Source organism: Micromonospora sp. NPDC048887 (assembly GCF_040649715.1).
In the GTDB taxonomy this organism is placed as follows: Bacteria; Actinomycetota; Actinomycetes; order Mycobacteriales; family Micromonosporaceae; genus Micromonospora.
The window spans coordinates 56764-414392 of record NZ_JBEZGA010000005.1 but is presented as its reverse complement, the minus strand read 5'-3'; the positions used below and the strand labels follow the sequence as shown (position 1 = coordinate 414392).

Here is a 357629-nt window from a genome sequence, read left to right as displayed (position 1 = left end):
CCACCCGCTTCGACAAACTCGCCGTGCGCTACGCGGCCACCGTGCACGTCGCCGCCATCAACGAATGGCTGTGACCGACTTCGACACAGGCCCTAACCCTGCCCGCCTCTCGCCTCTCGCCCTCACCGCCCGGCCACTTCGGCGGTGATCAAGGAGTTTGTGTAGGCCGGGCACGTGTTTTCCGACCAAAACTCCTTGGTCAACAGGAGAAGCCGGGCGCGGGGGCGTAGCTGGGGTTGGGTTGGTCCCGCCTGGGGCGCCAAGACCGTGATCGACGCGCCGCTTGGCCGCTCGACACGCTTCGTCCGGAGCGAAGGGTGGGCTCCGCCGCAGATCTTGGAGGCTCTACGCCCCTGTGGCGGCCGTTTCATACCAAGATCGCGCAGAGCCAGCCGAAGCAGGCCGAAGTGGAAGGCCAGTGCGGAGCCGGAGCGGAGCGAGAAGCCGGAGCTGAACCGGCAGCCGGGCCTTGGGAACAAGGTCGGAGACGGGCAGCCGTAGTTGGCCGCGCGGGGCGACCAAGAGTCAGCGCCGCGGTGAGTGCGCCTCGTCCAGCCATTCCCTGGTCCGCGAGTCCGCCCGTCTACCAGGGCTGACGGGCTGACGGGCTGACGGGCTGACGGGCTGACGGGCTGACGGGCTGACGGGCTGACGGGCTGACGATCGATCATGAGGTTACCGGCGACAAATCGGACGCCCGAGGCCGTCAACCTCATGATCGACGCGAGCACGCGCATAAGCGGGAGCGGGAGCATCGGCCGGAAGCCGGGTCGGCGCGCCGGCTCACGTGAGTGAGGCGACGTCGTTGGAGGGCGCCACGGGCCGGGTCGGGCGAGTGGCGGCAAGCCGACAACGGAACTTGTTGACCCTCGCCCCGGTGGAGGGCCGAGGATCGGTCCCGTGCTTGTCCACAGCTCGTACCCGTTGTCCACAGCCCCTGTGTCACAGGCGGTGGACAACCACGCTTCGCACTCGGCCGGTTACCCACAGACTGTGGACAACTCCTGGGGACGAGCCTGTGGACGCCTGGGGACGACTGTCACGTTGTCCCCAGACGGTGGCCGGCCTGTGGGCGGGCTGTTGAAGGTTCTGGGGATAGCGGTCGTCGGCGCTGCCACGGTTGTCCACAGAGCTGGGGAGAAAACCGGTGGATTACCGGTGGACAACCGGTGGACAGCCGTGGAAAACCCGGCGGCTGGCGAGGGCTGTGGACCGGGACACGAGTTTTACCCCTGGTTCTCCACAGCCAAACCACCTGTAGATAACGTGTCTGAGCTGCGCGGACGCGGGTTCTCCACAGTTTGCACAGGTGCGATGAAGACGATGAGTTATCTCTTCTAAACAACAAAAACCAATCATCACCGTTGGACTTCCTGTGGATCGGGCCGAAGCACTGCCGTCGGCAGTCGCCCGGGCACCTGGATCCACGGGGTCGGGCGCACAGCCGATGCCCGCGCGCCCTAAGGTGCGATGGGTACCCGCACGGTCGGGCGGGACGGGTGGCAGCGGTCGGCATGAGAGAGTTGTCGCTGACGTCGACGCGGAGGCATTGATGAAGTTCCGAGTGGAGCGCGACGCGCTCGCCGAGGCGGTCGCGTGGACCGCCAAGAGCCTGCCCAACCGACCCTCCGTACCGGTGCTGGCCGGGGTGATGCTCCGGGTGACCGACGGCAACCTCCAGGTCTCCGGCTTCGACTACGAGGTCTCCAGCCAGGTGACCGTCGAGGTGCAGGGTGACGCGGACGGCGCCGCCCTGGTCTCCGGCCGTCTGCTCGCCGAGATCACCAAGGCCCTGCCGGCCAAGCCGGTGGACATCGCCGCCGTCGGCGCCCACCTGGAGCTGGTCTGCGGCAGCGCCCGGTTCACGCTGCCCACCATGCCGGTGGAGGACTATCCCACGCTGCCGGAGATGCCGGAGAGCGCCGGCACCGTGGACGCCGCCGCCTTCGCCGCCGCCGTGGCCCAGGTGGCGGTGGCCGCCGGCCGCGACGAGACGCTGCCGATGATGACCGGCGTACGCATCGAGCTGAGCGGCGGCACGATGGCCATGCTCGCGACCGACCGCTACCGCCTCGCGCTGCGCGAGATGGAGTGGAACCCGGACGACCCGGAGATCAGCCTCAACGCGCTGGTGCCGGCCCGCACGCTGCACGACACCGCGAAGGCGCTCGGCCCGCTCGGCGGCCACGTCACCATGGCGCTGTCCTCCGGCGGTGCCGGTGAAGGCATGATCGGCTTCTCCGGCGGCACCCGCCGGACCACCAGCCGGCTGCTCGACGGCGCCAACTACCCGCCGGTGCGGTCGCTGTTCCCGGCCGACCACAACGCCGAGGCCCGTGTCGCCGTCTCCTCGCTCATCGAGGTGGTCAAGCGCGTCGCGCTGGTCGCCGAGCGCACCACACCGGTCCTGCTCAGCTTCAGCGCTGACGGTCTGGTGGTCGAGGCGGGCGGCACCGAGGAGGCCCGGGCCAGCGAGGCCATGGACGCCACCTTCAGCGGCGAGCCGCTGACCATCGGGTTCAACCCGCAGTACCTCATCGACGGTCTGACCAACCTGGGCGCGCAGCACGCGCTGCTCCGGTTCGTCGACGCGTTCAAGCCCGCGGTCATCTCCCCGGCCGGCGAGGATGGCGAGGTCATCCCGGGGTACCGGTACCTCATCATGCCGATCCGCGTGTCCCGCTGATCGCAGGCAGCACGACCCTGACGTACGGAGGTAGGAGCAGATGCAGCTCGGCCTGGTAGGACTCGGCCGGATGGGCGGCAACATGCGGGAGCGGTTGCGCGACGCCGGGCACGAGGTGGTCGGCTACGACCACAACCCGGAGATCAGCGACGCCGCGAGCCTGGCCGAGCTGGCCGAGAAGCTCCAGTCGCCCCGCGCGATCTGGGTGATGGTCCCCGCCGGCGTCACCGACGCCACCATCGACGAGCTCGCCGGTGTGCTCGGCGAGGGCGACATCATCATCGACGGCGGCAACTCCCGGTTCAGCGACGACGCACCGCGTGCCGAGCGGCTGAACGAGCAGGGCATCGGCTACCTCGACGTCGGCGTCTCCGGCGGCGTCTGGGGCCGGCAGAACGGGTACGCGCTGATGGTCGGCGGCGCGCAGGAGCACGTCGAGCGCCTCATGCCGATCTTCGAGTCGCTCAAGCCCGAGGGCGAGTTCGGTTTCGTGCACGCCGGCCCGGTCGGCGCCGGCCACTACGCCAAGATGGTGCACAACGGCATCGAGTACGGCCTGATGCACGCCTACGCCGAGGGCTACGAGCTGATGGCCGCCTCCGAGCTGGTGACGAATGTGCCCGGCGTGTTCAAATCGTGGCGCGAGGGCACCGTGGTCCGGTCCTGGCTGCTCGACCTGCTGGACCGGGCTCTCGACGAGGACCCGGAGCTGGCCGAGCTGAGCGGCTACACCGAGGACACCGGCGAGGGCCGCTGGACCGTGGACGAGGCGGTCCGGCTCGCCGTGCCGCTCAACGTCATCACCGCGTCGCTCTTCGCCCGGTTCGCCTCCCGGCAGGACGACTCGCCCGCCATGAAGGCCGTCGCCGCGCTGCGCCAGCAGTTCGGCGGACACGCCGTCCACAAGCGCTGACCGGTATCCACAGGCTGTGTACGTTCGCCGGCTCGAACTGGTCGACTTCCGCTCCTACGAGCGGGTCGGCGTCGACCTGGAGCCGGGCCCGAACGTGCTCGTCGGCGCCAACGGCGTCGGCAAGACCAACCTGGTCGAGGCGCTCGGCTACGTGGCGACCCTGGACTCGCACCGGGTCGCCACCGACGCCCCGCTGGTGCGGATGGGCGCCGCCTCGGCGGTGATCCGCTGCGCCGTGGTGCACGAGGGCCGGGAGCTGCTGGTCGAGCTGGAAATCGTCCCGGGCAAGGCCAACCGGGCCCGGCTCGGCCGGTCCCCGGCCCGCCGCGCCCGGGACGTCCTCGGCGCGCTGCGCCTGGTGCTGTTCGCGCCGGAGGACCTGGAACTGGTCCGAGGCGACCCGGCCGAACGCCGCCGCTACCTGGACGACCTGCTGGTCACCCGCCAGCCCCGCTACGCCGGGGTACGCGCCGACTACGAGCGCGTGGTCAAGCAACGCAACGCGCTGCTGCGTACCTCGTACCTCGCTCGCAAGACCGGGGGAACCCGCGGCGGCGACCTGTCGACGCTGGCCGTGTGGGACGCGCATCTGGCCCGGCACGGCGCGGACCTGCTCGCCGGCCGCCTGGAGCTGGTCGCCGCGCTGACCCCGCACGTGGCGAAGGCGTACGACGCGGTGGCGGCCGGCCGCGGCGCGGCGGGCATCGCGTACCGGCCTTCGGTGGAGCTGCCCGAACCCGGCGCCGACCGCGCGGCGCTGGCGGAGGCGCTCACCGCCGCGCTCACCGCGAACCGCGCCGCCGAGATCGAGCGCGGCACCACGCTCGTCGGCCCGCACCGCGACGACCTGGCGCTGTCGCTCGGCCCGCTGCCCGCCAAGGGGTACGCGAGCCACGGCGAGTCCTGGTCGTACGCGCTGGCGCTGCGGCTGGCCGGGTACGACCTGCTGCGCGCCGACGGGATCGAGCCGGTGCTGGTGCTCGACGACGTCTTCGCCGAGTTGGACACCGGCCGCCGGGAGCGGCTGGCCGAGCTGGTCGGCGGCGCCAGTCAGCTTCTGGTCACCTGTGCTGTGGACGACGACGTGCCGGCGACCCTGCGCGGCACCCGGTACACGGTGGGCGACGGGACGGTGCGGCGTGTCTGACGACGAGGTGCGGCTCCCGCCCGCGCGGCTCGGGCCGGGGCGCGACGCGCGTACCCCGGGAAATCCGGCGGGCGGTGAGCCGGCCGCGAACCCGCCGGAGGGCGCGAGCGGGCCGGAACTGGCGCGGGCCGTGCTCGACGCGGCGAAGGCCCGGCGGCAGGCGGCGGCCCCGCGACGGCGCGGCGCGGTCCGCGGCGACGGCGAGAAGCGGCTGCGCGGCTACTCGGGCCCCGGGCCGGACCCGCGCGACCCGCAGCCGCTCGGCGCGGTGCTGGACAAGCTGATGAAGGCGCGCGGCTGGCAGCAGCCGGCGGCCGAGGCGACTGTGTTCGGCGCGTGGGAGAAGGTGGTCGGCGCGGAGGTCGCGCAGCACAGCCGCCCGGTCAAGCTGGAGGACGGCGAGCTGACAGTTGAGGCCCGCTCGACGGCGTGGGCGACGCAGTTGCGCCTGCTGGCGGGCTCGCTGCTCAAACAGATCGCCAGCGAGGTGGGCCACAACGTGGTGCGCAAGCTGCACATCCACGGGCCGGCGGCGCCGTCGTGGTCGCGCGGCCCTCGACGGGTACGCGGGCGCGGCCCCCGCGACACCTACGGCTGATCGACACCGCCCGAACGCCGTGCCTCCCGCCGGGCGCGCTTGAGTTCGCGCTGCTCGCGGCTCCACTGCTTGCGGCGTTCCAGGTCCTGCTTCCACGCCTCGCGGGCCAGCTTCGAGCCGCCCTGCACCGCGCCCTGCACCTGGGAGGGGCCGGCGAGGTTCTGGAAGACCCAGCCCAGCAGGCGGCCACCCTTGCCGGAGGCGTCGCCCACCTGCTCGTCGTCGCTCATCGGCCGCCCTCTCCGTCGCGGGGTTCGTGCACCACAATTGGTACACCACCCGGCTGTGGCGGGTGCGGTCAGGCGTCGGCGTAGACCGCGAAGCCCCGCTCCGCGCAGCGCCGGTAGAAGGCGGCCAGCACACTCAGCTCGGCGCAGGTGAAGTTCCACTGCGGCGGATCGCCGTTCTCGTCCCGTAGCCGGTCCAGCCGGCTGTCCAGCCAGCGGAGCTGCTGCTCGGCCAGCCGGCCGTCGCCGAGCAGCGCGCGCAGCACCTCGCTCACCGACTCGAACGTGACCGGCTCGCCGTACGGCCGGTGCCGGGCGACGAACTTCTCCACGCCCTCGGCGATCCAGGAACAGCCGTCCGGGTCGATCACCGGGTCCTCGTCCTCGACCGCGTTCTCCGTGGCGTAGAGCACATTCTCCAGGCCGAGGATCAGGTCGACCAACTCGGTGTACGCGGTCGCGCGTACCGTGCCGGTCTTGGCGATCAGCTCGGCGAGCGCCGCGGTCGGCGCGGAGATCCGGGGCATGTCCACGATCTCGCCGAAGTCCACGAACTCAGCCGGCGCGACCGGGTCGTAGAAGCGGCCGGTCCGCGGCCAGTGCACCGCGACGTTGTCCAGCCCCATCTGGCGTCACCTCTCACGAAGCGTTTTCGGACCATCTCCGACGATCGTCCCGGTTCCGGGCGCAAAAGATCAAGACCGCAACGGCGGCGCCGCAAAAGCTACGGCACGCCGGGCCCGGCCGCGACCCCCGGGCGGGTGTGTCCGCCGACCCCGGCCGGAAGACCGTCCCGGCTCACGGTGGCCGGTGGCGCGGTAACGGCCCGTTGGCGTGTGGGGGGAGTCGTGGGCGGCGCGGTTCGTCCGGCTACGGCATTCTCAGCCGCCCCGGAGAGGGTGCCGAGTGGCGGTTTGGTCGGCTCCGCACAGTAAGATTGAGGGCGAGACGAAAGACCCGAGACGGAGCGACGGACAGGGGCCCGCATGAGCCCTCGATCATAGTCCCGCATCGGGTCCGAGCCGATCGCGATCCGCGGGCAACCGCGGCGCCCGGCGCACGTGATCCGAGCCTGGCGACCCCAGGGGCGGACCATGCGCGCCGACGTCGTGTCCTGTCCGCCGAACCCGCGCCTCCGCGCCCACGCGCGGCCGGTGCGAGAAAGTGGCCGAGCGTGGCAGCGGAGGACAACAAGAAGTACGGTGCCGAGTCCATCACCGTGCTCGAGGGCCTGGAAGCGGTCCGGAAGCGGCCCGGTATGTACATCGGGTCCACCGGCGAGCGCGGTCTGCACCACCTGGTGTGGGAGGTCGTCGACAACGCGGTGGACGAGGCGCTGGCCGGGCACTGCGACACCATCGACGTGGTGCTGCTGGCCGACGGTGGTGTCCGGGTCACCGACAACGGCCGTGGCTTCCCGGTCGACCTGCACCCCAAGCTGAAGAAGCCGGGGGTCGAGGTCGCCCTGACCGTGCTGCACGCGGGCGGCAAGTTCGACGGCAAGGCGTACGCCGTCTCCGGCGGCCTGCACGGCGTCGGCGTCTCCGTGGTCAACGCGCTGTCCACCCGGATGGCCGTGGAGATCCACAAGGACGGCTTCGTCTGGCGGCAGGAATACCACCACTCCAAGCCGACGCCGTTGGAGAAGGGCGAGGAGACCGACCGCACCGGTTCGGCCGTCTCCTTCTGGCCCGACCCGGACGTCTTCGAGACGGTCGACTTCGACTTCCACACCATCTACCGCCGCCTCCAGGAGATGGCCTTCCTCACCCGGGGTCTCACCATCCACCTGCTCGACGAGCGGGTGCCGGAGGACGAGGACGGCAAGACCCGCGAGGTCACCTTCCACTACGAGGGCGGCATCGCCGACTTCGTCCGGCACCTCAACGCCTCCAAGAGCCCGATCCACAAGACGGTGGTCGAGTTCGGCGCCGAGGAGACGGGCATGTCGGTCGAGATCGCCATGCAGTGGAACGAGTCGTACGGCGAGTCGGTCTACACCTTCGCCAACAACATCAACACCCACGAGGGCGGCACCCACGAGGAAGGCTTCCGGGCCGCGCTGACCAGCGTCGTCAACCGCTACGGCGCCGAGAAGAAGCTGCTCAAGGGCGACGAGCGCCTTTCGGGTGAGGACATCCGCGAGGGCCTGGCCGCGATCATCTCGGTCAAGCTCACCGACCCGCAGTTCGAGGGCCAGACCAAGACCAAGCTGGGCAACACCCCGGTCAAGGGCTTCGTGCAGCGGGTCTGCAACGAGTCGCTCGTCGACTGGTTCGACCGCAACCCGGCCGAAGCGAAGATCATCATCCAGAAGGCGTCCCAGGCGGCGCGCGCCCGGATCGCCGCCCAGCAGGCGCGCAAGCTCGCCCGGCGCAAGTCGCTGCTGGAGTCCGGCTCGATGCCCGGCAAGCTGGCCGACTGCCAGTCCACCGACCCGCGTGAGTCCGAGGTCTTCATCGTCGAGGGCGACTCGGCCGGCGGCTCGGCCAAGCAGGGCCGCGACCCGCGCGTCCAGGCGATCCTGCCGATCCGCGGCAAGATCCTCAACGTCGAGAAGGCCCGCATCGACCGGGTGCTGAAGAACAACGAGGTGCAGGCGCTGATCACCGCGCTCGGCACCGGCATCCACGACGACTTCGACATCGAGAAGCTGCGCTACCACAAGATCGTGCTGATGGCCGACGCCGACGTGGACGGCCAGCACATCCAGACGCTGCTGCTCACCCTGCTGTTCCGCTTCATGCGGCCGCTGGTCGAGCTGGGCCACGTCTACCTGGCCGCCCCGCCGCTCTACAAGATCAAGTGGAACAAGAAGGGCGACGACGCCCAGTACGCGTACTCGGACCGCGAGCGCGACGGGCTGATCGCCCTGCGCCAGCAGAAGAAGCCAAACGCCCGCCCGGACGACATCCAGCGGTTCAAGGGTCTCGGCGAGATGAACTACCCCGAGCTGTGGGAGACCACGATGAACCCGGGGACGCGTACGTTGCGGCGGGTCACGCTCGACGACGCCGCCACGGCGGACGAGCTGTTCAGCGTCCTGATGGGCGAGGACGTCGAGGCTCGCCGGTCGTTCATCCAGCGCAACGCCAAGGACGTGCGGTTCCTGGACATCTGACGGACGCGCCCGGGCCGGCCGGACATCCACCGGCCGGCCCGGAAGTCCACAGAGTTATCCACAGTCTGAACGCTTTCCACAGCCGTTATCCACAGCGAGACCACGACTGAAGAGTCTGATAAGGGTTAACAGTGACCGATACTCCCGAGTCCACCCCGAACGAGCCGGAGACCCCGGAGGCACTGGCCGCGGTTGTCCAGCACGACCGGATCGAGCCGGTCGGCCTCGAGGTCGAGATGCAGCGCTCGTACCTCGACTACGCGATGAGCGTCATCGTCGGGCGGGCCCTGCCGGACGTCCGGGACGGGCTCAAGCCGGTCCACCGCAAGATCCTCTACGCCATGTTCGACTCCGGCTACCGGCCGGACCGCGGGTACGTGAAGTGCTCCCGCGTCGTCGGCGACGTGATGGGCCAGTTCCACCCGCACGGTGACTCGGCCATCTACGACGCGCTGGTCCGGATGGCGCAGCCGTGGTCGCTGCGCTACCCGCTCGTCGACGGCAACGGCAACTTCGGCTCGCCGGGCAATGATCCGGCTGCCGCCATGAGATATACGGAGTGCAAGCTCGACCCGCTGGCGATGGAGATGCTGCGGGACATCGACGAGGACACCGTCGACCTGCAGGACAACTACGACGGCCGGGCCAAGGAGCCCACCATCCTGCCGTCGCGGATCCCGAACCTGCTGATCAACGGTTCCGAGGGCATCGCGGTCGGCATGGCCACCAAGATCCCGCCGCACAACCTGCGCGAGATCGGCGCGGCCGTGCAGTGGTGCCTGGAGCACCCGGAGGCCGACGAGGCCACCACGCTGGAAGCCCTGCTGGAGATCGTCAAGGGCCCGGACTTCCCGACCCACGGCCTGATCGTCGGCCAGGCGGCCATCCAGGACGCGTACCGGACCGGGCGTGGCTCGATCCGGATGCGCGCCGTGGTCGAGGTGGAGGAGGACAAGCGGGGTCGGCCGGCGCTCGTGGTCAGCGAGCTGCCCTACCAGGTCAACCCGGACAACCTCGCCGAGCGCATCGCCGAGCTGATTAAGGAGGGCAAGCTCGCCGGCATCGCCGACATCCGCGACGAGTCCTCCGGGCGTACCGGTATGCGGATCGTGCTCGTGCTCAAGCGCGACGCGGTCGCCAAGGTGGTGCTGAACAACCTCTACAAGCACACCCAGCTCCAGGAGACGTTCGGCGCCAACATGCTGGCGCTGGTCGACGGCGTGCCGCGCACGCTCAACCTGGCCCAGTTCATCCGCTACTACGTCGAGCACCAGATCGAGGTGATCCGGCGGCGGACCGCGTTCCGGCTGCGCAAGGCCGAGGAGCGGGCGCACATCCTGCGCGGTCTGTCCAAGGCGCTGGACGCCCTGGACGAGGTGATCGCCCTGATCCGTCGCTCGCCCACTGTGGAGGACGCCCGGCAGGGCCTGATCCGGCTGCTGGACATCGACGAGGTCCAGGCGACCGCGATCCTGGACATGCAGCTGCGCCGGCTCGCCGCCCTGGAGCGGCAGCGGATCCTGGACGACCTGGCGAAGCTCGAACTGGAGATCGCCGACCTCAAGGACATCCTGGCCAAGCCGGAGCGGCAGCGGCAGATCGTCTCGGAGGAGCTGGGCGAGATCGTCGCGAAGTGGGGCGACGAGCGGCGCACGAAGATCGTGCCGTTCGACGGCGAGGTCTCGATGGAGGACCTCATCGCCCGCGAGGACGTGGTGGTGACGATCACGCGCACCGGGTACGCGAAGCGGACGAAGGTCGATCTCTACCGGTCACAGCGCCGCGGCGGGAAGGGCGTCAGCGGGGCGACGCTCCGCCAGGACGACATCGTCAGCCACTTCTTCGTATGCTCTACCCACGACTGGATCCTGTTCTTCACGAACAAGGGTCGGGTCTACCGGGCGAAGGCTTACGAGCTTCCCGAGGCCAGTAGGGTGGCCAAGGGCCAGCACGTGGCCAACCTGCTCGCGTTCCAGCCCGACGAGCAGATCGCGCAGATCATTGAAATCCCGAACTACCAGGTGGCGCCCTACCTGGTACTGGCCACGAAGAACGGCCTGGTGAAGAAGACGCGGCTCGAGGAGTTCGACTCCAACCGTTCCGGCGGCATCATCGCGATCAACCTGCGCGATGAGGACGAGCTGGTCGGTGCGGTGCTGGCCGCACCGGAGGACGACCTGTTGCTGGTGTCGAAGAACGCCCAGGCGATCCGCTTCAACGCCACCGACGACGCGCTGCGTCCGATGGGCCGGGCCACCTCCGGCGTGATCGGCATGCGCTTCAGCGGCGAGGACGAGTTGCTCGCCGTCGAGGTGGTGCGAGAGGGTCTTGACGTTCTGGTCGCGACGAACGGGGGTTACGCGAAACGTACCCCGATCGAGGAATACCCGGTCCAGGGCCGGGGAGGTAAGGGCGTGCTGACCGCGAAGATCACCGAGCGACGCGGTGGCCTGGTCGGCGCGGTCGTGATCGATCCGGAGGACGAGCTGTTCGCCATCACGAGCAACGGCGGCGTCATTCGGACTCCGGTGAAGCCTGTACGCCGTACGCGTGACCGGAACACAATGGGGGTCAAGCTGATGGACCTCCCGGACGGCGTGACTATCGTGGCGATTGCTCGCAATGCCGACGAGCCTGACGAACAGGACTAGTTGATGACGGAGACACAGGCGAAGTCGGGGAACAAGGGGACCTCGGCCAATCCGGTCGAGGAGGAGGCCGCGCAGGGCGGCACACCAGCGACCGGCCGCGCGGCCGTGGGCCGGGCCACGGTTCCCGCCGACGCGCCTGCCCCGAAGTTCACCCGGGCTCCCGGCATGACCCCGCCTCCGGACAAGCCGGGCGAGGACTCCGGTTCCCGGGACTCGACCGAGACCAAGGTCGACGCGCCGACGTCGGCCGACGGTCTGGCCGCTCCGGCCGCCAATTCCGCGAACGCCACGAACACCCAGGCGATCAAGATGCCGTCGGCGTCCGGCCGGGCCTCCACGGGCACGACCGGCACGCAGCCCCGGATCGGCGCCGGCCTGGGCACCGCCCCGAAGACGTCACCGGACGGCTCGCGTCCGGCCGGCGCCGGGAACGCCCAGAACCGGCCCGCAAACGGCGGCGGCCTGCCGCCGGGCATCAGCGGCGCGGCAGCCGTCGGCGCCGCGCGCGTGGGTGAGGCGGTACGCGCCGCGCGTACCTCGGTCGGCTCGGCCGCGTCGCGCGGACCGCGACGGGCCCGGCTGAACCTGAAGCGGATCGACCCGTGGTCGGTGATGAAGTTCGCCTTCGCGGTGTCCGTGGTTCTCTTCATCGTGGTCGTCGTGGCGACGTCGGTGCTCTACCTGGCGCTGGACGCGATGGGTGTGTTCAAGAGCGTCAACGACAGCCTGACCGACCTGGTGAACGCCGGGGGCGGCCAGGGTGGCGGCGGCTTCCGGATCACCGCCAAGGGCGTGATCCTGACGTCGGCGCTGATCGGCCTGGTGAACGTCGTGCTGTTCACCGCGCTGGCCACGCTCAGCGCGTTCGTCTACAACGTCTGCGCCGACCTGGTCGGCGGCATCGAGCTGACGCTCGCCGAGCGGGACTGATCGGCCGACGCCGGGGCACCGCGTAAAGCGGTCGCCCCGGCGTCGTGCGTCCGGGTAGGTTCGAGATGGCGCGGGTGCTTCCGCCGCGGACCCCGATTTGGGCGCGGTGGAGGCGATGGGTTAACCTAGCTCGTCGCTACGCGGGGCTATAGCTCAGTCGGTTAGAGCGCAGAGCTGATAACTCTGAGGTCGCTGGTTCGATTCCAGCTAGCCCCACCGCACATCGTCCGACGGCAGTCGAGCGCGAGGGGTCAAGCAACATGTTCAAGAAGCTCCTGATCCTGGCCGGCATCGTCGGTGTGGCCGCCGTCGTGGCCAAGAAGGTCAAGGCCTCGAACGACGAGCGCGCCCTGTGGCACGAGGCGACCACGGCACCCGACCTGCGCTGAGCACCGTCACGGGGCCCTAGCTCAACTGGCAGAGCACTGCCTTTGCAAGGCAGGGGTTAGGGGTTCGAGTCCCCTGGGCTCCACCAGCACTTTCCCCGGTTGGTGGCTGTCGAGCATGACCATGGCTAGGCGGGAGCCGTCGGCATCGCGCGAGCGGGCCGACCGCCTGACGCTGATTGACCGCTGGCGCCACTTCGTGCCGGACCGCCCAGTCCTCTTGAACGCCGGCGAGACGATCTGGATCGAAGACGGCCGCCTCCTGGTGCATCGGATCGATGGGCGGCTGGATACGTACCCCGGCTTGATGAACCGCTGCGATTGCCGAGATCGGCGAGACGATTGACAGCAGCCGGGGCACGGACAGAGACACGACAGTCCGCTGGGCTCCACCACATCACGTCGTCTGATCACCAGCGGCTGTTGATGCGGCCGTGTCGAGTGCCGCCTGGGCAGTCGGCTTCCATCGATCAGCGAAAGCCTCGGCGAACCGTTCATGATCTGATCGGCGTCGCACCCGGCCGACCTTCCGGCTGCGGTGTTGGAGCACGTGATGCCCGAGCTCGTGCAGCAGTACGTCGAACCGCATGAAGTCCCGCAACGATGCGGCTTTCGATAGCGGTTGCTCGTAGAGGACGATCTCGCCTGGCACTCGGGTCCTGCCGTAGACGACGAATCCGGGCCGGAAGTCCTCGGTCTGCCGCAGCTCGACAGCGCGCAACCCGTACCACGCCCAGGACCCGAGGGTCTCCAGCACGTCGCGAACGTCTTGTCCGCTCGCCGGGTGCGCGAACCCGGGCCGCGGTGCGTGAACGTGGATCCGCACCCGGTCGAGCCGGGGCGCCCGCCGGAGTGCCTGGCGGGAGCGGGAATCTGTTCGGAGGCTTCGGCTCACAGCGGCCATGCTCGACGGGCGGCACTACCTACGACAACGGGTTTCTCCGCACGTACTGCCGGTGAGGACGGAATCGGAGCCGGTGCCCTACCGATCGGTACAGAACATGATCCTGATCATGGACCGATCGGTACAGAACCCTGGTACGGTCGTTGCAGAACCGAGCGGTACAAAAACTCGCTCCAGTGATCGGCCCGGGGACACGGGCCGGCATCAACAGATGAGGAAGACCGATCATGAGCTCCACCGCGACGGATGCAGGCATGTCCACCCAGGAACTGCGGGACTTCTACCTGCGGTACGTCGAGCTGGCCAACAAGCGGGAGTTCGCCCGCATGGCGGACTTCGCCCACGAGGAGGTCATCATGAACGGCACCTCGGTCAAGATGGCCGACATGGTGGCCGAGTTCTACAAGCACGTGGAAGCGGTGCCGGACCTCCACTGGGAGATCCAGGACGTCGTCGTCGAGGGTGATCGAATCGCCGCTCGGCTCGTCGACACGGGCACCCCGGTCAAGGAGTGGAACGGTCTGACGGCCACCGGCAAATCGGTGTCGTTCACCGAGACCGCCTTCTACCGGGTCCAGGACGGCAAGTTCAAGTTCATGTCGTACCTGATGGACACCGACTCGGTGCGGCGTCAACTCGCCGGCTGACGCTTCGCGGCTCCAGCAGGCGGGGAATCCTGAAACGCGGTGCGCCCAGCCGATGAAGCATCGAGCTGGGCGCACCCGGGCAACTATGCGACGAAGCGGGAACGACGTCGGCGTCCGATGACGTAGCTGGCGCCACCGAGGAGCAGAAGCGCCCCGCCGACGCCGGCCACGGTCGCGATGTCGGTGCCGGTCACGGGTAGCCCGCCGCCCTCACCACCACCGGGCGCGCCGAGGCTGGCGGAGGGAGTGACGGGCGGTACGACGGTCGACGTGGCGCTGGGCGTCGCGGTCGGTGTGGGCGTGGGCCGAGACGGCGTCGGAGTCGGAGTCGGCGTCGGCTGGGACGCGCAGTCGAGCGCACGAGCCTCGTACAGGCCGTTGTTCAGGTACGCGAGGTATACCTCGACCGACGGGTTGTCGAGTACCTTCTGCGCGGCGCTGCGGTTTGCGCCGCTGCCGGCGCCGCCGGAATCAAAAAGGCCAGCGCCACCAGGGCACCGGCCGGAATCTTCCATTGCATGTGGACTTTTCTCCCCGTGTAGATCAAAACATGGAGATGTTACCGGCGTCGGTCCGGAAAGCAAGGGCATTGACGTGGTCGATCGTGTGCGAATTCGCTAAGGGCACAGCCGATCAACTGCCTCTTTTATCGCCGCCATCCGGTTCGCCAGTGGGCCCGCCAGCACGTCGACGAGGTCGAATCCCGCCTCCCGGTACGTCAGTTCATGGACGCGTTCGAAGACGAGCGACTCCTCGAAGGTGATCCGACGCGCGGCGGTCGCCTCGACGAAACCCTGATTCCGTATGAAGAAGACGGTCCGCTCCGTCGTCATACCCTCGATCTCGTCGAGCAGGGCGGGTGGCGGCGTCAACCCTAGGTGACGGCACAACGCGAGCGTGCAAACGGGTGAGCGATCGTGGAACACCACGTCGCCGCCAAACAGCTCGGCTCGGCGGCAGCGCTCCCGCTGGAGATCCAGCACCTGCTCGGCGAAGTCCGGCTCACGCCACGGCTCCGGCCGCCCGAGTGCCTGGCGCAGCGCGATCACGTCGGTCGCGGCCTCCTCCACGATGTGGTACCCGTCGACCTCCAGGTGGCGCAGGATCGCTGTCTTACCGGAGCCGGGAGCGCCGGTGAGGATGTATCCGGGCATGACGTCCTCCGATTGCGGTAAACCTCTTGATAGGCAAGCCGCTGCTTGCCTATCGTGGGTGCCGTGGGCGACCTGTACCAGGCGCTGGCCGATCCCACCCGCCGCCTGATCCTCGACGAGCTGACCGAGCGCGACGGTCAGACCCTGTTCGAGATCTGCGGCCGGCTGGCCACCAAGCACCAGGTCACCTCGTCCCGGCAGGCGATCTCCCAGCACCTCGACGTCCTGGAGGCCGCCGGCCTGCTCGTCACGCGGCGGCAGGGCCGCTACAAGTTCCACCACCTCGACACCCGGCCGCTGCGATCGATCACCGAGCGATGGCTCAGGTCCGCCGCACCCACCCAGGAGAACCCATGAGAATCAACCTCACCAGCGTGTACGTCGACGACCAGGCGAAGGCCCTGCGCTTCTACACCGAGGTGCTCGGTTTCGTGAAAAAGACGGACGTGCCGACCGGGGAGTACCGCTGGCTGACTGTGGTGTCGCCGGACGCCCCGGACGGCGTGGAGTTGCTGCTGGAACCCGACGCGCACCCGGCCGCCAAGGCGTTCAAGGAGGCGCTCGCCGGCGACGGAATCCCGCTGACGCAGTTCGCCGTCGACGACGTGGCCGCCGAGCACGACCGGCTGCGCGGCCTCGGCGTGCTGTTCACCCAGGAGCCGGTCGACATGGGCCCGGTGACCACCGCCGTGTTCGACGACACCTGCGGCAACCTGATCCAGATTGCACAGTACCGGTAGCGGGCCGACGGTGGCCGGTTCGTGGCGGAGCCCGGAGTTGGCGGCCGCGGTGACCCGCCTGGAGGGCGAGATCCGGGACGCCTGGGCACGGCTGCGCGATGAGCTGGACGTCGCCGCGGGCTCACCGGAGGAACGCGAGCTGGCCTGGCTCGTCGTGGACGACCCCGGGGCGTACGACTGGCGGACCGTTGACGGTGCGGTGGACCGGCTGACCTGTCCCGACTGCGGGGCGCGACTGGCCGCCGGACCGGTGACGTGTGCGACGTGCGAGTTCCGCGACCGGATGCGGTTCGGCGCCCGGGAGCGGGACCGCCCGCAGGTGCCGCCCGGCAACGAGCACGCGCTGCGGGTGGCAACGGCGGTGACCCGAAACCGGCATCGCTACTCGCCACGGGCCCGGGCCGGCTACGAGCTGGTGCTGCCGGACCTGCTGGCCGGCGCCCTGCCCACGACTCCCCAGGCCCAGGCGGCGAAGGCGCTGATCAACAAGCTGACCGCCGACGAGTGTGACCGGGTCGCGAGCCTCGCCGAGGTGGAGGAACTGGCGAGAGGACGTTGACTCGGCGGGAACCGCTGGACACGGTCGGTCACCCTGACGGCATGACGGTGTGGCGGCGCCCGTACTCGCTGGACCTGACCACCTCCGGCGCGATGTGCGCGGTGGTGGGGACGGCCGCTTTCCTGGTGTTCTTCGTGGTCACGGGCGTTCGCGGCGTCTATCCGGTCCCGATGGCGGCGTTCGCTGCGGCTTGGACCGCCGCCGGTCTGGTCGTCTGGGCCCGCCGCGCGATGCTCGGCGTCTGGGTGAGCCCCGTCGGCGTACGCTCGCGCTCGCTGTTCCACACGACCACAGTGCCGTGGGCGTCGGTCGTGGAGATCCACAGCGGTACGGGTTCGATAGTGGGCCTGGACATGGGCCGCGACGCGATCGTCATCGAGCGGATCGACGGCGCGCCGGTGCAGACGCCGATCCAGTCCGGCGCCATCATCCGGCCGTTCCGCCTGGAGCTGACCCGGCTGGTCACCTGGCCGGAGCACTACGACGAGATCCTCGCGACCCTGCGGGAGTGCCACCGCAACGCCCGGCCCCCGGAGCGGCGCGGGCCGGCGGGCCCGGCGCCGGACCAGGTCCGCGCCGACCGTCCGGGCCGGACCCGCCCGCCCGCGCCGAGCGCCGGGCGGCGGCGCGACATCCACGCGCTGACCCGGCAGTACGAGCGTGGGGCGCTGACCGACGCCGAGTACGCGGCCCAGTTGGCGCGGCTGCGGGGCGACGGGTAGGCGTCAGCCGAGCCGGTCGAGAAGTTCGCGGCTACGGCTGATCACCAGAGCGGTCGCCTCGGCGTCGTACGAGGGCAGGGAACTGTCGGTGAACAGGTGCCGGTCGCCGGGGTAGACGTACAGCTCGCCGCGCTCGGGACCGACGATCGACACCAGCTCACGGGCGGCGTCCACGTCGCCTTCCAGCCCGAAGAACGGATCCTGCTCCATGCCGTGCACCTGTACCGCCACCCCGTCGGGCCACGGACCGATCGCCCACTCGCCGGTCACCGGCAGGCAGGCCTCGTAGAGCAGCGCGGCCCGGGCCCCGGCCCGGGTCTGGGCGAGCCGCTGGGCGGTCGCGGCGCCGAAGGACACGCCCGCGTAGACGAGGCCGGCGGGCAGGTCGGCGACGAACGCGTCCGCGCGCTGGTCGAGGACGTCGCCGCCGATCCGCTTGGTCAGCGCGGCGCCGTCCTCGATGGTGGCCGGCTGTTCGCCGTCGAACAGGTCGGGGGTGTGGACGGTGTGCCCACCGGAGCGCAGCGAGTCAGCGAGCGCGCGTACCCCGTCCGTGAGCCCTTGAATGTGGTGGAAGAGCACGATCTCGGCCATCACTACACTCCTGGATTGTCGAACCAGAGTTGTCGAACGAACCAGAATATTAGAACGGTCGAGAAATGTCGGTCAATCAGCGGATCCCGGACTACGACCTCGACGACCTGCTCGTGGTCACCGCACCGGAGCAGTTGCGCGCGCTCGCCGACCCGCTGCGGAGCACGCTGCTGGAGCTGCTCCTGGAGCGTGCCGCCACGGTCAACGAGCTGGCCGTCGCCGTCGGCCGGCCCAAGAGCAGCGTGGCCTACCACGTGAACCAACTGGTGGACGCCGGTCTGCTGCGCGTGGTGCGGACCCGCCGGGTACGCGCCATCGAGGAGCGGTTCTACGGGCGTGTCGCCCGCACCTACTACGTCGGCGCGCTCAGCCGGCCCGAGGACAAACGGGTGGCCGCCGGAATCAACGGGCTCGCCGAGGCGGCCGCCGAGTCCGCCGCCGCGCACGCCGCCGACGAGCTGCGCTGCACGCTCGTGCACGCCCGTATCCCGATCGAGGACGTCCGGGAGTTCTGGGCGGAGGTCCAGGCGCTGGCCCGGCGGTTCACCCAGATCCCCCGGGCCGGCGACCAGGTGTACGGCTTCGCCGCCGGCCTCTACCCGACCGACGCGCCCACGCTGCCGGACACGGACCCGGACACGGACCGCGGCCGGACCGACTGAGCCCGAGCCGTTGAGCTGTCACCGAGCCGGGCTGAGGCCGCCGACGGGGTCTTGCCGGGGCGGCGAACCCGGCAGGCTAGCGTCGGAAGCGTGAGCACCGGATCCCCGCGCGTCCTGCCGGCCGAGAGCGGCATCGACGAGGCAGCCGCCGTCCTGCGCGCCGGCGGGCTGGTCGCCTTCCCCACCGAGACGGTCTACGGGCTCGGCGCCAACGCGCTCGACGCCCGGGCCGCCGCGCGGATCTTCGAGGCGAAGGCCCGGCCCAGCTTCGACCCGCTGATCAGCCACCTCGCCGACGCCGCCGACCTGGCCGCGCTGGTGGGCGAGGTGCCGGCGGCGGTGGCCGAGCTGGCGAAGCGCTTCTGGCCCGGTCCGCTCACCCTGATCGTGGACCGGCCGGAGACCATCCCACCGATCGTCACCTCCGGCCTGGACACCATGGCGGTACGGGTGCCGGACGAGCCGTCGGCGCGGGCGCTGATCGCGGCGGCCGGTGTGCCGGTGGCCGCGCCGAGCGCCAACCGGTTCGGCCAGCTCAGCCCCACCCGCGCCGAGCACGTGGTGGCCGGGCTGGGCGGCGCGGTGGACGTGGTGCTCGACGGCGGTCCCACCCGGTGCGGCATCGAGTCGACGATCGTGGACGCCCGGGGCGAGCGGCCGGTGGTGCTGCGGCTGGGGGCGCTGCCGATCGAGGCGCTCGTCGAGGCGGTCGGCCCGGTCGAGGTGCGCCAGGGCAGCTCCGGTCAGCCGGTCGCGCCCGGGACGCTCGCCGCGCACTACGCCCCGCGTACCCCGTTGCGGTTGGGCGCGGCGGCCGAGCCCGGCGGTGGCCGGCGGGGGTTCCTGGCCTTCCGGGAGCCACCGGCGGAGGGTGACTGGGCGGCGGTGGAGGTGCTGTCGCCCGACGGCGACGTGACCGCGGCGGCGGCACGCCTGTTCGACGCGCTGCACCGGCTGGACGCGGCCGGGGTGACCGAGATCGTCGCCGAGGCGGTGCCGGAGACCGGCGTGGGTCGGGCGGTGAACGACAGGCTGCGCCGGGCCGCCGCCACCTGGCACTAAGAACCGGGCTGCGGCAGGCGGTCCATCAACTTGGTCAGCGTGCCGTTGGCGAACGTCGCGCCGAGCGCCGAGCCGGTGGCGATGGTCCAGCCCACCGGGCCGAGCGGGGTGCAGCCGAAGAACTGGCTGACGCCCGGCGTCTGCACCACCGCCACGAGCACGCCCACCGACGCGGCGGTGGCGGCGAGCACGCTGGGGCTGGTGCCGCCAGCCAGCACCGTCTGCCCGAGCTGGGTGCCGATCAGGGAGGCGAGCGCGACGGTGCTGGCGCGACGCTGGGTACCGGTCCACCTGGCGATCGTCCAGCCGGCCGTCGCGCCCAGCGTGGTCGACGCGGCGCGGAGCCCGATCTCCCGGGTCATGGTGACGCCGAGCGAGGAGTCCGGCCCCTCCCGCAGCAGGTGGTCGGCGCTGTCGTCGGCGGGTGGGCGGACCGCGATGGCGAGCGCGGGTGCCAGGTCGGTGAGCAGGTTGACCAGCAGCAACTGCCGGCCGCCCAGGGCGGACCGGCCGGTCGCGGCGGCGCTGAGCACGCTGAACGCGATCTCTCCGAGGTTGCCGCCGACCAGGATGCTCAGCGCGTGCCGGACGGAAGACCACATGGCCCGGCCCTCGACCAGCGTGGCGATGATCGTCTCCAGCCGGTCGTCGGTGACCACCAGGTCGGCGGCGGCGCGGGCGGCGGGAGTGCCGCGCTGGCCGAGCGCGATACCGACGTCGGCGAGCCGGATCGCCGGGGCGTCGTTGGCGCCGTCACCCGTCATCGCGACGGTTCGGTCCTGGCGCTGCAACGCCTGGATGATCCGTACCTTGTGCGCGGGCGTGCAGCGCGCCACCACGTCGGTGGCCATCAGGCGCTCGGCGAGCGCGGCGTCGTCCAGCCGGTCCAGATCGGTGGCGGTGACGACGCGCTGGCTGCCGTCGTCCGGGCTGATGGTGGCGGCGATCGCCTCGGCCGTGGCCGGGTGGTCGCCGGTGATCATGACGGTGTGCACGCCCGCGGCGCGGATCCGGGCCACCGCCGGCCGGGCGCTGTCCCGCACCCCGTCGGCCAGGGTCAGGAAACCCACGAAGACCAGCCCGTCGACCTGCTCGTCGCTGACCTGCTCGGTGGCGACCGGGCACTCGGCCACGGCGAGGATGCGGTGCCCGGCGCCGGCCCGCCCGGCCAGCATCGCCTGCACCTCCTCGCGCCCGGCCGCGTCAAGCGGGCGGTCGCCCTCGGCGGTGCGCCGGGACGCGCAGCGCGGCAGCACCGACTCGGGTGCGCCCTTCACGCTCAGCAGCAGCCCGTCGGCGGCCCGGCCGACGGTGGCGCTGTAGCCCCGGGACGGCTCGAACGGCAGCCCGGCCGTGGCGGCCCAGTCCGCCGCACCGGTCCGCTCGGTGACCCCGGCGGCGTCCGCGCCGTGGCGTACCGCCCGGTCGGTCTGCTGCGGCAACTCGTCCGGGTCGTCCGCGGCCGGGGTGGCCCGCACCGCGGCGGCCAGCGTCGACCGGAGCGGGTCGTCCAGCTCGTCGAGCACGGCGTACCGGCCGTCGCCAGTGCCCACCCCGGCCAGCAGCAGCTTCCCCTCGGTCAGCGTGCCGGTCTTGTCGAAGCAGAGCACGTCGACCCGGCCCAGCGCCTCGATGGTCCGGGGGTTGCGGACCAGAGCGCCGTGCTCGGCCAGCCGCCGCGCCGCCGCCAGCTGCGCGGCACTGACCAGGAACGGCAACCCCTCCGGCACCGACGCCACGGCCAGGTTCGCGGCGGTCGCCGCCGTCTCGGCAAGGGGTACGCCCCGAAGCAGCCCCGCCCCCGCGACAGCGATCGCCGAGGCGGCCGCCAGGGGTACGGCGCTGCTTGTCAGCTTGCCCAGCCGCGCCTCCACCCCACTGGCGGGCGGGGCCTGCCGCGCCATGGCGAGGCTCCGCCCGGCCTCGGTCTCCGCGCCGGTGGCCACCACCACAGCGGTGCCGAGCCCGGCGGCGACAGTGGTGCCCTCGAACAGCATCGAGTGCCGTTCCGCGACGGCCGCCGCCACCACCGGTTCCGGGCTCTTGCGCACCGGCAGCGACTCGCCGGTCAGTGACGACTCGTCCGCCTCCAGTCCGTCGCTCGTCAGCACCCGGCAGTCCGCCGGTACGGCGTCCCCGGAGCTGACCGTGATCACGTCACCGCGTACCAGCTCCTCGGCGGGCACCACCCGCTCGGCGCCGTCGCGCAGCACCCGGGCGGTGACCGCCGAACGGGACAGCAACTCGGCCAGCGACCGTTCGGTGTTGCGCTGGTGCACCGCGCCGACCAGCGCCGACCCGGCCACCACCCCGCCGACCAGTGCGGCGTCGACCAGCGAGCCGAACGCGGCGGAGAGCACCGCACCGGCGGCCAGCACCGGGGTGAGCGGGTTGGACAGCTCCTCCACGAACGCGCGGAGCAGCCCGGCCGGGCCGCGCTCGTCCCCGACCTCGACCCGGCGGCGACGGACCGCCTCCTCCTCGGCCAGCCCGGACGGGTCGGTGGCGAGCTGGTCCAGGACGGTCTGCGCCGGCATGAGATGCCAGGCGGTGAGCGCGGGCATCGGGGCGCCGGTACGGTCCGGCAGCCGGTGCGCCCGGAGCACGCCGTGCGCGAACGCGAGCGCCGCCGCGCCGTTGACCGCCGCCAGGGTCGGGCGGGGCAGCCGCCGCCGGTCCGCGGTGAACGCGCCGAGTGCGCCGAGCCCACTGCCGGCCATGGCGATCCGGACGTTCTGCGCTGTCATCCGGCGGGCCACCCCGGCGGCGTCGACGAGCAGGGCGGGTATCCGCAGGTCGTCACCGACCAGCAGGTGCGCGCCCCACGGCGGCAGGTCGTCCGGGCCGTACACGCCGAGGCCGCAGTCCGAGGCGGCTAGTGCCGACCGCTCACCGGAGACCACCATCACCACGGCGCCCTCGCGTTGCAGGTCGTGCACCGCGTCGGCGAGCCGGGAACCACCGGGTACGAGCAGGTCCGCGAAGTCGTACCGGCCGTCGTCCGCGCCGCCGACCACGAGCCGCAGGCCCGCCTGCCGGGCGGCCGACGCCAGCGCGTCCACACCCGGCGCGGGCTCCGGATCGACCCGCAGCACGGCGGCGAGCCGGCCGTTCTCGGCCAGCCCGAGCAGCCGTCCACCGTCGGCGCGCAGCCGGGCGCTGTCCGGGGTGTCACCGGGATCGTCGGCGCCGAGGCGGTCCAGCGGGCCGATCCGCCAGCCCTCGGCGGCGCGTACCGCGTCCGGCTCGGCCGGGTCGAACAACGCGAACGCCCGGGCGGCGACCTGCCCGGTGTCGGCGTCGGCCAGCGGCGCGAGGTCGGCCAGGACACCACGGTCCGAACCGAGCACCGCCGCGTCGAGCACCACCGTGTCGATCCGGTCCAGCTCCCGCAGCACGCTACGGTCCATCGCGATCACGCCGCGCCGGGCGAGCATCCGGCCGAGCTGGGCGCCGTACCCCTCGCGGCCGGAGCCGGGCGCCTTCGGCAGCGAGGACAGCGCCAGCGCGGCGGCCCGCTTCGGCCCCAGCACCGGCAGCGCCGCCGCTCCGGCGACCGCGCCGGCCGGGAGCACGCGCTTGGCGTACCGCTCGGGCTGCCCGTCCGGCACCGGGCAGGGCCGCTCGCCGTCAGGCACCCGGGCCACAGCCCGCTCCGGGTCACCGGTCAGGTGCGGTTCGGCCCGCCGCCACGCGGCCAGTTGCGCGGCGCCCTCGCCCCACTGCACCACGCGCTGCGCGCCGTCGAGCACGATGCCCGCCCAGCCGCCGGTGAGACCCTGCACCACCGCCTCGGCCAGCGGGAACAGCACCTCGGCGCGCGGGTCGGCGCGGATCCCCAGGCCGGCCAGCGCGTGCAACTTCGGGTGCAGGTCGACAGCGCCGAGCAGCCCGGCCACCTCGGCGGGGATGGGAGTGAGCGGCAGGACACGGGTGGCCGCGGAGATGCTCAACCCGAGCACGTCGGACAGCAGCGCGCCGAACGTCCGCGCGGTACGCGGACCGTCCTCGGGCGGCTGCGGCGGTTCGATCTCCGGGTCCGGCTCGTACGGGCAGGTCCGCTCGACGCGCGCCACCGTGGCGATCAGGTCGCGCAGCTTCGGCGCCGGATCCCCGGTGGCCACCACCACCCGGCCCGACGGCGCGTTGACCCGTGCCCAGGTCACACCCGGCATCGACTCCAGCGCCGCCTCGACCTGGCGGGCCAGCCGGTCACCGCCGTCCTGGCAGACGCCGTGCACCTCGATGTGGTGCCGGCCGTCCTGCGACCACACCCGGCGACTGGTCAGCCCGGTGAGGCGGGCCAGCCGGGCCGCCGCCGTACCGACGCTGCCCGCGACCTCGGTGACCTTGGCGGGCACGGCGTCGGTGGGCAGGGCCGACCCGACGGTACGCGCGACGCGCGCGGCCGCTCCCGGTACGGCCGTCGGCGACAGCAGGAGGCCGGCGAACCGTCCCAGCGCCATCTCGCCTCCCGGTCTCGTCCCGGCGGCCCGACTTCCCGGCGCGGCGTCCGTCATGCCACCCCGACGGCAGAAGTTTCCGGTCATGCGCCGCCGCTCCCTCCGTTCCGGGTGTCCCGCCGTGTCCGGCGTCCCGGGGGACGAGACGCACGACACAGTTGACCTCAACCGGGGGTGAGGTCCGAGGCTGAACGCCATGACCAGCACCGCCGCCGTACCGGCTGATCCACCCGTCGACCTCTGGTCGCCGCGCCTGCGGGCGATGACTGTGGGCAGCGTGGCCCTGGTGTCCCTGCTCGCGTTCGAGGCGTTGGCGGTGGGCACCGCCATGCCGACAGTGGCGCGCAGCCTGGACGGGCTCGGCCTGTACGCGCTGGCGTTCGGCGGCCCGTTCGCCTCCGGCGTGGTGGCGATGGTCGCCTCCGGCATCTGGTGTGACGCGCGCGGACCACGTCCGGCCATGTGGCACGGGGTCGTCTGGTTCGTCGCCGGGCTGGTGGTGGCCGGTGCCGCGACGACCATGGAGGTGCTCGTCGTCGGGCGGGTGGTGCAGGGCTTCGGCTCCGGACTGGTCTCGGTGGCGCTCTACGTGGTCGTCGGTCAGGCGTACCCGGAGCAGTTGCGACGGCGGATCTTCGCCGCGTTCGCCGCGGCGTGGGTGGTGCCGTCGCTCGTCGGCCCGGCGCTGGCCGGGCTGATCGTGGAACACCTGGGCTGGCGGTGGGTGTTCCTCGCGGTGCCGGCGGTGGCGATCCCGGCGGCGCTGCTGGTCCAGCCGGGGCTGCGGGCGCTGACCGGAACCGTGGCGACCCGCCCGCCGACGGGCGCACTGGCCCGGATCGGCTGGGCCTGCGGGGCGGGGGCGAGCGCCGCACTGCTGCACTACGGGGGGCAGCAGCGCGGCGTGCTCGCCGCCGGCCTGATCGCCGTGGCGCTGGCCGGGCTGCTCGCCTGCGTGCCGCACCTGCTGCCGGCCGGGTTCCTGCGTGCGGCACGGGGGTTGCCGACGGTGATCGGGCTGCGCGCGCTGGCGTCGGCGGCGTTCGTCGCCGCCGAGGTGGTGATCCCGCTGATGTTGTCCCGGGAGCGCGGTTTCTCGCCCACCGGGGCCGGCCTGGTGCTGACCGTCGGAGCGCTGTCCTGGTCGGTGGGCTCGTGGATCCAGGGCCGGATCAGCTCACCCCGTTCGGCGGCGACGCTGCCCCGCGCGGGGCTGGCCTGCATCACGATCGGTACGGCGGGCGTGGCATCCGCGCTGCTCCCGGGACTGCCGGTGCTGCCGGCGGTGCTGAGCTGGTCGGTGGCCGGGCTGGGCATGGGCCTGCTCTATCCGTCGCTGTCGGTGCTCACCCTGGCCCAGTCCGCCCCGGCCGAGCAGGGCCGCAACAGCTCCGCGCTGCAACTGGGCGACTCGCTCGCCGCCGCCACCGTGCTGGCGCTCACGGGCGCGGTCCTGGCCGCCGGTTCGTCCCCCGGCCCGGCCGGCTACGCGACCACGCTGGCCGTGGCCGCCGCCTGCGGCCTGCTCGGCCTGGCCGTGGCCGGCCGAGTCTCCCCCCACCCCACCTCCTGACCCCCGCCTACCGTCCCCCTCATCCGTCCTCACCGGTTGATCAAGGAGTTTGTGTCAGAAGGTGGGCCGAGATCCGACACCAACTCCTTGGTCAACAAGGGCGGACGAGGTCGGGGAGAGGGCGGGTGGGTGGCTCGGACGGGGTGATCCGGGCCGGGCGGGCCGCCGGATGGCGCAGGATCGGGTGAGGGCGCTGCCGGGCGGGCGGCTGTCACGATCCGGGTCGGCATTCCGTCCCACCGTGGAGCCGCTGTGTGGCGGCTGCGCGTGGGCGGGAGGAGTGGCGATGCGGGTGCTGGTGACCGGGGCGACCGGACGGCTCGGGCGGGTGGCGGTGCCGCGACTGCGGGACGAGGGCTTCACGCTGCGGGCGGTCAGCCGCCGGCCGCGTACCGGGGACGGGGTCGAGTGGGTGACCGCCGACCTGGCCACCGGTGCCGGGCTGGCCGAGGCGGTCGCCGGGACGGACGCGGTGCTGCATCTGGCGTCGTCGCCGCAGCGGCGTACCCACGACGTCGACGTGCTCGGCACCCGCCGTCTGGCCGTGGCCGCCGGGCACGCCGGGGTGCGCCACCTGGTCTTCGTCTCGATCGTCGGCGTCGACCGGGTGCCGCTCGGCTACTACCGGCACAAGCTGGCGGCCGAGCAGGTGGTGGCCGCCGGGCCGGTGCCGTGGAGCGTGCTGCGGGCCACCCAGTTCCCGGAGTTCCTGGCCGGGCTGCTGAGCGGCGCGAGCCGCCTCGGCCCGGTGATCGGGGACCGCGCGGTGCTCGCCCAGCCGGTCGACCCGGTCGACGTGGCGGACCGGCTCGCGGTCCTGCTGCTGGCCGGGCCGTCGAACCGGGTCGAGGACTTCGGCGGACCGCAGGTGCTGCGCTTCGACGAGGCGGCCCGCGCCTGGCTGACGGCACGCCGGGTACGGCGTCCGCTGCTGCCGGTCCGGATCCCCGGGCGGCTCGGGCGGGAGCTGCGCGCGGGCGGCCTCACCACCACCGCCACGCCGACCGGCAAGCGGACCTGGGCCGACTACCTGGCGGACACGTACGGGGGAACCGGCGGAAGATGAGAACCGGTCGGGTCCGCACCGGCCTACGGTGACCGCATGCTGGTCTTCGTCGCCACAGTGGTCCTCTACGTATTCGGTTTCGTCTTCCTCTACGGCGTGATCCGGGTCGGCGTCCGGCACGGCATCGAGGACGCCGAGGCGAACCGTCCCGAGGCGCTGCGCCGCCGGCAGCTCACCACCACCGAGAGCCGGGACTTCGCCCAGGAGAACGCCTTCCTCACCAATCCCAACTGAAGGGCGCGGGCGGGGTCCGGCCGGTCGATCCGCGAGGCGGGTGCGAGGATCGCGGCATGATGGGGACGCTGAAGACGGAGCCGGCCCGGACCCGGCTCGACCTGCTGGCCCCGCCGGTCGCCGCAGCCCTGCGGGAGTGGCCGGCCGAGGCCCCGGTGGACGTGGACGACGTGCTTGTCGCCCCGATCGACGCCGACCTGGCCGACACCGCCGCCTTCTGCGAGGCGTACGAGGTGGGGCTGTCGGAGTCGGCCAACTGCGTGGTGGTCGCCGGTAAGCGGGGCGGCGAGACCCGGTACGCGGCCTGCGTCGTACTCGCCACCACCCGCGCCGACGTGAACGGCGTGGTCCGCAAGCTGCTCGACGTACGCAAGGCGAGCTTCGCGCCGATGGCCGAGGCGGTCGAGTCGAGCGGCATGGAGTACGGCGGGATCACGCCGATCGGCCTGCCGGCGGACTGGCCGATCCTCGTCGACTCCCGGGTGATCGCCACGCCGCACGTGATCATCGGATCGGGCGTACGGCACAGCAAGATCGCCCTGCCCGGGCCGGCGCTCGGCGCACTGCCCGGGGCGAGGGTGGTGGAGGACCTGGCCAAGCCGGCCTAGGTCCTCATCCGCATCGATCTTGTTCCACGTGAAACATCAGGCTGCCGCTTCGCGCTGCGCCACCTCGCGCAGCGCGGCGAGCAGCGTCTCCGGCTCCTGGGCGCCGGTGACCGCGTACTTCCCGGCCAGCACGAACGTCGGCACGCTGGAGACGCCGAGCTGGTGGGCGGTGCTCAGGTCGGCGGCCACCTCCCGGCGGCCCAGGTTCGACTCCAGGTACTGCCGCGCCTCGGTCTCGTCCAGCCCGGCCTCGCCGGCCAGCGTGACCAGCGCGTCGATCGACCCGACGTCGACGCCGTCGTGGAAGTGCGCACGGTAGAGCCGCTCGACCATCTCGGCGGAGCGGCCCTGCTCGGTGGCGAAGCGAACCAGCCGGTGCGCGTCGAACGTGTTCGCCGCCACCGCGCGGTCGAACCGCAGGTCGAGGCCCGCGCCCGCGGCGACGCCGATGACGTGCGCGGCCATGCCCTCGGCCTTGTCCCGCCCGCCGAACTTGTCGCCGAGAGCCTCCAGCAGCGGCTTCGGCTCGGTGACCGGCGTCGGGTCCAGCTGGAACGGCCGGAACCGGACGTTCACCTCGCCGTCGTACGACTCCAGTGCCTGCTCCAGCCGGCGCTTGCCGATCCAGCACCAGGGGCAGACCACGTCGGCGTAGATCTCGATGTCCATGACCAGCGACAACCCGCGGATCAGGAGATCTGTTCCCGGACCTGGCGCTTGAGCCGGGCCAGGATGGCGGTGCCGCCGCGTACCCGCAACGGGCTGATCGCCTGCGCCAGGCCCATCCGCTGATAGAGGTCGTCCGGTACGGCCAGCACCTCCTCGGCGCTCGCCCCGGCCAGCCCTTCGGCGAGGATGCCGGCGAACGCCCGGGTGGTGGGCGCCTCCGGCGGGCAGTCGAAGACGGTGCTCACGGTCTTGTCCGCGTTCACCTCGGCGCGCAGGAAGAACGCGGTCTGGCACTCGGGGACCTGCTCCAGCTCCTCCCGGCTCACGCCCTCGGGGAGGGGCGGGATCACGTCGGCGAACTCCAGCAGCATCTCCAGGACGACGTCGCGGGGCGCGGCGGCGAACTCGTCGACGATCTCGGCCAGCTTGGTCGGCATCTCGGGCATGAGTCGAGGCTATCCGCCAACCGGCGGTGCCGAGCGGGCCCCGCGCCACGCGAGCGGGGCCCACCCTCACACGTTCGGTGCGGCCTCGCTGATGTCGCTGAGCGCCGACTGGGGGTCGAGCTGCATGGCGAGGTCACCGAGGGAGACGATGCCGACGAGCTTGCGCTCGTTGTCACACACGAGGACCCGGCGGATGTTGCGCTCGCGCATCAGCGCCGCCGCCTCGTTCGCCGTGCAGTTCTGCTCGATCATCACCACCTCGCGGGTGATGATCGAACCGATGGTCGTGCTGCCGGGGTCGGCGCGCTCGGCCACCGCCCGGACCACGATGTCGCGGTCGGTCAGCATGCCGGCGAGCGTGGCGCCGTCGGTCACCACCACGTCGCCGATGTCCGACTCCTTCATCACCCGGGCCGCCTCGTCCAACGGGGTCTCCGCCGGGAGGTAGACCACCTGCCTGGTCATGACGTCACTGACACGGAACATGAGAGCCTCCGAAATGCTTCGGTCGATCCGTCTGCGGTACCCGGTGGCGCGATTGCTACACCCCGTCGCGGTGCGTCGCGCGTACGTCGTCGCGCAGTCGCTCCACGATGGCCTCCACCGGCAGTTCGGTGCGCTCACCGGTGGCCCGGTCGCGCAGTTCCACGTAACCCTCGGCCAGGCGGCGGCCGACCACGACGGCGCGTGGGATGCCGATCAGCTCGGCGTCGGTGAACTTCACCCCGGCGGAGACGTGCGTGCGGTCGTCGACCAGCACGCGCAGGCCGGCGGCGGCGAGACGCCCGCCGAGGTCGAGCGCCGCGTCGAGCTGCGGCCCTTTCCCGGCGGCGATCAGGTGTACGTCGCACGGCGCGACAGCGGCCGGCCAGACCAGCCCTCTGTCGTCGTGGTGCTGTTCGGCAACGGCGGCGACCGCCCGGGACACGCCGATGCCGTAGCAGCCCATCGTGGGTCGCACCGGCTTGCCCTGAGGGCCGAGCACGTCGACGGTGAACGCGTCGGTGTACCGGCGGCCGAGCTGGAAGATGTGCCCGACCTCGATGCCCCGCCGGAGGGTCAGCTCGCCGTCGGCGCAGGCCGGGCAGCTGTCACCGGGCCGCACCTCGGCCGCCTCGATCGTGCCGTCCGGTACGAAGTCGCGCCTGCACACCACGTCGGTGGCGTGCCGGCCCGGCTCGTTCGCGCCGGTCAGCCAGGTGGTGCCGGGCACCACGCGGGGGTCGACCAGATAGCGGATGCCGTGCTTGGCCAGGATCTGCGGCCCGATGTAGCCGCGGACCAGCTCCGGGTGGGCGTCCCAGTCCTCGAAGACGGTCACGGTGGCCGGGGCCAGCACCGCCTCGACGCGCTTGAGGTCCACCTCGCGGTCGCCGGGCAGGCCGATCACCAGCGGCTCGTGCTGCTCGGCGCCGGGCCGGCGGACGGTGAGGACGACGTTCTTCAACGTGTCGGCGGCGGTCCAGCCGGTGCGCCCGCCCAGCTTCCGTGCCTCGGCCAGCTCGACCAGGGCGGCGATGGTCGGCGTCTCCGGGGTGTCGTGCACCTCGGTGGGCGGGTGGGCGTCCGGGTCACCGGCGGCCGGGGCGCGGGTCACCACCGCCTCGGTGTTCGCCGCGTAGTCGCAGGCGGTGCAGCCGACGAACGTGTCCTCGCCGACCGGCGTGGCGGCCAGGAACTCCTCCGACGCTGACCCACCCATCGCGCCGGACATCGCGTGGACGGTGGTGAAGTCCAGCCCGAGCCGGGTGAAGACGCGCGTGTAGGCGGCCCGATGCCTGTCGTAGGCCGCCTGGAGCCCGGCCTCGTCGAGGTCGAACGAGTAGGCGTCCTTCATCAGGAACTCGCGCCCGCGCAGCAGACCGGCCCGGGGCCGGGCCTCGTCACGGAACTTGGTCTGGATCTGGAACAGCGTCACCGGGAAGTCCCGGTACGAGGAGAACAGGTCCTTCACCAGTAGCGCGGCCAGCTCCTCGTGGGTCGGCGCGAGCAGATGGTCGGCGCCCTTGCGGTCGGCGAACGTGAAGATGTCGTCCCCGTACTCGGTCCACCGCCCGCTGATCCGGTAGGGCTCGGCCGGGAGCAGCGCCGGGAAGTGCACCTCCTGGTCGCCGATCGCTGTCATCTCGTCCCGCACGATCGCGGTGATCCGGTCCAGCACGAGCTTGCCCAGCGGCAGCCACGTGTAGCCACCCGGCGCGGCCCGGCGGACGTATCCGGCGCGCAGCAGCAGCCGGTGGCTCGGCACCTCCGCGTCGGCCGGGTCCTCGCGGAGGGTCCGGAGCAGCAGGGTCGACATGCGTAGCAGCATTGCCGCAGCTTATGGCGCGAGCGGACGGCCGGGCGACCCCTTTCGGTGTCCGTGCCGACCGATCGTCGCAAGCTCGGCGAGGTGGCGGTATCGACACCAGCGGGATGCCGCCACCCCGCCGAGGTGGCGCGGACGGGCCAGAAAATGTCGCGGGGGTCGGGTAGGAATGCGGCATGGCTGAGCGACCGCTGATGAAGCTGACGACCACGGTGCTGGACGCACCGTCCGCAGAGGACCTGGCCGCGTTCTACGAGCGGCTGCTCGGCTGGACCCGGCGCGAGCAGGAACCCGAGTGGGTGGTGCTCGCTCCGCCGGAGGGCGGCCACTGGCTGGCGTTCCAGGACGAGTCGGCCTACGTGCGGCCCGTGTGGCCGGCGGGTCCCGGTGACCAGCAGATGTCGGTCCACCTGGACATCAAGGTCGACGACCTGGAGTCGGCCGTGGCGTACGCGGTGTCGGTGGGCGCGACGCTGCCCGACTTCCAGCCGCAGGACGACGTCCGGGTGCTCCTCGACCCGGTGGGTCATCCGTTCTGCTTCTACCTCTGATGACGGGTGGCGTCACCGCGTCGGCTCGCGCGACCAGCCAGTACGCGACGACGACGGGCAATCTGACCGCCCGGATGGCGTTGCACTCGTACGGCACCAACCCGCACGGCTGGTTCGGCTGGCTGGGCGAGCGGCTTCCACTGGGCGGGGACGTGCTGGAGGTCGGTGCCGGCACCGGCGAGCTGTGGCAGAGGGTGAGCCATCGTGGCCGGCTGATCCTCACCGACTTCTCGCCCGCCATGTGCGCGCGGCTGCGCGAGGTGCCCGGCGCCGGGGTGCTGCGCTGCGACGCCGCCCGCCTGCCGTTCCGTGCCGGAGCGGTCGACGCGGTGATCGCCAACAGCACGCTCTACCACCTGGATGACCCGGACGCCGCACTGCGCGACTTCGCCCGGGTGCTGCGCCCGGGCGGGCGGCTGGCTGTCGCCGTGAACGGCCGCGACCACATGGCCGAGCTGAACATGCTCGGCCCGGTGATCGGGTGCCCGGACCTGGCGGTCCGGTTCCACGATCAGAACGACGTCACCGCCGAGACGACACCGGCCCGGGTCGCCGCCCACTTCACCGATGTGACGGTCGAGCGCTACCCGGACGAGCTGGCAGTGCCGGCCGCGGAGCCGATCCTGGCGTACATCGCCAGCATGATCGGGCCGCTCACGGCCGCGCAGGAGTCGGCCGCCCGCACCGCGATCGAGGCCCGCATCGACGCCGAGGGCACCTTCCGGGTACGCAAGCACACGGTGCTGATCAGCGCGACGCGTGGCTCCCGCTGAGCCGGACGAAGGCACGCCAGGCGTCAGGTGTGAAGGTGAGTACCGGCCCGGCCGGGTCCTTGCTGTCCCGCACCCCGACCACCCCGGCCAGGTTGTCCGCCACCTCGACGCACTCGCTGTGTCCGCTGCGGATCGACTTGCGCCAGATCGCACCGATCAGCTCCATGACTCGACCACTTCCTTCATCAGCTCGATCGACTGCCGGCGGGACAGTGCTTCACTCCGGACACTCTCCCACCTGGACAGCAGGATGGCCACGTCCTCATCTTTGTCGATCACTGTTCCGCCGAGCTGGTTCTCCAGATAGCCGATCCAACCCCCGTCAGCGCCCCGCGCGAGGGTGAACGGCCCGGTCAGTCCGACGTGGAGGCCCAAATCGGCCGGAATGACGTGCACCGCGACGTGGGGATGGTTGCTCGCCTCGATCAGGTGCGCGACCTGCTGACTCATCAACCCGCGAAAGCTCTCGTCGGCGCGGCGCAACACGGTCTCCTCGATCACCGCGACGAACTTGAGCGGATCGGTACCGGCCAGCACCGCCTGCCGGTCGAGTCGGACCGCGAGCCGCCGTTCCGCCTCCTGCTCGGCGAGCATGTCGTCGGTGCGGATCATCGCGCGGGCGTAGTTCTCGGTCTGCAACAGTCCCGGGATGAGGCTGGGCTGATAACAGCGCAACTGCTGCGCCTGGCGTTCGGCTTCGAGCCAGGGGCGGAACCAGCTCGGCTGGCCGTCGCGCTCGGCGAGCTTGAGCAGCGACATCAACAGCCCGCCGGTGCCGAGCACGTCGTCGGCCCGGGCGAGGAAGAACCGGTCGAGCGGCCGGTGGCCCAGCTCGACCGCCGACACCTGGGAGCCGGAGAAGTGCACCAGCTTCCCGAACTCCTCCTGGCTCAGCTCGGCCCGCAGCCGCAGCCGCCGCAGTTGGGCGCGGATCAGCTCGGCGGTCGGCTCGTTCTCCACACGCCCTCCCCGGTCGGTTGCCGGTCTCCCGGACTCTCCCCGGACTCGCCGGGACGACTTCCGAGCGTAGTGGTGTCCTCAGCAGACTGTCACGCATGAACCTTCCCGTACCCCGGCTCGGGCCGTACCCCGATCGGCCCCGCCCCTGCCCGCCGGGCCAGCCGGCCCACCTGCCGATCCGGCCGCTCTGGCTCTGCCGCGCCTGCGGCGGGCCGTGGCCCTGCGCGCAGGCCCGCCTGCTGCTCAAGGCCGAGTACGCGGACCACCCGGTCGACCTGGCCGTCTACCTGTCCGGGCTCTACCACGAGGCCACCCACGACCTGTTCCGCCTCAACCCGCAGGACGGGCCGACGCCGCGTGAGCTGTTCGAGCGGTTCGTCGGCTGGGGGCCTTACCGGCGGGGCAACGCCGATACGATGCCCGCGACATGACAGCACCGGGGGACTTCGACCTGACCGTGGACGAGCTGCGCGAGGTGGCGCGGTACGCGGTGCGGCACGCGGAGGACGTCCTCCCGGTCTACGAGCGGGCGGTTCCCGGTGACGGGCGTCCCCGCACGGCTGTCGACGCGGCCTGGACGTTCGTACGCGGAGCCGCCCGGACGAAACTCCAGCGGGTCACGTCCCTCGATGCGCACCGGGCCGCCCGGTCCGCGCCCACCGAGGCCGCGCGCCTGGCCGCCCGGGCTGCCGGTGACGCCGCGGCGGCCGCGTACCTGCACCCGATCGCGAAGGCCACCCAGGTCGGCCACATCCTGCGGGCCGCCGCCAACGCGGCGCGCGTCGCCGAACTGGAGGCCGGCGGCGACGAGACCGTGGGCGAGGCGGCGCTGGACCGGTACCGGCGGCTCGCCACACCCGTGCTGGTCGACGTGCTCCGCCGCTACCCGCCGGTGACCGGTGGCGGCAGCCGGGTCGCCCGGCTGATGAGCACTCTGGACCACGACCTGCGCCACGCCGGACCGGAGGCCGCGTCGTGATCCTGCCGAAGATCCGGGATCCCCGGTTCATCACGATCCGCCGGGGCGGCACGCTCACCGACGAGCACCACCACCTGCTGGCGCTCTGGGCCGCCACCTGCGCCGAGCACGTCCTCGGCCTGTTCGAGGCGGTCCGGCCGGACGACAGCCGTCCGCGCGAGGCGATCGAGCACGCCCGCGCCTGGGTGCGCGGCGAGGTCGGGATGATGCGGGCACGGGCGGCGGGCGGGCACGCCATGGGCGCGGCCCGGGACCTGCGCGGGGCGGCACGCAACGCCGCGTACGCCGCCGGTCAGGCCGCCGTCGTGGCTCACGTCGCCGCCCACGAACTCGGCGCCGCCGCGTACGCGATAAAGGCGGTACGCGCGGCGGCGCCCGACGGTCTCGGCGAGGTGGCCGGGCGCGACGAGTGCCGGTGGCAGCGCGACCGGCTCCCGGCGGAGATCCGCGAGCTGGTCCTGGACGACCAGCGCCTGCGCAACGACATCTGCTGGTCGGTCTTCGACTGCTGACGCCGGCCGGCCCGGCGAAAGAGTCACCGCCGGCGGCAACCATGGCGCGGGCAGGTGGCGTCTCGGAAGGCGTCACGCTGATGCACCACCTGACCCCAAGGACCGGCTCGTGTGGACCCTCTCCTGAATGAGTTCGACTTGTTCGTCCGAACTCGCACCCCCGCCTTACTGCGATCCGCCTACCTGCTCACCGGCGACCAGCATCTGGCCGAGGATCTCGTCCAGTCCGCCCTGGCCCGTACCCACCGCGCCTGGAACCGGTTGCACGAGACCGGCAACGCGGAGGCGTACACCCGGAAGATCATGTACCACCTGCAGGTCTCCTGGTGGCGGCGCCGCCGGGTGGCCGAGTCGATGCCGGGCGACATGCCCGAGCCGCGCGGAGGCGACTCGGCCCCCGACCACGCCCAGCAGACCACGCTCCGGCTGACCCTCCGGGTCGCGCTGGCCCGGCTGTCCGCCAAACAACGGGCCGTCCTGGTCCTGCGGTTCTTCGAGGACCGCACCGAAGCCGAGGCCGCCGACCTGCTCGGCGTGACAGTCGGCACCGTCAAGAGCCAGACGTCCAAGGCGCTGGCGAAGCTGCGCAGCGTGGCCCCGGAGCTCGCCGAGCTGTACGTCACGGAAGGAACCGCCCGATGAACCAGGACCGACTGCGTTTCGACCTGTCCGACCTGGCCGAGGAGGTCACCCCGGTCGACCTGCGGGACCGCGCGCTGCGTACCTCGCGGCGACTCGGCATCCAGCGGGCCGTCGCCACCTCCGCCGCCGCGCTCGTGGTGCTGGCCGCCGCGACCGGAACCGCGCTGGCGATCCGGCCGAACAGCCAGGCGCCCGAACCCGCCGGGCCGTCGGTGACCGTCACCGCCCCGCCGGTCGAGCCGTCCCGTACGCCCTCCACCGACGCGAGCACCGCCACCGGCCAGTCGCAGCCGGCGCTCACCGGTACCCGCTACTACCTGGAGCACACGTCTACCCGATCCCGGATCCACGAGGTCCGCGGCACGCGGGACCGGGTGGTCCACGAGGTCGTCCACGAGGCAGCCTCTCGCTGCGAGGCCAACAGCGTCAGCATCTCCCCGGACGGCAAGCGGGTGGTGTGGGTGCAGGACAGCGCCGACAACGCCAACGGGGTGCTGCTGATCGCCACCGTCGGAGACGAGGGGGCGACGACCCTCGCGGAGGGGATCAGTTGCCTCGGCGCCCGGCCGCTGCGGTGGAAGGGCGACGACCATCTCATGGTGCAGCGGAAGAACCGCCAGTCCGTGCTCTACGACGTGACGGCCAACAAGCAGGTCGTCGGCGACCCGGGCCAGGAGGTCAAGCGCTGCTGGTCCGCCGACGGCACCTGGCTGGCCGCCGAGTCGGACGGCAAACCCTACGTCACGGACGGTGAGAGCACCCGGCAGTACACCTACACGCCACCTCAGCAGGAGGCCACGAAGTGGGGCGGATGGGAGGCCCGCAGCGTGTCCGCCGACGGCCGCTACGTGGCAGTGGGCTGGATCGGCACCGACCCGTCCCGCCGGGACGGCAGCTTCGCGGTGGTCGACACCAGGACCAGCAAGGTCGTCGACCTGCCCGGCACGGGCGAGGTCCGCGGCATCCTGTTCAGCGCCGACGGCAGGGTGTTGCTGCGGCGCGGTACCGGCATCACGGTCCTCGACAGTGAGTTCAAGCCGCTCGGCACGGTGACCGAGCCGGCACCGACCCGGAACCGGGCACTGCTGACGTACGTGCCCGCCTGATGACGGGCGACGCGGGGCGGGTCACCGACGGGTGGCCCGCCCCGCGTCGTTCAGCGCAGGACGGTGATCGCCGCGTCCGCGCTGACCTGTTTCCACGGCACCAGCACCACGGTGCCGTCGCGTTCCAGCACCTTCGCGTCGCTGCCCTCGGTGCCGGCCGAACGCGGCGCCTCGGCCAGCACATCCACCTCTCCGGTGGCCGGGTCGATGCGGACCAGCCGGGGGGCGAGATCCCGCCGGTCGCCCACCTCCCACGCCAGCACACCCTGATCGTCGAGGCGGATCAGTTCCACCTCGCTGTCGGTGTGCCCGGCCGACACCCAGCGCCGCTTCCCGGTGGCCAGGTCGATCGCCACCACCTGATCGGCCTGGCGCATGTCGTCGCCGACCGGTGAAGGCTCGGTGGGCAGGTAGAGCGTTTCCGTGTCGGCCAGGTACGGCCGGATCTCCGGCCCCTCGACCGTGTTGGATCGGTTGACGGGCAGGTCGCTGAACCGCGTACCGTCGACGGGGTTGCCGAACGTGGCCCGCTCCTTGCCGGTGGCGTCGCGCGCGACGAACGTCTCGGTGCTCAGGCCGGGCAGGCTGACCAGCGGGTCGACGCTCAGCACGCCGCCGCTCTGCTGTGCGGCCGGCAGTTGTTGCTGCCAGCGCGGCTTGCCGGTGGCCGGGTCCAGGCCGAGCAGCGCCCCCCGGTCGCCGTCGCAGAGCGCGGTGACCACGGCCTGGTCCCCGGCGGCCTGCGCGTCGGCCACGCGGCAGTCGCGGCCGGGCAGCAGCCGGTCCGCGTCGGTCTGCCACAGCCGCTTGCCGTCGGCCAGCGAGTATCCGAGGACGCTCTCGCCGCTGCGCACGACGACCTGCCCGTTCGCCACCGACAGGTCCGGCGCGGTGACAGTGGACCGGCCCTTGCGGCGTTCGACGGGGAACGTCGCCCGCCAGGTCTGGCTGCCGCCGGCCGCGTCGAACCCGACGAGCGTGTCGCAGGATTCGGCGGATCCGAGCGCCACCACACCCCGCCCCTCGGCCAGCGTCTGCGCGGCCGCGCACAGCGACGTCGCCTGTGGCGCGGGCACACCCCACGCCTGGGCGCCGTCGTCGAGCCGGTAGGCGATGATGCCGTCCGGCTGGGCCCGGACCACCGCGTCGCCGACCAGCCAGGCACCGAACATGTCCTGCCCGTCGTACGTCTTCAGCCCGTTGCGCTGCAGTTCCGGGAAGTCGAGCACCCACGCGGTACGCAGCTTCCGCCCGTCGCCGTCACCGCCGCCGACCAGCCGGGACACGCCGTAGGCGGTGCCGGCGGCGACCGCGAGCACCGCCACCAGGCCGCCGGCCACCAGTAACGCCACGCGCCCGCGCCGCTTCGGCGCCGCCGGCGGCGCACCGACCGGACCCGGCGGGCCCGCCGGTGGGTACGCGGGCGGCGGGTACTGCTGGTGCTGATACGTCATCGGTCGTCTCCCGTTTCCGTCAGCCGTCCAGTTCGCGGACGTAGTCGGCCCAGCCGGCCTGGAACTCGTCGAGCGACACGCCGAGCACGTCCCGGGCGGCGCGGTCGGTCGGGGCGCCGGCGTAGACGGCCTCGACGAAGCGGAACAGCTTCGGCTCGCCATGCTTTTCGGCGAGGTGGCTCATCGCGGTGTGCCCGAGCCAGTAGTGGAAGCTCAGCCGGTCGGGGTTGTCCCACTCGCCGTTGCCGGGCAGCTTCCCGTTCCACCCGTTGCGGACCAACTGCCGGGCCGGCGCGGTGCGTTCGCTGGCGGTCAGCGGAAGGCCGCTGAAGGCGATGTACTCGGCGAAGCCCTCGACCACCCACTCGTCGAGCTTGCTGAACTCGTCCACGGCGGACAGGTCGGTGCGGAGCGTCATCAGCGAGTGCGCGATTTCGTGCCGCAACACCATGCGGGCGTCGTTGTCGCCGCCGGAGCGGGTGAAGTAGCGATCGGTGGTGTCCACCACGATGCGGGTGCCGCCGATCGTGGCCTTGCCGTCCTTGCGCTCGGCCGCGACCATGCCCACCGAGAAGCCCGCCGCGGTGGCCTTCTCGGTGCCGATCCGGTAGAGCGAGGTCATCTCGTCCTTGCCCGCGGCGAACGTGACGACGAACTTGTCCGTCATCGGTTCGGGCGGCGCGTTGGCCCGCCACACGGCCAGGTTGTCCGTCACCGACCTGTCGACGGCCAGGGCGTACCGCACCGCCAGGTCGGCCCGGGCCGCGTCGGTGATGATCAGGGCGTACGCGGTCCGCTCGACATGGATCTCCTGCCACTTGTCCCACGGCCCGGGGTAGTAGACGGTCTTCGAGTCGCCGTTGCCGCCGGCAGGTGCGCCGGTCACAGCGGTGACCCGGATCGGCGCGTCCTTGCCGGCGCGGACGATCGTCCAGCGGTACCACTCGGCGACCGGGGCCAGGTCGAAGCCGTCCAACTGGTGCACGAACGAGACGTCGAGCTGGAACGTGACGCCCTGTCCGAACGCGTCGCTGGCGCGGCCCTGCTTCTCGACCGTCTCGTAGCGGGCCACCGACAGCGGCAACTTCGCCAGGTTGCGGAAGAGCTGGGTCTGCCCGGCGATCAGCTCCTCGCGGGCCGGGTCGAACGCGGCCAGGTAGCCGTCCAGGTCCTTCGCCGCCAGCGCCTTGGTGTGCCGGTCGAGCAGGGCGGACAATTCGGCGTTCGTGACTGTGACACCGTTCGCGCCGGCTGCCGCCTTCGGCGCCGGGCCGTCCTCGTCGTCGCCGCGCAGGCCCAGCCCGACGCCGACCGCGGTGCCGGCGCAGACCGCGAGCGCGAGCGCGCCGGCCGCGAGCCCGATCCAGAGCCCACGGCGGGACCTCGGTGCCGGGGGCGGCGGCCCCCACGGGACCGGCTGCGCGGGCGGCGGTGTTCCGCCGTGCCGGGAGTCGGCGTTGCCGGGCGGCGGCCAGCCCGCCGCCGGAGGGTGCCCCTGCGTCATCTGGTTCCTCGCTCGTGCCGTGTGCGGGACCGGCCGGACGTTTCCGCGCGGCCAGGTGACGGCAGTCATCATCTCCGGTCCGGATGACGGATTCTGCCCCGGCAGGCGTGTCTGGTCGATTCGTCCCCGAGGTGCCGCTCGGGAACAGGACGTCGAGACATCCGCCACGTCCGGCGTGCAGGGCCAGCGGGACCGGTCCGCGCGGTGACAGACTGTGCGACGCACTTCTGCCGGGACGTCTGAGGGAGGCGCCGTGCGCTGGCGCAGCTACGTGGCGGTGGGCGACAGCTTCACCGAGGGCATGGACGACGCGTATCCGGACGGCAGCTACCGGGGCTGGGCCGACCTGGTCGCCACCCGCCTCGCCGCCGAGGCCGGTCCGGACTTCGGCTATGCCAACCTGGCCATCCGGGGCCGCCTGTTCCCGAACGTGGTGGCCGAGCAGGTGCCGTCCGCGCTGGCCATGAAGCCCGACCTGATCAGCTTCGCGGCCGGCGGCAACGACGTGCTGCGCCGCAGCTTCGACCCGGACGTGTTCGTGCCGCGCTACGACGCCGTGGTCCAGCGGCTCCGGGGCGGCGGCAGCGACGTGGTGCTGTTCCGGTTCGCCGACGTGATGGCCCGGCTGCCCGGCCAGCGACTGGTGGCCCCCCGGGTGGCAGTGCTCAACCGCGCGGTCGGCGAGGTGGCCGAGCGGCACGGCGCGATCCTGGTCGACCTGTACGCCGACGACACCTACCTCAACCCGCTGCTGTGGAGCACCGACCGGCTGCACCTGTCGGCCGCCGGGCACCGCCGGGTCGCCGCCCAGGTGCTCGCCGCGCTCGGCGTCGGCTGCGACGAGGAGTGGCTGCTGGTTCCGCCGCACCCGGCACCCAGCCCGTGGCTGGCAGCCCGCGCCGCCGATCTGCGCTGGGCGGGCAAGCACCTCGCGCCGTGGATCAAGCGCCGGTTGACCGGGCGGTCCTCCGGGGACTTCGTCACCGCCAAACGGCCGGTGCTCGGCCCGGTCGACGCCGACTGAGCGTGCGTACCGTCCACGCCGCCGACCTGCTGCGGCTGACACCCGACGACCCGCCCCGCGCGGGGTTGGCCGTCGTGGTCGCCGGTGACCGGGTCGAGGCGATCGTGCCGACGGCCGAGCTGCCCGGCGCGTACCCCGGTGTGCGGGTGCGGCGGTGGGCCGGCACGCTCGGGCCGGCGCTGGTGCACGACGGCCCGCTGCCTCCCGCGCCCACGCCCCGCGAGCGGGTGCACGCGTTGTTCCGGCTCGGCGTCGCCGCCGTGGTCGGGGAACACGTCACCGATCCGGCGCTGCGGTCCGCCGCGGCCCGCAACGACGTGGCGGTGCTGCCCGCCGCCAGGCCGCCCGCGCTGGTGGCCGGCGGGCGGGCCGACCTCGCCGTCTTCGATCCGGACGGCTCCTGCCGCGCCACTGTGGTCGCCGGGCGGCTGGTGCACCGCCGCGCCTGACCCAGCCGGACGGCTCGACGGCGTCCACCGGACGTCCTATGTGTCCCGTGCTTCGCCTATTGGGATCGCCCGATGTCCGCCCGCCTGGGTAGCATCCGCTGCCCCCGTCGATCAAGTACGGGGTGACACAGGGGAAAGGTGGATGGGGTTTGACCCTCATGCCTGACAGAAATCCACGTCGGACCGGCCGGCGAGGTCTGCTCGCCGCCGCGCTGGCGACAGTGGTCGTGGCCGGGACGGTGACCGCCACCGCGGCGCCGGCCGCCGCGTACGACATCCGCTACGAGACGAACACCTCCTGGGCCTGGACCGACTCGCGCTCACCCGCCAAGATCAATATCGATCAGCCCGGCGACGTGCCGGTCGGCATCTGGACGGACGCGAAGGGTCGCCCGCACACGTCGCGTGCCTACTTCACGTTCGACATCTCCCGGTACCGGGGAGCGGAGATCGAGACGGCCAAGCTCGACGTCACGGAGACGGCCGGGGCGGACTGCACCAAGCGCCCGAAGATCGAGCTGTGGCGCACCGCCGCCTACACCGCCCGGTCGAGCTGGCTCAAGCCACCGGCCGACCTGGCCCTCGTCGACAGCCGCCAGCTCACCGACCGGACCGTCTGCCCGGCGCCCCGGGTGGAGTTCGACGCGGTCGAGGGGCTGCGCCAGGCGCTCGCCGAGGGCCGGTCGACGCTGACCCTCTCGCTTCGGCTGCCCGCCGACGTCGAGCGGGATCCGGCGCTGGCCCGGAAGTACGCCACCAAGGTCGGCATCTCGATCGACTACAACTTCCGCCCCGGCGTGCCGACCGACCTGCGGACCACCGACGGAACGGCGTGCACCACGGCCGAGCCGTACCAGGTGATCCGCTTCCCCGCCCTCTCCGGGGTGGTGCACGACCGGGACCGCAACGACGGCGGCGGCACGGACCATCTCACCGTCTCCTTCGCGGTCTGGCCGGTCGACGAGCCGGAGGCGCGCATCGAGCAGACCAACAACGCGCGCGACGGCCAGCGCGTCGTCGGCCGCTTCGACCACATCTATCCGTCGCCGTTCGAGCACGACCGGACGTACGCCTGGCAGATGCGGGCGGCGGACAGCCGGGCCACCGGCGAGTGGAGCCCGGTCTGCTACTTCCGCCTCGACATCCGTGGCCCGGCCACCCCGCCCACCGTCACGTCCACCGACTTCCCGGACGACCGTGAGTGGCACCCGGCTCTGCCCGGCGAGTTCACCTTCACCGCCAACGGCGCCGCCGACGTGGTGCGGTACGGCTACTCGTTGGACTCCGGCGTCGAGAAGACGGTCGACGCCGACCGGACGGGCGGTGCGGCCACCGTCACGCTCACGCCGGACCGCGGCCTGAACACGCTGCGGGTGTGGAGCCTGGACGCGGTCGGCAACCGCTCGACGACCACCGCGTACGAGTTCCTCGCCGAGGACGTGTCGCCGGTCATCGAGGGACGGCTGAACGAGATCGGCGTGCCGGCGACGTTCCAGCTCCGTCCGCAGATGGACGGGGTGGTGCGCTACCGCTACGCCCTGGACGGCGACCCGGAGCGGACGGTCGACGCCGCCGCCGACGGCTCCGCCGCGATCACCGTCACCGCGACCCGTGGTGGCTTCCGCACCCTCACCGTCACCAGCGTCACGGCGGGCGGCGTGGAGGTCACCGGCATCCGGGAGTTCCACCTGCCGACCGAGCCGATGATCTCGGCCACCGTCTACGAGGAGTGGACCGGCGGCGGCGGACAGGGCATACCGGGTGTCTTCACCTTCACCCCGCGTATGCCGGACACGGTCAGCTACCGCTACCGCTTCGACGACGAGCCGGGCACGGTGGCCGCGAAGGCCGACGGCACCGCGTCGGTGACCTGGACGCCGACCGGTGAGGGATGGGTCAACCTGGCCGTGTGGAGCGTGAGCCGGGACGGCACCGAGTCCGAGCCGGCGACCTGGTTCTTCCGGGTGTGGGACCTGCGTCCCGCCGTCTCCGCCGACCCCTACCGGGCCGACTGGCCCGCCGGTGGTCCGGGCCAGCCGGGCGAGTTCCGGTTCACCTCGGAGGTCCCGGAGACGGTGGCCTTCCTCTACCGGTTCGACGACGGCACCGAACAGCGCGTCGAGAGCGGCGCCCGGGCGACGGTGAGCTGGACGCCCACCGAGGGCGGGCAGCACACGGTCACCGTTCGCGGGGTCACCGCGGACGGCACCCGCTCGCCCGAGACCGTCTGGACGTTCCTGGTCGACGACGCCCCGCTGGTCCGGTCGGCGGAATATCCGGAGGGCGGCAGCAGCGGCCTGCCCGGAGTCGCCGGGACCTTCACCTTCACGCCGCAGCGGTCGAACGTGGTCCGGTACCACTACTCGTTCCAGGGCGCGGAGCCGACGACAGTCGACGCGGCGGCCGACGGCACCGCCACCGTCACCTGGACCCCGGAGCAGGCCGGCTGGCACCAGTTGACGGTGATCGCGGAGACCGCTGACGGCACGCGCACCGGGCAGCGCGAGTACCAGTTCACCGTCCGCGATCCCAAGCCGCGGGTCATCTCGTACCTGTACAGCGAGTGGGGTTCGAGCGGTGGCATCGGCGTACCCGGTGGCTTCCGCTTCGACTCCGACCTGCCGGACACGGTGGCGTTCGTCTACCGGCTCAACGACGGGCCGGAGCAGACCGTCGACGTCACCGACGACACCGCCGCCGAGCTGACGGTCACCCCGGACCGGGCCTTCCGGAACACGCTCACCGTCCGGGCCCGCTCGTCGTCCGGCGAGCTGTCCCCGGAGACCAGCTACTCGTTCCTGGTCAGCAGCGTGCCGGGCGTCAGCTCGACCACCTACCCGCTCGGCGGGTCGGGCGGCGGTCCGGGCGTGCCCGGTGTCTTCACGTTCACCCCCGGGATGCCCGACGTCGACAGGTACGTCTACCAGTTCGACTACGCCCCTGAGGTCACCGTGCCGGCCGGCGCGGACGGCTCCGCCTCGGTCACCCTCACGCCGGCCGAGGCCGGCTGGCACACCGTGACGGTGTACGCGATCGACAAGGCCGGCAACCGGTCGGACCTCGCGTACCAGTGGTTCATCGTCGAGGGCTGATCGTCTGATCGCACCGGCCCCACCACCTTTCCGAGGTGGTGGGGCCGGTGTCACATCCGCGGCTCCGGATCGGGCGTACCTTGGGGCTCATGCCTGTGCCGAGTGATCCGCATCCACACCTCCAGTCGTACGCCGACCCGCAGCGCCTGGTCACCACCGAGTGGCTGGCCGAGCACCTGGGCGACGAAGGGCTCGTGGTGGTCGAGTCCGACGAGGACGTGCTCCTCTACGACACCGGCCACATCCCCGGCGCCGTCAAGGTCGACTGGCACACCGAACTCAACGACCAGGTCACCCGCGACTACCTGGACGCCGCGAGCTTCGCCGAGCTGTGCGCCGCCAAGGGCATCGGGCGGGACGACACAGTCGTCTTCTACGGCGACAACTTCAACTGGTGGGCCGCGTACGCCCTCTGGGTCTTCTCCCTCTTCGGTCACCAGGACGTGCGGCTGCTCGACGGCGGCCGGCAGAAGTGGGTCGCCGAGGGACGGGAACTGACCCGGGACAGGGTGAGCCGGCCCCGCGCCTCGTACCCGGTGCCGGAACGCGACGACGCGCCGATCCGCGCGTACCGGGAGCAGGTCATGGACCACGTGGCGGCCGGCCGGCCGCTGGTGGACGTGCGTTCGCCGGGCGAGTACACCGGCGAGATGCTGCACATGCCGGACTACCCGCAGGAGGGCGCGCTGCGCGGCGGGCACATCCCGGGCGCGGTGAGCAAGCCGTGGAAGTCCGCCGCGAACGACGACGGCACGTTCAAGTCCGCCGACGAGCTGCGCGCCATCTACGCCGACCAGCTCGGGCTGAGCCCGTCCGACGACGTGGTGGCCTACTGCCGGATCGGTGAGCGGTCCAGCCACACCTGGTTCGTGCTGCACCACCTGCTCGGCTTCCCGCAGGTGCGCAACTACGACGGCTCGTGGACCGAGTGGGGCAACCTGGTCCGGGCCCCCGTCGTGAAGGGCGACCAGCCCGGCGGCCTGATCCGCTGAGCCGTCCCGGCCGGTCCCGCCGTGGTCGCGGCGGGACCGGCCGGTTTTGTACCGGTCAGCGGGCGGCGATCGACAGCAGGCCGGGGACGTCGCCCGCCACCCAGTCGACTCCGCCGGTCTCCGGTCGCCACCGGGCCAGCCCGGCGTCGTAGCGGAACAGCAGCGCGCCGTCGGCGGTCCAGCCGTACACCTCGCAGCAGCCCTTGGACCGGCCCTCGCGTCCGAGGTCGAGCAGGCGGGTCACCGCGCCGGTACGGGCGTCGAGCACCGCCACGCCCTCGGCGCCGCTCGTCGTGCCGGCGGCGCCCGCTGTGGTGGTCCACCCGGCCTGGCCGATCCGGTCGCCGCGCTGCCAGCCCCGTCCGTAGACCTCGTCCAGCCGGTAGCCGGGCGGCAGTTCCCCGGTGGTCACCGGCCGCCGCTCCGGCTCGCCACCGGAGGCGGGGAACCGGCGTACGGCCAGGCCGCCGTCCCCGGACCAGCCGCCGACTGTGAACAGGTCACCGGAACGGGCCGGCTCGGGCACGACGAGCGTCCAGGGATCGACCGGCAGCTTCCGTGCCGCTCCGGTGCGCCGGTCCAGCTCGTACGCGGTGTCGTTGTCCCCGACCAGCAGCCGGTCCCCGGCCCAGAGCACGTGTTCCAGGTAGCCGGCGAGCGGGTAGCGGCGGACCGCGCCGTCGGTCAGGCCGACCACGACCACCTCGCCGGTCTGCGCGAACGCGGCGATCCGGCCGTCCGGCGACAGACTGCCCGGCTTGAGCGGAGCGGCCTGGTTGCCCCCGGCGTCGCGGGTGGGCGCGAGCGTGACGACGTCGAGTTCCCGGACGATGCCGTCGTCACCGAGCACCCGGACCGGGCCGGCCTCGCCGGTCTCCGGGTCGACCGGCTGGTAGAGCGCCTGAGCCCGGCGCACCGGGCGTTCGGAGAGGCCGGAGGCGACCCGGTCGCCGAGCCGGGCCAGCGGGCCGCCGGCCTGTCCGAGCCGGTCCGGGGGCCGCTGCACCACCGGCGCGCTCGGTGCCGACGTCACAGTCGGGCGGGGCGGTGCGGCCGGTGGCGGGCCGGAGCGGTGCAGGAGCGCCGTCGTACCGCCGCCGAGCAGGACCACGGCGACGGCCGCGGCGCCGGCGGCCCGGCGGGCGCGACGGACCCGGCGGGCCCGGTCCCATCCGGCGGCGGCCGGACGAGCCGGCCGGATCTCCTCGGCGGCCCGGGTCAGCAGCCGGGTCAGCTCGGTCTCGGTCACGGGTTCGCCTCCATCCCGGTCATCAGGCCGTCTCCGGGCGCGCCCGGGGCGGGTACGACGTCGCGCAGCTTGCGCAGCGCGTCGTGGCACTGGCTCTTGACGGTGCCGACGGTGACGCCGAGCGCCTCGGCGGTGGCGACCTCGGTCAGGTCCTCGAAGTAGCGCAGCACCACGACCGCCCGCTGGCGTGGCGGCAGCCGGTCCAGCGCCGCGCGCACGGTGAGCCGCAGCGCGGCGTCGGCGTCCGCGCCCGGCCGGTCCGGCGGATACGCGCTGAGCCATTCCCGCCGTCGGCGTCGCCACCACGAGACGGCGTCGCGGTAGAGGATGGCGCGCACGTACGCGGCCGGGTCGCCGTCACGCACCGACGACCAGCGCAGCGCCAGCTTGAGCAGCGCGTCCTGGAGCAGGTCCTCGGCCTGGTGGCGGTTCCCGCAGATCAGGTACGCGGCGCGCAGCAGCCGGTGCTGGTGCGACTCGACGAAGGCGAGGTAGTCCGCCCGCCCGTCGTCCATCCGGCCTCCCTCTCCCGCGCGTTCCACCCCCCAGACGCCCCCGCACACGCAAAAGGTTGGCGGGGTTGACGGGACGGACACTGTCGGCGCTGACCGGTACGGTGAGCGCCGAAAATCCGAACCGGGAGCGCGATTGGACCGCACCTTCCAGGTCGACCTCCGTGGCGTGGTCGACCTGCTCAGTCATCACCTCTACGGCAGTCCGCGGGTGTACGTGCGCGAGCTGCTCCAGAACGCCGTCGACGCGATCACCGCGCGGCGGGCCGCCGAGCCGAAAGCCCCGGCGCGGGTCCGCATCGAGCCGCCGGAGCTGACCGGCGACGGCACACTGCGCGTGCACGACACCGGCATCGGGCTGACCGAGGCGCAGGTGCACGAGCTGCTCGCCACCATCGGCCGCAGCTCCAAGCGCGACGAGCTGGGCTTCTCCCGGCACGAGTTCCTCGGCCAGTTCGGCATCGGCCTGCTCTCCTGCTTCCTGGTCGCGGACGAGATCCGGGTGGTCACCCGGCACGCCGACGAGCCCACTGTGCTCTGGACGGGCTGGTCCGACGGGCGGTACGCGGTGCGCCTCGCCGATCCGGAGCAGGCCCGGGACGAGCCCGGCACCACAGTCACGCTGGTGCCCCGGCGCGACGCCGACCAGTGGCTCGGCGTACCCACAGTCACCGAGCTGGCCCGCCTCTACGGCAGCCTGCTGCCGGTCGACGTCCGGGTCGGTGACACGCCGACCACCGCCGGCCCGCCGCCGTGGCCGACCACGCCGGGAGCGCCGGTCGACCGCGCCGCCCTCCAGCGGTACGCGCAGGACCTGCTCGGGGTCGTCCCGTTCGACGTGGTGCCGCTGTCGGTGCCGGAGGCCGGCCTGACCGGCGTGGCGTTCATCCTGCCCACAGCGGTGAACCCGGCCGCCCGGGCCGGGCACCGGGTCTACCTGAAGCGGATGCTGCTCAGCGAGCACGCCGACGGGCTGCTGCCCGAGTGGGCCTTCTTCGCCCACTGCGTGGTCGACGCCGGCGAGCTGCGTCCCACCGCCAGCCGCGAGGCGCTCTACGAGGACGCGCTGCTCACCTCCGTCCGGGAGGCGCTCGGCGACCAGATCCGGGGCTGGCTGGTCCGGCTCGCGAAGCACGATCCGCGCCGGCTCGGCGAGTTCCTCCAGGTGCACCACCTGGGGGTCAAGGCGCTCGCCATGCACGACGACGAGATGCTGCGGCTGGTCGACCAGTGGTGGCCGATGGACACAAACGTCGGCACGATGACGCTCGCCGAGTTCCGGGAGCGCCACGGCGTGCTCCGGTACGCCGCCAGCCTGGACGAGTTCCGCCAGCTCGCCGCCGTGGCCGCCGCGCAGGATCTGGCCGTGGTCAACGGCGGCTACACGTACGACACCGAGCTGATCGAACGCATGCCCAGTGTGGATCGGTCGGTGCTGATCGAGCGGCTGGAGCCGAGCGACCTGACCACCCGGTTCGAGATCCTCGACCCGGCGACCGAGCTGGCCCTGCGGCCGTTCCGCACCGCCGCGCAGCGGGCCCTGGAACGGCTCGGCTGCGAGGTGGTGATCCGGGCGTACGACCCGGTCTCGCTCCCCGCGCTCTACCTGCTGTCCCGCTCGGCGGCGTTCCACGACCAGCTCGCCGCCAGCCGGGACAAGGCCGACGAGCTGTGGGGCGGCGTGCTCGACGCGCTCGCCGCCACCGCCCCGCCGGACCGCCCGCAACTGGTGCTCAACCACCGCAACCCGCTGGTCCGCCGGGTCACCACGCTCGCCGACCCGGAGCTGGTCGGCCTGGCCGTCGAGGCGCTCTACGGGCAGGCGCTGCTGCTCGGGCACCACCCCATCCGGGCGGCCGACGCCGCACTGCTGAACAGTTCCTTCCTCGGCCTGCTCGGCCGGGCCGTACCGGGAGAGATCCGTGACTGACGACGACCTCTGGCGCATGCACCGCGAGATCGAATCCATGCCGTACGGCCCGGGGCAGATCGCCGCGCTGGAGCAGCTGCTGCGCCGCGCCGACGCGGGCGACGACCGGCACCTCGCCTTCGCCGCCCGGATCATCGGCACCACCGCGTACGTCTACGGCGGCGAGCCGGCGAAGTCCTTCGTCACGTTCTCCTGGTGCCTGTCCGAGTACGACAAGGATCCGCAGCCCTACCACCAGCGCTACACGCACCAGCTGCTGTGGTTCTTCAAGTACATGGTCAACGCCATGGTGAAGTTCCCGGAGCTGCCGCTGGACCGGACGTACGCGGTCCTCGACGACATGGAACGGCGCTACCGCGATTCCGGGCACTCGCTCCAGGCGGTCTACAAGCACCGCTACCTGGTGGCCGCGCACCTGGGTGACGAGGAGGCGGCGGACGGGTGGTACCGCAAGTGGATGACAACGCCCCGCGACACGCTCTCCGACTGCGCAGGCTGCGACCCGACCACGCAGGTCACGCACCTGGTGCGGCTTGGTCGCCACGAGGAGGCGGTGGCGCTGGCCGAGCCGGTGCTCGCCGGCCGGCTGACCTGTAGCGAGCAGCCACAGGGGATCCTCACCGCGCTGCTCACGCCCTACCGGGAGACCGGCCGGACCGACGCCGCGCGGGACGCGCACCGGGAGGCGTACCGGCGGGTGCGCGGGCACCTCGCCGACCTGTGGGACATCGCCGACCACGTCGACTTCTGCACCGTCACCGGCAACGAGGCGCGCGCGTTGGAGCTGGTCGAGCGGCATCTGGACTGGCTGGACCGGGCACCCACGCCGGCCGCCGCGATGCACTTCGCGGCCGCCGCCTCGGCGGCGCTGCGTCAGGTGCCGGCCGAGCTGACAGTGCACCGCCGCGCCGCAGGCGACCGGCCGGCCGCGGACGTGCCGGCGGGCGCGCTCGCCGACGAGCTGGCCGGTACGGCGACCGCCCTGGCCGAACGCTTCGACGCGCGCAACGGCACCACGCACCAGTCCGGGTTGATCGCCCGCAAGCTGGCGGCCGGGCCGGTCGGCGAGCACCTGCCGCTCTCCGCGAGCCTGCGCCGCCCGGCGGTGCCCGCGCCGCGTACCGGCCCGGATGCTCCGGTGGCCGCCGCGCAGCCGGTCACCGTGCCCGCCGACGCCGGTACCGACGAGCTGCTGGGGCTGGCCGAGGAGTCCTGGCGCACCAACCGCCGGGACGGCCTGGCGGCGGCGCTGCGCGCGTACGACGAGCGGTTCGGTGACGCCGACGTGCCCGCGAACACCCGGGCCTGGCGGCTGGAACTGCGAGCCGGTGAGCTGTCCCAGGACGACGACGGCGTGCCGGCGGCGATCGCCGTCAACCAGGAGGCGCTCGCCGCGTGGCGGGAGGTGCCAGATCCGCTGCGCGCGCAGGTGGTGGCGGGGCGGCTCGGTGTGCTGCTCAGCATGGTCGACGAGAGCGCGGACGAAGGGCTGGCCCTGGCCCGGGAGTCGGCCGACTACCTGGCCGAGAACGGCGAGCCGCGTGACCGGGCCGCGGGCTGGGACCGGCTCGCCCTGGCCCATGTGCACCGCGGGCGGTGGGCGGAGGCGCTCGACGCGCTCGACCGGGCCGAGCCGGACGCCGACGCCGATCCGTGGCTGGCCGGCCGGGTCGCGCTGCACCGCACGCACGTGCTGGAACAGTTGGAGCGGGCCGACGAGTTCCGGGACGCGGCGGCGCGGTCCCGCCGGCTGGCGGGCGAGCTGGGCGACGCCGACATGCTCATCGGCGCCTGCCTGGCGTACGCGCGTGCCACCGACGACCCGGCCGACGCGGTGGCCGCCTGTGACGAGGCGCTGTCGGTCGCCCCGCCCGGCGTCCACCTGCCGCTGCGGGTGACCCGGGGCCGGGCGCTGATGGCCGCCGACCGGGCCGCCGAGGCGGTGGAGGATCTGGCCGAGGCGGTCACCCTCTGCGTCGAGCAGGGGCTCGACGGCGACGCGCTGCTGCGCTGGGAGCTGGCCGACGCGTACCGGGCGGCCGGGCGGCTGGCCGAGGCCGCCGAGGTGGCCGAGGAGGCGGTGCTCGGGCTGGACCGGGCCGGCGCGCAGGCCGAGGCGGACCGGTGCCGGCACCTGCTGGCCGGCATCTACGCGGGGCTGGGCGAGACGGACCTGGCGCTCACGGTGCTCGACAAGCTGGCCGAGAACCTGGACGGGCCGGACAATCTCCCCCATCGGGCGCAGGTGCTGGAGGAATCCGGTGGCCTGCTCTACGACGCCGACCGGGACGCCCTGGCCGCGCAGCGGTTCGCGGCGGCGGCGACCGCCTGGCGGCTGGCCGGGTATCAGGTGGACGAGCTGCGGGCCCGGCGGCGGGAACTGCTCGCCCTGCACTGGTCCGGCGACCTGCCGGCGGCGGTGGCCGCGATCGAGCGGGTGGACGAGGCGGTGGCCGCGCTCCAGGGCGAGGCCGACGAGCCGCCGGTGGTCACGTACGAGCGGGCGATGGCCGCCGACGCGGTGGCCCGGGTGCTGATCGGCGAGGACCGCCTCACCGCCGCGCTGGACCGGGTGGACGGCGTGCCGGAGCGCCTGCGGTCGATCGAGGCGTTCGGCGAGGCGGCGCAGGTCGAGGTGCTGACCGGTGAGCTGCTGCTGCGCGACGGGCGGCCGGAGCAGGCCGAGGGGCTGCTGCGCCCGGTCCTCGCCGGGCTGCCCGCCGGTTCCCGCCCGGCCACGCAGGCCGCCTGGCTGCTGGCCCGCGCGCTCGACGAGCAGGGCCGGGAGGCCGAGGCGGCGAAGGTCCGCGCCGACCACGGCATCGAGGAGGACTGAGACGGCGAGCCGGGGCAACGGTGGGTCAACCGCGGCTGCCCCGGCTCGTACGCGAGGTCTAGGCTGGGCCGGTGGCGGTGGAACAGCAGGCACGGGGGGCGGCGGGTGCGGCCCGGCGGCGGTCCCGGCGGGACGAGATCCTGGAGATCGCGGTCGGCCTCTTCGCGGCGCGCGGCTACCACGGGGTGTCGATGGACGACATCGGCGCGGCGGCCGGGGTCACCGGGCCGGCGCTCTACCACCACTTCGCCGGCAAGGAGGCGATGCTCGCCGCCGCGCTGATCCCGGTGAGCGAGGGGTTGCTCGCGGGCGGGCGGGACCGCGCCGCCGGCCACCCGGGTGATCCGCGTGCCGCGCTGGAGTCGCTGATCGACTTCCATGTCGAGTTCGCGCTGGCCCATCCGGCGGTGATCGCGTTGCACCTGCACGAGCTGGACCGCCTGCCGGACGAGCCGCGCCGCCGGATCCGCCGGCTCCAGCGGATGTACGTCGAGGAGTGGGTGACCGTGCTGACCGCGCTGCACCCCGGCCTGCCCGACGGGGCGGCCCGGGTGCTCGCCCACGCGGCGTTCGGCCTGATGAACTCGACGCCGTTCCTCGGCGGCGAGGTGGACCGCCGGCGCCGGGCCGAACTGCTGCGCGGCGCGACCCTCGCGGCCCTGCTCGCGCCCACCGATCCGGCCTGACACGCCGCGCGCACCTTAACGCGTGTTAAGAAGAGACCCCGGCTTTGCGTCGAGAAGGGGTCACGTCCGTGCAGAAGATGATCGAATCGTTGTTGGTCGCGAATCGGGGGGAGATCGCGCGGCGGATCATCCGTACCGGCAGGCGGCTCGGGATCCGGACGATCGCCGTCCACTCGGAGGCCGACGGCGGGCTGCCGTTCGTGACCGAGGCGGACGAGGCGGTCTGTGTCGGCCCGGCGAACCCGGCGCAGAGCTACCGCAACGTGGAGGCGATCCTCGACGCCGCCCGTAGCACCGGCGCGCAGGCGATCCACCCCGGCTACGGCTTCCTGTCCGAGAACGCGGACTTCGCCCGTACCGTCGAAGGGGCCGGCCTGATCTGGGTCGGGCCCGGCGCGGACGCGATCAGCGCGATGGGCGACAAGATCAACGCTCGGAACCTGATGGCGGCGGCCGGGGTCCCGGTCGCGCCCGGCACCACCGAACCGGCGACCGACCTGGCCGCGGCGGTGGCCGCCGCGGAGATCGGCTACCCGGTGATGGTCAAGGCCGCCGCCGGTGGCGGCGGCATGGGCATGGGCGTGGCCGCCGACGAGACGGCGCTGCGCACCGAGTACGACAAGGTCCGTGCGTTCGCCGAGCGGATGTTCGGCGACGGGTCGGTGCTGATCGAGCGGTACTTCCCCCGGGTGCGCCACGTCGAGGTGCAGATCCTCGGCCTGGCCGACGGCCGGGTGGTGGCGCTCGGCGAGCGGGAGTGCTCGGTGCAGCGGCGCAACCAGAAGCTGGTCGAGGAGTCGCCGTCCCCGGCGGTCTCGCCCGAGTTGCGCGAGCGGTTCCTGGCCGCGGCGGTACGGGCGGGCGAGGCGGTGGGCTACCGCAACGCCGGCACCGTCGAGTGCTTGCTGGTCCCGCGTCAGCGGGATCTCAAGGACGGCAGCCCCCTCTCCGAAGAATTTTTCTTCCTGGAGATGAACACGCGGCTTCAGGTCGAGCACCCGGTCACCGAGTACGTCTACGGCGTCGACCTGGTCGAGGAGCAGTTGCGGGTGGCGTCCGGCCTGGCGCCGACGTTCGACCCGGACGCGCTCACCCCGCGCGGCCACGCCATCGAGCTGCGGATCAACGCCGAGGACCCGAAGCGGTTCCTGCCCGGCCCGGGCGCGATCACCACCTGGAACGAGCCGGCCGGCACCGGCGTACGTGTCGACTCCGGCTACGTCGCCGGCAACACCGTCACGCCGTTCTACGACAGCCTGATGGCCAAGCTGATCGTCAGTGGCGCTACCCGCGAGGAGGCGGTCGAGCGGGCCCGGGCGGCGGTCGCCCAGTTCGAGATCGCCGGCCCGAAGTGCAACCTGCCGTTCTTCGCCGAGCTGCTGGAGAACCCGGAGTTCCTCTCCGGCGACTACGACACCGGCATCGTCTCCCGGATGCGCTGACGCCATCTCGGTGTCACGCTCGACTGAAGTGAGGTGAACCTGATGGCGCAACTTCCGGACTCCGTCAGCATCCGTGAGGTCGGCCCCCGCGACGGCCTCCAGAACGAGGAGCCCATTCCCACCGACGCCAAGGTGCGGCTGCTCGACGCGTTGTCCCGCACCGGCGTGCGGCGCATCGAGGCCGTCTCCTTCGTCCACCCGAAGGCGATCCCGCAGATGGCCGACGCCGACGAGGTGTGGCAGCGGGCGGAGAAGGCCGACGGCGTGCGTTACTCCGCGCTGGTGCCGAACACCCGTGGCGCGCAGCGGGCGCTGGCGGCCGGCTTCACCGAGATCGAGGTGGTGGTCTCGGCCAGCGACACGCACAACCGCCGCAACGTGAACCGCTCCACCGACGAGTCGCTCGACGACATCGCCGAGCTGATCGACCTGCTGCACGGCGCGGGCGCCACCGCCGAGGTGATCGTGGCGACCAGCTTCGGCTGCCCCTACGAGGGCGACGTGGACCCCCGCCGGGTCGCCGCGATCGTCGACCGCGTCGCCCGCGACGGCGCGGACCGCGTCGCCTTCGGCGACACCACCGGCATGGGTACGCCCCGGCGCGTCCGCGAACTGGTCACGGCGGTCCGGGACCGTAACGCCCACCTGCCGGTGCTGCTGCACTTCCACAACACCCGGGGTACCGCGCTGGCGAACATGCTCACCGCGATGGAGTTGGGCGTCACCGAGTTCGACGCCAGCGTCGGCGGCCTGGGCGGCTGCCCGTACGCCCCGGGTGCCAGCGGCAACCTGGCCACCGAGGAGGCGGTGCACATGCTGCACGACATGGGCATCGACACCGGCATCGACCTGGACGCCCTGATCGAGGCCGCCGAGCTGGCCGAGGCCCTGGTGGGCAAGCAGCTCCCGTCCGGAGTCCTCCGAGCCGGTCCTCGCTCCCGCCTGACCCCCCTCCCCACCTGACCCCGACCCTGCCCCTGCCCTGCCCCTGCCTCTCGTTGATCAAGGAGTTCGCGTCCTCCGGGAGCCCGGATGAGGACACGAACTCCTTGATCACGGGGGAACGTCGGGGGCGTGGCAGGGTCGCCGGGAGCCGGGCCGGTGGGGTAGCCTAACGATCGTTCAGGTCGGTGGCGCCCTGCGCGGGCGGTGGCAACGGGGAGTCGGCGTGACGCTCGACGGTGAGGCTCTGGAGCAGCTACGCAAGCGCGCCCGCGCCGGCGGCGCGGACAAGTACCACGCGGCAAACGCCGCCAAGGGCAAGCTGTTCGCCCGCGAGCGCGTGGCCTACCTGGTCGACGAGGGCTCCTTCGTCGAGGACGGGCTCTACGCGAACGCCATGGTCGACGGGCTGCCCGCCGACGGCGTGGTCACCGGCACCGCCACCATCGACGGCCGCCAGGTCTGCCTGATGGCGAACGACTCCACGGTCAAGGCCGGCAGCTGGGGCGCGCGTACCGTCGAGAAGATCATCCGGATCATCGAGCGGGCGTACGCGACCGGCGTCCCGATGGTCTACCTGGTCGACTCGGCCGGTGCCCGGATCACCGACCAGGTCGACCTGTTCCCGGGCCGGCGCGGCGCCGGCAAGATCTTCTGGAACCAGGTCCGCGCCTCCGGCTCGATCCCGCAGGTGTGCGCGCTGTTCGGGCCGAGCGCGGCCGGCGGGGCGTACATCCCGGCGTTCTGCGACGTGGTGGCCATGGTGGACGGCAACGCCAGCATGTACCTCGGCTCCGACCGGATGGTCGAGATGGTCACCGGTGAGAAGACCACGCTGGAGGCGATGGGCGGCGCGAAGGTGCACTGCGCCGAGTCCGGCGTCGGTCACTTCCTCTGTAAGACCGAGAACGACGCGCTCGACGTGGTGCGGACCTACCTGTCGTACCTGCCGTCGAACTGGAAGCAGGACCCGCCCGCCGCCGAGGCGGTGGCCGCGCCGGAGAAGGCCGACCTGGCCGCGCTGGTGCCGGCCAGCGAGCGGCAGGCGTTCGACATGCGCCGGTACGTCAAGGGCCTGCTCGACTCCGGCAGCTTCTTCGAGATCCAGGCGCTGTGGGCCAAGGAGCTGACCATCGGGTTCGGCCGGCTCAACGGCGAGGTCGTCGGCGTGGTCGGCAACAACTCGATGTTCAAGGGCGGCGTGCTCTTCGTCGACTCGGCCGACAAGGCGACCCGGTTCGTGCAGCTCTGCGACGCGTTCAACGTGCCGCTGCTGTTCCTGTCCGACGTGCCCGGCTTCATGGTCGGCAGCGCGGTGGAGAAGCAGGGCATCATCCGGCACGGCGCGAAGATGATCACGGCGATCTCCGAGGCGACCGTACCCAAGATCTGTGTGGTGGTCCGCAAGGCGTACGGCGCGGGTCTCTACGCGATGGCCGGTCCCGGCTTCGAGCCGGACGCCACTATCGCGCTGCCCACCGCGAAGATCGCGGTGATGGGCGCGGAGGCCGCCGTCAACGCGGTCTACGCCAACAAGATCGCCGCCATCTCCGACGAGGCCGAGCGGGCCGCCTTCGTGGCCGCGAAGCGCGAGGAGTACGAGCGCGACATCGACGTGGTCCGCCTCGCCAGCGAGCTGGTGGTGGACGCGATCGTCGAGCCGCACGAGCTGCGCGCCGAGCTGGTACGCCGGTTCGCCGCCGCGCGCGGCAAGGAGCGGCACTTCTCCCGGCGCCGCCACGGCGTCACCCCCGTCTGACCCGGCAAGGAAGGGCCCCCTCTTAACGCCTGGTGCATGTAAAGGGGCCCCTCCTAACGCTTCAGCCGCTCCCGGCGTCACGAGCGCCCGGCGGCCCGCCCTTTCCAGGAGGATCGACATGGACTTCCGGCTCGACGAGGAGCAGCAGGCGCTGCGGGAGAGCGTCCGGGAATTCGCCCGCGAGGTGGTCGCGCCCACCATCGCCGAGCACTACGAGCGGCACACCTTCCCGTACGAGATCGTCCGTCAGATGGGGAAGATGGGCCTGTTCGGGCTGCCCTTCGCGGAGGAGCACGGCGGCATGGGCGGCGACTACTTCGCGCTCTGCCTGGCGCTGGAGGAGCTGGCCCGGGTGGACTCCAGCGTGGCGATCACGCTGGAGGCGGCGGTGTCGCTCGGCGCGATGCCGATCTACCGGTTCGGCACCGAGGAGCAGAAGGCACAGTGGTTGCCGAGGCTGCTCAGCGGTGAGGCGCTGGCCGGGTTCGGGCTCACCGAGCCGGGCACCGGCTCGGACGCGGGCGGCACCCGGACGCGCGCGGTCCTGGACGGCGACGAGTGGGTCATAAACGGCTCGAAGGCGTTCATCACCAACTCCGGCACCGACATCACCGCGCTGGTCACCGTCACCGCCGTCACCGGTACGCGGCCCGACGGCGGCAAGGAGCTGTCCACGATCATCGTGCCGTCGGGTACGCCCGGCTTCACCGTCGCGCCCGGCTACTCGAAGGTCGGCTGGAACGCCTCGGACACCCACGAGCTGACGTTCGACGACTGCCGGGTGCCGGCGGCCAACCTGCTCGGCGAGCGCGGCCGGGGCTTCGCCCAGTTCCTGCGCATCCTGGACGAGGGCCGGATCGCCATCGCGGCGCTCGCCGTCGGCCTGGCCCAGGGCTGCGTCGACGAGTCGATCAAGTACGCCAAGGAGCGCCAGGCGTTCGGTCAGCCGATCGGCAACTACCAGGCCATCCAGTTCAAGATCGCGGACATGGAGATGAAGGCGCACACGGCCCGGCTGGCCTACTACGACGCGGCGGCCCGGATGCTCGCCGGTGAGCCGTTCAAGCGCCAGGCGGCCATCGCCAAGCTGCACGCCAGCACCGTGGCGGTGGACAACGCCCGCGAGGCGACGCAGATCCACGGCGGGTACGGCTTCATGAACGAGTACCCGGTGGCCCGCTTCTGGCGCGACTCCAAGATCCTGGAGATCGGTGAGGGCACCAGCGAGGTGCAGCGCATGATCATCGCGCGCGACCTCGGCATGTGACATTCACCCGCGTCCTCGTCCTGTCGGATAACGGCGGTGGACGGTCGGGTGGTTGACGATGGGCTGTGGAGCGTCGGAGTCCATCCGTACTCTTCGTGCCCATGACTCCGGATCATGACCGTGCGCGGGGCCCGGGCGGTCGCGCCGGTCTGTCCGAACTGTTACGCGGGCACCGGCTCGCCGTCGGCCTGACCCAGGCCGAGCTGGCGGACCGGGCCGGCGTCGGCGTACGGACGGTCCGCGATCTGGAACGGGGCCGCGCCACCCGGCCGCAGCGCACCACAGTCGACCTGCTGGCCGACGCGCTCGGTCTGACCGGTGAGCGGCGGCGGGAGTTCGTGGACACCGCCCGGCCCGCGGCGTCCCGCCCACCCGCCACCGGTGCCTCGGACGATCCGCCGGTCGCGCTGCCCCAACCCGTACCCCTGCTGGGACGCGAGCGGGACGCGGCGGAGGTGTCCGGCCTGCTCGACGCGTACCCGGTGGTGAGCCTGGTGGGGCTCGCCGGGGTGGGCAAGACCGCGCTGGCCGTCTCGGTCGCGCACGCGGTGGCGGCCCGGCATCCGGCGGGCGTGGCCGGAGTGCTCGTGGGCGAGGGCTCGGACACCGCCGACGTGCTCGCCGCGTCGACCTCGATGTTCGGCGTGAACCGGCTGGCCGACCTCGCCTGCCGGATCGGCGACCGGCCGGCGTTGCTGGTCGTCGACGCGGTGGACCGGGCGCCGGCTGCGGTGGCCGGGGCACTGCGCGCGCTGACCGCCGCCGCGCCGACGCTGCGGGTGCTGGCGACCGGCCGCCGCCCGGTCGGCCTGCCCGGCGAGCTGGTCCGGCCGGTCGCGCCGCTCGACGTGCCGCCGACCGGCGTGGATCCCGAGTACGCCACCGACCTGGACCGCTGGCCGGCGGCGGCGCTGTTCGCCGCCCGGCTCGCCCAGGTCCGCCGGGAACCACCCACAGCCGCCGAGCTGCCGGCGCTCGCCGCGCTCGTGCGCCGGCTCGGCGGACTGCCGCTGGCCATCGAGCTGATGGCGGCACGGGGACGCATCCTCGACGTCATCGAGCTGCTCGACCGCTACGGCGACCGCGTCCTGGACCTGACCGGCGTGCGCCCCGGCTGGGAGCCCGCCGGCCCGTCCACCGGCACGGTGACGCTGCGCGACGCGGTGGCGACCAGCTATCACCTGCTCGCGTCCGCCGACCGGGCGGCGCTGCGGCGGCTGTCCGCGTTCCGTAACCGCTGGTCGGTCGAGCTGGCCGAGGAACTGCTCGCCGACGGCGGCCGGCGGTGGGACGCCGCGCCCATGCTGGACCGGCTGCGCGAGCTGGGCCTGCTGAGCGTCCGGGGCGCCGGCCGGTTCCGGTTCCGTCTGCTGGACGCCGTCCGTGACTTCGCCGCCGAGCAGGCCGACGTCGAGGGTGAGACCCACCGCATCCGGTCGCGCCACGCCTCGGTGATCGCCGGTCTGGTCAACCGCACCGCGCCGGGGCTGGTGGGCCCACGGATGGCCGGCGCGGTGCACGTTCTCGACGAGGCGACGAGCGACATCACCGCCGCGCTGGCGTACGCCGCGGAGCACGCGCCGGAGACGGCTCTCCTGCTCGCCGCCTCACTGCCGCGATGGTGGCGGCTGCGCGGGCGGGACGTGGCCGGCCGGCAGCGGCTGCGCGGGCTGCTCGCCGATCCGCGTACCGCTGACGCCCGGCCCACGCTGCGGGCCTGGGCCATGCTCGGCGCGGCCCGGCTCGCAGTCGAGCACGGCGCGGGCGCGGAGGAACTGGCCGCGACCCGGGCCGCCCTGGTCATCTTCACCGAGGCGGGCGACGTGACCGGCGAGCTGTCCGCCCGGTCGGTGCTCTGCGCGCTCCTGCCCCGGCTCGGCGCGCACGACGAGGCCCGCGCGCAGGCCGAGGCCGCGCTGGCGGCGGCCACCCGGCACCACCGGGTACGCGAGATGGCTGTGGCCCAGGCGCACCTCACCTGGCACGACGTACGCGAAGCGAGGCTGGCCGGCGCCCGGCGGCGGCTGGCCACCGTGGACCGCCTGGCGGCGCAGTGCGGTGACCAGCGCCTGCGGGTGCTGGCGCGGGCCGATCAGGCCGAGCTGACCCGCCTGGAGGGCCGGTACGCCGAGGCGGTCGAGCAGGGGCGCCGGGTGGCTACCGCGCTCGCGGAGCTGGGCGATCCCGGGCGGCGGCGCCGGACGATCGGCGCGGTCGGGTTGGCCCTGGCCCATGCCGGGCGCGCGGACGAGGCGCTGGCCACCGTGGCCGAGCTGTGGCCGTCGGGCGCGGTGCCGGACCGCCGCCGGCCACCGGCGGTGGAGACGCTCGACGCGCCCGGCTCGGCCGGGGACGCCCGCACCGGCGACGCGCTGCGCGGGTTGATCGAGGGACATGTGGCGTTGCGCCGGGGGGATCGGGAGCTGGCGGCGGAGTGGTTCGCCGCGGCGGCCGACGCGGCCGAGGGTGTCGCCGACCGGCGGGATCTGGTCGAGGCGCTCGTGGGGCTGGCGGTCAGCACCGCCGACCCTGGTGTGCTTGACCGGTTGGACGCGGCGCGGCGGGTCACCGGCGTGAGCCTGCTGCCGCAGGAGGAGGAGTTGCTGTTCTCCCTGATGGCCCGCCGGGGGCGATGAGCGCCGCCGGCGTGGGGCGGTGGAGGGCGCGGGGGTGGCACGAGCGAAGTAGCCCCCTGGTGCTGCCCCTCGCTCCACGCTCGCGCCAGCACCCCCCGGTGCCCCCCGCGCTGCGGGAAGACTATCGAGGTCTGACCGCCGATTCGCGATACCTTGTGCTGCTTTGTCCGTCCGCTCGGCTGATTCTGCCGGTCATTCTGCCGGTGACCGGCGGGTAGCCGTCGAACGGCCGCAGGCGGTCAGGCGACGTCCTGGGCGAGCTCGGTGCTGCCGGCGGTGGCGCCCGGATGGACGGCGTCGCGTACCCGGCGCAGCCCGTCCAGCAGCCCGTCGAGCTGCTCCGGATCGAGCTGGCTGGTGAACCACTGCTCGATGATCCGCAGATGGCCGGGAAGGACGGCGTCCAGCCGGCTCAGCCCCGCGGCGGTCACCACCGCGAAGGAGCTGCGCCGGTCCGACGGGCAGGCCCGTCGGCGGATCAGCCCGTCCCGTTCCATCCGGTCCACCACGCGGGTGACACCGCTGGTGGAGAGCGAGGTCTGTGCGGCCAGGTCGGTCATCCGCAACTGGTTGTTTGGTGAGCGGGCGAGTCGGGTCAGCACCTCGAACTCGACCGGTGAGAGGCCGTGCTCCTCGAACTGGGCGGCGAACCGGGCGGCGAGCCCGGCGTGCGCCTCGACGAGCAGGCCGACGGCAGTGATCCGGGGGTCGTCGAACACGTTCTGGTCCACGCCACCATCCTAGCAACACTTGACACAGGGAATATTGTCTAGACTATAGTTGCTTAGTCAGTCGTTGGGCACCTAAACATTCTTCTCCGGAGGAGAGCATCATGACCAGCAGCACCGAGGCGACTACCCGCGACTGGGAAGGTCTCACCATCCCCACCCCCGGCACCTACGTGCTGGACGCCGCGCACAAGCGCGTCGGCTTCGTCGCGCGGCACATGATGGTCAGCAAGGTACGCGGTGAGTTCGCGGACGCCACCGCCACCATCACCGTCGCCGACGACCCGATGCAGTCCTCGGTCACCGCCAGCATCCAGGCGGCCAGCATCAACACCGCCCAGGCGGACCGTGACGCGCACCTGCGCAGCCCGGAGTTCCTCGACGCCGAGCAGTACCCGACGCTGGAGTTCCGCAGCACCGCTGTGAAGTCCCGCGAGGGCAACGAGTTCGTGCTCGCCGGCGAGCTGACCATCAAGGGCGTGACCCGCCAGGTCGAGCTGGAGGTGGAGTTCGAGGGCGTCGGCCGCAGCCCCTTCGGGCAGGACATCTTCGGCTTCTCCGCCTCCACCGAGATCGACCGGGAGGACTTCGGTCTGACCTGGAACGTGGCGCTGGAGACCGGCGGCGTCCTGGTCGGCCGCAAGATCAAGATCGAGATCGAGGGCGAGGCCATCCGCCAGGGCTGAGCCCGGCACCGGCCCGTGGGGCCCGCACCGTCCGCCGACGGTGCGGGCCCTTCCCGCGTACGCCCCGGCGGTGCGAATCGTCACGTGAAGTTCTCCGGACGGATGTGCTGGTGACGGCGTTGACGGGGTACAGGTGCAGACCTGTCGCCCGTCCAGCAGGACGACGGCACGGGCGCACTTACGCCCATCACGCGAATGGTTCACAATGCGTTGCGGAACGGTACGGTTCCGTCGCACCGGCGCCGGGAGGACACATGGGCAGAGACGTCGAGCAGGGCGCCTTCTCCCGCGAGGATCGGGTCCGCTACCGGCAGAAGGTGCGGCGGTGCCTGGACGTCTTCGCGCTGATGCTCGACGACTTCGGCTTCGACGCCGACCGCCCGATGACCGGGCTGGAGATCGAGCTGAACCTCATCGACGCCGCCGCCGAACCGGCCATGCGCAACGACCAGATCCTGGCCGACATCGCCGACCCGCTGTTCCAGACGGAACTGGGACAGTTCAACCTCGAACTGAACGCCTCGCCCCGGCTGATCGAGGGCAGTGGCTTCGCCGACTACGAGCAGGACCTGCGCAGCAGCCTCAGCCGCGCCGACGAGCGGGCCGCCAAGTCCGACGCGACGATCATGATGGTCGGCATCCTCCCCACGCTCACCGAGCGCCACCTGGTCGCCGACAACCTCTCCACGAACGAGCGGTACCACGTCCTCAACGACCAGATCGTCGGCGCCCGGGGCGAGGACATCGAGCTGGACATCAACGGCGTCGAGCGGCTGCGTACGCACACCGACTCGATCGCGCCGGAGGCCGCCTGCACCAGTCTCCAGTTCCACCTCCAGGTCGCGCCGGACAGCTTCGCCGACTACTGGAACGCGTCCCAGGCCATCGCCGGCGTGCAGGTCGCCGTCGGCGCCAACTCGCCGTTCCTCTACGGCCGGCAGCTCTGGGCGGAAACCCGGATCGCGCTGTTCCAGCAGGCCACCGACACCCGCCCGGACGAGCTGAAGGCCCAGGGCGTACGCCCCCGGGTGTGGTTCGGCGAGCGCTGGATCACCTCGATCTTCGACCTGTTCGAGGAGAACGTCCGTTACTTCCCCCCGCTGCTGCCCATCTGCGAGGAGGAGGACCCGGTCGAGGTGCTGCACGCCGGTGGCGTGCCCCAGCTCGGTGAGCTGAGACTGCACAACGGCACTGTCTACCGCTGGAACCGCCCGGTGTACGACATCATGAACGACCGCCCGCACCTGCGGGTGGAGAACCGGGTGCTGCCCGCCGGGCCGACAGTTGTCGACATGCTCGCCAACGCGGCGTTCTACTTCGGGCTGGCCCGGGGCCTCGCCGAGTCGGACCGTCCGATCTGGAGCCAGTTGACGTTCAGCTCGGCGGAGGAGAACTTCCACGCCGCCGCCCGGCGCGGCATCGAGGCGGTCCTGCACTGGCCCCGGCTCGGCGACGTGCCGGTCACCAAGCTCGTCCTGGACACGCTGCTCCCGGTGGCCGCCGAAGGGCTGGACCGGTTCGGTGTCGCCCCGGCCGAGCGGGACCGCCTGCTCGGCGTGATCGAGGGCCGCTGCCGTACCGGCCGCAACGGTGCGGTCTGGCAGACCGAGACGGTGTGGACGGCCGAGCGGCACCGGGGCCTGGACCGGGAGGCCGCGCTGCACCACATGGTCAAGCGGTACGCCGAACTCCAGCGCGGCAACGAGCCCGTCCACACCTGGCCGGTCGACTGACTGCCCCCGCCCCGCCGCGCGTCCCCCGCAGCCCGCGATGTTGCACTTGCGGCCCTCGTGGTGCCCGATTCGCGCAGTTGACGAGGGCCGAAACTGCAAGATCGCCGGGAGTGGTGGGGGTGACGTCGGTGCGGCTGGGATCGGTGGAGATCTTGGTAGAAGAGCGCCCTATGGGGGCCGTTTATACCAAGATCTCGGCGGGCGGGGACTGGGTGCGTCGATCTTGGACTTGTGACGCCTCGAACCTCCCGAATGCGAGGTCTGTGAGGTGCCACAACTCCAAGATCGCGGTGAGGGTCAACGGCCCCGGCGGCGGGGGGTTCCGGTGGCAGGGGGTGGGTCGGTCGGGCCGGGTGAGGCCGACGGGGACGGGTCGGTCGGGTCCGGCTCGTCGGTGGACGGTTCGTCGCGTGACCGGGTGGGGCCGAGCGGTGTCTCGGGTTGCCGTTGCGGCGGGACGGCTCGGCTGCGGCGGCCGGTGCTGGTGGACCGGGTCACGCGACCCCGCTCCGACTCGGTCCGGGCGGACGTCACGTCCGGTCCGTCCTGCGCCGCCGCATCCCGGCTCGGAACGGGCGACGGGTCGGGTGCCGGCCCGGCCGCCTCGTCCGAGGGCGGCGACGTCGACCGGTCCGACGTCAACGTGGCCGACGTTGAGCGGTCCGGTGCCGACCTGGCCGACGCCAATGCCGACCTGTCCGACGGCGCGTCCGGCGCGGCCGGGTCCGCGGCGACCGGCTCGGCCTCCGCGCTGATCGGGTCCGGCTCGCCGGTGCGCTGGCGGGGCACGGCCGTCCGCTCGGTGCCACGACGCTCGGAGCGCTGGGCCAGCGCGGCCATCACCATCGAGCCGCCGACACCGGCGATCACCGCGTACGGTGCGATCAGATGGGCCGACAACTGCTCCGCGGCGATCCCGGCCAGGCGCGGTACGGCAAGCAGGTACGCCAGCGCGACGAGCAGTGGTCCGGCCGCCCCGGAGGCCGCCGCGCCGACCCGGATCTCCGGCGCGCGGGCGGCTCGCCGCGCCGCCACGAGGCCGATCACCAGGGCGGAGAGCACCGACAGCAGCGCACCGGGCCAGTAGAAGTAGTCGCGGATCCAGAACGCGCCACGGTCCGCGCTGATCTGCCAGATGCCGAGCTGGGCGGTGGTCAGGCCACGGCCGGCCACCACACCGTCCACCACGGACACCACGGCGAGCAGCCAGAGCCAGCCGGTGGTGGCGATCAGGTTGGTGGCGGCGGCACGGGTGTGCAGTGCCCAGACGGCCAGCAGCACGCCGAGCACCAGCCCGGCGCCCGCGTACGCGGCGGCGACGGCCTGCGGCGAGGAGACGTCCGGCACCCGGGCCGCCCGCGCCGGAACCGCCACCAGCAGTACGGTGACGAGCGCGCCGGCACCCGCGGCGAGCGCCAGGCCGAGCCGGGGCAGCGCGCCCTGGGGCTCCTCGTCGTGGCCGCGCAGGCGCTGGGCGCAGACCGCACCGACGATGACCGAGGTCGCCGCGATCCAGGTCGCCCACGCGAGGCTCGCCACCCACGCCGCCTCGTCCCGTACCGCACCGGCCGGCGACCAGTCGATGATGCCCAGCCCGTACCCGAAACCGAGCTGCGCGGCGCCCGCGCCGGCGGCGACGCCGAGCGCGGCGGCTGTCGATCCTCCCCAGCCCCGTCTGACCATGCCGGGGAGCGTAACGTCCCGAGGTCGGCGCGGCGAGTCGTAGCGACGGACCGTGACCGCTTGGCGGCAACGGATACGGTCGTCGATGATCGGGCGGGGGAACATGACGGACGAGCGGCAACCGGCAGACGACGGCACCCGGCCGGGGCGGCCCAGGCTGCTCCTCGGCGGTGGCCTGGCCGTGGTCCTGCTGGCGGTGATCGGCGCCAGCGTCGGGTGGATCCTGGCCGGCGAACCGGAGCGCCAGGCCGCGCCCGGCACCACACCACCGGTCGGTGCCACGCCCACGTCGGCCTCAGCGTCGCCGACCGCCACCGCCTCGCCCACCGGTACGCGCACGAGCGCACCGGCCGGGCTCACGGTGCCCGAGGTGGTGGGTGCCGACTTCGCGCAGGCCCGCCGGGACCTGCGCGAGCGCCGGCTCGGCTGGCGACTGGTCTTCGGTACGGGCACCGGACGCACGGTGGAGCGCGCCTCACCGGCGCCCGGCACCCCGGTGAAGCGCGGCATCACCGTCACCGTGTGGGTCTCCGGCCCGGCGCCGGCTGTCGCCGTGCCCGACGTGGGCGCGCTGTCCTGCTCCGACGCCGCAGACGATCTGGTGGACGCCGGGCTCTATCCCCGGTACGCCACCGGCCGCGAGGGTCCGGTCACGGCCCAGGATCCGGTGGCGGGCGGTGCCGCCCGGTGGAACGAGCAGGTCACGCTCACCTGCGGCGGCACGGCGTCCACGTCGCCGACGGCGTCCCCGTCGCCGACTCCCTGACGAGCGTGGCGCGCTGATCCCGGCCGGGCGGGCCGGGGCCCGCTACGGTGGACGATCGAGGGCCGTGCGCCCCGTCCCGGTGGGGAAAGGACGTGCCATGAGCGACGACCGTCAGGAACCACCCGCCGGTGACGCGGACGCGACCCGGGCGTTTCCCCGGAACGCGGCGGGGGAGGACGCCGACGCGACCCGGGCGTTGCCCCGGGATGCGGGCGATGCCACCCGCCCGCTGCCCCGGGACGCGGGCGACGCCACCCGCCCGCTGCCCCGGGACGCGGGCGACGCCACCCGCCCGCTGCCCGGCGGCCCGGCCGGACCGGGCGGGCCACCGGCGCCGGGCCGTCCGCTCGACGCCACCACTCCGCAGGAACCGGTGGGTGCCTGGTCCGGCCGGGCCGGGGTGCCGCCACCACGGCCGGCGGGCTATCCCGAGCCCGGGAGCGAGTGGTACGCCGAGGAACAGGCCGGGCGCCGCTGGTGGATGCCGATCCTGCTCGGCGTCCTGGCGCTGCTGCTGCTCGCGTTGATCGGGGTGGGGGTGTGGCTGGCGTTGCGCGCCGCCGACCGGGACTCCGATCCGGGGCCGCCGCTGCCGAGCCCTCCGGCGCAGACGAGCGCCGCCCCGACGACCGCCGCCCCGACGAGTGCCGCGCCGAGCAGTTCACCGCCGAGCACGCCGGCCACCACCGCGCCGGTCGAGGTGCCGATGCCGCCGCTCGTGGGGCTGCCGGAGGCCGCCGCCCGCGCGGCGCTCGATCGGCTGGACGTGGACTACCGGGTGCAGCGGCGGGCGTCGGACCGCCCGGCCGGCACGGTGATCGCCACCGATCCGGAAGCCGGTTACCCGGTGGGTGAGGACGATCGGGTCACCATCGTGGTGGCCGTACCCGCTCCGCCGACGAGCGGCCCGAGCACGCCGGGCTCCGCTCCGGCGACGACCACGACGCCCTGACGTCCACGGCGCCGAGGCTCGGCGCGGTCACCACTGGCGTCTGCGGGTGCCGACCAGGCCCAGCCCGGCCAGCGAGATGGCGAGCCCGAGCAGCCCGGAGTAGAACAGCGACCGGCTGAGGTCGTCGGTGCCGGCGGCCGGCCGCTCGGCCAGCGTGCCCTCGCCGCCTCCGGTGCCCGCCGGTGGATCGTCCTCGTCCTGCGAGGTGTCGGTGGCGGCCCAGCCGTCCGGGTCGTCGGCCGCGTCGGAACCGGCCGTGTCGGACTCTGTCCGGGCGCCCTCACCGGCAACGGTGATCTCCGGGGCCGGCACCGGCTCGGCGAGCTGCTGGGTGGCGGAGAAGGCGGGGTGGCGTACCGCGAGCGCTAGTGCTGTCGCGGTGACGAGGAAGAGGAAGAGCCCGAGGGCATAGCCGACACGGGAGCGGTGATGCCGCCGCGCGGCGGGCAGATTGACCATGACCATCCCAGGTTCGGGGTCCATGGCGCGCGGGGTGGAACGTGCCGGGGTGGGCGTACCGATTCTATGGCGACGGCACGCCCTCCCGGCCGGGAATCGTCAGGTCAGCCGACCCGGACCGGAGTCCGGACCACCGGGCGGCGGGCCGTCCGCACGGTGTGCTGACGCGGAGCCGGCGCGGCCTGAAGCTGCCGCAACCCCTCCCCGAGTACGAAGATCGACCGCCGGCTGACCGCGTCCCCCGCCGCGTTCAGCTCGTAGCCTTCGAGCCAGAGCCAACCGTCGTAGGTCGGCCAGTCGAGCACCCGGATGACCCGGAACATGATCGGTCTGAGGAACTGGACACTCGCCGCGCGAGTCACGTGCAGTACGTCACCGGAGCGGGGAAGCACATGGGCTCCTGGGAGGGTCGGCCGGCCGGGACCGGCGAGGCGGATCGGGTCGGTGCGGTCCGGTGACGGGGGTCTGCCTCGTGGACCGGCGGTCTGTGGGTCGGTGGTGGTCGGGCCGTACCCGCGGTGGCGGACCGCCACCCGACCATCACCCGGCTGCTCCCGGTTACCGCTCCCGTCGCCGCAGCCAAGCTGGCGTGCAGCGACGGGGTCTTCATTCCGGGGCAGGTCGCACGGCGCGGGACGGCCCCCCTCCGGCTGTCCCGCGGACCGTGGTGCCACCACGCCCGGAGATCAAGCGAAGACGGTGAGTAACCCGTGCCATACGGACAGCCTGCATCAGGGACGTGCGACATGCAAGTTGCACGTAGAGTTTTGCCGATAGGTGAGTCGGACACGCAATCGGCGATACTTGAAGCGTCAGGTACCAGAACGGCACACTGGACGCCGGTTTCGCCCGTCGCGGCCGGTCGACGACCGGCACCACCCCTGCCGCGAACGTTCGCCCGCCGCCCCCGGTCGCGCCCGCGGTGGGTGCCGAACCGGGGCGCGACCGACCGGAGGTAGCCGGGTGACTGTGAATCGTGGTCCCGCCAGCCGATATATGGCGCCGTGACGGAACGGCGTAGCCCCACCATCCGGCGACGGCGGCTGGGTGCGGAACTCCGCCGGCAGCGGGAGGCGGCGGGCATCACCATAGAGGTGGTCGCCGAGCAGCTGGAGTGCTCCGCGTCCAAGATCTCCCGGATCGAGACCGGCCACACCACCGCGACCCCGCGCGACGTGCGCGACATGCTCCGGATCTACGGCATCGTCGGCGCGGAGAGCGACGAGCTGGTGCAGATCGCCCGGGAGGCCCGGCAGAAGGGCTGGTGGCATCCGTACAGCACGGTGCTCGTCGGCGCGTACGTCGGCCTGGAGGCCGCGGCCGGCTCGATCCGCACGTACGAGCAGCAGGTGGTGCCGGGGCTGCTGGAGACCGAGGAGTACGCCAGCGCGATGATCCGCGCGGCCCGGCCGGACATCACCGACGATCAGGTCGACCAACGGGTGCGTGTCCGTCTGGGCCGTCAGTCGTTGTTGACGCAGGACGATCCGGTCGATCTGTGGGTGGTGCTCGATGAGGCGGTGCTGAGCCGGCCGGTTGGCGGCGACGCGGTGATGCGTGGTCAGCTCAAGCGGTTGGTGGAGGTGGCCGAACTGCCGAACGTGACGGTGCAGGTCCTGCCCTTCGAGGTGGGAGCGCACGCCGGCATGGACGGGACCTTCACCATTCTCAGTTTCCCCGAGCCGAGTGATCCCGATGTCGTGTACGCGGAGAACGCCACGGGTGGGCTCTTCCTGGAGAAGAGCGACGAACTTCAGAAGTACAGCTTCATCTTCGATCACATTCGAGCAGCGGCCATGCGCCCGGAGGAGTCCGTCGCACACATCGCGAGACTGGCAGAGGAGCCACTGTGGAAATGGCGACCAAGGAGTTCCCCGTGGACCTGACGCAGGCGACGTGGTTCAAGAGCTCGAAGAGCGGGCCGAACTGCGACAACTGCGTCGAGGTCGCGTACGTGACCGGGGCGGTCGGAGTGCGGGACTCGAAGGACAAGGCCGGCCCGGCCCTGGTCTTCGCCCCGGGTGACTGGCACGCCTTCGTCGCCCGCGCGCGCAACGGCGCGTTCAGCCGGAGCTGACCGGCACCGAAGTGTGGTCCCGCCCGGCAGCGCCGCCGGGCGGGACCATTCGCGTTCGCGGGCCCGCGCGGTGGCGGGCACCCGTCGCCAGTTCCGATCCGCCTCGTTGAACCGCACAGATCGGCAACCGAACGAGGCAGGCGAGACGGATGACGACGATCGGTTCAGAGAACCTCACCAGCGGCCCGGGCAAGCCGGAGCGGTTCGGTGGCAAGTACCGGGGGGCCCGCCGGGACACCGTCCTCACCGAGGTGGTCTCCGGCGACGGCGACGACGCGCGCGAGGGTGGCGTCCCGGAGCAGGCCGCGGCGCCGCTGTCCCTGCCGTCGCTGGACCCGAACCCGCTCACCGAGCCGTCCTTTCCACCGAGCGGCTGGCCGGTCGAGCAGCAGGAGTCCCTGGTGGACCACCCGCTGCTGCGCGGCCTGCTGATGGAGCTGCCCCCGAAGGGCAGCGTGCCCCCGCCCGGCTGGCTGGACCGCTGGTTCGAGGCGACCCGCGCGATCCTGGAACTGCTATACGTGCAGGGCGCGAGCCGGTCGCGCTGACACCGTCTCGGCGGCCGGCATCGCCCGCTCGGCGAGCCGGTTGTGCCGCAGCGCGTGGCGTACCCCGATCGCGCAGACGCCCAGCACTCCGACGGTGATCACCGGTCCGGCGACGCCCGGCGCGGCGAACAGGTCGATCCCGACCGACGGCAGCACCGCCACCAGCACCGCGATCGCCGTCGCCTGGAGCGGCAGCGCGATCAGCGGGTGCGCCGCCGCCGCGCGCAGCCCGTGCGGGGCGGGCGTGCCCGGAGCCGCCGCGAACGCGCCCGCGCCGGACCGCAGCCGCCGGACCCGCCGTACCGTGCAGACCGCCACCACGGCCGCCGGCAGCGCCGCGACCCCGAGCGCGGCGGCGGCCCGGTCGACAGTGGTGCCGTCGGCGCGTTGCAGGCCCGCGGCGAGGACCGCCGCGGTGAGCGCGAGGCCGGTCAGCACCAGGGCGGACAACCATCCGGTACGCCGGCGCAGCGCCCGGGCGCGGTCGAGCCCGGGCAGCCCCTCCGCGACCAGTCCGGCGGCGAGCCAGACGGCGGCGACGGGAAGCAGCACGGCGAGACGGTCATCCATGCCCCCTAGCCTTGCCCGTTCCGGCGCTCGCCGAATCCGGGACGGCACCCCGGTTCGTCCCGTACCCGGGCCCGTAGGGGTCGGGGGCTCAGACGTCGAACGTGGTGGGACGCCCGGTGGCCGGCGCCGGCGGGGTGGCCTTCCACAGCCCGGTCTTCTGGGCGGCGAGCCGGGCCAGGTAGGCCGGGTTGAGGATGACGTACCGGCGCCACAGGCGCTTGGGCTCCAGACCGAGCCGCCAGAACCACTCCAGTCCGGCGCGCTGCATCCACGGTGGCGGGTTGCGCAGCAGGCCGGCGTGGTAGTCGAAGGCCGCGCCGACAGCCATCAGCGGCATGTCCAGCAACGGGCGCATGGCGTACGCGAAGACCTCCTGGCGCGGGCAGCCCAGCCCGACCAGGACGAGGCGGGCGCCGCTGGCCCGGATCCGGTCGGCGATCTCGGCGTCCTCGCCCGGTGCGACGGCCCGGAACTTGGACGGCTCCACCCCGGCGATCTTCAGCGCGGGGAACTTGCGCTCCAGCGCCGGCACCAGCCGGGACAGCGTCTCCTCGGTGGAGCCGTAGAGGTAGACCGGCAGCCCTTCCTCGGCGAACCGGGCGAGCACCCGCAGGGTCAGCTCCGGGCCGTAGACGCGGTCGGTGAGCCCGGCGCCGTGCAGCAGGTTGAGCGCCCAGCGCACCGGCTGCCCGTCCGGGGTGACCACGTCGAAGGAGTTGAGCCGGGCGTTGTGCGCCGGGTCGAGCACGCCTGTCATCACGCCGTGCACGGCCAGCGCGGTGAGCGCCAGCGGGCGGCGCTCGTGCGCGGCGGCCACCACCGCCTCGGTGGCCCGGGCGTAGTCGGTCGCGTCGACGCCCACGCCGAGCACGTTGCGCTTGGTCCCGGTGGTCATGCCTTCGGTACCCACTTGTCGGCGTTCGCCTCGTAGATCTCGCGGAGGATCATCGGCACGTCGTACGTGATCTTCCAGGACGGGTAGTGCTCCTCGAAGCGGGCCATGCTGCTGACGTACCACTGGTGGTCGCCGGTGCGGGCCTGCTCGACGTAGTTGATCCGGGCCTCGCGGCCGGTGATCTCCTGGGCGACCCGGAACGCCTCGATGTGCGAGGTGTTCGAGTGCCGGCCGCCACCGAGGTTGTAGACCTGGGCCGAGCGCGGTTCGCGGAAGAACGCCTCGAACGCGGTCAGCACGTCGTGCGAGTGGATCGCGTCCCGGACCATCTTCCCCTTGTAACCGAAGAGGTTGTACGTCCGGCCCTCCATCACGCAGCGCATCAGGTACGCCAGGAAGCCGTGCAGCTCGGCGGCGGAGTGCGCCGGGCCGGTCAGCGTGCCGCCCCGGAAGCAGGCGGTCTTCATGTCGAAGTAGCGGCCGTACTCCTGGACCATCACGTCGGCGGCGACCTTCGAGGCGCCGAAGATCGAGTGCAGCGACTCGTCGATCGACATGTCCTCGGTGATGCCGTCGTACCAGCGGTGGTCCTCGGGCAGCTCGTAACGCGTGTCCAGTTCGATCAGCGGGAGCGAGTTGGGCCGGTCGCCGTAAACCTTGTTCGTGGAACAGTGGATGAACGGCGCCTCGATCGCGTGCCGCCGGGTGTTCTCCAGCACGTTGAGCGTGCCGCCGGCGTTCACGTCGAAGTCGGTGAACGGCTCCTTGGCGGCCCAGTCATGGCTCGGCTGGGCCGCGCTGTGGATCACCACGGCGATGTCCTTGCCGTACCGCTTGAAGACCTGCTCCAGCCCGTCGCGGTCGCGGATGTCGACGGCGTGGTGGGTGTACGCGGAGCCGAGGTCGGCGGCGAGGCGGTCGAGGCTCCAGGCGGTCGAGCCGTCCTCACCGAAGAAGTACCGCCGCATGTCGTTGTCGATGCCGACCACGTCGAGACCGAGTCCGGCGAAGTGCCGGGCCGCCTCGGAGCCGATCAGACCGCCGGAACCGGTCACCAACGCGACAGTCACACGCCACTCCTGGTCCGTGGGAGGCAGGGAAACCATCGGAGCATAGCGTGACGTCCGGAACGCCCCGATACGAAGCAAGGGCCCCGCTGTATGCGGAGCCCTTGTCCTGGTGGGGATGGGGGGAGTTGAACCCCCACGTCCTTTCGGACACACGGACCTGAACCGTGCGCGTCTGCCATTCCGCCACATCCCCGTGGCACGACCCGGAACACCATATCGCATCCCGCGCCCGCCATCTGCGGCGGGTGCCGGGACATATTACGCTGTCCACTGGCCACGCCACGAACGATCACCGCTCGTGGCGGGCGAAACTTTAGCACGTCCGCGGGCCTGGTCACGAACGGGCCGACGGCAGCCGGCCGAGCGGCGTGTGAGCTGCGGAGGCGGTGTCCGGATACCATCATTGCCTCGGGACCCGAGGAGGAGCCGGTGAGCGTGCTGCAACGCTTCGAGAAGCGTCTGGAAGGCCTGGTCGAGGGGGCCTTCGCCAAGGTCTTCAAAGGGGTGGTCCACCCCGTGGAGATCCTCAACGCCATGCAGCGGGAGGCCGAGGCGCACAAGGCGATCCTGGCCGGTGGGCGCACCCTTGTGCCCAACCGCTACGTGATCGATCTCTCGCCCTACGACCACAGTCGGCTGGCGCCGTACGCTGCCGCGCTGGCCCAGGAGCTGGCCCAGTCGCAGGCCGAGTTCATCGGCGAGCAGGCGTGGACGGTCTACGGCGACGTGATCGTCGAGGTCGAACGCGGTGAGGGCCTGGACACCGGCATGTTCCGGGTCACCGCCGAGGTCTACACGGGCGGGGACGTCGCCCCGGTCTCGGCGCCCGGCGGCTACGACGCCGGCCCGGCCTACCCGGCGTACGACCAGGGTGGCGGCTACGGCCCCCCGCCCGGTCACGGCGGTGGTCGCAACGTCCGCCTGGTCTCCGGCGACGGCCGCACCTACCCGCTCCAGATGGGCTCGACCGTGATCGGCCGCGGCGACCAGGCCAACCTGCGCCTGCCCGACGTCGGCATCTCGCGGCGTCACGCCCGGCTCGACTTCGACGGCGGCCAGGTGGTGCTGACCGACCTGGGCTCCACGAACGGCACCATGGTCAACGGCCAGCGGGTGTCGGCGGTCGCCCTCAACCCCGGCGACATGATCCAGCTCGGCACCACGACGCTGACCTTCCGCGTGGACGGCTGATCCCCGTTGCCGGAGCTCGTCATCACCGTCGCCCGGTTCGGGTTCCTCATCCTGCTGTGGATCTTCGTGTTCACGGTCGTCGGTGTGATCCGCCGGGACCTCTTCGCCGGTGCCCGGTCGGGCAAGCTGGTGGCCGCGCCGCGGGGGATCGGCGCGTCGACCGGGCAGCCGGGGAAGCCGGCCAAGGCCAAGCGCGGCCGGGCCGCCCACCAGTTGGTGGTCACCGCCGGTCAGCTCGCCGGCACCCGGATCACGCTCGGGGAGGCCCAGATCACCATCGGCCGGGCGGAGGACTCGACCCTGGTGATCACCGACGACTACGCCTCGGCGCGACACGCCCGGCTGGTGCCCCGTGACGGGCAGTGGTACGTCGAGGACCTCGGATCGACTAACGGCACCTATCTCGATCGCGCTAAGGTCACCGGACCAACCCCCGTCCCCCTCGGCGTGCCGATCCGGATCGGCCGCACTTCCCTCGAATTACGGCCATGACTCTGACCCTGCGCTACGCGGCCCACAGCGACCGCGGTCTGATCCGAGACGGTAACCAGGATTCCGTCTACGCCGGACCGCGGCTGCTCGCCGTGGCCGACGGCATGGGCGGCATGGCCGCCGGTGACGTCGCCAGCAACATCGTCATCGGTGCCATGGCGCCGCTCGACGAGGACGTCCCCGGTGACGCCCTCGTCGACGCGCTCCGCTCCGCCGTGGGCACCGCCAACCAGCAGCTCCGCGACACCGTGGACGCCAACCCGCAGCTGGAGGGGATGGGCACCACGCTCACCGCGACCCTCTTCTCCGGCAGCAAGCTCGGGATGGTCCACATCGGTGACTCGCGGGCCTATCTCCTGCGCAACGGCGAGTTCGCGCAGATCACCAAGGACGACACGTACGTCCAGATGCTCGTCGACGAGGGCCGGATCAGCGCGGAGGAGGCGAGCAGCCACCCCCAGCGCTCGCTGCTCACCCGGGCGCTCGACGGCCGCGACATCGACCCGGAGTACAGCGTCCGGCAGGTGCTGCCCGGCGACCGCTACCTGATCTGCTCCGACGGGCTCTCCGGCGTGGTCAGCGCGGACACCATCGCCGACACCATGCGGGAGTACCCCGACCCGCAGCGGTGCGTGGAGCGCCTGGTGCAGCTCGCGCTGCGCGGCGGCGGCCCGGACAACATCACCGTGATCATCGCCGACGCCACCGACCAGGACATCGTCGAGGCGTCCCCGATCGTGGGCGGCGCCGCCGCCCGGGACCGCGGCATGGCGACCTCGGCCGACGACTCCACTCCGGCGGCCCGCGCCTCGGCGTTGTCCGCGCCCCGGCCACCCGTGCCCGAGGAGCCGGCGGACAACCGCGACGACGAGCCCGAGGGCCGTCGCCGCCGGCCGCTGCGCACCGTCGCGATGGTGGTGGCGCTCGCGGTCATCGTCGGCGGCGGCATGTTCGGCGGCTGGACGTACACCCAGCGGCAGTACTACGTCGGCGCCACCGACGACGGCCAGCTCGCGGTCTTCCGCGGGGTGCCCGGGCAGATCGCCGGGCTGGACCTGTCGGACGTGCACGCGCGCAGCGACGCCCGGCTCGACGACCTGACCCTGGCCGCCCAGGAGCGGGTGAAGCAGGGCATCCAGGCCCGCGACGAGCCGGACGCGGAGCGTCGGCTGGCGGAGCTGACGAGCGAGGACCCGGCGAACCCGAACCTCAAGCCGCTCTGTCCGCCCGACCCGTCGCCCGGCCTGACCAGCCCGACCACGGCGGCGACGCCGAACGCGCTGACCCCGCAGCTCAGCGGCAGCCCCGTACCCTCCGCGCCGCCCGCCGGCACGCCGACGTCGCCCATCACGCCCGACGCCGTACCCTCCGACACCGTTCCGCCGGCCGACCCGGCGGGTTGCCGGTCGCCGGAGTGAGTGCCGGCTCGATCCCGAGGACGTATCCGTGACCGCAGCCGCCGTACCGGCCGCCTCGCCCGCTTCGACGGGCGGGGAGTCCGGCGACCGCCTGGCCCGGTCGCGGCGTAACGCCGAACTGTCCCTGCTCCTGCTCGCCATGGTGCTCGTGGCGGCGTACGCGGCGATGGTCGAGGCGAAGGCGCTGGACACGATCACGCCCGACTTCTGGATCCCGGCCGCCGCGCTGGGGCTGGTCTTCCTCGGCCTGCACCTGGTGATCCGCTGGCTCGCGCCGTACGCCGATCCGGCGCTGCTGCCGGCGGTGGCCCTGCTCAACGGCATCGGCGTGGGCTTCCTGCGCCGGTACGACCTGGCCAAGGCCACCCCCGCGGAGCGGGAGGACCTGGCCATCTTCGCCGGCACCGGCGGCCGGCAGCTCGCCTGGACGCTGGCCGCCGTGGTGCTCGCCGCCGGGCTGCTGGCGATCCTGCGCGACCACCGTTCGCTGTCCCGGTACGCGTACACGCTGGGCCTGGCCGGCATCGTGCTGGTGATGATCCCGGCGGTGCTGCCGAGCCGGTTCTCCGAGATCAACGGCGCCAAGCTGTGGATCAAGTTCGGCGGGTTCTCCATCCAGCCCGGCGAGTTCGCCAAGCTGGCCCTGCTCACGTTCTTCGCGTACTACCTGGTGCGCAAGCGCGAGGTGCTCTCGCTCGCCAGCCGGCGGGTGCTCGGCATCGACTTCCCGCGCGGGCGTGACCTCGGCCCGGTGCTCGTGGTCTGGCTGGTCAGCCTCCTGGTCCTGATCTTCGAGAAGGACCTGGGCACGTCGCTGCTCTACTTCGGCATGTTCGTGGTGACGCTGTACATCGCCACCGAGCGGGTCAGCTGGCTGCTCATCGGCCTGATCCTGTTCTTCGGCGGCGCCTACCTGGCGTACGTGCTGGGCAGCACCGTGGGCGGTCCGTTCGCCAACTTCTACGACCGGGCACAGATCTGGCTGGACCCGTTCGCCGAGCCGTACGACAGGGGCTACCAGCTGGTGCAGGGCCTGCTGACGCTCGGCACCGGCGGCCTGTTCGGGGCCGGCCCGGGCGGGGGCCAGCCGGCGCTGCTGCCCGAGGTGCAGACGGACTTCATCTTCGCCGGCATCGGTGAGGAGATCGGCCTGTTCGGTCTCTCCGCGCTGCTGGTGATCTACCTGCTGATCGTGGAGCGGGGCCTGCGGGCCGCGCTGGCGGTGCGGGACTCGTTCGGCAAGCTGCTCGCCGGTGGTCTGGCGTTCACGCTGGGCCTCCAGGTCTTCGTGATCGTCGGCGGCATCAGCAAGCTCATCCCGCTGACCGGTCAGACCACCCCGTTCCTGTCCGCCGGTGGCTCCTCGCTGATGGCGAACTGGCTGCTCATCGCCGTGCTGCTGCGGGTGTCCGACGGTGCCCGCCGTCCGGTGACCGGTGGCGGCGGTCCGGCAGCCCGGCCGGCCGGCGGTCCGCCCGAGCAGTTGCACGGCGCCCCGACGGAGGTGATCCGGCCGTGAACGCCCCCCTGCGCCGCGTCGGCGTGGTCGTGATGGTCCTGTTCGGGTTGCTGTTCGCGAACCTGAACTGGATCCAGGCCTACAAGGCCGACGAGTACCGCAACAGCGACTACAACGGCCGGGTCCAGGTCGCCGAGTACGACCGCAAGCGCGGCAACATCGAGGTCGGCGGCACCGCGTACGCGCTCAGCAAGGAGACCGGCGGTGAGCTGAAGTACCAGCGCACCTACCCGGGCGGTGAGATGTACGCGCACGTGCTCGGCTGGAAGCCGGTGAACGGCAGCGCGAGCGGCATCGAGCGGGTGGAGAACGACTTCCTGGCCGGCACCAGCGACGCGCTCATCGCCAGCCGGATCAAGGACATGTTCACCGGGGACGAGACCGGTGGCGGCAACGTGCTGCTGACGCTCTCCAAGCGGGCCCAGGAGACGGCGTACAAGCAACTGAACGACAACCAGGTCGGCGCGAAGAAGGGCGCGGCCATCGCGATCGACCCGCGTACCGGCGCGGTGCAGGCGCTGGTGTCCATGCCGAGCTTCGACCCGAACCCGCTGGCCAGCCACAACAGCACCGAGGCGGACCGGGCGTACAACACGCTGGAGAAGGACAAGGACCGGCCGCTGGCGAACCGGGCGCTGTCCGAGACGCTGCCGCCGGGCTCCACCTTCAAGATCATCATGGCGGCGGCGGCGCTGGAGAACGGCGTCGGGCAGCAGACCCGCATCCCGGCCGGTTCCAGCTACACCGCGCCCGGCGCCGGCCAGCCGATCCGCAACGCCGCGCCGTCGATCTGCCCCGAGTCCCAGGTCACGCTGCGCGAGGCGGTCACCGAGTCCTGCAACACCGGCTTCGCCCAGCTCGGCGTCCGCCTCGGCGCGGACAAGGTCAAGGAGAAGGCCAAGCAGTTCGGCTTCGAGCAGGAGGACCTCAACGTCGGCCAGCTCGGCGAGGGCGGCCTGCCGGTGGCGGCCAGCCGCACCGGCGACATGCAGAACCCGGACGGCAGCACCGACCCGGCGGCGCTGGCGCAGTCGTCGATCGGCCAGAACAACGTGCGGATGACGCCGCTGCAGGGCGCGCTGATCGCCGCCGCGGTGGCCAACAAGGACGGCAAGCAGATGCGTCCCTACCTGGTCAAGCAGCTGCTCGGGCCGGACCGCACCACCGTCTACGACGCCGCCCAGCCGCGCGAGCTGCGCCGCCCGATCAGCGGCCAGGTCGCCGCCGACCTGCGCGACATGATGCAGAACGTGGTGAAGGAGGGCACCGGCCGCCGGGCCGCCGTCGACGGCTTCGTGGTGGGCGGCAAGACCGGTACCGCCGAGTCCGGCCCGAACACCCCGGACCACGGCTGGTTCATCGGCTTCGCGCTGGACAAGGACGGCACGCCGCTCTCCGCGGTCTGCGTCGAGCTGGAGCAGGCGGGCAGCGGCGGCAGCGCCGAGGCGGCCCGCATCGCCGGCCGGATCATGGCGGCGGCCATCGCGGACTCCGGGAGGCGCTGACGTGCTCGCCCCGGGAGTGAAGCTGGGCAACCGCTACCGTCTCGACGAGCGGATCGCCAGCGGTGGCATGGGTGACGTGTGGCGCGGCACCGACCAGGTGCTGGGCCGTACCGTCGCGGTCAAGAGCCTGCTCCCCGCGCTGCTCGACGAACCGGGCTTCGCCGAGCGGTTCCGCGGTGAGGCCCGGACCATGGCCACCATCAACCACCCCGGCGTGGTCGACGTCTACGACTTCGGCAGCGACCAGCACATCGCGTTCCTGGTGATGGAGTACGTCGAGGGCGACGCGCTCTCCGCCACGCTCAGCCGGGTCGGCCGGCTGACCCCGGCCCGCACGATGGCCCTGCTGGCGCAGGCCGCCGACGCGTTGCACGCGGCGCACGAGAAGGGCATCGTGCACCGCGACGTGAAGCCCGGCAACCTGCTGGTCCGGCCGAACGGCACGCTCGTGCTCACCGACTTCGGCATCGCCCGCTCGGACCTGATCGGCCAGCTCACCGCCGCCGGGTCGGTGCTCGGCACCGCGTCGTACATCTCGCCGGAGCAGGCCACCGGTGCGGTCGCCACCCCCGCCTCGGACGTCTACGCGCTGGGCGTGGTCGCGTACCAGTGCCTGGCCGGCCGCCGCCCGTTCGAGGGGGACAACCCCCTCGAAATCGCCATGAAGCACGTGCGGGACGCTCCGCGTGCGCTTCCGCCCGACATCCCGCCGCAGGTGCGTGCGATCGTCGAGCGGTCCATGGCGAAGGATCCGGCCGCGCGCTGGCCCAGCGCCGCCGCGCTGGCGAGCATCGCCCGGCAGGCCAAGCTCGCGCTCTCCCAGGCGGCTCGTGCCGGGCACCCGATCTCCGGCGTGCCCGCCTCACCGGCCGCGCCGGTCGCGCGGGCGCAGGTGCCGGCCGCCGTGCCGCGCCCGCAGCCGGCCCCCGCCCCGCGCCCGCAACCCCGGCCGCCCGTGTCCCCGGCCCGCCCGCCGGTCACGCCGCACCCCGCGGTGGTCGCGCACCCCGTCCCGCAGCCCCGCCCGCCGGTGGCGCCGCGCGGCGCGGCCCCCGTCCCGCAGCCCCGCCCCATGCCCCAGCACAACCCCATGGGGTACGCGCGACCGCCCGCCCCCGCACCGCCCCGGCGCTCCCGGTCCGGGCTGTGGACGACGGCGATCGTGGTGGCCGTACTGGTCATCCTCTGTTCGGGCGTGATTTCGTTCCTGTACCGGAAATACGGTGCTACCGCATCCGCTCCGGCGAGTGTGAGCGTGACCTCCGGCGCGGTGCGGCCGTACGGAGGCGACTATCCGGTCCGCACGTCGTACCGTCGTGAGGTACGCCTCCTGCCGGCCGACGGCGGTACGACGACGAGCGAAGGACGAGAGACGCGATGACAGCGCAGGCCCGCCTGCTCGGTGGCAGGTACCAGGTCGGCGAGCTGCTGGGCTACGGCGGCATGGCGGAGGTGCACCGCGGCCGTGACCTCCGGCTCGGGCGGGATGTCGCGATCAAGATGCTCCGTACCGACCTGGCCCGGGATGCCACCTTCCAGATGCGGTTCCGCCGTGAGGCGCAGAACGCCGCCTCGCTCAACCACCCGGCCATCGTCGCCGTCTACGACACCGGCGAGGAGACCGCCCCCACGGGCGAGACCCTGCCGTTCATCGTGATGGAGTTCGTCAACGGCCGGACCCTCAAGGAGGTTCTCGGCGTCGAGGGGCGGCTCCAGCCGCGCCGGGCGCTGGAGATCTGCGCCGACATGTGCGCGGCGCTGGAGTTCAGCCACCGGCACGGGATCATCCACCGGGACATCAAGCCCGGAAACGTGATGCTCACCCAGACCGGCCAGGTCAAGGTGATGGACTTCGGCATCGCCCGGGCGCTCGCCAGCGGCGCCACCACGATGACGCAGACCAGCGCGGTCATCGGCACCGCGCAATACCTGTCTCCCGAGCAGGCGCGCGGCGAGGCGGTCGACGCCCGCTCCGACGTCTACGCGGCCGGCTGCGTGCTGTTCGAGCTGCTCTGCGGCCACCCGCCGTTCGTCGGGGACAGTCCGGTCAGCGTCGCCTACCAGCACGTACGGGAACAGCCGCCGACGCCGAGCACGATCAACCCGGACGTCAACCCCGCTGTCGACGCGATCGTGCTCAAGGCGCTGTCGAAGAACCCGCTCAACCGCTACCAGAGCGCCGGCGAGATGCGGGCGGACCTGCTCCGCGCCGCCGCCGGGCGTCCGGTGCTCGCCACCCCGGTGATGCCGGCCGACGAGACCATGGCGATGGGTGCCGCCGCGGGCGGCGGCTACCAGCAGGCGCAGCAGACCCAGATGATGGGCCCGCAGACCCGCCAGCAGCCGGTGGCGCGGGTCGGCGACCCGGGCAAGCGCAAGACCTCGTCCTGGGTCATCGCCGCGTTCGCCACGCTCGGTGTGCTCGCGGTGATCGCGCTCGGCACCGCGCTCTGGCTCAACCAGGCCGGCAACGAGAAGGTGTCGGTGCCGCAGTTGGTGGACCGCACGCAGGCCGACGCGCAGGCCGCGCTCAGCCAGGCCGGGCTGCGTTTCGCCCCCGGGGACCCGGTCAAGAACGCCGAGTGCAAGAAGGGCACCGTGGTCGAGCAGAACCCGCCGTTCGGCCAGCGGGTGGAGAAGAACAGCGAGGTCACGGTCCAGATCTGCGCCGGTCCGGACGACGTCACCATCCCGCAGGCCCTCAAGGGTGGCACCTTCACCAGCGTGAAGGCGACCCTGGAAGGCCTGGGGCTCACCGTGGTCCGCAAGGACGTCACCGACAGCGCCCCGAAGGAACAGGTGGTCAACGTGTCGCCCGACGAGGGCAGCACGGTGGCCCCGAACACCAAGGTGACGCTCGAGGTCTCCAAGGGCAACGTCGCCGAGGTGCCGGACGTCCGCGGCTTCACCGAGGACCAGGCGAGGAAGCAGCTTGAGAACGCCGGCTACCGGGTCAAGGTGGTCGACGGCGAAGAGGTCGAACCGGCCCAGGTGGGCAAGGTCAGCGGTCAGTCCCCGTCGCCCAATAGGAAGCTGGCCAAGGGCGAGACGGTGACCATCGAGGTCGACGTGCCGCGCGAGGAGGAGCCCACGAGCCCGACGCCGAGCGTCACCCCCAGCACGTCCCCGAGCACGCCGGGCAACGGCGGCGGCAACGGCGGCGGCAGTGGCTTCCCGTTCCCGACCATCGCGCCGACACGTACCGACCGCTGACCTTCACCTGACCGACCGACGCGGCGGCGTCCCCGATCCCGGGGCCGCCGCCACGCTCGCATCTCCGCCTTGCTTCTCCCGTTGACCATGAACTTAGCGGCACTGAGCGTCCGATTTATCCCCGCCAACTTCATGATCGACGGAGAGGGAGGCGGATGGGGGGCGGGCGGGAAGCGGCCGTCAGGCTGGGGAGAAGGCCGCCTGGCGGCGGGCGTCCACCTCGGCGGCCAGCTCCGGGGCGCGCTCCAGCGCCGCCGGGAAGCCGCAGGCGGCCAGCCAGTTCGCCAGCATCAGGTGACCGCCCTCGGTCAGCACCGACTCCGGGTGGAACTGCACACCCTCGATCGGCAGCGAGCGGTGCCGCATCGCCATCACCACGCCGGAGGCGGTCCGGCCGGTGACCTCCAGCTCGTCGGGGAGCGTCTCGGGCAGTACGGCAAGCGAGTGGTAGCGGGTGGCGGTGAACGGGTCGGGCAGGCCGGCGAGCACGCCCACGCCGTCGTGGCGTACCTCAGAGGTCTTGCCGTGCAGCAGTTCCGGCGCGCGGGCGACGGTCGCGCCGAACGCCTCGCCGATCGCCTGGTGGCCGAGGCAGACGCCGAAGATCGGGAGCTTGCCGGCGTACTCGCGGATCACGTCCAGGCAGATGCCGGCCCGATCCGGGCTGCCCGGACCGGGTGACAGCAGGACGCCGGCGGCACCGGCGCGGCCCACCTCGGCGACGTCGATCTCGTCGTTGCGCCGCACGTCGCATTCGGCCCCGAGCTGGCCGAGGTACTGCACGAGGTTGAAGACGAACGAGTCGTAGTTGTCGATCACCAGAACGCGCATCGGGTCACCTGTTCGGGGTGGAGGGTGGGGCGTTGTTCGTCTCGGTGCTGTACGGCAGCTCCTCGCCGGGCGGCCCGCCGTCGCCCGGCACGCCGGAGTCCTGGGTGACCTGCACGTCGTCGAAGGGCAGCAGCGGCTCGGCCCACGGGAAGACCACGAACCAGAGCAGCGCGACGGTGGCGGTGGCGAGCAGCAGCGAGCCGATCAGCTTTCCGGGCAGCCCGAACGGCAGTTTGCGCCAGATCCACGCGTACACGGATCACGCCTCCAACTCGGCCGGGCGGCCCGCCGACTTCGCCTGCGCGTGGTCCAGCCGGGCATGGATGATCAGCCGCTGGTAGTTGTCGAACTTCGGGTTGCAGGTGGTCAGCGTGAGCAGCTTCTCGGTGGCCTTCTGGTCCGGCTTGCCCGGCACCGGCGCGACCACCTCCACCTGGGACGGCTTGACGATCCGCTGCTCGTAGACGCGGTAGACGAGCCAGTCGGACCTGGTCTCGACCACTATGGCGTCGCCGGTCGTCAGCTCGTCCAGCCGCCAGAACGTGGAGCGGATGCGGTGACCGGCGACGGAGAAGTTGCCGACCCCGCCGGGCAGGGCGCTGTCCGGGTAGTGGCCCGGGGCGTACCGGATGTCCTCCGGGTCGACCCCCTCGACCACTACCCAGTGCTTGTCGAACTTGGGGATGTAGAGGCCGGCGACCGGCTGTCCCTTGGCCGGTGGCTTCGGCGTGGCGGCCGGGCGGCTGGTCGGGCCGACAGTCGGGTCCGCGGGAGTGTCCCACTGCTGGGCGAGCTGGCTGCTCAGGTCGTTCTGGTGAGCCTCGACGAGGACCGACTTGCCCCAGATCTCGTACCCGACGAAGAGGAGCACCACGAGGCCGAAGGTGATAAGCAGCTCGCCGGTGCCGCGCACGACGGTGCGCACCCGGGAGCCGACTGTGGGACGGGTCAGCTCGGAGTGGACGCTGCGGTAGCCGTCGCCGGTCTGCTCCGGCCGCAGTCGCACCACCCGCTCGCCGCGGCGGGGACGGGGCGGCTCGGCCGGCGGGCCGTCGTCATCGGCGTCCGGCGCCGGGGGCACCGCGCCCATCAGCCCGGTCGCGTCCAGGCGGGGATCGGCGGGCGGGCGGGGAACGGCGGGCAGCACCGTTGTCGCTCCGGGGTCGACCGGCGGATTGCGGTCCGCGCCGGTCGGCCCGCCGAAACGGGGTACGCCGGGCGGCCGGGGCGTACCCCCGGAAGGCTCGCGCGCCGGTGGGCGGCGCCGGGGGTCGGCCTCCGGGTGGGAGGCGCCGATCGGCTGATGTGCCCGGCTGCCCGGCCACGGCGGCGGCGGGCCGGGCGGCGGAGTGGCCCGGGGCGGTGCGGGCGGTGGGCGGTGCGGCCGGGCGGCCGGGCCGCGCCGGACCGGGGCGGTGTGTGCGGGGCCGGCCTCGGGCCAGGGCAGGTCGAGCGGCCGTGGCGACGCCGGGGCGGGTGCCGGACGCTCGACCCGAGGAAGGAACGCGGTGGGTTCCTCCTCGCGGTCGTGACCGGCACGTGCCCGCGGGTCGCCGCCGGTCACCGGGGCACCGTCGCCGACTGCAACGCGGTGGAGTCCTCGAAGGCGGGCACGGTGACCGTGGAGACGCGTTCGACGTACCCGAGTTGGTAGTGGTCGGCCACTTCCTTGAACACCCGCACTCCCTCAGAGGCGGCGAGCGCCCGCTGGAGTTCCGCGGGATCGCCGATTGCCACGATCTTGAAAGGAGGGGAGTAAACCCGGCCGTGCAGCAGCAGGGTGTTACCGACGCAGCGTACCGCGCTGGTGCTCAGCACGCGGACGTTCATGATTGACATGGCTTCCGCGCCGCCGGCCCAGAGCGCGTTGACCACGGCCTGGACGTCGCCCTGGTGCACCACCAGGTCGTCGTTGCTGGCGCCCTTCGGCAGCGGCTGGTCGGGCCGGCGGTCGGCGTCGTTCAGCTCGACTGTCACGCCGCTGCCGGTGAGCGCGGTGAATCCGGCCGCCTGCCGGCTGGCGGCGGCCCGGTCCCGCTCGGTCTTGATCGGCCCGTCGGCGCCGGCGAGCGCTTCGGTCTGCTCCTCCACCTCGGCGCGGAGCCGGGCGGCCTTGGCCTCGCTGGCGGCGACCTCCTCGCGCCGGTCCTCGATCAGCTGGGTGAGCTGGGGCCGGCGGTCCTCACGCAGCGAGGTGCCGCCCGCGGTGGTGGCGGTCGTGGTGAACAGCAGACCGGCCGCGGCGGCGATCAGGGGTACGCCGACGGACCAGCCCGGGCGGCGCTGGCGTGCGCGCCGGGGCAGCAGGGCGGCTGCCGCGCGGCGGAGGACCTTCTGCCAGGAGGCGGCACCGGACGTGTACTCCACCGGGCGTTCCCTTTCCCGTCGTCTCGTTTCCGGCCCGCGCCGGTGCGAGCCGACCTGCTCGACCCGGAAAGTCCGCTCTTTCCGGTTACTGAGTGCACCGTCCTGGCCCCATTCATGGCCTGGACGGTCCGTCGGGACTACGCTAGCTGTCGAACATTATTGGCCATGGACCGTCGCCCTCGCGCCCGGTTGTCAGGCCGGACGAGGTCGTACCCCCCTCTGGAGAGCGTCGTGCCCAAGTCTCAGGTCCGCAAGAAGAAGGTGTACACCCCGCCGACGGACGTTCGTCCGACGGCGACGGCGTCGACGCGCAAGCCTAGCCCGATCTGGCTTCCGGTCACCGCTGTCGCGTTGATCGTGGTGGGCATCGGCTGGCTGGTCGTCTACTACCTCTCGGAGCAGGCGTATCCGGTCGCCACCTGGGGTTACTGGAACCTCGCTGTGGGGTTCGGCGCGATGGTCTCGTCGCTGATCCTGCTCTCCCGCTGGCGCTGATCGGGCGCTGCCCCGCCACGGCGTAGGTCACGCCACGCCGCCCCTGCCCGGCACTTCGGTGCCGCTGCACCTAAGGTGTGCGCAGGGCGGCGTGGCCTGGTGCGAGAAGACTCACGTTACTGCTGGGTAACCTTGCGCGTAGGCTGCACGGACAAAGCAGCAGACCGGGAGGCCAACTCGATGGGCAGCGTCCAGATCGTCACCACGATCCTCGCGGCCGCCATCACCGCCGTTGCGGTGTGGCTTGCGGTGCGCGCGGTCATGAAGATGACCGCCGTCATCCGGCTCGGCCAGCCCGCGCCGGAACGGTTCGGCGACAAGGGCGCGCGTACGAAGCAGATGCTGGTGGAGACCGCCGGTCACACCCGCATGTTGAAGTGGAGCGTGGTCGGGGCCGCCCACTGGTTCGTGATGGTCGGCTTCATCGTGCTGTCGCTGCTGGTGCTGGAGGCCTACTTCGAGGTGGTCTCGACCGGCGGCGGGCTGCCGATCATCGGGCACTGGACGATCTTCGGCCTGGTCACCGAGTGGATCGGCATCCTCGGCCTGATCGGCATCGTCGTGCTGATGGTGATCCGGCTGCGCAACCGGCCCGGCCGCGCGGAGAACCGGTCCCGGTTCACCGGCTCGACCATGTGGCAGGGCTACTTCGTCGAGTGGGTCGTCCTGCTGGTCCTGATCTTCGGGTTCGTGATCCGGGGCTTCAAGGTCGCCACCGACCACTTCGAGTACCCCGTCTGGGCCGCCCCGCTCAGCCACGCGGTCGGCTCGGTGCTCCCGAGCTGGGAGGCCGGCGTCAGCGTCGCCGCGCTCATCAAGATCTGCATCTCGATGACCTGGCTCATCGTGATCTCGCTGAACGTCACGATGGGCGTGGCCTGGCACCGCTTCCTGGCCTTCCCGAACATCTTCTTCAAGCGCGACCCGGAGAAGCCGGCCGGCTCCGGCCTGGGCCCGCTGCGCCCGATGACCAGCGAGGGCAAGCCGCTGGACTTCGAGGAGGCCGACCCGGAGAAGGACCAGTTCGGCGTCGCCCACGTCGAGCAGTTCACCTGGAAGGGCCTGCTCGACTTCAGCACCTGCACCGAGTGCGGTCGCTGCCAGTCGCAGTGCCCCGCCTGGAACACCGGCAAGCCGCTGTCGCCGAAGCTGCTGGTGCTGAGCCTGCGCGACCACGCGTACGCCAAGGCGCCGTACCTGCTGGCCGGCGGCGGCAAGGACCTGACCGGCGAGGAGAAGGCCACCCAGGAGCAGCTGGCCGCGGTGGACGTGCTCGCGATGGCCGAGGCGGACCGGCCGCTGATCGGCACCGCCGAGGAGGGTGGTGTCATCGACCCGGACGTGCTCTGGTCCTGCACCACCTGCGGCGCCTGCGTCGAGCAGTGCCCGGTCGACATCGAGCACGTGGACCACATCGTCGACATGCGCCGCTACCAGGTGCTGATCGAGTCGAGCTTCCCGTCCGAGGCCGGCGTCATGCTGCGCAACCTGGAGAACAAGGGCAACCCGTGGGGCGCCCCGCAGAACACCCGCGAGGACTGGACCAAGGGCCTCGGGTTCGAGGTGCCGCGCGTCGGTGAGGTCGACGACTTCGAATACCTGTTCTGGGTCGGCTGCGCCGGCGCGTTCGAGGACCGGGCGAAGAAGACCACCCGCGCGGTCGCCACGCTGCTCAACGAGGCGGGCGTCAAGTTCGCCATCCTGGGCGAGGGCGAGACCTGCTCCGGCGACCCGGCGCGGCGTATCGGCAACGAGTTCGTCTTCCAGATGCTCGCCCAGCAGAACGTCGAGACCCTCAACGAGGCGTTCGAGGGCCGGGAGAAGAACAAGCGCAAGATCGTCGCCACCTGCCCGCACTGCTTCAACACTCTGGGCAACGAGTACGGCCAGCTCGGCGGCGAGTTCGAGGTCGTGCACCACACCCAGCTGCTGGCCCACCTGGTCAGCGCCGGCAAGCTCACCCCGGTCCAGCCGGTCGACGGCGGCGTGACCTACCACGACCCGTGCTACCTGGGCCGCCACAACCGGATCTTCGCGGCCCCGCGCGAGGTGCTCGGCGATTCGATCCAGGGCGAGCTGACCGAGATGCCGCGTAACAGCGAGCGCTCCTTCTGCTGCGGCGCCGGCGGCGCCCGGATGTGGATGGAGGAGAAGATCGGCAAGCGGATCAACGTGGACCGGGTCGAGGAGGCCATGTCCACCGGCGCGAAGACCATCGCGGTCGGCTGCCCGTTCTGCTCGACGATGCTGAACGACGGCGTCAACGGCAAGGGCGCGGGCGAGCAGGTCGAGGTGGTCGACGTGGCGAGCGTGCTGCTGCGCTCGGTCAAGCCGGAGGCCCCGGCCGGTGAGCCGGAGGTCGCACCCTCCGCGAGCTGAGGCGTACCCCGGCAGGAGCCGGACCACGACGGCGGCGGCACCAGTGCGGTGCCGCCGCCGTCGCGTCTCAGCCGGACGAGGCGGCGGCCACCGCGGCCGTGCTGGCGACCAGCAGCGCGGCCTGCATCTCCTCGATGGCCTTCTTGGCGGCGTCCGAGGCCCAGTCGCCGGCGGCGATCTCCTCGATCCGCGCCTTGACCCGCTGCCTGGGCAGCTCACGGAAGATCTTGCGATCCAGGCCGACCGCGCGGGTCAGCGTGAGCAGCGCGGCGGTCCGGGCGTCGACCGGGCCGTCGGTGGTGAGCGCCGCCGCCATCCGCTGCCGGGCCGCCGTCTCCGCCGGCGGCTGGGCGCCGGTCGGCGAGGGATAGCGGGTACGCGGGAAGACCAGCAGCACCTTGCCGGACTCCCGGCGCAGCACCCCGGCGTCGACGAGCCCGCCGAGCACCCGGTCCGGCAGCCCCCGGGCGAGCTTGCCGATCCAGTCCTTCGGCTTGCGCGCGCGGCCGGTTCCCACGGTCGCCAGCGCCTCGTCCAGCAGCGGTACGCCGGTCGGGGCGGGATCGGTCACCACGAGCCGCTTGTCCGCCACCTCCACCCGGCCGGCCAGGGCCAGTTCCAGCAGCACCGCCCCGGCGAGGCCGTAGCCGAGGTGCGGGCTGCCGAGCCGGTTGACGCCGTCGTCGTCGTACGCGAGCAGGACCAGTTCGTCGGTGAGCAGCAGACCGTCCATGCACACCACGCTACGGGGGGGTCCACCATCGCCGTCCGCGTGCCACAATCACGCGCATCGACGGCCTTCTGCTTCTGACGCTGTTGCCACTGGTCGGTTTCGTGCTGCTGACCGCCGGCAACGCCTTCTTCGTCGCGGCCGAGTTCGCCCTGGTCACCGTCGACCGGGCGGAGATCGACAGGCGGGCCGACGAGGGCGACGGCCGGGCCGCCACGGTACGCCGCGCGCTGCGCGAGCTGTCCTTCCAGCTCTCCGGCGCGCAGCTCGGCATCACGCTCACCGCGCTGCTCACCGGCTACCTGGCCGAGCCCGCCCTGGCCCGCCTCTTCGCGCCGCTGCTGCACCCGTTCGGCGGCGCGGAACGCTTCACCGGCCTGCTCGCGCTGGCCCTGGCCACGCTCATCTCGATGCTCTTCGGCGAGCTGGTGCCGAAGAACCTCGCGCTGGCCCGCCCGATGCCCGCGGCGCTGGCCACGGCCGCGCCGATGCGGGCCTTCTCGCGCACCTTCGGCTGGCTGATCCGGCTGCTGAACGAGTCAGCGAACCGGCTGGTGCGCCGCCTCGGCGTGGAGCCGCAGGAGGAGCTGGCGAGCGCCCGTTCCCCGGAGGAGCTGGGCCTGCTCGCCGCCATCTCCGCCCGCGCGGGCGCGCTGCCGCCGGACACCGCGATGCTGCTGCGCCGGACCATCCGCTTCGGCGACAAGCGGGCTGCCGAGGCCATGACGCCCCGGGTCGACGTGACGGCGTTGCGCGCCACCGCGACGGTGGCCGAGTTGCTGGAGGCGTCCCGGCGGACCGGCCGGACCCGGTTCCCCGTCTACGAGGAGACGCTCGACCTGGTCACCGGTGTCGCGGGGGTGCCGGACGCGCTCGGCGTGCCGCTGGCCCGCCGGGCGGCCACCACTGTCGCCGCCGTGGCCCGGGAACCGGTGTACGTCCCGGAGAGCCTGAACCTGAACGGGGTGCTGGCCGCGCTCAAGGCCGCCGGGGCGGACCTGGCGATCGTGGTGGACGAGTACGGCGGCACCGACGGCGTGGTGACCGTGGAGGACCTGGTCGAGGAACTGGTCGGGGAGATCGCCGACGAGTTCGACCCGGACGCGCTGGACGGCTTCGGGCCGGTGGAGCTCACCGTGCCCGGCGGCGAGCGGACCGTCCTGGCCGACGGCGTGCTGCGCGCCGACGAGCTGGTCGAGCAGACCGGTTTCCGGCTGCCCGACGGGCCGTACGAGACGCTCGGCGGCTTCCTCATGGCGCGGCTCGGCCACATCCCGGTGCCGGGCGAGACGGTGGACGAGGCCGGGTACGAGTTCACCGTGGTGGAGGTCGACCGGCACCGGATCGAGCAGGTGCGGGTGGTACGCCCCGAGGAGCCCGACGACGGTGCCTGAGTTACTCGTCGCAGTGGGCCTGCTGCTCGGCAACGCGTTCTTCGTGGGCAGTGAGTTCGCGCTGATCGCCTCCCGCCGTACGGTGATCGAACCGCTCGCGGCGACGTCGAAGCGGGCCCGGTGGGCACTGGCCGCGATGAACCAGATCCCGCTGATGATCGCCGGGGCGCAGCTCGGCATCACCGTCTGCTCGTTGGGCCTCGGCGCGATCGCCGAACCGGCGCTGGCCCAACTGCTGGAGCCCTCGTTCGCCGCGCTGGGACTGCCCGCCTCGGCGGTGCACCCGGTGGCGTTCGTCATCGCGCTGGCGTTGGTGGTGTTCCTGCACACGGTGGTCGGCGAGATGGTGCCGAAGAACATCACGCTGGCCGGCCCGGAGCCGTCGGCGCTCTGGCTCGGCCCGGCCATGCTGGCGTTCTGCCTGGCCACCAAGCCGCTGCTGCTGGCGATGAAGTGGGCGGCGCGGCAGGTGCTGCGGTGGTGGCGGGTGGAGGCGACAGACGCCGTGAAGACCGTGTTCACCGCCGAGGAACTGGCCGGTCTGGTCTCCCAGGCGCGTACCGAGGGGTTGCTCGACGCCGAGGTGCACGCCCGGATCACCGGCGCGCTGGCCCTGCACAGCCGTACCGCCGCGGACGCGCTGCAACCCTGGTCCACGGTGACCACAGTGGCCGAGGACGTCTCACCGGCGTCGCTGGAGGTGCTGGCGACCCGTACCGGCCGGTCCCGCTTCCCGGTGGTGCAGCGGGCCACCCGCCGGGTGCTTGGGTTCGTGCACGTCAAGGACGTCCTCGGGTACGCGGGGGCGAGCCGCCGGGCGCCGGTGCCAGCCGCCGTCTACCGGCCGCTGGCGGTGGTGCCGCCGGACCGTACGCTGGCCGACCTGCTGCTCGCGATGCGCCGCGAACGCCGCCACATGGTGCTGGTCAGCGACGGGCGCCGGCCGATGGGTGTGGTCACGCTCGACGATGTATTGACGGCCATCGTCGGAAGATGAAACGAATACCCTTGGTGTGCAAACGATTGCGGAAACGTGATTGAGTAAACGGTCGCCTTGATTCCACCGGACGCCTTCCCTAATGTGAGGCACCGACCGCTGTGGGTCGTCTGCCTCGACCTTCCCTCTCGCGAGGCGCCCGGCGGTCGGTTGCAAAGGAGTCCGTGCCGGTGGCAACCACGCCCCCTCAACGTCACGCCCCGAGCGCGCCACCCGGCCGGCGGGCCGGGTTCCGACGGGTGGTTCACCGTCTGGTCACCCTGGTCGCGGCCGCCGCGGTCGGCGCCGGAATGCTGACGGCGCCGGCGCACGCGGCGCCGTCGGTGGACGAGATCGACGCGCAGATCGACAAGCAGTGGCAGCAGCTCGAACCCACCATCGAGCAGTTCAACAAGGTCCGCTCGCAGCTGCGCGCCAACCAGAAGAAGTCCAAGGCGCTGAAGGACAAGATGGTGCCGCTGGAGCTGGCCTCCACGCTCGCCATGAACAAGGTCGGCGACATCGCGGCCCGCTACTACATCCAGGGCCCGTCGCAGGAGCTGGGCGCGTTGCTGGTGAACTCCAAGCCGGGCGCGCTGGCCGAGCAGCTGGTCATGCTGGACCGGATCGCCGAGGACCAGCGCCGCCAGATCGCCGGTGTGCTCAAGGTGCGTGACGAGTACAACAAGCAGAAGGAGAAGCTCGACGCGCTGATCGCGCTGGAGATCAAGCAGCAGAACGATCTCGCGGCGAAGAAGAAGCAGATCGACGCGGAGATCAAGCGGCTGACCGCCATGCTGCCGGTCACCTCGATCCGCCCGGCGGGCTGCCCCGCCGTCGACGGTGTGGTGAGCAGCGCCGCGCGGACCGCGATCAAGACGGCGTGCGCCCAGGTCGGCGACCCGTACGTGTGGGGTGCCACCGGCCCTAACTCGTTCGACTGCTCCGGCCTGACCCAGTACGCGTACAAGGCGGCGGGCATCTCGCTCACCCACTTCACCGGCGCGCAGTGGAACGAGGGCCGCAAGGTGTCCCGCTCCGAGGCGAGACCGGGTGACCTGGTGTTCTTCGGCTCCGATCTGCACCACGTCGGGCTCTACCTCGGCAACGGCGTGATGGTGCACGCGCCACGTACCGGTAAACCGGTCCAGGTGTCGAGCATCAGCACGATGCCGATCGCCGGCTTCGTCCGGGTCGCCTGACCGTACCCCGTACCACCGAGAGGCCCCCGGTCCGTCACGGACCGGGGGCCTCTCGCCGTGCGGTGACAGGTCAGCGCGGCGCACCGACCGGGGACGGCAGGATCAGCACGTCGTCCAGGTTCACGAACATGATCCGGTGGCCGAACTGGACCTGCACGTAGCGGTTCTCGCCGCGTACCACGGTCCGGTCACCCGGGGCCGAACCGTCGAACGAGACGGCCCGGTAGTACTCGCCGGGCAGCACCCCGCCGACCGCGTACCGCTGGCCGGCGGCGAACGTGTACTGAAGCGGCGAGATGGTCTGGTACGGGATGGTGTCCGGGTAGGCGGCCTGCTCCGGGTAGGCCCGCCCGTACACCGGGATGGTGGCCTTGCCGGGCCGCGGGGTCACCACGAAGCCGGTGGCCCACTTCGCGGTCGGCGCGGAGGCCGGGTTGAGGAACCACGCCTTCTGGCCGAGATACCAGATCGCCGTCCAGTCACCCTGCCGGCCGGCGAGCGCGTACGTCTGACCGGCCGAGGCGCGGGCGCCGTGGTCGGAGATGTACATCGTGTCCGGCGTGCCGTCCGGGCGCAGCCCGAGGTCGTTGACGAGCGGGGCGTCCAGGCTCGGCGCGGTCCGCAGGATCACCGCCGAGGAGCCGCGCGACGGGCACGGCTCGGCCGGCGGCCTGGGCGTCGGGACGCCCGGCGGCTGCTGGTTGCAGCCGGTGAACGCCGGCCGGTTGGTGGCGAAGTCCGGGTCGATGGTGACCAGGCCGGTCCGCGCGGTGCCGGTGGTGCGGAACGGCGCCTTCATCAGGTCGAAGTAGTGCGACCAGTCCCAGTACGGTCCCGGGTCCCAGTGCATGCCGCCCACCGCGCCGGCGTTGATGCCGGGCACGTTGTCGTGGCCGATGATGTGCTGCCGGTCCATCGGGATGCCGAGCTTCAGCGCCAGGTGGCGCACCAGCTTGGCGGAGGTGCGGTACATCGCCTCGGTGTACCAGGTGCCCTGACCGGCGAAGCCCTCGTGCTCCAGGCCGATGGACTTCGCGTTGACGTACCAGTTGCCGGCGTGCCAGCCGACGTCCTTGGTCTTGATGTGCTGGGCGATGTAGCCGTCCACCGAGCGCAGCGTGTAGTGCCAGCCCAGGTAGTCGGCCCGCTTCACCAGGTCGACGCTCGGGCCGAAGTAGCCCTCGGTGTCGTGGATGACGATGTACTCGATCTTCTGCTGCTTCGGCCGGTCGCCAAGATCGTGGTTGCCGTAGTCACCCGGGTCGTCGCTGAGCTGCTCGTACGGCGCGGGGATCCACTCACAGGCCAGCCGCACCGGGCACTCCAGCCCGTCCGGCCGCTCGGCGTTACGCAAACCGAGCCGGGCCAGCCGGGAGCGGTCCGGCGTCGCGGCGGTGGCGGCGAGCGTGACCCGCTGGCCGTCGTCGGTGGTCCGGCTGGCGCCCTGGCCGAGCTGGTCGTACACCTCGTCGGCGAAGGCCGCCGCGCCGTCGGTGGTGTCCGCGCCGGAGTACCGGGCCACCGCGCCGTACCAGGCCGCCGGGTCGGTGCCGGCGCCGACCGGCCCGCCCAGAGCCTTCTGGTACGACGCCAGCAGCGCCGCGCCACCGCGGATGTTCGCGGCCGGGTCGGTCCGCAGCGTCCCGGCGTCGAGCCCGGTGAGCGCGGCGGCGGCGTCGAGTGTCTGGAGCGAGGCGGGCGGCAGCGGGGCCTCCCGCTCCGGCGTGGCGGCCGTGGCCGGGTCGAGCTTCAGCGGACGGGAGTCGTCGCCGCGCGGGTCCTCGTCCTCGTCCACGTGGGCGCTGCCCGGCATGGCCAGGATGTGCGCGGCGTCGGTCAGGTGCATCGGGCCGTAGCCGCCGCTGGTGCTCGGCTGCCCGGTGTGGGTGTCCCAGCGGGACTCCAGGTAGGAGACACCGAGCAGCACGTTCTGCGGGACGCCGTACTCGGCGGCCGCGGCGGCGTATTGTTGTTGCCTGTCGCTCGCGGGCGGGGACGTGTCCGGCGCGGCGGTCACCGGGCCGGTCGTCGCCAGCGCGGTGGCGGTGGCCACGGCGGCGGCGAGCAGTATCCGTCTGCCCGACGGCGGGGCGGAGAGGTGCATCGAACCTCCTGGACAGGGATGGGGGTCACTGCGTCTCCACCCTCACTCCGCACACCCGTGATGGTCAATACCTTTCCAGTAAGTAATCAGCCGTGAAAGAAAATTTCACCTCCGTCAGTGGTTCGCCGCCGGATCGCGTACGGAGTGTCACGTCGCTGGAAGTTGCGGATCGATAACGGTGGTCCCTACTCTGGTGAATCGTCGGCCGTACGTCTCACCGTCCAACCCGGTCGGTGACGGACCGGCACCGCCGAGTCGCCAGTGGGCGAGCCGGGGAACCAGGTACCTGGGGTGAATCCGCAGCGATGCGGTAGGGCGGCTCCCTTCCCGCCCGAATCCGTCAGCTAACCCGGTAGGCGGAACTGAAGAAGGAGTACGGACGCCGGTGGCACTCCATGCCCCGCGGCCGTCGTCGAGCCGGTCTGTCGACCGGTCCACGGCTGTGCCGCGTACCCGCTGGTCCCGCTTCACCACCGCCCTCGCCGCCCTGGTCGGCACCGCTGTCGTCCTGACCGGTGGCGCCACCGCGGCACACGCCGAACCCTCGGTCGCCGAGATCGAGGCCCAGATCGACCGCGACTGGAACAAGCTCGAACCGGTCATCGAACAGGTCAACGCCGTACGCGAACAGCTCGCCGCGCGGCGCGAGCAGGCCGACGCGCTCGGCCGGCAGATCGCACCCCTCCAGGCCCGGGTGGACGCCGCGCTCGGCCAGGTCGGCGGGCTCGCCGCCGACGCCTACAAGGGCGACAACCTCTCCACCGTCAACGCGCTGCTGGGCAGCCGCTCGCCGGGTGACCTGGTCAACGGCCTGGAACTGCTCGACCGCTTCGCGCACCGCCAGCACGAGCAGGTGCGCTCCGTCGCCGCGCTGCGCGACGAACTGGCGGCGAAGAAGAAGCCGCTGGACGAGATGATCGCCGGGCTGGCGCGCACCGAGGCCCAGCTCGCGGCGAAGAAGAAGCAGATCGACGCCGAGATCGCCCGGCTGCAGAAGCTGCGGCTCAAGGTGTACGGCAAGGGCGGCGGCGGCCCGCTGCGCCCGGCGCCCTGCCCGGCCGGCTACCCCGGTGGCGCGGCCGGTGCGGCGGTCAAGTTCGCCTGCGCCCAGATCGGCAAGATCTACGTCTGGGGCGCGGCCGGGCCGGACCACTTCGACTGCTCGGGCCTGACCCTGGCGGCGTGGGCCAAGGGCGGCGTGTCGCTGCCGCACAACGCACGCCAGCAGCACGGCGTGACGAAGCGGGTCAGCCGTGCCGAGCTGCGTGCCGGTGATCTCGTCTTCTACTACGGCGACCTGCACCACGTGGCGATGTACGTGGGCGACGGCTGGGTGGTGCACGCCTCCCAGTCGGGCAAGCCCATCACGATGAAGCGGGTCGACGACGGCGACATCAACAGCTACGGCCGGGTGTAAGGAAGGGCCCCCTCTTAACGCCTCCGGTAGAGGAGGGGGCCCTTCTTAACAACTGCGGGCGTCCGTCAGCGCGTCGGCCAGGTGCGCCAGCTCTGCCAGGACCGGCTCGGCGTCGGGCCGCGCTGCCCCTGGTAACGCGAGCCGTAGACGGCCGAGCCGTACGGGTGCTCGGCCGGCGAGGAGAGCCGGAAGATGCAGAGCTGGCCGATCTTCATGCCCGGCCAGAGCGTGATCGGCAGGTTCGCCACGTTCGACAGCTCCAGCGTGACGTGGCCGGAGAAGCCCGGGTCGATGAATCCGGCCGTCGAGTGGGTCAGCAGCCCCAGCCGCCCCAGGCTCGACTTGCCCTCCAGCCTCCCGGCGAGCTGGTCGCCCAGCGAGATCACCTCAAGCGTGGAGGCGAGCACGAACTCGCCCGGGTGCAGCACGAACGGCTGTCCCTCCGGCACCTCGACCATCGAGGTCAGGTCGTCCTGCTGCTTCGACGGGTCGATGTGTGTGTAGAGATGGTTGTTGAAGACCCGGAACAGCCGGTCCAGGCGTACGTCGATGCTCGACGGCTGCACCAGCGTCGGCTCGAAGGGCTCCAGCGCGAGCGTGCCGGCCTTGATCTCGGAGACCAGGTCGCGGTCGGAGAGCAGCATCCGAACACCATAGCGACCGGTATGGGTGACCTGCGTGTCGCACTACATCTTCGTACACGTGTTCGATAGAGTGTCCACATGGCTTCCTGGTCCGAATTCGCCGTCGACGAGCCCCGCCTCGCCGACGAGATCCGCCTCCTGATGCAGCAGTATGGGCCGGGCTTCGGCTACCTCGCCACGGTCCGCGCCGACGGCGGCCCCCGGGTCCACCCGGTCTCCCCGGTGATCACCGCCGACGGGCTCTGGTGCTTCGTCGTCGACTCGCCGAAGCGCCGCGACCTCGAACGCGACGGCCGTTATGCGCTGCACTCGTTCCCGCCGGAGGAGAGCGACGACGAGGCGTACATCGCGGGGCGCGCGCGGCAGGTGACCGACCCGGCCACGGTGACGCGGCTGGCCCGGATCGCCCGCGCGGCGCCACAGGGCGACTGGCGGCTGTTCGAGTTCACTGTCGAGGCGGCGATGCTGACCCGGCGCGACCCGGTGGCCCAGCCCGGCGCCGCCCCGCCGCAGGTGCGGGTGTGGCTCGATCCGCGCGGGGCCGAACCGGCCCGGCGTGACCCGGTCGCCGCCGAGGGCCTTCGCGGCCGGCACGGCTTCGACACCCGCCGCCCGGCCGCCTGACCCGGTCCACGACGAACGGTGCCGGCCCGTCCGAGGACAGGGCCGGCACCGGTGTACGCGGTACGACGGTCAGGCTGCGCGGTAGGCGTTCCACGCGGTGAGCATGCGGCTCGCCTGGCCAGCGGTGAACTGGTACATGCAGGAGTCGTACGTGTAGTCCATGAAGTTGGTGATCGGGTCCTTGCCGGCGGTCGAGCAGGTGTCCCGGCCGGTCGGGCACTGGTACGCCGGGGACGCCTCGGCCGGGGTGTCGGAGACGCTGTCGCCCGAGCCGGAGCAGCCGCCCTGGAAGGTGTGGTAGAGGTTCAGCCAGTGGCCGACCTCGTGGGTGCCGGTGTCACCCTGGTTGTAGTTGGTCGCGGTGCCGCCGGGCAGCGACTCGTTGAGCACCACCACGCCGTCCATCTTGTCCAGCGTCCGCTTCGGGAACGTCGCCCAGCCCAGCAGGCTGTCGCTCAGCTCGCCCAGGTAGATGTTCAGCGTGTTCTTGCCGCCCTCACGCAGCGAGGTCTTCATCGAGCGCTCGGCGGAGGAGCCCTGCACGATCGGGTACCACGACGGGTTCGTCACCCGGTTGATCTTCGTGAGCTGGAACCCGAACGCGGTGGCGGCGCCGCCGGTCGAGCCCGCGTACGACTGGTTCAGCACGGTGATCTGCTGGTTGATCATCGAGTCGGTGATGTTGCCACCGGCCCGGGTGCTGTTCTCCTGGATGACGTGCACGACGACCGGGATCGTCACGGTGGCCAGCGGGGCCACGGCGCCGGTCCGGAAGTTGGCCCGCTCGCGCTGCGCGGCGGCGAGGTCGGCCTCACGGTCACGGACCTGCTGGGCGGTCAGGTGGTTGGGGTCGAGCTTGGCGTTGCCGCCCTTCGCGACGCGGGCGTTCGCGTGCTCGTCGGCGTGGGCGTCGGCCGGCTCGGCGCAGGTGCCGGCCGGGGCGGCCGAGAAGGCCGAAGCAGCGGGGACGACGCCGACGGCGGCGGTGCTGAGCAGCAGCGCGAGGGTCGACGTCGCGACACCGGCGGTACGCCGGGTCAGCAGGTTGGGACGGAGTCCCATGGGCCCACCTCTTTCTGACGGCGTGCCAGGGGGTGTGTCACGCCGGTTCGGAAACGTGGGGCAGACGTTACATCCCATCGACGCATTTGAGAACGCCCATACGTTTCCGACGTGCAACTTCGCGCGGGCCGGCTCCGGTGGGTGCTTGACTCACTCCAGTTCGGGGAGGTGGCGGGGTCAACCGCCCGCCGACGCCGCCACCTCGTCGAGGTGGGGCGCGCACCTGACTGCACGGGAGCGGTGACCTTCAGGTAGAGTGGTGCCGCCTGCGGGTGTAGTTCAATGGCAGAACATCAGCTTCCCAAGCTGACAGTGCGGGTTCGATTCCCGTCACCCGCTCCAAGTGTAAGGCCCCAGCTCAGGACAGGTTCCTGGCTGGGGCCTGTTCGTGTGCTGCCGCTCCGTGCCCGGCGCCTCGGCGACGGTCGCGGAGCGGCTGAGGCGCCTCGCCGGCGGAAGCGCCCCGGCTCCGGGACGGCGAAGACCGTCGACAGCCGCCGGGCCTGTGGAGGGGGCGGGAGGTCGTCCCGCTTGCGTTGACTCCGGCAAGCCGAGAGGGTCGCCGCCCGGCCGCCAGAGTCCCCACTTGCCTCGAAGTGTGCTTCCCGGCGGCGGCCAGGGGAAGTTGCGGGCAGGTGAGACCCTGCTGACGTGCCTACCGCGCATACCTTGAGCGTCGCGATCTCAGTTTTCGCCGCGATCCTTTCTGTCGTCAGCCTCGGCATCTCTGTTCTGATTTATGGACGACAGAGAACCAGGCTCGGTGTCCGGGTGGGGTGGGCGGTGGGAAGGTATCCCGATGGCACTCTTACCCGAGGACTGCAGTTTGAAGTAGCCAACGACGGTCCGGCCGCCGTTCAGATTTCGAGCATCGTCCTTCGGGCGGGCTCCACACTGGGCAGCTCCATGTCCGGGGGGTTGATGATCGGGCCGGATCTCCCGGTCACCATCGAGGGCCACCACTCGCAGAGCTGGACGCTCTTCGTGCCTTCCATGCTGGCCTCGATGACTGAAAGAGACATGTTGTCCCGCCAGTTCAAGGTCTCGGTGTATCACGACGGAGGGCAGCCGGCCATGCTTCGTTTCTCCGGGTATGACTTCGGTGCCGACCTGCGAAAATACAAGGAAATGACGGCGAAGCACGGCAGTCCGCCGACCGTGGAATTGACCTAGCGACTCGATGGGTCAGGTAGACGACTGGTCGTCGCCGTTGCCCGGGGTAGCAGATTCCGAAGTTCCCGCACGATGCTCTCCTTCGGGTCCTCCCCCGCCTCGACATGACCTCCCGGCAGGTCCCACACATTGGGGTAGTGACGGCGTGGCCGTCAGCGGAGATGCCCCCACGGTCGGCGGCTCGACTGACACAATGCGGCGTGCGCTCACGTCTGCGGATGATCAGGGTGACGACCGAGCCGGTCCGCGTACGGGAGACGGCCACCGTCGACCTGCCCACGAGCGCGGAGGCGGCCTTCGGCTTCCTGTGGGACCCGGCCTCGTCGGTCGCGCTGCACGATTCGGTGGAGCTCGGCGTGACGCTGCCCGGCCCGAAGGGAGTCGGCGAGATCCAGGCGTTCGTGCATCGGACCCCCACCGGCCGGATGGGCGTCATCCACGAGGTCGTCGAGATGGAGCCGGGCCGTCGTGCCGTCACCCGTACCCTCATGGTCGGCTGCCCCAGCGGCGGCGAGCTCACCGTTGTGCCGCTCGGACCCGGCTCGTGCCGTCTCACCCAGGAGTTCTGGGTGGAGCTCCCGGCGGGCATGCCGGTGGATGCCGGCGCGCAGATGCGCCGCGAGTACCGGACGCGGCTGGCGGAACTGACCCGGCGGCTCGCCGCCTGGGCCGGTCAGGCGCCCCGGGGCACCGCGCTCTGACACTCCCCCGGGGGAAACTCACTCCGGTCTGCCTCCACGGTGCTCAGCCGGATTGCGATCTCGCGGCCTGCGGCACCCGAATGCGGCGGTGTCGATGCGATGAGTCGCGGGCCGCCGCCGGGTCTGACCGGGAAAGAGCGGCAACCGGAGGAGTGGACCCATGGGCAAGTTGATCGTGACCGAGTTCCTGACCCTTGACGGCGTGGCGCAGGCGCCCGGCGAACCGGACGAGGACCGCGAGGGCGGCTTCAACCACGGCGGCTGGCAGATGCCGCTGCTCGACGACGAGTCCGGCGCGGTGATGTTCCAGCAGGCGAGCAGCATGGACGCGCTGCTGCTGGGCCGCAAGACGTACGACATCTTCGCCGGCTACTGGCCGAAGGCGTCGGATGAGATCCCCTTCACCGGCCTGCTGAACGGCGTGCCGAAGTACGTGGCCAGCCGTACGTTGGCCGAGCCGCTGGCCTGGGCGAACTCGACGCTGGTAAACGGTGACCTGGCCGGGCGCGTCGCCGAGATGAAGGACCGGCACGACGAGGTCCACGTGATCGGCAGCCTGGACCTGGTGCAGTCGCTGCTGCGCCTCGGCCTTGTCGACCGGCTCAACCTGTGGCTGTACCCGGTCGTGCTCGGCACCGGCAAGCGCCTGTTCGGCGAGGGGACGGTGCCGAGCGCGCTGCGGCTCGCCGAGTCGGTCACCCACGCCCACGGCACGCTCCAGCTGACGTACGAGCCGGCCGGCGCTCCCGCCTACGGGGACGCCGCCGCTTAGGGCGCGCGGAGGTCGAGCACGTGGCGCAGGCCGGGCTCCCCGGCCAGCTCCACCGGACCCTCGGGTACGAAACCGGCACGCTTGAGCACCGCCAGCGAGGCCGGGTTCGCCAGCGCCGCCGAGGCGACCAGCCGGCGCAGCCCGTACTCGGTGCGGGCCAGTTCGCAGACGCGCCGTACGCCTTCACTCGCGAGCCCGCGCCCGGCGGCGCGCTCGGCCACCCGGTAGCCGAGCTCGGCGCTGCCGCCTGCGACGTCGACCAGGTTGAACCGCCCGAGCACGGCGCCGTGGTCGCCGACCAGCAGGTGGAAGTGGCAGGTGCCGCGCTCCTGCTCGGCCAGCAGGGCCGCGTGCCGGGCGGTGTACCCGGTGAAGAAGTCGTCGCCCCGGTCGGGGACGTACCGGGCGAAGTACGCCCGGTTCTCCCGCTCGAACCGCAGCACGGCGGGCGCGTGGTGGGCGGCGAGTCGTTCCAGCTCCGGCATCGGACCAGGTTAGGCGTCGGCCGGATAGCAGCGCAGTTCGACTGTGTTGCCGTCCGGGTCGCGGACGTAGACCGAGGTGCCGGTGCCGCGCGCCCCGAAGCGCGGGACCGGGCCGGTCAGCACGGTGAACACCCCCGAGTCGACCACCCGCTGCCAGTCGACCGGCTCCACCACGAGGCAGAAGTGGTCCACGTTGGACCCTGCCGGGTCGCCCTCGACCAGGTCGATGATGGTGCCGGCGTCGACGCGTACGGACGGGAACGGCGCCTCGCCGGCCCGCCACCTGTCGACCCGCACCGGGGCCAGGCCGAGCGTGCCGCAGTAGAAGCCGAGGGAGCGCTCGACGTCGGTCACCGAGAGCACGAAATGGTCGAAAACGGTCACCTTCAGATCGTTCCGCATGCCGTCTACCCTGCTCCGGCACGCCGACCCGGCCAAGCCCGATCCGGACTACGATCGTTGACCCGCAGGCAACGACGGAGGTGCCCGGTGCTGGAGCGGTACGAGGTCGAGACGTTCCTGACCCTGGCCGAGGAACTGCACTTCGGGCGGACCGCCGAGCGGCTGCGGGTGAGCACGGGCCGGGTCAGCCACGTGGTGCGCAAGCTGGAACGCCGGATCGGCGCGCCGCTGTTCGAGCGCACCAGCCGGGTCGTCCGGCTCACCCCAATCGGCGCCCGCCTGGCCGAGGAGATGCGCCCACTGGTCGCAGGCATCGAGGCGGCGGTGCGGCGGGCCGTGGACGCCGGGCGCGGGCTCACCGGTGAGCTGCGGGTGGCGTACGTCGGCGAGTCGACGGCACCCGTGCTGCTGCGCGCGGTGGCCCTGTTCACCGAGCGTCACCCGGACTGCGAGGTGCACGTGCACGAGGCGCCGCTGGCCAGCACCCGGTCGAGCCTGCTGGACGGCACGATCGACGTGCTGATCGCCTCGTACCCCTTCGACGGCATGGCGAACGGCCCGGTGCTGGTGCGCGAGGGCCGGGTGCTCGCGGTGCCCGCCGATCACCCGCTGGCCCGCGAGGAGTCGGTGTCGCTGGAGGTGCTGGGTGACCATCCGGTGGTGCGGTACCCGGCGGTGACGTCGGCCGCGTTCAAACAGGACCGCACGCCGGACCGCACCCCGTCCGGCCGTCCGGTGCCGAAGGGTCCGGCAGGTGGCAGCTTCTCCGAGATGCTGGCGCTCGTCGCGCTGGGGCGCGGGGTGCTGCCGGTGGGCGAGCAGGCCCGGCGGTTCTACGCCCGCCCGGACGTGGCCTACGTGCCGATCCACGACGCGCCGCCGATCTGTCGCGGTCCGGTGTGGCCGGCCGGGAACACCACCTCCCGGGTACGCGAGTTCGTCCGCGCGGCTGCCGACGCCAACCCGCTGCCGCGGTAATCAAGCCTTGACCCGTCCCCCGCGGCAAGGCCCAGCGTGGTCGGTGCCGGTCGCGGTGACCGGCACGAGGAGCGCGAGGGAGGCACGGTGCGGCTGCTGACCATCGGCGCGTTCGCCCGGGCGACCGGCCTGAGCGCCAAGGCGTTGCGCATCTACGACGACTGCGGGCTGCTGCCCCCTGCCGCTGTGGATCCGCACTCGGGCTACCGCTACTACGCGCCGGAGCAGGCGGACCGGGCGCGGCTGATCGCCGGGCTGCGCCGGGCCGGGATGCCGCTGGCCGAGATCCGTACCGTCTGCGGCCTTCCGCCCGCTGCCGCCGCCGAGACGCTCGACGCCTGGTGGCGGCGGGTCAGCGCGGACACCGCGGCGCGCGGCCGGGCCGTCGCGCTCCTCGTCGACAGGCTCAGCGAGAGGGGCACCACCATGTCCGAGACCATCTTCCGGTACGCGACGCGCTGCGAGACCGGCACGGTCCGCGACTCCAACGAGGACACCGCGTACGCGAGCGCGACGCTGCTCGCGGTCGCCGACGGCGTACGCGGTCCCGCCGGGTCCACTGCCAGTGCGGCGGCGGTGGACGCGCTGCGGCCGCTGGAGCAGGCCGACGCGCCGCAGGCCGATCTGCTCGCCGCGCTGGCCGACGCGGTGAGCCGGGCCGATCAGGCGGTACGCGCGCACGCCACCGACGCCGACCAGCCCGCCACCACGCTCACCGCGCTCGTGCGGCGCGGCACCCGGCTCGCGCTCGCGCACGTCGGGGACAGCCGGGCGTACCTGCTGCGCGGCGGCGAGCTGTCCCGGCTCACCCAGGACCACACGTACGTGCAGACGCTCGTCGACCAGGGGCGGCTCACGCCGGCGGAGGCCCTGGCGCATCCGCGGCGGGCGCTGCTGGCCCGGGCGCTCGGCGCGGGCGGGGAGGTGGAGGCGGATCTGGCGCTGCGTACCGCGCTGCCCGGTGACCGCTACCTGCTCTGCTCCGACGGCCTGTCCGCGGTGGTGGGGCCGGGTGCGCTGCACGCCGCGCTGACCGAGGCGGACGATCCGGAGGCCGCCGTCGCGCGCCTGGTCGAGCTGGCGTACGCGGCCGGCGCACCGGACAACATCGCCTGCGTGGTCGCCGACCTGGCGACGTGATCCCCGCGACCCGGGTCGGACTGTCCGACCCGGGTCGTACCCTGGCGCTCATGCGAATCGGCATCGTGATCCTGCCCGACCAGCGCTGGTCGGAAGCGCGCCGGCGGTGGGCCCAGGTGGACGAGTGGGGCTTCGACCACGCCTGGACCTACGACCACCTGGGCTGGCGTGACCTGGTCGACGGGCCGTGGTTCGACTCGTGGACGACGCTCACGGCGGCGGCCGGCGTGACGTCCCGGGTGAAGCTGGGGACGCTCGTGGCCTCCCCGAACTTCCGGCACCCGGCGGCGTTCGCCCGGCAGGTCACGGCGCTCGACGACGTGTCCGGCGGCCGGGTGCTGCTCGGCCTCGGCGCGGGCGGCATCGGCTTCGACTCGGCGGTGCTCGGCGGCGAGACGTTGCCCCCACGGCAGCGCGTCGACCGGTTCGCCGAGTTCACCGAGCTGCTCGACGCGATCCTGCGGGAGGACGGCACGACCTGGCGCGGGGAGTGGTTCACCGCTGTGGACGCCCGCAACAACCCGGGGTGCGTCCAGCGGCCCCGGGTGCCGTTCGTGGTCGCCGCGAACGGTCCCCGCTCGATGCGGCTGGTCGCCCGGTTCGGGCAGGGCTGGGTGACCACCGGGCTCGGCGGCGACGACATCGAGGCGTGGTGGGGCACCGTGGCGGAGCTGTCCGACCGGATGACGCGGACGCTGGAGCAGGCCGGCCGTGACCCGGCGACGCTCGACCGCTATCTGTCGCTCGACTCGGCGCCGGTGTTCTCGCTGACCAGCGCCGACTTCCTCGCCGAGCAGGTCGGGCGGGCGGCCCGGCTGGGCTTCACCGATGTGGTGACGCACTGGCCCCGGGCCAGCAGCTGGTACGCGGGTGACGAGGCAGTGCTGGTGGAGGCGGCGGCGCTGCTGCCCGAGCTGCGCCGGGCCGGTTAGGTGCCGACGCCGCCTTCGGTGGAGACGAGCCGGAACCGGAGGCAGACGACGGCTGTGTCGTCGGTGACCGGCGTGCCCTGCCGGGCCCAGTAGGCGGCGTGGCCCTCGCGCCACTCCTCGATCGACCGGTCGCCCTCGCCCTCGGCGCGGGCGAAGTCCCACGGCACGTCGGCGAAGCGCACCACCCCGACGCCTGTCACCTCGATCACGGCGACGAACCGGTCGTCGTCGTCGACGAGCACCTGCCGCTCGCCGACGGTCTCCAGTTCCTCGCCCTCCTCGTCGTACTCCCGCACGAGACCGGCGGTGGCGGTCTTCACGCCGGAGAGCACGAGGGTGTTGAGCCGGGTACGCAGCTCGCCGGGCGTGCCGAGGGCGAGTGCGCGCAATCCACCGATGCGGGGCCACATGCCGCCGACGCTACGGCACCGTACCGCCGGCGCTCACCCGGTTTCCCGGCGTCTCACGGCAGTTCGTCGCCGGTGAGCAGGGCGCGCAGCCTCAGCCGCCCGGCCACCTCGGGTGGGCAGGTCGCCACGAGCGCGGCTGCGCCGATCAGGTCGGCTCCGGCGTCCGCGACGACCCGGCGCAGCGCGTCCAGTTGCGCGCCGGTGTCGACCCAGTCGTCGACCAGCAGCACCCGGTCGCCGGGGCCGAGCCGCCTCCCGTCCACGCCGACCCGCAGCCGCCGTCCCCGGTAGTCGGGGGGTGTGTCGGCCCAGCGCGTCGGCCCGGGCCGGCGTCGCCCGCCACCGTCCTTGTACGCGGGCAGGAAACCCGCGTCGGCGGCGACCGCGACGAGCGGGCCGAGCAGCAGCCCGGTCACCTCCGGCGCGATCACGACGGTCGGACTGGTGCCCGGGAACAGCCCGGCCAGGGCCGGCCCGACCTGGGCCAGCACCTCCGGGTCACGCCACCAGCCGGAGATGTCGCTGACCAGGTGGGTGCTGCCCGGCCCGGGGTCGATCCACCGGAACAGCTCGACCAGGCGACGAGTCAGCACGGGTTCCATCCTGGCGGATCGGTGGGCCGTTCGGCCGATCGACTCTGGCGTGATCGGCTACACGTACCAGGGTAAATGCGGGCATAGCACCATGATCACGTTGACTTCGGAAGTGCTTCTCTCGTTACGGTCCGGGCCGGTTTGTTCAGTTGACGAAAGGACCGGGCCGGTGGCTGCTAGGCACCTTCGTACCCGCAAGTTCTCCTCGCCCGCCGCCATCGCCGCGACCGCCGCGGTCGGTGTGGCCCTCGCGGTCGGCGGCACCGTCGGCGCCGTGCGGCTCACCGCCGGCGAGCCGCCGGCCGAGCCGGTCGCGGTCGAGGCCCTGCCCAGCACTCCCGCCCCCACCTCGGCCGCCCCCTCGCCGAGCGCGTCTGCCTCGCCGAGCGCGAGCCTCAGCCCGTCGCCGAAGGCCACCCCGAGCCCGAAGGCGAGCCGTACCCAGGCGGCCTCCCGGAGCAAGCCCCGCACCACCGCGCCGTCGCCGACGGCGAAGAAGACGAGCGGCCCGAAGGTCGTGAACAGCGGCTCCTGCGGCGCCTCCTTCTACGCCGAGGGCCAGATGACGGCGAACGGCGAGACGTTCAACCCGAACGCGCTCACCGCGGCGCACAAGACGCTGCCGTTCAACACGAAGGTCCGGGTCACCAACCCGGCCAACGGCAAGTCGGTGGTGGTGCGGATCAACGACCGCGGCCCGTTCATCGACGGACGGTGCCTGGACCTCTCCCGCGCCGCGTTCGCGACCATCGCCGCCACCGGCCTCGGCCACGTGAACGTCCGGTACGAGGTGCTGGGCTGACCGGCCACTCGGGCAGAACTTCCACAACCGACGGGCCAGGTTCATTCTCCCGCTCACATCCATCAGGCATGCTGTCCGATGTACGCACGCAACCCTTCCAGCCGGGCCGCGGCCCGCTGAGTCCCGGATCCCGCGCCGGCCTCGGCGCGGCCCTCGCGCTGCTCGCGATCGTGGTGGCGGTGGAGCTGGCCGACGGCCGCCCGGCGCACTACCTCGCGCTGATGGTCGTCGCGCCGTTCCTCGCGGCGGCACTGGCGTCCTGGCGGGTGGTGCTCGCAGTGGGCGGCCTGGCCACCGCCATCGGGATCGCCTTCGCCTTCGCCGAACGGGGCAGCCCGCTGGTGACAGTCGTCAACGTGACGGCGGTCGGGGCGGCCACCGCGATCGCGGCGGCCACGGCGGCGATACGCCAGCGCCAGGCGGAGCGGATCGCGGAGCTGACCCGGCTCGCCTCGGTCGCCCAGCAGGCGGTGCTGAGACCGCTCGGACCGCAGGTCGGCACGCTGGCGGTGGCGGCGCGGTACATCTCCTCCACCGCTACCGCCGAGATCGGCGGCGACCTGTACGAGGTGATGGACACCCCGTACGGCGTCCGCATGATCATCGGTGACGTACGCGGGAAGGGGCTGGACGCGGTCCGCCTGGCCAGCATCGTGCTCGGCTCGTACCGGCACGTCGCGTACGAGCGGGCCGACCTGCGCGCGGTGGTGACCGACCTGGACCGCGCGGTGGCCCGCAACGTCGGCGACGAGGACTTCGTCACCGCGGCCCTGGTCGAGGAGCGCGGCGGCACGCTGACCATCGTCAACTGCGGGCACCCGCCACCGCTGCTGCTGCGCAGGGGCGCGGTGATCCCGTTGGAGCCGCCCGCGCCCGCGCCGCCGCTCGGGTTCATGCCCGTGGTCCGGCCCCGGGTGGAGCGGCTGGAGCCGGGTGACCGGCTGCTGCTGTTCACCGACGGGCTGGGCGAGGCGCGCCGGGACGGCGAGTTCTTCCCCACCGCCGACCGGGCCTGGCGGCTGCTCGGCCACGGCACCGTCGCCGACGGGCTGGCCTCGCTGGAGACCGCCCTGGTCGAGTGGGTGCACGGGCGGCTCGACGACGACATCGCGCTGGTCCTGATGGAGTACGTCGGCCCGCGCAGCGCCCCCGCCGCGGCGGTGCCGAGCTGGGAGGTCGGCGCCGCTGACGGATGAACGGGAAGTGTGTAATCGCTGTCACTTCCGAGATCCGCTTGTCGTTGCCTACCGGCGAGTAATACAGTCTGGAGTTACTGATCGGTAACACCTGTCCGGAAGCGGGGCCAGCGAGCATGACCCACTACAAGAGCAATGTGCGGGACCTCGAGTTCAACCTGTTCGAGGTATTCGGGGCGGACCGGACGCTCGGCCAGGCCCCGTTCACGGACCTGGACGTCGACACCGCCCGCAGCTTCCTCGGTGAGGTCGACCGCCTCGCCCGCGAGGACCTGGCTGCCAGCTACTCGGACAGCGACCGCAACCCGCCGGTCTTCGACCCGGCGACGTTCACCGCGCCGCTGCCGGAGTCGTTCAAGAAGTCGTACAAGGCGTTCATGGACTCCGAGTTCTGGCGCCTGGACCTGCCGGAGTCCCTGGGCGGCACCAACGCCCCGCGCGCCCTCTGGTGGTCGCTCGCCGAGCTGGTGCTCGGTGCCAACGCACCGATCTGGATGTACGCCTCCGGCCCGTCCTTCGCCCACGTGCTGCACGTCGAGGGCACCGAGGAGCAGAAGAAGTGGGCCCGGCTGTTCATCGACAAGCAGTGGGGCTCGACCATGGTCCTCACCGAGCCGGACGCCGGCTCGGACGTGGGCGCCGGCCGTACCCGCGCGATCCAGCAGCCGGACGGCTCGTGGCACATCGAGGGCGTGAAGCGCTTCATCACCTCCGGTGAGCACGACCTGAGCGACAACATCGTCCACTACGTGCTGGCCCGTCCGGTCGGCGTCGAGGGCGTCGGCGGCCCCGGCACCAAGGGCCTGTCGCTGTTCGTCGTGCCGAAGTACCACTTCGACCCCGAGACCGGCGAGCTGGGCGAGCGCAACGGCGTCTACGCCACGAACGTCGAGCACAAGATGGGCCTGAAGGTCTCGAACACCTGCGAGGTGACCTTCGGCGAGCACGGCGTACCGGCCAAGGGCTGGCTGCTGGGCGAGAAGCACGACGGCATCCGCCAGATGTTCATGATCATCGAGTACGCCCGGATGCTGGTCGGCACCAAGGCGATCGCCACGCTCTCCACCGGCTACCTCAACGCGCTGGAGTACGCCAAGAACCGGGTGCAGGGCGCCGACCTCACCCAGATGGCCGACAAGACCGCGCCACGGGTGACCATCACCCACCACCCGGACGTGCGCCGCTCGCTGCTGCTGCAGAAGTCGTACGCCGAGGGCCTGCGCGCGCTCGTCTGCTACACCGCGACCTGGCAGGACAAGGTCTCGATCGCCGAGGCGGCCGGTGACGAGAAGGCCACCAAGCTGGCCAAGCGGGTGAACGACCTGCTGCTGCCGCTGGTCAAGGGCGTCGGCTCGGAGCGGGCGTACGAGCTGCTCGGCCACGAGGCGCTGCAGACCTACGGCGGTTCCGGCTTCCTCCAGGACTACCCGCTGGAGCAGTACGTCCGGGACGCCAAGATCGACACCCTGTACGAGGGCACCACCGCGATCCAGAGCCTCGACCTGATCTTCCGGAAGATCGTCCGGGACAACGGCAAGGCCCTGATGGCGGTCGCCGCCGAGATCCAGGAGCACATCGCCTCCGAGGCCGGCAACGGCCAGCTCAAGGAGGAGCGTCAGGCGCTCGGCAAGGCGCTCGCCGAGATCCAGAACATCCTCGGCGTGATGACCGGCTGGCTGGGCGAGGCCCAGGGCGGCGACACCCGGGCGCTCTACAAGGTCGGCCTGAGCAGCCGCCGGTTCCTGCTGGCGATCGGCGACCTGGTGGTCGGCTGGCTCCTGCAGAAGCAGGCGGACGTGGCGCTGAAGGCGCTGGCCGGCGAGGTCTCCGCCGCCGACAAGTCCTTCTACGCCGGCAAGGTCGCCGCCGCCCGGTTCTTCGCCCGCGAGGTGCTGCCCCGCATCGGCGCCGACCGGCGGATCATCGAGGGCACCGACCTGGAGATCATGGACCTCCCGGAGGACGTCTTCTGAGCCCTTCCGGGGGCTTTCACCCCTGAAGCGTCACTCTCCCCCTCATGACGACGGCCGGCGGGCACCAGCCCGCCGGCCGTCGTCGTGCGCGCGCCAGGGGGTGGATAGGCGGCCCGGTGGCGGGTAACCGTCGCGGACCACGACCGAGTACGCCCAAGGCCATCGCACGGGGGAGTGCAGCGCACATGGGCATTGGTAGCGCCATCTTTCTCATCGCGCTCGGCGCGATCATGACCTTCGCCATCCGGGCCAACGTCTGGTGGATCGACCTGCGTGCGGTCGGCTGGGTGTTCATCCTGGCCGGGCTGGGCGTCCTGCTGACGACGCTGTGGTTCTGGCAGGACCGCCGCAAGCGGGCCCGCACGCTCATCGTGGAGGAGAACCGGCTGTCGCATCCGACAGCGATGATGCCGCCGCCGCCCGACCCGCCGCCGCCGACCGCCCCGCCGTCCTGAGGTCGCCTCTCAGCGGCCGATCCGGTCCAGCTCGGCGAGGTCGTCGCCGGAGAGGGGCAGGCCGGCGCCGGCGACGTTCTCACGCAGGTGCGCGACGGACTTCGTACCGGGGATCAGCAGGATGTTCGGCGAGCGCCGCAGCAGCCAGGCCAGGGCGACGCCCATCGGCGTCGCCCCGAGGCGTGCGGCCACCGCGGACAGCGCCGAGGACTGCAACGGGGTGAAGCCGCCGAGCGGGAAGAACGGCACGTAGGCGACGCCCTGCCGGGCCAGCTCGTCGATCAGGTCGTCGTCGCCGCGGTGGGCCAGGTTGTACTGGTTCTGCACGCAGACGATCGGCGTGATGGTCTGTGCCTCGGCGACCTGTTCCGGCGTCACGTTGCTCAGGCCGAGGTGGCGGATCACGCCCTCCTGCTGGAGCGCGACGAGCGTCTCCAGCGCCTCGGCGAGCGAGCCGGGCTGCGGCCCCGTGGCGTCGCCGAGCCGCAGGTTGACCAGGCCGAGCGCGTCCACGCCGAGCGTCTCCAGGTTCTCCCGGACCTGCCGGCGCAGGCTCTCCGGATCCCGGGCCGTGGGCCAGCTGCCCTGCTCGTCCCGGTCCGCGCCGACCTTCGTGACGACGTGCAGCGATTCCGGGTACGGGTGCAGCGCCTCCCGGATCAGCCGGTTGGTGACGTGCGGCCCGTACGCCGCGCTGGTGTCGATGTGGGTGATGCCGAGCGCGACCGCCTCGCGCAGCACCGCCAGGGCGCCGTCGTGATCGGCCGGCGGCCCCATGACCCAGGGCCCGGCGAGTTGCATGGCGCCGTAGCCGAACCGGGTGACGGTCAGGTCGCCCAGGGTCCAGGTGCCGCCGGGAAGGGTGGTGGGTGCCATACGTGTACCTCTGGCTCTCGTCGTCCGTTGGCGGCTCCGCCGGGGTGACGGCGCCGAGTTCCACTATTGGCGTGTAAGTTTCTGGTGGGAAGTAGGCACCTGAAAGTGCGTAGCTCGCCGGACGGCAGGAGCAGGGATGAGCAAGGCGGAGTACGACGCGTTCCTGGCCCAGTGCCCCAGCCGGCAACTGCTCGCCCGGATCACCGACAAGTGGGTCACGCTGGTGCTGGCCGCGCTGCGCAGCGACGGCTCGCACCGGTTCGGGGCGGACTGCGCCGGTGAACCGTGCCCGAGGCGGTACTCCGAGTTGGCCCGCACCCTCCCCGGGGTCAGCCAGAAGATGCTCACCCAGACGCTGCGCGCCCTGGAACGCGACGGCCTGGTCACCCGCACCGTGGAGCCGACAGTGCCGGCGACGGTCACCTACGAGCTGACCGGCCTCGGGTTCTCCCTGCACGAGACGATCCGGAGCCTGAAGGTCTGGGCGGAGGCGAACATGGACGACGTGCTCGCCAACCGGGCGGCCTACGACAGCCGGGTCGGCTGAAGCCGTACCGCTCAGGCGCGGGCGGTGTGCCGGGCGGTGAGTGGCGCGCCTCCCGGGGCCAGGTCGGCCCACCCGGTCGTCGGCAGGTGCACCACGAGATCCGTGGTACGCAGCCCGTCCGGGTCCGCCCGCTGCGGGTCGAGCAACGCCGAGAGCAGCGAGACGCCCGGGTTGTGGGCCACGAGCAGCACGGTGCCGGCGGTCGGGTCGACCGTCCGCAGCAGATCCAGCAACTGGGCCGGGTGCGCGTCGTACGCGGTCGTCTCGTACCGCACCGCTGGGAGCGGTCCCGCCGGGCCGCCCTCCGGCGGTGAGCCGGTCATGCCCGTCGCCACGTCGTGCCAGGTCTGCCTGGTGCGCCGGGCCGGTGAGCAGAGCACCACGTCGGGAAGCAGCCCCTGCCGGGCGAGCCAGGCGCCGGCCACCGCCGCGTCGGCGTGTCCCCGCGCGGTGAGCGACCGCTCCGCGTCCGGGCCGTTCGCGGACTGCTCGGCCTTGGCGTGCCGCAGCAGCACCAGCGTCCGCTGCCCGTTCCTGCCGTCCGTCATACCGCCCAGCTTGCCTGATTGACGATCAAAGCGCCTGGGTATGTCGATGGGTGCCGCTACCTCATCCATGGCCGCGGCGGGCAGGAAACGCCAGCAGGACGCCAAGGAGGCGACGTCATGGGCATCGGTGCCAGCATCTTTCTCATCGCGCTCGGCGCGATCTTCGCGTTCGCCGTGGACGCCGACCTGGGGTGGCTGAACCTCAACGTGGTGGGCTGGGTGCTCATGCTCGCCGGGGTCGCCGGCCTGCTCACCACGCTCTACTTCTGGAACAGCCGCCGCCGGGTGGTGGCCGCCCCGGTGCGCGAGCAGGTGGTCGCCGAGCCGGTGGTGCCGGTGCGCGACGACCGCGTCGTGCGCGAGGAGTACCGCGAGGTGCGCCGTCCGGGCTCGGGCTACCCGGCCTGACCCCCCGAGAACCCGAGGGCCCCGCAACGGCGCGGGGCCCTCGCGCATGCCCGGGGAGCCGCGCCGGTGACGCGGCCCGGCTCAGGCGAACAGGGCGAAGTAGATCGCGATGTGGTGGCAGATCGCCGCGACGAGCGTGCAGGCGTGGAAGAACTCGTGGTGCCCGAAGACGGTGGGCCACGGATTCGGCCGGCGCAGCGCGTAGAACACCGCGCCCACGCTGTAGATCGCGCCGCCCGCGCTCAGCAGCACCAGCGCGGTGACGCCACCTTCGCGCAGGATCTGGGGCAGCATGGCCACCGCGACCCAGCCGAGCGCCAGGTAGAGCGGGGCGGACACCCAGCGCGGCGCGTGCGGCCAGATCAGCTTGACCGCCACGCCGGCGATCGCGCCACCCCAGACCAGGCTCAGCATGATCGTGGCCTGCCGGGTGTCCAGCAGCAGCGCGCAGAACGGCGTGTAGGTGCCGGCGATGAACACGAAGATCATCGAATGGTCCATCCGGCGCATGATCTGGTAGCCGCGTTCGGACCAGACCCGCCGGTGGTAGAGCGCGCTGGTGCCGAACAACCCGCACACGGTGAAGCTGTAGATCAGGCAGCTCACCAGCGGCGCCCAGCCGGGACGACCGGCGGCGATCGAACAGAGCACGATGCCGCAGACGAGAGCGGCGAAGAACGCGTACGCGTGCAGCCAGCCGCGCATACGCGGCTTCCCGATGTCGGCCGGCCGGAGCCGGAACGGTGCGGAGGTCGTCACCTCAATAGGTTACGACGGCGTAGGTTACTTGTAAGTAGTGTGGACCGTCACCTCACCCGACGGGAGGATGACCGGATGCGGATCCGGCCGGTCGGGGCGTACGCCCTGCTCCTCGACTGTGACGACGCGGCCCAGGCGCAGGCGTGGCGGGCCGAGCTGTGGCACCGGCGCGAAGCGGGCGAGCTGACCGCCACCGAGATCGTCCCCGGCGCGGTCACCGTGCTGCTCGACGGCGTACCGGACCCGGAGGCGACCGCAGCCCGGATCGCCCGCTGGCACCCCCGCACCACCGGCTCCGGCACGGCCGCCGCCGAGGTCCGGGTGCCGGTCGTGTACGACGGCGACGACCTCCCACTGGTCGCGGAACACTGGCACGTCGACGTGCCGGCCGTCGCCGACCGGCTCCGGCGCACCGAGTTCCGGGTCGCGTTCTGCGGGTTCGCGCCCGGGTTCGCGTACCTGACCGGGCTGCCGCCCGAGCTGGCGGTGCCCCGGCTCGCCACGCCGCGTACCCGGGTGCCGGCCGGCTCGGTCGCGCTCGCCGGCCCGTACGCGGGCATCTACCCCACCGCGTCCCCCGGCGGCTGGCTGCTCGTCGGCCGCACCGACCTGCCGCTGTTCGACGTGCACGCCGACCCGCCCGCCCGGCTCACCCCCGGCACCCGGGTCCGGCTGGTCGACGCCCCGTGATCGAGGTGCTGCGGGCCGGGGCGCTCACCACCGTCCAGGACCAGGGCCGCCCCGGGTGGGCGCACCTCGGCGTCCCCCGCTCCGGCGCCCTCGACCCGGCCGCCCTGCGCCTGGCCAACCGGCTCGCCGGCAACGACGAACGCGCCGCCGGCCTGGAGATCACCATGACCGGCTGCGTACTGCGGTTCACCCGGGCCGTCGCCGTCGCGCTCACCGGCGCCCCGGCCGACGTGACCGTCGAGTGGCGGGCCGGGGACACACAACCGCGCCCGGGGGACGTGGGACGGGCGCTCTCGCTCCCGGCGGGCGCGGTGCTGCGCGTCGGACCGGCCCGCGCCGGGGTGCGGACCTGGTTGGCGGTCAGCGGCGGGATCGCCGTCGAGCCGGTGCTCGGCAGCCGCGCCACCGACACGCTCTCCGGCCTCGGGCCGCCGCCGCTGCGCGACGGGGACCGGCTGCCGCTCGGCACCCCGGCCGGCCCACCCGCACCCGTCGACCTCGCCGTCACCGGGCCGGTCCCCGACGAACTGCGGCTGGCCGTGCGCCCCGGGCCCCGGCAGGACTGGTTCACCCCCGAGGCGCTCGACCTGCTGTGCCGCGCCGCGTACACGATGAGCCCGGACAGCAACCGGGTCGGCGCGCGACTGGCCGGCGCGGCGCTGCCCCGCGCGGTCGCCGGTGAACTGCCCAGCGAGGGTCTGGTGCTCGGCGCGGTGCAGGTGCCGCCGGACGGCCGGCCGCTGGTCTTCCTGGCCGACCACCCCACCACCGGGGGGTACCCGGTCATCGGGGTGGTGGACGACGTGACAGCGCTCGCCCAGGCCCGGCCAGGCACTACGGTGACGTTCCATGGACCTCAACGCTGACCTGGGCGAGGGATTCGGAAGCTGGCGGCTGGGCGACGACCACGCGCTGCTCGACCTGATCAGCTCCGCGAACGTCGCCTGCGGCTTCCACGCCGGTGACGCGGCCACCATGCACCGGGTCTGCGCCGGCGCCGCCGAACGCGGCGTCGCGGTGGGCGCGCAGGTCGGGTACCGGGACCTCGCCGGCTTCGGCCGGCGGCACATCGCGTACGACTTCGCCGAGCTGCGCGACGAGACGATCTACCAGCTCGGGGCGCTCGACGCCTTCTGCCGGCTGTACCGCACCCGGGTCCGCTACCTCAAACCGCACGGCGCGCTCTACCACGCGGCAGCCCGCGACGAGGGCCAGGCCGCCGCGCTGGTGGCGGCGATCAGCGGGTACGACCACGAGCTGCCGGTGCTCTGCCAGCCCGGCACCGTGCTGGCCCAGTTGGCGGCCGGCGCGGGCCTGCGCGTGGTGGCCGAGGGCTTCGCCGACCGCAACTACCTGCCAAACGGCACGCTGGTGCCGCGCGGCTCACCGGACGCGCTGGTGACCGACCCGGAGCAGGTGGCCGCCCGGGCGGTACGGATGGCCGTCGAGCAGACCCTGGTCGCTGTGGACGACACGGTGATTCCCTGCCCGGTCGAGTCGATCTGCCTGCACGGGGACACGCCGGGGGCGGTGCGGTGTGCGGAACTCGTGCGGGCCGCGCTCGTCGACGCGGGGGTCACGCCCACTCCGTTCGCGTGAAAGGAAGGGCCCCCTGTTAACGCCCTCGGTAGAGGAAGGGGCCCTTCTTAACACGCGCCGTCAGGCGTCCATCCCGCGCAGGACCAGCGGCACACGGGTCGCGCCACCGGTGACCACCCGGACCGGCACGCCCCAGTCCTGCCGCGTCAGGTGGCAGGCCGCGTGCTCCACGTCGGCGTCGCAGGTCGCCGCCTGGGCCGTCACCTGAAGCACCCCCTGCGCCACGTCGCCGCTGACCACCAGCCTGCGGGACAGGTCGGTGGTGGTGCCCGCGCCCTCGATTAGCAACTCCGGCGGGGACGCCGAGACCACCAGCCGGGTCGACGGCCCGTACGTCTCGTCGAGCTTCTGCCCCGGCGCCGGCGTGAAGATCACGTCCAGGGTCAGCTCCCCGGCCGCCACGTCGGTCGGTTTCCGTTCCAGCCGGTGCCGGGGGCCGTCCACCGTGTTCGCCCCGGCCGACGTCAGCGCGCCCGGCGCCAGCCGGGTCAGCCGGTGCGCGGCCGACTCGACCACCAGCACGTCGCCCTCACCGGTGAGCACCAGGTCGCTCGGCTCGGCCAGCCCGTCCGCCACGGTGCCCACCCGCCCGGTCTCCGGGTCGAAGCGGCGCACCGCACCGTTGTACGTGTCGGCGATCAGCACCGAGCCGTCGGGCAGCGCGCACACGCCCAGCGGGTGCTGGAGCAACGCCTGGTCGGCCGGGCCGTCCACGTGCCCGAAGTCGAACAGGCCCTGCCCGACGGCGGTGTGCATCACGCCGCCGGAGACCCACCGGATCGCGCTCGTCTCGCTGTCCGCGACCCAGAGCCGGCTGCCGTCGGCCGACACCGACAACCCGGACGGCTGGGCCATCCACACGTCCGGCAGCGGGCCGTCCCGCAGCGCCTCGACGGTGGTGCCGGCGTACATGCCGGCGGTCCGCTTGATCGGGTCGAACCACCAGAGCTGGTGGATGCCGGCCATCGCGACGACCACCCGGTCGTCGTACCAGGCCACGTCCCACGGGGACGACAGGTCGACAGCGCGGGCGTCGTGCGCGTGGTCGTCGACGGTCGAGCGCCACTGCCGCCCGCTGCCCGCCACCGTGACCACCTCGCCGGAGGACAGCCGTACGCCGCGCAGCAGGTGGTTGACAGTGTCCGCGACGACCACGTCGTAACCGGCCACCTCGGCCACGTGCGGCGGCAGCAGGCAGAGCCCCTGCGGCTCGGCGAACGTGGCGGCGGAGGGCGGGCCGTCGGTCCGGCCCCGGGCACCGGTGCCGATGCGGCGGACCACCGTCTCGCCGTCGGCGGCCAGCTCGACCAGGGAGTGCCGGGCCGAGTCGCTGACCAGTAGGTTCCCGCCTTCGAGAGGTACGGCCTTGCCGGGGAACCGCAGCACGGTGTCCGGCTCGGCGGGAGGCACGTACGGGCCCTCGCCCCGGTGCAGCGTGCCCTTCGCCTCGTGGGTGGCGATCAGCTCGTCGACCAGCCGGGCCAGCCCTTCGGCGTGCCCCTCGCCGGCCATGGTGGCGACCACGTACCCCTCGGGGTCGACCACGGCCAGGGTCGGCCACGCCTTGGCCGCGTACTGCTGCCACATGTCCATCTCGGCGTCGTCGAGCACCGGGTGGTGCACGCCGTACCGCTCGACGGCCGCGGCCAGCGCCGCCGGGTCCTTCTCGTGCTCGAACTTCGGCGAGTGGACCCCGATCACGACCAGGACGTCGCCGTACTTCTCTTCGAGCGGGCGCAGCTCGTCGAGCACGTGCAGGCAGTTGACGCAGCAGAACGTCCAGAAGTCGAGCAAAACGATCTTGCCGCGAAGATCGGCCAGCGTGACGGCCTTGCCGCCGGTGTTCAGCCAGGCCCGACCCCGCAGTTCCGGTGCCCGTACGCGTGCGCTCATGCCCTCCATCGTGCCGCACCGGCGCGGCGCGCTCCCGGCGATCCGGGGGTGAACAGACGCACACCGGAAACGGCGGAGCGCCCACCCCGGCGAGGGATGGGCGCTCCGCGTACGTGCGGTTACTGGCCGGCCGGCTTCAGGCAGAGCACCCGGGTGGTCCCGCCGCCCTCCACCGAGACCGATGGCTGCGCCTGGTCGGCGCACTTGTCCTTGTTGTCCACTTTCGACACCACGCTGAACGCGCCCGGCTCGCCGCAGTCGGCGGCCACGGCGCTCGTGCCGGACTGCTTCACGCAGGAGCCGACCGCCGGGTCGAAGCCCGCCGACTTGTCGTCGCCGACCTTGCCGAGCAGCGTCAGCAGACCCAGCGGCACGGCGAGGATGAGCACCGCCGCGATCAGTACGGCGGCGAGCACCCGGCCGTTGCGCACCTTCGGCGGGGGCGCCTCGGTCTGCGACTCGACGGCATCCGGCTTGAACGCGTCGAAGCGGCCCTGCTCCGGCTCGCCGCCGGGGCCGTCCTGCGCCCAGGCGGGCGGGGCCTGCTGGGGCGGGGGCGGGAAGGCGTTCATCCCGCCGGCTGGGCCCTGGCCGGGCACGGCTACCGAGGCACGGCCCCCGGCCGACGGCCCGAACCGGTCCGGCTCGCCGAACGGCTCCGGCCGCCCGGCCGGGCTGCCGAACGCATCCGGCCCGCCGAACGGCTCGGGCCGCGCGGCCGGGCTGCCGAACGGTGCCTGCTGCCCGCCCGGCCCGTCGAACGTCTCCGGCCGGCCGCCCGGGCCGCCGAACGCGTCCTGGCCGCCGGGAGCGCCGTACGAGCCCGGGCCGCCGAATGCGTCCTGGCCGCCGTACGGGCTCTGCGGACCGCCGAACGGGTCACGCACGTCGGGCTGCTCGCCGCCCGGGTGCACGCCGTTTGCGGGACGGGTGTTGCCGGGCGGGTCCACGAAGGACGGCACGCCGACCGGGAACGACGGCGGCGCGGCCGGCTCGGAGGGCGCTCCGGCGTACCCGTGCGGGCCGTCGGCGTCCTCGGACCTCGCCTGCCGGCCCGGCCCAGGGAAGCCGTTGCCGTGCGGCCCGTCCTGGCCGGGGTACCCGGTCTCGTCGGGCTCGTGGGCGTCCTCGGGCTCCGGGCGGGCGGGCCGGCCGTACACCCGGGGCTGCGGCGTCGGGGCGCTGGTCGGCAGCGGCTGGTCGGACGGCGGGGTGACCCGGCTGGCCACCGGGACCGACGCGCTCGCCGAGACCGGGCCGCCCTCCGGGGAGGTACGCGGCGTGGGAACGGCGGGCGACTGCGGCTCCTCCGGGCGGGACGCCCCCCAGGCGCCGTCGCCGCGCTCCGGCTCGTACCCCTGGGGTTCGGTGCCCGGCTGGTCGGCGGGCGGCGCGGCGGCCAGCGCGGCGCCCGGCACCCGCTGCTGCTGCGCCGGCAACGGCACCGCGTTGCCGGGGGAGATGCCCGGCGCGGGCGCTGGCTGATAGGCCGGAGCGGAGTCCTCGGACCGGCCCCACGCCTCGGCCGGCGACCACGGCTCGGGCGACGGTGCGGCCGGACGCTCGTCCTGGTTGCCGCCCCAGCCGGAGGGCGCGTCGGGAGACGGTGCGGGCACGCTCGCGCGGGCCTCGGCCGGCGCGGCGGCACCCCAGGCGGGCTGCGCCGGTTCGTCAGCCGGCCGCCCGCTCTCGTGCTGCCGCGGTACGGCGGCGCCACCCCAGGCACCGCCCTGCTCGCCGGAGTCACGCTGCTGCGGTGCGGCGGGGCCGTCGTTCCAGCCACCGGCCTGCCGGCTCTGGTTCGGCTCCCAGCCGCCCGGCTGCGCCTCGGCCGGGCTTGCGGCGCGACCGGCGGCCCAGCCGCCGGAACGGTCCGGGTCCTCGCTGCGGGCCGGCTCGTCCCAGCCGCCGGACCGGTTCTCGGCCTGCGGGGCGGGCCAGCCGCCGGACCGGTGTCCCTCGTCGTGTTGCGGCGCACCCGACTGCCGCCAGCCGCCGCTGTCCTCCGGCGAGCGGCCGTCCTGATCGGACTGCTCGGCAGCGGACCAGGCGTTGTCCGGCCGGGCGGCGCCGGGCACCGGGACCGCGGCGGCGGCCCGGGCGGGCGGCGACGGGTCGGCCGGCGGCCAGGTGGCGCCGGTCTGCTGACCCGGTGCCCAGGCCGGCTGGCTCTCCCGTGGGTTCCAGCCGCCCGAGCGGTTCGGGTCGTCGGACGCGGCGGGCTGCTCGTCGCGCGGGTTCCAGCCGCCGGAGCGGTTCGGGTCGTCCGGCGGCGGCGCGGCGGCCCAGCCACCGGCGCGGCCGGGAGCGTCGTCGTGCTGCCCGCCGGTGGGCGCGAAGCCGCCGGAGCGGTGCGGGTCGTCCGCCGGGCTGGGCGTGACCCAGGTCTCGTTCGGCACGGTGGCCGGGGCGGGCACGTAACCGGTGCCGCGTGCGGCCTGGTCACCTGCCGGCGACCAGCCCGGCTGATCGCCGGAGCCCCGGCCGGGACGGTTCTGCTCGGCGGTCCAGGGGGCCTGCGCCGGCTCGGCCGGGCTGCCCGGCGGCGTGGCGGCCCAGGCGGGCGGCGACGGGTCGGCGGCGCGGTCCGGTCCGGGCTGCTCCTGGTTGCCCCAGGCGGGGCCGCCGGAACCGGCCCAGGCGGGGTTGCCCTGGTCGTTGCCGCCCCAGGCGGGCTGCGGGACCTGGGCGGTCGCCCGCCCGGTCACCGGCTGGCCGGCGGGCGGGGCCCACGCGGGTGGCTGGTCGTCGTTCGCGGCCCAGGCAGGGGCCGGCTGCGCGGGCCGGCCGGCGGGCGGGGGCGGTGCCCAGCCGAGGTCGGGTGCGCCGTTGTACCCGTTGTCCTGCTGCGCCGGCTGATCGCCGTACGGCACCGGTCCGCCGGTGCCCGGCGACACCTCGCCCGGCTCGTGGCCGGGGCGGTGCGGAGCCTCGGACGTCATGGGTGCGCCTCCTCCATCACAGGTCGGCCGCCGATGCCGGTCGGGAGACCGTCGGCACGGCTGCCGGCGTCGCCGGCGGGTACCGGCCGTGCGGGCTCCCCGCACCGTATCCGGTGGTCGCCCGAGGCCGCTCGGGGGAGCATCAGCGGTCACCGAATGTCACCGGACGACGTCGATGGGTTTCGCTGTCTCTCGTGCGTCCGGAGTCAGCCGGTTGGCGACCGTGCCAACCGTACCGGGCGGTGGAGCGAGGTGGAATCCCGGTGCCGAGCGATACCGATACGCCGAAGACCCGCCCGGTGCCGGGCGGGTCTTCGGACTGGAGGAGGTGAGAAAGGTGTGTGGCGTCAGCTCAGGTGACGCTGGGCGATGGCGAGAAGCTCCTCGCGGACCGCGGGCGAGTTGGCGGACCGCAGCGCGTGCTCGATGGCGCGGGCGCGGCGGTTGGCGTCGCGGCGGGTGCGGATTCGCTCGATCATGCTCATCTCGGGTCTCTCCTCCTGGCTATTCGGTTGTCAGCCCCTTGATGTCTCTATTTAAGCGCACCGGGCCGCCGATCGCCATCGATTATTAGGTGAGCTGAACCACGTACCTAAGGATCGTAGGTCCACACGACTGCGGACCCTTTGATTCTGTTCCCTCAACGGCCGCGGCCGGTGTGCCGGGCGTTCACCCGTGGCACACCGGCCGTGACCGGAGCGGTGGTACGTCAGGTCCAGGCGAGCAGCGCCGCCTCCGGGTCGGCCAGGAAGTCCCCGATGTCGCGGAGGAACTTCGAGCCCAGCTCACCGTCGATGATCCGGTGATCGAAGGACAGCCCCAGCGTGGTCACCAGGCGCGGCTTGACCTTGCCCTTGTGCACCCACGGCTGCTCGCGTACCGCGCCGAAGGCGAGGATCGCCGACTCGCCCGGGGGCAGGATCGGCGTACCGGTGTCGACGCCGAAGACGCCGACGTTGGTGATGGTGAGCGTGCCGCCGGACATGTCCGACGGGGACGTCCGGCCCGACTTCGCGGTCCGCACCAGCTCCGTCATCGCGTCCGCCAGCTCGCGTAGCGAGAGTCGCCCGGCGTCCTTGATGTTCGGCACGATCAGACCGCGTTCGGTGGCCGCCGCGATGCCGAGGTTGACGTACTCCTTCACCACGATCTCGTCGCCGGCCCAGGTCGAGTTGACCATCGGGTGCCGCTTGACCGCCAGCAGCACCGCCTTGGCGACGAGCAGCAGCGGTGAGACGCGTACGTCCCGCCACTCGCGCCGGTCACGCAGCCGGTCCAGCGCCTTCATCGCCCGGGTCACGTCGACGGTCAGGAACTCCGTGACGTGCGGGGCGGTGAATGCCGAGCGGGCCATGTTCTCGGCGGTGAGCTTGCGTACCCCCTTGACCGGGATGCGCTGCTCGCGGTCCGCGCCGAAGCTCGCCGCCGACGCGGCCGGTGCCGCGACCGTCAGCGGCTCGGCCGCCGCCGGGGTCGCCGTCGCCGCCCGCTGTACGTCCTCGCGGGTGATCGAGCCGAGCGGACCCGAGCCGGTGAGCGTGGCCAGGTCGATGCCGAGATCCTTCGCCAGCTTGCGGACCGGCGGCTTGGCCAGCACCGGACCGGAGACCCGGCCGTTGCCGTTCACCGCCGGCGTCACCGGCGCGGGAGCGACAGGCGCGGGTGCCGCCGGGGCGGCGGCCTGAGCCGGTGCGGCCGGCTGCGCCGGCACGTCGCCCCTGCGCGGACGGCGCTTGGCCGGGGCGTTGCGCGGGCCGTAGCCGACCAGCACGGCGGTACGCCCACCCGGGGCCACACCACCGATCAGGCCCGGCTCGACCATGCCCTCGGCGGGCGCGACCTGCACCGCCGCCAGCGACGCGGCCGACGGGGTGGGCAGCTCCGACGTGGGGACGGCGGTGGTCGACTCCTCGATCGGCCCGGCGCCCGGGTCGGTGTCGATCGCGATGATCGGCACGCCGACCTCGACGGTCGACCCCTCCGGGTGGAAGATCGCCTGCACCCGGCCGGCCCACTTCGCCGGGATCTCGACCGCCGCCTTGGCGGTCTCCACCTCGACGATCGGCTGGTTCAGCTCGATGTCGTCGCCGACCTTGACGAGCCAGGCGAGGATCTCGCCCTCGGTCAGGCCCTCGCCGAGGTCGGGAAGGTTGAACTCCTTGATCCGGGACATGCCGCTCACCAGCCGAAGGTGCGGTCGACGGCGTCGAGCACCCGGTCCAGGTCGGGCAGGTACTCCTCCTCCACCCGGGCGGCCGGGTAGGGGGTGTCGAAGCCGGTCACCCGCAGCACCGGGGACTCCAGGGAGTAGAAGCACTCCTCGGTGATCCGGGCCGCGATCTCCGACCCGAGACCCAGGTTGCCCGGGGCCTCGTGCACCACCACGCAGCGGCCGGTGCGCCGCACCGACTCGTACACGGCGGTCAGGTCCAGCGGCGAGATCGTGCGCAGGTCGATGACCTCCAGCTCGCGGCCGTCCTCGGCGGCGGCGGTGGCCGCGTCCAGCGCGGTGCGGACCATCGGGCCGTACGCCAGCACCGTCGCGTCGGTGCCGGCCCGCACGACCCGGGCCGAGTGCAGCGGGTACGCGTCGGCGACCGGCGCGTCCAGGTCCACCGGACCCTTCTCCCAGTAGCGCCGCTTCGGCTCCAGGAACACGATCGGGTCGTCCGACGCGATGGCCTGCTGGATCATCACGTACGCGTCCTGCGGGTTCGCGCAGCTCACCACCTTGAGACCGGCGGTGTGCGCGAAGTACGCCTCGGGCGACTCGGAGTGGTGCTCGACAGCGCCGATGCCGCCGCCGAACGGGATGCGGATGACCATCGGGATCCGCACCTTGCCCTGCGAGCGGTAGTGCATCTTCGCCACCTGCGACACGATCTGGTCGTACGCGGGGTAGACGAAGCCGTCGAACTGGATCTCGCAGACCGGCCGGAAACCACGGATGGCCAGGCCGACGGCGGTGCCGATGATGCCGGACTCCGCCAGCGGGGTGTCGATCACGCGCTGGTCGCCGAAGTCCTTCTGGAGGCCGTCGGTGATCCGGAACACGCCGCCGAGCTTGCCGACGTCCTCGCCCATGATGACGACCTTGGGGTCGTTCTCCAGGGCCCGCCGCAGGCCGGTGTTGAGTGCCTTGCCGAGGGTGAGCGTCTCCGTGGCCATCAGTGCGCGCTCCCCTCGAAGGACTCCATGTACTGCGTGAACCGGGCCCGCTGCTCGTCCAGCTCGGGAGAGCCGTTGGGGTAGACGTGGTCGAACATGGTCACCGGCTGCGGGTCGGGCATGGCGAGCACGCGCTCGCGCAGGTGCACCGACTCGGTGCGGGCCTGCTCGTCGACCTCGGTGAAGAACGACTCGTCGGCGATCTTCTGCTTGGTGAGGAACGCCTTCATCCGGGCGATCGGGTCCTTGGCCTGCCACGCCTCGACCTCGCTGGCGATGCGGTAGCGGGTCGGGTCGTCCGAGGTGGTGTGCGCGCCCATCCGGTAGGTGTACGCCTCGATCAGGCTCGGGCCCTGGCCGTTGCGCGCGTTGTCCAGCGCGTGCCGGGTCACCGCGTACGACGCGAGCACGTCGTTGCCGTCCACCCGGACGCCGGGGAAGCCGAAACCGCCGGCCCGCCGGTACAGCGGCACGCGGGTCTGCCGCTCCAGCGGCTCGGAGATGGCGTACTGGTTGTTCTGGCAGAAGAACACCAGCGGGGCGTTGAAGACGCTGGCCCAGACGAACGACTCGTTGACGTCGCCCTGGCTGGTGGCGCCGTCGCCGAAGTAGGCGATGACCGCCTCGCCGTCCTCGCCGCCGGTCTTGCCGTCCATGGCGACGCCCATGGCGTACCCGGTCGCGTGCAGGGTCTGCGCCCCGATGACGATCGTGTACATGTTGAACTTGAACTCGTTCGGGTCCCAGCCGCCCTGGTCGACGCCACGGAACAGGCCCAGCGGCATGATCGGGTCGATGCCGCGGCAGTAGAGCACGCCGTGCTCGCGGTAGGTCGGGAAGGCCATGTCCTGCGTACGCAGCGCCCGGCCGGAGCCGACCTGCGCGGCCTCCTGGCCCAGCAGGCTGGCCCACAGGCCCAGCTCGCCCTGGCGCTGCAGGGCGGTGGCCTCGGCGTCCAGCTTGCGGACCAGCACGAGGTCGCGGTAGAGCCCGCGGTACTCCTCGTCGGTGAAGTCGACGCGATACTCGGTCCCGTCCGGGCCGAGCGCGGTCTCGATCCGCTCACCCTCGGGGGTCAGCAGCTGTACGAGTTCCGGTTCACCGGTCGCGGCGGCGCGTCTGGTGCGGGGTGCGGCCCGCTTGCTGCGGGTGGCGGCCCCGGGGTCGCCCTTTGCCATCCGTCTCTCCCTGTCTGTCTGCGCCGGCGCCGGGGGTGACCCGAGCCGAGCACCTCGTGCGCCGCCCGGCTGGTGCCGGGTCGGTCCCTGGCGACCGCGCCTCACCCCGGTAGGGGTTGCCGCGCGGCGTGAGCCGGAGTCAGTCGGGGACGGACCCTGGCCCGGGAGCGCCGGCATCGTTCCGCACCAGCCGCGGGGTACGCGGAGGTGCCGGCTGCGTTGCCGTCATGCCTGAATGATTGCAGAGGAGGTGAGCGGGCCCACAGTATGGCCTCCCTCGCAGGTGAGGTTCGGTCGGGTTGACGACGGATGAGCGGGTTTGTCCGCAGTGGCGAGAGGGCCCGACGTACAAAATGTGTGTCGACACGCGGTTGCGGCTGGTGAACTGAGCGTCACTGGGTCAAGCTGACGTCGAGCCCTAGCGCGGCATTTGTCCTAATATCCGCGCGCGCTCTCCCGTCCTGTCCGCACGTGAGGAGTGTGCCGGTGTCCGAACCAGAGGGTCCGCCCGGTACGCCCCTCCTCGGCCGGCACCGGGCGCTGCCCGCCTCGCCGTACCGCCGGATCGTGGGCGCGCACCGCGCCTCCGGAACCGGCGGTCCCAGCCGCGGCTACCTGCTCACCGTGGCCCTGCTCGCCGGCACCGCGTCGATGCCGATCCTCGCCGCGATCAGCACCGGCTCGGCCACCGTCGGCAACAGCGCGCTCCCCGACACGAGCACCCCGTTCCTGCCGACCCCCTCCGTCGGACCGGTGGTCATCCCGATGCCGCACGGCACCCAGGCCCCCGTGCCGTCCACACCCACGCCCGCCGTCGACGTGACCTCGGTGCCCCCGGCGCGACCGTTCATCCCGGTACTCCCGGCGGCGCCGGCCCTGCCCGACGACAGCGACCTCGGCTCCCGGCGCCGGTCCCGCCCGGTCGCCGTACCGCCGCCGCCGTCCACGCCGGTCCGTCCCACGCCGGTACGCCCGCCGCGCCCGTCTCCGGTGCCCTCACCGTCGCCGTCGCACCCGGGTACGCCCGAGCCCAGCCGGACCCCGAGCCCCAGCCCGAGCCCCGAGCCGTCCGTCACGACAGTCGAGCCGACCTCCGAGCCCTCGGACACCGCCGAGCCGACGTCCGAGCCGCCCTCGGACCCCACCACCGAGCCCACCGCCACGTCGTCGTCGGGTTCCACCGCCGAGCCGACAACACCAGCCGATACGCCGACGCCCACAGCGACCGCCTAGGGGCGTGGCCACGCGACGACGGGGCGCCTCGGGTCAGGCCGGGTCGTCGGTGAGGCGGTGACGGTTCGCCTCGATCCACGCGTTCAGCGCCTCCGGGTCGTCCGGGTCCACCCCGTCCGCCATCAGCTGGGCCACCGCCGCGGTGGCCGGACTGCGCCGCTCGCCGGTGCTGTAGAGCCGGGCGAACTCCGGGACCATCTCGGTGATCGCCTCGTCCGTCCGGGCGGCGGCCGGCTGCGACAGCCCGCGTTGCCGGGCCGCGTACGCCGCCCAGGCGCGCAGCACCCGGGGAAGCATCGCCGCGTCGTCCATGTCCAGCACGGCGCGGCGGTGCACCCAGTCGAGCAGGAACAGCTCGGCCACCATCGGGCTCCACCGCATCGGGTCGGCATCAGGGAAGCTGGCCGCGTGGTCGAGCAGCAGGCCGAGGCAGAAATGCAGCGAGGCCAGCTCGCCGTCGGCCACCTCGGGCAGGCCGAACCGGGCCGCCTCCGGCGAGTCGAGGAAAACCCGGACCAGGCGGGTGCGTTCCTCGTCGGTGGGCGGCGGCACGACCGCCGGACCGGGCGGCGGCGTCGGCCCCGGCAGCGCGGCCAGCCGGGCGCCCACCAGCGCCCGGTCGGTGGCGAGCGAGCCCTGCGCGGGCAGCTCGGCGAGGTCGTCGGTGACCGCCAGGTGACGGCTCACCTCGGCGTGCATCCGGGCCGGGTCCTCGGTGCGGAACCAGGTGAACTCGTCCTCGGTGCAGATCTCCCGGGCCTGCTCGACGATCCGTCCGGCCGGACCGCCGACGAAGACGTCCTTGGTGATGCCGATGTTGTGGTCGACGAGGGCCACCAGGGCGTGCTCCGGGCCGCCTTCCTCCTCGTCGTCGTACGCGAAGGTGGCGAGGTAGGAGGTCTGGTCGCCGTACACGTCGCCGTAGGCCCAGGCGCCCGTCACGCGCACCCGGCCGAGCTGGCCGGCCCACGACGGGGCGTACGCGCCGGGCCGGACCCGGGCGGCGCCCTCGGCGTCGGGCACCAGGGCGGCGAAGACGGCCCGCAGGGTGGTCGCGGCGGCGCTGCGGCGCCGGGACGTGGCGGCGAGGAAGCCGCTGACGAACTCGCGGACGGCCTGCTCCCGGTCGTGCTCCGCGACGGCGTAGACGCTGCCCAGCAACGCGGCGCCGAGCATTTCCGCGTCCAGGGCCGAGTCGAGCCTCGTCACGTCGCGCGCGGCGTGCAGCACCGCGTCGTAGGGGGTCTGTGGCGTGGCCATGCGTCGACCCTACGCCGCACGCGCCGCCCTCACACCGGTCAGCACGCCGGGCTCAGCGCCGTCCCGCCTCGCGCAGCGCGTCCCGCGCCGTGCCGTAGCGCGCCAGCACCGCCCAGACCGGGTCCAGCACGTACTTCTCGCTGACGCTGCCCACCGACGTGAGCAGGCGTTCCTCGGCCCGCGACCGGGCCCGCCGGGCCGCCCACCCGACCACCGGCCGGGTCACCGCCGCGATCAGCAGCCCGGCCAGCAGGCCGCCGAGCAGCAGGACGGTCGGCCACGGCACCACGCCGAGCGTCGGGTGCTCCAGCGGCGGCAGGCCGAGCAGGCGCACCGCGTACCCGAGGAGCAGCCAGACCAGGCCGGCCAGCGCGGCGAGGGTGACCACCCACTGGAGCGCGCCCACCACCCGCCACCAGGCCGGTCGCCGCTCCATGCCCAGGTCGGTCGCCGCGACCGCGTGGTCGAGCGCGCCCGGCAGGTCGGCCTGCCGGGCCCGGGCCGCGGCGGTCACCGCGGTGGGCCACGGCACCGGCAGGCCGGCCCCGGACCGCTCGGCCACCGCGCGGATCGCCAGCGTGACGGCGGAGCGCTGCGCGGCCGTCGGATCGGGTACGGAGGTGGCCGCGACCAGGCTCTCCGCCGGCGCGTCCGGATCCCGGCCGGACAGGTGCAGCCGGCGCAGCGGATCCGGCCGCAGCTTGCGCCAGCTCCGCAGCAGCGGCCAGCCGGTGTTGCCCACCGCCCGGTGCCGGTACGCGCCCTCCACCGCCGCCGCCACCGTCGGCACCCCGGCCGCCCCGGCGAGTGCCCGGGTCAGCTCCTGTGCCGAGGCGTCACCGGGCCGGGTGCGCGGCGGCTCCGGCCCCACGAGCGGTTCGAGATCGGCCACCACGGCGTCCACGTCGCCGGAGAGCCGGCGCAGCGCGGCCTGCCGCTCGGCGACCGTGCGCTCCAGCTCGGCCCGCAGCCCGTCCAGCCCGTTCGGGTCCACCGCGACTGTGGGCAGCAGCGGCACCCCGTCCAGCCCGTCGGCGTCGAGCAGCCGGCGCAGGTCGTCGAGGACCTTGGGCAGCTCGGTCGGGTGCAGCCGGTCGGCCTGGTTGAGCACCACGACCGTGACGTCCCGGTGCCTGTGGAACTCGCGCAGGTAGCTGGTGTGGATCACGCGGTCGGCGTACTTCTGCGGGTCGACCACCCAGACCACCAGGTCGACCAGGCCGAGCAGGCGGTCGACCTCCAGCCGGTGGCCGTGCTGCACCGAGTCGAAGTCGGGCAGGTCGAGCAGCACCAGGCCGTGCAGGTTCGACTCGTCGTCGCCGTCGAGCGGGCTCTCCCGGACGAACCGGTGCCGGGGCAGCACCCCCACCCAGTCGAGCAGCCGGACCGCGCCGTCCAGGGGGCCCCACACGCAGGCGTGCGCGACACCGGTGGTGGGCCGGCGCACGCCGACCGGGGAGAGGTCGAGCCGGGCCAGCGAGTTGAACAGGCTCGACTTGCCGCTGCCGGTCGCGCCGGCGAGCGCGACCACCGTGTGCCGGCCGGAGAGCGCGAGGCGGTCACCGGCGCGCTCGACCACCGTGTGGGCGGGGACGAGCTGGGCGTCGGGCACGTGGCCGTCCACCGCGCCGAGGAACCGCTGGATCGCGGTCAGCCGTTCGATCAGGACGTCCGGGTCGACCCGCTGCTCACCCCGCATCGCCTCGCGTATCCGTCCCACGATGTTGCTCACGGTGCCGTCCTTGCCTGCGCTCACGGGCGGCCGTCCTGCTCGGGGGTCGGGAACAGACCGCTGCGGTGCCGGGCCCGCTCGACCTCGACGGCGGCCCAGCGCAGCGCCGCGCCGGCGTTCGCGGCCGGGCGTTCGGCCTCGGTGCGGGTCAGGTAGCGCGCGGCCTCCTCGGCCAGCAGCTTGCCGACCCGGTCGAGCAGGTCGACGCGGGCCGTGCGGGCCAGGTTGCGGACCGCCTGGTCGCCGAAGATCGCCTGGAGCACCGTCTGCCCGGCCACCGCGGTGCCGGTGCCGGCGGCGACCTCCAGCCCGGTGGGGATGAACGCGGTGGAGGCGAACACGCCGATCATGACGGCGAGGCCGGTGGCGTTCACCGCGTACGCGGCCGTGCGGGCCACGAACCGCCGGTCGCCGCCCTCGACCCGGACCAGCTCCAGCACGCCGCGCTGCCAGTCGCGGACGAGCTGCTCGGCCCGCTCGGGCAGGTCGGCCGAGGGGTGGGCCAGGTCCGGTTCCAGCAGCGCCGCGCCCGCCGGGTGCGCCTTCCAGCTGGTGTACGCGTTCTCCGCCGCCTCGGCGGTCACCCCGCGCAGCAGCGTGACGAGCTGGGACTCGATCGCGGTACGCAGTTCCGCGGCGGGTGCGGGCCGTCCGGTGACCGCGGCGACCACCCGGTCGCGCAGCCGCCCGATGCGGGCCTCCAGCCCACGGAAGAACTCGCCGGTGCCGACGAACTCCTGCCAGCGGGCCAGCACTTCGCCGCGCAGCAACCGGCCGTCCTTGAGCCCCTGGTCGACGCTCCGCTCCGCGCCGCGGTACGCGGCCTGGACCCGCTCGTCCAGCGCGTCGGCGGCGGTGACCTGCTCGTCGGCGGCCTCGGCCAGCACCTCCACCACCGGGTGCAGCGCGGCGAGCGCGCCGTCGAGCGTCTGCCGGACCACCGCGGCGCGGGCCTCGGCGTCGGCGGCCAGCCGGGTGAACCAGTCGCTCAGCGGTGCGGTGATCCGGTCCGGCAGCAGCCCCTGCCCGTCCACCCAGGTCTCCGGCAGCACGAACAGCGGCGCGGCGCCCAGTTCCTGCTCGGCGAGCATCTCGGACAGGTGGGTGGCGATCTCGTCGGCCGCCTCCGGGGGGACCCGGTCCAGCACCATCGCCACCGCGGTGCCCCGGGCGCTGGCGTTGCGCAGCAGTTCCCAGGGCACGGCGTCGGCGTAGCGGGCGGCGGTGGTGACGAACAGCCAGAGGTCGGCGGCGGCGAGGAGCTGGCCGGCGAGCGCCCGGTTGGCGTCGACCACCGAGTCGATGTCGGGCGCGTCGAGGAAGGCCAGGCCGGGCGGCAGCGCCGGGGCGGTGACCAGGTGCAGGGTGCCCGGCTGGTCGCTTGGTTCGGTGGTCCGGGTCAGGCCGGGCAGCAGCTCGCCCTGCCGGAACCAGGAGGCGTCGGCCGGGCTGCACACGAGCACCGGGGAGCGGGTGGTCGGGCGGAGCACACCGGCCGCGCTGACCCGCGCCTTCACCAGGCTGTTGACGAGCGTCGACTTGCCGGCACCGGTGGAGCCGCCGACGACCACCAGGAGCGGGGCGTCGAGGCGGGCCAGCCGGGGCAGCAGGTAGTCGTCGAGCTGGTCGGTGACGCTCGCCGCGGCGTGCCGGGCCGGCTCGGCCGAGGGCAGGGCGAGCGGGAAGCGGGCCGCGCCGATCGCGGCCCGCAGGCCGGTGAGCGCGGCGGGCAGGCCGTCGGCGGCGTGAGCAGGCTGGTCGTCGCCGGTGGTGGCTCCGGTGCGGGCTGCGACGGCGGGCGCGCCGGCACGGGTGGCGGAATCGCCATGCGTCGTCACCGCTAAAGCGTGCCCGACCGACGCAAGGTAAGACAACCGGACGGTAGTAACGGTCGGGTTGCGCCGGGTCGGCTCAACCTCGACTTGCGGATTGGCGAACGCGTGGCACTATTGAGTCAAGTTCACTCAACTTGTGGTGCGGTCGCTTCCGGGCGGCCCGCCGGGCAGGCCGTCTGACCTGCTCACCCGTTATGAAGCGAGGAAGCGAACATGGCACGTGCGGTCGGCATCGACCTCGGCACGACGAACTCCTGCGTCAGCGTTCTCGAGGGCGGTGAGCCCACCGTCATCGCCAACGCCGAGGGCTCGCGTACGACTCCCTCGATCGTCGCGTTCGCCCGCAACGGCGAGGTGCTCGTCGGTGAGGTCGCCAAGCGCCAGGCGGTGACCAACCCCGACCGGACCATCCGGTCGGTCAAGCGTGAGATCGGCACCAACTGGACCGTCGACATCGACGGCAAGAAGTACACCCCGCAGGAGATCTCGGCGCGCACGCTGATGAAGCTCAAGCGGGACGCCGAGGCGTACCTGGGCGAGCAGATCACCGACGCGGTGATCACCGTCCCGGCCTACTTCAACGACGGGCAGCGCCAGGCCACCAAGGAGGCCGGTGAGATCGCCGGCTTCAACGTGCTGCGGATCGTGAACGAGCCGACCGCGGCGGCCCTGGCGTACGGCCTGGACAAGGGCTCCAAGGAGCAGACCGTCCTGGTCTTCGACCTCGGTGGCGGCACCTTCGACGTGTCGCTGCTGGAGCTGGCCGAGGGCGTGGTGGAGGTCAAGTCCACAAGCGGTGACAACCAGCTCGGTGGTGACGACTGGGACCAGCGCATCATCGACCACCTGGTGAAGACGTTCCGCGGCGAGCACGGCATCGACCTCTCGCAGGACAAGATGGCGATGCAGCGGCTCAAGGAGGCGGCCGAGAAGGCCAAGATCGAGCTGTCCGCCGCCACCACCAGCAACATCAACCTGCCGTACATCACCGCCGGTTCGGCCGGCCCGCTGCACCTCGACGTGACGCTCAGCCGCGCCGAGTTCCAGCGCATGACGCAGGACCTGCTGGACCGCTGCAAGGGCCCGTTCGAGCAGGCCGTGAAGGACGCCGGGATCAAGATCTCCGACGTCGACCACGTCATCCTGGTCGGCGGCTCGACCCGTATGCCGGCCGTGACCGACCTGGTCAAGCAGCTCACCGGCCGCGACCCGAACAAGGGCGTCAACCCGGACGAGGTCGTCGCCGTCGGCGCGGCCCTCCAGGCCGGTGTGCTCAAGGGTGAGGTCAAGGACGTCCTGCTGCTCGACGTGACCCCGCTGAGCCTGGGCATCGAGACCAAGGGCGGCATCTTCACCAAGCTCATCGAGCGCAACACCACCATCCCGACCAAGCGCTCCGAGGTGTTCACCACCGCCGACGACAACCAGCCGTCGGTGCTGATCCAGGTGTTCCAGGGCGAGCGGGACATCGCCGCCTACAACAAGAAGCTCGGCACCTTCGAGCTGACCGGTCTCCCGCCGGCCCCGCGCGGCGTGCCGCAGATCGAGGTCACGTTCGACATCGACGCCAACGGCATCGTGAACGTGCACGCGAAGGACCTGGGCACCGGCAAGGAGCAGAAGATGACGATCACCGGCGGCTCCTCGCTGCCGAAGGACGACATCGAGCGGATGCGCCGGGACGCCGAGGAGCACGCCGACGAGGACAAGCGTCGCCGTGAGGAGGCCGAGACCCGCAACGTGGCCGAGGCGCTCCAGTGGCAGACCGAGAAGTTCCTCGCCGAGAGCGGCGACAAGCTGCCCGGCGAGAACCGCGACCAGCTCAACGAGGCGCTCGGCGAGCTGCGCAGCGCCCTCGGCGGACAGGACATCGAGAAGATCAAGTCCGCGCACGAGAAGCTGGCGCAGGTCTCCCAGCAGGCGGGCTCGCTGCTCTACGCCCAGCAGCAGGAGGGCGAGCAGACCGCCCCGGGTGCGGCCGGGCCGGGCGCGGGTGCCGGCGCGGGTGCGGCCGGTGGCCCGAAGGCCGGTGGCGCCGACGACGTGGTCGACGCGGAGATCGTGGACGAGGACAAGAAGTGACATCCGGTCCCGGACACGATTCGCACGGCAGAGGGATGAGGTAACCGCATGACGGACAAGCCACGAGCGGCCGACCCGGGTGCCACCGGGTCGGCGCCGGGCGCCGGCAAGGACACCGGCGACGAACCCCGGGTCGTCATCCGCGACAAGCGCAAGCTCGGCAAGGCGACCGAGCAGTCGGCGAACGACGCCTCGGCGGCCGACGCGGCCGCCGACGCGCCCGCCGAAGGGCTGGTCGAGGAGGCCGAGGTCGTGGTCGACGAGATCGGCGGCGAGGCCGAGGTCAGCGGTCCGGCAGTGGTCGACTCGCCCGCCGAGCCGAACGGCGGGACCGGCACGGACGCGCCACTCGGCACCGAGCTGGAGTCGCTGCGCACCGACCTGGAGGAGCGCACCCGCGACCTCCAGCGGGTGACGGCGGAGTACGCCAACTACCGCAAGCGGGTCGACCGGGACCGCAACCTGGTGCAGGAGCAGGCCACCGGGGCGGTGCTGACCGCGCTGCTGCCGATCCTCGACGACCTGGACCGGGCCCGCGAGCACGGCGACCTGGTGGGCCCGTTCGGCAGCGTGGCCGAGCAGCTCACCGGTGCGCTCGCCAAGTTCGGCCTGACCGCGTTCGGCGAGAAGGGTGACCCGTTCGACCCGACCCGGCACGAGGCGGTGGCGCACCAGACCTCCGCCGACGTGACCGAGCCGACCTGCGTACAGGTCATGCGCCGGGGTTACCAGCTCGGCGAGCGGCTGCTGCGGCCCGCCATGGTCGCGGTCGCGGACCCGGAGTAGTGCCGACCCGTGACGTCCCGCCCGCCCGCACCGGGCGGGCGGGACGACCGGGATTCGACCCGTGGAAGGGGGTGGACCGGTGAGTTCCAAGGACTGGATCGAGAAGGACTACTACGCCGCGTTGGGCGTGGACAAGTCCGCCTCCTCGGACGAGATCAAGAAGGCGTACCGCAAGTTGGCCCGGGAGTCGCACCCGGACCACAACCCCGGCGACAGCGGGGCCGAGGAGCGGTTCAAGACCGTCTCCGAGGCGTACGCGGTGCTCGGTGACGAGAAGAAGCGCCGCGAGTACGACGAGATGCGCTCGCTGTTCGGCTCCGGCGCGTTCCGGCGCAGCGCCCGCGGCGGGGGCCAGCCGGGCGGCATGCCGTTCGACGTCTCCGACCTGTTCGGCGGCGGCGCCGGCGGCGGCGACAGCCGGTTCAGCGGCGGCGGTTTCACCGACCTGTTCAGCACGATCTTCTCCGGTGGCGGCGGGGGCGGTGGCCCGGCGCGTCCGCGCGGCCCGGCCCGTGGCCGCGACGTCGAGGCCGAGGTGGCGCTCGACTTCACCGACGCGGTGAACGGGGTCACGCTGCCGCTGACGCTGCGCGCCCCCGGGGTCTGCGAAACCTGCCACGGCAACGGCGCCAAGCCCGGCACCCAGCCGGTGGCCTGCCCGGTCTGCCACGGCGCCGGGGTGACCACCCGCAACCAGGGGTCGTTCAGCTTCTCCGAGCCGTGCCGCAACTGCCAGGGCGTCGGCACGATCGTCGAGGAGAAGTGCCCGGAGTGCCACGGCACCGGCGGGGTCACCAAGACCCGCACGCTGACCGTGCGCTTCCCCGCCGGGGTGGCCGACGGGCAGCGGATCCGGCTGGCCGGCCGGGGCGAGCCCGGCGAGCGGGGCGGTCCGGCCGGTGACCTGTTCGTGCAGGTGAAGGTTCGCCCGGACGAGCTGTTCGGGCGTACCGGGGACGACCTGACCCTGAACGTCCCGATCACGTACGCCGAGGCGGTTCTCGGCACGGACCTGCGCGTACCGACCCTGGACGGGACGGTGACCCTGCGGGTGCCACCGGGTACGCCCAGCGGGCGGGTGCTGCGCGCCCGCGGCAAGGGCGTCGTACGCAAGGACGGCCGCGCCGGTGACCTGCTGGTCACGCTCGACGTGGTGGTCCCGGCGAAGGTCTCGGACGAGGCGCGGGCGGCGCTGGAGACCTTCGCGGCGCAGACTCCGCCCGCCGCGCGGGAACATCTCGAGGCGCGGGTACGTCGATTCAGTTGACGGCGGCAGCGGAGGTGAGCGGGCATGTCGGAGGAGTACGTCGGCTCGGGTGACCCGGCCTACGAGGCCAAGGTCTTGATGATCTCGGTGGCCGCGCGGATGGCGGGGATGCACCCCCAGACGCTGCGCCAGTACGACCGGCTGGGCCTGGTGCAGGCCGGCCGGGCGTCCGGCGGCGGTCGCCGGTACAGCGTCCGGGACGTGGTGCTGCTCCGCGAGGTGCAGCGGCTCAGCCAGGACGACGGGATCAACCTGGCCGGGGTCAAGCGGATCATCGGGTTGGAGCGGCTGCTCGAAGAGGCGCAGCAGCGGGTGGCCCGGCTGGAGGCGGAGCTGGACGCCGCGTACCGGCGGATCGCCGAGCTGGAGTCGCTCGGCGGCTTCCCCCGCGGTGACCTCGTGCCCACAAACCGCACGTCCACAGCGCTCGTCGTCTGGCGTCCACGCCGCGCTCCCGACCGCTGACCTCCTCGTATCGGAAGGCCGGTGCGCCCCGCTCCCCCGGGGTCGCGCCGGCCTTCGTCGTGCGCGGGCGGTCGGCGGAAAACGGGGTGCGGCAGGGTGGGGTCCACTACGCTTTCCGCAGGGGCAAAAAGCCTCAAAGCGGACTCCGGGCTGGCGGGGGGAGTCATGACGGAACCGGCGAAGAAGGTGGCCGAGCGCGCGGAAGAACGGCTGGAGAAGGTGGCCGAGAACGTCCGCGAGCGGTTCGACCGGGTCACCGAGGGACGCTTCAGCGACAAGGTCAAGGAAGGGCGCTTCGCCGACCAGACGGACCACGGCGTGGACCGGGCGCGGGACGACGAGCGACGCCGTAAGCAGGGCGGATCGACCTGACGATCCGCCGACGTGCGGGCCGGGATCCACGGGGGATCCCGGCCCGTTCGTATCCGGGGGATCGCGGCCCGTTCGTATCCGGCGGCGAGGGTCAGAGGCGGCGGTTCTCGCGGACCAGGCCGCCCTCGCACCAGTCCCGGTAGACGAAGAGATCCGGCCGGGCCAGCAGCACCCGGCTGTTGTGCGCCCAGTTGCGCATCAGGTCGTCGCCGGACTTCTCGGCCTGCTCGACCAGCTTGCGGAACCGGCGCTTCGGGTGGGCGCGGAAGTTCGTCCGGATGCCGTCGGCGGCATAGATGTAGAGGCAGTGCAGGGCGAACCGCCGGGCCGGGCAGCTCTGGTCCATCGCCAGGTCGAACAGCGTCTGCACCAGGTGGTCACCGGCGACCAGCAGGTCCCAGTCCGGCGGCATCGAGGTCAGCGGCACCGAGTCCGGTTGATACGCCCACGCGCGCAGTTCGGTGGGCGAGGGATCGACGGGGTTGGCGAAGCCGCGGAACGTACCTTCCTGCACGCTCACCGGCCGACCTTCCGCTTGCGCTGGCGGGGGGCGCAGGCCACCCGCGGACCCTGGCTGCTGGGCCGAAACGTTAACGCGGTTGGACGGAGCAGTGGTAGACCTTCCCGGGATCAATTTGACAACGCCGGGCCGGATCTGCCCTGCGGCTGATCCGGCCCGGCACCGGGGTCAGTCGCCGGAGCCCAGGGGCAGCGGCGCGGGTGGCCGTACGGCGGCGGCGCGGGTGCGCAGCCACTGCTTGAACCACCGGGTGTCGGGCAGCCGGGCGAGCAGCGGCCCGGTCACCACCGTGATCAACACGTACGCGGTGGCGAGTGCGGCGAGCTTCGGCTCCACCGGGTAGACGGCCGCGACGGCCAGTCCGGCGATGACGATCGAGAACTCGCCGCGCGGGGTCAGCGCCAGCCCGGCCCGCCAGCGTCCGGGCTCGGCGATCCCGACCCGGCGGGCGGCCAGATAGCCGGTGGCCACCTTCGTCGCCATGGTCACCACTGCGAGCAGCAGCGCGGGCAGCAGCACCGGAGGCATGTCCAGCGGGTTGGTGACCAGCCCGAAGAACACGAAGAAGACCGCGGCGAACAGGTCGCGCAGCGGGGAGAGCAGTTCGGTGGCGTGGTGCGCCACCGGCCCGGACAGTGCGATGCCCACCAGGAACGCGCCGACCGCCGCCGACACCTGGAGCTTGGCCGCGACGCCGGCGACCAGCAGGGTCAGGCCGAGCACCCCGAGCAGGAGCGCCTCCGGATCCTTCGCGGAGAGCGCGGCGGAGATCAGGTGGCCGTACCGGATCGCCACGGCCAGCACCACGACGACGGTGAACACCGCGATGGCGAGCGCGATGCCGCCCTTCATCAGGCCGACCCCGGCGAGCAGCGCGGTGACCAGCGGCAGGTAGAGGGCCATCGCCAGGTCCTCGATCACCAGGACGGAGAGGATCACCGGGGTCTCCCGGTTACCGACCCGGCCCAGGTCGCCGAGCACCTTGGCGATCACGCCGGACGACGACACCCAGGTCACGCCCGCCAGCACCACGGCCGCCACCCAGCCCCAGCCGAGCAGGAGCGCGAAGGCGAAGCCGGGCAGCGCGTTGAACACCGCGTCGATCACCCCGGCCGGCGCGGCCGAGCGGAGGTTGCCCACCAGCTCGTTGGCGCTGTACTCCAGACCGAGCATGACCAGCAGCAGGATCACGCCGATCTCCGCGCCGACGGCGAAGAACTCCTCGCTGGCGTTGAGCGGCAGCAGGCCGCCGTGCCCGAACGCCAGGCCGGCGAGCAGGTACAGCGGGATGGGCGAGACCCCGACGCGGCGGCTCAGGCGGCCGAGCAGGCCGAGCAGGAGCAGCAGCGCACCGACTTCGATGAGCAGGATTGTGGTTTCGTGCATACGCGTCAGCCGTCCGGATCGGTCTCGGCGAGGATCGCGGTCACGCCGTCGAGGCCCTGACGGGTACCGACCACGACGATCACGTCGCCGGCTTCGAACCGGAAGGTGGGTTCGGGCGAGACGTTCACGGCGCCCTGACGCAGCACGGCCACGATGGACGCGCTGGTCCGGGTGCGTGCCTTGGTGTCCGCGAGCCGCCTGCCGACGTACTTCGAGCCCGCCGGGATGGCGACCTGTTCGGTCAGCAGCCCGGCGGCCTGCTCGCGCAGCCCGGAGAGCTGACCCAGCATCAGCGACGCGCCGAGGATGTCGGCGAGCGCCTCCGCCTCGTCGTCGGTCAGCGGTATGTCATGTTGGCAGGAGTCGGGATCGTCCGGGTCGTAGAGGACCAGGTCGCGACGGCCATTGCGATGGGAGACCACGCCGAGCCGGCGGCCGGACTCCGTCATCAGATCATGACGTACGCCGATCCCGGGCAGGGCGGTCTGTTCGACACGTACTCGCACGCCGGTGAGGCTACCGCTGCGGCGCACGCATGCTCGGCGGGGTCGATGGGTCGGCCGTCGTCGCAGGGTCAGGGCGTGTCGTCGCGCGTGGTTACATAGGTGCCCTTGCCCTGATGTCCCTCGACCAGACCTTCGGCCTGAAGGATCAACAGCGCGGAGCGGACCGGCTCCGCGGACACCTGGTAGTGCGCGATCAGCTCACGCAGGGAGGGGAGTTTGTCGCCGGGGCCGTATTCGCCCGAAGCGATCTTGTCTCTGATGTCCTGCGCGATTCTCTGACGGTCCGAAACTCGGGGCATGGCGGCAACTCCTGGTAGGCCCCAAGATCTTCCCACGAGTCGGACCGGTGAGCCAACACTTTGCGTGCTAAGCATGCTCACTGCTTGTCATACAATGCTTTGCATTGTATGTTCCTCGTGCGGATGCCTTCGACGGAACGCCTGGTAGGCAACCGGCCCCCGGTTGGCAGCCGTAGTCGGCACGACTGGTCGTGCGCGACCAGTCGTGCCGTCTCAACCGTGTCCTCGGCCCGGAAGAAGGGACAGTGTCGTGCGTAATCTCCTGCGAATACGGTCGCGGCGGCGGAACGTGGGTCCGCCCAACTCCGCGCCGGTCGGCGCCTACCGCTCCACGTCGTACCTTCCGCTCCGGCCCTGGCAGGTGCGGGGCCACAGCTTCACGACATGCCGTCGGGGGTTGGACCCCGCCGAGGTCGCCGCGTTCCTCGACCGCGTCGCGGGGGACCTTGCCGCCGCGTACGCCGAAATCGCCCGGAGCCGGGAGGAGGCGGCCCGGATCAAGGGTGCGTTGCGCGAGTGGCAGTCCCGTCAGGCTCCGTCGATGCGCGATCTGGCCGGGCGGCAGTGACCGGGCGGTACGTAATCCATCTGCCGGTGCGCGCGGCCGACCTGGCCCGGGCGAAGATGCTCGGTCGTACGGCCGGGCGGTCGTTGGCGTTCCTCGCGGTGGTGGAGCTGGGCGGGATCACCGTCTCGGCCGAGGACGACCAGGCCGTACGCCATTGGGTGTTCTGTGACCGCAAGCTGGACGGTGGCCGGCGTTGCGTGCTGCGCGCCGACCACGAGACTCCCTGCCTCGCGCGCCTCCCGCGTCGCTGATCCGTCAAAGGTAAAGGGTGACTCAGGTCACAGGGGTGGAGTTGAGCGGAATAGACTCAACTCTGGTTGTGTCATGTCCAGTGGACACGCCGATCCGGGGGAGCCCATGAACACGGAACGTCTCACCACCAAGAGCCGCGAAGCCATCACCGGTGCCGTCGCGCTGGCGAACCAGCGCGGTCACGCCACCGTGGAGCCCTGGCACCTGCTGCTGTCACTCCTGGACACCGAGGGTTCGACCGCCGCGGGCCTGCTGCGCGCCGTCGGTGCCGACCCCGCCGAGCTGCGCCGCGTCGCGCTGCGTTCGGTCGACGCGCTGCCCGCCGCGCGCGGGTCGAGCATCGCCGAGCCGACGCTGGCCCGCGAGTTCGTCAACGCCATCGGCGCCGCCGAGCAGATCGCGCGGCCGCTGGGCGACGAGTACACCTCCACCGAGCACCTGCTGGCCGGGCTGGCCCGGGTCGGCGGCGCGGTCTCGGTCGCGCTGAAGAACTCCGGCGCCACCGAGGAGAACCTGGTCGCCGCGTTCCCGACCGTCCGGGGCGGGGACCGCCGGGTCACCACCGCCGACCCGGAGCAGACCTACCAGGCCCTGGCCAAGTACGGCGTGGACCTCACCGCGAGCGCCCGCGACGGCAAGATCGACCCGGTGATCGGCCGGGACTCGGAGATCCGCCGGGTGATCCAGGTGCTGTCCCGGCGTACCAAGAACAACCCGGTGCTGATCGGCGAGCCGGGCGTCGGCAAGACCGCGATCGTGGAGGGCCTGGCCCAGCGGATCGTGGCCGGCGACGTGCCGGAGTCGCTGCGGGACAAGAAGCTGGTCTCGCTCGACCTCGGCGCGATGGTCGCCGGCGCGTCCTACCGGGGGCAGTTCGAGGAGCGGCTGAAGTCCGTGCTGGAGGAGATCAAGAACTCCGACGGCCAGGTCATCACATTCCTCGACGAGCTGCACACCGTGGTCGGCGCCGGCAAGGGCGAGGGCTCGATGGACGCCGGCAACATGCTCAAGCCGATGCTGGCGCGCGGCGAGCTGCGGATGGTCGGCGCCACCACGCTCGACGAGTACCGCGAGCACATCGAGAAGGACCCCGCGCTGGAGCGGCGCTTCCAGCCGGTGCTGGTCGGCGAGCCGACCATCGAGGACACCATCGGCATCCTGCGCGGGCTCAAGGAACGCTACGAGGTGCACCACGGCGTACGGATCACCGACGCCGCGCTGGTCGCCGCCGCAGCGCTCTCCGACCGGTACATCACCGACCGGTTCCTGCCGGACAAGGCCATCGACCTGGTCGACGAGTCCGCGTCCCGGCTGCGCATGGAGATCGACTCGCGGCCGGTCGAGGTGGACGAGATCGAGCGGGCGGTACGCCGCCTGGAGATCGAGGAGATGGCGCTGGCCAAGGAGCCGGACGCCGCGTCCGCCGAGCGCCTGGAGCGGCTGCGCAAGGAACTCGCCGACAAGCGCGAGCAGCTCACCGCGCTGTCCGAGCGCTGGCAGACCGAGAAGAGCCACATCACCAAGCTCTCCACCGCCAAGGAGGAACTGGAACGCCTCGGCGGCGAGGCCGAGCGGGCCGAGCGCGACGGCGAGCTGGAACGCGCCGCCGAGCTGCGGTACGGCCGGATCCCCGCGCTGCGGACCGAGCTGAAGCAGGCCGAGGAGGAGCTGGCCCGGCTCCAGGCCGACGGCGCGATGCTCAAGGAGGAGGTCGGCGCGGACGACATCGCCGCCGTGGTCGCCTCCTGGACCGGCATCCCCGCCGGGCGGCTGCTGGAAGGCGAGACCGCCAAGCTGCTGCGGATGGAGGAGTCGCTGCGCGCCCGCGTGGTCGGCCAGGCCGAGGCGGTCGGCGCGGTCTCCGACGCGGTACGCCGCGCCCGGGCCGGCGTCGCCGACCCGGACCGCCCGACCGGCAGCTTCCTGTTCCTCGGCCCGACCGGCGTCGGCAAGACCGAGCTCGCAAAGGCACTCGCCGAGTTCCTCTTCGACGACGAGCGGGCCATGGTCCGCATCGACATGAGCGAGTACGGCGAGAAGCACTCGGTGGCCCGCCTGGTCGGTGCCCCGCCCGGATACGTCGGCTACGAGGAGGGCGGCCAGCTCACCGAGGCGGTACGCCGCCGCCCGTACTCGGTGATCCTGCTCGACGAGGTGGAGAAGGCGCACCCGGACGTCTTCGACGTGCTGCTCCAGGTGCTCGACGACGGCCGGCTCACCGACGGTCAGGGCCGTACGGTGGACTTCCGCAACGCGATCCTGATCCTCACCTCGAACCTGGGCTCGTCGGTGATCAGCGACCTGACGCTCACCGAGAACGAGCGCCGGGAGGGCGTGCTCGCGGTGGTCCGGTCACACTTCAAGCCGGAGTTCCTCAACCGGCTCGACGACATCGTGGTGTTCGCCGCGCTCCAGGGCGAGGACCTGCGGTCGATCGTGGACATCCAGCTCGACCGGATGCGAACCCGTCTTGCGGACCGCCGGTTGGCACTGGACATCAGCGACTCCGCACGCACGTGGCTGGCCGAGCACGGGTACGACCCGATCTACGGTGCCCGCCCGCTGCGCCGGCTGGTGCAGTCGGCGATCGGCGACCAGCTCGCCAAGGCGCTGCTGGCCGGCGACATCCGCGACGGCGACACGGTCCGCGTCGACCTGTCCGACTCCAAGGAGTCCCTGGCGGTCACCGCCGCCTGACCCGACCCACCCGCGAAGGCCCGGCCCTCCCAAGGCCGGGCCTTCGCCGTCCGGTGGGGCGTGGCGCTCGTCGTGGGTGTTAAGAAGGGACCCCTCCTCTACCGGAGGCGTTAACAGGGGGCCCTTCCTTGCGGTTGGAGGGGTTGGTGGGGTGGGCACATAGTGGGGTATGAGCGGGACGTGGGAGCGGGAACTGGACGAGGCGGCGCGGGAACTCGACCGCGCGGACACCCTCGCCTTCGGCGGGGTGGGGCTGGCCGGGCAGGTCCTGCCCGCGACCGAGGCGTACCGGCGGCTGGAGCAGGGACTGCGGGAGCACCCGGAGGCGGCCCGCAAGCGGGTCGACAGGTTGCTCCGCAAGGGTTCGCCGGCCGGGCGGGCGTACGCGGCGACGCTGCTGGAGGCGGTCGATCCGGCCGCCGGGCGGGCGGCGTGGACCCGGCTGCGCGACGACGACGGCGAGTTCACCACGTTCTCCGGCTGCCTGATGGGCCGGGCCACGCTGGGCGAGTACGCGGCCGACAGGCTCGCCGGCCACGCGGGTAACTGAGCGACCACTCAGCGTCCGGGACTTCAGCAAGCTTGTGCGCGGTTGTTACCGTTCCCGCCGAGCACGTTGGGGGAGGCGGTTGTGAACGGTTCGGTGGCGTGGCTGGTGACGACGCTCGGGTGCCTGGTCGGAGTGGCCGGTGTGGTGATCGCCGTGATTGCGATGCGGAGGTCCCGGTCCGCGTCCGGCCCGAAGACCAAGGCGGCGCCGGGGGACCCGTTCCGGGACCGGGACGCCGACGCGCTGCGCGGCGACCCGCGCGGGCTCAAGCCCGGCGACATCGTCGAGATCCGCGCGGTGCCGTACACCGTGCGCGGCTCGGTGCACCTGGTCGAGGGCGGCTGGAGCTGGGCGGAGCACCTGCTCGACGACGCGGGCGGGGTGAAGCGCTGGCTCTCCGTCGAGTCCGACCCGGACCTGGAGCTGGTGCTCTGGACCAGCGAGCCGGGGGCCACCGTGACGCCGGGCGCCCCGACGCTGGAGATGTCCGGCCGCCGCTACAACTGGGACGAGTCCGGCCAGGCGCGGTACACCGCGACCGAGGGCACCGGCCTCGATCCGCACGGCACCATGCGCTACCACGACTACCAGGCGCCCGGTGGGGCGCGGCTGTCGTTCGAGGCGTACGGGGAGGCCGGCTGGGAGGTCAACCTCGGTGAGGAGCTGCGCCGCGCCGAGGTGATGATCTACCCGCAGGGCGGCCCGGAGACGGTGCGCTGACGTGCTCGTCTGCCTGGACGCGCCCTACGTCGACACCAGCGCCGCCGACCTGAGCCTGGCCCTCGGCGGCCCGGAGCTGCCGGCGCTGGCCGTACGCGACCTCGACCTGCCCGGCCTGCCCCGGCTGCGGCTGCGCCTGCTCGGCGCCTCCCATCAGGTGGTGCTCGGCGGGCTCACCGAGACCGTCGCCTGCCTGCCCGGCCGCCCGCCGCACCTGCCGGACGCGCTGCACGACGAAACGGCCGGCTACCGGTTCATGGCCACCGTGCTCCGGCCCGAAGGCGACGGCCTGCGTACCCGGGTCGCGGCGCTGCGCGCCGAACTCGCGGGCGACCCCTACGCGCTGATCGGGGTCTTCCCCGGCGACGAGGACGCGGTCACCGCGCTCTCCGTCCGGCCCCGGCCGCCGGACGGCGTGCTCGCCTGGCGCACCTGGCACGTCTATCCCCAGACGAACGAGCTGGTCCTGACCGAGACCGTGGTGGAGGAGCTGTGACGTACCGACGGTGGTTCGTGGTGGGCGTGGCGGTCGCCGTCATCGGCGCGCTCGTCGCCGCCTTCACGATCTTCTACGGCAACTTCTCGCCCCGGGGTTACGTGGAGGACAACTTCTCCCGCGCCTCCGGGCGGGACATCGGCTCGAACGCGATCGCGTACACCTCGAAGAAGACGCCGAGCGAGGTGTCCCAGCAGATCACCGACGCCTGGCGCCCGGCCGACCAGTACGTCGACGGCAGCGGCGTCTACCTGCGCTACGACGACGACTCGGTGGTGATCCTCCCGCTCGCCGTCGGCTCGGTGATCCTGCTGGAGAAGATGACCACCGCCTACCCCCGCTACCACAACGTCGTCGGCAACAGCTGGGGCTGGGGTCGAGGCAGCACGGTGCGGGGCGGCGGCCCCGGTTCCGGTAAGTAGCCCTCTTCGATCCCCTCACCCCTGGAGTCTTCTGTGGAGAACCTCCTCACCGATCTGCTGGTCACGCTCGCGTACGGCGTGGTCGGCATCGCTCTGATGGCCATCGGTTATGTCCTGGTCGACGTGGCGACGCCGGGCAAGCTTCACGAGTTGATCTGGGTTGAGCGCAATCGCAACGCGGCGGTGTTGCTTTCGTCGAACCTGGTCGGGGTGGGCACGATCGTGGTGGCGGCGATCGTGGCGAGTGCCGATGATTTCCGGCTGGGTCTGATCGGGGCGGGCGCGTACGGCATTCTCGGTCTGGTGATCATGGCGGTGGCGTTCGTGCTGCTGGACGCGGCGACTCCGGGCAAGCTCGGTGAGTTGCTGGTGGATCCGCAGCCGCATCCGGCGGTGTGGGTCTCGGCGACGGTGCACCTCGCCACCGGCACGATCATCGCCGCCGCGATCATCTGATGGACGACTGGAATGCCGCCTCGGGGGAGAAGAAGGAGAAGCGCAACCCGGCGTTGACCTTGGCCGGGGAGATGCTGGACGAATGGTTCGTCTCCGCCTCGTCGGACGAGAAGGAGGCGAAGCGCCGGAGGATGGTGGGCCGGTTCACGGGAGCGGCCGACGGCTGGGCTGCCACACCGGAGGACGTGAAGGAGAAGCGCAAGAAGGCGTTCTTCTGGGTCGTGGTGGTGAGCGTGCTCGCCATCTGCCTCCTCGGCGTCTTCGGCCCCGACTCGGACACCTCAGTCCCCGCCCCGGCGGCCGACGAGCGCTCCGGCACCGTGCCGATCCTCAAGGCGGCCACCGACAGCCAGGGCATCTGCTACGGCTGGAGGCTGTCCGACGGGTGGAACGACGTGAGCGTCGGCTCCAGCCACGGTGACGGCATGCCGGCCCCCGGCGCGCCGGGCTGCACGCGCTGGATCGAGGTGACCGCCGAGGTCAGGTACTCCTCCATGACGGGCGAGAGGGAGGACGACGACGTCCTCATCCGGATCGAGGGTTCGGACGGCATCACGTTCACCGACCTCACCGAGATCCGAACCGGGCTGCGCCGCTTCGGGCTGGACGAGGAGACGTTCCTCGACGAACCGGGCTGGGCCGTCACCCGGGCCGCCACGATCCTGCCGCTGCTCGCCGCCGAGCGCGGGCTGGCCGGACCGGCCGCGGCGCCCACCGCCGCGCCGTCCAGCGCCGCCGCGCCGCTGCCGGACGCCGGCAGCGACTTCTGGCGGGACCGGTGGGGTTACATCCTCACCTCGGCCGGGTTCTTCCTGGTCGCCGCACTGTTCCTCGTCGTGGGCCTGCGGCAGCGCCGCAAGCAGCGGGGCGAGGCGACCGCGCAGCGCGCCCGCGGTTCCGGTAAGTAGCCCTTCGCTCGATCCCCTCACCCTGGAGTCTTCTGTGCAACATCTCGTCACCGATCTGCTGGTCACGCTCGCGTACGGCGTGGTCGGCATCGCTCTGATGGCCATCGGTTATGTCCTGGTCGACGTGGCGACGCCGGGCAAGCTTCACGAGTTGATCTGGGTTGAGCGCAATCGCAACGCGGCGGTGTTGCTCTCGTCGAACCTGGTCGGGGTGGGCACGATCGTGGTGGCGGCGATCGTGGCGAGTGCTGACGATTTCCGGCTGGGTCTGATCGGTGCGGGGGCGTACGGCGTTCTCGGTCTGGTGATCATGGCGGTGGCGTTCGTGCTGCTGGACGCGGCGACTCCGGGCAAGCTCGGTGAGTTGCTGGTGGATCCGCAGCCGCATCCGGCGGTGTGGGTCTCGGCGACGGTGCACCTCGCCACCGGCGCGATCATCGCCGCCGCGATCATCTGATGAGCGGCAAGCCCGCCAGGCCCGGGGTGGGGAAGGACAAGCGCACCCAGACGGTGATCTGGTCCGTGGTCGGGGGTTTCGTGGTTTTCGTCTGCGCCATCGGCGTGTTCGGCGGCGACTCGGACACCTCCGTCCCCGCCCCGGCGGCCGACGAACGGTCCGGCACCGTGCCGATCCTCAAGGCGGCCACCGACAGCCAGGGCATCTGCTACGGCTGGGAACTGCTCGACGTGTACGACGACGTGAGCGTCGGCTCCAACCTCGGCGACGGCACCACAGTCATTGACGCGCCCGGCTGCCCGCGCTGGATCGCGGTCTCCGCGAACGTCAGGTACACCTCGTCCAGCAGCGAGTCGGAGGATTACGCCACGATCCAGATCAAGGGCTCGGAGGACATCGAGTACTCCGAGCTCTACGCGATCGAGACGGGGCTCGGCCGCTTCGGGCTGGACGGGGGCGCGTTCCTCGCCGACCCGGGCTGGGCCGTCACCCGGGCCGCCACGATCCTGCCGCTGCTCGCCGCCGAGCGAGGGCTCGCCGGACCGGCCGCGCCGCCTGCCGCCGGCCCGTCCACCCCGTCCGCACCGCTGCCGGACGCCGGCAGCGACTTCTGGCGGGACCGGTGGCTCTACATCCTCAGCTCGGCGGCGTTGTTCCTGCTCGCCGCGCTGTTCATCGCCGTGGGCGTGCGGCAGCGCCGCAGGCACCGGGGCGGGGTGCCCGCGCAGCGCGCCGGGGCGGGAGCCGCCGGACGTACCCGGAGCATCCGGTGACCGCCGACGTGGCCGCGCGGCCGCGGTGGCGCCTGGCCCGCGCGGCGGTCCTGCTCGCGGTCTTCGTCTGCGCGGCCTGCGGCCTGGTGTACGAGCTGGCGCTGGTCGCGCTCGGCAGCTACCTGATCGGCGACACGGTCGGCCAGGCGTCGATCGTGCTCGGCGTGATGGTCTTCGCGATGGGCGTCGGCGCGCTGGTGGCGAAGCCGTTGCAGTCCCGGGCGGTGGTCTCGTTCGCGGTGATCGAGCTGACGCTGGCGCTGCTCGGCGGCCTGTCCGTGCTCGGCCTCTACGCCGCGTTCGCCTGGCTCGACCTGTACGGCCCGGCGCTCGTCGGCACCGCGTTCGTGCTCGGCCTGCTGATCGGCGCGGAGATCCCGCTGCTCATGGTGATGCTGCAACGCATCCGGGAACAGTCGGCGGGCAGCGCGGTGGCCGACCTGTTCGCCGCCGACTACGTGGGCGCGCTGCTCGGCGGGCTGGCCTTCCCGTTCCTGCTGATCCCGGTCTTCGGCCAGCTCAAGGGCGCGCTCGTGGTGGGCGCGGTGAACGCGGTCGCCGGTGTGGTGCTGGTCTTCACCGTGTTCCGCGCCGACCTCAGCCGGCGGGCGCGGGCCGGGCTGGGCGCGGCCACCGTCGTGGTCGGCCTGCTTCTCGGGTACGCGTGGATGACCGCCCACGACTTCGAGGTGACCGCCCGCCAGCAGCTCTACCGGGACCCGGTGGTGCACGCCGAGCGCAGCCGCTACCAGGAGATCGTGCTGACCCGCTCGATGCGCGAGCCCGGCCACTCCGACACCGACCTGCGGCTGTTCCTCAACGGCGACCTCCAGTTCAGCTCGATCGACGAGTACCGCTACCACGAGGCGCTCGTGCACCCGGCGATGCGCGGGGCGCACGGCGACGTGCTGGTGCTCGGCGCGGGCGACGGACTGGCCGCGCGGGAGATCCTCAAGTACCCGGACGTGCGCTCGGTGACGCTCGTCGACCTCGACCCGGCGGTGGTGGAGCTGGCCCGCCGCGAGCCGCAGCTGCGCGAGCTGAACCGCGGCTCGCTCACCGACCCCCGGGTACGGGTGCTCAACCTGGACGCGTTCGCCTGGCTGCGTACCGCCACGGACCGCTTCGACGTGGTGATCGCCGACCTGCCCGACCCGGACGAGACGGCCACCGCGAAGCTCTACACGATCGAGTTCTACACGCTGATCCGGCCGGTGCTGGCCCCCGGCGGGCGGCTCGTGGTGCAGTCCGGGTCGCCGTACTTCGCACCCCGGTCGTACTGGTCGATCGAGCGGTCGGTCCGCGAGGCCGGCTTCGCCACCGTGCCGTACCACATCGACGTGCCGAGCTTCGGCGACTGGGGATTCGTGCTCGCCTCGCCCGGCGACGCCGCGCCGGAACTGGCGCTGCCGGACGACCCGCCACCGCTGCGGTTCCTGACCCCGGCGGTGCTGGCCGCCGCCGCCACGTTCCCCGCCGACCGGGCCCGGCTGGACGTGCCGGCCTCCACCCTGTTGCGACCGAGGGTGCTGGACTACGCCCGCGAGGAGTGGCGCGGCTACTAGGTTTCGGGATATGCCACCCGAATCGCCGCGCCACCGACCGGGGATCGGCTGGCTGGTCCGCCGGCTGCCGACCCGGGCGATCGAGGCGGCGTCCTACCTCCAGGGGTTCGTGCTCTCCGGCGTGGTCACCGTGCTGGCCGTCCGGGCGTACCTGGAGGCCACCGGCTATCCCCAGCTCGGTGGCGGCGGGCTGCACATCGCGCACGTCCTCTGGGGCGGCCTGCTGCTCGCCGTCGGCCTGGGCATCCCGCTGGTCTTCCTCGGCGACGCCTCGCGCAGCGCCGGGGCGGTGGTCGGCGGCATCGGGTTCGGGCTGTTCATCGACGAGGTGGGCAAGTTCGTCACCACCGGCACCGACTACTTCTACGCCCCGGCCGCCGCCATCATCTACGTCGCGTTCGCGCTGCTGGTCCTGCTCACCCAGGCGGTACGCGGGCGCACCGGACGATCCCGGCTGACTCCGGCCGAGCGCACCGCGAACGCGCTGGACATGGTGCTCAGCGGCCTGCCGGCCGGGCTGACCGATCGCCGCCGGGCCGCCGTGCTGCGGCTCGTGCAGGGCACCGGACCGGCCACCGAGACCGCTGTGGCGCGACTGCTGGAGGCGGTGCCGCACCGGGAACCGCCGCCGGTGCGGCTCTGGCAGCGGGCGGCGGACCGGGCCCGGCGTCTCGCCGTCTGGGCTGCCGGGCGCCGCTGGCTCATCTGGCCGGTGGTGGTCTACCTGGTGGTGGAGCCGGTGCTCACCGTGCTGGCGGTGTTCCTCGACGGCGTGACCGGGCACCTGGGCGAGGAGCGGGAGTGGGGCGCGATCCTGGGCGTCAGCGCCAGTGCGCTGATCACCGCCGTGCTCGGCCTGTGGGCCGCCTGGCTGCTGCGCCGCAACCGGACCGAGGCGTTCCGCCTGTTCAAGCTGGCGCTGCTGGTCGACCTGCTGTTCGGGCAGGTCTTCAACTTCACCGTCAACCAGTTCGGCGCGGTCGCCGCTGTCGCGCTCGATCTCGCGCTGCTCGGCGTGGTCACCGCCGAGCACCGCCGGTTGCGCCGCGCCGAGAAGTGAGCCGGTCCAGGGTGCTGAGCTGGTCGGAGATCGCTACGGTGGGCATCTGATCTAGGAAGGGAGAGTCATGGTCGATGCTCCGGGCACCCCGCCCCGCGCGCGTCCCGGTGTGGTGACGCTTTCCAGTTGGCTGCTCATTTTCGTCGCCGCGATCCAGGTGGTGAACCTGATCGTGGCGCTGACCGTCATCGGCAAGATCCGTGACGTGCTCAGCGACGCGTACGCCGGCACCGGCGCCGAGTCGGTCGGCGACATCGCGTACGCGTTCAGCCTCATCTCGGCTGTCGTGTCGCTGCTGATCGCGGCCGGGCTCGTCGTGCTGGCCCTGTTGAACAACCGGGGCAAGAACGGCTCCCGGATCACCACCTGGGTGCTGGGCGGCATCCTGTTCTGCTGCACCGCCGGCGGGCTGGTCAGCGGCATCTCCGGCGGCATGACGGGCGGCACCACCACCGGTGACGCGCCCAGCCCGGAGGAGATCCAGCGCCGGCTGGAGGACGTGCTGCCGTCCTGGTACACGCCCGTCAACCTGCTGCTGGGCCTGGTCGCGCTGCTCGCCCTGCTGGCCGCGCTGATCCTGTTGGCGCTGCCGCAGGCGAACGAGTTCTTCCGCAAGCCCAAGGCCGGCTGGGAGCCGCCGGTGCCGGGTGGCGCCTACCCGGCGTACCCGGGCCAGTCGGGGGAGCCGGCTTACCCGTCGTACCCGCCGGCGCCCGGCACGCCCCCGCCCGGCGGCCAGCCGCCGTTCCCTGGCGGTGGCCAGCCGCCCTTCCCGTCCGGCGGTCAGCCGCCGTCGACGCCCGGCGGCCAGCCGGGTGAGCGCCGCGATCCGGAGCCGCCGTCCGGAAGTTGACCTCCGGATTGCGGCGACGCCGACGATCCCTCCGAGTAGGTTGCAAGCCGACGCCTACCGGAGGGATCAGTCGTGTCGTACCCCGATCGGGCCGCACCCCGTCGGCCGGGCACCGTCCTCGCCGCGGCGGCGCTGCTGCTGGCGATGGCGGTCGGCGCCGTGGCGTACGCGGTGCTCAACCTGGCCGTCAGCGGCGGCACGGTGGACCGGTTCCGGGTTGCGGCGGCCCAGCGGACCGGCGCGGGCGGCGGCGACATCGACCAGGTGGCCGGCCTGCTGCGCGGCTCCACAGTGCTGGCCGCCGTGCTCGGCGTGCTCGCCGGGTTGCTGCTCGCCGGGCTCGCCCTGGGTCTGCTCGCGGGCCGTTCCGGCGCCCGGACCGGGACCTGGGTGGTCGCCGGTACGGGCCTGCTCTGCGGCTGCTGCGGGCTGGCGGTGCTGGTCGGCCAGCGGGCCGTCCCGCTGCGGCTCGGCGCGGACGACCGGGTCACCGCCGACCTGCTGGAACTCGTCGGTGACGCCTACCCGTCGTGGTGGATCCCGGTGAACGCGACGCTGTCGGTGGCGCAGGTCCTCGGCTACCTGGTGGTGGCCGCGCTGCTCACGCTGCCCTCGGCCGGCGCGTTCCTGCGCCACCGCACCGCACCGCTGCGGCTGTCCGGTTACGGCTCGACCGTGTCCGGCGCGCAGGCGCCCGGTCCGACGCCCTGGGGCCCGCCGGCCGGCCTGCACGCGCCGTCCGCGCCGCCCGCCTCCGGGCCTACGCCGCCGTCGGCCGGCCCGTCGCCGTACGAACGGCCCGCACCGCCCCCGTCCGGCCCGCCCGCGCCGCCGCCGGATGGGTTCCCGCCACCTACCGAGGACCGCCGATGACAGGTGACACCCCCTCCCGGCGCCGAGCCCTGATCACCGGCGCCAGCCTGGGCATCGGCGAGGCGTTCGCCCGCCGGCTCGCCGCCGACGGCTGGGACCTCGTCCTGGTGGCCCGCGACGGCGCCCGGCTGGACGCGCTGGCGGCCGAGCTGACCGGCCGGCACGGTGGCGACGCGGAGACGATCGCCGCCGACTTGTCCACCGAGGACGGCTGCGCCGCCGTCGAACAACGGCTGGCCGCCGGTACGCCGGTCGAGCTGCTTGTCAACAACGCCGGCATCAGTCTGAACACCTCCTTCGTCCGCTCGTCGGTGGCGGACGAGGCGCGGCTGGTGCGGCTCAACGTGCTCGCGGTGCTGCGTCTGACCCATGCCGCGCTCGGTCCGATGATCGAACGAGGCCAGGGCGCAGTGATAAATGTCTCTTCCGTTGCGGGCTTCGGTGTCCCCATGCCGGGATCCACGTACTCGGCCAGCAAGGCGTGGGTGACGAATTTCAGTGAGTCGATCGGCCAGTCCGTCGCGCCGCTCGGTGTACGCGTGATGGCGCTCTGCCCCGGCTACACACGAACCGGAAATCACGAAAGGGCGGGCATCGACATGTCGCGCCTGCCCGCCTGGGCCTGGCTACGCGCTGACGACGTGGTCGCCGAAGGGCTGCGTGACCTGCGTAAAGGCAAGTCGGTGAGCGTTCCGGACTGGAAGTACAAGGTGGCGGTGGCCGGGCTGCGGCACGCGCCGAAACGCCTGCTGCGCGGCTTCGGGCGGGACACCAGGGGTGCGGTCGGCCGGCAGCGCGGCTGACCGCATCTGCCCGGCTGCGGGCCGGTGTCGCGGCCGACCGGGATGGACGGTCGCACAGCGTAGCCGCTCATCGCCACCCGTCGGTCGCCCGCGGGGTTGACCAGGGCGGACCCGAAGGACGGCGCTCAGACTTGCGAAGTACGCTCTATCGCCATGGGCGACCGCGACGACCTGCGCAAATTCATCACTGACCTCGCTGTGGTGCACGGCCGGGTGGTGCTCTCGTCGGGCCGCGAGGCGGACTGGTATGTGGATCTGCGTCGCGTCACGCTCCATCACGAGGCGGCTCCGTTGATCGGCCGGGTCATGCGGGAACTCACCGCCGACTGGTCGTACGACGCGGTCGGCGGGTTGACCCTGGGCGCCGATCCGGTGGCCGCCGCCATGCTGCACGCCTCGGCGGGCACGGGTCGCGCGGTCGACGCCTTCGTTGTCCGCAAGGAGGGCAAGGCTCACGGTCTTCAGCGCCGGATCGAGGGGCCGGACGTCTCCGGGCGACGGGTGCTCGCGGTCGAGGACACCTCCACCACCGGTGGAAGTGTGTTGACGGCGGTCGAGGCATTGCGTGAGGCAGGGGCCGAGGTGGTGGGTGTGGCGGTTATTGTTGATCGAGGTGCCGGCGACACGGTGCGAGCCGCCGGATTGCCCTATCGGGCGGCCTATACGTTGGCTGACCTCGGCCTTGTGGCGTAAAAGTTTGCCGATTCGGATCTGCTGATATGCAGGCGGATCGATGCTGCTGGTGGAAGGATGGAATACGTGGGAACTGCGTTGGCTGAAATGACCATGCCTCAGATCTCGCCGCTTGCCGGCGAGCCGATCGAACGTGCCGACGCCGAGCGGCTCGCGGGGGTCCTCAAGGCCCTCGCGGACCCCGCCCGGCTGCGGCTGCTCAGCCTGATCCAGTCGGCTCCCGAGGGGGAGGCGTGCGTGTGTGACCTCACCGCGCCGCTCGGCCTCTCGCAGCCGACGGTCAGCCACCACCTGCGTATCCTCACCGAGGCCGGCTTGCTGGAGCGGGAGAAGCGCGGGGTCTGGGCGTACTACCGGCTGGTGCCGTCCGCGATCGCCACGATCGCGGATCTGCTCACCCCGCCGCGGAAGCGGGCCACCAAGAAGGCTCGCTGAAACCTTCCGGGCCGGCCCGACCGAGGGTCGTCCCGACCGGGTGACCGGTGGCGTGCGAGGGGTGGCGCCATCAGTGCGCGGGTGACGGCTGCCGTCGTCCCGTGTGACCCGGCTGGAGCAGTGATGTCCGAAGGCCGGTCCTCGTCCGAGGGCCGGCCTTCGGTGTCCGTACGTGCTCAGCGGCGGTGCTGACCGCCGTGCCCGTCGCCGTGCCCGGGCCGGTGCTCCTCGATGCCCTCCCGGGCGGCGTCCACAGTGCCGGCCACGGTCGCCGCGGTGATCACCGCGACCGCCTCGCCGCGCTTGCGTGCCCGCCGGTCCCGCAGGAACTCGAAGAAGATCGGCAGTACCGAGATCACGATGATCAGCGCGACCACCGGCAGGATGTACCTGTCGATCTTGTCGCCGATGGCGTCGTAGATCTGCCGGGCCAGCAGGTAGCCGATCAGCAGGATGCCGTCCACCCAGAGGACCGCGCCCACCACGTTCCACACGAAGAACTGGCGGGCCGGCATGCCGAGCACCCCGGCCACCGGGTTGAGGAACGTCCGCACGATCGGGATGAAGCGGGCCAGCACCACTGCCTTCGCCGGGCCGAACTTCTGGAAGTAGTACTCCGCCTTCTCCACGTACTCCCGCTTGAACAGGCGGGAGTTGGGCTTCTCGAACATGCGGCGGCCGTACCGGGCGCCGAGCCAGTGGCCGAGCTGCGCGCCGACGATGGCGCAGAGCGGCCCGCCGATCATCAGCCCGGCCAGGGAGAGGCGGGTGCCGTCGCCGAAGATGGCGTCGGCCACCGGTGAGGCCGCCACCCCGGCCAGGAACAGCAGCGAGTCGCCCGGGAAGAAGAAGCCGACCAGCAGCCCGGTCTCGGCGAAGAGGATCACCCAGACGCCGATCATGCCGAAGGTGTGGATGAGGTCCTTCGGGTCGAGCGGGTTCAGCGCCACGCTCTCGGAGAACATCCGGGTCTTCTCTGCTGTGTCCACGGCCACACAGGGTACCCCGGCCCGGTCCGGCATATCGGCCGGACCGGGCGTCGTCGTCAGAGGCGGGGGTCCACCGGCTCGGACTCGCAGGCGAGGATCGCGAACACCAGCTCGTGGCGGCGCCACAGCGGCGCGTCCTCGGCCAGCGCGTCCAGGGCGGCCAGGCCCAGACCGTGCTCGCGCAACGCCATCCCGCGCTTGCGGCCCAGCGAACGGCTGCGCAACGCGGCGAGCTGAGCCGGGTCGGTGTACCCGGGACCGTAGATGATCCGCAGGTACTCCCGCCCACGGCACTTGATGCCCGGCTGGAGCAGCGAGCCCCTCGGTGACCGGGCGGCCAGGCCCGCGTACGGCTTGACCACCATGCCCTCGCCGCCGGCCGCGGTGAGCGCCAGCCACCACTCGGTGGCGTCGGCCACGGCCGACTCGTCGGCCAGGTCCACCACCCGCCGCCGGGTCGGGGTGAAGAACTCCGGGTCGGCGGCGCAGAGCCGGTCGGTCAGGGCCAGGTGCCAGCCGTGGTCGCGGTCGGCGTAGCTCACCCCGGCCCCGGCCAGCACCGCGAACGGCGCGAGCGTCACCCCGCGCAGGCCGTCGGTCGGGCGGACGTACGCCCGGTAGGCCGCCGAGTAGGCGGTGACCTCGGCGGCCCGCCCGGCCATCCGGTCGCGCAGCCCGGCCACCGGCAGCCCGCGCCCGGCGGCCGTGTCCAGCGCGGCGAGCACCGCCGGCAGGGCGGCCCGCCCGGCCGCGCCGACCCCGGCGTACTGCTCGCGGATCAGCCCGCCCGCCTTCGCCGACCAGGGCAGCAGCTCGGTGTCGAGCAGCAGCCAGTCGGTGTCCAGCTCGGCCCAGAGACCGGCGGTGGTGACCGCGGCGCGCACCCGCGCCAGCAGCTCACCGTCGAGCGGCGGGCCGAAGAACGGCCGACCGGTACGGGTGTGCACCACCCCGCCGTCGAACCGGCCCGGCTCCCGCTCCACGAGCACCACCGCCCGTGAGCCCATGTGCTTCTCCTCGCAGACCACCCGGTCCACGCCCGCGCCGCGATAGTCGGCGAACGCCTCGGCCGGGTGCTCCAGGAAACCGTCCACGCTCGACGTGGAGCAGGGCGCCATGGTCGGCGGCAGCCACACCAGCCGGCCCGGGTCGACCGCGAACCGGCTCATCACCTCCAGCGCGGCGGCGGCGTTCTCGGCCGGCACGGTCAGCGACCCGTACGCGTGGGTGAGGTGCCGCCGCCCGGTCACGTCGGCCAGGTCCAGCACGGTGTCCGGACGCGCGGGCGCGACCGGGACCAGCGGACGGGCCGGGGCGTACCACTCCTTGACCGCCGGTACGGCGACCAGCTCCTTCTCCGGGTAGCGCAGCGCGGTCAGCTGCCCGCCGAACACGCAACCGGTGTCCAGGCAGATGGTGTTGTTCACCCACTCCGGCACGGGCGTCGGCGTGTGCCCGTACACGACCATCGCCGAGCCCCGGTAGTCCCGCGCCCACGGGTAGCGCACCGGCAGGCCGTACTCGTCGGTCTCGCCGGTGGTCTCGCCGTAGAGCGCGAACGACCGCACCCGGCCCGACGCCCGCCCGTGGTACGCCTCCTTCAGTCCGGCGTGCGCCACCACGAGCCGCCCGCCGTCGAGCACGTAGTGGCTGACCAGGCCGTCGATGAACGTCTCCACCCCGGCGACGAACTCCGGCGGCTCGACCGCGAGCTGCTCCATCGTCTCGGCCAGGCCGTGGGTCAGCCGGACCCCCCGGCCGCGCAGCTTGCGCAGCAGCTTCTGCTCGTGGTTGCCCGGCACGCAGATCGCGTGGCCGGCCGCCACCATGCCCATCACCAGGCGGAGCACGCCGGGGGAGTCCGGGCCGCGGTCCACCAGGTCACCGACGAACACCGCGGTACGCCCCGACGGGTGCGCCGCGTCCACCGGGCGGCCCGCGTCGTCGCGGCTCAGCACGTAGCCGAGCCGGGACAGCAGTGCCTCCAGCTCGGTACGGCAGCCGTGCACGTCCCCGATCACGTCGAACGGCCCGGTCAGCTCCCGCCGGTCGTTGAACAGCTTCTCGTAGCGGACCTCCGCGGCGTCGATCTCCTCCACCCCGCGCAGGACGTGCACCTTGCGGAAGCCCTCGCGGGCCAGCCGCCCGTACGACTGCCGCAGGTCGCGGCGCATCCGGTTGAGCACCTGCCGGCCGTGCGTCCGGTCGGCGCGCGCCTCGGTACGCTCCCAGGCCACCGCCTCCGGCACGTCCAGCACGATCGCCACCGGCAGCACGTCGTGCTCCCGGGCCACCCGGATCAGCCCGGCACGGGCGTGCGGCTGGAGATTCGTCGCGTCGACCACAGTGAGCAGCCCTCGGCGGAGCCGGATGGCGGCGACGTGGTGCAGCGCGTCGAACGCGTCGGCGGACGCGGACTGGTCGTTCTCGTCGTCGGCCACCAGACCGCGGAACGTGTCCGAGGAGAGCACCTGGCTGGGCGCGAAGTGCCGCCGGGCGAACGTGGACTTGCCGGAGCCGGAGACGCCGACGAGCGCCACCAGTGCCAGCTCGGGGATGTCCAGGACGGTCATCGGTTCGTCGCCTCCTTCCGGTCGTTGCTGTTGTTCCGCTCTTGCCGGGTGAACACCGCCATCTGGGTCGGCGTGCCCACCTCCGGGTCGTCGTCGCCCACACCGCCGAGGACAGCCGTGTAGCCGTGCGCCGCCGCCACCCGCTCCACCCAGGCGGCGAACTCGGCCCGGGTCCACTCGAACCGGTGGTCCGCGTGCCGGAACCGGTCCGGCCCGAGCCCCTCGTAGCGCACGTTGTACTCGACGTTCGGCGTCGTCACCACCACCGTGCCGGGCCGGGCGTGGCCGAACACCGCGTCCTCCAGCGCGGGCAGGCGCGGCGGATCGAGGTGCTCGATCACCTCCATCAGCACCGCCGCGTCGTACCCCCGGAGCCTGTCGTCCCGGTAGGTCAGCGCGGACTGCCACAGCCGGATCCGGTCCCGCTGCCGCTCCGGAAGCCGGTCCAGGCGCAGCCGCCGGGCCGCCATGCCGAGCGACCGGTCGGACACGTCGACGCCCACCACCTCGGTGAACCGCCGGTCGGCGACGAGCGCGGTGAGCAGCGCGCCGCCACCGCAGCCGAGGTCCAGCACCCGGCTCGCGCCGCTGTCCCGCAGCGCGGCGAGCACCGCCTCCCGCCGCCGTACCGCGAGGGAGGCCCGGCGGGCGTCCTCCGCCGGCGCGACGCCGGACGGCTCGATGCTGTCGTCGGCGGGCGGCTCGTCGGCCAGGCGCAGCTCGGTCAGCCGGGCCATCGCCTCGCCCGCGAGCGCCCGGCGGTGTGCCAGGTAGCGCCGCGTGATCAGGCCCCGCTCGGGGTGCCCGGCCAGCCAGCCGGCGCCCGCGCGCAGCAGCTTGTCCACCTCGTCCGGCGCCACCCAGTAGTGCTTGGCGTCGTCCAGCACCGGTAGCAGCACGTACAGGTGGTTGAGCGCGTCGGCGAGCCGCAGCGTGCCGGTCAGCGTCAGGTCGACGTAGCGGCTGTCACCCCACTCCGGGTACGTCTCGTCCAGCGGGATCGGGGTGGCCGTCACGGTCCAGCCCAGCGGCGCGAAGATGCGTACCGCCAGCTCGGCGCCGCCCCGGCAGCGCAGCACCGGCACCCGTACGGCCAGCGGGATCGCGCTCGCGGCCAGCTCGGGACGATCGCGCGACTCGCCCCGCAGGGCGGAGCGGAACACCTTCGACAGCGCCGACGAGAGCAGGCTCGACGCCGCGTACGGGCGGTCGTTCACGTACTGCCCGAGCGCGAAGCCCTCCGGCGCGCGGTTCCGGCGGCCGCCGCCCAGCTTCAGCGGATCGACCTCGACCAGCAGCGCCGCCGTGCAGCGCGCCTCGTCCGCCTCCGGGTAGAACACATGCGCGGCACCGGCGGGCAGGTCGAAGCTCTGCACCCGGTCCGGATGCTTCACCAGGAGGTGGCCGAGGTCGGTCGCGGGGCGGTGAGTCGTGGTCAGGGTCAGCAGCACCCGTCGATGATCTCGTGAGTCTCCGGCTCCTGTCGTGGGGGTTTCCGGGCATCCGGCACGCCACCGCAATGTTCCGGCCGCCCGGGACCGTCCATCTATGCGGGACACCCGGGAGGTGCAGTGACGTACGAGGAGTTCGCCGACGCGCGGTTGGGCGCCCTGCTGCGGTACGCGGTCATGCTGACCGGAGATCCGCACCAGGCCCAGGACCTGGTGCAGGAGACCATGGTCCGGGTCCAGCTCAACTGGCGGCGGGTGGCCCGCACCGACGCTCCGGAGCGGTACGTGCGCCGGATGCTCACCAACCAGTTCGTCGACTGGCGGCGCGGATCGTGGGCGCGGCGGGTGCTGCTGCGCGGCGAGGCGGACGAATCCGTGCCCGCGCCGGCCGACCACGCCCAGTCCGCCGTGGACCGGGACCAGATCCGGTCCCTGCTGTCCCGGCTGCCCCGGCGGCAGCGCGCCGCGCTGGTGCTGCGCTACTACGAGGACCTGCCGGACGGGGAGATCGCCGAGGTGCTCGGCTGCGCCGTGGGCACCGTCCGGTCCAGCATCTCGCGGGCGCTGGCCACCCTCCGAGCCGAACACGTGGAGGTCTGCTGATGATCGAGGACGAGCTGCGGGCCGCGTTCGCCCGCCTCGAGGAGTCGACCCCGCCCGTGGGCCCGGTCCGGGCCGCCGTCGACCGGATGGTGATCAGCCGTCGCCGGCGCCGTCGGCGCGTACGCCTGGCCGGCACGGCGCTCGTGGTCGTGGCCGTCGCGCTCGTCGGATTCACGGTGATGGCGCCCCGGCCGCCGGCGCCGGCGCTCACCAAGCCGGTGCCGGAGCCCGGCGGCGCGCTGAACCTGCTGCTGCTCGGCGTCGACCAGCCGGTCGGCAGCCGGCGTGCCGACTCGGTGCTGCTGGTGCACGTGCCGGCCGACCGGAGCCGGCTCTACCTGGTGTCGCTCCCGCGCGACCTGCTGGTGCCGGTGCCGTCGCAGGGCGGGACGGAGAAACTCAACGCGACCTTCTCCCGCGCCGCCGGTTCGGGCACCGACCTGGCCGCCGGATACCGGGCGACCCGCCAGGCGGTCGACCGGCTGACCGGGGTACGCGTCGACGCCGGCGCGGTGCTCACCTATTCAGGAACGCGGGAGCTGACCGACGCGGTCGGCGGCGTACCGGTCTGCCTGCCGGAGCCGGTGCGCTCGGTACACACCGAACGGCGTTTCCCGGCCGGATGCCAGCGGCTCGACGGCGCGGCGGCGGTGGACCTGCTGCGGCAGCGGTACGACCTGCGCGACGGCGGACTGGACCGGGACCGCAACGCGGCGCGCTACGCCGCCGGCCTGCTCCGCCAGATGCGCGAGCGGGGAACGATGACCGATCCGGCGCAACTCAGCCGGCTGCTCGTCCGGATCAGCACGGCCGGCACGATCGACGCCGGTGACCTGTCGTTGCCGGCGCTGGTGGGCGCGACCGGCCGGGCCGGCGCCGCCGAACCGGTCGCGCTCGCTCTCCCGGTGCGCGACGAGTGGACCGGCCGCGGGTTCGAGCCGGACCCGGCGCTCGCGCCGGGATTCCTGGACGCGTTGCGCGCGGATCGGCTGGCGCAGTGGGCCGCCGCCCACCCGGCCCGGGTCACCGCCCTGCGGTGACCCGGCACCGGATCAGCGGTACTCGTCCTCGTCGGCGGTGACGACGCGGGCCTGCTCCATGGCGTCCCAGTCGTCGACCTCCATGCCGCGGTGCGGCTCGCCGTCGGTGTCGTCGGTCACCGTGGTGGCCTGCTCGACCGCGTCGGCCGGCTCGGCCTCCAGATCCCGCTCCTCCGGGGCGAGGTGGTCACCGGGCGCGAAGTCCTCGTCGGGCTGACCCATCGTCCCTCCCTGATCTCCGTGCGGGCATCGTCCCCACCACCGTACGGGCTGGTCCGGGCCGCCGCTGGGTGGCGGGCGGAACGCGGAGTCGGCGATTGTCCCGCTCCCGGCGCGCGGCCGGTGCCAGGATGGTTGCCATGGGCTTTCTGATCCGACTGGCGATCACCGCGGTCGCGTTGTGGATCGCGACGCTGATCGTGCCCGGGGTGGACGTGAGCGGCCGTAACACCGGCAACAACGTGCTCACCCTGATCGTGGTGGCGCTCGTCTTCGGTGTGGTCAACGCGGTGCTCAAGCCGCTCATCAAGGTGTTCGGCTGCGTGTTCTACCTGCTCACGCTCGGCCTGTTCGCGCTCGTGGTGAACGCGCTGCTGTTCCTGCTGACCGACTGGATCGCCGGGGTGCTGAAGCTCCCGTTCCACGTCGACGGTTTCTGGGCCGCGTTCTGGGGCGCCATCGTGGTCGCGGTGGTGAGCTGGCTGATCAGCGTCGTCGTACCGGACCGGCTGGAGAACAGGTGAGCGGCGTCCGGGCCGGTTGCGCCCCGCTCACGCTCCTGCGGGATACTGCCCGCGGTGGACAGCGCGGTCCGGCGCACCGTGGACGTCAGCGACCGGAACGGTCGGCTCCGGGGAAGATCCGGGGCCGGAACGGCCGCCCTCCATGGAAGACAGCGGCCTGCACGGCCGAGAGCGGTAAGTAAGGAGCGTTCGACATGCCCATCGCTTCCCCCGAGGCTTACGCGGAGATGCTGGACCGGGCCAAGGCCGGCCGGTACGCGTACCCCGCGATCAACGTGACCTCCTCGCAGACGCTGAACGCGGCGCTCAAGGGCTTCGCCGACGCGGAGAGCGACGGCATCATCCAGGTCTCCACCGGCGGAGCGGAGTACCTGTCCGGCCCGTCCGTGAAGGACATGGTGACCGGTGCCGTGGCGTTCGCCGCGTACGCGCACGAGGTCGCCAAGAAGTACCCGGTCAACATCGCGCTGCACACCGACCACTGCCCGAAGGACAAGCTGGACAAGTTCGTCCGGCCGCTGATGGCCATCTCGCAGGAGCGCGTCAAGGGCGGCCAGGAGCCGCTGTTCCAGTCGCACATGTGGGACGGCTCGGCCGTGCCGGTGGCGGAGAACCTGGAGATCGCCGAGCAGCTCCTCGCCGAGGCCGCCAAGGGCAAGATCGTCCTCGAGATCGAGGTCGGCGTCGTCGGCGGCGAGGAGGACGGCGTCGAGAACGCCATCAACGACAAGCTCTACACCACCGTCGACGACGGCCTGGCCATGGTCGACGCGCTCGGCCTGGGCGAGAAGGGCCGCTACATGGCGGCGCTGACCTTCGGCAACGTGCACGGCGTCTACAAGCCGGGCAACGTCAAGCTGCGCCCCGAGGTGCTCAAGCAGATCCAGGACGCGGTCGGCGCCAAGTACGGCAAGGACAAGCCCCTCAGCCTGGTCTTCCACGGCGGCTCCGGCTCGCTGCTGTCGGAGATCCGGGAGGCGCTGGACTACGGCGTGGTGAAGATGAACATCGACACCGACACCCAGTACACCTTCACCCGCCCGGTCGCGGACCACATGTTCCGCAACTACGACGGCGTGCTGAAGGTCGACGGCGAGGTCGGCAACAAGAAGATGTACGACCCGCGCGTCTGGGGCAAGGCCGCCGAGGCCGGCATGGCCGCCCGTGTGGTCGAGGCCTGCGAGCACCTGCGCTCCACCGGCACCACCATGAAGTGACACCCCGCGTGTAAGGAAGGGCCCCTTGTTAACGCGTCGGCGTTAACAAGGGGCCCTTCCCCTACCGGAAGCGTTAAGAGGGGGCCCTTCCTTTCACCGCACCAGCACCCGGACGGCGTCGCGGACGTCGTCGGTCAGGTGGACGGTGTGCGACAGGTCGCCGAACGGGGACGCGGCGAACAGCGGCCGCAGCAGCGACTCCACCGGCAGCTCGGTCGTCCAGTACGTGCGGTCCAGGAACACGTACGCCCCGCTCGCCCCGTCGGTGCCGTAGAACGTCTTGGTGGCCGCCTGGAACACCTCCTGCACGGTCCCGGCCTTGCCGGGCGCGAACACGATCCCGCCCCGGGCCAGCCGCAGGATCGTGTCCTCCCGGATGGCGTTGGAGAAGTACTTCGCGATCCGGCCCGCGAACAGGTTCGCCGGCTCGTGGCCGTACAGCCAGGTGGGGATGGCCAGCCCGCCGGAACGGGCCCACTCGGTGCCGGGTGCCGACGGGCGCGGCGAGGGCAGCGACGGGGCGCCCGAGTACCGCTCGCGCACCGCCAGCGCCGCCGCCGTGTACCGGTCGTGGTCGGTGAAGTCCGGCGCGACGGCGAGCACGTCGATCGCGGCGGTCAGCTCTTCGGCCGGCCAGGCCGCGAGGAACGCGCCGAGGTTCGCCGCCTCCATCACGCCCGGACCGCCGCCGGTGACCACCAGGCGGTCGGCCCGCGCCAGCTCCCAGCCCAGCACCGCGGCCATCCGGTACGCGACGCTGCCGCGCGGCACCGCGTGCCCGCCCATCACCCCCACCACCGACTGCGGCCCGTGCGCGGCCAGCCACGACCGGGTGGCGTCGGCCAGCGCGTTGTCCACGCCGTGGTCGTGCAGTCGCTGCCCGAGCGCCTCGCGTACGTCCGGCAGCGCGCCGCCGTGCGCCCGGAAGTGCGCGTACACCCGGGTGTCGTACATCCCGGCGAAGCCGCCCTCGGTGAACCCGGCAGCCAGCTCGTCGGCGGTGTAGAGGTGCGACGGCTGCGTCGGGTAGGGCAGCCCGGAGAACGGCGGGACCACGTTGGCGCCCCGGCGGACCAGGTCCGCGCCCACCTCGCGGCCGGCGAAGCGGCAGCCCACGAAGAGGGTGCCGGTGACGTCGACGTCGCGCAGGTCGGGTACCGGGTCGAGGTCGAGACGCAGGCCCTGCACTGTCAGCCCGGCCAGGGTCCCCCCGGCCAGCCGCTGCTCGAACGCGGTGCGGGTCTCGATCTCGTTGACGTGGGGCGCGTGCGGCTCGATGACGTCCGCGGGTGGTGGGGTCGGCACCAGGCCATCCTGCCCCCGCACGGCAAGTGCCGAAACCGGGGGCGGAGACGACAGGAGCCCGGCGGGCACGCCGCCGGGCTCCTGCGTAACCGGGTCCTGGGGAGGCTCCGGATCTGTATTTGTAGTGCAAGAACCACTGCGGCGGCATGGGCCGCGGGTACGTGTGCTCCCGCCGCAGGCGTGACGAAACCCTCAGCCGTTCAGCCAACCGTACGGGCGGGCCCTCTCGCGTACCCGAGGGCGAAGCGGGTTGAATGGGGCGATGCATAACCTGTTGCCTGAGCCACCGGCCACCCTGCTCCCGGCCCACGAGGAGGCCGACGCCGCGCTCGCGGCGGCGGCCGAGCAGGGCACCGACGAGGCGTACGCCGAGGTCGCGGCCCGCTTCCCGACCTCCAGCGCGGCCTGGGCCGCGCTGGCCGGCCGCGCGTTCGCCGCGGATCAGGTCGTCACCGCCTACGCGTACGCCCGCACCGGCTACCACCGGGGCCTGGACCAGTTGCGCCGCAACGGCTGGAAGGGCCACGGCCCGGTGCCCTGGTCGCACGAGCCCAACCAGGGCTTCCTCCGCTGCCTCTACGTGCTGTCCCGTGCCGCGGGGGAGATCGGCGAGGCGGACGAGGCGGCCCGCTGCGCCCAGTTCCTCCGGGACTGCGACCCGGTCGCCGGGGACGCGCTGTCCGGCGAGTGACCACCGCCGCGACGGCCGGCCCCGACCCGGGTGCCGGCCGTCGCGCCCGTCCTACAGCCCCTCCGCCACCGACGCGGCGATCTTCAGCCAGGCGTCGCGGGTGGCGGAGGAGAGCTGCCCGTACCGCAGCGGCTCGCCGGTGTCGATGAGCCGCTCGTACGGCGCCAGCAGCACCGCCCGGGTCCGCGCCGCGAAGTGGGCCTGGATGGCGGGCAGGTCGATCTCCTTGCGCGACGGCGGCATCGACACCACGGTGACCGCCTGCCGGACCAGCCGCTGCCGGCCGCTCTGCTCCAGGTGGTCGAGCATCCGGGCGGCGGTCTCGGCCGAGTCGTTACGCGCCGACATGGTCACCACGAGCTGGTCGGTGGCGTCCATCGCGGCCTGCCAGTTCTGCGCCCGGACGTTGTTCCCGGTGTCCACGAAGATCAGCTTGTAGAACCGGCTGACCACCTCACGGATCTCCGCGAACGCGGCGGCGGTGAGCATCTCGCCGCCGGTCGCGGACTCGTCCGAGGCCAGCACGTCGAACATGCCCTCGCCCTGTGAGCGGACGTACTGCGACAGGTCACCGACCCGGCCGTGCGGACCCTGGAACTGGGACAGGTCGCGCAGCATGTCCCGCACCGTACGGGCGTGGAAGTCCTGCTGGGCCCGCATGCCGAGGGTGCCCTGGGTCTCGTTGTTGTCCCAGGCCAGCACGTACCCGCCGCGCTTCTGGCCGAACGTCATGGCGAGCAGCAGGATGGCGACCGTCTTGCCGGCGCCGCCCTTCGGGTTGACCACAGTCACCTGGCGCAGCCCGCCGAAGTTGCGGCGGACCATCTCGATGTCGCGCCGCACCTCCTGCTCGTGCCGCCCGGGCGCGAGCCGGACCAGCCCGATCTTGTTGACCACCGCGCGTACGCCCATGGTGGCCACCGGGTCGACCGGCCGGGCCTGGCGGCGGCGGGCGAAGTCCTCGGCGGTCGGCGGCACCGCCTGCTGAGGCGTCCAGCCCTGCTCCGGCTGGGCATGCGGTGGAGGGGGCACGACGGGGCCGGACACCGGCGCCTGCGGAGGCACCGGGACGCCCGGCTGGGGCGGGCCGGCCTGGGGCGTCCAGCCGGGCGGCGGGTACCAGCCGGCCTGACCGGGCTGCGGCGGGTACCCGGGCTGCGGGTAGCCGTTGCCGTAGGGGGACGGCTGCGCCGGCACGCCCGGCGACGGCGGGAACGGTCCGAGCCGGGGCGGCTCCGGGGTGGGATCGCCCGGCCCTCCCGGCCCCGCGCCGGATTCCGGCGACGGCGGCGGGAGCGCTGCCCCGGCCACCGTGGCGCGCCCGGAGATGGGGCCCTCGGCCTGGAAAGTGTCGGGTGGCGGTGGCGCGGTGACCGTGGCCCGGCCCCCGGCCTCGAGGGCGTCGGGTGGCGGTGGCCCGGCGACGGTGGCGCGGCCGGAGACGGTGCCGTCGGCCTCCGGTGCGCCGGACCACGCAGCCGCGCTGGCGTCGGGAGCGGGATCAGGCGTGGTGGCGCTCTCCGGCGTGGTCCGCTGCGGCGGCTGCGCCCAGGGGGAGGTGGTCCGCCCGTTCCCGGCACCCTCGCCACCGGCCCCCGGAACCGGCGGGGTCTCCGGAACCGGCGTGGCCTGCGGGACCGGCGTGGTTTCGGGGACGGGCGTCACCTGCTGCTGCGTTGGCGAAGGCGGGTTCACCGGCGCCGTGGCCGGCGAGCCGGACGCCGCCGGTTCCGGCCGGGCCGGTGCCGGGCCGGAAGCCGCCTGGTCGAGCGTGAACGGCCGGTCCAGGTCGACAGCGGGCGCCGGGACGTCCGCCGCCGGCGTGGGAGCGTCGGCCGGCGGGAGCGGCCAGGGCACCGACGCCCACGGCGGGATCGCGGCCGCCGCCGCGTCGGTCTCCTCCGGCGGCCAGAGCGGCTCGACGTCCCGCTGCGGCACCTGCGGTCGGCCCGGTACGTGGGCCCGGTCGTCGTTCTCGTGCACCACGGTTCCTCCCCATTCCCTCCGCCGAGGATAGGCGGTTCGGCCAGCGGCGCGAGCCGGGTGGGAATCGACCGAGGTCAGCCCGTCCAGACCGCCCAGGCGCCCGGCTCGGTCCACCAGGAGCGTTTGCGGCTCAGCTCGCCCTCGACGCCGTCGTCGAGGAAGGGGACCTTCTCGTCACGGGGCACGACCGCCACCGCGCGTCCCCGCGCCCGGCGTACCTCCAGCCGGACCTTCTTCCGGCCCAACGCCGACCGGGTGACCACCGGTACGGCGACGCCCACCGTCACCCGCCCGTCGGCCGGATCCGGGTCGGCCAGCAGGTCCACCTCGCCCAGGCGCCCGTACCCGCCCGCGTTTCCGATCGCGCACGCGGTGATCGGCTCGGAGCCGTCGCTGAGCACCGCACCGTCGACCTCGACCCGGGCCCGCCAGTGCAGCGGCCGGCCCGCGTCGTCGGCGGCGCCGAGCAGCGCGCCGTCCAGCGTCACCGAGCCGCCGTCGTTGCGCAGCAGGTCCAGCCGCCGTGCGGTGCCGTCCAGCACCGCGGCGGCCACGCCGGCCGGATCCCGGGGCAGCCCGAGCTGCGCGGCCAGGTCCCGCGCCGTCCCGGACCGGGCCGGATCGAGCGGGAGTACGCCGACCGGCGGCAGGTCGGGCACCGTACGGTTGTCGGCCAGATCGTCGGGGCGGCGGCTCGGCGGCGGAGCGTACCGGCGCACCAGCCGGCGCAGGACGGCGCGCAACTGACCGTCACTGGCGGTGGCGACGATCAGCCGGGTCTTGCCGTCGGAGTCCGGCCAGGTGAGGCCGTCGGCACGTGGCGGGCCGTCGAGGCGGGCCAGCACCTCGTCGATCTCCTTGTCCGACCGGGCGGTCACGGTGGTCACCCGCGCGCCTCGGGCGGTCAGCTCGTCCGCGCAGGCCAGCACCGGTACGCGCGGCGTCTCGCAGCGCTCCTCGCCGGTCTCGGCGGCGGTGTCGTCCGCGCCGCCGCAGCAGGCGCCGCCGCTGCCGCAGCCACCGCCGGGAGCGTCCCGCTCCGAGCCGAGGGTGAGCAGCACCACGTCGTACACGAAGGAGCCTCCTGCTTCTTGACCAACCCCTGCTGGTCCCACCGTCACTACTTGTTAGCCTGACACCCCGGGCTCGCTGACCGGTCGCCACCTGGCACCCGAGCCTTCTGGAGGCGAGAAGATGCCAGCGATCGTGCTGCTCGGCGCCCAGTGGGGCGACGAGGGCAAGGGCAAGGTTACCGACCTGCTGGGTGAGCGGGTCGACTACGTCGTGCGTTACTCCGGCGGCAACAACGCAGGCCACACGGTGATCACGCCGGACGGCCAGAAGTACGCGCTGCACCTCATGCCGTCCGGTGCGCTGTCACCGAGCGCGATGATCGTGATCGGCAACGGCGTGGTGGTCGACCCGAAGGTGCTGCTGCAGGAGATCGACGGGCTCGCCGAGCGCGGCGTGGACGTGTCCCGCCTGCGCATCTCCGGCGACGCGCACCTGATCATGCCGCACCACCGGGCGCTGGACCGGGTGGTCGAGCGCTACCTCGGCAGTTCCCGCATCGGCACCACCGGCCGGGGCATCGGTCCCGCGTACGGCGACAAGGTCGCCCGGATGGGCATCCGGCTTCAGGACCTGCTCGACCCGGGCATCCTGCGCAAGAAGCTGGAGCTGGCGCTCCGCGAGAAGAACCAGCTCCTGTTCAAGATCTACAACCGTAAGGCGATCGACGTCGAGGAGACCGTCGAGGAATACCTCCGGTACGCCGAGCGGCTGCGCCCGTACATCGCCGAGACCCGGGTGATGCTCTGGGACGCGCTCGACCGCGGCGAGACCGTGCTGCTGGAGGGTGCCCAGGCCACCATGCTCGACATGGACCACGGCACCTACCCGTTCGTCACCTCGTCGAACCCGACGGCCGGCGGGGCGTGCGTGGGCGCGGGCATCCCGCCGACCGCCATCACCAAGGTCATCGCGGTGAGCAAGGCGTACACGACGCGGGTGGGCTCCGGCCCGTTCCCGACCGAGCTGTTCGACGACAATGGGCAGCACCTGCGCAAGGTCGGCCACGAGTACGGCACCACCACCGGCCGGGAGCGCCGCTGCGGCTGGTTCGACGCCGTCGTGGCCCGGTACGCGTGCCGCCTCAACGGCGTCACCGACCTGGTGGTCACCAAGCTGGACGTGCTGACCGGCCTCGCGAAGGTGCCGATCTGCGTCGGCTACGAGATCAACGGCGAGCGCTTCGACGACATGCCGATGACGCAGACCGACTTCCACCACGCCACGCCGATCTACGAAGAGCTCGACGGCTGGTGGGAGGACATCACCAAGGCGCGCACCGAGGACGAGCTCCCCGAGAACGCCCGCCGCTACATCGCCCGCATCGAGGAACTGACCGGCACCCGCGTGAGCGTGGTAGGCGTAGGCCCAGGCCGAGAGGAAAACGTCCTCCGCCACCCCCTCCTCCCCTAACCCCCACCCCTCACCCCCCGGGGCGAGGGCGGTTGCGGGCGAGGGCGGCCGGGGGCGGGGCGGAGGCGGGCAGGGCGTTCTCGTTATCCACAAGGTTGTCCACAGGGGTGTCGGCTGTGGGGTAGCGCGGGAGAGCCTGCGCGGGTGGGTGAATTCGACGAGCTGACGCTGCTGGCCGCGACGCAGGGCGGGTTCGTGACGGCGGGGCAGGCGTTGCGGCTGGGCCTGGGCCGGGAGCGGATCCGGTACCTCGTCCGCTCCGGGCGATGGACGCGCGTCTCACGTGGCTGCTACCTGCCGTTTCCCGCCGTTCCGGCACCGGTGGCGCTACGACAGGCCGTGATCCGGGCGACGATTGCGAGCCTCGGGCCGGGCGCGGTCGCCGTGCTGGGCACCGCCGCCGAACTGCACGGCATCGCCGGCCTTCCGCAGACGGAGGCGATCCACGTCTCGGTGCCGCCGGATCGACCGCACGTGCAGCGGCGGGGGGAGCCCGGCCTGACCGTGCACCAGTTGACGCTCGCCGACGCGGACGTGTGCCGGGCCGGCGACATCCCGGCTACGACCCCGGCGCGCACGGTCGCCGACGTGTTGCTGCGGGCTCGGCGCTACCCGGCGGTGTGCGTTCTCGACTCCGCGCTCAACCAGGGGATCCTGGCCGAGAGCGACCTCTCTCTGGTGCTCGCGCACCTCACGGGACGCCGGGGGGCGGTTGCCGCGCGGGGATTCCTGGCCGAGGCGGACGGCCGGGCCCCGCACCTGACGCCCGAGGTCGTCTACGCGGACCGCTTCCGGCAGAACCGCCTGGTGAACGCCGGTTGGCGGATCCTCCGCTTCACCTGGTCCGACACCCTGCGCCCCGACTACATCCCCCAGACGGTCAAACACGCCCTGAAGCGCCGGTGATCAAGGAGTTTGCGGACCTCGGCACGCGAATCTGAGACGCAAACTCCTTGATCGACGGGGAGGGGTGGGGTGGTCAGTAGGATGCCGGTCGTGCGCGTACTTCTTGTGGGTGGTGGTGGGCGGGAGCACGCTCTCGCGCTCGGGCTCGCCGGGGATCCGGCCGTCGAGGCACTTGTCGCGGCTCCGGGGAATCCGGGGATCGCGGCCGTGGCGCAGCTGCGGGAGGTGACACCCACCGACCCGGCAGCAGTGGCGGCCCTCGCCGTCGAGGTCGCGGCCGACCTGGTTGTCATCGGGCCGGAGGCGCCGCTGGTGGCGGGCGTCGCCGACGCGGTACGCGCCAAGGGCATCGCGGTGTTCGGCCCGAGCGCGGAGGCGGCCCGGCTGGAGGGCTCGAAGACGTTCGCCAAGGACGTGATGACCGCCGCCGGTGTGCCGACCGCACGCGCGTACACCTGCGAGGACGCGGGGGCCGTGGCGCACGCGCTGGACGAGTTCGGCGCACCGTACGTGGTCAAGGACGACGGGCTCGCCGCCGGCAAGGGAGTGGTGGTGACCGACGACCGGGCGGCCGCCGAGCGGCACGCGGCGGAGTGCGGCCGGGTGGTGATCGAGGAGTACCTGTCCGGTCCCGAGGTCTCCCTGTTCGTGGTGACCGACGGCGAGGCGGCCGTGCCGTTGCTGCCGGCGCAGGACTTCAAGCGGGTCGGCGACGGCGACACCGGGCCGAACACGGGCGGCATGGGCGCGTACGCGCCGCTGCCGTGGGCCCCGCCCGGCCTGGTCGACGACGTGATGCGCGACGTGGTGCACCCGACGCTGGCGGAGCTGCGCCGCCGGGGCACCCCGTTCGCCGGTCTGCTCTACGTGGGCCTGGCGATCACCCCGTCCGGCCCTCGGGTGATCGAGTTCAACGCGCGCTTCGGCGACCCGGAGACGCAGGTGGTGCTCGCCCTGCTGGAGACGCCGCTGGGTGGGCTGCTGCACGCCGCCGCCACCGGCACGCTGGGCGCGCACCCGCCGCTGCGGTGGCGCGACGGCTCGGCGGTGACGGTCGTGGTGGCGGCAGACGGCTATCCGGCGGGCCCGCGTACCGGTGATGTGATCACCGGCGCGGACCGCGCCGGGATCATCCACGCCGGCACCCGCCGGGACGCCGACGGCACGTTGCGCTCCGCGGGCGGCCGGGTCCTCTGCGGTACGGCGACCGGGCCGGATCTGGCCGCCGCGCGCGACGCCGCCTACGCCCTGGTACGCGACGTGGGGCTGGCCGGTTCCCACCACCGCACCGACATCGCCGCCGCGGCGGTCGGCGGACGGGTCACGATTCCCCGCTGATCCGGGCAACCCGGCCGGTCGCTTCCTCCGTTTGAAGGGGGAAGCGAGGAGGTGGCCGGGTTGCCGGTGGACATCGAGGGTTACCGCGCGTATGTCGTGGCGCGCATGGAGCCGCTGCGGCGTACCGCGTACCTGCTCTGCGGCGACTGGCACACCGCCGACGACCTGGTGTCGGCCGCGTTGCTCCGACTGCTCCGGCACTGGCGCCGGGTCTCTGCGATGGACGATCCCGACGCCTACGTCCGGCGGACACTGCTGCGCGTGTGGTTGGACGAGCGTCGCCGACCCTGGCGGCGGGAGCGCTCCTGGGCGGAGGTGCCGGACACCGGAGTCCACACCGTGTCGGAGGACAGCGCCGAACGTCTCAGCCTCCTCGCTCTGCTGGCCGAGCTGCCACCACGACGGCGAGCCGTCCTGGTGCTGCGCTACTTCTGCGACCTGTCGGTCGAGGAGACGGCGCGGGAACTCGGCTGCTCCCCGGGGACAGTGAAGAGCCAAGCCGCGCGAGCGCTCAAGACGCTGCGAGGCCGTCTGGAGGTGCGGACCGATGGATGAGCTGATGCGGGAACTGCGGGCGGCGACAGCGGAGGCGCCACCCAGCCGAATCGACCTGGACCGACTGATCACCACCTATCACCGGGATCGCCGGAGGCGTGGATGGATGACGGGTGGTGCCGTGGTGGCGGTGACGCTGGCGTCGGTGCTCGTCGCCCCGCCCGTCGTGCGGGGCCTGGGAGGAGGCGACCCGTCCTCGGGCCGCCCAGCCCCAGGATGGCCTGGGCCCGTCGGCTCTCCCACGACGCCCGCCTGCGCACCGGTGACGCCGAGGCCGAGTGGACCAACCGCGCCGATGCAGTCGGATCCGACGGTGCGGACGCTTCCCACCGAAGCGCCGGCGGCGGCCGTGCAGCGCCTGTCGGCGGAGTTGCGCGAGGCGTTGAAGAACGACGTGCCGTCCGGCGTCACCGTGCGCGGGGTCCTGCCCGGTTGCACCGCGCCGCAGTTCCAGTACGAGCGGAGCTACCGGGAGTACACCGCGGGCGGGCGACTGGCCACGGCCACCGAGCAGGGGCCCCTGCACGTCTCGGTCCGACCCACCGGGGCGGGCGAGCGGCTCGACTGCGAGCAGTACACCCTCGCCCGCGACCGTTGCACGACGACCGAGCTGCCCGACGGCGGTGCGCTGCTGGTCATCGAGACGCCGTACGGGGTGCCCGGGGTGGTGCAGCGCCAGGCGGTCGTGGCGCGGACGGACGGCACCACGGTGACGGTGACCACCAGCAACGCGGAGGTCGGTGCGAACCGCGAGCCGACCCGCGGGGCCCGGAATCCACTGCTCACCGTCGGTCAGTTGGCGGCTCTGGCGCAGGCACCAGGGCTGACGCTCTATCCGTGAATGATGTTCTCCCGCTCGGCGGACAGGGTGGCGGGCGGCCGGAGCCGGTAGCGGCTCGGATCAGGTCGATGTCGTGCGACGCCGGCCGGCCATCCGGTCGAGCACGTTCTCCGTGGCCCGCTCGATGCGCGGGTCACGGTGCCCCTGCCGGTCCAGTGCCATGGTCCAGCCCAGCGTGCCGCTGGCGAAGACCACAGCGCCGCGTGCCGTCTCGTGGACGTGGCTGTTCTGGACCCGCCGCCCGCCCTGCTGGGCCGGGTACGGCGACGAGCTGAGCGTGGTCCCGGCGGGCCGGGCGAGGGCGGTGTGCACCCCGTCCGCCTCGCCCGCGACCACACCCGGGATGCGGTCGCCGTCGGCCACGCCGGTGCCGGCCCACACCCAGTGGTCGGCGCCGCGCACCACGAGCGGCTGCGGGGTCAGCACGATGCCGTTGTACTGCACGCCGAGCAGCGCCTGCTCCGGCTGGTCGAGGTTGCGCCAGGTCAACGTCGGGTCGCTGCCGTCGGCACCCCGGCGGGGGTCGGTCTTGGCGCACTCGACGACCCGGTCGGGCCGGCCGTCGGCGGCGGGGTGGACGCGGGCGTGCCAGTAGACGCTGTTCGCGCCGAGGAACGCCAGGCTTGTGCCCCCGGCCAGGCCGACCTCGGTGGCGCGGCGCATCTCGGCCGACCAGTACTCGTCGTGCCCGCAGAACACCAGGCCCCGGTACCGGGCCGGGTCGAGCCGCCCGGAGTGCAGGTCGAAGCTGGTGGCGTAGGTGACGTCGTAGAGGTTGCGTTCCAGCCACCGGATCGCGTTCTCGTCGCGGTCGGAGTGGAAGGGCCGGCCGGCACCGGAGTAGGGACGGTCGAACGTGACAGCGCGGGCCCGCAGCTCGGGGTCGCGCCGCCCGTCGGGCCGGTAGCCGCCGTAGAGGCTCTTGCCGTTCCGCCGGTCGCGTGGCCACTGGTTGTACGCCTGCCAGGTGGTCACCGGCAGCACCACGCAGAGCGCGGCCGGACGCCTGTCGTCGCGCACCACGAACGGCGTGCACGCCCGCCAGCCGTCGGCCGAGGTGAAGACCGCCTGGTAGAGGCCGGAGGCCCAGCCGTGCGGGACGGACAGCCGCCAGGACACCGGCCACCGGCAGTCGAGCACGCCGGTGTCGGGGTCGGCGTCCGGCACGGGCTGCGGTACGCCGCGCAGCTCGGGGCTGGTCAGCATCGTGCGGGCGCCCGCGCCGCCGTACCAGCCGAGGCGGTGCACGCTGATCCGGAACCGGCCGGCCGGGTTGACCGCGACGTGGAACGTGATCTCCTCGCCGGGGGCGACGCTCGTCGTCGAGGCGTACCCCTGGATCTGGCGCCGCCGGTCGTCGGCGGCCTGGCCGTCGTCTTCCGGCCACCACGGCTCACCGGCGGCGCGGTTCTCCCGCTCGACCGGCGAGACCGGCGGGATCGGCAACCGGTTGGGTGAGTCGCCGGGCCGGCCGCCGAAGACCGGGTCGAGCGGGCCGAGGGCGGCGGCGGACGCGCCGCCGACGAGAAGGCCGAGAGCGGTACGACGCCGAAATCGGTCCATTGTGGCACACCCCGTCTCCCCGTTCGATCGGGGGAGACCGTAGCATCGGGAGGCACCAGCTGTCTGACCGATGTGGATCAGTCGAAGTAGCGGCGCAGCTCCCGGCTGAGCACCTTGCCGGTGGCGTTGCGCGGTAGGTACTTGACGAACACCACGTCGCGCGGCACGGAGAAGCGGGCCAGGTAGCGCCGGACGTACTCGCGGACCGCCTCCGGATCGAGCGTCTCGCCGGTGTGCAGCGCCAGGAACGCGGCCAGCCGCTGACCGTAGTCGGGGTCCGGTACGCCGATCACGGCGACCTCGCGGACCTGCGGCAGCCGGGCGATCAGATCCTCCACCTCGGACGGGAAGACGTTCTCGCCACCCGAGACGATCATGTCGTCGGCGCGGCCGTCGACGAAGAGGAGCCCGTCGGCGTTCAGCCGGCCCAGGTCCCCGGTGTCCAGCAGGCCGTCGCGGCTCTCCCGCCCGGCGCCGGACGTGTAGCCCTCGAACAGCATCTCGTTGCCCACGAAGATCCGCCCGACCTCGCCGTCGCGGACCGGGCGGCCGGTGCCGTCCAGGATGGCCAGCCGGGTGCCGTGCGGCGGGCGTCCCGCCGTGGTGGGCGCGGCACGAAGCTCGGCGGGGCCGGCGATGGAGGCCCAGGAGACCTCGGTCGAGCCGTAGAGGTTGTAGAGCACGTCGCCGTAGCGGTCCATGAACGCGGTGGCCAGGTTGCCGGGCAGCGCGGATCCGCTCACCGCCACCACTTTGAGCGGCGGCCGGGGCTGCGGCGGCGCGACCTCCATCAGCCGTTGGAGCATCACCGGTACGGCGAACATGGCGTCGCACCGCTGGGCGGTGAGCGCGGCGAGCGTGGCGGCCGGGTCGAAACGGCGGTGCAGCACCACTGTGGCGCGCAGCGCGAACGAGACCTGGAGCGCCGCGTACCCCCAGGTGTGGAAGACCGGCGCGGCGATCATCACGGTGTTCCGCGCGTGCAGCGGGATGCGGTCGATGATGGACACCAGCGGGCCGAAGCCGTGCGGGGTGGGCCGGCGGGCGCCCTTCGGCGCGCCGGTGGTGCCGGAGGTCAGCACTATGGTGCGGCCGTCGCGCTCCGGCGGCTGGAGCTTCTCGCCGGGCACGGCGGCGGCGATCAGCTCCTCCTGCCGCCGCTCGTCGACCCGGTACAGCTCGGGCGGGAGGCCGAGGACCCGTTCGGTGAACTCGCCGTCGTGCACCAGGACGCGCAGGCCCTGTTCCTCGGCCACCGTCACGAGTTGCGCGGCGGACAGCCCGGTGTTTACCAGGACGGCGTCCGCGCCGAGCAGCATCGCGGCGACTATCGCCTCGATCAGGCCGTGGTGGTTGCGGCAGAGCACGCCGACCCGGTCGCCGGTCCGCACGCCGAGGTGGGACCGCAGCGACCGGGCCAGCCGCTCGGAGCGGTCGAGCAGTTCCTGGTACGTCATGGTGGCGCCGCGCTCGTCGACCACCGCGACGCGGCCGGGGTCGCGGGCGGCGGCCTGGCGCAGCTCCCCGGCGAGGCTCCAGCCCCACCGGCGTAGCGCGTTCAGTTGGGAGACCACGCGGATCGGTCCGCCCGGGGCGAGTAGTCCACGTCGGGTCAGCGTGGCGGCGATGAACGGCAGGTCCAAGGCGCAACTCCTTCGCGTTCGTGGTTCGTCGACCAGGCTCCGGACGGTCTGCCGTCCGGTTCGGCGTGATCTTGTGCCCGATCGCGGTTCGGGTCGGCCCGGGAGCGGCGGCCCGGCCCGTGACGGCACGAGGCGTCGTCACGGGTCGGGCCGCGGCCCGCCGGCGGTCAGCGGATCTGCATCCCGGAGATGGCCCGGGAGATGACCAGCCGCTGGATCTCGGAGGTGCCCTCGAAGATGGTGTAGATCTTGGCGTCGCGGTACCACCGCTCGACCGGGTGGTCGCGCAGGAAGCCGGCGCCGCCGAGGAGCTGGACCGCCTTGTCGGTCACCGAGACGGCGACCTCGCCGGCCTTGAGCTTGGACATCGAGCCCTCGCCGGCGGTGAACGGCCGGTTGTTGCGGCCCATCCAGGACGCGCGCCAGACCAGCAGCCGGGCCGCGTCGATCTCCATCTTCATGTCGGCGAGCGCGAACGCTACCGCCTGGTTGGAGATGATCGGGCGTCCGAACTGGACCCGCTCCTTGGCGTAGTCCAGCGCGTACTCGTAGGCGGCGCGGGCCACGCCCAGCGCCTGCGCGCCGACTGTCGGGCGGGACAGCTCGAACGTCCGCATCGCCGCCTGGCCGGAGGCACGCTGCCCGGACCGGGCGCGGGCCAGCCGCTCGTCGAGCGCGTCCTTGCCGCCGAGCAGGCAGCGGCCGGGCACCCGGACGTCGTCGAGGAAGACGTCGGCGGTGTGCGAGGCGCGCAGGCCCAGCTTGCGCAGCTTGCGGGTCGCGGTCAGGCCGGGCGTGCCAGGGGGTACGACGAACGCGGCCTGCCCGCGCGAGCCCAGCTCGGGCTCGATCGAGGCGGTGACCACGTGCACCCCGGCGATACCGCCGTTGGTGGCGTACGCCTTCTGCCCGTTGAGCACCCACTCGTCGGTGGCCTCGTCGTAGACGGCGCGGGTACGCATCGACCCGACGTCGGAGCCGGCCTCCGGCTCGCTCGTGCAGAACGCGGCGACAGCCGGGGAGTCGACGTCGCCGAAGCACTGCGGCACCCATTCGACGAGCTGGTCGGGGGTGCCGGCGCCGTAGATCGCGGCGACCGCGAGGGAGGTTCCGAAGATGCTCAGGCCGATGCCGGCGTCACCCCAGAAGAGTTCCTCGCTGGCGATCGGCAGGGAGAGGCCGGTGGGGTCGGCCCAGCAGGTGGCGAGGAACTCGAACCCGTACAGGCCGACCTTCGCGGCCTCCTGGATGATCGGCCAGGGGGTTTCCTCCCGGGCGTCCCACTCGGCCGCGGCCGGGCGCACGACCTCGGCGGCGAAGCCGTGCACCCAGTCGCGAAGGTCCCGCTGTTCCTCGTTCAGGTCGAGCGAGAACTCGGCCATGTCAGGCCTTGGGGATGTCGAACAGGTTGGCGATGTTGGCGGCCAGGCCCAGGTCGCCCTTGGCCTTCAGCTTGCCGGTCATGAACATCATCACCGGGTTGGCGCCGCCGGTGATGATCTTCAGGAACTCGACCGGGCCCATGGTGAGGCTCAGCTTCGGGTCGCGGGTCGGGGTCTCCGAGGCGGTGCAGGTGCCGTTCTCGATGACGACCTCGTAGGTGTCGGTGCCACCGTCCGGGCGGCCGGTGATGTTCCAGTGGATGACCGCGTTGGTGGCGCCGGCACGGTCGGCACGGAACAGCGCGGGCATCCGGTTGAAGACCTCGCTGAGGATCTTGCCGCGCGACTCGCCGGACATGATCTCGGCGATCTTGGCGTCCGGCGTGGACTTGACCAGCTGCGCGAACTCCTTCGGGCCGACGTTCGCGAAGTTGGCGGGGTCGAAGTCAGTCATGGGGGATTGCACCTCTCGGGCGGGGCCATTTTGGTTACTCTGGCGTAACCTTACGCACGGGTAGGTATGCTCGCAAGGGTGTCCAGCACGCCGACCTTCAAGCGCCTCCCCCGAGCCGTACGCGAGCAGCAGATGCTCGACGCGGCGGTGAAGGTGTTCTCCCGCCGCGGCTTCCACGCCGCCAGCATGGACGAGATCGCCGACGACGCCGGCATCTCCAAGCCGATGGTGTACGCCTATCTCGGCACCAAGGAGGAACTCTTCATCGCCTGCCTGCACCGGGAGAGCACCCGGATGATGGAGGCGATCGCCGGCGCCGCCGCCCCCGACCTGCCCGCCGACGAGCGGCTCTGGCGCGGGCTGCGCGCGTTCTTCGGCTTCGTCGGCGCACACCGGGACGGCTGGGCGGTGCTCTACCGGCAGGCGCGCGGCTCCCAGCCGTTCGCCGCCGAACTCGCCGCCATGCGCGGCCGGCTGGTCGAGGTGGTCGCCGGGATGCTCGACCACGCGCTGCGCGCGTCCGGCCGTGAGATCGGCGCCACCGACCTGGAGGTGGTCGCGTACGGGCTGGTCGGCGCCAGTGAGTCGCTCGCCGACTGGCTGGCCGACCACCCCGAGGCCGACGCCGGGAAGACCGCCACGCGGATGATGAACGTGGCCTGGCTCGGCGCCGACCAGCTCCTGCGCGGCGTCACCTGGCACCCACCCGCCGCTGTGTAAGGAAGGGCCCCTTCTTAACGCCTCCGGTAGAGGAAGGGCCCCTTGTTAACAGTCGCGCCGGGCGGCGGCCCGCCGGTGCGCCCGCCGCCGGCCCCAGCGGACGGCCTCGAACAGGCCGGTGACCGCGAGCGAGATGGCGACCCCGGCGAGGAGCCCGGAGACGGGGTTGTGCTCGAACGCCAGGCCGCCGAAGTAGCCGAGCAGCCCGCAGTAGATCCCCCAGGTGACACACGCCAGGCCGTCGTACAGGAAGAACGTGCGTAACGGGTAGCGGACCGCACCCATGGTCAGCGTGACGGCGGTGCGACCGCCGGGGACGTACCGGGCGGTGGTCAGGATCATCCCGCCGCGCCTGTCGACGGCCCGGCGGGCCCACTCCGAGCCGGCCCGCCGCCTGCTGTCCGCCGGGAAGCGGGCCAGCCGGTTCGCGCCGCCGCCCCGGCCGATCGCGTACGAGATGTGATCGCCGAGGAGCGCGCCGAACGCGGCGGTCACGATCACCAGCACCAGGTTCGGCTCGCCGCCCGCCGCGAAGACGCCGGCCGTGATCACCACCGTCTCGCCGGGCACCGCCGGGAAGAACGCGTCGATCGCGGTGACCGCGATGATCAGCAGATACACCCACGGCGAGGTCACCGTGTGGTGCAGCAGGTCGAGCACGTCCCCCATGCACCCATGCTCGGGGGTGCGGTGTTAAGCAGGGGCCCTTCCCATACAAAAGGCGTTAACAAGGGGCCCTTCCTTCTCCTCGGCCGTGGGCCCGCGCGACGTGAGCACCACAGGTGCCCCCAGCGCCTCCGAGACCGCCGCCGGCCAGTCGGCCGGTGACTCGTCCAGCACCGGCCGAGCCCGCAGCAACTGCTCGGTGAGCGCCGCCTGCCGGTCCAGGTCACCGGCCGGGCCGGGAACGAGCTGGTCCAGGCCGTCGTACCGGCGGCAGATCCGCAGCTCGGGCCCGGCCAGGTCGAGGTGGGTGAGCGCCAGCCCGTCGACGCCACCGGCGACCTCCAGCGCGTACCGGTGGGCGACCGCGTCGAAGTGCCCGAACCGGAACCGGCCCTGCCACGGGTTCGTCCCGTTGTGCCGGTCGCGGAACGGCAGCGCCGCGTCCTCGGTGACCAGCGGCCCGGGACCGTGCCGGGTGGTGGTCGTCCGCAGCACGCCGAGCCGCTGCGCGGCCCCGGCCATGCCCGCCTCGGCGAGCAGCGTCTCGGCGTTGGCGAACGTCGTGGTGCTCCACGTCGTGTACGGGTGGAAGCCGTGCCACTCGTCCAGCAGCACCCCCTGCGCGCCCTCGAACACGCAGGTGCCCTCGCGCAGGGCGAATGCCAGCCAGGACCGGTCGACGATCGCCACCCGGCCCGCGAAGGCCGCGTACGCGGGCAGGCAGTCCTCGACCGGCGGCGCGTCCAGCGGGCCCAGCTCGGCGGTGAGCCGGTCCCGCAGCGCGGCCAGCCGGCGGCGCAGCACCGCCGGGCGGCGGCAGTCCGCCACCCGGGGCGCCTCGTCGGGGTGGGCGAGGCCGTACGCGACCGCCTCACCCACCCCCAGCCCGCAGGAGCCGTGCCGGTCGGCTCCCCGGGCGATCTCCCGGGCCCGGTTGGCGGCCCGGTGGTACGGGGTGGCGAGCAGCGCCTCCCCGTCCACTGTCAGCCGGTCGAGCGCGTCTGGCACGCCGACCGACGCGAGGTGGTCGGCCTCGGCGGCCAGCGCCAGCGGGTCCACCACGACGTGCCGCGCCAGGTGCGTTCGTACGCCCGGACGGAACGTCCCGGCGCCGAACTGCGCGAACGTGTGGTGCCGCCCGTCGCGCAGGACGACGTTGTGCGCCGCCTGCGCGCCCCCGTTGAAGCGGATGACCGTGTGCACCTGCCGGGTGGCGCAGAGCAGGTCCACCACTGTGCCCTTGCCGGCGTCGCCGTAGCCGAGGTCGACCACCATCACGTGGTTCACAGCCGGGTGACCCCGCTTCCGCCGTCGGCGGGGCTGAACGGCAGCGTCGCCACCGCGCGCCGCCCGGAGCCGACCTGGGCGAGAGCCTTCGAGACGGTCCGGGTGGCGGTGGAGCCGGCCCGGTCCAGGTCGCGCAGCCCGGCGTCCAGGTCGATGGCCTGCTCGCCGAGGCCGACGGTGAGCGCGATCGTCTCGCAGACCGCGTCCAGGTCGTCCAGCTCGACCGCGTTCTGCCCGAGCAGGCCGCGCCAGAAGTCCAGCACCTTGCGGTTGCCCGCGTAGTGACTGCCGGCCGGCAGCAGGTAGTAGGTGTCCCAGCGCGCGGTCACCTCGTCCACGATCTGCCGGACCGGCATGTCCTCGCGCAGGTCGTCGCCGATCAGCCGGGCCACCTCAGCGGTCTTCACCGCCGGGTACGCCAGTTCGTCGCCGATGATGAACAGGTAGCCACACCGGCCGCGCTTGTCCCAGCTGTCGGTGGCTGTGTGCCGGGCCATGAAGTAGAGCGCCAGCTCGTACGACTCCATCATCTGGCCGCCACCGCCGCCCTCCAGCACGATCCGCCCGAGGTCGTCGTCCATCCGGTTGTCGGACTCGAACTGCCCGACCTGCAACGGCACCCGGTCGCAGGTGGCGTCGCCGATCGCGCCGAACATGACCTGCGGGTCCTTGGCGTACCCCTGGCGCAGCAGCAGGCCGAGCAGCTGCGGCAGCTTGCTCTGCAACACCCGGGGCACGTGCCCCATCGAGCCGGTGACGTCGAACAGCACGGCGATCGGCGTCGACTGCGGGTGCTCGGCGGAGTCGCGGCTCTCCCGCAGCGCGTCGCGCGGGTCGAGCGCCGGGTGCACCTTGCGGGCGCCGCTGTCGCTGTACGAGAATGCGCTCTTGCCGGTGCGGCGCCGGTAGCGGTCGGCGGCGTCGTACACGTCGGTGGACCAGATTCCACTGCCCATGGCAGCCTCCCTAGGGGTTGAGGGTGAAGGGTCGGAAGGTGCGCGGCCCGTACAGGCGGTACAGCACCTCGTCCAGTTCGCGCAGCAGCCGCCAGGCGTCGTCGGGCCGGGTGGCGAGCGCGGTGCCCTGACAGCCGTCGGCGAAGGCGCGCAGCTCGCGCGGCGCGCGGTCGCCCATCAGCCAGGTCATGCAGCGGGCGGCGAGCGCGATGTCGGTGCCGGGGCCGCACTGCCGCTTCGCGGCGACCTCCGGCGGATACCAGTCCTCGTGGCCGGGCACGAGTGCCGGCACGAGCCCGCCCGGCTCGGCCGAGAAGCACCAGTCGACGAGCACCAGGCCGTGCGCGTCCGGCTCGATCAGCACGTGCCGGGGCAGCACCGCGCCGTGCACCACGCCGGCCCGGTGGGCCAGGCCGAGCGCCACGAGCAGCCGCCGCCACATCCAGGCCGCGTCGCGCGGGTCCAGCCCGTCCGGGTACGCGCGGCGCACGTCGTCCAGGCTGCGCAGCCCCGGTACGGTGGCCAGCTCGTTGACCTGCCGTTGCACGCCGGTCGACGGGTCGCGCGCCGGGTAGGAGTCGACGAGCCTCGGCACGTACGCGAGGTGCTTGGCGTCGCCGCGCTCGGCGATCCGGCGCAACGCGCGCGCCTCGCGGGCCATCAGGTCGTTGTCGCCGGGGTGCCGGCACACCTTGGCCAGGTGATAAGAAGGGGCCCCTCCTCTACCGGAGGCGTTAACAGGGGGCCCTTCCTTGCGTTCGTGCAGGGTGGCGACGTCGCCGGTGTACGCGGGGGCGGGGGTGCGCCACCGGGTGGTGACGGTGACCAGCGCTTCGGCGGCGGCGGCGCGTACCCGGGGGTCGACCGCGCCCAGCCGGTCGGGGTGCAGCGCGCCGACCAGTTCGCGGTAGCGGCGGGCCGGTTCCCGCGTGCCGAACAGGTCGGCGTCGGTGCGCGCCGCGGTGACCAGCCGGATCGCCTCCTCGGTCCTCACCGCACCGTCTCCTCCCGGGCGGGGCGCAGCAGCGCCGGGTGCAGCAGCCGGGCGTCTCCGGCGCGGTAGAGCTTGGCCCGGGGGCCGCCGCGCGCGCCGCCGCGTTCGGTGCTGGCGCCGGTGCTCTCCACGAAGCCGGGCACCGAGAGCACCTTGCGGTGGAAGTTGCCGGCGTGCAGCGGGTGGCCCCAGACCGTCTCGTAGACCTCGCGCAGCTCGGTGACTGTGAACTCGGGGGCGAGGAACCGGGTGGCCAGCGGCGTGTACTCCAGCTTGGAGCGGGCGCGCTCCAGGCCGTCGTCGATGATCCGGCCGTGGTCGAAGGCGAGCTGCCGGCTGGTCAGCGCGGTGACCGGCAGCCAGATCGCGTCGTCGGCGTCGGTGTCGGCGACGGGATCGGGCAGGTCGGGGGCGAACGCCAGGTGCGCGACCGAGACCACACGCATGCGGGGGTCGCGGTCGGTGGCGCCGTAGCTGCCGAGCTGTTCCAGGTGCACGCGGCGCAGCCGCTCGCCGCCGAGGCCGGTTTCCTCGGCCAGCTCGCGCCGGGCGCCCGCGGCCAGGTCCTCGTCCGGCTGGACGAAGCCGCCGGGCAGCGCCCAGTGCCCCGCGTAGGGCGGCGCGCCGCGACGGATCAGCAGCAGGTGCAGCGCGCCCTCGCGGATGGTCAGCGCGACCACGTCGACGGTGACCGCGACCGCCGGGTAGTCCCGGGGGTCGTATCCGGCGAGGAAGTCCTGCTCGTTCACGGCGACTCACTCTCTCAGGTTGAGAACAACTCAATCTGAGAACAACTTAGCGCCGAAAAGAGGGGACGGCAAGTCCCCTCTTTCGCTCAGCGCACCGAACCGACCAGGTGCGGCCTTCCGTCCCGGGCGCTGTGCAGCGCGAAGTCCCAGCCCGCGCCGACCGCCGAGGCGCTGAACGCGACAGTGGACGGCAGCGACACCGGCAGCTTGAACGACACGTCCACCGTGTACGCCTCGGGCAGCCTGGGCGCCAGCGCGGCCAGGCAGCGGGCCTTGCTCCACATGCCGTGCGCGATCGGGCGCGGGAAGCCGAACAGCCGCGCGCCCACCTTCGAGGTGTGGATCGGGTTGTGGTCGCCGGAGACGCGCGCGTAGTCCGTACCCACGCGGGGCGTCACCCGCCACCGCGCGGAGAAGGCCGGCGGCGCGGGGCGGTCACCCCTGTCGCGCCGCGGGCCGCCGCCGGACGCGCGCTCCTTCCCGAGGTACGTGGACACGCCGCGCCAGACCTCCTCGCCGCCGATCGACCCGATCAGCACCACGTCGAGCTGGCGGCCCCGCTCGTGCGGGCGCAGGTTCTCCGCGTACGTGTGGAAGTCGACGCGCTCGCCGGCCTCGACCGGGCGGTGGACGGTGATCCGGTTGGCCACGTGCACCACGCCGGTGAGCGGGATGGGGAAGCCGGGGCTCGTCATCAGCCGCAGCGACAGCGGAAACCCGAGCACGTGCAGGTACGTCGCCGGCAGCCGGTCGGTCAGCCGGAACCCGCACACCCGGTCGTAGTCCGCCAGGTGCCGCTGATCCACAGCGACCCCGGAGACGCCCAGTTCAATCGCGGGCGTGTCGGTCCCCCGCCGCCCCCCGACCCCAGGCACCACTCCCAGCAGCGCACGCCGATAAAGCGCCCCACTGGCAGGCAACCGCTCCAGCTCCACCCGCCGCCGCCCGCCCTCGGGCCCTACCCCCTCACCCCGTTGATCATGAGGTTGGCTGCCTTGTGGATCTCCAGAAGTGCCGTCAACTTCATGATCGTCGGAGGTGGGGCGGGTGGGGGTGGGGCGGGACTGGGCCTGCGTGCGGGCCAGGGCAGCGGCTCGGGCTGCGGTCAGGTCGCGGGTGGGGCCCTCGATCAGGTCGTGCAGGCTCAGGTCGTCCTCGTGATCCTGTGCCATCACGCCCCCAGCAGGCTCTGGCCGCAGACCCGGACCACGTTGCCGCTGACCGCGCCGGTCGCCGGCCAGGAGAGCCAGCCGATCGTCTCGGCCACGTCCACCGGCAGGCCGCCCTGGGCCATGCTGTTCATCCGGCGGCCCGCCTCGCGGATGGTCAGCGGGATACGCGCGGTCAGCCGGGTCTCGATGAAGCCCGGCGCGACAGCGTTCAGGCTGATCCCGCGCTCGCGCAGCACCGGGGAGAGCGAGTCGACCAGGCCGATCACGCCGGCCTTGCTGGTCGCGTAGTTGGTCTGCCCCCGGTTGCCGGCGATCCCGGCGATCGAGGAGACCGACACGATCCGGCCGCCGGCCGGGATCAGGTCGCGCTCCAGCAGCACGTCGTTGATGCGCTCCTGACTGGACAGGTTCACGTCGATCACCGAGTCCCACCGGTCGGCGTCCATCCGGCCCAGCGTCTTGTCCCGGGTGATGCCCGCGTTGTGCACCACCACGTCGACCCGGCCGTGCCGGGACGCCAGGTGCTCCGCCAGCCGGGTCGGCGCATCAGGCGCGGTCAGGTCGAGCTGCACCGCGCTGCCGCCGATGTCGTTCGCGACGGCGGCCAGCTCGTCCCCGGCCGCCGGGATGTCCAGCGCCACCACCTGGGCGCCGTCGCGGGCCAGCACCTTCGCCAGCGCCGCGCCGATGCCCCGGGCCGCGCCGGTCACCAGCACCACCTGCCCGTCGAGCGGCCGGTCCCAGTCGGCCGGCGCGACGGCGGTGCCGGTGCCGACCCGGATCACCTGGCCCGAGACGTACGCGGACCGGCCGGAGAGCAGGAACCGCAGCGTGGACTCCAGGCTCACCGGGGTGCCGGCGTCACCCTCACGGGTCACGTACACCAGCTGGGCGGTCACGCCCCGGCCGAACTCCTTGCCGATGCTGCGGGTCAGGCCCTCCAGCGCGCGCTGGGCGGTAGCCTCCCGGGGAGAGCCGCACTCGGCCGGCGGCGTGCCCAGCACGATCACCCGGCCGCTCGGCAGCAGCGAGCGGGCCTGCGGGTGGAAGAAGTCGTAGAGCTGGCGCAGCCCGGTGGAGTCGGTGATGCCGCTGGCGTCGTACACCAGGGCCGCGAAGCGGCGGTCGGCGTCGTGGGCGGCGACCGGGTCGGCCAGCTCGACCCCGGCGGCGGTCAGGATCTTTCCGGCCGGCTCGGCGATCCGGCCACCGGCCGAGGAGCCGAGCAGGACCGGCCCGGGAACGAGCGGGTCGCCGGGCGTGTGCCGGCGCAGTCGGGGCGGGTCGGGCAGCCCGAGGCGCTTGACCAGCGCGCGACCGGCCCCCGTCTGGACGAAGCTCGCGTACCTGTCGGTCATAGGCGTAGCCTACTGGCGAGTAGGGTTCGGGCAACAGTTTCGAGGGAGGCCGATCGTGCAGAGTGTCCGGCGGGTCGCGGTCATCGGGGGCAACCGCATCCCCTTCGCGCGGTCCAACTCGCGCTACGCGCACGCGTCGAACGCCGACATGCTCGGTGCGGCGCTCGACGGGCTGGTGGCCCGGTTCGGGCTCGCCGGCGAGCGGGTCGGCGAGGTGGTGGCCGGCGCGGTGCTCAAGCACTCCCGCGACTTCAACCTCACCCGTGAGGTGGTGCTCGGCTCCCGGCTCGACCCGCACACCCCCGCGTACGACATCCAGCAGGCCTGCGGCACCGGGCTGGAGGCCGCCATCCTGGTCGCCAACAAGATCGCCCTCGGGCAGATCGAGGTCGGCATCGCCGGTGGCGTCGACACCACCTCGGACGCGCCGCTCGCCGTCAACGAGGACATGCGGCGCACCCTGCTCCAGCTCAACTCGGCCCGTACGCTCGGCGAACGGCTCAAGGTCGCGGCGAAGCTGCGCCCGCACCAGCCGTTCAAGCCGGAGATCCCGCGCAACGCCGAACCCCGCACCGGGCTCTCAATGGGTGAGCACGCGGCCCGCACCGCGCTGCGCTGGAACGTCGACCGGACCGCGCAGGACGAGCTCGCGCTGCGCTCGCACCAGCGGCTCGCCGCCGCGTACGACAAGGGGTTCTTCGACGACCTGATGACCCCCTACCTGGGGCTTACCCGCGACCAGAACCTGCGGCCGGACAGCAGCCTGGAGAAGCTCGGCTCGCTCAAGCCGGTCTTCGGCGCCTCCGGCGCGGACGCCGAGCGGGCCACCATGACCGCCGGCAACTCCTCTCCGCTCACCGACGGCGCGTCCACCGTGCTGCTCGCCTCCGAGGAGTGGGCCAAGGCGCACAACCTGCCGGTGCTGGCCTGGTTCTCCTGGTCCGAGACCGCCGCCGTCGACTTCGTGCACGGCGACGAGGGCCTGCTGATGGCCCCCGCGTACGCGGTGCCCCGGATGCTCGCCCGGGCCGGGCTGAGCCTCCAGGACTTCGACTTCTACGAGATCCACGAGGCGTTCGCCTCGCAGGTGCTCGCCACGCTGGCCGCCTGGGAGTCGCCGGAGTTCTGCAAGGAGCGCCTCGGCCTGGACGCCCCGCTCGGCTCGATCGACAGGGACAAGCTCAACGTCAACGGGTCGTCGCTGGCGGCCGGGCACCCGTTCGCCGCCACCGGCGGCCGGATCGTCGCCACGCTCGCCAAGCTGCTCGACCAGAAGGGGAGCGGGCGCGGCCTGATCTCCATCTGCGCGGCCGGCGGGCAGGGCGTGACAGCCATCCTGGAGCGCTGACGGCGACGCCCGCCCGGCGAGCGGCCGGGCGGGCGTCGGACGTCGTGACGGCTCAGCCGCCGACTGTGAACTTCTCCCAGAGACCGATCGTGGCCCGGTTGGCGATCAGCGGGTTGGTGCCGACGTTGTCGGCGCTGACGTACTTGCTGTTGATCGTCGCCTTGAGGCTGGTGGTGCCGTCCGCGTTGCGGGTCACTGTGAACTTCTCCCACGCGCCCGCGCTGGTGCGGTTGGCGATGAGCGGGTTGAGGCCGACGTTGTCAGCGCAGACGAAGCGGCTGTTGGCGTGCGAGAAGACGCCCACCTGCCCGGAACCCAGATCCGCGAGGTCGAACGTCTCCCACGGGCCGGCGGTGTCGCGGTTGGCGATCAGCGGCTTCGCGCCGGCGCTCTCCGCGCTGACGTACCTGCTGTTGACGGCGGCCTTGAGCGTGCGGTTCGAGTCGGCGACGTTCACCCGGTAGAACTTCTCCCGGTTGTTGATGATGGGCGCGAGAGCGGTCAGCGCGGTGCTCGACGAGACACCCACGTAGCTGCCACCGTCCGACCGGAGGCTGATCGTGCCGTCGGCGTTGCGGAGCAGCTCGAACGTCGAGTTCGAGCCCACCGCCGCGAAGAGCGGCCGAATGCTGTCGCCGCCGTTGTTCAGGTACTTGCCGGTGGCGCGGGAGAGGAGCGCGATCCGCCCGTTGCCGGCGTCCATCAGGTCGAACTGGCTGCCCGCACCCATCGTCGCCTGGTCGGCCTGCACGTTCGATCCGGCGGTGGACGCGTTCGCGAAGCGCAGGTTGTGCAGCGACAGCAGCCCGATCGATCCGGTCCGGGGCAGCACGCTCACGCCCTGGCCGAGCGTGGTGCCGACCCGGCCGTCGCTGCCGGAGACCTTGACCGAGACGGTGAAGGTGCCGGTCCTCGTGTAGGCGCGGGAGGCGACCGGCTTGTCCTGGGTCACCACCGTGCCGTCGCCGAAGTCGAACACGTACGTGGTCAGCGGGACGTACCCGGGGGTCGACGCGGAGGCGTCGAGCGTGACCGAGGAGGTGTCCGCGTCGTACCTGACATCGAGGACGGCGTACGGGTTGCCGAGCAGTTCGGTGGGGCCGCGGTCGGCGTACGGGACCGGACCCGCGCCGGTGTTCGGCGTGGCCGGGTTGTCCGCCCGGCCCGCGCCGGTGCGGTCCGTGGCCGGGTAGCCGGGCGCGGCCGAGTTCGCCGAGTCCTCCCGGTCGCCCGGCCCGCTGCCCTCCTTGTCGTGGGCGGCCTGCCCGGACACCTCCCGGAAGCGGGTCAGCCCCATCCGGGTTCCGTTCCAGGAGTAGTTCGACGAACCAGGGATGAAGCTGCCGTGCGCGGTGTTGTTGTAGTCCACTGTCACCCGCCGGCCGGAGTCGTCGTAGAGCCCGATCTCGGCGGTCTGCTCGGCCGTGCTGTCGCAGTAGGGATCGTTCTGGGCGCCACTGCTGAACAGGACGTTGTTCTGCAGCGACGCGCCGTCCGACGCGCCGTCGACGCGGACGCTCTCGAAGCAGCGGTCCCGGACCTCGTTGTTGGTGATCGCGGTGCGGGCGGCCCCGTTGTTGTGGATGCCGACGCCCTTGCCGCCGGACACCTGGTTGTTCACCACCCTCGTGTCGGCGGCACCCGGTCCGAGCAGGATGCCGGCGCCGGTGAACCCGCCGATGATGTTTCCGTACACCTCGTTGCCCGGCCCGTCGACCCGGATGGCGACGCCGCGCTCGGCCGCGTTGTCGACGACGTTGCTGGTCACGCTCGCGGCCCGGACGGTCACCTCGGTCGTCGTGGCGTCGAGGGTCACCCCGGTGACACCGGTGCCTCCGTTGATCTTGCTCGTCGAGAGGACCGACCGGGTGACCCCGGCGAACCGGACGACAGGCGTGGCGGACGGGCCGGCCATGGTGAACGACCCGCCCTGCACCGTAATGGCGCTGGAGTCCCGCAGGTCGAGGCCGGGCACGTCGGCGAGCGCCGTCATCCACAGGTCGCGGAGCACGACGTCGTGCTGCCCGTCGACCAGCACCCCGGCCTCCGGCCCGCTGATGCGGCCGTTGCTGCCGGCGGTGTTGCGGATGGTGACGGGCTGGTCGGGCGTGCCGGAGCGGGCGACCGTCACGCGCTCGGCGTAGGTGCCGGCGCCGATGTCGACCGTCTGCCCGGCCTCGACCCGGGCCACCGCCGGACCGATCGAGCAGAACGGCGCGGCCTCGGTGCCGGGGCCGGTGTCGGAGCACGCGGCCGAGCTCTGCCGGACGTAGAGCGTCGTCGCGTCGGCTGCCTGGGCCGGTGCGGCCAGCGGCAGCAGGGAGCCGCCGGCCAGTGCGGCCACGGTCAGCCCGCTCAGGGACGGTCTGCGCATCTGGTTATCCCCCGTGGAGAAAGGAACGGTCGGGCTCGATCCTCGTCCGGCGGCCCCGGCACGGCTGTCCCGCCTGACATATCGGATCGGCCGGATCATGAGCAGCGGCGGAGATCGGTGACGGTCGCCGGCAACCCGGCCGGCACCCCGTTCCGTCCCCTGGGCATGAGGCGAACGAGGGACGGCACTCCGTGACCGGGCGCGACGAGGAGTTCCGCGACTACGTGACCGCGCGGCTGGAGCCGCTGCGCCGGACGGCGTACCTGCTCTGCCGGGACTGGCACACGGCGGACGACCTGGTGTCGATCACGTTGAGCAAGCTCTACCGCAACTGGGCCCGGGCGCTCGGCGCGGACAACCTCGACGCGTACGTGCGGGGGATCCTCACCAACGCGTGGCTGGACGAACGGCGCCGGCCGTGGCGGCGGGAGCGCAGCACGGACGAGGTGCCGGACCGGGCTGACCTGGCAGCGGCGGAACCGGCGGTCGGTGAGCGGGAGATGCTGCTGGAGCTGCTGGGCCGGCTCGCGCCCGGGCGACGGGCGGTCGTGGTGCTCCGGTTCTACTGCGACCTGTCGGTCGAGGAGACCGCGCAGATCCTGGGCGTCAGCACCGGCACCGTGAAGAGTCAGGCCGCCCGTGCGCTGGAGACGCTGCGGCTGCTCGCCTCGCACCATCCGGCAGTGGAGAACGGGAGGCAGAGATGACGTACCGGCAGATCTTCGACGAGGCGATCGGCGCCGCGCCGCCGACGGCGGTGGACGTGGACGCCCTGGTGGCGCGGGAGGGACGGCGCCGGCGGCGGCGGGTGGGGGCGTACGCCTCGGCGACAGCGGTGCTGGCGCTGGCACTCGGCGCCGGCGTGGTCGTGCAGCCGGGTGTCTTCGGTGGCCCGGCACCCGCCTCCTCAGCCGCGTCCGCCACCGCGCGGACCCACCCGGAGCGCCTGCGGACGGCGATGCTGGCCGCGCTCGACCGGGAGGCGCCGGGCCTGCGGTGGGTTCGGGGCGCCGCGGCCACCGACCCGGAGACCTGGGGCGGCCCGCTGACCGACGCGCCGCAGTGGTCGGTGCAGCCGCTGCGCTGGGAGTCGATGACGGGCTGGTTCGGGGTGGGTGTCGCCGCCCGGGGCGGGGTCCGGTCGTACCTGACCATCGACGTGGGAAGGCCGCTCCCCGGTCAGGCGAGCGGTCCGGACGAGTGCGAGGACAGCATGGTCAACTGCCGCTCGTTCACCGGGCCGGACGGCGAGCGGGTGGTGACGTTCGACGTGCGGGGCTTCCGTGCGCCGCCCACGTCCGGGCGGAAGCCGATCAACGTGCGGTTCGTGATCGTGAAGCGGACCGACGGCACCCGGGTGAGCGTGCAGACGAACTCGTTCACCGAGCGGCACCTCCTGACCGCCGGGGAGATGGCCGCCGTCGCGCTGGACCGGAAGATCCGGCTGGGCTGAGAGCGTCCCCGGTCCGGCCTGCCCACAGGCCGGACCGGCGACGCCGGGGCCCACCCCGGCGTCATGAAAGACTGAGGTACGTGACGACGATCCCGAACGTGCTCGCCAACCGGTACGCCTCGCCCGAACTGGTCGCCCTCTGGTCGCCGGAGGAGAAGGTCCGGATGGAGCGCCGGCTCTGGCTGGCGGTGCTCAAGGCCCAGCGTGATCTCGGCGTGCCGGTGCCGGACGGGGTGGTCGAGGCGTACGAGCGCGTGGTCGACCAGGTCGACCTGGCCTCGATCGCGGCGCGCGAGCGGGTCACCCGGCACGACGTGAAGGCCCGGATCGAGGAGTTCAGCGCGCTCGCCGGGCACGAGCACGTGCACAAGGGGATGACCTCCCGCGACCTCACCGAGAACGTCGAGCAGCTCCAGATCCGGGCCTCGCTGGAGCTGATCCGGGACCGGGTGGTCGCCACGCTGGCCCGGCTGGGCCGGCACGCGGGCGAGTACTCGGCGCTGGTGATGACCGGCCGGTCGCACAACGTCGCCGCGCAGGCCACCACGCTGGGCAAGCGCTTCGCGTCGGCCGCCGAGGAGCTGCTGATCGCGTACGAGCGGCTGGAGGATCTGATCGGCTGGTTCCCGCTGCGGGGGATCAAGGGACCGGTGGGCACCGCCGCCGACCAGCTCGACCTGTTCGACGGCGACGCCGGCAAGGTGGCCGAGCTGGAGCGCCGGGTGGCCGAGCACCTGGGGTTCAGCCGGGTGCTGGACAGCGTCGGCCAGGTCTACCCGCGTTCGATCGACATGGCGGTCGTCGCCGCGCTGGCCCAGGTGGCCGCCGCGCCGTCGTCGCTGGCGACCACGATCCGGCTCATGGTGGGCCAGGAGCTGGTCACCGAGGGCTTCAAGCCGGGCCAGGTCGGTTCCAGCGCGATGCCGCACAAGATGAACACGCGCTCGTCGGAGCGGGTGAACGGCTTCGCGGTGATCATCAGGGGTTACCTGTCGATGGTCGGCGAGCTGGCCGGCGACCAGTGGAACGAGGGTGACGTCTCCTGCTCGGTGGTGCGCCGGGTCGCGCTGCCCGACGCGTTCTTCGCCGCCGACGGGCTGTTCCAGACGTTCCTCACCGTGCTGGACGAGTTCGGCCCGTACCCGGCGGTGATCAACCGGGAGCTGGAGCGCTTCCTGCCGTTCCTGGCCACCACGAAGATCCTGGTCGCGGCCGTCCGCCGGGGCGTCGGCCGCGAGGTCGCGCACGAGGTGATCAAGGAGCACGCGGTCGCCGTGGCGCTGGCCATGCGGGAGAAGGGCGCGGCCGAGAACGACCTGTTCGACCGCCTGGCCACCGACGGCCGGCTGGGCCTGACCCGGGCCGAGATCGACACCCTGGTCGCCGACCGCAACGCCTTCGTGGGCGCCGCCACCGACCAGGTGAACCGCGTGGCCGCGAGAATCACCAGGGTGGTGGAAACCCACCCCGAGGCCGCCACCTACTCCCCGCCCCCCATCCTCTGACCGCCCGCCTTCCCTCGGTGATCAAGGAGTTTGTGTCCGGTACGGGGCGCCGCAGTGACACAAACTCCTTGATCAACCGGGGTGGCGAGGATCCGTCAGGTGCCGGTGGGGGTTTCGGCGGCGGAGCTCAGGTTGGGGGCGGACGCGGGTTCGGCGATGCCGCCCGGCGCGGAGGCGATCTCCGGGTCGTGGGCGGTCTCGGCCGCGATCGCCGGCTGGTCCGGCGGCATCACGTCGGGCGTCTTCGGCGCGACGATCACCGCCGTGCCGTACGCGCAGATCTCCATCCACATCTCGCCGCAGTCGCGGCTGTCGAAGCGCATGCCGATCACCGCGTTCGCGCCCAGGCGGCGGGCCTCCTCGCCGAGGCGGGCCACCGAGTCGGTGCGCCAGCGGGTCAGGTTGTCCGGCGCCAACGGGTCGTAGGCGCCACCGCGCAGGTTCTTGACCCCCTCGCGGTACGGGTTGCGGGTCCTCGCCATCGAGGAGACCACCTCGCCGAGGATCTGGCGGATCTCGTAGCCGGGCAGTTGATCCGTCGTCACGACCAGCACACTTCCGATGCTGTCAGCCCTCGGCCGGGTGGTTCGCGAGCCGTGTTCAGCTGATCGGATGCTGAAAAACGACGCGGCGCGGACGCCCGGGCCGCACCCGGCCGATCCGCGCCGCACCGGCATCAACCGTCAGACACCGGCCGTCGAGGTGATCCAGGACCGGTTGTACGCGACACTGCCGTAGTTCTGGATGCTCTGGCCGTCGGCGGTGGAGGCGACGCCGACCTGCCGGCCGTTGTAGAACTGCGGGCCGCCCGAGTCGCCCCGCCACGCGTTGCCGTTGACCCGGGTGCTCCGGATCGCCTGGCCGCCGTACGCGTCGGTGACGCTGGTGCTGGTCACCCGTACGCTGGCGGTCTTGAGCTGGGGCGACGCGCCGCAGCCGCTGTAGCAGGTCATGCCCCAGCCGTAGATGGTGTTGGTGGAGCCGACCGGCGGGTTGCTGGTGGCCAGCGACACGGCGGAGGTGCTGACCGTGCTGGACAGGCGCAGCAGGGCCAGGTCGTAGCGGGTGTAGGAGGCGCTCACGGTGCGGGTGACGCCGCCCGAGGCGTAGTAGACGCTGCCGACGCGGACCGACATGGTGCCGCTGACGCAGTGCCGGGCGGTGAGCACCCACTGGGGCGCGATCACGCTGCCGGAGCAGGTGAACGAGCCGTTGCTGAAGACGGCGGCGGCCCACGGCGCCGACGAGACGGTGCCGCCGCCGATGATCGGCTGCGGGCCGGCCGGCGCGGCGGTGGCGCCGGAGGCGGTGGCCAGGACGCCGGCCAGCGCGGTGGTCAGCACGGCGAGCAGGGGACGGAGGCGCATGTCGGGGCTCCTTCTGCGCAGGCGCCCGGGGTTGCCGGGCAGGGGGTGACACCCGCCGGATGGGGTGGGGCCGGCGAGGGAGGTCGATCCAGTGCATCGACATCTGACGATGCATGTTACGGCCGTGCCGCCCGGTGTCACAAGGTGTGGATCGAGTCATGCCGATGACGTGACGCGCGCCGCGCGCCGCGCCGACCTGCTGTCGGATACCGGTCCAAGGTGGGGTGTTTCGCGGCAGAATGCCTGCTGGGAGGTGCTGCCGGGGGTCGCCCGCAAGCGTCGGGCGCAACGAATTCGCATCGACGTCGCAACGAACGGGCAACGACACCCGTTCACCGCCGCCGGGCCCGTCCGTCAGCGCCGGAACTGCCCCCGGCCGGTGCGGGCCGGGCGGTATCTGCCAGGTAGGCTGGCTGCGCTCGCCCGATTGTTGGGCCGGCACCCAACTGCGTACACAGTCAGGAGTGCCCCGTGCCTCGCGTCGTAGTCGACGTCATGCTCAAGCCCGAGATCCTCGATCCGCAGGGCCAGGCCGTCGCAAACGCGCTGCCCCGACTCGGCGTCGACGACGTCGCCTCGGTTCGGATCGGCAGGCGGATCGAGATCGAGTTCACCGGCGAACCGGACCTGGACCGGGCCCGGGAGATCGCCGACAAGCTGCTGGCCAACCCGGTCATCGAGGACTTCACCGTCCGCGTGGTCACCGCCGACGAGACCGCGGGCGCGCAGTCGTGACCGCCCGGGTCGGTGTGGTCACCTTCCCCGGCTCCCTCGACGACGGGGACGCGGCCCGGGCCGTGCGGATCGCCGGCGCCGAGGCGGTCCGGCTCTGGCACGGCGACCCGGACCTGTACGGGGTGGACGCCGTCGTCCTGCCCGGCGGTTTCTCCTACGGCGACTACCTGCGCTGCGGCGCCATCGCCCGGTTCGCCCCGGTGATGGAGACGATCGTCCAGGCCGCGCGTGGTGGCCTGCCGGTGCTCGGCATCTGCAACGGCTTCCAGATCCTCTGCGAGGCGCACCTGCTGCCCGGCGCGCTCACCCGCAACCAGCACCTGCACTTCCGCAACCGGGACCAGGTCCTGCGGATCGAGAGCACCGGCACCGCCTGGACGAACGCGTTCCAGCCCGGCCAGGAGATCCTCATCCCGGTCAAGAACGGCGAGGGCTGCTACGTCGCCGACACCGCGACGCTCGACCGGCTGGAGGGCGAGGGCCGCGTCGTCGCCCGCTACGTCGGCGGCAACCCGAACGGATCGCAGCGCGACATCGCGGCGATCACCAACGAGGCCGGCAACGTCGTCGGCATCATGCCGCACCCCGAGCACGCGGTGGAGGCGCTCACCGGCCCCTCCCTGGACGGCCTCGGCTTCTTCACCTCGGTGCTCAAGCACCTGGTGGGAGCGCCGGCGTGATGGTGGCCGGGAACATCGGTCGGCTCACCCGCCGCACCGGCGGCGAGCGCAGCAAGGAGACGTCATGACCACCCATCCGGACCCGGCCCCGCGCGAGCGCCAGGGCGTGGCGCCGCAGGCCGGCGCGACCGACGACTGGGCGCTGAGCGTGGACACCGTCCCCCGGGCCGCCGGCACGCCGGAGGAGCTTCAGCCGTACGCCGAGCTGGGCCTCCGCGACGACGAGTACGACCGGATCCGGCACATCCTCGGCCGCCGGCCCACCCAGGCCGAGCTGGCCATGTACTCGATCATGTGGAGCGAGCACTGCTCCTACAAGTCGAGCAAGGTGCACCTGCGCCAGTTCGGCGAGAAGGCGCCGCCGAGCGACCGGCTGCTCGCCGGCATCGGGGAGAACGCCGGCGTGGTCCAGGTCTCCGACGAGCTGGCGGTGACCTTCAAGGTCGAGTCGCACAACCACCCGAGCTTCGTCGAGCCGTACCAGGGCGCGGCGACCGGCGTCGGCGGCATCGTCCGCGACATCCTCGCCATGGGCGCCCGCCCGGTGGCAGTGATGGACCCGCTGCGCTTCGGCGCGGCCGACCACCCGGACACCGCCCGGGTGCTGCCCGGCGTGGTCGCCGGAGTCGGCGGATACGGCAACTGCCTCGGCCTGCCCAACATCGGCGGCGAGGTCGTCTTCGACCCCTGCTACCAGGGCAACCCGCTCGTGAACGCGCTCTGCCTGGGCGTGCTGCCGGTCGACCGGCTGCAGAAGAAGGACGCCACCGGCCCCGGCAACATCGTGGTCCTGATGGGCGCCAAGACCGGCCGCGACGGCATCGGCGGCGTATCAGTGCTCGCCAGCGCCACCTTCGACGAGGGCAGCGAGCAGCGCCGCCCGTCCGTGCAGGTCGGCGACCCGTTCATGGAGAAGCTGCTCATCGAGGCGTGCCTGGAGCTGTACGACGCCGAACTGGTCGTCGGCATCCAGGACCTCGGCGGCGCCGGCCTGACCTGCGCCCTCACCGAGACCGCCGCCTCCGCCGGCACCGGCATGCGGGTCTGGCTGGAGCGGGTGCCGCTGCGCGAGCCCTCGATGGAGCCGCACGAGATCCTGGCCAGCGAGTCCCAGGAGCGGATGCTGCTCGTCGTCTCGCCCGACAAGCTCGACGCCGTGCTCAAGACCGCCGAGAAGTGGGGCGTCTGGGCCACCGCCATCGGCGAGGTCACCGCCCCGTCGGCGGACGGCCAGCCGGGCCGGCTCGTCGTCACCTGGCGCGACCAGCTCGTGGTGGACGTGCCGCCGGGCTCACTCGTCGACGACGGCCCGGTGTACGCCCGGCCGATGCGCGAGCCGGCCGACCTGATCCTGCTCCAGGCCGACCGCGCCGAGACGCTGCCCCGGCCGAGCACCCCGGATGCGCTCCGGGAGACCGTGCTGCGCATGATCGCGTCGCCGAACCTGGCCGACAAGACCTGGGTCACCGAGCAGTACGACAGGTACGTGCTCGGCAACACCGTGCTCGCCCAGCCGGAGGACTCCGGCGTGATCCGGATCGATGAGCGCAGCGGCCTGGGCGTCGCGCTCTCCGTCGACGGCAACGGCCGGTACGCCCGCCTCGACCCGTACCACGGGACGAAGCTGGCGCTGGCCGAGGCGTACCGGAACGTGGCGGTGACCGGCGCGAAGCCGATCGCGGTGACCAACTGCCTGAACTTCGGCTCGCCGGAGGACCCGGGCGTGATGTGGCAGTTCGCCGAGGCCGTACGCGGCCTGGCGGACGGCTGCCTGGAGCTGGGCATCCCGGTGACCGGCGGCAACGTCAGCTTCTACAACCAGACCGGTGCCGCGGCCATCCACCCGACCCCGGTGGTCGGCGTGCTCGGGGTCCTCGACGACGTCGCCGAGCGGGTGCCGATGGGCTTCGTGCCGCGCCCGGCCGGCGACCACGACCAGCTCTTCCTGCTGGGCGAGACGCACGTCGAGCTGTCCGGCTCGGAGTGGGCCTGGGTGACCCACGAGCACCTCGGCGGCATCCCGCCGCAGGTCGACCTGGCCCGCGAGCGGCAGCTCGCCGAGCTGCTGGCCGAGGCGGCCCGGGTCGGGCACCTCAGTTCCGCGCACGACCTCTCCGACGGCGGCCTGGCGCAGAGCCTGGTCGAGTCGGCCCTGCGCCGGGGCGTCGGTGCCCGGGTCGTGGTGCCGGAGCACTTCGCCGGCGGGTCGATGCCGTTCGTCTTCCTGTTCAGCGAGTCCGCCGGCCGCGTGCTGGTGTCGGTGCCGCGCGGCCACGAGAAGGCGTTCACCGCGCTGTGCGCCGAGCGTGGCGTGCCGTGGGAGTTCGTCGGCGTGACCGACCCGGCCTCCGGCGCGCTGGAGGTGCACGGCCAGTTCCGCATCGGCCTGGACGAGCTGCGCGAGGCGCACACCGGTACGCTCCCGCGCCTGTTCGGTGCCGCCGAGGCGGCCCGGGTGGAGGTGGCGGCGACCCGTACCGGCACCACCACAGTGCTTCCGGCGACCGCCGAGCAGCCGGTCGGCATCGACCCGGCCGCTGTCGACGCCGAGCCGATCGCCAAGGCCGGCCGGGACACCCCGCCGTCCGACGCCGGGGCCTCCGCGCCCGCCGCCACGGCGGAGCCCGACGCGCCGGCTACGGCGTCGGACGGGGACGCACCGGCCGGCGCGACTCCTGCCGTCGACGGAACCCCGGCCCAGGACGAGTCGGCGCCCGCCGACGGGTCCGACGGTCCGGCTTCCGGTGAGCCGGCGCCGGGTCAGCGCTGAGGCGCTGGCCTTGGCCGTCTTCGCCCAACCCGGCGCCGGTGCCCGGTTCGACTGGGGACTGACCGGGGCGGCGGAGCTCGGCCGGGTCTGCGCCGCCCTGGTGGTGGTGGACGTGTTGTCGTTCACCACCGCCGTGGAGGTGGCGGTGAGCCGCGGCATGCGGGTGCACCCGTTCCCGTGGGGTGAGCAGGCCGCCGACTACGCCCGCCGGGTGGGGGCGGTGGCCGCTGTGGGCCGCCGGAGGACGACCGCGGAGCATCCGTGGTCGCTCTCCCCGGCGGCGCTGCGGTCCGCGCCGGTCGTGGCCGACCTGGTGCTGCCGTCGCCGAACGGCTCGGCGATCAGCGCCGCCGCGAGCGCCACCGGAGTGCCGGTGGTCGCGGCGTGCCTGCGTAACGCACCCGCCGTCGGGCGCTGGCTCCGCGCCGAGGGGTACGGCTCGAACGACGCCCCGGTGGGCGTGGTGGCGGCCGGCGAGCGCTGGCCCGACGGGTCACTGCGGCCCTGCGTGGAGGACCAGCTCGGTGCGGCGTGCGTGCTCGACGCGCTCGCCGAGGTGCCCGGTGGGCTCTCGGTGGAGGCCGCGATGGCGCTCGCCGCGCTGGCGAGCACGCCGGACGTGCCGGCCGCGGTCCGGGGATGCGTCTCCGGGCGGGAACTCGCCGAGGGCGGCTTCGCGGAGGACGTCGCGGTGGCGACCGCTGTGGGTGTCTCCGACGTGGTGCCGGTGCTCCGCCAGGACTACTTCGCCCCCGCCTGAGCGCAGCCCTCTCGCCTGCGGGCAACGCGGCATGTGTTCGGCGCGCTGACGACTGTGGCCGCCCACTTCTCGCGGGCGGCCACAGTTCCTCTGTCTGGTACGGGTCAGTCGTCCAGCCAGTCGAGGCGCCGTCCGGAACGGTCCGGCTGCGCGTCCGGGCGGGCGCGACCGGCCTGCGCCGGGTCGTTGGGGTTGTCGTAGCCGCCCCCGCGCTGCTGCGGCGGCTCCTGGCCGTAACCGCCCTGCTGGCCGTACCCGCCCTGCGGGGCCTGGCCGTAGCCGTCGCCGTATCCGCCGCCCTGCTGCCCGTAGCCGCCCGACTGGTGACCGCCGTCGTATCCGCCGCCGGGGTTGCCGTAGCCGCCGGCCGGCGCGTCGCCGTACCCGCCCTGCTGACGGCCGCCGTCGTAGCCGCCGGTCGCGCCGCTGTCGTAACCACCGGCGCTCGTGTCGTAGCCGCCCGGCGAGCGGGTGTCGTATCCGCCGCTGGGGTTGTCGTAGCCGCCGGTCGGCGCGTCGCCGTATCCGCCCTGCTGGCGGCCGCCGTCGTAGCCACCGGACTGCTTGTCGTAGCCACCAGCGCCGGCGTTGCCGTAGCCGCCGGTTGCGCCGTCGCCGTAGCCGCCGCCCGCCGCCTGGCCGCCGCCGTAGGCCGGAGCGTCGCCGTAGCCGCCGGGCGGGTTGTCGCCGTAGCCGCCGCCCGCGGCGTTGCCGTAAGCGCCGGTGGGCTCGCCGTATCCGCCCTGCTGGCGGCCGGTGTCGTAGCCGCCCGGCGCGGTGCCGTAGCCACCGGCGGCACCGTACCCGTCGCCCTGCTCCGGGCCACGGCCGTACGAGGCCGAGCCGGCCTGGTCGTAGCCGCGGTCCTGCTCCGGCTGGTAGGTGCTGGTCGGGTACGGGTCGGCCGCCGGGGCGTACTGGGTGCTGTCCCCGGTGTAGCGGCCGGTGGGCTCGTCGAAGCGCTCGTTGCCGTAGCCGCCGCCCTGGGCCGCGTAGCCGGCCGCACCGGCAGCGGCGCCGGCGGCGTAGTCCGGGCTGCCGTAGCCGGCGCCCGAGGACGGGCCGTTGCCGTAGCCGCCGCCCGAGGAGGGCGCGTTGCCGTAGCCACCCGCGCCGTAACCGCCCTGGCCGGGCGCGTCGTCGCCGTAGCCGTAACCGCCCTGGCCGCCGCCGACACCGTAGGCCGGGCCGGGCGGTGCGCCGTACGGGTCCGGCGGGACGTCGTCCACGACCGGGCGCTGGAGCATGGTGGGGGCGTCGCTGATCGAGGGGCCACCGACCATCGTCGCGGCCGGCCCGGCGCCCATGCCGTTCACCACCCGGGTCTGGTCGTCAGTGCCGTGGTAGGCGCCCCGGGCCGCCGGGATGGCACCGGCCGCGGCGCCACCGGGGCCACTCGGACCGGCCGGCCCACCCGGACCGTCGCCGTCGCCGTCCTCGTTCTTGCGGCGCAGGTAGAGCAGCACGATGGTGCCCACGCCGACGGCGACGAAGAGGCCACCGAGCAGGATGAGCAGCCAGGAGCCGAAGCCGCCGGAGTCCTCGTTCGCGGTCGGCTGCTGTGCGGCGGGCGCCTCGGCCGACGGGGTGTCGGCCGTCTCCTCCTCGAGCGGCTCCTCGGACGGCGCGGCGGACTCGCTCGCCGACGGGGTGGCGCTCGGGCTCGCCGACGCCCGCACCTGGATGCTGAGCCGGACGCCGGTCACGGACTGTCCGGCGTTCGCGTTCACCGACTTGGCGACGGGCGTGGCGCCGTCGGTGGAGGCACCCACCTCGATCCGCCCGGGTGCGATCGGGTTGGACTCGGAGCCGCTGAAGCTGAAGTTGCCGTTCCCGCTGGTGTTGGTGCGGCGCTCCTTGCCCGCGCTGTCGCGGAGCATGACGAGGGCGCCCTCGATCGGGTCGCCGTCGGCGTTCACCACCTTGCCGGAGACCGTCTTGACCGTCTGCGGCTGCTGCGGCGTGGGCGGGGCAGCAGCCCGGACGGTAACCCGGAGCTGCCGAGGTGGGCCGCCGCTGACCGTGATCCTCGCTGACTGGTTGTTGGCTGGCGCGCTCGCAGCCGCCGTCAGAGTCAGCGTGACCGTCTGATCCTGATCGCCATTGAAATCGACCCGACCGCAGCCCCCACAGTTGACGCCGTCGGGTAGGTCCTGCACGTCGATGTCAGTGGATGTCTCACCACCGGTCGGGCGGACCGTGACCGTTACAGTGCTGTTCTTGCCCGCCTCGACCGTCACGGAGTTGGTGGCGGTGACAATCTGTGCGGCGAGGGCGGGGCTTGCGGGGACGGTGAGCAGGGCGCCGAAGACCAGCGCTACGACCACACCGGCCCGCTGCTTCCAGGCACGTCGGTGTGTTGACACGTCCACCGCCTTCCGGGTCTGACCTCTCCGCCGGCCGCCAGGGCCGAGGTTGATCACTCACGGTACGAATAACGCCGTCGGCAACTATGCCTTGTCTGACCGGATCATCTCTACCCAGGGCCGCCGTCGGGCGGCGTCCCGCCGGGTCGTATCGTCCCGTCGTGTCCTCTCCGCACGCTTATTCCGAAGCGGTACTCGCCGCACTGGCGGCGCTGGACGAGGGGCGTACGCCCGAACGGCCGGTGCTCCGGGAGGCGGTCCGGATGCTCTTGGCTGCCCTCGCGGATCGTGCCCCCGGCCGATCGGTGGAGGTGCGCGTCCCACCCTACGGTGCGGTCCAGTGCGTGAGTGGCCCACGACACACCCGCGGCACGCCGCCGAACGTGGTGGAGATGGATCCGCCGACGTGGCTGGCGATCGCCACCGGCCGCGCGGGTTGGGCGGAAACGGTCACCGAAGGTCGCATCCGGGTGTCCGGAATCCGGGCTGACCTATCCCCGTACCTCCCCATTTAGGCGTTGGGCAGGGAAAATCCTGCTCACGCTGGGCTGACATCTCGTGACTGTCGGTATCGACTGCTGGTCGCGTACACTGAGAACCCGACGACGGTCCCGGCCCATGTGTGCGGAGCTGACCCCCCGACTCCGCCAGGCCAGTCCAGACCCCACTGCGAGGGAGCGGCAGGTGCCCCGAGGCGATGGCCGGCTGAGCCACGACCTTGACCCCCAGCGACCCGGCCCACAGGACGCGTGTGGCGTCTTCGGCGTCTGGGCGCCGGGTGAAGAGGTCGCCAACCTCACCTACTTCGGGCTCTACGCCCTTCAGCACCGCGGTCAGGAGGCCGCGGGCATCGCGGTGAGCGACGGCTCCGGTGTCGTGGTCTACAAGGATCTCGGCCTGGTCGCCCAGGTGTTCGACGAGCCGACGCTGGCCAGCCTGCGCGGGCATGTCGCGATCGGGCACGCGCGCTACTCCACCACCGGCGGCTCGACCTGGGAGAACGCCCAGCCGACCATCCGGGCCACGAGCGCCGGCACCACGATCGCGCTGGCGCACAACGGCAACCTGGTGAACACCGCCGAGTTGCAGCGCGAGGCCGCCGTGCGCGGGCTCGACTCCGACGGCTCGACGAACGACACCTCACTGGTCACGATGCTGCTGGCCAGCCGGCCCGACCTGTCGGTCGAGGCGGCCGCGCTGGAGGTGCTGCCCCAGCTGCGCGGCGCGTTCAGCTTCGTCTTCATGGACGAGTCGACGCTCTACGCGGCGCGCGACGCGCACGGCGTGCGCCCGCTGGTGCTCGGCCGGCTCGAACGCGGCTGGGTGGTGGCGAGCGAGACGGCCGCGCTGGACATCGTCGGCGCGAGCGTGGTCCGCGAGGTCGAGCCGGGCGAGCTGATCGCCATCGACGAGAACGGGCTGCGGTCCAGCCGGTTCGCCTCGCCCGAGCCCAAGGGCTGTCTTTTCGAGTACGTGTACATCGCCCGGCCGGACGCCACCATCGCCGGCCGCAACGTGCACGCCGCGCGGGTGCAGATCGGCCGCCAGCTCGCCAAGGAGCACCCGGTCGAGGCCGACCTGGTGATCCCGGTGCCCGAGTCCGGCACCCCGGCCGCGATCGGCTACGCCGAGGAGTCCGGCATCACCTACGGCCAGGGCCTGATGAAGAACCCGTACGTCGGGCGCACGTTCATCCAGCCCTCGCAGACGCTGCGCGCCCTCGGCGTCCGGCTGAAGCTGAACCCGCTGCGGCAGAACGTGCGTGGCAAGCGCCTGGTCGTGGTGGACGACTCGATCGTGCGGGGCACCACCCAGCGGGCGATCGTCCGGCTGCTGCGCGAGGCGGGCGCTTTGGAGGTCCACGTCCGGATCTCCTCGCCGCCGGTGAGCTGGCCGTGCTTCTACGGCATCGACTTCGCCACCCGCGCCGAGCTGCTGGCGAACGGGCTGGACAACGACGGCATCCGGCGGTCCATCGGTGCCGACTCGCTCGGTTACGTCTCGCTGCCCGGTCTCATCGCCGCGACCGAGCAGCCGAAGAGCCGGCTCTGCCGGGCGTGCTTCGATGGGGAGTACCCGATCGAACTGCCGGCCGGGAACCTGATCGGCAAGCACGTGCTCGAAGGAGTGGGACGCCGGGTCGCCGCCGAGGCGGCCGGGCCGACCGGTCCGCTCGTCGCCACACCGACCCACCACCCGTAGCACCACCGACGCGGGTCCGGCCGCTCCGGGCTCGCGGGAACCACAAAGGGGAGAACCGTGACGCACGTGTCCGAGCGCAGCGGCGCAGGATCCAGCCCGACGGGCGCCGGCGGCGACCGCCAGCCCTGGTCGGCCGGGTCCGGCCGGACGCAGCGCAAACGCTCGGTCTCGTACGCCGACGCCGGGGTGTCGATCGAGGCGGGCGACCGCGCTGTCGAACTGCTCAAGTCCAAGGTCAAGGAGACCCGGCGCCCCGAGGTCATGGGTGACCTGGGCGGCTTCGCCGGCCTGTTCCGGCTGGACACGAAGAAGTACAAGAACCCGATCCTGGCGTCCTCGACCGACGGCGTGGGCACCAAGCTGGTGATCGCCCAGCAGCTCGACATCCACGACACGGTCGGCATCGACCTGGTCGCGATGGTCGTCGACGACCTGGTGGCCTGCGGCGCCGAGCCGCTGTTCCTGCTCGACTACATCGCCACCGGCGAGGTCGTGCCGGACAAGGTCGCCGAGATCGGCGCCGGCATCGCGGACGGCTGCCGGTACGCCGGCTGCGCGCTGCTGGGTGGCGAGACCGCCGAGCACCCGGGCGTGCTGCGCCCCGACGAGTACGACATCTCGGCCACCGGCGTCGGCGTGGTGGAGGAGAGCGAGATCCTCAGCCCGGACCGGGTGGAGGTGGGCGACGTCGTGATCGCGATGCGCTCGTCCGGCCTGCACTCCAACGGCTACTCCCTGGTCCGGCACGTGCTGCTCGGCGCCGGCCGGATGCGGCTGGACGTGGTGATCGACGACTTCGGCCGCCAGCGGACGCTGGGCGAGGAGCTGCTAACCCCGACCAAGATCTACGCGCAGGACTGCCTCAAGCTGATCGCCGAGGCCGAGGTGCGGGCGCTGGCCCACGTCACCGGCGGCGGCATCCCCGGCAACCTGGTCCGGGTGCTGCCCGAGCACGTCGACGCCGTGGTGAACCGCTCCACCTGGAAGCCGCAGCCGATCTTCGACCTGATCCAGTCCAAGGGCCGGATCGAGGACCCGGAGATGGAGGCAACCTTCAACATGGGCGTCGGCATGTTCGCGATCGTCTCCGCCGAGGACGCCGACCGCGCGCTGGCCACCCTGACCGGCCGGGGCGTGGACGCCTGGCAGGCCGGCGAGATCATCGAGGGGTCCGGCAACGTGCAGATGGTCGGGCAGCACACCCGAGGCTGATCACCCTGCGCCCATCGGCCGGGCACCTGATCGGGGGTTCACCCGGGCGGTCGCCTCGGCCTAGCCTGGAGGTTCGGTTTTCAGGCAGGCGGGGGAGGTGCTGATGGCCGCGCGCACGCCTGAGGGTATGCGGGGCATCGCCGTCGTCCCGTCGTACGTGGTGATGCAGCCGACGACGCTGTGCAACCTCGACTGCGCCTACTGCTACCTGCCCCTGCGGGCGGTCGACAGGCGGATGCCGGTGGCCGTCGCCGAGGCGGTGGCGGCGTCGGTGAACCAGTGGGCCGCGAGCGGTCGCTTCTCCGTGGTGTGGCACGGCGGTGAGCCGCTCGCGGCCGGCCGGGAGCACCTGGCCGCGCTGCTGGCGCCGTTCGGGCCGGATGTCGAGCACCACGTGCAGACGAACGCGACCTTGATCGACGACGCCTGGTGCGCGTTCTTCGCCGAGCACCGGGTGCGGGTCAGCGTCAGCGTGGACGGGCCGCGGGCGCGCAACGCCGAGCGGGTCAACCGGGGCGGGCGGCCCGCGTACGACCGGATCGTGACGGGTGTGGCGGCGCTGCGCCGTCACGGCCTGCCGTTCTCGGCGCTCGCTGTGGTCTCGCGGCCGGAGCCGGGCCTGGCGACCGAGCTGTACGACTACTTCCTCGACCTGGGCTGCGACGTGCTCGGCGTCAACATCGAGGAGACCGAGGGCGTCAACACCCGGACGAACGCCCGGGACGCGGGCGCGGTCACCGGGTTCTGGGCGGAGCTGGTGGCGGCCTGGCGGCGGGATCCCCGGATCCACCTGCGTGAGGTGGAGTGGTCGCTGCGGTACGCGGGCGCGGTGCTGGCCGGCACCGCGCACGACCTGCTGCCCCGTAGCCTCGACCCGATCCCGACGGTCGGGCATGACGGCTCGGTGGTGGTGCTCTCGCCGGAGCTGGCCGGGTTCACCGACCCGCACTACGGCGACTTCGCCAGCGGAAACGTGCTCACCACGCCGCTGCGCGACATCCTCGCCGGCGCGGCCGGCACGCCGTGGGTGGGCGAGTTCCTCGCCGGCGTGGAGGCGTGCCGGGACTCCTGCGCGTACTTCGGGTTCTGCGGCGGCGGGCACGCCGCCAACCGTTACTTCGAGCTGGGGCGTTTCGACGGCACGGAGACCGAGCACTGCCGCAACAGCAAGATCCGCCTACTGGAGGGAGTGTTGGAGCATGCCCGAGACCATCAGTGACACCGACCGGGAGGTCGTCGCCGACCGGGTACGGGGGGCCGCTGCGGGGCTTACCGCTCTGCTCCGTGAGGCGGAGGCGGCACGGCTGCTGCGGGCGGAGGTGTCGGGCGACGGTGCCGACGCGGTCTGCGCGTGGAACCACTTCGAGAACATCCCGACGTTCTACAACTGGAACAACCGGCCACGCTGAAGGGCGGTTCCGCGATCAGGGACCTGCCGGCGAGTCGGCACGGCAGGCCCCTGCATCGTCGGTCGTACGCCGGCTCAGCAGAGCACATGCGTGAGCACGCGGGGGTTACCGCGTGCTCAGATGTGACCGGAGGTCAGCGGGTCGGACGAGCCCAGGTGTCCGGGTCGTCGTCCGCGTGGTCCTCGTCATCGTCGTCGACATACTCTTTGTAGTCGTCGTCGAAGTTGTGCTCAGACTTTCCACTACCCGCCAGTTCGCGCTGCAAGGCGGTTAGGTCGGTGTTCGGGGAGTGATACTTCAACTCCCGCGCCACCTTCGTCTGCTTGGCCTTAGCACGGCCGCGCCCCATGGCTCGACCCCCTCGCACAGAATGCGGGGCAGCCCGAAGGCGGGCCCCGATGACGTCAGGCATCTCTCGTGGCTCTTACGGTACATGGGGATGCCATCGTTCGGCACCTCGGGTCACCGTCGACCGGACCTGCGCGTTGCGGTGGTCCAGCCGTCACAAAGTGTACCGGGTAAGGGGTAGGACCCGGGGCTGGCCATGACACCGGACATACCGGCATGAACGGTGCCGATGGTCAGCTTAACGCGCGCGGCCCCCGGGGTGGAGCCGCCGCTCCACCCCCGGGTGAGCTTCACCGCAGATGAATCGCGCGCAGCCGGCCGACCTCCGCCATCCGCCGCTCGGCGAGCCGGTCCGCGGCGACCGCCGGCGGCACGCCCTCGTCGTCGGCGAGCCGGAGGATCTGCCGGGTGGTGTCGAAGATCCGGGTCGCGCGCAGCTTGGCGCGGTCGAAGTTGAAGCCGTCGATCTCGTCGGCCACCTGGATCACGCCGCCCGCGTTCACCACGTAGTCGGGCGTGTAGAGGATGCCCCGGTCCGCGAGCACCTTCTCGATGCCCGGGTGGGCGAGCTGGTTGTTCGCCGCCCCGGTGACCACCTTGGCCCGCAGCACCGGCACGGTGTCGTCGTTCAGCGCGCCGCCGAGCGCGCACGGGGCGTACACGTCGATGTCGGAGGTCACCAGCGCCGCGGTGTCGTCGACCAGGGTGACCTGCGGGTGGGTGGTGCGCGCCCACTCCTGGGCGCGCGGGCTGACGTCGGTCGCCACGACCTCGGCGCCGTCGTCGAGCAGGTGGGCGGTCAGGTACTTGCCGACCTTGCCCAGCCCGGCCACGCCGACCCGGCGGCCGGCCAGCGTCGGGCTGCCCCAGACGTGTTCGGCGGCGGCCCGCATCCCCTGGAACACGCCCCAGGCGGTGAGGATCGACGAGTCACCCGCGCCGCCGTGTTCCACGCTGCGGCCGGTCACGAAGCGGGTCTCGCGGGCGATCACGTCCATGTCCGCCACGTAGGTGCCCACGTCGCAGGCGGTGTAGTAGCGGCCGTTCAGCGACTCGACGAAGCGGCCGTACGCGCGCAGCAGCGCCTCGCTCTTGATCTGCTCGGGGTCACCCCAGATGACCGCCTTGCCGCCACCGAGGTCGAGGTTCGCCAGGGCGTTCTTGTAGGCCATGCCGCGCGAGAGGTCGAGCACGTCGGCGAGGGCGTCGGCCTCGCTGGCGTACGGGTAGAACCGGGTGCCGCCGAGCGCGGGGCCCAGCGCGGTGGAGTAGATCCCGATGATCGCCTTCAGGCCGGACTGCTTGTCCTGGCAGAACACGACCTGCTCATGCCCTGTGGAAACGGGGTCGTCGGTACTGGCGAATACGCTCATGGCTGACTCCTGTGTCGGTGAGCGCCCTTGTGGGGTGCGGAACCTGGTGGCACGCCGGCGGGATGCTGCCGGTGTCGTCGAGCCTAATATCGGCCCGAACCGTACTGTCGCGCATGTCACGCCACGGGCCCAAGGGCGGCGACGGATGGTCCCGTCTCGTGGGAGGATCGCGCCGTGCCGTCGCTCTTCGCTTCATACCTGCGCGTGTACGAGCCGCTCACCGCCTTCGACCGGGATCGGCAGTCGTACTGGCGCCGGTACGTCAGCGAGGGCCGCGCGATAGCCCCGCTGGAGGGACCGGTACGGCAGCGGTCGGCGGTGATCGAGGCGCTCGGCGCCGGCTGGACCCGGCTGCCCGACCTGCCCGACGAGGCGTACGTCCTGGAGGCCGACGACGCGCTGCTGGTCTGCCCGTGGAACCTGCGGATCCGGGTCGCCGAGGCGGCGCTGAGCGCCCGCGACGGCGTGCCCTCGGTGCTGGCCGACGCGTTCGTGCCGCCGGTGCTCGCCGGGCAGGCGAAGGCAGTGGTGGAGGACTGGCGCAGCGGGGCCCGGGTGCTGGAGCACGGGGTGCCCCGGGTGCACGAGCATATCGCCACCTGGGGGGTGCCGCTGCGCTGGTTCGTGCTGTTCGAGGCCGGTGAGCGGCACCTGGTCACCGAGCCGGAGCGGCGGGCGCTGCGCTACCGCACGGAGATCTCCAAGGCGCGTCGCCGGGCGTCCCGGGCGCTGTCGGTGCTGCGCAAGTCGATTGGCGAGGCGCCGATCACCGAGGCGGTCGAGGAGGCGGCCCGGTGGCTGGAGGAGTTCCACCCGCGTTCCGTGGTCGAGCTGGACTACGGCGGCCTGGTGCAACTGCTGCCGGACGAGACGCTCGAGGCCGACGACTCGCCCGAGCTGGTCGCCACCGGACTGTCCGGACTGGGCCGGGGCGAGGCCGAGGAGGCGTCCGCCGCGTACGACAAGCTGGTCGCCCGCTGGCGCGCGGTGCAACTGCTGGAGCGCTGCAACTGACGCCCGGTTTGCCACACTTAGTGGCCTTGGACACGAGTGTGTCTCGTAGTTGATGCATCACGAACCGTGATCATGAGTCCGAATAAGGTAGTTTCTGCGGCATAAAAGTCGTAAAAATCGGGCATGGTTCATCCGTCCGTCTAGGGACCTTCAGCCGTTCGGCCCATGTCGGACATCGGGGACTAGCCGGACCATGGGAGACGCGTCGGCCGGCGGGACCCCGGCCGATGTCTATACATGTGGAGGAGTGACCCCGATGGCATCGCGAACGCACGAACCTGAGCCGCTACTCACACCGGCCGAGGTGGCGTCGATGTTCCGTGTCGACCCGAAGACGGTGACCCGGTGGGCCAAGGCTGGCAAGCTCAGCGCCATCCGGACCCTGGGCGGCCACCGCCGCTACCGCGAGTCGGAGGTTCGAGCTCTGCTACAGGGGCAGATCCCCCAGCAGCGCCAGGGAGACTGACGAACCGGCGTTCTCCGGCGTTCCGATCAGGGGCGGTGCCGTCGCGGCAGCGACGATCCACCGCCCTTAATCGTGTCCGGGCTCAGTCGTTTCCGGGGTCGACCCGTCCAGTACGATCCGCAGTCCCACCGTGCCGCGCTCACCCCGGCGCAGCCGGCTACCGAGCAGGCTCAGCCGCCCGATCAGCCGGTACTTCTGCTTGAGCAGGCCCCGCACCCGGTCGGTGCTCTCCGCGTCGGCGATCGTCGCGTGCCCCGGGACCGCCGCGCCGTGCGGCCGGCCGCGCACGTCGCACGGCGCCACGGTGACCCGGCCGTCCCGCCGGATGCGCTTCACCTTGCCGGAGTCGGCCACCGTCCACACCGCGAGCCCGTCGCCGTCGCGTACCGCCCACACCGGAGTCGGCACCGCCCGGCCGTCCTTGCGGAACGTGGTGAGCAGGACGTACTTCTCCGCCGCCAAGCGGTCCAGGTCGGTCACGCCGCCAAGGATACGGCGTCTCCGGCCCCCGGATAGCGTTGCGGGCATGACCGGGGAACCCGAGATCGGCGACGTGTTCGGCGAGATGATCCGCGACGCGTACGCGGTCGCCACCGGAATCGGGCCGCGCCCGATGGCCGGCGGTCGCCTGCCCCGGCCGGTCATCGAGATCATCGAACGCGACGACGGGCTCGTCAACGGCGCACCCGCCGGGCACTACCTGGACCCGCCGCAGCTGTGGCAGCCGCACGACCACCGGGCCGTGGACCGGGTACGCGGGGACGTGCTCGACGTCGGCGTCGGCGCCGGCCGGATCGCGTTGCACCTGCAGGACCGGGGCGTGCCGGTCACCGGGCTGGACACCTCGCTCGGCGCGCTGCGCGTCAGCCGCCACCGGGGCGTACGCGACCTCGTGCACGGCACCGTCGACGAGCACGCCGCCGACGGCCGCCGGTACGACACGTTCCTGCTGCTCGGCAACAACCTCGGCCTGTTCGAGGGGCGGGAACGCGCCCCGGCGATGCTCGCCGCGCTCGCCGCGCTGGCCCGCCCCGGCGCGCGGGTGATCGCCCACGGCACCGACCCGTACGGCACCACCGACCCGGTGCACACCGCCTATCACGAGCGCAACCGGCAGCGGGGCCGGATCGGCGGGCAACTGCGGCTGCGGCTGCGCTACCGCCTGCTCGGCACCGAGTGGTTCGACTATCTGGTCTGCTCGCCCGAGGAGTTCGCCGGACTGGTCCACGGCTCACCGTGGCGACTGACCGACGTGGACGACACCGACCACCCCTACTACCTCGCCACGCTGGAGCTGCGGCGTTAGGAAGGGCCCCTTTCAAGCGCCTAGGCGTTAAGAAGGGGCCCTTCCTTACATGCTCAGACCTGGACGGTGGGGGTGGTCTGCTCCGGGGGCAGCCCGCCGTCGCCGTCGACCACCTCGTCCGGCGTGCCGTCCTCGTCGATGTCCACCATGGTGATGTCCACCTTGCCGTCACCGTCGGTGTCGAACTGGAACAGGTCGGCCTTGCCGTCGCCGTCGGTGTCCACCACCCACACGTCGGTCTTGCCGTCGTTGTTGGTGTCCGCGCGGAGCAGGTCAATCCGCTCGTCGCCGCGGGTCTCGACCGTCTCGGTGCTCTCCGCGCTCTCCGGTGCCTGGCTCATCTCGTTCCTTCCTTCGGCGTTGACGGCCGTCCTTACCCCGTCCGCTCCGCCCCCACGCATCCCGGCGGCCCGGCCATGCATAGGGTCGCATGCAGGAACGAGCGAGCGGACGGGCCCGGCGGCGGAGACCCCGCGCGCCCCCGCCGCGGCGAGGGGACGTCGATGAGTGGTCGTTTTGTGGTCGTCGGGGCCGGCACCATGGGCCTCGGCATCGCGTACGTGGCGGCCGGCGCCGGGTACGCGGTCGAACTGGTCGAGGTCGACCCCGCCCGGGGCGCCGAGGCACTGCGCCGGCTCGGCGAACTCTGGGACCGGGGTGTGCTGCGCGGCAAGCTGACCGAGGAGGCCGCCACCGCCAACCGGGCCCGCGTCACGCTCCGGGCCGGGCTCGCCGAGGTGGCCGAGGGCGCCGACGTGATCGTGGAGGCCGTGCCCGAGCGGCTCGACCTGAAGCGCGCCGTACTGCGCGAGGCGGAGAGCCGCCGTCCGGCGCTACTGGGCAGCAACACGTCGAGCATCCCGATCACCGACCTGGCCGCCGGGCTGGAGCGTCCCGCCGGCTTCCTCGGGTTGCACTTCTTCAATCCGGTGTGGGCGATGGCGCTGCTCGAGGTCGTGGTCGGCCCGGCCACCGCGCCGGCTACGACCGAGGCGGCCGTCGCGCTCGCCGCCCGGCTGGGCAAGGACCCCGTCGTGGTACGCGACATGCCCGGCTTCGCCACCTCCCGCCTCGGCGTCACGCTCGGCCTGGAGGCGATCCGGATGGTGGCCGACGAGGTGGCGAGCCCGGCCGACATCGACAAGGCGATGGTGCTCGGCTACCGGCACCCGATCGGTCCACTGGAGCTGACCGACCTGGTCGGGCTGGACGTGCGGCTGGACATCGCCCGCACCCTCCAGGCCGCGTACGGGGACCGCTTCGCGCCGCCGCCGCTGCTGGTCGAGATGGTCGCCGCCGGGAAGCTGGGCAAGAAGTCGGGGCAGGGTTTCTACACCTGGAAGGACGGCGTGAGGCAATGACGGGGCTGCGGATCGAGGAGCTGCCGGACCGGCTCGTGGTGACGCTGGACCGGCCGGAGAAGCGCAACGCCATCGACGCCGGCCTGGTGGGCGAGCTGCACGCGGTCTGCGCCGACCTGGAGGCGCGTCCCCGGCTGCTGCTGCTCACCGGCGGGACGGCGGGCATCTTCGCCGGCGGCGCCGACATCGCCCAGCTCCGCGAACGCGGTCGGCTGGACGCGCTGGCCGCCATCAACCAGGGGGTCTTCGCCCGCATCCGGGCGCTGCCGATGCCCACCGTCGCGGCCGTCGACGGGCCGGCGCTGGGCGGCGGCGCCGAGCTGGCGTACGCCTGCGATCTCCGGGTGTGCACGGACCGCGCGGTGTTCGGCCAGCCCGAGGTGCGGCTGGGCATCCTGGCCGGCGCGGGCGCGACCTACCGGCTGCCGGCGTTGATCGGTGAGGCCCGGGCCAAGGAACTGCTGTTCACCGGCCGGCGGGTGGACGCCGAGGAGGCGCTGCGGATCGGGCTGGTGAACCGGGTGGTGGCCGAACCGGCGGAGCTGCTGCCCACCGCGCACGGCCTGCTCGACGAGATGGCGAAGGGTTCCGCGTTGGCGCTGCGGCTGACCAAGCTGGCGGTGGACGCCCCGGCGGCCGCGCACCCGCAGCTCGACCTGCTGAGCCAGGCGGTGCTGTTCGAGGACGAGGAGAAGCGCCGGCGGATGACCGAGTTCCTGGAGCGGCGCCGGTCACGCTGAGGACGGCGGGAGACGACGAGGGCCGCACCGGTGTCATCCGGTGCGGCCCTCCACGTCGGTGCGCCTCAGCGCTTGATGTCGACTCCGGCGTCGTCGAGCGCCGGGATGGCCGGCGCGGACTCGGCGAAGCCGATGAGCAGCAGCGCCTCCGGCCCGAAGGCCTTGATCTCCCTGGCGACGCCGCTGAAGTCCACTGGCGTCTTCGGGTCCGCGGGCGGCTCGTAGGTCAGCAGCTTGACCCGGTCCGCGCCGATCCCGGCCTTGTCCAGCTCGGAGCGGACGTTCTCCTGGAGGCCCTCGCCGTAGGAGTCCTTACGGGCCAGGATCGCGATCTTGCGCGGGCCGTCCCGGAGCATCACGTCGGCAAGCGCCCGGCCCTGGAGGCTGTCCGGCGGCGCGGTACGGAAGTAGAGGCCCTTGTCGTCCACGGTGCTCAGCCCGGCGTCGGTGTTCGACGGGGAGAACAGGATCCGCCCGGCGGCCACCACGTCCGGCAGCACAGCCCGGGAGATGCCGGAGCCGCCCGCGCCGATGATGACGTGGACGCCCCTGCTCACGTGAGAGGCGACGGTGACCTTGGCGATCTCCGGGTTGGTGCCGTCGTCGCCCTCGATCCACTTGACCGGCTCACCGAGCGCGCCGCCGGCGGCGTTGACCTCGCGGATCGCGAGCGCGGCGCCGGCCGCCAGCGGTGGGTACGCCAGCGCCAGGTCACCGGTCTTGGGCAGCAGCCCGCCGAGGACCAGCGGGGCGTCCTTCGCCTTGCCGTCACGCAGCTTGCGACCACGCGGCGGGGTCTTGGTGCTCGCCCCGGACTCCTCACCGGCGCCGACGAACTCGGTCTTGCTGTCGTCGATCTTCTGGTTGTCGAAGTGCCGGGTGCCGTAGCTCGCGGTGGCCGGCTCACCGGCGTCGGTGAACCCCGAACGGGTCAGCGACACGCTCCGGTACTCGATGTCCCGGCCGGCGCGGGCGAGCTGGAGGCAGGCCGCCACGTCGTCGCAGCGTTCGCCGCCGGTGGTCACGCCGACGATCTGCTTGGCGATCTCGGCCGGCGCGGTGGTGCCGGCGAGCTGGGCGGCCAGCACGCTGATCACGACCGCGTCGTAGGACTCGGCGGAGTAGAGGAAGTCGGTCAGCTTCGGGTCTACGGCGAGTAGCCGTTCCTTGAAGCTCTCCGGCAGCGGAGTGAGGGGCGTGGTGCCCTTCATCCCGTTCACCAGATCCGCCCGGTCCTTGAGTTCCGTGGCGTACGAATTGGTCATGTTGCCGTCGGTGCCGTAGAGGCGCACCTGGGTGGCGGGCGCTTCCTCCGGCTCGTCGCTCCCGCAGGCGCTCGTGGCGAGCAGGAGCGCCGCGCAGGCCATGGACAGGGCCGCGCGCGACGTGCGTGTTCTCAGCATGGTCGTCCTTCCTCCGGCGAAGGTCCGCTGCGCACCTTAGCGTGCTCGTGCGGCACGCGGGACTGTGGAGTCGGCTGCGTCGGCACCCCGACTGCGGGGGTCACTCTGCGTGCTCAACGGGCTGTTTCCGGGTCACCGCTTGACCTCCGGCGATACTGTTCCGCGGGTGAACGACGAAGCACAGCAGACGCTCGACGACGCGACCGCCGTGCTCCGTTCGGCCCTCGCCGGGGACGGCGCCGGGGTGGTGGGCACGTTCGACGCGGTGGTGGACCGCTCCGGCCTCGCCGGGGCGTACGGAGTGGCGTGGTGCCTCGCCGCGACCATGCTCGGCGACGACGCCCCGGCCGGCGGCGCCGCCCTCGACTTCCCCGGCATCGACCAGGCCGACTACGACACGCGGTGGGTGGCCCGCTTCGTCAGCGCGTGCGCCAACGACGACGCGGACACCGGCGAGGCGTTGTTCGGGGCGGCGGCGGCCGACGGGCTGCTGCCCGACTGCCTCCTCACCCTCGCCGGCTCGACGATCGCCACGCTGCGCAGCCGGTCGGACTGAGCCCGCCGCGCGGCCCGTCGCCCCGGCTGTGGTAGCTCTGGGTGCATGTCCGAGGCGATGCTCAGCAAGGTGCGCAAGCTGCTCGCCCAGGCCGAGGACCCGGCCTGCACGCCCGCCGAGTCGGCGGCCTTCATGGCCAAGGCCACCGAGCTGATCGCCCGCTACGGCGTCGACCGGGCGTTGCTCGCCGCGCGCGATCCGGCGGTCGACCCGGTGGGTGACCGGACCGTCGAGGTGGTCGCACCGTACGCGCGGGACAAGGCCGGCCTGCTCGCGGCGGTCGCCGAACCGCTGCGCTGCCGATGCGTACGCCGCCGGCAGGGCAACGGCTTCGTCATGCACCTGTTCGGCTTCGCCAGCGACCTGGAACGGGTCGAGCTGCTGTTCACCTCGCTGCTGGTGCAGGCCGCGCACGGGCTCGCCGGTGCTGCCGTACCGGCCGGGGAGCATCCGGCGGCGTTCCGGCGTACCTGGCTGGCCGGGTTCGCGTACGTCGTCGCGGAACGACTGCGCGCGGCCGAGAACAAGGCGGTGGCGGAGGCGGGCGGGCCCTCGACGGCGCTGGTGCTCGCCGACCGCTCCGATCGCGTCCAGCACCGGGTCGCCGAGGCGTACCCCCGGTTGCGCACCGCCCCGCGACGGCGGCTGGCGGGCGGTGGCTTCGGTTCCGGCGCGGACGCCGGCCGCCGGGCCGACCTGGGCGGCACCGGCGTGGCCGGCACCGGCGCGGCGCCGGGCATCGCCGGCTGACCCGGTGCGCCCGCTCGGCGCGGGTCAGGCGGCGGTGGTGCGGGCGACCGTCGCCAGGTAACGGCAGAGCAGTTCGTGCCAGCCGGCGGTGAGCGCCTCGCGGTAGCCCTCGGCCGCCGTGCCGTGCCTGTCGAAGTAGCGGTGCTCGACCTCCACCCGGGTGTGCTCCGGGCCGTCGGAGTGGAACAGCACCTCCACCTCGCTGGCCCGCGCCGGATCCGGCACCGGCACCCGATCCGGGCCGATCTGCCAGGTGAACACCAGCCGCCGGGGCGGATCCCAGGTCAGCACGCGACCCCAGTCGTTGCGGAAGCCGTACGGCCCGATCTCGTAGAGCATGCCGCCGGCCCGCGGTTCGATGCCGATCGCGGTGAGCGCCTCCGGACCGGACCAGGTGTATTCCCGCACCCACCAGTCGGCCAGCGCGCCGGTGAAGACGGCGTACGCCCGCTCGGCGGAGGCCGGGACGAGCAGGTTGCTGCGGAGGGAGAAGCGGTCGGATTCCTGCCGGACCTCATCCGGATCGGCCATCTCCTGTCCCATAGGTCCGGACCATACCGGCTCATGTCTCGGTGTGCAGCTTCCGAGGCGGCCGCTTCCGGACACCGGGAACTCCGTTTTCCGACAGCGCTGAGTGGTGGGACAGGCGCTCTGCGCGAAGGGCGGCGGATGCCGTACCGCAAAGCGGGTAAGCGCCGCCGACCGGACCGATGGGGGAGAGCGGGGAGCATGACCGACAGCCGAGCCACCGAACCAGTTCCGGATCCCGGCCACGAGCGGCCCGACTCGCCGGGCGGTTACGAGTCGGAGCCGGACGTCCTGCTCGACGTGCCGGAACTGACCGTCGACGAGATCCGGCTCGCGGTGGACGGGCTCGACGCCGACCTGTCGCTGCGCGCCCGGCTGGCCGACCTGCTCCAGATCGACGCCGGAGTGCGGGTACACCTGAAGGGCGTCGAACTCGACGTCACCGGGGTGAGCGCCGAGGCGCTGCTCAAGGTGCGGCTGGAGAAGCTGGTGCGGATCCTGGACCGGGCGCTGACCACCATCGACCGCAACCCGCAGCTGATCGACGCGCTGGCCCGCTCGGCCACTGCCACCCTTGACGACGTGCACCGGCCCACCGCGCCGGTGGTGGACCGGAACGGCCGTACGCGGGCCGCGGCCCGCGAGGTGGTCGAGCGCACCGGTCGGGCGCCGGTCGATCGGGCCGGTCCCGCGGTCGCCGATCGGTCGGGGCCCGCAGTGCCGGACGCCGGTGCCCGGCGGCCGGAGCCGTCACCCGGTGCCGGGGAGGAAAAGGCGGGGTCCGGGTCGGTGCCGGGCCCGCCGGCCGGCCGCCCCACCGAGAAGAAGCGCGGTCCGGAGCACTCCGGCCAGCCCGCGAGCGCCGCCGCCGAGGCGGCACAACTGGCGGGACAGGCCGGACAGGCACTGCGGCAGGCCGGCCGGAGCGTCTGGGAGGCGATCCAGGGCAACCCCACCCAGAACCGCCAACCCCCCAAACCCTGACCCCCACCCCGTTCCGGCCCCGCCCTTCGCCCCCGGCCCCCCCCGCCCTCGTTCCGGTGATCAAGGAGTTTGTGTCCGGCTCACCGGCTCCGGCTGACGCAAACTCCTTGATCAACATACTTGTTTCGACGGTTCTCTAGGTTGACAGCCTTCGAAACAGGCGGCAAGGTTGACCCTGCTTCGACAGAAATCTAGATAAGGAGCGCCCATGTCCCGCGTTCAGCTCGCCCTACGCGTGTCCGACCTCGAAGGATCGGTGGCCTTCTACAGCAAGCTGTTCGGCGTCGAGCCGGCAAAGCGCCGCCCCGGCTACGCCAACTTCGCGGTGGAGAACCCGCCGCTGAAGCTCGTACTCCTCGAAGGTGAGCCCGGCCTGCCGACGGTGATGGACCACCTCGGGGTCGAGGTGGCCACCACCGAGGAGGTGAACGCGGCCACCAACCGGCTCACCGAGTCCGGCCTGATCACGCTGGAGGAGAACGACACCGAGTGCTGCTACGCGCTCCAGGACAAGGTCTGGGTACGCGGCCCCGGCGACGAACGCTGGGAGGTCTACACGGTCAAGGCCGACTCGCCGCAGCTGGAGAAGGTGGCCGAGAGCGCCTGCTGCGCCTCGGACACGGCGGAGCAGCCCGCCGCCGTGTGAGCCGGATGCGGCGTGGTCCCCACCGGCCCGTCCGCCGGTGGGGACCGGCCCGATGGCGAGTGGTCTGGGCGATGGCTTACCCGTACTTGAGCCGCTGAGCGGCTCGCGTTACGCCCTGATCGCGAATTCCCCGACCCGACCGGCGACTTACCGTGCCTCGGCGAACTTCAGCCGTTTGAAGCCCTCGACGTAGACGAACCGCGTCCCGTCGGGCGAGAAGCTCGGGTGATGCGCGCGCTCACCGTCGGCGATCCTCGTCTTCCTGCCGCTGCCGACATCGACCGACCAGACCCCGCCCACGTGGTCCGTCGCGACGGCGGCGATCACCGACCGGCCGTCCGGCGACACCGCCAGGTCGGCGAGGCCGGGGAGCTTCGTGACGAACCGGGCTGTGGCCGAGCCGACGTCCCACTCGGTCAGGTGCCAGGTGAGGTCGTCCGGACTCACCTCGGGCGGCAGCGGCAACCTGCCGAGGGAGTCGGGTGCGGTGATGAAGAACAGCCGCTCACCCAGCGCTGCGGGCGACCGTGCCAGCACCGTCGACTCGCAGTCCGTGTCACCGCCGCTGGGATTGAAGGTCAGTCCGCCCACCGTCACCGGAGAGCCGAACTCGTACGCCTTCCCGTCGGCGAGCAGCTGGACGCCGCCCGGACCGCACTCTCGGGGCGCCTGCACATATCCCCCGCCGCCACCGTTCACGAGTGCGGCACCGGCGAGGAAGCGCGTCGACGCCAGAGGCTCGAACGTCTTGTCGGCGGGCGAGTAGCTCAGCAGCTCCGTTCGGTCCCAGCCGCATTCGAGGGCCAGCCCGAGGTCGCCGCCCGGGCCGGCGAAGAGGAAGCTGAACAGGCCCGCTTCGCAGGCGGACACCGCTGGGGCGCGTGTGAGAACGGCTTCCTCGGCGCTCCCGTCGGGCCGCTGCCGCCACACCTCGGCCTGGTCCGAGCCCGAGGTCGAGGTCACCTCCCGCAGGTAGTAGACCCAGCCATCGGTGGACCAGACCGGATGGAACAGGGAGACGGAGTCCAGGAGCCCCGAGATCCGGCCACAGCCGCCGAGCAGCACCACGGCGAGGACGAGGACCGGCGTGAGGGCCGTACGCAGCGCACGCACAGGCGACCTTCCGGTGGCGTTCGGTCCGCCGCTCGGCGGGCCCGCTCACCCTAGACGCGGGACGTGCGGCGCGAGTACCCGTTCCACGTTCCGGAGCACCCGGCCGAGTCCATCAAGCGGCCGGGCTGCGACTCCCGATGCGGCTGTCGCGCATCGAGCCGGCGCGAGGGCTCGATTGCAGAGAGTAGTTGTGGCTTCCTGGGGCCGCAAAGCAGAACGCCGACCCGCGTCTCCGCTGGTCGGCGTTCCTGTAGCCCGGCGAAAGGCTATGTGGCCAGGGGCGGGGTCGAACCGCCGACCTTCCGATTTTCAGTCGGACGCTCGTACCAACTGAGCTACCTGGCCGTGGTGCTCGGCACATGCTACCGCACGGGCCGATACGCAGAACGCCGCGCATCGAGCTGCGCGGCGTCAGCGCTTGCGGTCCTGACGGGACTTGAACCCGCGACCTCCGCCTTGACAGGGCGGCGAGCACTCCAACTGCTCCACAGGACCTGGCTGGTGTTGCATCCGGCGCGAGCCGGACCGTGCCCCCAACGGGATTCGAACCCGTGCTACCGCCTTGAAAGGGCGGCGTCCTGGGCCGCTAGACGATGAGGGCGGCCCCGCCATCATTGCACACTCGCAACTTCAAGCGGACTTGCTCCCATCCGGCCCCGCCGGAGGCAGGAGAAGCATATGTCATGCCTGCGCGGACGACCAAACCGGTATCGGCCTGACCGGGGAGTCGGACAAAACCGCAGTTCAGCGCGGTAGGGCGATGCCGTACCGCCGCTTGATGTCCGGGATCAGGTGCCGGCAGGCGGCCATCGTCTGGGCCCGGTCGCCGCCCGCGTCGTGCATCAGCACGACCGAGCCGTGCCGGGTGGCACCCGTCACCCGCTTGATGATCGCCTTCGCCGGTGGGTGGTCCCAGTCCTGCGGGTCGACGCTCCAGTGCAGTGGGCGCAGGCCCATCTGCCCGGCGATCGTGACCTCCTCGGCCGTCCAGCGGCCGCCCGGCTGGCGGAACCAGGTGATCGGCGCCTTCGGTGCGGCGGCGTGGATGGCCTGGTTGGTCCGCTCCAGGTCGGACCGGATCTCGGCCGGGGAGCGCCGGCCCAGGTTCACGTCGTGGTGCCAGCTGTGGTTGCAGAGCTGGTGGCCCTCCCGGGCGATCCGGGCCACCAGCTCCGGGTAGCGCTTGGCCTGCTTGCCGACGACGCAGAAGGTGGCCTTCACCCCGGCAGTCCGGAGCTGGGCCAGGATCTGCGGGGTGTAGCGCGGATCCGGCCCGTCGTCGAAGGTGAGCGCCACGCCCTTGCTCCCGCTGGCCCGGTGCAGGCCCGCCGGCAGCTTCTTCGGCAGCGGGCGCAGCTTCGGCTTCGCGGGGGTGTGGGTCGGTGAGGGCTTCGTCACCGGCGCCGGTGAGGGCGACGCCGAGGCCGACGGCGGTGCGGCGGCCTTCTCGGGTGACTTGCCGGGATCGCCGCAGCCGGTGACGAGGAGTACCAGGCCCAGGGCGAGCGCCGACAGGGCGCGTGGACGCATTCGTCGCTCCCGGAGGGGTCGGGGTCAGACGGACTTTCCGACCGTAGTGGACGCCGCCCCGGAACGGGAGAGGGGTTCAGCTTGTCGTCGACTGGTCCAGCGAGTCCCGTACCGCCACGGCCAGCGACAGCGCCTCGGCCAAACCGACCGGCCGGACCACGCCGGCCGGCAGCGAGTCGGCCCGCCAGCCGGGCCCGGCGGCGAGCACCAGCAGCGGCCGGCGCGGCACCGCCAGCAATGCGCTGAGCTGGCACGGGTCGGCGGTCGCGCGGATGTGCGACCACAGCACCACAGCCGCCGGCCCGGTCCGGTTGACGGCCTCGACCAGGGCCGGCACCGGCACCCGGGCGCCGAGCATGCGATAACTCACACCGGCCTCGGCCAGCGCGGCGCCGAGCGCCTCGAGCGGCAGCGAGTGCTGCTCCTCGTCGGCGCAGGAGAGCAGGATCCGGGGCGGCCCGGTGGTCCGGTAGGCCCACGCCACTGTGGCGAACGCCTCGGACACGCAGCGGGACATGAGGTGTTCCACCTCGATCAGCGCGGAGGTGGCGGCGTGCCGCTCCCCGATCCCGGCCAGCACCGGCCGCAGCAGCCCCTCCCACGTCGCCACCACTCCGTCGGCGGCCAGCGCGTCGGCGATGGTCTGGCTGATGGTCACCGAGTCCAGCCGCATCGCGGCACGGGCCAGCCCACGCGCCGCCGGCCCGGCCCGGCCGACCGGGATGGTGGTGCCGCCGCCGTCGCGTACCGTCGAGACCCGTGCCTTGAGGCCGAGCCGCTCCGGCGGCAGCACGGCCGGCGCCTGCCGGGCCCAGCGGGCCGCCTCGGCGGGCGCGACCCCCTCGGCGGTCAGCCGGCGCATGATTTCCAGCCGGGCCAGGTCGGCGGGCGTGTAGCGCCTGTGGTGGCCCGGTATGTGCTCGCTGGGACCGAGGCCGTAGCGCTGGTGCCAGGTGCGCAGCGTGGTGACCGCCACGCCCAGACGGCGTGCGACGGCCCCCGCGCTCAGCGCCTCATCGGCCACCCGACCGCTCCGGTGCCTCGGTGGCCGGTACACCCGGCCGGGACGCGTCGGTCGGGTGCAGCAGCCGGTTGACCACGCCGCCCAGCCACGGGGCGTACTCGCGCGGGTGGGCGTCCAGGTCGGCCACCACCGCGCCGGGGTCGACCCAGCGCAGGCCGGCCACCTCGTCCGGGTCGGGCCGCGTGGCCAGGTCGGCGGGTACGTCGGCGCGCAGCACGTGGTCGTACTCGAACTCGACCCGGCCGGTCGCCGGGTCCTCGGCGTAGTAGAGGTAGACGCCGACCTCGGTGAGGTCGACCGGGTCGATGCCGAGTTCCTCGGCGAGCCGCCGGTTGGCGGCCTCGGCCGGCGACTGGCCGGGCAGCGGGTGTCCGCAGCAGGAGTTCGCCCAGCGCAGCGGGAACCGCGTCTTGACCGGGGCCCGCTGCTGCAACAGCACCCGTCCCTCGGGGTCGACGAGGAGCACCGAGAAGGCGCGGTGCAGCCGCCCGGGTGGCTGGTGCGCGGCGGCGACCGTGGTCTCGCCGAGCACCCGCCCGTCGTCGTCGACCAGCTCGACCAGGTGGGTCTCCCGCTCGCTCACGACATCGCCCCGGTGACCCGGGCGGCGGCGAGCTTGCCGCTGATCAGCACCATCGGTACCCCCACGCCCGGCTGGGTGCCGGAGCCGACGAAGACCACGTTCTCCAGGGACCGGTGCAGGTTGGCGGGGCGGAACGGGCCGGTCTGGAAGAGGCTGTGCGAGGCGGCGAACGGCGTGCCGGCGGCCATGCCCTGCGCCTCCCAGTCGGCCGGGGTGACCGCCCGCATCACCTCGATGCCGTCGCCGAACCCGACGTAGCCGCGCTCCTCCAGCGTGCCGACGAGCTGCTCGGCGTACCGGTCGGTGAGGTCGCCCGGCCAGTCGAACGGCGCCCGCTCCAGGTTCGGCACCGGCGCCAGCACGTAGTAGGTGTGCTTCCCGGCCGGCGCCACCGACGGGTCGGTGCGGCTCGGGTTCGTCACCAGCAGCGACGGGTCGGTCATCAGCTCGCCTCGGCGGATCACCTCGTCGAACGTGCCCTTCCAGGAGCGCCCGAAGTGGATGTTGTGGTGGGCGATCTTGCCATAGCCCTGCGTCGAGCCGATGTGCAGCACCACGCAGGACGGCGAGTAGGTGAGCTTGCGCTGCCGGCTGGGCGGCAGCAGGTCCTGGTAGGCGACCGGCAGGTCCGGGTTGAGCACCACAGTGTCGGCGGGAATGAAGTCGCCGTCCGCGGTGACGACGCCGGTGGCGCGGCCGTTTGCGGTCTCCACCCGGGTCACCGTGGTGCCGTACCGGATCTGCACGCCGTGCTTCTCGGCGGCGCCGGCCATGCCGCGCGAGACCGCGTGGATGCCGCCGCGCGGGAAGCACACCCCGGCCACCGAGTCGAGGTACGCGATGACCGCGTAGATCGCCAGCGCGTCGTGCGGCGACAGACCCGCGTACATGGCCTGGAAGGAGAAGATCCGCTGGGTACGCGGGTCGCGGAAGAACTGGTTGATCTTCGTCTGGAGTCGCCGGAACGCGCCGTTGGCGAACAGCTTCAGCAGGTTGCCGGTGATCAGGTCGGTCGGCGCGTCGAGGTTGCGCTCGATGAAGTCGGCCCGTTCCCACTGCCACAGGTTGCGGGCGTAGTCGACGAAACGCAGGTAGCCGTCCGCCTCCCGGGGACCGCAGACGCGGGCGATCTCGGCGGCCATCCGGGTGGTGTCGGTGATGACGTCGAGCGTCGACCCGTCCGGGTAGTACGCGCGGTAGGCCGGGTCGAGCGGGGTCAGGTCGAGCCAGTCGGTCAGCTCCTCGCCCACCGCGCCGAGCGCCTCGGCGATCAGGTCGGGCATGGTGAGGACGGTCGGGCCGGTGTCGAACTCGTACCCGTCGACGCTCAGCCGCCCGGCGCGCCCGCCCGGCACCGGCTCGCGTTCCAGCACCGTCACCTGCCGGCCGCTGCCGGCCAGGTGCAGCGCGCAGGCCAGTCCACCCAGCCCGGCGCCGACCACTACCACCCGGTCGGTCCGTCCCTTGACGGTACGCATTCCGGCCCCCTTGCTCACGAAGTTGCTCATCATGCCCGCCGCGCCGTGGCGGCGGTGGCGAGACCGGTCAGCGCCGTGCGCGCGGTCTCATCGATCGGTGCGGTGTCGAGCGCGGCGAGTGCGTCGGTGACCCGGTCGGAGATCATCCGCTCCACCCGGGCCGCGGCCCCGGTGTCCCGGACCACGTCGGCGAGCCGGTCCACCTCGTGGTCGGCGGTGACCGAGCCGGCCCGGTCCAGGGCCCGGCGCTGCGCCGGGTCGGCGAGCTGCCGGGCCAGCATCAGCAGGGCCGTCGGCTTGCCGGTCCGCAGGTCGTCCCCGGCCGGCTTGCCGGTGGTCTCCGGGTCGCCGTAGACGCCCAGCAGGTCGTCGCGGAGCTGGAACGCCTCGCCGACGGCCAGGCCGTACCTGGTGTACGCGGCGATGAGCGGGTCGTCCGCGTCGGCGCCGGCCAGGCAGGCGCCGAACAGCAGTGGACGCTGGACGGTGTAGCTGGCGGTCTTGTACCGGGCCACCCGCAGTGCCCGGTCGACGGTCCAGCTCGCCGGGTCGTTCTCGCCGAGCACGTCCAGGAACTGCCCGGCGACCGTCTCCACCCGCATCTGGTCGTAGCAGCGGCGTACGTCGAGCAGCCGGTCCGCCGGGACTGCCGCGTGTGCCATGAGCCGGTCGGCCCACACCATGCAGAGGTCGCCGATGAGGACGGCGACGGCTTCGCCGTACCGGTCGGGGTCGCCGGTGTGTCCGGCGGCCCGGTGCCGGGCGGCGGCGGCCCGGTGCGCGGTGGGCAGCCCGCGCCGGGTGTCGGAGGCGTCCATCACGTCGTCGTGCACCAGCGCGAACGTGTGCAGCAGTTCGAGCGCGGACAGCGCCGGGAGCACCGAGCACAGCGGCTCCTCCCCGCCGACCACACCCCGCCATCCCCAGTACGCGAACGTGGGGCGGACCCGTTTGCCGCCGGCCAGCACGCAGTCGCGTGCCGTCGCGGCGAAACCACCCATCGCTGCGTCGATCTCGGTGAGCGATTCGACCTCCGCGGCCAGGAACGCCGTGAGCGTCTCATCGACTCCTTTGATCAGGTCTTTCGTGAACGCGGCCAGTACGCCGCGGACCGGATCGTCCGTCGCCCCGGGCTGAGCCGGCGCGACGCGGAGCGCGTTACCCGCAACTGCGTCGTTGGCCATGTGGGCGAGCGTACCCTAGGGTTACGAGTTGCGTCGATTGCTGCGTCGAAACTGAGGAGGGCCGATGGACACGGATCTGACCGCTGCCTATGACCGTTGCCGCGAGCTGCACCGCCGTCACGGCCGTACCTACTATCTCGCCACCCGGCTGCTTCCCGCCTGGAAACGGCGGCATGTGCACGCCCTGTACGGCTTCACCCGCTACGCGGACGAGATCGTCGACCGCACCGAGGACCTGCCGCCGGCCGAGCGCGCCGCCCGGCTGCGCGAGTGGTCGGATCGATTCGTGGCCGGGCTGCGCGGTGCGTCGGTCGACGACCCGTTGCTTCCCGCGGTGCTGCACACCATCGCCGTGTTCGACCTCGACCGCGACGACTTCGCGTCGTTCCTGCGCAGCATGGCGATGGACCTGACGGTCATGTCGTACCCGACCTACGACGACCTGCTCGACTACATGGAGGGTTCGGCCGCCGTCATCGGCACCATGATGCTGCCGATCCTGGGCAGCTCCGACCCGGCCGCCGCCCGCGAGCCCGCCCGTCAGCTCGGCTTCGCGTTCCAACTCACCAACTTCATCCGGGACGTCGCCGAGGACCTCGACCGGGGCCGGACCTACCTGCCCGACGAGGACCTGGCCAAGTTCGACGTCACCCGTGACGACCTGCTCGCGGCAAAGGCCGCCGGCCGCACCACGCCACGTATCCGCGAGCTGATCGAGTACGAGGTGACCCGCGCCCAGGCCCACTACGTCGCCGCCGCGCCGGGCATCCCGCTGCTCCACCCCGCCTCGCAGGCGTGCATGCGCACCGCGTACGCGCTCTACGGCGGCATCCTCGACGAGGTGGCCGCGCAGGACTACGACGTCTTCGTCCGCCGGGCCCTGGTGCCGCAGCGGCGGCGGATGGCGGTGGCCGCGCGGGCGCTGCTCACCCCGTCCGGCACGCCGGTGCGGGTGCCCGGCCCGGCACTGGAACCGGCCCTGGCCGGATGACCGGCCGCACGGCCGTCGTGCTGTTCACCCGTGACCTGCGGGTGCACGACCACCCGGCGCTCGCCGCCGCCTGCTCCGCGTTCGACCGGGTGGTGCCGCTCTACGTGCTCGACCCGGCGCTGCGGAAGCTCTCGCCGAACCGCACCCGGTTCCTGCACCAGAGCCTGGCCGACCTGCGCGAGGCGCTGCGCAGGCGCGGTGGCGACCTGGTGATCAGGCGCGGCGACCCGGTGGCCGAGACGGTGAGGCTGGCCCGGAAGGTGGGCGCCGAGGGCGTCGGGCTCTCCGCCGACGTGAGCCGCTACGCCCACCGCCGGGAACGCCGCCTGCGCGCCGAGTGCGAGCGGCACCGGATGTTCCTGCGCCTGTTCCCCGGCCGGACCATCGTCGAGCCGGGCGCGCTGCGCCCCGGCGGCGGCGACCACTACCGCGTCTTCAGCCCCTACTTCCGGGCCTGGCAGGGCGTGCGCCTGCGGGACGAACTGGCCGCGCCGAAGCGGGTCCGGCTGCCCGACGGCCTCGACCCCGGCCGGTTGCCGGACCCACCGAAGGGCGACAGCCCGGATGCCGCCGTCGGCGGCGAGGCCGTCGCCCGGCGCCGGCTCACCGCCTGGCTGCCCACCCTCGATCGGTACGACGACATCCACGACGACATGGCCGGCGACGAGACCTCGCGGCTCAGCCCGTACCTGCGCTTCGGCTGCGTCTCGCCACTGGCCGTGGCGAACCGGGCCGGCGACCGGGACGGGCCGTTCGTCAGGCAGCTCTGCTGGCGCGACTTCTACCACCAGGTGGTGGCCGGTTTCCCCGACCTGTCCACGGTCGCCTACCGGCGCGGCGCGCGGGAGGACTGGCGCGACGACGCGCACGCGTTCGACGCCTGGGTCGAGGGGCGGACCGGCATGCCGATCGTGGACGCCGGCATGCGCCAGCTGCGCGCCGAGGGCTGGATGCACAACCGGGCCCGGCTGATCACCGCCGGCTACCTGACCAAGCACCTCGGGCTGGACTGGCGGCCCGGCCTGGAGGTCTTCTTCCGCCGGCTGCTCGACGGCGACCGGGTCAACAACTCGGGCAACTGGCAGTGGGTGGCCGGCACCGGCAACGACACCCGGCCGTACCGCGGCTTCAACCCGGTACGGCAGGCCGAGCGCTACGACCCCGACGGCGCGTACGTGCGACGCTGGGTGCCCGAGCTGGAGCCGGTGGCGGGCAAGGCGGTGCACCAGCCGTGGCGGCTGCCCGACGAGACCCGCCGCACGCTCGACTACCCGCCGCCGCTGGAGGTGCCCGGCGCCGACCCGGTCTGGCTCCGCTGAAGCCGCCCGCTGGCTCGCGCGGACGGAAAGCGCCGCGTAGGTCGTCGCCCGCGCACGATACGAACGCCGCCGGCGCGGACCTCCGTGCCGGCAGGGCCGTCGGCCTGCTGCGACAACGGCACGAGCGCTGCTGCAAGGCCGGGTGGTGGCGCGGCTGCGCGGCGCGTCGGGGCTCGGCTTCCTCGGTGACTGCCAGTGATGCGTGCCCTGCCGAAACCTTCCACCTCCGATCCCCTTTGCTCTGCAGCCATATCCGCAGCGGTCGCGGAGCGTGATCACCTCCGCCCCGCGCGGTTTTCGGACCTGCGAGGAAATCCCTGCTCAGGGCGGTGCTGCGCCGATGGCTGCAGAGCAAAGTCGGAAAAGGGACCGCAGGGCCGCCCGGCCAGCCGAATGCGCTGTGTGACGATGCCCAGATGTCACCGAACGTGACGGTCGGTCAGAGGCAAAAGTGCAGCACCTCGGTCAGCTCCTCCACCCGGTCGTGGTCGGCGAGCCGCGCTGTCGCGTACGCGAAGGTGTAGCGCCGCCCGGGGTCGGCCCAGGCGCTGCTGCCGCCGATTCCGCCCATGCCCCAACTGCCGTCCGGCTCCCACTGCATGCCGAGCGTCCAGTTCACCGGCCGCTCCAGCAGCAGGTCCGGGCCGGAGTACTGCACCCGCGTCGCCTCCGCGGCCAGCTTCTGGCTGAACAGGCGTACCCCGTCCAGGGTGCCGCCGGCGAGCAGGCCCGCGTACAGCCGGGCGAGCCCGGCGGCGGTGGCGTGCAGGTTCACCGCCGGAATCTCGGCGGCCCGCCACAGGTCGCTGTTCACCATCGCCACGTCGCGCCCGCCCGGCGGATTGTCCAGCGCACGCGCCCACAGCGAGCCCGGCTCGCCGCCCGCCCGGTCCGGCCAGGCCGGATCGCCGTACGACAGGTCGGCGCACCGGCGGCGGTCGGCGGCACCCAGGCCGAACGCCAGGTCCAGGCGCCACGGGCCGGCGATCTCCTCGGCCAGGAACCGGCCCACCGAGCGCCCGTCCACCCGGCGGACCAGCTCGCCCACCAGGTGCCCGTACGTCCAGGCGTGCTCGGCCGCGACGGTGCCCGGCGTCCACTCCGGCTCGGCCGTCGCCAGGTCGGCGCAGAGCAGGTCCCAGTCGGCGATCGCTTCGGCGGGCCGGGGCACCGGGAAGGCGGGCAGCCCGGCCGTGTGGGCGAGCACCTGCCGCACCGTGGCCGGGGCGCGGAATCCCGGCCAGTACGCGGACACCGGCGCGTCCAGGTCGACCCGGCCCCGGTCGACGAGCAGCAGCAGGCAGAGCGCCACCACCGGCTTGCCGGTCGAGTAGACGTCGACCAGTGTGTCCGGCCGCCACGCGCGGTCCGCCCCCGCCACCGGGACGACCGCGCCGGGCGGGACCTCCGCCGACGTGCCGCCCACCAGGTCGATCACCGGTACGCCGTCGTGCCACACCGCCAGCGACGCGCCGGTCTCCCGGCCGGTGGCGAACAGCTCGTGGAAGCAGTCCCGGACCGGGGCGAAGCGCGCGTGCATGCGGCCACGGTAGGCGGTCGCCCTCGTCAGCGGCGCGGGAATTCGGGCCCGGTGCGGTGGCCGGTGTCCCGAACGTACGGAATGCTTGCGGAATGGCGGAGCCGGAGCTGGTGGATGTGGTCGTTGTCGGGCTCGGCGTCGGCGGCGAGGAGGTGGCCGGGAAGCTCGCCGAGGCCGGCCTCACAGTGGTCGGCATCGAACGGGACCTGGTCGGCGGCGAGTGCCCCTACTGGGGGTGCGTGCCGAGCAAGATGATGATCCGCGCGGCGAACGCGCTGGCCGAGGCGCACCGGGTGAACGAGCTGGCCGGGTCCGCCCAGGTGCGGCCCGACTGGGCGCCGGTGGCGAAGCGGATCCGGGCCGAGGCCACCGACACCTGGGACGACAAGGCTGCGGTGGACCGGTTCACGGGCAAGGGCGGCCGGTTCGTCAGGGGCAGCGGGCGGCTCGACGGCCCGAACCGGGTACGCGTCGGCGACCAGGTCTTCGAGGCGCGCTACGGGGTGGTCCTCGGCACCGGCACCCGGCCGTCGGTCCCGCCGATCGACGGGCTGGCCGACACGCCGTACTGGACGAATCACCAGGCCATCGAGGTCGAGGAGCTGCCCGCGTCGCTGCTGGTGCTCGGCGGCGGCGCGATCGGGCTGGAACTCGCGCAGGTCTTCGCCCGGTTCGGCGTCCGGGTGACGGTCATCGAGGCGGCCGACCGGGTGCTCGCAGTCGAGGAGCCGGAGGCGTCCGCGCTCGCCGCCGACGCGCTGCGCGCCGACGGGGTGGAGATCCACACCGGGGTCAGGGCCGGCCGGGTCGGCCACGACGGCGGCGCGTTCACCGTGTATGCCGACGGCGCCGAGTTCACCGGCGAGAAGCTGCTCGTGGTGACCGGCCGCAGGGCACACCTGGAGGAGCTGGGCCTGGACACCGTCGGGGTGGACGCCGGGCAGCGCTACCTGCCGGTGAACGACCGGATGCACGTCACCGGCGGGATCTGGGCGGTCGGCGACCTCACCGGCGAGGGCGCGTTCACCCACATCGCCATGTACCAGGCCGGCATCGTGGTGGCCGACGTACTCGACCACATGCGGCGTACCAGGGGCGGCCCGGACGCCAGCGGCACCGCGAGTGTCGTCGGCGGCGCGGCCGGGGTGGTCAGCGCGGTCGGCGGCGCGATGAGCGCGGGCGGCTCGACCGCCGCGCCCGGCAGCGTCCCGGTCGCCGACTACCGGGCGCTGCCCCGGGTCACGTTCACCGACCCCGAGGTCGGCGCGGTCGGCCTCACCGAGCAGCAGGCCCGCGAGCGCGGCGTCAACGTCCAGGTCGGATACGCCGACCTCACCTCGTCGGCCCGCGGCTGGATCCACAAGACCGGCAACGCCGGGTTCATCAAGCTGATCGCCGACGCCGACCAGGGCGTCCTCGTCGGTGCCACCTCGGCCGGGCCAGCCGGCGGTGAGGTGCTCTCCGCGCTCGTCGTGGCGGTGCACGCGGCGGTGCCGATCAGCCAGCTCCGGCACATGATCTACGCGTACCCGACGTTCCACCGCGCCATCGAGGACGCGTTGCGCGCGCTGAAGTGACGCCTCAGCCGGCCGGCGCACCGTGCCGGCCGGCCCCGGCGGCGAACCGGCCGGCGCCGCGTACCCCGTCCGCCGCCAGCGACTCCAGACCGTAGGCCAGCTCGGCCGCCATCGCCTCCGGCTCCGGCAGCCCCGTGCCGTCGAGCACCGCGGCCCGGTCGTTGCGCAGGCACGTCTGCGGAGACCGGGCGATCCCGGCGGCCAGCTCCTCGGCCGCCGCGCGGGCCTCACCCGGCGCGACCAGCCGGTTGACCAGACCCATCGCGTACGCCTCGTCGGCGCCCACCGGGCGGCCGGTGAGGATCAGGTCCATCGCGCGGCTCTCGCCGATCAGCCGGGGCAGCCGGGCCGTCCCGCCGTCGATCAGCGGTACGCCCCACCGGCGGCAGAACACGCCAAGCGTGGCATCCGACTCGGCGACCCGCAGATCGCACCAGAGTGCCAGCTCCAGCCCGCCGGCGACCGCGTACCCGGAGATCGCGGCGATCACCGGCTTGGACAGCCGCATCCGGGTGGGGCCCATGGGCCCGTCGCCGTCGGGCTCGACGCGGTTGCCGCGTGGCGTGCCGACGGCCTTGAGGTCGGCGCCGGAGCAGAACGTGCCGCCCGCGCCCCAGAGCACGGCGACCGCCGCGTCCGGGTCGGCGTCGAACGCGCGGAACGCGTCGGTGAGCGCCCGGGCGGTCGGCCCGTCCACGGCGTTACGTGCCTCGATCCGGTCCAGGATCACAGTGGTCACGGCACCGGTGTGCTCGACGCGTACCCCCATGGGCTCAGCATGCCCGCGACGCACCTGCGAGGGAATTCCCGGGCGTCCGGTTTGGGGGCTCTCCTGCCGGGAAGTCGGAACGGGTGCGCGAACTACTGACGAAGATCGAACAGGCCACCGGTCTCGACCGGGTGGGCGACCGGTTGCAGCGCGCCGTCCAGGGCACGCTGCGTTCCCAGCGCGTACGCGACGCGCTGCACGGCGTGTGGCTCGGCCATCCGCTGCACCCCGCGATGGTGCAGGTGCCGGTCGGCGCCTGGATCTCCGCCGCCGTGGTGGACCTGCTGCCCGGCCAGCGCCGGGCCGCCACCGCGCTGGTGGGTCTCGGTACGGTCAGCGCCGTGCCCGCCGCGCTCGCCGGGCTCAACGACTGGGCCACGCTCTCCCGCGACCAGCGTCGGGTCGGGCTGGTGCACGCCGCAGCCAACACGGTCGGCCTGGCGTTGTTCGCCGGCTCGCTGGCGGCCCGGCTCAACGGGCGGCACGGCCTCGGCCGGGCGCTGTCCTATCTGGGGCTGTCCGCCGCGAGCGGCGGGGCGTACCTGGGCGGGCATCTCGCGTACAAGCAGGGCGCCCAGGCCAGCCAGAGCGTCTCCGAGCTGCACCTGATCAGCGATGGCTGGCACCGGGTCGGCGACCTGGGTAGCCTGCCCCGGCACGAGCTGGTGACCAAGAAGATCGACGACGTCTCGGTGCTCCTCTACCGGGACGGCGACGACGTCACCGTGATGCTGGAGCGCTGCCCGCACCAGAGCGGCCCGCTCGGCGAGGGCAAGGTGGAGCAGATCGACGGCCACCCCTGCGTGGTCTGCCCCTGGCACGGCAGCGCGTTCCGGCTCGACGGCGGCGAGGTGGTGCACGGCCCGGCCGCCAACGACCAGGTCGTGCTGCCCACGCGCGTGGTGTCCGGCCAGGTCGAGGCCCGGCTGCCCTGAGTCAACCCCGCCGGTGCCGCCCGCTCGACAGCGCGCGGGCGGGCGCCGGCCGCTTGCGCAGCCCGAGCAGCGCGCCTATCTGCGCGCCCACGATGCTCGCCACGGCCAGCACCGCGGAGATGGCGAGCGGCCGGTTGATGCCCTCCTCGGCCGTGGCCCGGGACGCTCCCGCCGACATGGCCGGCGGCTGACCCACGGGTGCCTCCACGGTGGGCGTCGCGTCCCGCGGCGTGGGCTTGGGCTTCGCCTTCGGAGTGGTCGACGAGGCGCCGCCCCCACCCGGCTTCGCCGGCGCCGTCTCGGCCGGTTTGGTGACCACGATCCGTCCGGCGGCGTGCCGCCGGGCACCCGAGTCCGTCGCGTCCTCCGGCAACGTGATGAGCTGACCCGGGCGGATCCGGTCCGGGTCGGTGAGCCGGTTCAGCCGGGCCAGTTCCCGGTAGCGGTCGAAGTCGTCCAGATAGCGATCCGCCACCTCGCCCAGGTAGTCGCCCTTCGCCACCCGGTACACGGCCGGATCCCCGGCCTTCGACGCGGCCGGGGCTGGTCCTGCGGCACCTGGCGCTGCGACGGCCGGCGAGGTGACTGCGGAAGCGGCGACGGCCGGGGCGACGACCGCCGGGGCGGTGAGCGCGGCGGCACTCGCCGCGGCCGGGCTCGCGGCCAGGATCAACGCGACCGAACCCACGAGCGCGGCGGCCGCCTTCTGCTGGCGACCCATGCCCGGGAGCTTCGGCGCCGGTCGGTGTACCACCGCCGCACACAGTTCCACCAGCACGGAGAACGCGAACGTCGCCCAGCCGAACCAGCCCACCACCGCAAGCGCCCGCAGGAACAGCTGACCATCGTCGCGGCTGGTCAACGCCGTACCGATCTCGGTCAGCGTGGGCAGATGGTCCGGCAGCGGGTTGCCGGCGAACGCCAGCAACGCGATCGGGCCCCCGGCCAGCACACCGACGAGCACGACGAGGGCGCCGAGCCCGGTGAGGACCTGGCCGGCGCGGCGGACGGGGGAGCGTCGGAGTGCACCCATGGCGGCCTTCCTTCCTACGGTGGTCCGGTGAGCGCCCGGGCGGTGGCCTCACCGGTGACGGTGGCGGTCTTCGACGCGCCGAACAGGCCGAGCAGATCCCGGCGGTAGACGATCCGCACGTGGACCTGGATCTGGGTCTCGGCGCCGACCACGGGAAAGTCGACCTCGTGGTCGTGGACGCCGCCCGCGGCGTCGAGGTAGTCGGCCACGGCCGCGCGGGCGGCGACCTGGTCGATCCGTTTCGGGCCACCCTCGATGGCGCGGGCCCGGTCGATCATCTGGCCGCCGCTGCGGGCCGCCTCGGCGGCCAGGTTGTCCGCGCGTTGCAGGGCGCGTAGCTGCCCGGCGCCGTCGTAGGCGAGGCTGATGACGGCGAGCACACCCGTCATCGCCACGGCCAGGAACAGGCTCACCCGGCCGCTCTCCGCGCCGTGCCGCCCGGTCATCCGCGACTCCGGTACGTGTCCAGCGGCGAGGTGAAGCTCGCCGAGACGGTCTTGCCGCCGGGCACACCGGGCAGGCCGGGGGCGCTCAGGTCGTCGAAGGAGACGGTGCAGGTCACCGTGACCGTCACTGTCGCCGGCACGCCGGCGGCGCTCTCGTACGCGGCGGCGAAGCTCGTCGTCTTGCCGGCCACCGAGCCGGCCAGCTCCAGTTGCGGCGGACCGGCGCAGTTGAGCGCGGCCCAGCCGAGTTGGTCCCGGGCCGCCACCTCGGCGGCCTCCTCACCGTCGTCGGCGTTGCGGGCGAGCGAGGCGGCCCGGGCGGCGTCGTGGGCGGCCGACTCGACCGCCTCGTCCGCGACGGCGGTGCGCCCGGCCACTCCGGCCAGCACCATCAGCCCGATGAAGGCGGGGGCGAGCACCGCCACCTCGATCGAGACGGAACCGCGCTCGCGTCGCCGCCCGGCGCTCATCCGGTGGTCCACCGTTCGGCCGGGCCGCGCGCGGTCTGCGTGACCTCGAACGAGACGCCCGGGACGACGGACAGGGACCGCCCCCGCACCGTGCAGGTGACAGCGGTCTCGGTCTCCTCGCAGGTCGGTCCGGTCTTCTCCCAGCCGACGAGCCAGTCCCCGGAGCGTTTCAGGAAGCTGGTCGCCCGTTCCCGGCCGGCGTCCGGCCCGGCGTCGATGGTGCGCTGGGCGTTCACCCCGGTCTGGGCTGCGTTGAGCGCTGTGGACCGGGCGACGAACCAGACCGCGACCTGGATCGAGCCGAACAGCAGCACCAGGATCACCGGCATCACCACCGCCAGTTCGACCGGGTTGGCACCCCGCTCGCCCTCGGCCAGGCGGGTACGCAGGGCAGCGGCGATCCGCCCCGGACCGGGCGGGCCGGGGGGCCGGCCGGCGGACGCCGGCCGGCTCCGGACCGTACGGGCGGGGCGGGGCATCACTCCGCGCCCGGCTCGACGTGGTCCGGGATGGCGTCCATCCAGTCGTTGGCCTTGGCCAGGGCGACAGCGGTGACCGCCATGGCGACCGCGACCAGGCCGAAGATGATGACGGCGGTCGGCACCGGGCTGTCGCCCCGCTCGCCGTCCCGTCGCAGCTCGGCGAGGCGGCTTCGGGTTGCCACATACAGGTAGGTCAAGAGGTACATGGTCGTCTCCTTCGCGGGATGGGGTTCACAGACGGGCGAGGAACGGATAGATGGCGAAGCCGAGCAGGACGAACACCAGCAGCGAGCCGGGGATGTCCAACTTGCTGGTCACCCCCTCGGCGCGGGCCAGGTTGTCGGTGCGGATCTGGTCGCGCAGCGAGTCGGCACGGGACCGCAACGTCTCGTGCACCTGGGCGCCCTCGCTGCCGGAGGAGCGCATGATGGCGCCCACGTCGCCCAGCTCCGGGATGCCGATCCGCTCGGCCAGCTCCTGCAACTCGTCCCACGGCGAGTGCATCTGGAGCTGGGCGAGCCGCAGCGCCTCCCGGATCCGGTCGAAGACCCAGCCGTCGCAGACCGCCGCCGCGCGCTCCAGCGACTGCACCGGGCCGTGCGCGGCGGAGAGCTGCAACGCCACCAGGTCGAGGTAGGTGCAGACCGCCTGCCGGAACTCGTCCCGGGCGGCGTCCGCCTTGACCAGCACCGAGCGGTGCGCGAGCAGGGCGGCCACGAGCGCCAGGCCCAGGCTGGCCAGCACCGGTACGGCCATCGGCAGCGCCACCCCGCCGACGAAGAGCACTGCCGAGGCGACCGCCGGGGTGGCGAATCCGACGAGCGCGGAGAGCAGGACGGACAGCGCGTACTGCTCGGGGGTGCGGTCGAGCAGGGCCAGTTGCCGGTGCGGCGGGCGCAGCCAGCGGGCGAACCCGCCGAGCCAGTCCGGCCCGGCACCGGCGGCCGGGGCCTGGCCGGGCGGCTGGTGCAGCCGGCGCAGCGCCGGGCCGAGCGCCGGAGTGGCGGGCAGCGCCTCGCGTACCACCAGGAACAGCCCGAGCCCGATCGCACACCCGCCGACCACCGCAACGGCCATCTGCCAGTTGAGTGCGCTCACGCGATCGCCTCCTCCAGGTCGGGCGCCGGCAGGAAGCGCGCCGGCCGGGGCGGCTGGCTCATCGAGCGCACCCAGACCAGCAGGCCGACGAACGCGGCACCGAGGACCGCCATCACGAGCTGGCCGGTCACCGTGCCGTAGGGACGGATGTAGTCGCTGTTCACCAGCCCGTACGCCAGGGTCGCCAGCGTCATGCCGGTGAGGAAGCGGACCGCGAACCGGGGCTGGGTGCGCTTCGCCTCGACCTCGCGCCGGGTCGTCACCTCGGCCGAGGCGGCGGTGGCGATCGACCCGAGCACGTCGCCGAGGCGCTCCCCCCGATCGGTGAGGTGCAGGATCAGCGCGGCCACCACCTGGTCGGCGACCGGGTCGGCGATCTCGTCGGCGAAGGCGAGCAGCGCGGAGCGGGCCAGCCAGCCGGCCTGGAGGCGGGCGGCGAGCGTGCGTACCTCCTCCTGGATCTCCTCCGGCGCGGTGGCGATGGTGCCGATGATCGCCTGCTGGAGGCCCTGACCGGTGGCGGAGATGTCCTTGAGTCGCCGGGTCCACTCGCCTACGGCTTCGACCCGCGCGATGGCCCGCTGCTCGGCCCGGCCGACGGCGAACAGCCACGGCACGCCCGGCACCGCGAGCGCCACCAGCAGGCCGACCACCGGCAGCCCGGTGAGCAGGAACGCCAACGCCCCGGCCACCACTGCGGCGCCGAGCAGGAACTGGTAGCGGCGCTGGTCGGCGCGGCTCGCGCCGGACCCGGTCCAGAGCCGGCTCAGGCCCGGCCGGGCGCCCGGTGCCGGGCCGGGTGGACGGCGGGTGCCGACCAGTGCCACCACGGTCAGCACCAGCCCGGCCACGCACGCGGCACCGGAGACCAGGGCGATCAGTTCGATCTGTGTCACGCCCGGCCCCCGTTCGGCCGCGCGCCGAGGCGGGTGTGCCGGGGCCGCCGCCACGCGCCCACGCCGGCCTCGACGAACCGGGTGAGCAGGCGGGCGTCGTAGCCGACGCGCAGCAGCTGGTCGCGGATGCGTTCGGGCAGGTGGCGGGGGACCGCGCGGCCGTCCGGCCCGGGACCGAAGACGGTCGTCGTGGTGATCCGGTTGCCCTCGCCGACGCCGATGACCTCCTCGACGTGTGAGACGAACCGGTACTTACGCCCGCCGATGGCGGTCTCGTCCTCGACCGTGACGTAGACGATCAGGTCGAGCGCATTGCCCGCCATGCGGCGGGCCTGGTCGACTGTCATCTCCCGGCCGTGCGACAGCGCCAGCTCGATGATGCGTTCGCTCACTCCCGAGGGGGTACGCGCGTGGATGGTGCACATCGACCCGCGGCTGGTGGTCATCGCCTGGAGCATCGGCACGATCTCCCGGGACCGCACCTCGCCGACGATGATCCGCAGCACGCCCATGCGCAGCGACACCGGGATCAGGTCGGCGATGCTCACCTCACCCGCCGGCCGCCCGTCCGCGCCGCGCTCGCCGTGCCCCTCCCGGGACTCGAAGCTCATCACCGCCCGGTGCTTATGCCCGCGCCGGGCGGGCAGCAGTTCCCGGCTCTCCTCCAGCAGCACGTACGGCTCGTCGGCCGGGATCTCGTCCATCAGCGCGCGGATGATCGTGGTCTTCCCGGCCCCGGCGAGCCCGGCGACCATGATGTTCAGCCCGGCGCGCATGGACGCGCGGAGGAAGTCGCGCAGCAGCGGATCGATCATCTCGTCCAGGTCCGGCCGGGCGCCCGTGATGTCCTCCAGGCTGACTTCGAGCGTGTTGTGCTTGCGGATCACCGCGTACGGGCGGTGGCTGACCAGGAACACGGCGGCGAGCCGGCTGCCGTCCGGTAGTTGCAGGTCGAGCGTGGGCTTCGAGGTGGACAGGGACCGCTCGGTGGCACCCGCGCGGCGGGCCGCCGCCTGGAGGATCTCCACCAGCTCGTCGTCGGTCTCGGCGATCGGCTCGGCCCAGTCGACGCCGCCGCCGTGCCGGGTGACGCGTACCTGGTCGCAGCCGAGGATGTGCACCTCCTCGATGCTGTCGTCGACGAGCAGCGTCTGGAGCCGGCCCAGCCCGACGAGTTCGGCGGTCACCTGGTCGAGCAGCAGCCGTTCCTCGTCCGCGGCCATCGGCGTGCCGGACCGGCGTACCGAGTCGGCGTACGCGGAGACCACGGCGACCGCCAGCCGGGCGCGCTCGACCTCCTCGGCGTCGGCGTCGAACTCGCGTCCGCGCTGCCAGTGGGTGAGCCGTTCGCTCAGTTCCCGGCGCAGTTCGCGGACCACGGCGAAGTCGACCCGGGGGCGCGGCGGTGGCGCCGGCGCCGCGGCCGGTGCCGGACCGGGGACGTGGTGCCGGCCGTTCGGCGGGGCGAGCGGCGGGACCGTGGAGAGGACGCCCGGCTGCTGTCCGCGTGGGTCGTGGGAGACCGGCTCAAACCGCACCGGGCACCCCCGGCGCACTCGACGCGGTCACCGCGCGCGGTGAGGTCGCCCCGGGCCAGGCGAGCCGGGCCCGCCGCCGGTCCAGCAGCGCCCGGACGGGCACCTCAAGGGCGCCGGCCGCGCGCATCAGCGGCCGGTTCGCCCGTACGGTGCCGCCGTGGCCGAGCACCTCGGCGGTACGCGGGTCGTGCGGCAGGCGGGCGATCACCGGTAGCCGCAGCACCTTGCTGATCTCGCTGGTGCCGTGCCCGTCGCCGACCACAAGCAGCCGCAGCGTGCCGGGCGGTACGCGGTGCTCGGTGAGGTCCCGCTCGATCGCGCGGGCGGTGGCCTGGGTGGCGGAGAGGTCGGGCAGGTGCGCGCGGGTGACCAGCAGCACCACCGCGGCGGCCCGCAGCAGCGGCCACGGTGGACCGCCGACCGCCAGCCGGCCGCAGTCGACGAGCACGTCGTACGGCGGTTCGCCCCGTTCCAGCCCGACGAAGTAGTCGGCGAAGCGCTGCCAGAGCGGGATGACGCTGCCGGCCTGGGCCGGGTCCACCACGCCCGGCAGCAGCAGCCGCTCGCGGCGCGGCGCGTCCAGGTCGACCAGCTGGGACCAGAACGCGCGCTCCAGGCTGCCGTCGCGCAGCTCGCCCACGGCGAGTTCGCCGATGCCGCGCGGGCCGTCCAGCGCCCCGCCGAGGTAACCGGCGAGGATCGAGCCGCCCGCCGGGTCGCACTCGGCCAGCACGAGCCGCCGGTGCCAGCTCAGCGCGGCGGCGAGTGCCGCCGTGGTGACGCCCGGCGAGCCCTTCGCCGAGACCAGGGCGATGATCGCCATCAGGCCGCCTCGGTGAGGACGAGCGCGATCCGGTCGTCGGCGGCGAGCGCCACGACCGCCGGCACGTCCCGTACGGTCAGCGCCAGGTAGACCACCACGTCGCCGCTCTGCGGCGTGACGCTGTCGATCACCGTGCCCTCGAACCGGGTCCCGCCGCCGCGCGCGGCGTCGGTGCTGTTGGTGCTTCTGCTCGGCGTGCTGACCAGCAGGACCTTGTCGCCGGGGTGCAGCTTGCGGGCCGGCACCTGCTTGGGTTTGAGCCCCAGCGCGATCTGCTGCTGACCGGGGCCGAGCAGCGGGGCCTCGGTGAGCTGCGCCGCCGTGAGCAGCGTGCCCGGGGTGAGCCGGACGGCCGCCCGCAGTCCCAGCACCTCGTCCATCCGGTCGGCGGGTACGGGCCGGAGTTCGCGGCCGCCGGAGACGCGTACCGGCACCAGGTCGTCGGCGGTCAGTTGCCGTCCCACGTCGACCGGCCGGGCCACGGCCAGGTACGTGCCGGTGGAGCGGACCGACGTGACGGCGAACGCCGCGCCCAGCCCGCCGAGGGCGATCAGCAGGACCGCCAGGCCGAGCAGGCCGGGCCGGACGCGTCGTTGCCGGACCACCTTCGGCGGGGCGACCGGCGCCTCCACCGGGGATCCGTTACGGGCTGCCACCACACTCATCGGGTCACCACCTGAAGCTCGTTGATCTGTACCGGGATGACGCCGCTGGACCGGCTCTGGGCGATCACGCCGCTCTCCCCGCCGCCGGACCACTCGACGGTCCAGAACGTGGTGGCGCTGACCCGGTAGGTGCCCGCCTTCGGATAGCCCTGGTCGAGGCCGCAGTCGGGTGAGGCGGAGCCGGCGTTCGGCCCGTCGGCCCGGTACGGCGTGCCCGGCCCGTGGCAGGTGACGTCGATGTCGTCGGACATGTGCCAGACGATCCGGTCCACCCTGGCGGTGATCTCCACGGTCAGCCCCCGGTCGGAGGCGGAGGCGGACAGCGGCCCGAAGTACGAGGCACCCGGGCTGGCCCACATCCAGACCGGCAGCCCGACCAGGCCCGGTCCCTGGCTGCGCCGGGGCGCGACCGAGGCGCGTGGCGGGAGCAGCGAGATCGACGCCAGCGCGCGGCGGGCCAGTTCCTCCGGGTCCGGCGGCGTGCCGTAGCCGGGCGGCGGGGCGTCCAGGAGTGCCTGGCGCATGCTGCCCGTGTCGCCGCCGTTGCAGGTCAGTTGGTACCACTGCTTGCCGGGAGGCGCCTCGTCCTGCGGCTCGGCGAGCTTGTAGTAGCAGCCGTCGGCGTTGTTGAACCAGCCGAGCGCCTCGTTGTAGCAGGGGATGGCGCGGCCGTTCCACTGGCACTTCGCGGTGCCGCCGCCGTTGCCGCCCCCGCCGCCGTTGTCCCCGCCGCCACCGGGGCCACCCGGCCCGCCCGGGGTGCCGGGGTCGTCGTCCCAGACGTCGCAGTCGGTCTGCTCCGGCGGGCACGAACCGCCCGGGTCGGCGGCGCGCACGGGTGCGCCGGCGAGCGTCAGCAACGCGGCCAGGCCGGCGGCGAGCAGCAGCCGGCGGGACGTCCCGGCCCGGGTCGGCCGGGCCGGGACACCCCTTCCTCCCCAGGTCAACACGGCTGGTCCTGGTGTGCGCTGCCGCCGTTGATCAGCCACCGGCCGTCCGGGAAGCGGACCGCCGTGGCGGTGGCCAGGTAGCGCCCGCCGCGGGTGCCCGGTACGGCCTTGCGGTCCTTGGCGTAGACGAGTCGGTAGCCGCTCGAGTCCAGGCAGTCCTGGATCTCGACGGTGGGTGGGCGGGCGGCCAGGTCGACCGAGACGACCTCGGGGTCGGAGAGCAGTTTCCCGGTACGCATCGCGCCGTGCTCCTTCGCGTCGAGAATCGCCATTCGCACCCGGGTCAGCAGCGGGTCAGCCAGAAATCGGGTCAGAGCGGGATGGGACGGATCGCTGCGCGCACTGGCCGCCCGGGACGCGTCGAGATAGCCGGAATATGCGGTCAGAGCCGCTTTTCCGGCCGCGTTCTCCTCGGCGCTGGAATGGGTGGCGGGGGCGGCGGCACGGCCGGCCAGGGGCCCGGTGGCCGCCTCCGGCTCGGTGCCGCAGCCGGCCGAACCGACCGTCAGCGTGAGGCTGAGCAGGAAGATTTTCCATCGGCGGGAGTGCCGTGTGCGCAACGCCGATCCTCCTCGGTGCCGGCCCGGGGCGATCACGCCGACCTGCTCCGGGCATGCGGAAGCGCGCCCGGAACTGTCACTCCGGGCCCCCGTCGCCACCACTGGTATTTACCTGTACTGATCACTGCGGATTCGGTGCCTGGTGCCTACGACGCCAATTGATCGGGGGTTGCGTCGTACCCAAGGGGCGAGCATAGGCTCACGTCCGCCGATGCAACAGAGGTAATTCACGTGAACACGGTGAGTGAAGACGGGAGGTGGTGGTCGGTGTGTGTCACCACGATGACGAGTGGGCTCCGGCGGGGCTTCGAGCCGGATGGCGTGTGCTCGCCCGTACACGCCGCGGCGGTGGTGACGAGCCGCCGGTATGGGTGGGGAGGGTGCCGCTCGTCCGATCCGTCCCGCCGATCCGCCCGGCGCCTGCCCCGGCTCGGCGCGGTCTCCGGCGCGTCGCGTCAGGTGCACGTGTGGCGTGCAACCGTCACATCGCAAGATGAACCAGAATCACTCTGCGTACTCGGTGATGGAACGCACGGCGATCGAACGGGAGGGCCGGCATGACGGCGGAGCGGGTGCGGTGTACCGGATCGGTGGTCGACGCCGGGCTCCCGGCCGCCCTCGCCGTCGTACCCCTGCTCCGGCTGGCGGTGGCGCGCTACTCCGTACCGCAGGGGTGTCCGGACCGGACGGCGTGCGACGGCTGCGGCGCCCCGATCGGGCTGGACCGGCCGCTGCCGGCGCTCGGGCCCGCCGCCCGCTGCCCCGGCTGCCGGGCCCGGGTCGGCGCGCCGCCCGCGGTGGTGGAGGTGGCGCTGCTGTTCGCGGTGGCGGTGCCGCTGTTCGCCGGCGGTGCGCCCGCCGCGCGGCTGGCGCTGGCGTGGTGGCTGGTCTGGGCGGTGCCGATGACGATCGTGGACGCGATGGCGCACCGCCTGCCCGACCGGCTCACCTGGCCGTCCGCCGCAGGCGTGTGGGCACTGCTCGGGGTGGCCGCGCTGACCGGTCCGGGAGCGGGCCCGTGGGTACGCGCCGTCCTGGCCGGTCTGGCGCTGGCCGGCGGCTTCGCCGCGACCACGCTGCTGTTCGGGCGGCGCGGCTTCGGCCTCGGCGACGCCAAGCTGGCGCTCGGCGCGGGCGCGCTGCTCGGCTGGTACGGCTGGCCGGCGCTGGTGACCGGGCTGGTGTTCGCGCTCGCCCTGGCCGGGCTGGCCGGGGTGGTGCTGCTCGCCGCCCGGCGGGTCCGCTGGTCCGGGCACCTGCCGTTCGGGCCGTTCCTGGTGCTCGGCACCGCCGCCGCGATGGTGCTCGTCACCGTGTGATCGGCCACCCGCGGGTGCGGGCGGGTTCGCCACGGGTATCGGAGTCCCAGCCACCTCCCAGCCGGGTCTGGTTCGGTGGCGGTCCAGGCTTCGGACTCGGGAGGGCACGTGTCGCACGGCGACGACGGTTGGCGGATCCGGCGCACCAGCGACGACCTGGACCGGCTGGGTGAGACCGAGTCCGTCTTCGCGCTCGCGAACGGCTGGGTGGGCTGGCGCGGGACCCTCGACGAGGGCGAGCCCTGCGGCATGCCCGGCAGCTACCTCAACGGGTTCCACGAGCAGCACGAGCTGAGCTACCCGGAGAGCGGATACGCGTTCCCGGAACTCAGCGACACCGTGATCAGCGCGCCGAACGCCGCACTGATCCGGCTCTGGGTCGACGACGAGCCGCTGGACCTGGGCACCGGCACGATCCGGCGGCACCACCAGGAGCTGGACCTGCGTGCCGGGGTGGTGCGCCGGGAGACCGAGTGGGTCTCGCCGGGCGGCCGGGGCGTGCGGATCCGCAGCACCCGCCTGGTCTCGCTGACCCGCCGCCCGGTCGCCGCGCTCGACTGGACGGCGGAGCCGCTGGACGGGCCGGTCCGGCTGCGGGCCGGTGCCGACCTGCTCGCCAACCAGCGGGTGCCGGAACGCGCCGACGACCCCCGGGCCGCCTCCGTGATCCACGATCCGCTCACCGGCGAACTCCGCCGCGAAGACGGTCTCGACGGCGTGCTCGTGCACCGGACCGGGCGCAGCGGCCAGCGGGTCGCCGTCGCCGTCGCGCACCGGATCGAGGCGCCCGGCGAGGTCGCCACCGGCACCGAGCTGACCGCCGACCGGTTCCGGCTGGCGCTCACCGGCCCGGTACGCCCCGGCGAGCGCATCCGGGTCACCCGGTTCGCCGCGTACGAGTGCGCCGACGTCGACGGCATCCCGGCCGGTGAGCTGGCCGACCTGGTCGTCGCGGAGGCGGGCGCGGCCCGGGACGACGGATTCGACGCCCTGCTCGCCGAGCAGCGCGCCGCGCTCGACGCGGCGTGGGCCACCGCCGACGTGGAACTGGACGGCGACCCGGAGCTGCAACTCGCGGTGCGGTTCTCGGTGTTCCACCTGCTCCAGTCCGGCCGCGCCGACGGCGACCGGACCATCCCGGCCAAGGGGCTGACCGGCAACGGCTACGACGGGCACGTGCTCTGGGACACCGAGGGCTACGTGCTGCCGGTGCTGACGTACCTGGCGCCGGAACTGGCCCGCTCGGCGCTGCGCTGGCGGCACGCCCACCTGCCGGAGGCCCGCGAGCGCGCGGCCGAGCTGCGCCTGACCGGCGCCACCTACCCGTGGCGGACGCTCAGCGGCCGGGAGTGCTCCGGCTACTGGCCGGCCGGCAGCGCGGGTCTGCACGTCAACGCGGACATCGCCGACGCGGTGCTGCGGTACGTCTCGGCCACCGGCGACACCGCCTTCCTCGCCGAGTGCGGTGCCGAGGTGCTGATCGAGACCGCCCGGCTGTGGCACGGATACGGCCACTTCGACGACGGCGGCGCGTTCCACCTGACCGGCGTCACCGGCCCGGACGAGTACTCCGCGCTGGTCGACGACAACGTCTTCACCAACCTGATGGCCCGGCGCAACCTGCGCGGCGCGGCCGACACGGCGGAGGACTGCCCCGAGGTGGCCGCGCGGCTCGGTGTCGACGCCGCCGAGGTGACCGCCTGGCGGGCCGCCGCCGACGCCATGTTCGTCCCGTACGACGGCAAGCGCGGCGTGCACGAGCAGTCGGCCGGTTTCACCGCGCAGCCGGAGTGGGACTTCGCCGGCACCGGCGAGGACGACTACCCGCTGCTGCTGCACTTCCCCTACCTGGAGCTGTACCGCAAGCAGGTGGTCAAGCAGGCCGACCTGGTGCTGGCCATGCTGCGCTGCCCGGGGGAGTTCACGGCCGAGGAGAAGACGCGCAACGTCGCCTACTACGAGGCGCGGACCGTCCGGGACTCGTCGCTGTCGGCGTCCGCGCAGGCGATCCTCGCCGCCGAGGTCGGGCATCTCGACCTGGCGTACGACCTGTTCGCCGAGACGGCGTTGCAGGACCTCGCGGACCTCGGCGACAAGACCGCCGACGGGCTGCACCTGGCGTCGCTGGCCGGCGCGTGGCTGGTGGTGGCGCAGGGCTTCGGCGGGCTGCGCGACGACCGGGGCGTGCTCTCCTTCGAGCCGCGGCTACCAGGGCCGATCAGCCGGCTCGCGTTCCACCTGCGCCGGCACGGGCAGCGGCTGCGGGTCACGCTCACCGAGCGGGAGGCCCGCTACGAGCTGCCGGACGCCGGGCCGGGCGACGCGGTGGAGCTGTGGCACCACGGCGAACAGCTCCGGGTCACCGGCGACGGGCCGGTCACCCGGCCGATGCCGCCGGTGCCCGACCCCGGCCCCGAGCCGCAGGCCCCGCCCGGCCGCCGTCCGGAACGGCGCGCTCAGGAGGCGGCCGGCGGCGACGACTGAGGTGGCAGGCCGGACATCCGGGCGACGACCTCTTCCAGCGCCTCGAACGCGTACGCCCAGTTGTGGCACTTGAAGCTGCGCAGCCCGGTGATCGGGGTGCGGCAGTCGGCACAGTGGACTCCGGGGATCGCGTCCGGCACCTCGGTGTTCACGTACTTGCGGTCGCCGAGGATCACCCGCGCGATCATCGTGTGGTCGTGCACGCCGTGCAGCGCGGACGCGACGATGTCGTACCAGGTGACCCGCCGGCCGCACTTCGGGCAGTCCGGGTCGTCGCCGCTGACCCACAGCGGTGCGCCGATGCTGCGCGCCGGCATGTTCAGCAGCTTCTCCAGCCGCCGTACGTCCGCCTCCGGGGTGGTCCACCGGTGCCGCCCGGGCAGCGACGCGGGCGAGTCGTAGACGGCGCGGAACACCGCCGGCTCGACCTCCACTGTCTCCCGTCCACCTGTCATCGGTACCTCCTCGCGACGGTGTATTCCCACCGTCGTACCAGGTGGGGGGCGGGATCAACCGGATCACCGACACGACGGGTCAGCGGTGTGTCGCGCAGAGTGCTAGACATCGAGGCGTGACGGAGGCTGAGAACCGACCCAATGTCGCCCGGATGTACGACTACTACCTCGGCGGCTGCCACAACTTCGCCGCCGACCGCGCCGCCGCCGAGGAGATCCTGAAGATCTTCCCGGACACCGGCGCCGCCGCGCAGAGCAACCGCGCGTTCCTGCGCCGGGTCGTGCGCTGGGCCGCCGAGCAGGGCGTACGCCAGTTCCTCGACATCGGTGCCGGCCTGCCCACCCAGGGCAACGTGCACGAGGTGGTCCGCACGGTCCGCCCCGACGCCCGGGTGGTCTATGTCGACCACGACGAGGTCGCCGTCGCGTACGCCCGGCGGCTGCTGCCTGCCGACGGCCGCACTGTCGTGCTCCAGGGCGACCTGCGGCGTCCCGCCGAGCTGCTGGCCGACCCGGCGCTGCGGGCCACCATCGACCTGTCCGAGCCGGTGGCGGTGCTGCTGCTCGCGGTGCTGCACTTCGTGCCCGACGCCGACGACCCGTACGCGGCGGTGGCGACGCTGCGCGACGCGACAGTCCCGGGCAGCGTGCTCGCGCTGTCCCACCTCACCCTGGACGGCCTGCCGACGCTGCCCACCGAGCAGGGCACGGCGATCTACCGCCGCAGCAGTTCCCCGCTCGTGCCCCGCACCCGCGACGAGGTGGCCCGCTTCCTCGACGGCTACGAGTTGGTCGAGCCGGGCCTGGTCAAGGTGGCGGACTGGCGGCCCGACGGGGAACCGCAGGCAGCGGTGTCGCACGGCTACGGCGGGGTCGGCCTCCGCCGCTGAGCCGCGCGGTCAGCCCAGGCCGCCGTGCGCGCCCCAGAGCGCGACGGCCCGGTCGGCCGCCGCCGCCACAAGCGCGGCCAGCTCGGGCCGGTCGGGCACCCGGAACGAGACGTACGCGCCCCGGCCGCCGGCGGTGGGCCGGCCGTACGCCTTCGCGGCCAGGCGCCCGTCCGGCAGCAGCCTGATGTTGAGCGTGGTCAGCGTGAACTCCTCGCCGCGCCGGGTGTCGGTCCAGCGCAGCTCCTCGGGCACCGTCACGTTGACGGCGAGGGCGCTGACGTCGGGTGGGGCGGCGCTGCTCATCGCCCGATCGTCGCACGATCGCCGGCTCAGCGGCGCAGCGTCGTCTCGCGGGTCATGTGGGACAGCTTCTCCGGGTTGCGCACCGCGTAGAGGCCGCTGATGCGGCCGTCGTCGAGGCGTACCGCGACGACGGTGTCCAGCTCACCGTCGAGGCGTACCAGCAGCGCCGGGTAGCCGTTCACCTGCGCCGGTTCCATCGACGCGACGGCGGCGACGCGGCGCCACCCACCCGCGAGCAGGCGGGCCACCTTGTCGCCGCCGCTGATCGGCCGAACGATCGCCTGCTTGATCCCGCCGCCGTCGCCCACCAGCACCGCGTCGTCGGCCAGAACGCGGAGCAGCCCGTCCAGGTCGCCGGTCTCGACCGCCCGCCGGAACGCGTCGAGCGCGTCGCGGGCCTCGGCCGCCGAGACGGTACGCCGGGGGCGGCGTGCCGCGACGTGGACCCGCGCCCGGTGCGCGATCTGCCGCACCGTGGCCGGGTTCCGTTCGACGGTCTCGGCGATCTCGTCGTAGCCGACGTCGAACACCTCGCGCAGCACGAACACGGCCCGCTCGGTCGGCGTCAGTGTCTCCAGCACCAGCAGCATCGCCATCGACACGCTCTCGGCCAGCGTCACGTCGTCCGCCACGTCGGGCGCGGTGAGCAGCGGTTCGGGCAGCCACGACCCGACGTACGACTCCTTGCGCCGCCCGAGCGTGCGCAGCCGGGACAGCGCCTGCCGGGTGGTGATGCGCACCAGGTACGCGCGCCGGTCCCGGACCGCGCCGAGGTCGACCCCGGCCCACCGCAGCCAGGTCTCCTGCACCACGTCCTCCGCGTCGGCGGCCGAGCCGAGCATCTCGTACGCGACGGTGAAGAGCAGGTTCCGGTGCGCGAGGAAGTCCTCGGTGGCCGGGTCCGCCATGACTGACTCCTTCGCCGCTCGGGTCCGTTCCCCACCAGACGCCGCCCGCCGCCGCCGTGTGACACCGGGTCGCTGTGGCGGTCCTCACCCGGCGACGCCGTCACGCCGGACGCGTCCCCGGCATCTCGTGGTCGTCAGACACCACCCCAGCAGAGAGGGCGCCACCATGCAGACCCGATTCAACCTGTTCGACAACCCGGTCTCGGCGACGTTCATGAAGCGCTTCGCCGGCGCGGGCCTGGTGATCCACCAGTCGTCGCTGCCCCGCACCGTCCAGGAGTTGGTGTCGCTGCGGGCCAGCCAGATCAACGGCTGCGGCTGGTGCATCGACATGCACACCAAGGAGGCGGTGGCCGGGGGCGAGAGTGCGGTCCGGCTGAACCTGGTCGCCGCCTGGCGTGAGTCGACGGTCTTCACCGAGGCCGAGTGCGCGGCGCTGGCGTTCGCCGAGGAGGGCACCCGGCTCGCCGACGCCCACCAGGGCGTGTCCGACGAGACGTGGGAGCGGGTACGCAAGCACTACGACGACGACCAGATCGCCGCGCTCGTGTGCCTGCTCGGGCTGATCAACGCGGCGAACCGGTTCGCGGTGCTCGTGCACCAGCGCGGCGGCTCGTACGAGCCGGGGATGTTCGCGGCGGCCCTGAGCTGAGCGCGGCCGTCACCGCAGGTTCCAGAAGAACGACCGGACGTCGTCGACGAACAGCTCCGGCACCTCCAGGGCGGCGAAGTGACCGCCCCTGTCGAACTCGCTCCACTGCCGGATCGTGTACGTCAGCTCGGCGATCGGGCGTACCGGCCGGGTGATGTCGTGCGCGAACACGGCCACCCCGAGCGGGGGCGGGCAGGGTGCGGGCGGGCCACCGAACGCGCTCTCCCGCACCAGCCGCGCGGACGAGGCGGCGGTGCCGGTGAGCCAGTAGACCGAGACGTCGGTGAGGACGCGATCCACGCTGACGGCCGACCCCGGGTCGGTCCACTCGGTGAACTTCTCGGCGATCCACGCGAGCTGCCCGGCGGGTGAGTCGTGCAGCGCGTACGACACGGTCTGCGGACGGCTGGCGTAGAGCACCTGGTGGGGGTGCCGCTGCGTCTTGAGCCGCATGATCCGGGCCAGCCGGTCCCGGTCCTCGCTGGACAGTCCGGCCTCGCCGGTCCAGCCCGGTGGCGGGGGCGTGGGCAGGTAGTTGAGGTGGACGCCGACGACGTGCTCCGCGTCGATGCCGCCGAGCCGGGTGGAGATGACCGAACCCCAGTCACCGCCCTGTGCGCCGTACCGCCGGTAGCCGAGCCGGCGCATCAGCTCGGCCCAGGCGCGGGCGACGCGGTCGACGTCCCAGCCGCGTTCCCGGGTCGGCCCGGAGAAGCCGAACCCGGGGATCGACGGTACGACCAGGTGGAACTGCTCGGACAGCGGGCCGAGCACGTCGAGGAACTCCACGACCGAGCCGGGCCAGCCGTGCGTGAGGAGCAGCGGCAGCGCGTCCGGGGCGGTGGAGCGTACGTGCAGGAAGTGGATGTTCTGCCCGTCGATGGTGGTGGTGAACTGCGGGTACCGGTTCAGCTCGGCCTCGGCCGCCCGCCAGTCGTACGCGGTGCGCCAGTGCTCGGCAAGCTCCCGTACGCGGGCCAGCGGGATGCCGTAGTCCCATCCTGCGTCTGGTAGCTCGTCGGGCCAGCGGGTGCGGGCCAGGCGGTCGGCCAGGTCGTCGAGGTCGGCCTGCGGGACGTGGACGCGAAACGGCTCGATCACGGCTTCCGCCTTTCCGTTGGTGGCACTAACGTTTGTATGACTAACGGTAACGTAGATCGTTGGGGACGCCAACGGTTTCGGATAGGCTGGGCGCGTGGAGAACCCGGAGCCGGACCTCGTGCCGACACGCCTGGCCGGCCTGCCGAGCTGGCTGATCACCCAGACCGCCGTACGCGCCGGCCGGCTGGTCGCCGACGGCCTCGCGGCTGCCGACGCCCGGGGCTACCACTTCCGGCTGCTCGCCACGCTCGACGAGTTCGGGCCGGCCAGCCAGGCGGCGCTCGGCCGGCGCAGCGGCATCCATGTCAGCGACGTGGTGGCGGCGCTGAACGAACTCGCCGAGCGCGAGTTCGTCACCCGCAGCCCGGACCCGGCCGACCGGCGGCGCAACGTCGTCACCGTCACCGCAGCCGGGCGGCGGCAGCTGCGGCGGCTGGAGAAGCGACTCGCCGCCGTGCAGGACGAGCTGCTCGCGCCGCTGTCGCCGGACGAGCGGGCGGACCTGGCCCGGCTGCTGGCGCGGGTGCTCGCCCACCACACCCGTCCGTCCACCTGACGGCTGCCTTCCGGCACCGTCCTCTTTCGCCGGCCTACCATTATCGTTCTCGATAGTGATAAAGTCTGCGGCGTGACGACGTCGATGGAGCGGTGGGCGGAGATCGCGCTGCACCCGGTGCGGATCCGGATCCTGCGCGCGGTCGCCGGTGCCCGGGTGACCACGCACGACCTGGTCGAGCTGCTGCCCGACGTCCCGCAGGCCACCCTCTACCGCCACCTGGCGACGCTCGTGAAGACCGGGATGCTCGACGTGGTGCAGGAGCGCAAGGTCCGCGGGGCGGTCGAGCGGGTGTACGCGCTGCCCGCGCACGGCGCGGCGCTGGACCCGGCGGCCCTGGCGACGGCGACGCCGGAGGACCACGCGCGCTACTTCACCGCGTTCGTGTCGAGTCTGCTGTCGGAGTTCTCCCGCTACCTCGCCCGGGATTCCGTCGACTTCGTCGCCGACGGCGTCGGCTACCAGCAGCTCGTCCTGCACCTGACCGACGCCGAGCTGCACGAGTTCGCGGCCGGGCTCAACGCGCTGGTCGGCCCGTTCCTCACCAGAGGCCCCGGCGACGGACGGATCCCCCGGCTGCTCGCGACGGTCCTGATGCCCGCCGATCGCCCGGCGACCCCCGGCGACACACCCACGCACACGCACACGTCAGCGCACGACTCCGACACGACGAAGGGCGACGATTGATGGCCTCGACAACGCTTGACGGCGACGTGATCGACATCCGGTTCACCGGATGGGAACGACTGTGGGTCGGGCGGGAACGATTCACGCTGCGCCTGGCTGCCGTGCGGCACGCCGTCCCGGTGGACGAGCCGATCCGGCTGGCCCGTGGCGCCCGGCGCGGGTACACAGTGTCCGGCTTCGCCAAGGTCGGTGTCTGGGGCATCTTCGGCGGCCCCCGGCAGCTCGTGGCGGCCCGGCGTGGTCAGCCCGGCCTGCACCTGGTGCTGGACCGCGCGGCGGCCGGCGGGGAGTTCGACGAGGTGGTCGTCTCCGATCCGGCCGCCGGGCACCTCGCCGAGGCGATCGGGCGTGCGACGAGGGGCCGGCCATGACCGGCGACCGGCTGGCGATCGAGGCGTCGGGCCTGACCAAGCGCTACGGCGACGTCACCGCCGTCCGCGACCTGACCTTCACCGTACGACCCGGCGCGGTCACCGGTTTCCTCGGCCCGAACGGCGCCGGCAAGACCACCACGATGCGCATGCTGACCGGACTGGTGACGCCGACCAGCGGCACCGCCACGATCGGCGGGCAGCCGTACGGCCGGCTGGCCCAGCCGTCGCGGACCGTCGGCGCGGTGTTCGACGGCAACGCGTTCCACCCCGGCCACACCGCCCGTGACCACCTGGGTGTCTACGCCGCGATGGCCGGCTGTCCGGACAGCCGCGTCGCGGAACTGCTGGACCTGCTCGGCCTCGCGCAGGCCGCCGACCGTCGCACCCGGGAATTCTCCACCGGCATGCGCCGACGGCTCAGCCTCGCCACGGCGCTGCTCGGCGACCCGCGCGTCCTGCTGCTCGACGAACCGTCGAACGGCCTGGACCCGGAAGGCATGTCGTGGCTGCGCGGACTGCTGCGCCGGCTCGCCGACGAGGGCCGCACCGTGCTGGTCTCCAGCCACGTCCTGCACGAGGTCCAGCAGGTGGTGGACGACGTGGTGGTGATCCGGCGCGGCGTACTCGTCGCCGCCGGGCCGTGGTCCCGGCTCACCGGCCCGTCGACGGTGCTCGTCACCTCGCCGGACGCCACCGACCTGGCCGCCGCCCTGACGGCGGGCACCGGGTCCGTCGAACCGGCCGGGCCCGGCCGACTGCGGGTACGCGGACTGGACGCGCCGCGCGTCGCCGACCTCGCCGCGGACCACCGGCTGCGGATCCACGAGCTGGTCACCGAGACCACAAGCCTCGAACAGCTCTTCCTCGACCTGACCACCGACACGGCGGAGGCCCGATGAACCTGGTCAGAGCGGAACTTCGCCGGGTGCTGGCCACCCGCATGTGTACCGGGCTGCTGCTCGCCGCCGTCGCGCTCGGCGGCGGCCTGGTCGGGCTCATGGCGCTCGTCGGACCGGAGAACTTCGACCCGCCGATGCCCGGCCTGCACACCGAGGAGGGCCTGCGGTCCATCCTCGGCCTCCTCGGTTTCACCGCCTTCGTGCCGGCCGCGGCCGGGGCCCTCGCGGCGACGTCCGAGTACCGGCACGGCACCGCCGCCGTCACGTTCATGTTCGCGCCGCGCCGAGGGCGGGTGCTCGCCGCCAAACTCGCCACCCACGCGATCGTCGGCCTCGGCTACGGGGTCGCCCTGGCCGGCTCCGCCGCGGTGGCCCTGTTCACCGTCGCCGCCGCGCGTGGCGTGTCGCTGGGCCTGCCCGCTCCCACAGTGCTGGCGCTGCTCGCCCGCATCGGCGTCGCGATGGGGGTGAACCTCCTTGTCGGCACCGGCGTGGGCGCGCTGCTCCGCAACCAGGTCGCTGCCGTGTGCGTCGTGGTCGGCTACCTGTACCTGGCCGAGCCCGTACTGATGATGATCCCCGGCGTCAACGCGCTCTACCCGCTCCTGCCCGGCGGCGCCACCGCCGCACTCACCGACTTCACCTACGTCGCCGACGCGATGTCCGCGCAGCTCGGCAGCGACGCCGTCGCGCTCCTGCCACCGGCGGCCGGCGCGTTGTTGCTGACCGGGTACGCGCTCGCCGCCGCCGCGGTCGCCGTGGTCGTCCCGATGCGCCGCGACATCACCTGAGCGTCGCCATTTCGTCGCCGTCCGGCGTATCAGGGCTGGCGCCGACCGAAGACGATTCGTACTCTGGTCATCCGACGTCGGGGGTCGACGGTGGGGGAGGGTCGACGCTGCATGGAGCCGGTCCTCGCCGGTCTGCCGACCGACCGCGTCGTCGCCCTGCCCGGCGCACACGCCGACACGGTCGCCATGACGATCGCCCACGACCACGCGGAGCCGGCCGCCGTCGTGCACCGCCCGGCCTCGGCGTACGCGATGCCGGCCGACTTCGTGCACGCCGCGCTGGACCGGCTCGAACAGGTCGCCGTCGAGCTGCTCCCGGCCTGGCTGCCCGAGACCGCTGACGGCGTCCGCCCGGACGTCTCCGGCCTCGCCGCCGTACGGGCCGCGGCCGCCGCCCGCTCGCGCCGGGACCGCTACCCCGGCTCGTTCCTGACCGACCTGGCCGTCTTCGCGGTCACCGGGCGGCGGCCGAGCGTCACGACGCTCCCGCTACGTGTGCGGGCCGCCGCGCTGGCGCGTCTGGTGGCCGGCGCGTTCGGTCGGCGGAAGGTGGTGCTGCTGGTCGAGCCGGTCCACGGCGACGCCGCCGTTGTCGCGGCCGGTGGGGGATGGCTCGTGCAGCACGGCGGTCCGGCGGTCTGGCTGGTCGGCGCCGGCGCGGCCGGGCTGGACGGTCTTCCGGCGTTCCCCGCGCCGCCGACCGTGCCCGCCGCGCCGCCCGCCGGGCACGCGCCGGCGGCGGGTAGACCGCATCCGGGCAGCGACGCCGAGAAGCGCCTGGAGGCGGCGCTGGCGGCGCAGAGCTGGTCGGCCGGGCGGCGATGGAACCAGAGCTACCAGTCGCACCGCCTGGCCGCGCCGGTACGCCTGGATCTACTGTGGCCGGACGAGCGATGCGTGGTGGAGATCGACGGTCCGGAGCACTGCCGCCCGGTCCGGTTCGAGGCCGACCGGCAACGCGACGTCCAACTGCAACTGGACGGCTACGCCGTCCTGCGCTTCACGAACGCCCGAGTAATCCACGACGTCGGCACCGTGGTCGCGCAGATCGGCACCTGTCTGCGGGCCCGTCGCCGAGACCTGGCGGAAGGACGGCACCATGGCCGGCGATGACCTGACCGCATCCGAGAGCGCGATCCTCGTCGTGCTCATGGCCGAGGCGCGGGAGGTGCTGAGCACCGAACTGCGGGACCGTTACGGCCTGGTCGTACGCAAGCCGCAGCGCGACAAGCTCACCCGCCTGCACTACGTCGCCAGCCGCAGGAGCGGACCGACGTACGCCCTGCAACTGGACGACAAGGGCTGGGTACGGATGCAGAGCGAGCTGGACTTCGCGCTGCGCGGGGCGAGCGCGCTCGGCGCGGCGCTCACCGCCTTGCAGGTGAGCCTGCGCGATCGGGTCCTGGCCCGCAGCGGCTGCGCGACGCTCGCCGAGCTCTTCGCGCTCACCGACGTGCGCGCGCCTGCCGCTGAGCCGTCCGGGTCGATGGAGGCTCGGGTGGTCGCCGCGTACCGGGCGCTCGCCGACGAACCCGGCGCCTGGGTGAGCCTGCGCCGGCTGCGGCCGTTCTTCGCCGACGTGCCGCGCGGCGACCTGGACGAGGCCCTGCGCCGGCTCAGCCGCTCCGAGGGCGTCACCATCGCGCCGGAGTCGAACCAGAAGACGCTCACCGGGGCCGACATCGAGGCCGCGCTTCGCCTCGGCGGGCAGGACAATCACCTGCTGGCGATCGGCGGGTAATGAACGAGGCGGAACGGAACGCGCTGGCCGCCCTGCGGTTCGACTGGGCGCCGGTGCCCGACGACGTGTGGCGCCCGTTGCCCTTCCACGTCGACGGCCTGCACGTACCAGTGGTGCGGGAGGTTCTCGCCGGGGTCGACGAGGCCGCGCAGAACCCGCACGGCAGCCCGCTCGGCCTGGTCGTCCAGGGCCAGCGCGGCTCCGGCAAGACCCACCTGCTGGGCGTGATCCGCCAGCAGGTGCAGGAGCGCGGCGGCTACTTCTTCCTGGTCGGCCTGCTCGACGCCGGCGGCTTCTGGGACGGTGTGCTCGCCGCGATGCTCGACGGCCTGTCCCGGCCGGTGCCCGGCAGCAGCGAGACGCAGCTCAAACTGCTGCTGCGGCGGTTGTCCGCGAAGGTTGGGGCGCCCCGGACGGCACGCCGGGCCGTCATGGGCGACACCGAACTGACGAAGGCGGCGCTCGACGCCTTCCTGGACGGGCTCGGTGACTTCGACAGGCACACCGCCCGCACCTGCCAGGAGACGGCGCGGGCGCTGGCGCTCAGCGCCTCCGAGGACATCGCCCACCGCGACGTCGCGGAGAACTACTTCCTCTCCGGTGAGGAGATGGTCGCCGGGGAACGCGCGGCCTGGGGCATGCGCCGCGTCCCGCGCCCGGCCCAGCAGATCGTGCAGGACCTGTCCTGGCTGCTCGCCCTCACCGGCCCGTCGGTGGTGGCGATCGACCAGATCGACACGCTGATCGCCCAGTTGGCGATCCAGAGCGACCCGGCGCTGGTCGGCGCCGCCGCGATGAGCCCGGAGCAGGCGCTGATGCTGGCCCGGATGGCGGACGGCCTGATGGCGTTGCGGCAGTCGACCCGCCGCACGCTCACCGTTCTCGCGTGCATCCCGAACTCGTGGACCGTCATCAGGTCCGCCGCCGCCGACACCGTGGCCGACCGGTTCCGCGAGGCGCCCCGACTGCGCCGGATCGACGACGCCGACCTGGCTCGGGCGATCATCGAGAAGCGGTTCACCGTCCGCTACCGGGAGGCGGGGTTCGTGCCTCCGTACCCGTCCTGGCCGGTGTCCCCGCGCGCCTTCGCCGAGGCCGGCGCGTTCACCCCGCGCCAACTGCTCATCGAGATCGACAGGCACATCCGCGCGTGCATCGCCGACGACGAGGTCCGGGAGATGACCACGCTCGGCGAGCCACCCACCGCCGAACCCCGGGCGCCCCGGCCCGCCCCGGTCACCGCCACCGGCGAGGAGATGGACCGGTACGACGCCCGGTTCGCCGAGCTGCGGGAGGCCGCCGACGTCACCGGGCCGCTGCGACGCGTGTCCGAGGACGAGGTGATGCCGCCACTGCTCGCGGCCGGGCTCACCGCCTGGATCCTGGAGCGGGGCGACGCGGGCGAGGCGTTCAGCGTCGACCCGCCGCCGAGCACCGACCCGCCGCTGCACGCCCGGCTGCGGCTCACGCTCGACGAGCGCACCGAGGATCAGGTGCACTGGTGTTTCCGGGCGATCGCCGACGACCACCACGGCAACGCCGCGCTGGCCCGGCTCCGCAAGGCGAGCGTGTCCGCCGCCCTCGACACCGGATCGGGCCGGCGGAAGCTGTTCCTGCTGCGCAACCGCGCCTGGTCGGCGAGTGCGGCCACCGGCCGGGCGGTCGCCGCGTTCACCGAGGCGGGCGGCCAGACGCTCGGCGTCGACGAGGAGGACGTGCGCATCCTGTCCGCGCTGCGGGTCATGCTCGCCGAGGCCACCATGGACCTCCAGGGCTGGCTGGCCGCGCGCCAGCCGACCCGGGAACTGAAGTTCCTCCAGCACGCGCTGGCCGATGTGGACCGCTGGACCGCCGACGCCGGGCCCTCGCCGGAACCCGCCGGGCCGACGCCGGCCGCCACCGCTCCGGCCGACCCGTCCTTCGTCATCGGGCACGGGTACGACGACGGCGAACCGGTGCCGCTGGCGCTCGAGGCGCTGCGCAAGCACACCACGATCTTCGCCGGCTCCGGCTCCGGCAAGACCGTCCTCATCCGCCGCATCGTCGAGGAGTGCGCGTTGGCGGGCGTCTCCGCCATCGTGCTCGACCCCAACAACGACCTCGCCCGCCTCGGCGAGGAATGGCCCGAGTCACCGCCACAGTGGCGGCCGGGCGACGCGGACCGGGCCCGGGACTACCTCGCGCACACCGACGTCGTCGTCTGGACGCCGCGCCGCAACTCGGGCCGCCCGCTGAGTTTCCAGCCGCTGCCCGACTTCACCGGCGTACGCGACGACCCGGACGAGTTCGCCGAGGCCGTCGAGGCGGCCGTCGCGTCGCTCGCACCGCGCGCCATGGTGACCGGCCGGGCCACCCGGGCGCACCTCGGGCTGGCCGTGCTGCGCAAGGCCGTCGAGCACTACGGCCGGCGCGGCGGCTCCCGCCTGCAGGGCCTCATCGACACGCTCGCCGACCTGCCGGACGGGCTCATCGACCTGGACGACGCCGACCGGATCGGCCTGAGCCTGGCGCAGACCCTCACCGCCGCCATGGTGAACGATCCGCTGTTCGGGGGCGAGGGCACGCCGATGGATCCCGGTGTGCTCCTCACCCCCGCGCCCGGCAGGAGGGCCCGCGTCTCCGTGGTCAGCCTGGTGGGGTTGCCGTCCGACGACGTCCGGCAGAGCTTCGTCAACCAGCTCCAGATGGCCCTGTTCGCCTGGATCAAGAAGAACCCCGCCGGGGACCGCCCGCTGCTCGGGCTGCTCATCATGGACGAGGCGCAGACGTTCGCCCCGTCCGGCGCGATGACCGCGTGCACCCAGAGCACGCTGGCGCTCGCCGCCCAGGCCCGCAAGTACGGGCTCGGGCTGGTCTTCGCCACCCAGGCGCCGAAGGGCCTGCACAACCGCATCCCGGGAAACGCGGCGACCCAGCTCTACGGCCTGATGAACAGCCCGATCCAGATCGAGGCGGCCCGTGAGATGGCCCGGGCCAAGGGCGGCGACGTGCCGGACATCTCCCGCCTGACGGTCGGCGAGTTCTACCTCGCCGCCGAGGGCGCCGCACCCCGCAAGATCCGGACCCCGCTGTCGCTGACCCACCATCCGCGCAGCCCGCTCACGGTCGAGGAGGTGCTGGACCGGGCCCGTGGCGGTCAGGGGCGCAGCACGTAGCGCCCGCGTACCCCGCCCTCCGCCACCGCGCGGTGCGCGTCCGCCACCTGGTCCAGCGGCACCACCGCGTGCACCCGCGCGGGCAGCTCACCGGCAGCGGTGCGGGCGAGCAGGCCGGCCAGGCGTGCGCCGTCGGGGCGCACGTCGACCGCGCGCACAGTGACTCCGCGCTCTGCGGCCGGCAGGGCGTTCGGCCGGACGCCGACGAACACGCCGCCGTCGCGGACCAGCGCGAACCCCTGTTCCTGCCACCCGGCGGCGTCGGCGACGGCGTCCCAGCCGGGCTCGGCCGCGGTGGTGAAGTCGGCGCCGAGGTCGCGGACGAACTTCTCGTCCCCGGCCCGCGCCAGGCCGGTCACCCGCCATCCCCGGTCCCGGGCGAGCGGCACGACGTAGCCGCCGACCGCGCCGGCCGCGCCGGTGACCAGCAGCCGGCCGCCGTCGGGCGCGTCGCCGAGCAGGTCGACGATCTGCGCCGCGGTCTGGCCGTTGAGCGGCACCGTCGCCGCCGCCGCCAGATCCAGACCATCGGGTACGACGGCCAGGTCGGACACGGGTACGACGAGCTGCTCGGCATACGTGCCGAAGTCGCGGTCGAACCCGCCGACCAGCCCGGCGACCCGGGTGCCCACGGTGAGGTCGACGCCGGGACCGGTCGCGGCGACGACACCGGCGAAGTCCCAGCCGAGTCCGGTGTGGTGCGGCTGGTTGATGAGCCCCAGTGAGTGGAAGAAGCCGCCGACGACCCCGAGGTCGGCCGGGTTGACCGGTGCCGCCGCGACGTCCACCCGGACCTCGCCGGGTCCCGGCTCGCGCTGCGCGACGTCGATGATCTCGATCGAGTCCGGCCCGGCCGGGGTGCGGACGACTGCGGCGCGGAAGGTGGGCGTACCCATGGTTGTGTCTCCTTGTTCGTGAGGGGTGTTCCCGCTCCACGATGGAGGGGTAACTTTCTTTCGGGAAGTACGCACTTCGGAGTGCGTTGGGTACCCCCGGGTAGGAGGCGCGGACGATGCCGACGCAGACGGCGGCGCAGCGGCGGGCGCAGGCGCGGGAGGAGTACGACGCGTTCCTCGCCGAATGCCCGAGCCGGCAGCTCCTGGACCGCATCTCCGACAAGTGGGTGGCGCTGATCCTGGCCGCGCTGGGCCGCGACGGCCCGGACCGCAACGCGGAGCCGCGGGTCATGCGCTACTCCGAACTGTCCCGCCGGCTGGCCGGGGTCAGTCAGAAGATGCTCACCCAGACGTTGCGCTCGCTGGAGCGCGACGGCCTGGTCACCCGCACCGTGACGCCGAGCGTGCCGGTGACTGTCACCTACGAGCTGACCGGCCTCGGCCAGTCGCTGCACCAACTCATGTACGGCATGAAGCTGTGGGCCGAGGCGCACATGGACGAGGTACACGCCAACCGCGAGCGGTACGACGCCGACGCCGATCGCTGACCGGCCCCGCCGGGCTCTCCGAAACTTTCGGTCCTCGCTGCGCCTGTCGGCGCCCGGGTCGAGCGCTGCCCTGTGACGTCCCTCGATGGCCTGACGCCCTGATCAGCCGGGCTGGCCCCCTGTTCGATTGAATATCGACATTGACCGATCGTGCCGTCGCGGATATCTTCCCAGGGAAGTTACCGGTACATCTTCGAAAAGTTTCAGGGCAGTGACGCGAGGGGTGCGCACGCCGGCTCCCGTCCGCGTCCAGCCGGGCATCGCCAGCGCATCATCGTCCGATATGCAGAGGAGTGTCATGAAACATCTACCGAGGCGCAGCCACCGCGTGGTGCTGGCCGCCGTCACCAGCGCGCTGGCACTTGCCGGTGCCGCGCTCGTGGTGCCCAGCCTGGCCCAGGCGGCGGCGAGCACGCTCGGCGCCGCCGCGGCACAGTCCGGCCGCTACTTCGGCACCGCCATCGCGGCGAACCGGCTGAACGACTCGACCTACAGCACGATCGCGGCGCGTGAGTTCAACATGATCACTGCCGAGAACGAGATGAAGCCGGAGGCGCTGCAGCCCAACCGGGGCCAGTTCAACTTCTCCTCGGGTGACCAGATCTACAACTGGGCCACCCAGCGCGGCCTCCAGGTCCGCGGCCACACGCTGGCCTGGCACGCGCAGCAGCCCGGCTGGATGCAGAGCCTGAACGGCAGCAACCTGCGTCAGGCCATGATCGACCACATCAACGGCGTGATGGCCCACTACCGGGGCAAGCTGGCCGCGTGGGACGTGGTCAACGAGGCGTTCAACGAGGACGGCAGCCGCCGCAGCTCGAACCTCCAGGGCACCGGTAACGACTGGATCGAGGTCGCGTTCCGTACCGCGCGGGCGGCGGACCCGTCGACGAAGCTCTGCTACAACGACTACAACATCGAGAACTGGTCGTATGGCAAGACGCAGGGCGTCTACAACATGATCCGGGACTTCAAGTCCCGTGGGGTGCCGATCGACTGCGTGGGTCTGCAGACCCACTTCACCGGTGGTAGCTCGCTGCCGGGCAACTTCCAGACCACGCTGCAGAACTTCGCCGCCCTCGGTGTCGACGTGGCGCTGACCGAGGTCGACGTCACCAACTCCTCCACCAGCCAGTACGCCGGGCTGACCCAGACGTGCATCAACGTGCCGCGCTGCATCGGCATCACCGTGTGGGGCGTGCGGGACAGCGACTCGTGGCGTTCGAACGAGAACCCGCTGCTGTTCGACGGCAGCGGCAACAAGAAGGCCGCGTACAACTCGGTCCTCAACGCCCTCAACGCCGCGACGCCCAACCCCACCCCGACCGTGACGCCGACCGTGACGCCGACCGTGTCGCCGACCGGCGGACCGACCACGCCGCCGCCGACCGGCGGCGCGAGCCGGATCGTCGGCAGCCAGTCCGGCCGGTGCATCGACGTACCGAACTCCTCGCAGAGCAACGGCACCCGGGTGCAGCTCTACGACTGCCACGGCCAGACCAACCAGCGGTGGACCTACACCTCCAGCCGGCAACTGACCGTGTACGGCTCGATGTGCCTGGACGCCGCCGGCTCCGGCAACGGCTCGGCCGTCCAGATCTACAGCTGCAACGGCCAGACCAACCAGCAGTGGAACGTGAACTCCAACGGCACCATCAGCGGAGTCCAGTCCGGCCGCTGCCTCGACGTCTGGGGCACCGGCAACGGCCAGCAGGTGCAGATCTACGACTGCAACGGCCAGGCCAACCAGCGGTTCCAGCTCGTCGCGGCGAGCTGACCTCCTCGTACGGAAAACGGCTAACCGTCGTGGTCTCGGCCACGGCGGTTAGCCGTTTTCGTGGTGCTCGCGTGCTGCCGGTGTCAGCCGATCAGCAACTCGGTGCGGTAGTCGGCCGCCAGCGCGGCGGCCCGGTTCCGGCGCTCGGCCTGCTCCTCCTCGGTGAGAGCCGGCGGCGGCGAGGTGGGACCGTCCACCCGGTCGCCGACGCGCAGGAAATACTCGTCCTGCCCGGCCGGCGTGCACATGCACAGCAGCCGCGCGGGCTGGTCGAAGGAGTTGCGGAAGAAGTGCGGCGCGTTCGCCGGAATGTTCACCGTCTCACCGGCCCGCGCCACGGTCTGCTCGCCCCGGAACGTGAACTCCACCGCCCCGTCGAGCACCGTGAACATCTCCTCGAAGTCGTGCCGGTGCGGAGGCGGGCCACCACCGGGCGGAACCCGCATGTCGATCAGGCAGTACCGGCCGGCCGTCTGCTCACCGGTGACCAGGATCGTGTAGGTGCCGCCCGCGATGGCGAGGTGCGCGAGGCCGGGGTCGTCGGGCCGGGCGTGGACGAGGGTACGGGTCGGATCGTCGGACGGGATCGCACCGCTGGCCATCGGCTCTCTCCTCGATCGTCGGTCTACGGATCGATTCCCCTCATAACCATCCGGCAAGCTGCTAAACCTGGGACGCTTCCCGTGGCAGGACCGTCATGCCGGGCGGCGGGCGACAACCGCCAGGGCCATGCCGAAGAACTTCAGCGGCGAGCGTTCGATCGCGTCGGTCACCGGCCGGATGCGGCGTCCGAAGCGGGACCTGTCGAACGGCGGCATGATGTAGTCCACCGCTATCGGCTCCAGCCCGGCCCGCCGGAGTTGCCCGGACAATCCACGGGCGGTGAAGGAGCGGGCGTCGGCGAGCCGACGGTGCAGCGGCACGATCCACGGCAGGAACGGACCCCGCGCCGGCCGGTACCGCCGGCCTCGGATCAGGAAGCCGTGCGTCTCGAACGGGAACCACCGGTTGGGCGTCGTCAGCGCGAACCGGCCGCCGGGCACGAGCACGCGGTGGACCTGCCGCAGGGCCGCATCCAGGTCGTCGATGTGCTCCACCACCTCGATGGCGGTGACCAGGTCGAAGCTGCCGTCCGGGTAGTCCAGTTCGGTGGCGGACAGCTCCCGTACGTTGATCTTCCGGGCCGCCGCCGGATCGTCGGCCAGCCGATCCCGGAACAGTTTCAGCCGGTCCTGCTGGATGTCCACGGCCTCGATCTGCGCGAACGCGTCGACCAGCCGCATCGTGTACGTGCCGTCCCCGCAGCCGATCTCCAGTAATCGCCGGCCGGTCAGCGATGTGTGCCGGCTCAATGTGCCGAGTCTCTTCGCCACCCCACGCTCGCCGAATGCGCTGCCGTGCCCCAGCCCCAGATTGCGATTCGCATTCACCATGGTCGCTGACCATAGACCTAACGAGCGTTAGCGTGGGGGCACCCGATCGACAGACAGTGCCGGCCGCGTACCGCGTCGTCAGCCGCCGTTGGCGACGTAGATGTAGTAGCGGGTGACATCGGTGTCGGTGCCGTCCGCCTTGTGGCCGGTCACCGACAAGGTGTACGTCTGGTAGTTCTGCGTCGGCGTGTAGGTGATCGACGCCTTCCCCTGGCTGTCCGCCGGCACGTCCGTCGCCGGTCCGTCGTCGATCTGCCAGGTGAAGGAGACGATTCCCGGGGTGCCGCCGCTGAACTCGAAGGTGCCGGGAACACCGGCGCCGCCCGACCAGGTGCCGTCCGGATACTGAGCGCTCACGACGTACGGCGCGTTGCCGACGGTGAACTCGAAGTCCGTCACCGGCGAGAACTCGCCGTCCGCCGTACGGCTCCGCACGTGGATCGTGTTGGTGCCGTTGCGTTCGAACGGCACCGCGACCCGCGTCGACGTGCCCTCGGTGCTCGCCGGCAGGACCTGCTCCGGGCCGTCGTTGACGCGGTAGTGGTACTCGGTCACCTCGCCGAACAGCTGCGTGTGGAAGTAGAAGTAACCGGTCCAGCCGATCCCCTTCCGCGACCAGTCGTAGGTGCTGTACACGCTGACCATGTTGTCCCGGACGCTGAAGGCCGCGATCCGCAGCTCCGACTCGGTGCCGTCCGCGCCGACGCTCGTGACCCGGACGTCGTCGTAGCCCCACGAACCCGGCGTGTACGTGACAGTCGCGGTGCCGTCGGGACCGGCCGCGATCGTCTGCTCCTCGGCACCCCTCAGCAGATAGCGGTACGAGACGACATCCGGCAGCCCCGGACGGAACGTGAACGTCACGGGCCGGCCGACAACGGCGTCGCCCTCCGGCGTCTGCGTGACCACGGGCCCGGACCAGATGCGGAACGTGTAGGTGGTGGCGGGTGATCGGGTGCCGTCCGACAACAGCGCCTGAACGACCACTGTGTTGTCGCCGGAGTGCTGCGGCGTGACAGTGACGTAGGCGTACGGGTTGCCCTCGCTGGACACGGTCTGCTCGGCGCCGCCGTCGAACCGGTAGACGAACCCGGTCAGGTTCGGCAGCCGGCTTCCGAACTCGATGCTCAACGGCACGCCGACCCCGTCCCGGCGGGGCCAACTGGACAGGTCGTGCGCGTAGGCGGTCGGGCGCGCGTCGATGATGAAAAACTGATATTGGGTCTCCATCGACGTGGAACCGTCCGCCTTCACCGACCGGACGACCATCGAGTGCCAGCCCGGCGTCGCCGTCCACGACAGCACGGCGATGTCGTCCTCGGCCGCCGAAATGGTCTTCTACTCGTCGTCGAGGTAGTACTGGTAGGCGACGACGTCGCTGTTGCGTGGGGTGAAGCGGAACGTGCCGACCTTGCCCGCGACCTGGTCGGTGTCCAGGTTGAACTCCGCCGACTCGACGCCGGGGGCGTCGGTGACCCAGACGTTCAGCGTCTCCTGCCCGATCAGCTTGTTCCGGGCATAGCTGCGGACAGCCATCTCGATCTGGCCTGTTGTGGTGAACGTGATCGGACCGGTGGCCTTGCCGTCGACCGCCGGGAGGCGGACCTCAGCGCCGTCCTTGAGCTGATACCCGAACGCGGTGGTCTCGGGCTTCGACGCGACAAACGTGATCGTGCTCGGCAGGCCGACGCCGTTCACCACGACCTCGGCGTACGGCGCGGTCTCGGCGACCCGGAACCGGTAGTTCTTCTCGGGTCCGCGGTTGCCCGCCGCGTCGACGGACGCGACGTAGAGGTCGGTGCTGAACCGCAGCTTCGGGGTGTACTTCAGGATCCCCGTGCCGCCCGGGCGCCGGGCGGGAACCTGCCCGGAATACCCCGAGGAGTCACGCCAGGCGAACGCAACCACGTCACGGTCGCCGGCCCCGTCGAAGCGGAACGTGCCCTCGATGCCCGTGCCACCGCCCGGGGAGTCGCCCTCCGGATACGTCCGCGACGAGACCTGCGGCGGATTCGCCGGAGCGGTCACGTCCATGACGATGTAGCAGGTCTTGCTCCACGGCCCCTCGTCGTCGTAGTCGCTGGCCCGGGCCTGCCAGGCGAGGACCGTGCCGTCGGCGTACTGGCTCAGGTCCGTGCCGTAGTAGTCGTGGAACTCGCGACGCTGATCGGGATGGTCGACCGGCCAGATCGCGTACAGCACGGTGGTGTAGTCGCCCTCGTCCCGATCGCTGGCGGTGGCCGCGAACACCGTGTTCCGCGCCGCGGGCGACGGCTTGGCAAGCGTTCCGCACGGCCGGTCCGGGTACTTCAGTTGCAGGCCGGTGATCGTGGGCGGATGGTTCGCCGTGGCACTCAGCACCGGCTTGGCGAAGGTGCGACCGGTCCGCACGTCGGCCTCCTGAACGGCGGCGACCCGAATCTCCACGGTGATGCTCTTGTCGCGCCGGCTCAGCGCCGCGTTGAGCGTGGCCACCATGTCCAGGCCCAGGTAGGCCGGGCAGGAGGCGCCGGCCCCCCGAGTGGTGGTCAGGAGCTTCTCGACCTCGGCCGGCGGACGCAGCCAGGTGGTGCTGTCAGTGACCGGGCGGGTCCGCCACACCTCGATGGTCGCCGGGGCGGAGCAGTCGGTGACCGTCTTCTCGACGGTCCACAGGTACGAGTCGTGGACGACAGTGCCCTTCAAGTTGCTCAGGTCGTACGTGAAGTAGGAGCGGTAGGTGTGCGTCCGACCGGCCGCGTCGCGGGACGTGCCGACCGGCGGCGTCACGTCCGCGTCGACGAACTTCGCCCTGGGGCTCTGCGAGTCGAGATAGGCCCAACTCTTCAGCGGAACATCGTAGGAAGTGGCGGCTGAGGCCGGAGAGCCGACGGTGAGCCCGGCGGCGACGACGGCGATCGGGACAGCAGCTCTGAGGCGTTTCATGTGGACGCTACCTCCCCCGTGGCGGCGCCTCTATCGACGCCGGCGGGCGTCATCGTAGCGAGGGGAATCCATGCGATGGAGGGTAGCTGACTGTCGTTGTTCTTCCAGGACAACGCCACGATCGGCGTCAGCCGACCGAGGCAGGTCGTCCTTGGAGATCCGATACACGCGCTGGTGTTCGCGACCCACGCGGCGGGGATCAGAAGCGGACAATTCCGTCCTTCTCTAGGCCCGTCAGCGCCAGTCGGTCGCCGTGGCCCAGGGCTCGCGGAACTTTCTGGTCAGCGAACAGGAAGCGCGGCCGACGCCAGAAGCTCGAACCGTAGAACACGTTGTTCGACACTGATAGCCATGGAACGCATCGGGGTCCGGGAGCTGAACCAGAACACGAGCCAGGTGTTGGCTCGGGTGAGTGGCGGCGAGACCGTCGAGATCACCGACCGTGGCCGACCGATCGCCCGAATTGTCCCCGTTGGCGATGACCGGTCGGTCTTGGTCAAGTTGGTAGCGGCCGGGCGAGCTGTCGCCCCCACCGTCGGCGGCTCTGTTCCACTCGCACCAAAGCTCGGTGACGAGAGTGTGGATGTGGCCGCCCCGCTCGCTGCGATGCGTGACGAGAGACGCTGCTGATCTATTTCGCTTCAGCTGCCGTCGTCAAGCTGGTTCGGCAGGAGGTGTGCAGCGTGGACCTTGTCTCCTGGCTCAACGATCACGACGACGTACCGCTCGTTTCCTCCGCGCTCGTCGAGGTGGAAGTGCCCAGAGCGCTGCGCCGATCAGCTCCGCAAGCTTTGATCGGAGTGCCGGCTGCCGTCGGCACGCTGGCCGCGCCTTGTCGTGGGTTTCTGCCGCTGCCGGATGGTGGCCGACGTTTGACGGCGTCTTGTGCCCCTTCGCGCCCCGAGCGGATCCCCTCGTCGCAGTCGGCGGCCTCTGGTGTCCAGCGGACACGGTTAAGGAAGCGTGCGGTGTCGGGCCATCTCCCCACGCGCCACTCAGCCACTCACGATGCGTCGAGGCCCTTGTTCCAGAGTGGCGAGATTTCGGCGCACCTCACGCAACGTGAGTGCGCGTGAGCGGACTCGACGAGCGGCGCAATCCATCGCCACCTCGGTCCTTGATGCTGCCACGCATGGTTACTGACAGTTGCCCTCTTGCAAGCGAGAGGCAGATGCCATATATTCGCCACAATCACTCAACGAGACCCGGCGGGGGTTAGTGTTATGAAGATGCGGGCAAAGAAGTTGCTTGACACTAATAAGGCAGTAGCGTTGACGTTTCTTGCCACTGCCACTGTCGCCGCCAGTTCCCTAGTTGCCGCAGCCCCGGCGCAGGCCAGAGTGCAGAGTTGCCAGCCCAGCAGCGTACAGGCAGTACTTAGGTACAAGGACGGAACTAAATCTACGTTCAGCTGCACCGGTACCTACTACCCGTTCAATAAGGATGCGGGCAGCTTTTCGAGCGTAGCTTGGTCCGGATACATCACCTATAGCAGCGGCGAGCGGGATGTGTTCTGCAACGACTCCACGGTGTGGTATCCCAACGGTATCAGGGTGACCAAGGTGGAGCTTTCGCCGACTCGGGTTTGCTAGGTTAGCTCAAGCTAGCCAATCTGCGAATGATAATTGCGGCGGCGCTAGCCAATTCGCTAGCGCCGCCGCGCTACTTGGCTGGAATGTTGCCTCGGCGAGCAACGGTTGATAATTTTATAGCAGGCCATCAGCCCTTGCTCGTCGGTGTCGAACTGCTGCACCAGGAGACGAAGACGGTCGCCTCGGCCGCAACCCTGCCGCTGCCGGACATCTGCACCGTGGCGCTCGCCGCCGCACCGCGAAGAGTGCCGCCCGGGATGCCGCCGGTCCCGCCTGGCAGCCCTCAGATCAAATCTTCACCACCCGCTACGGGCGGCCAGTCGAGCCGCGCAACTTCAACCGCTTCTGGGACCGGCGCTGTGACGCGGCCGGAGTCCGGCGGATCACCGTCAGGGATGCCCGGCGGACCTGCGCCTCGCTCCTTGCGGACCTGGACGTGCACCCTCGGGTGGCGATGCAGATCCTCCGGCACGCGCAGTTCGCCATCACCATGGAGATCTACACGGTGGTGTCCTCGGCGGCCACCCGCGACGCCCTCAAGCGGCTTGGCAGCGCACTGGACCGGTGAGGCGCTACTGCTGTACTTCGCTGCTGTACGAGGCGTGCTGACAAAGACAGCGGCCCTGCAAAGGGCCGCTGAGCTGGAACGGAGTGGGCCGCCAGGGACTCGAACCCTGAACCTATGGATTAAAAGTCCACAGCTCTGCCATTGAGCTAGCGGCCCGCACGCACAGGTTACCCGAAGCCGATCAGCCCGGCGTGCGTCGCTCATCGACCCTCCCGACCATCCTCCGGCCCGCCACGGCCCCACTTCGGGACCCTCCGCTGCGTCCGCGAACCGCTACGCTTCGGCAATGTCGAGCTGGCGCCGACACGGCCTCAAAGCGGAAGCCGCACTGGTGCCCGCCGTCGCCCTGGTCGCCCTGTTCGGCCTGATCGTGCAGTCGGAGGGCATCGACACCACAGCCGAGATCGTGGCGCTGCTTGTCGTCCTCGCCTCCTCCGCCGCGCTCTACCTGCGCCGGCGATACCCGGTGGCGGTGGGCGCGGTGGCGCTGGTCGCCGTCGCCGCGTACGGGGCTCTGCTGCACCGCCCCGGGCCGATCATGCTGGTGTTCGTCGTAGCGCTCTACACGGTCGTCGACGAGGGGCACCTCGCGGTCGCGGTGGGGCTCGGCCTGGCCTCGGTCGTCTCGTTCGCCGTCGCCGACAGCTACACCCGGACCGGTGTCGGCGGGAACGGGGCGACGTTGCTGCACGCAGGGTGGCTCGTCGCGGTCATCGTCGGCGTGACCCGTAACCGGCGGGCCTATCTCGCCGAGGTGCAGGCGCGCGTGCTCGCAGCGGAGCAGCGCAAGGAGGAGGAGGCCCGCCACCGGGCCACCGAGGAGCGGCTGCGCATCGCCCGCGAGCTGCACGACCTGCTCGGCCACCACCTCTCGCTGATCAGCGTGCAGGCGAGCGCCGCGTTGCACCGGCCCGATCCGGAGCGGTCAGCGGAGGCGCTCGCCGTGATCAAGCAGACGAGCCGGGAGACGCTACGCGAGCTGCGGGCGGCGCTGGGCGTGCTCCGGCAGGAGGGTACGACGCCGAGTGATCCCGCGCCCGGTCTCGACCGTCTCGACGAGCTGGTCACGGGGGCGGGGCGCTGCGGGCTGGCGGTGCGTACCGAGGTGACGGATACCGGGCCGTTGCCGCCGGAGGTGGATCTGTCCGCGTACCGGATCGTCCAGGAGGCACTCACGAACGTGAGCCGTCACGCGGGCGCGAGCACGGCGGTGGTCCGGGTCGTGCCGGACGGCGACGAGGTGGTGGTGGAGGTGGCGGACGACGGCGTCGGTCCGGCCGGGCCGCCCGGGACCGGGGTCCTCGGCATGGGCGAGCGGGCCCGGGCGCTGGGTGGCTCGCTCACCACCGGGCCCGGGCCGGACGGCGGGTTCCTGGTGCGAGCCCGCCTGCCGCTGCGGCCCGCCTCGCTGCCGGTCCCGGCGCCACGCGCGGAACTGGGGGAGACGACGTGATCCGGTTGCTGCTCGCCGACGACCAGACTTTGGTGCGCGCCGGCTTTCGCTCCATCCTCGACGGCGAGGACGGCGTCGAGGTGGTGGGCGAGGCCGCAGACGGCGCCACGGCGGTACGGCTGGCGCGGGAAGTGCGGCCGGACGTCGTTCTCATGGACATCCGGATGCCGCTGCTGGACGGGCTCGCCGCCACCCGGGAGATCGTCGCCGGCACCGACGCCCGGGTGATCATCCTGACCACGTTCGACCTGGACGACTATGTCTACGGCGCGTTGCGGGCCGGCGCGAGCGGCTTCCTGGTCAAGGACACCGAGCCGGCGGAGCTGATCCACGGCGTACGGGTGGTGGCCCGTGGCGACGCGTTGATCGCCCCGGCCGTCACCCGCCGGCTGATCGCCGAGTTCGCCGCCCGCACGCGGCACCCGGACCCGGGCCCCCGGCTGAACGCGCTGACCGAACGGGAGCGGGAAGTGCTCGCCCTGGTCGCCGCCGGCCTGTCGAACGACGAGATCGCGGCCCGCCTGGTGCTGAGCCCGGCCACCGCGAAGACGCACGTCAGCCGGATCATGACCAAGACGCGGGTACGGGACCGGGCCCAGCTCGTGGTGCTCGCGTACGAGTCGGGGCTCACCGTGCCCGGCTGGCTCACCGCCTCCTGAAGGAGCAGCCCGGCCTGCGCGAGCGACCGGGCCGACGCGAGCCGCCGGGACGGACGAGCGACCCGGTCAGGCGGTGCGGCGGGAACGGGCCAGCGCCAGGCCGCCCAGCACCGCCCCGATCAGCCCGAACGCCACCCCGGCGACCGCGCCCGCACGCCCCTGGCCGCTGCCGAGACCCTCGGTGGTCAGCGCCAGGTGCCACGCGCTGAGGACCAGGCCGACCACTCCTGCCGCGGCGGCCACCAGGGCCTGGACGCGGCCCTCACCCGGCCCGCGGCGGGAGCGGCTCAGGGCCATCCCGCCGACGACCACGCTGGCCAGGGCCACCACGGCGAAGACAGTGGCCCCGACCCGGCCGGAGCCGCCGATGCCCCCGGCGGCCAGCGTGGTGTGCGCGGCCGGGGCGAACTCCCCGACGACTGCGGTGGCGAGCAGGTGACGGATCGGCATCTGGGACTCCTCGGGGTCGTGGCAAGTGGTGACGGCGGCAGCGTATGGACGCGCACCGCCGCCGGTCGTCGTCCCGGAGTCGTCGACCGGGCTACCACCACGGGAGTACGCGCTCGGCCCGCGTACCCCAGGGGTTGTGCTCACCGAGGCCGACCCGGAAGGCTGGCTCTGCCCGCGCTGCCTGGCCGCCACCGTGGGCCGCCGCGACCGCGAGAAGGGCTGGGTACGCACGAACCCCCGTCCGTGAGCGGTTGCTGCCCGATCCAGTGGGTACGGCACGACCATGCGCATCGTGATCGTGGGGGCGACCGGCAACGTGGGGACGGCGGTGCTGCGCCGGCTGCGGCGGGAGGCGGGCACCGAACTGGTCGGCGTGGCCCGCCGGCTGCCCGGGCCGGACGCCGGTGAACCGTACGACGACGTCGAGTGGCACTCGTGCGACATCGGCGCGCCGGGCGCCGCCGACCAGCTCGTCCGGATCTTCGCCGGGGCGAGGGCGGTAGTGCACCTGGCCTGGCAGATCCAGCCCAGCCACGACCGGCGCACGCTCTACCGGACCAACGTCGGCGGCAGCCGCGCGGTGATCGAAGCCGCCGTCCGGGTCGGCGTTCCGGCCCTGGTGTACGCCTCATCCGTCGGCACCTACGCGCCCGGCCCGAAGAACCACCCGGTCAGCGAGAACTGGCCGGCGACCGGGGTGGACACGTCGTCGTACAGCCGGGACAAGGCGGAGGTGGAGGCACTACTCGACGGCGTGCAACGGGAGCACCCCAGGCTGCGCGTGGTACGCCTGCGGCCCGGACTGATCTTCCAGCGGGAGGCCGGTACGGAGATCAGCCGCTACTTCCTCGGCCCGCTGGTGCCGGTGCGCCTGCTGCGGTACGGCCGGATTCCGCTGGTGCCGGCGAACCGGCGACTCCGGATGCAGGCGGTGCACGCCGACGACGTGGCGGACGCGTACGCCCGGGCGGTTCTGGGGGACGCGAGCGGCGCCTTCAACGTGGCGGCCGACCCGGTGCTGACGCCGGAGCTGGTGGCCCGGCACTTCCACGGCTGGACGCTGCCGGTGGCGACTCCGGTGCTGCGCGCCGCGGCGGCGGTCACCTGGCGGGCGCGGCTGCAACCGGTCGACACCGGCTGGGTCGACCTGGCGCTGAACGTGCCGCTGATGTCCAGCTACCGCGCCGAGACAGAACTCGGCTGGGCCCCGGCCGTCGACACGGTGACCGCCCTGAAGGAGTTGTTCGCCGGTATGGCCAACCGGGCCGGCACCGACTCCCCGCCGCTGTCCCCGGACCCGGCGCTCCCCGGTCGCCCCGCCGCCCTGACCCGGGGCCACCTCCCCGGCCACCCCAACCCCTACTGACCCACCCCACCCTCGCCCACCCCGCCCGCGCCCCCACCCTGCCCCGGTGATCAAGGAGTTCGCGTCCTAGTTGATCTCCTTGGGTGACGCAAACTCCTTGATCACGGGCTGAAGAGGGCGGGGTGCGAGGCGCGCGGGCGAGGCGGCCAACTTCATGATCAGCCGGGTGCCGGGCGAGCCGGTCAGGCGTGCGAGAGCGCGAACGCGACCAGGAAACCGAGCACGGTGATCAGCCCGACCAGCAGGTGCGCGTCGGCGAACGCCTCCGGGACCATGGTGTCGGTGATCATCGCCAGGATCGCGCCGGCGGCGAGCGCGGTGATCGTCGCCAGCACCTCCGGCGGTGCGCCGCCGAGCAGCGTGTACCCGGCCAGCGCCGCCGCACCGGAGATCAACGCGATGGCCGTCCACAGCCCGAACACGTAGCGCCGGGTGCGCCCGGCCAGCCGCATGCCGGCCGCGCTGGACAGCCCTTCCGGCACGTTGCTGAGGAACACCGCGATGACGGTGACCAGGCTGACCGGGCCGCCGGCCAGCAGGCTCGCGCCGATCACCACCGATTCGGGTACGCCGTCGAGCAGCGCGCCGACAGCGATGGCGCTGCCCGAGCCGGGCTGTTCCCGCTCGGAGGGCTGCTCGTCGCCGGAACGCTTGCGGTGCCGGGCGCCGTGCCGGGCCAGCAGCACGTTCGCCCCGGTGTACGCGAGCGCGCCCGCCGCCGCGCCGATCGCCACCGGCAGCAGGCCGCCCTGCTCGTGCGCCTCGTCGATCAGCTCGAACGAGACGGCGGAGAGCAGCACGCCCGCCCCGAACGCCATCACCGAGGCGGTCACCGGGCGCGGTACGCGCGCGAAGAACCCGACGGCCGCCCCGATCAGCAGGGCCGACCCGGCGAGCAGGCCCCAGAATCCCGCTTCCAGCCACTCCGGCACGCGCTGCACCCTACCCTCGGGCGGGTGCCGCCAACCCGCCTCAGAAGTCGGCGAACAGGTGCGGCAGCTCCCGGGGGAAGAGCCGGCGCAGCTCACCGGCCGCGTCCACGGGCACCTCACCCAGTCCGCGTACGACCACCTCGGCCGGGTCGAGCACGCCGTAAGCCAGGGCGGACAGCCCGGCGGCGGTGAGCCGGGCGGCCGGGACGCTGCCCTCGGCGGCGGTGGAGGCCGGCAGCACCGCGAGCTTGCCGGTGGTGCCGTCGAGCAGGTGCCGGCCGGCGAGCCACCTGTCGGCGACCACCTCGACCAGTACCCGGCCGACCCCGACCGGCTGCTCGGTGAGCGCGTCCAGGCTGAGCAGCCGGGCCATCGGCGCGGTCGGGTAGGGCCGGGCCACCCGCGCCTCCACCTGCACGTCGAGGTCGGTTAGCCACAGCTCGGGCAGTTCGTCGGGGGGCACCTGCACGCTGATCCGGGCCACCTGGTCGACGTGCCGGGCGAAGAACTGGAGCACCGACGCGCGGGCGTACGCGTCGTCGACGAGCAGGTCGTCGGCGAGCAGCGTGCCGGCGTGGTCGTCGATGCGGTAGGTGACCGCGCCGACCGTCTCCCCGCCGCGCACCACGCTGACCAGCCAGCGGTCGTCCCGGTCGCGCAGCCCGACCGCCCGGAAGTCCGGGAAGACCGCGAAGCCGTGCCGCTCGCGCAGGCACCGCTCGGTGTACGCGCGCCACCTCGGATACCCCGCGCCGATCCGCTCCCAGACCAGCTCGTCGGGCAGTTCGGCGCGCAGCAGCGGCGCCAGGTCCGCCGGGTCGAAGATCGCGGTACGCCGCCGGGGCAGCCCGATGTAGCCGAAGCGCTCGTAGAACGAGGCGCGGAACGGGTGCAGCGCGGTGAGCTGGTGGCCCTCGTCGCGCGCGCCGTCGAGGAGCTGCTGCATGAGCGTGCGGACGTGGCCGCGCCGACGGGCCAGCGGATGGGTGGCCACGCCCGCGACACCGGCCATCGGCAGCACCGCGCCGCGCAGGTTCTGCCGCATCGGTATCGCCGACGCGGCCGCCGCGGTGACCCCGTCCTCCTCGGCCACCAGCGTCGTGTTCCCGGCGTTGTACGGCAGGTAGGCGCGGAACTGGTTGGTCCGGGTGGCGCCCATCGGCGAGGCCTCGAACGCGTACGCCTGGAGCGGGAAGCTGGTGGTCAGTCGTTCATCGGCGGCCAGCCGGCGAATGTGCATCCGTTCATCCCAGCCGCACCCGCCGTGGTCCGCAACCGGAAAGGGCGGCGGCTCACGCCTCGGTGACGTCCGAGATGACCACCGTCACGTTGTCCGGCGCGCCGGCCTGGTGGGCCAGTTTCACCAGTTGCTCGCCGCACTGCTGGCGGTCGCCGTAGGTGGCGAGCGCCGCCGCGATGGCGGCGTCCTCCACGTAGTCGGAGAGGCCGTCGCTGCACAGCAGCAGCCGATCACCGGGGAAGACGGTGAGCGCGCCGACGGCGGGTGGCGCGTCGGAGCCCTGTACCGCGCGGGTGACCAGCGAGCGCTGGGGGTGGTGCCGGGCCTGGTCACGGGAGAGCGCGCCCTGGTCGACGAGCGCCTGCACGAACGTGTCGTCGCGGGTGAGCTGGGTCAGCTCGTGGTCACGCAGCAGGTAGCAGCGGGAGTCGCCGACCTGCGCCAGGACCAGGGTGTCCCCGGCGAGCAGGGCGGCGGTCAGCGTGGTACCCATGCCGTCGCGGGCCGGGTCCACCGTGATGGCCGCGCGGATGCGCTGGTTCGCGGTGCTGACCACGGCGCGCAGCGCGTCGGCCGCCTCGTCGGCGCCGGTGGGCGGCGTCAGCTCGTCCAGGATCCGGATGACGATCTCGCTGGCCACCTCGCCGGCGGGGAGTCCGCCCATGCCGTCGGCCACCGCCACGAGGCGGTCACCGGCGAGGGCGGAGTCCTCGTTGTTGGTCCGGACGAGGCCGACGTCGTTGAGGATGGCCGAGCGGAGGATGAGCGTCATGACGACAAGCTTGCCAAGAAGAACGGCTCCGCGTCTGCACGCGCTGGCGGGTCTACTGAAAGAAATGTCATCCGCTTACATCCTGGGTATGCGTCAACTGTCCGGTGTGGACGGACGAGGATAACGCAGCAGAAGGCTCGCGTGGACCTCCTCCTCGCCCACCACCGCATAGACGTGCGGCACGTCGGAGGTCCACCGCAGGTAGCCCCCGGGGCCGGCGGTCAGTGGGGCGTCGGCCGGGCCGGCGCGCAGCACCCCGGAGAAGATCGTCACGTGCTCGGTGACGCCGCCGGAGTGGGCGGGGGAGAGCTGCGCCGGCCCCGGGCCGACCCGCATCCGGTACAGCTCGTAGGTCGCCTCCCTGTCGTCGAACACCTCAAGCAGCGTTGCCCCGACCGCCGTGCCGCGTACGGTCGGCGTCTCGCCGGGCGGGGAGAGCACGGCGGTCAGCGGTACGCCGAGCTGCGCGGTGATCGCGTACAGGGTCTCCAGCCGGGGGTTGCGCACGCCGTTCTCCAGGCCGGAGAGCGTGGCCTTGCCGACGCCCGCGAGGCGGGCCAGCTCGGACAGGGAGATGCCCCGCTCGGTACGGAGCGAGCGGATGCGCCGGCCCACCTCCTGGGCGCCCCGGTCGTCGGCTGGTGCGGCGGCTGTCATGGGGGCTATCGTGCTACACCGTGCCGTTCCGTAAACGGAACGGTCGGAGGAGGTGGGCATGGGCGGTCGGCTCCAACCCGTCCTGGCCGGCGTGGTGACCGCCCTGGTCGGCTTCGCCAGCTCGTTCACAGTCGTCCTGGCCGGGCTGCGCGCGGTCGGCGCCGATCCGGACCAGGCCGCCTCCGGCCTGCTCGCGCTCTGCGTCGCCAGCGGCGCCTGCGCGGTCTGGCTCGGCCTGCGGCACCGGCTGCCGCTCGCCATCGCCTGGTCCACGCCGGGCGCGGCGCTGCTCGTGGCCACCGGGCCGGTCCCCGGCGGCTGGCCCGCCGCAGTCGGCGCCTTCCTGGTCGCCGGGCTGCTGATCATCGCGGCCGGGCTGATCCCCGCGCTCGGCCGCGCGGTCGCCGCGATCCCCGCCCCGATCGCCTCCGCCATGCTCGCCGGGGTGCTGCTGCCGTTGTGTACGGCACCGGTACGCGCCCTGGTCGAGGTGCCCCGGCTGGCCGGGCCGGTGGTGCTGGTCTGGCTGCTGCTGCACCGGTTCGCCCGCCGCTGGGCGGTGCCCGGCGCGCTCGCCGTGGCAGTGGTCGCGATCGCGCTCACCACCTCCGGGCCGGCCCGGCTGGACGCCGCACCCGTCGTCGCGCTCACCGCGCCGGCCTGGACGCTGCCCGCAGTCGTCGGGCTCGCGCTGCCGCTGTTCCTGGTCACCATGGCCGCCCAGAACGTGCCCGGCACCGCTGTGCTCGCCGGGTACGGCTACCGCGCCCCGCTGGGCTCGGCGCTGCGGGTGACCGGCCTCGCCACCGCCCTCGGCGCCCCGGCGGGCGGCCACGCGGTGAACCTCGCAGCGATCACCGCCGCCCTGGCCGCCGGACCGGACGCCCACCCTGACCCGGAACGGCGCTGGATCGCCTCGGTCACCGCCGGGATCGGCCTGGCCCTGCTCGGCATGGGCGCCGGCGTGGCCACCGCCCTGGTGCTGCTCTCTCCGCCGGTGCTCGTCGAGGCCGTCGCCGGGCTCGCCCTGCTCGGCGCGCTCGCCGGCGCGGTCACGGCGGCGGTCGCCCAGCCGGGCGCGCGGGAGGCGGCGGTGGTGACGTTCGTGGTCACCGCCTCCGGGGTGAGCCTGCTCGGGGTGGGCGGCGCGTTCTGGGGCCTGATAGCGGGCTGGCTGATGCTGCTGCTGTTCCGCCGCCGCGCGACCCCGTCCGTGCCGGAGCAGGCCACACGGGGTGAGAGGGAAGCGGTCGAGGTCACTCCTCGGCGGGTAGCTCCGCGACCGGGACGGTGAGGCGTACCGCGCCGTCGCTCACCGCGGCGATCCGGTCGGCCAGCACGTAAACCGCGCCGGTGCGGACCAGCTCGGTGGAGACCTTGAGGTAGCCGTCGCGCAGCAGCCGGGCGGCCAGGTCGGCCGGTACGTCCGGCTCGTCGACCGCCGCCGACTCGATCAGCTCGTCCAGGCTGCTGCCCGGGTCGACAGGTGCGGGTGCCTGCACGGTCACCGCGGCCGGGTCGCCGCGCTGCACGAGATCGACTGTGCCCACCTCGACGCCTGCGGAGTCGACCACGCGCATGCCGGTGGTGACCCGGGAGACGGTGTCCTGCTGCTGGCTCATGCGGAAGCGGTTCCCGGGGCGCGCGGGCGCTAAACGGACGGGGCCCAGCCGCCCGGCGGACGGGGGGACAGCTCGCGCCAGGTGTCGGTGCCGTCCAGCAGCGCCCGGACCGTCTCCTCGGCCTCCTCGACGCTGGCGTGCTCGTAGAACCGGGAGACCCCCTCGGCGCCGCCGGCCCGCTGCTCCACGTGCCAGCGGTCGCCGTCCACCCGGAGGAAGACGTCACGCCGGGCGAGGCGTCCCCATTTCCCGTTCCACCAGTGCCTGCGCTGCTCCATGCCCGGACTCTATCGAACATGTGTTCGATGCACGTCGGCCCCCGCGAGATCGTCGCGGGGGCCGATCGGCTATGGCGTCAGCGCGGCGCGGGCGGCTCCTGCCGGCGGCCGAGCACGTCGTCCAGGGCGCTGCGCTGGCCGGGCGTGCCGTGGTTGCCGGCGAGCAACGCGTCCCGGATCTCGGTGAGCAGCTTGACCTCCTCGCTCGGGGCCGAGGGCGGCGGCTCCTCGCCGCGCTTGCGGCGCTCGGCGAGCTTGTTCATCGGGTAGACGACGAGGAAGTACAGCGCCGCCGCGGTGAGCACGAACGTGATCGCCGCGTTGACGAAGGCCACCCAGTCGAACGGGATGCCCCGGAACTTCGGGGTCGATCCGCTGAGGCCGTCCTTGCTGCCCGTGATCAGCGCGATGAACACGCGTACCAGCGGTTCCAGGAACGACTTGGTGAGCTGGGTCACCACGCCTGTGAACGCGGCGCCGATGACGACACCGACCGCGAGGTCGACGACGTTGCCGCGCATGATGAAGTCTTTGAAGCCCTTGAGCATCCGTACTCCCGTGCCCTGATGAGTCTGCGTCGGGGACAACCTATGCCTCGGCGGGGCCTTCGAGAAAAGCACCGGCCTCGATCGCCGCCCGCTGCGGGTCGCCGGCCCGGATCGCCTCGACCAGCCGGCCGTGATCCACGTACCGCTCCGGGGTCAGCGCCTCGCCCATCGCCTGGGCCACAGTGCTGCGCAGCGCGGCGCCGACCGAGGCGTACAGCTCGGCCAGCATGGCGTTGTGCGCGGCGGCCACCACGGCCGTGTGCAGCGCGGCGTCCGCCTCGACGAACTCGTTCACCCGGCCGCCGCGCCAGGCGGCCTCGCGGGCCGCGAGCGCGCCGTCGAGCGCCGCCAGGTCGTCGGGGGTACGCCTCAGCGCGGCGAGCCGGGCGGCCTCCACCTCGAACGCGCGCCGGACCTCGACCACCTCGGTCATCCGGTCGTCGGTGAGCCGGCGGGCCACCACCGGCGCTAGCTCGTCCGTCGACACCACGTACGTGCCGGAGCCCTGCCGGCACTCCAGCACCCCGGCGTGCACGAGCGCCCGGACCGCCTCGCGGACGGTGTTCCGCCCGACGCCGAGCGCGGCGACCAGCTGCGGCTCGGTGGGGATGCGCCCGCCCACCGGCCACTCGCCGCCGAGGATCCGTTCCCGGAGCGCTTCGATCGTCTGCCGGACCCGGTGACCGCGGGGCGGCACGGTGACGGAATCCCGGGCGGGTGTCACGGGTTACACCTCGTGCCGAAATTCATCCCATGATTGTAGGTTCGAGGTCATGACTCCGCCAACTGCGCCCGCCGCGGCAGTGCCCACGCCGGGTGCCGCATCCGCGCCGGCCCCCGCCCCGGCGGCCGGTCCGGTCCGGGGCGGCCTGCTCGTGCTCGCCGGGATGCTGCTCGTCGCGCTGAACCTGCGGGCCGCGGTGACCAGCCTCGGCGCCCTGCTCGACGAGATCCGGGTCGGGCTGGGGCTGTCCGGCGCGATGGCCGGCCTGGTCACCACCCTGCCCACCATCGCGTTCGCCGGGCTGGGCGCGCTCACCCCGTGGCTGGTCCGCCGCTGGGCCGCGCCCCGGGTGCTGGTGCTGGCCATGCTGGCGCTCACCGTCGGGCAGGTGCTGCGCGCGGTCACCGGCTCGGCGGCGATCTTCGTGCTGACCAGCGCGCTCGCGCTGGCCGGCATCGCGGTGGCGAACATCCTGCTGCCGATGCTCGTCAAGCAGCACTTCCCGCACCGCACCGGACTGGTCACCGGGGCGTACACGATGGCCCTGACGGTGGGCACGACGGTGGCCGCCGCCTCCGCCGTGCCGGTGGCGCACGCGTTCGGCTCCTGGCGGGCCGGACTCGGCATCTGGGCCGGGCTGGCCGCGCTGGCCGTACTCCCGTGGGTGCCGCTGGCGCTGCGGGCCCGCGCCGCGCGACGGGCCGCGCCCCCGGCGGTGGCGGTCGCTGCCCCGGCCCGGGTGCAGCCGGGCCGGACCCGGCTCGGCTGGGCCATGGCTGTCTACTTCGGGGCGCAGTCGCTCAGCGGGTACGCGATCATGGGCTGGCTGGCCCAGTTGTTCCGGGACGCCGGATACCGGCCGGAGACAGCCGGGCTGCTGCTCGCCGGCGTGACCGCGTTGGGCGTGCCGGTGGCGCTGATGATGCCGGCGCTGGCCGGCCGGCTGGCCACGCTGCGCCCGCTGGTGCTGTCGCTGACTGTGTTCTCCGCCGCCGCGTACACCGGTCTGGCGCTCGCCCCGCACGGCCTGGCACCGCTGTGGGTGCTGCTGCTGGCGCTCGGCCAGGGCGCGTTCCCGCTCATCCTGACCACGATCGGGCTGCGCGCCCGGACCGCCGAGGGCACCGTGGCGCTGTCCGCGTTCGCGCAGAGCACCGGGTACGTCATCGCCGCGCTCGGGCCGCTGCTGGTGGGCATCCTCTACGAGGCGACCGGCGGCTGGACCGCCCCGATCGGTTTCCTGCTGGTGGCGCTGGCCGTGCAGACGGCTGCGGGCATGGTGATCGCCCGTCCCCGCTACATCGAGGACGAGCGCTGAGCGGGATCGGTCAGGAGGAGGCCGGGGTGGGATCGCCCGCGACGGCCTGCTCCACCGTCGGGTACGTGTGCAGCACCTCGACCAGGCCGCTGACCTCGAGGATGCGCAGCACGCCGCGCTGCGGGGCGGCCAGCCGGACCACGCCACCGGCCTCGTCGCAGTTGTTCTTCGCCCGGACGAACACCGACAGGCCGGTGGAGTCGCAGAACGAGACCTCGGCCAGGTCGAAGACGAGGCGGCTGCGCCCCTTGTCCAGCAGATCCGTGATCTGGTCCTGGAGCTGCGGTGCCGTGGCCATGTCCAGCTCGCCCGCGACCGACACGACGACCACGTCGCCGCGTTGTTCCGTGTGCACCGTCAAGGACATTCGTCGACCTCCTGTGTTCGGGGGAAACGGTATCCCACGACGGGCGCGTCGCGCAGAACGGGAGCGGTCACAGGTGCGGCCGATCATTCTTTGCTCTGCGACAAGTAGCGCGTCAGGCTCCGGTGATAGAGTCCGCCCGTCCAAATCAGGGAGGTCAGCATGGCGATGAGCGCCGAACAGGGTGGTCGGCTCGCCCACCTGCTCAGTCAGCACGCGGATCGGCTGACCAACCGCTGGACGGAGATCGTCGCGAGTTCGCTGCGCGGTCGCCTGAGCCGGGCCGAGCTGGCCCGGCAGGTCCAGGAACTGCACCGGGCGCTGGTCGAGGCCGGTCAGCACGGTGTCTCCGACCTGGCCGACGAGTACGGCGGTGAGCTGCGGGCGGTGCTGTCCGAGCTGTCCACAAACCGGGCCCGGCAGGGGTTCTCCGCGACCGAGACCGCGATCAGCGTGTTCGCGCTCAAGGACACCCTGCTGGAGGTGCTGGAGGACGAGAAGGGCACCGACGCCCTGCGCGACTTCGTCGCCTTCTCCGCGCTGGTCGACCAGATGGGGCTGTTCACGTTCGAGACGTTCGTCCGGGCCCGCGAGAGCCTGATCGCCGACCAGGCGGAGCAACTGCTGGAGCTGTCCACCCCGGTGGTCAAGCTCTGGGAGGGCGTGGTCGCCGTCCCGCTGGTCGGGACGCTGGACTCGGCCCGCGCCCAGGTCGTGATGGAGCGACTGCTCCAGACGCTGGTCGACACCGGCTCGCCCTACGCGATCATCGACATCACCGGCGTGCCGGCGGTCGACACTCAGGTCGCCCAGCACATCCTCAAGACCGTGGTGGCCGCCCGGCTGATGGGCGCCGACTGCATCATCTCCGGCATCCGCCCGCAGATCGCCCAGACGATCGTGGCCCTCGGCATCGAGTTCGGTGACATCGCCACCAAGGCGAGCCTCGCCGACGCGCTGCGCCACGTGCTGCGCCTGACCGGGGTCGAGACCACCGCCCGCCGCCCGCGCCGGGAGTCCTGATGGAACGGGTGCCGATCCTCAAGATCGGCGACATCCTGCTGGTCTCCATCCAGGTCGACATGTCCGACCAGACGGCGATCCAGCTGCAGGAGGACCTGGCCGAGCGGATCGTCGCCACCGGCTGCCACGGCGTGATCATCGACATCACGGCGCTGGACATCGTCGACTCCTTCGTCGGCCGGATGCTGTCGACCATCGCGTCCATCTCGAAGGTGCTGGACGCCGAGACGGTGGTGGTCGGCATGCGTCCGGCCGTCGCCATCACGCTCGTCGAGCTGGGGCTGTCGCTCAACGGCATCCGTACCGCGCTGAACGTCGAGCGCGGCATGGAGCTGATCGCGGCCAGCCGTCCCGACGAGTGGGACGAGGCGGCCGACGACGAGGACACCGAGACGACGGCGACGGCATGACCGTGGGCGTCGACCTGGGTGTGCCGGCGACGCAGGCGATCCGCAGCGACGAGGACGTGGTGCGGGTCCGGCAGTTGGTGCGTACCACAGCCGTCGCGACCCGGCTCTCCCTGGTCGACCAGACGAAGCTCGTCACCGCCGCCAGCGAGCTGGCCCGCAACACGCTGATCTACGGCGGTGGGGGCAGCGCCGAGGTGAGCACCGTGTCCGACGGTCGGCGGCGCGGCGTACGGATCGTCTTCGCCGACGAGGGACCGGGCATCCCCGACCTCGACCTGGCGCTCACCGACGGCTACACCACAGGCGGCGGGCTCGGCCTGGGGCTGAGCGGCGCCCGCCGGCTCGTCGACGACTTCGACATCCGGACGGCTGTCGGCGAGGGGACGCGGATCACCGTCACCAAGTGGTCGCGATGATCTCCGACGTGGTACCTGACCACGGCATCTGGTTCCGGGTCGACACCGGCGCGACAGCCGGCAGCGTACGCCGGGCGGCCGAACGCCTCGGCCGGCAGCTCGAACTGAGCGCGCCGCGCGTCGCGGACCTGGCCATCGTCACCGCCGAGATCACCAGCAACCTGGTCAAGCACGCCCGCGAGGGCACGCTCCTGATGCGTCCGGCCCGCCGGGGCGAGCGGGCCGGGGTGGAACTGGTGGCCATCGACTCCGGCCCCGGCATGGCCGACCTCACGCTCTCCTCCGTCGACGGCCACTCCACAGCTGGCACGCTCGGCATCGGTCTCGGCGCGATCACCCGGCAGTCGAGCCGGTTCGACGGCTACTCGTCGCCGGGCCGGGGCACCGTCCTGGTCGTCCAGGTCTGGGACGACGCGCCGCCCGAGCCGGACTGGGCCGCCGGGCTGGCCCGGCCGATCACCGGCGAGCAGACCAGCGGCGACGGGTACGCGGTCCGCCAGCTGGACGGCCGGCGGCAGGTGCTGGTCTCCGACGGACTGGGACACGGGCCGCTCGCCGCCGCCGCGACCGGCGCGGCCGTGTCCGCGTTCCGTTCGGCGCCGGACGGGCCGCCGGACGTCGTGGTGCGCCACCTGCACGCCACCATCTCGCACACCCGGGGCGCCGCGCTCGCCGTGGCCGAACCGGATCCGGCCGCCGGGATCCTCCGCTACGCCGGGCTGGGCAACATCGCCGCGATGATCGTCGCGCCGGGCGAGCGACGGCGCGGGCTGGTCTCGCTGCCGGGCATCGCCGGGCACCAGCGTCCGGCGATCCGGGGATACGACTACCCCTTCTCGCGCGACGCCACCCTGGTCATGCACAGTGACGGGGTGGTGGATCGCTGGGATCTGGACGACTATCCCGGGCTCGCCGGCCGCAACCCGCTGCTGGCCGCCGCGACTCTGCTGCGTGACGCCGGTGTCCGACGCGACGACGCCTGCGTCCTGGTGGCCCGGGGGGCGGCATGACCGAACCCCTCCTGCACCTCGCGCTCCGGGTGGAGCAGGACATCTTCCTGGTCCGGCAGCGCGGCCGGGAGGTGGCCGCGGCGGTCGGGCTGGAACACCAGGACCAGGTACGGATCGCCACCGCGCTGAGCGAGGTGGCCCGGGAGCTGCTGCACGGTGTCGACGGCGCGGACGTCACGTTCGCCCTCGACCGCGACGCCGTCGGCCGCCGGGTCCTCCAGGTGGACCTGTCGCCGCTGCGTCCGCTCCCCGGCGGGCGGTACGAGCCGCAGTCCGGCGCCGTCGCGCGACTGGTGGACACGTTGCGGGTGGTGGCTGTCGATGGCGATACGGTCGTGAGGATGTCCCGACGAGTGCCCGACAACAGCGAGGAGCTGACGGTGGAGCGCGCCGCCGAGCTGCGCGCCGAGCTGGCCGAGCGGGCGCCGGGTTCCGCGCTTGACGAGTTGGCCGCCCAGAACGCGCAGCTCATCACCGCCCTCGACGAGGTGCGCAGCCAGCGCGACGAGCTGGCGGTGCTCAACTCCGAGCTTCAGGAGACCAACCGTGGTGTGATGGCGCTCTACAACCAGCTCACCGAGGAGCTGGAGGAGACCAACCGCGGCGTGGTGGCGCTCTACGCCGAGCTGGACGAGAAGTCCGCCCAACTGCGGTCCGCCAGCGAGTCGAAGAGCCGCTTCCTGGCGAACGTCAGCCACGAGCTGCGCGCCCCGGTCACCGCGATCATCGGCCTGGCCCGGCTGCTCGCCGACTCCGCCTCCGACCCGCTCACCGGCGAACAGGCCCGTCAGGTGGGGCTGATCCGATCCTCGGCGGGCGACCTGCTGGGGCTGGTCAACGAGCTGCTCGACCTGGCCAAGGCGGAGTCGGGCCGGATCGAGCCGGACTGGTCCGACGTCGATCTGCGCGCGGTGTTCGGGCAGTTGCGCGGCACGCTGCGGGCGCTGGCCGCGCGCCCCGAGGTGGAGCTGGTGGTGGAGGAACCGCCGGCTCAGGCGACGCTGCGCTCGGACGAGGTGCTGCTCGCCCAGGTGCTGCGCAACCTGCTGCACAACGGGCTGAAGTTCACCGAGCGCGGCGAGGTGCGCCTGCGGGCCGAACGTCAGGGCGACCAGTGGACGCTCTCGGTCACCGACACCGGTGTGGGCATCCCGCCGGAGCTGCACGAACGGGTCTTCGAGGAGTTCTACCAGGTGCCCGGCACGACCCGGGTCGGTGGCACCGGGCTCGGCCTGCCGTACGCGCGCCGGCTGATCACGCTGCTCGGCGGGACGCTGGAGCTCACCAGCGAACCCGGCCGGGGCAGCAGGTTCACAGTGGTCCTCCCCGCGGGCGGAGCGTGACGGTGGACGGCGGGCCGGTGACCGTGCTTGTGGTCGATGACAGCGGCCCCAAGCGATACCTGCTGGTCAACTGGTTGACCCGGGCCGGATTCGTCACCGTCGAGGCGGAGAACGGCACGGCGGCGCTGGAGCGGGTGGGCCGGGAACACATCGACCTCGTGGTGCTCGACGTGCGGCTGCCCGACATGAGCGGCTTCGAGGTGTGCGAGCGGATCAAGGACGAGTACCCGTACATCCCGGTCATCCACGTCTCCGCCCACGCGGTCGACGTGGTGGACCGGGCGCAGGGTCTCACCCGGGGCGCGGACGCCTACCTGGCCGAGCCGATCGAGCCGGAGGAACTGGTCGCCACCGCCCACGCGGTGCTGCGCTACTACCAGGCCCGGCTGCGTGCCGAGCAGCTCGCCGAACGGCTGGCCGCGCTCGCCGACGCCACAGTGGAGATGCACGCGACGCCGAACTTCGTCCGGCTGCTGGAGGCCGCCGCGAGCGGCGCGGCGCGGATCTTCAAGGCCCCGGCCGCGGTGGTCGCCGAGACGTTCGACGGGGACTGCCTGGCCGGGGTGGCGGACGACCCGCACACGCCGGCCCGGATCGTGCCGTGGGTGGTGGACGACACCGGCGTGCCGATCGGCACCCGGGTGCGGGTCGACGAGCCGGCCAACTGGGCGGTGGCGGACTGGCCGGACGGTGACACGGTGACGGTTGCCGCCTCCCGGCTGCGGGAGGACCGCGCCCCGCTCTACGTGGTGGTGCCGACCGCCACCCAGACCGTCCGTACGCCGGTGCTGGTGCAGCTCGCCCAGGCGGTCGCCTCGGCGGTGGAGGCGCAACGGTCCTTCGACGAGGAGCACCGGATCGCTGTGACGTTGCAGCGCAGCCTGCTGCCGCAGCGGCTGCCCGACGTCGTGGGCCTGGACCTGGCCGTCCGGTACGAGCCGGCGAGCGCGCAGACCGAGGTGGGCGGCGACTTCTACGAGCTGGTGATGCTCGACGGGCATCTCCTGGTGGCGATCGGCGACGTGGCCGGGCACTCGCTGCACGCCGCAACCGTGATGGCCGAGTTGCGACACGCGGTGCGGGCGTACGCGGTCGAGGGCCATCAGCCCGGGGTGATCCTGGACCGGGTCAACGAGCTGATGCGAACCCTGCTGCCGAACGAGCTGGCCACCATCTGCGTGCTGCTGCTCCACCCGCCGACGGGGCTGGTCCGGCTGGCGAGCGCCGGGCACCTGCCGGCGTTGCTGAGCCGCGACGGCCGGGTCGAGTTCGTGGCGCAGTCCGCGCCGCTGCTCGGGGTGCGCGCGAAGCGCCCGCCGGATCTGGAGTTCGTGCTTCCCGCCGGGGCCACGCTGGTGCTCTACACCGACGGGCTGATCGAACGGCGGGACGCCACCATCGACGACGGCATGGCGGCGCTCGGCGTGGCCGCCACCCGGGTCGACGACAACCTGGACGAGTTCTGCCAGCGACTGCTGGTTGAGCTGGCGCCGCCGGAGATCCAGGACGACGTGGCGGTGGTGGCGGTCCGCCGCCGCTGACCGTGTTCCGCGCCCATCGGCAACTGCGAGATCTTGGTACGGAATGGCCCCTATGGGGGCACTTTCGTACCAAGATCTCTCCGGTTGCTTGATGGGTGCGCGGCGGGTGGTCGTGGGCGGGAGCAGAGCGGCGCGCCGGGGGGTGCAGAGCAAGTCCGGGAGACCGGGAGACCGCGGCGGTCGGGCTGAGGACCGCGCCTCACTGGCGCAGGGCGGCCAGCGAGCGGGCGTACGCGGCGGGGGAGACCCCGGTGACGGCGGTGAACTCGCGGACCAGGTGGGCCTGGTCGGCGTACCCCAGATCGGCGGCGACCCGCGACCAGTCGAGCGGCCCGGCGGCGGCCTGTTCGATCGCCTCCTGGAGCCGGTAGCGGCGGATCACCCACTTCGGACCGACGCCGACGTGGTCCAGGAAGAGGCGCTGGAGCCGGCGGGTGGAGACGGCGTGCCGCCGGGCGAAGTCGGCGACCCGTAGCACGGTCCGGTCGGCGCGGATCTCCTCGACCAGGGCGGTGGCCTCGGCGGCGAGCGGATCAGCGACCGGCGACCACGAGGTCAGCAGGGCGTCCAGTTTCGCGCAGCGCTCGTCGTCGGTGCCCGGGCAGACCGGCCCGTCCGGGATCGGTACGCGCCGGCCGGTCAACTCGGCGACCGGGCGCCGCCAGAACGGCCGGAAACCGCCCGGGCGGAACTGGACGCCGGAGACCCGGCCGGCGCCGTGCAGCGTGACGGCGAACAGGCCGGTGTCGACGCCGGCGATCTCGCCCTGTTCGGGCGCGCCCTCCTGCGCCTGGAACACCACGTTCACGGCCGGGTGCGGCACCACCCGTTGCTCGAACGGCTCGTCCAGGTCCCAGTCGATCAGCCAGTAGTGCTCGACCCACAGGCGCAGCGCCGGGGCGGGCAGCCGGCGTCGGAACCGTACCCGCCGGCGCAGCCGGTCCGGATCGAGGATGCCCCGGTTGTCGCGTCGCGGTTCGTGTCGCATTTCTTCAAGACCGCCCTCATACGCTGCCCCTATGAGCACGAAGACTAGTGAGCTGCTCGCCGTCGCGGCGCCGCGTACGGTGGCGGTGGTACGCGGCATCTCCGACGACCAGCTGGGTCTGCCCACGCCCTGCCCCGGCTACACGGTGCGCGACCTGCTCGGCCACCTGTTCGACGTGGTGGTCAACTTCCAGACGCTGGCCCGCCGGGAGGAGGTCGACTGGTCCGGCAAGGCCGACCATCTGACCGGCGGCTGGCGGGAGCGGTTCGCTGCCGAGACGGACCGGCTGACCGAGGCGTGGTCCGACCCGGCCGCGCAGGATGGCGTCTCGCCCGGGATGGGGCTGCCGCAGGAGACGGTCGGCTTGATGGCCCTGATCGACCTCGCCGTCCACGGATGGGACCTCGCCCGGGCCACCGGCCAGGAACTGGCAGTGGACCCGGCCGTGGTGGCGGCGGGGCACGAGTTCATGGACCGGATGGGCGACATGGGACAGAAGATGGGCGCGTTCGGCCCGCCGGTGCCCACCGGCGCGGCACCGGACGGCATGGACGCGCTGCTCGGCCGGACCGGCCGCGACCCGGCCTGGGCCCGCTGAACCGAACGGCCCGCGTTGTCCCGCGCGGGCCGTTCTTGACAGTGCTATTCACTCAGCGAATAGTAAGGGAGTGTCCACTCAGCACGTCCTGCTCGGGCTGCTCGCCGCCGGGCCACGCCACGGCTACGAGCTGAAGCGTGCGCACGACGAGCGGCTGCCCCGGGCCCGGCCGCTCGCCTTCGGGCAGGTCTACGCCACGCTGGCCCGCCTGCACCGGGACGGCCTGGTCGTGCCGACCGGCCAGGAGCGGGACGGCGGTCCGGACCGGACCGCCTACGCGCTCACCGACGACGGGCGGGCGGCGCTGGACCACTGGCTCGGCACCGTCGAGCCGCCGATGCCGTACGTGGCCAGCACGCTCTTCGCCAAGGTGGTGGTCGCGCTCCTGGTGGCCGACGTCGGCCAGGCCCGCACCTACCTGATCGCCCAGCGGCAGGCGCACACGCAACGCCTGCGCGAACTGACCGCGCTGAAGACGACCCCCGGCGTCCGCCTCGACGAGGTGGTCGCCGCCGACTTCGCCATCGCCCACCTCGACGCCGATCTCCGGTGGCTGCACACCACCCTGGACCGGGTCGCCGACTGGCACCGGGAGGTGCGCTCGTGACGTTCCTGCAAGCGCGCGGAGTGGTCCGCGCCTACGGTCACACCCCCGCGCTGCGCGGTGTGACGCTCGACGTGGCCGAAGGCGAGATCGTCGCGGTCACCGGCCCGAGCGGCTGTGGCAAGTCCACGCTGCTGCACTGCCTCGCCGGCATCCTGCGCCCCGACGCCGGTCAGGTCACCTGGCGCGGAGAACGGATCGACACGTGGTCGGAGGCGGCGCGCTCGCGGCTGCGCCGTACCGAATTCGGGGTGCTGTTCCAGTTCGGTCAGCTCGTCGCCGAGCTGACCGCCGCGGAGAACGTCGCGCTTCCGCTGTTGCTCGCCGGCACGGGGCGGCGAGCGGCGCGGACCGCGGCGCTCTCCTGGCTGGACCGGCTCGGGGTGGCCGACGTCGCCGACGCCCGGCCGGGTGAGATGTCCGGCGGGCAGCAGCAGCGCTGCGCGCTGTCCCGGGCGCTCGTCACCGAACCACGGGTGATCTTCGCTGACGAGCCGACCGGCGCGCTCGACACGCTGGCCGGCGAGCAGGTGCTCACCCAGCTCGTCCGGCTGGCCCGCGAGCAGCGCACCACTGTCGTGCTGGTGACCCACGAGCCGCGCATCGCCGCGTACGCGGACCGGGAGGTCAGCCTGCGCGACGGCATGGTCGACCACACCGGGCTCGGGCTCGACCCGGCGCTGCCGGGTGGGTCACGGTGAGACCGGGCACGCTGCTGCGGCTCGCGCTGGCCGGCACCCGCACCGACGTCGCCCGGGTGGTGCTCACCGCGCTGAGCGCCGCGCTCGCGACGCTGGCCGGGCTGGCCGCGCTGACAGTGCTGTCGGTGGTGAAGCCGCCCGGCGACGCCTGGACGCAGTCCGACCAGTACACGAACGCCCTGCTGCGGGAACCCGGCCTCCGTCCCGGCGTCGCGTTCGCGTTGCTGCTGCTCTGCGTGCCGGTCCTCGGCCTGGCCGGACAGTGTGCCCGCCTCGGCGCGCCGGGCCGGGACCGGCGGCTGGCCGCGCTCCGGCTGGCCGGTGCCACCCCCGGGCAGGTCACCCGGGTCGCGGTCGCCGAGACCGGCGTGGCGAGTCTGATCGGCACCCTCGTCGGCCTAGCCGTCTTCCTGGCCGGGCGCGGGCTGCTGCACCGGCCCGACGCGGACGGGCGGCTGCCGCTGCCCACCGACGTGCACCCGGCGCCGATGGCGGTGGCCGCCGTCGTGCTCGGCCTGCCGCTGGCCGCCGCGCTGGTGAGCGCGTTGCTGCTGCGGCGGGTCACCACCACCCCGTTCGGCGTCGTGCGCAAGGTCCGCACCCGGGCGCCCTGGCCGTGGCCGGGCGTGCTCATCCTCGCCGCGCTGGCCATGTTCGCCGCGATCCGCCCGCTCCTGCTCTGGTACGAGCGGCGTGGCGCCGTGGCACCCGACTGGCAGGTGCCGACGTTGCTCGTCGTCGGCGGGCTGACCGCGACGATCGGTGTCGTGTCCGGCACCGGCTGGATCTCGTACCACACCGGCCGGCTGCTGCACCGGCACGGACGCGGCCCGGCCGCCCTGCTCGCCGCCCGCCGGCTGGTCGCCGACCCGTGGGCCGGCAGCCGCACCTTCGCCGCCCTGCTCGCCGCGCTGATCTTCGGCGCCGGTGCCGCGGCGATGCGTGCCGACTTCCAGGCCCAGGCCGAGGTGACCCGCCGCACCGGTTCCGGAATGGCCGACCCGGGCTTCTACCTCGGCGCGATGGACCTGGTCGACCTCGCGGTCGTGGTGGCGATGGCGATCGCCGGCGGTGGGCTGCTCGTGGCGGTGGTCGAGGGCATCACCAGCCGGCGACGGGCGTACGCGGCGCAGGTGGCGACCGGCGTGCCACGAGCCACCATCGGCCGGGCACTGCTCTGGGCCGCGCTCGCCCCCGCCGTACCCGCGATCGGGCTCGCGTTGACCGTCGGCTACCTGCTGGTCCGGGGCGTCATGCCGGCGCCGAGGAACGGTGGCTTCGCGCGAACCTTCTGCGACGCCGGTGCGGATCTGTGCGGCGATCCGGCCACCGCCGCGCCGTACATCCGCGTCGAGTGGGTGCCGAAGACGACGGTCCCGCCGGACGTACCGTGGGATCATCTGGCCTGGCTCGCGGCGAGCGGGTTGGCGGCGGTGCTGTGCACGGTCGTGGCCGGCCTGCTGTTCCTGCGCGCCGCGACCTCGGTCGAGGAACTGCGCAGCACCTGACCGGTCAGCGGCCGAGCAGGCCGGCGGAGCCGGCGACGGCCAGCCCGATGACAGTCGAACAGCAGCACACCACGAGCGCGGCGGCGACCACCACGAGGAGCAGCCAGGCGGGCGCGCGTCGCGCCGCCGGCTGCTCCTCGTCGCTCATCCGATCGGGTACGGGTCAGGCCCGGCCGACGCGGTCGAGGATCCAGGCGTTGACGAACGCCTCCTCGCGCCAGGAGTCGTACCGGCCGCTCGGGCCGCCGTGGCCCGCGCCCATCTCGGTCTTGAGCAGGTAGTCGCCGGACGGCGCGAGCGCGCGCAGCCGGGCGATCCACTTGGCCGGCTCGTGGTAGAGCACGCGGGTGTCGTTGAGGCTGGTCACCGCCAGGACAGCCGGGTAGTCGGCGGCGGTCACGTTCTCGTACGGCGTGTAGGACTTCATGTACGCGTAGACCTCGGGGTCGTCGAGCGGGTTGCCCCACTCCTCCCACTCGGTGACCGTCAACGGCAGCGACGGGTCGAGGATCGAGGTGAGCGCGTCCACGAACGGCACCTGCGCGACGATCCCGGCGAACGCGTCCGGCGCGAGGTTCGCCACCGCGCCCATCAGCAGGCCGCCGGCCGACGCGCCCCGGGCGACCAGCCGGTCGCTCGCCGTCCAGCCCGCCTCGACCAGGTGCCGGGCGCAGGCCACGAAGTCGGTGAACGTGTTCTTCTTGGCCAGCAGCTTGCCCTCGTCGTACCAGCGCCGGCCCAGCTCACCGCCGCCCCGGATGTGCGCCACCGCGAAGATCACGCCGCGGTCGAGCAGGCTCAGCCGGGCGATCGAGAACCACGGGTCCATGCTCGCCTCGTACGACCCGTAGCCGTAGATGACAGCGGGGGCCGAGCCGTCGCGCGGCGTGCCCCGGCGGCAGACCAGCGAGATCGGCACCCGGGTGCCGTCCTCGGCGAGTGCCCAGTCCCGGTGCTGCTCGTAGTCGGCCGGGTCGTACGGCCGCCCGTCCGGCCCGGGAAGGACCGGCTTCTGCCGGCGCAACGTCAGCTCGCGGGTCACCAGGTCGTAGTCGTAGACCGAGTCGGGGGTGACGAGCGACGTGTAACGCAGCCGCACCTCGTTCGTGCGGTACTCCGGGTTCGCGTCCAGCCCCACGCTGTAGATCGGCTCGGGGAAGTCGATGTCCCAGCTGTCGTCGCTGCCCACCGGCAGCACCCGCAGGCCGGTCAGCCCGTTTGCGCGCAGCGACACGACGAGGTGGTCCTCGAACGCGTCGACGGCCTCCAGCCGGGTGCCGGGCGTGTGCGGGATCAGCGGCGTCCACTCGCCCGGCGCGTCCGCCGAGGTGTAAGCGAGCGCGAAGTCCTCAGCGCCGTCGTTGTGCAGGATCAGGAAGCGGTGGCCGTGGTGCTCCACCGCGTACTCGATGCCCTGACGCCGTGGCGCGACGACGGCGGGCTCACCGGTCGGGTTGGCCGCCGGGATCACCCGGACCTCGCTGGTGACCTTGCTGTGGATGTCGATCACCACGAAGCGCTCCGAGCGGGTCAGCTCGACGCCGACCCAGAACCGCTCGTCGTCCTCCTGGTACACCACCACGTCCTCGCTGGACGACGTGCCGACGGTGTGCCGCCAGACCCGGTTCGGCCGCCACGCGTCGTCCACTGTCACGTAGAACAGCGTGGACGCGTCGCTCGACCAGGCGGTGCCGTAGAACGTGTCCGGCACCTCGTCCGGCAGCGACTCGCCGGTGGTCAGATCCTTGATCCGCAGCGTGAAGCGTTCGTCGCCGGAGAAGTCGGTGGAGTAGGCCAGCCAGCGGCCGTCCGGGCTGACGTCGAACGCGCCGAGGGAGAAGAAGTCGTGCCCCTCGGCGAGCTGGTTGCCGTCGAGCAGCACCTCCTCACCGTCGAGCGGGGCGCCGTCCGCGCTGACCGGGGGCGCGGTCTCGCCGGGCCGGACCGCGCGCCGGCACTGCACGCCGTACTGCTGACCCTCGACCGTGCGGGTGTAGTACCAGTGGCCGTCCTTGCGGGTCGGCACCGACAGGTCGGTCTCCTGGGTGCGCCGGCGCGTCTCCTCGAACAGCTCAGCGCGCAGCCCGGCCAGGTGGGCGGTGCGCGCCTCGGTGTACGCGTTCTCCGCGTCCAGGTACGCGATCGTGTCCGGGTCGTCCTTGGTGGCGAGCCAGGCGTACTCGTCGAGGACTGTGTCACCGTGATGGACGCGCTCGGTGGGGACGCGCTTGGCGACGGGCGGTGGGGTTTCGGTCACGGCGCCACGTTACCGGGCGCCGGGCGGCCGCCGGGGTCGCCCGCCGACCGAATCCCGCGACTCGCCGCCAGGTCTTTCGAACATGTGTACGATAGCCGCCATGGCGGATGCGGCACGTTCCACCGACCGACTCGGAGCCCTCGACATCACCCGGAAGCTGGCCGCGATCTGCGGCGACCCGTTCGCCCGCTTCGCCGGCCCGGCCGACGAGGTGGCCGGCCGTACCGCCCGGTGGGTGGCCGTGCCGGGCGGCCCGCACGCCGCCGCGGAGGTGTTGCGGCTGGCCGCCGCGTACGACCTGACCGTGGTGCCCCGCGGCGCCGGCACGAAGATCGACTGGGGCGCCGCACCGGCGCAGGTGGACATCATGCTCGACACCGGCCGCCTCGCCGGGGTCTGGCACGAGTCGCGCGACGCGGCGGTGGCCGAGATCGGCGCCGGTACGCCGCTGCGCGCGGTCCAGGCCACGCTCGCGCGCACCAACCAGCGGTTGCCGGTCGACGCGCCCTCGCCCGGCGCGACGCTCGGCGGTGTGCTCGCCGCCGACGAGACCGGCCCGCTGCGGCACCGGCACGGCAGCCCGTGTGCCCAGCTCGTCGGCGTGCGCTACCTCGACGCCGACGGCGAGCTGGTGAGCGTCGGCGAGTCCGGCACGGCGGCCCTCCGCCGAGCCGCCCCCGGCCGTGGCGGTGGCCGGGCGGGCGGACGCGGTCCGGCGGGCGCTGGCGGTTCCGCCGGTGACAGCGGTCCCGCCGGTGACAGCGGTTCCGCCGGTGGTGTGTTCGGCGACGATCCGGTTCGTGGTGGCGGCGATGCGATCCTCGGCCGGGGCGAGGTGCCCGGGCTGGACGTGGCCCGGCTGCTCTGCGGCTCGCAGGGCGGGTTCGGCGTGCTCGTCTCGGCCACCATGCGGGTGCACGCCGTACCGGCCGGCCGGCTCTGGGTGTCCCGCCCGGTCTGGACGCCGCTGGAGGTGCACGACCTGGTGCAGGCCGTCCTCGCCGCCGGCGTCGACCCGGCCGCCGTGGAGCTGGACCTGCCGGTGCCGGTGCCGCTGCCCCGGCGACGGATTCCGGCCACGCACCCGTCGGTGGTCAACCGCCCCGACCATCCCGCGGTGACCGGCCGCCCGGCGGCGGGCAGCCTGGTGGTGCTGCTGGAGGGCGGCCCGGCCGACGTGACCGAACGGGCCGAGCGCCTCACCGCGATCCTCGGCCCCGAGACGATTGTCAGTCACCACGCGCCGGAATGGTGGGGGCGCTACCCCTTCGCGCCAGGCGACACGGCGCTGCGTATCGAGGTGCCGATAAACGACCTGCACGCCGCCGTCTACGCGTTGCGCGACGCCACCGGCGCCCCGGTGCCGGTACGCGGCTCGGCCGGCTCGGGCACCGTGCACGCCGCCCTGTCCGGCGCGCTGCCACCCGACCGGGTCGCCTCGATCCTCACCGCGGTCCGCAGTGTGCTGATCGCCCGGCGGGGCCGGTGCGTGGTGGTGGCCGCGCCCGCGGCGGTACGCCGTGGCGTCGACCTCTGGGGCGAGTTGCCCGCGTTGCCGCGACTGCGCAGCGCCAAGGCCCACCTGGACCCGCACCGCCGACTGGCCCCCGGCCGCCTACCCGGCGGCCTCTGACCAGCCCCGCCCCTGGGCACCAGCCTGCCGACGCCCGGCCCACCCGTGCCGGTGCCCCGCCCGCCGGGGGGCGCCCACACCTGCCGGCGCACCCGCCGGAGCACCCTGCCTGCCGGGCGTCCCCACCTGCTGGGCACCCCCGGCCCGCACTCAGCCTCGGCTCCACCCGCGTCCCCGTCCTCCGTCCCCGCCCCGCCCTGGCCCGCCCCGCCTCGCCCGGTGATCGCCTCGCCTCGCCCGGTGATCAAGGACTTTGCGTCAGATTTCGCGCCCCCAGAGGACACAAACTCGTTGATCACCGCCGATGGGCGGGTTGAGGCGCGAGGCGGGCGGCTGGGGTGCCACGAGGGGCCGGCTCAGGCGTCCGTGGCGGGCGGGCCGGAGCGGGTTGACCATGAAGTTGGCGGCGAGGAATCGGGCGAATTGAGCGGCTAAGTTCATGATCGCCGGGGCCGGGGCCGGGGCCGGGGCCGGGGCCGGGGCCGGGGGTTAGGGGGTGTCGTTTCGGAGGACCAGGACGGCTATGTCGTCGCGTGGGGGTTCGGCGGAGAAGGCGATGGTGGTGGCGCGCAGCCGGGCGGCCACCACGTCGGCCGAGTACCCGGCCAGCGGAGCCGCCGACTCGCGCAGCCGCTCGGTGCCGAACAGCTCGCGTCCGCGTCGCCGCTCGGTGACGCCGTCGGTGTAGAAGATCAGCGCGTCGCCGGGCTTGAGCGACAGCTCGGCGGTCGGTGTGGTGATGGCGTCGAGCAGGCCGAGCGCCGTACCGCCCACACCGACGAACGTCGCGCCGCCACCGCCGTGCAGCAGGACCGGGCGGTCGTGACCGGCCAGGTGCAGCGAGACGTCGAGCTGGTCGCCGTCGCCGGGTGCGACGGACGCGAGCGCAAGCGTGCAGTAGCGTCCGCCGCCGCGCTCGACAAGCGTCTCGTTGAGCCGGCCGAGCACCTCGGGCAGCGGCTTGCCGTCGCCGACGAGCACCCGGATCACGTCCCGGACCAGCCCGGTCACGGCGGCGGCCTGCACGCCCTTGCCGGACACGTCGCCGACCACCACGAGCCAGCGGCCGTCCGGCAGCGGAAGCACGTCGTAGAAGTCGCCGCCGACCTCCGCGTCGTCGCCGGTCGGGACGTACTCGGCGGCGAAGCCGATGCCCTCGACCACCGGGAGCACCGGCGGCAGCAGCGACTGCTGGAGCGTCTGGGCGACCCGGCGGCGCTCGGCGTGGATGCGGGCGTTCTCGATGGCGAGGGCGGCGCGGCGGGCCACGTCCTCCAGCACCGAGACCTCGTCCGGGTCGTGCCGGTGCCGCTGGTGCCGGCCCACGGCGAGGGTGCCGAGCCGCTGGCCACGGGCGATCAGCGGTACGGCGAAGCCCTCCATCGGCCCGCCGAGCGGCACCTGGGCGGCGTTGCGGGACGCCTCGCGCAGCCGCGACTGGATCGAGTCCGGGCCGGTCTCCTGGAGGGTCCGGTGCAGCTGCGGCAGCATCGCCTCGTCGGCGTGGCTCGACGCGGCGAGCCGCAGCCGGCCCCACTCGTCGGTGGTGTGCACCGCGCACCACTGGCCGAGCCGGGGCACCACGAGCTGCGGGACGAGCGCCATGGTCAGTTCGACGTCGAGCGACTGGGCGAGCAGTTCACTGGCCTCGGCCAGGAACGTCAGCCAGGTGGAGCGGCGTACGTCGGCGCGGCGCAGCCTGTCGTTCTCCAGGTGCAGCGACAGCCGCTCGGCGGCCAGCACGGCGAGCGGCCGGGCGTACGCCGAGGGTGCCGCGTCCAGCTCCAGCTCACCGGAGTACGGCCGGTGCACGGCCAACGGCACGCGCAGCAGTTCGTTGTCCTCGCGCGGCGGCCGGCCGTACCTGGCGAACATCTGGGTGCCGAGCCCGTCGCCCCGGTCCAGCCGGACCGTGCCACCGGCGGCGCCGACCATCTCGGCGACCCGGGTCAGCAGCCCGGTGGCGAACTCGGACAGCGGCTCGTCGGCGTACGCGTCGGGGGTGATCTGCATCAAGTCGCTCATGGCCGCGGCGCTCGGCGTACCGTCGCTGGTCCGTTCGGCGACGCGCAGTGGGCCGGCCGACGGCCGGGCGGAACCGCCGGGGCCGGGCCGGTCGAGGCGGAACCAGACGCCCTTGCCGGTGGGGAGGTACGTGGTGCCCCACCGGCTGGCGAAGTGGTCGACGAGCAGCAGCCCGCGCCCTCGGGTGGCCACCTCGGTGATGTCGGACGTGGTGTTTCGCACACCCACGATCAGCTCGTCGACCGGGCCGGAGGCGAAGTCGGTGACGGTCACGGTGAGGCCGTTGCGGTCGGTGTCGACCTCGATGTCCAGTTCGGTTCGGGCGTGTTCGACGGCGTTCGTGGTCAACTCGGTGGTGAGCAGCAGCGCCTCGTTCAGCAGTTCGGGCAGCCGCGCTTCGAGCAGCATGGTGCGCACCAGCGCGCGGGCGGCCGCCGGGGTGCGCCGGTCGGCGGGGAGGCGGACCCGGCGGACGCGCTCGTTCGCGCCGCCGCTAGCAGGCCCTGCCTCCGCTGACACCTTCGTATCCTCCACCGCGCCCACCCCGGGTGCCAAGCATCCGGCCGAACCCGCCGGCCGGGCTGATACCGCGCGTGACGCGCGATCACACGCGGTGACCTCGACGGATCGCGCGGCACAATGATGGGATGGCCCGTGTGACCGCACGAGCCCGAGCGGAGCGAGGAACGATGGCCACGGTGAATCAGTCGATGACCGCTGACCCGTCCGCGTCCGACCACGAGGTGCTCCTCGGCGAACTGGTCGAGGCGTTGCGCCGGGTGGGGCGCGGCGACCTGCGGGTGCGCCTGCCCCGGCGGGCGGGTCTGCCCGGTGAGGTCGCCGACGCCTTCAACGACGTGGTGTCGTTGCAGGAGCGGCAGCACCTCGACCTGCGGCGGATCAGCCGGATCGTCGGCCGTGACGGCCGGCTCACCGAGCGCCTGGACGACGAGGGCCTGGACGGTTCGTGGGCGGAGGGGCAGCGGGCAGTCAACTCGCTCATCGACGACCTGGGCCGGCCGACGACCGAGATCGCCCGGGTGATCGTGGCGGTGGCCGACGGCGACCTGTCCCAGCACATGGCGCTGGAGATCGACGGTCGCCCGCTGCGCGGTGAGTACCTGCGCATCGGCCGGACCGTGAACACGATGGTGGATCAGCTGTCGTCGTTCGCCGACGAGGTGACCCGGGTGGCCCGCGAGGTGGGCACCGAGGGCAAGCTGGGCGGCCAGGCCGACGTACGCGGGGTGGCCGGCACCTGGAAGGACCTCACCGACTCGGTGAACACCATGGCGTCGAACCTCACCGGGCAGGTGCGGTCGATCTCGCAGATGGCGACAGCCGTGGCGAAGGGCGACCTGTCGCAGAAGATCACGGTCGGGGCGCGCGGCGAGGTGGCCGAGCTGGCCGACACGATGAACTCGCTCACGGACACGCTGCGGCTGTTCGCCGAGCAGGTGACCCGGGTGGCGCGTGAGGTGGGCACCGAGGGCAAGCTGGGCGGCCAGGCCGAGGTGCCGGGCGTGGCCGGCACCTGGAAGGACCTGACCGACAACGTCAACTCGATGGCGTCGAACCTGACCGCGCAGGTGCGCAACATCGCCCAGGTGTCGACGGCGGTGGCGAAGGGTGACCTGTCGCAGAAGATCACGGTGGCCGCCCAGGGCGAGATCCTGGAGCTGAAGGACACCGTGAACACGATGGTGGATCAGCTGTCGTCGTTCGCCGACGAGGTGACACGCGTGGCGCGCGAGGTGGGCATCGAGGGCAAGCTGGGCGGTCAGGCGCAGGTGCGCGGCGTCTCCGGCACCTGGCGTGACCTCACCGAGAACGTGAACCAGCTCGCCGGCAACCTGACCAGCCAGGTCCGCAACATCTCCCAGGTCTCCACGGCTGTCGCCAAGGGCGACCTCGGTCAGAAGATCACTGTGGACGCGCAGGGCGAGATCCTGGAGCTGAAGAACACCGTCAACACGATGGTGGACCAGCTGTCGTCGTTCGCCGACGAGGTCACGCGGGTGGCGCGCGAGGTGGGCACCGAGGGCAAGCTGGGTGGTCAGGCCCAGGTCAAGGGCGTCTCGGGTACGTGGCGGGACCTGACCGACAACGTGAACTCGATGGCGTCGAACCTGACCAGCCAGGTGCGGAACATCGCCTCGGTCACCACCGCCGTCGCGAAGGGTGACCTGTCGCAGAAGATCACTGTGGACGCCCGGGGCGAGATCCTGGAGCTGAAGTCCACTGTCAACACGATGGTGGATCAGCTCTCGTCGTTCGCCGACGAGGTGACGCGGGTGGCCCGTGAGGTGGGCACCGAGGGCAAGCTCGGCGGCCAGGCCCAGGTGCGCGGCGTCGCCGGCACCTGGCGCGACCTGACCGACAACGTGAACTCGATGGCGTCGAACCTGACCGCTCAGGTGCGCAACATCGCCCAGGTGTCGACGGCGGTGGCCAAGGGTGACCTGTCGCAGAAGATCACTGTGGACGCCCGGGGCGAGATCCTGGAGCTGAAGTCCACCGTGAACACGATGGTGGATCAGCTGTCGTCGTTCGCCGACGAGGTGACGCGGGTGGCGCGTGAGGTGGGCACCGAGGGCAAGCTGGGTGGTCAGGCCCAGGTCAAGGGCGTCTCGGGTACGTGGCGGGACTTGACCGACAACGTGAACTCGATGGCGTCGAACCTGACCAGCCAGGTCCGTAACATCGCCTCGGTCACCACCGCCGTGGCGAACGGTGACCTGGGTCAGAAGATCACTGTGGACGCGCAGGGCGAGATCCTGGAGCTGAAGAACACCGTCAACACGATGGTGGACCAGCTGTCGTCGTTCGCCGACGAGGTGACCCGGGTCGCGCGCGAGGTGGGCACCGAGGGCAAGCTGGGTGGTCAGGCCCAGGTCAAGGGCGTCTCCGGTACGTGGCGCGACCTCACCGAGAACGTCAACCAGCTCGCCTCGACGCTGACCACGCAGTTGCGTGCCATCGCGCAGGTCTCCACGTCGGTGACCCGCGGCGACCTGACCCAGCGGATCAACGTGAAGGCGCAGGGCGAGGTCGCCGAGCTGAAGGACAACATCAACCAGATGATCGTCACCCTCCGGGAGACGACGAAGAAGAACGCCGAGCAGGGCTGGCTGGACTCGAACCTGGCCCGGATCGGCGGTCTGCTCCAGGGCCAGCGCGACCTGGGCGAGGTCTGCCGGATGATCATGCAGGAGGTGACCCCGCTGGTGGACGCGCAGCTCGGCGCGTTCTTCCTGGCGGACAGCTCCGAGGGCAGCATGCGGCTGCGGCTCACCGCCTCCTACGGGTACGTGGCGCGCGGCCACGACGTCACGTTCGGCCCCGGTGAGGGGCTGGTCGGGCAGGCCGCGCTGTCGCGCCGGACGATCCGGGTCAAGGCGCAGCCGGACGGGCGTCTCGTCGTACGGTCCGGGCTGGCCGACACGCCCCCGGCCGACCTGGTGGTGCTGCCGGTCCAGTTCGAGGGCGAGCTGCTCGGCGTGATCGAGTTCGCCGGCGTGGCCACGTTCTCCGAGCTGCACCTGGCGTTCCTGGAGCGGCTGGTGCTCACCATCGGCGTCGCGGTGAACACCATCCAGGCCAACCGGCGTACGGAGGAGCTGCTGGCGCAGTCGCAGCGGCTGGCGCACGAGATGCAGGACCAGTCGGCCGAGTTGCAGCGCACGAACGCCGAGCTGGAGGACAAGGCGAAGCTGCTGTCCGAGCAGAAGGCCAACATCGAGACGCAGAACCGGGAGATCGAGCTGGCCCGCCTCGGCCTGGAGGAGAAGGCGCAGCAGCTCACCCGCGCGTCGGCGTACAAGTCGGAGTTCCTGGCGAACATGAGCCACGAGCTGCGTACGCCGCTGAACTCGCTGCTCCTGCTGGCCCGGCTGCTCGCCGAGAACCCGGAGCGCAACCTCAGCGCGAAGCAGATCGAGTTCGCCCGGACCATCCACGGCGCCGGGTCGGACCTGCTGTCGCTGATCGACGACATCCTCGACCTGTCCAAGATCGAGGCGGGCCGGATGGACGTGGAGCCCACCGAGATCCAGTTCGCCGAGATCCGCGGCTACGTGGAGCAGGCGTTCGCGCCGCAGGCCGAGGAGAAGGGCCTGGACTTCCAGGTACGGGTGAGCCGTGACCTGCCGCCCGCGCTGGTCACCGACGCCCAGCGGTTGCAGCAGATCCTGCGCAACCTGTTGTCGAACGCGGTGAAGTTCACCGACAACGGCGCGGTGACGCTGCGGATCGGCCCGGCGGCCGAGAACGCCGTCTTCGACGTGCCGGCGCTGACGAACGCGCAGCGGGTGATCGCGTTCACCGTGATCGACACCGGCATCGGGATCTCCGACGACAAGCTGTCGCTGATCTTCGAGGCGTTCCAGCAGGCGGACGGCACGACCAGCCGGCGCTACGGCGGGACCGGGCTCGGCCTGTCCATCAGCCGCGATCTGGCCCGCCTGCTCGGCGGCACGATCACCGTCTCGTCCGCGCCCGGTCAGGGTTCGACGTTCACTCTCTTCGTACCCGATGTGCTGGCGCCGGACGCGGTGGTGGCGCCGGCCCCGCCGTCGCCGAGCCGCGCGGGCCTGCCGTCGTCGCTGCTCATGCCGATGGAGCTGCCGCAGCCACAGGAGACGCCGGCGACCCGGCGCCTGGACGGCGTGACCGTGCTGATCATTGACGACGACGTACGGAACGTGTTCGCGCTGACGTCCGCGTTGGAACTGCACGGGATGACCGTGTTGTACTCGGACAACGGGGCGGACGGCGTGCGCCATCTCGCCGAGCACCCCGAGGTGGACATCGTCCTGATGGACGCCATGATGCCGGACCAGGACGGGTACGAGACGACAGCGCAGATCCGCCGCAACCACCGGTTCGCGGACCTGCCGATCGTCTTCCTGACCGCCAAGGCGATGCCCGGCGACCGGGAGTCGGCGCTCGGCGCCGGCGGCAGCGACTACATCACCAAGCCGGTTGACCTGGACGAGCTGATCGAACTGATGGCGTCCTGGATCAGCCGGAGCCGAGGCGACGAGGAGAACGCGTGACGCAGACGGCCAAGGCCCTGCTGGTGGACGACCGGCGGGAGAACCTGATGGCGCTGGAGGCGATCCTCCAGGGTCTCCCGGTGCAGTCGGTCGCGGTGGAGAGTGGCGAGGCCGCGCTCAAGCAGCTCCTGGTGGACGACTTCGCGGTGATCCTGCTGGACGCCCAGATGCCGGACATGGACGGCTTCGAGACGGCCACCCACATCAAGCGGCGCGAGCGCACCCGGCACGTACCGATCATCTTCCTGACCGCCGCGGACAAGGACGCCCAGCTCGCTCTGCGCGGCTACGCGGCCGGCGCGGTCGACTACCTGACCAAGCCGTTCGACCCGTGGGTGCTGCGCGCGAAGGTGACGGTCTTCGTCGACCTGTGGGTGAAGACGCGGCAGCTCGCCGCCCAGTCGGACCTGGTGCGCGAGCGGGATCTGCAGTGGCGGCACCTGACCGACGCGGTGGACGAGGCGACGGCGCTGCTGCGCGCCGACGACGACCCGTCGACCCGGGAGCGCGCTGTGGAGCTGCTGGAGCATGCGCGCTGGGGCAACGCCCGCTGACGGTTCAGCCGCCGGCCGGGCCACCGTGCCCGGTCGCGGCCCGCCGGGCCCGCCAGCGGTCGCCGAGCGATTCCAGTTCCTCCTGTACGAAGAGGAAGAAGTCGCGCATCTCGGCGACCCGCTCGCCGGCCGGGGTGCTGCGCCCGTGCAGCGCGTCGACCCCGCCGGCCGCGATGTCGATGAAGTTCTTGTAGAGCGTGGTCTTGGTGATCGTCGCCTCGTACCACGGGTTGTCGGGCATCCGGTAGCGGTCGCTCCGGGACCCCTTGACCGGCTCGCGGATCAGCATGGCGAACTGGGTCAGGTAGCGGACCGCGCCGCTGACGGCTGCCGCGCTGACGCCGAGCCGTGCGGCGATCTCGCCCGCGGTGAGCGGGTCGTCGGCGCTCATCACCGTGAACAGGACCCGGGCGGCCATCCGGGGGAAGCCCACGTCGGCGAAGGCCATCGCCATCCGCTCGACGAAGAGGTGGACCTCCTCCTCGTCGTGCTGGGGCGGCACGTTCATGGTCGGCTCCTCGACACTCACCCCGTGACCCTACAGTCTTCACAAGTTTGTGAAACGAGCGTAACTTCTGAAGTATGGAAACAGCAATCGATGTGTCCGGACTGGTGAAGACGTTCGGCCGCACCCGGGCTCTCGACGGGCTCGACCTGACCGTCCGCACCGGAGAGGTGCACGGCTTCCTGGGCCCGAACGGATCCGGCAAGTCGACCACCATCCGGGTGCTGCTCGGCCTGCTGCGGGCGGACGCGGGGGCCGTCCGGCTGCTGGGCGGCGACCCCTGGCGGGACGCGGTGTCGCTGCACCGCCGCCTCGCGTACGTGCCCGGTGACGTCACGCTCTGGCCCCACCTCAGCGGCGGCGAGGTGATCGACCTGCTCGGGCGGCTGCGCGGCGGGCTGGACCCGAGACGCCGCGCCGAACTGCTGGAGTCGTTCGAGCTGGACCCGCGCAAGAAGGGCCGCACCTACTCCAAGGGCAACCGGCAGAAGGTCGGCCTGGTCGCCGCGCTCGCCTCCGACGTCGAACTGCTCATCCTCGACGAGCCGACCTCCGGGCTCGACCCGCTGATGGAGGAGGTCTTCCAGCACTGGGTCCGCCGGGCCGTCCACGAGGGGCGCACGGTGCTGCTGTCCAGCCACATCCTGGCCGAGGTGGAGGCGCTCTGCGACCGGGTGACGATCATCCGGGCCGGGCGGACCGTCGAGTCCGGCACGCTCGGCGACCTGCGCCACCTGCACCGCACCGCGATCGACGCCGAGGTCACCGCGCCGCCGGACGGCCTGACCGACCTGCCGGGCGTACACGACCTGCGGGTGGACGGGCAGCGGGTCCGCTTCGACGTGGACACCGCGTCGCTCGACGCCGCGCTGCGCCGGCTCACCGAGTTGGGCGTACGCAGCCTGGTCAGCACGCCGCCCACGCTTGAGGAACTGTTCCTGCGGCACTACGAGACGGCGCCTTCCGCGTCGGCGCCCTCCTCCGGCCCGGCCCGCCCCGAGACGGCGGGCCGGTCATGAGCACGCTCACCGGCACCCGTCACCTGGTCCGGCTGATCCTGCGCCGGGACCGCCTCCTGCTGCCGCTGTGGGTGCTGGTGCTCGCGGTGCTGCCGATCACGTACGCGGCCAGCTTCTCCGAGCTGTTCCCCACCGCCGCCGAGCGGGCCGCGTACCTGGAGGGCACCGCCCGCAATCCGTCGATCGTCGCGCTGCTCGGCCCGGCGTACGGCGACAGCATCGGTGGGCTGACCGCCCAGCGCAGCGGCTTCCTGCTGCTCATCGTGGCGCTGGCGAGCCTGCTCACGGTCATCCGGCACACCCGCACCGAGGAGGAAGCCGGGCGGCGGGAACTGCTCGGCGGCAGCGTGCTCGGGCGGCACGCCGGGCTGACCGCCGCGCTGCTCGTCACGTACGCGGCCGACCTGGCGCTCGGGCTGCTCACCGCAGCCGGGCTGGTCTCGACCGGGCTGCCGGTCGGCGGGTCGGTCGCGTACGGGCTGGCCACAGTGCTGACCGGCGCCGTCTTCGCCACGCTCGGCGGGCTGGCCGCCCAGCTCACCGAGACCGCGGGCGGGGCGCGGGGCATCGGGCTCGCCGGTCTCGGCGCCGCGTTCGGGCTGCGCCTGGCCGGGGACACCGCGAGCAACGACTGGCCGAGCTGGCTGTCCCCGCTGGGCTGGGCCGCCCGGGCCCGCCCGTACGAGGGGGAGCGGTGGTGGGTGCTGCTCCTGCCGCTGGCCGCGACGGCGCTGCTCGCGGCGCTCGCGTACCCGATCTCGGTCCGCCGCGACCTGGGCGCGGGCGTGCTGCCGCCCCGGCTCGGCCCGGCCGCCGCGAGTGGTGCCCTGTCCGGTCCGTTCGGGCTGGCCTGGCGGCTGCACCGGGGGCAGATCCTCTGGTGGTCGGTCGGGTTCGGCCTGCTCGGGCTGATCCTCGGCGGCGCGGCCGAGGCGGCCGGCCGGTCGGTCGAGGGGAGTCCGCGGATGGAGGAGATCGTGGCCCGGCTCGGCGGGGCGTCGGGGATGGCCGACGCCTACCTGGGGGTCACGCTGAGCCTGGCCGGGCTGGCCGCCGCCGGGTACGGCATCCAGGCCGCGCTGCGGATGCGCGCGGAGGAGTCCGCCGGGCACGCCGAGCCGGTGCTCGCCACCGGGACCCGGCGCTCGACCTGGCTGTTCTCCCACGTGACGTTCGCGCTTCTCGGCCCGGTGGTGGTGCTCGCGGTGACCGGGCTGGCCACCGGCCTGACGTACGGGCTGAGCACCGGTGACGTGCCCCGCCAACTGGGCCGGATGCTCGCCGCCGGCCTGGCCCAGGTGCCGGCGGCGTGGGTGCTGGCCGGGCTCGCCGTGCTGCTCTACGGCCTGCTGCCCCGGCTCGCGTCGGCCGCCTGGGTGGTGCTGGCGGCCTGCGTGCTGCTGGGTCAGCTCGGCGCCGTGCTGGAGCTGGACCAGTGGCTGCTGGACGCGTCGCCGTTCACGCACACCCCGCAGGTGCTCCGCGACACCTGGGCCCCCACCCCGCTCTACGTGCTGACCGCCCTGGCGGTCACCCTGGCCACAGCGGGTCTGCTCACATTCCGCCGCCGCGACCTCCCCGTCGCCTAGGCCGCGCCGATCTTGCGCTTGCGGCCCCGGCGAAAGGGGCACATCGCCCAGGTCGAGGGCCGCAAGTGCAAGATCGCGAAGGCGGGGCGTGCGTTACTGGGTGGCTTCGTTGCGGATCATCAGGGCGCTGCGGAGGCCCGTGATGTCCAGGACGCGGATCAGGAAGTCGCCCACGTTGGTGAGGATCAGCAGGCACTGGGCGTGACTGGCCTTGCGGCTGAGCACCACGAGCGTGCCGAGGCCCTGCGAGTCGCAGAACGTGACCCCGGCCAGGTCGAGCACGATGCGCGGGGGCGGATCCGCCAGCACCTCGTTCACCACAGTCGAGAGCTGGGCGGCCGTGAGCATGTCGATCTCACCGGCCAGGCGAAGCACTGCTTCGTCACCCGTCCGGTGTACGGTGATGGACAGTTCGGCACGATCCACCCGGTCAGCCTATCGCGATCTCGACCATCGGGCCTGTCGAGCCGATCGCCGTCGGCCCGTCGCGCCGCTCCGGCAGGTGAGCCTGGTAACCCCCGTTGCGGGGTGCCTGCCAGGCAGCACTCCGGCGCTGACACAATGGCCCCATCGTGACCGAGACGCATTCCGCCGGATCCGGCCGCTACCCGGCCGACGCCCCGGCCTCCGAGGCCCTGTTCGACCGCGCCAAGGCCGTCGTGCCCGGCGGGGTCAACTCTCCCGTACGCGCGTTCCGTGCCGTCGGCGGCACCCCGCGCTTCATGGTCCGGGGGGAGGGTCCGTGGCTCTTCGACGCCGACGGCCGGCGCTACGTCGACCTGGTCTGCTCCTGGGGCCCGCTCATCCTCGGCCACGCCCACCCGGCCGTGGTGGAGGCGCTGCGCGAGGCGGCGGTGCTCGGCACCAGCTTCGGCACGCCGACGCCGGGCGAGGTCGACCTGGCCGAGGAGATCATCGCGCGGACGCCGGTGGAGCAGGTACGCCTGGTCAACTCCGGCACCGAGGCGACCATGTCGGCGATCCGGCTGGCCCGCGGCTTCACCGGCCGCGCCAAGATCATTAAGTTCTCCGGCTGCTACCACGGCCACTCCGACGCGCTGCTCGCCGCCGCCGGCTCCGGCGTGGCCACCTTCGGCCTGCCCGACTCGCCCGGCGTGACCGGCGCGGCGGCCGGCGACACCATCGTGCTGCCGTACAACGACCTGCGCGCGGTCGAGGAGGCGTTCGCCGCCGAGGGGCAGCACATCGCCGCGATCATCACCGAGGCAGCCGCCGGCAACATGGGCGTGATCGCCCCCCGCGACGGCTTCAACGCCGAGCTGGCCCGCATCGCCCACGCCAACGGGGCGCTGCTCATCGTCGACGAGGTGATGACCGGGTTCCGGGTGTCCCGCGCCGGGTGGCACGGCCTCGACCCGTCGGACGCGGACCTGTGGACGTACGGGAAGGTCATGGGTGGTGGCCTGCCCGCCGCGGCGTTCGGCGGGCGCGCGGAGATCATGGCCCGGCTCGCCCCGGCCGGCCCGGTCTACCAGGCCGGCACCCTCTCCGGTAACCCGCTGGCCTGCGCGGCCGGGCTCGCCACGCTGCGGCTGGCCGACGACGCGCTCTACCGGCGGCTCGACGAGACCGCCGCCGCGCTGGGCAAGCTCACCACCGAGGCGCTGTCCGCGGCGGGCGTGCCGCACCGCCTCTCCACAGCGGGCAACATGTTCTCGGTCTTCTTCACCGACGCGGACGTGCGCGACTACGACAGCGCCCGCACCCAGGTGGTGCCCGCGTTCAAGGCGTTCTTCCACGCGATGCTCGCCGGTGGCGTCTACCTGCCGCCGAGCGCGTTCGAGTCGTGGTTCGTCTCGACCGCGATCGACGACGCCGCGTGGGAGCAGATCGCCGCCGCCCTGCCGGTGGCGGCGCGGGCGGCGGCAGCAGCAGGACACGGAGGGTAACCAATGGCGGAGACCGTGGTGCACGTGCTGCGGCACGGCGAGGTGCACAACCCGGACGGCATCCTCTACGGCCGCCTGCCCGGGTTCCGCCTCTCCGAGCTGGGCGTGCAGATGGCCAAGGCGGCGGCACAGGCGCTCGCCGACCGGACCGTCGTGCACGTGGTGGCCAGCCCGCTGGAGCGTGCCCAGCAGACCGCCGAGCCGATCGCGGCGCAGTTCGGCCTCTCCGTCGGTGTCGACGAGCGGCTGATCGAGAGCGCGAACTGGTTCGAGGGCAAGAAGGTCTCGCCGGGTGACGGCTCGTTCCGTGACCCGCGCAACTGGTGGGTGCTGCGCGACCCGGTGACCCCGTCCTGGGGTGAGGCGTACCGGGTCATCGCCGAGCGCATGTTCGCCGCGCTGCACGCCGCCCGGGTCGCCGCCGAGGGACGTGAGGCTGTCCTCGTGTCGCACCAGCTCCCGATCTGGACGCTGCGCCGGCACGTCGAGCGCAAGCGCCTCTGGCACGACCCGCGTCGCCGCCAGTGCGGCCTGGCCAGCCTCACCTCGTTCCACTTCGACGGCGCCAAGATCGCCGGTATCGGGTACTCCGAGCCGGCCGCCCACCTCGTCTCGATCTCGCCGACCGCCCGGACGGCCAAGGGGGCCTGATGCTCACCCGGAGGCTCGCCGCCGCCCTGCTCGCCGCCGTCACCGCCGGTACGGCGCTGGTCGGCTGCTCCTCCGACAGCCAGGAGAGCCGGTGCGACGCCGACGGCTCGACGGTCACCTGCGCCCCCGAGCAGCGCTCCAAGACGCCGAAGGTGAGCGGTGAGCTGCTCACCGGCGGCAGCTACGACATCTCCCGCGATCGTGGCCAGGTCGTCGTGGTCAACTTCTGGGGCTCCTGGTGCGCCCCCTGCCGCGCCGAGGCGGACGACCTGGAGGCCACCTACCAGGCCACGAAGGGCTCCGGCGTGACGTTCCTCGGCATCAACGTGCAGGACAGCAAGGACAAGGCGATCGCCTTCGAGGAGGGCCGGGTCACGTACCCGAGCATCTTCGACCCGGCCAGCCGGCAGGCGCTCAACTTCGACATCCCGCCGAACACCACCCCGGCCACCGTCGTGCTCGACCGCGAGGGCCGGGTCGCCGTGGTGATCCGCCGGGCCGTCACCCGGGACGAGCTGCGGCCGATCGTCGAGAAGGTCGCCGCCGAGTCGCCGCCGCCGAACGGCTCCCGCTGATGGGCGAGACGTTCCGCCAGCTCGCCGAGTCCGGCCCGCTGCTGCTCGCGGTCGGCGCGGCGGCACTGGCCGGACTGGTCAGCTTCCTGTCCCCGTGCGTGCTCCCGCTGATGCCCGGCTACCTGTCGTACGTGACGGGCCTGGCCGGCTCCGACCTGGAGGGTGCAAGGAAGGGCCCCCTTTTAACGCCTCCAGTAGAGGAAGGGCCCCTTCTTAACACCGGCACCACCAGCGCGGGCGGCGGCACCGGCGGCGGCGTGAGCGTCGCCGAGCGGGCGGCGCCGCAACGGACCGCCGCCGCCGTCAAGGGCCGGGTGCTCGCCGGAACGCTGCTGTTCATCGCGGGCTTCACAGTCGTGTTCGTCGCCACCGCGATCCTCTTCTCCGGCGTCGGCAAGCTCTTCTTCCGGTACGAGCGCACGCTGGAGATCGTCATCGGCGCGCTGGTGGTGGTGCTCGGCCTCGGCTACCTCGGTGTGATCCCCGGCATGCAGCGCGAGTTCCGTATCCGCTGGCTGCCCGCCGCCGGGCTGCTCGGCGCACCGGTCCTCGGCGCGGTCTTCGCGCTCAGCTGGCTGCCCTGCACCGGCCCGACGCTCGGCGCGGTGCTCGGCATGGCGGCCACCGAGGGCGGGACCGACCGGGCTGTGCTGCTCGCCGTGGCGTACTGCCTCGGGCTGGGGATACCGTTCGTCGTCTTCGGGCTGGGCTTCCAGCGCCTGCTCGGGGTCTTCCGCGCCGTCCGGCGCAACAGCCGCTGGGTCACCCGGATCGGCGGTGCGCTGCTGATCGCGATCGGCCTGGCGCTGATCACCGGCGGCTGGGTGAACGTGGTGATCTGGTTGCAGACGACCGTCGGCGTGGGCGAGGTGAGCATCTGATGACGACAGTCGACGACCGGCCGTCGACCCCGCCCGCGCAGGCGCCCCGGCGGCGGGTCAACCCGGTGCTGGCGCTGCTGCGCAACTCGTGGCGGCAGCTCACCAGCATGCGTACCGCGCTGATCCTGCTGTTCCTGCTCGCCGTCGCGGCCATCCCCGGCTCGGTGCTGCCCCAGCGCGGCGTCAACCCGGAACGCGTCAACCAGTGGTTCGTCGACCACCCCGACCTGGCGCCCCGGCTGGATCAGATCGGCGCGTTCGAGGTCTTCGGCTCGGTCTGGTTCTCCGCGATCTACCTGCTGCTGTTCACCTCGCTGATCGGCTGCATCCTGCCCCGCGCCCGCGATCACGTCCGCGCGCTGCGGATGAGGCCGCCGGCCGCGCCGAGACGGTTCGACCGGCTGCCGCAGCACGCGGTGCTGGAGGCCCCGGCCGCCGCCGACCCGGAGGCGATCGCGGCGGTGCTGCGTCGCCGCCGCTGGCGGGTCACCGTGCGCGGCAACGAGGTCTCCGCCGAGAAGGGCTACCTCAAGGAGACCGGCAACCTGCTCTTCCACGTGTCGCTGGTCGCCGTCCTGCTCGGGGTGGCGCTCGGTTCCTGGTACGGCTGGCACGGCAACCGCATCCTGGTGGCGGGCGCGGACAACGCGTTCTGCAACACCCGCCAGCAGTACGCCGAGGCGTCGCTCGGCCCGCGCGTGGACAGCTCCGACCTGCCTCCGTTCTGCCTGACGCTGGAGAAGTTCGAGGCCGACTACCTGCCGTCCGGGCTGGCGTCCCGCTACTGGGCCACGGTGACGGTGGACGAGCCGGGCGGCGAGGCGCGGACCGCCGGTTTCTCGGTCAACTCGCCGCTGCGGCTCGGTTCGGCGAACGTCTACCTGCTCGGCAACGGCTACGCGCCGCTGCTGAAGTACACCGACAAGTACGGCCGCAGCCAGACCAGCGACGCGCCGTTCCTGCGTACCGGTGACTCGAACGCGACCGAGGAGGGCGTGGCGATCTTCCCGGACGCCAACGTCGACCCGAAGACCGGCGCCCGCGCCCCGGACCAGCAGATCGCCTTCGACGGGCTCTACCTGCCGACCGGGCCGGAGAGCGCGCCGTACGTCTCGTCGCAGTACCCGGCCGAGCGGAACCCGATGGTGAACCTGACCGCGTACCGGGGGAACCTCGGGATGGACGCCGGCATCCCCGGCTCGGTCTACGCGCTGGACCGGCGGCAGATCGACGACGGCAAGCTCAAGGAGATCGGCACCAAGCTGCTGCGGCCGGGGGAGAAGTGGACCCTCGACGACGGCAGCACGCTGGAGTTCCTCGGCACCGAGCCGTACGTCACGCTGGCGGTCCGGCACGCGCCCGGTCAGACGCTGCTGCTGGTGGCGAGCGGCACGCTGCTGCTGGGCCTGATGGGTTCGCTGTTCGCCCGGCGGCGCCGGGTCTGGTTCCGGGTTTCGGCCCCCGAGGGTGGATCTCCGACGAGCGGTAGTAGTTTGGTGGAGGCCGGTGGGCTGCCGCGCACCGAGCACCCTGGGTTCGCCGACGAGTTCGCGCAGCTCGTCGCCGCGGTGAGCGGTGACGCGCCGGACGCGCGGCGGGCGCGAGAAGGAGACGAGTGATGTCCGCACTCTCCGACCAGCTGGTCGCGTTCGCGATCCTGGCGTACCTGATCGCGATGATCAGCCACGCCGTGGAGTTCGCGCTGGGCAACGCGCGGAAGGTGCCCGCTGCCGCACCGGCGCGTGAGCTGGTGGGCGCGGGCGTCGGCGGTGCCGGTGGCGCGATCGACGAGCCGGCCGTCCCGGCCACGCCGCAGCGCCCGGACCGCACCGGCGCGCGGGCCGTGCTGGCCGGCCGGATCGCCGGCTGGCTCACCGTGCTCGCCGCCGCGCTGCACCTGGGCGCCGTGGTCACCCGGGGCCTCGCCGCCGACCGGATGCCCTGGGGCAACATGTACGAGTTCGTGCTGACCGGCACCTGGATCGGCATGGCGGCCTGGCTCGTGGTGCTCTGGAAGCAGCCGTGGCTGCGCCGGCTCGGGCTGTTCCTGACGCTGGTCATGGTGCTGCTGCTGGCGTTCGCCGAGCTGAAGCTCTACGTGCCGATCGAGCCGCTGATGCCGGCGCTGCAGTCGTGGTGGTTCATCATCCACGTCTCGACGATCATCTTCGCCTCGGGCATCTTCCTGCTCGGCGTGGTGCCCGCCGCCGCGTACCTGATGCGGTCCGGCTGGGAGCAGGGGCGGCGCAGCTTCCCGTACACCCTGGCCCGCCGCCTCCCGGAGGCGGCCGGGCTGGAACGGCTGACCTTCATGCTGCACGCCTTCTCGTTCCCGATCTTCACCTTCGCGGTGATCGCGGGTGCGATCTGGGCCGAGGCGGCCTGGGGTCGCGCCTGGGGCTGGGACCCGAAGGAGACCTGGGCGTTCATCTCCTGGGTGGTGTACGCGGGCTACCTGCACGCCCGGGCCACGCCGAGCGTGAAGCGCAACGTGGCCACCTGGATCTCCATCGTGGGCTTCCTGACCGTGATGATGAACCTGTTCGGCGTGAACTTCTTCTTCACCGGCCTGCACTCGTACGCCGGGGTGTAGCGGCCGGGCGACCGCTCAGCACCTCGTCCACCCGGCGTGTGACCTGGTAGGCCACCTCCGGCAGGTCGGCCAGTTCGAGGCGGTCCGCCCGCAGCGCGAACTGGGCGTGCAGTTCGCGGGCCACGGCGTCGCGGATCTCCGCTTGGAGCGGGCTGAGGCCGTCCGGGTCACCTGCCACGTACGCGTCGTCCATCCGTCGATGATGAACCGCCGTCGGCGAAGCTGTCAGTGACGCAGAATGTAGGACTACACTTCTTAGAACTGTAGTTATAAGAAGTGTGGTGTCGGTATGCCGCTGCTCGGAAAGCCCGCAGAGATCTTCGACCGGGACGTCGAGTGGGCCGAACTGGCCCGGTTCGTGGCCGACGACCGGCCCGGCGCGACGCTCGGCGTGGTCAGCGGCCGCCGCAGGCAGGGCAAGACCCTGCTGCTGTACCAACTTGCGCAGGCGAGCGACGGCTTCTACTTCGGCGCTACCGAGGCGACGTCGACGGAATCGCTGCGCCGGCTGGGTGAGGCGCTGGGCGCGTACTCCGGGTCACCCGGTCCCGTCCACCTGCCGGACTGGGGTGCTGCGGTCGACGCGCTGCTCGCGCTGGGACGGGAACGCCCCGTCACTGTCGTCCTCGACGAATTCCCGTACCTGGTGCGTGCGGCCCGTGACCTGCCGTCGATCATCCAGCATGCGCTGACGCCCGGCCGTCCGGAGCGGACCGGCTCCCGGGCGCGGTTGTTGTTGTGCGGCTCGGCGCTGTCCTTCATGGGAGGACTGCTCGCCGGATCGGCGCCGCTGCGCGGGCGGGCCGGTCTGGAACTGCCGGTGCAGCCACTGGACTTCCGCGCTGCGGCGGCCTTCTGGCAGATCGACGACCCGCTGCTGGCGGTACGCGTCTTCTCCGTCGTCGGCGGCACCCCCGCGTACCGCCGGGAGTACGTCCAGGACGACACCCCGGCCGGGCCGGACGACTTCGACGCTTGGATCGTGCGGACGGTCCTGAACCCGGCCCGGCCGCTGTTCCGTGAGGCCCGGTACCTGCTGGCCGAGGATCCGGACCTGAGGGACACCGCGTTGTACCACTCGGTTCTCGCCGCCGTCGCGGAAGGGAACGCCAGCCGTGGCGGCATCGCCGGTTACATCGGGCGGAAGGCCACCGACCTCCAGCACCCGCTGACCGTGCTGGAGGACGCCGGACTGCTGGTGCGTGAGCCCGACCCGCTGCGCAGCGGTCGCAGCAGCTACCGGATCACCGAACCGCTGATCACCTTCTACCAGGCAGTGATGCGCCCGGCGTGGACGGCTCTGGAGCAGCGGCGCGGAGCCGACGTCTGGCGTCGTTCACAGCGGCGCTACGCAAGCGCGGTGCTCGGGCCCCGGTTCGAGGAGATCGTGCGGCAGTGGTCGCTGCGCTTCGCCGAACCCGAGCTTCTCGGCGGGCACGTCGCCGAGGTGAGCGCGGCGACGCTGACCGACCCGGACACCCGGACGCGTCACGAACTCGACCTGGTCGCGGTGGGCGAGCCGCCACCGGGCGACGGCCCTCGCCCGTTGTTGGCGATCGGTGAGGTCAAGTGGGGTCGCCGGCTGGGCCGGGCCGACCTCCAGCGGCTGGAGCGGATCCGGGCCCTGCTGGTGCGGCAGCGACCCGGCTTCGACGCGGGCGGAGCGCGGCTGCTGCTGGCGGGCGGCCACGGCTTCGAGGACGACCTCGTCGACGCCGCGGCCGGTCGGGCGGATGTGGTCCTGGTAGACCCGGCACTTCTCTACGGGCGCTGAGCGGGCGTCTCACCCGCCGAACCAGCCGGGGACGTCCAGGCGGAACACGTCGGCGGGGACCATCCGGCGTAGGTCGTCCTCGATGGCGGCGACCCGGTCCGCGCCGAGCGTGGCCGCCCAGCGGTTGCGTAGCTCGTCGAAGACCACCGCCGAGCGGTGCAGCCCGTCGCGGCCCTTCGCGGTCATCCGGACCAGCTTGCGGCGGGCGTCGGCGGGGTCGTCCACGCGTTCCAGGTAGCCGAGGGCGACCAGCCGGTCCACCGTCTTGCCGGCGGCCTGCTTGGAGACGCCGAGGCGCTGGCCGAGGTCGGAGGCGGTGGTCCCGGCCGGGCCGACGGCCTGGAGCACGAAGCCGTGGGCCGGGCGCAGCTCGGGGTGCCCCTGGCGGGCCAGTTCGGCGTGCAGGTCGTCGACGAGCGTACGGAAGCCGGCGAGCAGGAGCAGCGGCAGCGCGAAGCCGGGGCGGTCAGGCGTTGCCATGTTCGACAACCACGTTTACCATTCCGTCAACCACGTTGACCATCTTACGAGAGGGGCACAGTCATGTCCCGCTTCACCGCGTACGAGCCGGACACCGCGCCCGCCGCCGCCCGCCCGGTCATGGCCGGCGTACGCCGCTCACTGGGCCACCTGCCCGCCGCCGTCGGCCTGATGGCCGGCTCGCCCGAACTACTAAAGGGCTTCCTCGCCGCCAACGCCGCGTTCGAGGCCACCGACCTGGACCCGGTCGCCCGGGAGGTGGTCGTGCTCACCGTCGCCACCCGCAACGGCTGCCACCTCTGCGTGGCGATGCACACCGCGACGCTGGTCCGCCACGCCGCCGCGCCGGCGCTGATCGAGGCGCTACGGACCGGCGCGACGGTACCCGACCCCCGGCTGGAGGCGCTGCGCCGCTTCACCGTCGCCGTGCTCGACCACCGGGGCGCGGTCCCCGACGCCGACCTGGACGCGCTGCTCGCCGCCGGGTGGCAGCCACGGCACGCGCTGGACGTGGTGCTCGGCGTCGGCACGTACACGATCTCCACGTTCGCCAACCGGCTCACCGAGGCGCCGCTCGACCCGCCGCTGGCCGCGTACGCCTGGACGTCCGCCGCCTGAGGCCCTACGCCATGTGATCCGACAGCTGATGTGTGGCACAACTCCGCCACGTGATGCGCAACGTCGGTCGGCCCGTCGGCACTGAGCCGCGCGGCGCCGGTCAGCCCCGCAGGAACGGCAGCAGCAGCGCGGTGAGCTTCGCCGGCTGCTCCTCGAACAGCCAGTGGCCGCAGTCCTCCACCACCGCCCCGGTGACCGCGCCGGCATAGCGGCGGACCTGCTCGGCCACCTGCCCGCCCAGGCTGGCCTGCGCGCCGACGGCGAGCACCGGCATCGGCAGCTTCGTGCCCCGGTACGCCGTGTTGTCCGCGACGTCCTGCCCGAACGCCCGGAAATAGCCGAAGCTCGCCCGCAGGTGCGCCTCGTCGCGCAGGTGGCCCGCGTACTCCTCGATGTCGCCCGGGCCCAGGCTGCCCTTGTTGACCATGATGGAGTCGGTGAACCGGTCAACCCAGAGCGCCTCCCGCCCGGCGACGAGCTGCTCGGGCAGGCCGTTGGGGACGTTGAAGAAGCCGAAGTTCCACACCGCCGGGCCGACGGCGGTCAGCGCCGGGATCGCGTAAATGCTCTCGTCGGGGATCGGCGCCTCGCTGAGCACCAGCCGGGTGACCGACTCGGGATGGGCGGCGGCGTAGGCGTACGCGACCATGGTGCCCAGGTCGTGCCCGACCAGCCGGATCTCCTCGGCGAGACCGAGACCGGTCAGCAGCTGGTGCAGGTCGGCGGCGACCGTCTTCTTGTCGTATCCGCCGGGCGGGGCGTCGCTGTCGCCGAAGCCGCGCAGGTCCGGGGCGATCACCTCGTACGACCGGGCCAGCTCCGGCAGCACGTGCCGCCACATGCGCCAGCACTGGGGATAGCCGTGCAGCAGCACCAGGGTCGGCCCCCGGCCACCCCGGACATAGTTGATCTCCACGTCGCCGGCTCTGGCCCGCTGCTCGGTGAAGCCCGTCGGCACCCGCGGTTCGTCCATGCCGCCGACTACCCGGCCGACCTCCGTCCATGCGGCGAAGGTGTTAACAGGGGGCCCCGCCTCCACCGGATGCGTTAACAAGGGGCCCTTCCTTGCATCTCAGGGAGGTGGGGGAGGATGGGGTTATGGCGGCTCGCTTTCCGTACACCGATCTGAAGGACTTCCTCGCGGCGCTGGAGCGTGCGGGCGAGCTGCGGCGGGTGAGCGCGCCGGTCGACCCCACGCTGGAGATCAGCGAGATCGTCACCCGCACCGTCCGGGCCGGCGGGCCCGCGCTGCTGTTCGAGCGCCCCACCCGGGGCGAGATGCCGGTGGCGATCAACCTGTTCGGCACCGAGAAGCGGATGGCGATGGCGCTCGGGGTGGAACACCTCGACGAGATCGGCGCGCGGATCGGCGAGATGCTCAAGCCGGAGCTGCCGCAGGGCTTCTCCGGGATGATGGGCGGCCTCGGCAAGGTCATGCAGCTCAAGTCGATGCCGCCGAAGAAGGTCAAGACCGCCCCCTGTCAGCAGGTCGTCTACCGGGGCGACGACGTCGACCTGAACCGGCTGCCCGGGTTGCAGGTGTGGCCCGGCGACGGCGGCATCTTCCACAACTTCGGGCTGACCCACACCAAGCACCCGGAGACCGGCAAGCGCAACCTCGGGCTCTACCGGCTCCAGCAGCACTCGCACAACACCATCGGCATGCACTGGCAGATCCACAAGAACTCCACGGCGCACCACGCCGTCGCCGAGCGGCTCGGCCAGCGGCTGCCGGTGGCGATCGCGATCGGCGCGGACCCGGTCGTGGCGTACTCGGCCAGCGCGCCGCTGCCGGCCGACATCGACGAGTACCTGTTCGCCGGGTTCCTCGCCGGTGAGCGGGTCGAGATGGTGGACTGCCTGACCGTCCCGCTTCAGGTGCCGGCGCACGCGCAGATCGTGCTGGAGGGCTACATCGAGCCGGGCGAGCGCCTGCCCGAGGGGCCGTTCGGCGACCACACCGGCTTCTACACGCCGGTCGAGCCGTTCCCGGTCATGCACATCGAGTGCATGACCACGCAGCGCGACCCGGTCTACCACTCGATCGTCACGTCCCAGCCGCCGCAGGAGGACCACGGTCTCGGCAAGGCCACCGAGCGGATCTTCGCGCCGCTGCTGCGCTTCCTGATCCCGGACATCGTCGACTACGACCTGCCCGCCGCCGGTGTCTTCCACAACTGCGCGATCGTGTCGATCCGCAAGCGCTACCCGAAGCACGCGCAGAAGGTCATGAACGCGATCTGGGGCGCGCACATGATGTCGCTGACCAAGCTGATCGTGATCGTCGACGAGGACTGCGACGTGCACGACTACAACGAGGTCGCGTTCCGCGCCTTCGGCAACGTCGACTACGCCCGTGACCTGATGCTCACCGAAGGCCCGGTGGACCACCTCGACCACGCCTCGTACCAGCAGTTCTGGGGTGGCAAGGCGGGCATCGACGCCACCCGGAAGCTGCCCGAGGAGGGCTACACCCGGGGCTGGCCGGAGGAGATGCGCATGTCGCCCGAGGTGGTCTCGCTTGTCGACAAGCGCTGGAAGGAATACGGGATCTGATGACGGCGGCAGTACAGGAACGGCCCGGCCGGGTCTCGTCCTTCCTCAAGCTCGTCGCCATCGAGCACTCCGTCTTCGCGCTGCCGTTCGCGTACCTGTCGGCGCTGACCGCCATGCAGCTCAACGGCGGCCGGGTGCGCTGGGGAGACCTGCTGCTGATCACCGTGGCGATGGTCGGCGCGCGGACGTTCGCCATGGCCGCGAACCGGATCCTGGACCGGCGGATCGACGCGCGGAACCCGCGTACGGCGAACCGGGAACTGGTCACCGGCGCGGTGAGCGTGCGGACGGCCTGGACCGGCGCGGCGGTCGCGCTCGTGGTGTTCCTGGCCGCAGCCGCCCTGCTCAACCCGCTCTGCCTGGTGCTCGCGCCGCTCGCCGTGGTGCCGCTGGTGGTCTACCCGTACGGCAAGCGGTTCACCAACTGGCCGCACGCCATCCTCGCGGTGGCGCAGGCGGTCGGCCCGGTCGGCGCCTGGCTGGCGGTCACCGGCACGCTCGACGGCTCCGGTCCGGCGTGGCTGCTCGGTGCGGCGGTGGGCCTGTGGATCGGCGGCTTCGACCTGATCTACGCCTGCCAGGACTCGGAGATCGACCGGGAGATCGGCGTGCACAGCGTCCCCGCCCGGTACGGCCGGCGTTTCGCGCTGCACGCCTCCACAGTCGCGCACGTGGTGACGTTCGCGCTGTTCATCTGGTTCGGCGCCTGGGTCGGCTTCGGCTGGCTGTGGTGGATCGGGCTGGCGCTGACCGCTGTCGCCTTCGCCTACCAGCACATGGTGGTCAGCCCCACCGACCTGAGCAAGGTCAACCGGGCGTTCTTCACCGCGAACGGCTTCGTCGGCATCGCGTTGTTCGTCCTCGCGCTGCTCGACCTGGTGATCCGGCTCGGCCTGCGGCCGTAAACCCGGACCGGCTCACGGCGTCGCGCCGACCGGGTAGCGGGCGCTCTCCAGCGTCCAGTCGACGGTGCCGCGCACGGCGGCGGCCAGGCCGTCGAGGTGGACGGCGACGGCCTGGTCGAGCGTCGGCCCGAACGACGGCGCCGCCGCCAGGAGCGCGGCGAATCGCCCCATCTCGGCCCGCCAGTGCCCGGCCACCAGGTCGACCGCCGCCGGCACCGGCAGGCCCCGCTCGGCGGCCATCGCCAGCACCAGGTTGTGACCGCCGCCGGTGGCCCGGTCGCGTTCCAGCGAGGCGATGTCGTTGAACCAGGACAGCAGGTCGTTCGCGAGGTCGGCGAGCCGGCGCAGCGCCGGATGGTGGTAGACCGCGTCGGGCAGCGGACGCCCGGACGCGAACTCGATCAGCGGGTACGAGACGTACGCCGCCGACGTGGCCCGGCGCAGCCGCACGTACTCGGCGACGCCCGGTGGACGGCCGGACGTGGTGGCGGTGGCCTCCCGGTGCACCCCGTCGAGGTGGTCGGCGACCGCGTCGGCGAAACGCAGCCGCCACCGGGCCGGCATCCGGCGGCGCGGCTCCCGCCACGCCTGCACCAGCAGACGCCGCAGCGGGCCGGAGAAGCCCGGGTGGCGGGCGCGCGGACCCTCGCGCAGCAACGCGAGCGCGCCGTCGCGCAACGCGCGGATCTGCGCCGGGGTCAGCCCGTCCCGCCCGTCGCAGGCGTCGTCGACCAGGAAGAACCAGGTGAACAGCGCGGTGAGCACCCGCAGGTCGGGCTCGGTGGCGTCCGGGTACAGGCGGCCCGCGTACCGGGCGAAGCCGGCCCGCGCCAGCCGTCGCCGGGTGTCCGGGTCAGCCGGCAGGCCGAGCCGGTCGACGTGCTCCACCAGCCAGCCCTGCACCCGGTCGGCGTACGGGGAGATGCGGGGTGCGACGGGGCAGTCGGAGCGCAGCGCCCGCAGCACCGCCCCCGTCATCACCGGCCCCTCCGTGGAAGTCGATCGCCGATCGAAGACTTTCATGCCGTGGGATGTCGCGTGAACCCGCTGGACATCCCGGGCGGGCCGACCGAACGGGGGTCCCCGCCCGGCGTCCGCCGCGACCAGGCACGCTTGAGGGCATGCGCGAACCATGGGTGGTGGGTGTCTCCGGAGCCTCGGGCACGCCGTACGCGGCGGCTGTCGTCCGGGCACTGCTCGACGCCGGCCAGGCGGTGGACCTGATCGTCTCCCGGGCGGCCCGGCTGACGGTGCTGGACGAGACCGGCCGGCCGTTCCGGGACGGGCACTGGGCCGAGGACCTGGCCGCCTGGCTCGACCGCGACCTCACCGGCGCGGACCTGCGGCACTGGCCCGCCGGTGACCTGGCCGCCGGCCCGAGCAGCGGCTCCTACCGGGTACGCGGCATGGCGGTGGTGCCCGCCAGCACCGCCGCGTGCGCCGGCATCGCGATCGGGCTGTCGAAGGATCTGCTCCAGCGCGCCGCCGAGGTGAACCTCAAGGAGCGCCGCCCGGTCGTCGTGGTGCCCCGGGAGACGCCGGTGACCCGCAGTCACCTGGAACACCTCATCGCGCTGCACGACGCCGGCGCGGTGGTGCTGCCGGCCAGCCCGGGCTTCTACGGCGCCGGCGCGTCGGCGTCCGCCGGGCAACTCGTGGACTTCGTGGCCGGGAAGGTGCTCGACGCGCTCGGCGTGGAGCACACGCTGTTCCGGCGGTGGTCCGGCGAGGTGGCCGCCGGGCGCCGGGAGGCCGCCGCGGACTGACCGGCCCGGCGTGCGGGGGCGCGGCCCTCGGCCGGACCGCGCCCCGTACGTTCAGTACATGCCGGCGTTCGCCGGTCCGGGGCCGGTGGAAGCGGTCTGGCCCATGTTGCGGGCCTTGCCCATGTCCTCCGCCTCGTCCAGCATGCCCTCCCCCTCGAGCAGGGCCCGCACCTCGGATTCCCGAAACCGGCGGTGCCCTCCTGGAGTCCGGATACTGCCGATCCGGCCGGCCGCTGCCCATCTGGTCACGGTCTTCGGGTCCACCCGAAACAGCGCAGCGACCTCACCCGGTGTCAGCAGGCGATCTCCAGTGTCCACAGCCCCCTCCTCGCGTCGACGAAGCCCCCGGCTGAACACACTGCCCCCGGCCGGTGCGAGCCCAGAGCCGTCATGAGGGACGTATGGCAATTACAGCACCGGCTACCGGGCGTGTCCGTCAAACGCGAAAAACGCACACACTGGGAAGTTCGGAAATGGTACCGGCGGAGAACCCCCTGATCGTACGTTTGTGAAGGGCCGGGCCGCGGGTACCGACCGCGTTCGGTAGCCGTCGAGCGGATAGGGTCACTCTCCGTGGACACGATCGACCTGAGCCTCGTGGAGTTGCTGCGGGGCAACGCCCGTCTGTCGTACGCCGAGCTGGCCCGTCAGGTCGGCCTCTCCGCCCCGGCCGTGCACGAGCGGGTCGGCAAGCTGGAGTCCAGCGGGGTGATCCGGGCGTACCGGGCCGAGGTCGAGCCGGAGTCGATCGGGCTCGGCGTCACCGCGCTGATCGGCATCATCGAGGACTCCGACGCGGACACCGACGATGTGCTGGAGTCGTTCCGCCGCATTCCTGAGATCGAGTCCTGCTACTTCATGGCCGGCGTCGAGTCCTTCCTGCTCAAGGCGCGAGTCGGCACGATCGCCGAGCTGGAGCAGCTGATCGTCCGGCTGAACCGGACGGCCGGTGTGGCGTCCACCCGTACCAGCATCGCGCTGTCGACCAAGTGGGAGAACCGCCCGCAGCCGCTGGAACCCCCCACCGCCTGACGCCTCTGGCCTCCGCGCGGGGGTTGCGGTTACCGTGCGCCGATGACGAGCTCGGGACGCGGTGCGGCGGTGGTCACAGGCGCGGCCGGCGGGCTGGGGCGGGCGATCGCCGCCGCCCTGCACGCCGACGGGTGGAACGTGCTGCTCACCGACGTCGACGCGGGTGCCGTGGCGGAAGCCGCCGCACCGCTGGGTGGCTGGTCGCGCGCCCTCGACGTACGCGACGAATCCGCCTGCGCGGACGTCGCCGCCGAGGCGGCGGCCGCGCCCGGCGGCCTCGGGCTCTGGGTGAACAACGCGGGCATCCTGGTCACCGGCCCGTCCTGGGCGCACGACGCCCCGACCCGGCGCGCGGTCGTCGAGGTGAACGCGCTCGGCGCGATGAACGGCACGCTCGCCGCCGTCGCGGTGATGCGCGAGCAGGGCCGCGGCCACGTGCTCAACGTCGTCTCGCTGGCCGGGCTGATCGCCGCGCCGGGCGAGACGGTGTACGCGGCCAGCAAGCACGCCCTGCTCGCGTTCAGCCTCGGCACGCAGAGCGACCTGCGGATGGCCGGCGTCGGGGGCGTACACGTGTCGTGCCTGTGCCCGGACGGGATCTGGACGCCGATGCTGCACGACAAGCTGGACGACCCGGGAGCGCTGGCGTCCTTCACCGGCTCGCTGCTCACGCCGGAGCGGGTGGCCGCGCGGGCCGTGCGGCTGGCCCGGCGGCCCCGCCCGGTGGTCAGCCTGCCGCGCTGGCGTGGCGCCCAGGTACGGCTCCTGGACGCCTTCCCCCGGCTAGCGCTGGCCCTCACACCGGTGATCCGGGCCGCCGGGCGGGCCGGCCAGCGGCGGCAGACCCGCCGGGTCCAGGCAAACGCGAGGTCACCTCGCTTGTAACGTTGCCGTCGTGACTCACTTCGACCGGTGCGACGAGGCCAGCCGGCGCTGGGTGACCGAGGCGATCGCCGCGGTCGAGGCGGACGCCAACCGCTCCGCCGACACCCACCTGCTGCCCTTCCCGCTGCCCCGCGAGTGGGGGATCGACCTCTACCTCAAGGACGAGTCGGTGCACCCCACCGGCTCGCTGAAGCACCGGCTGGCCCGCTCGCTGTTCCTCTACGGCCTCTGCAACGGCTGGATCGGCCCGGACACCACGATCGTCGAGGCGTCGTCCGGCTCGACTGCCGTCTCCGAGGCGTACTTCGCCCGGATGCTCGGGCTGCCGTTCATCGCGGTCATGCCCGCCTCCACGTCGCCGGAGAAGATCGCCCAGATCGAGTTCCAGGGCGGGCGCTGCCACCTGGTCGGGGACCCGTCGAAGGTGGTGGTGGAGGCGCGCTGGCTCGCCGAGGACAGCGGCGGCCGGTTCATGGACCAGTTCACCTATGCCGAGCGGGCCACCGACTGGCGGGGCAACAACAACATCGCCGAGTCGATCTACGCGCAGCTCGCGCTGGAACGGCACCCGGTGCCCGCCTGGATCGTGGTCGGGGCCGGCACCGGCGGCACCAGCGCCACCATCGGCCGCTACGCCCGCTATCGCCGGCTGCCCACCAAGCTCTGCGTGGTGGACCCGGAGAACTCCGCGTTCTACCCCGCCTGGCAGGCCGGCGACTGGTCGGTCTCCACCGACCGGGGCTCCCGGATCGAGGGCATCGGGCGGCCCACCGTCGAGGCGTCCTTCCTGCCCGGCGTGGTGGACCGGATGGTGCAGGTGCCGGACGCCGCGTCGCTGGCCGCGATGCGGGCCGGCTCGGCCGTGCTCGGCCGCCGGGTCGGCGGTTCCACCGGCACCAACCTGTGGGGCGCGTTCGGGCTGATCGCGCAGATGCGCGCCGCCGGGCGTACCGGGTCGGTGGTCACGTTGATCTGCGACCCGGGCGACCGGTACGGCGACACCTACTACTCCGACGAGTGGGTGGCCGCGCAGGGCCTCGACCTCGCCCCGCACCTCGCCACCATCGACCGGTTCCTGACCGAGGGCGCCTGGCCGGCCTGAACCGGGCGGTCAGCGCGGGTCGACCCGCTCGGCCAGCCCCGGATAGCGCACCACGAAACCGTCCGGATCGACCTCCAGGTCGGCGGTGAACGTGCCGCTGGCGTACCGAACCCGGCCCGGACCCAGCGAGGTGTAGACCTGCTCGGCGGGCACCACTGCCAGGCCGGGCAGCAACACCCAGGCCACGTTCACGGCCGTCGCCAGGTCGGCGGGCAGCCGCCCCAGCCCGATCCGGCGGATCGGCAGCGTGTTCGTCAGCGGCGAGCCGCCCAGGTCCACGTCGAGCGCCTCGGCCAGCCGGCCCGGATCGTCGGTACCCGGCAGGCCCGCCGGTGGGTGACCCGCCGCGCTCAGCGCCGCGTCCAGGTCACCCTCCTCGCCGGTACGCACGCGCCACCCGTCCCCGCCCCGCTCCAGGCGTACGCTCCGCGACCAGCCGGCGCCCTCGGCCTCGACCTCCAGCCGGTTCGTCGCCCAGTCCGGCCCGACGGCCAGCCGGTAGCGGCACGTGTACGGGATCGGATCCACGGCGAGCGCCACACCCTGCGCGGTCAGCCCCTGACCGTCGTCGAGCACGACGTGCTCGGAACCGGCGGTGTCGGTCCGGGCCCAGAAGAGCGACTTCGGCATGGTCCGGACGTTACGCGACCCGGCCGTCGGCGGCAGCGGATGCGCGAACGCCGCCGCGAGCCGGGGCGTTACCGACTACCCCTGCTCGTCGCCCTCGGTGGGGCGGGGCGGCCGGTTGTGGCGGGCCCACTCGTCGACCTCATCGGCGTCCCAGACGTTCATGCCGATCAGTCGGGCGAGCGGCTCAGGGAACCCGGGGCGGCGGGTGATCTGGAGAACCCGCTGACGCGACACGCCGAACAGGGCGGCCAGCTCGCCGGGCCCGTACAGGCGTGGTCGTCTCACCCGACGAAGGAGGCGCGAGACGTACGGATCATGCCTCGTCGGACTACTCGTCGTCGTCCGCCGGCCGGGGCGGCCGGTGGTCCCGGATGTACCGCTCCACGTCCCGCTTCAGCCAGACCGCGCCGACCGACAGCTCTTGATACGGCGCGGGGAATGCGGGATGCCGCCGGATCTCGCGGAATCTCGATCTGCCCACGCCGAGCATCTTCAAGATCTCACCGGCCGCGACGAGTTCGCCCGGTCCCGTCTCCTTGGTCACGACTTCGAAGGTAGGAGCGGGCTGACCCGCCTATGCTGACGCGAACAAATGATCACGCCTACGTGGGCCCGTCAATGTTGACAGGGGCGACGAGGGGGCGATCTGATGGATCAGGCCCCCCGCCCGGTGGCGAGTTCGCGGCGGACGGGGGTGCCACCTGGAAGCCGACCCACGGCAGGAGGCCCCGAGTGACCCAGCGCCACGCTCCGCTGAAACCCCTTTGGGTCTGCACGGCAGACCTGCTCAACTGGCCGTGCGAAAACGCAAAGGTCGAGTTGGTCGCTGACTACAGGCACGACCGGTGTAACCTCGCCGTCGATCTGGCTGCCCTCATGCGGCAGGCGACCGATGACCTGGCAAGGCTCTACTCCGAGCCGCCGGATCCCGCCGAGATGCATATCCGATTCATGGGCTGGCTGCGGTCGGTGCGCAATGTCTGACCCGATCGGCACCGCTCTGCTGTTGTCCGCCGTCATCGCCCAGGCGTTCGGCTGCTGGGTGGCCTGGTCGTGGGGCCGGTCCGCTCGGCGCAGCCTCCGGCAGACCATCGACAAGACCATCCCGATACCGCCGCCCGACTGGCAGCCTCGGCATCGCCTGTCGATGTTGAACGAGCCGACCCGGCGTTATCCCGTCCTCGCACCGCGCAGCTAGAACGCCACCGTGCCCTTGACCCGCAGAACGCACAGCCGCCGCCGAGCGGGTGCTCGGCGGCGGCGTCGTGGGTGCGCTCAGATCAGTGGGTACGTGCCGGCGGGCGCCCGCCGAAGCCGCGCCGGTCGTCCCGGCCCCGCCCCTCGGCCCGGAAACCGCCGCTCCGGCGCTCGGCCGGACGCGCGTCGCCCCGGTCAGCGAAACGCCGCTCGGCGTGCGGGCGGTCCTCCTGGCGACGGTCACCGAAGCCGCGCGAGCCGCCCGGCCGGTCGTCGTATCGCCGCTCGTCGCGGTCGTACCCGCGCCCGGTCGCCGGCCGGTGCCGGTCCCCGAACGGGCGGTCGGCGCGCTCGCCGAAACGGCTGTCGTCGCCGCGCTGGCCGCCGAAGCGGTCGCTGCGCTGGCCACGGTCGTCGGACCGCTGCTCGCCGAAGCTCCGGCCGTCGGACCGCCGGTCGCCGAAGCGCTCACCCCGGTCGCCGAAGCTCCGGTCGTCGCGACGCTCCGGCCGCCCGAAGCGGCGCTCGCCGCCGCCGGACCGCTCGCCCGAGTAGCGCTCGCCCGCCGGACGGTCGCCGAACCGGCGGTCGTCGCCACGGTCCGCGAACCGGTCACCGGACCGCTCGCCCGTGGGCCGGTCGCCGTAACGGCGCTCGCCCCGGCCGTCGCGGTCGCCGAACCGGCGCTCGCCACGGTCGGCGAAGCCGCCCCGGCTACCCCGGTCGAAGCCCCGGCCGTCGCGGTCGCCGAAGCGACGCGGGCCGCCGCCGCGTCGCGGCTCCGGCTCGTCCCGCACCGGTACGCCGCTGGGCTCGCGCGCGCCGGTCAGCTCGGCCAGCGCCTCGTCGCCCGCCCGGACCCGGGTCTCGGCCGGCTCGACGCCCGCCTTCTCCATCATGGCCAGCGTGGTGCGGCGCTGCTTGGGCAGCACGAGCGTCGCCACCGCGCCGGACTCGCCGGCCCGAGCCGTACGGCCGGCCCGGTGCAGGTAGTCCTTGGGGTCCTTCGGCGGGTCCACGTGCAGCACCAGCGAGACGCCGTCGACGTGGATGCCCCGGGCCGCCACGTCGGTCGCGACCAGCACGGGCGTCCGGCCCTCGCGGAACTCGGCGAGCGTCTTGGTGCGCATGCGCTGGGTCTTGCCGCCGTGCAGCCCACCGGCCCGCACACCGACGGCCGCGAGCTGCTCGACCAGCCGGTCCACGCCGAGCTGCGTACGGGCGAACAGCATGGTGCGGCCCTCACGGGCGGCGATGGACGCGGCGACCGCGAACTTGTCGTGCGGCGGGATCAGCAGCAGGTGGTGATCCATGGTGGACACGGCGGCGGTGGCTGGTGCGGTCGAGTGGGTGACCGGGTCGGTCATGAACCGCTTGACGAGCGTGTCGACGTCGTTGTCCAGAGTGGCCGAGAACAGCAGCCGCTGCGCGTCCGCCGGAGTCTTCGCCAGCAGTCGGGTGACCTCGGGCAGGAAGCCCATGTCCGCCATCTGGTCGGCCTCGTCCAGCACGGTGATCTCGACGTCGTCGAGGCGGCACACGCCGCGCTCGATCAGGTCGCCGAGCCGTCCGGGGGTGGCCACGACGATCTCCACGCCACGGCGCAGCGCGTCGATCTGCCGGTCGTACGGCACACCGCCGACGGCGGTCTTCAGGAACACGCCCACCGCCTTGCCGAGCGGCATCAGGGCGTCGTTCACCTGCATGGCGAGTTCCCGGGTGGGGACCAGGACCAGGGCGCGCGGGTGCAGCGGCCGGGCCCGGTTGCGGTCGGCGAGCCGGGAGATCACCGGCAGGCCGAAGGCGAGCGTCTTACCGGAGCCGGTCTGGCCCCGGCCGAGGACGTCGCGGCCCGCGAGCGAGTCGGGCAGCGTGGCCCGCTGGATCTCGAACGGGGTGGTGATGCCCTGCCGGGTGAGCACCTCGACGACCTGCCGGGGCAGGCCGAGGGAGGCGAAGTCGATGTTCTCCGGGGTCGGGTCGACGGACGGGGACGTGCTGGGTTCAGCGAACGTGGTCAAGAAATACCTCTCGAGCGGGGCGCATCTTCGCGATGGCCCGCCGCGGCCTGTCACGCCGCCGAATCGCCCGCAAGATCGCCCATGGGCGCGCAGTCGGGGCGCGCCGGGTCAGTGATCGCAGACAAGTGTACGGCGAATCGCCCACTCCGCCACGACAGTGCGAGGCGGTAGTGGGCGGGCTCACCCCTGTCACTCGATGAGCATGGTCCCGGTCAGGCCGCTCAACGCGTCGTTGGCCAGGACGACCACGAGCAGGCTGATCCCGATGAGCATGGCCAGCGCGACGGCCAACACGATGATCACCTTGGTGTTGCCGCCCCGGGCGGCCGGGCTGTCCTCGGACCAGCCCTGGGCCAGGATGTGCCCGGTCAGGGAACCGGAGTTCTCCAGCGGGTTGCCCTGCGGGAAGGACACGGTGGCGAATCCCGGGCCGTCCGTCCCGCCGTACGCGGCGGTGGCGAGGTCCGGGCCGGCGGGCTGCGGGCGTACCGGACGGGTCGTGTCGGCGTCGCGGGCGGGCACGGCCGGCGGCGGCCAGGTCGGCAGCGCCGGGGCCGGCACCACGGGCGGTGGGTCCGGCACGGGTGCGGCGGCCCACGACGGCTGCGCGGCGCCTGACGTGCCGGGCGTGACCGGTGGCGCGACGAGCGGGGCCGGCGCGGCCGGCGGACCTGGTACGGCGGCCCGCGCGGGCGGGAACGCCGGTGCGGCCGGCGGGACGGGGAACAGCGGCGCGGGCAGCGGGTCCGGAGCGTCGCTCCTCGCCGGTGGTGGCGGGAACGGCGGCGCGGGCAGCGGGTCCGGAGCGCCGGTCATCGCCGGTGGTGGCGGGAACGGCGGCGCGGGCATCGGTCCCGGCGGGGCCGGTGGCGGGGGTACCGCCGGACCCGGCGGCGGCACCGGCGGCCCGGGCACCGGCGGCACCGGCCCGGGTGGGGCCGGCGCCGGCGGGGTGGGCGCGGGCGGTGGGGGCAGAGGCGGCGTGGGCCGGAGCGGAGGTTCCGGCTCGGGGACCGGCGGCGACGGCGGCGTCGGACCCGGCACCGGGGTCGGCGCCGGCTCGGGCTCCGGGCCGTTCGGCGTCGGAGGCTGCGCGGGCTCCGGTGGCTGGACCGGCTCCGGCGGTTCCGGGTTCACCGGCCCGGCCCGGTAGACGGTGGCGGCGGCGGGCGGGGCGGCCCCCACCGAGGCGGCGACCTCCTCGGCCGAGACGCGGCTCAGGCCGGGCACGGATGCGCTGGCCCGGGCGGGTGCGCCTGGCTCAGCTGCCGAGGACGCGCCACCGAGCGGGGCCGGGCGGTCGGCGGCGGCCGGCGCCGTCTCGGCGGATTCGGCGGGCGAGGTCGCGGAGCCGTGGTGCGGTCCCGAGCCGGTTCCGTCGGCGGCGTCCGCCTGCCGGGCCGGTGCGTTGTCAGGGCCTGCCGGGTCCACGGCGTCGGCGGGTGCCGCGACGTCCCCTGCGGCCGCGTCCGTGGCGGCGGGCGGCGCGGGTGCCGACGGCCTGGGTGCGGGCGGTGCGGGCGGAGCGGGCGCGGGCACACGTGCGGAACCGGAGACGCGGGGTGCGGGGATGGCCGCCGGAGCGCCGCCGGTCGTGCCCGGGGAGGCGTCGCCGTCCGGCTCGGCCGGTGTGGCGACGGGCCCGGGCGCCACGCCAGCCGAGCCGGACGGCACGGTGACCGGCTGGGGCGTCGCCTGACGTTCGGCCACGGAGAAGGCGGACCAACTGGACGGCGGCACTGTGGCGCCGGGCAGGCGCCGGTCCAGCGGCGGTGGGGTGTCCGCCGGGCTGCCCGCCCGATAGGTGGTGGGGCCGGCCTGCGGTAGCGGCTGCTCGGCACCGGCGGGCGGCGCTACGGCCGCGCCGGCGACCGATACCCGCGCCCGCGCGGGTGCCACCGGCCCCGCGAGGGCCGACCCGTCGTCGTCGCCGGTCGGGTCGGCGGGGTCGGGCGTCGGTCCCGGGTGGACCTTCGCCGCCGGAACGTCCTGCTCGCCCATCTCGCCCTCCGCACCCACGCTCGCCTCCGGCCGTGGCGCCGACCGGAAGTGCCTGGATCTCACCGTGCCATATTCCGGCCCGGGAACACAGCCGGAGCGGCGGTCGGGTCAGTCGGCGCTGCTGCTCGGGCTGGCCGAGCCGCTGCCGGACGTGCTGCTCGACGGGGCGACGCTGCTGCTGCTCGGTGCGGCACTGCTGGTGTCCGGCTCGGCGCTCGCGCTCTGGCTGGGCTCCGGCTCCGCCGACTGGCTGGGCGGCGGCGTGGTGGGCGCCGGGCTGGACGTCGTCGGCTTCGGCGTGGGCGTGGTCGGCTTCGGAGTGGTGGGCGTCGGCTTGGGCGTGGTCGACGGCTTCGGCGTGCTGGGCGTCGGCTTGGGCGTGGTCGACGGCTTCGGGGTGGCCGGCGTGGTCGGCGTCGTCGGCACGGTCGGCGGCGGTACGGGGGTGGCCGGGGCGGGTACCGCTCCGATCACCCGGGTCGCGGCGTAGAGCCGGGACCAGCGGACCACCGAGATCTTGACCACGTCACCCGTTCGTGGCGCCTCGACCATCTTGCCGTTGCCGATGTACATGGCGACGTGGTGGACGCTCGTCCAGCTGCTGCTCGACGCGAAGAACAGCAGGTCGCCGGGGAGCAGGGCGTTCGGCGAGACGGTACGGGAACGGGTGGCGAAGTACTGGTCCTTGGCGACGCGGGGCAGACCCCGGTAGCCCGCGGACTGGTAGGAGGCGAGCATCAGGCCGGAGCAGTCGAACCGGTCCGGGCCCTCGGCGGCCCACAGGTAGGGGTCACCGAGCTGGGCGAGGGCGTAGCGCACGGCGGCCAGCGCCTTCGGGTCCGCCACCAGGCCGTCGATGCTCTGGTCGACCACGTACGAGGTGCCGAGCCGCTGCTCGGCGGCGTCCGCCAGGCGCTCGATCTCCAGCAGCTTCGCCGCGTTCTCCTTGCGCAGCGCGACGAGCGCGGTCTCCTGCTTGCGCAGGTCGGCCCCGGCACGGGTGAACGCCGCCGCCTTCTCGGTGGCCCGGCGCCGCGCCGAGTCGTGTGCCTCCCGCGCGACCCGCTCGGCGCTCGTGGCGCGGAGGAGTTCGCCGGTCACCGACGTGGTGGCGCCCTCGGCCTTGTCGCCCCGGGTGATGCGCTGAAGGTTGGCGAAGTCACGCAGGCTGGCGCCGAACTCGCCGGGCGGCAGAGCCGCGTCCGCCTTGACCGCGTCGGCGGCGGCGCTCTTGGCGTTCTCCTGGGCGCGGGTGAGCGCGTCCCGGGCCTCCTTGAGCCGGGCGGCGGCCTGGGTCAGCTCGGTCTGTGCGGCGTCCCGCTCGGTCTTGATCCGGAGCAGTTCCTCGCCGAGCAGCGTGACCCGGGCGTCGAGCTGGTTGATCTGCGCGATCAGCGGGCCGTCGCCCGGGTTGGCGACGCCTGTGGTGCCGGGCAGGCCCGCCGCGCCGCCGGGAGTGGTGACGCCGGGCAGGCCCGGGACGGTGCCCGGCAGACCCGGGACGGTGCCTGGCACGCCAGGAACGGTGCCTGGTACGCCGCGAACGGCGCCGGACGAGCCGGGCAGTTGCAGGGGGCCGGTGACCTGGGGCCGGGAGCCGGTGTCGGGCACGGCGTCGGGCAGCGGGTCGGCCCATGCCGGTGTGGCGAGCGCCGCGGCCGCCACCGCACCCAGGAGGGCGGACCAGAGCGCCGGGCGCAGGATCGGTGAGATCACCGGCTGCCGTGCTCGTCGCCGTCGGGCCTTGGTGCTGTGAGCCATTCCGCTCCCCGTCCGGTCTGGGGTCCGTCACGCGTGGTTGGGGCGTGTCGGGACAGGACGGCCCTGGTGTGTGTTCCGCCCCACCCTGTCTTACCTCACGGTTGCGACGATGTCGATGTGCGGAGCGTGACGGCCGGTGAACCGGCGCACCACGTCGGCGGGCGGTCGGACCCGCGACGTAGGCTCGATCGGGAACCCAGGTGGAAGGACGTGGCCAACGGATGGACGCCGGACTCAAGCGCGAACTCGAGGCGAAGGTGTACGCGGGGGAGCGGCTGACCCGCGAGGACGGCATCGCCCTCTACGCCAGCGACGACCTGACCTGGCTGGGCCGGCTGGCCCACCACAGGCGTACCGAGCTCAACGGCGACCGGGTGATGTTCAACGTCAACCGGCACCTGAACCTGACGAACGTCTGCTCGGCGTCGTGCGCGTACTGCTCGTTCCAGCGCAAGCCGGGCGAGAAGGACGCCTACACGATGCGTATCGACGAGGCGGTCCGCAAGGCCAAGGAGATGGAGGACGAGCAGCTCACCGAGCTGCACATCGTCAACGGCCTGCACCCGACGCTGCCCTGGCGCTACTACCCGAAGGTGCTGCGCGAGCTGAAGGCCGCGCTGCCGAACGTCAAGCTCAAGGCGTTCACCGCGACCGAGGTGCAGTGGTTCGAGAAGATCAGCGGGCTCACCGCCGACGCGATCCTCGACGAGCTGATGGACGCCGGCCTGGAGTCGCTCACCGGCGGCGGCGCGGAGATCTTCGACTGGGAGATCCGCCAGCACATCGTCGACCACAACTGCCACTGGGAGGACTGGTCGCGCATCCACCGGCTGGCCCACTCGAAGGGCATGAAGACGCCGTCGACCATGCTCTACGGCCACATCGAGGAGCCCCGGCACCGGGTCGACCACGTGCTGCGGCTGCGTGAGCTGCAGGACGAGACCGGCGGCTTCCAGGTCTTCATCCCGCTGCGCTACCAGCACGACTTCGTCGACTCGGCGGACGGGAAGATCCGTAACCGGATCCAGGCCCGGACCACGATGGCCTCGCCGGCCGAGTCGCTCAAGACGTTCGCGGTGTCCCGGCTGCTGTTCGACAACGTGCCGCACGTCAAGTGCTTCTGGGTCATGCACGGCCTGTCGGTGGCGCAGCTCTCGCTGAACTTCGGCGTCGACGACCTGGACGGCTCGGTCGTCGAATACAAGATCACGCACGACGCCGACTCGTACGGCACCCCCAACACCATGCACCGCGACGACCTGCTGCACATGATCTGGGACGCGGGCTTCCGTCCGGTCGAGCGAAACACCCGCTACGAGATCGTCCGCGAGTACGACGCGCCCCCGTCCGCGGCGGAGCGCCGGTCCGAGCCGCAGCAGGTCTGGGCCTGACCTGGCGATGAGCGGCGAGGAACAGCAGCGCGCCTTCCCCCGGCGTGACGCCGAGGGGCGCATCCTGACCCTTGGTGACCTGCTCGGTGTGACCCTGGCGGGGCTGGTCATCGGGGTGCTGGCGCTGCTGGTCTTCGAGTTCGCGTTCGCCACGGTGGGCGACAGCGGATTCGGGGGCACGAACGGCTGGCTGGCGGTGATCCTGCCGCTCTGGCTGTTCTGGGACGAGTTCCGGGCCTGGGAGTTCGGCGCCGCCCGGGTGGTGGCCGCGCTGGTCGGCATCGCGCTCGGCGTAGTCGCCGGTCTGCTCGCCGCCGGGCTGGCCTCGGGGCTGCCCGCGTTGTTCACCGGAGCGTTGGCCGCGGCGGTGTTCACCGTGGTCTACGCCACCGTCTGGTTTCATGGCGTGCACTGGCTGGCCCGGCGTACGGGCTGAGGCACGAAGAGAGTGGGAATGCGGGAATGAGCGCGGCGCTCAAGTACACGCTGGGCCGGATCGGGCTGTTCGTCGTCGTACTGGCGGCCCTCTGGTTCGTCGACATGAACATGTTCCTGCGGCTGATGCTGGCGCTGATCTTCTCCGCCACGCTGTCGTTCTTCCTGCTCAAGGGCGTGCGGGACGAGATGGCCGGGGAGATGGCGGAGGCGGCGGAGCGGCGTCGCGTGGAGAAGGAGCGGCTGCGCTCCGCGCTGGCCGGTGAGGACCAGGCCGAGCCGGACGGCGAGCGCCGCGACAGCTGAGCGGACGGGCGAAGGGCCCGGCGGACGATGTCACGCCGGGCCCTTCGCCGTTCACCAGCCGGTCGAGCCGGTCGAGCCGGTCGAGCGGTTCACCAGTTGGTCGAGCCCGAGACGACCGGCCACGGCCGGTCGGCCGGCTTGATCAGGTACGCGATGCCGCCGGAGCCGGAGGCCACTGTGCCGTTGGCCCGGTAGCGCTTGGTGCGCAGCCAGATCTGCTCGAACTGCTCCCGCTTGTAGACGTTGCGGACCGCGTCGTTCGACGAGGACGCCGGGTCGTTGACGATCACGTCGCCCTCGGCGGTGAAACCGACGATCACGAACAGGTGCCCGGAGGTGCCGTAGTTGGCCCCGTCCAGCTCGCTGGCGAGGAACGACTGCGAGGTCACCACCGGGATGCCCGCCTTGATGAAGCGTTCCGCCTCGTCCAGCGAGTGCAGCCGGGTGACCCGCGCCTCCAGGCCGGGGAAGCTCGCCGCGTACGCGGTGTTGAACGGCCAGTTGCCGGCGCCGGAGTACTCGTAGTCGTAGGTCATCCGGGCGGCGTGGTCGACTGTCGGGTCGGCGTAGGAGGGGTCGACCCAGGAGGTGTCCTCGGCCGAGGGCTTGCGGCCCCAGTACTCGACCACCATCTCGGTCGAGGTGGGGGAGCACCACGCCTCACCGCCGCCGTCGTACTCCGGGTACTCGCCGATGTGGATGTTCTGCGAGTAGCGCGGCACGGCCAGCTCGGTGCCCCAGGCGATGCCGCCCCGGCTCGGGGTGACGGTGAACCGGTCCGGCACGTTCGACGCCATCGCGCCGAGCATCCGGACCTGCGGCGCGGCGGCCTGGCCGGGCGCGCGGTAGAGGGTCAGCCGCAACTGGTACGAGCGCAGCAGCACCCCGGCGTCGGCGTCGTCGATCGAGAACGTGTCGGTCCAGATGCTCGACCACGGGTCGCCCTGCCCGTCCAGCGTGGAGCGCTTGATGTCCTGGTCGCCGGAGGCCCAGCGGCCCATGACGTACCACGGGGTCTGTGCCCCGGTGTTGTACGTGCCGTGCAGCTCGACCTGGATCCAGGTGCCGGCCGGGGTGGCGGCGTTCCACGACGCGACCATCTCGCTGGCGTCGAAGCCGATCCGCCGCTCGGGCGAGGTCCAGGTGGCGTACTCCCAGGTGCGGGTGGCGCCGGTGTGCTCGTCGGTGAACTCGGTGGTCCCCGCCGGGCGGTCGATGGTCAGCGCCGGGTGGCGGCCCGGTACGGCGCGGGTGCCCTGGTGGGTGCCGCTACGCCAGTCGGGGAAGCGGGAGAACTCCTGAAAAGTGATCTGTTCGTCGTGCGTGACGCCCGGCCGCGGGGCTTGTGCCTGGACCGGTGCGCTGGTGCCGAGGAGGGTGAGCGCGGTGAGCCCGGCGAGGGCGGCCGCGCGCATGGGTCTTCCGAACATGGCAGCTCCACAGGGAGACGGCATCGTTGCCGTTCACTGTCGCGCTTGGCGGGAAGTTTCGCCAGATGTTCAGGCATAGAAAATCATTGCCGAAGTGAGGATCAGGTCGGGATGGGTAAAGATAGAGACGAATATTGATATGACCATGTGTCTCCTGGTGGAGTGTGCGGACAACGGGATCTCCCGTACCCCCAGGAGGTTGTCAATGGCCTTCCGCGCCTCTCCGCTCCGCCGCCGGCTGGCGCTCGCCGCCGCCGTCGGCCTGACCATCGTCGCCGCGGCCGCAGCCCCCGCTGTCGCCCGCCCCGCGCCGGAAGGCTCCGGTGAGCCGACCAGCGTCGCCTACCGGGTGCTCGGCCCACGCACCGCTGCCGACCGCACCGCCGTCGCCTCCACCGGGGCCGCGATCGACTACTCCGAGCACGGCGTGCTGCACGTCACGGCGACCAAGGCCGAGGCCAACGCGATCACCCGGCTCGGATTCCGGCTCGAGAAGGACGTCGCGCCGGCACCCGCCGACGGGGGCATGACCGCCAACGCGTTCCCGCCCGCCGACTCGAACTACCACGACTACGCCGAGCTGACCGCCGTGGTGAACAAGGTGGTCGCCGACCACCCGACGATCGCCCGGAAGCTGAGCATCGGCACGTCGTACCAGGGCCGGGACCTGATGGCGGTGAAGATCTCCGACAACGTCGCCACCGACGAGGCCGAGCCGGAGATCCTGTTCAACGCCCAGCAGCACGCCCGCGAGCACCTGACCGTCGAGATGGCGATCTACCTGCTCAACCTCTTCACCGACAACTACGGCAGCGACTCCCGGATCACCAGCATCGTCAACTCCCGGGAGATCTGGATCGTCCCCACCGTCAACCCGGACGGCAGCGAGTACGACATCGCCACCGGCTCCTACCGGTCCTGGCGCAAGAACCGGCAGCCCAACAGCGGGTCGACTGCCGTCGGCACGGACCTGAACCGCAACTGGGGCTACCAGTGGGGCTGCTGCGGCGGCTCGTCCAGCACGAAGTCGTCGGACACCTACCGGGGCCCCTCCGCCTTCTCCGCACCGGAGACCGCGGCGCTGCGCAACTTCGTCAACAGCCGGGTCGTCGGCGGGGTGCAGCAGATCAAGGCCAACATCGACTTCCACACCTACTCGCAGCTGGTGCTCTGGCCGTACGGCTACACGTACAACAACACCGCCACCGGCATGAACACCGACCAGTACAACACCTTCGCCACCATCGGGCGGCAGATGGCGGCGACGAACAACTACACCCCGGAACAGTCGAGCGACCTCTACATCGCCGACGGCACCAGCATCGACTGGATGTGGGGTGCCCACAAGATCTGGGCGTACACCTTCGAGATGTACCCCGGCTCGGCCTCCGGCGGCGGCTTCTACCCGCCGGACGAGGTGATCCCGGCGCAGACCTCACGCAACCGGGAAGCCGTGCTGCTGCTGTCCGAGTACGCGGACTGCCCGTACCGGGCGATCGGCAAGCAGAGCCAGTACTGCTGACCTCACCACCGGGCGGGAACCCCGGTTCCACCCCCGCCGGGGTTCCCGCTCACCCCCTCCCGTCCCGACGATCTCCGCTGGTCGTGCGCTACGGTGGCACCGACCGTGCCACAGCGAAGCCGGTGTGAAACCGGCGCTGTCCCGCAACTGTGATGCCCCGTACGCGCGGCGCCGGCCTTCCGCCGGCGCCGACGGACGTGGGACGAGCCAGGTCGCCTGCGGCCCGGTCGCGACACGCGCTCTCGAGGAAGGGCGCCTCGCGGGCGGGCCTTTCCTCCTGTCGGCGAAGCACCACACTCCTCGACCGACAGGAGGTTCCATGTCCCGACGTACCCCCCGGCTCTTCGCCGCCGCGCTCGCGGCCGGCGTGCTGCTCCTCGGCGGCTGTGCCGAGAAGACCTCTAACGACACCCCCGCCGCCGGCGGCTCCGGCGGCGCGTTCCCGGCCACCGTCGGCAAGCTGACGCTGGACAAGCGGCCCGAGAAGATCGTCTCCCTCGCGCCGACCTCCACCGAGATGCTGTTCGCCATCGGCGCCGGCAAGCAGGTCACCGCCGTCGACGACCAGTCGAACTACCCGCCCGAGGCGCCCCGCACCGACCTGTCCGGCTACCAGCCGAACGCCGAGGCGGTCGCCTCCCGCAACCCCGACCTGGTGGTCATCTCCGACAACCTCAACAAGATCGCCGACCAGCTCGTCGCGCTGAGGATCCCGGTCCTCCAGGTTCCCGCCGCGACCACGCTCGACGACACGTACCGCCAGCTCACCGACCTGGGCACGCTCACCGGTCACCGCGCCGAGGCGGACGCCGTGGTGCGGAAGATGAAGGACGACATCACCGCGCTGACCAAGGACCTGCCGAAGCGTACGGAGAAGCTGACCTACTACCACGAGCTGGGCCCGGAGCTGTACAGCGCGACCAGCAAGACCTTCATCGGCACCATCTACGCGCTCGCCGGGCTGGAGAACATCGCCGACGCGTCCGACGCCGACGGGAAGAACGGCGGTTACCCGCAGCTCTCCCAGGAGGTCATCGTCAAGGCGAACCCCGACTTCGTCTTCCTCTCCGACACGAAGTGCTGCAAGCAGAGCGCCGACACGGTGAAGGCGCGCAGCGGCTGGTCCGGCATCACCGCCGTGAAGAACAACCAGATCGTCGAGCTGGACGACGACATCGCCTCGCGCTGGGGCCCGCGCGTGGTCGACCTGCTCAAGGTGATCGTGGACGCCACCGCCAAGGTCCCGGCCTGACCGTGGCCCTACGACAGGCGGACTCCGCCCCGAGCCCGGCCGGGACGCCCGACGCGCCCCGGCCGGGTGCCCGGCTGCTGCCCCGCCCCGGGCGGCGTGCGGCGCGCGGCACTGCCGCTGCCCCGATCCGCCCCGCCGGGCTGCGCAAACGCTGGCTGTTCGCCGGTGTCGTGGCGGTGCTCGTCGCGCTCGTGGCGGGCGTCTCCCTCGGCCCGGTCAGCCTGCCGCCCGGCAGCGTCGCGGCCGAACTGCTCAACCTGCTGCCCGGTGTGCACCTGGACAGCGGGCTCACCGAGCGGGAAGTCGCGATCATCACCGAGTTGCGGCTGCCCCGGGTCGTGCTCGGCCTGCTCGTCGGCGCGCTCCTGGCCCTGGCCGGCGGCTGCTACCAGGGAGTCTTCCGTAACCCGCTGGCCGACCCGTACCTGCTCGGCGTGGCGGCCGGCGCCGGCTTCGCGGTCACCGCGGCCATCGTCCTCGGCGCCGGCGCGGGCGGTGCGCTGACCGGGCTGCCGATCACCATCCCGCTCGCCGCGTTCGTCGGGTCGCTCGGCGCGGTGATGCTGACGTACCTGCTCGGCGCGGCCGGGGGACGGGACCGGTCACCCGCCACGCTGATCCTGGCCGGCGTGGCGGTGTCCGCGTTCTTCGCCGCCGGGCAGACGTACCTGCTGCAACAGCACTCCGACAACATCCAGCAGGTCTACTCCTGGCTGCTCGGGCGGCTGGCCACCGCCGGCTGGCACGACGTGTGGCTGGTCCTGCCGTACTTCGTGCTCACCTCCGTGGTGGTGCTGCTGCACCGCCGCGAGCTGGACGTGCTCTCCGTCGGCGACGACGAGGCCGCCGGTCTCGGCCTGCACCCGCAGCGCTCCCGCTACCTGCTGATCGCCGCCGCGTCGCTCGGCACCGCCGCCGCCGTTTCCGCGTCCGGCCTGATCGGCTTCGTCGGCATCATCGTGCCGCACACCATGCGGCTGCTCGCCGGTTCCAGCCACCGGGTGATCCTGCCGCTGTCGATGCTGTTCGGCGGCGCGTTCCTGGCCCTGACCGACGTGGTCGCCCGGACCGCCGCCGCGCCCGCCGAGATCCCGATCGGCGTGGTCACCGCGCTTCTCGGCGGCCCGTTCTTCGTGCTGGTCCTGCGGACCGCCCGCCGGGTGGCGATGTGAACGCCCCCGCCGTACGCGTCCACGACCTGCGCGTCGACCTGGGCGGCAGCCCGGTCCTGGCCGGCGTCGACCTCACCGTCACGGCGGGCGAGTGGGTCACCGTGATCGGACCCAACGGCGCCGGCAAGTCGACCCTGTTGCGCGTCGTCGGCGGCCTGCTCACCGGCCCGGGCGAGGTGGCACTCTTCGGTACGCCGATCGGCGCGCTCCGCCGCCGCGACCGCGCCCGTGTCGTGGCCACCGTGACGCAGTCGCCTGTCGTGCCGATCGGCATGTCGGTGTTCGACTACGCGCTGCTCGGGCGTACCCCGTACATCCCGCCGCTGGGCCGCGAGTCCGCCGCCGACCTGGCCGCCGTGCACGAGGTGCTGGACCGGCTCGACCTGGGCCCGTTCGCCCACCGTGAGCTGGCGACGCTCTCCGGTGGCGAGCGGCAGCGCGTCTTCCTGGCCCGGGCGCTGGCCCAGGGGGCCACCCTGCTGCTGCTCGACGAGCCGACCAGCGCGCTGGACATCGGGCACCAGCAGGAGGTGCTGGAACTGGTCGACCAGCTCCGCCGCGAGCACGGCCTGACGGTGCTCGCCACCATGCACGACCTCTCCATCGCCGGCGAGTACGCCGACCGCCTGGTGCTGCTCGCCGACGGCCGGGTGGCCGCCGCCGGGCCGCCGGAGGAGGTGCTCACCGAGGAGCTGCTGGCCCGCCACTACCGTGCCCACATCCGAGTGATCCCCGGCGACCACGGCCCCCTCGTGGTCCCCGTCCGCCCAACCTGACCCCCTCCCTCGGCGGTCGCCGTCTCGCATCCTGGATCGGTGTCCCGTTTCCCGGGATGGCAGATAGATCTTGGTACGGAATGGCCCCCGGCAGGGCCGATTCGTACCAAGATCTCGACGGTCCTCGCCTCACCCCGGCGATCTTGCACTTTTAGTCCCGGCAAAAGGGGTGTATGCCCCGTCGGGAGGGCCGCAACTGCAAGACGACGGCGGGTGGGGGTGGGGGGTGTGGGTCAGCGGAGGGTGGAGATGGAGAAGAGGGCGCCGGACGGGTCGCGTAGGGCGGCGCCGCGTCCGGCCGGGTTGTCGCGGGGCGGGACCAGGATGGTGCCGCCCAGTTCGGCGGCCCGGGCGGCGGTCGCGTCGGTGTCCTCCACGGCGAAGTACACAGCCCAGTACGCGGGCAGGTCCGCCGGCAGCGGCTCGGCCCGGGGCAGCATCCCGGCGACGATCCGGGCGCCGCAGCGCCAGCCGGTGTACGCGTCCGGGCCGGCCGGTCGTTCCTCCGGATGCCAGCCGAAGACCAGCGCGTAGAACTCCTTCGCGCCCTCCGGGTCGGGGGTGACCAGCTCGTTCCAGCACATCGCACCCGGCGCGTTGTAGAGCTCGGCTCCGCGCATCGCCATCGGCTGCCAGACGCTGAACGCCGCGCCGGCCGGGTCGGCGAGCACTGCCATCCGGCCCTGCTGGGCGACGTCGAACGGCGAGACGACCACCTGCCCGCCGGCCGCCTCCACCCGGGTCGCGACCAGGTCGGCGTCGTCGGTCGCCACGTACATCGACCAGACCGGCACCTGGTCCGGCGTGGCGGGCGGCCCGGCCCCGGCGACCGCCTTGCCGTCCTTGCGGAAGACGGTGTAGCCGTCGGCTTCCGGCTCGGGGGAGACCTGCCCGGTCCAGCCGAACAGCTCGGGGTAGAACCGTCGGGCGTCGTCCAGACCGGGCGTGGCCAGGTCGGTCCAGCAGGGCGTGCCGGGCTCGACGCCGTTCACGGTGACCCCTCTCGCCGGGGGCGGCTCCGCTCGCCCGCCCTGTCGGCATCGTGGCACCGCCGGGTCGGCCACCGGGCCGGAACCGGACAAAAGGTCAGCTGAAGCGGCGTCCCTCGTCCCGCCGGTACGCCCAGCCGGCGAGCGCGGCGAGCACCAGCACCCAGACCACGAGCATCACCAGCGCCCGGGTGTCCGGCCGGAAGTCGGTGACCGCCGCCCAGATCAGTTCCACGGCGCCCCGGGTGGGCAGGTAGGGGGCGATCGCCTTGATGAAGCCGGGCGCGTCGTCCGGCCCGGAGAGGAGCCCACCGCCGAACGCGAGCGGGAAGAAGATCACCTGTGCCACCACGATCGCGGCCTTGCTCGGCAGCGAGTAGCCGATCGTCAGGCCGAGCAGCGTGAACGGCACCGAGACCACGGCCACGGCGCCAAGGCCGAGGAGGAACTGCACCGCGCTCACCCGCGCCTCGGTGGCGACCGCCGCGATCACCACCACCGGGATCATCGACACGTAGGTCAGGACCACCCCGGCCAGGATCCGCCCGGCCAGCCGCGGAGCCGGTCCCGTCGGCAGCGTCCGGGTGTACGGGTTCCAGGGCTGGTCGCGGTCCTCGGAGACGCCTACGCCGTACTGGAAGATGTTGGCGGTCATCACCGCGAACGTCACCATGGCGGCGGTGGCGTAGGTGGCGCCGGCCGGGTCGTCGCCGGCGAACGGCACCACGAAGAAGAGCATCGAGGCGGCGGGGAAGAACGCGCTGCCCACCACCGCCACCGGCACCCGGATGATCTCCAACAGGTGGTAGCGGGCGTGGACCAGGGCGAGCGGCACGGCGGTCTCCTAGGCGGGGGTGGGCGCGGGCCGGTCGTCGGCCGTGATGGCGAGGAACGCCTCCTCCAGCGAGGTGGGCCGGACCTCCAGATCGTGGAACGGCACCCCGGAGGTGACCAGGTCGCGGACGAGCTGGTCGGCGTCGGTGGTGAGCAGGTGCACCCGCCCGTCGGCACGTTCGGTGGTGACCACGCCCGGCAGCGCCGGCAGGTCGTCGGCGACCAGGCTGACCCGGCGTACGCCGACGATCCCGCGGATGGCCGCCACCGAGTCGTCGGCCAGCACCCGCCCGTGGCCGATCACCACCACCCGCTGCGCGAGCGCCTCCACCTCCTCCAGGTAGTGGCTGCTCAGCAGCACGGTGCCGCCGTCGGCGTGGAAGCCGCGGATCGCGTCCCAGAGCGCGTGCCGCGCCTCCACGTCGAGGCCGGTGGTCGGCTCGTCGAGCACCACCAGCCGGGGACGGCCGACGAACGCCAGCGCCACCGCGAGCCGGCGACGCTGCCCACCGGAGAGACCGCCGGTCTGCCGGCGTGCCTGGTCGGCGAGGCCGAACCGGTCGAGCAGCTCGCCCCGCGGCACCGGGTCGGGGAAGTGCGCCGAGACGAAGTCGACCACCTCGCCGACCCGCAGTGTGCCCGGCAGGCCGGTCTCCTGCGGCGTGACGCCGAGCTGCCGCCGGCTCGCCGGGTCGCGCGGATCGCCGCCGCACAGCTCGACCCGGCCGGCGGTGGGGCGGCGCAGCCCGACCAGCAGGTTGATCAGTGTGCTCTTGCCGGCGCCGTTCGGCCCGAGCAGGCCGACCAGCTCCCCGGCCCGGACGGTCAGGTCGACCCGGTCCAGCGCCAGCACCTCGCCGTAGCGGCGGCTGACCTGTTCGGCGCGGGCCAGGATCATCGGTGGTCTCCTCGGGCGGAGGGGCTGTGCATCCCCTGTCTACCGTGCCCGCGCCAGTCGCGGTGTCCCCGTACCCGGCTGCGCGCATCCCCTAGTCTGGTGACGCCGTCGACGACGGTGGAAGTTCCGACCGGACACTGGGGAGGGTCCGTGACCAGTCCGAGCAGGAATCTCGACGTCCAGCCGGAGGCGCTGAGGACGTTCGCGCTCGCCTCCCGGGACCGGTCCTCCCGGTTCCGCGAGTTGGAGCGGATGTTCCGCGACGGCCACGTGGCCCGGCACTCCTTCGGCGTGATGCCCGCGTCGTTCAGCCTCGCCGCCGCGTACGAGCAGCAGTTCGAGGCGTGCCTGCAAGGGCTGGCCGACGGCGCCGAGACCATGCTGACCATCGCCTCGGGCCTGATGGAGACGGCCGCCGCCTACGACGACACGGACGCGGCGAACGACACCATGTTCACCGCCGGCGGCTGAGGGGTGGGGCGATGAGCACCGAGGCGCTCCAGCGCAACAAGACCTACTTCGAGCAGATCGTGTCGGGCACGCCCGACCCGTTCAAGCCGCTGTCGAACGCGGTGCTCTGGCCGTTCGAGCAGCTCCTGGAACTGGTCGCCGGTGAGCCGGACGACCTGATGCGGGCGGCCCAGCTCGCGATGACCACCGGCGAGGCGGTCCGGCAGATCGCCGGTGACCAGGTGGCGGACCGGGCCCGGCTGCGCGGCGCCTGGAACGGCGACGCGGCGGAGAAGTTCCACGCCTCGATGCAGTCCATCGAGGCGGCGATGGACGACCTCGCAGCGGGGCTGGACGGCACCAAGGAGGTGCTGGTCGACTCCGCGAACGCGGCGGTGGACGCGTTCAACCTGCTGGTCGAACTGATCCTGGAGTTCCTGCTCTGGTTCCTGACCGAGGTCATCATCGCGGCGGTGGCGGCGGTGCTGAGCGCCGGGGTGAGCCTGGCCGCCACAGTGGTACGCGTGCTGGCGAGACTCGCCACCACGGTCGGCCGCATGGTGAAGATCGTGGCGCGGTTCGCGGAGATCCTCACGAAGCTCGCCACCAAGCTCCAGAAGGTCGCCAACCTGATCGAGCACTACGCCAAGGTGGTGATGGAGCTGCGCCGGGCCAAGAAGGCGTACAGCGCGTTCAACAAGTCCGGCTACACGAAGGCGGCGCTCGCCTTCAAGGTCGAACGCGCCGCCGTCCTCTTCCCGGGCAAGTTCGTCATCAACCAGGCGTCCCCGGTGAACATCCCCGGCATGGGCGGTGCCCTGCTCGACACCGGCATGGGCCTGCACGACGTCTCCGACGGGCGCAAGGACCGCAACTACCTGGTGGACGGCACGTACCGCGACGATCTCGGCCCGTACACCAAGGGCGTGCAGAACGTGTTCGACTCGATCGTGAACTGAGAGGCAGCAATGACGTTCCCGGCCCTGGACCGGATCGAGGCGCTCGCCCGCAACCTGGACGGGTGGCAGCGTGAACTCGGCGCGCGGATGGCCGAGCTGGAGCAGAGCAGCGCCGAGGGCGTGAGCGACTCCGGCCTGGTCACCGTCGTGGCCGCCGCCGACGGCAAGATCCTCTCCACCGACATCAACGCGCGGGCCATGCGCCTCGACTCGTACACGCTGGCCGAGGAGGTCACCTCGGCGGCGAACCGGGCGCAGGAGGCCGCCGCCGCCCGGGTCCGCGAGATCGTCGGCGAGGTGATGGGCAACGCGCCGGGCGCGGAGCGCCCCGCCGACGACGGCTACGGCCACGACCGATACTGAGCCGATGGACGAGACCAGATACCGCGACCGGATCGGCCTGCTCGTCGAGCCGGGCGAGCGCGTCCTGGCCCACGCCAAGGCCGACGTCGGCCAGGGGCTCGCCCCGGCTCCGCCGCCCGAGCCGGAGCCCACCGCCGAGCCGAGCCGGCGGACTGCCGGCTCGGTGCTGCTCAACGTGCTGCTGCCCCTTGCCACCTGGGATCGCGGCGACCGCCTGGTCGACGCGATCGGCTGGGGGATCGCCGGGCGCGGCGCACCCGGCTCGGCCGCCTCCCGGCTGCACCGCGCGCTCCGCCCGGCCCGGCCCGACCTCCAGGTCCGGGAGACGCTGCTCGCGGTCACCGACCGGCGGCTGGTGGTCTGCCGCACCGGCGGCGTCAAGCTGCTCGCCGGGCGCGAGGCCGAGGAACGCGCGTTGGCCGAGACCGCGGTGGCCTGGTCGGCCGCGCGTGCGGAGATCGCCTCCGCGCGGGTGGGGTGGCACCGGCTCAACCCGAAGCGGCTGCGGATCGACTTCACCGACGGCTCCTGGCTGTCGTTCACAGTGCCGATCGCCGAGTCCGGCCGCCCGCTGCGCGAGGTAGCCGCCGCGCTGGCCGTCTGACCGCGTCAGGCGGTCAGCGGCGCGGGCAGCGGCTCGCGGTGCAGCACGGCCAGGCGGGACACCGCCCGGGTCAGCACCACGTAGAGGCGGTGCAGCCCACGCGGCTCGGCGGCCACGATCGCGGCCGGCTCGACGACCACCACGTGGTCGTACTCCAGGCCCTTGACCAGCGTCGCCGGGACCACGGTGACGCGCGCCGCGGCCTCGACGTCGTCGGCGGTAGCGGTCTCGACGCCCGCGTCGGCGAGCGCCGCGCGGAGCCGGTCGACAGCGTCGTCGGCGGCGATCACACCGACCGAGCCGTCGTGGGCGAGCGCCGCCCGCACCTCGGCCACCGTCGCCGCCGTCAGGTCCTCGGCGGTACGCACATCGAGCGCGCCGTCGTTGCGCAGCGACCGGGCCGGGGGTACGTCGACGGCGAGCGCCGGCAGCAGCCGGTTCGCGAACGCCACCACGGCGGCCGGCACCCGGAAGCCGACGCTCAGTGGCACCACCGCCGCGTCCGGCTTGCCCAGGTGGGCCAGCGACTCCCGCCAGTCGGTGGCCGCCCAGGGCGCGGTGCCCTGGGCCAGGTCGCCGAGCAGCGTGATCGAGCCGTGCTCGCTGCGCCGGGCGATGGCCCGGCACTGCATCGGGGAGAGGTCCTGCGCCTCGTCGACCACCACGTGCCCGAAGCCGGCGGGCCGTTCCAGCAGCCCGGCGATCTCGTCGATGAGCACCGCGTCGGCGGCGGTCCACCGGGTCGCCTTCGCGGTGCGGCCGACGGTGCCGGACCGGAACAGCTCCTGCTCCTCGGGGGTGAGCAGGCCGTCGGCAGCGGCGGCGAGCGCGCCGGCGTCGGTACGCAGCCGGTGCAGCAGCCCGTCCGGGGTGAGCGCCGGCCAGACCGCGTCGACCAGGTCGGTGACCGGCTTGATCCGGCTCATCCGGCGCAGCCAGGCGTCGCTCGGTGACTCCGCCCGGCGGGCCTCGGCCTGGCGTTGCAGCAGCCCCACCACCCGCGCCCGGACCCGCTCCCGGCCGGTCGCGTAGGGCAGGCCCTCCCGGCGCGTCTCGGTGACCAGCCGGTGCAGCGGGTCGAGCCCGATCCGCCACCGGTACGAGCCGTCCGACACCATGATCGGCTCGGTCGGCGTACCGATGTGGGCCTCGACGGCCCGGCGCAGCACCTCGGCCATCCGGACGTCGTGCTTGAGCGCGGCGGCGGCCGGGTCGTCCACCGCGCGGACCGGCAACTGAGCGACCAGGTCCTCCACAGTGGCCTGCTCGACCTCGACCTCCCCGAGGGCGGGGAGCACCGCCGCGATGTACGACAGGAACGCCCGGTTCGGCCCGACGATCAGCACACCCGAGCGGCGCAGCCGTTCCCGGTGCAGATAGAGCAGGTACGCGGCGCGGTGCAGCCCGACCGCCGTCTTTCCGGTGCCCGGGGCACCCTGTACGCAGATCGAGTCGGCCAGGTCGGCCCGGACCAGTTCGTCCTGCTCCGGCTGGATGGTGGCGACGATGTCGCGCATCGGGCCGACGCGCGGGCGCTCGATCTCGGCGGTGAGGATGCGGCTGGCGGTGCCGAGTTCCTCGCCCCGGGCCAGGTGCTCGTCCTCGAAGCTGGTCAGCGTCCCGGCGCTGAACCCGAACCGGCGGCGTACGGCGACGCCCTGCGGATCGCGTGCGCTTGCCCGGTAGAACGACCGGGAGACCGGTGCCCGCCAGTCCAGCACCAGCGGCTCGCCCAGCTCGTCGGTGACGTGCCGCCGCCCGACGTGGTAGTCCCGCCCGGCGTGGTCCGGGTCGTCGCCGCCGAAGTCCAGGCGGCCGAAGAACAGCGGGGTGCTCGGGTCGTCGGCCAGCTCCTTGACCCGCCGGGCCATGTGCCGGCCGAGCTGCTCGGCGGTGTACGAGTCACCGGCCACCTTGTCGCCGGTGGCGAAGAGCGCCTCGGCGCGTTCCCGCATCCGGGTCAGCGCGGCGCGGGAGGCGTCGAGGTGGGCACGCTCGGCGGCCAGTTCGGCGTCGAGGCTCGGTGTGGCGTCAAGGTCGGTTGCGGGCACGATGAACTCCGATGGCTCAACTGAGGCTCGCTCGCGTGTCCGGGGCGGTTGGCCTGCTCCCGGCGCGGGGACGTCCGCTGCGGTGCATGCTCACCGCGGCCGTCGGGCGGCCCTCGACTCTACCGGCCCCGAACGCCGACGCCACCGAATTTCCGAAGCAGGCACCGATGTTGGTACGGAACCGCCCTCATGAGGGCGCCCCCGTACCAAGATCTGGCTGGTGGCGGCGTCGGCGGACCCGGGATCATTGAGGCATGACGGAGGCGCTTCCCGGCAGGAGTCGGGTGACGATCAGTGACCCGCAGGTGATGCGGGCGCTCGCTCACCCGGCCCGCATGGCGATCATGGAACACCTCGGGACGCTGGAGGGCGGTGCGACGGCCACCGAGTGCGCCGAGATCGCCGGGCTGTCGCCGAGTGCGACCAGTTACCACCTGCGCGAGCTGGCGAAGTTCGGGCTGGTCCAGCAGGCTCCCGGCCGGGGTGACGCCCGGGAGCGGGTCTGGCAGGCGGTGAATCCGTCGTACCGCGTCGAGGTGGGGCCGGGCGCCGACCCGGAGGCGCGTGCCGCCGAGGCGGCGCTGGTGGAGGCGCACATGGTCCGCGACGCCCAGCGGGTCCGGGACTGGTTGCGCCGCGCGCCGGACGAGCCGCCGGAGTGGTACGCGGCGACCTGGTTCAGCGACAGCATGCTGCTCCTGACCGCCGAGGAGTTGACCGAGTTGAATCACGCGATCCAGGCGCTGCTGGAGCCGTACCGGCGGCGGACCCGGGCCGATCCACCGGCCGGAGCGCGGCCGGTGGCGACGCAGTACCGGGCGATGCCGCTCGATTGAGGGGTTGCGCGCGTCAGTTGTGAAGGATTACTTTCGAAGTATGTCCTTCACAACTGACGAGTCGCGCTGGCCGGACGTCTGGCTCGCGGCGACCGCGCGCGGCGTCTCCAGTTGTGGGAACTTCCTGGTCACCAGCGCCCTCACGCTCGCGCTCCAGTCCGCCGGGGCCGGTGGGCTCGCGGTCTCCGGGCTGTTGCTCGCCGCGACACTGCCGCTCGTGGCGCTCGCCCCGCTGACCGGCCGCCTCGCCGACCGGGTGGACAGCCGGGTGCTGCTGATCGCCGCCGGGGCCGGCCAGGGTGCGACATGCGTGGCGCTCGCGTACGCCACGGATCCGGTGCTGGTGATCGCACTCGTGGCGCTGCTGGCCACCGGTCTCGCGGTCACCCAACCGGTGATCTCCGCGCTGGTGCCGGTCATGGTGCTGCCCGAGGACCTGCCCCGGGCGGGCGCGCTGAACCAGACCGCCGGCACGCTGGGCGCACTCGCCGGGCCGGCGCTGGCCGGGCTGCTCGTCGGCCAGTTCGGCACCCGGGTGCCACTGCTTCTCGGCGCCCTCAGCTATCTCTCGCTGGTGGCGGCCGGGCTGTTCGTCCGTACCCACAGGGGAGGCCGCAGGGCGGCGGCCGGAACCGCCGCCGTGGCCGCACCCCGGTGGCGGCTGCGGCGCGACCCGCTGCTGACGGTGATGGTCGGCAGCCTGGCCGCCGTGGTCGGCGCGGTCGGGGCGGTGAACGTCATCGAGGTCTTCTTCATCCGGGAGACGCTCGGCAGCAGCGCCACCGTGTACGGCCTGGTCACCGGCTCGTGGACGCTCGGCATCGTGCTCGGCGCGTGGCTGTTCGCCCGCGTCGCCCGCCGGCTCGCCGACGATGGCGCGCTGCTCGGGGCCGGGCTGGTGCTGCTCGGCGGATGCGGCGTGGCGGTGCTGGTCTCGGCGGCGGTGCCCTCGGCGTGGCTGCTCGTGCCCATCTGGCTGCTGGGCGGCGTGGCAAACGGCGGCGACAACGTCTTCAACAACCTGTTGCTGGCACGGCGGGTGCCGGAGGCGGCCCGGGGCCGGGCCTTCGCCACCTTCGGTGCGGCCGCCCAGGGCGCCGCGATGGGTGGCTACCTGGTCGGTGGCCTGCTGCTGGAGGTGGCCGGCCCGCGCACGCTCGTCGCCGGGTGTGGCGTGGCCGGCCTGCTGGTGGTGGTGGCGCTGGCCTGGCCGGTCCGCCGCGCGGTACGCGCCGAGCGCGCCGCCGCCCACGCCGCACCCGCCGCCCGCGCCGCCCGCGCCGCACCCGCCGCCCGCGCCGCCCGCGCCGCACCCGCCGCGGCGGAGCCCGCGTGACCGCCGCTGTTAACAAGGGGCCCTTCCTCTACCGCAGGCGTTAACAGGGGGCCCTTCCTTTCATTACGGGTGCGGAGTTCACCACTCCATCGGCTCCCCCGGCGGCGCGACGCAAGCCACGGCGATACGGTCGGGGCATGGCCGACCGCATCGCCCGCCCCCGGGTGGGGCACATCCAGTTTCTCAACTGCCTCCCGATCTACTGGGGGCTGATGCGATCCGGCGCGCTCATCGACGTCGACCTGCACAAGGACTCGCCGGACCGGCTGAGCGCCGCCCTGGTCGCCGGTGACCTGGACATCGGCCCGATCACGCTGGTGGAGTTCCTCAAGCACGCCGACGACCTGCTGCTCCTGCCCGACCTGGCGGTCGGCAGCGACGGGCCGGTGCTCTCGGTGAACGTCGTGTCCACCCGCCCGTTGGGTGAGCTGGACGGCGCCCGGGTGGCGCTCGGCTCCACCTCGCGTACCGGGGTGCTGCTGGCCCAGCTGCTGCTCGCCGAGCGGCACGGGGTACGCCCGGAGTACTTCCGCTGCCCGCCGGACCTGACCCAGATGCTGCTGGAGGCCGACGCCGGAGTGCTCATCGGCGACGTGGCGCTGCGCGCGCTCTACGAGGCGCCGGCCAAGGGTCTCGAGGTGACCGACCTGGGGCAGGCGTGGCACGACTGGACCGGCCTGCCGATGGTGTTCGCCGTCTGGGCGGTACGCCGCGAGTTCGCCGCCGCCCACCCGGGACTGGTCAAGGAGGTGCACGAGGCGTTCCTGCGCTCCCGTGACCTGTGCCTGGCCGAACTGGACCAGGTGGCGGAGGCGGCGGCCCGCTGGGAGACGTTCGACGCGGCGACGCTCGCCACGTACTTCCGCGCGCTCGACTTCTCGCTCGGCGAGCGGCAGGTGGCCGGGCTGCGCGAGTTCGCCCGCCGGGCGGCCGCGTACGGGGAGGTGCCGGCGCTGCCGGCCGACGGTCCGGAGTTCTTCCAGGGCTGAGCTTGCTCAGGTGGCCGGGCGCAGCAGCGCCTTGGTGATCCGTTCGCAGGCGTCCATGCCGTAGTCCCAGCCGCCCTCGACGCCGAACGGGGTGCGGAGCATCACGCCCATCGTCCAGGTGTCGCCGATGGCCAGGCAGTTGACGTGGTACTCCTCTTCGTCCTGCCGGTCGATCCACCCGTTCTTGATGGCGATCTTCTTCTGCTCGGCCGCCGGGAACGCCTTGCGGATGCCGAAGTCACCGGGGGCGCGTACCTGGCGCATCTCGTTCAGCAGCCACTTGGTCCACTTCGGCCCGGCGGCCCGGCCGTCGTCGATGCAGAGGCCGAGGCGCGCGGCGTCCCGGGGCGACAGCAGCGTCTGGCTCCAGCCGCCGTCGGAGGCGACCTCGCTGTCGGTCAGCTTGCAGATCGAGATGAGCCGCTCGATCGAGTCGGTGCCGCCGACGCTCCGGTAGAACTCCTGGGCCCGGGTGTTGTCGCTGTCCCGGATGATCTTCGTGGCGTCGGCCAGCTTCGCGTCGCTCGGCGTCTTGCCGTCCTCCGCGCTCAGGCGCAGGTAGTCGGCCACCACCCAGGACTTGATCAGGGACGCGGTGGTGCTCGTCTGGCCCATGTTCGCCGAGCCGATGATCTTTCCGGTGCGCTTGTCCAGCACGGACCAGCCGTACCAGCCCTTGATCTTGAGGCTGTCCAGGTTCTTCGCCTCGAACGGCAGCGGTTCCAGGGATCGCGAGGGGGCCACCCGCGGTTTCGCGCCGCGGTCCACGGTCCGCTGGGCGGACCGCTCGCCGGCCGGCTCCGGACGCGAGTTCGCGGTCGCCTCCAGCGGTGAGCCGGGGATCACCCGCAGGGAGAGGCCGAGCAGGCCGACGAGGGCTACCGCCAGGGCGCTGAACGCGAGCGGGCGCCGATAGCTGCCGGGCCGACGCCGGGCACCGGCCATCAGAGCTTCCCGACCGGCTGCTGCGGCACCTTGAGCGCCGCGCCGGGCTGCGGCGTCACGAGCTGGGTGGCGACGGCGGCGCACATCTTCGCACCGTACGGCAGGCCGGCGCTTCCCGGGTACCGCATCATCACGGCGAGACTCCACTTGTCGGTGAACGAAAGGCAGCTGACGTGCCAGTTGCCGTCGTAGGCGAGCTGCGTCCAGCCGTTCTTCATGTGCACCGGACCCTGCGCCTTGATCGTCGCGGGCAGGCCGTCGATGATGCCCCACCGGCCGCCGCCGGATCGCGTGGCCTGCTTGGTGACGCTACCGGCCACCTTTGTCATCTCGCTGAGCAGCCACTCGGTCCACTTGGGGCCGGCGGCGCGGCCGTCGGCGATGCAGTCACCGAGGCGGGCCGCGTCCCGGGGGGACATCTCGGTGAAGCTCCACCAGCCCTTGTAGTCGGGCACGGTACCGGGCCGGGTGTCGGTCAGACCGCAGATCCGGATAGCGCGGGCGATGACCGGGTCGGGCCGGCCGCCCGGCTGCGGCTTGTAGGAGCCGCCCGCCGCCCGGTAGACGGCGTTCGCGCCGTCGTCGTCGCTGTCCCGGATCGCCAGGATCGCCGCCTTCTTGAGCCCGGCGCTCGGCTGCTTGTCGCCCAGCTGGCGAAGGTAGTCCGCGACGATCCAGGCCTTGAGCATCGACTCGGTGGAGCTGGTCTGGTTCATGTTCTGCGCGCCGGTGACCCTGCCGGTCTCGCGATCCATCAGGGCCCAGGAGAAGAATTCGCCCTTGAAGTTCACCGACACCGGCGCGTCGCGCAGCGTCGGCGCAGCCGGCGCCGTCGGGGCGGGCACCGGGACCTGCTCGCCGCCGCCGATGCCCCCCGCGCCGGCGGAGAACTTCGCGTACGCGGCCGGCACCAGCATGACGCCACCGATGAGGATCGCCACGATGGCGACCGCCATGGTCACGCGAGGTCGCATGAGTGGTGAGCTCCAGATGTCTGGCCGGGGGGACCGGCGCTTCGCATGGGTCCGGCCCGGTCGCCGACAGGCCGGGGGACGATGGCCTGAACGGTGACGATCATGAAGCCGAACGGTTTGCCGGGGGGAAGTCTACTTCCGGACAGTCCTGATGACAGGTCTCGACACCCATGACTTTGCCGGGTCGGCGGGATATTGAGCCACTTTGCCTCTCTTGGGAGGTTTAACCGGAGCTGAGTGATCGACATCACAGCGACCTGGGCCGATGAGGGGGCGCATGTGCCCGGTTGCGCGAGACGATCGCCGAAACCTGTTACACCCCCTGGTGTGGTTCGTGCCGAGCTGTAACACTGGCTGCATGTATGGCAACGACTTCGCCCCGCCGGAGGACGCTCCGGGCGGCGGCCTGCTCGGCGAGGTGGAGGCCGCGGAGGCGGCGCTGCGCGAGGCGGCGGCGCGGTCCCGGCGCGGCGGCGCGGTGCCCGACGAGGATGTCGAGGCGTACTTCGCCGACGTGATCAGCGCGGATCAGAAGATCGAGCCCCGCGACTGGATGCCCGAGGCGTACCGCAGGACGCTGATCCGGCAGATCGCCCAGCACGCCCACTCCGAGATCATCGGCATGCAGCCGGAGGGCAACTGGATCAGCCGCGCGCCGTCGCTCAAGCGCAAGGCGATCCTGCTCGCGAAGGTGCAGGACGAGGCCGGGCACGGCCTCTACCTCTACGCCGCCGCCGAGACGCTCGGGATCAGCCGCGACGAGCTGGTGGAGCTGCTGCTCGACGGGCGGCAGAAGTACAGCTCGATCTTCAACTACCCGACGCTGACCTGGGCCGACGTGGGCGCGATCGGCTGGCTGGTGGACGGCGCGGCGATCGTCAACCAGGTGCCGCTGTGCCGCTGCTCCTACGGCCCGTACGCCCGCGCGATGATCCGGGTCTGCAAGGAGGAGTCGTTCCACCAGCGGCAGGGCTACGAGATCCTGCACACGCTGGCGCACGGCACCCCGGCGCAGAAGGCGATGGCCCAGGACGCGGTCGACCGCTGGTGGTACCCGTCACTGGCCATGTTCGGCCCGCCCGACGGCGACTCGACGCACAGCGCCCAGTCCATGGCCTGGAAGATCAAGCGCTTCTCCAACGACGAGCTGCGTCAGCGCTTCGTCGACATGTGCGTCGGTCAGGCGGAGGTGCTCGGCCTCACCCTCCCCGACCCGGACCTGCGCTGGAACGACGAGCGGCAGGCGTACGACTACACCCAGCCCGACTACGACGAGCTGATGCGGGTGATCAAGGGCGACGGGCCGTGCAACAGGGAGCGGATGGCGCACCGGCGCAAGGCGCACGCCGACGGCGCGTGGGTACGGGAGGCCGCCGCGGCGTACGCCGCGAAGCGGGTGGAGCGAAAGGAATCGGTCGCGGCATGAGCAGTGAGTCATCTCCCCTGTGGGAGGTGTTCGTGCGGGCCCGCCGTGGCCTGTCGCACACCCACGTCGGCAGCCTGCACGCCCCCGACGCCGAGCTGGCCCTGCGCAACGCGCGGGACCTCTACACCCGCCGCCAGGAGGGCGTCTCCATCTGGGTGGTGCCGGCGAGCGCGATCACCGCGTCCAGCCCCGACGAGAAGGACGCCTTCTTCGACCCGGCCGCCGACAAGGTCTACCGCCACCCGACGTTCTACGAGGTCCCCGAAGGGGCTGCCCACCTATGAGTTTCGACTTCACGCTCGCCATCGGCGACGACGCGCTCATCGCCGCGCAGCGCCTCGGTGAGTGGACCTCCCGCGCTCCCGAGATGGAGGAGGACATCGCGCTGGCGAACATCGCCCTCGACCAGCTCGGCGCGGCGCGGCTGCTGCTCACGTACGCGGGCGAGCTGGAGGGCGCCGGCCGGGACGAGGACGCCCTGGCCTACCTGCGCGACGACCGCGAGTTCCGCAACTGCCTGCTGGTCGAGCTGCCGAACGGCGACTTCGGCGTGACCATGGCGAAACTGTTCTTCCTGGCCGCGTACCAGGTGCCGCTCTACACGGCGCTGGCCGGCTGCGCGGATGAGCGGCTGGCGGCGGTCGGGGCGAAGGCGCGCAAGGAGTCGGCGTACCACCTGGACCACGCCGCGCTGTGGGTGAAGCGGCTCGGCGACGGCACCGAGGAGTCGCACCGGCGCATGCAGGACGCGGTCGACCAGGTGTGGCCGTACGTCCACGAGCTGTTCGACCCGTCCCCGGCGGCGCCGGTCGACCCGGCCGGCCTCCGGGCCGACTTCGACGCCACGGTGACGGTGGTGCTGGACGAGGCCACGCTCACCCGCCCGGAGACGGGCTGGACGCCGGGTGGCGGCCGGGACGGCCTGCACACCGAACACCTCTCCTACCTGCTCGCCGAGATGCAGGTGCTGCACCGCGCCCACCCCGGAGCCGACTGGTGAGTGCGGGGAAGCGGAGCCCGGAGTGGCACTGGTGAGTGAGGCGAGGGCGGCCGCGGCGGCGGTGGTGGACCCGGAGATCCGGGTCATCACCATCGACGAGCTGGGCATCCTGCGCGCGGTCGACGAGGAGCCGGACACCGGCCGGGTCGTCGTCACCATCACCCCCACCTACACCGGCTGCCCGGCCATGGACGTGATCCGGGCGGACATCCGCCGGGCGCTGGCCGCCGCCGGGCACCCGGACGCCGAGGTCCGTACCGTCTATCACCCGGCGTGGAGCACCGACTGGATCTCCGACACCGGCCGGGCCAAGCTGGCCGCCGCCGGCATCGCCCCGCCCGCGCCGCGCGGCGACGACACGGTGGTGCCGTTGACGCTGGCCGTACGCTGCCCGCGCTGCGGGTCGCCGGAGACCAGCCAGATCAGCCGCTTCGGCTCCACCGCGTGCAAGGCGCTGTGGCGTTGCCGTTCCTGTTCCGAACCCTTCGACCACCTGAAGGCGCTGTGACTGTCACCATCACCCGGCCGGTGCGCCGCCGGCCGGTCTTCCACCCGTTGCCCGTGGCCGCCGTGGACCGGCTCACCGACGACTCGGTGTCGATCACGTTCGCCGTGCCCGAGGAGCTGCGCGAGACGTTCGCGTTCTCCGCCGGGCAGCACCTCACCGTCCGCCGCCCGGCCGAGGGCGACGGCGGGGAGGTGCGGCGGTCGTACTCGATCTGCTCCACCCCGGACGAGCTGGCCCGGCACGGCCGGGTGCGGATCGGGGTGCGTGAGGTCCCGGGCGGGGCGTTCTCCGCCTTCGCCTGCGGCGCGCTGCGGGGCGGCGACACCGTCGAGGTGCTGCCGCCGCTGGGGCACTTCACCTCCGCGTTCACCCCGGACCGGGCCCGCCGGTACGGCGCGGTGGTCGCCGGTTCCGGCATCACCCCGGTGCTCGGGCTGGCCGCGACCGCGCTGGCGACCGAGCCGCGCAGCACGTTCACGCTGGTGTACGGCAACCGCACGGCGAACTCGGTGATGTTCGCCGAGGAACTGGCCGACCTGAAGGACCGCTATCCGACCCGGCTGCACCTGGTGCACGTGCTGTCCCGGGAGATGGGCGAGTCGGCGTTGCTGTCGGGGCGGATCGACGCCGACCGGCTGACCCGGCTGCTCGACACTCTCGTCCCCGGCGACGAGATCGAGGAGTGGTTCCTCTGCGGCCCGTACGGCATGGTGGTGGACGCCAAGGCGGTGCTGGCGGGCCGCGGCGTGCCGGACGCGGCGGTGCGCACCGAGCTGTTCCACGTCGACGCGCCGCCGGAGCCGGTCCGCCGCGAGGCCGACCGGCCCGGGTCCGGCACCGACGTGACGATCGTGCTGGACGGCCGCTCGTCGAGTTTCACGATGGGCCGGGACGAGCGGGTGCTCGACGCGGCGCTGCGGGTGCGCGGCGAGTTGCCGTACGCCTGCAAGGGCGGCGTCTGCTCGACCTGCCGGGCGAAGGTGACGGCGGGTGAGGTGACGATGGCGCGCAACTACGCGCTGGAGCCGGACGAGGTGGCCGCCGGTTACGTGCTGACCTGCCAGTCCAGCCCGGTCACCGACGAGCTGACCGTCGACTACGACGCGTAGCGGCGCCGCCGGTCAGAACACCACGGGCGGTGCCGTGGCGGCGCGGCCACGGGCCCGGCTGACGTGGCCGCGCCACCCGCCGACCAGCGTGAGCAGGGTCCATCCCGCCGCACCGAGCACGAGCATGGCCCGCTTTCCGTCCGGGTCCACGTCCCGCTCGTCGGCCAGATCCACCTCGCCCCGAGGGTCGACGACCACCGTCAGCCGCTGGCCGACCCGGTAGCCGGGGGAGCTGCCCCGGTAGACCAACGGCTCGTCGAGCCGGCCGGTGTCGCCCTGGAGGACGAACTCGTGCCGCTTGCCGACGGTCTCCACGTCGGTGATGGTCACCTGCTGGGCGACGCCGCGCTCCCGGAGGACCGACTCCGGCGCGAGCTGCACGGTGCCCACCAGCACGAACAGCGCCGGCAGCACCGACAGGAGGGTCAGCCACCAGCCCCGGTGCAGCAGGCGCAGGCCGACCGCGAAGGCGAGGCAGCCGGCCAGGGCGACGGAGATCGGCACGGCGATCGGCAGTCCCACGGTGAGGTGGCCGACCACCGCGCTGACCGCGATCACGGCGAGGCCGAAGCCGACGAGCACGGCGGTCATGGTGAGGGACCAGAGGGCGGAGCGGGCACCGGCCACGCGTACGGGAGCGGGTGAGGGCGATACGACTGACACGCCGAGAGCGTAGACGCGGCCTGCCACGTCCATTTCTTGTCCGAACGGTTCGGACAGCGGTAACCTTCAACTGCCAGGGGCACTAGCCCCGTGGAAGTGGACCCGGCAGCCTTCCGGACGGTGGGTGAGCCGGGTCTCGCGCTGTCTGCGCCTCGTCAGACCTGTCGCGACTCACTGATCATGCGGCGGATGGAGTCCTTCCAGCGCCCGCCTTTGGCCCAGCACCAGGCCAACGCGTCGGGAACGGCCAGCAGACACTCCTCGTGGGCGCGTAGCTGGTCGTACCGCAGCCTTCCGTCCACCCCACACTTCCTGACCTGCTCGAAGAGCAGGCGCTGATCGGGCTGGAAGGTCGAGTCGTCGCGTTCCAGGACGAGGCGGGCAGCCCCGATCTTCGCCGTGTGCTCCACCAGAGAGACGAGGCAGGCTTCGCGAGCGACCCGGGCGTTGCGATGGTCCTTCGCGTCGAAGATGACAGCGTGCGCGGAGAGCGCGAGAAACCCGTCGATGATCTGACGGCGCCGGTCGTCTCTCTCCTTGTGGAAGTGGATGCGGCGTTGGCCGGGCAGGATGAGATCCCGAATCGACCGGCGTGCAGCGTTCAGGTCGGCCGGGTGCATGACCACGGCGGCGACGAGTAGCCCTCGCTCCTTGGTCTCGTCGACGAAGACGTGCGCGGTCATGGGACGAGGCTCTCCTGTCGCTGCTCGGACCCGGTCAGGCGTTGACGATTTCCCTGATGCGGTCGAGCTTCTGCCGGGCGGTCAGGCCGGCGGGGTTCTTGGTGCCGATGACGTCCAGCTCCGCTCGGACGTCACAGTCGTCCGGCTGAAGGATTGCATCGATCACACGTGCTCGGGGGCCGCCGTCCCGGACGTAGATCCAGACCGTCTGCGACTGCCGTGGCTCGGTGTTGAGCGCCGCGTCGAGCCGGTGGGGAGGGAAGAAACCGAGGCCGGTCGCCCTGAGCGTGTCGGCGATCTCGGCCAGGACCCAGCGGCCGAGCTTGCGGTAGCCCAACTCGTCCCGCAACTCGCCGAGGGTTGCTTCCGTTAGTCCTCCGTCCGCTCGGCACCGGGCCGCGATGCCTGGAGCGGTGTCCGTCTCGCTCACGTCCCACCCCCAATGCGTCGATGGATGTCGAACAAGATGATGCGAGATGCTCAACATCTTGTCAACGAACCAACGATGTTTTATTTCGATCTTGAGGATATTTTTGGGGAAGTGCGTTCGGCTCACACCGGAGGGCCCAGTACGGCGGCATCCACCGGTCGCGACGTACGCTCGGGGATGTGACGGCGAACCGGGAGATCGACGACATCCTGCAACGCGGCGCGGACGGCGGGCGGATCGCGCCCGAGGAGGCGCTGCTGCTCTACACCGACGCGCCCTTCCACGCGCTGGGCGAGGCGGCCGACGCGGTACGGCGGCGCCGCTACCCGGACAACATCGTCACCTACCTCATCGATCGCAACATCAACTACACGAACGTCTGCGTGACGGCGTGCAAGTTCTGCGCGTTCTACCGGGCCCCCAAGCACAAGGAGGGCTGGACCCACCCGACCGAGGAGATCCTGCGCCGCTGCGGTGAGGCGGTCGAGCTGGGTGCCACCCAGGTCATGCTCCAGGGCGGGCACCACCCGGACTACGGCGTCGAGTACTACGAGGAGCTGTTCTCCTCGGTCAAGAAGGCGTACCCGCAGCTCGCCATCCACTCGATCGGCCCGAGCGAGATCCTGCACATGGCGAAGGTCTCCGGCGTGAGCCTGGACGAGGCCATCGCCCGGATCAAGGCCGCCGGCCTGGACTCGATCGCCGGCGCCGGCGCCGAGATGCTGCCGGACCGGCCGCGGAAGGCGATCGCGCCGCTGAAGGAGTCCGGCGCCCGCTGGCTTGAGGTCATGGAGCTGGCGCACCGGCAGGGCCTGGAGTCGACGGCCACCATGATGATGGGCACCGGCGAGACGAACGCCGAGCGCATCGAGCACCTGCGGATGATCCGCGACGTGCAGGACCGCACCGGCGGCTTCCGGGCCTTCATCCCGTGGACGTACCAGCCGGAGAACAACCACCTGAAGGGCCGCACCCAGGCGACGACGCTGGAATACCTGCGGCTGGTCGCGGTGGCCCGCCTGTTCTTCGAGACGGTGCCGCACCTCCAGGCGTCCTGGCTGACCACCGGCAAGGACGTCGGGCAGCTCGCGCTGCACATGGGCGTGGACGACCTCGGCTCGATCATGCTGGAGGAGAACGTCATCTCCTCGGCCGGTGCCCGGCACCGGTCCAACCTGCACGAGCTGATCGGCATGATCCGGTCGGCCGACCGGATCCCGGCCCAGCGGGACACGCTCTACAACCGGCTGGCGGTGCACCACACGCCCGCCGACGACCCGAGCGACGACCGCGTGGTCTCGCACTTCTCGTCGATCGCGCTGCCCGGCGGCGGGGCCGGGAAGTCGCTGCCGCTGGTCGAGGTCAACTGACCCGGTTCCGCCGTTCGGCCGGTCGGGGTCCGTCATGCGGCCGGAGGTCCGCCCGTTTCCGGTGAAGCTTCGGCCCAGGGTCTTCACCCGCGTGATCACCGGCGGCTAGCCTGCCCGCGCGACACCACCGATCCGGGCCGCGAGCAGGCAGGTAACAGGTCGGCGGCGACCCGGGCGAGCGCGGCCCGGTGAGCCGGCGACGCCATTACGCTTGCGGCGTCGTCGGGGACCGTCGTCCTCCATCGGCCCATGAGGGCCGTTCACATAACGCACCGCGGCAGGGGCGGGATGGGTGACCATCCCGCCCCTGCCGTCTGCCGGTATCGATGGGAATTCCCACCTCCGGGTCCTGGCGTCACGACGCGTCGCTCCGGTACCGTCCGTTCGTTCGGCGTGATCACGCCTCCCTATCCCCGGGGGAACAATGACCTTCCGCTACCGGTCCACGCTGGCCCGCGCCGGCGTCGTGGCCCTGCTCTCCACCGCCGGTCTCGGCGCGCTCGCCGGCCCGGCGCAGGCCGCCGACGAGGCCGACCTCCAGCTCATCCCGCTCAGCTACCACCTCGCCAAGGGCGTCAGCGAGGCGAAGGCCAAGCCGTTCAAGTTCCAGGTGAACAACACCGTCGGGACCGTGGACGCGAAGGACGTCCGGGTCACCGTCGAGACGAACGGCCTCAAGACCGGCAAGGTCGGCGTGCTGGTCCCGGCCGGTTGCGACATCCGGGGGACCGCCTTCTCCTGCCTGCTCGGTGACCTGCCCGCCGGCACCTCCGAGGACTTCGGCATCCCGCTGTTCGCCAAGGGCGGCAAGGGCGCGGCCGGCACGCTCACGGTCGCGATCAGCGCGGGCGAGAGCACCAGGGTGCTGGACGAGATCGAGCACGACATCACCGTCACCGAGCCGGGCTACGACCTCACCACCTGGGTGCAGGACGTGTACGCCGACGTGGTGGTCGACGGCGACGACGCGGGCGAGCCGGGCCTGCGCCCGGTCCGGCCGGGCGGGACCGCGCCGCTGGACTGGGCCGTGTTCAACGACGGCAGCAAGCGTGCCACCGGCATCGCGTACGGGATCGGCCTGCCGGCCGGAGTCACCTTCGCGAAGCTGCCCGAGGGCTGCGTCGAGCAGAACCTGGGCGGTGTCCTCAACGCGTACTGCGAGGACGCGGGCGCGGTCCTCAAGCCGGGCCAGTACTACACCGCCGACGTCCGGGTGACTGTCGGCGCGGATGTGACCGAGAAGCTGCTCCGGCCCGGGATCGTCTGGGCCAAGGGCCTCGACGGTGCCGCCGGTGCGGCCGAGGAGGAGCCGCGCGTCGCCAGCTCGGCGCAGCGGCGGGCGTTCGCGGAGACCGACGACGGTGACAACACCGCGCTGTTCGACGTCTTCGTCGACCAGAGCCCGCCGTCGAGCCCGACCCCGAGCCCGTCGCCGACCGCCCAGCCGACCTCGTCGCCGAGCGCCGGGCCGACGCCGACCGGCGGCGCGACGGCGGTGCCGACCCCGACCGCGGGTGGTGGCACGGGTGGCGGCACCGGTGACGGTGGCCTGCCGGTGACCGGTATGCAGATCGGCCTGATCGGCGGGACCGGCGCGGCGGTGCTCGTGGCCGGTGCGGCGCTGATGATGCTGTCCCGCCGCCGCAAGGTGGTCCTGGTCACTCCGGACGAGGAGCGCGCCGGCGACTGACCGGAGCGGCGATGACGGCAGGGCGGGGTGGGCGACCACCCCGCCCTGCCGCGTACCCGGGCGGAGGCGGGCGGCGCGCGGCTGGCAGAGTGGAGGGGTGAGCCGTACCCCGCAGGGCCAGCGCGCCAGCCTGGACAAGCAGCCGCACGAGGTCGCCGCGATGTTCGACGGTGTCGCGGCCCGCTACGACCTGACGAACACAGTGCTCTCCTTCGGGCAGGACCGGTCCTGGCGGCGGGCCACCCGGGCGGCGCTCGGGCTGCGGCCGGGCGAGCGGGTGCTGGACGTGGGCGCGGGCACCGGTGTGTCGACCGA

Annotated in this window: 355 protein-coding genes, 8 tRNA genes, 4 pseudogenes and 2 riboswitches (1 of these 369 running past the window's edge); of the genes and pseudogenes, 214 read left to right on the top strand and 153 right to left on the bottom strand. The window is 72.7% G+C overall.

Annotated elements, in window-relative coordinates:
• Positions 1 to 1552 precede the first annotated feature (1552 nt).
• From dnaN to AB0C17_RS11815, 4 genes are read left to right on the top strand one after another with little or no spacing between them, the layout of a single operon-like run.
• Positions 1553 to 2686 (top strand): DNA polymerase III subunit beta, encoded by a 1134-nt coding sequence (gene dnaN / locus AB0C17_RS11830; RefSeq protein WP_357382160.1) that lies wholly within the window; start codon positions 1553 to 1555, stop codon positions 2684 to 2686.
• Positions 2687 to 2726: 40 nt separating this feature from the next.
• On the top strand, positions 2727 to 3599 hold the full coding sequence (gene gnd / locus AB0C17_RS11825) for a phosphogluconate dehydrogenase (NAD(+)-dependent, decarboxylating) (RefSeq protein ID WP_357382162.1): 873 nt from the start codon (positions 2727 to 2729) through the stop codon (positions 3597 to 3599).
• 16 nt (positions 3600 to 3615) lie between these two features.
• A complete protein-coding gene (recF, locus tag AB0C17_RS11820; RefSeq protein WP_357382164.1) occupies positions 3616 to 4746 on the top strand; it encodes a DNA replication/repair protein RecF in 1131 nt (376 codons plus the stop codon).
• On the top strand, positions 4739 to 5344 hold the full coding sequence (locus AB0C17_RS11815; RefSeq protein ID WP_357382166.1) for a DciA family protein: 606 nt from the start codon (positions 4739 to 4741) through the stop codon (positions 5342 to 5344). Before recF ends, AB0C17_RS11815 begins: the two co-directional genes overlap by 8 nt.
• On the opposite strand, the gene AB0C17_RS11810 is transcribed toward AB0C17_RS11815, so the two are convergent.
• Positions 5335 to 5574 carry a hypothetical protein gene (locus AB0C17_RS11810; protein ID WP_357382168.1) on the bottom strand — a complete coding sequence of 80 codons (240 nt, stop codon included), beginning with the start codon at positions 5572 to 5574 and terminating at the stop codon, positions 5335 to 5337. The two genes, AB0C17_RS11815 and AB0C17_RS11810, sit on opposite strands and share 10 nt — an antisense overlap.
• Positions 5575 to 5642: 68 nt before the next feature.
• The gene (locus AB0C17_RS11805) at positions 5643 to 6197 is read right to left on the bottom strand and encodes a hypothetical protein (RefSeq protein WP_120572509.1); all 555 of its coding nucleotides are present in this window, start codon (positions 6195 to 6197) and stop codon (positions 5643 to 5645) included.
• Between the two features lie 548 nt (positions 6198 to 6745).
• Here AB0C17_RS11805 and gyrB point away from each other — a divergent pair.
• From gyrB to AB0C17_RS11770, 7 genes are all read left to right on the top strand, one after another.
• Entirely contained in the window at positions 6746 to 8692 is a 1947-nt protein-coding gene (gene gyrB, locus AB0C17_RS11800) for a DNA topoisomerase (ATP-hydrolyzing) subunit B (protein WP_357478246.1), read from the top strand.
• A 131-nt stretch (positions 8693 to 8823) separates the two neighbouring features.
• Positions 8824 to 11343, top strand: coding sequence for a DNA gyrase subunit A (gyrA, locus tag AB0C17_RS11795; RefSeq protein ID WP_357382172.1), 2520 nt, complete (start codon positions 8824 to 8826; stop codon positions 11341 to 11343).
• Positions 11344 to 11346: 3 nt separating this feature from the next.
• Complete coding sequence (locus AB0C17_RS11790) at positions 11347 to 12273, top strand: DUF3566 domain-containing protein (RefSeq protein ID WP_357382174.1); 927 nt, start codon at positions 11347 to 11349, stop codon at positions 12271 to 12273.
• A 142-nt stretch (positions 12274 to 12415) separates the two neighbouring features.
• Positions 12416 to 12489: transfer RNA gene (locus tag AB0C17_RS11785), tRNA-Ile, on the top strand.
• Positions 12490 to 12533: 44 nt separating this feature from the next.
• On the top strand, positions 12534 to 12662 hold the full coding sequence (locus AB0C17_RS11780; protein ID WP_013283222.1) for a DLW-39 family protein: 129 nt from the start codon (positions 12534 to 12536) through the stop codon (positions 12660 to 12662).
• A 10-nt stretch (positions 12663 to 12672) separates the two neighbouring features.
• Positions 12673 to 12748 (top strand) — tRNA-Ala (locus AB0C17_RS11775).
• 29 nt (positions 12749 to 12777) lie between these two features.
• Complete coding sequence (locus AB0C17_RS11770) at positions 12778 to 13005, top strand: hypothetical protein (RefSeq protein WP_357382177.1); 228 nt, start codon at positions 12778 to 12780, stop codon at positions 13003 to 13005.
• 51 nt (positions 13006 to 13056) lie between these two features.
• On the opposite strand, the gene AB0C17_RS11765 is transcribed toward AB0C17_RS11770, so the two are convergent.
• Positions 13057 to 13416 (bottom strand): hypothetical protein, encoded by a 360-nt coding sequence (locus tag AB0C17_RS11765; RefSeq protein WP_357382179.1) that lies wholly within the window; start codon positions 13414 to 13416, stop codon positions 13057 to 13059.
• Between the two features lie 401 nt (positions 13417 to 13817).
• Here AB0C17_RS11765 and AB0C17_RS11760 point away from each other — a divergent pair, with 401 nt between their 5' ends.
• Positions 13818 to 14210: an ester cyclase gene (locus tag AB0C17_RS11760; RefSeq protein WP_357382181.1), complete on the top strand. Its 393-nt coding sequence runs from the start codon at positions 13818 to 13820 to the stop codon at positions 14208 to 14210.
• 83 nt (positions 14211 to 14293) lie between these two features.
• Here AB0C17_RS11760 and AB0C17_RS11755 read toward each other — a convergent pair.
• Both AB0C17_RS11755 and AB0C17_RS11750 read right to left on the bottom strand, forming a co-directional pair.
• Positions 14294 to 14647 (bottom strand): annotated as a pseudogene (locus AB0C17_RS11755) (LPXTG cell wall anchor domain-containing protein); the annotation flags it as partial.
• Between the two features lie 180 nt (positions 14648 to 14827).
• Positions 14828 to 15364 carry an ATP-binding protein gene (locus AB0C17_RS11750; RefSeq protein WP_357478243.1) on the bottom strand — a complete coding sequence of 179 codons (537 nt, stop codon included), beginning with the start codon at positions 15362 to 15364 and terminating at the stop codon, positions 14828 to 14830.
• Between the two features lie 51 nt (positions 15365 to 15415).
• Between AB0C17_RS11750 and AB0C17_RS11745 the strand changes: the two genes are divergently transcribed.
• From AB0C17_RS11745 to AB0C17_RS11730, 4 genes are read left to right on the top strand one after another with little or no spacing between them, the layout of a single operon-like run.
• A complete protein-coding gene (locus AB0C17_RS11745; protein ID WP_357382310.1) occupies positions 15416 to 15721 on the top strand; it encodes a helix-turn-helix domain-containing protein in 306 nt (101 codons plus the stop codon).
• On the top strand, positions 15718 to 16104 hold the full coding sequence (locus AB0C17_RS11740) for a VOC family protein (RefSeq protein ID WP_120572498.1): 387 nt from the start codon (positions 15718 to 15720) through the stop codon (positions 16102 to 16104). The genes AB0C17_RS11745 and AB0C17_RS11740 overlap by 4 nt, the downstream gene beginning before the upstream one ends.
• A 49-nt stretch (positions 16105 to 16153) precedes the next feature.
• The gene (locus tag AB0C17_RS11735; protein ID WP_357382187.1) at positions 16154 to 16663 is read left to right on the top strand and encodes a hypothetical protein; all 510 of its coding nucleotides are present in this window, start codon (positions 16154 to 16156) and stop codon (positions 16661 to 16663) included.
• A gap of 41 nt (positions 16664 to 16704) precedes the next feature.
• On the top strand, positions 16705 to 17385 hold the full coding sequence (locus AB0C17_RS11730; protein WP_357474874.1) for a hypothetical protein: 681 nt from the start codon (positions 16705 to 16707) through the stop codon (positions 17383 to 17385).
• Positions 17386 to 17388: 3 nt separating this feature from the next.
• On the opposite strand, the gene AB0C17_RS11725 is transcribed toward AB0C17_RS11730, so the two are convergent.
• Positions 17389 to 17979: a dienelactone hydrolase family protein gene (locus tag AB0C17_RS11725; protein ID WP_357474877.1), complete on the bottom strand. Its 591-nt coding sequence runs from the start codon at positions 17977 to 17979 to the stop codon at positions 17389 to 17391.
• Between the two features lie 65 nt (positions 17980 to 18044).
• Here AB0C17_RS11725 and AB0C17_RS11720 point away from each other — a divergent pair, with 65 nt between their 5' ends.
• Positions 18045 to 18641, top strand: a complete 597-nt coding sequence (locus AB0C17_RS11720; RefSeq protein ID WP_357474880.1) for a helix-turn-helix domain-containing protein — start codon at positions 18045 to 18047, stop codon at positions 18639 to 18641.
• A 114-nt stretch (positions 18642 to 18755) separates the two neighbouring features.
• Positions 18756 to 19703, top strand: coding sequence for an L-threonylcarbamoyladenylate synthase (locus AB0C17_RS11715; RefSeq protein ID WP_357474927.1), 948 nt, complete (start codon positions 18756 to 18758; stop codon positions 19701 to 19703).
• Here the strand turns inward: AB0C17_RS11715 and AB0C17_RS11710 are convergent.
• Positions 19700 to 24169 carry an HAD-IC family P-type ATPase gene (locus AB0C17_RS11710; RefSeq protein WP_357478240.1) on the bottom strand — a complete coding sequence of 1490 codons (4470 nt, stop codon included), beginning with the start codon at positions 24167 to 24169 and terminating at the stop codon, positions 19700 to 19702. The two genes, AB0C17_RS11715 and AB0C17_RS11710, sit on opposite strands and share 4 nt — an antisense overlap.
• A gap of 193 nt (positions 24170 to 24362) precedes the next feature.
• Between AB0C17_RS11710 and AB0C17_RS11705 the strand changes: the two genes are divergently transcribed.
• From AB0C17_RS11705 to AB0C17_RS11690, 4 genes are all read left to right on the top strand, one after another.
• Complete coding sequence (locus AB0C17_RS11705; protein WP_357478237.1) at positions 24363 to 25739, top strand: MFS transporter; 1377 nt, start codon at positions 24363 to 24365, stop codon at positions 25737 to 25739.
• A 286-nt stretch (positions 25740 to 26025) separates the two neighbouring features.
• Complete coding sequence (locus AB0C17_RS11700; RefSeq protein ID WP_357478234.1) at positions 26026 to 26805, top strand: NAD(P)H-binding protein; 780 nt, start codon at positions 26026 to 26028, stop codon at positions 26803 to 26805.
• Between the two features lie 36 nt (positions 26806 to 26841).
• On the top strand, positions 26842 to 27039 hold the full coding sequence (locus AB0C17_RS11695; protein ID WP_355509530.1) for a hypothetical protein: 198 nt from the start codon (positions 26842 to 26844) through the stop codon (positions 27037 to 27039).
• Positions 27040 to 27098: 59 nt separating this feature from the next.
• A complete protein-coding gene (locus AB0C17_RS11690) occupies positions 27099 to 27647 on the top strand; it encodes a YbaK/EbsC family protein (protein WP_357382314.1) in 549 nt (182 codons plus the stop codon).
• Between the two features lie 36 nt (positions 27648 to 27683).
• Here the strand turns inward: AB0C17_RS11690 and AB0C17_RS11685 are convergent, their stop codons facing one another.
• The 4 genes from AB0C17_RS11685 to AB0C17_RS11670 form a co-directional block, all read right to left on the bottom strand.
• Positions 27684 to 28316 (bottom strand): DsbA family oxidoreductase, encoded by a 633-nt coding sequence (locus tag AB0C17_RS11685; RefSeq protein WP_357478231.1) that lies wholly within the window; start codon positions 28314 to 28316, stop codon positions 27684 to 27686.
• 20 nt (positions 28317 to 28336) lie between these two features.
• A complete protein-coding gene (locus AB0C17_RS11680) occupies positions 28337 to 28762 on the bottom strand; it encodes a SufE family protein (RefSeq protein ID WP_357382203.1) in 426 nt (141 codons plus the stop codon).
• Between the two features lie 66 nt (positions 28763 to 28828).
• Positions 28829 to 29248 (bottom strand): CBS domain-containing protein, encoded by a 420-nt coding sequence (locus tag AB0C17_RS11675; protein WP_357382205.1) that lies wholly within the window; start codon positions 29246 to 29248, stop codon positions 28829 to 28831.
• 55 nt (positions 29249 to 29303) lie between these two features.
• The gene (locus AB0C17_RS11670; RefSeq protein WP_357478228.1) at positions 29304 to 31073 is read right to left on the bottom strand and encodes a proline--tRNA ligase; all 1770 of its coding nucleotides are present in this window, start codon (positions 31071 to 31073) and stop codon (positions 29304 to 29306) included.
• A gap of 173 nt (positions 31074 to 31246) precedes the next feature.
• Between AB0C17_RS11670 and AB0C17_RS11665 the strand changes: the two genes are divergently transcribed.
• Together AB0C17_RS11665 and AB0C17_RS11660 are read left to right on the top strand one after the other, a co-directional pair.
• Positions 31247 to 31621: a VOC family protein gene (locus AB0C17_RS11665; RefSeq protein WP_357474898.1), complete on the top strand. Its 375-nt coding sequence runs from the start codon at positions 31247 to 31249 to the stop codon at positions 31619 to 31621.
• Positions 31621 to 32394, top strand: coding sequence for a class I SAM-dependent methyltransferase (locus AB0C17_RS11660; RefSeq protein ID WP_357478225.1), 774 nt, complete (start codon positions 31621 to 31623; stop codon positions 32392 to 32394). The genes AB0C17_RS11665 and AB0C17_RS11660 overlap by 1 nt, the downstream gene beginning before the upstream one ends.
• Here the strand turns inward: AB0C17_RS11660 and AB0C17_RS11655 are convergent.
• Together AB0C17_RS11655 and AB0C17_RS11650 are read right to left on the bottom strand one after the other, a co-directional pair.
• Positions 32369 to 32560, bottom strand: a complete 192-nt coding sequence (locus AB0C17_RS11655; RefSeq protein ID WP_357474904.1) for a DUF397 domain-containing protein — start codon at positions 32558 to 32560, stop codon at positions 32369 to 32371. The two genes, AB0C17_RS11660 and AB0C17_RS11655, sit on opposite strands and share 26 nt — an antisense overlap.
• Positions 32551 to 33354 (bottom strand): DUF5753 domain-containing protein, encoded by an 804-nt coding sequence (locus AB0C17_RS11650; RefSeq protein WP_357474907.1) that lies wholly within the window; start codon positions 33352 to 33354, stop codon positions 32551 to 32553. Before AB0C17_RS11650 ends, AB0C17_RS11655 begins: the two co-directional genes overlap by 10 nt.
• A gap of 95 nt (positions 33355 to 33449) precedes the next feature.
• Here AB0C17_RS11650 and AB0C17_RS11645 point away from each other — a divergent pair, with 95 nt between their 5' ends.
• The 5 genes from AB0C17_RS11645 (at position 33450) to AB0C17_RS11625 (ending at position 36593) form a co-directional block, all read left to right on the top strand.
• The gene (locus tag AB0C17_RS11645; protein WP_357474910.1) at positions 33450 to 33785 is read left to right on the top strand and encodes a hypothetical protein; all 336 of its coding nucleotides are present in this window, start codon (positions 33450 to 33452) and stop codon (positions 33783 to 33785) included.
• Positions 33782 to 34333 carry a putative immunity protein gene (locus AB0C17_RS11640; RefSeq protein WP_357478222.1) on the top strand — a complete coding sequence of 184 codons (552 nt, stop codon included), beginning with the start codon at positions 33782 to 33784 and terminating at the stop codon, positions 34331 to 34333. The genes AB0C17_RS11645 and AB0C17_RS11640 overlap by 4 nt, the downstream gene beginning before the upstream one ends.
• Positions 34330 to 34845 carry a putative immunity protein gene (locus tag AB0C17_RS11635; RefSeq protein ID WP_357478220.1) on the top strand — a complete coding sequence of 172 codons (516 nt, stop codon included), beginning with the start codon at positions 34330 to 34332 and terminating at the stop codon, positions 34843 to 34845. Before AB0C17_RS11640 ends, AB0C17_RS11635 begins: the two co-directional genes overlap by 4 nt.
• Positions 34846 to 34956: 111 nt before the next feature.
• Complete coding sequence (locus tag AB0C17_RS11630) at positions 34957 to 35487, top strand: SigE family RNA polymerase sigma factor (RefSeq protein WP_357382221.1); 531 nt, start codon at positions 34957 to 34959, stop codon at positions 35485 to 35487.
• On the top strand, positions 35484 to 36593 hold the full coding sequence (locus AB0C17_RS11625; RefSeq protein ID WP_357478217.1) for a hypothetical protein: 1110 nt from the start codon (positions 35484 to 35486) through the stop codon (positions 36591 to 36593). Before AB0C17_RS11630 ends, AB0C17_RS11625 begins: the two co-directional genes overlap by 4 nt.
• Positions 36594 to 36643: 50 nt before the next feature.
• Here AB0C17_RS11625 and AB0C17_RS11620 read toward each other — a convergent pair whose 3' ends face one another.
• Together AB0C17_RS11620 and AB0C17_RS11615 are read right to left on the bottom strand one after the other, a co-directional pair.
• Positions 36644 to 38047, bottom strand: coding sequence for a PQQ-like beta-propeller repeat protein (locus AB0C17_RS11620; RefSeq protein WP_357478215.1), 1404 nt, complete (start codon positions 38045 to 38047; stop codon positions 36644 to 36646).
• Between the two features lie 19 nt (positions 38048 to 38066).
• The gene (locus tag AB0C17_RS11615) at positions 38067 to 39551 is read right to left on the bottom strand and encodes a hypothetical protein (RefSeq protein WP_357474924.1); all 1485 of its coding nucleotides are present in this window, start codon (positions 39549 to 39551) and stop codon (positions 38067 to 38069) included.
• A 253-nt stretch (positions 39552 to 39804) separates the two neighbouring features.
• On the opposite strand from AB0C17_RS11615, the gene AB0C17_RS11610 reads away from it, so the two are divergent.
• From AB0C17_RS11610 to AB0C17_RS11595, 4 genes are all read left to right on the top strand, one after another.
• The gene (locus tag AB0C17_RS11610; protein ID WP_357382230.1) at positions 39805 to 40575 is read left to right on the top strand and encodes an SGNH/GDSL hydrolase family protein; all 771 of its coding nucleotides are present in this window, start codon (positions 39805 to 39807) and stop codon (positions 40573 to 40575) included.
• A gap of 2 nt (positions 40576 to 40577) precedes the next feature.
• Positions 40578 to 41024 carry a hypothetical protein gene (locus AB0C17_RS11605; RefSeq protein WP_357468675.1) on the top strand — a complete coding sequence of 149 codons (447 nt, stop codon included), beginning with the start codon at positions 40578 to 40580 and terminating at the stop codon, positions 41022 to 41024.
• Between the two features lie 158 nt (positions 41025 to 41182).
• On the top strand, positions 41183 to 44116 hold the full coding sequence (locus tag AB0C17_RS11600; RefSeq protein ID WP_357478213.1) for a hypothetical protein: 2934 nt from the start codon (positions 41183 to 41185) through the stop codon (positions 44114 to 44116).
• A gap of 89 nt (positions 44117 to 44205) precedes the next feature.
• Positions 44206 to 45108, top strand: coding sequence for a sulfurtransferase (locus AB0C17_RS11595; protein WP_357382236.1), 903 nt, complete (start codon positions 44206 to 44208; stop codon positions 45106 to 45108).
• 55 nt (positions 45109 to 45163) lie between these two features.
• Here the strand turns inward: AB0C17_RS11595 and AB0C17_RS11590 are convergent, their stop codons facing one another.
• A complete protein-coding gene (locus tag AB0C17_RS11590; protein ID WP_357478211.1) occupies positions 45164 to 46357 on the bottom strand; it encodes a hypothetical protein in 1194 nt (397 codons plus the stop codon).
• Positions 46354 to 46872, bottom strand: coding sequence for a SigE family RNA polymerase sigma factor (locus tag AB0C17_RS11585; protein WP_357478208.1), 519 nt, complete (start codon positions 46870 to 46872; stop codon positions 46354 to 46356). The genes AB0C17_RS11590 and AB0C17_RS11585 overlap by 4 nt, the downstream gene beginning before the upstream one ends.
• Positions 46873 to 47005: 133 nt before the next feature.
• Between AB0C17_RS11585 and AB0C17_RS11580 the strand changes: the two genes are divergently transcribed.
• The 8 genes from AB0C17_RS11580 to AB0C17_RS11545 all read left to right on the top strand — a co-directional run bounded on the left by AB0C17_RS11580 (position 47006) and on the right by AB0C17_RS11545 (position 60367).
• Positions 47006 to 48799, top strand: a complete 1794-nt coding sequence (locus AB0C17_RS11580) for an HSP90 family protein (protein ID WP_357468591.1) — start codon at positions 47006 to 47008, stop codon at positions 48797 to 48799.
• Positions 48792 to 51635 carry a hypothetical protein gene (locus AB0C17_RS11575; RefSeq protein ID WP_357468586.1) on the top strand — a complete coding sequence of 948 codons (2844 nt, stop codon included), beginning with the start codon at positions 48792 to 48794 and terminating at the stop codon, positions 51633 to 51635. The genes AB0C17_RS11580 and AB0C17_RS11575 overlap by 8 nt, the downstream gene beginning before the upstream one ends.
• 71 nt (positions 51636 to 51706) lie before the next feature.
• Entirely contained in the window at positions 51707 to 52321 is a 615-nt protein-coding gene (locus AB0C17_RS11570; protein WP_357382246.1) for a helix-turn-helix domain-containing protein, read from the top strand.
• A gap of 77 nt (positions 52322 to 52398) precedes the next feature.
• Positions 52399 to 53763, top strand: a complete 1365-nt coding sequence (locus tag AB0C17_RS11565) for a biotin carboxylase N-terminal domain-containing protein (RefSeq protein WP_357468687.1) — start codon at positions 52399 to 52401, stop codon at positions 53761 to 53763.
• Positions 53764 to 53805: 42 nt separating this feature from the next.
• Entirely contained in the window at positions 53806 to 54726 is a 921-nt protein-coding gene (locus AB0C17_RS11560; RefSeq protein WP_357468582.1) for a hydroxymethylglutaryl-CoA lyase, read from the top strand.
• 205 nt (positions 54727 to 54931) lie between these two features.
• On the top strand, positions 54932 to 56464 hold the full coding sequence (locus AB0C17_RS11555) for an acyl-CoA carboxylase subunit beta (protein ID WP_357468579.1): 1533 nt from the start codon (positions 54932 to 54934) through the stop codon (positions 56462 to 56464).
• 118 nt (positions 56465 to 56582) lie between these two features.
• Complete coding sequence (locus AB0C17_RS11550) at positions 56583 to 57731, top strand: acyl-CoA dehydrogenase family protein (RefSeq protein ID WP_357382250.1); 1149 nt, start codon at positions 56583 to 56585, stop codon at positions 57729 to 57731.
• A 101-nt stretch (positions 57732 to 57832) separates the two neighbouring features.
• Positions 57833 to 60367: a helix-turn-helix domain-containing protein gene (locus tag AB0C17_RS11545; RefSeq protein WP_357468574.1), complete on the top strand. Its 2535-nt coding sequence runs from the start codon at positions 57833 to 57835 to the stop codon at positions 60365 to 60367.
• A gap of 239 nt (positions 60368 to 60606) precedes the next feature.
• Here AB0C17_RS11545 and AB0C17_RS11540 read toward each other — a convergent pair whose 3' ends face one another.
• The gene (locus AB0C17_RS11540) at positions 60607 to 61098 is read right to left on the bottom strand and encodes a MarR family transcriptional regulator (protein WP_357382254.1); all 492 of its coding nucleotides are present in this window, start codon (positions 61096 to 61098) and stop codon (positions 60607 to 60609) included.
• A gap of 101 nt (positions 61099 to 61199) precedes the next feature.
• Between AB0C17_RS11540 and AB0C17_RS11535 the strand changes: the two genes are divergently transcribed.
• Positions 61200 to 61781, top strand: a complete 582-nt coding sequence (locus tag AB0C17_RS11535) for a YceI family protein (protein ID WP_357382256.1) — start codon at positions 61200 to 61202, stop codon at positions 61779 to 61781.
• Positions 61782 to 62035: 254 nt separating this feature from the next.
• Complete coding sequence (locus AB0C17_RS11530) at positions 62036 to 63514, top strand: glutamate--cysteine ligase (protein WP_357382258.1); 1479 nt, start codon at positions 62036 to 62038, stop codon at positions 63512 to 63514.
• Between the two features lie 297 nt (positions 63515 to 63811).
• On the opposite strand, the gene AB0C17_RS11525 is transcribed toward AB0C17_RS11530, so the two are convergent.
• A complete protein-coding gene (locus AB0C17_RS11525; protein ID WP_357478205.1) occupies positions 63812 to 65197 on the bottom strand; it encodes a hypothetical protein in 1386 nt (461 codons plus the stop codon).
• Positions 65198 to 65300: 103 nt separating this feature from the next.
• Between AB0C17_RS11525 and AB0C17_RS11520 the strand changes: the two genes are divergently transcribed.
• Both AB0C17_RS11520 and AB0C17_RS11515 read left to right on the top strand, forming a co-directional pair.
• On the top strand, positions 65301 to 65963 hold the full coding sequence (locus AB0C17_RS11520) for a PASTA domain-containing protein (protein WP_357468567.1): 663 nt from the start codon (positions 65301 to 65303) through the stop codon (positions 65961 to 65963).
• Between the two features lie 97 nt (positions 65964 to 66060).
• On the top strand, positions 66061 to 66915 hold the full coding sequence (locus AB0C17_RS11515) for a PASTA domain-containing protein (protein ID WP_357468564.1): 855 nt from the start codon (positions 66061 to 66063) through the stop codon (positions 66913 to 66915).
• A gap of 27 nt (positions 66916 to 66942) precedes the next feature.
• Here the strand turns inward: AB0C17_RS11515 and AB0C17_RS11510 are convergent, their stop codons facing one another.
• Both AB0C17_RS11510 and AB0C17_RS11505 read right to left on the bottom strand, forming a co-directional pair.
• A complete protein-coding gene (locus tag AB0C17_RS11510; protein ID WP_357468684.1) occupies positions 66943 to 67380 on the bottom strand; it encodes a hypothetical protein in 438 nt (145 codons plus the stop codon).
• A 98-nt stretch (positions 67381 to 67478) separates the two neighbouring features.
• Entirely contained in the window at positions 67479 to 67766 is a 288-nt protein-coding gene (locus AB0C17_RS11505; protein ID WP_357382268.1) for a hypothetical protein, read from the bottom strand.
• Positions 67767 to 68378: 612 nt separating this feature from the next.
• On the opposite strand from AB0C17_RS11505, the gene AB0C17_RS11500 reads away from it, so the two are divergent.
• The 3 genes from AB0C17_RS11500 to AB0C17_RS11490 all read left to right on the top strand — a co-directional run bounded on the left by AB0C17_RS11500 (position 68379) and on the right by AB0C17_RS11490 (position 69999).
• Positions 68379 to 69260, top strand: a complete 882-nt coding sequence (locus AB0C17_RS11500) for a helix-turn-helix transcriptional regulator (protein ID WP_357468561.1) — start codon at positions 68379 to 68381, stop codon at positions 69258 to 69260.
• Entirely contained in the window at positions 69230 to 69451 is a 222-nt protein-coding gene (locus AB0C17_RS11495) for a DUF397 domain-containing protein (RefSeq protein ID WP_357382271.1), read from the top strand. The genes AB0C17_RS11500 and AB0C17_RS11495 overlap by 31 nt, the downstream gene beginning before the upstream one ends.
• A 149-nt stretch (positions 69452 to 69600) precedes the next feature.
• Positions 69601 to 69999, top strand: coding sequence for a hypothetical protein (locus tag AB0C17_RS11490; protein ID WP_262012857.1), 399 nt, complete (start codon positions 69601 to 69603; stop codon positions 69997 to 69999).
• On the opposite strand, the gene AB0C17_RS11485 is transcribed toward AB0C17_RS11490, so the two are convergent.
• From AB0C17_RS11485 to AB0C17_RS11470, 4 genes are all read right to left on the bottom strand, one after another.
• Positions 69967 to 70569, bottom strand: coding sequence for a hypothetical protein (locus tag AB0C17_RS11485; protein WP_357382275.1), 603 nt, complete (start codon positions 70567 to 70569; stop codon positions 69967 to 69969). The genes AB0C17_RS11490 and AB0C17_RS11485 overlap by 33 nt on opposite strands.
• Before the next feature lie 88 nt (positions 70570 to 70657).
• Complete coding sequence (locus AB0C17_RS11480) at positions 70658 to 71464, bottom strand: WecB/TagA/CpsF family glycosyltransferase (RefSeq protein WP_357382277.1); 807 nt, start codon at positions 71462 to 71464, stop codon at positions 70658 to 70660.
• A complete protein-coding gene (locus AB0C17_RS11475) occupies positions 71461 to 72570 on the bottom strand; it encodes an NAD-dependent epimerase/dehydratase family protein (protein ID WP_357382279.1) in 1110 nt (369 codons plus the stop codon). The genes AB0C17_RS11480 and AB0C17_RS11475 overlap by 4 nt, the downstream gene beginning before the upstream one ends.
• 71 nt (positions 72571 to 72641) lie before the next feature.
• Positions 72642 to 72727, bottom strand: a tRNA-Leu gene (locus AB0C17_RS11470).
• 209 nt (positions 72728 to 72936) lie between these two features.
• On the opposite strand from AB0C17_RS11470, the gene AB0C17_RS11465 reads away from it, so the two are divergent.
• From AB0C17_RS11465 to pknB, 7 genes are read left to right on the top strand one after another with little or no spacing between them, the layout of a single operon-like run.
• Entirely contained in the window at positions 72937 to 73725 is a 789-nt protein-coding gene (locus AB0C17_RS11465) for a DUF3662 and FHA domain-containing protein (protein ID WP_026267912.1), read from the top strand.
• Positions 73726 to 73731: 6 nt separating this feature from the next.
• The gene (locus AB0C17_RS11460) at positions 73732 to 74217 is read left to right on the top strand and encodes an FHA domain-containing protein (protein ID WP_128138039.1); all 486 of its coding nucleotides are present in this window, start codon (positions 73732 to 73734) and stop codon (positions 74215 to 74217) included.
• On the top strand, positions 74214 to 75635 hold the full coding sequence (locus AB0C17_RS11455; RefSeq protein WP_357478202.1) for a protein phosphatase 2C domain-containing protein: 1422 nt from the start codon (positions 74214 to 74216) through the stop codon (positions 75633 to 75635). Before AB0C17_RS11460 ends, AB0C17_RS11455 begins: the two co-directional genes overlap by 4 nt.
• Positions 75636 to 75663: 28 nt before the next feature.
• Entirely contained in the window at positions 75664 to 77154 is a 1491-nt protein-coding gene (locus tag AB0C17_RS11450; RefSeq protein ID WP_357382284.1) for an FtsW/RodA/SpoVE family cell cycle protein, read from the top strand.
• On the top strand, positions 77151 to 78659 hold the full coding sequence (locus tag AB0C17_RS11445) for a penicillin-binding transpeptidase domain-containing protein (RefSeq protein WP_357382286.1): 1509 nt from the start codon (positions 77151 to 77153) through the stop codon (positions 78657 to 78659). The genes AB0C17_RS11450 and AB0C17_RS11445 overlap by 4 nt, the downstream gene beginning before the upstream one ends.
• 1 nt (position 78660) lies before the next feature.
• Entirely contained in the window at positions 78661 to 80040 is a 1380-nt protein-coding gene (locus tag AB0C17_RS11440) for a protein kinase (RefSeq protein ID WP_357468553.1), read from the top strand.
• Positions 80037 to 81872, top strand: coding sequence for a Stk1 family PASTA domain-containing Ser/Thr kinase (pknB, locus tag AB0C17_RS11435; RefSeq protein WP_357478200.1), 1836 nt, complete (start codon positions 80037 to 80039; stop codon positions 81870 to 81872). The genes AB0C17_RS11440 and pknB overlap by 4 nt, the downstream gene beginning before the upstream one ends.
• 180 nt (positions 81873 to 82052) lie before the next feature.
• Here pknB and AB0C17_RS11430 read toward each other — a convergent pair whose 3' ends face one another.
• The 4 genes from AB0C17_RS11430 to AB0C17_RS11415 are packed head-to-tail and all read right to left on the bottom strand — an operon-like array spanning position 82053 to position 85070.
• Positions 82053 to 82703, bottom strand: a complete 651-nt coding sequence (locus tag AB0C17_RS11430) for an aminodeoxychorismate/anthranilate synthase component II (RefSeq protein ID WP_357385308.1) — start codon at positions 82701 to 82703, stop codon at positions 82053 to 82055.
• Between the two features lie 4 nt (positions 82704 to 82707).
• Entirely contained in the window at positions 82708 to 82959 is a 252-nt protein-coding gene (locus tag AB0C17_RS11425; protein WP_357385306.1) for a hypothetical protein, read from the bottom strand.
• Between the two features lie 3 nt (positions 82960 to 82962).
• Positions 82963 to 84267 (bottom strand): class E sortase, encoded by a 1305-nt coding sequence (locus AB0C17_RS11420; protein ID WP_357478197.1) that lies wholly within the window; start codon positions 84265 to 84267, stop codon positions 82963 to 82965.
• Positions 84264 to 85070 carry a DUF881 domain-containing protein gene (locus tag AB0C17_RS11415; protein WP_145824166.1) on the bottom strand — a complete coding sequence of 269 codons (807 nt, stop codon included), beginning with the start codon at positions 85068 to 85070 and terminating at the stop codon, positions 84264 to 84266. The genes AB0C17_RS11420 and AB0C17_RS11415 overlap by 4 nt, the downstream gene beginning before the upstream one ends.
• Before the next feature lie 231 nt (positions 85071 to 85301).
• On the opposite strand from AB0C17_RS11415, the gene AB0C17_RS11410 reads away from it, so the two are divergent.
• Positions 85302 to 85565: a cell division protein CrgA gene (locus AB0C17_RS11410; RefSeq protein WP_357385302.1), complete on the top strand. Its 264-nt coding sequence runs from the start codon at positions 85302 to 85304 to the stop codon at positions 85563 to 85565.
• A 180-nt stretch (positions 85566 to 85745) separates the two neighbouring features.
• Positions 85746 to 87944: a (Fe-S)-binding protein gene (locus tag AB0C17_RS11405; RefSeq protein WP_357478194.1), complete on the top strand. Its 2199-nt coding sequence runs from the start codon at positions 85746 to 85748 to the stop codon at positions 87942 to 87944.
• A gap of 67 nt (positions 87945 to 88011) precedes the next feature.
• On the opposite strand, the gene AB0C17_RS11400 is transcribed toward AB0C17_RS11405, so the two are convergent.
• The gene (locus AB0C17_RS11400) at positions 88012 to 88677 is read right to left on the bottom strand and encodes a GPP34 family phosphoprotein (RefSeq protein ID WP_357385298.1); all 666 of its coding nucleotides are present in this window, start codon (positions 88675 to 88677) and stop codon (positions 88012 to 88014) included.
• An 83-nt stretch (positions 88678 to 88760) separates the two neighbouring features.
• On the opposite strand from AB0C17_RS11400, the gene AB0C17_RS11395 reads away from it, so the two are divergent.
• From AB0C17_RS11395 to AB0C17_RS11385, 3 genes are all read left to right on the top strand, one after another.
• The gene (locus AB0C17_RS11395) at positions 88761 to 90068 is read left to right on the top strand and encodes a hemolysin family protein (protein WP_357385296.1); all 1308 of its coding nucleotides are present in this window, start codon (positions 88761 to 88763) and stop codon (positions 90066 to 90068) included.
• Positions 90061 to 91065: a hemolysin family protein gene (locus tag AB0C17_RS11390; RefSeq protein WP_357385294.1), complete on the top strand. Its 1005-nt coding sequence runs from the start codon at positions 90061 to 90063 to the stop codon at positions 91063 to 91065. The genes AB0C17_RS11395 and AB0C17_RS11390 overlap by 8 nt, the downstream gene beginning before the upstream one ends.
• A 164-nt stretch (positions 91066 to 91229) precedes the next feature.
• Positions 91230 to 92246, top strand: a complete 1017-nt coding sequence (locus AB0C17_RS11385) for an NlpC/P60 family protein (protein ID WP_357468541.1) — start codon at positions 91230 to 91232, stop codon at positions 92244 to 92246.
• 70 nt (positions 92247 to 92316) lie between these two features.
• Here AB0C17_RS11385 and AB0C17_RS11380 read toward each other — a convergent pair whose 3' ends face one another.
• A complete protein-coding gene (locus AB0C17_RS11380; RefSeq protein ID WP_357478191.1) occupies positions 92317 to 94350 on the bottom strand; it encodes a peptidoglycan recognition family protein in 2034 nt (677 codons plus the stop codon).
• Positions 94351 to 94588: 238 nt separating this feature from the next.
• Positions 94589 to 94724, top strand: a riboswitch (cyclic di-AMP (ydaO/yuaA leader).
• An 11-nt stretch (positions 94725 to 94735) separates the two neighbouring features.
• Here AB0C17_RS11380 and AB0C17_RS11375 point away from each other — a divergent pair.
• Positions 94736 to 95767: an NlpC/P60 family protein gene (locus AB0C17_RS11375; protein ID WP_357385288.1), complete on the top strand. Its 1032-nt coding sequence runs from the start codon at positions 94736 to 94738 to the stop codon at positions 95765 to 95767.
• 65 nt (positions 95768 to 95832) lie between these two features.
• Here AB0C17_RS11375 and dcd read toward each other — a convergent pair whose 3' ends face one another.
• Complete coding sequence (gene dcd, locus AB0C17_RS11370; protein WP_354866296.1) at positions 95833 to 96411, bottom strand: dCTP deaminase; 579 nt, start codon at positions 96409 to 96411, stop codon at positions 95833 to 95835.
• A gap of 78 nt (positions 96412 to 96489) precedes the next feature.
• Between dcd and AB0C17_RS11365 the strand changes: the two genes are divergently transcribed.
• Positions 96490 to 97035 carry a pyridoxamine 5'-phosphate oxidase family protein gene (locus AB0C17_RS11365; protein WP_357478188.1) on the top strand — a complete coding sequence of 182 codons (546 nt, stop codon included), beginning with the start codon at positions 96490 to 96492 and terminating at the stop codon, positions 97033 to 97035.
• Between the two features lie 69 nt (positions 97036 to 97104).
• Here AB0C17_RS11365 and AB0C17_RS11360 read toward each other — a convergent pair whose 3' ends face one another.
• On the bottom strand, positions 97105 to 98097 hold the full coding sequence (locus tag AB0C17_RS11360) for a zinc metalloprotease (protein ID WP_357385284.1): 993 nt from the start codon (positions 98095 to 98097) through the stop codon (positions 97105 to 97107).
• A 268-nt stretch (positions 98098 to 98365) separates the two neighbouring features.
• On the opposite strand from AB0C17_RS11360, the gene AB0C17_RS11355 reads away from it, so the two are divergent.
• Both AB0C17_RS11355 and AB0C17_RS11350 read left to right on the top strand, forming a co-directional pair.
• Positions 98366 to 98439, top strand: a tRNA-Gly gene (locus AB0C17_RS11355).
• A 309-nt stretch (positions 98440 to 98748) separates the two neighbouring features.
• Positions 98749 to 99270: a hypothetical protein gene (locus tag AB0C17_RS11350; protein WP_357478186.1), complete on the top strand. Its 522-nt coding sequence runs from the start codon at positions 98749 to 98751 to the stop codon at positions 99268 to 99270.
• On the opposite strand, the pseudogene AB0C17_RS11345 reads toward AB0C17_RS11350, so the two are convergent.
• Positions 99267 to 99404, bottom strand: a pseudogene (locus AB0C17_RS11345) (NUDIX domain-containing protein); the annotation flags it as partial. The gene AB0C17_RS11350 and the pseudogene AB0C17_RS11345 sit on opposite strands and share 4 nt — an antisense overlap.
• A gap of 84 nt (positions 99405 to 99488) precedes the next feature.
• Here AB0C17_RS11345 and AB0C17_RS11340 point away from each other — a divergent pair.
• Complete coding sequence (locus AB0C17_RS11340; RefSeq protein WP_357385280.1) at positions 99489 to 99971, top strand: hypothetical protein; 483 nt, start codon at positions 99489 to 99491, stop codon at positions 99969 to 99971.
• Between the two features lie 160 nt (positions 99972 to 100131).
• On the top strand, positions 100132 to 100743 hold the full coding sequence (locus tag AB0C17_RS11335) for a dihydrofolate reductase family protein (protein WP_357478183.1): 612 nt from the start codon (positions 100132 to 100134) through the stop codon (positions 100741 to 100743).
• On the opposite strand, the gene AB0C17_RS11330 is transcribed toward AB0C17_RS11335, so the two are convergent.
• Together AB0C17_RS11330 and AB0C17_RS11325 are read right to left on the bottom strand one after the other, a co-directional pair.
• Positions 100740 to 101228 (bottom strand): GNAT family N-acetyltransferase, encoded by a 489-nt coding sequence (locus AB0C17_RS11330; RefSeq protein ID WP_357478181.1) that lies wholly within the window; start codon positions 101226 to 101228, stop codon positions 100740 to 100742. The genes AB0C17_RS11335 and AB0C17_RS11330 overlap by 4 nt on opposite strands.
• A 9-nt stretch (positions 101229 to 101237) precedes the next feature.
• Complete coding sequence (locus AB0C17_RS11325; protein ID WP_357478179.1) at positions 101238 to 101630, bottom strand: VOC family protein; 393 nt, start codon at positions 101628 to 101630, stop codon at positions 101238 to 101240.
• A gap of 87 nt (positions 101631 to 101717) precedes the next feature.
• Between AB0C17_RS11325 and AB0C17_RS11320 the strand changes: the two genes are divergently transcribed.
• The 3 genes from AB0C17_RS11320 to AB0C17_RS11310 all read left to right on the top strand — a co-directional run bounded on the left by AB0C17_RS11320 (position 101718) and on the right by AB0C17_RS11310 (position 104680).
• Positions 101718 to 102608 carry a LysR substrate-binding domain-containing protein gene (locus AB0C17_RS11320; RefSeq protein WP_357478176.1) on the top strand — a complete coding sequence of 297 codons (891 nt, stop codon included), beginning with the start codon at positions 101718 to 101720 and terminating at the stop codon, positions 102606 to 102608.
• 87 nt (positions 102609 to 102695) lie between these two features.
• Positions 102696 to 103748, top strand: coding sequence for a MerR family transcriptional regulator (locus tag AB0C17_RS11315; protein ID WP_357478173.1), 1053 nt, complete (start codon positions 102696 to 102698; stop codon positions 103746 to 103748).
• Between the two features lie 50 nt (positions 103749 to 103798).
• Positions 103799 to 104680 carry an LLM class flavin-dependent oxidoreductase gene (locus tag AB0C17_RS11310; protein ID WP_357385266.1) on the top strand — a complete coding sequence of 294 codons (882 nt, stop codon included), beginning with the start codon at positions 103799 to 103801 and terminating at the stop codon, positions 104678 to 104680.
• On the opposite strand, the gene AB0C17_RS11305 is transcribed toward AB0C17_RS11310, so the two are convergent.
• Together AB0C17_RS11305 and AB0C17_RS11300 are read right to left on the bottom strand one after the other, a co-directional pair.
• The gene (locus tag AB0C17_RS11305; protein WP_357385264.1) at positions 104677 to 105090 is read right to left on the bottom strand and encodes an ASCH domain-containing protein; all 414 of its coding nucleotides are present in this window, start codon (positions 105088 to 105090) and stop codon (positions 104677 to 104679) included. The genes AB0C17_RS11310 and AB0C17_RS11305 overlap by 4 nt on opposite strands.
• Before the next feature lie 53 nt (positions 105091 to 105143).
• Positions 105144 to 105692 carry a phosphoribosyltransferase gene (locus AB0C17_RS11300; protein WP_357385262.1) on the bottom strand — a complete coding sequence of 183 codons (549 nt, stop codon included), beginning with the start codon at positions 105690 to 105692 and terminating at the stop codon, positions 105144 to 105146.
• Between the two features lie 160 nt (positions 105693 to 105852).
• On the opposite strand from AB0C17_RS11300, the gene AB0C17_RS11295 reads away from it, so the two are divergent.
• The 4 genes from AB0C17_RS11295 (at position 105853) to AB0C17_RS11280 (ending at position 110109) form a co-directional block, all read left to right on the top strand.
• Positions 105853 to 106485: a septal ring lytic transglycosylase RlpA family protein gene (locus tag AB0C17_RS11295; protein ID WP_357385260.1), complete on the top strand. Its 633-nt coding sequence runs from the start codon at positions 105853 to 105855 to the stop codon at positions 106483 to 106485.
• A 68-nt stretch (positions 106486 to 106553) separates the two neighbouring features.
• On the top strand, positions 106554 to 107681 hold the full coding sequence (locus AB0C17_RS11290) for a PP2C family protein-serine/threonine phosphatase (RefSeq protein WP_357385258.1): 1128 nt from the start codon (positions 106554 to 106556) through the stop codon (positions 107679 to 107681).
• Positions 107682 to 107797: 116 nt separating this feature from the next.
• Positions 107798 to 109654 (top strand): acyl-CoA dehydrogenase, encoded by a 1857-nt coding sequence (locus AB0C17_RS11285; protein WP_357385256.1) that lies wholly within the window; start codon positions 107798 to 107800, stop codon positions 109652 to 109654.
• Positions 109655 to 109839: 185 nt separating this feature from the next.
• The gene (locus AB0C17_RS11280) at positions 109840 to 110109 is read left to right on the top strand and encodes a DUF6458 family protein (protein ID WP_013283345.1); all 270 of its coding nucleotides are present in this window, start codon (positions 109840 to 109842) and stop codon (positions 110107 to 110109) included.
• 9 nt (positions 110110 to 110118) lie between these two features.
• Here the strand turns inward: AB0C17_RS11280 and AB0C17_RS11275 are convergent, their stop codons facing one another.
• Positions 110119 to 110985 (bottom strand): aldo/keto reductase family oxidoreductase, encoded by an 867-nt coding sequence (locus tag AB0C17_RS11275; RefSeq protein WP_357478170.1) that lies wholly within the window; start codon positions 110983 to 110985, stop codon positions 110119 to 110121.
• 136 nt (positions 110986 to 111121) lie between these two features.
• On the opposite strand from AB0C17_RS11275, the gene AB0C17_RS11270 reads away from it, so the two are divergent.
• Entirely contained in the window at positions 111122 to 111532 is a 411-nt protein-coding gene (locus AB0C17_RS11270) for a helix-turn-helix domain-containing protein (RefSeq protein ID WP_357478167.1), read from the top strand.
• An 11-nt stretch (positions 111533 to 111543) separates the two neighbouring features.
• On the opposite strand, the gene AB0C17_RS11265 is transcribed toward AB0C17_RS11270, so the two are convergent.
• On the bottom strand, positions 111544 to 112080 hold the full coding sequence (locus AB0C17_RS11265; RefSeq protein ID WP_357385250.1) for a histidine phosphatase family protein: 537 nt from the start codon (positions 112078 to 112080) through the stop codon (positions 111544 to 111546).
• Between the two features lie 117 nt (positions 112081 to 112197).
• Here AB0C17_RS11265 and AB0C17_RS11260 point away from each other — a divergent pair, with 117 nt between their 5' ends.
• A complete protein-coding gene (locus tag AB0C17_RS11260; protein WP_318331784.1) occupies positions 112198 to 112488 on the top strand; it encodes a DUF6458 family protein in 291 nt (96 codons plus the stop codon).
• Between the two features lie 81 nt (positions 112489 to 112569).
• On the opposite strand, the gene AB0C17_RS11255 is transcribed toward AB0C17_RS11260, so the two are convergent.
• Positions 112570 to 113247, bottom strand: a complete 678-nt coding sequence (locus AB0C17_RS11255; protein ID WP_357385247.1) for a hemolysin III family protein — start codon at positions 113245 to 113247, stop codon at positions 112570 to 112572.
• A 75-nt stretch (positions 113248 to 113322) separates the two neighbouring features.
• On the opposite strand from AB0C17_RS11255, the gene AB0C17_RS11250 reads away from it, so the two are divergent.
• From AB0C17_RS11250 to AB0C17_RS11240, 3 genes are read left to right on the top strand one after another with little or no spacing between them, the layout of a single operon-like run.
• Complete coding sequence (locus AB0C17_RS11250; RefSeq protein WP_357468493.1) at positions 113323 to 113937, top strand: allophanate hydrolase subunit 1; 615 nt, start codon at positions 113323 to 113325, stop codon at positions 113935 to 113937.
• Positions 113934 to 114803, top strand: a complete 870-nt coding sequence (locus AB0C17_RS11245; protein ID WP_357385243.1) for a biotin-dependent carboxyltransferase family protein — start codon at positions 113934 to 113936, stop codon at positions 114801 to 114803. The genes AB0C17_RS11250 and AB0C17_RS11245 overlap by 4 nt, the downstream gene beginning before the upstream one ends.
• A complete protein-coding gene (locus tag AB0C17_RS11240; protein WP_357478165.1) occupies positions 114787 to 115536 on the top strand; it encodes a 5-oxoprolinase subunit PxpA in 750 nt (249 codons plus the stop codon). The genes AB0C17_RS11245 and AB0C17_RS11240 overlap by 17 nt, the downstream gene beginning before the upstream one ends.
• A gap of 60 nt (positions 115537 to 115596) precedes the next feature.
• Here AB0C17_RS11240 and AB0C17_RS11235 read toward each other — a convergent pair whose 3' ends face one another.
• The 6 genes from AB0C17_RS11235 to pdhA all read right to left on the bottom strand — a co-directional run bounded on the left by AB0C17_RS11235 (position 115597) and on the right by pdhA (position 124717).
• Positions 115597 to 117429 (bottom strand): NHL domain-containing thioredoxin family protein, encoded by a 1833-nt coding sequence (locus AB0C17_RS11235; RefSeq protein ID WP_357385239.1) that lies wholly within the window; start codon positions 117427 to 117429, stop codon positions 115597 to 115599.
• 119 nt (positions 117430 to 117548) lie between these two features.
• Entirely contained in the window at positions 117549 to 120371 is a 2823-nt protein-coding gene (locus AB0C17_RS11230; RefSeq protein WP_357478163.1) for a hypothetical protein, read from the bottom strand.
• A 347-nt stretch (positions 120372 to 120718) separates the two neighbouring features.
• On the bottom strand, positions 120719 to 120856 hold the full coding sequence (locus tag AB0C17_RS11225; RefSeq protein ID WP_176730560.1) for a hypothetical protein: 138 nt from the start codon (positions 120854 to 120856) through the stop codon (positions 120719 to 120721).
• A 224-nt stretch (positions 120857 to 121080) separates the two neighbouring features.
• Positions 121081 to 122544: a dihydrolipoamide acetyltransferase family protein gene (locus AB0C17_RS11220; protein WP_357385332.1), complete on the bottom strand. Its 1464-nt coding sequence runs from the start codon at positions 122542 to 122544 to the stop codon at positions 121081 to 121083.
• A gap of 5 nt (positions 122545 to 122549) precedes the next feature.
• Positions 122550 to 123539 carry an alpha-ketoacid dehydrogenase subunit beta gene (locus AB0C17_RS11215; protein ID WP_357385235.1) on the bottom strand — a complete coding sequence of 330 codons (990 nt, stop codon included), beginning with the start codon at positions 123537 to 123539 and terminating at the stop codon, positions 122550 to 122552.
• The gene (gene pdhA / locus AB0C17_RS11210) at positions 123539 to 124717 is read right to left on the bottom strand and encodes a pyruvate dehydrogenase (acetyl-transferring) E1 component subunit alpha (RefSeq protein WP_357385233.1); all 1179 of its coding nucleotides are present in this window, start codon (positions 124715 to 124717) and stop codon (positions 123539 to 123541) included. The genes AB0C17_RS11215 and pdhA overlap by 1 nt, the downstream gene beginning before the upstream one ends.
• 486 nt (positions 124718 to 125203) lie before the next feature.
• Here pdhA and AB0C17_RS11205 point away from each other — a divergent pair, with 486 nt between their 5' ends.
• Entirely contained in the window at positions 125204 to 125950 is a 747-nt protein-coding gene (locus AB0C17_RS11205; RefSeq protein ID WP_357385231.1) for a hypothetical protein, read from the top strand.
• Positions 125951 to 125983: 33 nt separating this feature from the next.
• Here AB0C17_RS11205 and AB0C17_RS11200 read toward each other — a convergent pair whose 3' ends face one another.
• From AB0C17_RS11200 to AB0C17_RS11190, 3 genes are read right to left on the bottom strand one after another with little or no spacing between them, the layout of a single operon-like run.
• On the bottom strand, positions 125984 to 127210 hold the full coding sequence (locus AB0C17_RS11200) for a hypothetical protein (RefSeq protein WP_357385229.1): 1227 nt from the start codon (positions 127208 to 127210) through the stop codon (positions 125984 to 125986).
• Positions 127211 to 127262: 52 nt separating this feature from the next.
• Positions 127263 to 128966, bottom strand: a complete 1704-nt coding sequence (locus AB0C17_RS11195) for a GTPase (protein WP_357385227.1) — start codon at positions 128964 to 128966, stop codon at positions 127263 to 127265.
• Positions 128963 to 130780: an ABC transporter gene (locus AB0C17_RS11190; RefSeq protein WP_357478160.1), complete on the bottom strand. Its 1818-nt coding sequence runs from the start codon at positions 130778 to 130780 to the stop codon at positions 128963 to 128965. Before AB0C17_RS11190 ends, AB0C17_RS11195 begins: the two co-directional genes overlap by 4 nt.
• 210 nt (positions 130781 to 130990) lie before the next feature.
• Between AB0C17_RS11190 and dnaK the strand changes: the two genes are divergently transcribed.
• From dnaK to AB0C17_RS11165, 5 genes are all read left to right on the top strand, one after another.
• Positions 130991 to 132859, top strand: coding sequence for a molecular chaperone DnaK (dnaK, locus tag AB0C17_RS11185; protein ID WP_357385223.1), 1869 nt, complete (start codon positions 130991 to 130993; stop codon positions 132857 to 132859).
• A 48-nt stretch (positions 132860 to 132907) separates the two neighbouring features.
• Positions 132908 to 133645, top strand: a complete 738-nt coding sequence (gene grpE, locus AB0C17_RS11180; RefSeq protein ID WP_357478157.1) for a nucleotide exchange factor GrpE — start codon at positions 132908 to 132910, stop codon at positions 133643 to 133645.
• Between the two features lie 79 nt (positions 133646 to 133724).
• Positions 133725 to 134912 carry a molecular chaperone DnaJ gene (gene dnaJ / locus AB0C17_RS11175; protein WP_357385219.1) on the top strand — a complete coding sequence of 396 codons (1188 nt, stop codon included), beginning with the start codon at positions 133725 to 133727 and terminating at the stop codon, positions 134910 to 134912.
• A gap of 24 nt (positions 134913 to 134936) precedes the next feature.
• A complete protein-coding gene (locus AB0C17_RS11170; RefSeq protein ID WP_120572381.1) occupies positions 134937 to 135377 on the top strand; it encodes a MerR family transcriptional regulator in 441 nt (146 codons plus the stop codon).
• A gap of 165 nt (positions 135378 to 135542) precedes the next feature.
• Positions 135543 to 135749, top strand: coding sequence for a hypothetical protein (locus AB0C17_RS11165; protein ID WP_018785523.1), 207 nt, complete (start codon positions 135543 to 135545; stop codon positions 135747 to 135749).
• A 91-nt stretch (positions 135750 to 135840) separates the two neighbouring features.
• Here the strand turns inward: AB0C17_RS11165 and AB0C17_RS11160 are convergent, their stop codons facing one another.
• The 4 genes from AB0C17_RS11160 to AB0C17_RS11145 all read right to left on the bottom strand — a co-directional run bounded on the left by AB0C17_RS11160 (position 135841) and on the right by AB0C17_RS11145 (position 138460).
• A complete protein-coding gene (locus AB0C17_RS11160; protein ID WP_357385216.1) occupies positions 135841 to 136269 on the bottom strand; it encodes a hypothetical protein in 429 nt (142 codons plus the stop codon).
• 168 nt (positions 136270 to 136437) lie between these two features.
• Positions 136438 to 137655 (bottom strand): cation:proton antiporter, encoded by a 1218-nt coding sequence (locus AB0C17_RS11155; protein ID WP_357385214.1) that lies wholly within the window; start codon positions 137653 to 137655, stop codon positions 136438 to 136440.
• A 5-nt stretch (positions 137656 to 137660) separates the two neighbouring features.
• On the bottom strand, positions 137661 to 138161 hold the full coding sequence (locus AB0C17_RS11150) for a cation:proton antiporter regulatory subunit (RefSeq protein WP_357385212.1): 501 nt from the start codon (positions 138159 to 138161) through the stop codon (positions 137661 to 137663).
• A 68-nt stretch (positions 138162 to 138229) separates the two neighbouring features.
• Positions 138230 to 138460, bottom strand: coding sequence for a winged helix-turn-helix domain-containing protein (locus AB0C17_RS11145; protein ID WP_357478155.1), 231 nt, complete (start codon positions 138458 to 138460; stop codon positions 138230 to 138232).
• Between the two features lie 262 nt (positions 138461 to 138722).
• On the opposite strand from AB0C17_RS11145, the gene AB0C17_RS11140 reads away from it, so the two are divergent.
• The 18 genes from AB0C17_RS11140 (at position 138723) to AB0C17_RS11055 (ending at position 153041) form a co-directional block, all read left to right on the top strand.
• Positions 138723 to 139028 (top strand): DivIVA domain-containing protein, encoded by a 306-nt coding sequence (locus AB0C17_RS11140; protein ID WP_357478264.1) that lies wholly within the window; start codon positions 138723 to 138725, stop codon positions 139026 to 139028.
• Complete coding sequence (locus AB0C17_RS11135) at positions 139025 to 139279, top strand: hypothetical protein (RefSeq protein ID WP_120572377.1); 255 nt, start codon at positions 139025 to 139027, stop codon at positions 139277 to 139279. The genes AB0C17_RS11140 and AB0C17_RS11135 overlap by 4 nt, the downstream gene beginning before the upstream one ends.
• Positions 139280 to 139385: 106 nt before the next feature.
• A complete protein-coding gene (gene clpB, locus AB0C17_RS11130) occupies positions 139386 to 141977 on the top strand; it encodes an ATP-dependent chaperone ClpB (protein WP_357478152.1) in 2592 nt (863 codons plus the stop codon).
• A 169-nt stretch (positions 141978 to 142146) separates the two neighbouring features.
• A complete protein-coding gene (locus AB0C17_RS11125; RefSeq protein ID WP_357478149.1) occupies positions 142147 to 142527 on the top strand; it encodes a hypothetical protein in 381 nt (126 codons plus the stop codon).
• A gap of 81 nt (positions 142528 to 142608) precedes the next feature.
• Positions 142609 to 143247, top strand: a complete 639-nt coding sequence (locus AB0C17_RS11120) for a DUF4178 domain-containing protein (RefSeq protein WP_357478146.1) — start codon at positions 142609 to 142611, stop codon at positions 143245 to 143247.
• 1 nt (position 143248) lies between these two features.
• The gene (locus AB0C17_RS11115; RefSeq protein ID WP_357478144.1) at positions 143249 to 143743 is read left to right on the top strand and encodes a DUF2617 family protein; all 495 of its coding nucleotides are present in this window, start codon (positions 143249 to 143251) and stop codon (positions 143741 to 143743) included.
• Entirely contained in the window at positions 143740 to 144165 is a 426-nt protein-coding gene (locus tag AB0C17_RS11110; protein ID WP_357478142.1) for a DUF4247 domain-containing protein, read from the top strand. The genes AB0C17_RS11115 and AB0C17_RS11110 overlap by 4 nt, the downstream gene beginning before the upstream one ends.
• A gap of 33 nt (positions 144166 to 144198) precedes the next feature.
• Positions 144199 to 144621 carry a DUF350 domain-containing protein gene (locus tag AB0C17_RS11105; protein ID WP_357468466.1) on the top strand — a complete coding sequence of 141 codons (423 nt, stop codon included), beginning with the start codon at positions 144199 to 144201 and terminating at the stop codon, positions 144619 to 144621.
• Entirely contained in the window at positions 144621 to 145529 is a 909-nt protein-coding gene (locus AB0C17_RS11100; protein WP_357385196.1) for a hypothetical protein, read from the top strand. Before AB0C17_RS11105 ends, AB0C17_RS11100 begins: the two co-directional genes overlap by 1 nt.
• A gap of 34 nt (positions 145530 to 145563) precedes the next feature.
• Complete coding sequence (locus AB0C17_RS11095) at positions 145564 to 145986, top strand: DUF350 domain-containing protein (RefSeq protein ID WP_357478140.1); 423 nt, start codon at positions 145564 to 145566, stop codon at positions 145984 to 145986.
• Complete coding sequence (locus AB0C17_RS11090; protein WP_357478138.1) at positions 145986 to 146759, top strand: hypothetical protein; 774 nt, start codon at positions 145986 to 145988, stop codon at positions 146757 to 146759. Before AB0C17_RS11095 ends, AB0C17_RS11090 begins: the two co-directional genes overlap by 1 nt.
• Positions 146756 to 148324: a polyamine aminopropyltransferase gene (locus AB0C17_RS11085; protein WP_357478136.1), complete on the top strand. Its 1569-nt coding sequence runs from the start codon at positions 146756 to 146758 to the stop codon at positions 148322 to 148324. The genes AB0C17_RS11090 and AB0C17_RS11085 overlap by 4 nt, the downstream gene beginning before the upstream one ends.
• Positions 148325 to 148388: 64 nt before the next feature.
• On the top strand, positions 148389 to 149384 hold the full coding sequence (locus AB0C17_RS11080) for a hypothetical protein (RefSeq protein ID WP_357478263.1): 996 nt from the start codon (positions 148389 to 148391) through the stop codon (positions 149382 to 149384).
• A 67-nt stretch (positions 149385 to 149451) separates the two neighbouring features.
• Complete coding sequence (locus AB0C17_RS11075) at positions 149452 to 150237, top strand: hypothetical protein (RefSeq protein WP_357478134.1); 786 nt, start codon at positions 149452 to 149454, stop codon at positions 150235 to 150237.
• Between the two features lie 72 nt (positions 150238 to 150309).
• Positions 150310 to 151110, top strand: coding sequence for a hypothetical protein (locus AB0C17_RS11070; protein ID WP_357478132.1), 801 nt, complete (start codon positions 150310 to 150312; stop codon positions 151108 to 151110).
• Entirely contained in the window at positions 151107 to 151913 is an 807-nt protein-coding gene (locus AB0C17_RS11065; RefSeq protein ID WP_357478130.1) for an SDR family oxidoreductase, read from the top strand. Before AB0C17_RS11070 ends, AB0C17_RS11065 begins: the two co-directional genes overlap by 4 nt.
• A 153-nt stretch (positions 151914 to 152066) precedes the next feature.
• Positions 152067 to 152606, top strand: coding sequence for an orotate phosphoribosyltransferase (gene pyrE, locus AB0C17_RS11060; RefSeq protein ID WP_357385182.1), 540 nt, complete (start codon positions 152067 to 152069; stop codon positions 152604 to 152606).
• Between the two features lie 57 nt (positions 152607 to 152663).
• Positions 152664 to 153041: a metalloregulator ArsR/SmtB family transcription factor gene (locus AB0C17_RS11055; protein ID WP_007454255.1), complete on the top strand. Its 378-nt coding sequence runs from the start codon at positions 152664 to 152666 to the stop codon at positions 153039 to 153041.
• A gap of 176 nt (positions 153042 to 153217) precedes the next feature.
• Here AB0C17_RS11055 and AB0C17_RS11050 read toward each other — a convergent pair whose 3' ends face one another.
• Genes AB0C17_RS11050 through AB0C17_RS11040 form a run of 3 tightly spaced genes read right to left on the bottom strand, consistent with a single transcriptional unit; the run spans position 153218 to position 158054 of the window.
• A complete protein-coding gene (locus AB0C17_RS11050; RefSeq protein WP_357385326.1) occupies positions 153218 to 154063 on the bottom strand; it encodes a DedA family protein in 846 nt (281 codons plus the stop codon).
• 23 nt (positions 154064 to 154086) lie between these two features.
• Complete coding sequence (locus tag AB0C17_RS11045; RefSeq protein WP_357478127.1) at positions 154087 to 156603, bottom strand: polynucleotide kinase-phosphatase; 2517 nt, start codon at positions 156601 to 156603, stop codon at positions 154087 to 154089.
• The gene (locus AB0C17_RS11040) at positions 156600 to 158054 is read right to left on the bottom strand and encodes a 3' terminal RNA ribose 2'-O-methyltransferase Hen1 (protein WP_357468444.1); all 1455 of its coding nucleotides are present in this window, start codon (positions 158052 to 158054) and stop codon (positions 156600 to 156602) included. Before AB0C17_RS11040 ends, AB0C17_RS11045 begins: the two co-directional genes overlap by 4 nt.
• A gap of 120 nt (positions 158055 to 158174) precedes the next feature.
• On the opposite strand from AB0C17_RS11040, the gene AB0C17_RS11035 reads away from it, so the two are divergent.
• Positions 158175 to 158657 carry a SigE family RNA polymerase sigma factor gene (locus AB0C17_RS11035; RefSeq protein WP_357468441.1) on the top strand — a complete coding sequence of 161 codons (483 nt, stop codon included), beginning with the start codon at positions 158175 to 158177 and terminating at the stop codon, positions 158655 to 158657.
• Positions 158657 to 159697, top strand: a complete 1041-nt coding sequence (locus AB0C17_RS11030; protein WP_357478124.1) for an LCP family protein — start codon at positions 158657 to 158659, stop codon at positions 159695 to 159697. The genes AB0C17_RS11035 and AB0C17_RS11030 overlap by 1 nt, the downstream gene beginning before the upstream one ends.
• Positions 159698 to 159709: 12 nt before the next feature.
• Here the strand turns inward: AB0C17_RS11030 and AB0C17_RS11025 are convergent, their stop codons facing one another.
• Positions 159710 to 159919 (bottom strand): hypothetical protein, encoded by a 210-nt coding sequence (locus tag AB0C17_RS11025; protein ID WP_357385172.1) that lies wholly within the window; start codon positions 159917 to 159919, stop codon positions 159710 to 159712.
• Between the two features lie 137 nt (positions 159920 to 160056).
• Here AB0C17_RS11025 and AB0C17_RS11020 point away from each other — a divergent pair, with 137 nt between their 5' ends.
• Positions 160057 to 160440, top strand: a complete 384-nt coding sequence (locus AB0C17_RS11020; RefSeq protein ID WP_184680857.1) for a phage holin family protein — start codon at positions 160057 to 160059, stop codon at positions 160438 to 160440.
• A 194-nt stretch (positions 160441 to 160634) separates the two neighbouring features.
• On the top strand, positions 160635 to 161657 hold the full coding sequence (gene fbaA, locus AB0C17_RS11015) for a class II fructose-bisphosphate aldolase (RefSeq protein WP_013283394.1): 1023 nt from the start codon (positions 160635 to 160637) through the stop codon (positions 161655 to 161657).
• A 93-nt stretch (positions 161658 to 161750) separates the two neighbouring features.
• Here fbaA and AB0C17_RS11010 read toward each other — a convergent pair whose 3' ends face one another.
• Positions 161751 to 162962: a hypothetical protein gene (locus AB0C17_RS11010; protein WP_357478121.1), complete on the bottom strand. Its 1212-nt coding sequence runs from the start codon at positions 162960 to 162962 to the stop codon at positions 161751 to 161753.
• 262 nt (positions 162963 to 163224) lie between these two features.
• Between AB0C17_RS11010 and AB0C17_RS11005 the strand changes: the two genes are divergently transcribed.
• Complete coding sequence (locus AB0C17_RS11005) at positions 163225 to 163653, top strand: DUF3151 domain-containing protein (protein WP_357478118.1); 429 nt, start codon at positions 163225 to 163227, stop codon at positions 163651 to 163653.
• A 51-nt stretch (positions 163654 to 163704) separates the two neighbouring features.
• On the opposite strand, the gene AB0C17_RS11000 is transcribed toward AB0C17_RS11005, so the two are convergent.
• Both AB0C17_RS11000 and AB0C17_RS10995 read right to left on the bottom strand, forming a co-directional pair.
• Complete coding sequence (locus AB0C17_RS11000) at positions 163705 to 165639, bottom strand: chromosome partitioning protein (protein ID WP_357468437.1); 1935 nt, start codon at positions 165637 to 165639, stop codon at positions 163705 to 163707.
• Between the two features lie 74 nt (positions 165640 to 165713).
• Positions 165714 to 166712 (bottom strand): diacylglycerol kinase family protein, encoded by a 999-nt coding sequence (locus AB0C17_RS10995; protein ID WP_357468434.1) that lies wholly within the window; start codon positions 166710 to 166712, stop codon positions 165714 to 165716.
• Between the two features lie 121 nt (positions 166713 to 166833).
• Between AB0C17_RS10995 and AB0C17_RS10990 the strand changes: the two genes are divergently transcribed.
• The 5 genes from AB0C17_RS10990 to AB0C17_RS10970 all read left to right on the top strand — a co-directional run bounded on the left by AB0C17_RS10990 (position 166834) and on the right by AB0C17_RS10970 (position 171763).
• Entirely contained in the window at positions 166834 to 168123 is a 1290-nt protein-coding gene (locus AB0C17_RS10990) for an adenylosuccinate synthase (protein WP_357385161.1), read from the top strand.
• 144 nt (positions 168124 to 168267) lie between these two features.
• Positions 168268 to 169029 (top strand): type IV toxin-antitoxin system AbiEi family antitoxin domain-containing protein, encoded by a 762-nt coding sequence (locus tag AB0C17_RS10985; protein ID WP_357468430.1) that lies wholly within the window; start codon positions 168268 to 168270, stop codon positions 169027 to 169029.
• A 90-nt stretch (positions 169030 to 169119) separates the two neighbouring features.
• Positions 169120 to 170367: a phosphoribosylamine--glycine ligase gene (gene purD / locus AB0C17_RS10980; protein WP_357478115.1), complete on the top strand. Its 1248-nt coding sequence runs from the start codon at positions 169120 to 169122 to the stop codon at positions 170365 to 170367.
• Positions 170368 to 170427: 60 nt separating this feature from the next.
• The gene (locus AB0C17_RS10975) at positions 170428 to 170922 is read left to right on the top strand and encodes a SigE family RNA polymerase sigma factor (RefSeq protein WP_357478262.1); all 495 of its coding nucleotides are present in this window, start codon (positions 170428 to 170430) and stop codon (positions 170920 to 170922) included.
• Between the two features lie 313 nt (positions 170923 to 171235).
• Positions 171236 to 171763 (top strand): hypothetical protein, encoded by a 528-nt coding sequence (locus AB0C17_RS10970; protein WP_357385154.1) that lies wholly within the window; start codon positions 171236 to 171238, stop codon positions 171761 to 171763.
• A 60-nt stretch (positions 171764 to 171823) separates the two neighbouring features.
• On the opposite strand, the gene AB0C17_RS10965 is transcribed toward AB0C17_RS10970, so the two are convergent.
• The 4 genes from AB0C17_RS10965 to AB0C17_RS10950 all read right to left on the bottom strand — a co-directional run bounded on the left by AB0C17_RS10965 (position 171824) and on the right by AB0C17_RS10950 (position 176805).
• Entirely contained in the window at positions 171824 to 173326 is a 1503-nt protein-coding gene (locus tag AB0C17_RS10965; RefSeq protein ID WP_357385152.1) for a N,N-dimethylformamidase beta subunit family domain-containing protein, read from the bottom strand.
• Between the two features lie 77 nt (positions 173327 to 173403).
• Positions 173404 to 174969: an AMP-binding protein gene (locus AB0C17_RS10960; RefSeq protein ID WP_357385150.1), complete on the bottom strand. Its 1566-nt coding sequence runs from the start codon at positions 174967 to 174969 to the stop codon at positions 173404 to 173406.
• A 167-nt stretch (positions 174970 to 175136) separates the two neighbouring features.
• Entirely contained in the window at positions 175137 to 176351 is a 1215-nt protein-coding gene (locus AB0C17_RS10955) for an acyl-CoA dehydrogenase family protein (protein WP_357385148.1), read from the bottom strand.
• 1 nt (position 176352) lies between these two features.
• Entirely contained in the window at positions 176353 to 176805 is a 453-nt protein-coding gene (locus AB0C17_RS10950) for an SCP2 sterol-binding domain-containing protein (RefSeq protein WP_357385146.1), read from the bottom strand.
• 78 nt (positions 176806 to 176883) lie between these two features.
• Here AB0C17_RS10950 and AB0C17_RS10945 point away from each other — a divergent pair, with 78 nt between their 5' ends.
• Complete coding sequence (locus AB0C17_RS10945) at positions 176884 to 177525, top strand: TetR/AcrR family transcriptional regulator (RefSeq protein WP_357385144.1); 642 nt, start codon at positions 176884 to 176886, stop codon at positions 177523 to 177525.
• A gap of 45 nt (positions 177526 to 177570) precedes the next feature.
• Here the strand turns inward: AB0C17_RS10945 and AB0C17_RS10940 are convergent, their stop codons facing one another.
• From AB0C17_RS10940 to AB0C17_RS10910, 7 genes are all read right to left on the bottom strand, one after another.
• The gene (locus AB0C17_RS10940) at positions 177571 to 178194 is read right to left on the bottom strand and encodes a DedA family protein (protein ID WP_357385142.1); all 624 of its coding nucleotides are present in this window, start codon (positions 178192 to 178194) and stop codon (positions 177571 to 177573) included.
• A 24-nt stretch (positions 178195 to 178218) separates the two neighbouring features.
• Positions 178219 to 179478, bottom strand: coding sequence for an adenylosuccinate synthetase (locus tag AB0C17_RS10935; RefSeq protein WP_357478113.1), 1260 nt, complete (start codon positions 179476 to 179478; stop codon positions 178219 to 178221).
• Complete coding sequence (locus AB0C17_RS10930; RefSeq protein ID WP_357478110.1) at positions 179475 to 180434, bottom strand: hypothetical protein; 960 nt, start codon at positions 180432 to 180434, stop codon at positions 179475 to 179477. The genes AB0C17_RS10935 and AB0C17_RS10930 overlap by 4 nt, the downstream gene beginning before the upstream one ends.
• A 10-nt stretch (positions 180435 to 180444) precedes the next feature.
• Complete coding sequence (locus AB0C17_RS10925; RefSeq protein ID WP_357478107.1) at positions 180445 to 181428, bottom strand: serine/threonine protein kinase; 984 nt, start codon at positions 181426 to 181428, stop codon at positions 180445 to 180447.
• Positions 181425 to 182177, bottom strand: a complete 753-nt coding sequence (locus AB0C17_RS10920) for an NUDIX domain-containing protein (RefSeq protein ID WP_357478104.1) — start codon at positions 182175 to 182177, stop codon at positions 181425 to 181427. Before AB0C17_RS10920 ends, AB0C17_RS10925 begins: the two co-directional genes overlap by 4 nt.
• Before the next feature lie 86 nt (positions 182178 to 182263).
• Positions 182264 to 183349 (bottom strand): MaoC/PaaZ C-terminal domain-containing protein, encoded by a 1086-nt coding sequence (locus AB0C17_RS10915; RefSeq protein WP_357478101.1) that lies wholly within the window; start codon positions 183347 to 183349, stop codon positions 182264 to 182266.
• On the bottom strand, positions 183349 to 184707 hold the full coding sequence (locus AB0C17_RS10910) for a 3-oxoacyl-ACP reductase (protein ID WP_357478098.1): 1359 nt from the start codon (positions 184705 to 184707) through the stop codon (positions 183349 to 183351). The genes AB0C17_RS10915 and AB0C17_RS10910 overlap by 1 nt, the downstream gene beginning before the upstream one ends.
• 55 nt (positions 184708 to 184762) lie before the next feature.
• Here AB0C17_RS10910 and AB0C17_RS10905 point away from each other — a divergent pair, with 55 nt between their 5' ends.
• Positions 184763 to 186055 (top strand): acetyl-CoA C-acetyltransferase, encoded by a 1293-nt coding sequence (locus AB0C17_RS10905; RefSeq protein ID WP_357385130.1) that lies wholly within the window; start codon positions 184763 to 184765, stop codon positions 186053 to 186055.
• A 52-nt stretch (positions 186056 to 186107) separates the two neighbouring features.
• On the opposite strand, the gene AB0C17_RS10900 is transcribed toward AB0C17_RS10905, so the two are convergent.
• Positions 186108 to 188429 carry a PKD domain-containing protein gene (locus AB0C17_RS10900; RefSeq protein WP_357468412.1) on the bottom strand — a complete coding sequence of 774 codons (2322 nt, stop codon included), beginning with the start codon at positions 188427 to 188429 and terminating at the stop codon, positions 186108 to 186110.
• Between the two features lie 191 nt (positions 188430 to 188620).
• Here AB0C17_RS10900 and AB0C17_RS10895 point away from each other — a divergent pair, with 191 nt between their 5' ends.
• The 3 genes from AB0C17_RS10895 to purB all read left to right on the top strand — a co-directional run bounded on the left by AB0C17_RS10895 (position 188621) and on the right by purB (position 191387).
• Positions 188621 to 189136 carry a SigE family RNA polymerase sigma factor gene (locus tag AB0C17_RS10895; protein WP_357468409.1) on the top strand — a complete coding sequence of 172 codons (516 nt, stop codon included), beginning with the start codon at positions 188621 to 188623 and terminating at the stop codon, positions 189134 to 189136.
• Positions 189133 to 189882, top strand: a complete 750-nt coding sequence (locus AB0C17_RS10890) for a hypothetical protein (protein WP_357478095.1) — start codon at positions 189133 to 189135, stop codon at positions 189880 to 189882. Before AB0C17_RS10895 ends, AB0C17_RS10890 begins: the two co-directional genes overlap by 4 nt.
• A gap of 80 nt (positions 189883 to 189962) precedes the next feature.
• The gene (purB, locus tag AB0C17_RS10885; RefSeq protein WP_357478092.1) at positions 189963 to 191387 is read left to right on the top strand and encodes an adenylosuccinate lyase; all 1425 of its coding nucleotides are present in this window, start codon (positions 189963 to 189965) and stop codon (positions 191385 to 191387) included.
• 95 nt (positions 191388 to 191482) lie between these two features.
• Here purB and AB0C17_RS10880 read toward each other — a convergent pair whose 3' ends face one another.
• Both AB0C17_RS10880 and AB0C17_RS10875 read right to left on the bottom strand, forming a co-directional pair.
• Entirely contained in the window at positions 191483 to 192064 is a 582-nt protein-coding gene (locus AB0C17_RS10880; RefSeq protein WP_357468400.1) for a YbjQ family protein, read from the bottom strand.
• Positions 192065 to 192070: 6 nt separating this feature from the next.
• Positions 192071 to 192754 (bottom strand): trypsin-like serine protease, encoded by a 684-nt coding sequence (locus AB0C17_RS10875; RefSeq protein WP_357385118.1) that lies wholly within the window; start codon positions 192752 to 192754, stop codon positions 192071 to 192073.
• A 471-nt stretch (positions 192755 to 193225) separates the two neighbouring features.
• Between AB0C17_RS10875 and purS the strand changes: the two genes are divergently transcribed.
• The 4 genes from purS (at position 193226) to AB0C17_RS10855 (ending at position 197699) form a co-directional block, all read left to right on the top strand.
• Positions 193226 to 193489 carry a phosphoribosylformylglycinamidine synthase subunit PurS gene (gene purS, locus AB0C17_RS10870; RefSeq protein WP_357385116.1) on the top strand — a complete coding sequence of 88 codons (264 nt, stop codon included), beginning with the start codon at positions 193226 to 193228 and terminating at the stop codon, positions 193487 to 193489.
• The gene (purQ, locus tag AB0C17_RS10865) at positions 193486 to 194169 is read left to right on the top strand and encodes a phosphoribosylformylglycinamidine synthase subunit PurQ (protein ID WP_357385114.1); all 684 of its coding nucleotides are present in this window, start codon (positions 193486 to 193488) and stop codon (positions 194167 to 194169) included. Before purS ends, purQ begins: the two co-directional genes overlap by 4 nt.
• A gap of 106 nt (positions 194170 to 194275) precedes the next feature.
• On the top strand, positions 194276 to 196939 hold the full coding sequence (purL, locus tag AB0C17_RS10860) for a phosphoribosylformylglycinamidine synthase subunit PurL (protein WP_357385320.1): 2664 nt from the start codon (positions 194276 to 194278) through the stop codon (positions 196937 to 196939).
• A gap of 10 nt (positions 196940 to 196949) precedes the next feature.
• Positions 196950 to 197699 (top strand): 2-phosphosulfolactate phosphatase, encoded by a 750-nt coding sequence (locus tag AB0C17_RS10855; RefSeq protein WP_357385112.1) that lies wholly within the window; start codon positions 196950 to 196952, stop codon positions 197697 to 197699.
• Between the two features lie 104 nt (positions 197700 to 197803).
• Here AB0C17_RS10855 and AB0C17_RS10850 read toward each other — a convergent pair whose 3' ends face one another.
• On the bottom strand, positions 197804 to 200065 hold the full coding sequence (locus AB0C17_RS10850) for a carboxypeptidase regulatory-like domain-containing protein (protein WP_357385110.1): 2262 nt from the start codon (positions 200063 to 200065) through the stop codon (positions 197804 to 197806).
• Positions 200066 to 200226: 161 nt separating this feature from the next.
• Here AB0C17_RS10850 and AB0C17_RS10845 point away from each other — a divergent pair, with 161 nt between their 5' ends.
• The 5 genes from AB0C17_RS10845 (at position 200227) to amcA (ending at position 204888) form a co-directional block, all read left to right on the top strand.
• Positions 200227 to 200580, top strand: a complete 354-nt coding sequence (locus tag AB0C17_RS10845; RefSeq protein WP_357385108.1) for a sterol carrier family protein — start codon at positions 200227 to 200229, stop codon at positions 200578 to 200580.
• A gap of 169 nt (positions 200581 to 200749) precedes the next feature.
• Entirely contained in the window at positions 200750 to 202267 is a 1518-nt protein-coding gene (gene purF / locus AB0C17_RS10840; protein ID WP_216931519.1) for an amidophosphoribosyltransferase, read from the top strand.
• A 57-nt stretch (positions 202268 to 202324) separates the two neighbouring features.
• The gene (purM, locus tag AB0C17_RS10835; RefSeq protein ID WP_357385105.1) at positions 202325 to 203479 is read left to right on the top strand and encodes a phosphoribosylformylglycinamidine cyclo-ligase; all 1155 of its coding nucleotides are present in this window, start codon (positions 202325 to 202327) and stop codon (positions 203477 to 203479) included.
• Positions 203480 to 203606: 127 nt separating this feature from the next.
• On the top strand, positions 203607 to 204698 hold the full coding sequence (amcB, locus tag AB0C17_RS10830) for a cyclophane-forming radical SAM peptide maturase AmcB (RefSeq protein ID WP_357385318.1): 1092 nt from the start codon (positions 203607 to 203609) through the stop codon (positions 204696 to 204698).
• Complete coding sequence (gene amcA, locus AB0C17_RS10825) at positions 204679 to 204888, top strand: multiple cyclophane-containing RiPP AmcA (protein ID WP_357385103.1); 210 nt, start codon at positions 204679 to 204681, stop codon at positions 204886 to 204888. The genes amcB and amcA overlap by 20 nt, the downstream gene beginning before the upstream one ends.
• A 133-nt stretch (positions 204889 to 205021) precedes the next feature.
• On the opposite strand, the gene AB0C17_RS10820 is transcribed toward amcA, so the two are convergent.
• Complete coding sequence (locus tag AB0C17_RS10820) at positions 205022 to 205237, bottom strand: DUF3073 domain-containing protein (RefSeq protein ID WP_013283429.1); 216 nt, start codon at positions 205235 to 205237, stop codon at positions 205022 to 205024.
• Between the two features lie 289 nt (positions 205238 to 205526).
• On the bottom strand, positions 205527 to 206609 hold the full coding sequence (locus AB0C17_RS10815) for a Glu/Leu/Phe/Val dehydrogenase dimerization domain-containing protein (protein WP_357385101.1): 1083 nt from the start codon (positions 206607 to 206609) through the stop codon (positions 205527 to 205529).
• Positions 206610 to 206783: 174 nt separating this feature from the next.
• Between AB0C17_RS10815 and AB0C17_RS10810 the strand changes: the two genes are divergently transcribed.
• Together AB0C17_RS10810 and AB0C17_RS10805 are read left to right on the top strand one after the other, a co-directional pair.
• Positions 206784 to 207623: a hypothetical protein gene (locus AB0C17_RS10810; RefSeq protein WP_357385099.1), complete on the top strand. Its 840-nt coding sequence runs from the start codon at positions 206784 to 206786 to the stop codon at positions 207621 to 207623.
• A gap of 256 nt (positions 207624 to 207879) precedes the next feature.
• Positions 207880 to 208089, top strand: a complete 210-nt coding sequence (locus tag AB0C17_RS10805) for a BldC family transcriptional regulator (RefSeq protein ID WP_007073996.1) — start codon at positions 207880 to 207882, stop codon at positions 208087 to 208089.
• A 66-nt stretch (positions 208090 to 208155) separates the two neighbouring features.
• Here the strand turns inward: AB0C17_RS10805 and AB0C17_RS10800 are convergent, their stop codons facing one another.
• Positions 208156 to 208569 (bottom strand): PPOX class F420-dependent oxidoreductase, encoded by a 414-nt coding sequence (locus AB0C17_RS10800; protein WP_357385097.1) that lies wholly within the window; start codon positions 208567 to 208569, stop codon positions 208156 to 208158.
• Between the two features lie 46 nt (positions 208570 to 208615).
• On the opposite strand from AB0C17_RS10800, the gene AB0C17_RS10795 reads away from it, so the two are divergent.
• Positions 208616 to 209395, top strand: coding sequence for a class I SAM-dependent methyltransferase (locus AB0C17_RS10795; RefSeq protein WP_357385095.1), 780 nt, complete (start codon positions 208616 to 208618; stop codon positions 209393 to 209395).
• A 53-nt stretch (positions 209396 to 209448) separates the two neighbouring features.
• On the opposite strand, the gene AB0C17_RS10790 is transcribed toward AB0C17_RS10795, so the two are convergent.
• On the bottom strand, positions 209449 to 209736 hold the full coding sequence (locus AB0C17_RS10790; RefSeq protein WP_357385093.1) for a hypothetical protein: 288 nt from the start codon (positions 209734 to 209736) through the stop codon (positions 209449 to 209451).
• Positions 209737 to 209898: 162 nt separating this feature from the next.
• Between AB0C17_RS10790 and AB0C17_RS10785 the strand changes: the two genes are divergently transcribed.
• Together AB0C17_RS10785 and AB0C17_RS10780 are read left to right on the top strand one after the other, a co-directional pair.
• Positions 209899 to 210756 carry a 3-hydroxyacyl-CoA dehydrogenase family protein gene (locus tag AB0C17_RS10785; RefSeq protein WP_357385091.1) on the top strand — a complete coding sequence of 286 codons (858 nt, stop codon included), beginning with the start codon at positions 209899 to 209901 and terminating at the stop codon, positions 210754 to 210756.
• On the top strand, positions 210753 to 211496 hold the full coding sequence (locus AB0C17_RS10780) for an enoyl-CoA hydratase/isomerase family protein (protein ID WP_357478088.1): 744 nt from the start codon (positions 210753 to 210755) through the stop codon (positions 211494 to 211496). The genes AB0C17_RS10785 and AB0C17_RS10780 overlap by 4 nt, the downstream gene beginning before the upstream one ends.
• 65 nt (positions 211497 to 211561) lie before the next feature.
• On the opposite strand, the gene AB0C17_RS10775 is transcribed toward AB0C17_RS10780, so the two are convergent.
• Positions 211562 to 212899, bottom strand: a complete 1338-nt coding sequence (locus tag AB0C17_RS10775) for an ABC transporter substrate-binding protein (protein ID WP_357385087.1) — start codon at positions 212897 to 212899, stop codon at positions 211562 to 211564.
• A gap of 166 nt (positions 212900 to 213065) precedes the next feature.
• Here AB0C17_RS10775 and AB0C17_RS10770 point away from each other — a divergent pair, with 166 nt between their 5' ends.
• Together AB0C17_RS10770 and AB0C17_RS10765 are read left to right on the top strand one after the other, a co-directional pair.
• The gene (locus tag AB0C17_RS10770) at positions 213066 to 213455 is read left to right on the top strand and encodes a hypothetical protein (RefSeq protein ID WP_043327529.1); all 390 of its coding nucleotides are present in this window, start codon (positions 213066 to 213068) and stop codon (positions 213453 to 213455) included.
• A 45-nt stretch (positions 213456 to 213500) separates the two neighbouring features.
• The gene (locus AB0C17_RS10765) at positions 213501 to 214205 is read left to right on the top strand and encodes a DUF2786 domain-containing protein (RefSeq protein ID WP_357385085.1); all 705 of its coding nucleotides are present in this window, start codon (positions 213501 to 213503) and stop codon (positions 214203 to 214205) included.
• Positions 214206 to 214229: 24 nt separating this feature from the next.
• Here the strand turns inward: AB0C17_RS10765 and AB0C17_RS10760 are convergent, their stop codons facing one another.
• Positions 214230 to 214748: an SRPBCC family protein gene (locus AB0C17_RS10760; protein WP_357385083.1), complete on the bottom strand. Its 519-nt coding sequence runs from the start codon at positions 214746 to 214748 to the stop codon at positions 214230 to 214232.
• 186 nt (positions 214749 to 214934) lie between these two features.
• Here AB0C17_RS10760 and AB0C17_RS10755 point away from each other — a divergent pair, with 186 nt between their 5' ends.
• Complete coding sequence (locus tag AB0C17_RS10755; protein WP_357478086.1) at positions 214935 to 215717, top strand: hypothetical protein; 783 nt, start codon at positions 214935 to 214937, stop codon at positions 215715 to 215717.
• 208 nt (positions 215718 to 215925) lie between these two features.
• Positions 215926 to 216363 (top strand): ArsI/CadI family heavy metal resistance metalloenzyme, encoded by a 438-nt coding sequence (locus tag AB0C17_RS10750; RefSeq protein ID WP_357468389.1) that lies wholly within the window; start codon positions 215926 to 215928, stop codon positions 216361 to 216363.
• Positions 216364 to 216510: 147 nt separating this feature from the next.
• Here the strand turns inward: AB0C17_RS10750 and AB0C17_RS10745 are convergent, their stop codons facing one another.
• The 9 genes from AB0C17_RS10745 to AB0C17_RS10705 form a co-directional block, all read right to left on the bottom strand.
• Positions 216511 to 217476, bottom strand: coding sequence for a hypothetical protein (locus tag AB0C17_RS10745; protein ID WP_357478083.1), 966 nt, complete (start codon positions 217474 to 217476; stop codon positions 216511 to 216513).
• 271 nt (positions 217477 to 217747) lie between these two features.
• Positions 217748 to 217821: transfer RNA gene (locus tag AB0C17_RS10740), tRNA-Phe, on the bottom strand.
• Positions 217822 to 217897: 76 nt separating this feature from the next.
• Positions 217898 to 217971: transfer RNA gene (locus AB0C17_RS10735), tRNA-Asp, on the bottom strand.
• A 33-nt stretch (positions 217972 to 218004) separates the two neighbouring features.
• Positions 218005 to 218077, bottom strand: a tRNA-Glu gene (locus tag AB0C17_RS10730).
• A gap of 143 nt (positions 218078 to 218220) precedes the next feature.
• Positions 218221 to 219006 carry a polysaccharide deacetylase family protein gene (locus AB0C17_RS10725; protein WP_357385075.1) on the bottom strand — a complete coding sequence of 262 codons (786 nt, stop codon included), beginning with the start codon at positions 219004 to 219006 and terminating at the stop codon, positions 218221 to 218223.
• Between the two features lie 76 nt (positions 219007 to 219082).
• Positions 219083 to 220030 carry a MerR family transcriptional regulator gene (locus AB0C17_RS10720; RefSeq protein ID WP_357385073.1) on the bottom strand — a complete coding sequence of 316 codons (948 nt, stop codon included), beginning with the start codon at positions 220028 to 220030 and terminating at the stop codon, positions 219083 to 219085.
• On the bottom strand, positions 220020 to 220613 hold the full coding sequence (idi, locus tag AB0C17_RS10715) for an isopentenyl-diphosphate Delta-isomerase (protein ID WP_357385071.1): 594 nt from the start codon (positions 220611 to 220613) through the stop codon (positions 220020 to 220022). Before idi ends, AB0C17_RS10720 begins: the two co-directional genes overlap by 11 nt.
• Entirely contained in the window at positions 220610 to 222091 is a 1482-nt protein-coding gene (gene crtI, locus AB0C17_RS10710; RefSeq protein ID WP_357478259.1) for a phytoene desaturase family protein, read from the bottom strand. The genes idi and crtI overlap by 4 nt, the downstream gene beginning before the upstream one ends.
• 29 nt (positions 222092 to 222120) lie before the next feature.
• Complete coding sequence (locus AB0C17_RS10705; protein WP_357385069.1) at positions 222121 to 223275, bottom strand: polyprenyl synthetase family protein; 1155 nt, start codon at positions 223273 to 223275, stop codon at positions 222121 to 222123.
• A 64-nt stretch (positions 223276 to 223339) separates the two neighbouring features.
• On the opposite strand from AB0C17_RS10705, the gene AB0C17_RS10700 reads away from it, so the two are divergent.
• Positions 223340 to 224266 (top strand): phytoene/squalene synthase family protein, encoded by a 927-nt coding sequence (locus tag AB0C17_RS10700; RefSeq protein WP_357468379.1) that lies wholly within the window; start codon positions 223340 to 223342, stop codon positions 224264 to 224266.
• Positions 224263 to 225585 (top strand): deoxyribodipyrimidine photo-lyase, encoded by a 1323-nt coding sequence (locus tag AB0C17_RS10695; protein WP_357478081.1) that lies wholly within the window; start codon positions 224263 to 224265, stop codon positions 225583 to 225585. Before AB0C17_RS10700 ends, AB0C17_RS10695 begins: the two co-directional genes overlap by 4 nt.
• A 439-nt stretch (positions 225586 to 226024) precedes the next feature.
• On the opposite strand, the gene AB0C17_RS10690 is transcribed toward AB0C17_RS10695, so the two are convergent.
• Positions 226025 to 227125: a serine hydrolase domain-containing protein gene (locus AB0C17_RS10690; RefSeq protein WP_357478078.1), complete on the bottom strand. Its 1101-nt coding sequence runs from the start codon at positions 227123 to 227125 to the stop codon at positions 226025 to 226027.
• Positions 227126 to 227217: 92 nt separating this feature from the next.
• Here AB0C17_RS10690 and AB0C17_RS10685 point away from each other — a divergent pair, with 92 nt between their 5' ends.
• Entirely contained in the window at positions 227218 to 228702 is a 1485-nt protein-coding gene (locus AB0C17_RS10685) for an FAD-dependent oxidoreductase (protein ID WP_357385061.1), read from the top strand.
• A gap of 4 nt (positions 228703 to 228706) precedes the next feature.
• Here AB0C17_RS10685 and AB0C17_RS10680 read toward each other — a convergent pair whose 3' ends face one another.
• A complete protein-coding gene (locus AB0C17_RS10680) occupies positions 228707 to 229471 on the bottom strand; it encodes a crotonase/enoyl-CoA hydratase family protein (RefSeq protein WP_357385059.1) in 765 nt (254 codons plus the stop codon).
• Positions 229472 to 229554: 83 nt separating this feature from the next.
• Between AB0C17_RS10680 and AB0C17_RS10675 the strand changes: the two genes are divergently transcribed.
• Entirely contained in the window at positions 229555 to 230406 is an 852-nt protein-coding gene (locus tag AB0C17_RS10675; protein WP_357385057.1) for a Rieske 2Fe-2S domain-containing protein, read from the top strand.
• A gap of 1 nt (position 230407) precedes the next feature.
• Here AB0C17_RS10675 and AB0C17_RS10670 read toward each other — a convergent pair whose 3' ends face one another.
• The 12 genes from AB0C17_RS10670 to AB0C17_RS10615 are packed head-to-tail and all read right to left on the bottom strand — an operon-like array spanning position 230408 to position 239262.
• Positions 230408 to 231439, bottom strand: coding sequence for a LysM peptidoglycan-binding domain-containing protein (locus AB0C17_RS10670; protein ID WP_357385055.1), 1032 nt, complete (start codon positions 231437 to 231439; stop codon positions 230408 to 230410).
• Positions 231440 to 231453: 14 nt separating this feature from the next.
• Complete coding sequence (locus AB0C17_RS10665) at positions 231454 to 231885, bottom strand: hypothetical protein (protein ID WP_357385053.1); 432 nt, start codon at positions 231883 to 231885, stop codon at positions 231454 to 231456.
• Positions 231882 to 232355 (bottom strand): TadE/TadG family type IV pilus assembly protein, encoded by a 474-nt coding sequence (locus tag AB0C17_RS10660; protein ID WP_357385051.1) that lies wholly within the window; start codon positions 232353 to 232355, stop codon positions 231882 to 231884. The genes AB0C17_RS10665 and AB0C17_RS10660 overlap by 4 nt, the downstream gene beginning before the upstream one ends.
• A complete protein-coding gene (locus tag AB0C17_RS10655) occupies positions 232352 to 232834 on the bottom strand; it encodes a TadE/TadG family type IV pilus assembly protein (RefSeq protein WP_357385048.1) in 483 nt (160 codons plus the stop codon). The genes AB0C17_RS10660 and AB0C17_RS10655 overlap by 4 nt, the downstream gene beginning before the upstream one ends.
• Positions 232834 to 233043 (bottom strand): hypothetical protein, encoded by a 210-nt coding sequence (locus AB0C17_RS10650; RefSeq protein WP_357385046.1) that lies wholly within the window; start codon positions 233041 to 233043, stop codon positions 232834 to 232836. The genes AB0C17_RS10655 and AB0C17_RS10650 overlap by 1 nt, the downstream gene beginning before the upstream one ends.
• A 25-nt stretch (positions 233044 to 233068) precedes the next feature.
• Positions 233069 to 233914, bottom strand: a complete 846-nt coding sequence (locus AB0C17_RS10645) for a type II secretion system F family protein (protein ID WP_357385314.1) — start codon at positions 233912 to 233914, stop codon at positions 233069 to 233071.
• A 17-nt stretch (positions 233915 to 233931) separates the two neighbouring features.
• Positions 233932 to 234831: a type II secretion system F family protein gene (locus AB0C17_RS10640; protein ID WP_357385044.1), complete on the bottom strand. Its 900-nt coding sequence runs from the start codon at positions 234829 to 234831 to the stop codon at positions 233932 to 233934.
• On the bottom strand, positions 234828 to 236369 hold the full coding sequence (locus tag AB0C17_RS10635; RefSeq protein ID WP_357478076.1) for a CpaF/VirB11 family protein: 1542 nt from the start codon (positions 236367 to 236369) through the stop codon (positions 234828 to 234830). Before AB0C17_RS10635 ends, AB0C17_RS10640 begins: the two co-directional genes overlap by 4 nt.
• Positions 236359 to 237192: a ParA family protein gene (locus AB0C17_RS10630; protein WP_357385040.1), complete on the bottom strand. Its 834-nt coding sequence runs from the start codon at positions 237190 to 237192 to the stop codon at positions 236359 to 236361. The genes AB0C17_RS10635 and AB0C17_RS10630 overlap by 11 nt, the downstream gene beginning before the upstream one ends.
• Complete coding sequence (locus tag AB0C17_RS10625; protein ID WP_357385038.1) at positions 237192 to 237857, bottom strand: SAF domain-containing protein; 666 nt, start codon at positions 237855 to 237857, stop codon at positions 237192 to 237194. Before AB0C17_RS10625 ends, AB0C17_RS10630 begins: the two co-directional genes overlap by 1 nt.
• Positions 237854 to 238807, bottom strand: coding sequence for a hypothetical protein (locus AB0C17_RS10620; protein WP_357385036.1), 954 nt, complete (start codon positions 238805 to 238807; stop codon positions 237854 to 237856). Before AB0C17_RS10620 ends, AB0C17_RS10625 begins: the two co-directional genes overlap by 4 nt.
• Positions 238801 to 239262 (bottom strand): hypothetical protein, encoded by a 462-nt coding sequence (locus tag AB0C17_RS10615; RefSeq protein WP_357385312.1) that lies wholly within the window; start codon positions 239260 to 239262, stop codon positions 238801 to 238803. Before AB0C17_RS10615 ends, AB0C17_RS10620 begins: the two co-directional genes overlap by 7 nt.
• Before the next feature lie 662 nt (positions 239263 to 239924).
• Here AB0C17_RS10615 and AB0C17_RS10610 point away from each other — a divergent pair.
• Positions 239925 to 240686, top strand: a complete 762-nt coding sequence (locus AB0C17_RS10610) for an A24 family peptidase (protein ID WP_357478073.1) — start codon at positions 239925 to 239927, stop codon at positions 240684 to 240686.
• A 108-nt stretch (positions 240687 to 240794) separates the two neighbouring features.
• On the top strand, positions 240795 to 243170 hold the full coding sequence (locus AB0C17_RS10605; RefSeq protein WP_357468352.1) for a glycosyl hydrolase family 65 protein: 2376 nt from the start codon (positions 240795 to 240797) through the stop codon (positions 243168 to 243170).
• Here the strand turns inward: AB0C17_RS10605 and AB0C17_RS10600 are convergent.
• The gene (locus AB0C17_RS10600) at positions 243143 to 243625 is read right to left on the bottom strand and encodes a hypothetical protein (protein ID WP_357385030.1); all 483 of its coding nucleotides are present in this window, start codon (positions 243623 to 243625) and stop codon (positions 243143 to 243145) included. The genes AB0C17_RS10605 and AB0C17_RS10600 overlap by 28 nt on opposite strands.
• A gap of 116 nt (positions 243626 to 243741) precedes the next feature.
• On the opposite strand from AB0C17_RS10600, the gene AB0C17_RS10595 reads away from it, so the two are divergent.
• Complete coding sequence (locus AB0C17_RS10595; protein WP_357385028.1) at positions 243742 to 244515, top strand: SAM-dependent methyltransferase; 774 nt, start codon at positions 243742 to 243744, stop codon at positions 244513 to 244515.
• Positions 244516 to 244524: 9 nt separating this feature from the next.
• Here AB0C17_RS10595 and AB0C17_RS10590 read toward each other — a convergent pair whose 3' ends face one another.
• Complete coding sequence (locus tag AB0C17_RS10590; RefSeq protein WP_357385026.1) at positions 244525 to 244818, bottom strand: hypothetical protein; 294 nt, start codon at positions 244816 to 244818, stop codon at positions 244525 to 244527.
• Between the two features lie 26 nt (positions 244819 to 244844).
• On the bottom strand, positions 244845 to 245726 hold the full coding sequence (locus tag AB0C17_RS10585; RefSeq protein WP_357478070.1) for an RNA polymerase sigma-70 factor: 882 nt from the start codon (positions 245724 to 245726) through the stop codon (positions 244845 to 244847).
• Positions 245727 to 245892: 166 nt separating this feature from the next.
• Here AB0C17_RS10585 and AB0C17_RS10580 point away from each other — a divergent pair, with 166 nt between their 5' ends.
• The gene (locus tag AB0C17_RS10580; protein ID WP_357385022.1) at positions 245893 to 246378 is read left to right on the top strand and encodes a carboxymuconolactone decarboxylase family protein; all 486 of its coding nucleotides are present in this window, start codon (positions 245893 to 245895) and stop codon (positions 246376 to 246378) included.
• 9 nt (positions 246379 to 246387) lie between these two features.
• Here AB0C17_RS10580 and AB0C17_RS10575 read toward each other — a convergent pair whose 3' ends face one another.
• Entirely contained in the window at positions 246388 to 247479 is a 1092-nt protein-coding gene (locus AB0C17_RS10575) for an epoxide hydrolase family protein (RefSeq protein WP_357478067.1), read from the bottom strand.
• 94 nt (positions 247480 to 247573) lie between these two features.
• On the opposite strand from AB0C17_RS10575, the gene AB0C17_RS10570 reads away from it, so the two are divergent.
• The 8 genes from AB0C17_RS10570 to AB0C17_RS10535 all read left to right on the top strand — a co-directional run bounded on the left by AB0C17_RS10570 (position 247574) and on the right by AB0C17_RS10535 (position 255682).
• The gene (locus AB0C17_RS10570; RefSeq protein WP_357385018.1) at positions 247574 to 248035 is read left to right on the top strand and encodes a MarR family transcriptional regulator; all 462 of its coding nucleotides are present in this window, start codon (positions 247574 to 247576) and stop codon (positions 248033 to 248035) included.
• A 72-nt stretch (positions 248036 to 248107) separates the two neighbouring features.
• The gene (locus AB0C17_RS10565; protein WP_357478064.1) at positions 248108 to 248722 is read left to right on the top strand and encodes a helix-turn-helix domain-containing protein; all 615 of its coding nucleotides are present in this window, start codon (positions 248108 to 248110) and stop codon (positions 248720 to 248722) included.
• Entirely contained in the window at positions 248722 to 249093 is a 372-nt protein-coding gene (locus AB0C17_RS10560; protein ID WP_357385014.1) for a hypothetical protein, read from the top strand. Before AB0C17_RS10565 ends, AB0C17_RS10560 begins: the two co-directional genes overlap by 1 nt.
• Positions 249090 to 249995, top strand: coding sequence for an ATP-binding cassette domain-containing protein (locus AB0C17_RS10555; RefSeq protein WP_357385012.1), 906 nt, complete (start codon positions 249090 to 249092; stop codon positions 249993 to 249995). The genes AB0C17_RS10560 and AB0C17_RS10555 overlap by 4 nt, the downstream gene beginning before the upstream one ends.
• A complete protein-coding gene (locus tag AB0C17_RS10550) occupies positions 249992 to 250786 on the top strand; it encodes an ABC transporter permease (protein WP_357478061.1) in 795 nt (264 codons plus the stop codon). The genes AB0C17_RS10555 and AB0C17_RS10550 overlap by 4 nt, the downstream gene beginning before the upstream one ends.
• 111 nt (positions 250787 to 250897) lie before the next feature.
• Complete coding sequence (locus AB0C17_RS10545; protein ID WP_357385008.1) at positions 250898 to 251899, top strand: DUF559 domain-containing protein; 1002 nt, start codon at positions 250898 to 250900, stop codon at positions 251897 to 251899.
• Positions 251886 to 252527 carry a hypothetical protein gene (locus tag AB0C17_RS10540; RefSeq protein WP_357385006.1) on the top strand — a complete coding sequence of 214 codons (642 nt, stop codon included), beginning with the start codon at positions 251886 to 251888 and terminating at the stop codon, positions 252525 to 252527. Before AB0C17_RS10545 ends, AB0C17_RS10540 begins: the two co-directional genes overlap by 14 nt.
• Complete coding sequence (locus tag AB0C17_RS10535; protein WP_357478058.1) at positions 252527 to 255682, top strand: DUF87 domain-containing protein; 3156 nt, start codon at positions 252527 to 252529, stop codon at positions 255680 to 255682. Before AB0C17_RS10540 ends, AB0C17_RS10535 begins: the two co-directional genes overlap by 1 nt.
• Here AB0C17_RS10535 and AB0C17_RS10530 read toward each other — a convergent pair.
• Positions 255664 to 256578, bottom strand: a complete 915-nt coding sequence (locus AB0C17_RS10530; RefSeq protein ID WP_357385002.1) for an NADP-dependent oxidoreductase — start codon at positions 256576 to 256578, stop codon at positions 255664 to 255666. The two genes, AB0C17_RS10535 and AB0C17_RS10530, sit on opposite strands and share 19 nt — an antisense overlap.
• 116 nt (positions 256579 to 256694) lie before the next feature.
• On the opposite strand from AB0C17_RS10530, the gene AB0C17_RS10525 reads away from it, so the two are divergent.
• On the top strand, positions 256695 to 257126 hold the full coding sequence (locus AB0C17_RS10525; protein WP_357478055.1) for a helix-turn-helix domain-containing protein: 432 nt from the start codon (positions 256695 to 256697) through the stop codon (positions 257124 to 257126).
• A gap of 298 nt (positions 257127 to 257424) precedes the next feature.
• Positions 257425 to 258903, top strand: a complete 1479-nt coding sequence (locus AB0C17_RS10520; RefSeq protein ID WP_357478052.1) for an endo-1,4-beta-xylanase — start codon at positions 257425 to 257427, stop codon at positions 258901 to 258903.
• An 83-nt stretch (positions 258904 to 258986) separates the two neighbouring features.
• On the opposite strand, the gene AB0C17_RS10515 is transcribed toward AB0C17_RS10520, so the two are convergent.
• The 5 genes from AB0C17_RS10515 to AB0C17_RS10495 all read right to left on the bottom strand — a co-directional run bounded on the left by AB0C17_RS10515 (position 258987) and on the right by AB0C17_RS10495 (position 263604).
• Positions 258987 to 259505, bottom strand: a complete 519-nt coding sequence (locus AB0C17_RS10515; RefSeq protein ID WP_043327473.1) for a cupin domain-containing protein — start codon at positions 259503 to 259505, stop codon at positions 258987 to 258989.
• 93 nt (positions 259506 to 259598) lie between these two features.
• Positions 259599 to 260255, bottom strand: a complete 657-nt coding sequence (locus AB0C17_RS10510; protein WP_357468318.1) for a class I SAM-dependent methyltransferase — start codon at positions 260253 to 260255, stop codon at positions 259599 to 259601.
• 159 nt (positions 260256 to 260414) lie between these two features.
• Positions 260415 to 261566: a hypothetical protein gene (locus AB0C17_RS10505; protein ID WP_357478049.1), complete on the bottom strand. Its 1152-nt coding sequence runs from the start codon at positions 261564 to 261566 to the stop codon at positions 260415 to 260417.
• Between the two features lie 108 nt (positions 261567 to 261674).
• Positions 261675 to 263261, bottom strand: a complete 1587-nt coding sequence (locus AB0C17_RS10500; protein WP_357468312.1) for a hypothetical protein — start codon at positions 263259 to 263261, stop codon at positions 261675 to 261677.
• A gap of 199 nt (positions 263262 to 263460) precedes the next feature.
• Positions 263461 to 263604 carry a hypothetical protein gene (locus AB0C17_RS10495; RefSeq protein WP_357468309.1) on the bottom strand — a complete coding sequence of 48 codons (144 nt, stop codon included), beginning with the start codon at positions 263602 to 263604 and terminating at the stop codon, positions 263461 to 263463.
• 8 nt (positions 263605 to 263612) lie between these two features.
• Here AB0C17_RS10495 and AB0C17_RS10490 point away from each other — a divergent pair, with 8 nt between their 5' ends.
• The gene (locus AB0C17_RS10490) at positions 263613 to 263891 is read left to right on the top strand and encodes a type II toxin-antitoxin system prevent-host-death family antitoxin (protein ID WP_357468306.1); all 279 of its coding nucleotides are present in this window, start codon (positions 263613 to 263615) and stop codon (positions 263889 to 263891) included.
• 1111 nt (positions 263892 to 265002) lie between these two features.
• A pseudogene (locus tag AB0C17_RS10485) lies at positions 265003 to 265421 on the top strand (tyrosine-type recombinase/integrase); the annotation flags it as partial.
• Between the two features lie 84 nt (positions 265422 to 265505).
• Here the strand turns inward: AB0C17_RS10485 and AB0C17_RS10480 are convergent.
• Positions 265506 to 265577 (bottom strand) — tRNA-Lys (locus AB0C17_RS10480).
• A 130-nt stretch (positions 265578 to 265707) separates the two neighbouring features.
• Between AB0C17_RS10480 and AB0C17_RS10475 the strand changes: the two genes are divergently transcribed.
• A complete protein-coding gene (locus AB0C17_RS10475; protein WP_357478046.1) occupies positions 265708 to 266874 on the top strand; it encodes a sensor histidine kinase in 1167 nt (388 codons plus the stop codon).
• Entirely contained in the window at positions 266871 to 267533 is a 663-nt protein-coding gene (locus AB0C17_RS10470) for a response regulator transcription factor (protein WP_357390788.1), read from the top strand. The genes AB0C17_RS10475 and AB0C17_RS10470 overlap by 4 nt, the downstream gene beginning before the upstream one ends.
• A gap of 66 nt (positions 267534 to 267599) precedes the next feature.
• Here AB0C17_RS10470 and AB0C17_RS10465 read toward each other — a convergent pair whose 3' ends face one another.
• Positions 267600 to 267983 carry a DUF6223 family protein gene (locus AB0C17_RS10465; protein WP_357478043.1) on the bottom strand — a complete coding sequence of 128 codons (384 nt, stop codon included), beginning with the start codon at positions 267981 to 267983 and terminating at the stop codon, positions 267600 to 267602.
• Positions 267984 to 268011: 28 nt separating this feature from the next.
• On the opposite strand from AB0C17_RS10465, the gene AB0C17_RS10460 reads away from it, so the two are divergent.
• Positions 268012 to 268230 (top strand): hypothetical protein, encoded by a 219-nt coding sequence (locus AB0C17_RS10460; protein WP_357478041.1) that lies wholly within the window; start codon positions 268012 to 268014, stop codon positions 268228 to 268230.
• Between the two features lie 36 nt (positions 268231 to 268266).
• Positions 268267 to 269349 (top strand): NAD-dependent epimerase/dehydratase family protein, encoded by a 1083-nt coding sequence (locus AB0C17_RS10455; RefSeq protein WP_357390795.1) that lies wholly within the window; start codon positions 268267 to 268269, stop codon positions 269347 to 269349.
• A 182-nt stretch (positions 269350 to 269531) separates the two neighbouring features.
• Here AB0C17_RS10455 and AB0C17_RS10450 read toward each other — a convergent pair whose 3' ends face one another.
• The 4 genes from AB0C17_RS10450 to AB0C17_RS10435 all read right to left on the bottom strand — a co-directional run bounded on the left by AB0C17_RS10450 (position 269532) and on the right by AB0C17_RS10435 (position 272950).
• On the bottom strand, positions 269532 to 270281 hold the full coding sequence (locus AB0C17_RS10450) for a ZIP family zinc transporter (protein WP_357386749.1): 750 nt from the start codon (positions 270279 to 270281) through the stop codon (positions 269532 to 269534).
• Positions 270282 to 270321: 40 nt separating this feature from the next.
• Positions 270322 to 271521, bottom strand: a complete 1200-nt coding sequence (locus AB0C17_RS10445; protein WP_357478038.1) for a GNAT family N-acetyltransferase — start codon at positions 271519 to 271521, stop codon at positions 270322 to 270324.
• Between the two features lie 52 nt (positions 271522 to 271573).
• The gene (locus AB0C17_RS10440) at positions 271574 to 272293 is read right to left on the bottom strand and encodes a protein phosphatase 2C domain-containing protein (RefSeq protein ID WP_013283512.1); all 720 of its coding nucleotides are present in this window, start codon (positions 272291 to 272293) and stop codon (positions 271574 to 271576) included.
• A gap of 93 nt (positions 272294 to 272386) precedes the next feature.
• Positions 272387 to 272950, bottom strand: coding sequence for an XRE family transcriptional regulator (locus AB0C17_RS10435; protein WP_357468289.1), 564 nt, complete (start codon positions 272948 to 272950; stop codon positions 272387 to 272389).
• 58 nt (positions 272951 to 273008) lie between these two features.
• Here AB0C17_RS10435 and AB0C17_RS10430 point away from each other — a divergent pair, with 58 nt between their 5' ends.
• Entirely contained in the window at positions 273009 to 274244 is a 1236-nt protein-coding gene (locus AB0C17_RS10430; RefSeq protein ID WP_357386755.1) for a benzoate/H(+) symporter BenE family transporter, read from the top strand.
• Here AB0C17_RS10430 and AB0C17_RS10425 read toward each other — a convergent pair.
• The 4 genes from AB0C17_RS10425 to AB0C17_RS10410 form a co-directional block, all read right to left on the bottom strand.
• Positions 274207 to 274572: a hypothetical protein gene (locus tag AB0C17_RS10425; protein WP_357386757.1), complete on the bottom strand. Its 366-nt coding sequence runs from the start codon at positions 274570 to 274572 to the stop codon at positions 274207 to 274209. The two genes, AB0C17_RS10430 and AB0C17_RS10425, sit on opposite strands and share 38 nt — an antisense overlap.
• Before the next feature lie 29 nt (positions 274573 to 274601).
• Complete coding sequence (locus AB0C17_RS10420; RefSeq protein WP_026268772.1) at positions 274602 to 274850, bottom strand: hypothetical protein; 249 nt, start codon at positions 274848 to 274850, stop codon at positions 274602 to 274604.
• Between the two features lie 77 nt (positions 274851 to 274927).
• Entirely contained in the window at positions 274928 to 275398 is a 471-nt protein-coding gene (mscL, locus tag AB0C17_RS10415) for a large conductance mechanosensitive channel protein MscL (protein ID WP_187690944.1), read from the bottom strand.
• Between the two features lie 40 nt (positions 275399 to 275438).
• The gene (locus AB0C17_RS10410) at positions 275439 to 276122 is read right to left on the bottom strand and encodes an FCD domain-containing protein (protein ID WP_357386759.1); all 684 of its coding nucleotides are present in this window, start codon (positions 276120 to 276122) and stop codon (positions 275439 to 275441) included.
• Positions 276123 to 276171: 49 nt separating this feature from the next.
• Here AB0C17_RS10410 and AB0C17_RS10405 point away from each other — a divergent pair, with 49 nt between their 5' ends.
• Complete coding sequence (locus AB0C17_RS10405) at positions 276172 to 277440, top strand: MFS transporter (protein ID WP_357386762.1); 1269 nt, start codon at positions 276172 to 276174, stop codon at positions 277438 to 277440.
• A 10-nt stretch (positions 277441 to 277450) separates the two neighbouring features.
• Here the strand turns inward: AB0C17_RS10405 and AB0C17_RS10400 are convergent, their stop codons facing one another.
• On the bottom strand, positions 277451 to 277807 hold the full coding sequence (locus AB0C17_RS10400; protein WP_018789120.1) for an STAS domain-containing protein: 357 nt from the start codon (positions 277805 to 277807) through the stop codon (positions 277451 to 277453).
• A 159-nt stretch (positions 277808 to 277966) separates the two neighbouring features.
• On the opposite strand from AB0C17_RS10400, the gene AB0C17_RS10395 reads away from it, so the two are divergent.
• The 6 genes from AB0C17_RS10395 to AB0C17_RS10370 are packed head-to-tail and all read left to right on the top strand — an operon-like array spanning position 277967 to position 283547.
• Positions 277967 to 278827 carry an STAS domain-containing protein gene (locus AB0C17_RS10395; RefSeq protein WP_357386764.1) on the top strand — a complete coding sequence of 287 codons (861 nt, stop codon included), beginning with the start codon at positions 277967 to 277969 and terminating at the stop codon, positions 278825 to 278827.
• Complete coding sequence (locus AB0C17_RS10390) at positions 278827 to 279237, top strand: STAS domain-containing protein (RefSeq protein ID WP_357386766.1); 411 nt, start codon at positions 278827 to 278829, stop codon at positions 279235 to 279237. The genes AB0C17_RS10395 and AB0C17_RS10390 overlap by 1 nt, the downstream gene beginning before the upstream one ends.
• Positions 279234 to 279653, top strand: coding sequence for an ATP-binding protein (locus AB0C17_RS10385; RefSeq protein ID WP_357386768.1), 420 nt, complete (start codon positions 279234 to 279236; stop codon positions 279651 to 279653). Before AB0C17_RS10390 ends, AB0C17_RS10385 begins: the two co-directional genes overlap by 4 nt.
• Positions 279650 to 280663, top strand: a complete 1014-nt coding sequence (locus tag AB0C17_RS10380; RefSeq protein WP_357386770.1) for a SpoIIE family protein phosphatase — start codon at positions 279650 to 279652, stop codon at positions 280661 to 280663. Before AB0C17_RS10385 ends, AB0C17_RS10380 begins: the two co-directional genes overlap by 4 nt.
• Positions 280660 to 282006 carry a sensor histidine kinase gene (locus tag AB0C17_RS10375; RefSeq protein ID WP_357386772.1) on the top strand — a complete coding sequence of 449 codons (1347 nt, stop codon included), beginning with the start codon at positions 280660 to 280662 and terminating at the stop codon, positions 282004 to 282006. Before AB0C17_RS10380 ends, AB0C17_RS10375 begins: the two co-directional genes overlap by 4 nt.
• Positions 282007 to 282008: 2 nt before the next feature.
• On the top strand, positions 282009 to 283547 hold the full coding sequence (locus tag AB0C17_RS10370) for a SpoIIE family protein phosphatase (protein ID WP_357386774.1): 1539 nt from the start codon (positions 282009 to 282011) through the stop codon (positions 283545 to 283547).
• Between the two features lie 199 nt (positions 283548 to 283746).
• Here the strand turns inward: AB0C17_RS10370 and AB0C17_RS10365 are convergent, their stop codons facing one another.
• Positions 283747 to 284535 carry an AraC family transcriptional regulator gene (locus AB0C17_RS10365; protein ID WP_357468268.1) on the bottom strand — a complete coding sequence of 263 codons (789 nt, stop codon included), beginning with the start codon at positions 284533 to 284535 and terminating at the stop codon, positions 283747 to 283749.
• 31 nt (positions 284536 to 284566) lie between these two features.
• Here AB0C17_RS10365 and AB0C17_RS10360 point away from each other — a divergent pair, with 31 nt between their 5' ends.
• The 4 genes from AB0C17_RS10360 (at position 284567) to AB0C17_RS10345 (ending at position 287946) form a co-directional block, all read left to right on the top strand.
• On the top strand, positions 284567 to 285133 hold the full coding sequence (locus tag AB0C17_RS10360; RefSeq protein ID WP_357386778.1) for a TIGR03086 family metal-binding protein: 567 nt from the start codon (positions 284567 to 284569) through the stop codon (positions 285131 to 285133).
• Positions 285134 to 285203: 70 nt separating this feature from the next.
• Entirely contained in the window at positions 285204 to 285740 is a 537-nt protein-coding gene (locus AB0C17_RS10355) for a PadR family transcriptional regulator (RefSeq protein ID WP_357386780.1), read from the top strand.
• Positions 285737 to 286438, top strand: coding sequence for an ABC transporter ATP-binding protein (locus tag AB0C17_RS10350; RefSeq protein ID WP_357386782.1), 702 nt, complete (start codon positions 285737 to 285739; stop codon positions 286436 to 286438). Before AB0C17_RS10355 ends, AB0C17_RS10350 begins: the two co-directional genes overlap by 4 nt.
• Positions 286435 to 287946 (top strand): FtsX-like permease family protein, encoded by a 1512-nt coding sequence (locus AB0C17_RS10345; protein WP_357468265.1) that lies wholly within the window; start codon positions 286435 to 286437, stop codon positions 287944 to 287946. The genes AB0C17_RS10350 and AB0C17_RS10345 overlap by 4 nt, the downstream gene beginning before the upstream one ends.
• A 4-nt stretch (positions 287947 to 287950) precedes the next feature.
• Here AB0C17_RS10345 and AB0C17_RS10340 read toward each other — a convergent pair whose 3' ends face one another.
• Together AB0C17_RS10340 and AB0C17_RS10335 are read right to left on the bottom strand one after the other, a co-directional pair.
• Complete coding sequence (locus tag AB0C17_RS10340) at positions 287951 to 288094, bottom strand: hypothetical protein (protein ID WP_167796966.1); 144 nt, start codon at positions 288092 to 288094, stop codon at positions 287951 to 287953.
• 15 nt (positions 288095 to 288109) lie between these two features.
• A complete protein-coding gene (locus AB0C17_RS10335; protein WP_357386787.1) occupies positions 288110 to 290203 on the bottom strand; it encodes a S9 family peptidase in 2094 nt (697 codons plus the stop codon).
• Between the two features lie 100 nt (positions 290204 to 290303).
• Between AB0C17_RS10335 and AB0C17_RS10330 the strand changes: the two genes are divergently transcribed.
• Positions 290304 to 291836 carry an FAD-binding oxidoreductase gene (locus AB0C17_RS10330; RefSeq protein ID WP_357478034.1) on the top strand — a complete coding sequence of 511 codons (1533 nt, stop codon included), beginning with the start codon at positions 290304 to 290306 and terminating at the stop codon, positions 291834 to 291836.
• 489 nt (positions 291837 to 292325) lie between these two features.
• Here the strand turns inward: AB0C17_RS10330 and AB0C17_RS10325 are convergent, their stop codons facing one another.
• A complete protein-coding gene (locus AB0C17_RS10325; RefSeq protein ID WP_357478031.1) occupies positions 292326 to 294380 on the bottom strand; it encodes a SpoIIE family protein phosphatase in 2055 nt (684 codons plus the stop codon).
• Between the two features lie 170 nt (positions 294381 to 294550).
• Between AB0C17_RS10325 and AB0C17_RS10320 the strand changes: the two genes are divergently transcribed.
• Complete coding sequence (locus tag AB0C17_RS10320; RefSeq protein WP_357386793.1) at positions 294551 to 298918, top strand: HAMP domain-containing protein; 4368 nt, start codon at positions 294551 to 294553, stop codon at positions 298916 to 298918.
• Positions 298915 to 299472: a response regulator gene (locus tag AB0C17_RS10315; protein ID WP_357478028.1), complete on the top strand. Its 558-nt coding sequence runs from the start codon at positions 298915 to 298917 to the stop codon at positions 299470 to 299472. The genes AB0C17_RS10320 and AB0C17_RS10315 overlap by 4 nt, the downstream gene beginning before the upstream one ends.
• A gap of 4 nt (positions 299473 to 299476) precedes the next feature.
• Here the strand turns inward: AB0C17_RS10315 and AB0C17_RS10310 are convergent, their stop codons facing one another.
• A complete protein-coding gene (locus tag AB0C17_RS10310) occupies positions 299477 to 300001 on the bottom strand; it encodes a MarR family transcriptional regulator (protein WP_357386797.1) in 525 nt (174 codons plus the stop codon).
• Between the two features lie 53 nt (positions 300002 to 300054).
• On the opposite strand from AB0C17_RS10310, the gene AB0C17_RS10305 reads away from it, so the two are divergent.
• Both AB0C17_RS10305 and AB0C17_RS10300 read left to right on the top strand, forming a co-directional pair.
• A complete protein-coding gene (locus AB0C17_RS10305) occupies positions 300055 to 300996 on the top strand; it encodes an ABC transporter ATP-binding protein (RefSeq protein ID WP_357478025.1) in 942 nt (313 codons plus the stop codon).
• Positions 300993 to 302585: an ABC transporter permease gene (locus AB0C17_RS10300; protein ID WP_357478022.1), complete on the top strand. Its 1593-nt coding sequence runs from the start codon at positions 300993 to 300995 to the stop codon at positions 302583 to 302585. Before AB0C17_RS10305 ends, AB0C17_RS10300 begins: the two co-directional genes overlap by 4 nt.
• A 93-nt stretch (positions 302586 to 302678) precedes the next feature.
• Here the strand turns inward: AB0C17_RS10300 and AB0C17_RS10295 are convergent, their stop codons facing one another.
• On the bottom strand, positions 302679 to 303011 hold the full coding sequence (locus AB0C17_RS10295) for an STAS domain-containing protein (RefSeq protein ID WP_357386803.1): 333 nt from the start codon (positions 303009 to 303011) through the stop codon (positions 302679 to 302681).
• 146 nt (positions 303012 to 303157) lie between these two features.
• On the opposite strand from AB0C17_RS10295, the gene hemL reads away from it, so the two are divergent.
• The 6 genes from hemL to ccsB are packed head-to-tail and all read left to right on the top strand — an operon-like array spanning position 303158 to position 309195.
• Complete coding sequence (gene hemL / locus AB0C17_RS10290; protein WP_357386805.1) at positions 303158 to 304495, top strand: glutamate-1-semialdehyde 2,1-aminomutase; 1338 nt, start codon at positions 303158 to 303160, stop codon at positions 304493 to 304495.
• Between the two features lie 3 nt (positions 304496 to 304498).
• A complete protein-coding gene (locus AB0C17_RS10285; RefSeq protein WP_357386807.1) occupies positions 304499 to 305146 on the top strand; it encodes a histidine phosphatase family protein in 648 nt (215 codons plus the stop codon).
• Positions 305146 to 305721, top strand: coding sequence for a TlpA disulfide reductase family protein (locus AB0C17_RS10280; RefSeq protein ID WP_357386809.1), 576 nt, complete (start codon positions 305146 to 305148; stop codon positions 305719 to 305721). Before AB0C17_RS10285 ends, AB0C17_RS10280 begins: the two co-directional genes overlap by 1 nt.
• A complete protein-coding gene (locus AB0C17_RS10275) occupies positions 305721 to 306602 on the top strand; it encodes a cytochrome c biogenesis protein CcdA (protein ID WP_357478020.1) in 882 nt (293 codons plus the stop codon). The genes AB0C17_RS10280 and AB0C17_RS10275 overlap by 1 nt, the downstream gene beginning before the upstream one ends.
• On the top strand, positions 306602 to 308221 hold the full coding sequence (locus AB0C17_RS10270; RefSeq protein WP_357386813.1) for a cytochrome c biogenesis protein ResB: 1620 nt from the start codon (positions 306602 to 306604) through the stop codon (positions 308219 to 308221). Before AB0C17_RS10275 ends, AB0C17_RS10270 begins: the two co-directional genes overlap by 1 nt.
• Entirely contained in the window at positions 308221 to 309195 is a 975-nt protein-coding gene (gene ccsB / locus AB0C17_RS10265) for a c-type cytochrome biogenesis protein CcsB (protein ID WP_357386815.1), read from the top strand. The genes AB0C17_RS10270 and ccsB overlap by 1 nt, the downstream gene beginning before the upstream one ends.
• Here the strand turns inward: ccsB and AB0C17_RS10260 are convergent.
• The gene (locus AB0C17_RS10260; protein ID WP_357386817.1) at positions 309164 to 309388 is read right to left on the bottom strand and encodes a hypothetical protein; all 225 of its coding nucleotides are present in this window, start codon (positions 309386 to 309388) and stop codon (positions 309164 to 309166) included. The genes ccsB and AB0C17_RS10260 overlap by 32 nt on opposite strands.
• 96 nt (positions 309389 to 309484) lie before the next feature.
• On the opposite strand from AB0C17_RS10260, the gene AB0C17_RS10255 reads away from it, so the two are divergent.
• Positions 309485 to 310969 carry an ATP-binding protein gene (locus AB0C17_RS10255; protein ID WP_357468245.1) on the top strand — a complete coding sequence of 495 codons (1485 nt, stop codon included), beginning with the start codon at positions 309485 to 309487 and terminating at the stop codon, positions 310967 to 310969.
• 9 nt (positions 310970 to 310978) lie between these two features.
• On the opposite strand, the gene AB0C17_RS10250 is transcribed toward AB0C17_RS10255, so the two are convergent.
• Positions 310979 to 311449 (bottom strand): MarR family winged helix-turn-helix transcriptional regulator, encoded by a 471-nt coding sequence (locus AB0C17_RS10250; RefSeq protein ID WP_357468242.1) that lies wholly within the window; start codon positions 311447 to 311449, stop codon positions 310979 to 310981.
• Between the two features lie 63 nt (positions 311450 to 311512).
• On the opposite strand from AB0C17_RS10250, the gene AB0C17_RS10245 reads away from it, so the two are divergent.
• Positions 311513 to 312067 (top strand): carboxymuconolactone decarboxylase family protein, encoded by a 555-nt coding sequence (locus AB0C17_RS10245; RefSeq protein ID WP_357478017.1) that lies wholly within the window; start codon positions 311513 to 311515, stop codon positions 312065 to 312067.
• A gap of 100 nt (positions 312068 to 312167) precedes the next feature.
• On the opposite strand, the gene AB0C17_RS10240 is transcribed toward AB0C17_RS10245, so the two are convergent.
• Positions 312168 to 313040, bottom strand: a complete 873-nt coding sequence (locus AB0C17_RS10240) for an alpha/beta hydrolase (RefSeq protein WP_357478015.1) — start codon at positions 313038 to 313040, stop codon at positions 312168 to 312170.
• Between the two features lie 125 nt (positions 313041 to 313165).
• Here AB0C17_RS10240 and AB0C17_RS10235 point away from each other — a divergent pair, with 125 nt between their 5' ends.
• On the top strand, positions 313166 to 314623 hold the full coding sequence (locus AB0C17_RS10235) for a menaquinone biosynthesis decarboxylase (protein ID WP_357386827.1): 1458 nt from the start codon (positions 313166 to 313168) through the stop codon (positions 314621 to 314623).
• Positions 314623 to 315528, top strand: coding sequence for a menaquinone biosynthesis prenyltransferase MqnP (mqnP, locus tag AB0C17_RS10230; RefSeq protein ID WP_357468236.1), 906 nt, complete (start codon positions 314623 to 314625; stop codon positions 315526 to 315528). The genes AB0C17_RS10235 and mqnP overlap by 1 nt, the downstream gene beginning before the upstream one ends.
• Positions 315529 to 315540: 12 nt before the next feature.
• Here mqnP and AB0C17_RS10225 read toward each other — a convergent pair whose 3' ends face one another.
• Positions 315541 to 316506, bottom strand: a complete 966-nt coding sequence (locus tag AB0C17_RS10225) for a terpene synthase (protein ID WP_357386831.1) — start codon at positions 316504 to 316506, stop codon at positions 315541 to 315543.
• A gap of 143 nt (positions 316507 to 316649) precedes the next feature.
• On the opposite strand from AB0C17_RS10225, the gene AB0C17_RS10220 reads away from it, so the two are divergent.
• Positions 316650 to 317294: a UbiX family flavin prenyltransferase gene (locus AB0C17_RS10220; RefSeq protein WP_357386833.1), complete on the top strand. Its 645-nt coding sequence runs from the start codon at positions 316650 to 316652 to the stop codon at positions 317292 to 317294.
• Between the two features lie 51 nt (positions 317295 to 317345).
• On the opposite strand, the gene AB0C17_RS10215 is transcribed toward AB0C17_RS10220, so the two are convergent.
• Complete coding sequence (locus AB0C17_RS10215; protein ID WP_357386835.1) at positions 317346 to 317612, bottom strand: BldC family transcriptional regulator; 267 nt, start codon at positions 317610 to 317612, stop codon at positions 317346 to 317348.
• 255 nt (positions 317613 to 317867) lie between these two features.
• On the opposite strand from AB0C17_RS10215, the gene AB0C17_RS10210 reads away from it, so the two are divergent.
• Genes AB0C17_RS10210 through AB0C17_RS10200 form a run of 3 tightly spaced genes read left to right on the top strand, consistent with a single transcriptional unit; the run spans position 317868 to position 320313 of the window.
• Positions 317868 to 318326 carry an Lrp/AsnC family transcriptional regulator gene (locus tag AB0C17_RS10210; protein WP_018787850.1) on the top strand — a complete coding sequence of 153 codons (459 nt, stop codon included), beginning with the start codon at positions 317868 to 317870 and terminating at the stop codon, positions 318324 to 318326.
• Between the two features lie 42 nt (positions 318327 to 318368).
• Positions 318369 to 319211: an SDR family oxidoreductase gene (locus AB0C17_RS10205; RefSeq protein WP_357386837.1), complete on the top strand. Its 843-nt coding sequence runs from the start codon at positions 318369 to 318371 to the stop codon at positions 319209 to 319211.
• Positions 319212 to 319221: 10 nt separating this feature from the next.
• Positions 319222 to 320313: a PLP-dependent cysteine synthase family protein gene (locus tag AB0C17_RS10200; protein ID WP_357478012.1), complete on the top strand. Its 1092-nt coding sequence runs from the start codon at positions 319222 to 319224 to the stop codon at positions 320311 to 320313.
• Between the two features lie 9 nt (positions 320314 to 320322).
• On the opposite strand, the gene AB0C17_RS10195 is transcribed toward AB0C17_RS10200, so the two are convergent.
• The 3 genes from AB0C17_RS10195 to AB0C17_RS10185 all read right to left on the bottom strand — a co-directional run bounded on the left by AB0C17_RS10195 (position 320323) and on the right by AB0C17_RS10185 (position 321487).
• A complete protein-coding gene (locus AB0C17_RS10195) occupies positions 320323 to 320943 on the bottom strand; it encodes a putative glycolipid-binding domain-containing protein (protein WP_357478009.1) in 621 nt (206 codons plus the stop codon).
• Positions 320944 to 321018: 75 nt separating this feature from the next.
• Positions 321019 to 321228, bottom strand: coding sequence for a DNA-binding protein (locus AB0C17_RS10190; RefSeq protein ID WP_041798756.1), 210 nt, complete (start codon positions 321226 to 321228; stop codon positions 321019 to 321021).
• Between the two features lie 43 nt (positions 321229 to 321271).
• Positions 321272 to 321487: a hypothetical protein gene (locus tag AB0C17_RS10185; RefSeq protein ID WP_282289669.1), complete on the bottom strand. Its 216-nt coding sequence runs from the start codon at positions 321485 to 321487 to the stop codon at positions 321272 to 321274.
• Positions 321488 to 321675: 188 nt separating this feature from the next.
• Between AB0C17_RS10185 and AB0C17_RS10180 the strand changes: the two genes are divergently transcribed.
• Positions 321676 to 321927 (top strand): flavin reductase, encoded by a 252-nt coding sequence (locus AB0C17_RS10180; RefSeq protein ID WP_357478004.1) that lies wholly within the window; start codon positions 321676 to 321678, stop codon positions 321925 to 321927.
• Positions 321920 to 322141, top strand: a complete 222-nt coding sequence (locus AB0C17_RS10175; RefSeq protein WP_357478002.1) for a hypothetical protein — start codon at positions 321920 to 321922, stop codon at positions 322139 to 322141. Before AB0C17_RS10180 ends, AB0C17_RS10175 begins: the two co-directional genes overlap by 8 nt.
• A gap of 82 nt (positions 322142 to 322223) precedes the next feature.
• Here the strand turns inward: AB0C17_RS10175 and AB0C17_RS10170 are convergent, their stop codons facing one another.
• From AB0C17_RS10170 to AB0C17_RS10160, 3 genes are all read right to left on the bottom strand, one after another.
• Complete coding sequence (locus AB0C17_RS10170) at positions 322224 to 324161, bottom strand: DEAD/DEAH box helicase (protein WP_357477999.1); 1938 nt, start codon at positions 324159 to 324161, stop codon at positions 322224 to 322226.
• Positions 324162 to 324350: 189 nt separating this feature from the next.
• Positions 324351 to 326225 (bottom strand): hypothetical protein, encoded by a 1875-nt coding sequence (locus AB0C17_RS10165; protein ID WP_357477995.1) that lies wholly within the window; start codon positions 326223 to 326225, stop codon positions 324351 to 324353.
• 45 nt (positions 326226 to 326270) lie between these two features.
• On the bottom strand, positions 326271 to 327923 hold the full coding sequence (locus tag AB0C17_RS10160) for an NlpC/P60 family protein (protein WP_357386849.1): 1653 nt from the start codon (positions 327921 to 327923) through the stop codon (positions 326271 to 326273).
• Positions 327924 to 328144: 221 nt separating this feature from the next.
• On the opposite strand from AB0C17_RS10160, the gene mqnE reads away from it, so the two are divergent.
• The 3 genes from mqnE to AB0C17_RS10145 are packed head-to-tail and all read left to right on the top strand — an operon-like array spanning position 328145 to position 330055.
• Complete coding sequence (mqnE, locus tag AB0C17_RS10155; RefSeq protein ID WP_357386851.1) at positions 328145 to 329314, top strand: aminofutalosine synthase MqnE; 1170 nt, start codon at positions 328145 to 328147, stop codon at positions 329312 to 329314.
• 7 nt (positions 329315 to 329321) lie between these two features.
• Positions 329322 to 329750 (top strand): hypothetical protein, encoded by a 429-nt coding sequence (locus AB0C17_RS10150; protein ID WP_357386853.1) that lies wholly within the window; start codon positions 329322 to 329324, stop codon positions 329748 to 329750.
• Between the two features lie 26 nt (positions 329751 to 329776).
• Positions 329777 to 330055, top strand: coding sequence for a DUF4229 domain-containing protein (locus tag AB0C17_RS10145; RefSeq protein WP_357386855.1), 279 nt, complete (start codon positions 329777 to 329779; stop codon positions 330053 to 330055).
• 89 nt (positions 330056 to 330144) lie between these two features.
• Here AB0C17_RS10145 and AB0C17_RS10140 read toward each other — a convergent pair whose 3' ends face one another.
• Positions 330145 to 331485, bottom strand: coding sequence for a C39 family peptidase (locus AB0C17_RS10140; protein ID WP_357474236.1), 1341 nt, complete (start codon positions 331483 to 331485; stop codon positions 330145 to 330147).
• A gap of 205 nt (positions 331486 to 331690) precedes the next feature.
• Between AB0C17_RS10140 and AB0C17_RS10135 the strand changes: the two are divergent.
• The 4 genes and pseudogenes from AB0C17_RS10135 to AB0C17_RS10120 all read left to right on the top strand — a co-directional run.
• Positions 331691 to 333004 (top strand): annotated as a pseudogene (locus tag AB0C17_RS10135) (M14 family metallopeptidase); the annotation flags it as partial.
• Between the two features lie 121 nt (positions 333005 to 333125).
• Positions 333126 to 333219, top strand: a riboswitch (cobalamin riboswitch).
• A 107-nt stretch (positions 333220 to 333326) separates the two neighbouring features.
• On the top strand, positions 333327 to 334259 hold the full coding sequence (locus tag AB0C17_RS10130; protein ID WP_357474239.1) for an ABC transporter substrate-binding protein: 933 nt from the start codon (positions 333327 to 333329) through the stop codon (positions 334257 to 334259).
• A gap of 74 nt (positions 334260 to 334333) precedes the next feature.
• The gene (locus AB0C17_RS10125; protein ID WP_357386947.1) at positions 334334 to 335431 is read left to right on the top strand and encodes an iron ABC transporter permease; all 1098 of its coding nucleotides are present in this window, start codon (positions 334334 to 334336) and stop codon (positions 335429 to 335431) included.
• The gene (locus AB0C17_RS10120; protein ID WP_357386861.1) at positions 335428 to 336207 is read left to right on the top strand and encodes an ABC transporter ATP-binding protein; all 780 of its coding nucleotides are present in this window, start codon (positions 335428 to 335430) and stop codon (positions 336205 to 336207) included. Before AB0C17_RS10125 ends, AB0C17_RS10120 begins: the two co-directional genes overlap by 4 nt.
• A 233-nt stretch (positions 336208 to 336440) precedes the next feature.
• Here the strand turns inward: AB0C17_RS10120 and AB0C17_RS10115 are convergent, their stop codons facing one another.
• From AB0C17_RS10115 to AB0C17_RS10105, 3 genes are all read right to left on the bottom strand, one after another.
• Positions 336441 to 337199: a VOC family protein gene (locus AB0C17_RS10115; RefSeq protein WP_357477991.1), complete on the bottom strand. Its 759-nt coding sequence runs from the start codon at positions 337197 to 337199 to the stop codon at positions 336441 to 336443.
• 94 nt (positions 337200 to 337293) lie between these two features.
• Complete coding sequence (locus AB0C17_RS10110) at positions 337294 to 338031, bottom strand: ABC transporter permease (protein WP_357477987.1); 738 nt, start codon at positions 338029 to 338031, stop codon at positions 337294 to 337296.
• 9 nt (positions 338032 to 338040) lie between these two features.
• Positions 338041 to 338928: an ABC transporter ATP-binding protein gene (locus AB0C17_RS10105; RefSeq protein WP_357386867.1), complete on the bottom strand. Its 888-nt coding sequence runs from the start codon at positions 338926 to 338928 to the stop codon at positions 338041 to 338043.
• Between the two features lie 150 nt (positions 338929 to 339078).
• On the opposite strand from AB0C17_RS10105, the gene AB0C17_RS10100 reads away from it, so the two are divergent.
• Genes AB0C17_RS10100 through AB0C17_RS10085 form a run of 4 tightly spaced genes read left to right on the top strand, consistent with a single transcriptional unit; the run spans position 339079 to position 341304 of the window.
• A complete protein-coding gene (locus AB0C17_RS10100) occupies positions 339079 to 339399 on the top strand; it encodes a type VII secretion target (RefSeq protein WP_357386869.1) in 321 nt (106 codons plus the stop codon).
• Between the two features lie 11 nt (positions 339400 to 339410).
• A complete protein-coding gene (locus tag AB0C17_RS10095; RefSeq protein ID WP_357386871.1) occupies positions 339411 to 340337 on the top strand; it encodes a WXG100 family type VII secretion target in 927 nt (308 codons plus the stop codon).
• Positions 340338 to 340346: 9 nt separating this feature from the next.
• On the top strand, positions 340347 to 340700 hold the full coding sequence (locus tag AB0C17_RS10090) for a YbaB/EbfC family nucleoid-associated protein (RefSeq protein WP_357477984.1): 354 nt from the start codon (positions 340347 to 340349) through the stop codon (positions 340698 to 340700).
• A 4-nt stretch (positions 340701 to 340704) separates the two neighbouring features.
• A complete protein-coding gene (locus AB0C17_RS10085; RefSeq protein ID WP_357386875.1) occupies positions 340705 to 341304 on the top strand; it encodes a hypothetical protein in 600 nt (199 codons plus the stop codon).
• Between the two features lie 5 nt (positions 341305 to 341309).
• Here AB0C17_RS10085 and AB0C17_RS10080 read toward each other — a convergent pair whose 3' ends face one another.
• Positions 341310 to 343355: an AAA family ATPase gene (locus AB0C17_RS10080; protein WP_357477981.1), complete on the bottom strand. Its 2046-nt coding sequence runs from the start codon at positions 343353 to 343355 to the stop codon at positions 341310 to 341312.
• A gap of 254 nt (positions 343356 to 343609) precedes the next feature.
• On the opposite strand from AB0C17_RS10080, the gene AB0C17_RS10075 reads away from it, so the two are divergent.
• The 3 genes from AB0C17_RS10075 (at position 343610) to AB0C17_RS10065 (ending at position 346516) form a co-directional block, all read left to right on the top strand.
• On the top strand, positions 343610 to 344191 hold the full coding sequence (locus tag AB0C17_RS10075) for a winged helix-turn-helix domain-containing protein (RefSeq protein ID WP_357386878.1): 582 nt from the start codon (positions 343610 to 343612) through the stop codon (positions 344189 to 344191).
• A 40-nt stretch (positions 344192 to 344231) separates the two neighbouring features.
• A complete protein-coding gene (locus AB0C17_RS10070; RefSeq protein ID WP_357477979.1) occupies positions 344232 to 345527 on the top strand; it encodes an MFS transporter in 1296 nt (431 codons plus the stop codon).
• A gap of 137 nt (positions 345528 to 345664) precedes the next feature.
• Positions 345665 to 346516, top strand: a complete 852-nt coding sequence (locus AB0C17_RS10065) for a menaquinone biosynthesis protein (RefSeq protein WP_357477977.1) — start codon at positions 345665 to 345667, stop codon at positions 346514 to 346516.
• A 6-nt stretch (positions 346517 to 346522) separates the two neighbouring features.
• Here the strand turns inward: AB0C17_RS10065 and AB0C17_RS10060 are convergent, their stop codons facing one another.
• Positions 346523 to 347461, bottom strand: coding sequence for a hypothetical protein (locus AB0C17_RS10060; RefSeq protein WP_357386882.1), 939 nt, complete (start codon positions 347459 to 347461; stop codon positions 346523 to 346525).
• Entirely contained in the window at positions 347461 to 348435 is a 975-nt protein-coding gene (locus AB0C17_RS10055; RefSeq protein ID WP_357386884.1) for a hypothetical protein, read from the bottom strand. The genes AB0C17_RS10060 and AB0C17_RS10055 overlap by 1 nt, the downstream gene beginning before the upstream one ends.
• Positions 348436 to 348793: 358 nt before the next feature.
• Between AB0C17_RS10055 and paaA the strand changes: the two genes are divergently transcribed.
• The 5 genes from paaA to paaE are packed head-to-tail and all read left to right on the top strand — an operon-like array spanning position 348794 to position 352478.
• The gene (paaA, locus tag AB0C17_RS10050) at positions 348794 to 349861 is read left to right on the top strand and encodes a 1,2-phenylacetyl-CoA epoxidase subunit PaaA (protein ID WP_357477974.1); all 1068 of its coding nucleotides are present in this window, start codon (positions 348794 to 348796) and stop codon (positions 349859 to 349861) included.
• A complete protein-coding gene (gene paaB, locus AB0C17_RS10045) occupies positions 349858 to 350145 on the top strand; it encodes a 1,2-phenylacetyl-CoA epoxidase subunit PaaB (RefSeq protein ID WP_357477971.1) in 288 nt (95 codons plus the stop codon). The genes paaA and paaB overlap by 4 nt, the downstream gene beginning before the upstream one ends.
• The gene (gene paaC / locus AB0C17_RS10040; protein ID WP_357477969.1) at positions 350142 to 350861 is read left to right on the top strand and encodes a 1,2-phenylacetyl-CoA epoxidase subunit PaaC; all 720 of its coding nucleotides are present in this window, start codon (positions 350142 to 350144) and stop codon (positions 350859 to 350861) included. The genes paaB and paaC overlap by 4 nt, the downstream gene beginning before the upstream one ends.
• A 31-nt stretch (positions 350862 to 350892) precedes the next feature.
• The gene (gene paaD, locus AB0C17_RS10035; protein ID WP_357477965.1) at positions 350893 to 351369 is read left to right on the top strand and encodes a 1,2-phenylacetyl-CoA epoxidase subunit PaaD; all 477 of its coding nucleotides are present in this window, start codon (positions 350893 to 350895) and stop codon (positions 351367 to 351369) included.
• Entirely contained in the window at positions 351366 to 352478 is a 1113-nt protein-coding gene (gene paaE / locus AB0C17_RS10030; protein ID WP_357386892.1) for a 1,2-phenylacetyl-CoA epoxidase subunit PaaE, read from the top strand. Before paaD ends, paaE begins: the two co-directional genes overlap by 4 nt.
• Before the next feature lie 12 nt (positions 352479 to 352490).
• On the opposite strand, the gene AB0C17_RS10025 is transcribed toward paaE, so the two are convergent.
• From AB0C17_RS10025 to AB0C17_RS10015, 3 genes are all read right to left on the bottom strand, one after another.
• The gene (locus tag AB0C17_RS10025) at positions 352491 to 353141 is read right to left on the bottom strand and encodes a hypothetical protein (protein ID WP_357477962.1); all 651 of its coding nucleotides are present in this window, start codon (positions 353139 to 353141) and stop codon (positions 352491 to 352493) included.
• Positions 353142 to 353296: 155 nt separating this feature from the next.
• On the bottom strand, positions 353297 to 353824 hold the full coding sequence (locus AB0C17_RS10020) for a hypothetical protein (protein WP_357477959.1): 528 nt from the start codon (positions 353822 to 353824) through the stop codon (positions 353297 to 353299).
• Between the two features lie 34 nt (positions 353825 to 353858).
• Positions 353859 to 354254: a hypothetical protein gene (locus tag AB0C17_RS10015; protein WP_120572083.1), complete on the bottom strand. Its 396-nt coding sequence runs from the start codon at positions 354252 to 354254 to the stop codon at positions 353859 to 353861.
• Positions 354255 to 354433: 179 nt separating this feature from the next.
• On the opposite strand from AB0C17_RS10015, the gene mqnC reads away from it, so the two are divergent.
• The 3 genes from mqnC to AB0C17_RS10000 all read left to right on the top strand — a co-directional run.
• Positions 354434 to 355624 (top strand): cyclic dehypoxanthinyl futalosine synthase, encoded by a 1191-nt coding sequence (gene mqnC, locus AB0C17_RS10010; protein ID WP_357477956.1) that lies wholly within the window; start codon positions 354434 to 354436, stop codon positions 355622 to 355624.
• 424 nt (positions 355625 to 356048) lie between these two features.
• Positions 356049 to 357314 (top strand): cell wall anchor protein, encoded by a 1266-nt coding sequence (locus AB0C17_RS10005; RefSeq protein WP_357477953.1) that lies wholly within the window; start codon positions 356049 to 356051, stop codon positions 357312 to 357314.
• Between the two features lie 97 nt (positions 357315 to 357411).
• Positions 357412 to 357629 carry the 5' portion of a demethylmenaquinone methyltransferase gene (locus AB0C17_RS10000; RefSeq protein WP_357386902.1) on the top strand. It continues 493 nt past the right edge of the window, so 218 of the gene's 711 nt are visible here — the first part of the coding sequence; the start codon lies at positions 357412 to 357414; its stop codon lies beyond the right edge, outside the window.

What these genes read in the sequence shown, in the direction of transcription:
- dnaN (WP_357382160.1), top strand. Translation starts at nt 1,553, where the DNA reads ATGAAGTTCCGAGTGGAGCGCGACGCGCTCGCCGAGGCGGTCGCGTGG.
- gnd (WP_357382162.1), top strand. Translation starts at nt 2,727, where the DNA reads ATGCAGCTCGGCCTGGTAGGACTCGGCCGGATGGGCGGCAACATGCGG.
- AB0C17_RS11810 (WP_357382168.1), bottom strand. Translation starts at nt 5,574, where the DNA reads ATGAGCGACGACGAGCAGGTGGGCGACGCCTCCGGCAAGGGTGGCCGC.
- AB0C17_RS11805 (WP_120572509.1), bottom strand. Translation starts at nt 6,197, where the DNA reads ATGGGGCTGGACAACGTCGCGGTGCACTGGCCGCGGACCGGCCGCTTC.
- AB0C17_RS11790 (WP_357382174.1), top strand. Translation starts at nt 11,347, where the DNA reads ATGACGGAGACACAGGCGAAGTCGGGGAACAAGGGGACCTCGGCCAAT.
- AB0C17_RS11780 (WP_013283222.1), top strand. Translation starts at nt 12,534, where the DNA reads ATGTTCAAGAAGCTCCTGATCCTGGCCGGCATCGTCGGTGTGGCCGCC.
- AB0C17_RS11770 (WP_357382177.1), top strand. Translation starts at nt 12,778, where the DNA reads ATGACCATGGCTAGGCGGGAGCCGTCGGCATCGCGCGAGCGGGCCGAC.
- AB0C17_RS11760 (WP_357382181.1), top strand. Translation starts at nt 13,818, where the DNA reads ATGTCCACCCAGGAACTGCGGGACTTCTACCTGCGGTACGTCGAGCTG.
- AB0C17_RS11750 (WP_357478243.1), bottom strand. Translation starts at nt 15,364, where the DNA reads ATGCCCGGATACATCCTCACCGGCGCTCCCGGCTCCGGTAAGACAGCG.
- AB0C17_RS11740 (WP_120572498.1), top strand. Translation starts at nt 15,718, where the DNA reads ATGAGAATCAACCTCACCAGCGTGTACGTCGACGACCAGGCGAAGGCC.
- AB0C17_RS11730 (WP_357474874.1), top strand. Translation starts at nt 16,705, where the DNA reads ATGACGGTGTGGCGGCGCCCGTACTCGCTGGACCTGACCACCTCCGGC.
- AB0C17_RS11725 (WP_357474877.1), bottom strand. Translation starts at nt 17,979, where the DNA reads ATGGCCGAGATCGTGCTCTTCCACCACATTCAAGGGCTCACGGACGGG.
- AB0C17_RS11720 (WP_357474880.1), top strand. Translation starts at nt 18,045, where the DNA reads ATGTCGGTCAATCAGCGGATCCCGGACTACGACCTCGACGACCTGCTC.
- AB0C17_RS11710 (WP_357478240.1), bottom strand. Translation starts at nt 24,169, where the DNA reads ATGGCGCTGGGACGGTTCGCCGGCCTCCTGCTGTCGCCGACGGCCGTA.
- AB0C17_RS11705 (WP_357478237.1), top strand. Translation starts at nt 24,363, where the DNA reads ATGACCAGCACCGCCGCCGTACCGGCTGATCCACCCGTCGACCTCTGG.
- AB0C17_RS11700 (WP_357478234.1), top strand. Translation starts at nt 26,026, where the DNA reads ATGCGGGTGCTGGTGACCGGGGCGACCGGACGGCTCGGGCGGGTGGCG.
- AB0C17_RS11695 (WP_355509530.1), top strand. Translation starts at nt 26,842, where the DNA reads ATGCTGGTCTTCGTCGCCACAGTGGTCCTCTACGTATTCGGTTTCGTC.
- AB0C17_RS11690 (WP_357382314.1), top strand. Translation starts at nt 27,099, where the DNA reads ATGGGGACGCTGAAGACGGAGCCGGCCCGGACCCGGCTCGACCTGCTG.
- AB0C17_RS11685 (WP_357478231.1), bottom strand. Translation starts at nt 28,316, where the DNA reads ATGGACATCGAGATCTACGCCGACGTGGTCTGCCCCTGGTGCTGGATC.
- AB0C17_RS11680 (WP_357382203.1), bottom strand. Translation starts at nt 28,762, where the DNA reads ATGCCCGAGATGCCGACCAAGCTGGCCGAGATCGTCGACGAGTTCGCC.
- AB0C17_RS11675 (WP_357382205.1), bottom strand. Translation starts at nt 29,248, where the DNA reads ATGTTCCGTGTCAGTGACGTCATGACCAGGCAGGTGGTCTACCTCCCG.
- AB0C17_RS11670 (WP_357478228.1), bottom strand. Translation starts at nt 31,073, where the DNA reads ATGCTGCTACGCATGTCGACCCTGCTGCTCCGGACCCTCCGCGAGGAC.
- AB0C17_RS11665 (WP_357474898.1), top strand. Translation starts at nt 31,247, where the DNA reads ATGGCTGAGCGACCGCTGATGAAGCTGACGACCACGGTGCTGGACGCA.
- AB0C17_RS11660 (WP_357478225.1), top strand. Translation starts at nt 31,621, where the DNA reads ATGACGGGTGGCGTCACCGCGTCGGCTCGCGCGACCAGCCAGTACGCG.
- AB0C17_RS11655 (WP_357474904.1), bottom strand. Translation starts at nt 32,560, where the DNA reads ATGGAGCTGATCGGTGCGATCTGGCGCAAGTCGATCCGCAGCGGACAC.
- AB0C17_RS11645 (WP_357474910.1), top strand. Translation starts at nt 33,450, where the DNA reads ATGAACCTTCCCGTACCCCGGCTCGGGCCGTACCCCGATCGGCCCCGC.
- AB0C17_RS11640 (WP_357478222.1), top strand. Translation starts at nt 33,782, where the DNA reads ATGACAGCACCGGGGGACTTCGACCTGACCGTGGACGAGCTGCGCGAG.
- AB0C17_RS11625 (WP_357478217.1), top strand. Translation starts at nt 35,484, where the DNA reads ATGAACCAGGACCGACTGCGTTTCGACCTGTCCGACCTGGCCGAGGAG.
- AB0C17_RS11620 (WP_357478215.1), bottom strand. Translation starts at nt 38,047, where the DNA reads ATGACGTATCAGCACCAGCAGTACCCGCCGCCCGCGTACCCACCGGCG.
- AB0C17_RS11615 (WP_357474924.1), bottom strand. Translation starts at nt 39,551, where the DNA reads ATGACGCAGGGGCACCCTCCGGCGGCGGGCTGGCCGCCGCCCGGCAAC.
- AB0C17_RS11600 (WP_357478213.1), top strand. Translation starts at nt 41,183, where the DNA reads ATGCCTGACAGAAATCCACGTCGGACCGGCCGGCGAGGTCTGCTCGCC.
- AB0C17_RS11595 (WP_357382236.1), top strand. Translation starts at nt 44,206, where the DNA reads ATGCCTGTGCCGAGTGATCCGCATCCACACCTCCAGTCGTACGCCGAC.
- AB0C17_RS11585 (WP_357478208.1), bottom strand. Translation starts at nt 46,872, where the DNA reads ATGGACGACGGGCGGGCGGACTACCTCGCCTTCGTCGAGTCGCACCAG.
- AB0C17_RS11565 (WP_357468687.1), top strand. Translation starts at nt 52,399, where the DNA reads ATGATCGAATCGTTGTTGGTCGCGAATCGGGGGGAGATCGCGCGGCGG.
- AB0C17_RS11560 (WP_357468582.1), top strand. Translation starts at nt 53,806, where the DNA reads ATGGCGCAACTTCCGGACTCCGTCAGCATCCGTGAGGTCGGCCCCCGC.
- AB0C17_RS11550 (WP_357382250.1), top strand. Translation starts at nt 56,583, where the DNA reads ATGGACTTCCGGCTCGACGAGGAGCAGCAGGCGCTGCGGGAGAGCGTC.
- AB0C17_RS11545 (WP_357468574.1), top strand. Translation starts at nt 57,833, where the DNA reads ATGACTCCGGATCATGACCGTGCGCGGGGCCCGGGCGGTCGCGCCGGT.
- AB0C17_RS11535 (WP_357382256.1), top strand. Translation starts at nt 61,200, where the DNA reads ATGACCAGCAGCACCGAGGCGACTACCCGCGACTGGGAAGGTCTCACC.
- AB0C17_RS11530 (WP_357382258.1), top strand. Translation starts at nt 62,036, where the DNA reads ATGGGCAGAGACGTCGAGCAGGGCGCCTTCTCCCGCGAGGATCGGGTC.
- AB0C17_RS11525 (WP_357478205.1), bottom strand. Translation starts at nt 65,197, where the DNA reads ATGGTCAGACGGGGCTGGGGAGGATCGACAGCCGCCGCGCTCGGCGTC.
- AB0C17_RS11520 (WP_357468567.1), top strand. Translation starts at nt 65,301, where the DNA reads ATGACGGACGAGCGGCAACCGGCAGACGACGGCACCCGGCCGGGGCGG.
- AB0C17_RS11515 (WP_357468564.1), top strand. Translation starts at nt 66,061, where the DNA reads ATGAGCGACGACCGTCAGGAACCACCCGCCGGTGACGCGGACGCGACC.
- AB0C17_RS11510 (WP_357468684.1), bottom strand. Translation starts at nt 67,380, where the DNA reads ATGGTCATGGTCAATCTGCCCGCCGCGCGGCGGCATCACCGCTCCCGT.
- AB0C17_RS11495 (WP_357382271.1), top strand. Translation starts at nt 69,230, where the DNA reads ATGGCGACCAAGGAGTTCCCCGTGGACCTGACGCAGGCGACGTGGTTC.
- AB0C17_RS11490 (WP_262012857.1), top strand. Translation starts at nt 69,601, where the DNA reads ATGACGACGATCGGTTCAGAGAACCTCACCAGCGGCCCGGGCAAGCCG.
- AB0C17_RS11485 (WP_357382275.1), bottom strand. Translation starts at nt 70,569, where the DNA reads ATGGATGACCGTCTCGCCGTGCTGCTTCCCGTCGCCGCCGTCTGGCTC.
- AB0C17_RS11480 (WP_357382277.1), bottom strand. Translation starts at nt 71,464, where the DNA reads ATGACCACCGGGACCAAGCGCAACGTGCTCGGCGTGGGCGTCGACGCG.
- AB0C17_RS11475 (WP_357382279.1), bottom strand. Translation starts at nt 72,570, where the DNA reads ATGGTTTCCCTGCCTCCCACGGACCAGGAGTGGCGTGTGACTGTCGCG.
- AB0C17_RS11455 (WP_357478202.1), top strand. Translation starts at nt 74,214, where the DNA reads ATGACTCTGACCCTGCGCTACGCGGCCCACAGCGACCGCGGTCTGATC.
- pknB (WP_357478200.1), top strand. Translation starts at nt 80,037, where the DNA reads ATGACAGCGCAGGCCCGCCTGCTCGGTGGCAGGTACCAGGTCGGCGAG.
- AB0C17_RS11430 (WP_357385308.1), bottom strand. Translation starts at nt 82,703, where the DNA reads ATGCGCGTTCTGGTGATCGACAACTACGACTCGTTCGTCTTCAACCTC.
- AB0C17_RS11405 (WP_357478194.1), top strand. Translation starts at nt 85,746, where the DNA reads ATGGGCAGCGTCCAGATCGTCACCACGATCCTCGCGGCCGCCATCACC.
- AB0C17_RS11400 (WP_357385298.1), bottom strand. Translation starts at nt 88,677, where the DNA reads ATGGACGGTCTGCTGCTCACCGACGAACTGGTCCTGCTCGCGTACGAC.
- AB0C17_RS11380 (WP_357478191.1), bottom strand. Translation starts at nt 94,350, where the DNA reads ATGCACCTCTCCGCCCCGCCGTCGGGCAGACGGATACTGCTCGCCGCC.
- dcd (WP_354866296.1), bottom strand. Translation starts at nt 96,411, where the DNA reads ATGCTGCTCTCCGACCGCGACCTGGTCTCCGAGATCAAGGCCGGCACG.
- AB0C17_RS11365 (WP_357478188.1), top strand. Translation starts at nt 96,490, where the DNA reads ATGGCTTCCTGGTCCGAATTCGCCGTCGACGAGCCCCGCCTCGCCGAC.
- AB0C17_RS11360 (WP_357385284.1), bottom strand. Translation starts at nt 98,097, where the DNA reads ATGGGACTCCGTCCCAACCTGCTGACCCGGCGTACCGCCGGTGTCGCG.
- AB0C17_RS11340 (WP_357385280.1), top strand. Translation starts at nt 99,489, where the DNA reads ATGATCAGGGTGACGACCGAGCCGGTCCGCGTACGGGAGACGGCCACC.
- AB0C17_RS11335 (WP_357478183.1), top strand. Translation starts at nt 100,132, where the DNA reads ATGGGCAAGTTGATCGTGACCGAGTTCCTGACCCTTGACGGCGTGGCG.
- AB0C17_RS11330 (WP_357478181.1), bottom strand. Translation starts at nt 101,228, where the DNA reads ATGCCGGAGCTGGAACGACTCGCCGCCCACCACGCGCCCGCCGTGCTG.
- AB0C17_RS11325 (WP_357478179.1), bottom strand. Translation starts at nt 101,630, where the DNA reads ATGCGGAACGATCTGAAGGTGACCGTTTTCGACCATTTCGTGCTCTCG.
- AB0C17_RS11310 (WP_357385266.1), top strand. Translation starts at nt 103,799, where the DNA reads ATGCGAATCGGCATCGTGATCCTGCCCGACCAGCGCTGGTCGGAAGCG.
- AB0C17_RS11305 (WP_357385264.1), bottom strand. Translation starts at nt 105,090, where the DNA reads ATGTGGCCCCGCATCGGTGGATTGCGCGCACTCGCCCTCGGCACGCCC.
- AB0C17_RS11300 (WP_357385262.1), bottom strand. Translation starts at nt 105,692, where the DNA reads ATGGAACCCGTGCTGACTCGTCGCCTGGTCGAGCTGTTCCGGTGGATC.
- AB0C17_RS11290 (WP_357385258.1), top strand. Translation starts at nt 106,554, where the DNA reads ATGCTGTCCGATGTACGCACGCAACCCTTCCAGCCGGGCCGCGGCCCG.
- AB0C17_RS11285 (WP_357385256.1), top strand. Translation starts at nt 107,798, where the DNA reads ATGACCCACTACAAGAGCAATGTGCGGGACCTCGAGTTCAACCTGTTC.
- AB0C17_RS11280 (WP_013283345.1), top strand. Translation starts at nt 109,840, where the DNA reads ATGGGCATTGGTAGCGCCATCTTTCTCATCGCGCTCGGCGCGATCATG.
- AB0C17_RS11275 (WP_357478170.1), bottom strand. Translation starts at nt 110,985, where the DNA reads ATGGCACCCACCACCCTTCCCGGCGGCACCTGGACCCTGGGCGACCTG.
- AB0C17_RS11270 (WP_357478167.1), top strand. Translation starts at nt 111,122, where the DNA reads ATGAGCAAGGCGGAGTACGACGCGTTCCTGGCCCAGTGCCCCAGCCGG.
- AB0C17_RS11265 (WP_357385250.1), bottom strand. Translation starts at nt 112,080, where the DNA reads ATGACGGACGGCAGGAACGGGCAGCGGACGCTGGTGCTGCTGCGGCAC.
- AB0C17_RS11260 (WP_318331784.1), top strand. Translation starts at nt 112,198, where the DNA reads ATGGGCATCGGTGCCAGCATCTTTCTCATCGCGCTCGGCGCGATCTTC.
- AB0C17_RS11250 (WP_357468493.1), top strand. Translation starts at nt 113,323, where the DNA reads ATGCGGATCCGGCCGGTCGGGGCGTACGCCCTGCTCCTCGACTGTGAC.
- AB0C17_RS11240 (WP_357478165.1), top strand. Translation starts at nt 114,787, where the DNA reads ATGGACCTCAACGCTGACCTGGGCGAGGGATTCGGAAGCTGGCGGCTG.
- AB0C17_RS11235 (WP_357385239.1), bottom strand. Translation starts at nt 117,429, where the DNA reads ATGAGCGCACGCGTACGGGCACCGGAACTGCGGGGTCGGGCCTGGCTG.
- AB0C17_RS11230 (WP_357478163.1), bottom strand. Translation starts at nt 120,371, where the DNA reads ATGACGTCCGAGGCTCCGCACCGCCCCGGCCACGAGCCGGGCGAGGTG.
- AB0C17_RS11225 (WP_176730560.1), bottom strand. Translation starts at nt 120,856, where the DNA reads ATGAGCATGATCGAGCGAATCCGCACCCGCCGCGACGCCAACCGCCGC.
- AB0C17_RS11220 (WP_357385332.1), bottom strand. Translation starts at nt 122,544, where the DNA reads ATGTCCCGGATCAAGGAGTTCAACCTTCCCGACCTCGGCGAGGGCCTG.
- AB0C17_RS11215 (WP_357385235.1), bottom strand. Translation starts at nt 123,539, where the DNA reads ATGGCCACGGAGACGCTCACCCTCGGCAAGGCACTCAACACCGGCCTG.
- pdhA (WP_357385233.1), bottom strand. Translation starts at nt 124,717, where the DNA reads ATGGCAAAGGGCGACCCCGGGGCCGCCACCCGCAGCAAGCGGGCCGCA.
- AB0C17_RS11200 (WP_357385229.1), bottom strand. Translation starts at nt 127,210, where the DNA reads ATGGCCACGCCACAGACCCCCTACGACGCGGTGCTGCACGCCGCGCGC.
- dnaK (WP_357385223.1), top strand. Translation starts at nt 130,991, where the DNA reads ATGGCACGTGCGGTCGGCATCGACCTCGGCACGACGAACTCCTGCGTC.
- grpE (WP_357478157.1), top strand. Translation starts at nt 132,908, where the DNA reads ATGACGGACAAGCCACGAGCGGCCGACCCGGGTGCCACCGGGTCGGCG.
- AB0C17_RS11170 (WP_120572381.1), top strand. Translation starts at nt 134,937, where the DNA reads ATGTCGGAGGAGTACGTCGGCTCGGGTGACCCGGCCTACGAGGCCAAG.
- AB0C17_RS11165 (WP_018785523.1), top strand. Translation starts at nt 135,543, where the DNA reads ATGACGGAACCGGCGAAGAAGGTGGCCGAGCGCGCGGAAGAACGGCTG.
- AB0C17_RS11155 (WP_357385214.1), bottom strand. Translation starts at nt 137,655, where the DNA reads ATGCACGAAACCACAATCCTGCTCATCGAAGTCGGTGCGCTGCTGCTC.
- AB0C17_RS11145 (WP_357478155.1), bottom strand. Translation starts at nt 138,460, where the DNA reads ATGCCCCGAGTTTCGGACCGTCAGAGAATCGCGCAGGACATCAGAGAC.
- clpB (WP_357478152.1), top strand. Translation starts at nt 139,386, where the DNA reads ATGAACACGGAACGTCTCACCACCAAGAGCCGCGAAGCCATCACCGGT.
- AB0C17_RS11125 (WP_357478149.1), top strand. Translation starts at nt 142,147, where the DNA reads ATGAGCGGGACGTGGGAGCGGGAACTGGACGAGGCGGCGCGGGAACTC.
- AB0C17_RS11100 (WP_357385196.1), top strand. Translation starts at nt 144,621, where the DNA reads ATGGACGACTGGAATGCCGCCTCGGGGGAGAAGAAGGAGAAGCGCAAC.
- AB0C17_RS11090 (WP_357478138.1), top strand. Translation starts at nt 145,986, where the DNA reads ATGAGCGGCAAGCCCGCCAGGCCCGGGGTGGGGAAGGACAAGCGCACC.
- AB0C17_RS11075 (WP_357478134.1), top strand. Translation starts at nt 149,452, where the DNA reads ATGGTCGATGCTCCGGGCACCCCGCCCCGCGCGCGTCCCGGTGTGGTG.
- AB0C17_RS11065 (WP_357478130.1), top strand. Translation starts at nt 151,107, where the DNA reads ATGACAGGTGACACCCCCTCCCGGCGCCGAGCCCTGATCACCGGCGCC.
- pyrE (WP_357385182.1), top strand. Translation starts at nt 152,067, where the DNA reads ATGGGCGACCGCGACGACCTGCGCAAATTCATCACTGACCTCGCTGTG.
- AB0C17_RS11055 (WP_007454255.1), top strand. Translation starts at nt 152,664, where the DNA reads ATGGAATACGTGGGAACTGCGTTGGCTGAAATGACCATGCCTCAGATC.
- AB0C17_RS11050 (WP_357385326.1), bottom strand. Translation starts at nt 154,063, where the DNA reads ATGCCGGACCGGGCCGGGGTACCCTGTGTGGCCGTGGACACAGCAGAG.
- AB0C17_RS11045 (WP_357478127.1), bottom strand. Translation starts at nt 156,603, where the DNA reads ATGACCGTCCTGGACATCCCCGAGCTGGCACTGGTGGCGCTCGTCGGC.
- AB0C17_RS11030 (WP_357478124.1), top strand. Translation starts at nt 158,657, where the DNA reads ATGATCGAGGACGAGCTGCGGGCCGCGTTCGCCCGCCTCGAGGAGTCG.
- AB0C17_RS11025 (WP_357385172.1), bottom strand. Translation starts at nt 159,919, where the DNA reads ATGGGTCAGCCCGACGAGGACTTCGCGCCCGGTGACCACCTCGCCCCG.
- AB0C17_RS11020 (WP_184680857.1), top strand. Translation starts at nt 160,057, where the DNA reads ATGGGCTTTCTGATCCGACTGGCGATCACCGCGGTCGCGTTGTGGATC.
- fbaA (WP_013283394.1), top strand. Translation starts at nt 160,635, where the DNA reads ATGCCCATCGCTTCCCCCGAGGCTTACGCGGAGATGCTGGACCGGGCC.
- AB0C17_RS11005 (WP_357478118.1), top strand. Translation starts at nt 163,225, where the DNA reads ATGCATAACCTGTTGCCTGAGCCACCGGCCACCCTGCTCCCGGCCCAC.
- AB0C17_RS10990 (WP_357385161.1), top strand. Translation starts at nt 166,834, where the DNA reads ATGCCAGCGATCGTGCTGCTCGGCGCCCAGTGGGGCGACGAGGGCAAG.
- AB0C17_RS10965 (WP_357385152.1), bottom strand. Translation starts at nt 173,326, where the DNA reads ATGGACCGATTTCGGCGTCGTACCGCTCTCGGCCTTCTCGTCGGCGGC.
- AB0C17_RS10955 (WP_357385148.1), bottom strand. Translation starts at nt 176,351, where the DNA reads ATGGCCGAGTTCTCGCTCGACCTGAACGAGGAACAGCGGGACCTTCGC.
- AB0C17_RS10950 (WP_357385146.1), bottom strand. Translation starts at nt 176,805, where the DNA reads ATGACTGACTTCGACCCCGCCAACTTCGCGAACGTCGGCCCGAAGGAG.
- AB0C17_RS10940 (WP_357385142.1), bottom strand. Translation starts at nt 178,194, where the DNA reads ATGGGGGACGTGCTCGACCTGCTGCACCACACGGTGACCTCGCCGTGG.
- AB0C17_RS10930 (WP_357478110.1), bottom strand. Translation starts at nt 180,434, where the DNA reads ATGGGCAGTGGAATCTGGTCCACCGACGTGTACGACGCCGCCGACCGC.
- AB0C17_RS10915 (WP_357478101.1), bottom strand. Translation starts at nt 183,349, where the DNA reads ATGGCACAGGATCACGAGGACGACCTGAGCCTGCACGACCTGATCGAG.
- AB0C17_RS10910 (WP_357478098.1), bottom strand. Translation starts at nt 184,707, where the DNA reads ATGACCGACAGGTACGCGAGCTTCGTCCAGACGGGGGCCGGTCGCGCG.
- AB0C17_RS10900 (WP_357468412.1), bottom strand. Translation starts at nt 188,429, where the DNA reads ATGCGCAGACCGTCCCTGAGCGGGCTGACCGTGGCCGCACTGGCCGGC.
- AB0C17_RS10890 (WP_357478095.1), top strand. Translation starts at nt 189,133, where the DNA reads ATGACGTACCGGCAGATCTTCGACGAGGCGATCGGCGCCGCGCCGCCG.
- AB0C17_RS10880 (WP_357468400.1), bottom strand. Translation starts at nt 192,064, where the DNA reads ATGCCGGTGCGGCGCGGATCGGCCGGGTGCGGCCCGGGCGTCCGCGCC.
- AB0C17_RS10875 (WP_357385118.1), bottom strand. Translation starts at nt 192,754, where the DNA reads ATGCGCCTCCGTCCCCTGCTCGCCGTGCTGACCACCGCGCTGGCCGGC.
- amcB (WP_357385318.1), top strand. Translation starts at nt 203,607, where the DNA reads ATGCGGGGCATCGCCGTCGTCCCGTCGTACGTGGTGATGCAGCCGACG.
- amcA (WP_357385103.1), top strand. Translation starts at nt 204,679, where the DNA reads ATGCCCGAGACCATCAGTGACACCGACCGGGAGGTCGTCGCCGACCGG.
- AB0C17_RS10820 (WP_013283429.1), bottom strand. Translation starts at nt 205,237, where the DNA reads ATGGGGCGCGGCCGTGCTAAGGCCAAGCAGACGAAGGTGGCGCGGGAG.
- AB0C17_RS10815 (WP_357385101.1), bottom strand. Translation starts at nt 206,609, where the DNA reads ATGAGCGTATTCGCCAGTACCGACGACCCCGTTTCCACAGGGCATGAG.
- AB0C17_RS10805 (WP_007073996.1), top strand. Translation starts at nt 207,880, where the DNA reads ATGGCATCGCGAACGCACGAACCTGAGCCGCTACTCACACCGGCCGAG.
- AB0C17_RS10795 (WP_357385095.1), top strand. Translation starts at nt 208,616, where the DNA reads ATGACCGGGGAACCCGAGATCGGCGACGTGTTCGGCGAGATGATCCGC.
- AB0C17_RS10790 (WP_357385093.1), bottom strand. Translation starts at nt 209,736, where the DNA reads ATGAGCCAGGCACCGGAGAGCGCGGAGAGCACCGAGACGGTCGAGACC.
- AB0C17_RS10785 (WP_357385091.1), top strand. Translation starts at nt 209,899, where the DNA reads ATGAGTGGTCGTTTTGTGGTCGTCGGGGCCGGCACCATGGGCCTCGGC.
- AB0C17_RS10780 (WP_357478088.1), top strand. Translation starts at nt 210,753, where the DNA reads ATGACGGGGCTGCGGATCGAGGAGCTGCCGGACCGGCTCGTGGTGACG.
- AB0C17_RS10775 (WP_357385087.1), bottom strand. Translation starts at nt 212,899, where the DNA reads ATGCTGAGAACACGCACGTCGCGCGCGGCCCTGTCCATGGCCTGCGCG.
- AB0C17_RS10765 (WP_357385085.1), top strand. Translation starts at nt 213,501, where the DNA reads ATGTCCGAGGCGATGCTCAGCAAGGTGCGCAAGCTGCTCGCCCAGGCC.
- AB0C17_RS10760 (WP_357385083.1), bottom strand. Translation starts at nt 214,748, where the DNA reads ATGGGACAGGAGATGGCCGATCCGGATGAGGTCCGGCAGGAATCCGAC.
- AB0C17_RS10755 (WP_357478086.1), top strand. Translation starts at nt 214,935, where the DNA reads ATGACCGACAGCCGAGCCACCGAACCAGTTCCGGATCCCGGCCACGAG.
- AB0C17_RS10750 (WP_357468389.1), top strand. Translation starts at nt 215,926, where the DNA reads ATGTCCCGCGTTCAGCTCGCCCTACGCGTGTCCGACCTCGAAGGATCG.
- AB0C17_RS10725 (WP_357385075.1), bottom strand. Translation starts at nt 219,006, where the DNA reads ATGCGTCCACGCGCCCTGTCGGCGCTCGCCCTGGGCCTGGTACTCCTC.
- crtI (WP_357478259.1), bottom strand. Translation starts at nt 222,091, where the DNA reads ATGCGTACCGTCAAGGGACGGACCGACCGGGTGGTAGTGGTCGGCGCC.
- AB0C17_RS10705 (WP_357385069.1), bottom strand. Translation starts at nt 223,275, where the DNA reads ATGGCCAACGACGCAGTTGCGGGTAACGCGCTCCGCGTCGCGCCGGCT.
- AB0C17_RS10700 (WP_357468379.1), top strand. Translation starts at nt 223,340, where the DNA reads ATGGACACGGATCTGACCGCTGCCTATGACCGTTGCCGCGAGCTGCAC.
- AB0C17_RS10695 (WP_357478081.1), top strand. Translation starts at nt 224,263, where the DNA reads ATGACCGGCCGCACGGCCGTCGTGCTGTTCACCCGTGACCTGCGGGTG.
- AB0C17_RS10690 (WP_357478078.1), bottom strand. Translation starts at nt 227,125, where the DNA reads ATGCACGCGCGCTTCGCCCCGGTCCGGGACTGCTTCCACGAGCTGTTC.
- AB0C17_RS10685 (WP_357385061.1), top strand. Translation starts at nt 227,218, where the DNA reads ATGGCGGAGCCGGAGCTGGTGGATGTGGTCGTTGTCGGGCTCGGCGTC.
- AB0C17_RS10680 (WP_357385059.1), bottom strand. Translation starts at nt 229,471, where the DNA reads ATGGGGGTACGCGTCGAGCACACCGGTGCCGTGACCACTGTGATCCTG.
- AB0C17_RS10670 (WP_357385055.1), bottom strand. Translation starts at nt 231,439, where the DNA reads ATGGGTGCACTCCGACGCTCCCCCGTCCGCCGCGCCGGCCAGGTCCTC.
- AB0C17_RS10665 (WP_357385053.1), bottom strand. Translation starts at nt 231,885, where the DNA reads ATGACCGGGCGGCACGGCGCGGAGAGCGGCCGGGTGAGCCTGTTCCTG.
- AB0C17_RS10660 (WP_357385051.1), bottom strand. Translation starts at nt 232,355, where the DNA reads ATGAGCGCCGGGCGGCGACGCGAGCGCGGTTCCGTCTCGATCGAGGTG.
- AB0C17_RS10655 (WP_357385048.1), bottom strand. Translation starts at nt 232,834, where the DNA reads ATGCCCCGCCCCGCCCGTACGGTCCGGAGCCGGCCGGCGTCCGCCGGC.
- AB0C17_RS10650 (WP_357385046.1), bottom strand. Translation starts at nt 233,043, where the DNA reads ATGTACCTCTTGACCTACCTGTATGTGGCAACCCGAAGCCGCCTCGCC.
- AB0C17_RS10645 (WP_357385314.1), bottom strand. Translation starts at nt 233,914, where the DNA reads ATGGCCGTTGCGGTGGTCGGCGGGTGTGCGATCGGGCTCGGGCTGTTC.
- AB0C17_RS10630 (WP_357385040.1), bottom strand. Translation starts at nt 237,192, where the DNA reads ATGGCGATCATCGCCCTGGTCTCGGCGAAGGGCTCGCCGGGCGTCACC.
- AB0C17_RS10625 (WP_357385038.1), bottom strand. Translation starts at nt 237,857, where the DNA reads ATGAGTGTGGTGGCAGCCCGTAACGGATCCCCGGTGGAGGCGCCGGTC.
- AB0C17_RS10610 (WP_357478073.1), top strand. Translation starts at nt 239,925, where the DNA reads ATGACGGCGGAGCGGGTGCGGTGTACCGGATCGGTGGTCGACGCCGGG.
- AB0C17_RS10600 (WP_357385030.1), bottom strand. Translation starts at nt 243,625, where the DNA reads ATGACAGGTGGACGGGAGACAGTGGAGGTCGAGCCGGCGGTGTTCCGC.
- AB0C17_RS10590 (WP_357385026.1), bottom strand. Translation starts at nt 244,818, where the DNA reads ATGAGCAGCGCCGCCCCACCCGACGTCAGCGCCCTCGCCGTCAACGTG.
- AB0C17_RS10585 (WP_357478070.1), bottom strand. Translation starts at nt 245,726, where the DNA reads ATGGCGGACCCGGCCACCGAGGACTTCCTCGCGCACCGGAACCTGCTC.
- AB0C17_RS10580 (WP_357385022.1), top strand. Translation starts at nt 245,893, where the DNA reads ATGCAGACCCGATTCAACCTGTTCGACAACCCGGTCTCGGCGACGTTC.
- AB0C17_RS10560 (WP_357385014.1), top strand. Translation starts at nt 248,722, where the DNA reads ATGGCCTCGACAACGCTTGACGGCGACGTGATCGACATCCGGTTCACC.
- AB0C17_RS10555 (WP_357385012.1), top strand. Translation starts at nt 249,090, where the DNA reads ATGACCGGCGACCGGCTGGCGATCGAGGCGTCGGGCCTGACCAAGCGC.
- AB0C17_RS10550 (WP_357478061.1), top strand. Translation starts at nt 249,992, where the DNA reads ATGAACCTGGTCAGAGCGGAACTTCGCCGGGTGCTGGCCACCCGCATG.
- AB0C17_RS10545 (WP_357385008.1), top strand. Translation starts at nt 250,898, where the DNA reads ATGGAGCCGGTCCTCGCCGGTCTGCCGACCGACCGCGTCGTCGCCCTG.
- AB0C17_RS10540 (WP_357385006.1), top strand. Translation starts at nt 251,886, where the DNA reads ATGGCCGGCGATGACCTGACCGCATCCGAGAGCGCGATCCTCGTCGTG.
- AB0C17_RS10535 (WP_357478058.1), top strand. Translation starts at nt 252,527, where the DNA reads ATGAACGAGGCGGAACGGAACGCGCTGGCCGCCCTGCGGTTCGACTGG.
- AB0C17_RS10530 (WP_357385002.1), bottom strand. Translation starts at nt 256,578, where the DNA reads ATGGGTACGCCCACCTTCCGCGCCGCAGTCGTCCGCACCCCGGCCGGG.
- AB0C17_RS10525 (WP_357478055.1), top strand. Translation starts at nt 256,695, where the DNA reads ATGCCGACGCAGACGGCGGCGCAGCGGCGGGCGCAGGCGCGGGAGGAG.
- AB0C17_RS10520 (WP_357478052.1), top strand. Translation starts at nt 257,425, where the DNA reads ATGAAACATCTACCGAGGCGCAGCCACCGCGTGGTGCTGGCCGCCGTC.
- AB0C17_RS10515 (WP_043327473.1), bottom strand. Translation starts at nt 259,505, where the DNA reads ATGGCCAGCGGTGCGATCCCGTCCGACGATCCGACCCGTACCCTCGTC.
- AB0C17_RS10505 (WP_357478049.1), bottom strand. Translation starts at nt 261,566, where the DNA reads ATGGAGACCCAATATCAGTTTTTCATCATCGACGCGCGCCCGACCGCC.
- AB0C17_RS10500 (WP_357468312.1), bottom strand. Translation starts at nt 263,261, where the DNA reads ATGAAACGCCTCAGAGCTGCTGTCCCGATCGCCGTCGTCGCCGCCGGG.
- AB0C17_RS10490 (WP_357468306.1), top strand. Translation starts at nt 263,613, where the DNA reads ATGGAACGCATCGGGGTCCGGGAGCTGAACCAGAACACGAGCCAGGTG.
- AB0C17_RS10475 (WP_357478046.1), top strand. Translation starts at nt 265,708, where the DNA reads ATGTCGAGCTGGCGCCGACACGGCCTCAAAGCGGAAGCCGCACTGGTG.
- AB0C17_RS10465 (WP_357478043.1), bottom strand. Translation starts at nt 267,983, where the DNA reads ATGCCGATCCGTCACCTGCTCGCCACCGCAGTCGTCGGGGAGTTCGCC.
- AB0C17_RS10455 (WP_357390795.1), top strand. Translation starts at nt 268,267, where the DNA reads ATGCGCATCGTGATCGTGGGGGCGACCGGCAACGTGGGGACGGCGGTG.
- AB0C17_RS10445 (WP_357478038.1), bottom strand. Translation starts at nt 271,521, where the DNA reads ATGCACATTCGCCGGCTGGCCGCCGATGAACGACTGACCACCAGCTTC.
- AB0C17_RS10440 (WP_013283512.1), bottom strand. Translation starts at nt 272,293, where the DNA reads ATGACGCTCATCCTCCGCTCGGCCATCCTCAACGACGTCGGCCTCGTC.
- AB0C17_RS10435 (WP_357468289.1), bottom strand. Translation starts at nt 272,950, where the DNA reads ATGACAGCCGCCGCACCAGCCGACGACCGGGGCGCCCAGGAGGTGGGC.
- AB0C17_RS10430 (WP_357386755.1), top strand. Translation starts at nt 273,009, where the DNA reads ATGGGCGGTCGGCTCCAACCCGTCCTGGCCGGCGTGGTGACCGCCCTG.
- AB0C17_RS10425 (WP_357386757.1), bottom strand. Translation starts at nt 274,572, where the DNA reads ATGAGCCAGCAGCAGGACACCGTCTCCCGGGTCACCACCGGCATGCGC.
- AB0C17_RS10420 (WP_026268772.1), bottom strand. Translation starts at nt 274,850, where the DNA reads ATGGAGCAGCGCAGGCACTGGTGGAACGGGAAATGGGGACGCCTCGCC.
- mscL (WP_187690944.1), bottom strand. Translation starts at nt 275,398, where the DNA reads ATGCTCAAGGGCTTCAAAGACTTCATCATGCGCGGCAACGTCGTCGAC.
- AB0C17_RS10405 (WP_357386762.1), top strand. Translation starts at nt 276,172, where the DNA reads ATGACTCCGCCAACTGCGCCCGCCGCGGCAGTGCCCACGCCGGGTGCC.
- AB0C17_RS10400 (WP_018789120.1), bottom strand. Translation starts at nt 277,807, where the DNA reads ATGTCCTTGACGGTGCACACGGAACAACGCGGCGACGTGGTCGTCGTG.
- AB0C17_RS10395 (WP_357386764.1), top strand. Translation starts at nt 277,967, where the DNA reads ATGGCGATGAGCGCCGAACAGGGTGGTCGGCTCGCCCACCTGCTCAGT.
- AB0C17_RS10390 (WP_357386766.1), top strand. Translation starts at nt 278,827, where the DNA reads ATGGAACGGGTGCCGATCCTCAAGATCGGCGACATCCTGCTGGTCTCC.
- AB0C17_RS10385 (WP_357386768.1), top strand. Translation starts at nt 279,234, where the DNA reads ATGACCGTGGGCGTCGACCTGGGTGTGCCGGCGACGCAGGCGATCCGC.
- AB0C17_RS10380 (WP_357386770.1), top strand. Translation starts at nt 279,650, where the DNA reads ATGATCTCCGACGTGGTACCTGACCACGGCATCTGGTTCCGGGTCGAC.
- AB0C17_RS10375 (WP_357386772.1), top strand. Translation starts at nt 280,660, where the DNA reads ATGACCGAACCCCTCCTGCACCTCGCGCTCCGGGTGGAGCAGGACATC.
- AB0C17_RS10365 (WP_357468268.1), bottom strand. Translation starts at nt 284,535, where the DNA reads ATGCGACACGAACCGCGACGCGACAACCGGGGCATCCTCGATCCGGAC.
- AB0C17_RS10360 (WP_357386778.1), top strand. Translation starts at nt 284,567, where the DNA reads ATGAGCACGAAGACTAGTGAGCTGCTCGCCGTCGCGGCGCCGCGTACG.
- AB0C17_RS10340 (WP_167796966.1), bottom strand. Translation starts at nt 288,094, where the DNA reads ATGAGCGACGAGGAGCAGCCGGCGGCGCGACGCGCGCCCGCCTGGCTG.
- AB0C17_RS10330 (WP_357478034.1), top strand. Translation starts at nt 290,304, where the DNA reads ATGGCGGATGCGGCACGTTCCACCGACCGACTCGGAGCCCTCGACATC.
- AB0C17_RS10320 (WP_357386793.1), top strand. Translation starts at nt 294,551, where the DNA reads ATGGCCACGGTGAATCAGTCGATGACCGCTGACCCGTCCGCGTCCGAC.
- AB0C17_RS10305 (WP_357478025.1), top strand. Translation starts at nt 300,055, where the DNA reads ATGGAAACAGCAATCGATGTGTCCGGACTGGTGAAGACGTTCGGCCGC.
- AB0C17_RS10300 (WP_357478022.1), top strand. Translation starts at nt 300,993, where the DNA reads ATGAGCACGCTCACCGGCACCCGTCACCTGGTCCGGCTGATCCTGCGC.
- AB0C17_RS10285 (WP_357386807.1), top strand. Translation starts at nt 304,499, where the DNA reads ATGGCGGAGACCGTGGTGCACGTGCTGCGGCACGGCGAGGTGCACAAC.
- AB0C17_RS10280 (WP_357386809.1), top strand. Translation starts at nt 305,146, where the DNA reads ATGCTCACCCGGAGGCTCGCCGCCGCCCTGCTCGCCGCCGTCACCGCC.
- AB0C17_RS10275 (WP_357478020.1), top strand. Translation starts at nt 305,721, where the DNA reads ATGGGCGAGACGTTCCGCCAGCTCGCCGAGTCCGGCCCGCTGCTGCTC.
- AB0C17_RS10270 (WP_357386813.1), top strand. Translation starts at nt 306,602, where the DNA reads ATGACGACAGTCGACGACCGGCCGTCGACCCCGCCCGCGCAGGCGCCC.
- ccsB (WP_357386815.1), top strand. Translation starts at nt 308,221, where the DNA reads ATGTCCGCACTCTCCGACCAGCTGGTCGCGTTCGCGATCCTGGCGTAC.
- AB0C17_RS10260 (WP_357386817.1), bottom strand. Translation starts at nt 309,388, where the DNA reads ATGGACGACGCGTACGTGGCAGGTGACCCGGACGGCCTCAGCCCGCTC.
- AB0C17_RS10255 (WP_357468245.1), top strand. Translation starts at nt 309,485, where the DNA reads ATGCCGCTGCTCGGAAAGCCCGCAGAGATCTTCGACCGGGACGTCGAG.
- AB0C17_RS10250 (WP_357468242.1), bottom strand. Translation starts at nt 311,449, where the DNA reads ATGGCAACGCCTGACCGCCCCGGCTTCGCGCTGCCGCTGCTCCTGCTC.
- AB0C17_RS10245 (WP_357478017.1), top strand. Translation starts at nt 311,513, where the DNA reads ATGTCCCGCTTCACCGCGTACGAGCCGGACACCGCGCCCGCCGCCGCC.
- AB0C17_RS10240 (WP_357478015.1), bottom strand. Translation starts at nt 313,040, where the DNA reads ATGGACGAACCGCGGGTGCCGACGGGCTTCACCGAGCAGCGGGCCAGA.
- AB0C17_RS10235 (WP_357386827.1), top strand. Translation starts at nt 313,166, where the DNA reads ATGGCGGCTCGCTTTCCGTACACCGATCTGAAGGACTTCCTCGCGGCG.
- mqnP (WP_357468236.1), top strand. Translation starts at nt 314,623, where the DNA reads ATGACGGCGGCAGTACAGGAACGGCCCGGCCGGGTCTCGTCCTTCCTC.
- AB0C17_RS10225 (WP_357386831.1), bottom strand. Translation starts at nt 316,506, where the DNA reads ATGACGGGGGCGGTGCTGCGGGCGCTGCGCTCCGACTGCCCCGTCGCA.
- AB0C17_RS10220 (WP_357386833.1), top strand. Translation starts at nt 316,650, where the DNA reads ATGCGCGAACCATGGGTGGTGGGTGTCTCCGGAGCCTCGGGCACGCCG.
- AB0C17_RS10205 (WP_357386837.1), top strand. Translation starts at nt 318,369, where the DNA reads ATGACGAGCTCGGGACGCGGTGCGGCGGTGGTCACAGGCGCGGCCGGC.
- AB0C17_RS10195 (WP_357478009.1), bottom strand. Translation starts at nt 320,943, where the DNA reads ATGCCGAAGTCGCTCTTCTGGGCCCGGACCGACACCGCCGGTTCCGAG.
- AB0C17_RS10175 (WP_357478002.1), top strand. Translation starts at nt 321,920, where the DNA reads ATGTCTGACCCGATCGGCACCGCTCTGCTGTTGTCCGCCGTCATCGCC.
- AB0C17_RS10160 (WP_357386849.1), bottom strand. Translation starts at nt 327,923, where the DNA reads ATGGCTCACAGCACCAAGGCCCGACGGCGACGAGCACGGCAGCCGGTG.
- mqnE (WP_357386851.1), top strand. Translation starts at nt 328,145, where the DNA reads ATGGACGCCGGACTCAAGCGCGAACTCGAGGCGAAGGTGTACGCGGGG.
- AB0C17_RS10150 (WP_357386853.1), top strand. Translation starts at nt 329,322, where the DNA reads ATGAGCGGCGAGGAACAGCAGCGCGCCTTCCCCCGGCGTGACGCCGAG.
- AB0C17_RS10145 (WP_357386855.1), top strand. Translation starts at nt 329,777, where the DNA reads ATGAGCGCGGCGCTCAAGTACACGCTGGGCCGGATCGGGCTGTTCGTC.
- AB0C17_RS10140 (WP_357474236.1), bottom strand. Translation starts at nt 331,485, where the DNA reads ATGTTCGGAAGACCCATGCGCGCGGCCGCCCTCGCCGGGCTCACCGCG.
- AB0C17_RS10130 (WP_357474239.1), top strand. Translation starts at nt 333,327, where the DNA reads ATGTCCCGACGTACCCCCCGGCTCTTCGCCGCCGCGCTCGCGGCCGGC.
- AB0C17_RS10105 (WP_357386867.1), bottom strand. Translation starts at nt 338,928, where the DNA reads ATGATCCTGGCCCGCGCCGAACAGGTCAGCCGCCGCTACGGCGAGGTG.
- AB0C17_RS10095 (WP_357386871.1), top strand. Translation starts at nt 339,411, where the DNA reads ATGAGCACCGAGGCGCTCCAGCGCAACAAGACCTACTTCGAGCAGATC.
- AB0C17_RS10090 (WP_357477984.1), top strand. Translation starts at nt 340,347, where the DNA reads ATGACGTTCCCGGCCCTGGACCGGATCGAGGCGCTCGCCCGCAACCTG.
- AB0C17_RS10085 (WP_357386875.1), top strand. Translation starts at nt 340,705, where the DNA reads ATGGACGAGACCAGATACCGCGACCGGATCGGCCTGCTCGTCGAGCCG.
- AB0C17_RS10075 (WP_357386878.1), top strand. Translation starts at nt 343,610, where the DNA reads ATGACGGAGGCGCTTCCCGGCAGGAGTCGGGTGACGATCAGTGACCCG.
- AB0C17_RS10070 (WP_357477979.1), top strand. Translation starts at nt 344,232, where the DNA reads ATGTCCTTCACAACTGACGAGTCGCGCTGGCCGGACGTCTGGCTCGCG.
- AB0C17_RS10065 (WP_357477977.1), top strand. Translation starts at nt 345,665, where the DNA reads ATGGCCGACCGCATCGCCCGCCCCCGGGTGGGGCACATCCAGTTTCTC.
- AB0C17_RS10060 (WP_357386882.1), bottom strand. Translation starts at nt 347,461, where the DNA reads ATGGCCGGTGCCCGGCGTCGGCCCGGCAGCTATCGGCGCCCGCTCGCG.
- AB0C17_RS10055 (WP_357386884.1), bottom strand. Translation starts at nt 348,435, where the DNA reads ATGCGACCTCGCGTGACCATGGCGGTCGCCATCGTGGCGATCCTCATC.
- paaA (WP_357477974.1), top strand. Translation starts at nt 348,794, where the DNA reads ATGTATGGCAACGACTTCGCCCCGCCGGAGGACGCTCCGGGCGGCGGC.
- paaB (WP_357477971.1), top strand. Translation starts at nt 349,858, where the DNA reads ATGAGCAGTGAGTCATCTCCCCTGTGGGAGGTGTTCGTGCGGGCCCGC.
- paaC (WP_357477969.1), top strand. Translation starts at nt 350,142, where the DNA reads ATGAGTTTCGACTTCACGCTCGCCATCGGCGACGACGCGCTCATCGCC.
- AB0C17_RS10020 (WP_357477959.1), bottom strand. Translation starts at nt 353,824, where the DNA reads ATGACCGCGCACGTCTTCGTCGACGAGACCAAGGAGCGAGGGCTACTC.
- AB0C17_RS10005 (WP_357477953.1), top strand. Translation starts at nt 356,049, where the DNA reads ATGACCTTCCGCTACCGGTCCACGCTGGCCCGCGCCGGCGTCGTGGCC.